Source organism: Pseudomonas sp. BIOMIG1BAC (assembly GCF_001705995.2).
Classification (GTDB): Bacteria; Pseudomonadota; Gammaproteobacteria; order Pseudomonadales; family Pseudomonadaceae; genus Aquipseudomonas; species Aquipseudomonas sessilinigenes.
Window position 1 is genome coordinate 2,321,186 of the sequence record NZ_CP049045.1, and the last position, 446,831, is coordinate 2,768,016.

General features: G+C 58.9%; 424 protein-coding genes, 2 tRNA genes, 1 other RNA gene and 21 pseudogenes (2 of these 448 running past the window's edge). 216 read left to right on the top strand and 232 right to left on the bottom strand.

From position 1 onward, the window contains the following. The 8 genes from cobA to ATY02_RS11080 form a co-directional block, all read right to left on the bottom strand. Positions 1–311, bottom strand: the 5' end (the start) of a protein-coding gene (cobA, locus tag ATY02_RS11045; RefSeq protein WP_068577268.1) for a uroporphyrinogen-III C-methyltransferase. 430 nt of this gene lie to the left of the window's left edge; only the first 311 of its 741 coding nucleotides appear in the window; its start codon is at positions 309–311; its stop codon lies beyond the left edge, outside the window. 11 nt (positions 312–322) lie between these two features. After that, positions 323–3,040, bottom strand: coding sequence for a nitrate reductase (locus ATY02_RS11050; RefSeq protein ID WP_068577267.1), 2,718 nt, complete (start codon positions 3,038–3,040; stop codon positions 323–325). Beyond that, positions 3,040–3,357, bottom strand: coding sequence for a nitrite reductase small subunit NirD (gene nirD / locus ATY02_RS11055; RefSeq protein ID WP_068577265.1), 318 nt, complete (start codon positions 3,355–3,357; stop codon positions 3,040–3,042). The genes ATY02_RS11050 and nirD overlap by 1 nt, the downstream gene beginning before the upstream one ends. After that, positions 3,354–5,807, bottom strand: a complete 2,454-nt coding sequence (gene nirB, locus ATY02_RS11060; RefSeq protein WP_068577263.1) for a nitrite reductase large subunit NirB — start codon at positions 5,805–5,807, stop codon at positions 3,354–3,356. Before nirB ends, nirD begins: the two co-directional genes overlap by 4 nt. A gap of 382 nt (positions 5,808–6,189) precedes the next feature. After that, entirely contained in the window at positions 6,190–7,860 is a 1,671-nt protein-coding gene (locus tag ATY02_RS11065) for a bifunctional protein-serine/threonine kinase/phosphatase (protein WP_068577261.1), read from the bottom strand. Between the two features lie 6 nt (positions 7,861–7,866). Continuing rightward, the gene (locus ATY02_RS11070) at positions 7,867–9,078 is read right to left on the bottom strand and encodes a nitrate/nitrite transporter (protein ID WP_068577259.1); all 1,212 of its coding nucleotides are present in this window, start codon (positions 9,076–9,078) and stop codon (positions 7,867–7,869) included. Between the two features lie 226 nt (positions 9,079–9,304). Continuing rightward, positions 9,305–9,880 carry an ANTAR domain-containing response regulator gene (locus ATY02_RS11075; RefSeq protein WP_068577257.1) on the bottom strand — a complete coding sequence of 192 codons (576 nt, stop codon included), beginning with the start codon at positions 9,878–9,880 and terminating at the stop codon, positions 9,305–9,307. A 15-nt stretch (positions 9,881–9,895) separates the two neighbouring features. Beyond that, on the bottom strand, positions 9,896–11,104 hold the full coding sequence (locus ATY02_RS11080) for a CmpA/NrtA family ABC transporter substrate-binding protein (RefSeq protein WP_068577255.1): 1,209 nt from the start codon (positions 11,102–11,104) through the stop codon (positions 9,896–9,898). 227 nt (positions 11,105–11,331) lie between these two features. On the opposite strand from ATY02_RS11080, the gene ATY02_RS11085 reads away from it, so the two are divergent. Further along, positions 11,332–12,351: a quinone-dependent dihydroorotate dehydrogenase gene (locus ATY02_RS11085; protein ID WP_068577253.1), complete on the top strand. Its 1,020-nt coding sequence runs from the start codon at positions 11,332–11,334 to the stop codon at positions 12,349–12,351. A gap of 135 nt (positions 12,352–12,486) precedes the next feature. Here ATY02_RS11085 and rmf read toward each other — a convergent pair whose 3' ends face one another. Further along, positions 12,487–12,702 (bottom strand): ribosome modulation factor, encoded by a 216-nt coding sequence (rmf, locus tag ATY02_RS11090; RefSeq protein WP_016965693.1) that lies wholly within the window; start codon positions 12,700–12,702, stop codon positions 12,487–12,489. 544 nt (positions 12,703–13,246) lie between these two features. Here rmf and rlmKL point away from each other — a divergent pair. Beyond that, a complete protein-coding gene (gene rlmKL, locus ATY02_RS11095; RefSeq protein WP_068577251.1) occupies positions 13,247–15,505 on the top strand; it encodes a bifunctional 23S rRNA (guanine(2069)-N(7))-methyltransferase RlmK/23S rRNA (guanine(2445)-N(2))-methyltransferase RlmL in 2,259 nt (752 codons plus the stop codon). A gap of 136 nt (positions 15,506–15,641) precedes the next feature. Beyond that, positions 15,642–18,041 (top strand): diguanylate cyclase, encoded by a 2,400-nt coding sequence (locus ATY02_RS11100; protein WP_068577249.1) that lies wholly within the window; start codon positions 15,642–15,644, stop codon positions 18,039–18,041. 42 nt (positions 18,042–18,083) lie between these two features. Here ATY02_RS11100 and dacB read toward each other — a convergent pair whose 3' ends face one another. Continuing rightward, positions 18,084–19,544 (bottom strand): D-alanyl-D-alanine carboxypeptidase/D-alanyl-D-alanine-endopeptidase, encoded by a 1,461-nt coding sequence (gene dacB, locus ATY02_RS11105; protein ID WP_068577247.1) that lies wholly within the window; start codon positions 19,542–19,544, stop codon positions 18,084–18,086. Between the two features lie 234 nt (positions 19,545–19,778). On the opposite strand from dacB, the gene ATY02_RS11110 reads away from it, so the two are divergent. Beyond that, entirely contained in the window at positions 19,779–20,123 is a 345-nt protein-coding gene (locus ATY02_RS11110; RefSeq protein WP_022643287.1) for a YggL family protein, read from the top strand. Positions 20,124–20,272: 149 nt separating this feature from the next. Here the strand turns inward: ATY02_RS11110 and ATY02_RS11115 are convergent, their stop codons facing one another. Further along, entirely contained in the window at positions 20,273–21,463 is a 1,191-nt protein-coding gene (locus ATY02_RS11115) for a benzoate/H(+) symporter BenE family transporter (protein WP_068577245.1), read from the bottom strand. A 306-nt stretch (positions 21,464–21,769) separates the two neighbouring features. Here ATY02_RS11115 and ATY02_RS11120 point away from each other — a divergent pair, with 306 nt between their 5' ends. From ATY02_RS11120 to ATY02_RS11130, 3 genes are all read left to right on the top strand, one after another. Further along, complete coding sequence (locus tag ATY02_RS11120; protein WP_022643289.1) at positions 21,770–22,534, top strand: GntR family transcriptional regulator; 765 nt, start codon at positions 21,770–21,772, stop codon at positions 22,532–22,534. A gap of 196 nt (positions 22,535–22,730) precedes the next feature. Next, positions 22,731–23,705 (top strand): LysR family transcriptional regulator, encoded by a 975-nt coding sequence (locus ATY02_RS11125; protein WP_068577243.1) that lies wholly within the window; start codon positions 22,731–22,733, stop codon positions 23,703–23,705. 262 nt (positions 23,706–23,967) lie between these two features. After that, the gene (locus ATY02_RS11130) at positions 23,968–24,801 is read left to right on the top strand and encodes a nucleoside-binding protein (RefSeq protein ID WP_068577241.1); all 834 of its coding nucleotides are present in this window, start codon (positions 23,968–23,970) and stop codon (positions 24,799–24,801) included. A 69-nt stretch (positions 24,802–24,870) separates the two neighbouring features. On the opposite strand, the gene ATY02_RS11135 is transcribed toward ATY02_RS11130, so the two are convergent. From ATY02_RS11135 to xdhA, 5 genes are all read right to left on the bottom strand, one after another. Further along, positions 24,871–25,338 (bottom strand): SMI1/KNR4 family protein, encoded by a 468-nt coding sequence (locus tag ATY02_RS11135; RefSeq protein ID WP_068577239.1) that lies wholly within the window; start codon positions 25,336–25,338, stop codon positions 24,871–24,873. Between the two features lie 230 nt (positions 25,339–25,568). After that, positions 25,569–26,873 carry a guanine deaminase gene (guaD, locus tag ATY02_RS11140; RefSeq protein WP_053135927.1) on the bottom strand — a complete coding sequence of 435 codons (1,305 nt, stop codon included), beginning with the start codon at positions 26,871–26,873 and terminating at the stop codon, positions 25,569–25,571. Positions 26,874–26,898: 25 nt separating this feature from the next. Next, on the bottom strand, positions 26,899–27,741 hold the full coding sequence (xdhC, locus tag ATY02_RS11145) for a xanthine dehydrogenase accessory protein XdhC (RefSeq protein ID WP_068577237.1): 843 nt from the start codon (positions 27,739–27,741) through the stop codon (positions 26,899–26,901). Positions 27,742–27,838: 97 nt separating this feature from the next. Then, a complete protein-coding gene (xdhB, locus tag ATY02_RS11150) occupies positions 27,839–30,238 on the bottom strand; it encodes a xanthine dehydrogenase molybdopterin binding subunit (protein ID WP_068577236.1) in 2,400 nt (799 codons plus the stop codon). Continuing rightward, positions 30,231–31,685, bottom strand: a complete 1,455-nt coding sequence (gene xdhA, locus ATY02_RS11155; RefSeq protein ID WP_068577234.1) for a xanthine dehydrogenase small subunit — start codon at positions 31,683–31,685, stop codon at positions 30,231–30,233. The genes xdhB and xdhA overlap by 8 nt, the downstream gene beginning before the upstream one ends. A 301-nt stretch (positions 31,686–31,986) precedes the next feature. Between xdhA and ATY02_RS11160 the strand changes: the two genes are divergently transcribed. The 6 genes from ATY02_RS11160 (at position 31,987) to ATY02_RS11185 (ending at position 40,697) form a co-directional block, all read left to right on the top strand. Continuing rightward, complete coding sequence (locus ATY02_RS11160) at positions 31,987–32,646, top strand: GntR family transcriptional regulator (RefSeq protein WP_068577232.1); 660 nt, start codon at positions 31,987–31,989, stop codon at positions 32,644–32,646. A 2-nt stretch (positions 32,647–32,648) separates the two neighbouring features. Further along, positions 32,649–36,137, top strand: a complete 3,489-nt coding sequence (gene smc / locus ATY02_RS11165; protein ID WP_068577229.1) for a chromosome segregation protein SMC — start codon at positions 32,649–32,651, stop codon at positions 36,135–36,137. Positions 36,138–36,381: 244 nt separating this feature from the next. After that, positions 36,382–37,236, top strand: a complete 855-nt coding sequence (zipA, locus tag ATY02_RS11170) for a cell division protein ZipA (RefSeq protein ID WP_068577227.1) — start codon at positions 36,382–36,384, stop codon at positions 37,234–37,236. 123 nt (positions 37,237–37,359) lie between these two features. After that, complete coding sequence (gene ligA / locus ATY02_RS11175) at positions 37,360–39,732, top strand: NAD-dependent DNA ligase LigA (RefSeq protein ID WP_068577225.1); 2,373 nt, start codon at positions 37,360–37,362, stop codon at positions 39,730–39,732. A 194-nt stretch (positions 39,733–39,926) separates the two neighbouring features. Further along, positions 39,927–40,023: signal recognition particle sRNA small type (gene ffs, locus ATY02_RS11180), an RNA gene on the top strand. A 170-nt stretch (positions 40,024–40,193) separates the two neighbouring features. Beyond that, positions 40,194–40,697 carry a GrpB family protein gene (locus tag ATY02_RS11185; protein ID WP_068577223.1) on the top strand — a complete coding sequence of 168 codons (504 nt, stop codon included), beginning with the start codon at positions 40,194–40,196 and terminating at the stop codon, positions 40,695–40,697. Between the two features lie 15 nt (positions 40,698–40,712). Here ATY02_RS11185 and ATY02_RS11190 read toward each other — a convergent pair whose 3' ends face one another. Then, positions 40,713–41,579 (bottom strand): LysR family transcriptional regulator, encoded by an 867-nt coding sequence (locus tag ATY02_RS11190; protein WP_068577221.1) that lies wholly within the window; start codon positions 41,577–41,579, stop codon positions 40,713–40,715. Positions 41,580–41,679: 100 nt separating this feature from the next. Between ATY02_RS11190 and ATY02_RS11195 the strand changes: the two genes are divergently transcribed. Further along, positions 41,680–42,597 (top strand): DMT family transporter, encoded by a 918-nt coding sequence (locus tag ATY02_RS11195; RefSeq protein ID WP_068577220.1) that lies wholly within the window; start codon positions 41,680–41,682, stop codon positions 42,595–42,597. Between the two features lie 21 nt (positions 42,598–42,618). On the opposite strand, the gene ATY02_RS11200 is transcribed toward ATY02_RS11195, so the two are convergent. The 3 genes from ATY02_RS11200 to ATY02_RS11210 form a co-directional block, all read right to left on the bottom strand. Further along, complete coding sequence (locus tag ATY02_RS11200; protein ID WP_068577218.1) at positions 42,619–43,512, bottom strand: DUF2167 domain-containing protein; 894 nt, start codon at positions 43,510–43,512, stop codon at positions 42,619–42,621. 148 nt (positions 43,513–43,660) lie between these two features. After that, positions 43,661–44,032, bottom strand: coding sequence for a VOC family protein (locus ATY02_RS11205; protein WP_068577216.1), 372 nt, complete (start codon positions 44,030–44,032; stop codon positions 43,661–43,663). 143 nt (positions 44,033–44,175) lie between these two features. Then, entirely contained in the window at positions 44,176–44,490 is a 315-nt protein-coding gene (locus tag ATY02_RS11210) for a helix-turn-helix domain-containing protein (protein ID WP_011060220.1), read from the bottom strand. Positions 44,491–44,934: 444 nt separating this feature from the next. On the opposite strand from ATY02_RS11210, the pseudogene ATY02_RS36550 reads away from it, so the two are divergent. The 3 genes and pseudogenes from ATY02_RS36550 to ATY02_RS11220 form a co-directional block, all read left to right on the top strand. Then, positions 44,935–45,213: pseudogene (locus ATY02_RS36550) on the top strand (PAS domain-containing protein); the annotation flags it as partial. Between the two features lie 189 nt (positions 45,214–45,402). Next, entirely contained in the window at positions 45,403–46,500 is a 1,098-nt protein-coding gene (locus tag ATY02_RS11215; RefSeq protein ID WP_416220678.1) for a methyl-accepting chemotaxis protein, read from the top strand. A gap of 18 nt (positions 46,501–46,518) precedes the next feature. After that, positions 46,519–48,258, top strand: a complete 1,740-nt coding sequence (locus tag ATY02_RS11220) for a putative bifunctional diguanylate cyclase/phosphodiesterase (RefSeq protein WP_068577212.1) — start codon at positions 46,519–46,521, stop codon at positions 48,256–48,258. Here the strand turns inward: ATY02_RS11220 and ATY02_RS11225 are convergent. Beyond that, entirely contained in the window at positions 48,210–48,980 is a 771-nt protein-coding gene (locus ATY02_RS11225; RefSeq protein WP_068577210.1) for a substrate-binding periplasmic protein, read from the bottom strand. The genes ATY02_RS11220 and ATY02_RS11225 overlap by 49 nt on opposite strands. 138 nt (positions 48,981–49,118) lie before the next feature. Here ATY02_RS11225 and dnaX point away from each other — a divergent pair, with 138 nt between their 5' ends. The 5 genes from dnaX to ATY02_RS11250 all read left to right on the top strand — a co-directional run bounded on the left by dnaX (position 49,119) and on the right by ATY02_RS11250 (position 54,789). Then, the gene (gene dnaX / locus ATY02_RS11230) at positions 49,119–51,227 is read left to right on the top strand and encodes a DNA polymerase III subunit gamma/tau (protein ID WP_068577207.1); all 2,109 of its coding nucleotides are present in this window, start codon (positions 49,119–49,121) and stop codon (positions 51,225–51,227) included. A gap of 70 nt (positions 51,228–51,297) precedes the next feature. Next, positions 51,298–51,636, top strand: a complete 339-nt coding sequence (locus ATY02_RS11235; RefSeq protein WP_031321305.1) for a YbaB/EbfC family nucleoid-associated protein — start codon at positions 51,298–51,300, stop codon at positions 51,634–51,636. A gap of 198 nt (positions 51,637–51,834) precedes the next feature. Next, entirely contained in the window at positions 51,835–52,878 is a 1,044-nt protein-coding gene (locus ATY02_RS11240) for an NADP-dependent oxidoreductase (protein WP_068577204.1), read from the top strand. A 57-nt stretch (positions 52,879–52,935) separates the two neighbouring features. Then, a complete protein-coding gene (gene recR, locus ATY02_RS11245) occupies positions 52,936–53,538 on the top strand; it encodes a recombination mediator RecR (protein WP_068577202.1) in 603 nt (200 codons plus the stop codon). A gap of 102 nt (positions 53,539–53,640) precedes the next feature. After that, a complete protein-coding gene (locus ATY02_RS11250; protein WP_068595985.1) occupies positions 53,641–54,789 on the top strand; it encodes an acyl-CoA dehydrogenase family protein in 1,149 nt (382 codons plus the stop codon). Between the two features lie 127 nt (positions 54,790–54,916). Here ATY02_RS11250 and ATY02_RS11255 read toward each other — a convergent pair whose 3' ends face one another. Beyond that, the gene (locus ATY02_RS11255; RefSeq protein ID WP_022643316.1) at positions 54,917–55,465 is read right to left on the bottom strand and encodes an adenine phosphoribosyltransferase; all 549 of its coding nucleotides are present in this window, start codon (positions 55,463–55,465) and stop codon (positions 54,917–54,919) included. Positions 55,466–55,547: 82 nt separating this feature from the next. Beyond that, positions 55,548–56,282 carry a fumarate/nitrate reduction transcriptional regulator Fnr gene (fnr, locus tag ATY02_RS11260; protein WP_022643317.1) on the bottom strand — a complete coding sequence of 245 codons (735 nt, stop codon included), beginning with the start codon at positions 56,280–56,282 and terminating at the stop codon, positions 55,548–55,550. Positions 56,283–56,435: 153 nt separating this feature from the next. Between fnr and ATY02_RS11265 the strand changes: the two genes are divergently transcribed. Next, positions 56,436–56,915 carry a hypothetical protein gene (locus tag ATY02_RS11265; RefSeq protein WP_068577198.1) on the top strand — a complete coding sequence of 160 codons (480 nt, stop codon included), beginning with the start codon at positions 56,436–56,438 and terminating at the stop codon, positions 56,913–56,915. Here the strand turns inward: ATY02_RS11265 and ATY02_RS11270 are convergent. Then, a pseudogene (locus ATY02_RS11270) lies at positions 56,912–57,136 on the bottom strand (coproporphyrinogen III oxidase); the annotation flags it as partial. The gene ATY02_RS11265 and the pseudogene ATY02_RS11270 sit on opposite strands and share 4 nt — an antisense overlap. Before the next feature lie 63 nt (positions 57,137–57,199). On the opposite strand from ATY02_RS11270, the gene ATY02_RS11275 reads away from it, so the two are divergent. The 8 genes from ATY02_RS11275 to ATY02_RS11310 all read left to right on the top strand — a co-directional run bounded on the left by ATY02_RS11275 (position 57,200) and on the right by ATY02_RS11310 (position 66,245). Continuing rightward, on the top strand, positions 57,200–58,180 hold the full coding sequence (locus ATY02_RS11275; protein ID WP_010466230.1) for an IS5-like element IS1384 family transposase: 981 nt from the start codon (positions 57,200–57,202) through the stop codon (positions 58,178–58,180). 191 nt (positions 58,181–58,371) lie between these two features. Then, positions 58,372–59,013, top strand: coding sequence for a UvrY/SirA/GacA family response regulator transcription factor (gene uvrY, locus ATY02_RS11280; protein WP_011061841.1), 642 nt, complete (start codon positions 58,372–58,374; stop codon positions 59,011–59,013). 1 nt (position 59,014) lies between these two features. Beyond that, a complete protein-coding gene (gene uvrC, locus ATY02_RS11285) occupies positions 59,015–60,838 on the top strand; it encodes an excinuclease ABC subunit UvrC (protein WP_068580282.1) in 1,824 nt (607 codons plus the stop codon). Positions 60,839–60,870: 32 nt separating this feature from the next. Continuing rightward, positions 60,871–61,431, top strand: a complete 561-nt coding sequence (pgsA, locus tag ATY02_RS11290) for a CDP-diacylglycerol--glycerol-3-phosphate 3-phosphatidyltransferase (RefSeq protein WP_068580280.1) — start codon at positions 60,871–60,873, stop codon at positions 61,429–61,431. Between the two features lie 65 nt (positions 61,432–61,496). Then, positions 61,497–61,572, top strand: a tRNA-Gly gene (locus ATY02_RS11295). Positions 61,573–61,794: 222 nt separating this feature from the next. Next, on the top strand, positions 61,795–63,636 hold the full coding sequence (locus ATY02_RS11300; RefSeq protein ID WP_068580278.1) for a tyrosine-type recombinase/integrase: 1,842 nt from the start codon (positions 61,795–61,797) through the stop codon (positions 63,634–63,636). 541 nt (positions 63,637–64,177) lie between these two features. Next, positions 64,178–65,221, top strand: coding sequence for a hypothetical protein (locus ATY02_RS11305; protein WP_068580277.1), 1,044 nt, complete (start codon positions 64,178–64,180; stop codon positions 65,219–65,221). Position 65,222: 1 nt separating this feature from the next. Next, positions 65,223–66,245, top strand: coding sequence for a hypothetical protein (locus ATY02_RS11310; protein WP_228022265.1), 1,023 nt, complete (start codon positions 65,223–65,225; stop codon positions 66,243–66,245). Between the two features lie 154 nt (positions 66,246–66,399). Here ATY02_RS11310 and istB read toward each other — a convergent pair whose 3' ends face one another. The 5 genes and pseudogenes from istB to ATY02_RS11335 all read right to left on the bottom strand — a co-directional run bounded on the left by istB (position 66,400) and on the right by ATY02_RS11335 (position 71,395). Next, positions 66,400–67,203, bottom strand: a complete 804-nt coding sequence (istB, locus tag ATY02_RS11315; protein WP_020300922.1) for an IS21-like element helper ATPase IstB — start codon at positions 67,201–67,203, stop codon at positions 66,400–66,402. Then, positions 67,196–68,695, bottom strand: a complete 1,500-nt coding sequence (gene istA / locus ATY02_RS11320) for an IS21-like element ISPpu27 family transposase (protein WP_115284415.1) — start codon at positions 68,693–68,695, stop codon at positions 67,196–67,198. The genes istB and istA overlap by 8 nt, the downstream gene beginning before the upstream one ends. 117 nt (positions 68,696–68,812) lie before the next feature. Further along, positions 68,813–70,072, bottom strand: a pseudogene (locus ATY02_RS11325) (integrating conjugative element protein); the annotation flags it as partial. After that, positions 70,069–71,025: a TIGR03756 family integrating conjugative element protein gene (locus ATY02_RS11330; protein WP_068579971.1), complete on the bottom strand. Its 957-nt coding sequence runs from the start codon at positions 71,023–71,025 to the stop codon at positions 70,069–70,071. The pseudogene ATY02_RS11325 and the gene ATY02_RS11330, both read right to left, overlap by 4 nt. Positions 71,026–71,140: 115 nt before the next feature. Then, on the bottom strand, positions 71,141–71,395 hold the full coding sequence (locus ATY02_RS11335; protein WP_068579968.1) for a helix-turn-helix domain-containing protein: 255 nt from the start codon (positions 71,393–71,395) through the stop codon (positions 71,141–71,143). A gap of 159 nt (positions 71,396–71,554) precedes the next feature. On the opposite strand from ATY02_RS11335, the gene ATY02_RS11340 reads away from it, so the two are divergent. From ATY02_RS11340 to ATY02_RS11350, 3 genes are all read left to right on the top strand, one after another. Then, positions 71,555–71,812 (top strand): LasR-specific antiactivator QslA, encoded by a 258-nt coding sequence (locus ATY02_RS11340; RefSeq protein ID WP_083235957.1) that lies wholly within the window; start codon positions 71,555–71,557, stop codon positions 71,810–71,812. A gap of 188 nt (positions 71,813–72,000) precedes the next feature. Then, a complete protein-coding gene (locus ATY02_RS11345) occupies positions 72,001–72,249 on the top strand; it encodes a hypothetical protein (RefSeq protein WP_017529804.1) in 249 nt (82 codons plus the stop codon). Then, positions 72,246–72,992, top strand: coding sequence for a zeta toxin family protein (locus ATY02_RS11350; RefSeq protein ID WP_068579963.1), 747 nt, complete (start codon positions 72,246–72,248; stop codon positions 72,990–72,992). The genes ATY02_RS11345 and ATY02_RS11350 overlap by 4 nt, the downstream gene beginning before the upstream one ends. A gap of 24 nt (positions 72,993–73,016) precedes the next feature. Here ATY02_RS11350 and ATY02_RS11355 read toward each other — a convergent pair whose 3' ends face one another. From ATY02_RS11355 to ATY02_RS11395, 9 genes are read right to left on the bottom strand one after another with little or no spacing between them, the layout of a single operon-like run. Continuing rightward, positions 73,017–75,764 carry a conjugative transfer ATPase gene (locus ATY02_RS11355; protein WP_068579961.1) on the bottom strand — a complete coding sequence of 916 codons (2,748 nt, stop codon included), beginning with the start codon at positions 75,762–75,764 and terminating at the stop codon, positions 73,017–73,019. After that, positions 75,764–76,180: a TIGR03751 family conjugal transfer lipoprotein gene (locus ATY02_RS11360; protein WP_068579959.1), complete on the bottom strand. Its 417-nt coding sequence runs from the start codon at positions 76,178–76,180 to the stop codon at positions 75,764–75,766. Before ATY02_RS11360 ends, ATY02_RS11355 begins: the two co-directional genes overlap by 1 nt. Continuing rightward, positions 76,143–77,660 carry a TIGR03752 family integrating conjugative element protein gene (locus ATY02_RS11365; protein WP_068579956.1) on the bottom strand — a complete coding sequence of 506 codons (1,518 nt, stop codon included), beginning with the start codon at positions 77,658–77,660 and terminating at the stop codon, positions 76,143–76,145. The genes ATY02_RS11360 and ATY02_RS11365 overlap by 38 nt, the downstream gene beginning before the upstream one ends. Beyond that, positions 77,650–78,462, bottom strand: coding sequence for a TIGR03749 family integrating conjugative element protein (locus tag ATY02_RS11370; protein WP_068579955.1), 813 nt, complete (start codon positions 78,460–78,462; stop codon positions 77,650–77,652). Before ATY02_RS11370 ends, ATY02_RS11365 begins: the two co-directional genes overlap by 11 nt. After that, complete coding sequence (locus ATY02_RS11375; RefSeq protein ID WP_068579953.1) at positions 78,459–79,100, bottom strand: PFL_4703 family integrating conjugative element protein; 642 nt, start codon at positions 79,098–79,100, stop codon at positions 78,459–78,461. The genes ATY02_RS11370 and ATY02_RS11375 overlap by 4 nt, the downstream gene beginning before the upstream one ends. Next, a complete protein-coding gene (locus tag ATY02_RS11380; protein WP_068579951.1) occupies positions 79,097–79,510 on the bottom strand; it encodes a TIGR03750 family conjugal transfer protein in 414 nt (137 codons plus the stop codon). The genes ATY02_RS11375 and ATY02_RS11380 overlap by 4 nt, the downstream gene beginning before the upstream one ends. A gap of 7 nt (positions 79,511–79,517) precedes the next feature. Beyond that, the gene (locus ATY02_RS11385) at positions 79,518–79,889 is read right to left on the bottom strand and encodes a TIGR03745 family integrating conjugative element membrane protein (protein WP_068579949.1); all 372 of its coding nucleotides are present in this window, start codon (positions 79,887–79,889) and stop codon (positions 79,518–79,520) included. Positions 79,890–79,906: 17 nt separating this feature from the next. Further along, entirely contained in the window at positions 79,907–80,146 is a 240-nt protein-coding gene (locus ATY02_RS11390) for a TIGR03758 family integrating conjugative element protein (RefSeq protein WP_068579947.1), read from the bottom strand. Next, complete coding sequence (locus ATY02_RS11395) at positions 80,143–80,478, bottom strand: RAQPRD family integrative conjugative element protein (RefSeq protein ID WP_068579945.1); 336 nt, start codon at positions 80,476–80,478, stop codon at positions 80,143–80,145. The genes ATY02_RS11390 and ATY02_RS11395 overlap by 4 nt, the downstream gene beginning before the upstream one ends. 136 nt (positions 80,479–80,614) lie before the next feature. Between ATY02_RS11395 and ATY02_RS35965 the strand changes: the two genes are divergently transcribed. Genes ATY02_RS35965 through ATY02_RS11405 form a run of 3 tightly spaced genes read left to right on the top strand, consistent with a single transcriptional unit; the run spans position 80,615 to position 83,498 of the window. Next, the gene (locus tag ATY02_RS35965; protein WP_228022266.1) at positions 80,615–81,229 is read left to right on the top strand and encodes a hypothetical protein; all 615 of its coding nucleotides are present in this window, start codon (positions 80,615–80,617) and stop codon (positions 81,227–81,229) included. After that, entirely contained in the window at positions 81,115–82,365 is a 1,251-nt protein-coding gene (locus ATY02_RS11400) for a hypothetical protein (protein ID WP_228022267.1), read from the top strand. The genes ATY02_RS35965 and ATY02_RS11400 overlap by 115 nt, the downstream gene beginning before the upstream one ends. A gap of 50 nt (positions 82,366–82,415) precedes the next feature. Beyond that, a complete protein-coding gene (locus ATY02_RS11405) occupies positions 82,416–83,498 on the top strand; it encodes a DUF3800 domain-containing protein (RefSeq protein WP_068579975.1) in 1,083 nt (360 codons plus the stop codon). A gap of 74 nt (positions 83,499–83,572) precedes the next feature. Here the strand turns inward: ATY02_RS11405 and ATY02_RS11410 are convergent, their stop codons facing one another. The 12 genes from ATY02_RS11410 to ATY02_RS11465 all read right to left on the bottom strand — a co-directional run bounded on the left by ATY02_RS11410 (position 83,573) and on the right by ATY02_RS11465 (position 93,108). After that, positions 83,573–84,304: a TIGR03747 family integrating conjugative element membrane protein gene (locus ATY02_RS11410; protein WP_068579943.1), complete on the bottom strand. Its 732-nt coding sequence runs from the start codon at positions 84,302–84,304 to the stop codon at positions 83,573–83,575. Positions 84,305–84,394: 90 nt separating this feature from the next. Continuing rightward, positions 84,395–86,500, bottom strand: coding sequence for a type IV conjugative transfer system coupling protein TraD (gene traD, locus ATY02_RS11415; RefSeq protein ID WP_068579941.1), 2,106 nt, complete (start codon positions 86,498–86,500; stop codon positions 84,395–84,397). 9 nt (positions 86,501–86,509) lie between these two features. Beyond that, the gene (locus ATY02_RS11420) at positions 86,510–87,025 is read right to left on the bottom strand and encodes an integrating conjugative element protein (protein WP_068579939.1); all 516 of its coding nucleotides are present in this window, start codon (positions 87,023–87,025) and stop codon (positions 86,510–86,512) included. Further along, entirely contained in the window at positions 87,022–87,570 is a 549-nt protein-coding gene (locus tag ATY02_RS11425; protein ID WP_083235953.1) for a lytic transglycosylase, read from the bottom strand. The genes ATY02_RS11420 and ATY02_RS11425 overlap by 4 nt, the downstream gene beginning before the upstream one ends. Then, on the bottom strand, positions 87,552–88,271 hold the full coding sequence (locus tag ATY02_RS11430) for a TIGR03759 family integrating conjugative element protein (protein ID WP_068579937.1): 720 nt from the start codon (positions 88,269–88,271) through the stop codon (positions 87,552–87,554). The genes ATY02_RS11425 and ATY02_RS11430 overlap by 19 nt, the downstream gene beginning before the upstream one ends. A 9-nt stretch (positions 88,272–88,280) precedes the next feature. Next, entirely contained in the window at positions 88,281–88,952 is a 672-nt protein-coding gene (locus tag ATY02_RS11435) for a chemotaxis protein (RefSeq protein WP_068579936.1), read from the bottom strand. Beyond that, on the bottom strand, positions 88,949–89,491 hold the full coding sequence (locus ATY02_RS11440; RefSeq protein WP_068579934.1) for a PilL N-terminal domain-containing protein: 543 nt from the start codon (positions 89,489–89,491) through the stop codon (positions 88,949–88,951). The genes ATY02_RS11435 and ATY02_RS11440 overlap by 4 nt, the downstream gene beginning before the upstream one ends. A gap of 106 nt (positions 89,492–89,597) precedes the next feature. After that, positions 89,598–90,338: an ABC transporter substrate-binding protein gene (locus ATY02_RS11445; protein WP_068579932.1), complete on the bottom strand. Its 741-nt coding sequence runs from the start codon at positions 90,336–90,338 to the stop codon at positions 89,598–89,600. A gap of 52 nt (positions 90,339–90,390) precedes the next feature. Next, entirely contained in the window at positions 90,391–90,885 is a 495-nt protein-coding gene (gene radC, locus ATY02_RS11450; RefSeq protein WP_068579930.1) for a RadC family protein, read from the bottom strand. 100 nt (positions 90,886–90,985) lie between these two features. Then, a complete protein-coding gene (locus tag ATY02_RS11455) occupies positions 90,986–91,243 on the bottom strand; it encodes a hypothetical protein (RefSeq protein ID WP_068579927.1) in 258 nt (85 codons plus the stop codon). Positions 91,244–91,315: 72 nt separating this feature from the next. After that, complete coding sequence (locus tag ATY02_RS11460) at positions 91,316–91,897, bottom strand: STY4534 family ICE replication protein (RefSeq protein WP_068579925.1); 582 nt, start codon at positions 91,895–91,897, stop codon at positions 91,316–91,318. Positions 91,898–92,766: 869 nt separating this feature from the next. Continuing rightward, entirely contained in the window at positions 92,767–93,108 is a 342-nt protein-coding gene (locus ATY02_RS11465; RefSeq protein WP_027912505.1) for a helix-turn-helix domain-containing protein, read from the bottom strand. 208 nt (positions 93,109–93,316) lie between these two features. Between ATY02_RS11465 and ATY02_RS11470 the strand changes: the two genes are divergently transcribed. Beyond that, positions 93,317–93,574, top strand: a complete 258-nt coding sequence (locus tag ATY02_RS11470; protein ID WP_068579923.1) for a FecR/PupR family sigma factor regulator — start codon at positions 93,317–93,319, stop codon at positions 93,572–93,574. Between the two features lie 39 nt (positions 93,575–93,613). On the opposite strand, the gene ATY02_RS11475 is transcribed toward ATY02_RS11470, so the two are convergent. From ATY02_RS11475 to ATY02_RS11545, 15 genes and pseudogenes are all read right to left on the bottom strand, one after another. After that, the gene (locus ATY02_RS11475) at positions 93,614–95,581 is read right to left on the bottom strand and encodes a DNA topoisomerase III (RefSeq protein WP_068579922.1); all 1,968 of its coding nucleotides are present in this window, start codon (positions 95,579–95,581) and stop codon (positions 93,614–93,616) included. A 222-nt stretch (positions 95,582–95,803) separates the two neighbouring features. Beyond that, positions 95,804–96,274, bottom strand: a complete 471-nt coding sequence (locus tag ATY02_RS11480; RefSeq protein WP_068579919.1) for a single-stranded DNA-binding protein — start codon at positions 96,272–96,274, stop codon at positions 95,804–95,806. Next, positions 96,271–96,789, bottom strand: a complete 519-nt coding sequence (locus tag ATY02_RS11485; RefSeq protein WP_068579917.1) for a DUF3158 family protein — start codon at positions 96,787–96,789, stop codon at positions 96,271–96,273. The genes ATY02_RS11480 and ATY02_RS11485 overlap by 4 nt, the downstream gene beginning before the upstream one ends. Then, positions 96,786–97,541, bottom strand: coding sequence for a PFL_4669 family integrating conjugative element protein (locus tag ATY02_RS11490; RefSeq protein WP_068579915.1), 756 nt, complete (start codon positions 97,539–97,541; stop codon positions 96,786–96,788). Before ATY02_RS11490 ends, ATY02_RS11485 begins: the two co-directional genes overlap by 4 nt. Positions 97,542–97,762: 221 nt before the next feature. Beyond that, positions 97,763–98,950 carry an STY4528 family pathogenicity island replication protein gene (locus tag ATY02_RS11495; RefSeq protein ID WP_068579913.1) on the bottom strand — a complete coding sequence of 396 codons (1,188 nt, stop codon included), beginning with the start codon at positions 98,948–98,950 and terminating at the stop codon, positions 97,763–97,765. Then, the gene (locus ATY02_RS11500) at positions 98,947–99,495 is read right to left on the bottom strand and encodes a DUF2857 domain-containing protein (protein ID WP_068579911.1); all 549 of its coding nucleotides are present in this window, start codon (positions 99,493–99,495) and stop codon (positions 98,947–98,949) included. The genes ATY02_RS11495 and ATY02_RS11500 overlap by 4 nt, the downstream gene beginning before the upstream one ends. Then, a complete protein-coding gene (locus ATY02_RS11505) occupies positions 99,492–101,081 on the bottom strand; it encodes a ParB family protein (RefSeq protein ID WP_068579910.1) in 1,590 nt (529 codons plus the stop codon). Before ATY02_RS11505 ends, ATY02_RS11500 begins: the two co-directional genes overlap by 4 nt. Before the next feature lie 14 nt (positions 101,082–101,095). After that, positions 101,096–101,305 (bottom strand): hypothetical protein, encoded by a 210-nt coding sequence (locus ATY02_RS11510; RefSeq protein WP_068579908.1) that lies wholly within the window; start codon positions 101,303–101,305, stop codon positions 101,096–101,098. Positions 101,306–101,387: 82 nt separating this feature from the next. Further along, entirely contained in the window at positions 101,388–102,233 is an 846-nt protein-coding gene (locus tag ATY02_RS11515; protein ID WP_068579973.1) for a ParA family protein, read from the bottom strand. A gap of 5 nt (positions 102,234–102,238) precedes the next feature. After that, positions 102,239–102,463: an AlpA family transcriptional regulator gene (locus ATY02_RS11520; protein ID WP_068579907.1), complete on the bottom strand. Its 225-nt coding sequence runs from the start codon at positions 102,461–102,463 to the stop codon at positions 102,239–102,241. A gap of 115 nt (positions 102,464–102,578) precedes the next feature. After that, positions 102,579–103,328 (bottom strand): hypothetical protein, encoded by a 750-nt coding sequence (locus ATY02_RS11525; protein WP_068579906.1) that lies wholly within the window; start codon positions 103,326–103,328, stop codon positions 102,579–102,581. 108 nt (positions 103,329–103,436) lie between these two features. Continuing rightward, a complete protein-coding gene (locus ATY02_RS11530; RefSeq protein ID WP_058182715.1) occupies positions 103,437–104,465 on the bottom strand; it encodes an IS30-like element ISPsp8 family transposase in 1,029 nt (342 codons plus the stop codon). Positions 104,466–105,036: 571 nt separating this feature from the next. Beyond that, positions 105,037–105,531, bottom strand: a pseudogene (locus ATY02_RS11535) (methyl-accepting chemotaxis protein); the annotation flags it as partial. 224 nt (positions 105,532–105,755) lie between these two features. Further along, positions 105,756–105,914: a hypothetical protein gene (locus ATY02_RS11540; protein ID WP_164823643.1), complete on the bottom strand. Its 159-nt coding sequence runs from the start codon at positions 105,912–105,914 to the stop codon at positions 105,756–105,758. Between the two features lie 1,298 nt (positions 105,915–107,212). Further along, complete coding sequence (locus tag ATY02_RS11545; RefSeq protein WP_068579890.1) at positions 107,213–107,593, bottom strand: hypothetical protein; 381 nt, start codon at positions 107,591–107,593, stop codon at positions 107,213–107,215. Positions 107,594–108,376: 783 nt separating this feature from the next. Between ATY02_RS11545 and ATY02_RS36555 the strand changes: the two are divergent. Beyond that, positions 108,377–108,916: pseudogene (locus ATY02_RS36555) on the top strand (PAS domain-containing methyl-accepting chemotaxis protein); the annotation flags it as partial. 117 nt (positions 108,917–109,033) lie between these two features. Here the strand turns inward: ATY02_RS36555 and ATY02_RS11555 are convergent. Continuing rightward, positions 109,034–110,356, bottom strand: coding sequence for a hypothetical protein (locus ATY02_RS11555; protein ID WP_068579888.1), 1,323 nt, complete (start codon positions 110,354–110,356; stop codon positions 109,034–109,036). Between the two features lie 1,016 nt (positions 110,357–111,372). On the opposite strand from ATY02_RS11555, the gene ATY02_RS11560 reads away from it, so the two are divergent. The 4 genes from ATY02_RS11560 (at position 111,373) to ATY02_RS11575 (ending at position 117,237) form a co-directional block, all read left to right on the top strand. Next, positions 111,373–112,794 carry an APC family permease gene (locus ATY02_RS11560; RefSeq protein WP_068579886.1) on the top strand — a complete coding sequence of 474 codons (1,422 nt, stop codon included), beginning with the start codon at positions 111,373–111,375 and terminating at the stop codon, positions 112,792–112,794. A 22-nt stretch (positions 112,795–112,816) separates the two neighbouring features. Further along, on the top strand, positions 112,817–114,154 hold the full coding sequence (locus tag ATY02_RS11565) for an aspartate aminotransferase family protein (RefSeq protein WP_068579884.1): 1,338 nt from the start codon (positions 112,817–112,819) through the stop codon (positions 114,152–114,154). A gap of 187 nt (positions 114,155–114,341) precedes the next feature. Further along, complete coding sequence (locus ATY02_RS11570) at positions 114,342–115,814, top strand: aldehyde dehydrogenase family protein (protein WP_068579882.1); 1,473 nt, start codon at positions 114,342–114,344, stop codon at positions 115,812–115,814. Between the two features lie 76 nt (positions 115,815–115,890). Further along, positions 115,891–117,237: an aspartate aminotransferase family protein gene (locus ATY02_RS11575; protein ID WP_068579880.1), complete on the top strand. Its 1,347-nt coding sequence runs from the start codon at positions 115,891–115,893 to the stop codon at positions 117,235–117,237. Between the two features lie 133 nt (positions 117,238–117,370). Here ATY02_RS11575 and ATY02_RS11580 read toward each other — a convergent pair whose 3' ends face one another. Further along, positions 117,371–118,297 (bottom strand): LysR family transcriptional regulator, encoded by a 927-nt coding sequence (locus ATY02_RS11580; RefSeq protein WP_068579878.1) that lies wholly within the window; start codon positions 118,295–118,297, stop codon positions 117,371–117,373. A 485-nt stretch (positions 118,298–118,782) separates the two neighbouring features. On the opposite strand from ATY02_RS11580, the gene ATY02_RS11585 reads away from it, so the two are divergent. The 3 genes from ATY02_RS11585 to ATY02_RS11595 all read left to right on the top strand — a co-directional run bounded on the left by ATY02_RS11585 (position 118,783) and on the right by ATY02_RS11595 (position 120,662). Beyond that, a complete protein-coding gene (locus ATY02_RS11585) occupies positions 118,783–119,361 on the top strand; it encodes a TetR/AcrR family transcriptional regulator (protein ID WP_068579877.1) in 579 nt (192 codons plus the stop codon). 78 nt (positions 119,362–119,439) lie between these two features. Further along, positions 119,440–120,207, top strand: coding sequence for an MBL fold metallo-hydrolase (locus tag ATY02_RS11590; RefSeq protein WP_068579876.1), 768 nt, complete (start codon positions 119,440–119,442; stop codon positions 120,205–120,207). 44 nt (positions 120,208–120,251) lie between these two features. Further along, positions 120,252–120,662 (top strand): ester cyclase, encoded by a 411-nt coding sequence (locus tag ATY02_RS11595; RefSeq protein WP_068579875.1) that lies wholly within the window; start codon positions 120,252–120,254, stop codon positions 120,660–120,662. Positions 120,663–121,269: 607 nt separating this feature from the next. On the opposite strand, the gene pobA is transcribed toward ATY02_RS11595, so the two are convergent. Then, positions 121,270–122,460, bottom strand: a complete 1,191-nt coding sequence (gene pobA, locus ATY02_RS11600; protein ID WP_068579863.1) for a 4-hydroxybenzoate 3-monooxygenase — start codon at positions 122,458–122,460, stop codon at positions 121,270–121,272. Positions 122,461–122,597: 137 nt separating this feature from the next. Between pobA and ATY02_RS11605 the strand changes: the two genes are divergently transcribed. The 4 genes from ATY02_RS11605 to pcaG all read left to right on the top strand — a co-directional run bounded on the left by ATY02_RS11605 (position 122,598) and on the right by pcaG (position 126,025). Next, on the top strand, positions 122,598–123,467 hold the full coding sequence (locus ATY02_RS11605; protein ID WP_068579857.1) for a helix-turn-helix domain-containing protein: 870 nt from the start codon (positions 122,598–122,600) through the stop codon (positions 123,465–123,467). 12 nt (positions 123,468–123,479) lie between these two features. Then, the gene (gene pcaQ / locus ATY02_RS11610; protein WP_068579856.1) at positions 123,480–124,415 is read left to right on the top strand and encodes a pca operon transcription factor PcaQ; all 936 of its coding nucleotides are present in this window, start codon (positions 123,480–123,482) and stop codon (positions 124,413–124,415) included. A 272-nt stretch (positions 124,416–124,687) separates the two neighbouring features. Further along, positions 124,688–125,407 (top strand): protocatechuate 3,4-dioxygenase subunit beta, encoded by a 720-nt coding sequence (gene pcaH, locus ATY02_RS11615; protein WP_068579855.1) that lies wholly within the window; start codon positions 124,688–124,690, stop codon positions 125,405–125,407. A gap of 12 nt (positions 125,408–125,419) precedes the next feature. Continuing rightward, positions 125,420–126,025 carry a protocatechuate 3,4-dioxygenase subunit alpha gene (gene pcaG / locus ATY02_RS11620; protein WP_068579854.1) on the top strand — a complete coding sequence of 202 codons (606 nt, stop codon included), beginning with the start codon at positions 125,420–125,422 and terminating at the stop codon, positions 126,023–126,025. 169 nt (positions 126,026–126,194) lie between these two features. Here pcaG and ATY02_RS11625 read toward each other — a convergent pair. Further along, positions 126,195–126,362, bottom strand: a pseudogene (locus tag ATY02_RS11625) (AraC family transcriptional regulator); the annotation flags it as partial. 244 nt (positions 126,363–126,606) lie between these two features. Here ATY02_RS11625 and ATY02_RS11630 point away from each other — a divergent pair. Continuing rightward, a pseudogene (locus ATY02_RS11630) lies at positions 126,607–126,774 on the top strand (IclR family transcriptional regulator); the annotation flags it as partial. 39 nt (positions 126,775–126,813) lie between these two features. On the opposite strand, the gene ATY02_RS11635 reads toward ATY02_RS11630, so the two are convergent. Next, positions 126,814–127,743 (bottom strand): recombinase family protein, encoded by a 930-nt coding sequence (locus ATY02_RS11635; protein WP_003150544.1) that lies wholly within the window; start codon positions 127,741–127,743, stop codon positions 126,814–126,816. 201 nt (positions 127,744–127,944) lie between these two features. Between ATY02_RS11635 and ATY02_RS11640 the strand changes: the two genes are divergently transcribed. From ATY02_RS11640 to ATY02_RS11650, 3 genes are read left to right on the top strand one after another with little or no spacing between them, the layout of a single operon-like run. Then, complete coding sequence (locus tag ATY02_RS11640) at positions 127,945–128,184, top strand: ribbon-helix-helix domain-containing protein (RefSeq protein WP_003089107.1); 240 nt, start codon at positions 127,945–127,947, stop codon at positions 128,182–128,184. Then, positions 128,184–128,594: a putative toxin-antitoxin system toxin component, PIN family gene (locus tag ATY02_RS11645; RefSeq protein ID WP_003150546.1), complete on the top strand. Its 411-nt coding sequence runs from the start codon at positions 128,184–128,186 to the stop codon at positions 128,592–128,594. The genes ATY02_RS11640 and ATY02_RS11645 overlap by 1 nt, the downstream gene beginning before the upstream one ends. 3 nt (positions 128,595–128,597) lie before the next feature. Next, complete coding sequence (locus ATY02_RS11650; RefSeq protein WP_003299771.1) at positions 128,598–131,591, top strand: Tn3 family transposase; 2,994 nt, start codon at positions 128,598–128,600, stop codon at positions 131,589–131,591. A gap of 12 nt (positions 131,592–131,603) precedes the next feature. Here ATY02_RS11650 and ATY02_RS11655 read toward each other — a convergent pair whose 3' ends face one another. Genes ATY02_RS11655 through ATY02_RS11665 form a run of 3 tightly spaced genes read right to left on the bottom strand, consistent with a single transcriptional unit; the run spans position 131,604 to position 132,462 of the window. Then, a complete protein-coding gene (locus ATY02_RS11655; protein ID WP_003089113.1) occupies positions 131,604–131,816 on the bottom strand; it encodes a GDCCVxC domain-containing (seleno)protein in 213 nt (70 codons plus the stop codon). 7 nt (positions 131,817–131,823) lie between these two features. Continuing rightward, positions 131,824–132,099 carry a mercury resistance system periplasmic binding protein MerP gene (gene merP / locus ATY02_RS11660; protein WP_003150552.1) on the bottom strand — a complete coding sequence of 92 codons (276 nt, stop codon included), beginning with the start codon at positions 132,097–132,099 and terminating at the stop codon, positions 131,824–131,826. A gap of 12 nt (positions 132,100–132,111) precedes the next feature. Continuing rightward, positions 132,112–132,462: a mercuric transporter MerT family protein gene (locus ATY02_RS11665; protein ID WP_003089115.1), complete on the bottom strand. Its 351-nt coding sequence runs from the start codon at positions 132,460–132,462 to the stop codon at positions 132,112–132,114. Between the two features lie 74 nt (positions 132,463–132,536). Here ATY02_RS11665 and merR point away from each other — a divergent pair, with 74 nt between their 5' ends. The 20 genes and pseudogenes from merR to ATY02_RS11765 all read left to right on the top strand — a co-directional run bounded on the left by merR (position 132,537) and on the right by ATY02_RS11765 (position 151,462). Further along, complete coding sequence (gene merR / locus ATY02_RS11670; RefSeq protein ID WP_003089120.1) at positions 132,537–132,935, top strand: Hg(II)-responsive transcriptional regulator; 399 nt, start codon at positions 132,537–132,539, stop codon at positions 132,933–132,935. Between the two features lie 91 nt (positions 132,936–133,026). Next, positions 133,027–133,707 (top strand): annotated as a pseudogene (locus tag ATY02_RS11675) (IclR family transcriptional regulator domain-containing protein); the annotation flags it as partial. A gap of 242 nt (positions 133,708–133,949) precedes the next feature. Then, complete coding sequence (locus ATY02_RS11680) at positions 133,950–134,906, top strand: AraC family transcriptional regulator (RefSeq protein ID WP_068579848.1); 957 nt, start codon at positions 133,950–133,952, stop codon at positions 134,904–134,906. Between the two features lie 295 nt (positions 134,907–135,201). Next, positions 135,202–136,560, top strand: a complete 1,359-nt coding sequence (gene benA / locus ATY02_RS11685; RefSeq protein ID WP_068579846.1) for a benzoate 1,2-dioxygenase large subunit — start codon at positions 135,202–135,204, stop codon at positions 136,558–136,560. Next, complete coding sequence (gene benB / locus ATY02_RS11690; RefSeq protein ID WP_068579844.1) at positions 136,560–137,048, top strand: benzoate 1,2-dioxygenase small subunit; 489 nt, start codon at positions 136,560–136,562, stop codon at positions 137,046–137,048. Before benA ends, benB begins: the two co-directional genes overlap by 1 nt. Before the next feature lie 111 nt (positions 137,049–137,159). Beyond that, complete coding sequence (gene benC, locus ATY02_RS11695; protein ID WP_068579843.1) at positions 137,160–138,170, top strand: benzoate 1,2-dioxygenase electron transfer component BenC; 1,011 nt, start codon at positions 137,160–137,162, stop codon at positions 138,168–138,170. Positions 138,171–138,252: 82 nt separating this feature from the next. Then, positions 138,253–139,029: a 1,6-dihydroxycyclohexa-2,4-diene-1-carboxylate dehydrogenase gene (locus tag ATY02_RS11700; protein ID WP_068579842.1), complete on the top strand. Its 777-nt coding sequence runs from the start codon at positions 138,253–138,255 to the stop codon at positions 139,027–139,029. Positions 139,030–139,092: 63 nt separating this feature from the next. Continuing rightward, complete coding sequence (locus ATY02_RS11705; protein WP_068579841.1) at positions 139,093–140,430, top strand: MFS transporter; 1,338 nt, start codon at positions 139,093–139,095, stop codon at positions 140,428–140,430. Positions 140,431–140,458: 28 nt separating this feature from the next. Beyond that, the gene (locus tag ATY02_RS11710; protein ID WP_068579840.1) at positions 140,459–141,580 is read left to right on the top strand and encodes a muconate cycloisomerase family protein; all 1,122 of its coding nucleotides are present in this window, start codon (positions 140,459–140,461) and stop codon (positions 141,578–141,580) included. A gap of 17 nt (positions 141,581–141,597) precedes the next feature. Next, entirely contained in the window at positions 141,598–141,888 is a 291-nt protein-coding gene (gene catC / locus ATY02_RS11715; protein ID WP_068579838.1) for a muconolactone Delta-isomerase, read from the top strand. Between the two features lie 33 nt (positions 141,889–141,921). Then, positions 141,922–142,863, top strand: a complete 942-nt coding sequence (catA, locus tag ATY02_RS11720; protein WP_068579833.1) for a catechol 1,2-dioxygenase — start codon at positions 141,922–141,924, stop codon at positions 142,861–142,863. A gap of 115 nt (positions 142,864–142,978) precedes the next feature. Then, positions 142,979–144,205, top strand: coding sequence for a benzoate/H(+) symporter BenE family transporter (locus tag ATY02_RS11725; protein WP_068579832.1), 1,227 nt, complete (start codon positions 142,979–142,981; stop codon positions 144,203–144,205). Between the two features lie 490 nt (positions 144,206–144,695). Continuing rightward, positions 144,696–145,157, top strand: a complete 462-nt coding sequence (locus ATY02_RS36560; protein WP_416220679.1) for a methyl-accepting chemotaxis protein — start codon at positions 144,696–144,698, stop codon at positions 145,155–145,157. A gap of 130 nt (positions 145,158–145,287) precedes the next feature. After that, complete coding sequence (locus ATY02_RS11735) at positions 145,288–146,136, top strand: CoA transferase subunit A (RefSeq protein WP_068579830.1); 849 nt, start codon at positions 145,288–145,290, stop codon at positions 146,134–146,136. Beyond that, positions 146,136–146,918, top strand: a complete 783-nt coding sequence (locus ATY02_RS11740) for a CoA-transferase subunit beta (protein WP_068579829.1) — start codon at positions 146,136–146,138, stop codon at positions 146,916–146,918. The genes ATY02_RS11735 and ATY02_RS11740 overlap by 1 nt, the downstream gene beginning before the upstream one ends. Next, a complete protein-coding gene (pcaF, locus tag ATY02_RS11745) occupies positions 146,915–148,120 on the top strand; it encodes a 3-oxoadipyl-CoA thiolase (RefSeq protein ID WP_068579828.1) in 1,206 nt (401 codons plus the stop codon). Before ATY02_RS11740 ends, pcaF begins: the two co-directional genes overlap by 4 nt. A 167-nt stretch (positions 148,121–148,287) precedes the next feature. Beyond that, positions 148,288–149,649: a 3-carboxy-cis,cis-muconate cycloisomerase gene (locus ATY02_RS11750; RefSeq protein WP_265582650.1), complete on the top strand. Its 1,362-nt coding sequence runs from the start codon at positions 148,288–148,290 to the stop codon at positions 149,647–149,649. Positions 149,650–149,660: 11 nt separating this feature from the next. Beyond that, positions 149,661–150,464 (top strand): 3-oxoadipate enol-lactonase, encoded by an 804-nt coding sequence (gene pcaD, locus ATY02_RS11755; RefSeq protein WP_068579824.1) that lies wholly within the window; start codon positions 149,661–149,663, stop codon positions 150,462–150,464. Between the two features lie 45 nt (positions 150,465–150,509). Beyond that, the gene (gene pcaC, locus ATY02_RS11760) at positions 150,510–150,902 is read left to right on the top strand and encodes a 4-carboxymuconolactone decarboxylase (protein WP_068579815.1); all 393 of its coding nucleotides are present in this window, start codon (positions 150,510–150,512) and stop codon (positions 150,900–150,902) included. Between the two features lie 251 nt (positions 150,903–151,153). Further along, positions 151,154–151,462, top strand: a complete 309-nt coding sequence (locus ATY02_RS11765) for a helix-turn-helix domain-containing protein (protein WP_228022268.1) — start codon at positions 151,154–151,156, stop codon at positions 151,460–151,462. Between the two features lie 77 nt (positions 151,463–151,539). On the opposite strand, the pseudogene ATY02_RS11770 reads toward ATY02_RS11765, so the two are convergent. Then, positions 151,540–151,792 (bottom strand): annotated as a pseudogene (locus tag ATY02_RS11770) (response regulator transcription factor); the annotation flags it as partial. 135 nt (positions 151,793–151,927) lie between these two features. Here ATY02_RS11770 and ATY02_RS35980 point away from each other — a divergent pair. Then, entirely contained in the window at positions 151,928–152,173 is a 246-nt protein-coding gene (locus ATY02_RS35980; protein WP_416220680.1) for a tyrosine-type recombinase/integrase, read from the top strand. Between the two features lie 29 nt (positions 152,174–152,202). Here the strand turns inward: ATY02_RS35980 and ATY02_RS11780 are convergent, their stop codons facing one another. Then, a complete protein-coding gene (locus tag ATY02_RS11780; protein ID WP_068579810.1) occupies positions 152,203–153,099 on the bottom strand; it encodes a hypothetical protein in 897 nt (298 codons plus the stop codon). 86 nt (positions 153,100–153,185) lie between these two features. Between ATY02_RS11780 and ATY02_RS11785 the strand changes: the two genes are divergently transcribed. Beyond that, a complete protein-coding gene (locus ATY02_RS11785; RefSeq protein ID WP_141698125.1) occupies positions 153,186–153,734 on the top strand; it encodes an exonuclease domain-containing protein in 549 nt (182 codons plus the stop codon). Here the strand turns inward: ATY02_RS11785 and ATY02_RS11790 are convergent. From ATY02_RS11790 to ATY02_RS11805, 4 genes are all read right to left on the bottom strand, one after another. Beyond that, positions 153,731–154,222 (bottom strand): Mov34/MPN/PAD-1 family protein, encoded by a 492-nt coding sequence (locus ATY02_RS11790; RefSeq protein ID WP_068579806.1) that lies wholly within the window; start codon positions 154,220–154,222, stop codon positions 153,731–153,733. The genes ATY02_RS11785 and ATY02_RS11790 overlap by 4 nt on opposite strands. Continuing rightward, positions 154,219–155,694: a ThiF family adenylyltransferase gene (locus tag ATY02_RS11795; protein WP_228022269.1), complete on the bottom strand. Its 1,476-nt coding sequence runs from the start codon at positions 155,692–155,694 to the stop codon at positions 154,219–154,221. Before ATY02_RS11795 ends, ATY02_RS11790 begins: the two co-directional genes overlap by 4 nt. A 292-nt stretch (positions 155,695–155,986) precedes the next feature. Further along, on the bottom strand, positions 155,987–157,240 hold the full coding sequence (locus ATY02_RS11800) for a nucleotidyltransferase (RefSeq protein WP_068579804.1): 1,254 nt from the start codon (positions 157,238–157,240) through the stop codon (positions 155,987–155,989). Continuing rightward, positions 157,240–158,415, bottom strand: a complete 1,176-nt coding sequence (locus tag ATY02_RS11805; protein WP_068579802.1) for an SAVED domain-containing protein — start codon at positions 158,413–158,415, stop codon at positions 157,240–157,242. The genes ATY02_RS11800 and ATY02_RS11805 overlap by 1 nt, the downstream gene beginning before the upstream one ends. Positions 158,416–158,663: 248 nt before the next feature. Here ATY02_RS11805 and ATY02_RS11810 point away from each other — a divergent pair, with 248 nt between their 5' ends. Together ATY02_RS11810 and ATY02_RS35985 are read left to right on the top strand one after the other, a co-directional pair. Beyond that, complete coding sequence (locus ATY02_RS11810) at positions 158,664–159,053, top strand: antitoxin Xre/MbcA/ParS toxin-binding domain-containing protein (protein ID WP_083235694.1); 390 nt, start codon at positions 158,664–158,666, stop codon at positions 159,051–159,053. A 139-nt stretch (positions 159,054–159,192) separates the two neighbouring features. Beyond that, entirely contained in the window at positions 159,193–159,417 is a 225-nt protein-coding gene (locus tag ATY02_RS35985; protein WP_322708470.1) for a BPSL0761 family protein, read from the top strand. Between the two features lie 136 nt (positions 159,418–159,553). On the opposite strand, the gene ATY02_RS11815 is transcribed toward ATY02_RS35985, so the two are convergent. The 16 genes from ATY02_RS11815 to ATY02_RS11890 form a co-directional block, all read right to left on the bottom strand. Further along, positions 159,554–159,787: an AbrB/MazE/SpoVT family DNA-binding domain-containing protein gene (locus tag ATY02_RS11815; protein ID WP_041769753.1), complete on the bottom strand. Its 234-nt coding sequence runs from the start codon at positions 159,785–159,787 to the stop codon at positions 159,554–159,556. 10 nt (positions 159,788–159,797) lie between these two features. Continuing rightward, complete coding sequence (locus tag ATY02_RS11820; protein WP_013715607.1) at positions 159,798–160,088, bottom strand: helix-turn-helix domain-containing protein; 291 nt, start codon at positions 160,086–160,088, stop codon at positions 159,798–159,800. 399 nt (positions 160,089–160,487) lie between these two features. Further along, entirely contained in the window at positions 160,488–161,537 is a 1,050-nt protein-coding gene (locus ATY02_RS11825; protein WP_068579798.1) for a hypothetical protein, read from the bottom strand. 138 nt (positions 161,538–161,675) lie between these two features. Beyond that, positions 161,676–161,825, bottom strand: a complete 150-nt coding sequence (locus ATY02_RS11830; protein ID WP_164823644.1) for a hypothetical protein — start codon at positions 161,823–161,825, stop codon at positions 161,676–161,678. A gap of 101 nt (positions 161,826–161,926) precedes the next feature. Then, entirely contained in the window at positions 161,927–162,994 is a 1,068-nt protein-coding gene (locus tag ATY02_RS11835) for a hypothetical protein (protein WP_068605595.1), read from the bottom strand. Between the two features lie 134 nt (positions 162,995–163,128). Beyond that, a complete protein-coding gene (locus ATY02_RS11840) occupies positions 163,129–163,566 on the bottom strand; it encodes a hypothetical protein (protein ID WP_129591709.1) in 438 nt (145 codons plus the stop codon). Between the two features lie 154 nt (positions 163,567–163,720). After that, positions 163,721–164,215, bottom strand: coding sequence for an RES family NAD+ phosphorylase (locus ATY02_RS11845; RefSeq protein ID WP_068579791.1), 495 nt, complete (start codon positions 164,213–164,215; stop codon positions 163,721–163,723). Next, positions 164,212–164,673: an antitoxin Xre/MbcA/ParS toxin-binding domain-containing protein gene (locus tag ATY02_RS11850; protein ID WP_068579789.1), complete on the bottom strand. Its 462-nt coding sequence runs from the start codon at positions 164,671–164,673 to the stop codon at positions 164,212–164,214. Before ATY02_RS11850 ends, ATY02_RS11845 begins: the two co-directional genes overlap by 4 nt. Before the next feature lie 126 nt (positions 164,674–164,799). Continuing rightward, complete coding sequence (locus ATY02_RS11855) at positions 164,800–165,045, bottom strand: hypothetical protein (RefSeq protein ID WP_068579787.1); 246 nt, start codon at positions 165,043–165,045, stop codon at positions 164,800–164,802. A 78-nt stretch (positions 165,046–165,123) separates the two neighbouring features. Then, positions 165,124–165,684, bottom strand: coding sequence for a hypothetical protein (locus tag ATY02_RS11860; protein WP_068595438.1), 561 nt, complete (start codon positions 165,682–165,684; stop codon positions 165,124–165,126). A gap of 35 nt (positions 165,685–165,719) precedes the next feature. Further along, positions 165,720–166,439 carry a hypothetical protein gene (locus tag ATY02_RS11865; RefSeq protein ID WP_068579780.1) on the bottom strand — a complete coding sequence of 240 codons (720 nt, stop codon included), beginning with the start codon at positions 166,437–166,439 and terminating at the stop codon, positions 165,720–165,722. A 224-nt stretch (positions 166,440–166,663) separates the two neighbouring features. Beyond that, positions 166,664–168,874: a phosphoadenosine phosphosulfate reductase family protein gene (locus ATY02_RS11870; protein ID WP_068579778.1), complete on the bottom strand. Its 2,211-nt coding sequence runs from the start codon at positions 168,872–168,874 to the stop codon at positions 166,664–166,666. Positions 168,875–169,136: 262 nt separating this feature from the next. Continuing rightward, positions 169,137–169,961, bottom strand: a complete 825-nt coding sequence (locus tag ATY02_RS11875; RefSeq protein ID WP_068579777.1) for a hypothetical protein — start codon at positions 169,959–169,961, stop codon at positions 169,137–169,139. 114 nt (positions 169,962–170,075) lie between these two features. Then, positions 170,076–170,471 (bottom strand): hypothetical protein, encoded by a 396-nt coding sequence (locus ATY02_RS11880; protein ID WP_141698124.1) that lies wholly within the window; start codon positions 170,469–170,471, stop codon positions 170,076–170,078. A 147-nt stretch (positions 170,472–170,618) separates the two neighbouring features. After that, positions 170,619–170,888 carry a hypothetical protein gene (locus tag ATY02_RS11885; RefSeq protein ID WP_068579775.1) on the bottom strand — a complete coding sequence of 90 codons (270 nt, stop codon included), beginning with the start codon at positions 170,886–170,888 and terminating at the stop codon, positions 170,619–170,621. A gap of 131 nt (positions 170,889–171,019) precedes the next feature. After that, positions 171,020–171,793 (bottom strand): hypothetical protein, encoded by a 774-nt coding sequence (locus ATY02_RS11890; protein WP_083235695.1) that lies wholly within the window; start codon positions 171,791–171,793, stop codon positions 171,020–171,022. A gap of 397 nt (positions 171,794–172,190) precedes the next feature. Between ATY02_RS11890 and ATY02_RS11895 the strand changes: the two genes are divergently transcribed. After that, entirely contained in the window at positions 172,191–172,592 is a 402-nt protein-coding gene (locus tag ATY02_RS11895; RefSeq protein WP_083235696.1) for a helix-turn-helix domain-containing protein, read from the top strand. Positions 172,593–172,728: 136 nt separating this feature from the next. Here ATY02_RS11895 and ATY02_RS11900 read toward each other — a convergent pair whose 3' ends face one another. The 14 genes from ATY02_RS11900 to ATY02_RS11965 all read right to left on the bottom strand — a co-directional run bounded on the left by ATY02_RS11900 (position 172,729) and on the right by ATY02_RS11965 (position 180,165). Then, a complete protein-coding gene (locus ATY02_RS11900) occupies positions 172,729–173,574 on the bottom strand; it encodes a hypothetical protein (protein WP_020308163.1) in 846 nt (281 codons plus the stop codon). A 126-nt stretch (positions 173,575–173,700) separates the two neighbouring features. Next, positions 173,701–174,327 carry a hypothetical protein gene (locus ATY02_RS11905; protein ID WP_068579770.1) on the bottom strand — a complete coding sequence of 209 codons (627 nt, stop codon included), beginning with the start codon at positions 174,325–174,327 and terminating at the stop codon, positions 173,701–173,703. 67 nt (positions 174,328–174,394) lie between these two features. Beyond that, positions 174,395–174,535 carry a hypothetical protein gene (locus tag ATY02_RS11910; RefSeq protein WP_158212591.1) on the bottom strand — a complete coding sequence of 47 codons (141 nt, stop codon included), beginning with the start codon at positions 174,533–174,535 and terminating at the stop codon, positions 174,395–174,397. Positions 174,536–174,585: 50 nt separating this feature from the next. After that, complete coding sequence (locus ATY02_RS11915) at positions 174,586–175,830, bottom strand: ribonucleotide-diphosphate reductase subunit beta (RefSeq protein ID WP_068579769.1); 1,245 nt, start codon at positions 175,828–175,830, stop codon at positions 174,586–174,588. A 355-nt stretch (positions 175,831–176,185) separates the two neighbouring features. Further along, positions 176,186–177,007: a hypothetical protein gene (locus ATY02_RS11920; RefSeq protein WP_068579768.1), complete on the bottom strand. Its 822-nt coding sequence runs from the start codon at positions 177,005–177,007 to the stop codon at positions 176,186–176,188. A gap of 259 nt (positions 177,008–177,266) precedes the next feature. Further along, entirely contained in the window at positions 177,267–177,647 is a 381-nt protein-coding gene (locus tag ATY02_RS11925; RefSeq protein ID WP_068579763.1) for a hypothetical protein, read from the bottom strand. A 10-nt stretch (positions 177,648–177,657) separates the two neighbouring features. Then, positions 177,658–177,849, bottom strand: coding sequence for a hypothetical protein (locus ATY02_RS11930; RefSeq protein WP_068579758.1), 192 nt, complete (start codon positions 177,847–177,849; stop codon positions 177,658–177,660). A 27-nt stretch (positions 177,850–177,876) separates the two neighbouring features. Beyond that, positions 177,877–178,131: a hypothetical protein gene (locus tag ATY02_RS11935; RefSeq protein ID WP_068579756.1), complete on the bottom strand. Its 255-nt coding sequence runs from the start codon at positions 178,129–178,131 to the stop codon at positions 177,877–177,879. A 53-nt stretch (positions 178,132–178,184) separates the two neighbouring features. Continuing rightward, entirely contained in the window at positions 178,185–178,325 is a 141-nt protein-coding gene (locus tag ATY02_RS11940; protein ID WP_162962071.1) for a hypothetical protein, read from the bottom strand. Beyond that, the gene (locus tag ATY02_RS11945) at positions 178,322–178,522 is read right to left on the bottom strand and encodes a hypothetical protein (protein WP_068579754.1); all 201 of its coding nucleotides are present in this window, start codon (positions 178,520–178,522) and stop codon (positions 178,322–178,324) included. Before ATY02_RS11945 ends, ATY02_RS11940 begins: the two co-directional genes overlap by 4 nt. Before the next feature lie 448 nt (positions 178,523–178,970). Further along, positions 178,971–179,267, bottom strand: coding sequence for a hypothetical protein (locus ATY02_RS11950; protein WP_068579745.1), 297 nt, complete (start codon positions 179,265–179,267; stop codon positions 178,971–178,973). A gap of 10 nt (positions 179,268–179,277) precedes the next feature. Then, positions 179,278–179,628 carry a zinc ribbon domain-containing protein gene (locus tag ATY02_RS11955; RefSeq protein WP_068579744.1) on the bottom strand — a complete coding sequence of 117 codons (351 nt, stop codon included), beginning with the start codon at positions 179,626–179,628 and terminating at the stop codon, positions 179,278–179,280. Positions 179,629–179,630: 2 nt separating this feature from the next. Beyond that, complete coding sequence (locus tag ATY02_RS11960) at positions 179,631–179,768, bottom strand: hypothetical protein (RefSeq protein WP_164823645.1); 138 nt, start codon at positions 179,766–179,768, stop codon at positions 179,631–179,633. A 130-nt stretch (positions 179,769–179,898) separates the two neighbouring features. Next, complete coding sequence (locus ATY02_RS11965; RefSeq protein WP_068579740.1) at positions 179,899–180,165, bottom strand: hypothetical protein; 267 nt, start codon at positions 180,163–180,165, stop codon at positions 179,899–179,901. A 272-nt stretch (positions 180,166–180,437) separates the two neighbouring features. Here ATY02_RS11965 and ATY02_RS11970 point away from each other — a divergent pair, with 272 nt between their 5' ends. After that, positions 180,438–180,971: a hypothetical protein gene (locus ATY02_RS11970; RefSeq protein WP_068579739.1), complete on the top strand. Its 534-nt coding sequence runs from the start codon at positions 180,438–180,440 to the stop codon at positions 180,969–180,971. A 37-nt stretch (positions 180,972–181,008) separates the two neighbouring features. After that, positions 181,009–181,179 carry a hypothetical protein gene (locus ATY02_RS11975; RefSeq protein ID WP_164823646.1) on the top strand — a complete coding sequence of 57 codons (171 nt, stop codon included), beginning with the start codon at positions 181,009–181,011 and terminating at the stop codon, positions 181,177–181,179. 170 nt (positions 181,180–181,349) lie between these two features. Here ATY02_RS11975 and ATY02_RS11980 read toward each other — a convergent pair whose 3' ends face one another. The 3 genes from ATY02_RS11980 to ATY02_RS11985 form a co-directional block, all read right to left on the bottom strand. Next, positions 181,350–181,763 carry a hypothetical protein gene (locus ATY02_RS11980; RefSeq protein ID WP_020309064.1) on the bottom strand — a complete coding sequence of 138 codons (414 nt, stop codon included), beginning with the start codon at positions 181,761–181,763 and terminating at the stop codon, positions 181,350–181,352. Between the two features lie 285 nt (positions 181,764–182,048). Next, complete coding sequence (locus ATY02_RS36345; protein WP_265582643.1) at positions 182,049–182,183, bottom strand: hypothetical protein; 135 nt, start codon at positions 182,181–182,183, stop codon at positions 182,049–182,051. 40 nt (positions 182,184–182,223) lie between these two features. Beyond that, entirely contained in the window at positions 182,224–182,538 is a 315-nt protein-coding gene (locus tag ATY02_RS11985) for a hypothetical protein (protein ID WP_042919941.1), read from the bottom strand. Between the two features lie 137 nt (positions 182,539–182,675). Between ATY02_RS11985 and ATY02_RS11990 the strand changes: the two genes are divergently transcribed. Beyond that, positions 182,676–183,854, top strand: coding sequence for a competence protein CoiA (locus ATY02_RS11990; RefSeq protein WP_068579738.1), 1,179 nt, complete (start codon positions 182,676–182,678; stop codon positions 183,852–183,854). 28 nt (positions 183,855–183,882) lie between these two features. Here ATY02_RS11990 and ATY02_RS11995 read toward each other — a convergent pair whose 3' ends face one another. The 9 genes from ATY02_RS11995 to ATY02_RS12035 form a co-directional block, all read right to left on the bottom strand. Further along, positions 183,883–184,284, bottom strand: a complete 402-nt coding sequence (locus tag ATY02_RS11995; RefSeq protein ID WP_068579735.1) for a hypothetical protein — start codon at positions 184,282–184,284, stop codon at positions 183,883–183,885. A gap of 36 nt (positions 184,285–184,320) precedes the next feature. Beyond that, positions 184,321–184,587 carry a hypothetical protein gene (locus ATY02_RS12000; RefSeq protein ID WP_141698123.1) on the bottom strand — a complete coding sequence of 89 codons (267 nt, stop codon included), beginning with the start codon at positions 184,585–184,587 and terminating at the stop codon, positions 184,321–184,323. A 132-nt stretch (positions 184,588–184,719) separates the two neighbouring features. Beyond that, positions 184,720–185,157: a hypothetical protein gene (locus ATY02_RS12005; protein ID WP_068579733.1), complete on the bottom strand. Its 438-nt coding sequence runs from the start codon at positions 185,155–185,157 to the stop codon at positions 184,720–184,722. A gap of 310 nt (positions 185,158–185,467) precedes the next feature. Beyond that, positions 185,468–185,938: a hypothetical protein gene (locus tag ATY02_RS12010; RefSeq protein WP_068579732.1), complete on the bottom strand. Its 471-nt coding sequence runs from the start codon at positions 185,936–185,938 to the stop codon at positions 185,468–185,470. 172 nt (positions 185,939–186,110) lie between these two features. Further along, positions 186,111–186,578, bottom strand: a complete 468-nt coding sequence (locus tag ATY02_RS12015; RefSeq protein WP_068579730.1) for a hypothetical protein — start codon at positions 186,576–186,578, stop codon at positions 186,111–186,113. Positions 186,579–186,614: 36 nt separating this feature from the next. Next, on the bottom strand, positions 186,615–187,085 hold the full coding sequence (locus ATY02_RS12020; protein WP_068579728.1) for a hypothetical protein: 471 nt from the start codon (positions 187,083–187,085) through the stop codon (positions 186,615–186,617). Between the two features lie 33 nt (positions 187,086–187,118). After that, positions 187,119–187,523, bottom strand: a complete 405-nt coding sequence (locus ATY02_RS12025; protein ID WP_068579725.1) for a hypothetical protein — start codon at positions 187,521–187,523, stop codon at positions 187,119–187,121. A 401-nt stretch (positions 187,524–187,924) separates the two neighbouring features. Further along, positions 187,925–188,599: a DnaB-like helicase N-terminal domain-containing protein gene (locus ATY02_RS12030; RefSeq protein WP_068579720.1), complete on the bottom strand. Its 675-nt coding sequence runs from the start codon at positions 188,597–188,599 to the stop codon at positions 187,925–187,927. 65 nt (positions 188,600–188,664) lie between these two features. Further along, on the bottom strand, positions 188,665–188,838 hold the full coding sequence (locus ATY02_RS12035; protein ID WP_164823647.1) for a hypothetical protein: 174 nt from the start codon (positions 188,836–188,838) through the stop codon (positions 188,665–188,667). 437 nt (positions 188,839–189,275) lie between these two features. On the opposite strand from ATY02_RS12035, the gene ATY02_RS12040 reads away from it, so the two are divergent. Beyond that, the gene (locus ATY02_RS12040; RefSeq protein WP_068579718.1) at positions 189,276–190,286 is read left to right on the top strand and encodes a hypothetical protein; all 1,011 of its coding nucleotides are present in this window, start codon (positions 189,276–189,278) and stop codon (positions 190,284–190,286) included. 61 nt (positions 190,287–190,347) lie between these two features. Here ATY02_RS12040 and ATY02_RS12045 read toward each other — a convergent pair whose 3' ends face one another. Then, a complete protein-coding gene (locus tag ATY02_RS12045; RefSeq protein WP_068579716.1) occupies positions 190,348–191,133 on the bottom strand; it encodes a hypothetical protein in 786 nt (261 codons plus the stop codon). 834 nt (positions 191,134–191,967) lie between these two features. Here ATY02_RS12045 and ATY02_RS12050 point away from each other — a divergent pair. Then, positions 191,968–193,122: a diguanylate cyclase gene (locus tag ATY02_RS12050; protein WP_068579715.1), complete on the top strand. Its 1,155-nt coding sequence runs from the start codon at positions 191,968–191,970 to the stop codon at positions 193,120–193,122. A 5-nt stretch (positions 193,123–193,127) separates the two neighbouring features. Here ATY02_RS12050 and ATY02_RS12055 read toward each other — a convergent pair whose 3' ends face one another. The 4 genes from ATY02_RS12055 to ATY02_RS12070 form a co-directional block, all read right to left on the bottom strand. Continuing rightward, entirely contained in the window at positions 193,128–194,390 is a 1,263-nt protein-coding gene (locus ATY02_RS12055; RefSeq protein WP_068579714.1) for a hypothetical protein, read from the bottom strand. Between the two features lie 15 nt (positions 194,391–194,405). Then, positions 194,406–195,050, bottom strand: a complete 645-nt coding sequence (locus ATY02_RS12060; protein WP_068579713.1) for a hypothetical protein — start codon at positions 195,048–195,050, stop codon at positions 194,406–194,408. 317 nt (positions 195,051–195,367) lie between these two features. Then, entirely contained in the window at positions 195,368–196,762 is a 1,395-nt protein-coding gene (locus ATY02_RS12065) for a toprim domain-containing protein (RefSeq protein WP_129591720.1), read from the bottom strand. Further along, on the bottom strand, positions 196,743–197,522 hold the full coding sequence (locus ATY02_RS12070) for a hypothetical protein (protein ID WP_068579710.1): 780 nt from the start codon (positions 197,520–197,522) through the stop codon (positions 196,743–196,745). Before ATY02_RS12070 ends, ATY02_RS12065 begins: the two co-directional genes overlap by 20 nt. 283 nt (positions 197,523–197,805) lie before the next feature. Here ATY02_RS12070 and ATY02_RS12075 point away from each other — a divergent pair, with 283 nt between their 5' ends. From ATY02_RS12075 to ATY02_RS12115, 8 genes and pseudogenes are all read left to right on the top strand, one after another. Further along, positions 197,806–198,117 (top strand): hypothetical protein, encoded by a 312-nt coding sequence (locus ATY02_RS12075; protein WP_068579704.1) that lies wholly within the window; start codon positions 197,806–197,808, stop codon positions 198,115–198,117. A gap of 201 nt (positions 198,118–198,318) precedes the next feature. Further along, positions 198,319–199,560: a tyrosine-type recombinase/integrase gene (locus ATY02_RS12080; protein WP_068579674.1), complete on the top strand. Its 1,242-nt coding sequence runs from the start codon at positions 198,319–198,321 to the stop codon at positions 199,558–199,560. A gap of 988 nt (positions 199,561–200,548) precedes the next feature. After that, positions 200,549–200,779 (top strand): annotated as a pseudogene (locus tag ATY02_RS35990) (integrase); the annotation flags it as partial. 106 nt (positions 200,780–200,885) lie between these two features. Continuing rightward, entirely contained in the window at positions 200,886–203,384 is a 2,499-nt protein-coding gene (locus tag ATY02_RS12095; RefSeq protein ID WP_068585659.1) for a type I restriction-modification system subunit M, read from the top strand. Continuing rightward, complete coding sequence (locus ATY02_RS12100) at positions 203,377–204,708, top strand: restriction endonuclease subunit S (protein ID WP_068585656.1); 1,332 nt, start codon at positions 203,377–203,379, stop codon at positions 204,706–204,708. Before ATY02_RS12095 ends, ATY02_RS12100 begins: the two co-directional genes overlap by 8 nt. Next, positions 204,705–205,742 carry a PDDEXK nuclease domain-containing protein gene (locus tag ATY02_RS12105; protein WP_068585653.1) on the top strand — a complete coding sequence of 346 codons (1,038 nt, stop codon included), beginning with the start codon at positions 204,705–204,707 and terminating at the stop codon, positions 205,740–205,742. Before ATY02_RS12100 ends, ATY02_RS12105 begins: the two co-directional genes overlap by 4 nt. A 100-nt stretch (positions 205,743–205,842) precedes the next feature. After that, a complete protein-coding gene (locus ATY02_RS12110; RefSeq protein WP_068585650.1) occupies positions 205,843–209,178 on the top strand; it encodes a type I restriction endonuclease subunit R in 3,336 nt (1,111 codons plus the stop codon). A gap of 2 nt (positions 209,179–209,180) precedes the next feature. After that, a complete protein-coding gene (locus tag ATY02_RS12115; RefSeq protein ID WP_068585647.1) occupies positions 209,181–209,879 on the top strand; it encodes a M48 family metallopeptidase in 699 nt (232 codons plus the stop codon). Positions 209,880–210,011: 132 nt separating this feature from the next. On the opposite strand, the gene ATY02_RS12120 is transcribed toward ATY02_RS12115, so the two are convergent. The 4 genes from ATY02_RS12120 to ATY02_RS12135 all read right to left on the bottom strand — a co-directional run bounded on the left by ATY02_RS12120 (position 210,012) and on the right by ATY02_RS12135 (position 212,704). Further along, complete coding sequence (locus ATY02_RS12120) at positions 210,012–210,485, bottom strand: Kiwa anti-phage protein KwaB-like domain-containing protein (RefSeq protein ID WP_228022270.1); 474 nt, start codon at positions 210,483–210,485, stop codon at positions 210,012–210,014. 105 nt (positions 210,486–210,590) lie between these two features. Continuing rightward, complete coding sequence (locus ATY02_RS12125; RefSeq protein ID WP_010466230.1) at positions 210,591–211,571, bottom strand: IS5-like element IS1384 family transposase; 981 nt, start codon at positions 211,569–211,571, stop codon at positions 210,591–210,593. 39 nt (positions 211,572–211,610) lie between these two features. Next, positions 211,611–212,120 carry a Kiwa anti-phage protein KwaB-like domain-containing protein gene (locus ATY02_RS12130; protein WP_228022271.1) on the bottom strand — a complete coding sequence of 170 codons (510 nt, stop codon included), beginning with the start codon at positions 212,118–212,120 and terminating at the stop codon, positions 211,611–211,613. Positions 212,121–212,122: 2 nt separating this feature from the next. After that, positions 212,123–212,704 carry a hypothetical protein gene (locus ATY02_RS12135; protein ID WP_068579106.1) on the bottom strand — a complete coding sequence of 194 codons (582 nt, stop codon included), beginning with the start codon at positions 212,702–212,704 and terminating at the stop codon, positions 212,123–212,125. A gap of 143 nt (positions 212,705–212,847) precedes the next feature. Between ATY02_RS12135 and ATY02_RS12140 the strand changes: the two genes are divergently transcribed. After that, on the top strand, positions 212,848–213,123 hold the full coding sequence (locus ATY02_RS12140) for a hypothetical protein (RefSeq protein WP_141698142.1): 276 nt from the start codon (positions 212,848–212,850) through the stop codon (positions 213,121–213,123). Positions 213,124–213,377: 254 nt separating this feature from the next. Here ATY02_RS12140 and ATY02_RS12145 read toward each other — a convergent pair whose 3' ends face one another. Beyond that, entirely contained in the window at positions 213,378–213,830 is a 453-nt protein-coding gene (locus tag ATY02_RS12145; RefSeq protein ID WP_228022272.1) for a helix-turn-helix domain-containing protein, read from the bottom strand. Positions 213,831–213,885: 55 nt separating this feature from the next. Here ATY02_RS12145 and ATY02_RS12150 point away from each other — a divergent pair, with 55 nt between their 5' ends. Next, on the top strand, positions 213,886–214,203 hold the full coding sequence (locus ATY02_RS12150; protein ID WP_068579110.1) for a hypothetical protein: 318 nt from the start codon (positions 213,886–213,888) through the stop codon (positions 214,201–214,203). A 295-nt stretch (positions 214,204–214,498) separates the two neighbouring features. Here the strand turns inward: ATY02_RS12150 and ATY02_RS12155 are convergent, their stop codons facing one another. Then, entirely contained in the window at positions 214,499–215,632 is a 1,134-nt protein-coding gene (locus ATY02_RS12155) for a hypothetical protein (protein WP_068579112.1), read from the bottom strand. Between the two features lie 97 nt (positions 215,633–215,729). Here ATY02_RS12155 and ATY02_RS12160 point away from each other — a divergent pair, with 97 nt between their 5' ends. After that, on the top strand, positions 215,730–216,125 hold the full coding sequence (locus ATY02_RS12160; protein WP_141698143.1) for a hypothetical protein: 396 nt from the start codon (positions 215,730–215,732) through the stop codon (positions 216,123–216,125). A gap of 483 nt (positions 216,126–216,608) precedes the next feature. Here ATY02_RS12160 and ATY02_RS12165 read toward each other — a convergent pair whose 3' ends face one another. The 5 genes and pseudogenes from ATY02_RS12165 to ATY02_RS12185 form a co-directional block, all read right to left on the bottom strand. Continuing rightward, positions 216,609–216,803 (bottom strand): AlpA family phage regulatory protein, encoded by a 195-nt coding sequence (locus ATY02_RS12165; RefSeq protein WP_068579121.1) that lies wholly within the window; start codon positions 216,801–216,803, stop codon positions 216,609–216,611. 127 nt (positions 216,804–216,930) lie between these two features. Then, positions 216,931–217,422, bottom strand: a complete 492-nt coding sequence (locus ATY02_RS12170) for a hypothetical protein (protein ID WP_068579116.1) — start codon at positions 217,420–217,422, stop codon at positions 216,931–216,933. A 74-nt stretch (positions 217,423–217,496) separates the two neighbouring features. After that, positions 217,497–218,279 (bottom strand): annotated as a pseudogene (locus tag ATY02_RS12175) (IS256 family transposase); the annotation flags it as partial. Between the two features lie 166 nt (positions 218,280–218,445). After that, positions 218,446–219,918 carry an aldehyde dehydrogenase family protein gene (locus ATY02_RS12180; RefSeq protein WP_083236053.1) on the bottom strand — a complete coding sequence of 491 codons (1,473 nt, stop codon included), beginning with the start codon at positions 219,916–219,918 and terminating at the stop codon, positions 218,446–218,448. Between the two features lie 34 nt (positions 219,919–219,952). Continuing rightward, a complete protein-coding gene (locus ATY02_RS12185) occupies positions 219,953–220,867 on the bottom strand; it encodes a hypothetical protein (protein WP_164823648.1) in 915 nt (304 codons plus the stop codon). A 191-nt stretch (positions 220,868–221,058) separates the two neighbouring features. Here ATY02_RS12185 and ATY02_RS12190 point away from each other — a divergent pair, with 191 nt between their 5' ends. The 3 genes and pseudogenes from ATY02_RS12190 to ATY02_RS35995 all read left to right on the top strand — a co-directional run. Continuing rightward, on the top strand, positions 221,059–222,087 hold the full coding sequence (locus tag ATY02_RS12190; protein ID WP_058182715.1) for an IS30-like element ISPsp8 family transposase: 1,029 nt from the start codon (positions 221,059–221,061) through the stop codon (positions 222,085–222,087). 127 nt (positions 222,088–222,214) lie between these two features. Next, entirely contained in the window at positions 222,215–224,023 is a 1,809-nt protein-coding gene (locus tag ATY02_RS12195) for a sigma-54-dependent Fis family transcriptional regulator (RefSeq protein WP_164823649.1), read from the top strand. Between the two features lie 163 nt (positions 224,024–224,186). Further along, a pseudogene (locus tag ATY02_RS35995) lies at positions 224,187–224,540 on the top strand (ABC transporter transmembrane domain-containing protein); the annotation flags it as partial. Between the two features lie 28 nt (positions 224,541–224,568). On the opposite strand, the gene ATY02_RS12205 reads toward ATY02_RS35995, so the two are convergent. Next, the gene (locus ATY02_RS12205; RefSeq protein WP_058182715.1) at positions 224,569–225,597 is read right to left on the bottom strand and encodes an IS30-like element ISPsp8 family transposase; all 1,029 of its coding nucleotides are present in this window, start codon (positions 225,595–225,597) and stop codon (positions 224,569–224,571) included. A 59-nt stretch (positions 225,598–225,656) separates the two neighbouring features. On the opposite strand from ATY02_RS12205, the pseudogene ATY02_RS12210 reads away from it, so the two are divergent. Further along, positions 225,657–225,980, top strand: a pseudogene (locus ATY02_RS12210) (ABC transporter transmembrane domain-containing protein); the annotation flags it as partial. On the opposite strand, the pseudogene ATY02_RS12215 reads toward ATY02_RS12210, so the two are convergent. Together ATY02_RS12215 and ATY02_RS12220 are read right to left on the bottom strand one after the other, a co-directional pair. Beyond that, positions 225,979–226,158: pseudogene (locus tag ATY02_RS12215) on the bottom strand (LysE family transporter); the annotation flags it as partial. The pseudogenes ATY02_RS12210 and ATY02_RS12215 overlap by 2 nt on opposite strands. An 80-nt stretch (positions 226,159–226,238) precedes the next feature. After that, the gene (locus ATY02_RS12220; protein WP_068595917.1) at positions 226,239–227,039 is read right to left on the bottom strand and encodes an AraC family transcriptional regulator; all 801 of its coding nucleotides are present in this window, start codon (positions 227,037–227,039) and stop codon (positions 226,239–226,241) included. Positions 227,040–227,322: 283 nt separating this feature from the next. On the opposite strand from ATY02_RS12220, the gene ATY02_RS36565 reads away from it, so the two are divergent. Together ATY02_RS36565 and ATY02_RS12230 are read left to right on the top strand one after the other, a co-directional pair. After that, the gene (locus tag ATY02_RS36565; protein WP_228022313.1) at positions 227,323–227,484 is read left to right on the top strand and encodes an MbcA/ParS/Xre antitoxin family protein; all 162 of its coding nucleotides are present in this window, start codon (positions 227,323–227,325) and stop codon (positions 227,482–227,484) included. A gap of 219 nt (positions 227,485–227,703) precedes the next feature. Continuing rightward, entirely contained in the window at positions 227,704–227,886 is a 183-nt protein-coding gene (locus tag ATY02_RS12230; protein ID WP_141698289.1) for a hypothetical protein, read from the top strand. Between the two features lie 61 nt (positions 227,887–227,947). Here the strand turns inward: ATY02_RS12230 and ATY02_RS12235 are convergent, their stop codons facing one another. Continuing rightward, positions 227,948–228,835: a helix-turn-helix domain-containing protein gene (locus tag ATY02_RS12235; RefSeq protein ID WP_068595936.1), complete on the bottom strand. Its 888-nt coding sequence runs from the start codon at positions 228,833–228,835 to the stop codon at positions 227,948–227,950. Positions 228,836–229,091: 256 nt separating this feature from the next. Here ATY02_RS12235 and ATY02_RS12240 point away from each other — a divergent pair, with 256 nt between their 5' ends. From ATY02_RS12240 to ATY02_RS12265, 6 genes and pseudogenes are all read left to right on the top strand, one after another. After that, positions 229,092–229,952 (top strand): SDR family oxidoreductase, encoded by an 861-nt coding sequence (locus ATY02_RS12240; protein WP_164823651.1) that lies wholly within the window; start codon positions 229,092–229,094, stop codon positions 229,950–229,952. Positions 229,953–230,123: 171 nt separating this feature from the next. Further along, the gene (locus tag ATY02_RS12245) at positions 230,124–230,519 is read left to right on the top strand and encodes a DUF2946 domain-containing protein (protein ID WP_068605576.1); all 396 of its coding nucleotides are present in this window, start codon (positions 230,124–230,126) and stop codon (positions 230,517–230,519) included. A gap of 73 nt (positions 230,520–230,592) precedes the next feature. Next, positions 230,593–232,749: a TonB-dependent receptor gene (locus ATY02_RS12250; protein ID WP_068595939.1), complete on the top strand. Its 2,157-nt coding sequence runs from the start codon at positions 230,593–230,595 to the stop codon at positions 232,747–232,749. 5 nt (positions 232,750–232,754) lie between these two features. After that, complete coding sequence (locus ATY02_RS12255) at positions 232,755–234,254, top strand: PepSY domain-containing protein (RefSeq protein ID WP_068595945.1); 1,500 nt, start codon at positions 232,755–232,757, stop codon at positions 234,252–234,254. Between the two features lie 556 nt (positions 234,255–234,810). Then, positions 234,811–236,280 carry a benzaldehyde dehydrogenase gene (locus ATY02_RS12260; protein WP_176720660.1) on the top strand — a complete coding sequence of 490 codons (1,470 nt, stop codon included), beginning with the start codon at positions 234,811–234,813 and terminating at the stop codon, positions 236,278–236,280. Positions 236,281–236,414: 134 nt separating this feature from the next. After that, a pseudogene (locus ATY02_RS12265) lies at positions 236,415–237,441 on the top strand (IS30-like element ISPsp8 family transposase). A 360-nt stretch (positions 237,442–237,801) separates the two neighbouring features. Here the strand turns inward: ATY02_RS12265 and ATY02_RS36570 are convergent. Together ATY02_RS36570 and ATY02_RS12275 are read right to left on the bottom strand one after the other, a co-directional pair. Further along, positions 237,802–238,002, bottom strand: a complete 201-nt coding sequence (locus ATY02_RS36570) for a response regulator transcription factor (RefSeq protein ID WP_164823652.1) — start codon at positions 238,000–238,002, stop codon at positions 237,802–237,804. 1,223 nt (positions 238,003–239,225) lie between these two features. Then, on the bottom strand, positions 239,226–239,504 hold the full coding sequence (locus ATY02_RS12275) for a hypothetical protein (protein ID WP_164823653.1): 279 nt from the start codon (positions 239,502–239,504) through the stop codon (positions 239,226–239,228). Between the two features lie 597 nt (positions 239,505–240,101). Between ATY02_RS12275 and ATY02_RS12280 the strand changes: the two genes are divergently transcribed. The 3 genes from ATY02_RS12280 (at position 240,102) to ATY02_RS12290 (ending at position 243,177) form a co-directional block, all read left to right on the top strand. Next, the gene (locus tag ATY02_RS12280; protein WP_164823654.1) at positions 240,102–240,470 is read left to right on the top strand and encodes a hypothetical protein; all 369 of its coding nucleotides are present in this window, start codon (positions 240,102–240,104) and stop codon (positions 240,468–240,470) included. A 523-nt stretch (positions 240,471–240,993) separates the two neighbouring features. Continuing rightward, on the top strand, positions 240,994–242,511 hold the full coding sequence (locus tag ATY02_RS12285) for an APC family permease (protein WP_206600636.1): 1,518 nt from the start codon (positions 240,994–240,996) through the stop codon (positions 242,509–242,511). A gap of 189 nt (positions 242,512–242,700) precedes the next feature. Next, on the top strand, positions 242,701–243,177 hold the full coding sequence (locus tag ATY02_RS12290) for a hypothetical protein (protein WP_084823425.1): 477 nt from the start codon (positions 242,701–242,703) through the stop codon (positions 243,175–243,177). A gap of 11 nt (positions 243,178–243,188) precedes the next feature. On the opposite strand, the gene ATY02_RS12295 is transcribed toward ATY02_RS12290, so the two are convergent. Then, on the bottom strand, positions 243,189–244,217 hold the full coding sequence (locus tag ATY02_RS12295; RefSeq protein ID WP_058182715.1) for an IS30-like element ISPsp8 family transposase: 1,029 nt from the start codon (positions 244,215–244,217) through the stop codon (positions 243,189–243,191). Between the two features lie 268 nt (positions 244,218–244,485). On the opposite strand from ATY02_RS12295, the pseudogene ATY02_RS36575 reads away from it, so the two are divergent. Beyond that, positions 244,486–244,758: pseudogene (locus tag ATY02_RS36575) on the top strand (helix-turn-helix domain-containing protein); the annotation flags it as partial. 341 nt (positions 244,759–245,099) lie between these two features. On the opposite strand, the gene feaR reads toward ATY02_RS36575, so the two are convergent. Next, positions 245,100–246,056: a transcriptional regulator FeaR gene (gene feaR, locus ATY02_RS12305; RefSeq protein ID WP_083235643.1), complete on the bottom strand. Its 957-nt coding sequence runs from the start codon at positions 246,054–246,056 to the stop codon at positions 245,100–245,102. 693 nt (positions 246,057–246,749) lie between these two features. Here feaR and ATY02_RS12310 point away from each other — a divergent pair. The 4 genes from ATY02_RS12310 (at position 246,750) to ATY02_RS12325 (ending at position 252,541) form a co-directional block, all read left to right on the top strand. Next, positions 246,750–248,051, top strand: a complete 1,302-nt coding sequence (locus tag ATY02_RS12310; protein ID WP_068578942.1) for an NAD(P)/FAD-dependent oxidoreductase — start codon at positions 246,750–246,752, stop codon at positions 248,049–248,051. Positions 248,052–248,089: 38 nt separating this feature from the next. Continuing rightward, positions 248,090–248,482 carry a YybH family protein gene (locus tag ATY02_RS12315; RefSeq protein ID WP_068578944.1) on the top strand — a complete coding sequence of 131 codons (393 nt, stop codon included), beginning with the start codon at positions 248,090–248,092 and terminating at the stop codon, positions 248,480–248,482. Between the two features lie 741 nt (positions 248,483–249,223). Continuing rightward, positions 249,224–250,447, top strand: coding sequence for a multidrug effflux MFS transporter (locus ATY02_RS12320; RefSeq protein ID WP_068578946.1), 1,224 nt, complete (start codon positions 249,224–249,226; stop codon positions 250,445–250,447). A gap of 768 nt (positions 250,448–251,215) precedes the next feature. Then, on the top strand, positions 251,216–252,541 hold the full coding sequence (locus ATY02_RS12325) for an ammonium transporter (protein ID WP_068578947.1): 1,326 nt from the start codon (positions 251,216–251,218) through the stop codon (positions 252,539–252,541). Between the two features lie 163 nt (positions 252,542–252,704). Here the strand turns inward: ATY02_RS12325 and ATY02_RS12330 are convergent, their stop codons facing one another. From ATY02_RS12330 to ATY02_RS12365, 8 genes are all read right to left on the bottom strand, one after another. Further along, the gene (locus tag ATY02_RS12330; RefSeq protein WP_068578948.1) at positions 252,705–253,493 is read right to left on the bottom strand and encodes an IclR family transcriptional regulator; all 789 of its coding nucleotides are present in this window, start codon (positions 253,491–253,493) and stop codon (positions 252,705–252,707) included. A gap of 76 nt (positions 253,494–253,569) precedes the next feature. Then, the gene (locus ATY02_RS12335; RefSeq protein WP_068578950.1) at positions 253,570–254,172 is read right to left on the bottom strand and encodes a sarcosine oxidase subunit gamma; all 603 of its coding nucleotides are present in this window, start codon (positions 254,170–254,172) and stop codon (positions 253,570–253,572) included. 2 nt (positions 254,173–254,174) lie between these two features. After that, entirely contained in the window at positions 254,175–257,072 is a 2,898-nt protein-coding gene (locus ATY02_RS12340; protein WP_068578952.1) for a 2Fe-2S iron-sulfur cluster-binding protein, read from the bottom strand. Then, positions 257,069–257,371 (bottom strand): sarcosine oxidase subunit delta, encoded by a 303-nt coding sequence (locus ATY02_RS12345; protein ID WP_068578953.1) that lies wholly within the window; start codon positions 257,369–257,371, stop codon positions 257,069–257,071. Before ATY02_RS12345 ends, ATY02_RS12340 begins: the two co-directional genes overlap by 4 nt. 12 nt (positions 257,372–257,383) lie before the next feature. Beyond that, complete coding sequence (locus ATY02_RS12350; protein WP_068578955.1) at positions 257,384–258,625, bottom strand: FAD-dependent oxidoreductase; 1,242 nt, start codon at positions 258,623–258,625, stop codon at positions 257,384–257,386. Continuing rightward, positions 258,607–259,509: a bifunctional methylenetetrahydrofolate dehydrogenase/methenyltetrahydrofolate cyclohydrolase FolD gene (folD, locus tag ATY02_RS12355; protein WP_068578957.1), complete on the bottom strand. Its 903-nt coding sequence runs from the start codon at positions 259,507–259,509 to the stop codon at positions 258,607–258,609. Before folD ends, ATY02_RS12350 begins: the two co-directional genes overlap by 19 nt. Next, entirely contained in the window at positions 259,506–260,372 is an 867-nt protein-coding gene (gene purU / locus ATY02_RS12360) for a formyltetrahydrofolate deformylase (protein WP_068578958.1), read from the bottom strand. The genes folD and purU (ATY02_RS12360) overlap by 4 nt, the downstream gene beginning before the upstream one ends. A gap of 211 nt (positions 260,373–260,583) precedes the next feature. Next, a complete protein-coding gene (locus ATY02_RS12365; protein WP_068578960.1) occupies positions 260,584–261,189 on the bottom strand; it encodes a helix-turn-helix domain-containing protein in 606 nt (201 codons plus the stop codon). Positions 261,190–261,526: 337 nt separating this feature from the next. Between ATY02_RS12365 and glnT the strand changes: the two genes are divergently transcribed. From glnT to folK, 5 genes are all read left to right on the top strand, one after another. Next, the gene (gene glnT / locus ATY02_RS12370; protein ID WP_068578961.1) at positions 261,527–262,861 is read left to right on the top strand and encodes a type III glutamate--ammonia ligase; all 1,335 of its coding nucleotides are present in this window, start codon (positions 261,527–261,529) and stop codon (positions 262,859–262,861) included. Positions 262,862–262,925: 64 nt separating this feature from the next. Next, positions 262,926–263,831 carry a class II glutamine amidotransferase gene (locus tag ATY02_RS12375; RefSeq protein WP_068578963.1) on the top strand — a complete coding sequence of 302 codons (906 nt, stop codon included), beginning with the start codon at positions 262,926–262,928 and terminating at the stop codon, positions 263,829–263,831. Positions 263,832–263,842: 11 nt separating this feature from the next. After that, on the top strand, positions 263,843–264,526 hold the full coding sequence (locus tag ATY02_RS12380) for a protein glxC (protein ID WP_068578964.1): 684 nt from the start codon (positions 263,843–263,845) through the stop codon (positions 264,524–264,526). A 20-nt stretch (positions 264,527–264,546) separates the two neighbouring features. Beyond that, a complete protein-coding gene (locus tag ATY02_RS12385) occupies positions 264,547–265,869 on the top strand; it encodes an FMN-binding glutamate synthase family protein (protein ID WP_068578966.1) in 1,323 nt (440 codons plus the stop codon). 65 nt (positions 265,870–265,934) lie between these two features. Beyond that, complete coding sequence (gene folK, locus ATY02_RS12390; RefSeq protein WP_164823656.1) at positions 265,935–266,438, top strand: 2-amino-4-hydroxy-6-hydroxymethyldihydropteridine diphosphokinase; 504 nt, start codon at positions 265,935–265,937, stop codon at positions 266,436–266,438. A gap of 165 nt (positions 266,439–266,603) precedes the next feature. On the opposite strand, the gene purU (ATY02_RS12395) is transcribed toward folK, so the two are convergent. From purU (ATY02_RS12395) to ATY02_RS12415, 5 genes are all read right to left on the bottom strand, one after another. Next, positions 266,604–267,458, bottom strand: a complete 855-nt coding sequence (gene purU / locus ATY02_RS12395) for a formyltetrahydrofolate deformylase (protein WP_068578968.1) — start codon at positions 267,456–267,458, stop codon at positions 266,604–266,606. Between the two features lie 66 nt (positions 267,459–267,524). After that, complete coding sequence (locus ATY02_RS12400; protein ID WP_068578970.1) at positions 267,525–268,655, bottom strand: aminomethyltransferase family protein; 1,131 nt, start codon at positions 268,653–268,655, stop codon at positions 267,525–267,527. A 31-nt stretch (positions 268,656–268,686) separates the two neighbouring features. Beyond that, positions 268,687–269,703, bottom strand: coding sequence for a heme-dependent oxidative N-demethylase family protein (locus ATY02_RS12405; protein WP_068578973.1), 1,017 nt, complete (start codon positions 269,701–269,703; stop codon positions 268,687–268,689). Positions 269,704–269,723: 20 nt separating this feature from the next. Continuing rightward, positions 269,724–270,662, bottom strand: a complete 939-nt coding sequence (locus ATY02_RS12410) for a PDR/VanB family oxidoreductase (protein ID WP_068578975.1) — start codon at positions 270,660–270,662, stop codon at positions 269,724–269,726. Further along, positions 270,659–271,207, bottom strand: a complete 549-nt coding sequence (locus ATY02_RS12415) for a dimethylamine monooxygenase subunit DmmA family protein (protein WP_141698208.1) — start codon at positions 271,205–271,207, stop codon at positions 270,659–270,661. The genes ATY02_RS12410 and ATY02_RS12415 overlap by 4 nt, the downstream gene beginning before the upstream one ends. 325 nt (positions 271,208–271,532) lie before the next feature. On the opposite strand from ATY02_RS12415, the gene ATY02_RS12420 reads away from it, so the two are divergent. From ATY02_RS12420 to ATY02_RS12430, 3 genes are all read left to right on the top strand, one after another. Then, the gene (locus ATY02_RS12420; RefSeq protein WP_068578977.1) at positions 271,533–272,510 is read left to right on the top strand and encodes a sensor histidine kinase; all 978 of its coding nucleotides are present in this window, start codon (positions 271,533–271,535) and stop codon (positions 272,508–272,510) included. Beyond that, on the top strand, positions 272,507–273,190 hold the full coding sequence (locus ATY02_RS12425) for a response regulator (RefSeq protein ID WP_068578979.1): 684 nt from the start codon (positions 272,507–272,509) through the stop codon (positions 273,188–273,190). Before ATY02_RS12420 ends, ATY02_RS12425 begins: the two co-directional genes overlap by 4 nt. Positions 273,191–273,293: 103 nt before the next feature. Next, positions 273,294–273,932 carry a PAS domain-containing protein gene (locus ATY02_RS12430; RefSeq protein ID WP_164823657.1) on the top strand — a complete coding sequence of 213 codons (639 nt, stop codon included), beginning with the start codon at positions 273,294–273,296 and terminating at the stop codon, positions 273,930–273,932. A gap of 53 nt (positions 273,933–273,985) precedes the next feature. Here the strand turns inward: ATY02_RS12430 and ATY02_RS12435 are convergent, their stop codons facing one another. Continuing rightward, entirely contained in the window at positions 273,986–274,804 is an 819-nt protein-coding gene (locus ATY02_RS12435; protein WP_068578983.1) for a molybdenum cofactor biosynthesis F family protein, read from the bottom strand. Between the two features lie 393 nt (positions 274,805–275,197). After that, positions 275,198–276,214: an MsnO8 family LLM class oxidoreductase gene (locus ATY02_RS12440; RefSeq protein ID WP_068578985.1), complete on the bottom strand. Its 1,017-nt coding sequence runs from the start codon at positions 276,212–276,214 to the stop codon at positions 275,198–275,200. A gap of 322 nt (positions 276,215–276,536) precedes the next feature. On the opposite strand from ATY02_RS12440, the gene ATY02_RS12445 reads away from it, so the two are divergent. The 3 genes from ATY02_RS12445 to hpaR (ATY02_RS12455) all read left to right on the top strand — a co-directional run bounded on the left by ATY02_RS12445 (position 276,537) and on the right by hpaR (ATY02_RS12455) (position 279,316). Next, positions 276,537–277,706 (top strand): p-hydroxyphenylacetate 3-hydroxylase oxygenase component, encoded by a 1,170-nt coding sequence (locus ATY02_RS12445; protein ID WP_068578986.1) that lies wholly within the window; start codon positions 276,537–276,539, stop codon positions 277,704–277,706. 76 nt (positions 277,707–277,782) lie between these two features. Further along, on the top strand, positions 277,783–278,724 hold the full coding sequence (locus ATY02_RS12450; protein ID WP_068578989.1) for a p-hydroxyphenylacetate 3-hydroxylase reductase component: 942 nt from the start codon (positions 277,783–277,785) through the stop codon (positions 278,722–278,724). A gap of 169 nt (positions 278,725–278,893) precedes the next feature. Continuing rightward, positions 278,894–279,316 (top strand): homoprotocatechuate degradation operon regulator HpaR, encoded by a 423-nt coding sequence (gene hpaR / locus ATY02_RS12455; RefSeq protein ID WP_068578992.1) that lies wholly within the window; start codon positions 278,894–278,896, stop codon positions 279,314–279,316. Positions 279,317–279,391: 75 nt separating this feature from the next. Here the strand turns inward: hpaR (ATY02_RS12455) and ATY02_RS12460 are convergent, their stop codons facing one another. From ATY02_RS12460 to ATY02_RS12500, 9 genes are all read right to left on the bottom strand, one after another. Continuing rightward, positions 279,392–280,852, bottom strand: a complete 1,461-nt coding sequence (locus ATY02_RS12460) for an NAD-dependent succinate-semialdehyde dehydrogenase (protein WP_068578994.1) — start codon at positions 280,850–280,852, stop codon at positions 279,392–279,394. 17 nt (positions 280,853–280,869) lie between these two features. Next, complete coding sequence (hpaI, locus tag ATY02_RS12465; protein ID WP_068578997.1) at positions 280,870–281,670, bottom strand: 4-hydroxy-2-oxoheptanedioate aldolase; 801 nt, start codon at positions 281,668–281,670, stop codon at positions 280,870–280,872. Between the two features lie 15 nt (positions 281,671–281,685). Further along, positions 281,686–282,489 (bottom strand): 2-oxo-hept-4-ene-1,7-dioate hydratase, encoded by an 804-nt coding sequence (gene hpaH / locus ATY02_RS12470; protein WP_068578999.1) that lies wholly within the window; start codon positions 282,487–282,489, stop codon positions 281,686–281,688. An 11-nt stretch (positions 282,490–282,500) separates the two neighbouring features. Further along, entirely contained in the window at positions 282,501–283,805 is a 1,305-nt protein-coding gene (locus ATY02_RS12475; RefSeq protein ID WP_068579001.1) for an MFS transporter, read from the bottom strand. Between the two features lie 50 nt (positions 283,806–283,855). After that, positions 283,856–284,248 (bottom strand): 5-carboxymethyl-2-hydroxymuconate Delta-isomerase, encoded by a 393-nt coding sequence (locus tag ATY02_RS12480; RefSeq protein WP_068579003.1) that lies wholly within the window; start codon positions 284,246–284,248, stop codon positions 283,856–283,858. Positions 284,249–284,293: 45 nt separating this feature from the next. Next, positions 284,294–285,151 (bottom strand): 3,4-dihydroxyphenylacetate 2,3-dioxygenase, encoded by an 858-nt coding sequence (gene hpaD, locus ATY02_RS12485; RefSeq protein WP_068579005.1) that lies wholly within the window; start codon positions 285,149–285,151, stop codon positions 284,294–284,296. A gap of 104 nt (positions 285,152–285,255) precedes the next feature. Further along, a complete protein-coding gene (gene hpaE, locus ATY02_RS12490) occupies positions 285,256–286,716 on the bottom strand; it encodes a 5-carboxymethyl-2-hydroxymuconate semialdehyde dehydrogenase (RefSeq protein ID WP_068579007.1) in 1,461 nt (486 codons plus the stop codon). 5 nt (positions 286,717–286,721) lie between these two features. Further along, the gene (locus ATY02_RS12495; protein ID WP_068579009.1) at positions 286,722–287,492 is read right to left on the bottom strand and encodes a fumarylacetoacetate hydrolase family protein; all 771 of its coding nucleotides are present in this window, start codon (positions 287,490–287,492) and stop codon (positions 286,722–286,724) included. A gap of 11 nt (positions 287,493–287,503) precedes the next feature. Further along, positions 287,504–288,163, bottom strand: coding sequence for a fumarylacetoacetate hydrolase family protein (locus tag ATY02_RS12500; RefSeq protein WP_068579011.1), 660 nt, complete (start codon positions 288,161–288,163; stop codon positions 287,504–287,506). Positions 288,164–288,339: 176 nt separating this feature from the next. Here ATY02_RS12500 and hpaA point away from each other — a divergent pair, with 176 nt between their 5' ends. Continuing rightward, a complete protein-coding gene (gene hpaA, locus ATY02_RS12505) occupies positions 288,340–289,245 on the top strand; it encodes a 4-hydroxyphenylacetate catabolism regulatory protein HpaA (protein ID WP_068579013.1) in 906 nt (301 codons plus the stop codon). Between the two features lie 250 nt (positions 289,246–289,495). After that, a complete protein-coding gene (gene hpaR, locus ATY02_RS12510; protein WP_068579015.1) occupies positions 289,496–289,918 on the top strand; it encodes a homoprotocatechuate degradation operon regulator HpaR in 423 nt (140 codons plus the stop codon). 148 nt (positions 289,919–290,066) lie between these two features. Here the strand turns inward: hpaR (ATY02_RS12510) and ATY02_RS12515 are convergent, their stop codons facing one another. Continuing rightward, a complete protein-coding gene (locus ATY02_RS12515) occupies positions 290,067–291,554 on the bottom strand; it encodes an aldehyde dehydrogenase family protein (RefSeq protein WP_068579016.1) in 1,488 nt (495 codons plus the stop codon). A gap of 1,081 nt (positions 291,555–292,635) precedes the next feature. Here ATY02_RS12515 and ATY02_RS36005 point away from each other — a divergent pair. The 5 genes from ATY02_RS36005 (at position 292,636) to tnpC (ending at position 295,575) form a co-directional block, all read left to right on the top strand. Further along, a complete protein-coding gene (locus ATY02_RS36005; RefSeq protein ID WP_206600604.1) occupies positions 292,636–292,794 on the top strand; it encodes a hypothetical protein in 159 nt (52 codons plus the stop codon). A gap of 206 nt (positions 292,795–293,000) precedes the next feature. Then, complete coding sequence (locus ATY02_RS36580) at positions 293,001–293,141, top strand: transposase (RefSeq protein WP_083235640.1); 141 nt, start codon at positions 293,001–293,003, stop codon at positions 293,139–293,141. Positions 293,142–293,300: 159 nt separating this feature from the next. Beyond that, positions 293,301–293,633 (top strand): IS66-like element accessory protein TnpA, encoded by a 333-nt coding sequence (tnpA, locus tag ATY02_RS12530; protein ID WP_068579018.1) that lies wholly within the window; start codon positions 293,301–293,303, stop codon positions 293,631–293,633. Then, positions 293,630–293,965, top strand: coding sequence for an IS66 family insertion sequence element accessory protein TnpB (gene tnpB, locus ATY02_RS12535; RefSeq protein ID WP_068579020.1), 336 nt, complete (start codon positions 293,630–293,632; stop codon positions 293,963–293,965). The genes tnpA and tnpB overlap by 4 nt, the downstream gene beginning before the upstream one ends. A gap of 83 nt (positions 293,966–294,048) precedes the next feature. Continuing rightward, on the top strand, positions 294,049–295,575 hold the full coding sequence (gene tnpC, locus ATY02_RS12540) for an IS66 family transposase (protein WP_068579022.1): 1,527 nt from the start codon (positions 294,049–294,051) through the stop codon (positions 295,573–295,575). Positions 295,576–295,975: 400 nt separating this feature from the next. On the opposite strand, the gene ATY02_RS12545 is transcribed toward tnpC, so the two are convergent. The 4 genes and pseudogenes from ATY02_RS12545 to ATY02_RS36590 all read right to left on the bottom strand — a co-directional run. Further along, a complete protein-coding gene (locus ATY02_RS12545) occupies positions 295,976–296,422 on the bottom strand; it encodes a GNAT family N-acetyltransferase (RefSeq protein WP_068579025.1) in 447 nt (148 codons plus the stop codon). 104 nt (positions 296,423–296,526) lie between these two features. Continuing rightward, positions 296,527–297,594 (bottom strand): annotated as a pseudogene (locus ATY02_RS12550) (NAD(P)/FAD-dependent oxidoreductase). 303 nt (positions 297,595–297,897) lie between these two features. Further along, positions 297,898–298,653: a methyl-accepting chemotaxis protein gene (locus ATY02_RS36585; protein WP_416220681.1), complete on the bottom strand. Its 756-nt coding sequence runs from the start codon at positions 298,651–298,653 to the stop codon at positions 297,898–297,900. 102 nt (positions 298,654–298,755) lie between these two features. Next, positions 298,756–300,075, bottom strand: a pseudogene (locus tag ATY02_RS36590) (HAMP domain-containing protein); the annotation flags it as partial. A gap of 141 nt (positions 300,076–300,216) precedes the next feature. Between ATY02_RS36590 and ATY02_RS12560 the strand changes: the two are divergent. Then, the gene (locus tag ATY02_RS12560; RefSeq protein WP_141698209.1) at positions 300,217–300,477 is read left to right on the top strand and encodes a hypothetical protein; all 261 of its coding nucleotides are present in this window, start codon (positions 300,217–300,219) and stop codon (positions 300,475–300,477) included. Positions 300,478–300,812: 335 nt separating this feature from the next. Here ATY02_RS12560 and ATY02_RS12565 read toward each other — a convergent pair whose 3' ends face one another. After that, a complete protein-coding gene (locus ATY02_RS12565; protein WP_068579029.1) occupies positions 300,813–302,246 on the bottom strand; it encodes an APC family permease in 1,434 nt (477 codons plus the stop codon). Positions 302,247–303,462: 1,216 nt separating this feature from the next. Beyond that, the gene (locus tag ATY02_RS36350) at positions 303,463–303,624 is read right to left on the bottom strand and encodes an aldehyde dehydrogenase family protein (RefSeq protein ID WP_241526806.1); all 162 of its coding nucleotides are present in this window, start codon (positions 303,622–303,624) and stop codon (positions 303,463–303,465) included. A 53-nt stretch (positions 303,625–303,677) separates the two neighbouring features. Here ATY02_RS36350 and ATY02_RS36010 point away from each other — a divergent pair. Then, positions 303,678–303,953, top strand: a pseudogene (locus ATY02_RS36010) (methyl-accepting chemotaxis protein); the annotation flags it as partial. Between the two features lie 159 nt (positions 303,954–304,112). On the opposite strand, the gene ATY02_RS12575 reads toward ATY02_RS36010, so the two are convergent. The 3 genes from ATY02_RS12575 to ATY02_RS12585 all read right to left on the bottom strand — a co-directional run bounded on the left by ATY02_RS12575 (position 304,113) and on the right by ATY02_RS12585 (position 308,010). Continuing rightward, positions 304,113–305,354 carry an OprD family porin gene (locus ATY02_RS12575; protein ID WP_068580956.1) on the bottom strand — a complete coding sequence of 414 codons (1,242 nt, stop codon included), beginning with the start codon at positions 305,352–305,354 and terminating at the stop codon, positions 304,113–304,115. A gap of 210 nt (positions 305,355–305,564) precedes the next feature. Beyond that, the gene (locus tag ATY02_RS12580) at positions 305,565–306,494 is read right to left on the bottom strand and encodes a dihydrodipicolinate synthase family protein (RefSeq protein WP_068580953.1); all 930 of its coding nucleotides are present in this window, start codon (positions 306,492–306,494) and stop codon (positions 305,565–305,567) included. Positions 306,495–306,618: 124 nt separating this feature from the next. Continuing rightward, positions 306,619–308,010: an MFS transporter gene (locus tag ATY02_RS12585; protein WP_068580949.1), complete on the bottom strand. Its 1,392-nt coding sequence runs from the start codon at positions 308,008–308,010 to the stop codon at positions 306,619–306,621. 1,053 nt (positions 308,011–309,063) lie between these two features. Between ATY02_RS12585 and ATY02_RS12590 the strand changes: the two genes are divergently transcribed. The 5 genes from ATY02_RS12590 to ATY02_RS12610 all read left to right on the top strand — a co-directional run bounded on the left by ATY02_RS12590 (position 309,064) and on the right by ATY02_RS12610 (position 316,123). Continuing rightward, positions 309,064–309,903, top strand: coding sequence for an IclR family transcriptional regulator (locus ATY02_RS12590; RefSeq protein WP_068580946.1), 840 nt, complete (start codon positions 309,064–309,066; stop codon positions 309,901–309,903). A 644-nt stretch (positions 309,904–310,547) separates the two neighbouring features. Next, complete coding sequence (locus tag ATY02_RS12595) at positions 310,548–312,446, top strand: sigma-54-dependent Fis family transcriptional regulator (protein ID WP_068580943.1); 1,899 nt, start codon at positions 310,548–310,550, stop codon at positions 312,444–312,446. Then, on the top strand, positions 312,446–314,164 hold the full coding sequence (locus tag ATY02_RS12600) for an ABC transporter ATP-binding protein (protein ID WP_068580940.1): 1,719 nt from the start codon (positions 312,446–312,448) through the stop codon (positions 314,162–314,164). The genes ATY02_RS12595 and ATY02_RS12600 overlap by 1 nt, the downstream gene beginning before the upstream one ends. After that, positions 314,154–314,831, top strand: coding sequence for a S8 family serine peptidase (locus tag ATY02_RS12605; RefSeq protein WP_068580937.1), 678 nt, complete (start codon positions 314,154–314,156; stop codon positions 314,829–314,831). Before ATY02_RS12600 ends, ATY02_RS12605 begins: the two co-directional genes overlap by 11 nt. Continuing rightward, positions 314,828–316,123 (top strand): tryptophan 7-halogenase, encoded by a 1,296-nt coding sequence (locus tag ATY02_RS12610; protein WP_068580934.1) that lies wholly within the window; start codon positions 314,828–314,830, stop codon positions 316,121–316,123. Before ATY02_RS12605 ends, ATY02_RS12610 begins: the two co-directional genes overlap by 4 nt. A gap of 131 nt (positions 316,124–316,254) precedes the next feature. Here ATY02_RS12610 and ATY02_RS12615 read toward each other — a convergent pair whose 3' ends face one another. After that, a complete protein-coding gene (locus tag ATY02_RS12615) occupies positions 316,255–317,745 on the bottom strand; it encodes an aldehyde dehydrogenase family protein (RefSeq protein WP_068580931.1) in 1,491 nt (496 codons plus the stop codon). A gap of 476 nt (positions 317,746–318,221) precedes the next feature. On the opposite strand from ATY02_RS12615, the gene peaA reads away from it, so the two are divergent. The 8 genes from peaA (at position 318,222) to ATY02_RS36595 (ending at position 327,113) form a co-directional block, all read left to right on the top strand. Next, the gene (peaA, locus tag ATY02_RS12620) at positions 318,222–319,802 is read left to right on the top strand and encodes a quinohemoprotein amine dehydrogenase subunit alpha (RefSeq protein WP_068580929.1); all 1,581 of its coding nucleotides are present in this window, start codon (positions 318,222–318,224) and stop codon (positions 319,800–319,802) included. Between the two features lie 79 nt (positions 319,803–319,881). Beyond that, the gene (gene peaB, locus ATY02_RS12625; RefSeq protein WP_068580926.1) at positions 319,882–321,312 is read left to right on the top strand and encodes a quinohemoprotein amine dehydrogenase maturation protein; all 1,431 of its coding nucleotides are present in this window, start codon (positions 319,882–319,884) and stop codon (positions 321,310–321,312) included. A 1-nt stretch (position 321,313) separates the two neighbouring features. Then, positions 321,314–321,637 (top strand): quinohemoprotein amine dehydrogenase subunit gamma, encoded by a 324-nt coding sequence (gene qhpC / locus ATY02_RS12630; protein WP_007933151.1) that lies wholly within the window; start codon positions 321,314–321,316, stop codon positions 321,635–321,637. A 24-nt stretch (positions 321,638–321,661) separates the two neighbouring features. Next, entirely contained in the window at positions 321,662–322,780 is a 1,119-nt protein-coding gene (gene peaD, locus ATY02_RS12635; protein ID WP_068580924.1) for a quinohemoprotein amine dehydrogenase subunit beta, read from the top strand. 82 nt (positions 322,781–322,862) lie between these two features. Then, positions 322,863–324,551: an AMP-binding protein gene (locus tag ATY02_RS12640; RefSeq protein ID WP_068580921.1), complete on the top strand. Its 1,689-nt coding sequence runs from the start codon at positions 322,863–322,865 to the stop codon at positions 324,549–324,551. 768 nt (positions 324,552–325,319) lie between these two features. Continuing rightward, a complete protein-coding gene (locus tag ATY02_RS12645) occupies positions 325,320–326,708 on the top strand; it encodes a PepSY-associated TM helix domain-containing protein (protein WP_068580918.1) in 1,389 nt (462 codons plus the stop codon). Positions 326,709–326,772: 64 nt separating this feature from the next. Continuing rightward, on the top strand, positions 326,773–326,904 hold the full coding sequence (locus ATY02_RS36355; RefSeq protein ID WP_265582644.1) for a hypothetical protein: 132 nt from the start codon (positions 326,773–326,775) through the stop codon (positions 326,902–326,904). Between the two features lie 65 nt (positions 326,905–326,969). Next, positions 326,970–327,113 carry a hypothetical protein gene (locus tag ATY02_RS36595; protein WP_416220682.1) on the top strand — a complete coding sequence of 48 codons (144 nt, stop codon included), beginning with the start codon at positions 326,970–326,972 and terminating at the stop codon, positions 327,111–327,113. 9 nt (positions 327,114–327,122) lie between these two features. Here the strand turns inward: ATY02_RS36595 and ATY02_RS12655 are convergent, their stop codons facing one another. Continuing rightward, positions 327,123–327,503: a hypothetical protein gene (locus ATY02_RS12655; RefSeq protein WP_228022274.1), complete on the bottom strand. Its 381-nt coding sequence runs from the start codon at positions 327,501–327,503 to the stop codon at positions 327,123–327,125. 219 nt (positions 327,504–327,722) lie between these two features. On the opposite strand from ATY02_RS12655, the gene ATY02_RS36015 reads away from it, so the two are divergent. The 6 genes from ATY02_RS36015 to ATY02_RS12680 all read left to right on the top strand — a co-directional run bounded on the left by ATY02_RS36015 (position 327,723) and on the right by ATY02_RS12680 (position 332,503). Next, positions 327,723–328,097, top strand: coding sequence for a DUF4062 domain-containing protein (locus ATY02_RS36015; protein WP_228022275.1), 375 nt, complete (start codon positions 327,723–327,725; stop codon positions 328,095–328,097). Then, complete coding sequence (locus tag ATY02_RS36020; RefSeq protein WP_228022276.1) at positions 328,063–328,737, top strand: DUF4062 domain-containing protein; 675 nt, start codon at positions 328,063–328,065, stop codon at positions 328,735–328,737. The genes ATY02_RS36015 and ATY02_RS36020 overlap by 35 nt, the downstream gene beginning before the upstream one ends. Before the next feature lie 301 nt (positions 328,738–329,038). Continuing rightward, positions 329,039–329,500, top strand: a complete 462-nt coding sequence (locus tag ATY02_RS12665; protein ID WP_228022277.1) for a hypothetical protein — start codon at positions 329,039–329,041, stop codon at positions 329,498–329,500. 768 nt (positions 329,501–330,268) lie between these two features. Then, a complete protein-coding gene (locus ATY02_RS12670; RefSeq protein ID WP_068580911.1) occupies positions 330,269–330,718 on the top strand; it encodes a hypothetical protein in 450 nt (149 codons plus the stop codon). 181 nt (positions 330,719–330,899) lie between these two features. Further along, the gene (hchA, locus tag ATY02_RS12675) at positions 330,900–331,778 is read left to right on the top strand and encodes a glyoxalase III HchA (RefSeq protein ID WP_068580909.1); all 879 of its coding nucleotides are present in this window, start codon (positions 330,900–330,902) and stop codon (positions 331,776–331,778) included. Next, positions 331,775–332,503, top strand: coding sequence for a PA1136 family autoinducer-binding transcriptional regulator (locus ATY02_RS12680; RefSeq protein ID WP_068580906.1), 729 nt, complete (start codon positions 331,775–331,777; stop codon positions 332,501–332,503). Before hchA ends, ATY02_RS12680 begins: the two co-directional genes overlap by 4 nt. Positions 332,504–332,565: 62 nt before the next feature. On the opposite strand, the gene ATY02_RS12685 is transcribed toward ATY02_RS12680, so the two are convergent. Continuing rightward, on the bottom strand, positions 332,566–333,552 hold the full coding sequence (locus ATY02_RS12685; protein ID WP_068580959.1) for an NAD(P)H-quinone oxidoreductase: 987 nt from the start codon (positions 333,550–333,552) through the stop codon (positions 332,566–332,568). 164 nt (positions 333,553–333,716) lie between these two features. On the opposite strand from ATY02_RS12685, the gene ATY02_RS12690 reads away from it, so the two are divergent. The 7 genes from ATY02_RS12690 (at position 333,717) to ATY02_RS12720 (ending at position 340,277) form a co-directional block, all read left to right on the top strand. Continuing rightward, a complete protein-coding gene (locus tag ATY02_RS12690) occupies positions 333,717–334,613 on the top strand; it encodes a LysR family transcriptional regulator (RefSeq protein ID WP_124347914.1) in 897 nt (298 codons plus the stop codon). Positions 334,614–334,709: 96 nt separating this feature from the next. Then, the gene (locus tag ATY02_RS12695) at positions 334,710–335,765 is read left to right on the top strand and encodes a glycosyltransferase (protein ID WP_068580902.1); all 1,056 of its coding nucleotides are present in this window, start codon (positions 334,710–334,712) and stop codon (positions 335,763–335,765) included. A 38-nt stretch (positions 335,766–335,803) separates the two neighbouring features. Then, on the top strand, positions 335,804–336,835 hold the full coding sequence (locus tag ATY02_RS12700) for a hypothetical protein (RefSeq protein WP_068580899.1): 1,032 nt from the start codon (positions 335,804–335,806) through the stop codon (positions 336,833–336,835). Next, entirely contained in the window at positions 336,832–337,566 is a 735-nt protein-coding gene (locus tag ATY02_RS12705) for a hypothetical protein (RefSeq protein ID WP_068580897.1), read from the top strand. The genes ATY02_RS12700 and ATY02_RS12705 overlap by 4 nt, the downstream gene beginning before the upstream one ends. Further along, positions 337,563–338,654 (top strand): hypothetical protein, encoded by a 1,092-nt coding sequence (locus ATY02_RS12710; RefSeq protein WP_068580894.1) that lies wholly within the window; start codon positions 337,563–337,565, stop codon positions 338,652–338,654. Before ATY02_RS12705 ends, ATY02_RS12710 begins: the two co-directional genes overlap by 4 nt. Before the next feature lie 50 nt (positions 338,655–338,704). Beyond that, positions 338,705–339,325: a phosphatase PAP2 family protein gene (locus ATY02_RS12715; RefSeq protein ID WP_068580891.1), complete on the top strand. Its 621-nt coding sequence runs from the start codon at positions 338,705–338,707 to the stop codon at positions 339,323–339,325. Further along, entirely contained in the window at positions 339,312–340,277 is a 966-nt protein-coding gene (locus ATY02_RS12720; RefSeq protein WP_068580888.1) for a fatty acid desaturase family protein, read from the top strand. The genes ATY02_RS12715 and ATY02_RS12720 overlap by 14 nt, the downstream gene beginning before the upstream one ends. 41 nt (positions 340,278–340,318) lie before the next feature. Here the strand turns inward: ATY02_RS12720 and ATY02_RS12725 are convergent, their stop codons facing one another. From ATY02_RS12725 to nspC, 3 genes are all read right to left on the bottom strand, one after another. Beyond that, a complete protein-coding gene (locus ATY02_RS12725) occupies positions 340,319–342,058 on the bottom strand; it encodes a dipeptidase (RefSeq protein WP_068580885.1) in 1,740 nt (579 codons plus the stop codon). A gap of 210 nt (positions 342,059–342,268) precedes the next feature. Continuing rightward, on the bottom strand, positions 342,269–343,513 hold the full coding sequence (locus ATY02_RS12730) for a saccharopine dehydrogenase family protein (RefSeq protein ID WP_068580880.1): 1,245 nt from the start codon (positions 343,511–343,513) through the stop codon (positions 342,269–342,271). A 31-nt stretch (positions 343,514–343,544) separates the two neighbouring features. Further along, positions 343,545–344,642 carry a carboxynorspermidine decarboxylase gene (nspC, locus tag ATY02_RS12735; protein WP_068580877.1) on the bottom strand — a complete coding sequence of 366 codons (1,098 nt, stop codon included), beginning with the start codon at positions 344,640–344,642 and terminating at the stop codon, positions 343,545–343,547. Between the two features lie 402 nt (positions 344,643–345,044). On the opposite strand from nspC, the gene ATY02_RS12740 reads away from it, so the two are divergent. The 7 genes from ATY02_RS12740 (at position 345,045) to ATY02_RS12770 (ending at position 353,462) form a co-directional block, all read left to right on the top strand. Next, positions 345,045–346,343 carry a flavin-containing monooxygenase gene (locus tag ATY02_RS12740; RefSeq protein ID WP_068580872.1) on the top strand — a complete coding sequence of 433 codons (1,299 nt, stop codon included), beginning with the start codon at positions 345,045–345,047 and terminating at the stop codon, positions 346,341–346,343. After that, a complete protein-coding gene (locus tag ATY02_RS12745) occupies positions 346,343–346,753 on the top strand; it encodes a RidA family protein (protein ID WP_022639313.1) in 411 nt (136 codons plus the stop codon). The genes ATY02_RS12740 and ATY02_RS12745 overlap by 1 nt, the downstream gene beginning before the upstream one ends. Positions 346,754–346,967: 214 nt before the next feature. After that, complete coding sequence (locus tag ATY02_RS12750) at positions 346,968–347,645, top strand: DUF1028 domain-containing protein (RefSeq protein WP_068580870.1); 678 nt, start codon at positions 346,968–346,970, stop codon at positions 347,643–347,645. Further along, positions 347,638–348,801, top strand: coding sequence for an acetylornithine deacetylase (gene argE / locus ATY02_RS12755; RefSeq protein WP_068580868.1), 1,164 nt, complete (start codon positions 347,638–347,640; stop codon positions 348,799–348,801). Before ATY02_RS12750 ends, argE begins: the two co-directional genes overlap by 8 nt. 231 nt (positions 348,802–349,032) lie before the next feature. Continuing rightward, positions 349,033–350,523 carry an aldehyde dehydrogenase gene (locus tag ATY02_RS12760; RefSeq protein ID WP_068580865.1) on the top strand — a complete coding sequence of 497 codons (1,491 nt, stop codon included), beginning with the start codon at positions 349,033–349,035 and terminating at the stop codon, positions 350,521–350,523. Positions 350,524–350,610: 87 nt separating this feature from the next. Next, positions 350,611–352,059, top strand: coding sequence for an APC family permease (locus ATY02_RS12765; RefSeq protein WP_068580863.1), 1,449 nt, complete (start codon positions 350,611–350,613; stop codon positions 352,057–352,059). Between the two features lie 2 nt (positions 352,060–352,061). Further along, the gene (locus tag ATY02_RS12770; protein WP_068580859.1) at positions 352,062–353,462 is read left to right on the top strand and encodes an aspartate aminotransferase family protein; all 1,401 of its coding nucleotides are present in this window, start codon (positions 352,062–352,064) and stop codon (positions 353,460–353,462) included. 148 nt (positions 353,463–353,610) lie between these two features. On the opposite strand, the gene ATY02_RS12775 is transcribed toward ATY02_RS12770, so the two are convergent. The 5 genes from ATY02_RS12775 to ATY02_RS12795 form a co-directional block, all read right to left on the bottom strand. Beyond that, positions 353,611–356,742 (bottom strand): autotransporter domain-containing protein, encoded by a 3,132-nt coding sequence (locus ATY02_RS12775; protein WP_068580855.1) that lies wholly within the window; start codon positions 356,740–356,742, stop codon positions 353,611–353,613. Between the two features lie 114 nt (positions 356,743–356,856). After that, positions 356,857–357,393 (bottom strand): GNAT family N-acetyltransferase, encoded by a 537-nt coding sequence (locus ATY02_RS12780; RefSeq protein WP_068580852.1) that lies wholly within the window; start codon positions 357,391–357,393, stop codon positions 356,857–356,859. Continuing rightward, the gene (locus tag ATY02_RS12785) at positions 357,393–357,932 is read right to left on the bottom strand and encodes a phage tail protein (RefSeq protein ID WP_068580849.1); all 540 of its coding nucleotides are present in this window, start codon (positions 357,930–357,932) and stop codon (positions 357,393–357,395) included. The genes ATY02_RS12780 and ATY02_RS12785 overlap by 1 nt, the downstream gene beginning before the upstream one ends. A 30-nt stretch (positions 357,933–357,962) precedes the next feature. Next, the gene (locus tag ATY02_RS12790; protein WP_068580845.1) at positions 357,963–358,538 is read right to left on the bottom strand and encodes a phage tail protein; all 576 of its coding nucleotides are present in this window, start codon (positions 358,536–358,538) and stop codon (positions 357,963–357,965) included. Positions 358,539–358,573: 35 nt separating this feature from the next. After that, positions 358,574–359,119: a phage tail protein gene (locus ATY02_RS12795; protein WP_068580842.1), complete on the bottom strand. Its 546-nt coding sequence runs from the start codon at positions 359,117–359,119 to the stop codon at positions 358,574–358,576. Between the two features lie 247 nt (positions 359,120–359,366). Between ATY02_RS12795 and ATY02_RS12800 the strand changes: the two genes are divergently transcribed. Further along, entirely contained in the window at positions 359,367–359,624 is a 258-nt protein-coding gene (locus ATY02_RS12800; protein WP_068580839.1) for a hypothetical protein, read from the top strand. A gap of 211 nt (positions 359,625–359,835) precedes the next feature. On the opposite strand, the gene ATY02_RS12805 is transcribed toward ATY02_RS12800, so the two are convergent. Both ATY02_RS12805 and ATY02_RS12810 read right to left on the bottom strand, forming a co-directional pair. Next, entirely contained in the window at positions 359,836–360,969 is a 1,134-nt protein-coding gene (locus tag ATY02_RS12805) for a branched-chain amino acid ABC transporter substrate-binding protein (protein WP_068580836.1), read from the bottom strand. Positions 360,970–361,050: 81 nt separating this feature from the next. Beyond that, positions 361,051–362,310 carry a methionine gamma-lyase gene (locus ATY02_RS12810; protein ID WP_068580833.1) on the bottom strand — a complete coding sequence of 420 codons (1,260 nt, stop codon included), beginning with the start codon at positions 362,308–362,310 and terminating at the stop codon, positions 361,051–361,053. A gap of 124 nt (positions 362,311–362,434) precedes the next feature. On the opposite strand from ATY02_RS12810, the gene ATY02_RS12815 reads away from it, so the two are divergent. Then, positions 362,435–362,914, top strand: a complete 480-nt coding sequence (locus tag ATY02_RS12815) for an Lrp/AsnC family transcriptional regulator (RefSeq protein ID WP_068580830.1) — start codon at positions 362,435–362,437, stop codon at positions 362,912–362,914. Positions 362,915–362,925: 11 nt separating this feature from the next. Here ATY02_RS12815 and ATY02_RS12820 read toward each other — a convergent pair whose 3' ends face one another. Further along, positions 362,926–363,840 (bottom strand): LysR family transcriptional regulator, encoded by a 915-nt coding sequence (locus ATY02_RS12820; protein ID WP_068580828.1) that lies wholly within the window; start codon positions 363,838–363,840, stop codon positions 362,926–362,928. 105 nt (positions 363,841–363,945) lie between these two features. On the opposite strand from ATY02_RS12820, the gene ATY02_RS12825 reads away from it, so the two are divergent. The 6 genes from ATY02_RS12825 (at position 363,946) to ATY02_RS12850 (ending at position 369,940) form a co-directional block, all read left to right on the top strand. Next, positions 363,946–365,691 (top strand): amidohydrolase, encoded by a 1,746-nt coding sequence (locus tag ATY02_RS12825; RefSeq protein ID WP_068580825.1) that lies wholly within the window; start codon positions 363,946–363,948, stop codon positions 365,689–365,691. Next, entirely contained in the window at positions 365,688–365,852 is a 165-nt protein-coding gene (locus tag ATY02_RS12830) for a hypothetical protein (RefSeq protein WP_164487333.1), read from the top strand. The genes ATY02_RS12825 and ATY02_RS12830 overlap by 4 nt, the downstream gene beginning before the upstream one ends. Positions 365,853–365,916: 64 nt before the next feature. Beyond that, positions 365,917–366,972 (top strand): sugar phosphate isomerase/epimerase family protein, encoded by a 1,056-nt coding sequence (locus tag ATY02_RS12835; protein WP_068580822.1) that lies wholly within the window; start codon positions 365,917–365,919, stop codon positions 366,970–366,972. A gap of 25 nt (positions 366,973–366,997) precedes the next feature. Then, the gene (locus tag ATY02_RS12840; protein ID WP_068580819.1) at positions 366,998–367,885 is read left to right on the top strand and encodes an alpha/beta fold hydrolase; all 888 of its coding nucleotides are present in this window, start codon (positions 366,998–367,000) and stop codon (positions 367,883–367,885) included. Between the two features lie 138 nt (positions 367,886–368,023). Continuing rightward, positions 368,024–368,632: a TetR/AcrR family transcriptional regulator gene (locus ATY02_RS12845; protein ID WP_068580817.1), complete on the top strand. Its 609-nt coding sequence runs from the start codon at positions 368,024–368,026 to the stop codon at positions 368,630–368,632. 126 nt (positions 368,633–368,758) lie between these two features. Beyond that, complete coding sequence (locus ATY02_RS12850; protein ID WP_068580815.1) at positions 368,759–369,940, top strand: sugar transporter; 1,182 nt, start codon at positions 368,759–368,761, stop codon at positions 369,938–369,940. A 115-nt stretch (positions 369,941–370,055) separates the two neighbouring features. Here the strand turns inward: ATY02_RS12850 and ATY02_RS12855 are convergent, their stop codons facing one another. From ATY02_RS12855 to ATY02_RS12870, 4 genes are all read right to left on the bottom strand, one after another. Then, complete coding sequence (locus ATY02_RS12855; RefSeq protein WP_068580812.1) at positions 370,056–371,000, bottom strand: alpha/beta hydrolase; 945 nt, start codon at positions 370,998–371,000, stop codon at positions 370,056–370,058. 114 nt (positions 371,001–371,114) lie between these two features. Then, on the bottom strand, positions 371,115–373,505 hold the full coding sequence (locus ATY02_RS12860; RefSeq protein ID WP_068580809.1) for a TonB-dependent siderophore receptor: 2,391 nt from the start codon (positions 373,503–373,505) through the stop codon (positions 371,115–371,117). Between the two features lie 116 nt (positions 373,506–373,621). Next, positions 373,622–374,605: a DUF4880 domain-containing protein gene (locus ATY02_RS12865; RefSeq protein WP_068580805.1), complete on the bottom strand. Its 984-nt coding sequence runs from the start codon at positions 374,603–374,605 to the stop codon at positions 373,622–373,624. After that, a complete protein-coding gene (locus ATY02_RS12870) occupies positions 374,602–375,111 on the bottom strand; it encodes a sigma-70 family RNA polymerase sigma factor (protein WP_022639277.1) in 510 nt (169 codons plus the stop codon). Before ATY02_RS12870 ends, ATY02_RS12865 begins: the two co-directional genes overlap by 4 nt. 175 nt (positions 375,112–375,286) lie before the next feature. Between ATY02_RS12870 and ATY02_RS12875 the strand changes: the two genes are divergently transcribed. The 3 genes from ATY02_RS12875 to ATY02_RS12885 all read left to right on the top strand — a co-directional run bounded on the left by ATY02_RS12875 (position 375,287) and on the right by ATY02_RS12885 (position 379,147). After that, positions 375,287–376,255, top strand: a complete 969-nt coding sequence (locus tag ATY02_RS12875) for a bifunctional helix-turn-helix transcriptional regulator/GNAT family N-acetyltransferase (RefSeq protein ID WP_068580802.1) — start codon at positions 375,287–375,289, stop codon at positions 376,253–376,255. Positions 376,256–376,435: 180 nt separating this feature from the next. Continuing rightward, positions 376,436–377,443 carry a zinc-dependent alcohol dehydrogenase family protein gene (locus ATY02_RS12880; protein ID WP_068580800.1) on the top strand — a complete coding sequence of 336 codons (1,008 nt, stop codon included), beginning with the start codon at positions 376,436–376,438 and terminating at the stop codon, positions 377,441–377,443. Between the two features lie 93 nt (positions 377,444–377,536). After that, a complete protein-coding gene (locus tag ATY02_RS12885) occupies positions 377,537–379,147 on the top strand; it encodes a gamma-glutamyltransferase family protein (RefSeq protein ID WP_068580797.1) in 1,611 nt (536 codons plus the stop codon). Positions 379,148–379,177: 30 nt separating this feature from the next. Here ATY02_RS12885 and ATY02_RS12890 read toward each other — a convergent pair whose 3' ends face one another. Then, on the bottom strand, positions 379,178–380,326 hold the full coding sequence (locus tag ATY02_RS12890) for a MalY/PatB family protein (protein WP_068580794.1): 1,149 nt from the start codon (positions 380,324–380,326) through the stop codon (positions 379,178–379,180). 492 nt (positions 380,327–380,818) lie between these two features. Here ATY02_RS12890 and ATY02_RS12895 point away from each other — a divergent pair, with 492 nt between their 5' ends. Further along, positions 380,819–381,859 (top strand): ABC transporter substrate-binding protein, encoded by a 1,041-nt coding sequence (locus ATY02_RS12895; protein WP_068580789.1) that lies wholly within the window; start codon positions 380,819–380,821, stop codon positions 381,857–381,859. Positions 381,860–381,866: 7 nt separating this feature from the next. Here ATY02_RS12895 and ATY02_RS12900 read toward each other — a convergent pair whose 3' ends face one another. From ATY02_RS12900 to ATY02_RS36040, 3 genes are all read right to left on the bottom strand, one after another. Further along, entirely contained in the window at positions 381,867–383,021 is a 1,155-nt protein-coding gene (locus ATY02_RS12900) for an alpha-hydroxy acid oxidase (protein WP_068580786.1), read from the bottom strand. Positions 383,022–383,133: 112 nt separating this feature from the next. Further along, entirely contained in the window at positions 383,134–383,637 is a 504-nt protein-coding gene (locus tag ATY02_RS36035) for a LysR substrate-binding domain-containing protein (RefSeq protein ID WP_228022278.1), read from the bottom strand. Continuing rightward, a complete protein-coding gene (locus ATY02_RS36040) occupies positions 383,588–384,043 on the bottom strand; it encodes a LysR family transcriptional regulator (RefSeq protein ID WP_228022279.1) in 456 nt (151 codons plus the stop codon). Before ATY02_RS36040 ends, ATY02_RS36035 begins: the two co-directional genes overlap by 50 nt. 340 nt (positions 384,044–384,383) lie before the next feature. Between ATY02_RS36040 and ATY02_RS12910 the strand changes: the two genes are divergently transcribed. From ATY02_RS12910 to ATY02_RS12920, 3 genes are all read left to right on the top strand, one after another. Beyond that, positions 384,384–384,457, top strand: a tRNA-Cys gene (locus ATY02_RS12910). Between the two features lie 303 nt (positions 384,458–384,760). Beyond that, positions 384,761–385,054, top strand: coding sequence for an IS3 family transposase (locus ATY02_RS12915; protein ID WP_033974343.1), 294 nt, complete (start codon positions 384,761–384,763; stop codon positions 385,052–385,054). Beyond that, positions 385,051–385,917 (top strand): IS3 family transposase, encoded by an 867-nt coding sequence (locus tag ATY02_RS12920; protein WP_068580783.1) that lies wholly within the window; start codon positions 385,051–385,053, stop codon positions 385,915–385,917. Before ATY02_RS12915 ends, ATY02_RS12920 begins: the two co-directional genes overlap by 4 nt. A gap of 283 nt (positions 385,918–386,200) precedes the next feature. On the opposite strand, the gene ATY02_RS12925 is transcribed toward ATY02_RS12920, so the two are convergent. The 4 genes and pseudogenes from ATY02_RS12925 to ATY02_RS12940 all read right to left on the bottom strand — a co-directional run. Next, positions 386,201–386,638 carry a hypothetical protein gene (locus ATY02_RS12925; protein ID WP_228022280.1) on the bottom strand — a complete coding sequence of 146 codons (438 nt, stop codon included), beginning with the start codon at positions 386,636–386,638 and terminating at the stop codon, positions 386,201–386,203. A 10-nt stretch (positions 386,639–386,648) separates the two neighbouring features. Then, on the bottom strand, positions 386,649–387,260 hold the full coding sequence (locus ATY02_RS12930) for a hypothetical protein (protein ID WP_053130902.1): 612 nt from the start codon (positions 387,258–387,260) through the stop codon (positions 386,649–386,651). Then, a complete protein-coding gene (locus ATY02_RS36600) occupies positions 387,261–387,446 on the bottom strand; it encodes an ATP-binding protein (protein ID WP_083235727.1) in 186 nt (61 codons plus the stop codon). Positions 387,447–388,795: 1,349 nt separating this feature from the next. Further along, positions 388,796–389,046: pseudogene (locus tag ATY02_RS12940) on the bottom strand (hypothetical protein); the annotation flags it as partial. A gap of 309 nt (positions 389,047–389,355) precedes the next feature. On the opposite strand from ATY02_RS12940, the gene ATY02_RS12945 reads away from it, so the two are divergent. Further along, positions 389,356–389,814: a hypothetical protein gene (locus tag ATY02_RS12945; RefSeq protein ID WP_068580614.1), complete on the top strand. Its 459-nt coding sequence runs from the start codon at positions 389,356–389,358 to the stop codon at positions 389,812–389,814. A 221-nt stretch (positions 389,815–390,035) separates the two neighbouring features. On the opposite strand, the pseudogene ATY02_RS12950 reads toward ATY02_RS12945, so the two are convergent. Then, a pseudogene (locus ATY02_RS12950) lies at positions 390,036–390,269 on the bottom strand (phage head morphogenesis protein); the annotation flags it as partial. A 237-nt stretch (positions 390,270–390,506) separates the two neighbouring features. Between ATY02_RS12950 and ATY02_RS12955 the strand changes: the two are divergent. The 8 genes from ATY02_RS12955 (at position 390,507) to ATY02_RS12990 (ending at position 397,170) form a co-directional block, all read left to right on the top strand. Next, positions 390,507–391,040, top strand: coding sequence for a hypothetical protein (locus ATY02_RS12955; RefSeq protein WP_068580609.1), 534 nt, complete (start codon positions 390,507–390,509; stop codon positions 391,038–391,040). Between the two features lie 219 nt (positions 391,041–391,259). Then, a complete protein-coding gene (locus ATY02_RS12960) occupies positions 391,260–391,700 on the top strand; it encodes a hypothetical protein (protein WP_225926522.1) in 441 nt (146 codons plus the stop codon). A gap of 467 nt (positions 391,701–392,167) precedes the next feature. Continuing rightward, the gene (locus ATY02_RS12965) at positions 392,168–392,542 is read left to right on the top strand and encodes a hypothetical protein (RefSeq protein WP_124347872.1); all 375 of its coding nucleotides are present in this window, start codon (positions 392,168–392,170) and stop codon (positions 392,540–392,542) included. A gap of 322 nt (positions 392,543–392,864) precedes the next feature. Next, positions 392,865–393,524: a carbonic anhydrase gene (locus tag ATY02_RS12970; protein ID WP_068580604.1), complete on the top strand. Its 660-nt coding sequence runs from the start codon at positions 392,865–392,867 to the stop codon at positions 393,522–393,524. Positions 393,525–393,609: 85 nt separating this feature from the next. Beyond that, positions 393,610–394,044 (top strand): hypothetical protein, encoded by a 435-nt coding sequence (locus ATY02_RS12975; RefSeq protein WP_228022281.1) that lies wholly within the window; start codon positions 393,610–393,612, stop codon positions 394,042–394,044. A 351-nt stretch (positions 394,045–394,395) separates the two neighbouring features. After that, positions 394,396–395,208, top strand: a complete 813-nt coding sequence (locus ATY02_RS12980) for an alpha/beta fold hydrolase (protein ID WP_068580602.1) — start codon at positions 394,396–394,398, stop codon at positions 395,206–395,208. Beyond that, a complete protein-coding gene (locus ATY02_RS12985; protein WP_068580601.1) occupies positions 395,201–396,376 on the top strand; it encodes a PAS domain-containing sensor histidine kinase in 1,176 nt (391 codons plus the stop codon). Before ATY02_RS12980 ends, ATY02_RS12985 begins: the two co-directional genes overlap by 8 nt. Positions 396,377–396,744: 368 nt before the next feature. Then, positions 396,745–397,170, top strand: coding sequence for a GNAT family N-acetyltransferase (locus ATY02_RS12990; protein ID WP_068580598.1), 426 nt, complete (start codon positions 396,745–396,747; stop codon positions 397,168–397,170). 70 nt (positions 397,171–397,240) lie between these two features. On the opposite strand, the gene dmpG is transcribed toward ATY02_RS12990, so the two are convergent. From dmpG to ATY02_RS13035, 9 genes are all read right to left on the bottom strand, one after another. Next, positions 397,241–398,275 (bottom strand): 4-hydroxy-2-oxovalerate aldolase, encoded by a 1,035-nt coding sequence (gene dmpG, locus ATY02_RS12995; RefSeq protein WP_068580596.1) that lies wholly within the window; start codon positions 398,273–398,275, stop codon positions 397,241–397,243. 11 nt (positions 398,276–398,286) lie between these two features. Further along, positions 398,287–399,228 (bottom strand): acetaldehyde dehydrogenase (acetylating), encoded by a 942-nt coding sequence (locus tag ATY02_RS13000; protein ID WP_068580594.1) that lies wholly within the window; start codon positions 399,226–399,228, stop codon positions 398,287–398,289. A gap of 22 nt (positions 399,229–399,250) precedes the next feature. Then, on the bottom strand, positions 399,251–400,042 hold the full coding sequence (locus ATY02_RS13005; protein WP_068580593.1) for a 2-keto-4-pentenoate hydratase: 792 nt from the start codon (positions 400,040–400,042) through the stop codon (positions 399,251–399,253). Continuing rightward, entirely contained in the window at positions 400,039–401,778 is a 1,740-nt protein-coding gene (locus ATY02_RS13010; protein WP_068580590.1) for a bifunctional 3-(3-hydroxy-phenyl)propionate/3-hydroxycinnamic acid hydroxylase, read from the bottom strand. The genes ATY02_RS13005 and ATY02_RS13010 overlap by 4 nt, the downstream gene beginning before the upstream one ends. After that, positions 401,775–402,770 (bottom strand): VOC family protein, encoded by a 996-nt coding sequence (locus ATY02_RS13015; RefSeq protein WP_068580588.1) that lies wholly within the window; start codon positions 402,768–402,770, stop codon positions 401,775–401,777. The genes ATY02_RS13010 and ATY02_RS13015 overlap by 4 nt, the downstream gene beginning before the upstream one ends. A 15-nt stretch (positions 402,771–402,785) precedes the next feature. Further along, entirely contained in the window at positions 402,786–403,655 is an 870-nt protein-coding gene (locus ATY02_RS13020; protein ID WP_068580586.1) for an alpha/beta fold hydrolase, read from the bottom strand. Positions 403,656–403,838: 183 nt separating this feature from the next. After that, complete coding sequence (locus ATY02_RS13025; RefSeq protein WP_083235706.1) at positions 403,839–405,203, bottom strand: DUF1329 domain-containing protein; 1,365 nt, start codon at positions 405,201–405,203, stop codon at positions 403,839–403,841. Positions 405,204–405,217: 14 nt separating this feature from the next. Continuing rightward, positions 405,218–407,074, bottom strand: a complete 1,857-nt coding sequence (locus ATY02_RS13030) for a DUF1302 domain-containing protein (RefSeq protein ID WP_068580584.1) — start codon at positions 407,072–407,074, stop codon at positions 405,218–405,220. Between the two features lie 242 nt (positions 407,075–407,316). Continuing rightward, positions 407,317–407,925 (bottom strand): TetR/AcrR family transcriptional regulator, encoded by a 609-nt coding sequence (locus tag ATY02_RS13035; protein WP_083235707.1) that lies wholly within the window; start codon positions 407,923–407,925, stop codon positions 407,317–407,319. Between the two features lie 294 nt (positions 407,926–408,219). Between ATY02_RS13035 and ATY02_RS13040 the strand changes: the two genes are divergently transcribed. The 3 genes from ATY02_RS13040 (at position 408,220) to ATY02_RS13050 (ending at position 411,158) form a co-directional block, all read left to right on the top strand. After that, on the top strand, positions 408,220–409,290 hold the full coding sequence (locus ATY02_RS13040; RefSeq protein WP_068580580.1) for an amidohydrolase family protein: 1,071 nt from the start codon (positions 408,220–408,222) through the stop codon (positions 409,288–409,290). Positions 409,291–409,390: 100 nt separating this feature from the next. Continuing rightward, a complete protein-coding gene (locus ATY02_RS13045) occupies positions 409,391–410,521 on the top strand; it encodes an amidohydrolase family protein (RefSeq protein ID WP_083235708.1) in 1,131 nt (376 codons plus the stop codon). A gap of 127 nt (positions 410,522–410,648) precedes the next feature. Next, positions 410,649–411,158: a ProQ/FinO family protein gene (locus tag ATY02_RS13050; protein WP_068580578.1), complete on the top strand. Its 510-nt coding sequence runs from the start codon at positions 410,649–410,651 to the stop codon at positions 411,156–411,158. A 264-nt stretch (positions 411,159–411,422) separates the two neighbouring features. Here ATY02_RS13050 and ATY02_RS13055 read toward each other — a convergent pair whose 3' ends face one another. Beyond that, complete coding sequence (locus ATY02_RS13055) at positions 411,423–412,433, bottom strand: AraC family transcriptional regulator (RefSeq protein ID WP_068580625.1); 1,011 nt, start codon at positions 412,431–412,433, stop codon at positions 411,423–411,425. A 169-nt stretch (positions 412,434–412,602) separates the two neighbouring features. On the opposite strand from ATY02_RS13055, the gene ATY02_RS13060 reads away from it, so the two are divergent. The 5 genes from ATY02_RS13060 (at position 412,603) to ATY02_RS13080 (ending at position 417,569) form a co-directional block, all read left to right on the top strand. Beyond that, a complete protein-coding gene (locus ATY02_RS13060; protein ID WP_068580627.1) occupies positions 412,603–413,445 on the top strand; it encodes an SDR family NAD(P)-dependent oxidoreductase in 843 nt (280 codons plus the stop codon). Between the two features lie 137 nt (positions 413,446–413,582). Beyond that, complete coding sequence (locus tag ATY02_RS13065) at positions 413,583–414,527, top strand: alpha/beta hydrolase (RefSeq protein ID WP_068580629.1); 945 nt, start codon at positions 413,583–413,585, stop codon at positions 414,525–414,527. Positions 414,528–414,574: 47 nt separating this feature from the next. Continuing rightward, positions 414,575–415,414: an SDR family NAD(P)-dependent oxidoreductase gene (locus ATY02_RS13070; RefSeq protein ID WP_068580632.1), complete on the top strand. Its 840-nt coding sequence runs from the start codon at positions 414,575–414,577 to the stop codon at positions 415,412–415,414. 99 nt (positions 415,415–415,513) lie between these two features. Beyond that, a complete protein-coding gene (locus ATY02_RS13075; protein ID WP_068580634.1) occupies positions 415,514–416,380 on the top strand; it encodes an SDR family NAD(P)-dependent oxidoreductase in 867 nt (288 codons plus the stop codon). Between the two features lie 82 nt (positions 416,381–416,462). Continuing rightward, positions 416,463–417,569: a YheT family hydrolase gene (locus ATY02_RS13080; protein ID WP_068580636.1), complete on the top strand. Its 1,107-nt coding sequence runs from the start codon at positions 416,463–416,465 to the stop codon at positions 417,567–417,569. A gap of 342 nt (positions 417,570–417,911) precedes the next feature. Here the strand turns inward: ATY02_RS13080 and ATY02_RS13085 are convergent, their stop codons facing one another. Then, the gene (locus tag ATY02_RS13085; protein WP_068580641.1) at positions 417,912–418,826 is read right to left on the bottom strand and encodes a LysR family transcriptional regulator; all 915 of its coding nucleotides are present in this window, start codon (positions 418,824–418,826) and stop codon (positions 417,912–417,914) included. Between the two features lie 137 nt (positions 418,827–418,963). On the opposite strand from ATY02_RS13085, the gene ATY02_RS13090 reads away from it, so the two are divergent. Beyond that, positions 418,964–419,908 (top strand): alpha/beta hydrolase, encoded by a 945-nt coding sequence (locus ATY02_RS13090; protein ID WP_228022282.1) that lies wholly within the window; start codon positions 418,964–418,966, stop codon positions 419,906–419,908. Between the two features lie 74 nt (positions 419,909–419,982). On the opposite strand, the gene ATY02_RS13095 is transcribed toward ATY02_RS13090, so the two are convergent. Then, positions 419,983–421,473, bottom strand: a complete 1,491-nt coding sequence (locus tag ATY02_RS13095; RefSeq protein ID WP_206600592.1) for a UbiD family decarboxylase — start codon at positions 421,471–421,473, stop codon at positions 419,983–419,985. Between the two features lie 358 nt (positions 421,474–421,831). Between ATY02_RS13095 and ATY02_RS13100 the strand changes: the two genes are divergently transcribed. Together ATY02_RS13100 and ATY02_RS13105 are read left to right on the top strand one after the other, a co-directional pair. After that, positions 421,832–422,776: a LysR family transcriptional regulator gene (locus tag ATY02_RS13100; protein ID WP_068580644.1), complete on the top strand. Its 945-nt coding sequence runs from the start codon at positions 421,832–421,834 to the stop codon at positions 422,774–422,776. A 118-nt stretch (positions 422,777–422,894) separates the two neighbouring features. Further along, complete coding sequence (locus ATY02_RS13105; protein WP_068580646.1) at positions 422,895–423,620, top strand: alpha/beta fold hydrolase; 726 nt, start codon at positions 422,895–422,897, stop codon at positions 423,618–423,620. A gap of 51 nt (positions 423,621–423,671) precedes the next feature. Here the strand turns inward: ATY02_RS13105 and ATY02_RS13110 are convergent, their stop codons facing one another. Next, positions 423,672–423,995 (bottom strand): hypothetical protein, encoded by a 324-nt coding sequence (locus tag ATY02_RS13110; RefSeq protein ID WP_206600591.1) that lies wholly within the window; start codon positions 423,993–423,995, stop codon positions 423,672–423,674. A 201-nt stretch (positions 423,996–424,196) separates the two neighbouring features. Here ATY02_RS13110 and ATY02_RS13115 point away from each other — a divergent pair, with 201 nt between their 5' ends. Continuing rightward, complete coding sequence (locus ATY02_RS13115; protein ID WP_083235709.1) at positions 424,197–424,694, top strand: hypothetical protein; 498 nt, start codon at positions 424,197–424,199, stop codon at positions 424,692–424,694. Between the two features lie 115 nt (positions 424,695–424,809). On the opposite strand, the gene ATY02_RS36045 is transcribed toward ATY02_RS13115, so the two are convergent. Next, positions 424,810–425,019, bottom strand: coding sequence for a hypothetical protein (locus ATY02_RS36045; protein ID WP_083235710.1), 210 nt, complete (start codon positions 425,017–425,019; stop codon positions 424,810–424,812). A 112-nt stretch (positions 425,020–425,131) separates the two neighbouring features. Further along, the gene (locus tag ATY02_RS13125) at positions 425,132–425,416 is read right to left on the bottom strand and encodes a hypothetical protein (protein WP_068580650.1); all 285 of its coding nucleotides are present in this window, start codon (positions 425,414–425,416) and stop codon (positions 425,132–425,134) included. A gap of 468 nt (positions 425,417–425,884) precedes the next feature. On the opposite strand from ATY02_RS13125, the gene ATY02_RS13130 reads away from it, so the two are divergent. The 4 genes from ATY02_RS13130 (at position 425,885) to ATY02_RS13145 (ending at position 429,141) form a co-directional block, all read left to right on the top strand. Then, positions 425,885–426,898 (top strand): sensor histidine kinase, encoded by a 1,014-nt coding sequence (locus ATY02_RS13130; RefSeq protein ID WP_083235711.1) that lies wholly within the window; start codon positions 425,885–425,887, stop codon positions 426,896–426,898. A gap of 172 nt (positions 426,899–427,070) precedes the next feature. Next, positions 427,071–427,505: a hypothetical protein gene (locus ATY02_RS13135; protein ID WP_068580654.1), complete on the top strand. Its 435-nt coding sequence runs from the start codon at positions 427,071–427,073 to the stop codon at positions 427,503–427,505. Between the two features lie 90 nt (positions 427,506–427,595). Next, positions 427,596–427,919 (top strand): ribonuclease E inhibitor RraB, encoded by a 324-nt coding sequence (locus ATY02_RS13140; protein WP_068580656.1) that lies wholly within the window; start codon positions 427,596–427,598, stop codon positions 427,917–427,919. A gap of 64 nt (positions 427,920–427,983) precedes the next feature. Then, positions 427,984–429,141 carry an FAD-dependent oxidoreductase gene (locus ATY02_RS13145; protein WP_068580658.1) on the top strand — a complete coding sequence of 386 codons (1,158 nt, stop codon included), beginning with the start codon at positions 427,984–427,986 and terminating at the stop codon, positions 429,139–429,141. A gap of 34 nt (positions 429,142–429,175) precedes the next feature. Here ATY02_RS13145 and ATY02_RS13150 read toward each other — a convergent pair whose 3' ends face one another. From ATY02_RS13150 to ATY02_RS13165, 4 genes are all read right to left on the bottom strand, one after another. Further along, complete coding sequence (locus ATY02_RS13150; RefSeq protein ID WP_068580660.1) at positions 429,176–430,345, bottom strand: MFS transporter; 1,170 nt, start codon at positions 430,343–430,345, stop codon at positions 429,176–429,178. A 421-nt stretch (positions 430,346–430,766) separates the two neighbouring features. After that, positions 430,767–431,636, bottom strand: coding sequence for a proline iminopeptidase-family hydrolase (locus ATY02_RS13155; RefSeq protein ID WP_068580661.1), 870 nt, complete (start codon positions 431,634–431,636; stop codon positions 430,767–430,769). A 58-nt stretch (positions 431,637–431,694) separates the two neighbouring features. Next, positions 431,695–433,059 (bottom strand): APC family permease, encoded by a 1,365-nt coding sequence (locus ATY02_RS13160; protein WP_068580664.1) that lies wholly within the window; start codon positions 433,057–433,059, stop codon positions 431,695–431,697. A gap of 190 nt (positions 433,060–433,249) precedes the next feature. Further along, a complete protein-coding gene (locus ATY02_RS13165) occupies positions 433,250–434,266 on the bottom strand; it encodes an AraC family transcriptional regulator (protein ID WP_068580666.1) in 1,017 nt (338 codons plus the stop codon). 243 nt (positions 434,267–434,509) lie between these two features. Between ATY02_RS13165 and ATY02_RS13170 the strand changes: the two genes are divergently transcribed. From ATY02_RS13170 to ATY02_RS13180, 3 genes are all read left to right on the top strand, one after another. Further along, on the top strand, positions 434,510–435,535 hold the full coding sequence (locus ATY02_RS13170) for a PAS domain-containing protein (RefSeq protein WP_068580668.1): 1,026 nt from the start codon (positions 434,510–434,512) through the stop codon (positions 435,533–435,535). 488 nt (positions 435,536–436,023) lie between these two features. Continuing rightward, positions 436,024–437,139: a ribonucleotide-diphosphate reductase subunit beta gene (locus ATY02_RS13175; RefSeq protein WP_416220683.1), complete on the top strand. Its 1,116-nt coding sequence runs from the start codon at positions 436,024–436,026 to the stop codon at positions 437,137–437,139. 53 nt (positions 437,140–437,192) lie between these two features. Continuing rightward, positions 437,193–437,630, top strand: coding sequence for a DUF1289 domain-containing protein (locus ATY02_RS13180; protein WP_068580671.1), 438 nt, complete (start codon positions 437,193–437,195; stop codon positions 437,628–437,630). A 69-nt stretch (positions 437,631–437,699) separates the two neighbouring features. Here the strand turns inward: ATY02_RS13180 and catB are convergent, their stop codons facing one another. Together catB and ATY02_RS13190 are read right to left on the bottom strand one after the other, a co-directional pair. Next, positions 437,700–438,335 (bottom strand): type B chloramphenicol O-acetyltransferase, encoded by a 636-nt coding sequence (gene catB, locus ATY02_RS13185; RefSeq protein WP_068580672.1) that lies wholly within the window; start codon positions 438,333–438,335, stop codon positions 437,700–437,702. Positions 438,336–438,518: 183 nt separating this feature from the next. Further along, a complete protein-coding gene (locus ATY02_RS13190; protein ID WP_068580673.1) occupies positions 438,519–439,775 on the bottom strand; it encodes an NADH:flavin oxidoreductase/NADH oxidase family protein in 1,257 nt (418 codons plus the stop codon). Between the two features lie 110 nt (positions 439,776–439,885). Between ATY02_RS13190 and ATY02_RS13195 the strand changes: the two genes are divergently transcribed. After that, positions 439,886–440,347 (top strand): MerR family transcriptional regulator, encoded by a 462-nt coding sequence (locus tag ATY02_RS13195; RefSeq protein ID WP_068580674.1) that lies wholly within the window; start codon positions 439,886–439,888, stop codon positions 440,345–440,347. A gap of 27 nt (positions 440,348–440,374) precedes the next feature. Here ATY02_RS13195 and ATY02_RS13200 read toward each other — a convergent pair whose 3' ends face one another. Further along, positions 440,375–440,620, bottom strand: a complete 246-nt coding sequence (locus tag ATY02_RS13200; RefSeq protein ID WP_068580675.1) for a hypothetical protein — start codon at positions 440,618–440,620, stop codon at positions 440,375–440,377. 105 nt (positions 440,621–440,725) lie between these two features. On the opposite strand from ATY02_RS13200, the gene ATY02_RS13205 reads away from it, so the two are divergent. Beyond that, positions 440,726–441,361: a hypothetical protein gene (locus ATY02_RS13205; RefSeq protein WP_228022283.1), complete on the top strand. Its 636-nt coding sequence runs from the start codon at positions 440,726–440,728 to the stop codon at positions 441,359–441,361. On the opposite strand, the gene fabF is transcribed toward ATY02_RS13205, so the two are convergent. After that, entirely contained in the window at positions 441,345–442,613 is a 1,269-nt protein-coding gene (gene fabF, locus ATY02_RS13210; protein ID WP_068580676.1) for a beta-ketoacyl-ACP synthase II, read from the bottom strand. The two genes, ATY02_RS13205 and fabF, sit on opposite strands and share 17 nt — an antisense overlap. 116 nt (positions 442,614–442,729) lie before the next feature. Between fabF and ATY02_RS13215 the strand changes: the two genes are divergently transcribed. Continuing rightward, complete coding sequence (locus ATY02_RS13215; RefSeq protein WP_068580677.1) at positions 442,730–443,215, top strand: winged helix-turn-helix transcriptional regulator; 486 nt, start codon at positions 442,730–442,732, stop codon at positions 443,213–443,215. 104 nt (positions 443,216–443,319) lie between these two features. Here the strand turns inward: ATY02_RS13215 and ATY02_RS13220 are convergent, their stop codons facing one another. Continuing rightward, positions 443,320–444,033 (bottom strand): HAD-IB family hydrolase, encoded by a 714-nt coding sequence (locus ATY02_RS13220; RefSeq protein WP_068580678.1) that lies wholly within the window; start codon positions 444,031–444,033, stop codon positions 443,320–443,322. 95 nt (positions 444,034–444,128) lie between these two features. Continuing rightward, a complete protein-coding gene (locus tag ATY02_RS13225; RefSeq protein ID WP_068580680.1) occupies positions 444,129–444,776 on the bottom strand; it encodes a TetR/AcrR family transcriptional regulator in 648 nt (215 codons plus the stop codon). 93 nt (positions 444,777–444,869) lie between these two features. Here ATY02_RS13225 and ATY02_RS13230 point away from each other — a divergent pair, with 93 nt between their 5' ends. Together ATY02_RS13230 and ATY02_RS13235 are read left to right on the top strand one after the other, a co-directional pair. After that, on the top strand, positions 444,870–445,481 hold the full coding sequence (locus ATY02_RS13230) for an NAD(P)H-dependent oxidoreductase (protein ID WP_068580682.1): 612 nt from the start codon (positions 444,870–444,872) through the stop codon (positions 445,479–445,481). Positions 445,482–446,144: 663 nt separating this feature from the next. Further along, positions 446,145–446,423, top strand: a complete 279-nt coding sequence (locus ATY02_RS13235) for a hypothetical protein (RefSeq protein WP_068580685.1) — start codon at positions 446,145–446,147, stop codon at positions 446,421–446,423. Positions 446,424–446,497: 74 nt separating this feature from the next. Here the strand turns inward: ATY02_RS13235 and ATY02_RS13240 are convergent, their stop codons facing one another. Continuing rightward, on the bottom strand, positions 446,498–446,831 hold the 3' portion of the coding sequence (locus ATY02_RS13240) for an AAA family ATPase (RefSeq protein ID WP_068580687.1). It continues 155 nt past the right edge of the window; the window shows 334 of its 489 coding nt (coding positions 156–489); its start codon lies off the right edge, out of view; its stop codon occupies positions 446,498–446,500.

Sequence of the window (446,831 nt, forward strand, 5' to 3'; positions counted from 1 at the left end):
CGGAGCCACTGGGCCTCTTCGCCACCGCGTCCGAAGATGCATGGGTCGCCACCCTTGAGGCGAACCACGCAACGCCCCTGTCGGGCGTAGCGCAGCATCAGGCGATGGATGAAGGCCTGGGGCGTGGAGCGACAGCCGCCACGCTTGCCCACCGCAATCACTCGCGCTCCGGGACAGTGCTGCAATACGGCACTGTTGACCAGGTCATCGATCAGTACCACATCGGCCTCGCCCAAGGCGCGTACCGCCTTGAGCGTCAGCAGCTCCGGATCGCCAGGGCCTGCGCCGACCAGCCAGACTTTTGCACTCATGGGAATTCCTCTCACACAGGGATGGCCAAAGGTTGCGCTGCAGTGGCCAGGAGACGCTTGATCTCCGGTACGCAGGAGCCACATTGGCTGCCGCAACCCAGTTGTTGTCGCAGTTGCCCCAGATCCAGGCCGGCGGCGATGCCGGCTTGCACGGCGCGATAGCCGACGTTCTTGCAGTTGCACAAGGTGCGGTCTGCAGGCTCGCCCAGGCCGCTGGCTTGCGGTGGAGTACTCAGGGGGGCCAGCAGCCAGCGGCGCAGTTGTTCGTCGGCACGGCCTTCGAGCCAGAGCTGCTGCAACCAATGCCGGGCAAGGGTTTCCCCGGCCAGGCGGATGGCCGTGATCCGCTCTTGCTCGATGCGCACCCGCTTGCCGATGGCCCGGCGTGGGTCGTCATAGGCCAGCACTGGGCCGGCATCCAGCCCCAGGTGCTGGTCGATGGCTGCAAGCAGCTGGGATTCCGGTGCCTGCAGGTGGGCGGCGCGAATCACCAAGGCCGGGCGCTCGCGACCGGTCAGGGCGAGGCTGACATAGGCCAGGGACTCACACAGCGGGCGCAGGGCCTGGAAGCGGGCCTGGACATCGCCTTCGACCAGCGCGAACAGTTGCCACGGCAAGTGCACCGGCTCCAGGCGCACGCCGCTGTGCTTGAGCTCCGGTTGCTTGGACAGCGGGTCGAAGGCCGGTTGGGTGACGGCATTGACCCCACCCTTGAGGAAGCGATCGCCCCAATGCATCGGCAAGAAAGCCTGGCCCGGGCGCACGCTGTCATCGCCGGTCACGGGCACTATCACGCTGCCGCGTCGGCTCTTGAGGCTCACCAGGTCACCGTCTTGCAGGCGCTGGCGGCGCAGGTCATCCGGATGCAGGCTCAGCAGCGCCTCGCCGACATGGCCGAACGCCTGCGCTGCGGTGCCGGTACGGCTCATGCCGTGCCATTGGTCCCGCAGCCGGCCGGTGATCAGGGTCAGGGGAAAGCGCGCCTCGCGTTGTTCCCGGGCCGCCACGTAGGGGTCGCCGACAAAGCGTGCGCGCCCCGTGGGCGTGGGGAATACGCCGTCGCCATACAGACGTGGCGTGCCGTGGTCGGCGCCTTCTGGAAATGGCCACTGCTGCGGGCCAAGCCGGTCGAGCAGTTCGAAGCTAAGGCCGGACAGATCCAGGTCGCGCCCCCGGGTCAGGCCCTTGTATTCATCGAACAGCTGGTGGGCATTCTCGAAGGCGAACAGGCTGGGTAGCCCGGGGCGCAGGCGGCGCTCCAGGCGCTGGGCGAAATCCAGGGTGATCGCCCAATCCGCACGAGCTTCTCCAGGCGGCGGCACCGCTTGGCGCACATGGGAAACCCGGCGCTCGGAGTTGGTCACCGAGCCTTCCTTTTCGCCCCAGCTGGCCGCTGGCAGCAAGAGATCGGCGAAGGCTGCGGTTTCCGTGGTGGCGAAGGCCTCTTGCAGGACCACGAAGGGACACTTGAGCAAAGCCGCGCGTACGCGATTCTGGTCGGGCAGCGATTGGGCCGGGTTAGTGCAGGCGATCCACAGCGCCTTGATTCGCCCGCTGTGCAATTGTTCGAACAGTTCGATGGTGCTCAGCCCGGGTGTCTCCGGCAGGCGCTCCACGCCCCAGTAGCTGGCAACCTCGGCGCGGTCTCCGGGATTGGCGGCTTCCCGGTGGCCTGGCAGCAGGTTGCTCAGGCTGCCGGTTTCCCGGCCACCCATGGCATTGGGCTGGCCGGTGAGGGAGAAGGGCCCGGCGCCGGGCCGGCCAATCTGCCCGGTGGCCAGGTGCAGGTTGATCAGCGCGCTGTTCTTGGCGCTGCCGGCGCTGGACTGGTTCAGGCCCATGCACCACAGCGACAGGAAGCTCGGCGCGGTGCCGATCCATTGGGCGCACTGTTGCAGTTGCTCGATACCGATGCCGCACAGCTGCGCCACCAGGGCCGGGGTGTAGTCGCGCACCAGGGCCTTGAGTTCAGCCAGGCCTTCGGTATGGGCCTGGATGAAGTCCCGGTCGACCCAGTCCTCCCACAACAGCAGATGCAGGATGCCGTGGAACAGCGCGACATCGGTGCCGGGCAGGATCGCCAGGTGCAGGTCGGCCAGGTCGCAGGTGTCGGTGCGCCTGGGGTCGATGACGATGACCTTCATCGCCGGGCGCTGGCTCTTGGCTTGTTCCAGGCGGCGAAACAGCACCGGGTGGGCATAGGCCATGTTGCTGCCGACGATCATCACGCAATCGCTCTGCTCCAGGTCCTCGTAGTTGCACGGTGGCGCATCGGCACCCAGGCTGCGCTTGTAGCCCACCACCGCCGAAGACATGCACAGCCGCGAGTTGCTGTCGATGTTGTGGGTGCCGACCAGGGCCCGGGCCAGCTTGTTGAAGGCGTAGTAGTCCTCGGTCAGCAATTGCCCGGAAAGGTAGAACGCCACGCTGTCCGGGCCGTGCTCGGCGATGGTCCGGGCAAAGACTTCGGCGGCGTGGTCCAGGGCGCTGTCCCAGTCGCAGCGGCTGCGGGCCAGGGTCTTGCCCAGGCGCAACTGCGGGTACAGCGCGCGGGCTGTCGGGTCGCCGGTCAGGTGCAGGCTGGCGCCCTTGCTGCACAGCCGGCCGAAGTTCGCCGGGTGCGCCGGGTCGCCGCTGACCCCGAGGATCTGCCGGCCATCGTGCTCGATCAGCACGCCGCAGCCGACCCCGCAATAGCAACAGGTCGAGGCGGTGCTCTGGCGTTCCATCACCCGGCATCCCGCAGGGCCAGTTGCACCCGGCCGCTGGCGACCCGGGCCGCGTGCTGGTGGGCGCAACCGACATCCGGCGCCTGGGCCAGGCCCGATTGCAGGTCGATCTGCCAGTTGTGCAGCGGACAGGCCACCCGCTTGCCGTGGATCAGGCCCTGGGACAGTGGCCCGCCCTTGTGCGGGCAGCGATCGTCGAGGGCGAACACCTGGTCGTCGCTGGTGCGGAAAATCGCGATATCGCCCCGGGGCCCCTTGATGATGCGCGAGCCCAGGATGTTGATGTCTTCCAGGGCGCAGATATCCAGCCAGTTCATGCCGGCACCTCCAGTTGCTTGAGGGGGATGGTCTCGTACTCTTTTTTCAGCTGCGGCTCGGCCAGGCGTTGCTGCCAGGGGTCCTGCTCGAAGGACAGGGAAAACTGCAGGCGTTCGTTCAGCGCCTGGCGCCGCTGCGGATCTTCCAGCACGGCGCGTTTCACGTGCTCCAGGCCGACCCGCTCCAGGTAGTGCACGGTGCGCTCCAGGTAGAAGGCTTCCTCGCGGTAGAGCTGGAGGAAGGCGCCGTTGTATTCGCGCACCTCATCGGCGGTCTTGAGCTTGACGAAGAACTGCGCCACCTCGGTCTTGATCCCGCCGTTGCCGCCGATATACATCTCCCAGCCGGAGTCGACGCCGATGATGCCCACGTCCTTGATCCCGGCTTCCGAGCAGTTGCGCGGGCAGCCGGAGACGGCCAGCTTGACCTTGTGCGGCGCCCACATGTTGAACAGGTCGTGCTCCAGGTCGATGCCCAGCCGGGTCGAGTCCTGGGTGCCGAAGCGGCAGAATTCGCTGCCGACGCAGGTCTTCACGGTACGGATGGACTTGCCGTAGGCATGGCCGGACGGCATGTCCAGGTCCTTCCACACTCCCGGCAAGTCTTCCTTGCGGATGCCCAGCAGGTCGATGCGCTGGCCGCCGGTGACCTTGACCATGGGCACCTGGTACTTGTCCGCCACGTCGGCGATGCGCCGCAGCTCGGACGGGTTGGTCACGCCGCCCCACATCCTCGGCACCACCGAGTAGGTGCCGTCCTTCTGGATGTTGGCGTGGGCCCGCTCGTTGATCAGGCGCGACTGCGGGTCGTCCTTGGCTTCGCCCGGCCAGGTGGAGATCAGGTAGTAGTTCAGCGCCGGGCGGCAGGTGGCGCAGCCGTCCGGGGTGCGCCAGTCCATGAAGCGCATGGCGCTGCCCAGGGTGATCAGGTGGTGCTCGCGGATCGCCTGGCGCACCTGGCCATGGGTGAGGTCGCTGCAGCCGCAGATGGCCTTCTCGCTCTTGGGCTTGACGTCCGCCGCGCCGCCCACGGTGCTGATCAGGATCTGCTCCACCAGCCCGGCGCAGGAGCCGCAGGAGCTGGCGGCCTTGGTGTGCTTTTTCACCTCGTCGACGCTGAACAGGCCGTTCTCCTGGATGGCCTTGACGATGGTGCCCTTGCATACGCCATTGCAGCCGCAGACTTCGGCGCTGTCGGGCATGTTCGCCGCACTGTTCTGGCCCTGGTGGCCGACATCGCCCACGCTGTTCTCGCCGAACATCAGGTGGTCGCGGATCTCGCCGACGTTGTGGTTCTCGCGGATCTGCCGGAAGTACCAGCCGCCGTCGGCGGTGTCGCCATACAGGCAGGCGCCCACCAGCACGTCGTCCTTGATCACCAGCTTCTTGTACACCCCGCCGATGGGGTCGGCGAGGGTGATGGTCTCGGTGCCTTCGCCGCCCATGAAGTCGCCGGCGGAGAACAAATCGATCCCGGTGACCTTGAGCTTGGTCGATGTGACCGAGCCCTGGTAGCGGGCGAAACCCAGCTGGGCCAGGTGATTGGCGCAGACCTTGGCCTGCTCGAACAGCGGCGCCACCAGACCATAGGCGATGCCGCGATGGCTGGCGCATTCGCCGATGGCATAGATGCGTGGGTCGTAGGTCTGCAGGGTGTCGTTGACCAGGATCCCGCGATTGCAGGGCAGGCCGGCCTGTTCCGCCAGTTCGGTATTGGGCCGGATGCCGGCCGCCATGACTACGAGGTCGGCGGGCAGGATGTCGCCGTTCTTGAACCGTACCGAGCCGACCCGGCCGTTGCCGGCATCGAGCAGCGCCTGGGTTTGCTCGCTCAGGCGGAACTTCAATCCGCGGCCTTCCAGGGCGCCTTGCAGCAGTTGGGCGCTGGTCTGGTCCAGCTGGCGCTCCAGCAGCCATTCCCCCAGGTGCACCACGGTCACTTCCATGCCGCGCAGCTTCAGGCCGTTGGCGGCCTCCAGGCCCAGCAGGCCGCCACCGATCACCACGGCGTGGCGGTGGGTCCTGGCGGTGTCGATCATCACCTGGGTGTCGGCGATGTCCCGGTAGCCGATCACGCCCTGCAGGTCGTTGCCGGGAATCGGCAGAATGAAGGGCGTGGAGCCGGTGGCGATCAGCAGGCGGTCGTATTCGGCCTCGGTGCCGTCGTCGGCGATCACCCGGCGTCGGATACGGTCGATCTGCACCACCTTGCGGTTGAGCAGCAGCTTGATGCCGTGCTCCTGGTACCAGCCAAGGTCGTTGAGGATGATGTCCTCGAACTGCTGCTCGCCGGCCAGCACCGGCGACAGCAAGATACGGTTGTAGTTGGCGTGGGGCTCGGCACCGAAGACGGTGATGTCGTACAGCTCCTCGCTCAGCTTGAGCAGTTCCTCCAGGGTGCGGACCCCGGCCATGCCATTGCCGATCATCACCAGCTTGAGTTTTTTCATGGGCTCCTCCGGGAGCGCAGGCAGGGCTTGGGCCTGGCTCGACAAAATGCGCGCAAACAAAAAAGGCGTCCCGTCAGTGGCCTGACGAGGACGCCTTTGTCCGATCCCGTTCTCTCGGGAAGCCTGCCTTCGTCGTTGAAGGCCGGGCTTTATGTCTGTTGCCAGGAGCAATGCAGCGCCTGTGCCAAGTTACCGAGGCCGCGTATTTGCGTGGTGCCCAGGCAATGTTCCACGCATGGCGGAGACAGTTTGTGCACCGAATTGACGCATCCTGCCCCGTTTCGATACCGGCCATTCCTACTCCCACGTGGCCGCTGCCGAGCCTGTGAGGCTGCGACAAGGCCCGCAGGGCCTTCATCGCCCGGTCATGCGCAGCCAAGGCCTAGCCGCGCAGCACCCGCCACAGCAGCACCAGGTTGAGCAGCAGGGCGGCCAGGGCGAGTCCGCGCCAGACCTTCAGCGGCTCGCGCTCCAGCAGCGGTCGGGGCCGGCTGTGCAGGCTGCGGCGTTCGCCCTGTTCCAGCACCAGCAACCACTGCTCGGCGGTTTCGTAGCGCTGCTGCGGTTGGGCGCAGACTCCGCGCTCCAGGCTCTCCTCCAGCCATTGCGGCAGGTCCGGGCGGTAGCGTCCGGGGCTGGTCGGCAGGCCGAAGCGCGGACGCTGGAAGGCTTCGACCTCGCCGTGGGGATAGTGCCCGGTCAGCAGGAAGTACAGGCACACGCCGACGGCGTACAGGTCCTGCCCGGGGCCGGGAGGTTCGCCAGCGAAGGCTTCCGGGGCGATGAAACTCGGGGTGCCGGGCAGCAGGTGTTGCGGGTCCACCGTCAATCCGGGGCAGTAGGCCAGGCCGAAATCCAGGATGCGCAGTTCGCCATCCTCGCCCAGCAGCAGGTTCTCTGGCTTGAGGTCGCGGTGCACGATCTGCCGCCGATGCAGCAGGCCCACCGCCCGCAGCAGGCGTTCGGCCAGGGCCTGCCACTGGTCCAGGGGCAGGGGGCCGTGCTGTTGGAACAACTGCGCCAGGGTCCGTCCCGGGTATTCGCGCATCAGGTAGTACAGGTGCTGGCGCGAGCTGCCGCCATGTACTTGGGGAAAGTGCCGGCCGGCGACCCGGCGCAGCAGCCATTCTTCGGCCAGCAGTGCCTGGCAGGCCGGCAGGTCATCGTGCAGGGCGCCGGGCAGGGTCTTTAGCAGCCAGGCCTGATCTTGCTCGTCGCGCACCCGATACAGCAGCGACTGCCGGCTCTGGCCCAGCAGCGCCTCGACCTGCCAGCCCTCGAACATCTGGCCGGGCTTCAATGGCGGCGGCAGGGGCCATTGCCGCAGGTGCAGCAGGGCATCGCCGATGCTCTGTTCACCCAGGGCATCGACCCGTACCAGCAGGGCACTGGCGTTGTCCTGGCTGCCGGCCAGGTGAGCGGCGCTGACCAGGGTCCGGGTGGCGCTCTCCGGGTCTGGCTGGTCGCGCAGGATCGCTGCGATGGCGGTGTCGCCCAGGGTGGCCCAGACCCCGTCGCTGAGCAGCAGGAAACTTTCGCCCTGGCGCAGTTCCCCGTCGAGGAAGTCCAGTACCAGGTGCTGGTCCAGCCCCAGGGCGCGCTTGAGCACATGCTGCATGCCTGGCTGCTCCCAGACATGATCCTCGCTGATGCGCTGCAAGCGTTGCTGGTGCCAGCGGTAGACCCGGCAGTCGCCGACGTGGGCCAGGGTGAAGCGCCGCCCGCGCAACACCAGGGCGCTGAGGGTGGTGAGCAGCGGTTGGCCGCCACCATTGGCCTGCAGCCAGCGATTCTGCGCGTTCAGCAGGCGCTCCAGGGATTCGGCCACGCCCCAGGTTTCTGGTGTCGCATAGTAGTCCAGGGCCAGCGCCTGCAAGCTGGAACGGGCTGCCAGGCCACCATCGGCGCACTGGCTGACACCGTCGGCGATGGCGAACAGCAGGCCCTTGCTCGCGGCCAGGACCGGCTCCGGGGTCACTCGGCGCAGGGCATCCTGGTTCTCGGCCCGGGGGCCGGTGGCGCTGGCCTGGGCGTGGCTCAGTTGCAGGGCCATGCAGTGTCAGACCCGGGCCGCGGTCACGGCAGCCGAGCCCCAGGTGGTGCGCCAGCGACGCTTGACCCCATGCAGGCCGAACCAGGCCAGCAAGCCCAGGCTGGCGAACAACCACAGCGCCAACTGGTAGCTGCCGGTGCCTTGCTTGATCGCCCCCATGCCGGCCGCCAGGGCGAAACCGCCGATGCCGCCGGCCATGCCGATCAGCCCGGTCATCACGCCGATTTCCCGTCGGAAGCGTTGCGGCACCAGCTGGAACACCGCGCCATTGCCCGCTCCGAGGCCAAGCATGGTGCAGACGAACAGCGCCAGGGCGGCGTAGGAGCTGGGCAGGTTGAAACCCACCGCGGCGATGCAGGCCGCCGCCACGCTGTACATCGCCAGCAAGGTGCGGATGCCGCCGAAGCGGTCCGCCAGGGCCCCGCCCAGGGGGCGCATCAGGCTGCCGCCGAAGACGCAGGCCGCGGTGTAGTAGCCGGCCGTCACCGGGCTCAGCCCGTACTGGTCGTTGAAGTAGCCGGGCAGGGCGCTGGCCAGGCCGATGAAGCCGCCGAAAGTGACGCTGTAGAAGAACATGAACCACCAGCTGTCGCGGTCGCCCAGGGCCTTGAGGTAGTCCGCCATGGACTTGGCCCGGGGCCGTTCGGGGGCGTTTTGCGCGAGCCAGGCGAACAGCACCAGGGTCAGCAGCAGCGGGATCAGGGCGAAGCCGAACACATTGCTCCAGCCATAGGCCGCGGCCAGCGCCGGGGCCAGCAGCGCGGCGAACACCGTGCCGGAGTTGCCCGCGCCGGCGATACCCATGGCCTTGCCCTGGTGCTGCGGCGGATACCACTGCGAGGCCAGGGGCAGGGCCACCGCGAACGATGCGCCGGCCATACCCAGGAACACTCCCAGCAGCAGGGCCTGTTGGTAGCTGTGGACCCCCAGCGTCCAGGCGCCGAACAACGCGCCGATGACGATCACCTGGCCGATCAGGCCGGCGGTCTTGGGTGACAGGCGATCGGCCAGCAGGCCCATGGCGAAGCGCAGCACCGCGCCGGCGAGGATCGGCGTGGCCACCATCAGGCCGCGCTGTTGGGTGGTCAGTTGCAGGTCGCTGGCGATCTGCACCGCCAGGGGCCCCAGCAGGTACCAGACCATGAAACTCAGGTCGAAATAGAGAAAGGCCGCGAACAGGGTCGGGGCGTGGCCGGATTTCCAGAAGCTTGAATTCATCGCGCACCTCAGCTGACAGCAATCGTGGGAGTGGTCATGGGCCTTCAGGGGGTGCGCCACGCCGGCCGCACCACCAGCCCCGTGCAGTGGGGCCAGAACGAAAAGACGCCGGCACCCGGCTCGCGGTGGGCGAGCAGGGTGCGCGACGTCTTTGTCGTGGGTGGGGCAACCGCCGTTGGTTACCGATGCAGATCCGATAGCAAGAGCCGGGCCAGCCAGGCCCCGGTCAGCCCAGCAGTTCCTGCATGGCGATGATCTGCTCCGCCACCTGGATCAGCTTCTGCTGTCGGCTCATGGCCTGGCGGCGCATCAGGGTATAGGCCTGTTCCTCGTCGCAGGCCTTCATCTTCATCAGTAGCCCTTTGGCCAGCTCGATGCGCTTGCGCTCCGCCAGTTGCTGGTCCCGGGCCTGCAACTGGGCGCGCAGGGCCTGGTCGCTCTCGAAACGGGCCATGGCCACATCGAGGATCGGCTGCAGGCGCTGGACCTGGATGCCTTCGACGATGTAGGCGCTGACCCCGGACTTGATCGCCTGGCGCATCACCCCCGGGTCATGTTCGTCGGTGAACATCACGATGGGCCGGGGGCGGTCGCGGCTGACCAGCACCACTTGCTCCATGACGTCGCGCCCGGGCGACTCGGTATCGATCAGGATCACGTCCGGGCGCACCGTTTCGACGCGTCCGGGCAGGTCGATGGTCAGGCCTGACTCATCGATGACTTCGAACCCGGCTTCACTGAGCGCGGTCTTGAGTCGCCCGACTTTTTTCGCGGTGTCGTCGATCAACAGGATACGTAGCATCGTCACAGGCTCCGCTCAGCGTCGGGCCACGAGGGCCGGGGTTTCGCTCAGGGCATGCAGGCGGAAGCTGCGGGCGTAGGCGGCCGGCTGTGTGCCATCCCAGACCTTGCCATCGATCAGCTGGCTGCTGCGCATGTCTGGCCTGTTGGCCAGGCCAAGCTGTGCGGCGGCCTGGCGATACAGCTCCAGTTGCTGCACCCGGCGGGCCACGGCCAGGTAATCCGGGTCTTCGCGTAGCAGGCCCCAGCGGCGGAACTGGGTCATGAACCACATGCCGTCGGACAGGTAGGGCGGGTTCACCGCGCCCTGGTTGTAAAAGCTCAGGGCATGGGCGTCTTGCCAGCGATTGCCCAGTCCATCGGCATAGTCGCCCAGTAGCCGCGGCTCGATGCGGGCCAGCGAGGTATCGAGGTAGTCGCTGGCACTGAGCAGGCGCGCGGTGCTGCGACGGTTCTCCTGGCTTTGCTCGATGAAGCGGCTGGCCTCCAGAACGGCCATCACCAGGGCTCGGGCCGTGTTGGGGTACTGCTCGACAAAGGCTCGGGTACAGCCCAGGACCTTCTCCGGGTGGTCAGGCCAGATGGCCTGGCTGGTGGCCAGGGTGAACCCCAGGTCCTGTTGCGCGGCGCTGGCACTCCAGGGCTCGCCAACGCAGAAACCGTCTATTCGCCCGGCCTGCAGGTGGGCGACCATTTGCGGCGGCGGCACCACCACGCTGTCCACGTCCAGCAAGGGATGGATGCCCTGGCTGGCGAGCCAGTAATACAACCATAGGGCGTGGGTGCCGGTGGGAAAGGTCTGGGCGAAGGTCAGGCGCGCCCGGCTTTGGTGCACATGCTGCTCCAGTGCCTCAGGGCTGGTCACCTTGAGCGCTTGCAGGTTCCGGGACAGGTTGATGCTCTGGCCGTTGTGATTCAGGCCCATGAGCACTGCCATGTCGCAAGGGCCGGTGCCACCTATGCCCAGGTGCACTGAATAGATCAGTCCGTACAGGCTGTGGGCGGCGTCCAGTTCGCCGCTGACCAGTTTGTCCCGCAGGCCGGCCCAGGAGCCCTGGCGCTTGAGGTTCAGGGTCAGGCCGTAGGGCTGGGCGAAGCCCTGGGTGGCGGCAACCACCAGGGAGGCGCAGTCGGTCAGGGGCATGAAGCCCAGGTCCAGCTCGGGCTTTTCCGGGGCATCGCTGCCGTTGACCCAGGCCAATGGCGAGTGTGGGCGTTCGATCATGGGGGCACCCTGTGTGAAAAGCCTCTTGGCCATTCGCCCGGACGGGGTGGGAGAGGGCGCTGGCACTGTCCTTGGGCCCGGGCAAGCGTTGCCCCGGGCGGGTTGGAACAAGAGAGTGCAAGGCATATGCCATCGACAGGCGGATTTGCGTTGGTGCCTCGCGTGCAAGCCCCGGGCGCGGCTATAATCGGCGACCTATTTCGCCGCCAACCGAGTTCATCCCGCCCATGTATACCCTGGCCCGCCAGCTGCTGTTCAAACTCTCCCCGGAAACCTCCCACGATCTGTCCCTGGACCTGATCGGCGCGGGCGGGCGTTTGGGCCTCAACGGCCTATTGTGCAAGGCCCCGGCGCAGTTGCCGGTCAAGGTCATGGGGCTGGAGTTCGCCAATCCCGTGGGGCTGGCGGCCGGCCTGGACAAGAATGGCGCGGCCATCGACGGCTTCTCCCAATTGGGCTTCGGCTTCGTCGAGATCGGCACGGTCACGCCCCGTCCACAGCCCGGCAATCCGAAGCCACGGATCTTCCGCCTGCCCGAGGCGCAAGCCATCATCAACCGCATGGGGTTCAACAACCTCGGGGTGGACAATCTGCTGGCGCGGGTGGCGGCTGCCAAGTACAAGGGCGTGCTGGGCATCAACATCGGCAAGAACTTCGACACCCCGGTCGAGCGGGCGGTGGACGACTACCTGATCTGCCTGGACAAGGTCTATGCCCATGCCAGCTACGTCACCGTCAACGTCAGTTCGCCCAATACCCCTGGCCTGCGCAGCCTGCAGTTTGGCGAGTCGCTCAAGCAACTGCTGGCAGCCCTGAGCCGTCGCCAGCAGGAGCTGGCGGCAATCCATGGCAAGCGCGTGCCGTTGGCGATCAAGATCGCCCCGGACATGAGCGACGAAGAAACCGTGGAAGTGGCCCGGGCCCTGCTGGAGACGGGCATGGACGCGGTGATCGCCACCAACACCACCCTGGGGCGCGAAGGCGTCGAGGGCCTGGAACATGGCGCCGAAACCGGCGGCTTGTCCGGTGCGCCAGTGCGGGAGAAGAGCACCCACACCGTCAAGGTCCTGGCTGCGGAGCTCGCCGGTCGCCTGCCGATCATTGCCGTGGGCGGTATTACCGAAGGCAAGCACGCCGCGGAGAAGATCGCCGCAGGGGCAAGCCTTGTGCAGTTGTACTCGGGCTTCATCTACAAGGGCCCGGCGCTGATCCGCGAGTCGGTGGATGCCATTGCGGCCATGGGCTGAGGGTTGTTGCGGGTGAGGCGGCAATAAAAAGGGCTCCTCGAAGGAGCCCCTGGGCCGAAGCCCGCCGCCCGGATGGGGCGTGCGTGGTTAAATCGTTGTGCATTCAAGTTTTTCAGGTGTCGGAATGTACCCTGATCAGCCGACAGCGCGAAGTTCGTTGAGTCTGTGTATACCCGCAGTGCCTGTCATACCGTCCCAGTTGTCGCCGCGTCCTTCTCGCCAGCCATTGATCCAGGCTTGGCGTACCGACGGTAGAGTAAATGGGCAAAGCTCACGGGACTTGCCATTAACGCCATACTGATATCCGCGTAAAAACGCTCTTTCCAACGGATCACGCTTTAGTCTTCTCATAGGGTGTTTCCCTCACTTGTTGACTGTATATGTCCCGTCGACCTTCATAGAGGTCGGGCAGATCGGTTCTGCCGTTGGTGCTCGCTGCCGGCGTCACGAGCCTTGATGTTGACGCCGTTGCGGCGCCAACCTGTGTTGAGTTCTAACCAATAGGTCACAGCAAGTGAATGATCGTTTTGTCATAAGGACGTAACGATAATGCTATCCAGGCCATAAGCCTGGACGGTTTTTGTATCGTGTTTGTCAAGCAAAGCCCGCTGTGGCTAGCCTCGGACTAGATGATGAGGTTAATGCTTTAGTAAGAATGTCGAACGGTTGCACTCAACTACTATTCGACGAAGGGTAGACTTATGTCATTTTATTGCCCTGACTTTTTATCTGCCCCGGCCTCTAAGTTTTTTTGTCCTGCAAAAAATCATGCCAGCCGGGGTGGGGCGGCACAGTCTCGTGCCATGCGAGCGCTCTTGAAGAAAAGCGCTTGATTAAAAACCGAGCGGGCGATGCGTTGTCCGTTCACTTATTTGCCTAAGGCCCTGGTATTTCCATGTCGGATCGTTACGAACTCTTCCTCACCTGTCCCAAAGGCCTTGAAGGCCTGCTGATCGAGGAAGCCACCGGGCTTGGCCTTGAACAAGCGCGCGAACACACCTCCGCCGTGCGCGGCATGGGCGACATGGAGACAGCTTATCGCTTGTGCTTGTGGTCGCGCCTGGCCAACCGGGTCTTGCTGGTCCTCAAGCGCTTCCCGATGAAAAACGCCGATGACCTCTACCAGGGCGTGCTGGATGTCGATTGGCAGGACCACATGCTGGCCGACGGTACCCTTGCCGTGGAGTTCAGCGGCCACGGCTCGGGTATCGACAACACCCATTTCGGCGCCCTGAAGGTCAAGGACGCCATCGTCGACAAATTGCGCACGCCCACCGGTGAGCGTCCTTCGGTGGATAAGCTCAATCCGGACTTGCGTATCCACCTGCGCCTGGATCGTGGCGAAGCCATTCTCTCCCTGGACCTGTCCGGCCACAGCCTGCACCAGCGTGGCTACCGCCTGCAGCAAGGCGCCGCACCGCTCAAGGAAAACCTGGCCGCCGCGATCCTGATCCGTTCCGGTTGGCCGCGCATTGCCGCCGAGGGCGGGGCCCTGGCCGACCCGATGTGTGGCGTCGGTACCTTCCTGGTGGAGGCCGCGATGATCGCCGCCGACATCGCTCCCAACCTCAAGCGCGAGCAATGGGGATTCAGCGCCTGGCAGGGGCATGTGCCCGCGCTGTGGCGCAAGCTGCATGACGAAGCCCTGGCCCGGGCACAGGCCGGACTGTCACGGCCGCCGCTGTGGATCCGTGGTTATGAGGCCGACCCACGCCTGATCCAGCCGGGCCGCAACAACGTCGAGCGTGCCGGCCTGAGCGACTGGATCAAGATCTACCAGGGCGAAGTGGCGACTTTCGAGCCGCGTCCGGACCAGAACCAGAAAGGCCTGGTGATCTGCAACCCCCCCTATGGCGAGCGCCTGGGTGACGAGGCCAGCCTGTTGTACCTCTACCAGAACCTGGGCGAGCGCCTGCGCCAGGCTTGCCTGAACTGGGAGGCCGCGGTGTTCACCGGCGCCCCGGACCTGGGCAAGCGCATGGGCATCCGCAGCCACAAGCAGTACTCGTTCTGGAACGGCGCCTTGCCTTGCAAGCTGTTGCTGATCAAGGTGCTGCCCGACCAGTTCGTCACGGGCGAGCGTCGCAGCCCCGAGCAGCGCCAGTTGGAGCGCGAGCAGGCCCAGGCCGTGGCGGATGAGCCGCCAGTGCGCCAGTACAACAAGAACGGCAACCCGATCAAACCGGCTCCGGCTCCGGTAGTCGAGCAGGCCCGCCTGAGCGAAGGCGGGCAGATGTTCGCCAACCGCCTGCAGAAGAACCTCAAGCAGTTGGGCAAGTGGGCCAAGCGTGAGGGTATCGAATGCTATCGGGTCTACGACGCCGACATGCCCGAGTATTCCCTGGCCATCGACCTGTATCAGGACTGGGTGCACGTGCAGGAGTACGCCGCGCCCAAGTCGGTGGACCCGGAGAAGGCCCAGGCTCGCCTGTTCGATGCCCTGGCAGCGATTCCCCAGGCACTCAACGTCGACAAGAGCCGGGTGCTGATCAAGCGCCGCGAGCGCCAGAGCGGCACTCGCCAGTACGAGCGCCAGGGTGCCCAGGGGCAGTTCACCGAGGTCCGCGAAGGCGGGGTCAAGCTGCTGGTGAACCTTACCGACTACCTGGATACCGGGCTGTTCCTCGACCACCGGCCGATGCGCATGCGCATCCAGAAGGAGGCGGCCGGCAAGCGCTTCCTCAACCTGTTCTGCTACACCGCCACGGCCAGTGTGCACGCCGCCAAGGGCGGAGCGCGCAGCACCACCAGCGTCGACCTGTCGAAGACCTACCTGGACTGGGCGCGGCGCAACCTGTCGCTCAATGGTTTTTCCGACAAGAACCGCCTGGAGCAGGGCGATGTGATGGCCTGGCTGGACACCTGCCGCGATGAGTTCGACCTGATCTTCATCGACCCGCCGACCTTCTCCAACTCCAAGCGCATGGAAGGGGTGTTCGACGTACAGCGCGACCAGGTGCAGTTGCTCGACTTGGCCATGGCTCGCCTGGCACCTGGCGGCGTGCTGTATTTCTCCAACAACTTCCGCAAGTTCCAGCTGGATGAAAACCTGGCTGCGCGCTACCAGGTGGAGGAGATCACGGCGAGCACCATCGACCCGGATTTTGCCCGTAACGGCAAGATCCACCGTGCCTGGAAGATCACCACTCGCTGATGACAGGATAAGTCCCCCAGGGCCTGAATTTTCAGGCCCTGGAGTGGCTTGATACTGGTCAAATTAATGGCTAATGGCTATAACTCACAACACGTTCGAATGACACCCAAACTCGCTGGCGTGATGAGTTCTACTTATGCCGTTGCATGTGGTACGCCCGAAAATCCTGGGTTTCATCAGTGAAGAAGTATCCGCCTGGCTGGTGGCCCTTTTGGTGCTGCTGGCCGGTTGCATCCTGACCGGGCTGCTGGCCTGGTCCACCTACAACCTGAACAAGCAACAGCTGCGCCAGCGCTTCCAGTTGCTGGCCAGCGAGCGCTATAGCCGTATCGAAGAACGCTTTCAGGACCAGGAGCAGCGCCTGGACGGCTTGCGGCGGTTCTTCGTCAATTCCGATCAGGTCACGCGCCAGGATTTCGATGGTTACGCCAAGCCACTGTTGCGTCGTACCCAGGCCTACGCCTGGGCGCCGCTGGTCAGTCGGGCCCAGCGCCCGGCGTTCGAGCAGGCGGTACGGGAGCAGGGCGTGGCGGGGTTCAGCATTCTGCAATTGAATGCTGCCGGCGAGATGGAACCCGCTGGCGACCAGGATGACTATGCACCGGTGCTCTACAGCCAGACCCAGAGTCCAATGGGCTCGCCGCTGGGCTACGACCTGCTGGCCCAGTCCCTGCGTCGGGCGACGCTGGAGCGTGCGCGGGAACGGGACGGCATGGCCGTCTCGCCGCCGGTGCACCTGGTGGCGGTCGATCCGGCCTATGCCAGGGGTGTGGTGCTGGCAGCGCCAGTCAGGCGCGCGGCGAACAATGCAGGCACGTCGTCGCGCCCCGATGGTTTTGTGCTGGCGGTGATCAGCCTGCGGCAACTGGTGGCCGACGGCCTGCCGGTGCCGGCCAGTGACAACCTCTCGGTGCGTATCCTCGACCTGTCCATCGAGGGCCGGCACGAGGTGCTCTATGAGTCGAATAACCCGCCGATCGACAGCTACCTGACCGCTAGCCGGCTGCTGCGCCTGGCCGACCGTGACTACCAGGTGGATATCCGTCCCGGCGCGGCGTTCCTGCATGCCAATCATTTTTCCCTGGGCAGCCTGGTGATTCTAGGTGGCCTGCTCAGCGTGCTGCTCAGCGCCTTGCTCTATGTGCTGGTGAGCCAGCGGCAACGGGCCCTGACCCTGGTCGAACACCGCACGGCACAACTGCGCAGCCGCGAGCAGGAGTTGCGTGGCACCCATAGCCAGCTGCGCAGCGTGCTCAATGCCGCCACCCAAGTGGCGATCATCGCGACCGACCTGCGTGGAGTGATCACCACGTTCAACGCGGGCGCCGAGCACATGCTCGGCTACAGCAGCGCCGAAGTAGTGGGCCACCTGACCCTGGAAAGCCTGCACCTGCCCCAGGAGCTGGAGAGCTGGGCGCAAAGCCTGAGCCAGCGCTATGGCAAGCCCATCCCGGTGTCCCAGGCGATGCTGGTGGAGGAAGGCATGATGGCCGGGCACGAGGCCAGGGAGTGGACCCTGGTGCGCCGCGATGGCAGTCACTTGTCGGTGAACATGCTGGCCACCCCGGTGCTCGATGATCAGGGGTTGTGGATCGGCCACCTGGCGATTTGCATCGATATCACCGAGCGCAAGCGCGTGCACGAGGCCCTGGCGGCCCGGGATCGCCTGCTCAAGAGACTCAGCGCCCATGTTCCTGGCGGCATCTACCAGTTCAAGATGGATGCCGATGGGCACACCAGCTTCACCTACGCCAGCGACGGTATTCGTGAGATCTACGAGATCGATCCACAACAACTGCAGGAGGATGCGGCGTCGGTGTTCGAACGTATTCATCCGGAGGACGTGGAGCGAATCACGCAGTCGATCCGGGTCTCGGCGCAGAACCTGAGCCCTTGGCGCGAGGAGTACCGGGTCTGCCTGCCGGAGCGTGGCCTGCGCTGGATGCGCGGCGCGGCGAGCCCGGAGAGCTTGCCAGGTGGCGGCGTGCTATGGCACGGCTACATCTCGGATATCTCCGATCTCAAGCGGGTCGAGGAAGAATTGCGGGCGCTGTCGGTCACCGACTCCCTGACCGGTATTTACAACCGGCGGTATTTCCAGGAGCAGTTGCAGCACGAGATGCAGCGGCTGGAGCGCAGCGGTGGCGAGATGGCGGTGATCATGCTGGATATCGATCACTTCAAGCGCATCAACGACCAGTATGGCCATGCCGTGGGCGACCAGGTGCTGCGCAGTGTCTGCGAGCGCATCGGCCGGCGCCTGCGACGCACGGATGTGTTCTGCCGCCTTGGCGGCGAGGAGTTCATGCTCCTGTGCCCGGACACCAGTGGCCGCCAGGCACTGGTCCTGGCCGAGGAGCTGTGGCAGGGGCTGAGGGGCTTGCCGATCGATCCGGTAGGGACGGTCACAGCCAGTTTCGGCATTGCCAGCTGGCATGAAGGCGAGGGGGCGGATGGTTTGCTGCTGCGGGCTGACTCCGGCGTCTATGCCGCCAAGCAGGCTGGGCGCGACCGGGTCCAGCCAGAACTGCCTTGAACAGCGACGACGGCGCGCCTGGCGCCGCCGTCGACAGCGGGATTACAGCGCCGAGGCGCTGGCGGCCAGCTTGGGCTGGCGGTACAGGTCCAGCAGGACCTGGTCCAGCACCGAGGAGGCGCCGAACGGTTGTGGGTCGTTGAGGATCGCCACCACCGCCCAGGTGTTGCCATTGTCGTCGCGGCTGTAGCCGGCGATGGCGCGGACGGTGTTCAGGGTGCCGGTCTTGATATGGGCTTCACCGGACATCGCCGTGCGCTTGAGGCGCTTGCGCATGGTGCCGTCCATGCCGGCGATCGGCATCGAGCTGATGAACTCGGCGGCGTAGGGGCTTTTCCAGGCCGCTTGCAGCAGGCCGGCCATCTCCCGGGCACTGACTCGTTCGGCGCGGGACAGGCCTGAGCCGTTCTCCATCACCAGGTGCGGCGAGGTAATGCCTTTCTTGGCCAGCCATTGGCGGATAACCCGCTGTGCGGCCTTGGCATCGTCGCCATCGGCTTCGTTGCGGTACTTGGCACCCAGGCTCAGGAACAATTGCTGGGCCATGGTGTTGTTGCTGTATTTGTTGATGTCGCGGATGACTTCCGCCAGGTCCGGGGAGAATGCCCGGGCCAGGACCTTGGCATCCTTGGGCACCACAGCCAGGCGATCCTGGCCCTGGATGCTGCCGCCCAGTTCGCTCCAGATCGCCCGTACCGCACCGGCGGTGTAGGTGGCGTGGTCCAGCAGCGACAGGTAGGTCTGCGAACTGCAGCCGTCGCCCAGTTGGCCGCCGACCGTGACGATTACGCTGCCGTCGGCCTGGGTCACCGGGTTGTAGCGCACGTCCCCCGTGCATTGCTTGCCGCCCAGGGCCTTGACCTGGTTGTCGATGCGGATCTTGGCGATTGGCGGCTCCACCGATACCAATACCCGCCCGGAATCGTTGCGGGCGACAAAGCGCAGGGCCTTGAGGTTGACCATCAGCGAGTCGGGCTTGACCAGGAACGGTTTGTTCTCGTCGTTGCCATCGTCATTGAATTCCGGCAACTGCGGTTGTACGAAATAGTTGCGGTCCAGCACCAGGTCGCCCGTGACTTGCTGCACGCCGTTGGCGCGCAGGTCGCGCATCAGCAACCAGAGCTTCTCCATGTTCAGCTTGGGGTCGCCGCCGCCCTTGAGGTACAGGTTGCCATTGAGGATGCCGCCACTGAGGGTGCCGTCGGTATAGAACTCGGTTTTCCACTGGTGGGTCGGGCCGAGCATTTCCAGGGCGGCGTAGGTGGTCACCAGCTTCATGGTGGAGGCCGGGTTGACCGAGACATCGGCGTTGAAAATGGTCGGGGTGCCTGGTCCGTTCAGGGGCAGCATCACCAGGGACAAGGCGTTGTCCGGGAGCTTGGCGGCCTTGAGGGCTTGTTGCACCTTCGGGGTCAGGGTGGTGTTGACGGGGGCGGCGTAGGCCTGGAACGCCAGAGGGAGGAGGGCACTGGCCAGCAGTAGGGGGCGCAACGATTTGATCATGGGAAATGGAACCCTGCAGTCGAGGGGAGAAAAGGCGAGGGGTGTAGACAAAAATCCCTCAGTGGTCATGAAAGAGTCGGCATTATGCCCCAAGGTGTAGCGGCTTGTGCCGTACCTCGGCCTGACAGGAGGGGATTTTTTTTACCAATGGCCGACCGGCGTTCCCATAGAGTCAGGCAATCGCCCGGCTAAGCTGGTAAAGTGCCGCCCGTTATTATTTATGAGGATTGTTCCATGGCCACTAACCGTTCCCGCCGCCTGCGCAAAAAACTCTGCGTAGATGAGTTCCAGGAGTTGGGTTTTGAGCTGAACCTGGATTTCAAAGAAGATCTGTCCGATGAAGCCATCGACGCTTTCCTCGACGCATTTCTCAAAGAGGCGATGGAAGCCAACGGCCTGGGTTATGTCGGCGGCGACGACTTCGGCCTGGTTTGCCTGAGCAAGCGTGGTTCGGTCAGCGAAGAGCAGCGTGCCACCGTAGAGGCCTGGCTCAAGGCTCGCACCGAGCTGACCAACGTTGAAGTCAGCCCGCTGCTGGACGTCTGGTACCCGGACAACGCGATCAACCCGACCGCGTGATGTCATGCATGGGCGGCCCGTCCGGGCCGTCCATGCGTTGTTGCCCCAGGGCAACCTGTCGATTTTTCCCTAATGCTTGCCGTTTCTGCCTCGGGCCAGTCCCGGGCCTTGTCGTGGGCGCCTTTTGCCCGGCAGGCCGGGCACCGGCTTCACGCATTGCGCCAGTTCAGGATTATCAGGGTCAGGACGCCGGCAACGATGCCCCAGAATGCCGAGCCCACGGAGAACAGGGTCAAGCCCGATGCCGTGACCATGAAGGTGATCAGCGCCGCTTCACGCTCCTTGCTCTGGCTCATGGCGATGCTCAGGCCGTTGATGATGGAGCCGAACAGCGCCAGGGCGGCGATCGACAGCACCAGCTCCTTGGGCAAGGCCGCGAACAAGGCGGCCAGGGTCGCGCCGAAGGTCCCCGCGACGCCATAGAAGATCCCGCACCAGACCGCTGCGGTGTAGCGCTTGCCATGGTCTTCATGGGCATGGGGGCCGGTGCAGATCGCTGCGCTGATCGCTGCCAGGTTGATGCCATGGGAACCGAAGGGGGCCAGCAGCAACGAGGCCAGGCCGGTGGCGGTGATCAGTGGCGAGGCCGGTACGTTGTAGCCGTCGGCGCGCAGCACGGCGACGCCAGGCATGTTCTGCGAGGTCATGGCGACCACGAACAGCGGGATACCGATGCTGATGGTGGCAGCGAGGGAGAAGTGCGGCGTGGTCCAGACCGGGGTGGCCACTTCCAGCTGGAAATGACTGAAGTCCAGCAGCCCCATCAAGCCGGAGAGGGCGGTACCGATCAACAGCGCTGCCAGCACCGCATAGCGCGGCGACAGGCGCTTGACCACCAGGTAAGTGAAGAACATGCCCAGCACCAGGCCCGTGCGATGTTGGGCGGCGACGAAGATCTCGCTGCCGATCTTGAACAGGATTCCCGCCAACAGGGCGGCTGCGAGGGAAGCCGGGATCTTTTTCACCAGGCGCTCGAAGCTGCCGGTGAGCCCGCAAATGATGACCAGCACCGCACAGGTGATATAGGCGCCGATGGCTTCGCCGTAGGTCACGCCTCCCAGGCTGGTGATCAGCAGTGCGGCGCCGGGAGTCGACCAGGCGATGGTGATGGGGGTGCGATAGCGCAGGGACAGGCCGATGCTGCACACCGCCATGCCGATGGACAGGGCCCAGATCCACGAGGAAATCTGGCCGCTGCTCAGGCCAGCGGCCTGGCCGGCCTGGAACATCAGGACCAGGGAGCTGGTGTAGCCGGTCATCATGGCGATGAAGCCAGCCACGATGGCAGAAGGCGAAGTGTCGGCCAGGGGGCGCAATTGCGCGGGAGTGGCATCGGGCATTGCTGCTGTTTCCTTGTTCTTGAAAGACGCAACGGACGGTTGTGACCTGTCGATCCACGCTGGGCGTGCAATGGGCGGGTACTGAGGTCCGGGGGGGCAAGCCTAAACTCAAAAGTGACGGGACATTGCCATACAGCCGCGGCTGCAAACAGCCGTACAGTCGTGGCAGGCGAAAACAGTCGCTACTAATGATCCTCAAGGGTTGTGTACAATATGCGCTTGTTTTAACGCGATACTTGCCAGCGACCCACCGTGGCGTATTAAAGTCACGCTGACATCGCCGCAGTCCTCCCGACCCGAGTGCCCATGAACGAACAGTTGCAACCCCTGAAGAAACAACCGCGAGCAGGCAAGGCCGGTCGCAGCGGTACCCAGGACGATATTGTCTACGCGCACATCTTCGAGGCCATCCTCGAGCAGCGCCTGGCTCCCGGCACCAAGTTGAGCGAAGAGGCGTTGGGGGAGATCTTCGGAGTCAGCCGTACCATCATCCGTCGCGCCTTGTCGCGCCTGGCCCACGAAGGCGTGGTGTTGCTGCGTCCCAACCGTGGGGCGGTAGTGGCCAGCCCGAGCGTCGAGGAAGCGCGCCAGGTGTTCCTCGCCCGGCGCCTGGTGGAGCGGGCCATCACCGAGCTGGCCGTGCAGCACGCCACCACCGAGCAGTTGCTGGAGTTGCGGCAGATGGTCAACGAGGAGCGCGACAGCTTTTCCCGTGGCGATCGCGGTGCCGGCATCCGCCTTTCCGGCGAGTTCCACCTGAAGCTGGCGGAGGCGGCGAAAAATGCCCCGCTGATCAGCTTCCAACGCAGCCTGGTGTCCCAGACTTCGCTGATCATCGCCCAGTATGAAAGTGGCAACCGCTCCCATTGCTCCTACGATGAGCACACCCAGCTGATCGATGCCATCGAGGCCCGGGATGCCGAGTTGGCGGTGAACCTGATGATGCATCACATGGATCACATCGACAGCAAGCTCAATCTCGACGAGGAAAGTGCCTCGGACGACTTGCACGCGGTGTTTTCGCACCTGCTGCAAACCAAGAAGCCAGGTCGCTCCAGCGCCAAGCTGTAACGCTCTTGCCCTGTTAAGAATCCCCCGCTCCATGGCTCATGGGGCGGGGGATTTTCGTTTGGCGAAGATGAAGAGTCGCGGGCGACAGATTGTTTTAATTTATTAAGTTAATTGTATACAGTTGCTGTCTTGAGGCCTGCGGCCGGCATTTTGCCGGCCCGAGGTCGCCTTTCGTCCCGCGCAAGGAGTCCAGGGCATGAGCGGCAGAGCGCTGCGTATTCATTCTTCCGCGATCCATTATTTCGACATGGTGCGTCGCTGCCACTCGATCCGTGAGGCGGCCCGGCGCTTGAATGTTGCGTCTTCGGCCGTGAATCGGCAGATCCTCAAGATCGAGGACGAGATCGGTGCATCGCTGTTCGAGCGCTTGCCCGGTGGCTTGCGCTTGACCCTGGCCGGGGAAGTCTTCAGTCGCCATGTCAGCCTTGTGCTGCAAGACCTGGAACGAGTGCGGCTGGAGTTCGATGCCTTGCGCGGCCTGAAGAGTGGGCATGTGGAGATCGCCACGGTGGAGGGGGCTACGGTCGAGTTGTTGCCCGCGGTGCTCAGGCGCATGCGTAGCCTGCATCCTCAGGTGACGATCGGTGTCACTGTGCAGGGCTCACAGGCGATCCCCCTGGCGCTGATCAATAACCGCGCCGACCTGGGCCTGGCGTTCGCCTTGCCCAGGGCGCCGGAGATTCGTCAACTGAGCGTCGGTCACTTTCGCCTGGGGGCGCTGGTCAGTCCCGAGCATCCCCTGGCCGACCGCGGCAGCGTGAATTTCGCCACTTGCGCCGAACACGGCCTGATCCTGGCCAAGAGCCAGCTCTCGATCCATCACTTGCTGGCGCCCTTGCACAAAGGCCTGGGACTGTTGGACAAGCCGCCATTGCAAAGCAATTCCCTGGAGCTGGCCCGACAGATGGCCCGGCACGGCATGGGCGTGGCTTTTCAGACCCGAATCGGGGTCGAAGCGGACCTGGCCAAGGGGGAGTTGCTGCACATCCCCTTGAGCGACCAGGGCGGCATCTACAGTGACCTGGGGCTTTATGCCCGCAGCGGTCGCGAGTTGCCTGGCGCGGTGGAGGTCCTGGCTCATTTGCTCGATGAAGAGATCGGTGCGCGCCAGCGCGCCGAGCGCACTTGCCGCCAGCCGGCGCTCAATGTCGATCAGCTAAGGAAGTTGTAGGAGCGAGGCGTATCCGCGATGGGCTTCAGAGTGCTGCGTTTACCCAGTCAACACGCGCCACCGTTGACGACCCTCGCGAGCAAGCTTCGCGCCTATAGGGGATCGCCTCGCTTAACTGACCGGCATTAGCCCGGTGCTGCCGTTTTGGCAGCACGCCGGGCGATATTCTGTGCTTTGGCTCCTGCGGCGCTTGTGCCGATACTGCGTCGGTCGGCAGCCAGCGAAGCTGTCATGAGCCACACCGCCACAGGACATAATAAAAATGAAAAAGGCACTACAAGGCGCGACCCTGCTGATGACCTTGGTCGGAGCGGGGCAAGCGACCGCCCTGGAATGGATGAGCAATAGCGTGGGCTTTCGCTATGGCAAGGAATTCACCAATCCCAACAACCCGCACTACATCAGCAAGCGCATCTACAGCTTCACCCACGCCAGCGGCTACCAGTACGGCAGCAACTACCTGCACCTGGACGTGCTGCTCTCCGACAACGACGACCCGCGCAAGGGCACCAACAAGGGCAGCAGCGAAGTGTATGGCGTCTATCGTCACCAGCTCTTCGCCTCACGGGTGCTGGATACGCCCCTGGGCACAGGCCTGGTCAAGGACTACGCCCTGACCCTGGGTTTCGACGCCAGCCGCAACAACAACCTGGGTTCGGCGAAGAAACGCGCCCTGGTGTTCGGCCCGACCCTGAAGTTCAACACCGTCGGTGTGTTCGACCTGAGCCTGCTGTACTACAAGGAAAACAACCATTCGGGCATCCCGGGGGCCAAGGACCCGGACCATACCTTCGACGATACCTACCTGCTCAACCTGGCCTGGATGCGGCCATTCGAGGTGGGCAGCCATGCGGCCAAGTTCCAGGGCTTCGTCAACTACATCGGGGAGAAGGGCCATGACTACAACGACCGTGACACGGCTCCGGAAACCCTGATGCGCACCTCGTTGATGTTCGCCGTGCTGCCGGGCAAGAACGTCAAGCCCAACCTCTACCTCGGGGTCGGCTACGAGTACTGGCACAACAAGTTCGGCGTGGATGGCGGCCGTGGCACTCGCACTTCGGCACCGACCCTGAACCTGGAAGTGACCTTCTAGCTGGAGCGGTGGCCCCTGGAGTCAAAGCCCCCGGGGCTCGCTCAACACCGCTGATCACTGGCCGGTGCTTTACTCGTCCTCTTCCGGATCGGGCTTGAGGCCGGCCAGCAACGCCTCGAAGCTGGGGGCGAGAATCTCCGGCTCGCTACCGTCGTCGTGTCGCCACAGGCGCACCTCGGGGCCCAGGCTCGGGTCGATGATGAGTTGGTCGCCGCTGCCGTCCCCGGCGATGGCGATCACCTTCCTGCCCAGTTCCTCGCAAGGCCACTCGGAGGCCACGGCGATGCTGTAGCTGTCGTCCGGATCGTTTTCCAGGGCCAGGTAGTGGAAGGCCTCGATGGCGAAGGCGGCCTCGTCGTTCTCGAAGAAGTTCAGCGTGGGCGCGCCGCCATTGACCGTGCGCAGGAACTGCAGGTAGTCCGCGGGCAGGGTGACGCCCTGCCTGGCCTGGAATTCGGCGATCTCGTCCAGGCTCGGGATGGGCCGTTCGATGACGCAGTTCTGGTAGTAGATGCCGAGTTCGGCTAGCTCTCTCATGTGTTTTCTTCCGGTTCGGGGGCGGCCTGCGGCGATGCCCCTTGTTGCTCCATGGGGCCCGGGGCAGAGCAGCAGGGCCCGGGCGAAGGGGCAGATGATACGCAGTGCGGGCCCATCCGCGTGAGCGCTTTGCCGATGGTTGGTCGCGAGCGTGCGCAGCAGGTTGCGACACCATGAAAAATCCCCCGGTCGAGCGGCGTCGAGCGGGGGATGCTTGGCGTTGGGGGCGATCAGCGCTGGTGCACTTGCTGGCCGGCGGCGTAGGTCTGCAGCACGGTGCGGTCGTCGCCCAGGGTCATCAGCACGAACAGGGTCTCGGCGATGCTCTTGGCCTGTTGCAGGCGGTACTCCAGCAGTGGCGTGGCCTTGTAGTCCAGCACCAGGAAGTCGGCGTCGGTACCGGGGTGCAGGGTACCGATTCGTTCTTCCAGGCGCAGGGCCCGGGCGCCGCCGAGGGTGGCCAGGTACAGGGATTTGAACGGACTCAGGCGCGCGCCCTGCAACTGCATGACCTTGTAGGCCTCATTGAGGGTGTTGAGCAGCGAGAAGCTGGTGCCGGCGCCGATATCGGTGCCCAGGCCGACATTGAGCTTGTGCTTCTCGGCCATCGGCAGGTTGAACAGGCCGCTGCCGAGGAAGAAGTTCGAGGTCGGGCAGAAGGCCACCGCCGAGCCGGTCTGCGCCAGGCGCGCGCACTCGTCGTCGCACAGGTGCACGCCATGGGCGAACACCGAGCGTTCGCCCAGCAACTGGTAGTGGTCGTAGACGTCCAGGTAGCCCTTGCGCTCGGGGAACAGCTCCTTGACCCATTCGATCTCCTGCAGGTTCTCGCTGATGTGGGTCTGCATGTAGAGATCGGGATATTCCTTGAGCAACTGGCCAGCCAGGGTCAGCTGCTGCGGGGTGCTGGTGGGGGCGAAACGCGGGGTCACTGCGTAGTGCAGGCGGCCCTTGCCATGCCAGCGTTCGATCAACGCCTTGCTGTCCTGGTAGCCGGACTCGGCGGTGTCGACCAGGTAGTCCGGGGCGTTGCGGTCCATCATCACCTTGCCGGCGATCATCCGCAGGTCGAGCTTCTGCGCGGCGCTGAAAAAGGCGTCCACCGACTGCGGGTGCACGCTGCCGAACACCAGGGCGGTGGTGGTGCCGTTGCGCAGCAGTTCCTTGATGAACACATCGGCCACTTCGTCGGCGTGGGCCCGGTCGGCGAACTGGCTTTCGCAGGGGAAGGTGTAGGTATTGAGCCAGTCCAGCAGTTGCTCGCCGTAGGCACCGACCATGCCGGTCTGTGGCAGGTGGATATGGGTGTCGATGAAGCCCGGGGTGATCAGCGCGTCCGGGTAATGGTTCACCGGCACCTCGGCGGGCAGGCTCGCGAGCAGTTCGCTGGCATGGCCGAGGGCGCTGATCCGGCCGTTCTCCACCACCAGCAGGCCGTCCTCGAAGTACTCGTAGGAGGCTTCGATTCCGACCTCTGCCGGGTCGGCGATGCTGTGCAGGATGGCTGCACGGTAGGCTTTGCGAGTCTGGGACATGGTCATTCTCAAGTGTGTGGCTGTTTCAGTTCGAGGCCTGGCTGCGGCGCGAGGCCGGCAGCAGCTGGGCAATGGGTTCGGCGGTGACGCTGGGCTGGCCGAAATGGGCGTTGTAGGTGGCGATGATTTCACCGGCGATGGAGATGGCGATTTCCACGGGCAGCTTACCCTTGACCTCGCCCAGCCCCATGGGGCAACGCATGCGTTGCACGGTGGCGGCGTCGAAGCCGCGATCGCGCAGGCGATGTTCGAACTTCACCCGCTTGGTCCTGGAGCCGATCAGGCCGAAATAGGTGAAATCGTTGCGCTTGAGCAGGGCGGCGGTCAACTCCAGGTCCAACTGGTGATTATGGGTCATGACGATGCAATAGCTGCCTGGGGGCAGGTCGTCGATCTCGTCCACCGGTTCCTCGCTGACGATCTTGCGTACCCCCTGGGGAATCTGTTCGGGAAATTCCTGCTCCCGCGAGTCGATCCAGCGTACCCGGCAGGGCAGCGCGGCGAGCAAGGGTACCAGGGCGCGGCCGACATGGCCGGCACCGAATACGGCAATTTGCGCCTGCACCTGGCCCATGGGCTCGAACAGCAGCACCGTGGCCCCACCGCAGCACTGGCCGAGGCTGGCGCCGAGGCTGAAGCGCTCCAGGTGGGTGGTTTGCCGGCCGCTGGCGAGCATCTGCCGGGCGATCTGCATGGCCTTGTATTCCAGGTGGCCGCCGCCGATGGTGTCGAAGGCCCGGCTGGCGCTGACCACCATCTTCGAGCCGGCGTTGCGCGGGGTCGAGCCCAGCTCTTCGATGATGGTCACCAGCACGCAGGGCTCACCCTGGTTCTGCAGGTCGGCGAGGGCGCTGATCCAGTTGTACATGTTCACCTCGACATCGCTGTTGTCTGTTCCGGCCTCATCGCGGGCAGCCTGGCTCCTACGGTAGGAGCCAGGCTGCCCGCGACAGGCGCACCTGGGTCTAGAGCGGAGCCAGCTCGGATTCGCTCTCTACGGCCTTCGCCACCTGCAGCTGGCGCATCTGTTCACAACCCCAGAGCACCCGCTCCGGGGTCGCCGGGGCGTCGATCCGTGGCTGGTGCCGGTAGTCGCCGAGGCTGGCCACCGCGTCCTTGATGGCGCACCAGGCGGCGATGCCGAGCATGAACGGCGGCTCACCCACTGCCTTGGAGTGGAACACCGTGTCTTCCGGGTTCTTGCGGTTTTCCACCAGCTTGACCCGCAGGTCCGCCGGCATGTCGGCCACCGCCGGGATCTTGTAGCTGGCCGGACCGTTGGTCATCAGCTTGCCCTTGGCGTTCCATACCAACTCCTCGGTGGTCAGCCAGCCCATGCCCTGGATGAAGCCGCCTTCCACCTGGCCGATGTCGATGGCCGGGTTCAGCGAGGCGCCGACGTCATGCAGGATATCGGTGCGCAGCATCTTGTATTCGCCGGTCAGGGTATCGACGAGCACCTCGGCGCAGGCCGCGCCGAAGGCGAAGTAGTAGAACGGCCGGCCACGGGCCTGGGCGCGGTCGTAGTAGATCTTCGGCGTCTTGTAGAAGCCGGTGCTGGACAGCGACACCTGGGCGAAATACGCCTGCTGGATCAGTTCCTCGAAGGTCAGGATCAGCTCGCGAACCCGCACGTGGCCGTTGTGGAATTCCACATCTTCCTCGCTGACCTGGTACTTGCGCGCGGCGAACTCCACCAGCCGGTCCTTGATGGTCTGCGCCGCGTTCTGCGCCGCCTTGCCGTTGAGGTCGGCGCCGCTGGAGGCCGCGGTCGGCGAGGTATTGGGCACCTTGTCGGTATTGGTGGCGGTGATCTGCACCCGGCCGATATCGACCTGGAACACCTCGGCCACCACCTGGGCCACCTTGGTGTTCAGGCCCTGGCCCATCTCGGTGCCGCCATGGTTGAGGTGGATGCTGCCGTCGGTGTAGACGTGGACCAGCGCGCCGGCCTGGTTGAGGAAGCTGGCGGTGAAGGAGATGCCGAACTTCACCGGGGTCAGGGCCAGGCCTTTCTTCAGTACCGGGCTGTTGGCGTTGTACAGACGGATGGCTTCGCGGCGCTCGGCATACTGGCTGCTGGCTTCCAGTTCGGCGGTCATTTCCTCGAGCATGTTGTGCTCGACGGTCTGGTAGTAATGGGTGACGTTGCGCTCGGTCTTGCCGTAGTAGTTGGCCTTGCGCACGGCCAGCGGGTCCAGGTGCAGGTGACGGGCGATGGCATCCATGACTTCCTCGATGGCGACCATGCCCTGGGGGCCGCCGAAACCGCGATAGGCGGTGTTGGAGGCCGTGTTGGTCTTGCAGCGGTGGCCGTTGACCGTGGCGTCGCCCAGGTAGTACGAGTTGTCGGCGTGGAACATCGCCCGGTCGACGATGGAGGCCGACAGGTCCGGCGAGCAGCCGCAGTTGCCCGCCAGCTCCAGCTGGATGCCGTGCAGCCGGCCGCTATCGTCGAAGCCCACGTCGTATTCGATGTAGAAGGGGTGGCGCTTGCCGGTCGTCAGCATGTCCTCGACCCGGGGCAGGCGCATCTTGGTCGGCTGGCCGGTGAGGCGCGCGATCACCGCGCACAGGCAGGCAGGGCTGGCAGCCTGGGTTTCCTTGCCGCCGAAGCCGCCACCCATGCGGCGCATGTCCACCACGATCTTGTTCATCGAGACATCCAGCACCTCGGCCACCAGCTTCTGCACTTCGGTGGGGTTCTGGGTCGAGCAGTAGACGATCATGCCGCCGTCCTCGGTGGGCATCACCGAGGAGATCTGGGTCTCCAGGTAGAAGTGTTCCTGGCCGCCGATGTGCAGGGTGCCCTGGATGCGGTGCCTGGCGCTGGCCAGGGCGCTGGCCGAGTCGCCGCGCTGATGGGTGTGGCTGTCCAGCACGAAGTGGCGCTTGCGCAGGGCCTCGACCACGTCCAGCACCGGCTCCAGGTCCTCGTACTCGATGATCGCCGCCATGGCGGCCTGGCGTGCGGTATCCAGGTCGCGGGCGGCCACCGCCAGCACCGGCTGGCCGACGTATTGCACGGTATCGATGGCCAGCAACGGGTCGCCGGGCAACAGCGGGCCAATGTCCTTGAGGCCGGGAATGTCCTCGTGGGTGATGACGATACGTACCCCTTCGAAGGCATGGCAGGGCGCGGTATCGATGCTGATGATCCGGGCGTGGGCGCGGTCCGAGAGCCGGGCATAGACGTGCAGCTGGTTGGGGAATTCCAGGCGGTCGTCGATGTACACCGCTTCGCCGGAGACGTGTTTTTCGGCGCTGTCGTGCTTGACGCTGCGACCGACGCCGGTGGTCAGGTCCTGGCGAAACAGGGCCGTGAGTTCGTCCTGGGTCTTTTCGACCTTGTGCTGGTTAGACATGAGCGGTCACCCGGGTCTCGATGTGCGGTGTGTGCAGTTCGATGAAGTACTTGCGCAGCAGGTTCTGCGCGCTCAGCAGGCGGTACTCCTTGCTCGCGCGAAAATCCGAGAGCGGCGTGAAGTCCTGGGCCAGGGCCGCGCAGGCCTGCTCGATGCTCGCCTGGGTCCAGTTGGCGCCGGTCAGGATCGCCTCGCAGTGCCTGGCACGCTTGGGAGTGGCGGCCATGCCGCCGAAGGCGATGCACGCCTCCTCGATCACGCCGTCGACTATCCGCAGGTTGAAGGCTGCACAGACCGCGGAGATATCGTCGTCCAGGCGCTTGGACACCTTGTAGGCGCGGAACTGGCGCTCGGCGCTGGCGCGGGGCACGATGATCTTCTCGATGAACTCGCTGTCCTGGCGGGCGGTGACCCGGTAGTCGATGAAGTAATCCTCCAGGGCCAGGGTCCGGCGCACCTGGCCCTTGCACAGCACGATCTGTGCGCCCAGGGCTATCAGCAGCGGCGGCGAGTCGCCAATGGGCGAGGCGTTGCCGATATTGCCGCCCAGGGTGCCCTGGTTGCGGATCTGCAGCGAGGCGAAGCGTTGTAGCAGTTCGCCGAAGTCCGGGTGCTCACCGCGCAAGGCGTCGTAGCAATCGGTGAGGGGAGTGGCCGCACCGATTTCCAGGCGGTCGTCGAAGTACTCGATACGCTTGAGCTCGGCGATATTGCCGACGTAGATCATCACGGGCAGGGTGCGGTGGAACTGCGTCACCTCCAGTGCCAGGTCGGTGCCGCCGGCCAGCAGGCGGGCCTGGGGATAGGCGTCGTAGAGGTCGGCCAGGTCGGCGACGGTCAGGGGCACCAGGCAGCGCTTGTCACCGCTGTTGAGCTCGCCGGTGTCCTTGGGGGCAATGGCCTTGAGGCGGGCGATGGTCTCGGCCTGGCGCGTGTCGAACTGATCGCATTGGCCGCTGCTGCACGCCTGCTGCGCCGCCGCGAGGATGGGGCGGTAGCCGGTGCAGCGGCAGAGGTTGCCGGCCAGGGCTTCGTGGGCCTTGTGGCTGTCGGGCTGGCTGCTGTTCTTCTGCAGGGCGAACAACGACATGACGAAACCCGGGGTGCAGAAGCCGCACTGCGAGCCGTGGCAGTCGACCATGGCCTGCTGCACGCTGTGCAAGCGGCCCTGATGCTTGAGGCCTTCGATGCTGATCAACTGCTTGCCGTGCAGGGACGAGACGAAGGTCAGGCACGAGTTGAGGCTGCGATAACGAATGGATTCACCGCCCTGGGCGTCCACCTGCAACTCGCCGACCACTACGGTACAGGCACCGCAGTCACCGCTGGCACAGCCTTCCTTGGTGCCGGGCTTGCCCAGGTGTTCGCGCAGGTAATTGAGCACGGTCAGGTTCGGGTCCAGGGCATGCTCGCTACGGAGCTCCTGGTTGAGGAGAAACTGGATCACGGAAGGCCTCGCAGACTCATTATTGTTGTTAAGCGACGTGAGCCGAATTTAGTCATGTCTGACTTTTCGGTCAATTATTTTCTGACTTAAAGGTCAGGAAATTTCATCGCCCAACAATTCAAGTATGACCAAGATCCCGGGGCGCGCCGGTGCAGGGTTGGAGGCTGGGTGTCCGTGACCGACCAACAGCCGCTTATCTGCCGGTTTCATGGCAAATTCCGCTGCCGTGGCACTCCGCGCCGGGGTATCAATTGCGCTACACTTCGCCGCTTGTGCCGATTAAAGATTTTGAAGGAAAACCATGACGTTCAAGGCGCCGGACAGCCTCGCCGAGCAAATTGCTCACCACCTCGCCGAACGTATCATTCGCGGGGATCTCAAGCCTGGTGAGCGCATTCAGGAACAGAAGGTCACCTTGGCCCTCAATGTCAGTCGCGGCTCGGTCCGCGAGGCCTTGCTGATCCTGGAGCGCCGCCATCTGATCGCCATCCTGCCGCGCCGTGGCGCCCACGTGACCGAGCTCACCGAGCACAAGGTCCGCAGCCTCTGCACCCTGATGGGCGAGATGTACATCCTGCTGGGCAACTCGGTGGCCACTGGGTGGCAGCAGCAGAGCGAAATGGCGCCTTTCCTGCAGATCCAGCAACGCCTGGAGAGCGCCTACCAGGGCCAGGACATCCGTGCATTCGTCGAAGACAGCTTCAACGTGATGCGTGCGGCCTATCCCTTCGCCAACAATCCGTACCTGCAGGAGACCGTCGAGAACCTGCAGCCGGCCATGAGTCGCGCCTATTACCTGGCGCTGGACCAGCGCAAGGCGTCCATGAGCGAGTACCTGGCACTGTTCGAGCAATTGCTGGCTGCGGTACTGGCCCGTGACCTGGCGCAGATCCGCCGGGTGCTGACGGCCTACGGCCAGCGCAGCAGCGACCTGGTGGTGTCTGCCCTGGCGGATGCGTAAACGTGCGACTCAAGTGCATCAAGCTGGCGGGGTTCAAGTCCTTCGTCGATCCGACCACGGTCAACTTCCCCAGTAACATGGCGGCGGTGGTCGGGCCCAATGGCTGCGGCAAGTCGAACATCATCGACGCCGTGCGCTGGGTCATGGGCGAAAGCTCTGCCAAGAACCTGCGTGGCGAGTCGATGACCGACGTCATCTTCAATGGCTCCACCAGCCGCAAGCCGGTGAGCCAGGCGAGCATCGAGCTGGTATTCGACAATTCCGATGGCACCCTGGTGGGTGAGTACGCGGCCTATGCGGAGATCTCCATTCGACGCAAGGTGACCCGCGACAGCCAGAACAGCTACTACCTGAACGGCGCCAAGTGCCGTCGCCGCGACATCACCGACATCTTCCTCGGCACCGGCCTCGGGCCACGCAGCTACTCGATCATCGAGCAGGGCATGATCTCCAAGTTGATCGAAGCCAAGCCCGAGGACCTGCGCAACTTCATCGAGGAAGCCGCCGGCATCTCCAAATACAAGGAGCGTCGGCGCGAGACGGAAAACCGTATTCGCCGCACCCATGAGAACCTGGCCCGCCTGACCGACCTGCGCGAGGAGCTGGAGCGCCAGCTCGAGCGCTTGCACCGCCAGGCCCAGGCTGCCGAGAAGTACCAGGAATACAAGGCCGAGGAGCGCCAGCTCAAGGCGCAGCTGTCGGCCCTGCGCTGGCAGGCGCTGAACGAGCAGGTGGGGCAGCGCGAGTCGGTGATCGGCAGCCAGGAGGTCAGCTTCGAGGCACTGGTGGCCGAACAGCGCAATGCCGATGCCGCCATCGAGCGCCTGCGTGATGGTCACCACGAGCTGTCCGAGCGTTTCAACCAGGTGCAGGGGCGCTTCTATTCGGTCGGCGGCGATATAGCCCGGGTCGAGCAGAGCATCCAGCACGGCCAGCAGCGCCTGCGCCAGTTGCAGGACGATCTGAAAGAAGCCGAGCGCGCGCGCCTGGAGACCGAGTCGCACCTGGGGCATGACCGCACCTTGCTGGCGACCCTGGGCGAAGAACTGGCGATGCTCGAGCCCGAGCAGGAGGTCAGCAGTGCGGCTGCCGAGGAAGCCGCGGCGACCCTGGAAGAGTCCGAGACCACCATGCATGGCTGGCAGGAGCAGTGGGATGCCTTCAACCTCAGCTCCGCCGAGCCAAGGCGCCAGGCGGAAGTACAGCAGTCGCGCATCCAGCAACTGGAAGCCAGCCTGGAGCGCCTGGCCGAACGCCAGCGGCGCCTGGGCGAAGAGCGCGAGCAACTGACCGCCGATCCCGAAGATGCGGCGATGCTCGAACTCAACGAACAACTGGCCGCCAGTGAGGCGACCCTGGAGGACTTGCAGGCTAGCGAAGAGTCCCAGGTCGAACGCCTGGAACAACTGCGCCAGCAACTGCAGCAGGCCAGCCAGGCCCAGCAGCAGGCCCAGGGTGAATTGCAACGACTCAACGGGCGCTTGGCCTCATTAGAGGCCTTGCAGCAGGCCGCGTTGGACCCAGGCACCGGCACCGCCCAATGGCTGCGTGAGCAGCAACTGGCCGAGCAGCCACGCCTGGCCGATGGCATGCAGGTGGAGGCGGGCTGGGAACTGGCGGTGGAAACCGTGCTGGGCGCCGATCTGCACGCGGTGTTGGTCGAGGATTTTTCCGCTATCGACCTGGCGGGTTTCGAGCAGGGTGACCTGCGTCTGTTGAGCCTGCCAGGCGAGCTTTCATCCATGCCAGGCAGCTTGTTGGACAAGGTGCAGTCCCAGGTCGACCTGGCGCCCTGGCTGGGCCAGGTCAAGCCGGTGGACAGCCTGGAGCAGGCCCTGGCCCTGCGTGGCCAGCTGGCTGCGGGGCAGAGCCTGATCAGTCGCGATGGTTACTGGGTCGGCCGGCATTTTCTGCGGGTGCGTCGGGCCAGCGAGGCGGAAAGTGGCGTGTTGGCCCGAGGCCAGGAGATCCAGCAACTGCTTCTTGAGCGCGATGAGCGCGAAGCCAGTGTCGAGGACCTGGAAAGCCAACTGCTTAACCTGCGGGCCCAGCAGCGCCAGCAGGAAAACGGTCGTGAGCACCTGCGGCGCCTGTTGCAGGATGAAGCTCGCCAGCAAGGTGAGTTGAAGGCTTTGCTCTCGGCTGGCAAGGCCAAGGCCGAGCAGTTGAACCTGCGCCGCAGTCGCCTCGATGAAGAACTGCTGGAGCTGGGTGAGCAGCGCGAGCTGGAGCACGAACAGATTGGCGAGGCGCGCCTGCAGTTGCAAGAGGCCCTGGACAGCATGGCGCTGGACACCGAGCAGCGCGAACTGCTGCTGGCCCAGCGCGACAGCCTGCGTGAACGCCTTGACCGGATACGCCAGGAGGCTCGCCAGCACAAGGACCATGCCCATCAATTGGCCGTGCGCATGGGTTCGCTCAAGGCCCAGCACGACTCTACCCGCCAGGCGCTGGAGCGCCTGGAGATGCAGTCGGAGCGCCTGACCGAGAAGCGTGAGCAGTTGAGCCTCAACCTGGAGGAGGGGGAGGCCCCGCTGGAAGAGTTGCGCCTCAAGCTCGAGGAGTTGCTGGAAAAACGCATGAGCGTGGATGTCGAGCTCAAGAGCGCGCAGATCGCCATGGAGGATGCCGATCGGGAGTTGCGCGATGCCGAGAAGCGCCGTAACCAGGCCGAGCAGCAATCGCAATTGATCCGTGGGCAGCTGGAGCAGCAGCGGATGGAGTGGCAGGCCCTGAGCGTGCGGCGCAAGACCTTGCAGGAGCAATTGCTGGCCGACGGCTATGATCTGGAGGGCGTGCTGGCCACGCTCACGGGAGAGGCCAGTGAGCAGGCCGCCGAGGAAGAGCTGGAGCGGATCGCTGTGCGAATCCAGCGGCTGGGCGCCATCAACCTGGCGGCCATTGACGAGTACCAGCAGCAGTCCGAGCGCAAGCGCTACCTGGATGCCCAGGATGCCGACCTGGTGCAGGCTCTGGAGACCCTGGAAAACGTCATCCGCAAGATCGACAAGGAAACCCGCAATCGTTTCAAGGACACCTTCGACCAGATCAATGGTGGTTTGCAGGCATTGTTTCCAAAAGTTTTCGGTGGCGGCAGCGCTTATTTGGAACTGACTGGCGAAGATCTACTCGATACAGGGGTGACAATCATGGCGCGTCCTCCTGGCAAGAAGAACAGCACCATTCATTTGCTCTCCGGTGGTGAAAAGGCTTTGACCGCACTGGCCCTGGTATTCGCTATCTTCAAGTTGAACCCGGCGCCTTTCTGCATGCTCGACGAAGTTGACGCTCCGCTGGATGACGCTAACGTTGGACGCTATGCAAAGCTGGTCAAAGAGATGTCGCAGACAGTGCAGTTCATCTATATCACCCACAATAAGATCGCCATGGAAATGGCTGACCAGTTGATGGGGGTGACGATGCACGAACCGGGATGTTCGCGTCTGGTGGCCGTGGATGTCGAGGAGGCGATGGCGATGGTGGACGCCTGAGTCCGCAGGTTTGAGGTGGCTGTCGGGGGCAAGTTGGGGATTTTCCCTTATTGCGCAAGATATTGGCCCTGAGCATTGCGACAGACGGTGTAAAGTTGTCTTTGGTCGTGCTAGTTTAATGTCAATTTTTCCTATGCGTGGGCAAAACGCCATTCAGAACATAGAGTTGGCGCCACGTTTTAAAGCGGTTTGCAGATTGTAAACCTCTTATTTTTCAGCATTTTTTATAGAGGCACGGGATTACATGGAAATCGGTCTGCGCGAGTGGCTGATCGTCATCGGCGTTATTGTTATCGCCGGTATTCTTTTTGATGGCTGGCGGCGCATGCGCGGCGGCAAGGGCAAATTGAAGTTCCGCCTTGATCGCAATCTTTCCAATTTGCCGGATGACGATGGCAATGCCGAATTGTTGGGGCCATCCCGCGTGCTGGATACCCATAAGGAACCGCAGCTGGATGAGCATGATCTGCCTTCGGTGAGCATGCCGGCGCGCGAACCGCGCGAGAGCGCCTCGCCCAAGCGTGGCAAGCGTGCCAGCGAGCCGCAGCAGGGCGACCTGAACCTGGATCTGGATCTGGACAACGGCCCGAGCTTCAGCAGCCGTGACGACGATTTCCCGGCCGATGAAGGCAAGGCGTCCAGCCATGGCGACAAGGACCAGCCACAGGCCGAGGAAGTGCTGGTAATCAGCGTGATCTGCCGCGATGCCGCGGGCTTCAAGGGCCCCGCGCTGCTGCAGAACATTCTCGAAAGTGGCCTGCGCTTTGGCGAGATGGATATCTTCCACCGCCACGAAAGCATGGCCGGCAATGGCGAGGTGCTGTTCTCCATGGCCAACGCGGTCAAGCCCGGGATTTTCGATCTGGATGATATCGATCACTTCAGCACCCCGGCTGTGAGCTTCTTCCTCGGCTTGCCAGGTCCGCGTCATCCAAAGCAGGCGTTCGATGTCATGGTGGCCGCCGCGCGCAAACTGTCCCAGGAGCTCAATGGCGAGCTCAAGGACGATCAGCGCAGCGTCCTGACTGCCCAGACCATCGAGCACTACCGCCAGCGCATCGTCGAGTTCGAGCGCCGCGCCTTGACCCAGAAACGTTGAATCTCTGGGCGCTGGCCAGTCACTGCGGATCTATCCTGTAGGAGCTGGCTGGCCAGCGCAGCTGCAACCCCAATCTTCAGATCGAGCAGCCTAGGCTGCTCTTTTGCTTTATGAGAGAACTCCATGACCGCCGCCGAAACCCGCATTCTTGAATTGCGTGCCGAGCTGGACCTGCACAACTACCGCTATCACGTGCTCGACGAGCCGAGCATCCCGGATGCGGAATACGACCGCCTGTTTCGTGAGCTCAAGGCCCTGGAGGCCGAGCATCCGGAGCTGGTGACCAGTGATTCGCCGACCCAGCGCGTCGGCAGTGCAGCGCTCTCGGCCTTCACCCAGGTTCGCCATGAGATCCCCATGCTCAGCCTGGGCAACGCCTTCGAAGAAGTCGACATGCGTGAGTTCGATCGCCGGGTCAATGAAGGCCTGGACCTGCCGGCGGGTGACCTGTTCGGTGGTGGCGCGGCGGTGGAGTACAGCTGTGAGCCCAAGCTCGACGGCCTGGCGGTCAGCCTCTTGTATCAGGACGGCGTGCTGGTGCGTGGCGCCACCCGAGGCGACGGCACGACCGGTGAAGACATCAGCGTCAACGTGCGTACCGTGCGCAACATTCCGCTGAAGCTGCAGGGCAGTGGTTGGCCGGCGACCCTGGAGGTGCGCGGTGAAGTGTTCATGTCCAAGGCTGGTTTCGAACGCTTGAACGCAACGCAACTGGAGGTGGGTGGCAAGACCTTCGCCAACCCGCGCAATGCCGCGGCAGGTAGCCTGCGCCAGCTGGATTCGAAGATCACCGCTAGCCGGCCCCTGGAGTTCTGCTGCTACGGGTTGGGCCAGGTCACGGCGGACATCGCCGACACCCATATCGGCAACCTCGAGCAGCTCAAGCAATGGGGCATGCCCATTAGCCGCGAGTTGCGCCTGGCCAAGGGGATCGACGAGTGCCTGGAGTACTACCGCGAGATTGGTGAGCGGCGCAACGCGCTGGCTTATGAAATCGATGGTGTGGTGTTCAAGGTCAACAGCATCGCCTCCCAGCGCGAACTAGGCTTTCGGGCCCGAGAGCCGCGCTGGGCCATTGCCCACAAGTTCCCGGCCATGGAGGAGCTCACCGAACTGCTGGATGTAGAGTTCCAGGTCGGTCGCACTGGCGCGGTGACGCCGGTGGCACGCTTGAAGCCGGTCAAGGTCGCCGGGGTGACTGTTTCCAATGCGACGTTGCACAACATGGACGAAGTGGCGCGCCTGGGCCTGATGATCGGTGACACGGTAATCATCCGGCGTGCCGGCGACGTGATTCCGCAGGTGGTGCAAGTGGTCACCGAGCGTCGTCCGGAGGATGCCCGTCCGGTGCAGATTCCCGAGAGCTGTCCGGTCTGCGGTTCCCATGTCGAGCGCACGCAGTTGGTCAAGCGCAGCAAGGGGCGTGAAACCCTCAGCGAGGGCGCGGTTTACCGTTGTGTCGGGCGGTTGGCCTGTGGCGCCCAGCTCAAGCAGGCGATCATCCACTTCGTGTCTCGGCGGGCCATGGATATCGAGGGCCTGGGGGACAAGACCATCGAGCAATTGGTGGACGAGAAGCTCATTGCCTCGCCGGCCGACCTGTACAAGCTCAAGTACGAGCAGATCATCGACCTGGAAGGTTTCGCCGAGGTTTCCAGCAACAAACTGCTCAAGGCTATCGAAGACAGCAAGCGCCCGGCACTGGCGCGCTTCGTCTACGCCCTGGGTATTCCCGATGTCGGCGAAGAGACCGCCAAGGTCCTGGCTCGCTCCCTGGGTACCCTGGAGCGGGTTCGCCAGGCCTTGCCCCAGGTGCTGACCTACCTGCCGGACATCGGCTTGGAGGTGGCCCATGAAATTCACAGTTTCTTCGAAGACAGTCACAACCAGGAAGTGATCGGCGCCTTGCTGGCCGAGGATCAGTGCGCGCTGGCGCTGCAGGACCAGGGTGAACTGGCGGCCGAGTTCGCCGCCAGTACGACCCTAGGTGGCATGCTCGGCAAGCTCGATATCCCTTCGGTGGGCCCAGGCGCTGCGCAGAAGCTGGCGGACAAGTTCGGCTCCTTGCAGGGGGTGATTGGCGCCGACTGGCTGGACATGCGCCAGGCCTTGCCGGAGAAGCAGGCCAAATCGGTGCGCGAGTTCTTCGACAATCCCGATAATGCCCAGTTGGCCCAGGCCATCGAGCAGCAGCTGCGTGATTTCGGCATGCATTGGCAGAGCGAGAAGAAGGTGGTCGAAGGGCTGCCGCTGGCTGGCCAGACCTGGGTGCTGACCGGCTCCCTGGAGTTGATGAGTCGTGACGTGGCCAAGGACAAGCTGGAGAGCCTGGGGGCCAAGGTCGCAGGTTCCGTTTCGGCGAAGACCCACTGCGTGGTGGCCGGTCCCGGCGCCGGTTCCAAGCTGGCCAAGGCCAATGAGCTGGGCCTGAAGGTGCTGGACGAGGAAGCGTTCGTCGCCTTCCTCGGCGAGCACGGTATTTCTGCCTCCGCCTGAAGGGCAGGGTTGGCTGGCGAGAGCTTTCGCCAGTCAGCCCCGCCACTCGACGAGGCGAGCCGGGTTCTTCTCTGTTGCTCGCCAAGTGCTTGAAGCTCTTCGAGTTTTTAATTCTGCAATGAGCGGTTGTATCTTCAACTCAGATAGGTACAATGGCGCGGCTCGCCGTCAGGTGAGCGTCGTTATGGTGACCCCATCGGTCCCCCCGCAACGATTACCCGTTAACCTGGTCAGGCCCGGAAGGGAGCAGCCACAGCGGGAACATTGTGTGCCGGGGTGTGGCTGGTGGGGTTGCCTCCATAACGCCCTCGTCGTTCCTCGATGAGTTATACCCAACACCCCAATTCTTGAATCTTGTGCAGTGCAAGCTGTGCAGGTTTTGTCGTGCCTGTTTACCTGGCCTTGCGGCTTCCAGGCAGGGTCCCAGCCGAGCCCGGCGAACCTCTACACAAGGAGTGACCATGGCGTTGACCAGCAAGATATCCCTCTACAACCCGCAATGGCCCCTGGCGTTCGCCGCCGAGCGCGAGCGTATTGCGCCGGGTTTTGCCGATGATCTGCTGGCCATTCACCACGTGGGCAGTACTGCTGTCCCGGGACTTGCAGCCAAGCCGGAAATCGATGTGCTGCTGGTGGTCGCGCGGCATCGGGACGAGGTGCTGCGCGAGGCTTTCATGGCGACTCTGGGCTATGTCCGGGGCAGTGACCTGTCTGTCGGGCATCAGTTCTATCGGCGGGATGTGCAAGGCGTGCGGACCCACAAGGTACACGTGTGCCTGGTGGGGCATGGGCAGATCCAGCGGATGCTGGGCTTTCGCGACCTGTTGCGTACCGATGTGGAGCTACGCCAGCGGTATCAGGAGCTGAAGCTGCAGCTGGAGGCCAGTAATCGCGACGGCATCGGTGAGTACCTTGCCCGCAAGGCGCCCTTCATCGATGGGGTGATGGATAACCAGCAAGCATGACGGGGCCGGGTGCGTTCATGCGCCGAGTGTCTCGCGCAGCAACTGCGCGAAGGCGTCCCGGGCACGGTGCTGCTGCACGTCCTGATGCCAGACGAACCGGTTATCCACTGGGGCCAGGTCGCTGAAGCGTTGCACGCGCAGGGTCGAGGATTGTGCGTAGCGCTCCAGTACGCCCTCGGGGATCAGCGATACCCCGGCGCCGGCGCTGACGCAGCCGATGATGGTGCCCCAGCTGGCATAACCGGTGATCGGCAGGTCCAGGCCGTGCTTGCCGAGCCAGTTCTCCAGGGCGCGGCGATACGGGCAACCGGCCGGCCACATGAACAGGTGCTGGCCTTGCAGGTCGCTGGCGTTGTGGATCGGTGCGCTGCCGGCACTGGAAATCAGTACCAGGGGTTCGTGGTAGAGCACGGTTTGTTGCAGTTTCGCCGGCAGGGTATCGATGGCCACCAGGGCACCGTCGATGCGCTGGTGGCGCAGTTCTTCGAAGAGCTGCGACCAGGTGCCGGTGATCAGCTCCACGCTGACTTGCGGGTAGCGCCGGTGATACTCGGCCAGCAGCGGTGGCAGGCGGCCGCCGGCGCAGGACTCGATCGAGCCCAGGCGCAGCAGGCCGCTGGGTTCGGCCTGGCTATCCACCGCGCGCCGGGCTTCATCCACCAGGGCGAGGATGCGCTCGCTGTAGCCGAGGAAGATTTCCCCGGCCGGGCTGATCTTCAAGCCGCGTCCGACGCGGGTGAATAGGGGAGTTCCCAGTTCGCTTTCCAATTGCTTGAGGCGGTTGGTGATATTGGACGGCACGCAGTGCAACTGCTCGGCTGCGCGAGCGATGCTGCCGAAGCGGGCCACGGCTTGCACCATCTTCAGTTGAGTCAGTTCCATCGTTCATTTCCAGTGAATGATGGGCTTAGTATTGATCAATTGTGGTGAGCTTTCGAGGGCGCGACACTGCAGTTCCCTGCCTTGCCTGGAAGTTTGTCTCGTGAAGATCTCGCCCTCGCTCAAGTTGGTGCTGGCCACCGCCGTGGTGATTCTGTGCTGGGCCTATTCGCCGGTGGGCATCCATATCGGCCTTGAGGGCTACAGTCCCGGGCACCTGGCGCTGCTGCGCTTTCTTATCGCTTCGGTATTCATGGTCGGCATTGCGCTGGTGGCGGGAATTTCCCTGCCGCGCTGGCGCGACATGCCCTGGTTGCTGGTGCTGGGGTTCTTCGCCATCGCCCTGCATCACGTCAGTCTCAACTACGGGCAGCAGGGCTTGAGTGCCGGGGCGTCTAGCGTACTGGCGCAATCGGCGCCGATCTTCAGCACCCTGATCGCGTTTTTCTGGCTCAAGGAGCCGGTCAGCGCCTGGCGCTGGAGCTGTGTGGTGCTGGGCCTGGTGGGCGCCTTGCTGGTGGTGGTGGGTGATCGCGGCCTGGGATCGATCCAGCCGCAGGGCTTGCTGGTGCTGCTGGCGGCTTTTTCCTGGGGGCTGTATTTCGTGCTGCAGCGGCGTTTTTCCGGGCGCCACGGGCTCTTGACCACCACGTGCTACATGGTCTGGGGCGGAACCTTGCTGTTGATGGTGTACACCCCTGGCCTGGCCCAGGCCGCTGTCCAGGCATCCTGGCGGGTGAACCTGGCCGTGCTGTTGCTCGGGCTGTTTCCCAGCGCGCTGGCCTACTTGGCTTGGGCTTATGTATTGGCGCGGGTCGAGGTTAGCCGGGCGTCGATCGCCATGTACCTGATTCCACCGGTGGCGATGTTGCTGGCCGCGATCGTCTTGGGCGAGACGCTGCGCTCCGGGGTGGTGCTGGGGGCGGCTGTGGTGCTGGGCAGTGTGATGGCAATGCAGTTGGAGGGGCGCTTTGGCAAGAACGCCAGTGCGCGCGTCATGAACGACGAGGCCCCGGTTTGACGGGGCCTCGTTGCGGGTGGATCAGCTTTTCTTCTTGAACAGCCGACCGATGAAGGCAGCGATGGCGAGCACGCCGATGACGATGAACTTCTTGCCGGCCAGCAACAGGACCCCGAGCTTGGCGAACAAGCCGGCCTTACTGGCGATGCCACCGGCTACCAGGGCTGCCAGGCCATAGGTAGCCAGCTTGTCGGTGCTCGGGTTGTAGTCGGCGTAGCGGTTACCGTCGGTGAAGTTGGTGAAGGCCAGGACCTTGGGGATCTCGCGCTTGATGGTGGGCAGGTCTTGCATGGAGGCGACCGCATTGAGCTCCAGCACGCCCTCACGACCCAGCACGCGAATGCTGTAGTTCAGGGTGTTGTTCTCGGCGCCTTCGGCCTTGAGCTCGCGGGCCCAGTACATTTTGTGCGATTGCGCGTCATAGCTTGGCTGCTCGGCCCAGCCCAGCAGATGGATGGCGCCGTAGCCTTGCTCCTTGCGCTCTTTGTTGTCTTCCTCGTCCGCGGCCTGCATTTCTTTGAGCAGGTCTTGGTAGTCGATCTTCGCTGCGTCTTCGTCGGAGATGTGTCCGTCGTTCTTGTAGCTGATGATCACGCCCCAGCCTTCGGCGGACAGCGGGCTGACGTCACTGGGGACGATCATGCCCAGGGTGGTGAAGCCAGGCGGGTTGCCCCAGCCTTCGGTGAGCAGCTTCTCGGTGTCCTTGGGGGTGAGGTAGTAGAACTCTTTGCTCAGGTCGAGGCTGGCGATGTCGCCAGGCAGCGGGACCTTGCCGTGGCGCGGGGAGAGGGAGGCGAGAAACTGTTCGGCGGTCTGGGTTTCAGCGTCCTTGGTGTCGGGCGTGTCGGCAGCGCTGGTCAACAGTGGGGTGGTGCAGAGCACGACCATGGCCATGAGGTGGCGCAGGTACTTCATCGTATTCCCTTACATTTTGTGACAAGTAGTAGGCGCGCAAGGATAACGATGAGGAGCGCGTGGCTCAATCCAATGTTTCCATTTATTTCTGACGAGCGGAGATGGCCGTCCAGGGGCGCACGGCCTCGCCCCTGGAGAAGCAAGCCGCTCAGCCTACTGTCAGGTACAGCACTCGCAGGCGGTGCCCGTCGGGGTCAAGGGCGAGCAAGGTGTAGCCGAACCCCATGGCGGTCGGGGGCTGGACGATGGTGATACCCAGTGCCCGCCAGTGCTGGTGCAGTTCATCCACCGCTTCGCGGCTGTCCACGGCCCAGCCCAGCTCCCCGCCGCCCACGCTTGCCTGGGCTTCGGGTTTGACGACCTGGCGGGACCAGAGCCCGAGTTTGATTCCCGAATCGAGAATGAACAGGGTGAAGTCCGCAGAGGCCTGTACGGGTTGCTTGTCCAGTAGGCGGCTGTAGAAGTCCGCGCTGGCCATGGGGTTCTCCACGTAGAGCAGGAAATAGGTGTTGGTGATCATCATGACTCCTAGGGTCGGGGCTGGTTGGAGCGGCAGCTTATGCGCCGGGTCCGTCAGTTCCTGTCAGGAGTCGTGAAGTGAAAAAAAGACCCGCTTGTCGGGGGGTGACAAACGGGTCTTTCTTGGTTGATTGACTGCGGGGCTCAAGGCTTGGACAAGGCCTGGTCTACCGCTGCTATCAGCTTTCCCAGATCCTTCGGGGTGGCTTTGTGAATGACACCGAACAAATAAGCCCGCTGTTCCTCTTCATCACCCAGATCGGCGAAGAAGGCTTTCAGCTTCACTCCCAGTACTTCGGCCAACAGAAATAGAGCTTCAACGCTGGGGGTGTAGGTGCCGGTTTCGAAGCGGCTGATGGTTTTTGGGTCAAAACCGGTTTTTTCACCTAGTTCAGCCTGAGTAAGCCCCGCTACCTTTCGATAGCGCTTGATGGCTGCACCCAAACTTGAAATTTGCATCGCTCAATTCCCATTTAGAATCAAGAACTTAACGATAAATCTTGGCATTAGACAACACCATGTTCCATCACCTTGATTTGCAAAATGTGATGTATTTCGTAGAATCGGCGCTTCGGACAGGTATTTGGTGATCTAGTTTCAGAAGGCAGGTTTATGAAACAAGAAATCATTGCATTTCCCTTGTTCACCTAAACCCAGGACTTGGCAGAGGCTCGAACGTCTCGTTAATCCCGCCAACGCTCCGTCCGCCGCCCCCATCTGACGCCTTATCTGATCCTAGTTGATCTTCGTCGAACAGACGGTCAACTGCGGCGCAAACCCGCTGTACGGCTGCAATCCGGGCGAATCATCCGATTGAGTCGTACCGCCAGGAAGGTAATCGCCAATCGGTCTATCGCCGGTTCCTGGCAACTATTGATTGCAGGCTGTCTATGGAGTTCTAACGTGCGTCTCAATTTGCCGGTCAGCTCTATTGAGCAGACCTTCCCCGACCAGCAGCGGCTCATATCCGCCACCGATATCAATAGTCATATCACGTACTGCAATGCCGAATTCGCCGCCATGAGCGGCTTCAGCCAAGCCGAGTTGATTGGCAGTACTCACAACCTGGTGCGCCATCCGGATATGCCGGCCGCGGTCTTCGAGTCGATGTGGCGCTATCTCAAGGCCGGCCAGAGCTGGATGGGTGTGGTGAAGAATCGTTGCAAGAACGGCAACTTCTACTGGGTCAGCGCTTATGTCACGCCGATCCTGGAAGGTGGGCGGCTGGTGGGCTATGAGTCGGTCCGGGTCAAGCCGACCCGGGAACAGGTCAGTCGTGCCGAGACCCTGTATGCACGACTGCGGGCCGATAAAGCCCCGGTCTCGGCATGGCGGCGCCTGGAGGTCGGGGCGCGTCCGCTGCTGTTGCCGATGGCCGTGGCCGCAGGTTGCCTGGCCGCTTTCAACTGGTTGCCCAGTTTGGTGGCCCAGGGGCTGACGCTGTCGGGCTTCCTCTGCGTCGGGCTGTTGGCCCAGCGTCGCCTGGGATTGCAGCTCAAGGACATCGTCAGTAGCACGCCCAATACCTTTGCCGATCCGATCTGCGCCCTGGCGTACAGCGAGTCCCTGGGGGCGGCAGCGCAATTGCAGATGATCCTGGTCAGTGAGGAGGCTCGGTTGAAGACCGCCTTGACCCGTCTCAGCGACCTGGCCCGGCAAATGGCCGAGGCCGCGGCCGACTCCAGCCACTTGTCCAGTCGCACCGAGTCGGCCCTGCTGGAACAGCGTGCGGAAACCGACATGACCGCCGCGGCGATGACCCAGATGGCAGCCTCCATCACCGAGGTCGCCGAGCATGTGCAGCACACGGCCAGCGAAGCTCGCACCGCGAACCTGCTGGCCCAGCAGGGCAGCCAGGTGGCGGGGACTTCTCGTGATGCCATTCAACTGCTGGCCCGCACGGTCACCCAGATCAACCAGGCGGTGGGCGACCTGGCCGGGCAGACCCAGGACATCATGGTGGCGGCCAGCATGATCCAGTCGATCGCCGACCAGACCAACCTGCTGGCCCTGAATGCTGCCATCGAGGCGGCACGGGCTGGCGAACAGGGGCGCGGCTTTGCCGTGGTGGCCGATGAGGTGCGGGCCCTGGCCGGCAAGACCCGTGAGTCCACCCAGCAGATCCAGGGCATCATCCAGAACCTGCGGGCCGGTGCCGACGAGGCGGTGCAGATCGCCAGCCTTGGCATAGAGGAGGCCGAGCAGGGCGTGCAACAGGTCCTGCAGGCCCAGCAGGCGTTGCAGGGCATCGGCGCGGCGGTCGAGCGCATCACCGATATGAGCCAGCAGATGGCGGCCGCGTCCCAGGAGCAATCCCATGTAGCCGAATCGGTTTCGGAACAGATCAACAGTGTCGCTGCCACGGTGCAGCGCACTGCCGAGAACGCCCGCGTCGGCGTTTCTCGTGGTGCTGAGTTGGAAAACATCTCTTCCGGGCTGCATGCCCTGGTCGAGCGGTTCAACCGCTAGCGACAGTGAGTTCGACTCATGGATGAGAAATACCGCAGGGCCGTCGATGCCGCCGCCATTTTTTCCGAGACTGATCTTGGTGGGCGCATCACCTATGTCAACGATCTGTTTTGCCAGGTCTCGGGTTATAGCCGTGAGGAGCTGATCGGTGCGGACCACCGCATGCTCAGCTCAGGGCTGCACCCGCCCGAGTTTTTCGCCGGCTTGTGGCAGGCCATTACGGCAGGGCAGGTGTGGAAGGGTGAGATTTGCAATCGCACCAAGAACGGCAGCTTGTATTGGGTCGACAGCACCATGGTGCCGCTGGTGGACCAGCGTACCGGACGGGTGGTGCGCTATGTGTCGATTCGTTTCGATGTCAGTGAAAAGCGCCAGTTGCTGCACTCCCTGCAGTGGCGGGTCGGGCATGACGTACTCACCGGGTTGCCCAATCGCGCTTTTCTCTCCGACCGGTTGCACCAGGCCCTGGAGTTCTCCCGCCAGCAAGACATTCCCCTGGCCGTCTGCATGCTCGATCTGGATGGCTTCAAGGCTGTCAACGACGGCTACGGGCATGCCTGTGGCGATCTGTTGCTCGTGGAGGTGGCCGCGCGCTTGCGTTCGATCATCCGTGGCGAGGACGTGGTGGCTCGCCTGGGTGGCGATGAGTTCGTGCTGATCCTGCGCTATGTGCGCGACATGCTGGAACTGCGTTCTGCGTTGCGGCGAGTGCTGGCCACCATTTCCGAGCCGTATTCGATCCAGGGCAAGGACATCAACGTCTTTGCCAGCATCGGCGTTACCTTGTTCCCTACGGACAATCATGACGCCGATACCTTGCTGCGCCATGCCGACCAGGCCATGTACGTGGCCAAGCAAAGTGGCCGCAATCGCTTCCATCTGTTCGATGTGTTGCGCGACCGCGAGGTGATGGTCACCTACCAGACTGTCGAGCAGGTACGCCTGGCCCTGGATGCCGGCCAGCTGCATTTGTATTTCCAGCCCAAAGTGAACATGCGCAGCGGTGCGGTGGTGGGGTTCGAGGCCATATTGCGCTGGCAGCACTCGCAGCGCGGGATGCTGGGGGCCCATGAGTTCTTGCCGCAGGTGGAGGAGACCGACCTGATCGTCGACATCGGCGAGTGGGTCATGGACCGGGTGATGCTCCAGTTGCAGAGCTGGCAGGCCGCCGGACATGACTGGCCGGTTAGCCTGAATGTCGCGGCCCGGCATTTCCAGCGCAGTGACTTCGTCGAGCGGCTCAAGGGCATGCTCGACCGTTACCCGGATGTTTCGCCCGCTTTGCTGGATCTTGAAATCGTCGAGTCGGTGGCCATCGACAATATCCGCAAGGTCAGCGATTGCCTGGATGCCTGCCAGGGGTTCGGCGTGCAATTCTCCCTCGGAGACTTCGGTACCGGGCACTCGTCCCTCAGTTACCTCAAGCACCTGCGCACCCAGACCATCAAGATCGACCGGGTGTTTGTCCGTGACATGCTCCACGACCAGGACGACCAGGCCCTGGTCCAGGCGATGGTGGGGCTGGCCCGCGCATTCGGGCGCCAGGTGGTGGCCGAGGGGCTGGAGAGCCTGGCGCACGGGGAGCGGCTGATGGCCTTGGGGTGTGAAGTGGCACTGGGCGACTTCATCGCCGCGCCGATGCCCGCCGCTGCCGTGCTGGAATGGGTGCGCGGCTATTGCCCGCCTCGGTCCTGGCGGCGCGAGGGACCTCAGGGGGAAATCGTCGAGGCCTGTTCTCGGGAGGGCGGGGCGACGTAGCGTTCGACAATGCTGTCGATTTCGCCGGATAACTTCATGTGCTGCAACGTATGCAGGATTTTCCGGGCGGGTACGCTTGGATCGCTGCGTATGTGGCAGCCCACCGCTTGATCCTGGACCACCGCCACGCTGTACAGAGGGTTGCCATCTGCCTGGGTCCTGTTGAACCACTCCAGGGTCCACTGGCTGGCGATGGCGTAGCGATAGCGGCCAACCACCAGTTTTTGCAGCACTTGTTCTTCGTTGCGAGCATCGTCGCGAATCAGCAGATTGGCGTCGAACAGCGGTTGTAGCGGTGTGTAGGTATAGCTCAGGACCGTGCCGATGCGTTGGCGGGAAAGCTCCTCGAGCCTGACGGCCGCTGGAATCGCGCTGGCGCTGACCAGTACGTTGCGTTGCTGGAACAGCGGCACGCTCCACAGGTCGTCCGTCGACGGGGTCGGTAGCCAGGCCTGGGCGACATAGCAGCGGACGTCGACTTCGCCCTGGGCCATGGCTTTTTGCATCCGCGCCCTGGCCAGGACGTGGAACTCGGCCTGCGCGCCCAGATGCTGGGCCAGGCGGCCCATGGTGTCGTAGAGGATGCCAGTGCTGGGTTGGCCGCCATCGATGGCGACGGCCGGCATCGTCCAGCTGTCGGCAATGGCGAAGCGCAGGGTCGGCGCGGCGGCTTGCAGGTTGCTGCTGAGGAGTAGAAGCAGGGCGCCCCAGGTCAAACGCATACGGTCTCCAGGGTAACGGCTGTCGAGCAATCCTTGGCAAAATGCAGCTTAGACAGATTAGGCGAGCGCGCCGGATGCAATTTCGCCCTTGCTCCGCTAGCATTACCGGCTTCCGCTTTCCAGTTGCGACGGTTTTCGATGAGTTATCAGGTTCTTGCACGTAAATGGCGTCCGCGCTCGTTCCGCGAAATGGTCGGCCAGACCCATGTGCTCAAGGCTCTGATCAATGCCTTGGACAGCCAGCGGCTGCACCACGCCTATCTGTTTACCGGCACCCGCGGGGTGGGCAAGACCACCATCGCGCGGATCATTGCCAAATGCCTGAATTGTGAAACAGGCATCACTTCCACCCCGTGCGGCACCTGTTCGGTGTGCACCGAGATCGACGAAGGCCGTTTCGTCGACCTGATCGAGATCGACGCCGCGAGCCGGACCAAGGTCGAGGACACTCGCGAACTGCTGGACAACGTGCAATATGCCCCGAGTCGTGGACGCTTCAAGGTCTACCTGATCGACGAAGTGCACATGCTTTCCAGCCATTCGTTCAACGCCTTGCTCAAGACCCTCGAAGAGCCGCCGCCCTACGTCAAGTTCATCCTGGCGACCACCGACCCACAGAAGCTGCCGGCGACCATCCTGTCCCGCTGCCTGCAGTTCTCCTTGAAGAACATGACCCCGGAGCGGGTGGTCGAACACTTGAGCCATGTCCTGGGCGTGGAGAACGTGCCGTTCGAGGACGACGCCCTGTGGCTGCTGGGCCGTGCTGCCGACGGTTCGATGCGCGACGCCATGAGCCTCACCGACCAGGCCATCGCCTTTGGCGAGGGCAAGGTCATGGCGGCGGATGTGCGCGCCATGTTGGGTACCCTCGATCATGGCCAGGTCTATGATGTGCTCCACGCGCTGATCGAGGGCGATGCCAAGGCTCTCTTGGAGGCGGTGCGCCACCTCGCGGAGCAGGGGCCGGACTGGAACGGCGTGCTCTCGGAGATCCTCAATGTGCTGCACCGGGTGGCCATCGCCCAGGCGCTGCCCGATGGCGTCGACAACGGCCACGGCGATCGCGAGCGAGTGCTGGCGCTGGCCCAGGCCCTGCCGGCCGAAGACGTACAGTTCTATTACCAGATGGGCCTGATCGGCCGCCGCGACCTGCCCCTGGCGCCGGACCCGCGTGGCGGTTTCGAAATGGTCCTGTTGCGGATGCTGGCCTTCCGGCCAGCGGACAGCGCGGATGCACCGAGACAGCCGCTAAAGCCGGTGGGGATCAGCCAGGCCACAGTTGATTCCGCCCTAGCCGTGGCGGCGCCAGCAGCGGTTGTGCCTGCTGCCGCGCCTGTGGCCAGTGTCCCGGTCGCTCCCGCTCCTGCTGCGGAGCCGGTAGCCGAGCCGGCCGCTGTGCCAACACCAATACCTGCGCCAGCACCCGAGCCGGTCCCGGCCTTGATCGAAGCCGAGCCAGAGCCCGAACCGGCACAGGCCGAAGAAGTGGTCGACTTGCCGTGGAACGACCCGGTGGAGCCGCCGCTGGAACAACAGCCGGCGGTGGAGCCGATGCTGGATGTCATCGCCGAACCACCCGCGTTGCCAGCGGTCCTGACCCCGGTGCCGGATAGCGTGGTGCCAGACATCCCGGAATGGGCCAGTGCGCCGATGTCCGAGCCGAGCGTGGCCGAGGTGGATGCCGCGACCCCGGGGAGCGACCTGGACGACGAGCCGCCGCTGGACGAGGACTACATCGAGCCGGACATGGACTCGGCCTACAGTTACCTCGATGAGCTGGCCAGTGAACACATCGCCGAGCCGACCCCGGAACCCGAGCCGGAGCCCGCCGCCATGCCGGCCACCGGCCTGGCCCTGGAGTGGCTGGAACTGTTTCCGAAGCTGCCTATTTCCGGCATGACTGGCAGTATTGCTGCCAACTGCACCTTGATCGCCGTGGATGGCGACCAGTGGCTGTTGCACCTGGACCCTGCCCATAGCGCGCTGTTCAACGCTACCCAGCAGCGCCGTCTCAACGATGCCTTGAACCAGTACCACGGGCGTACGCTGAGCCTGAACATCGAGCTGATCAAGCCCGAGCAGGAAACCCCGGCCCAGGCCGCATCCCGGCGTCGCGCCGACCGTCAGCGCGAGGCGGAGGAGTCGATCCATGGCGATCCGTTCATCCAGCGGATGGTCCAGGAGTTCGGCGCAGTGGTGCGCCACGATACCATTGAACCTGTCGAGGCCCCGGCCGCGCAGGGTTGAGCATTTAACTTAAAGGGCGCCGGCCAAGGGCCGGGCGCCGTTTCCATCACCATACTTTGAGGTAATTCCCATGATGAAAGGTGGCATGGCCGGCCTGATGAAGCAGGCGCAGCAGATGCAGGAAAAGATGGCCAAGATGCAGGAAGAACTGGCCAACGCCGAAGTCACCGGCAAGGCCGGTGGCGACATGGTCAGCGTAGTCATGACCGGCCGTCATGACATCAAGCGCGTGAGCATCGACCCGAGCCTGCTGGAAGGCGTCAGCGACGACGATCGCGAAGTGCTGGAAGACCTGTTCGCCGCCGCGGTGAACGACGCCGTGCGCAAGATCGAAGCCAACAGCCAGGAAAAGATGTCCGGCATGACCGCTGGCATGCAGCTGCCTCCGGGCATGAAGCTGCCTTTCTGATTCGCTGCGGCGTATCGGATTGCAACGAACAATGCCAGGCCTGGAGCCTGGCATTTTTTTGCCCGTCGATTGGCCCGGCAGGGGGTGAAACGGCCACTGCGCAGCTGAGGCCAGCGGCACAAACATCGAACACTGGTGCCTGGCCACGGTCTGCACCCTATACAGTCTTGTCCATTCATCGATAACGGAGTGTCTGTGATGCCGCAAACAATGACCCTCAATCAGCGTGTGGTACTGGTGTCGCGCCCCCAGGGCGCGCCGGTTCCGGAGAACTTTCGCCTGGAGCGGGTGGCGCTGCCGGAGCTGGCGGACGGCCAGGTGCTGCTCAAGACCCTGTACCTGTCCCTGGACCCCTATATGCGCGGACGCATGAGCGATGCGCCATCCTACGCGGCGCCGGTGGAGATCGACGAAGTCATGACCGGTGGTGCCGTGAGCCGGGTCGAGCGTTCGCTGAACCCCAAGTTCCAGGAAGGTGACCTGGTGGTGGGCGCCACCGGTTGGCAGAGCCACTGCATCAGCGATGGGCGCAACCTGGTGCCCGTGCCGGCGGGCTTGCCCAGCCCGTCCATGGCCCTGGGGGTGCTGGGCATGCCCGGCCTGACCGCCTACATGGGGTTGATGGACATCGGCCAGCCCAAGGCCGGGGAGACCCTGGTGGTGGCCGCGGCATCCGGGGCGGTGGGTTCGGTGGTGGGGCAGGTGGCCAAGCTCAAGGGGTTGCGGGTGGTGGGAGTTGCCGGTGGGGCCGACAAATGCCGCTACGTGGTGGAGGAGCTGGGCTTCGACGCCTGTATCGATCATAAGAGCCCGGAGTTCGCCGACGAGCTGGCCCAGGCCTGCTTCAAGGGCGTGGATATCTATTTCGAGAACGTCGGCGGCAAGGTGTTCGATGCGGTGCTGCCGTTGCTCAATGCCAAGGCACGCATTCCCTTGTGTGGCCTGATTGCCCAGTACAACGCCCAGCAATTGCCGGCGGGGCCGGATCGCCTGCCGTTGTTGCAGCGCAGCCTGCTGACCAAGCGGGTGCGGATCCAGGGGTTCATCGTGTTCGACGACTACGGTGACCGCCAGCCGGAATTCATCAAGGCCATGGCGCCCTGGGTGCGCGAGGGCAAGGTCAAGTTCAAGGAGGATGTGGTCGAAGGCCTGGAGCAGGCGCCACAGGCCCTCATCGGACTGCTGGAGGGGCGCAACTTCGGCAAGCTGGTGGTCAAGGTCGCCACGGACGGGAGCATTTGACGCTACCCCGAGGCGCGGGTATAAACCGCGTCTCGTCGTTTTGTCGGACCCTTGCCCATGAGCTTCAGCCCCCTGATTCGCCAACTGATCGATGCCCTGCGCACCTTGCCCGGGGTGGGGCAGAAAACCGCCCAGCGCATGGCCCTGCAACTGCTCGAGCGTGATCGCAGCGGTGGCCTGCGCCTGGCCCAGGCCCTGAGTCAGGCCATGGAGGGCGTGGGGCATTGCCGCCAGTGCCGGACCCTGACCGAAGACGAGCTCTGCCCGCAGTGTGCTGACCCACGCCGCGACGACAGCCTGCTGTGCGTGGTCGAGGGGCCGATGGACGTCTACGCGGTGGAGCAGACCGGCTATCGCGGTCGCTATTTCGTGCTCAAGGGGCATCTCTCGCCCCTCGACGGCCTGGGGCCGGAAGCCATCGGCATCCCTCAGTTGTTGGCGCGAATCGAAGAGCAGGGCACCTTTAGCGAAGTGATCCTGGCGACCAACCCCACGGTGGAAGGCGAAGCCACCGCCCACTACATCGCCCAGCTGTTGATCGATAAAGGCCTGATCACCTCGCGTATCGCCCACGGCGTGCCCCTGGGGGGCGAGCTGGAGCTGGTGGACGGCGGCACCCTGGCCCATTCCTTCGCCGGGCGCAAACCCATCACCCTGTAACCCGATCCGTCTGCCGGCTCGCTGGCGGACGGTTGCTAGCGCTCTCTTGAAAACCAAGCAAGCGCTTGGTAAGTTCCTCCGACCCTTCAGAGGAGCTTGCCGATGTCTGCCTGCCAGGAATACTTCGATCCCAGCCACCAACTGATCCGCGACAGCGTACGACGTTTCGTCGAGCGCGAGATCCTCCCCGAGATCGAGCAATGGGAGGAAGCCGAGAGCTTTCCCCGTGAGCTGTATCTCAAGGCCGGCGCGGCCGGCATCCTTGGCATCGGCTACCCGGAAGCCCTGGGAGGCAGCCACGAAGGCGACTTGTTCGCCAAGGTCGCTGCCAGCGAGGAGTTGATGCGTAGCGGCTCCGGAGGCCTGGTGGCGGGCCTGGGGTCACTGGATATCGGCTTGCCGCCCATCGTCAAGTGGGCGCGTCCCCAGGTCCGCGAGTGGGTGGCGCCCCTGGTGCTGTCCGGAGAGAAGATTTGCGCCCTGGCGGTGACCGAGCCGGGCGGCGGTTCCGACGTGGCCAACCTGCAGACCCGCGCAGTGCGTGATGGTGATTACTATCGGGTCAGCGGCAGCAAGACGTTCATTACCAGTGGCGTGCGCGCCGACTTCTACACCGTGGCTGTGCGTACCGGCGAGCCGGGCTATGGCGGCATCAGCCTGTTGCTGATCGAGAAGGGCACGCCCGGTTTCACCGTAGGCCGGCAGTTGAAGAAAATGGGTTGGTGGGCGTCCGATACCGCCGAGCTGTTCTTCGAGGACTGCCGGGTGCCGGTGGGTAACCTGATCGGTGTGGAGAACATGGGGTTCGCCTGCATCATGGGCAACTTCCAGAGCGAACGCCTGGCCCTGGCGCTGATGGCCAACATGACCGCACAACTGGCCCTGGAGGAAAGCCTGAAATGGGCACGCGAACGCGAGGCGTTCGGCAAGCCGGTGGCCAAGTTCCAGGTGATCAAGCATCGGCTGGCGGAAATGGCCACGGCCGTGGAGGTGTCCCGGGAGTTCACTTATCGCCAGGCGGCCAAGATGGCTGCCGGCAACAGCGTGATCAAGGAAATCTCCATGGCCAAGAACCTGGCGACCGATACCGCCGATCGCATCACCTATGACGCGGTGCAGATCCTCGGAGGCATGGGCTACATGCGTGAGAGCCTGGTTGAGCGCCTCTATCGCGACAATCGCATCCTGTCCATCGGCGGCGGCACCCGCGAGGTGATGAACGAGATCATCAGCAAGCAGATGGGGCTCTAGCCGGGTTTGGGAGTCACCAGCGGGCCTGTCGTGGGCTCTACCAATGTGTCGGATTGCACCATGGCCAGCAGGGGCGGCGCGGCTGATGAGCTGAGGCGCCGTCCCGGAGAGGGGACGGCAGGCCGAATCAGCGCTCGGTCAGGGAAAACTGGGTCAGGCAGAAGGTTGGGATGCCCATGTCTTGCAGTTTCTGCGATCCGCCCAGTTCCGGCAGATCGATGATGGCTGCAGCTTCATGGATCTTCGCACCCATGCGCCGTACCAGGTTGGCGGCGGCGATCAGGGTGCCACCGGTGGCGATCAGGTCATCGAACATCAGTACCGAGTCGCCTTCGCACAGGCTGTCGGCATGGACCTCGAGGAACGCTTCGCCGTATTCGGTCTGGTAGCCCTCGGCTAATACATCCGCTGGCAGCTTGCCCTGCTTGCGAAACAGGATCAGCGGCTTGTTCAGCTGGTAGGCGATGATCGAACCGATCAGGAACCCTCGGGCGTCCATGGCGCCGATATGGCTGAAGTCTTCCTCGACATAACGCTGGGCGAAACTGTCGGCCACCAGGCGCAGGGCCCGTGGAGACTGGAACAGGGGGGTGATGTCGCGGAAGATCACGCCCGGCTTCGGGAAGTCGATGACGGGGCGGATCAGGGATTTGATGTCGAAGGAGTCGAAGGCCATCTGCAGGTGTCCTGGCGGGCGAAATAAGCCGCGCCAGTATACCCGCGACCGAGCCGCTTGGCTCAGTCGCTGCGCGCGTGGATCAGGCGTCCACCGAGCCGCCGGCCAGGGCACAGAGCTGGATTGGGTCGAGGATGTGTACTTCCTTGCCCTCGGCGGCAATCAACTCGTTCTGCTGGAAGCGGGTGAATACCCGGGACACGGTTTCCACCGCCAGGCCCAGGTAGTTGCCAATCTCGTTGCGCGACATGCTCAGGCGGAACTGGTTGGCGGAAAAGCCCCTGGCACGGAAACGGGCCGACAGGTTCACCAGGAACGTGGCGATACGCTCGTCGGCGGTCTTCTTCGACAGCAGCAGCATCATCTGTTGATCGTCACGGATTTCGCGGCTCATGACCCGCATCAACTGGCGACGCAGCTGGGGCAGCTGCAATGCCAGCTCATCCAGGCGCTCGAAGGGGATTTCGCAGACCGAGGTAGTTTCCAGGGCCTGTGCCGAAACCGGATGGCTCTCGGTGTCCATGCCGGACAACCCCACCAGTTCGCTGGGGAGGTGGAAGCCGGTGATCTGCTCTTCGCCGCTGTCACTGAGGCTGAAAGTCTTCAGGGCGCCCGAGCGGACGGCATAGACCGAGTCGAAGCCATCACCCTGACGGAACAGGAATTCGCCTTTTTTCAATGGGCGGCCACGTTTGACGATTTCGTCCAGCGCGTCCATGTCTTCCAAATTCAGGGAAAGTGGCAGGCAGAGAGGGGCCAGGCTGCAATCCTTGCAATGGGCCTGGTTATGAGCGCGCAGTTTAACTGGCTCGGACATTCTAGAATCCTTGTGGGAAAGCACACATAAGCCGTAAGGGTAACTCACGGGGGGATGTTCCGGCCAGTCCGTGCCGTGTTCACGATCAGTCGTAAAGCAATCCTTTAATAGGTCGATAGCCTGTTAACAAAAGCAACTTGGAGATTTGGGGTTATGTCGTCCGTTGGCGGTATTACTAATGGCAACAATAACTTGCAGCTTTTTTCAGAGTCCTCGAAAACCAATGATGGCGATGAACTAAGCGATTCTCCGTTAGTTGTCGGACCTGCAGGCAGGGAGGGCGTCAAAGTGTCGCTGTCTGGTGCGGGACTGAAGAAATCCTCCAGTGTTGCTGGGCGCGACAGTGATATCGATGAAAGTGGCCTGCCGCAAAGTGTTAAACAGATCCTCAAGATGATCAGGAAATTGCAACAACAGATTTCAGAGAAGCTTGCCGAGCTTCAGGCGGTCATGGTCGACAAGCGCCTGAGCCCCGAGGAAGCCAAGGTCCGGATCGGCAGCCTGCAATCGGACCTGGCGATGCTCAACGGCGGCCTGCTGAGCGCCAACGCTTCCCTGGTCAAGGCCATGAGGCAGGAGGGCCTGACTCCCGAGCAGGTGATGAAGGCGTCCGCGCTGCTCATGAAGTCCTAGATCACCCGGGAAAAACGCTGGCGATTCTGCTGGCCTAGGTAGGCATCGAAAACCATGCATACGGAACGCACCAGCAAGCGTCCTGCTGGCAGAACCTTGATCGCTTCAGCATCGAGTTCGATCAGGCCGTCGTCGGCCATTCCCTGAAGTTCTGGCCAAAGTTCATGGAAGTAACCACGAAAGTCGATATTGAAAGCATGTTCGATATCTTCGAACTTAAGGAAACTCTGAAAAAGACTTTCTGATTTGGCAAAATACCGCGACCCCACCCACCGAGTTTCCCGATGAAGCAGATGACCTTCGCCGACGCCGAGTACGCTGGCAAGCGCAAGCAAACCCGCAAGGAGTTGTTCCTGATCGAGATGGATCGGGTGGTGCCGTGGAAGGGCTTGATTGCTTTGATCGAGCCACATTATCCGAAAGGTGAAGGTGGCCGTCCGGCCTACCCGTTGATGGCGATGCTGCGTGTGCATCTGCTGCAGAACTGGTTCGGCTACAGCGATCCAGCGATGGAGGAAGCGCTGTACGAAACCACGATCCTGCGCCAGTTTGCCGGGCTGAACCTGGAGCGCATCCCCGACGAAACCACCATTCTCAACTTCCGCCGCTTGCTGGAGAAACACGAGCTGGCGGCCGGCATCCTCGCTGTCATCAATGGCTATCTGGGCGACCGCGGCCTGTCGCTGCGCCAGGGCACCATCGTCGATGCAACGCTGATCAATGCGCCCAGTTCGACCAAGAACAAGGACGGCAAGCGCGACCCGGAAATGCACCAGACCAAGAAGGGAAACCAGTATTATTTTGGCATGAAGGCCCACATCGGCGCCGATGACGAATCGGGTCTGGTGCACAGCGTAGTGGGCACGGCGGCCAATGTGGCGGATGTCACCCAGGTGGACAAATTGCTGCATGGCGACGAAAACGTGGTCTGCGCCGATGCAGGCTACACCGGTGTCGAAAAGCGGCCCGAGCATGAAGGACGTGAAGTTATCTGGCAGGTGGCGGCACGCCGCAGCACCTACAAAAAACTCGATAAGCGCAGCGTGCTGTACAAAGCCAAGCGCAAGATTGAAAAGGCCAAGGCTCAGGTGCGCGCCAAGGTCGAGCATCCGTTCCGGGTAATCAAGCGCCAGTTCGGTTACACCAAGGTGCGCTTTCGCGGCTTGGCCAAAAACACGGCGCAACTGGTGACACTGTTCGCTCTGTCGAACCTGTGGATGGCGCGCCGACATTTACTGACGAATGCAGGAGAGGTGCGCCTGTAATGCGGGAAATGGCCACCGGAGTGGGGTCCGGGTGGCGAAAACGTAAGAAATACTCGTCGAATTGATTGTTTTTTGATCATTTGGCGAGTTTAAAAGTTGCGCTAGGTGGTATGCCGGGGAAATACATGGCTACTTCAGACCATCCCTAAGGTGTCGGGCAACCTATAACGACCATATCGCGAGGTGTCTGCTTGATTAGGGTGCTAGTAGTCGATGACCATGATCTCGTTCGTACGGGCATTACACGAATGCTGGCTGACATCGATGGCCTGCAAGTAGTCGGGCAGGCAGAGTCGGGAGAGGAATCCTTGCTCAAGGCGCGGGAATTGAAGCCCGATGTAGTGCTGATGGACGTGAAGATGCCCGGGATCGGCGGTCTTGAAGCTACGCGCAAGTTGTTGCGCAGTCATCCGGACATCAAGGTCGTGGCGGTAACCGTCTGCGAGGAAGATCCATTTCCTACTCGGCTGCTGCAAGCGGGCGCAGCGGGATACTTGACCAAGGGCGCGGGCCTCAACGAAATGGTCCAGGCCATTCGCCTGGTCTTTGCCGGTCAGCGCTATATCAGCCCGCAGATCGCCCAGCAGTTGGTGTTCAAGTCATTTCAACCGTCCAGTGATTCGCCATTCGATGCCCTGTCGGAGCGGGAAATCCAGATTGCGCTGATGATCGTCGGCTGCCAGAAGGTGCAGATCATTTCCGACAAGCTATGCCTGTCGCCGAAAACCGTGAACACCTATCGCTATCGGATTTTCGAGAAGCTCTCGATCAGTAGCGATGTGGAGCTGACGCTGCTGGCCGTTCGTCATGGCATGGTCGATGCCAGCCTCTGAAATGACCGACCTGTTTGATCCCAGTGCTTTTCTTTCTACCTGTAGTGGCCGCCCCGGTGTGTATCGCATGTTCGACAGCGATGCACGCCTGCTCTACGTGGGTAAAGCCAAGAACCTGAAGAACCGCCTCTCCAGTTACTTTCGCAAGACCGGCCAGGCACCGAAGACCGCCGCCCTGGTGGCGCGCATCGCCCAGATCGAAACCACCATCACCGCCAACGAGACCGAGGCGCTGCTGCTGGAGCAGACGCTGATCAAGGAGTGGCGGCCGCCGTACAACATCCTGTTGCGCGACGATAAGTCCTACCCCTATGTATTTCTTTCGGATGGCGACTTTCCGCGTTTCAGCATTCATCGCGGGGCGAAGAAGCTCAAGGGCAAGTACTTTGGGCCTTATCCTAGTGCCGGTGCGATCCGTGAGAGCCTCAGCCTGCTGCAGAAGACCTTCCAGGTTCGCCAGTGCGAGGACAGCTACTACAAGAACCGTACCCGGCCGTGCCTGCAATACCAGATCAAGCGCTGCAAAGGGCCCTGCGTGGGCTTGGTGGAGCCTGAGGTCTATGCCGAGGATGTGCGCCATTCGGTGATGTTCCTCGAGGGGCGCAGCAACGCATTGAGCGACGAATTGTCCAGCTCCATGGAAGCTGCCGCCAGCACCCTGGATTTTGAAAAAGCCGCCGAATTGCGCGACCAGATTGCTTTGCTGCGCCGGGTCCAGGACCAGCAGAGCATGGAAGGCGGTACCGGTGATGTCGATGTGGTGGCGGCTTTCGTCAACCCGGGCGGCGCTTGCGTGCACCTGATCAGTGTGCGTGGCGGGCGAGTGCTGGGCAGCAAGAACTTCTTCCCGCAGGTCGGTATCGAGGAGGATGTTGCGCAGGTCATGCTGGCATTCCTGGGGCAGTACTTTGTCAGCAGTCCGGAGCGGGACTTGCCATCCGAACTGATCGTCAATGTGACCCATGAAGACTTCCCGATCCTGATCGCTGCCATTGACGAGCTGCGTGGTCGCGAATTGACCATCAGTCACAGGGTCCGTGGCACGCGTGCTCGCTGGCAACAACTGGCAGTGACCAATGCCGAGCAGGCCCTGGGGGCGCGCCTGGCCAACCGGCAACATGTGGCCGCTCGTTTCGAGGCATTGGCCGAGGTGCTGAACCTGGACGAGCCGCCGCAGCGCCTGGAGTGCTACGACATCAGTCACTCCAGCGGCGAGGCGACTGTCGCCTCCTGTGTGGTCTTCGGCCCGGAAGGTCCGTTGAAGTCCGACTACCGTCGTTACAACATCGAGGGCGTCACCGCGGGTGACGACTATGCGGCGATGCACCAGGCCCTGACCCGACGCTTCAGCAGGCTCAAGGATGGGGAGGGCAAATTGCCGGATATTCTCTTGGTCGACGGTGGCAAGGGCCAATTGTCCATGGCTCGCGATGTACTCAATGAATTGGCCGTGCCTGACTTGATTCTCCTCGGTGTGGCCAAGGGCGCGACGCGCAAGGCCGGTTTCGAGACCCTTTACCTGAACGATGCGGCCCATGAGTTCACGCTCAAGGGCGACTCGCCAGCGCTTCACCTGATCCAGCAAATTCGCGATGAGGCTCACCGATTCGCCATCACCGGTCACCGTGCCCGACGTGGCAAGGCCCGACGCACCTCGACCCTGGAAGGGGTCGCAGGTGTCGGACCAACACGCCGGCGTGATCTCCTTAAACATTTTGGTGGATTGCAGGAGCTGTCCCGTGCCAGCATCGATGAGATTGCCAAGGCCCCGGGAATCAGTAAAAAGCTTGCAGAGTTGATTTATGCAAACCTGCACAGCGAGTAGAATGCCCAATCACCTCGTAGCCAGTTGTGCCGATGAATATCCCTAATCTGATCACCGTTCTACGCGTCCTGCTTATCCCGATCTTCATACTGCTGTTCTATATGCCTTATAGCTGGAGCTACATGGCAGCCAGTTCAGTGTTCGCCTTCGCAGCCGCTACGGATTGGCTAGACGGGTATCTGGCTCGACGCCTGCAGCAGACCACGCCGTTCGGCGCGTTCCTCGATCCCGTGGCCGACAAGCTGATGGTGGCGGTGGCCCTGGTGTTGCTGGTGCAGGAGCACGCGAACCTGTGGCTGACCTTGCCGGCAGCGGTGATCATCGGGCGCGAGATCGTGGTCTCGGCCCTGCGCGAGTGGATGGCCGAACTTGGTGCCAGGGCGCAGGTGGCGGTGTCCAACATGGGCAAGTGGAAAACCGCGGCCCAGATGCTGGCGCTGGTAATCCTGCTGGCCAATCCCTCGGTCTTCAGCTTCTGGGTATTGCTGGGTTATATCCTGCTGATGGTGGCGGCAGGCCTGACCTTGTGGTCGATGCAGCAATACCTTCGTGCCGCATGGCCGCATTTGAAAATCGACGGCGATAAAAAATAAGTTTTTTTGAATCAAGGGGTTGACGTAGATTCTGGTTTCTATAGAATGCGCAACACCAAGACGATGCGGGAATAGCTCAGTTGGTAGAGCACGACCTTGCCAAGGTCGGGGTCGCGAGTTCGAGTCTCGTTTCCCGCTCCAAATATTGCGCTACAGAGTTCCACTGAATTCTGTAAGTGATTGAAATCAGGGCCTTTAGGCCCTTTTTTCGTTCCAGCGGGAACCACTGAAATCCAGCACTATCCGGTGCGTTTAAGTCCAGAATTGAGTCCAGGATTCTGACGAGCACTGAATCGGTTTAATGCTGGAGCAGATTGTGTAGCGAGATGAGCATCTGGCCCTGACTCTGTTCAGGAGCTCGCGATGGCACTCTCAGAAATGACAGTTCGGCATGCCCGAATAACTGGTAACGACTACACCCTCGGTGACAGTGATGGTCTCACACTCAACGTGACGGCCAGAGGCGGAAAAGTCTGGCTCTTCCGCTACTACTGGGCGGGCAAGCAAAAGCGCATGTCCTTGGGTTGTTACCCGCAAATCTCCCTCAAAGATGCACGTACTCGACGTGACGAGGCGCGCGCCTTGGTTGCCCAGGGCATCAATCCCTATGAGCATCGTAAACAACAGCGACTTGCTGTTCATGCTGCGAAGGAGCACACCTTCGAGGCCGTGTTCAATCAGTGGGTAGAGTTCCGCAGGCTAAGCCTGAAGGAAGGGCGCCAGAGCACGCTCTCGCAGATCTTGAGAATCTTCAATAAGGACGTCCTGCCCACGCTGGGCGGGCGCTCCATCTACGATATCAATCGTCACGATCTATTGGATTTGCTGAGCAGGATCGAACAGCGCAAGGCCTTAACGACGGCCGAAAAATGCCGGACCTGGTTCAACCAATTGTTCCGCTATGCGCTGGTGAAGATCGAGGGGCTGGAACACAACCCAGCTTCAGACCTTGATGTAGTTGCACTTCCCAAACCTCCGGTTACGCACAATCCATTTCTTCGTATGGATGAGCTTCCGGGATTGATGGCTGCTCTTCGAAACTACGGCGGTGCCAACCAAACTCGGCTTGGCCTTCGGTTGTTGTTGCTGACCGGTGTCCGCACGGGCGAGTTGCGGTTGGCTACACCTGACCAGTTCGATCTGGAAAAGCGGTTGTGGGTCATACCGGCGGAGGTGGTGAAACAACTCCAGCTAGCCATGCGAAAGCCAGGTAAGCAGGTCGCAAACATACCGCCCTACATCGTGCCGTTGTCGGTTCAGGCTCTGGAGATAGTGCGTCATTTGTTGGAGCAGGTTGTCCCCGCACAGTGCTACTTGTTTGCGCATCGAAGCGACCTGAGCAAGCGTATCAGTGAGAACACGCTGAATGGCGCGTTGCGTCGGATGGGGTATGCCGATCAACTCACCGGTCATGGGATGAGGGCGACGATCTCGACGGCGCTGAACGAGATCGGATATCCGAAGGTGTGGGTGGATGCTCAGCTTTCTCATGCCGACCCGGACAAGGTGAGTGCGGCCTACAATCACGCGGAATACGTGGAGCAGCGCCGGACCATGATGCAGGATTGGGCGAATCGTCTGGATCTGTGGGGGCAGGGCCAGCTGAAAGCGGCAAGCTCTCCGCTTACCATTCGTCTAGAGGGCGCAGCTTCGTTACCTTCGTTGGAAAACGCGAACGCAAACGCCGTTCTGTGCAGCAGTGGCTTCCCAGCGACGACGGTCTCAGCCTCTAAAAAGTCCATCAGCAACGAACCGGTCCTTAACGCGGATCAGTATTCACCTGTCCTATCTGCTTCAACGCAGACTGAACAGCTGCGCGAACCCCAAGTATCTGAGATACAACGTCAGCGCGCCGAGATGCTAGCCACCTATGAAGCTTCGAATAATTTGCCGCTGCTTGTCTTCGCCAAACTGGCAGGCAAATCCCGAGATCAGATCAACCGCGATATCAAAGCTCGGCGCCTGTTGTCCCTGAGCCTTGGGAATCGCGGTCAACGCATTCCTGATTGGCAGCTTGATCCACTGCGGCACAAGTTGGTACTTGCTGCATTAGCGCGGTTTCCGGATGTCGATGCATGGAGGCTTTATGGCGCTCTTTGTAAGCCTCATGAGCGATTAAAAGGTCGCGCGCCAATCGATATGCTCAATATGGAAAATTTCGAAGGGACCGCACAAATCGTTTGCAGTGCGCTGGGTTCAAGCTGAGGTGCTGTCTTCGTGCTGTGATAACAGATGTAGCTGCTTGCTTGGGTCCATCTAGCTCGGGCTGCCCTAAATGCGTGGACTTCACGAGTTGCCTGAGGTGCGGCGGAGGTGTTCGGCAAGAGGCTTCTATTGCGCAGGAAGACACCCTTAGGCAACATCTCGCTCCCACCCTCTCTTGTCAGCTCTCCATCCCTCTCATTTGGGGGCTGCGTCTTTGGGGATGGCGGGTAACCACCCGGCCTCGTGCCGGTTTTTTTTCGCTCAGCCTGCCGAGCGAATGTGATCCTCAATCCGCAATCCTGATTTCACTGGGGCCAGGTTTCCGTTTTTAACTGGATTGGAAGTCCCTTCCGGGGGCTCCTCTCCACCGCAACACGTGATGCGCGGGTAATCACCCATCAACTGGTGGCCGGGCACGATTTTTTACGGTACTTTGTGCTGGCATGAGGCCATATTTGCAGCAGGACGCACCTCCACGGCTAGGGCCAATATCTCCTTGCCGGTACCGTTCCTGCGCATTCATTTCGTGACAGGAACGACCATGTCAGGCGGCGAAACCGAAAAAATTGCGAGGCTCGCGGAGCTCGTTTCCAGCGACATCTTCAACTTCTTCCGCTGGAAGAAAGAGGGGCCTGCCAACCTCAACTTCGCCTGTGTGAAGAAGGAAACACACGCGCCCTTGAAGAAGTCTGAGCACACGCACCCGACTGACGTGGTGTTCAAGTACGCAGATCCTTATCTGAACAAAGCCATCTACCTTCATACCGATTTGAAAAGCTATGCGGTTGGCTCCATCACGCTGGACTCGATCAAGAAGGCCCTGAAGTCCCTGGGCAAGACCATCGACTGTGCCCGTGCTTCGCTGGAATGGCAGACTCGCTACCATTTGGCCAAGCGTGAGAAGTATGAAATTCGTGGGATGCTATTCGTCTATAACCACGATGACGAATACGACAAGAATTTCTACGATCATTTCAAGGATTACAAAGGTGAGAATCTGCATATCAAAGATTCTCAGCAGGTTCATATCGTCGAACCTTCATTAATCAATTACCTGAAGACGCTGCAGCTCGATGTAAACACCCTCAGAGCAGAAGGGACATTCCCGAAGGAAAATTACACCTTCTATTACCCTGACCTCGTCTTGCACAAGGCTAGTGGTGAGTACTGGGATCGTGCGGCAACCGCAGAGCTCATCGCTTCGCCATATATGATCATTCACCACAAAGAGGTGATGTCGTACTGCGAGAAAGCCAAAAACGTGACTGAAACGTATAGCGAAGGCTATCTGATTTATTATCGCCGCGATGGTAGCACCGAGATCGAGTTCAGGTACCTATTTGACGCGCTATCCAGGTTCCAGATCCTCAACGCCAACAAGGACTTGAAAATCCGAATCAGAGTTGCCAATCGCCACCATCACAGCAGCATCCTCAGCAACTTCAATGCTGCCATCAACAGCTATGTGACCGAGTGGGGCGAAGACGAAAACCGCAAACGGAAACTGCAGGCGATCGAACTGGAGATCGTGAATCACGCGATTCCGAACTATAAGCCCGAAGCGATCGGATGGGAGCGAGACTGACATGAGAATGGGTAGTTTGTACTTTGCATCCGACAAAGCGATCTACGATGCGCTAACGCAGCGAAGCCTGACGAGCGCTGAGCTCAGAAAAGTCTTCCTCTCCAGAGGGATCGTGATCTCCAACGAGTCGGACAAAAAATTCCTAGCCAATCGATTCAGTGCCCTATTCCATGACTACTACGATTATCGGAATCTGTCGCTCTTGGTGGGTGGCCGTGACAGTCGTGAGAAAACCACCAACGTGGTCGTCACGACAGCGGTTACTAAAGACCAACTGACCGACGCTCTCACCTCCGTCAAGGAATGGCTGGTGGATGACCAGCACGAGCAGGCTGAAGTGGCCGTCCACGGTGATCAGCTCAAGCTCACCGTCAAATACCAGAAGCTCGATCTGAGTCAGGCAGAGTTCCGTCAGGTGGTTGAGAAGACGGCGGAGGTGATCCTCGAGAAGCAGGGCAGTGGCTGGAAGATCACTGGCCCCATGAACGACAAGTTCAAGGACATCACAGATCAGTTGTATTCCCAAATCGAGATCGTCACTGATCAGGACGTGGCGACCCGAACCATTTCCTTGGAGGCGGTCCCTGATGCGGGCATCAGGACGAACTTTCTTCGCAGCTTGATCCGCAATCTCAAGGACATGGAGGTGGTCGATGTGGTCGACGTCTCCACGTTCAACCCTAAAGACCAAGAAGATGATGACCTGGATCTCAGTGACGATGCGCTGGTGATCGAGGATTCGATTGAGGTTGAGTCAGAAGATGAGGGGGACGAAGTGGGGGATGGCGACCCTGAAGCCGAACTGGCCAGGCCGCAGCCAGAAGCCAGGATTCACAAGATCATCCGCATCGACAAGGCGTCCCTGAAGGGTAAGGGTGTCCTGGAGTCGAAGCAGTTGCTTGAGCTTGAAGGCCACGGGTTCTATATGTGGAAGATTCGATGGAAAGCTCGTGAGAAGCTCGTTGGATCTGAGCTAGTCCTGTTTGAGGCTCAGTTTGGTAACCAGACTGTCGGCGCTGATTGAAAACTGACCCACCCTGCCGATTGAAAATTGACCCAGGGCGGATTGCTGATTTTGGCATCAGCAATTGTGGATAAGCTTAGCAGTCGTGTCCCGGTGGAAGAGGCATTAAGCCCCCACCGCATGTGGGCATGCGGCAGGGTATTTTTGGTGCGGATCAAAACAGCTCATCGTCCTCGGCACCATCATTGTCTTTGCGCTTTCGTTCACGTGACATGATCTTCGTCTGGGCGACCAAGCTGCTGTGTTGCAGGCGGTAGGACTCGTTGCCCGTTTCGACGATGTGGCAGTGGTGTGTCAGCCGATCCAGCAACGCCGTTGTCATCTTGGCGTCACCAAACACGCTCGACCATTCCGAGAAGCTGAGGTTGGTGGTGATCACCACGCTGGTGTGCTCGTACAGCTTGGACAGCAGGTGAAATAACAGGGCACCACCGCTCTGGCTGAAGGGCAAATACCCCAGTTCATCGAGTATCACCAGGTCTGTTCGTAGCAGCCCTTGAGCGATGCGGCCCGTCTTGCCGTCGTACTTTTCGCGTTCCAGCAGATTGACCAGATCCACCGTGGAGTAGAAGCGCACGCGTTTGTGATGCGTCGTGATCCCGGACACAGCCAAGGCGGTGGCGAGGTGTGTTTTGCCTGTTCCAGGCCCGCCGATGAACACGACATTCTGCGCGGTATCGGTGAACTCCAGGTTGGACAGATCCCTGATCAGGCGGGCATCTGCGCTGGAAGCGCTGAAGTCGAAGCCGGCCAAATCACGATGCATGGGGAGTTTGGCCATGTTCATCTGGTGGTTCACTGAGCGCACCGCTCGATCCGCATGTTCTTGTTGGAGAAGATGCTCAAGTAGCCATTTCGAGGATGCCGTCGAAGCTTCTCCTTGCGAGGCTAGTTCTTCCCAGGCGCTGGCCATGCCATGCAGACGCAGTTCTTTGAGTTCCGCCATAAGATCACGCATTGCGAGTCTCCTCATCGGTGGTACGGAGCCGGTCGTAGCGTGCCGTATTGGCGACAGGCGCTATCTTGAGTTGAAGGCTGGTTTCGGCGGACGGAGGGGCTGCTGTCGATGTCAGTCGAGCCAGGACATTCAGGATGTGCTCAGCACTCAAGCTGCCTGATTCAAGTACCAACTCCACAGCCACCAATATGGCGTCGAGCCCGGCGATGGGAACAGCCGCCAGTACCTGCGTCATGACTCGATCACCATTGGCGTGACGCCTCAGACCGCGTTTTAGCAGCTGCAACGGCTTCGGCAGATCAGCAAACGGAGCGCCATTGCGCAGCGCTCCAGGCTTGCGCTCGATAAGCGGGATGTAATGCTGCCAGTCAAAACTGACCTGATCTCGATCAAACAGACGCTCGTGGCTGGCAATCGTCGTTTCATCGGCGATGACCACCACCCGGGAAGGATACAAACGGCTGCTGACCCACTGGCCGACCCGCTCACACGGCACCGAATAGCGATTTCGCGCCACGCTGATCAGGCAGGTGCTGGAGACCCGTACGGTGCGCTCGACGTAGCCATCAAAGGCAGTCGGCATCGGCATCAATTCAGCGCGTTCCAGCTCCAGGACGTCCGCCACGGTCAGCCCGTTGTACTGCGGGTGCAGCAGTTCGCCCCAGAGCGCACGGCAGCGTTGGCCGAGCCAGGCATTCAATTCCTCGAAGGTGTGGAACATGCAGTTTTGAGCATCGAGCCAGATGCGCCGTCGGCTGTCTTGGACGTTCTTTTCAACGATGCCTTTTTCCCAGCCGGAAGCGACGTTGCAGAAGTCCGGGTCGAACAGGTAGTGCGCACACATCACGGCAAACCGAGCATTGACCGTGCGGCCCTTACCCTTGTTGACCTTGTCGACAGCGGTCTTCATGTTGTCGTAGATGCCGCGACGCGGCACCCCACCTAACGCGCCAAACGAGCGGGTATGGGCATCGAACAACATCTCGTGGCCTTGGCTGGGATACGCAACCAACCAAAATGCGCGACTGGCGCACAGCTTCATATGGGAGACCTGGATGCGTCGGAACAGGCCGCCGATCAGCAGACCTTCTTCGCTCCAGTCGAATTGAAAGGCCTCCCCGAGTGCAAAGGTCAGCGGCACAAAGGCTCGTAAAGACTTGCCTTGCTCGCCGCGCCACGAGCGTATAAAGGCGGTGAGTTGGCTGTAGCCGCCGTCGTACCCCTCGGCCTTGATCTGTTCGAAGAGTGCTTTGGCACTCCTGCGGTTGTGCTTTGCCCGAAACGAATCGGCCTTGAGCGCCTGCTCCAGCGTCTCGTGAAATGGACTGAGTTTGTTGAAGGTTGCGCACCGTTGGTACGCCGGCTGGGTGGCTTCGGGTGCTCTGACCCATTTTCGAATGGTGTTTCTCGACAGTCCGGTACGCTTGGCTATCTGATGCAGCGAGAGCTTGTCGCGGAAGTACATCCGCCGGATTTTTCCCAACATTTCCATGCTGATCACCCTGTGTTCTCCTGCTCGAAAAGTGAGCAGAAGCAGTTGAACACCTGGGTCAGTTTTCAGTCGGCAGAACAGCCTTTACTGGGTCAGTTTTCGGTCAGCGGCAACAGTGAGCATCTGCCGGACCTGCAACTCGGTTTGTAGCAGGCGTATCTCGCGCTCCAGTGTGTCGATGTTTTTCGTCAAGGCCATTTGGGCCGGTTCGGCGGAAGCGATGTTAGGTTCGTGGCTGCCTGCCAGCAGCGTGCGCAATAGCAGGAGCGCTTTGTCGAGCACGCTGGATAGAGCCGTCTCACTGGCCAGGCGCCGCGCCAGGATTTCCTGATCAGGATCGTCGCGCAGGGCGTCGATCACCCCCCGGGTCACCGGCAGCATCGGGCTGGAGGCTTTGCTCAGATTGTCAGGGCTAGGCGGAAGAGAACCGGACAGTAATCCTTGCAGGGTCTTGAGGTGTTCACTGTAGGCCTCCTGTATTAGCGGCGTCAGTCCGCTGCCAGCGGTAGCCCGTAGAGTCTCGCAGGTGTCGCAGGTCGCGACTTCGGTCTCGCCCAACACTCGAACAGCCCATTCGGATTCCTCTTGGGGTGAGGTCCATGCCTGGCAAATAGCGCCGCCCAGGCAATCACTGCTACTGATCGAGGCGCTGTCATCCACGGACCGGTTATGTAGCAGGTTGTAGCCCGCGCGCACCACATCGGAGGTTGCCCGGATGGGTGTTTGTCCGCTACCTCCAGCCTTCTGCCCGCCGACCCATGACACCCCATTATTGCCGTTACGGGCCTCGGTGTTTTTCACCGCGGCCACCGCATCACCGCCGGTATGTTCGAGGTTGCCCTGCATCTCCTGGTTCTTGGCCAATGCGCCCCAGCCGGCTTGGCCGACCTTGTCAGCCATCTTCTCGGCCATGGCCTGGCAGGTCAGTTTGGAACGGTCGAAGTCGATGCGCCCTTGCATCACCCCGTTACTCAACAACTCATAAAGCCCGGGGTTGGCGCGCTGGATGATCAACGCAGGCAGCGACATCACCGCTTGGGTCGCGTTCTGCACAATGCTGCCCATGATCTGCTGGAACCCTTCGGTGACGCCGTTCAACTGGTTTTGCAAGGTGTTGGTGAGGCTCATGTTTCCGCACATCATGTTCGCCTGCCAGGATCCGCCGACTCCGAGACCGTTGGGGCGATAGAGTGAGCTCGGCGAGCCCGCTGCCGAGCCACCACCTATGGTGTACATCACCCTGTCGTCGAGCACTTCACCTTGAGTGCCTAGACGGTAATCGTCCTCGGCGGCGTCGGCATGCGTGGCCAAGGCGAGCAGTCCGCAGAGCAACAAACCCATCGGGCCCAACCAGGGTTTTGCAATATGCCTACTCATGAAGCACCACCTTCGAAGTCGATGCTGAACAAGAAGGTCTGTCCCTCACGCTTGCAGCAGCTATAAGGACGCCAGAGCGACCAGGCGTAGCCGCCATCCGCGCTCTGCACCGGATCGCTGGGGAAGATGGCACATGTGGGTTGAACCACGGGAGAGAGCAATTGCCATTTGTGGGTCGAAGCGTCGTTTTCAACGATTGGGCCAGGCGGCCAATAACCGTCGCGTGGTACGGGTATGAGTGGGACATACACGTGCGGTTGCCAGTTGCGGGTAATGACATCGCCCGCCCGCTGCGCCATCACTGCAGCGGCTTTGAAGTCGTCGGGTTGTACCAGAAATCCTTGCCGGGGATAGACGTTGCCCCACATATTCCCCGCGAGCTGACGACCGATCTCACGGACTCCCGGTAAGAGCGACTCGGGATAAAGGCTTTCCGGGATGCCATGACGCCAGGCCAGTGAGTCCAAAGTGCTCAGGTAGTAGGGCATGAACGCAGTGGCACCGCTGGCGCAGGCATAGCCGGATTGCGAGGCAAGTTGTGTGGCGGCCCGACCACCGGGATGGCCGATACCGTCAACGTTTTTGAAACGAGGCAGGTTGTCGCGTTGCGTGTTTGGCGTGATCAGGTTTCCGCCACCTTCCGCACCGCTGGTGGGAGAGGAGAGCGCGGCCATCTCGGTCCAAGGATTGGCACCAGTGGTGGCATAGCTCGAGACCACCAGCTCAGGAATGAAGTGACGAACCTTGGTCGAGGTTTTAACCGTGCAGCCGAAGGGGGTACAGAGTAACCAGAAGCAGATGCCGACGACTTTGTACTCGAGGCAGTCTGGAGAAAGTACGGAGGCGGTAATGCTGCCGGTATCCAACGCTACGCTTGGCCCGGATGCCAGCAGAATGCTCAGCAACAAAGGATGTAACTTCCGGGGCAAAATGTGCGGGCAGGCAGCAGACATGATCCAGGCTCTGGGTGTATGGCCTGGACAGGTTCAATGATAGAAAGAAGGGTGTCACTGAGAAAGCCGAACGCAGGATTGTCGGTTTACAGCGACCTTCTAGATCAGCAGATGGTCATCCAGCGCTCAGCTTACGAGCAAGCTCGTCAGACTCGATGAGCAACTGATCCGTTTTGATTTCGAAAATGTTGGCGAGTTTGCAGAGGACCAACAACGACGGGTTGCCTACCCCTCGTTCGATTTGACTCACATAGGTACGATCCACCTCGGCCATGAGCGCCAATTGCTCCTGGGTAAGGTTCTTCACACGTCGCATCGAGCGGATGTTCTCCGCAAGTTGCAGACGGAGCTGTTCGTAGTCTTGAGTCATGCGCGCAAACTGCGCCTTGAGGGACTCTCAATCCACGGGATATAGTCTACATTGGCCTGATTGGGCTATTTTTTGATGCTTAAGCGAAGTGCCAGTTTTGTTTCTATGCTGCTTGGGACAGACCCAGCATTAATAATTAAATCGAAAGCTAAGGTGTCTATGGACGAAAATTACGTTTCAATTCCGGCGGCGGATGGTTGCCCGAGACTTTTGACACCGTGGGGCAGCGAATTTGCGCCTATGATCGAACGTGGCGTGCAATGCGCCCAGGCCTGGCTTAATACACCCGGTGACGTACCGCTGTGGTGGGAACTGGCGCAGGCACGGAAGACCTGTCCTGCAGGAGACTGCCAGGATGCCTTCGAAGCCGGTTTTTTATTGAGAATTCAGCAAAGGCTTCAGAGCGTGTCATCGTAACCATACGGCTCCCAGTCCTGGTGATATGGGCTTACGGCACGAAAATCTGTTGGAAGGTATGGTTCCAGGCTCCATTCCTCTAGAATGGAGATCTGACAGAAATGGCGTTGGTCTGTGATAAACAGATTTACGTAGCTAGGATTCTGATAAGTGCAGATTCTGCACGCTCTGAGAACGTGGAGCGCGGTATGAAAGCCGACCAAGTGTTGAGTGACGATCTGGTGAGCCGACTGGAGGGTAAAATCCCAGCCATGGCTGAAGGTGCGATCAATACGGCCTATATCAACGCGCTGGCGGCCGGACGCAGCGTGATGGAAGTCATGGACGGCAAGCTCGTTGAGACGACTGCCGACGGTAAGCACAAGGTTATTCGAGTGGCCAAGCCTAAGCATAAAGTGACCTTGGGCGGGATTATCAAGGTGCACCGCTGCTCATGACCATCCCTCGGCTGAGGGTGTTTGCCGGCCCTAATGGTTCCGGTAAAAGCACAATGAAAAGTGCCGTCCCTTCCCACCTGATCGGGATCTACATCAACCCGGATGAAATCGAAAAGGCTGCCAAAGAGGGCGGACGCCTGGAGTTCAGCGATTTTCAACTGGAAGTCGAAGGTGACGAGGTTCTCGGCTTTATCAAGGCGCACCGACTGATTCGGTCGACCCAGCTCGTTGAAGAGACATCCAAAATAGGCTTCAGCAATAATGGCCTGAATTTCCAGTCCGTCGCGATGAACTCCTATTTTGCTTCCGTGCTCTCTGATTTCATGCGGCACAAGCTCCTTGAAGCCCAGTTGTCTTTCACCTTCGAAACGGTGATGTCTAGCGAGGACAAAGTCGCTTTTATGCTTAAGGCAAAAGCGTCGGGATATCGAACCTACCTCTACTTTGTCGCCACTGAAGATCCTGACATCAATATCAACAGGGTCAAGAACCGTGTCGCGGCAGGTGGGCACCCAGTCCCCACGGAAAAAATTGTGCAGCGCTACGGTCGTTGCCTGAACCTATTGCCAGCAGCCATCGCAGCCTCGAACCGGGCTTATATCTTTGATAACTCCGGCGCTGATCTGGTGTTGCTCGCTGAAGTAACGGACGGGACTGACCTTGAATTCAGGGCTGATGAGATCCCTGACTGGTTCATGCAAGCCTACGTGGAGAAGGTGTTCAAGGATTTGCTGCCGGGTTGATCGAAACCTAGGATCAGCTCCGTTTCACTTAATTCCTCGCATCCTATCGATCCGTTCAGCTACCCGGTAAGCCGCCTCCAATTCCGAGCAGCCGGTGCTCTGCATCAGTGTCCAGCGTTCGGCTTTTTCCTCGGGCTCCGTCATGGCCAGGGCGAGATAAAGACTGGGCGGCACGGCCCGAAACAGCGTTTCGAGCTTTTTCGAGAGCACGACTCCTTCAGTGTATTTTCCGGGCTCCTTACTGGCGGAGAGCAGCAAGGCTTTCTGTGCCGGCGTGAGTTTCTTGAACCGTGCGATTTCTTCGATTTCCGCAGGCGGCATGTTCAAGCAAATCCACCATTCGATCATGTTGAGCATGGTCTGCGCGGCGGTGGGGAAGTCGGCAAGGTTTTGCGTCGCCAGCCAGAACCAGGCTCCGAGCTTGCGCCACATCTTCGTGCCCTTGACCACGAAGGGCGCCAGCAGCGGATTCTTGGTGATGATATGGCCCTCGTCGGTGACCATGATGATCGGTCGGCCCAGGTACTGGTCTCGTTCGGCAAGGTTATTCACGGTGTTCATCAGGCTGATGTAGCTGATGGACATCTGTGCCTCGTAGCCTTCGCGAGCGTAGGTGGCCAGATCGACAATGGTCACATCGCTCTCGGGCCAAGGCGTGCCTTCACGATCGAACAGTTCACCCTCGAAACCCTGGCAAAACAGGTCCATGGACTCGCCCATTTCCTGGGCACGCTCGCGACGTTTCTCTGGCAAGTGCGGGTCGGCGGCGATGCGCAGCAACGCGTCGCGCACGTCGCGGGTCAGTACCTGGCGGCCGGCGGCAACACAGGTCTGCGCCGCATCGAGAATGCACTCGCGGATCAGGCTGCGATCGGCTCGACTCAGGCGCGCCTCTTCCTTGGCCTCGCCGCCGGTGATCATCAGGCGGGCGGTGATTTCCAGTTCGCCGAGAACATCGCGCTGGTCTTCGCGACTGGTTACCACCTCATCGTCCAGCTCATCGATCGACAGACTTGCGACCTGATCCTTCTGCTCGACCAGGCGCCAAGCATCGGCGAACGGGGCGAGACTGACCGAGGCGCCAGGTTTCAATTGGACCTTGTTGACCGACAGGCCCTGTGTCGCGAAGTAGTCTCCCTGCAGGCCGAATGAGTTGCCGGCCTCGACGATAATCAGGCGAGGGCGGTACACCGCCATGACCTGCATCAGCAGGGTGACCAGAGTGGCCGACTTGCCGGCGCCAGTGGGGCCGAACAACAGCAGATGACCATTCATGGCTCGGTCCAGGCGTGACAACGGATCAAAACTCAACGGCGAGCCACCACGATTGAACAGGGTGATGCCCGGGTGGCCGGTGCCGGTGCTGCGGCCCCACACCGGAACCAGGTTTGCCAGGTGCTGGGCGAACATCAGCCGCGTGTACCAGTTGCGAGTGTCGCGGGCCGGGTTGTAAGCCATCGGTAGCCAACGCAAGTAACTGTTGCAGGCGGCGACTTCATCGCCTTCGCACACCGGTTGCAGCCCCGCACCCAGCAGCGCGTTGGCTAGGCTGACCGAGCGCTGGTGCAATTGCTGTTCATCTTGACCGCGCACGTAGAACGCCAGGGTGCCCCGGTACAACTTGTGCTGGCGGCAGATGATCGCGCGAGCCTCTTCGACATCCTGACGGGTCTGGGTCGAGGCCAGGTTTTCACCGATGGATTTTCGCTCCAGGCGGTTCAATTGGTCCTCAAGTACATCTTGGGCTTTGACCACCATGGTCAGGCTCATCACCGTGCCTTCGGGCAATTGGTCGAATAGAGCATTCACCGCGTCACCCTTGCGGGTTTCGCCAGTGAGTTGGCCAATCAACGGGGGGCGTCGCAATTTGTCCACTACCATTACCCGATGGGGCTGACCGTCGAAGTACCAGAGTCCGCGCTGTACATCCGAATGCGGCTCATTGAAAAACAGGCGTTCGGCAAAATCGTGATCGAAGGGTAGTTTCAGCGACTCGCCATCGCCCGACTCCGGATAGGCCACACGGCGGTAGAACTCCTCGGGTGCTTCATCGGTGAGCCTGGGGGCTGGATTGAACCAGGGCAACAACCAGGCATACAAGCTTCGGCCATCGACTTGCGTTGATTGCACTCCGCACGCCTGCAACGAAGCAGCGATACGTTCGCAAGCCTGATGCAGGGATTGCACCGGTGTGAGTCCTGTCTCATTAGGGTCAGACTCAAGCCAGCGGTAGACTACCAGGCGCACCCGGCGGTTGTTTCCGCGCCACGGCAGGCGTGTCACCACCTTATCCTCAAACAGACCACCGGGCTTGGCGATGGCCTTCAGATGTCGGCGAGTAAGATCCTTGTACGCTTCGGTGAACACCGTGCCTCGCGCGCTGTTCTGAATATAATCGGTGAACCGAGTCAGATAGGGCGTGATGTCATTGTCGTCCTCGCAAAAAAACTGCACCACCCAAGGCGCTTGATCCAACTCATCAAAACTATCCTGCAAGGCATCCTCAAGGGCATCGCGGGCAGCCATCAGCCAATCGGGTTCGCGCCCTTCGGTGCCGATGGGCAGTAACTCGAACACTGCGCCCACCGAGCGATTGTCATCCAATAGGAAACACTGCTCGGTATCGAGGTATTCAACCCATGGCAGATGATCGGTGAAGCTGGGGTTATGCGCATAGAGTGCAGCTTCATCTGCCAAGGTGGCGCGAGGGAGCAATGGGTTGCGCCAGCATTTCCACGCAGGGGTACGCTTGCCCGAGTCGCCGGTACGCATTACAAGTCTTCCTGACGTTCACCCGGCAATGCGTACTGCACCCGTTGGTAGAACGGAAAGACTGTCGAGTAACCTGGGATCGGTGCCTGCTCGGTACCACTCAGGTGCGGATATACGTACAGCACCAGATCGGGATTGGGCAAGCGAGGGAACAGATTGCGAATTTCGTTCGCCGCTGTGCGCGTATACGGTTCTTGGAGAGCAACGGAGAAATCTGCTTGAGCCAACGGACGGCGTAACTGCTGCCGAGCATCCAACAGTTGCTGCTGAGTGCCTTGCGACCCGGCGCCGTTCCAGATGTCCAGCGTGGTTTGCTCGCCATGGGGCAGCAGCGTGTCCTTGTCAGTGGAACACCCTGTCAGGACCAAGGAAAACACGCTAATCCAGGTCAGGCAGAGAAACGTGGTCTTTTTCATGGCGAACGCTCCGGCCCTTGGGCTCGTAGTCGATGGTGATCTCATGGTCGAGGTGAAGAGCGACTTGGGCGGCCGGTGGCACGTACACGGCAGCAAAGGTCTCGCCATAGAGTTTGTTGATCCACTCACGGATGTCGCTGACCCCACCACTGAGAATTGAATTCAGCGCGCTATTGCCACTGCTGCTGGTAACCCCGAGCGTACTGCCGCCCGAACTGATCACGCTGCTGTTGTTCTGCTCATCCCCGAGCAAGGCGGCGACGCCGGCGCCGGCGGCAGTGATCAAGCTCTGGCTGCCGAGGTACTGTTGAGCGTTTGAGCGGCGTTCGCCGGCAATGCACGGGATGCCATATGGATCGGACAGGTAACCGAGTCCGCCACGGATCTTGTCGGTGTTCGAGCTCTGAGTGGTGGAGGCGTTGCGGCTGGCTACTGCCTTTGGCTGAGGCACCGTGCGGATGGTGCCATCGGTAAATACAAAGGTGATCGACTCGATCTGTCCGCGAACGCAAGACAGGGTCCAGTCACCGGACGCCGTACCGCTCATCACGGCCCCCGCAACGTCCGGCAGGTCGATGCCGTTGGCCGTCAGGTTCTCCGGACCGACCAGCACCTTGAAGGGATAGGGGTCACTCACGGTGCCGTCCACCGGGACTCGGCCGATCAGCGCGGTCATGGCGATCGAGCCCATCAGCGTGGCGTTTTCGGGGATCGTGTAGACCGGCTTCGCGCCTTCGGTACGATCAGCGGAGCGTGTCAGTTCACGTTCACCCTTGGTGACCTCGCGTAACTGCTTCTGGCTGCGGTCGATGGCATTGTCCTTCAAACCCTCCAGTGAGTTGAAGGCAGTAGGCAGACTCAGCGCGGACACGGTCTTGGTTTTGCCCTGGGCGTCGATGGGCAGAGCATCCGAGGGCTCAATCCATTGAAATGCATCATTGGCAGAATGCTGCCCTTCGAGCTGAGCACCGTCGCCCGGTTCAAGCCCTAGTCCGATCGGCGTGTCCTTGCCTTTGCCGGTCAGCCCCGACAACTGTTCCTGCAGTTGCGTCAGCAGACCGCGAGCCTGACGACTGTCTTGTTCTGCTTTGAGTCGGGCCTCGTTGGCTTGTCGGCGGCCTTCGTCGACCTGTTGGGTCACACTGCCAAGCGCCATCTGGATTCGCGAGTCAACACTGTTTTCCCGCTCGCGAAGGCGATTATTTTCCGTTTGCAGTGAATCATTGTGTTTCTTCAAACCGAGCATGTCGCTGCGCATGGCCTTCACTTGGCCTACCAAGGTGGCGACCGTGTCGCGTGGGGTATCGCCCGCAATGCCGAGCGACTTGGCTTGCTCGGCAGATAATTGAATATCGCCCTGATCAACTGGGTGCTCTGGAGAAGGCGTACTGCCTCCCGCGACCCAGCTTTTCATGATGATCAGCACTACGCCCAGCAGCGCAGCCGGTACCAGCCATTTGAGCAAGGCGTTAGTCTTCATCGTCAGCACCTAGCGCAACGGGCGGAAGCATCAGGGCGTGTTCGAGGCCGGCACCGCGCGTGATGAGGTAGGCAATCGTGGTGTCTTCCGCACTGCCGACCGGCCCGAGGAAAGCATGCTGGAAGGTCGCGGCGAACAGCTTTGCATGAAGCTGACGCGGATCTAGTTGCACCGTCGCTGTACCTCGATTGCGCAACTTCACGGCCGTCACCCAATAGTCACCGAGCCGCCAGGCGGCGATAGAGGTACTGGAAACGTTTTCGCTCGGCAGCAGGGGCCGCAGTTCGGTGCGCAGCTTGAGCGGGACGCGGCGTACGCCGGGCAGGGACTCCACGGTGCGCAGCGGACCGTATAGGCTTTGCGCGGCGTAGCGCGCCAAAGCAACAGGGATTGGCGTACGTTCTGGAACAGGGACGGTGCTAGATTCAGCCTCGGTAGGCTGTCCCTGAGCATTCTTGAGAATACGCACGGGTTCCAGCGGTTGCTCGCCAGGCGTGGCTGCAATGTCCAAGAGGATGATCTCGCCCGTCGCGACCGATTGCAGTTGTAATCGGGTAGGTGCAATGACTTCTGACGCGCGTAGGTACAGCGTTCCGCCGGTAGATTGCACGCGCAGCTTGCCGGTCAGAGTTGAGGGTACGCCGACTCGAACATCCTCATCGATAAGGACCACCCGTTCCTGATTGATCACCAGCGGGACCGCGAGAGGGAGGCGTTCCCAGCGCATCATCTCGACGGCCTGCGCTGCAACTCCCCATAGCATCAGTGCGATGGTGAGCCCCAAGGTAGACATCCGATTCATGGCTCACCTCCAGGCAGAGAGATTTTTTGTGGCGTGCCTTGATAACAATCCAGTGCCAGTCCCCACTTGTTGCGTTCGGGATCGAGGTCGAAACGCACCACGCGTAGTGGATAGCGCACCACCACCCGTTTCACCGGTTCCGCGGCGTAATATTCATCAGCGTTGAGGTCAAGGGTGACCAGCCAGCTGTCGCGGTCGAGTTGCTTGACCCTGAGTTCCGGATCTTCGCTGTAGCCTCGGCCCAGAATTTCGTAGACGCCACGTACCCGCTGGCGGAGTTCGCCGGCGGCCTTGCGGTATTCGTAGTCGCCGTCGAGGAAGGTCTTGCAGGAGGGTGTCAGGTAGGACTGCAAGCTATAGATAGCGCGGCGGTAGTCCTGTTCGCCATCCGAGGGCCAGCGGTTGAGTTGGCCAAAGATGTACAGGGCGAAGGCATAGACATTCTCTGAGGGGATATCCCACCACTTGCGCGTGCTGCCCGAACGCAGATCCGGGGGGACATGCACAGTCAGATCGGTCGGTGCCGAGCGCCAGCCGTACCAGAGCCCGGCACAAACTAACGCAAGGATCATTACCGCCAGGCGCAGGCTGAAGATATGGGCCTGTTGGGCATCCACCTTGTTCCGAAAGCGGCTCATGGCTGCCACCGGGATAGGGCAGGACGCAGCCGACATGAACGGCGGACCGTCCAGGGACCGGAGTGGAGAATCAGATTGCCGCGGCCCAAGCGCCAACGGCTAGCCAGTACCCATTCGAGTTTGCGGTACAACCAGGTCTCGGGACGGGCCCGTTTGGCTCGACGCAAAAGCGTGCCACCGGCCAATATCACCACGGCCATGCCCGCGATCATACTGGTCGGCGCCACGGCAATGGAGGCGGTGGCGATCGCCAGAGGCACGCCCAGCAGCAGGCCGATGACTGCGCCGGTACCTAGCGCTACCCACATCTCATCATTGGTCAAACCGCGCAGTACGGCAGGATCGCGATTGAGTCGCTCAGGCAGAAAGACCAAGGTGCCGTCAGCAAGGCGTTCGATAGTGTCGTTCACGTAGACCTCACAGAATCGCGGCGGCCTTGGTCAGGAACCAGATGATGATCACCACCAACAGCGCTCCGATACCAACCACCGCGCCGAGGTCCTTCCAGGTCTTGCGCTGGTTCTGCACGTCGGCATAGACGGTCAGGGAGTGCCAGGCCACACCCAGAAAAGCGAGTAGGGCGATCAGCAGACAGAGCAGGATGCCGCCGTCGTAGGCGTAGTTTTTGATCGTCTCGATCAGCCCCGAACCCTCACCGCGTGAAGGAGCCTCCATGGTGGGAAGCTCGGCAAAAGCCAGGCTTGGTCCTAGCACCAGCAGCAGACCGATCAAGCGCTGGGTCGCACAATCTCGCAGGTTGTTTTTCAGGGGGACTAAGCACTTGAGCATGGTGGCGATCTCCAGGGTTAGGACAGGGTGAAGAACATCAGGACGAGTAGGGCGAGCAAGACGCGCGCGGCACTGCCGCCGAAGGCGCCGAAGCGCACACTGCCGGCCGCCCATCCCCGGTAAGCCGTCCACATCACCCAGGCACACCAAAGCAACGCCAGGACAAGAACCAGGGATAGCCAGAGCGTCGAACTGCTCTGCGGTGCGAAGCCCGAGGCGTTTTGAAACGCAGCGATCTGGGCGTCAGTCATACTCATGGCGACGGCTTCGCGGACGGAGTGTCAAGGCGGTAATCACCTACAAATTCAATGGGGTCGCGGGGCTGAGCGCGCGAAGGGGACAGGTAGTCCTTTACTCCATGGCGGATGCGCTGGATGTCCTGAGTCAGCCGGGGATAGTCGAAGCGATAGCGATCGTCGGGTTCAGCTGTGCTGGCTACCTCAGCTCGCGTTGCGAGGCGTTCGATAGCGTCTAGCTGCTGCTGGACTAGGCTGAGCTGTTCCTGCTCATGAGCAGATGCGGCATAACTGCTGCCATCGACGATAGCAAGCGAGAACAGTAACAAGCAGCGAAAGGGGGTAATTGGCATGATGCTGGCCCATATGGATCTGGGAACAGAATCGAGTCAGAGGTCGAATTGTTCATTAAGAAACTTGAGGTGTGATCAGTCGCTTTTTCGGGGAGTGGACTGATAGGCTGTTTGCGACACTCAAGGAGAAGGACCGATGTTTGATTACGTGGGAAGATTTCCTATTCCGGCCGACTTGCTACCGCAGCGGTTGCGCTCACTGCTAGAGCCAGTGGGGACTGATCCGTTGCAGAGAGTCGAGGTGAGTAGTTTCACGGAAACCGAACGCTCAGAGTCGAACCGCGAGACGGTTCATATGTTGATGGCTGTCGTTCCCGATGACGGTAACGCGATACCCGTTCTACATAGTCAGAGTGTGGTGGCGCACGGGGTTCCGATTCCAAGTGAGAAAGGGAGCGTGAAAGACTTCACACCGAATGTGAGTGGGTATGACTACGTCGTTGCCTCCTGGGGCAGCAGCTTGTTCTTCACATACACCTTGGCCGAGAAGGTATGGATGGCGTTGGGTTTAACGCCACGATGCATTGGCAATGAGCATCAGCGTTTGGTTTACGACGATTTGAGCCTTCCAGAGTTCGGAGTCGCTGAAGGTGAGGTTTCGCTGCAATACCACTTCAAGCCGTCCCGGGATGTTAATTGGTTCATGTCAAACGAGTATCTGCGCAAGTATCTGTGGTTGAGGGGGGACGCGGCGTTCGCCATTTCTTCTATCAGGCGACGCTCGCAGACAGCCCGCAACTGCGCAAGCTGATGAACGGGGAACGTTTTCATTCTCTTGGCGAGCCGGGGAGCTGGCTTGATGGCGATCTTCAGGAAACAGAGAACGGCTTACTGCTCCAGGTATGGGCGACAGTAGTCGCAGTTTCCTGCAACCTCTGCCCTCAGCAGACAGCTGATGGGCTGACTTGGCCAGGTGTTGCTGGAAAGGTTACGCACGCTAGTGCCAATGACATCATGAGAAATGATACGACGGTCTATCTCGACGACAGATTTCTCGAACGCTATGAACAAAACAGCTTGTACGGAAGCACACCTATAGACGCGCATGGTGGCTGGTATTGCAGTCCATCTTATCTTGGGCAGTGGTCTTTCACTGGGTGTCGGCGAATCGGGCGAAACCTAATCGAGGTGGATCTACGGGATCTGTACAAAGGCGTCCCGGAGCGGGAAACATTGCATGCTCATGTCCACGCCCTGGATCCTGCGATCGTGAAACAGTGCGACCTGACTGAAGAACACATCGTTTCCAAAGTTGATCGGTTCCTCACGCAAATGCTGTCCTTGGGAGAAAACCTTTCTCGGCTTGGGACCGCGCTGGGCATCGAAAAACCGGCTGTCGAACTGCTCGGGTTCTCACGGGAAGAAGTTGCAGCCGATGGTTGGCTGCATTATCCGCAGGTTGCAAAACTCGCTCAGTTCGCGCCCTTGGACATGACCCAGCAGGCCTTTCTCGCTCGATGCAAATCCATCCATGAAATTTGGCAGAAGCTGCCCGACGGTTTCCTCAAACAGCTTCTGGAAGCTATGGGGGTCCCGAGAAAGTTGATCGCCACTTTGGGGAAGCTAAAGCTTCTGCAGTGCTTACTGAACATCCTGACCAGGTTCGACGAAAACTGCGAGGCATCGGACGCACTAAAAAGCAAGGATGAACCAGAAGGCTGGAATGCGAAAAACAGCGACATTGCAATGCTGTTCGTCACCTACGATCTTCGCATTGCCGATGCCCATGACGCCGTGAGCAAGATCGAGAGGTTGCAGGATCAAGACTTCGACACGGCTACATTGCATCAAGGTTATGGTCGTGCGCTCGACTTTGTCCTAGATGGCGTCATCGACGCCTTCACGGCAATCAATAGTCCCCTGGGCCGTATCCTGGCGCGCGCATGATGTGGCAGGGCCTGGAGACATTTTACAATTTGGGGAGACCAACCTTGAGCATGACGTTCTACCTCGACGAGAGTGGTCATAGCGGTGACATAGTCAACAGCTGTGACGGCTTCGACTTCAAAGGGCAACCGTACTTCGTACTGGCTGCGGTGGGGGTGAGTGACGAGTCGGCAGTTGTCACTCGAATCGAAGAGCTGCGCGCATTGCACAGGATTTCACCTGGTGAGCTTAAGTCCAAGTCTCTGATGGCCAAGCCCAAATTTGTTTTGGAGGTTATAGACTACCTGGAGTCTATCGGTGCGCCTCTGTTTGTCGAACTCGTGGATAAACGCTATTTCATCTGCGTGCATATCACGAGTTTTCAGTTGCTACCATCTTGCATGGGGTTCCCCGAAGGCGCACCCATGACCTTCCTTAGGAATACTGTTGCGGACTTTCTGAATGCTGAAGCTCCGGATCAGGTGCTCGACGCATTTGTCCAAGCCTGCCTAGAGCCTTCTGAGGCGCACCTGCTGCAGTCTCTTTCATTGCTTCAGGATCTGGGCGTGCGCCTTCTGGACATCCCAGGGAAGAAAGATATTGCCCGAGGCGTAGTCATGATGGTGGAAGATGCCCGTAACGAGTATCTGGAACTTAAGGAGCAGGATCCTGACGCATTTCTCCAGTTCCTTCCGCCACCTGATCACAACAAGCGCAGCAAGCGTGTTTGGATGCTTCCCAATCTGACCTCGTTTGCCAACATCTACGCGCGCCTGAATCTCTACTTCAGACGAAATCTGCAAGGTGTCCACATCGTTCACGATCAGCAGTTGGAACTCGAGGATATCCTGCATCTGGGGAAAGCGACTGTGGAAGTCCAGAAGGACCAAAGCCAGGTTCCATACACTCCACACTCGGACTTTATTTTCGAAGAGATGGCTACTTTCACGTTTGCGCAGTCGCACGAAGGCATTGGCCTGCAGATAGCGGATGTCGTGGCGGGGGCGGTGATGCGCTACTTCAGGGATAGCCAGAGTGCAACGGTAAATCCTGATCTGGCAAAGGCCGTCGAGCGCTTGATCAGCACATCCGATGCTCGAACCGGTTACGGGGTCAATCAGGTCGTGGCCTCGAAAGATGTGCGGTACGCTTAGCTGGGAGGGCTGCGGCCATCAAGCACGCGTGTCATCGTATCGACTGAAATAAAAAAACAGCACTTGTGTTGCACTTAAATATATTTTTTGAACGTCGCTGCGGTGATAGCTGTCGTTACTCCGAGCAACACCGCGCAAGGCAAAAAAACGGCCATCGGATTGAGCGAAAAGGGCAGGGACAGGTAAATGATCCAGGGCACGATCAGCAGGGGTATCACCGCTCGCTTAGCGCGATGATAGACAAAGCTGCTTTCTCGCCCCGCGCCAAATTTGCGCAGGTCACGGCGCATCAAACCATCTACAAAACCAGTGAACATGGCCAACAGAAACAAGGGTGTGGCCAGAACCAGAATGGTCAGGCGCACCACGAAGGTGAAGGTGACATACACCGCTGCCAGCACGAAATTCTCAATGCTCACGTATAGCTGATTGGTCCAACTCCAGAAGCCGTTGCCCTGGCTCGACACCCGCGCCTGCTGGGCAAAATCCGTAAAGCCAGTCTTGACCAGCAGCCACTGATTTAGAAAATCCAGCCACTGGACAATCGTGTGTCCGGGTTGTTGGATGATGAGTGAAGATTTGAAATGCTCGCTCAGCCAGGCCAGTTCGTTCGTCAACATGGCTTGGCTGTGCCGCCAACCCTGATCGCCCCAAAACAGTAGCAGCCCGGCGAACTCGATGAATATCGAGAATAGCAACGAGGCGATCAGCAAGCCGATGATGCGTAAAATCAAACCAATCGCCGAGACGATTAATCCAGGGCGCTGGATCGGTTGTGGCGGTGTGTTCTGTACGGAAGTTGCCATCGTTTACTCCATCGCGCGTCGTCAAGTGGACGCCGCCACGGCGCCCGCCGAATACATGTTTGGTGAATCGAAACCTGTGGCGAGGCAGGGTTACCCCACCTGATCCAGATCGAAGTTTGTGGTTGGACCGCCACCGCTTGCGCTCCACCATTGACCCGCCTGTTCGTTATAAATGGCCCGCATCCGTTGGGTAAGCTCCTGCAGGTCCTTGGGCATGGCGTCGTCGTTGGAGGGTTTCGGCAACGGCATGCGGACTTTCCAGAGCTGACCACCGGTCTGGAAGGAGAACATCTGCCCCTTGGGCAAACTGACGATATGCGCTGGCTCAATCAGCGGCACGCTGGTGGTGCTGACGCGATCCTGCGAGGACGAAGTGAAGTCCGTGTTGGCCTCCGGATCGGAGGTGTCGGTCGCACCCGACACCAGGGTTTTGGTCAACACATTGACCTTGGGCAATTGCTGGGTGAGCAGTTCTGCAGTGGCGGTTTCGCGCACGCGGAGCATCTGCAGGGTGTTGAAGTTACCAATGACTTGGCCGGCCTTGGCGCGGTTACCAATGCGTGCTTCGATATCGCTGAGGGTTTGGGTATAGGCCGTCACCTGGATGCCAGCTCCGCCACCCTTGTTGATCAGTGGGATGAACTCGTCGCCCATCAACTCGTTGAACTCATCGGCATGCAGGTTGATCGGCAGCTTGTCACCGCTGCTGCCCGATGCGGGCAAACCGTGGTCAATGCCATGTTTGTAGATGTGGCCCGCGACCGAGACCAAGTCGGCGAACATGGAGTTGCCGACGGCGGCAGCCACCTCGGCATCGGTCAGTGCATCCAGGCCGACATAAACGATGCCGCGTTTTCGGATGATCTGCATCCAGTCGAAGATCGGCCGCGGGTCATCTAAATCGGTGTAGTTGGGGGCCAGTAACTGGGCGGTCTTGCCGGTGGTGAGTTTCTCCAGCAGCGGCAGTAGCGAGGCAACGATTTTGTCGAAGTAAGTACGGTCGTAGCGTACAGCCGAACGCAGCCCGTCCATTACTGGATCAAATACCCGCTTCACCGCCAGGTACTGCTCGATGGCCACCACGCGTTTTTCGCGTCCCACCATATGCCGGGGAATGTTTTTCTCGGTGAGCTTGCCTTCCAGTTGGACGATCACTTCCCAGGCTTTCGGATCGGTCTTGGCGAAAAACTGCTGGGCGTATTCGATGAACAGTGCGTCGATGTTGACTACATGGCGTTGGATCTGCAGGTAGTCCGGACGTCGGCCCAGTTCGATCAGAGCGCGGGCAATGATGTTGACGAAGCGCCAGGCAAACTCGCGAAAGGCCGCGGAGTTGCCTTCACCGCTGAGCTGCCCGGCAATGCGCGATGCTACTTCCGAGATACGACCGAAGCGTCCCACGGCGTTGTAACGCGCGGATATCTCCGGCCAGCCCAGATGGAAGACATAGAGTTCCTTTTCTCGACCGGCCCGTTTGGCTTCGACGTACATCCGTTTGAGCAAGTCGGCATCGCCCTTCGGATCGAAGACGATGACCACCTCATGTTCGATGCGATGAATGTCCTGGGTGATGTACACCTCCGCGAGCCGGGTTTTGCCGACACGGGTAGTACCAAGCACCAGCGTGTGACCCACCCGTTCGCCCAGCGGCAGGCTGACCTCTGTTTCATCTGGCTCGACCCCATGCAGCAGTGGCGAGCCTCCGACCGGAGGCAAAGGGCGCAACGGATTAAAGGCGCTGTCCCAGGCGGTGATACGGGCCAGTGTCGAGAGCGGAAACGGTGCGTGTTCTAGGCGACGTTCGAGTCCACGTGCCAGGCGGTAACGGGTCGGTTGGTCGACGTAGTGAGCGACGGCCGGATCCTGGGCTTCGACCAAGCGCTGGGTGTGCAGGCGGGTCCAGCGAAAGCCGCGGCCCATGAACAGACGTTTGCGGCTCACCGGAATCTGCCGGCTGGTCAGCTCGTAGCGAGGCAGCCGGCGGATATTGCGCCGATAGCGCAACACCTCCCAGGCTTGTCGGAGGCGGATCAAACCGAACAGGGCATAGGCCAGCGCCGCAATCAGGCCGATCTCGGGTGATAGGGCCACGGCCCAGGGCGAATACACGCATAACACCGCCGCGGCGACGCAGATCGCCACGGTATACAGCTCGACTGCCGGCCGGAGTTTGGTCTCCATCGCATGCTCGGCCATGACCCAGACTCACTGTTCCAGTGAGGTGGCTGTGATTAAGACAGGGTAGTGCTCAATTTTCAGGCGAGAGGCGATGTCGTTGCCGTTGACCGGCAGAATGGTGATGCCCGGCGCGGCTGCTCGAATTCGGGCCAGGGCGTCAGTATCGGTCACTTCGACGGCGAGGCCGGCCGCCCCCATTTCTTGCAGTTCAGTCGCACGCTGATGCAGCCAAGCCAACGATTGGGGATCCTCCCCGACCAGGAAAAATGGCTGCAAGCCCGGCATGTCCAAGGTGCGGGTTGTGATTTGGCCTGGGCTCAAGTGAGAGCTGCGCACGGGCAGTATCCAGGTCTCATCGGCAAATGCAGATAGGTCCGCATGTCTGGCCCGAGCAGGCTGGGTCTTGTTGTTTATTGGCGGCCTGACAGCTTCAAACTGGGGGCCGGTGAAGCCGCCAGGCTGATGTTCTGCAAATGACATTGCCGGCTGGGCGAGCGCAGCCAAGAGCACGGCGAAGTAATACGCACTGGGAATTCGCTTCATGGTGGTGTGCCCTGTTTGAAGGAAACCTTTAGTCGTTCGAGTTGTTGAGAAAAGCCGGCGCGGTAACGCGCAGCCGGCGTTCCTCCTGCCGGGCGGTGATATCGGCCAGCAGCCGACACCCAATCACCGGTGGCGGCGTGATGCTCTTGCAGCAGCGCGGCAGTTACGGCCAGATTGCGGTAGGGTTCGAGGGCTTCGCAGGGACTGGAAAAATGCTGTCCGTGATAACCCAGGTTGATTTGCCCAAGCCCGGCATCGACCCGCTTGGCGTCATACCGAGCAAGCGCCTGAAGCAAGGCGTGACAGGCGGTCTGACGATTGGCGAAACGGTAAGGGCTACCGGCAATATTCAGCGTCCAAGGCCAGGGCAACAGTCGACCACGGAGGCGGGCGCCACTCTCCTGCAGGGCAATAGCGAACAGCACCGTGGAAGGGACGTTGGTGTCATGCGCTGCCAGTTGATAAGCCGGAGGCGGAAATTCATCTGCCCGGACGGCGTGCACCGTCAGCAGGAGCGCAATAGCAATCAATCGAGACGTTGCCATTGTCCGTTCACCTGCTGAAATGTGACGGGTAACGGTCTCGGGGCCCCCAGGCTGAACCAGCGCCCGCGATCATGGTTCAGGGTGATTTGCCGGTGTTGGACCTTGCTCGCATCAATGCCTGCTTGCCGCGCCCAGCCACGGACATGTTCGTCCTCGCCTTGGCTGCCCACCAGGTAGATATCGAACGCTGTATCACTGCTTTGCAGACGCTGCGCTTCAGCGGTGCACGCAGGGCAATGGTCTTCGACAAACAGAGCGCGGCGCGGCTCTACCGGTGAGCTAGCAGTGGGCGGGGATGCCATACCCTGAATCGGCAACAGCCCAGGAAACAGCTTGGCCCAAGCTGCGGTGTAGGCGTTTTGGTAAGCCAACTCGCGCTCGGCGCGTTTGGCTTCCAGCGCTACTTGTAATTCGGCATAGCGCTGGCGCTCTTGATCGTTCTCGGCCTCGACTCCGAGTGCGGTCAATGGATCGAGATTCGGGCTCCAGAAACCACGCGGGCCGGCTTGGATCTGTTCGAAGCGTGTCCACTCCTGCTCCGTCAGACCCCAACTTGCCGCCTGTTCAGAGTGCGAACGCTCCAGCGGAGCAGACTGCGTGTCCTGGGTCCGTGACGGTGTCGTGACGGGGTTGCCCAGCGCAGCGCCCGTGCTCAGCAAGGAAATGAAACAGACGATGGGGCTCAGCGGAGCTCTGTTCATGATCGCTTCTCAAGGGAGGTGCACGGTCTGGTCTGGGTGAGCGGTCACCGCGAAGATAGCCGCGTTCGGCTCCAGTACCTTCAGTTGCCATGTGCCGAACTGCTCGCCGTTGTGCAGCAACTGGATATCATTGAGCGAGCGACTGTCAGGAGGTGCGACCGCCAGAAAGCGCTCGCCACCGCGGTACTCGACGCTCAACACTGAAAATGGAGGCAGGAGCGGGGCAGGCTTGGGCTGAGCGGTTTTTTTCGGCTTGGCCGAGGAAGGCGTCGGTGGTGGGAGTGGTGGCTGACTTTTGAGGTCCAGGAGTTGCTGCTCGACGTGCTCAAGTCGTGCGCGTAGCGCGATCATGTCGGCTTCGGTAGCACGGGCTGCCAGACCATCGCGCAGTTCCTGTATCTCCTGCGCCCATTGATCCAACATCGGATCGAGGGTATTGGCCTGTTGCTCACCGGAATCGACCATCTGCTTCAGGTCTTTCAGTGCGTACTGCAGCTTCTCCTGTGCATCCAAGAGGGTGCTTGAATCACGTTGCAGGGTATCCAAGGTCTGTAGGCGTTGGGCGTTCGCATCTTCCAGCTCGGTCAAGCGTTGATACTGGTTATACAAACCACCACTCAGCCCGGAGACCGCCAGGCAAAGTGAGCCGACAATGAGGGTTTGAAACGTCGTGGCTTTCATGGGCGTGCCTCCGGCTGATGGGCCGCGCTGGGTGCGAGCCGCACGACGGCAGCATCATTTTTTTGCCGTTCGAAGCAGACCGAACGGCTGACCTCATCGATCGTGAGTTGCCAGGCGGGGCCAGCCAGTACTTGTAGAGCGTTGCTTAATGAAATCGGGCCGAGCCGGTAATGGGCGGCAGGCAGAGGCCGGGTAAACAGTATCTTTACTGGTTCGGCAGCAGGGCAGAGCGAATAACCTGAGCGCTGCAGCACGTAGTGCATCGCTTCCTGTACCGAAGGATTCAGGCTGGACGGAATGCTCATGTCAACGATTTGAGCGAGAAGATTACGTTGTTCCGTGGTGGGCTCGGTGCTGACCAGCGTATAGCGGCCATAGCGGAGCTCTGTCGGATGACTCTCTTCGGCTGTACTCCTCGAAAGCTGGGCCCGATTGGAACCGTCGGCATTCTCTGGACTAGTCGGCAATGGGGTGGGGATCTGCGCCGTGCAGGCACTCAATAAACCCAGCAGGCAGACAGGCGTGAAAAAACGCTCCATGGACAAAACCTCATGTCAGATTCAGTGCAGAACCTGACATGAGGTGAAGGAGCGATTCAGTGAGTAAGTTGATTCGAGGCGGGTCGTGTTAACGGTGAACGCGTTGCTATTCAAAAATCGCGAGCCCATCCAAGACGGCGGCGTCGGGGTCGAAGATCAACAATCGCACATCGGCCAGTGCAGCCAGATACAGCAGGTTGACCAGGGCTTCCGGTGTGCCAGCGTCGAGCTGCTCCTGCCTCAGCGATGCGTAAGGACGGCCCTCGATCTTCATCAGGTTCTCGTCGGTCCAGGGCGTGCCGATCAGCTTACACCCGACGCCATTGCAGTCTGGCAGGGCAAAGGGTTCAAACAGCAGTCCGGTTGGCTTGGAGTCGACATTGCCAGCCCGGTTTTCCAAGTGGCGCAGGGCCTTGTTAGTGAGGTGTGCGGTGCTGATCTCCCAGGCTCGACTGTAGTGTCCTGTGTCGAATCTCAAACGATGGACCATGGCTTGGGCTTCTTCCAGGGAGTACAGGTCTCCGACGTGATGTCGCTCATCAAGCATTTCGCCAGTCACGGCATAGACTACTTGCCGCACCAGCCCGGTGGACTGGAAACATTCTTCCAATTCATCCGGTATGGATTGGCCTTCGCTGATCAAGGCGGCGTCGTCATTGAACACGCAAGGAAACAGTTCTAATGCATCATCGGGCAGATGCGCTTGTGCGTCGTGTACGGGGCGAAAGCACGGAGGGCAGTCATTTGCGTACGTGATCTGTAGCAGTCGTTCGATATGCAAGTTGTCGTAGCCACGAGCAAATGGGTTTGAGGTTTCCAGCAGAGCTGGGGGGGGTGAAGGGTTCATGAGTATTCTCTAGGATGAAAATGAACAAGGCGCCCGAAGGCGCCTGTAAGGGTTAAAGCCAACCGTATTCGGCAAGAGAAAGTGGGCGACCTTCACCCACGATGAAGTGATCCAGTACGTGAACCTCGATCAACGCCAAGGTCTCCTTCAACCGTGCGGTCAAGACGCGATCTGCCTGGCTGGGTTCCGTACATCCGGAGGGATGGTTATGAACAAAAATGGCGGCTGCTGCGTTATGTGCTAGGGAGCGCTTGACGACCTGGCGGGGATAAACACTGGCGCCATCGATGCTGCCGTGAAAGAGGATCTCGAACGCTAGAACGCGATGGCGGGCATCGAGAAAAATCACACCGAAAACTTCATGCTCTTGTTGCGCAAGATGAAGTTTCAGATATGAGGCCACGGCGTCAGGTGACGTCAGGTTGGGGCCGCGGGTGAACAGCCGACGATCCAGAATGTGCAACGCTTCGTCGATTAGCTGGTTTTCCTGGGCGATACGATCAGCCTCGACATCCAAGGTTTCAATCAGGGTGAGTTGGGTGCTCATGGGGTACCTCCGAAGGGAACAATCCGGGGGTACACACCCGAGGGGAGTGGTGTCCCCGAGGTGGATATAGAATGACGGGCATTGCGCGATGACGCGCTGTTTACAACCGAGTGAATCGGTGGCGTTGTCCGTGCAGGTGTGAATCGCAACCGTCGCAGGGCAATGGGGAGAAGGTTCTTATGCCACTGCCTGTTTCGGGGTCGAAGTCGGCACTGATGGGCATTAGCCGAACCAGCCCGCGATGGAGACCGGCGATGCGTTTCTCGATTTCATCCGTCGTGTAGTAGAGCGATAACGTGCTGTAGTCCTCGTAAGCCGCAGCGAACAGGCAATCGTCGCAAAGCCAGAAGGATTCCATGTGGGTTCTCCTGTGCGGATTGAAGAAAGGCGCTCGATTGAGCGCCTTGATGTAAAACATCGGGGATTGTGTTCAGGCGGACTGAACAGTACGTGTGGCAACACGGCGGGCTGTGCGGGGAGTGGGTGCAGATTCAGGTTTGATCCTGGTCTCTGTTGGGTTGTCGGTATCCTCAGCTTCGACATCAGCCGACGTTGGGGATGGCTCACTGTTTGGCGTTTGCTCAGCAGGTGCTGTTGCTTCCTGCCTGGCAGGCGCTTTGTACTCGAACGTGCCGTTGACCTTGATCCAGTCGATGTACAGCAGACGACCTTTCAGGCTGGCGCCCGGTTGGCCTTGTTTATCGCCTTTCTCATAGAGAAATGGGTCAATCCACAGGTCGCCGATACGGAACGACAGCAAGACCTTTTTCTCGGCTTTGACGGCGTCCATATAGAGGCGAATCAAACGTTCAGCTTCGCCTCCAGCGACTTTGCAGTCGAAGCGGGTGTACTCGACCGCATCGGTGGCACCGTGCAGAGCCGCGATATCGCAGGCCATGAACGGCTGGCCGCGGCGGACTTGTACTTCGCGAACACGGTTGAGGTAGCCGATACCGACGGTGTGTAGGTTGAAGTAAGTGGTCGCTTCTTGGGATTGGTTGGCGTGGGCCATGGTGGTTCTCCTGTTTCAAGGGAAAACGGCGACGCACAGCCCCTGACGGGGAAGTGAGTCCCCGTCAGGGTGGGTTAGGTGAAGGCGAACGATGAACGACTCGTCACCGGCAAGCCGATGACCATCAGATCGATGCGCCTGGAGAATAGTGGTGTAGCAGGAGAGGATCCGCAGCAGTGATTTGCGGACCTAGGGTAGTGGGCATTCATCACCGCTGAAGCGGTAATCGTGCGAGCCTCCGAATGCTTATCGCACTTGGGTAAACCACCACAAGCGTGGCGTAGCCTTGAAGGTTCTAGCTACCTGGGCTGGGCTGTCAACGACAGCGAACCACGCCCTTGTATAAGCCTGTCTCAGGAGAGCGTCAAGACGCCGCAAGCTGATTTTTTATAGCCGGAATTCAGTGGAAATTATTGGACTGAAGAAAATGAAGAGTGGGCCTGGCGGGGTGCCAGGCGAGGAATAGAAAAGCCACCTTAGGCGGTCTGACGCAGTCGACAAGCTCCTCGCAAAACTTGATTTAACTGCGCCATGATTCGCCAACCGACCCTTATCGTGGCCTGGGTCGGAATATGCTGGCACGCATCCGCGCACAAAGGGTGCCCAGTATTTCCCCGGCGGGCTCCGGGACTGAATGCGATCGCGGTAGCGGATGACCGCTGCTGCCTGGCAGAGGCAATAGTGGTCATCCGCCACATTGATCCGGTCGAGCACAAAGCGGGAATGAAGTTCCGCAGAAGAGAAGGCTCCGAACTCAGGGAGTCCGACCGAGCTACCCGGAGCGAATCGGTCTTGGGTCGCCGTAAGCGATGATCCTGAGGCACTACAGCAGAGCGGGTGTGACGACGTCAAGCCAGTGGGCGAAGAGGTTATTTGCTACTGAGATGAGCGGCCAGCTGTTCGACGGTCGTCAGGATAAAGGCACGGTCGCTTTCTTGCAGGCCGCTCAGCAGGCCCGCGATCATCTGGCCCTGGTCGTTGGGGCGACTGCTCGACTCCGTCAGCAGTTCATCCATCCGGCAATCGAAGATGTCCGCCAGTTGCATCAGCTTGACCACGGAAAGCTCCACCACACCCCGCTCAAGGCGCGAAATGGCTTCGCTGCCGATCCCCAGGCGTTCAGCCACCTCTTCCTGGGTCAGATTACGCTGAGTGCGGTGCTTCGCGATCATGCGCCCGATTTGGGCTTGGGTCGGATGTTTATGTGCCAAGTGATGAGTTCTCCAATTCAACCCGAATGGTTGAGCAAAGACCCATTGACATGAACATCCTTAAAGGTTGAGTATCGACTTAAAGGGTTGTTATATTGACTGAAATAGCTGTTTGTCGCGACGTGACATGTGTTCCTCCAGGAATCAGAGCCGTAGCGACCAGTGAGACCGAGCGGTCTGATAGGACCAAATGGAGGCAAGGTTGAGCATGGATGAGCCGCGCGGAAACGACATGGACCTGATCTGGGATCGAACACTGGAGCTGTTCATCAGGATCCATGACTGCCCTGATAACCCTGAACACCGCGACAGCCTTGTTCATTGGCTTAACGAAGATCCTGCTCACCTGAAAGCGTTCAACGAGCTGGGGCAGATATGGATAGCGACAGGCATCGCCTTGGCCCGTGAAATCGGACGACCGTTAGACGATTTGGAGAAGGATCAGGCGCCGTTGATGATGCACTGACGACCTCCCCCGAGGTTCATGTGAGCGCCAAATGGTGCCTCATGGACGACGTATACCTTTACTGATTGGCACAGTGCCTTTGCAGCCTGGGTAGTGGGAGCATGACCAGAACGGCCCTGATTTTCCCTTCCGCCTGAGCATTGATGCGTTGCAAGTGGGACAGACAGGCCCGGCTTCGACCGGTAACGACAAGGTAAGCGCTCCGCAGTTCGCGATCAGCTGCGTAATCCATCGCGACTGCTTGGCAACGAATGCATCTAAGGTCAGACGTCCCGCTTCGATTTCATCTAGAGCTTGCTCCCAGATCGCTGTCATACCCGGATCCGCGACTGCAGCGGGTACCGCTTCGATCAGGGTATGGGCCGCTGCGGAGGCCGTTAACGCACGTTTTCTCTTCAGCAAGTAGCCGCGATCAATCAAACCTTTGATAATGCCGGCTCGCGTGGCTTCGGTGCCGATACCGGTGGTGTCCCGAAGTTTCTGTTTCAGGCGCGGGTCGTTGACCAGTTTGGCGACGTTTTTCATCGCCTTAATCAGATCGCCCTCGGTGAGCGGTTTGGGCGCAGTGGTGCGCATGGACTTGAGTTCGACGTCGTCCACTGCGCACTGTGTACCCTGTTGTAGGACGGGCAATACCTGGGACTTTTGACTGGGTTCATCGTCTTCGGCGTTGTCGGAGAGCAAGCCTTTCCAGCCTTGGACGAGAATCTGTTTGCCAACAGCAGTCAAACGTTCGGCGCCGCACTCCAGTTCGACCTCGGTTCGATCAAACTCGTGATGCGGCAGAAATTGCGCGAGATAATGGCTACGAATCAATTCGTAGACTTGGCGCTCTTGTTCAGACATCCGCCCAAGGTTCGCCGGCTCGGTGGTGGGAATGATGGCGTGGTGCGCGGTGATCTTGGCATCGTTCCATGCTCGTGAGCGCAATGATTGATCGACGCTTGCGAGCGCTGGGCGTAACGCAGGATCCATTCTGAGCAGGGCATCGAATACCGCGGCTACCTCGTTGAACATGCTCTCTGGCAAATAGCGGCAATCGCTGCGCGGATAGCTGGTGGCTTTGTGGGTTTCATATAAGGCTTGGGCGATGTTCAGGGTTTCCTGAGCGCCGAGTCCCAACTTGCGTGAACAGACTTCTTGCAGTGTGCTCAGGTCGAAGGGCAGGGGTGGCGCTTCGCGCAAATGCTCAGTCTGCAGCGAGCCTACGGTGGCGGTCTTGCTGCTAGAAATCGCTTGGACGGTCTGACTGGCAAGCGACTGCTGCAGGCAGCGACCGGCTTCGTCACGTCCTGAGCTGGGTGGTATCCACGACGCGATGAAGGGTTGCCCCATTGAAGACAGGTGCACATCCACCACCCAGTACGGCACTGAGACGAAGCTGGCAATCGCGCGATCTCGATCAACCACCAAGCGCAAAGTGGGCGTTTGGACGCGTCCAACCGACAGTACGCCGTCATAGCCCGCCCGCCGTCCTAGGAGGGTAAACAAACGACTGAGGTTCATGCCGATAAGCCAGTCGGCACGGCTGCGCGCCAGGGCTGAGTGATACAGCGTGAGGGTCTCATCGCTTGACCTCAGCGAGGACAATGCCTTACGAATCGACGCCTCGTTGAGTGCGGATAACCAGAGGCGCTCAACAGAGCCACGATAGTTGCAGAGCTCCAGTAACTCGCGGGCAATCATTTCACCTTCCCGATCGGCGTCGGTGGCGATGATGACGGTGCTAGCTTCGCTGAGCAGGTGTTTGATGATTTTGAACTGCGCGACAGTCTTGGGTTTGACCTCAACCCTCCACTGCGCGGGAATGATCGGTAGATGATCCAACGACCAGGTTTTGTACTGATCGCCATAGGCCTCAGGTGGGGCCGTCTCCAGCAGGTGGCCGATACACCAGGTGACGGTTGTCTCGGTGCCGATCAGGCAGCCATCGCCACGCCGTGTGGCCCCGAGGACCTTGGCTATGTCACGGCCCTGGGAGGGTTTCTCGCAGAGAAAGAGACGCATAGAACTGCTCCGGGTTGAGTTCGGAGCAGCGTTGTTGGAAACAGCAATGGCGAGCTATGAGAAACCTGAATGGCAGGTCTCTCATATTAGTCGGTGAGGGCAGTCTTGAATGGGGGCGAGGCTGCTAGGTTGCAGTCATGTGGACGACAGTGCTTCACGAGCAGCGAGTAATGACAGGCCAGGAACTTCGCGCACACGCGCATTTTTTATGCCTCATGTCCGTCATGCCGATGGTGGCTGCCCTCTGCGCTTTTTGGACTTCGACGCAGGCAAGCTGGCCTGGTCTGTAGCCTGCCCGACGGGAGCCGCAGACGAGGCTGACTCACTGGAGCGCTCCCGCATGATCACGTTCTGCACGCGATGAGGCAGGATGCCGACACGACGTGCCTCGATCTTGAAGGTGACCCGTGCATTGTCTTCACTGTCCTCCCACTCATCGCGCACGGTGCGGCCCTCTACCAACACGCGCATGCCTTTCTGGTACAGCGTGCTCCAGTGTTCAGCCTCGCGGTGCCAGAGCTCGACCGGCGCCCAATAGCCGCCTCGATCTTCGTAGCTGCCATCGCGTGGCACGGGGTTGTCGAAGTACACATTCAGGCGCAGCAGACGCCGTGGCTCGTCATTGCCTGACGGGAATTCCTGGAACTCTGGCGCACTGCCGATGTTGCCTTCGCCGACGAAAAAAGTACTCATCGTGATATCTCCGCTGCTGGTGTGGACTGGCGCAGCAGCCGTTCGGCGCTGGCCATTTTGATCGCGCAGGTTGAAGCCTGGCGGTAGAGCGAATGCACCACGCTCATCTGCAAGTTCAGTGCGATACGCTCGCATTCGAAACGGTGCAATTCCTCACGTACGGCTTGGGGCAAGGCCTTGTTGGAGACTTGGCGTTCCCAGACCGCAACGCCCATACGGGCGAAGTCGCGGGTGCGCCATCGTAAAAAGGTGCTGCCCGCGCTGGTGTTCTGCAGCACCAATCGGATATCCAACAGTGAGTAAGGGGGCTGTCCAACCTGCTGCGCCACAGCCTCCATCAGGCGACATAGCTGCGCCTCGGTTTCCCTCGCCACCTGCGCCAGGTATTCCAGTTCCCCCTTACCCTTAAAGGGTTTTAAAAGGCCTTTTAGGGAGGCAGCGTGTTCGAGCTGTCGATAGGCATCTGGTGTCAGTGTTTCGAGGGGCGTTGGTTGAGTCGGGATTAGGGGCTTCATACTTCGTCCTCCGGCTCATCGACTGTCGCAGATGGCTCTACTGCTTCCTCTGCCAACGCGTCAGCGCTATCCACTGCCACAGCACCACGACGACTGATGGGTGGCGCGAACTGTGAACGGCGATGCCCCTCAAGGATGTCCATAGGAGGGAGACCAAACTTCTCCATGGCCGCCAGAGCACGAGCGTTGTTCGCCGCCATGTCATCACGGGTGACGCCAGCATGCCGATAGCGCTGGGCCTGGCCGAACAGGCTACGCAGCAAATGGGCACCGTCGTCGATCCAGGCCTCCATGTCCCGGCGACCGATCAAAGCGGTGTGATGGGCCAACAGGGTATGGCGCACCAAGGTGTCGTAGTCAGTCAGCAGGTAGACGGCGAGGAAGCCCAGCTGGCTGCCGATGTACAACGGCAAGGTGACGGGATGGATGTTGAGGTTGTCGCCCATGTCGATCTGTGTCGGCAGCTCTTGTCTGATCTGGTCCAACTGCTGGGTCAGTTCCAGCATCCCAGCCTTGGCCTGCATCAATTTTTCTTCGAGCTGCACGATCGCCCAGTCGGCATAAGGATCGTCCTGCGCTGCGGCTTGTTTGATCAGGTTAGTGACGCTGATATAGCCCGCCATACCCATGATCGAGTGGACGCCTTCGCGTGCGGTTCGACCTTGCCATATGCGGGCGGCGTGGTGAGTGTGCAGGGTTAAGGTGATGCTGCTGCGCAATGAACCCAGATTGAGTTGATAGTGATCGGCCATGATGTTGTCCTCGCATAGGCTTGGACGGGACGTTGCGACAGATGAGGGGCAAGGGCAGCCAAAAAGCTGAACGCGGTCTATTCGGTTTGGTGAGAGAGGGTAAACACCTGACGTCTACGTTTATTGGAGCTACGCCCCGGCGTTTCCCTAAACGCTCCATGGTTCGGTCCGATATTTTCGTAGATTGGAACTCTATGGATTTGATGCCACTGGCATCAAATCTACTGACGTCCACTGCCTCCACGCAGTTGGCGCAGCTCATTCAGGCACGCTTGGGCGAGGGCTGAGGCAGGTTCGCCCTTTTTCCGAGTCGGCCGCGAGGGAGCGGGTGGGGGCGGTTCTGCGATGGGCGATGGTTCGGCCTGACTTGCCCAAGGACGAAAGTCGCCTTTCAGCGCACGCTGGATCAGGCCCATCAGATAGGCCGCCGGCTTGCGTATACCACCGGCCGCACAGCGTGCCCCCGCTTCGTTAAGCACCGCCTGCTGATCCGCTGGGTTGAGCTTGTTCAGCGCTACCGCGACGGCCTGACGTTCGCTTGGACTCAGGTGCAGCGCAGTGGGCCAGCGCAGGTTATCCACAGTAGAGGTCGCGCGCGGTACTGTACATTTACTTTCTTTTAATACAGTACAGGCAGCGTTCGGATTCCGAACGGTGCTGGAAACGTTAGGGTTCGAGCCTGATTCGGAATCCGAACGAGGGCCTGCACGATTCCGAACGCGGTAATCTTCCCCATGTTCGGAATCGTGGAATGCATCACCGGGTGGCTGATCCAAGCCTTGCTGCGCCCACTGTTCGCCCCAACTGTCCAGCCGCGTCGGTAACCGACCCTGATCGATACTCGTGTCCTGTCGGACCTCCTCCACAATGTGCTGAGCGACAATACGCACGGCCTTTGTCGCATGTCCGAGGGCATGTCCGACCAGTTCTAGGTAATCCTGATCGAGCTCCATGGCTTCGGCGGGGGTTAACGGTTCATCGTGCAGAACATACAAAGAACCTTGTAGCCGCCCGCTGATTTGATCGCGACCGCGGCTAACCAAGCTGAGCCAACGAGTGAGCCTGAGCATCGTCAACACGCGAGCAATGGTTTCACGCGAGGCTGACGCACCGTAGGGCACGCTCGAGAGGTAAGGCTGCAAATCCTCATAGCGCGGCGTGACCACGCCCTGGCCTTGCAGCATGAGTCGAAATACCTGCCAGGCATTTCGCTCCAATGGCGTCAGCCGATTATCCAACAGCAGCCGACGTGGCACGACTTCGTGTGATTGGCCACTAAACAGAAAGCCTGCCTGTAGAGCCTGGTTGGAGGGCTGTTCAGTGGTAGGGCGTGCTGGCCAGCGCTCATGCAGCTGCTGTGTGCATTGCTGCAGGACACGTTGCCAGCGACTGGCAGGAACAGCATTCATGTTTTGTTGCTGTACTGGTCGATTTGCTGCCAAACGATGGTCAAGCTGATCTGCTGTTCTTCGGCAAGCATCATCATGGCGTCGAGTTTATCCTCGGTGCCGTCCTCTGTTCGTATTTGGCACCAACGTTGCCACAACGCATGCTCCTGCGCTTCGCTTAAATGCTGGGGGCGGCCTTTACGACTTTCTATCTTGAGTAGACGCCGACGCATGGCTGTTTCCGAATGCGCCAAACCAAAGCATTGGTACATGATGGTGCTGCTGGCGCCGAGCTTGAGTGCTCGGTTGATCAACCGTTCGTTCTGTTCATCGCGTTCAGCTTGTTCGATCAAACGATGCAGCACCGGCGAGTCAATCTTGACCTCAAGCCAAGGGACAGTGGCATGGGCCAGGCGCGATAGCGTGGTCGGTGGTAAGGATTGCAGCACGAAGATGTCATCCTCACTCAGTCCAAGTGCCTTGCAGCGTTGCAGGTTGCCCAGGCGTAGTTCGTGCAGTACCTGGGTTAGCATGGCTTGATTGAGCATATTGAAGGAAACGTTCATCTCAGCTCCTCCGGTGAGTTTTTGTCTTCAGAGATGAGTGTTAAGTCAATTAGACGCCGGGCCAGGCGTATCAAGCGAAACAGCTTAATTAACAGACTGTCAGGCAGTCGCTCCAGCCCCACGTCCGTGACTGGTCTATCTGGTAGAGGGAGTTGATAGACACCCAGCAACAACTGCCCGAACAGTGCGGTAGGGATTTGCTTGCGATCCTCCCAGTTCACCTCGTCTTGAGCCCGTAACAGGGCCAGGAACATTAGGTGAATGCCGGTCGAGCGGGGTGCTGAAAGATCAAGTCGCTCAATGTCCAAAGAGAAGCCCAAGCCAAGCTTCTGATTAATGATGCTCTCGGCATCTCCGGCATACGCCGCTATTTCCCGGGCCAGTCCTGCAATGCTTAAACGCAGTTGTTCGGGCGTATCCAGCGTTGGTTCGATAGTCCAGAGGTCGTCGATTGTGCAGGTTTCGAATGAAGACTCCGCTTCGGTAATGATCTCGCGATCGATTTGCTCACGAATCTGTTGAACGCGTGATAGGCGACTGACCGCAGGTAAAGTATTTGTTTCGGGTGCGTTGAGCTGTTCTTCTGAAATTGGCTCTATCTTGCTCTTGGCATCAGTTGATTCGGGTTTAGTGTCGGAGGAGGGCAACTCTGCCGCAGTTTCATGCACGCTTGGCCGATGGCTGCTTTCTGAGGGCGTGGTGGTGACAGCCCCAGGCGTGGAGACGACCCGTTGGGTATCGCTCAGCTCCAGGGCCAGCATACGGTAGGACTGTCCGAGCAAGTGGCTCATGCGTTCGAGCAATTCGTCCTGGATCTGCTCAAGATCAAAGGATTCAGGATCGCCATCGAAGTAGCCCATGGTATCCAGCCAGAACTCTGCAAACGCGACTGTGGCGGTTGGATAGCGGTTCCAGGTTCGCTCAGCCTGACTACGTAGACCGATCAGACGTTCTATCTGAGGCTTACCCAAGCCGGCATACAGAGTTTGTGGAATGGCGGGTAATAAGTGTTCGAGGGTGTCCAGCATCCGGCTGATATGCGACTGCGAAACCGGATAGCCTCCAGCGGCAAGACGCCGAGCCAGCTCCCGTTGTGAGAGCTCTGGGCCATCCGACTCCAGCATGGTTTTGAGTTTGGCTACCGCCAGAGCCCGTTCGATAAACGTGAGTTGGCCGTGCAGGTCGCTTTCCGCCAGATGGCCGAGTAGGGCGTTGGTTTCATTGCTCCAAGGTCGGAACAGGCAGTGAATCCGAAAGAAACGCTCATCGCGAGTTTCCTGCCACAGCTCGCCGAGAATTGCTAAGCGCGTATTACCGCCGTTGCGGATGATGAAAGAGGTTTCACCCGGGCGGCGTGTAATTGGTGGCGGTTGATCTAGCCCGCGTTCACGGATCGATGCCTTGATATCGTCATAAAGCGGATTACGGATGAAGCGTGGGTTGTGCTCGTAGGGGCGTAACTGTTCAAGAGTGACCAGCATGGGAGTGTCGATGACTGGATCGGACAGTCGCTCCAGTCCAGGACCTTGAGTGAAGTGGTCCTGGCGCAGCTTGTCGGTGATTTCCCCCTGACTGAGCTTCTTCATCTCAACCGCCTCGGTTAACGCCAGCTACGCAAATGGTCACCGACCTCGAATTTCACGATTTCGGCAGTCCCTGAACCTTCGAAATGTTGGGAGAGTTCTGCGAGGAACCACACCATGGCCAAGCGCCCCCCTTGCAAACGAAAAACCACGGTGCAGTATTCTTCGCAAGCCGCGTCGCGTGCTCGAACGGAAGGCTGAACAACGATAGGAAACTGATTCAACATTAGAAAACTCCTTACCAAGCCCTGTTGGCTTCAAGGTCGATCAAACAAAAAAATCGGTGAAATGCTGAATGGGCGATTTGTTTTATCGAGGCTCCGCACACCTCATTACCGATGAGATCGCTTCGCGCCATTGCGGGAATAATTCGATGGCCAGCGCTTGCATGATTTCTAACGCAGACTGCGAGCGTCGGCGCTTACTCGACGGGCGTGTATCTATTCGGTGGACCGGTAAGCCGAGGGATGCGGCATTGAGATAGGCCACCCGGTCCGGGATTACGGTGTCTAGCACCGAGATATTGGTAGCCTCTGCGAAAGTCTCGCGCAGGCTTCGGATGATCATCCGGGTGTCCACGCGATTGACGTTCACTTGGTTCAGTAAGAGCCGTAAGGGCGGCGGGTCGATGCCTAGGTGGCGAAACGGTTCGAGCTCACTCAGTAGCTTCAAGGTGCCACGGCGCATTTCGCGGGCAGCGAGCATTTCTGGCGTGATGGGAGAGAGGGCGAGATCGGAGGCCAGGATTGCCATTTCCAGCAGTACACTGCGTGCTCCCTGAGTATCGATCAAAAGCAGGTCATAATTGAGACATAACTCGTTGACCAGATTGTGCAGGCGTAGTCGTCCGTCAGGGGCATGCAGCAACAACGTGCTCAGTCGACCTTGATCGTCGTTGGAGAAAATCAGGTCGAGACCGACGACTGCAGTCCTAGAAATTATTCGTTCAGGTATTGTTAGATTGAGTGCAATGAGCTCGTACGCACCTGCCTGCGCTTTATGGCTCAATGAATAATAACTGGAGAGGGTGGGTTGGCTATCCAGATCCAAGAGCAGCACACGCAGGCCAGCATCGGCCAACAAGCCGCCGAGGTTTGCCGCTACTGTAGTTTTGCCTACCCCACCCTTGGTGGAGACCACCGAGACCACGTGCATCATCCTCACTCCTGTCGCGAAAGGCGTTCTGCAATCCAGTGCTCGATTTCCAGTGAGTCCCAGCCAACTGCGCGCAGTCCGATACGCTTCGCCCGCGGAAACTTGCCTTCCTTCATCAGGTTGTAAATGTGCGCACGTTTGAAGCCGGTTTTTTGCTCGACCTCCTCACGGCGCATGATGTGGCGTTCGGGTTGGGTGGCTTCAACTGGGGGGACAGATTGGTTGGACATGCTAGTCACTCCTGGCGCCAGTTGGCGCGTGTTGGTAAGTGACATGGATTGAATCGCACTAGAGCGGATGAGTCATTGCATTGCAATCAGGCCTGTTGCAATGCAATTGACCGGATCAACTATTTTTTTTGAGGCTACGATTGGCCACGGCAAACTTTTCATCCAGCGTGCGCTTGCTGAGGCCGGGCACATTTTTGTGACGGGCGACAATGGCGTCAACGATGGCTGCTTGATTCGTGAATACCGAAAGAGGTTTTCCGGCGGGCGAATGGTCCAAGAGAAGGCTGACCAATGCCCCAATGATGTTGTGATACGTCAGTTCGCTGCGCTCACTGAGTTGGCCATTCGTTTTTGCCAAGGCTTTGAGATCATCTCTTTCAAGTCCAATCGACTGGAGCTCTCCCAAGATTTCTTGAATGCGTTGCTGTTGCGCTTTGAACGCTCTCGATAACTCATCTCGATCTGCTTTCAACGAGAGGAAAGTTCCGAGGCTGACCTTTGCAGGAGCATCCTCACCGTACTCGAATAAAAAACTGGGTTTGTGGTCGGGGTAATGAATTTCCATCCAGCGGCGTAAGTCTGAGTGGCGAATGGTCAGCTGATAGGGTTCTACATAGCTTCCGAAAGGAACCGAAACCCCGATGCATCCATAAGGCAGTTCTCCATTGCGTACGGCGTCTAAAATCCTTTCGATAGCGATATGGAGACTGGGCCACTGGGGAAATAGGACTGCAAGATTCTCGGGGCGAGACCAGTCCGCCTGGACTATTTGGGCTTCGTAGCGAGTGAGGTTGCACCAGCGCAATGCCGCGTCTATAGGGCGATAGAAGCTTTTGCTATGAGGATTGAAAACATCAATAGTCATAACGTGGCGGACCTCCATTCCTAATGGATAGACCTCGCACCGACTATCTATAAATGTAAATAGCTAATCATGCTAGCTGGGCGGTTGCAGGAGCTGAGTGCAACACGGTCATTGAATTGAAACTGGAGCATCATGCCGCATAGCCATGGCCTTCTGCATCACCTCGTCCATAACTTCGATTGGGCATTTGAAGTCGAAGCGCTTACGCGGTCGCATGTTCAGTTGCAGCGCAATGGCGTCCAGCTCCTCCTGGCTATGTACCGACAGGTCTGTGCCCTTGGGCAAGTACTGGCGAATCAGGCCGTTGATGTTTTCGTTGCTGCCGCGCTGCCAGGGGCTGTGCGGGTCGCAGAAGTAGATCGCCACGCCGGTTCTTTGGGTGATCTCGGCGTGTCGCGCCATCTCCCGGCCCTGGTCGTAAGTCATGCTCTTGCGCATCTCCAGCGGCATGCTATTGAGCGCGGCGCTGAAGCCTTCCAGCGCCGAAGTCGCCGTCGCGTCGTTCATCTTCACCAACATCAGGTACCCACTGGTGCGTTCCACCAGCGTACCGACGGACGAGGCGTTGGCCTTACCCTTGATGAGGTCGCCTTCCCAATGCCCCGGCATCAGCCTGTCTTCAATCTCCGGCGGGCGCACATGAATACTGACCATCTCGGGGATCTGGCCGCGCCGATCCACGCCACCAGAGCGCGGCCGGCGCGTCGTCTTGCCTTGGCGCAGACAGATGATCAGCTCCTTACGCAGCTCACCCACTGGCAGGGCATAGATCGCGTTGTAGATCGTCTCGCGACAGACGTAGGCATCTCTGAGGCTAGGTATGTTCATGTGGCGCAGCTTGCCGGCAATCTGTTCGGGAGACAAACGCTCACGCAGCATATGAACCACCAGTTCGAAGCGCTCGCTCCCCGGCAGCAGCTTTCGGCTCGGTCGACAGACTTGGCGGCGGGCCTTCATCTGCTCCTGGGCCGCGCGGGCCGAGTAGCTGCCACAGACATCTCGATTGCGGCGCAGCTCTCGACTGATGGTCGAAGGAGACCTATTGATCAGGCGAGCAATCCTGCGCAGGCTGAAGCCCTGGGCGTGGCCGATTTGGATGGTGGCGCGTTCTTCAACGCTGAGTTCGGTATATGACATAGGGGCAGCACCGTACCGGAAAGGTCAGGTGTTGCACTCAGTTTTTGCCGCCGCCCTGTTTCTTCGGTCGATCAACTTGGTGAGGCCATTTCATTTCCAGTTTCAGATAAAACTTTTTGACGTGTAAGTACTTTGGAATTCGTTATTCTTTCATTGCTGCTTCCTGAGTTTTAGATGCTTTTTGTGAGAATAATTTTACAGTTTTGAGTTTCCTTGCGCTGTGTCTTGCTTTTTCAATAACTGCCTTTCCTTTCGATGTAAAGAAGGTGTGAGTATATGAGTAAACGCTCAAATGATCTAGTTTGCCGAAGCGACTCCACTATTACCTATATAAGGGAAATGGGGCGACTATACTGTCCAGTGAGTTAGGTGCGGCTTTACTTCTAAGGATCTAAATAATATGGCAGTGGTGCAAATGTAATTGATGGAGCTATGAAATACTAGATTTGGCCGTTGCTACAAGCTTCAGAGTGCCAATCGCATGACTGAAACTGCCAGCTTACCTCTGCAGACTCATTTACTTCAGATGGAGGAGTGCCTGCTTTTTAAGTTGGATTGCGGAGGAGTGAACTCAGGCTTGAAATCTTTGCATGAGGGCTTGCTGATGAGCTGTTAGCTGGTTGAGAGCGTCGTTCACGCTGGCCGACTCAGCAGCCTGTTCAGTCAGTGAGTCCGTCGTATCACGAATGAGTGTCACGCTGCGGATGATTTCTTCTGCAACACTGCTCTGTTCTTCCGCCGCGCTGGTAATTTGAAGGTTCATACGGGTGGTGGTCGTGACGGCATCACCTACGAGGCGTAGCGTTTCCACCATTTGACCGACATTAGCGACGCTGTCGTGCGTCTGCTGTTGGCTTTCCTTGTTTACTTCGGCAATACGTGAGATGTCATGCTGGAGTTCACATATTACTTGTTGAATGTTGCCCACTGCAATCTGGGTTCGTTGAGCAAGATGACGCACTTCGTCAGCCACTGATGCAAAGCCTCGACCTTGCTTCCCCGCGCGAGCGGCTTCAATAGCGGCGTTTAGTGCCAGCAAGTTTGTATGTTGAGCAATATCTTCGATGATTTTAAGTACCGAATCGATCTGAGCGCTATTGGCCGACAATTTTTGAGAGTTGAAACTGGCATTGCCCAGCTCTTAGGTAAAGTACTATCGCGAGTGCGTGCCACTTCCACGAGTCCGTCGTGGGCAGCAGTGTCTGCCTGTTGAGCTGCCCTGGATACCTGCGCGGCACTTTGCGCGACTTCATTAGCCGTGGCGGACATTTCTTGGGACGCAGTGGCAACCTAGTCGATTTCACGAAACTGCTGCTGCATTCTCATACTTGTTTTCTGTGCAATAACTGCATAACGGTCGGCCAGCGATTGGTTTGTGCCAACGCAATCCTTGAGTTCTTGAATGACCGGCTGAAGCTTGTCGAGAATAGTGTTGAAGGCGTTCGGCAAAACTCCCAATTCATCCGTAGGGCGTCCTGACTATCACCGGTATACTGTACCCCTTGGAGATACAATGCTCATTTTTTCCTGACCCGCGTATAGCGCTTGGCTACCTTTCGGACTGGGCTTCTGAAGTTGATCAAGATTAATATCTGCGACCGCAATATCGATGACTTTTCCTTCAGAAAGTAACGGGAGGCTGATAGTGGCTGGACTGAGCATCTAAATAGGGTTCACTGATGCAGTCTCTCCGGGTTTCTATTGGATAGCTATACCAGCTGTTATATGGGAGTCCCGATGCGTCTAGTGTTGTGTCCTTTAAGGTTTTTTATCGCCTACTATAGGTTCAAGTTTACTTGACGTGCGCTGAACCCAATAGATTGTCGAACGCCCACTCTCGTTGCCAAGATTGCTTGTTTCTCTAAATTGAGCATCCGCGCCATCCGGTTCGCGGTTTCGAATACTACAAATAGCTGCAGTAATCCGGGATCCTGTTGCAGTGCAAATGGTGTCTGATAGACCAGTGTTTCACGCCGGAGGTGGGCCGGAACGCCTCGCTCCTCTAGCTCACGCTGCGTGAAGTACCTGGCGAGCAAATCCCAGGCCGTAAAGATTTGCTGCATCAAAATATCACTGCATGCGCGCAACTCGGGAGTCGTCCTGGAAGCTCTGAGCTTGCCGTGCCGCTTCGTCAAGCATTCTGCTGCTTGAATCGCGCACGAGATCCAGGCTTGTTTGCAACCGCAGTAGGGTGGTGCCCAATAATAAGACCACGACAATAAATGAACGAAGACTAGCGCGAAGCGTGATTTTCTGGGCAACGGAGAGGGAGCGGAGTGTCATGGTGCGGATTCGAGAAAGGAGTAGCAAATATTCAGAAAACTGCTCATACGGCTTCTATCAGGTCGGTCTCCATTGCGCGCCGGATGGTTGATAGCGGAGGCAATGTCAGTCAAGTAAAAAATGTCATGCGGGTCGGGCAGCCCTGATATTCGAATGCGTTTTCGTCCTCGCCATAATAGTGACAAGCCAGCCTCGGCTAATTGTCTGTGGCTGACAAGCATCAGGCTGCGAGCGCCAATGCGAAGCCCGATGTACGCGGTAAAAGCATCGACAGCATAACTTGCTGGGTCGCTGTAGAGCGGTTCGCTGACTCAGCTGACCGCTCATATAGATTAAACTCCATCACGCAGCGACGGAGTTCTAGGTGCTCATCGGGGAAGTAGGGGTTGAAGTGCTGACTACTACTGTCGGTAGAGCCTACTGAGGTCGCCAATATCATAGTTGTCCGCCTAGCGTGCCTTTGATTATTCGTCGAAAGGTCTGAGTAACGCTAATAGCGCTTTGTGCATTGCCTCCACTTCATTTTGCGGACTGTTTAGCAAGGTGAAGAGTTCTTGCACAAATGGTCCGATAACCGAGCCTAGGTTGGACCTTCCTGAAATTGTTTTGCCCACGATTTTGGGGTGAGAGGAATAAGCTTTTTCGACAAGCTGGCGCGGTAAGCAAATGGATATTTGGTAGGGCGAGCTTAGGAAATTAAATTCAGATTTCTTCGCCGCCTTCAGTACAATCATATCGCCAGGCTCAAGTTGTGCGGCACACTCCCCAATGTTGAGAGTCGCTGAACCTTGCAATTGGTGAACGAGAAAATAACAGTCATCATTGTCCGTACGAATCTCTTTCATATCTCGACCGATATTTATTCCGTGAGTCAAGGCTTAGGTAGCCTTCATTCGCAATTGATGCTCGAAAACTGCCTGATGAATATCGAAAATCAGTTGACTGACAAATTGTGCATTATACTTTCGTAGCGTCTGTGCAGCATCAATGCATCAGGTTTTTACCAGTCTATGGGAAAAGTCAAGATTTAACTTTGCTCTCTCGGCCATGAACCAGGCGGTGAGTGCCAAAGAAGAATTGCTTCGACCTGCGTCTTTTTGGCGTTAGCGAACAATTTCACTGGCGCAAGCGGACAAGAAATTTATCCGAGCTTGGGGTCAGATTCGTCAATCAAGGGCTCAATGGCAAACGGTGCACACATGTTCTTTAACAAAAGTAATCTGGTGAGTGAGCTAACTGAAGTATTGAACCGAATCTTGCGTGGGCAGGTATCTGAAGTACGTCATTCGCTATCGATAAAGCCCCACTGTGAGCTGGTACAAAGTCTTGAGCAGCTCGAAATAGAAAAGTGCAAAACAGAACAAGGGTTGCTTGAGATTCAAGAGGTTGTGGCGCGTCAGGTTTATCAGTTAGAGATGTTCGAGCAGAAGGGTGAACGCTTACGTGAGGAACTCGAAAAAGCAAATCACCGCATCAAGGAGATGGACTCGCTAATCCTGCAGTTAAATGAGAGCACTCGCCATCATGAAAGCGAGGCAAAAGTTTGGGAGCTTCTGCAGTCGACCCTAACTGAAGGGTGTTGGGACGTCACCGTGATGAATGGGCGGATCGAGGACCCCGGCAGCCGCATGCGGTTCTCCAACCAGTTCCGCGTGTTGATGGGGTATGGCCCACAAGAGTTGCCCGATGGTTGGGATACACAGCTCAGTATCACCCACCCGGACGACCAGTCATCGATCCAGGCCGTTTTTGAGCGTGAAATCTTGAGCCCTAATGGCAGCGGAGAATACGTGTATGAATACCGGATGCGTCATAAGACTCGCGAGTACATTTGGTGTCGAGAGCGTGGGCGTGCGGTGCAGAATGAGCAGGGGAAATTGAGTCGCGTCATTGGTGCTGTTAGGGACATTACCGACGAGCGCTCGGCGCAGGAAACTCATAAGCAAATGCTCGAACAGAACCGGGCAACGTACGAGCAGATCGCAGCAGTGGTTGGTGTAATTAAGGGAATTGCCGATCAGACCAATTTGCTTGCCTTGAACGCGGCGATAGAAGCTGCCCGAGCTGGCGATGTGGGACGGGGATTTTCCGTAGTTGCCGATGAAGTACGCAAGCTAGCTGAGAATACCCGTCAAGCCACCCACCAAATTCAGACAATGTTGCATCAGCAAAAGCACTGACTTTATTGCACGCTTTAGAGTTTAAGGGCAGCCTAAGCTGCCAATAAATTGTCCAGTTAGCCTTACTTTCGACATAAGTGCCTCCATGCACTTAAGTCGAATTGTTTAGAACGATGCTGCCAAAATTACCTGAGCATAGAGGTTGGTGTCGCTGCTACCCAATTGGGTGCCGCCGCTGGCATCGCTTTTTTCGGGTTTGTAAAAGCCAACTAGCGGCAATAGGGTGAAGTGTTCATTTATCGTCCATTCTGCGTACAGGTCTGCCTCTCGCCCATCTAGGTTTTTGCGACTGCGGTCGAGTGTTGAAAAATCATAAAGCAGTGCGCCCACGTTTACCGAAGGAGCCGCGGCTACTTTGATGCCGACATGATGAACTTGCGTATTGCTATTGAATGGACCTGCGTAGTTGGAAGCGACTTCACCTTGGTACCAGGTGCCCAACGCTCGACCGTTGCCATAAAACAATGGATCGTAACCTTCAGAGAAACGGCTGTAGCGATAGTTCACAACTGGTTTGAGTGGCAGGTCGCTAAACGTCCAGCCTGCTTCCATATACCAGGCATTTTCTTCGCCGCTACTCTTGTGTTCCCTGGCGTATTCACCTGCTAAAAACAGATTAGGAACACCTGCGTTGCCTTGCGCTCTGACGCTGTATTGCTTCATGCCCTTCCGCTCGGGGAAGAAAAGGTCCGCCAGTTCCTTATCGGTATCAAGCACTTTTAAATATGTCAGGCCTATCGTGCCCTTCTCATTCACGTGTTCAAGAGTACCTACAGCTACCTCTGGTTTAGCCTGGCCCGGATTATCTGACTTCAGCCACATCAAGTCACTCCGCCAGCCTTGCTTACCTCCAAGGCGCAGCACTACCGTCTGGTCGAAAGCTTTGCGAGAGGTCAGGTAATAAGCTCCTCCTCGATTCTGCCTTCCGTCGGCGACCTCGCGGCCAAGATTTAAGGCGTCTCCTGATACGAGGAAGCCGTCACCGATGACGATATTCTGACGACCGACGGAGAAGTCGATCCCGTCAGTTCCTAGCTGGGGAAACAGTTCGGCAGACCGCCAACCTATGTATGCGTCTTCAATCTTGGTTGTACGCTCCGAGCCATTTGACCAGCCAGCTGGATCTCCATCGCCGTAAGTCCTTGTGGACACCCAGTTCAGCGCCGCATAAGAATTTCCAAAACTATTGGAGGAGTGTTTGAGATCTAATCCATATTGAAACGCTGATTCTTGCCAGCTGCTAGATCCTTTAGCACGCGTGCCAGATTGAGCGTAATTCTCTCTACTGTAGAACGCTCCGGCGGCTGCCTGCAGTTTGGCGTCAATCTGGGTCTGCCCATCTGCATAGAGTTGAAGGGCGCCTGCGAGCGGCGACAATCCTACGAGTACCGCCAGTGAAACGGATCGATAGAGCAGCGTTGAGTGCATCGGTTGGTGTGTCACGATAATAATCTCCAGGACCTATATACAGGGGGCACTCGGCAAGCCGCGAGCTGGTCTAGGCAGTCGGGTAAATATTGCCCGGTGCTACTCAAAGGCTATGGCCACGACTGCTCTGTATTCTTTGTTATCCCTGCGAATATAGCTTCGAGGTCAGCGTTAAGGACGCTGCCGTTCTGGTTATAGAGCTCATAGGCGTGGGCTGGAAGGCAGGTAGCAATTGCTAGCGCCAGTGGGATGTACTGCTTGGGGCGAGGCATCAGCGGCATGTTCTGTTCCTATTAATTGTTGTGGTGTTGGAAGTGCTTGGATGGCCGGTCTTAGCCGGCATTTACTAAGCGCCCGTAAGGGCTTGGTTAGGCTTGTGAACTGCCCCTTTAATAGTCTTTTTTAGCTCGCTCTGAGTTGGCTAACTTGAGCGAAGGTGCAGGTCGTCTGGCAACTTGAGCGCCGGTAGCCCCTACGCAAGCCTCATGCCATAGCTGTATCTGATAGTTAACAGTCTGTTTTTAAAAGATTTTCTTGGATATATCTGCGTGAGTTGCGTGTGCGAGTGTCGAACTATGGAACAGTGATATCGGAGAGGTTGAACAGCTTTGCTCCAGGCAACTAAGGCTGCTGCACTGAGCCCATTTTCATATTTCCCGGTGCGTTGCCAATGCTTATCTCGGCGCTGTTCTGTTGACGGATTTTTCAGGGGGAGTGGTGGGTGGCAATCTCAGGAATGCGATTGATTAGTCGTTATTTCTGATCCCGCTGGCCGCGGTTTGTGGCGCATTGCAAAAAAACTTTGTCTAGACCTGCAGGGCTATCGCGATCCGACGCCTTGTCTGGCCTGCTGCTTCATCCTCTCTTTACCGAACATCTGGTTTATTTAGTCTTGCAATCACCGCTCCCGATTGAACGATCAGTTTTTGTTGATTGCCAGGTTCTTGTCCTGAGCCGAAGAATGGATCTTCCAATAACAACAGCAATTTTGCCTTGGTCCGTGACAGGAGGCCTTTATGCAGCAGAGGGCATCGCAACAAAAACTAAAGTCCGCATCTTTGGGTGTGTCCGATATCGTTTTCTTCGTAATTGCTGCGGCAGCGCCGCTTGGTGCCACCCTGGGAGCTGGGCCAGTAGTGTTTGCAGTAGGAGGTTCCGGTGCTCCTGGCATATATCTGATCGCTTCGATAGTGCTCTTGCTGTTCGCAATTGGTTTCGCAGCAATGAGCCGGCACGTAGTGAGCGCCGGTGGTTTCGCCGAGCTCGTCAATCATGGGTTGGGGCGCATGGCGGGCCATGCAGCAGCAGGCGTGGCATTGCTCGCTTATGTCTGCATGCTCACAGGAATCTATGGACAATTTGCCGCTTTCGGCGCTGACGTCCTTAGTTCATTTGCCGGCGTCCATTTGGAATGGAGTTGGGTGGCGATAATCGTCATCGCGCTAGTTGGCTTGTTCGGTTACTTGGACGTCAATGTATCCGCCAAGATCCTCGGTGTCTTGATGGTCCTTGAGGTGCTGATACTCCTAGTGTTCGATGTTGCTGTCATTCTGCAGACTGATGCCAGCAGCTTCACATGGGCCGGGTTTCGTCCTTCTGAGATATCTGGACCCGGCTTGGGCGTTGCTCTGATGTTTGCCTTTTGCTGCTTTGTTGGTTTCGAATCGACGACCATATATGGGGAGGAGGCCAAGAATCCCAAGCGGGCGGTTCCTCTCGCCACCTACATCGCTATAGCCATTATCGGGGTGTTCTACACCCTCACCACTTGGTGTCTGGGCTTGGCTTATGCAAATAGTGATGTTCAGGCTGTGGCTGGAGCCGACATGATCAACTTCGTGTTCAACGCGAACACCCAGTATGTCGGAGAGTGGTCTACTGAGATCATGAAAGTACTCGTGATCACCAGCGTGTTTGCTGTGCTGTTGTCATTCCATAATGCCTTGTGCCGCTACCTGTTCGCGCTCGCGCGCTCCAGCTTTGTTCCGAACCGGTTGAGTCAGGTTCATGCAAAACATTCGAGTCCGCATATTGCGAGCGTTGTACTCACTGCCTGCACAGTTGCGGTCATAGGAGCCTTCATATTGTCCAAGGCCGACCCGATACAGCATCTCTATATGTGGATGGTTGGGCTGGGAACGTTGGGTGTTCTGGTGCTGCAAGCGCTAGGTGCTATGGCTGTACTCGGATTCACTCTCAAGACCAAGAAATGCAGTTTCTGGGAGGGGCTGGTGGCACCGGCTCTCGGTGGCGGCGGTCTGCTCGTAGTGGTCCTGCTCGCTGTCATGAATTTTGGTGAGCTCAGTGGTGCCAAGGAAGGTATTGCCACACTTTTGCCTTGGCTCGTTCTGGTCGCAGCACTGCTTGGCATCATCAACGGTCGCCGCCAATCTATTCGATTACCTGCGAGCTCCGCTACACATTCTCAGTGCCTGTAAGTAAGTGCGAGGTAGACAAGAAATGAAATCCATTGGCGATCTCTACAGCCTTGATCGGCAGCATGTCGTACATCCTCATTTGCCCATTACCACGTCCAGCCGCACTATCTTCACTCGTGGAAAGGGGTGCTCTTTGTGGGACATCCATGGGCGTCAGTATCTTGATGCTACGGGTGGCCTGTGGCTCGCCCAAATTGGGCACGGTCGCGAGGAGATCGCTGAGGTAGCTGCACGGCAAATCAAGCAGTTGGAGTACTTTACCTGTTTCTGGGATTTTTCTAATGACAGGGCCATCGAGCTGGCCGAGAAATTGGCCCAGTTGGCACCCGGCAATCTTGATATGAGTTTCTTCACCAGCGGCGGCTCGGAGGGTGATGACGCTGCGATTAAGACGGCGCGTTACTACCACTACAAACGTGGTGAGCCGGAGCGCACTTGGATCTTGTCACGAAAAAATGCTTATCACGGTCTAGCGTGCGGTGGTGGTACAGCCACCGGCTTTGCGGATCTGACTGAGGGCACTGGGCCGGGGATCCCGAATGTCGCCCACCTTACGCCTCCTCACAGCTATCGTAGCTGGTACTTTGAGGGGCAGGACACAACGGACTTCTGCGTCGCAGAGCTAGAAGCCACTATAGCCAGAATTGGTGCTAATAACATCGCTGCCATGATTGCAGAGCCGATACTGGGTGTTGGCGGAATGGTTGTTCCTCCGTCGGACTACTGGACACGAATGGCCGATGTATTGCGCAGGCACGGCATCCTGCTGATTTTCGACGAAGTGGTGACTGCTTTTGGTCGTACTGGCACTTGGTTCGCTGCAGAACGCTTCGGTGTAGTTCCAGACATCATGGTCACTGCCAAAGGCATTTCCAGCGGCTATATCCCACTCGGGGCAGTGATGATGACCCGCGAGGTATCCGACGTCGTCCGTAACGGGCATGGCTATCCAGTCGGATATACCTACAGCGGCCATCCTGTGGCCTGTGCCATTGCTCTGGAGAATCTCCGCATTATCGAAGATGAAGGCCTGATCAAGCGCGCCAATGAAATGGGTGGCTACATCGCCGAGCAGCTATCTTCGCTCCGCGATCACCCTTGCATCGGAGAGATTCGCCAGATCGGCCTTGGCATTGCTCTGGAGTTGGTGGTCGACAAGGAGTCTCGTCAGTCTTTGCCGGAGCTAGCGATACGCATTCCTGATGTCATTCGCGAAGAAACCGGTGTCATTGTGCGTATCAGCAGTGCAACGAATCTGGTGCTTTCTCCGCCACTGACAATCTCGCGTGAAGAAGCCGATCAGGCAGTTGAGGCCGTTTGCAAAGTACTTTCACGCCTGCGTCCTGACGGATCCGTCTGACCAAAAGCAAGTATCAGTCCGGCGGGTCTGTTAACGGGCAGGTCGCCTTCTTCGCCGATAACCCATGGCAGAGCGTCGTGGTCTGGTATCAGGCCGTGTTTCCTTTCTGCTGCTCACCGATTTCTGCGCTGACTCGCGTTTATTCAAGGCGTGAAGTCGTCGCTTTGATTCAATGGAGTACCACATCATGGAAAAATCTCAAGTTTATGGTGACCTACACCTTCAGCCGCTGGCCGGAGTCTGGCGTGAAGGTAGCGCTGGCCGCTTGATGACGGTGACCGACCCATATACACAGCTGTCTCTCCTCGAAATTCCGCTGGCGAACCAGATGGATCTTCATGTTGCCTACACCAAGGCGGCGGAAGTCCAACCTGCATGGGCTGCGCTGGGGCCCTCAGCGCGTGCTGCGGTACTCCTTCGGGCCGCACAGATCTTTGACGAGCGTCATGATGAACTGGTTGACTGGATTATTCGTGAGTCTGGAAGCACGGTGCTCAAGGCGGAGATCGAGTGGGCCTTAGCCAAGTCCATTACACTTGAGGCCGCATCGTTTCCAAGTCGAGTTCATGGTCGAATCGTCGAGTCGAATGTGGCTGACAAGGAAAGCCGCGTATACCGGCGACCGCTGGGTGTAGTCGGTGTGATCAGTCCCTGGAATTTTCCCCTGCATCTCACTCAACGTTCAGTTGCTCCCGCCTTGGCGCTAGGTAATGCTGTAGTGGTGAAGCCCGCGAGCGATACGCCTATCACCGGTGGTTTGTTGTTGGCTCGGGTGTTTGAGGAAGCAGGACTTCCTGCTGGGGTGCTCAGTGTTGTGGTGGGGGCGGGAGCCGAGATCGGTGATGCATTCGTCCAGCATCCAGTCCCCAGCTTCATTTCTTTTACCGGTTCTACTCCGATTGGCCAGAACATCGCTCGGCAGGCGGGCAGTGGCGAGTACCTCAAGCACGTAGCCTTGGAGCTTGGGGGGAACAATCCATTCGTAGTACTGGCCGATGCTGATCTAGAACAGGCCGTGCATGCGGCTGTAGTGGGAAAGTTCCTGCACCAGGGGCAAATCTGCATGGCGGTCAACCGCATCATTGTCGAGGATGCGATCTACGATGATTTCGCTACTCGCTTCGTCGAGCGGGTCCGTGATCTGCGGCTGGGCGATCCGAAGGACCCGGCTACTGCAATTGGCCCGGTGATTAACACTAAACAATTCAGCGGACTCTTGACGAAGGTCGAGCAGGCCCGCAACGAAGGAGCTTTGCTGGCGTATGCCGGAGATTCCAAGGGGCTCGTGTTCGCACCGCATGTATTCATTGAGGTCGAGCCGCATATGGAACTCGCTTATGAGGAGATCTTTGGGCCGATTGCCGGGTTGATGCGCGCACGCGATGCCGAGCATGCCCTGGTGTTAGCGAACGATACTCGCTTCGGTCTGTCAGCGGCGGTTTTTACCGGGAATCTAGAGCGTGGCGTTCAGTTTGCTCGGCGGATCCACTCGGGTATGGCGCATGTCAACGACATCACAGTAGGGGATGAACCCAATGTCCCGTTTGGTGGCGAAAAGAACTCGGGGCTAGGCCGCTTCAATGGCGACTGGGCTATTGAGGAGTTCACCACTACGCAGTGGGTCTCTGTCCAGCGAGTGCCACGGCCTTATCCGTTCTGAGTGCATCAATATTCAGGTATAGAGCTGGTCACAAACTGAAGTGCAAATGTATGTTCCCACATTGAAGTAGGCTCCCATGAAAATTAACTACGAACAAACTATCGAAAATTTCTCCGAAGAATTTCATCTTTCTAAGAAAGAGACAGAAAAAGGAAAGGATTATATCCCTGGAGGATTCAGTAGGCGTACATTCGCCTACGGTCCGCATGCAATTTTTGTTGATAAGGGCGATGCACAGTATATATACACAATCGAAGGGAAGAGGTTGCTTGATCTAAACAACAACTTCTCGACTAATGTGTTGGGGCACAATCATCCCTTGGTCATGGAAGCAATTCAAAAGATAATTCCGAACGGATTCTCTTTCGGTAATCCGACTGACTATGAGTTGGATTTGGCAAAACAAATATGCGAAAGAGTTAATTCTATCGATCAAGTCAAGTTCTTCTGCTCTGCCAGCGAGGCATGCTTGAGTTCGATACGAATTGCGAGGGGCTACACGGGGAAAAAGAAAATTGCCAAGTTCGAAGGTGGTTATCACGGCTTTACCGACGATCTTGCAGTATCTGCTCACCCCAACCCAAGTGCATTTCCTGGTCCAGACTTCAATCCAAAAGCCATGCCGGACTCTGATGGTATTCCGTCTTATAAGACGGATAACGTGGTTGTGCTGGTCCAAAACGACTTTGCTGCGTGTGAGAAGATACTGCGTAACAACGCCGATGAGATTGCCTGCCTAATCATGGAATTACAGTCCTGTGCTGGTGGTATCGTCGAGCTTGAAAAGGAATTCGTACGAAAGATCAGGGCTCTTACGGAAGAGCTTGGCATCCTACTGATCGTTGATGAGACTATCACTCTCCGCGCTGCATACGGTGGCTTACAAAGTGTTTATCAGGTAAAACCGGATATGACCGTGCTTGGGAAAATGATTGGCGGTGGTCTGCCTATTGGCGCTGTTGGTGGAAGCCGAAAAGTGTTCCGTGTGCTGGAGGACAACCAGGTGATGCTTTCTGGCACTCACCACGGACATCCACTGGCGTGTGCTGCTGGTAGTGCGTGTCTGAAAGCCATGGATGCGGATGCCTACGTGCGACTGAATACTATGGCAAAAAAAATCAAAACTGAGCTGAATTCTTGGGCGCAAGAGTTCAAGTATCCATTCATCGTCTTTGGTTTGTTTTCTGTCTTCGGTTATGCATTTACGAAAGAATTTGGTCAGGCAATTACTACGCATCGAGATTATTGGAATAAAATCGATGAAGACAGCATGAATATCTATGCACTTGAAATGGCAACCCGGGGTTATTTCCCGGTACATCGTGGGCAAGTTGGTTTGACGCTTCCGATGACTGACGAAGATGTCGACGGGTACATCGAGACCACCAAGGACATTATTAGGCTGATTTATAGCGAGGACTAAGGTACTTGAGAGACAGCCAAGGACGGTTCCCCCTCGATATTAAAATTTCGAATGCAACAGGTTTGGTCGTCGAATTCTGTGGCTCGGCAATCAGGTGCTCACGGGCACCCAATCCTCCAGGATCTCTCCGAGCCTAGGAAGCATCCCTACAGCGACGTGCCTGGGGAAGGCATGTAAGTGAGTGTTCTAGTGTCTCTATCACGCAACGTCGAAGTGACCGGACTGCCGGGCTGCGATTTCCTTTCAACGTGGCTAGTGCCAGAGTGCTCCGTGGTGCATCAGCCAACGGTACGTAGCGCACCCCAGGATGGCTAAATAGTCGAGTGGCGGTTAGCGGGAAAGTATCGAATGCGCCGCCATAGGCAACCGCAGCCAGGCTTTCTGGGATGGACTGAACCAGTGCGCCGACTCGGCTTGGTTCCTGCCGCTCCGGGCCCAAACTCCAGTAGGACGCCCATTCAGCAGGGGCACCTTCGCCAGCAACGGCGAAGGGTTGCTCCATCAAGTCCGAAATGTGGAGGAGTGGAGCGTCAGCCATAGAATGGCTGGCCGGGACGGCAGCGACGCGAGGCTCATCGAACATTGCGTCGAATTCAAGTCGTTCATCGCCGATGGGCAAACGGACGAGCGCTGCATCTACCTTACCGCTGATCAGCGCCTGGACCTGGTTGGTCATGTTCAGCTCGGTGAAGATCATGCGGATGTCCGGATTGACCTGCCGGAACATTGAAAAGATCAGGTGAGTGAGCTCACCGGCGGCATCACCGAAGAATCCCAGTTTCAACACAGCACGACTCTTCTCAGCAATGGCCCGGCATTCGAGGATGGTGTTGTTCATATTGCCCAGTACTAGACGCGCTTGGTCAATGAAGGCCTGGCCAGCTTCGGTTAAAGAAACGCGGTGACTGGTACGTTCAAACAGCCGGAAGCCGATTTCTGTTTCGAGCTTAGCGATCTGAGCGCTCAAGCCCGATTGGGCAATATTCTCGATCTCGGCTGTCTTGCCGAAGTGAAGGGTTTCGGCGAGCCTGGTGGCGAGGAGAAGTTGTTTGGTGTCCATGGGTTATGCCTCCCTCATGGAGGTGGAAATAGAGACTACACGCAATATCTATGCTCTCCATCGCACCCCTATCGTGAGAGAGATCCTCGCCTCCTTGCGGCTAGTACGAACTCCCAGCAGTGTGGCTGCCGCTGGCTGTTGGCACTTACTGCTGCGCCGCGTCGAATTAGCGGTCACCCCATACTAATACTGCGGGCGTAGAATTGGGGAATAAATCGACGCACATGTAAAGCAGTGGTGCTCCCATTGGTCGCTTAAGCTGCCTACGGGAGTGGCCACTTCCAACAACCTCCAGAGACTACGGGAGTGTCAGTTGCAAATGCAACATGGACTCTGACCACTTTCCACGACGGCACTGGCGAGCAGATCATAGGGCCTGACTGGACCTGGAAAATAGTATTGGACCATTCAGTCCTTAACTGCTAGCTTGTTCTCACGAGGCATCGATTAAGCTTGCCCCGTTGCTCCGGAGCCCCGTACTGATCATGGCCAGACCGCAAGAGTTCGACACCGCCGAGGCCCTGCACAAGGCCATGGTCGTGTTCTGGCGCAAGGGCTATGAGGCTACGTCGATGGTCGATTTGCTCGATGCCACAGGGCTGAGCAAGAGCAGCCTGTATGGCACGTTCGGTGGGAAGCGTGAGTTGTTCGTAACTGCCTTTGATGCCTATCGCAATGAGCGGGAAAAGGACATGAGTCGCGTTTTGGCGCAGGGACATGCCCGCCAGGCGATTGAAGAGTTCTTCCGTATGCTTTTTGTCAGCCTCGGGGCGCTCGAGCCTGCCCGTGGCTGCATGAGCATCAACCAGGGTGTCGAGATGGCACCGCATGATCCTGAGATCCGCGCGCGGGTCATGGAGGACTTTCGTCACATCGAGGATGCGCTGACCAGCGTTATCGAGCGAGGGCAGGGAGACGGTTCACTGACCAGTACCAGAAATGCTCGTGAGTTGGCTCGCCTTTTGGTCCTTGCCTTCCCTGGACTTCAGGTGATGGCCCGCATCGGGTATGCACAAGCTGATCTCGATGACTCGCTGAGTCTTTTACTTTCCAATCTCGACTGACCGCAGGCTCAGGATTTTTTTACCCAAAATGGACCGATCGGTCCTTAATAGATAAAAGCCGGAATCGAGGAGATACCCATGAAAATTCAACAGATACGCAACGCAACGCTGATCATCGAGTATGCCGGAACGAGGTTTCTGATCGACCCGTTGCTGGCAGAGAAGGGTGCTTATCCGGGTTTCGAGGGCACTGCGAACAGTCATCTGTTCAATCCCACTGCTGCCCTGCCTGTGTCGATGGACGAGATCCTGAATGTTGATGCAGTCATCGTTACCCACACTCACCCCGATCATTGGGACGAAGCTGCCAAGGCCTTGCTGCCAAAATATCTGCCGGTCTTTGCCCAGCACGAACAGGACCGTGAGTTGATCAAGTCTCAGGGGTTCACTGACGTTCGCCTGCTAATAGGTGCCGAGTTCAATGGGATTACGTTGGTTCAAACTTTGGGGCAGCACGGTTCGGATGCTGCAGTCGAGGCAATGGGGGAGATCCTTGGTGAGGTCTGTGGGGTGGTGTTCAAACATCCCCAAGAAAGGACCGTATACCTCGTTGGCGATACTGTCTGGAACCAGTACGTCCAGGATGGCCTAAAGGAGCATGAACCCGATGTCGCGATTCTCAATGCAGGCGACGCGCAGGTCCCTGGCCTGGGTTCGATCATCATGGGCAAGCACGATGTATACGAGGTATACAGGGCCGCACCGAAGGCGACACTTATCGCCACCCATATGGAATCGGTGAATCACGCGGTGCTGACGCGTAAAGAGCTTCGCGATTTCTCCATTGAGAAGGGTATGACCGACCGTCTGCTGGTTCCTGAGGACGGCGAGACCTACAGCCTCTGAGTCGAATTCCCCTTCCCATAAACGCTCACAGCAAGAAAGAAAACATGTCAGTTGAAGCAAACAAGGAAATTGTCCGTCAGTTCTACGCAGCTATTCAGCGCGAAGACTACGAATCCGTCGCCAGAATGTGCCACAAAGACTTCAAGTTCTACCTCCAGGTAGACACTCCCATTCTTGGGGCGGAAGGCTTCGTCCAGTCGGAAAAGAAAAACTTCGATGCCTTCGAAGGATTCATTTTCAAGATTGAAACCCTGTTAGCCGAAGGGAATCAGGTCGCGGTCTACATGGCCTTCGACGGGCGGCAAACTGGCGTGTTGGATGGGCATGAGCCGAAGGGCGCCCGACTGCATTTCTCCCTCATGATGTTGCTGACTATTGCCGAAGGGAAAGTCATCGAGAAGCGTGCCCACTTTGACCGCATGGATATTCACCGGCAGATAGCTGGCGCGGGTTGATCCTGGGGCTACAGATCATTTCTTCAGGGATTTGATTGCTCTGCGACGTTCTTGCGACTTCGTCATCGGTTTCATTGGATTTGGTTCCTTGGAGCCTGCGAGGTGTCCAGCTGAAAGGGGCATAGCACACTGGATGTAATGGGGCACCCTTGCCCCACCCACCCACCCACCCACCCAAGCAGCATGGATGAACGGTAGTTAAGAAGGTTATGCATCCTATGTTGTTGCTGACAAAGTTAGATCGCACGAGGCGACAGGTCTGGCGATTTACTCTCTGTTCCTTGCCTGGCAAAACGTAAATGCCTCAAGTGCCATCGAAGCGCCTGAATCACCCTGCGTGCGCCTCAAGTCGATGAGCAGGGTGGTGATCTTTGGTGAGGGTGGGATTCGCAATGTAGTCAATGATGTAGGTCCTGCTGCGCTGGCTGCAGAACCAAGCGGTGAAATTTATCGGATGACCTCGGCTGTCAGGTTGAAGGAGTTTCCTGCAGCCGCTGCATCACACCGAGGTAAGCGATAGCGCTTATATCCGTGCGTTGTAGGATGGTGAAAGCCCAAACCGGTAACGGTTCGGGCTTTTTGCTTTTATGTCAGAAGACTACCGCTCCTACGCGGACTCGATGTCTTCGTAAGGCAGGCCAACGTAATTCTCGGCAATGGTCTTGCGCCCGGCCTCGGAACCGACGAAGTAGTCCAGTTCGGTCTGCTGCATGCGCTGGCTGAAGGCGTCGGTGTTGGGGAACTTGTGTAGCATCGAGGTCATCCACCAGGAGAAGCGTTCGGCCTTCCAGATGCGTCTCAGGCAAATCTCCGAGTACTTCTTCAGCAAGTCACTGCGGCCTTCGCGGTAGACCTTGAGCAGTATGCGATACAACGTGCTGACATCGCTGGCGGCCAGGTTGAGGCCCTTGGCACCGGTGGGCGGAACGATGTGCGCGGCGTCGCCGACCAGGAACAGGTGGCCGTACTGCATGGGTTCGACCACAAAACTACGTAGCGACGCGATGCTCTTTTCGATGGATGGGCCAGTGATCAGGCGTGCGGCGGTCTCAGTCGGCAGGCGGCTTTTCAGTTCGTCCCAGAAACGCTGATCGGACCAGTCCTCGACCTTCTCCTCGCTGCCCACCTGCACGTAATAACGGGTGCGGGTCGGTGAGCGCATGCTGCACAGGGCGAAGCCGCGCTCGTGGTTGGCGTAGATCAGCTCCTCGTTGACCGGTGGCGTGTCGGCCAGCACGCCGAGCCAGCCGAACGGGTAGACCCGCTCGAATTCCTTAAGCACGCCCTGCGGGATCGACTGACGCGATACACCGTGGAAACCATCGCAGCCGGCGATATGCTCGCAGTCCAGGCGCACGGCTTCGCCATTATGGGTAAAGGTGACATGCGGCTGTACGCCCTTGAGTTCGTGCAACTGGGCGTCGGTGACGTTGTACAAGGTGATGCCGCCGCTGGCCTGGCGCGCGGCCATCAGGTCGCGGGTGACTTCGGTCTGGCCGTAGATCATCACGGTCTTGCCCCCGGTGAGTTCGCGCAGGTCAATGCGTTCGCGGCGGCCATCGAAGGCCAGCTCGAAACCGTCATGCACCAGACCGTCCTGATCCATGCGCTCACTCACACCCGCCTCGCGCAGCAAGTCGACCATGCCCTGTTCTAGCACGCCAGCGCGGATGCGGCTGAGCACGTAGTCGGGACTCTGGCGTTCGATGATGATGTTGTCGATGCCGGCCTTGAGCAGCAGCTGGCCGAGCAGCAGACCGGACGGGCCGGCACCGATAATAGCGACTTGGGTCTTCATTGTTATTGTCCTTGAGGGCTGACGACAGACGCTGTGACACCTGCCTGACTTTCTTCTCCTGCATTTTTGGTGGATATAGTTCGGCTTTGAAGGCACTATTCGATTATCTTTCTGGACTTTTCGAGTTTTTCTGAGTTATGCATAAAGCCTCCACTACGGCGGTTCCGGTGTTCAAGCTGTACGGCGAAACGGCCGCCTGGCCGACACCTGATCTGATCCACTGCGAGTCAATTCCCGAGCGCAGCCGCCTGCACGACTGGGAAATCAAACCCCATCGGCATGGCGATCTGGTGCAGTTGCTGTACGTGCAGGGCGGTAGCGCCGAGCTGGAAGTGGAGGGCGTGGTTAGCTGTGTGCAACAGCCTTCGCTGCAGGTGGTGCCGGCGCTTAGCGTGCATGGTTTTCGCTTTTCTCAGGACATCCAGGGCCATGTACTCAGCCTGGCCCTGCCGTTGGTGGAACAGCTCGGCACGGTGCTCGACAGCCCACCGCTGGCGCGTGCCGCCTGCTATCAAGCGGGTGAGCAAAAGCGCTATATGGACGGGTTGTTCGACGCCATCGTCGAGGAATACAACACCCAACAACAGGGCCGCGAGCTGATGCTGCAGTCGCTGGTCAGTGCCTTGCTGGTGTGGGTCGGTCGGCGCTCACTGGCCCTTGAACATGCCGAGGCGCAGAGCCCGGATCGTGGCCGCGAACACCTGCAACGTTTTACCCGCCTGCTGGAAAGTCACTTTCGCGAGCACCGGCCCATCGAACATTACGCCTCTGAGCTGGGTATCAGCGCCGCGCACCTGAATGCCCTGTGCCGACGCTTGGCCGGGCAGTCGGCGTTGCAGCTGATCAACCAGCGCCTGTTTCTGGAAGCCAAGCGCTGCTTGGTGTACACCGCCATGACTGTCAATCAGGTGTCAGACAGCCTGGGCTTTTCCGAGCCAGCGTATTTTTCTCGCTTCTTCAAACGTGGCAGCGGCCTGACGCCCAAAGCCTTCCGCCTGCAACGCTGAGCAAGAGCCCCGATGAATATCGACAACCGCATCAAATTCCGCCACCTGCTGTGCTTTCTCGAAGTGGCTCGCCAGGGCAGCTTGGCGCGTGCCGCCGAGGTGTTGGCAATCAGCCAGCCGGCCGTGTCGAAGACCCTCAAGGAGTTGGAGGAGGTCCTCGCCACCAGCCTGTTCGACCGTAGCAAGCAGGGCGTTACGCCGACCCCGGCCGGGTTGGCTTTTTTGCGCTACGCCGGGCCCAGCGTGCAGGCTTTGCGCGAGGGGGTGCGTAGCTTGCGCAGTGGCGAGCATGAGGCTGGTGTGGTGCGCCTTGGCGTGCTGTCGACGGTGGAAAGCTCGCTGTTGCCTGATGTGGTGCGGAGGTTGCACGAACAGCACTCGGCGCTGGTGGTCAGTGTGGTCACCGGGCCCAGTGCCCATCTGCTCGACCAGTTGCGGGTCGGTGCGCTGGACCTGGTGGTCGGGCGCATGACTGACAGCCCGCAGATCGAGGGGCTGAGTTTCGAGCACCTGTACAGCGAGTCGATGGTGCTGGTGGTGCGCTCCGGTCACGCGCTGCTTGAGGCTGATCTGCGTGACCGTAGCCAATTGGGCGGCTACCCGGTAGTGCTGCCGCTGGCCGGCACCACGATTCGCCGCTATGCCGACAGCCTCTATGTGCAGTGTGGCATCGTTATGCCGCAGCAGCGCCTGGAAACCCTCTCGGTGGCGCTCAGCCGGCGCTATGTGCAGAGCAGCGATGCGGTGTGGATCGCCCCACAGGATGCCGTGCGCCAGGACCTGGCCCGCGGTGAACTGCTGGAATTGGATATCGGCCTGCGCGAACCCGGTGGCTCGGTGGGCATCTGCAGCAACCCCACGGCGGCGCTGTCGCTGGCGGCGCAGTGGTGCTGCGAGGCCTTGCGTGAAGCAGCGGCGGTCTACCGCGATGGGCTAGCATGCTGTTGAAAAACTACCTGCGTTGCCATTGCTGCGTTAAAAACATGTTCGGAGTGCTCATTTACGGCTCGTAAACTCCGTGTCCTGGTCTGTTTTGACGAGCCGAAGGCTGTTACTAACGTAGCGCCTTGCACTGGCTACCTCGCCTACGTTTCTCAACGGCCTACTTGATCCATAACCATTAGATTATGGATAGAGGCGATCTTTTCAATTTTCCGCCGAACGACTCTGCTTGAGACTGGGTGCCAAGTCTGTATCCATTTCAATAAGAGGAGATCGGCATGTCCGATGCCCAGCACAGCCGCTTCGTCATTCGCGACCGAAACTGGCACCCCAAGGCATTCACCCCCGACTACAAGACCTCCATTGCCCGCTCGCCGCGCCAGGCGCTGGTGAGCATCCCGCAGTCGATCTCGGAAACCAGTGGCCCGGATTTCTCGCACCTGCAGCTGGGTCAGTACGACAACGACCTGCTGCTCAATTTCAACAACGGCGGATTGCCGGTGGGCGAGCGCATCATCGTTACTGGGCGGGTCATGGACCAGTATGGCAAGCCGATCCCGCATACCCTGGTGGAAATGTGGCAGGCCAACGCCGGTGGCCGCTACCGCCACAAGAACGACCGTTACCTGGCCCCGCTCGACCCCAATTTCGGTGGTGTCGGCCGTGCGCTGACCGACAGCCAGGGCAACTACAGCTTCCGCACCATCAAACCTGGCCCGTACCCCTGGCGCAACGGCCCGAATGATTGGCGTCCGGCGCATATCCACGTTTCCATCAGCGGTCCGTCGATTTCTACCCGGCTGATCACCCAGCTGTATTTCGAAGGTGATCCGCTGATTGCGATGTGCCCGATCGTCAAGTCGATTGCCAACCCGGATGCGGTGCAGAGCCTGATTGCCAGGCTCGATATGAGCGCGGCCAATCCCATGGATTGCCTGGCCTATCGCTTCGATATCGTGCTGCGCGGGCAACGTCAGACTCACTTCGAAAACCGCTAAGGAGCTGTTTCCATGCCTATCCAACTACTGCCGGAAACCCCCTCGCAAACCGCCGGCCCCTTTGTGCATATCGGTCTGGCTTCGGCCGCCGCTGGTAATCCAAGTCGAGAGCAGGAAATCTGGAATCAGATGGCCAAGCCAGAGACGCCAGGCAAACACATCCTGTTGATCGGCCATGTCTACGATGGCAACGGTCACTTGGTGAAGGACTCTTTTCTGGAGTTCTGGCAGGCCGACCACCAAGGCTGCTACGACAGCGTCTTCGACCCGGAAAAACCCTTCAACGGTTTCGGCCGTACCGCCACCACCTTCGATGCTGGCGAGTGGACCCTGCACACCATCAAACCGGGCGTTATCAACAACGCCGCCGGCGTGCCGATGGCACCGCATATCAACGTTTCGCTGTTTGCTCGTGGCATCAATATCCACCTGCAGACCCGCCTGTACTTCGCCGATGAGGCCGAGGCCAATGCGAAGGACCCGGTGCTTAACCTGGTCGAGCAGCCGCAGCGCCGCGAGACCTTGCTGGCCTTCCCCTGCGAGGTGGATGGCAAGCCCGCGTATCGCTTTGACATGCGCATTCAGGGTGACGGCGAGACGGTGTTCTTTGACTTCTAACATGAGTCGGGCGGACGTTCGCGTCCGCCAGCATTTCGAGGCGGTGTTGAGGGCCCGTGGCTATCGGGCTGACGCCGCGCAACAGAAAGCCATTGACCATCTCGGTCAGTGGCTTTCTGCGTTTATGTCTGCACACCAGCGCTCATAAGCCCGGAATATCAAGTTGCTCTCAGGGGCACCGCTGCAGGGTGCGCTTGGGCTGTTCGTAGAACAACTCGCGGTAGCCTTCGGCAAATCGCCCCAGGTGCCAGAACGAGTGACGCATGGCGATTTCCGCCACGGTGGTGTGTGCGGGCGAGGCCTGCTGTAGATCACGATGGGCGGCGTTCAGGCGCTTGGCACCAGGATAGCGGTGGCTGCCTTCAGCGCCGCTGCATTGCTGAGTCACGAGCTGCGCGGTTTGCCAATCGGGGCCTGAATGCTGGGCAACACATCGTCAATCCTTGGCTGAGGTCATGTCGGGTGGTGTCACGATAAACACGTGACCATAGTGGTCGGTTGCGATTATCGAACCATGGTTCGATAATCGCTCAAAGCTCCGCGCCACCATCCCCCTCGGAGCTATGCACAGGACAATAACAATGAGCGAAGAATCCCGCCTGCCGCTGTCGACCCTGGCTCCGCCTATCGTCGCCTCACCGGCAAAGCGCATCGAGGCGCTGACCGGCGACCCGAACTTTATGACCTCACTGGCCCGTGGCCTGGCGGTGATCCACGCGTTTCAGGAGCGCAAGCGCCACCTGACTATGGGGTTTGGGGAGCAATGGAACCAAAAACCAACGTAAGCCCTACCAACGCTTTTCGGTGTCTTCTTCCCAGGCGCCCATCTCGACAAAACAGTTGCGCATGTCGGCCTCCTGGCTGATCTCGGTCAGCAGGTCATGCACGCTCTTGTCCAGCTCATCGTCGCTCCGATACGGAATGGTCAACTCATAGTGGCCGGCATCCAGCCGCTTCATGCCATAGGGCTCCAGGCAGTAGCGCTCAATGTTCTCCGTGGCCCGCTTCCGGCCGCGCACGAACTTGCTGTTATTCACCACCGCGAGGCGCAGGGTGACGGTGGCCACCCGCTCGGCGGCGGGCGGCTCTGCCGGCGACGCGGCCGAAGGCTGCTGGTCGCGTGACCTGGCGCTCTTCTGGTACGCGCCGATCTCGACACCACGGTGGCGCAGGTAGCTGTACAGCGTGCTCTTGGAGATGTGCAGCTTCTCGCCGATCGCGCTGACGCTCAGGCGACCTTCGCGGTAGAGGGTTTCGGCCGCCATGGCGGTGGCCTCAGCCTTGGCTGGCAGGCCCTTGGGACGGCCACCGATCCGGCCACGCGCCCGTGCGGCCGACAGACCCGCCTGAGTCCGCTCGCGGATCAGCTCGCGCTCGAACTCCGCCAGCGAGGCGAACAGGTTGAACACCAGGCGGCCTTGGGCGTGGGTGGTGTCGATGGGGTCATTCAGGCTCTGTAAGCCGACCTTGCGCTCTGCCAGCTCGCCGACCAACTCGACCAGGTGCTTGAGGGAACGCCCAAGGCGATCCAGCTTCCAGATCACCACGGCATCACCCGGCCGCACGTTGGCCAGCAGTTTGTCCAACTCCGGCCGGGCGCTTTTCGCGCCGCTGGCGATGTCTTGGTAGATGCGTTCGCACCCGGCCTGTTTCAGGGCATCGACTTGTAGGTCGGCTTTCTGATCCCGAGTGCTCACTCGCGCATAACCGATCTTCATCAAAAGTACTGTTTACTCGACTACGTTAGTAATAGTTGAACTTTGATTAAGCGTACCAGTTATTTGAACCGTAGCGCGGGGAGCTTAACGAACCGAGCCATTCCTCGATAGAGTTCGGCAAAACCTTCGTTTTGTCGAACCATTGCATCGCCCTTTGTGATTGGCGTATAAACACACAAACACCTATTAGCGGAGAACGCTATGAATACCATTCGCTGGAATGTCGCCGTCTCGGCCGACACCGACCAGTCGCTTCGGATGTTTCTGGCCAGCCAGGGCGGCGGCCGTAAGGGCGACCTGTCGCGCTTCATCGAAGAAGCGGTACGGGCACACATCCTGGAGCTGAGCGCTGAGCAGGCCAAGGCCGCTAACGCCCATCTGAGTGAGGCAGAATTGACCAACGCGGTTGACGAAGCGCTCGACTGGGCACGTAAGCGCTGATGCGGGTCGTGTTGGATACCAACATCCTGTTCAGCGCCCTGATCTCGCCACATGGCGCGCCCGATGCGATCTACCGTGCCTGGCGGGCGGCGCGTTTCGAGGTGGTGACCTCGCGGATGCAACTCGATGAAATTCGTCGAGCCAGCCGCTATCCCAAGCTTCAGGCCATCCTACAGCCCGCCAAGGTGGGCGCCATGATCAATAACCTGCAACGGGCTGTGGTACTGGAGCGCCTGACCATCGAGGTCGAAGCCGATGATCCGGATGACTCGTTTTTGCTGGCCATGGCCTTGGCGGGCGATGCGGACTACCTGGTAACCGGTGATCGCCGCGCCGGCCTGCTGCAACGCGGGCACATCGAACGCACGCGGATCGTCACGCCCGCCGTGTTCTGCGTCGAGGTGCTGTGATCAATGCCGGTCGGTTTTCTGACTCAAGAGCAACGCGACGGTTTTGGCCGCTATGTTGATTCGCCCAGCCGTGAAGAGCTGGAACGTTACTTCCACCTGAGCGATGAAGACCGTGAAGCCATCCAGGTGCTGCGGGGTAACCATAACCGTCTGGGTTATGCCGTTCTGCTGACCACCGTCCGCTTCGTTGGCGTTCTGCCGGACAAGCCCGCCGCCGTGCCGGTGGAAGTCCTGCAGGTGCTTTGCCGACAACTGGCGATTCCAGACCCCGACTGCCTCCAGCGCTATAGCGATCATCGCCGCTGGATACATGCCACCGATATTCAGAACCGCTTTGGCTATCGTCATTTCACCGATCCGGGCATCGGCTTTCGCTTGAGCCGCTGGCTGTATGCCCTCTGCTGGACGGGCACCGACCGGCCGGGAGTGCTGTTTGAGCGAGCCACCTCGTGGCTGTTCACACAGAAAGTCCTCCTGCCTGGTGTGTCTCAACTAGAGCGCTTTATCGCCCAGTTGCGCAGTCGGGTCGAAGAACGCCTCTGGTTTACGCTGGGCCGCAGCGTGACTGAGGAACAGCGATTGCAACTGCAAGACTTGCTGACGGTGGCCGAAGGCAACCGCAGCTCCCGGCTGGATCAATTGCGCTCCGGCCCGGTCATGGTCAGTGGCCCCGCGTTGATTCGGGCACTGCGCCGGCTCGATGACGTGCGCGGCATCGGCATCACCTTGCCGGCGGCGGCGCACATCCCTCCCAGCCGTATCGCCGCCCTGGCCCGCTTCGCCAACACGGCCAAGGTCACCGCGATTAATCGGCTGCCGGCGTCGCGGCGGATGGCGACACTGGTGGCCTTCGCACTCTGCCTGGAGGCGACTGCGCACGACGACGCACTGGAAGTCCTGGAGGCCTTGCTGCGCGACCTGTTCAGCAACGCGGAGAAGGCCGACAAGAAAGCCCGCATGCGCAGCCTGAAAGACCTGGATCGGTCGGCCGCGACGCTCGCCGCCGCGTGCAAGGTCGTGCTGGACAGCTCGATCAGCGATGACAACGTGCGCGCCCGGCTGTTCAACGACCTGCCGAGGACCACCCTGGAAAAGGCCCTGGAAGAGGTCAACGCGCTGATCCGCCCGGTAGATGACGTCTATTTTCTTGCATTGGAAGCGCGCTACCGCAGCGTGCGCCGCTTCCTGCCCGACCTGCTCAAGCACATCCGCTTCGGCTTCAGCCCGGCCGGCAAGGGCGTGGCGGCTAGTCTGGAGTGGCTGCAACTGAACCTGCCGCGCCGGAAGCCAGAGGATGACGCGCCGCAGGAGATCGTGGCCAAGGCTTGGCAGAAGCACATCACCCGCGAAGATGGCTCCCTCGACATGGGTGCCTATGTGTTCTGCACGCTCGATGCGCTGCGCACGGCCCTGCGCCGCCGCGATGTCTTCGTCTCGCCCAGTTGGCGCTATGCCGACCCGCGCCTTGGCCTGCTCGACGGTGCCGAATGGCTGGCGGCGCGACCGATCATCTGCCGGTCACTGGGCCTGACCATCGACGCCAAAACCACCCTGGACGCCTTGTCCGTCGAGCTGGATGCAACCTGGCTGGCAGTAGCCGCGCGCCTGCCCGACAACCCGGCGATTCAACTGAGCGAGAACACCGAGGGCAAGACCGAACTGTCGCTCGGGGCGCTGGACAAGCTGGACGAGCCCTGCTCGTTGCTGCAACTGCGGGCGGCCGTGTCTGACCTGATGCCGCGTGTCGATCTGCCGGAAATCCTCTTGGAAATCGCCGCCCGCACTGGCTTTTCCGAGGCCTTCACCCATGTCTCCGAACGCAATGCACGCGCCGACAACCTGGTCACCAGCCTCTGCGCGGTGCTGTTGGGCGGGGCCTGCAACACCGGCCTGGAGCCCTTGATCCGCACCGACAACCCGGCGCTGCGCCGTGACCGGCTGTCCTGGGTCAGCCAGAATTATATCCGCGACGACACCCTGTCAGCGGCTAACGCCATCCTGGTCGGAGCGCAAAGCCAACTGGAACTGGCCCAAGTCTGGGGTGGCGGCGAGGTCGCCTCCGCCGATGGCATGCGCTTCGTCGTACCGGTGCGCACCGTGCATGCCGGCCCCAATCCGAAGTATTTCGGCACCGGCCGGGGTGTCACCTGGTACAACCTGATTTCCGACCAATTCTCCGGCCTCAACGCCATCACCGTGCCCGGCACGCTGCGCGACAGCCTGGTGTTGCTGGCGGTCGTGCTGGAACAGCAGACCGAGTTGCAGCCGACGCAAATCATGACCGACACCGGGGCCTACAGCGATGTGGTGTTCGGGCTCTTCCGCCTACTTGGCTACCACTTCAGTCCGCGGCTGGCCGATGTCGGCGGTACCCGCTTCTGGCGCACGCGCCCGGACGCGGACTACGGCAAGCTCAACGGGCTGGCCCGCCAGTCGGTCAAACTCGACCTGATCGCCGAGCACTGGGACGACCTGCTGCGCCTGGCCGGCTCGCTCAAACTCGGCCGGGTGCCGGCGACTGGCATCATGCGCACGCTGCAAACGGGAGATAGACCCACCCGGCTGGCCCAGGCGCTGGCCGAATTCGGGCGGATCGAAAAGACTCTGCACACGTTGACCTATATCGACGACGAGTCCAAGCGCCGCGCCACCCTGACCCAGTTGAACCGAGGCGAAGGCCGGCACAGCCTGGCCCGCGCCGTGTTCCACGGCAAACGCGGCGAGCTCCGCCAGCGCTACCGCGAAGGCCAGGAAGACCAGCTCGGTGCTCTGGGCCTGGTGGTGAACATCATCGTGCTGTGGAACACCCTCTACATGACGGCGGCCGTGGAACGGCTCAAGCAGCACGGCTATCCAGTGCTGGAAGAGGATTTGGCCCGGCTATCGCCGCTGATCTACGAGCACATCAACATGCTCGGGCGGTATTCCTTTGCGGTACCGGAAGAAGTTGCGCGCGGCGAGCTGCGGCCACTGCGTAATCCAGACGACGACCTGTGATCCCCCTAAACGCTATGAGCAACACCCAAGCTGCTGCTGGATCGGCGGGCACTTCACCGAGCCGAACGAACAGAAAACGCAGCAATCCCCTGGGTTGGGGCGCAGCAGCGCCTTGCAGTTGCTGCACTCGTAATAGAACTGGCAGGCGTCCGTGGGCATGGTTTCCGGCTTGGCGAAGCCGCAGCGCGGGCAAGTCAGCACGGACTCAAGGACAATGGCGCTCATCGTGACCTCACTTCTGCACTGTGGAGGGGTATCCCGCGTTCGCGGTCGCCTCAGTCAGTGCCTCGGGCTGGGCCTTATCGGGATCGTAGGTGACGGTCGCCGTCTTCTGGTCGAAATTGACCTGGACGTCACTCACGCCGGACACCTTCTCCAGCGACTTCTTGACCGTGATCGGACAGAGTCCGCACGTCATGTTCTGCACGTCGAGCGTGACGGTTTTCGGGGGAGCCGCCAGCGCCACGAAGGGCAAGGCGAAAAGCACGGCGATCAGCAGTTTGCGCATGGTTAATCTCCTTCAGTAGAACAGCGGGGCGAGCCACGGCACGGCCAATAGGCCGAGCAGCAGCACGCTGACGATCCAGAACACGAGTCGCTGTCGCACGAGCGTGCGCGGATCGGCGCAGGGTGTACCTGGCGTACAAACCTGTGGCACCAGGTAGAGCTTGCGGAATGCCAATCCCAGGAACAGTAGAGTCAACCCGATGAAGAGGGGGCGTAGTGGCTCCATCATGGTCAGAGCGCCCACCCACGTACCGCCGACACCGAGTGCCAACAGCACCAGTGGCCCGACACAGCACACCGACGCACCGATGGCGGTCAGCGAACTCGCGACCAGCGAGCCTTTCCCGGTGAGTTGCATCCCCATTCCCATCTCCTGAGCCTGATTGCCTAGGTGCTATTCTAAACTCCGTACCAAAGTACGGAATCAAGGAGAAAGTGATGGCCACAGAGCTGACCATTGGCAAGCTGGCAGACGCCGCCGGGGTGAACGTCGAGACGATCCGCTACTACCAGCGACGCGGGCTGCTGGATGAACCAGCCAAACCCTTGGGTGGCCATCGGCGCTATCCGGTGGACATGGTGAAGCGACTGCGTTTCATCAAGCGGGCTCAGGCGCTGGGTTTCACGCTCTCGGAAGTCGGTGGACTGCTGACGCTGGATGAGTCGTGCGCCTGTGCCGAAACGCGAGCACGGGCTGCACGCAAGCTCGCGTTGATCGAGCAGAAGATGGCCGACTTGGTCGTCATGCAGCAACTGTTAGGCGAACTGGTGCAGCAATGTGATGCGGGAGACGGCGGAACGATCTGCCCGATCATCGAGGCACTGATCAGAGAGTAATGCCTGGCGGGTGAGCTGGAGATCGGAAAGCCCCTTTACGGTGGGATTCAGAGCTTACGTTGGTTTTTGGTTCCATTGCTCCCCAAACCCCACTATCGCGCAGATCAGTCACCGCACTGAGATCCCACGCGCCGCCGTGCGTCGTTGCCTGCATACGCTGATCAAGCTGGGCTACGCCACCACCGACGGGCGCACCTACTCGCTGCTGCCAAAGGTACTGACCCTCGGCCACGCCTACCTGTCGTCGACACCGCTGGCGGTCACCGCTCAGCCAATTCTCGACCGCATCAGCGAGCAGCTGCACGAAGCCTGTTCGATGGCCACTCTGGAGGGCGACGAGATTCTCTATATCGCCCGTTCGGCCACGCCGCAGCGGCTGATCTCGGTCGACCTCAGCGTCGGCAGTCGGCTGCCGGCCTATTGCACCTCCATGGGGCGCATTCTGCTGGCCGGTCTCGATGACCTGGCTCTAGACGATTACCTGGAACATGCCGACCTGCAGGTAAAAACCAGCCGTACTATCCACACAGCCGCAGGCCTGCGCGCGAATATCGCCGAGATCCGTCAGCAGGGCTGGGTGATCATCGACCAAGAACTGGAGATCGGCCTGCGCTCGGTTGCCGTGCCGCTGAAGGACTCCGCCGGCCAGGTGCTAGCCGCGCTGAATGTCGGCACCCATGTCAGCCGCGTATCACGTCAGGAACTGGAGTCGCGCTACCTGCCGGTGCTGCTGGAAGCCAGCCAGGAACTGAGCACACGGCTGTTTCACTGAGGCGTTTAGCTACAAGCAGTGTGCGTTAATCGCACACTTGGCTAAAGGTTGAATTGAGTCGCGCGTCCGCCCCCGCATACTGTCAGGCCGTTTGCCGCAGGTGTTGCCTGACACTTTGCCGCGACCGTTTATCCAGCCGCAGCGGGTGATCGCTCTGGCTCGCATAGAATCAGTCATAGCCTGATAAAGAACTGCGCCGAAACCGTACGCAGTGACATAACAACAAATTGAGTACCTAGTTGATGGACAGTTGCCTGCTCAGCGCTGCGAGTTGCGTGTTCGACCGTGCCGACCCCTACGCGGTGTCCAGCTATGTCAACGAGCACGTCGGCTGCCACGATATTCGTCTGCCGACCATCGGCCATCCTGAGGCCTCGCTCAATCACCGCAAGTTCGCCAGCCTGGACCTGTGCCGTATCAGCTATGGCGGCAGCGTTCGGGTCATCTCGCCGGCGCTGGAAACCATCTACCACTTGCAGGTGTTGTTGCGCGGTCATTGTCTGTGGCGCGGTCATGGCGAGGAACACTATTTCAGCCCGGGCGAGTTGCTGCTGATCAACCCGGACGATCCAGTCGACCTTACCTATTCCGACGACTGCGAGAAGTTTATCGTCAAGCTGCCGTCGATCCTGCTCGATAAGACTTGCCGCGACAGTCAGTGGCAGCGTCCGGCCGAAGGTATCCGCTTCAATCCGCGGCATAGCCTGCAGCAGCTGGAGGGTTTTACCGGCCTGTTGCAGCTGGTCTGCAGCGAGGCCGAGAGTTCGCAGACGGTGCAACAGGTGCAGGAACAGTACACCCGCATCATCGCTACCAAGATGCTGACGCTGCTGGATAACAATGTCAGTCGGTTGGTGCCGGAGCAGGGCGCTGCCAATTTCGAGCGCATCCTGCAGTTTATCGAGGACAACCTCAAACAGGACATCAGCGTCGAACAACTGGCACAGCTGGCCCACAGCAGTCCGCGCTCACTCTATGCACTGTTCGAGCGGCACACCGGCACCACGCCGAAGAGCTTTATACGCCAGAAGAAGCTGGAGCAAATCCATTGCAGCTTGAGTGACCCGGCCTCGCGGGTGCGCAATATCACCGAAGTGGCGCTGGATTACGGCTTTCTTCACCTGGGGCGCTTCTCCGAAAGTTACAAAAGCGCCTTTGGCGAATTACCCTCCGAAACCTTGCGTCGCCGCGAGACCTGATTACGCACCCTCTGCCGAGATAGGGTGGACAACACGAAGCTTGTCCGCCGCTATCGAACGCGCCGCTCGGGCCCACCATCCAATCTTGAATTCCCCTCTCTAGCCCGCCCATCTTGGGCCGGGCTTACTCTGCTTGAACGTCTGCGGCCGCGTATTTGCTAGCTTTTACGGCATTGGTCGATCCGCGCTGGCTTTTGCAGAAAACGGACAAAGGTCCTGCACGAACTGGATATTGTCGGACAGTCCAGAGGCATAGCCTTCATACCGTTGAAACAATAACAACGGAGCCATGGCGATGAACCTGGGACTCGACTACCTGAACGGCCTGCTGCAAGAAGATAAAGAGAAGGGCATTTTCCGCTGTAAGCGTGAGATGTTCACCGATCCTCGGTTGTTCGACCTGGAGATGAAGCACATCTTCGAGGGCAACTGGTTGTACCTGGCCCACGAGAGTCAGTTGCCCAACAACAACGACTACCTCACCACCACCATGGGGCGCCAGCCGATCTTCATCGCGCGCAACAAGGACGGGGTGCTAAATGCCTTCATCAACGCCTGTAGCCACCGCGGTGCCATGCTTTGTCGGCACAAGTCTGGGAACAAGTCCTCCTATACCTGCCCGTTCCACGGCTGGACCTTCAATAATTCCGGCAAGCTGCTCAAGGTCAAGGACCCGGTCGAGGCCGGTTATCCGTCGAGCTTCAACTGTGAGGGCTCGCATGACCTTACCAAGGTTGCGCGCTTTGAGTCCTATCGCGGCTTCCTGTTCGGTAGCCTCAACCCCGACGTGCCACCGTTGGTTGAACACTTGGGCGAGTCGGCGAAGATCATCGACATGATCGTCGATCAATCCGCAGATGGTCTGGAAGTACTGCGCGGCTCTAGCAGCTACATCTACGAGGGCAACTGGAAGCTTACCGCCGAGAATGGTGCCGATGGATACCACGTCAGCTCGGTGCACTGGAACTACGCCGCCACTCAGCAGCAGCGCAAGCAACGCGAGTCTGGCGAAGAGATCAAGACCATGAGTGCCGGCAGTTGGGGTAAGACCGGTGGCGGTTTCTACTCCTTCGACAAAGGCCACCTGTTGCTCTGGACTCGCTGGGCCAATCCGGAAGATCGCCCGCTTTACGAGCGCCGCGACGAACTGGCCGCGGATTTTGGTAAGGCTCGCGCCGATTGGATGATCGAAAACTCGCGGAATCTGTGCCTGTATCCCAACGTTTACCTAATGGACCAATTCAGCTCGCAGATCCGTATCGCCCGTCCGATCTCCGTGGACAAGACCGAAATCACCATCTACTGCATCGCGCCCAAGGGCGAGAGTGCCGAGGCGCGTACCCGGCGCATCCGTCAGTACGAGGACTTCTTCAACGTCAGCGGCATGGCTACTCCGGACGATTTGGAAGAGTTCCGTTCTTGCCAACTCGGCTATCAGGGCAGTAGCGGCTGGAACGACATGTCGCGAGGTGCCGAGCACTGGGTCGAGGGTGCCGATCAGGCCGCCGCAGAAATCGAACTGAAGCCTCTGCTGAGTGGCGTGCGTACCGAAGACGAGGGGCTGTTTGTACTGCAGCACCAGTACTGGCAGCGCACCATGATCGAGGCGCTGGAGAAAGAACAGGCCCAACTGATTCATGTGGAGGGCGCGTGATGAGCATTTCCTATGACGCAGTGCGTGACTTTCTTTACCGCGAAGCTCGCTACCTTGATGACAAGCAATGGGATCAGTGGCTGGAGATGTACACCGCGGACGCCAACTTTTGGATGCCGGCCTGGGACGACAACGACGAGTTGACCGTCGACCCGCAGAGCGAAATCTCGCTGATCTGGTACGGCAATCGTGGTGGCTTGGAAGACCGGGTGTTCCGTATTAAGACCGAGCGTTCCAGTGCGAGCATCCCGGATACCCGCACCTCGCACAACATCAGCAACATCGAGATCCTCGAACAGGCAGATGGGTTGTGCAAAGTGCGCTTCAACTGGCACACCCTGAGCTTCCGCTACAAGACCGTGGACAGCTACTTCGGCAGCAGCTTCTACATCCTCGATGTGCGTGGCGATAGCCCGAAGATCAAGGCCAAGAAAGTGGTGCTGAAGAATGATTATGTGCGTCAGGTCATCGACGTTTACCACATCTAATCACTGCTTCAGAGTCGGCCCGGCTCGCATTCAGACCGTAGGCCTGCTGGCTTGTGGTGAGAGCTCGGTCGCGCCGACATCGCCTGTAACCATTGCCCAGCGAGGTGTGCCATGAGCCACAAGATCGCACTGAATTTCGAAGACGGGGTCACCCGTTTCATTGATGCCGACGCCAGCGAAACCGTGGCAGACGCCGCTTACCGCCAGGGCATCAATATCCCTCTGGACTGCCGAGACGGCGCCTGCGGCACCTGCAAGTGCTTTGCCGAGGCCGGCCGTTACGAGTTGGGCCAGGAGTACGTCGAGGACGCCCTGACCGAGGAAGAGGCCGAGCAAGGTTTTGTGCTGACCTGCCAGATGCGCGCGCAGAGCGATTGTGTGGTCCGCGTGCCGGCCTCCAGCGAGGTGTGCAAGACCCGTCAGGCCAGCTTCGAGGCGGCAATCAGTGCAGTGCGTCAGCTCTCCGATAGCACCATCGCGCTGTCGATCAAGGGTGAAGCACTGAGCAAGCTGGCGTTTCTGCCGGGCCAGTACGTCAATCTCAAGGTGCCGGGTAGTGAACAGACCCGCGCCTACTCCTTTAGCACCCTGCAGAAGGACGGGGAAGTCAGCTTTCTGATCCGCAACGTGCCGGGCGGACTGATGAGCAGTTTTCTCACCGGGTTAGCCAAGGCAGGCGACAGCATGACCCTAGCGGGTCCCCTAGGCAGTTTCTACCTGCGTGAGATCAAGCGTCCGTTGTTGCTACTGGCCGGCGGCACCGGCCTGGCACCGTTCACCGCGATGCTCGAGAAGATCGCCGAGCAGGGCAGCGAGCATCCACTGCACCTGATCTATGGGGTGACCAACGATTTCGACCTAGTGGAAATGGACAAGCTTGAGGCCCTGGCTGCGCGTATCCCCAATTTCAGCTTCAGCGCCTGCGTTGCCAATCCGGACAGCAGCTACCCGCGCAAGGGCTACGTTACTCAACACATTGAGCCCAAGCACCTCAACGACGGCGAGGTGGACGTTTACCTGTGTGGTCCTCCGCCTATGGTCGAGGCTGTTAGCCACTACATCAGTGAACAGGGTATCGAACCGGCGAACTTCTACTTCGAGAAGTTCGCCGCCAGCGCCTAAAAGCTTCTTTGGTTCGCTTACCTAGTAGGCGGGCCTTTTTTATTCAGCTAGGCCGTGGCCAGCGTTGATTGAGGTCGGGATTATGAACAAGCGCTTTCAAGACAAGGTCGCAGTGGTCACTGGTGCCGCTCAAGGCATCGGTCGGCGGGTGGCCGAGCGCATGGCTGAAGAGGGCGCACTCCTAGTACTGGTCGACCGTTCCGAGCTGGTTCATGAACTGGCTGACGAGTTGGCCGGCGTCAGCCCGGTGCTTTGCCTGACCGCCGATCTCGAGCAGTTCGTCGAGTGCCAGCGCGTCATGGCCGCTGCTACCGAGCACTTCGGTCGCCTGGATATTCTGGTCAACAACGTCGGTGGCACCATCTGGGCCAAGCCGTTCGAGCACTACCAGGCGCATGAAATAGAGGCCGAAGTGCGTCGCTCGTTGTTCCCCACCCTGTGGTGCTGCCACGCCGCGCTGCCGCAGATGTTGGAGAAGGGCAGTGGTGCCATCGTCAACGTCTCCTCCATCGCCACCCGTGGCGTCAACCGCGTGCCCTACGGCGCGGCCAAGGGCGGGGTCAACGCGCTGACTGCGTGCCTGGCTTTTGAGACCGCCGAGCGCGGCATCCGCGTCAATGCCACAGCTCCTGGCGGCACCGAGGCACCGCCACGGCGCATTCCGCGCAACGCGGCTGAGCAGAGCGAGCAGGAGAAGGGCTGGTACCAGCAAATCGTCGACCAGACCTTGCACAGCAGCCTGATGAAGCGCTACGGCACGATCGACGAACAGGTTGGCGCGATTCTCTTCCTGGCGTCTGACGATGCGACCTATATCACCGGTGTGACCCTGCCGGTTGGTGGCGGTGACCTCGGCTAAAGCGGCCCCCAAAAAGCATTACCCGAGCAATTCACAATAAAAACAACAGAGAGAACCGATGCCATGCGACTAGACGTACACCAGGTTATCGACAACGCGCGCTTTGACCGCTTTCACTGGATGGTTATGACGCTCTGCGCGCTGCTGTTGATTTTCGATGGCTACGACCTGTTTATCTACGGTGTAGTGCTGCCGTCGATCATGCAGGAGTGGGGCCTGACTCCGCTGCAGGCCGGCGCTCTGGGTAGCTACGCGCTGTTCGGCATGATGTTCGGTGCCCTGGCTTTCGGCACCCTGGCCGACAAAATCGGCCGCAAGAAGGGCATCGCCATTTGCTTCGCGCTGTTCTCCAGCGCCACCATCGTCAACGGCTTCGCCGGCAACCCGACCGAATTCGGCATCTGCCGTTTTATCGCCGGTCTTGGCTGTGGCGGCCTGATGCCTAATGCGGTGGCGCTGATGAACGAGTACGCGCCCAAGCGTCTGCGCAGCACCCTGGTGGCCATCATGTTCAGCGGCTACTCGGTGGGTGGCATGCTCGCCGCCGGCGTTGGCATCTATATGCTGCCGCGTTTCGGCTGGGAGTCGATGTTCTTCGCCGCCGCCATCCCGCTGCTGCTGTTGCCGCTGATTCTGTGGAAACTGCCGGAGTCGGTGGGCTTTCTGCTGCGTCAGGGCCGTCAAGAGCAAGCCCGCGCAGTGCTTCAGAAAGTCCAGCCGGGTCTGCAGATCGATGCTGCCGACCAACTGCAGATGAGCGACACCAAGGGCAAGGGCGTTGCGGTATTTGAGCTGTTCCGTGATGGCCGCGCCCTGCGCACTCTGTGCTTGTGGCTGGCGTTCTTCTGCTGCCTGCTGATGGTCTACGCACTGAGTTCCTGGCTGCCGAAACTGATGGCCAACGCCGGCTACAGCCTGGGCTCGAGCCTGTCGTTCCTCCTGGCGCTGAACTTCGGCGGTATGGCCGGAGCGATTCTCGGCGGCTGGCTGGGCGACCGCTTCAACCTGAGCAAGGTGATGGTGGCCTTCTTCGTTGCCGCCGCCGTATCGATCAGCTTGCTCGGTTTCAAAAGCCCGACGCCGCTGCTGTATGGCCTGATCTTTATCGCCGGCGCGACCACCATCGGTACGCAGATTCTGCTGTACGCCGGTGCCGCGCAGTTCTACGGCATGTCGATCCGTTCCACCGGTCTTGGCTGGGCCTCGGGCATTGGCCGCAACGGTGCCATCGTTGGCCCGCTGCTGGGCGGCGCGCTGATGGGTATCAACCTGCCGCTGCAACTGAATTTTCTCGCCTTCGCCGTACCCGGTGCCGTCGCTGCCATCGCCATGAGCGTGTTCGCCATCAGCGCCAAGCGCCGGCAGATCACGGTCGGTGAGCTGATCGGCACCAAGGCCTGAGCCTTAACCGTTTAACTGGAAGTGTGAAATGAGCCAAGTCCTGATCGAAAGCGTGTCGGCGATGATCGTTGATCTGCCGACCATCCGCCCGCACAAGCTGGCGATGCACACGATGCAACAGCAGACCCTGGTACTGATCCGCGTGCGCTGCAGCGACGGCCTCGAAGGCATCGGCGAATCGACCACCATCGGTGGCCTGGCCTATGGCAACGAGAGCCCGGAGAGCATCAAGCAGAACATCGACAGCCACCTCGGCCCGCTGCTGGTCGGGCAGGACGCGGGCAATATCAATGCCGCCATGCTGCGCCTGGACAAGGCGGCCAAGGGCAACACCTTTGCCAAGTCCGGTTTGGAAAGCGCGCTGCTCGACGCTCATGGCAAACGACTGGGCCTGGCGGTCAGCGAGCTGCTTGGCGGCCGCGTGCGCGATAGCCTGGAAGTGGCCTGGACCCTGGCCAGCGGCGACACCGCCCGCGATATCGACGAGGCGCAGCAGATGCTCGCCATCCGCCGCCATCGCATCTTCAAACTGAAGATCGGTGCCAACCTAGTCGAGCAGGATCTCAAGCATGTAATTGCGATCAAGCGGGCGCTGGGTGACAGCGCCAGCGTGCGCGTGGACGTCAACCAGTACTGGGACGAGTCCCAGGCCATCCGTGCCTGCCAGGTACTGGGCGACAACGGTATCGACCTGATCGAGCAGCCGATTGCGCGGATCAACCGGGCAGGGCAGGTGCGCCTCAATCAGCGCAGTCCGGCACCGATCATGGCCGACGAGTCGATTGAAAGCGTGGAAGACGCCTTCAGCCTGGCGGCTGACGGGGCGGCGAGCATCTTCGCCCTGAAGATCGCCAAGAACGGTGGCCCACGTGCCGTGCTGCGCACCGCGGCGATTGCCGAGGCGGCGGGCATTGCCCTGTACGGCGGCACCATGCTCGAAGGCGCGATTGGCACCCTGGCTTCGGCCCATGCCTTCGTCACCCTGCGCCAACTGACCTGGGGCACCGAGTTGTTTGGCCCGCTGTTGCTGACCGAGGACATCGTCAGCGAGCCGCCGTTGTACTGCGACTTCGCCCTGCAGGTGCCGCGCACCCCCGGCCTCGGCCTGACCCTAGACGAAGAGCGCCTGGCGTTCTTCGCCCGCAAGTGACCTGAGAGGAAACCGCCATGTTGTTCCACGTAAAGATGACCGTAAAACTGCCGGCCGACATGCCCCCAGCCCAGGCCGCCAAGCTCAAGGCCGACGAGAAGGAACTAGCCCAAGGCCTGATGCGTGTAGGCAAGTGGCGCCACCTGTGGCGCATCGCCGGGCACTACGCCAACTACAGCGTATTCGACGTGGCCAGCGTCGAGGCGCTGCACGACACGCTGCTGCAGCTGCCGCTGTTCCCCTATATGGATATCGAAATTGACGGCATCTGCCGGCATCCCTCATCGATCCGTGACGACGATCGTTGATAAGCCCTAGAACAAAAAATCGAGGACACCACCATGACCGTTAAAGTTAGCCACACTGCCGAAATTCAGAAGCTGTTCAACGAGGCTGCCGGCCTCACTAACGACCAGGGCAGCCCACGGGTCAAGCAGATCATCCTGCGTCTGATCAATGACGCGGCGAAGCTCATCGAAGACCTGGAAATCAGCGACGACGAATTCTGGCACGCGGTGGATTACCTCAATCGCCTGGGCGGGCGCAACGAAGCCGGCCTGCTGGTGCCTGGCCTGGGCCTGGAGCACTTCCTCGACATCCTGCAGGATGCCAAAGATGCTCAGGTCGGCCTCACCGGCGGCACCCCGCGCACAATCGAAGGCCCGCTGTACGTGGCGGGCGCACCGGTCTGCGAGGGCGAGGCGCGGATGGACGATGGTACTGAGCTGGAAAAGGCCACTGTGATGTTCCTCGAAGGCGTGGTACGTGACACCCAGGGCCAGCCGGTGGCTGGCGCGGTGGTCGACCTGTGGCATGCCAATACCCAGGGCAATTATTCCTACTTCGACCAAAGCCAGAGCGCCTACAACCTGCGCCGGCGCATCGTCACTGATAGCAATGGCCGCTACAGCGCGCGCAGCATTGTGCCGAGTGGCTACGGCTGCTCGCCAGATGGCCCGACCCAGGAATGCCTGAACCTTCTCGGCCGTCACGGTCAGCGTCCGGCGCATATTCACTTCTTTATCTCCGCACCGGGCCATCGGCACCTGACCACCCAGATCAATCTGTCCGGTGAGCAGTACCTGTGGGACGACTTCGCCTACGCCACCCGTGATGGTCTGGTTGGCGAGATCATCTTCGTCGAGGACGCGGCCGCCGCCAATGACCGCGGCGTGCAAGGTACCCGCTTTGCCACGCTTGCGTTCGACTTCCAGCTGCAGCAAGCACCGGCTCCCGCTGCCGAACAACGCAGCGCCCGTCCGCGAGCATTGCAGAATGCGTAGGGTGCTCCGCGCGCACCATTAAGGGCGCACCCTTGAGAGTGGTTCGAGCCACTCTCAAGGGTTAATACAACGAGAGCATCCCTTGGGGGACGCCACCGCTAACTTGCGAGGCCCGATGACAGCCTTATGCAAAGACTTCAGCCTGTCTGCCCTGGTCGCAGGTTTTATCGCCACGCTTATCTCCTACGCAGGGCCGCTGGTGATAATCTTTCAGGCCGCCGAAAGCGCTGGCCTGTCCCACGCCGTGGTCGCGTCCTGGGTGTGGGCGATCTCCATTGGCAGCGCCGTTCTTGGTATCGGCCTGAGCCTGCGTTACCGGGTGCCCATCGTCATCGCCTGGTCGGCACCAGGCTCGGCGCTGCTGGTGTCGCTTTTACCGCAGATCAGCCTGAACGAGGCGGTTGGTGCTTATATTGTCGCCAATGTGATCATCCTGCTGGTCGGCTTGTCGGGCACCTTCGACCGCCTTATCGGCAGGCTGCCCGGTGCTATCGCCGCAGCCATGCTCGCCGGAATCCTGTTCAGCTTCGGTGCCCAGCTGTTTCTGTCGATTGATGAGCAGCCGACGCTGGTGTTGGCGATGTTCGCCACCTACCTGCTGGTCAAACGCCTGGCCCCGCGTTATGCGGTGATGGCGGTGCTGCTGGTCGGTACTCTGATCGCCTTGGCCAGCGGCCAACTGCGCCAGGACGCGCTGGTGTTCGAACTGGCCATACCGCTGTGGATCAGCCCCGAGTTCAGCCTGGCGGCGATCCTCAATATTGCTTTACCTCTGGTGCTGGTGGCTCTTACCGGGCAGTTCGTGCCGGGCATGGCGGTGTTGCGCGCCGCCGGCTACTTGACTCCGGCCAGCCCGATCATCAGCGTCAGTGCCCTGGGCAGTCTGCTGTTGGCACCGTTTGCCTGTCATGGGTTGAATCTGGCGGCGATCACCGCGGCTATCTGCACCAGCCGCGAGGCCCATGAAGACTCGAGCAAGCGTTATGTCTCGGCGGTGGTCGGTGGTGGGGTCTACCTACTGTTCGGCCTGTTCGGCGCGACCCTGGTGTCGCTGTTCGCCGCCTTTCCCAAGGCGCTGATTGCCGCCCTCGCGGGTCTGGCTTTGTTCGGTGCGATTGGCACGGCACTGGCCAATGCCATGGGGCAGCCGAATGATCGCGAGGCGGCGTTGATCACCTTTTTGGTCAGTGCCTCGGGCATGAGCTTCCTCGGCCTGTCCGCTGCCTTCTGGGGTCTGCTGTTTGGCATTGCCGCGCACTTGCTGCTGAGCTGGCGAGCCGCGGCGGCACCTGGCACCGCCACGCCACAGGCCAATCACAGCGCGCCGTTTCACCACCACTGAATCTGCTGTCTGCGCAAAGGCGCAGGCGGTATTCAATCTTGTCCGGTCTTGCGGAGCCGGATTATTAGCCCAAGGAGTCACTATGTTGCGACATTCCCATGGACCTTGGTTACAGAGCATGGCCGCGCTGTGCGTTCTGGGTGGCCTGTGGTCTGGTGTTTTCGTCTTCTGGGCACTTGGTGCCGCGCTGTTATGTGGGCTGCTGGCGGCTATCGCCTATGCTTGGCGGCCGCCGCTACCCGTCCCACAGACCGTCTATATAGAGGTGCCGGTACCCATGCCGGCACCACTCAGCGCCGTGCTGCCGCCGGCTGCGCCGCGGCTGCCCAATCTGGGTCAACCGCTGCGCGAGTTGCTCGACAGCATCCAGCGCAGCGAGGCGGATATGCAGTACGCCACTGAACTGGCACGCGCCGGTGGCGAGAAGGTGCAGGCATGCGCGACCAGTATCCAGGCCGCGGCGGCCGCCATCGAACAGCTCAGCGGCTATATGGGCGAGGTGGAGCAGCTGTTCAACGAACTGGGCGCGCAGTCCACGCGCATTGCTTCGTTAGTCGGCGGCATCCAGGACATCGCCCGGCAGACCAACCTACTCGCGCTGAATGCCGCCATAGAGGCCGCCAGGGCAGGGGAGCAGGGCCGTGGCTTTGCCGTGGTTGCCGACGAGGTGCGCCACTTAGCCACCCGCGCCAACGACTCCAGCGAGCAGATCCGCCAGATCGCCAGCAGCCTGCAGAGTTCGGCCGATGAGGCGCGGCTGGGTATGCAGCACGCCGCCGACGCCACCCGCAACGGCCTGCACACCACCGGTGCGGCCCTCCAGGCTATAGCCGAGATGCGCGCCGGGGCTCAGGCGCGCCAGGAGATCGTGCTACGCATCGTCGCCCAACTGGCCGGCCAGCGCGAACGCACCTTGCACCTGCAGGCGTTGTGCGCGCCCCGGTCGCGGTAGCTGGCTGAAAAATACACAGATATGTTCGATTATCGCACAAGTAGTCGATTATCGGATTGTTTGCATATAGGCCCGGCGTTAACGTCTGTTCACCGGCGTAGTAACGCCACGACACCATACGAGAATCCTCATGGCTGAAATCCTCACTCTTCGCGAAGCCATCCAGCGCTTCGTCCACGACGGCGACAGCATCGCCCTCGAAGGCTTCACCCACCTGATCCCGACTGCGGCGTCTCACGAGATCATCCGCCAGGGCCGCAAGGATCTGACCCTGATCCGCATGACCCCGGATCTGGTCTACGACCTGCTGATCGGTGCCGGTTGCGCCAAGAAGCTGATCTTTTCCTGGGGTGGTAATCCCGGTGTAGGTTCGCTGCATCGCCTGCGTGACGCGGTGGAGAAGGGCTGGCCGCAGCCACTGCAGATCAGCGAGCACAGCCACGCCGCCATGGCCAACGCCTATGTGGCCGGTGCCTCAGGCCTGCCGTTCGCAGTGCTGCGCGGCTATCAGGGCTCGGATTTGCTCAAGGTCAATCCGGACATCAAATTCATCCAGTGCCCCTTCACCGGCGAGCAGTTGGCTGCCGTGCCCAGCGTGCGCCCGGACGTCACCGTGATCCACGCGCAGAAGGCAGACCGCAAGGGCAATGTGCTGATTCAGGGCATCCTCGGCGTGCAGAAGGAAGCTGCCCTGGCCGCCAAGCGCTGCATCGTCACCGTGGAAGAAATCGTCGACGAGTTGAACGCGCCGATGAACGCCTGCGTGCTGCCGGGCTGGGCGTTGACTGCTGTGTGCCTTGTTCCGGGCGGCGCACATCCGTCCTACGCCCACGGTTACTCCGAGCGTGACAACCGCTTCTACCAGGCCTGGGACCCGATCGCCCGCGATCGTGAAACCTTCACCGCCTGGATCGATACCTATATCCGTGGCACTGCCGATTTCGCCGCCTATCAGGCCAAGCTTCAGGAGGCCAAATAATGAGCGCCTACAGCACCAATGAAATGATGACCGTGGCCGCCTCGCGCCGCCTCGGCAACACCGACGTGACCTTCGTCGGCATCGGCCTGCCGTCCAAGGCCGCCAACCTGGCGCGCCTGACTCATGCCCCGGACGTTACCCTTATCTACGAATCCGGCCCGATCGGTGCCAAGCCGACCGTACTGCCGCTGTCCATCGGTGACGGCGAGCTGGCCGAGACCGCTGACACCGTGGTGCCGACCGGCGAGATCTTCCGTTACTGGCTGCAGGGCGGGCGCATCGACGTGGGCTTTCTCGGCGCGGCTCAGGTCGATAAGTTCGGCAATATCAACACCACCGTAATTGGCGACTACCACAATCCGAAAGTACGCCTGCCGGGTGCCGGCGGCGCGCCGGAGATCGCAGGCTCGGCGAAGAAGGTGTTTATCATCCTCAAGCAAGGCCACCGCACCTTCGTCGACAAGCTGGCCTTTATCACCTCGGTTGGTCATGGCGAAGGCGGCGAGCATCGTCAGCAGCTGGGCCTGCCTGGTGCCGGCCCGGTGGCGATCATCACCGACCTGTGCATCATGGAGCCGGAAGCCGGCAGCAAGGAATTCGTGGTCACCTCGATCCATCCTGGTGTGAGCCGCGAGCAGATCATCGCCGCCACCGGCTGGCCGATCCGATTCGCCGCCCAAGTGGTCGAGACTGCGGTGCCCGAGGCCTTTGAGCTGGAGGCGCTGCGCGCCCTCGAAGCACGCACAGCAGCGGCCCACGGCCAGGCCGGAGGTGAGGAATGAGCCGCGACGTCTTCATCTGCGACGCCATCCGCACGCCGATCGGCCGCTTCGGCGGCGGTTTGGCCGCAGTGCGTGCCGACGACCTGGCGGCCATCCCGCTCAAGGCATTGCTTGAACGCAACCCACAGCTTGACCCAGCAGCCATCGATGAAGTGTTTATGGGCTGCGCCAATCAGGCTGGCGAAGACAACCGCAATGTAGCACGCATGGCTCTATTGCTGGCCGGCCTGCCTGACAGCGTTCCCGGTGTGACCCTCAATCGCCTCTGCGCCTCGGGCATGGATGCGGTGGGCAGCGCCTTCCGCGCCATTGCCAGCGGCGAGATGGAGCTGGCTATCGCCGGCGGCGTCGAGTCGATGTCGCGTGCGCCTTATGTGATGGGCAAGGCCGACGGTGCCTGGAGTCGCAACCAAAAAATCGAAGACACCACCATCGGCTGGCGCTTTATCAACTCGCTGATGAAGGCGCAGTACGGCGTGGATGCCATGCCGCAAACCGCCGACAACGTCGCCGATGATTACCAGGTCAGTCGCGCCGACCAGGACGCCTTCGCCCTGCGCAGCCAGCAGCGTGCCGGGCGCGCCCAGGCCGAGGGTTTCTTCGCCGAGGAAATCGTTGCGGTCACGATCAAGGGCAAGAAGGGCGACAGCGTGATCGAGGCCGACGAGCATCTGCGCCCGGACACCACGGCCGAGGCGCTGGCCAAGCTCAAGCCGGTCAATGGCGAGGGCAAGACCGTTACCGCCGGCAATGCCTCGGGGGTTAACGATGGTGCGGTGGCACTGATTCTTGCCTCCGCCTACTCGGTGCAGAAGTACGGGCTGACTGCCCGTGCCAAGGTGCTGGGTATGGCCAGCGCCGGCGTGGCACCACGGGTGATGGGCATCGGCCCGGTACCGGCAGTGCGCAAGCTGCTCGATCGCTTGAAGATCAGCATCCATGACTTCGACGTCATCGAACTCAACGAAGCCTTCGCCGCCCAGGGCCTGGCCGTTACCCGCGAACTGGGCCTGGCCGACGACAGCGACAAGGTCAACCCGAATGGCGGTGCCATTGCCCTCGGCCACCCGCTGGGTGCCAGCGGCGCACGCCTGATACAGACCGCCCTGCATCAGCTAGAGAAATCCGGCGGCCGTTTGGGGCTGGCAACCATGTGCGTCGGTGTTGGCCAGGGTTTGGCGTTGGCAATACAACGGGTTTGAGCCGACTGTCACCGATTGCTGTTATCGCGATGGCTTACGCCTGCGGCTAACCCATCCTACGCACCCGTAGGATGGGTTGAGCGCAGCGATACCCATGCCGTCATGACAAGCGCTGGATTCATCACGCCAGTGCTGCGAACCTAGGCTGTAATCAAGTGCCTTTGGGAATACACCTCTTGAGTAACCAACTCTTCGACGCCTATTTTAGTGCACCGGCCATGCGCGCTATTTTTTCCGATCACGGTCGGCTGCAGGGCATGCTGGATTTCGAGGCAGCCCTGGCACGCGCCGAGGCGAGCAGTGGGCTGATTCCGCAAGCGGCGGTGCAGCCCATCGTCAGCGCCTGCCAGGCCGAGCGCTATGATTTTGCCGCGCTGGCCCAGGCCATCGTCACCGCCGGCAATTCGGCGATTCCGCTGGTCAAGGCGCTGGGCAAACAAGTCGCGGCGCAGAGCAGCGAAGCCGAGCGCTATGTGCACCTCGGTGCCACCAGCCAGGACACCATGGACAGCGGTTTGATCCTGCAACTGCGGGCGGCTATCACCCTGCTGGAGCGGGATCTGACGCAGCTCGGTGCAGCTCTGGCTGAGCAGGCTGAGCGCCACGCCGATACCCCGCTGGCCGGACGCACCTGGCTGCAACACGCCACCCCAGTGACCCTGGGGATGAAGCTGGCCGGCGTGCTCGGCGCGATTACCCGCCATCGTCAGCGCCTGACCGAGATTAAACCGCGCCTGCTGGTGCTGCAGTTCGGGGGTGCCTCCGGCAGCCTGGCCGCGCTGGGCGAGCACGCCTGGCCGGTGAGCGAAGCGCTGGCCAATGAACTTGGTCTGCAGCTGCCGGAGCAGCCCTGGCATACCCAGCGCGACCGTTTGGTTGAATTCGCCAGCTTGCTTGGCCTGATCGCCGGCAGCTTGGGCAAATTCGGCCGTGACCTCAGCCTGCTGATGCAGACCGAGGCCGGTGAAGTGTTTGAGCCGGCCGCGCCAGGCAAAGGCGGTTCATCGACCATGCCGCACAAGCGCAACCCGGTCAGCGCAGCCGTGTTAATCGGTGCTGCCACCCGTTCGCCCGGTCTGGTCGCGACCATGTTTAGCACCATGCCACAGGAGCATGAGCGCAGCCTGGGTTTGTGGCATGCCGAATGGGAGACCTTGCCGGAGCTGTGCTGTTTAGTCTCTGGCGCGTTGCAGCAGGCGCTGCTGCTGGTGCCGGGGCTGGAAGTGGATGCCGCGCGCATGCGCACCAACCTCGATTTGACTCAGGGCCTGGTGCTGGCTGAGGCAGTTAGCATCGCCCTGGCCCAGCGAATCGGCCGTGATGCCGCTCACCACCTGCTCGAACAGTGCTGCCAGCAGGCGGTGCGCGAAGGCGCACAGCTGCGTCAGGTGCTCGGTGCTAACGCCGAAGTCAGTGCGCAACTGTCCGCCGCCGAGCTGGATCGTCTACTCGACCCGGCCCTGTACTTGGGCCAGGCCCGCCGCTGGGTCGAGCGGGCAGTGGCCGAACACCAGAATTTTTCGAATTAGGAGTTTTTTGTATGCCTGCCGTACAACTCGCCGATGGCGAACTGAACTATTTATTGGAAGGACCGCTGCTCTCAGGTCCAGCTGCTGCCCCTGTGCTGGTCTTGTCCAACTCGCTGGGCACCGACCTGCATATGTGGGATTCGCAAGTTGCGGCCTTCGCCGAACATTTTCGCGTGTTGCGCTACGACACCCGTGGCCATGGCCGCTCGCTGGTCACCGAGGGCAGTTACAGCATCGAGCAGAATGGCCGCGACGTGCTGGACCTGCTGGATGCCTTGCATATCGAGCGCGCCGCGTTCTGTGGCTTGTCCATGGGCGGGCTTATCGGTCAGTGGCTGGCGATCAACGCGCCGGCACGTATCCAGCGCCTAGTGCTGTGCAACACTGCAGCGAAAATCGGCAGCCCCGAAGTATGGAATCCGCGTATCGAAACCGTGCTGCGCGATGGCCAGGCGGCCATGCTGGCGCTGCGCGATGCCTCGATTGCACGCTGGTTTACCGCTGAGTTTGCTGCGGCCCAGCCAGCGCTGGTTGAACCCGTGGTAGGCATGTTGGCCGCCACTTCTCCACAGGGCTACGCCGCCAACTGCGGGGCTGTGCGCGATGCCGATTTCCGCGAGCAAGTCGCCAGCATTGTGGCACCTACCCTGATCGTTTGCGGCACTGCCGATGTTGTGACGACGCCTGAGCATGGCCGTTATATGCAGGAACGCATCCGCGATGCCGAGCTGGTCGAGTTCCATGCCGCACACCTGTCCAACGTCGAAGCGAGTGAGCTGTTCACTCGCCGCGTGCTGGACTTTCTTACTGTTTGAGCATTTTGCTGCGCTTGCGCGCCGCCACTTTCGGAATTCACCCCAATGGACGAAAAACAACGCTACGAAGCCGGCATGCAAGTGCGTCGCGCGGTGCTCGGTGACGCCCATGTCGATCGCAGCCTGCAGCACCTGACGCCGTTCAACCAAGAGTTCCAGGAAATGATCACCCGGCATGCCTGGGGCGATATCTGGACCCGCCCCGGCTTGCCGCTGCACACCCGCAGCCTGATAACCATCGCCATGCTGATCGGCATGAACCGCGAAGGCGAACTGCGCCTGCACCTCAAGGCGGCAAAGAACAACGGCGTGACCCGCGACGAGATCAAGGAAGTGCTGATGCAGAGCGCCATCTATTGCGGTATCCCAGCCGCTAACGCCACCTTCCACCTGGCTGAAGAAGTGTGGGATGAGATGGGCGTCGAGTGCCTCGACTAGCGAAATGGTTTTGGATTTCAGTCTCTACGCCATGCACCGATTCAGCCATTTGGTACTGCGGCCATGGCGCTTATATTAGCCCCATAACAGTGCATGGTGCCTCTATTGAAGGCGAATCGAAGAATGTTCGACCAGTACCTTCATGTCTGTTTCAGTTGATGAAGAATTGAGAGGGCGCACGTATGTGCTTAGAGCTTCAATCATTTACTACCGACAAGACCCACAACGACCCCTTGGTTCAACGTGCACAGATGTGGCTTCAGGATCACTTGACGGAGCAGGTGCGTATGACCGACTTGGCTCAGTTGCTGGCAATTAGCGAGCGCACCTTGATACGTCGTTTTAGGAAGGTTTTAGAGCAGGCACCTCTGACCTACTTGCAGAACTTGCGCATCAGTACGGCAAGGGTGTTGTTGGAGTCTGGTGACCTGAGCATCGAAAAAATCATTCACTATGTTGGCTATAGCGATATCAGAACGTTTTACCGTCTGTTTCGTAAGCGTGTTGGATTCACCCCAGGAGCTTATCGGGCTAGGTTTCAGTCGCTGACGCGGACTTGAGAGACCTTCATTTGTAGAGTGATAGCTGTAAACGTTAGCTGATGTCTTGCGGATCAATCCAGCAGGCTTGGGTCTGTCTATATGAGTCCCAGGGTTAGCGCTTTCAGTGTCGCGGCAGCAAGTGTTGTGCATTGCAGTTTGCGGAACCCACTCTCGACGTGGGTACGCACTGTGCTCGGGCTGATACCGAGTTGGCGTGCTACCTCTTTGTTGCTCCCCCCCCATGCTGATGCGCTGTAGGATTTGCGTCTCCCGTTCGGTCAGCGGACTGTTATTTACGCTGCATGGCGCAATAGCGTTCTCGCCGCGAGCTGCAGCGATTAAATATTGCGGGCCTCGGATAAACGACCGATACCTCGGCTGCATCAGCGTGGCCGGTATCGCGAGGGGGGCGGTGTTCCGCAGTATCGATCGCTGGGGGCATCTGGGTGACGGGGGCTGCACCCGAACAGTGTCGTTCCGCTCCTGCGCGCCGCTCTGCAGGCGGCAGGGCTGCCAGGGGTGTACAGCAGCCATTCGTTGCGCCGCGGCTTTGCTACCTGGGCCACGCGCAATAGCTGGGACCTCAAGGCGCTGATGCAATATGTCGGCTGGAGCGATGGCCAGTCGGCCTTGCGCTATGTCGAGAGCGTCGGGGTGTTCCCGGGACAGCTGAGTACGCCACAACTCATCCCCGATAGGATATTGGCTGACCCGGAGAGGTTGCCGTAGCCGCACCGCAAACGATATTCCTGCTGCGATTACTTTCGCGGAGGAAACACCAGATCGTCGTGTAGGGTGCAGATAAGCCGATGATCTAGCACATGGAACAATGCAGGGTTCTTATCGTCTTGGTCACCAACAAAGAAGAGATAGCTGCGCGATGTTTGCTTAGCTTTTTTGGCGTCCATGCCCTCCTTGCGGGCTACTTCTAGCTCATTCCTGAGCCGCCCGCATGCTACCGCTGACCACTCGCGCCAGTGGACGAGCACTTGGTAGGGCGAAAGCTCTCCATCTACCCATTCCCCCGCATTGAGCGAGATGGTCAGGTGCTCGGGCGACTCCATGGCCTGTGACCATGCCAACTCGCCATAGAACACACGCGCTTGGGCAAACCGCTTAAAACCTTTAGAACGGAGTTTTTTGAAGGCGGTTTGATAGGTCGTCGGGGCGACGCCGGGGACTTCTAGCGAGAGATGCCTATCGTAGGGGAAGCGCAAAAATGCACGGCAGATCGGGCGAATACTGTTGGCTGCGCGTCGTCCCTCTCTGCGAGCTGTGTTGCCCGTTGCGTCCTGCTGACTGACGCTTTGCGTTCGTTGCTCCGCGCGAGGCAAGGCGGGGTCGACAATCGTTCGAGCATCAATCAGTTGTAAGCGGGCTGGGGACAAACCAGGGGAGGTCTCCAACTCGTGTTGGACACTCCTACGCTTGCCGCGAGCAATGACCTTCTTTTCACCCTCTACCCCACAATCCTGGCCGTGAGGGTCGAGAATGAAAAAGTGGGCACGGTATAGATTCTCCGGCCGGTAAGAGCGGGGGAACACTTGGGTATTGCACCCGCTGCACAGGTACCCATCCGCGTTGACTGACGCCAGCAGCTTGAGGTCTTCGGCCTCCACAATTTCCTGTGTAACACGATCACGAGCGTTGTCCATGACGCTTACTTCTCCATGGGTTGGGGGTGTTCGCCTTATTCGCCTCCCAGCATACTGTCCGACGAGATTGAAATATAAGGGGCAAGATAATGAGCGATGAGCTTTATGTTTCCGTCGATGTCGAAACTTCCGGGCCAGTGCCGGGCATTTTTAGCCTGCTTTCTATTGGAGCCTGCCTCGTTACAGAGCCGGGCCGCTCAATCTATCTCGAGCTTCAGCCAGACGGTATAGAGCACGATCCGGAGGCTGTGGCCGTGACGGGACTTGATTTAACCAGGCTGACTCGCGAGGGACTTGCTCCGCAGGTAGCGATGCTCAAGCTGGATCAATGGCTGACCCAGGTATGCCCAGCAGATCAGAAAGTCATTTTCGTGGGGCTTAACGCTCCATTTGACTGGTCCTTCATCAATTACTATTTCCACAAGTATTCTGGGGCGAACCCCTTTGGGTTCACCGCAATCGATATGAAGGCGTATTACATGGGGGTTACCGGCTGCCACTGGAAGGAAACCAAATCCTCCCAAATGACCGCTCGGCTCAAGCCCCAAAGCTCACCGAGCCATAACGCATTAGATGACGCACGATTTCAAGCGGAGTTATTTGGGTTAATGCTGGCAGAAGGGCGCAGCCGCTAACCAGGCCAGCCACTCCATGTAGCCTCAACATAGCGGCCCGCCCTGAACGACCAAGCCTTTATGCCTTCAGGGCTGCTGGAGTTGCCCACGATGATTGCCAGCGGATGCGGCAGATCTTGTGTGTAGCGCGCTGCAAACCTGGAAAAACTCCCGATATCGGTGGGAGAGATCATAGGAATGCCTTGGGGGTGGGTATGCCAGTACCCCACCAGGCGGAGTCCTGTCGCATTAGCTCGTTCAATCTCGTCTCGGCAGCGGTGAGCATTCAATTCCAGCCACGTCCTTCCAGCCTGATCATCTCTATGGGGGGGCGTCGCCAAGGCAAGTACCAATCCGGCAGCGCTTGAGGGATCGACAAACAGCTGCCCCCCGCGTTCCACATCAAAGCGCCTTTGCCGATAGCCCTCCAGCAGATCCGCAACGTCCTGCGATACCAACAGATGAGTGTCCACCCACGGCCAACTCCATTGCCAGGCGATTGCCGTCATTGAGCTTCCTCCATTGGCTCCGGCCAACTCCGCTCCAGTTGAGCCTGCCGCATTCCAACAGGCAATTCAGGCCCGACGTACTTTCCTCCCAGCGTCGCCACGTCGTGGGGGCTGTTGATGCTGCTGACCCAAAGCGGGGTTTCTATGCCGCCACTCAGTGCGCGCAATGCGGCCTGAGAAACCATCGAAGCAACGTTAGCCATTCCCAGAGAACCTCCTGGGATGAAGCTTTCTCCGCAGGCGGGAAGGGCGACGACGCCACCTTCCTGCCACTCGGTGAACTTGTGCCTAAAATCACCCGTCTCTGTGAATAGACCTAGAGCATCAAATGCACCAGATGGCGCAAGGAGCACATGTCCTACCTGAGTATGAGGCTCACTCCAGGCCTGGAGCAGCCCCCAAGAGGTGCCATTCGCCTTGGAATTCCAGAGAGCAACCTCAGAGGGCCAATCAGCAGTGGTAACTATTACCAGATCCGCTTTTTCGAATACCTCGGGATTCCTGTACATCACCACTTCGGCGAAGGTTGAGAATGCAACAACCTCCGTGGTGGGTAGGTCTTTACGGATTCGTTCTTGAAGGGCTTCGGCCTTGGCCAGGCCTAGATCATCAGCACCGAGCACATGCCGGCCCAGATTCGCTGACACTAGGTAGTCCGGGTCAATGAGTGTCAGATGTCCAACGCCCGAGCGTGCCAACTGTAGGGCAACCGTGCCGCCCAATGACCCGACCCCAACACAAACGACGCGAGCCCCTTCTAGGATCTGTGCCACACCGCTGAGGTCGCGGGATAAAATCTCTGTCCGATCCAGCACATCCAGTGTCGTTGCTCGAATCAGAACTGGGGGATGATTAACCGCAACTGCAGGCCGGCGCCGAGCTGATCGCAGGTAAAACTTCGACCCTCGATCTAGCTGTGGCCCGTAAGCGCGAACGTTAAGGCAGTAGATCGGGGCACTGGCATCACCAGGAAGCTCCAAAGCGATCCAGCGGTTAGCTAGCGAGCCTCGCTCATTGAACCAAGCCAACAGCTGCGCGCAATCATCGGAATCAAGGTGAGGAGCGAGCCATGCGAGCAGTAACTCAGGGGCAGGAATGCGCAGATCTGGATAACTCTGAAGCTTTGCATAGAAGCCAGGAGTCTCCGGCGCACGCATGATCGGAGATCGGCCAATCGTACGTTTGCAATGCCTTTTTAATGATGACACATCTGTCGCTAACCAGACTGTTTCTTGGCCAGACGGCAAAGTTTGGCGAGGATCACTTAAGGCAAATAGCCTCGATGCCGCCTGCGGACGATCCAGAAGAATAAGGTTCTGTAGAGAAAGCCCCTGCTGCCTCGACCAATAGGATGTGATTTCGCGCCGAAATTCGGCATCCCGTGTAGCCGCGCATGACCCCATTTGGGACAAGCTTACGATCTTGCGTAAGCGAGCCAAGCTATCCAATACGACATATTCAGGGGAGCCCATCACTGGGCGCTCCTGAAATCCATGCAGACACAGCCAAACTTCCATGGCGTGGGGCCATACAAGCCACGGTGAGGGCTCGACAATGAGCCTTAAGCCTCCGCGGGGAAAATTCGTCGGGAAACTGATGCGCAGCCGCCGCTCCGTCCCCGTGTAGTCAACTGGCAGAGGAAAGTAGTAGCTCACAGCTTCGTCAGCCCGCGTGGGTGCAGGCTGAAGCAGTGCAAGTGCGGCGTCTTCACCAAGAGCGCTTCGCAGCGCGACTATGCCCCGCTGCAGAAGCGTGTTTGTCTGATCAACCAAGACGCTCAACCGGCTTCACATCCTCCTGAGAGTTTGCTGTCCCACTGACACCGCCAAACAGTGCGCCCATCGACGTAGCGTTTCGGGTGGTTCCGTCCGGGCGACCAGGCATTGTCCAGTTGGAGGGGATTTCTCGGTTCACTGCCGAGATGAACGAGGGACCCATACCAAAGTTCTCCTTAACAGCCGTGGCAAAAGCTTCTGCGGACTCAAAGCTTTCAAGCCCCAACGACACGGATGCGCTGGCATTCGAGTGCCAGTCTTGGAAGGCCCGACGGTAGCGATAACCCTCACTCGGTCTATTCCATTTCTCCGCGAAGTTTTCACCGCTGTCCGCGGGATTGCAGACCAAGCATTCGTTCCCCCGGTGTCTGACGTGATCCGGCATTCTGCGGACGATCTCGAGGATTGCGTCCAACGGCCGTAGCGGTTTCGACTGAGACTCTTTCACTACGTCAAGGTAGGCGTGAGTGGCAAGTGTTGTGATGACTGCCGAAATAGGCCGGCAGTTCTCATTCTTTGTCCGAATGGCCCACTCATCCCGATGTCGCTTCAGCAGCTTGATCGTCGCCCGGAGTGGGTCTTGATCGAGGTACTCCTCATATTGAGGTAGCGGGTCCTGAGTGGCGGCATCAAAGGCGCGCTGACTTTTCGCGACAGCCAGATGCTTCTCGAAGGAGATTGTCTGGGTTGAAGCGACCTGCAGCCAATTGGAGTAGGGGATGGGGCTGCTCGCCTTCCATCCAGTCTCCCGGTCTGGCACTTCCAGCTTACCTTCGCCATTGCCTTGAGAGTTCCCATTAATGGCACGCGCTGGAGTGACATCGATATGGAATCCGGGGTTTTCATCGGCATAGATGATCCGGATGCCGCGACGCAGTGGCTTGATTTCTTCCTGGACGCGACTGCCAGCCCTGAATCGCTCCTCGATAGCATCTAGGACTTCTTGAGCTCCCGCCCCCTGAGCATGTGGAAGCCAAATGATGGCGTCCGCATCGATGGTGTCCAGATCTTCGGGAGCACCAGAAACGGGTTTGATCGTCGTCTTCAGGCGCATGGAGCCTTGAACAAAAATATGGGCCTCCGCCAGTAGCGGATTGTCGGATGCGTTGAGGATCTTCTCCAGTTGGGAGTATCGGTCGTTGATCTTCTCGTACTGTGTTTCCGACAGTGAGATCTCCCGCGCTGCACGGAGCAGGAAGTGTTCCCAGCTCCCGCGCTTGGTCTGTTCATTGCTCATGGACATCAACGGACCTCCTGGGCCTGGTGGCCCAACTGTAGTGTTGGCGTGAACCTGTTCTGCTTGTCTTTATCTCGATCGAAAATCAGGTAGGCGTGTTGGTGTTGCGTGGTAAGCAGGGCACCGAACTCAATCGCCAACGCAGCAGGAATCGCCGCGAACACATGGATCGTCTCCGCCGTCATTGCCTCAAGTCGGCTCAAGTGCATCTGTAGGGCATCGCGAAAAGCGTGAATCACGCGACGATTCTGAACCATCGCGTAACTCGGTTCTGGGATGCTTAGCTCTGCGATACGAGCGCCAGGTAATGCCTCTTCGACGTCGCGAAGGGGGACCTGGGCGGAGATCGACAGCACCAGTGCAAGTGGTCCATCACCATCCGCTGGGGGAGTGAACAAAAACTCCGGTGGCTCAGCTGACTGGTTAGGCCAACGCAGCTGATGCTCGCGGTGGAACGAAAAGAGCAGGCGCTTGGATCGATCGCCTAAGGATTGTCCCAGCATTATCAGCGCAGGAATGTCTGCCAATCCGACCACGGCCAACGTAGGGGCATCACCATAGGCTCCTCCACGACGCTTTAACTGCTGCTCTAACTCATGCTGAACGCCGTCCTGGATGCTCTGCCAGTAGCGAGCATCTCTGCCACGATGACTCGGAGCAGGCAAAGTGATCTTGATGGCATGATCGAATGCAGTTAGCCCCTCTGCGGACATTGCACCCAACAGATCACGAACAGGGATGTCATTGATCGTCGCGAAATGCTGACTTTGCACAATCACTGGAATGGCTCTGCCGCCGTCTGGAGTGGTTGCGGCCAGCCGAATTCGCTCCAAGTACGCCTGGTGCAGGCCACTCAGATCGCTTTCAGGGTAACCATCAGCATCGCGATCAATTTTTTCATGGCAGCCAGGGCAGAGCAGCATGAGGTTAGCCGTGTCGTTGGTGAGCGACTCGGCCTTAGCTTCATCATGGTCATCTCGCCCCCTTGGCCCCTTCGGGCTGGCAGGCAAGATATGTGCTACCTCGCCCCATTTCATGGGCTTTCCAGCACGATAGTCGTACGTGAGATCCGTTCCGCAGAGTTCGCAATGCCCCGCTGATTGGATCCAGACGATGCGCTTCGTCTCAATATCGGTATCATAACGCCCGTTGGCAGGCTTAGACTTTTCTTGTTCTTTCACTTGCCCTCCTTGGGCACCTGAATCCCGAATACGCACTGGCTCTTTAAAGAGCAGATGAGGTCATCAAGCCAGAATTCAAGGGGCGTGAAGCTAAGCAGTTCAAATAAGGTAGCGTCGCAAATGACCTGCGGTCTGCGAGCAGTTTCAGTGCATGAATGGAACCTCCATCTGCTGCAGCGCTAGGACGATCCGTGAGTTAATCAGTACCAGTGCCGGGACTGGTGCCAACATCACAACCAGAGGTTGCCATGATGAAAAGTCTTATTGAGCGACTTGGGCTTCCCCAGAGCCATAAGGGCCTGCATCAGGCGACCATGGCAGGACTCCCGGTTGAGCTAACCACGCGTTTGGCGGAAGAGCTGGGTATTGATTCTTGCGTCGTGGCAGGCTGGATCGGTATCACTCCAACGGTTTACCTCATGACTCCTGCGGAGGGCGAGGCCTTCTGTCGGCTGGCGAACCTTGTCGACGAGCTGATGAACATCGTGGAGTCAGATCAAGTCGCGGCGACTCGCTGGCTCACGTCGCCAAATATTGCGCTAGGAAACGTGCAGCCCGTTTCCCTGTTGAGCACCGAGTTCGGTGGCCGAGCTGTACACCAGGTGTTGCTCTCTATTGAGCACGGACTACCGGTTTGACTGACTCGCTGCTTTTGCTCTCGGTAAAGAGATCTTAGGCGTTGGCTTGCCGCCCAGTTGCGTCAGCATCGGCCACCTGTCATGACTCCAAGCGTATGCTGCCAGGGGAGTCCTGGTATTCATGGAGACGGAAATGACAATGCCGAATGAGCGCTCTCGCGCTGTGATAAGGACGCGAGATTTTCTCGTTGAACTGTCCCGAGATAGCCGCCTGCCTGAAAAGGTACGGCGAGATGCCAAGTTCCTTTTGCGGCACTTCCCTACGCAGGACGATGTGTTCCTGGCGGGGCGAATAGAAGAGCAGTCGGAGACCTTGCCACTGGGCGCAATGGGGCCAGTTTTCAGCTCCTCAATTACAGACTAGGTTCTCATCCCGCAGAAATGATAAAGGCGGCCTCAGGGGCCGCCTCGAACCAAGTTTCATCACCGGTACAGCGCCCGGGAGAGGAAGCTCTTGGGCTGCACACACAGAATAGCTGCAGGGGGATTGCGAAACCAGATTATTTTGAAGAGGGCTTTGGAGCGGAGGCTTCCCAGGTGCTCACCAGCTCATCAACCCTATCAGGGATCTGTGGCGATTTACTGAGCACAAGACAGCGGGCGGTACCGACATACTCTTCAATGAGGTAAAGGCTGTCCCCGACGTCGACCCCCAGCTCTTGGAGCACCTCGTCGGGAATGCGAATAGCTCCGTCACCATCCCAGTCTTCGATTACCACCTGCATCGATTTCATCTGCACATACCTACTCAGGTGACAGGCTGCTCTGAAGACTCATGATTTCTCGCTGGATCTTTTTCAGCAGTTCATCTGGCTTCAGTCCAGGCGTCTGCCGTTGGTACGCCAGAACCAGCAGCGTCAAAGGATGAATGCCGACAACCTCGGCAATCTGCTCAACCTTTTCAATCGATGGCTTCCACTTGCCGCGCTCGATTGCACTGATATAGCTCTGGCTGGGGCCCAGCCCTTCCTGGGGTAGATCCTTCAAATTTCTCAGATTCTTGATCACCAGACCAAGCGCTTCATTGAGTTCCATTTGCTGTCTCGCAAAAGGAACGATGAAGCCTTTTTAGCGCCTCTTGGGCTATGCTATATATAGCTTAAAAGAGGGTGTGCTGATGTTTCTCACGTACAAGCATCGACTGGCACGAACGCCTCGGCAATCTGGCCGGCTACTTGGCCACGGTAATTCAGTTCAAAGCAGGTCACGCGGACGATGAACTCGCTCATGTAGGGCTCCTGTGAGGCATGCGCCTCGCTGATTTGGTTGTGCCCATCATCGGGGCGCCGACCCTGTGTCATCGCCGGCTAGGGTCAACGCTGCGCAGTTCCTCATTCCCCACCCCCGGAGGCGGAGAATGGGCGCTCGCTGGATGCTGGCACCGGACAAGAAAATGCCCGCTCATGGCGGGCATTTGGGTTGCCGGGGCGGGGATCAGCTGGCCAGCAAGTCCAGTTGCAGGGTCGGTGCTGCTGGAGCTGGTTCTTCGGCTGCGAGGGGGATGCAGACGAACTTGGTGCAATCCTCATGCAGGCAACACACGCGGTACGCTTGGTCAGGGTCTTGCGGGACTGCTACGTGGATTTCGTGGCCAACGATGGTGTGTGGGTTCTCGTTGACGAGGCGGGTGACGCCTTCCTGAGTCCAGCTCTCCAGCTTCACAGTGGTGTCGATAACAACAACTGCATCGGTCGGCATGATCGGGGCAGTCTCGATGGCGTTGCGCAGGTTCTTGATACGGGCACGGTAGCTGCCCGGCTCGCGCAGTTCTGCCTGCCAAAGCTCGCGCACATAGTTCCCGATGATGCTGTAGGCCCAGCCACGGTTACGCCAGTCCCCGTTCTGGTCTTTGACGGCCACGTCCTCGCGATGCTTGAACAAACGCATGCACTCATGCGTTTCAATCTCGAAGGTTTTGGCCTTCGCAGGGGCATACCCCAGCTCAGGATTGCGCAGGCCGTAGATCGGGGCATTGTAGCCCTCGATGATTCGCCACGCGCCCACGTTGCCGTCATAGATGCTGGCCAGCAGCTCGCCGTGCTCGTACAGGCTGACGGTCAGTTTCTCGCCGTTCTCCAGCTGGATGGCTTCCGCCTCGAAGCCATTGACGGTCAGGCGCTCCTTGGTCATGTCGAACTCGGACTTGGGAACCGTGGAGTAAAGGCTATCGCCTACCGCCAGCTCGAAGGTTTGATCGTTGAGCATTACCGGGTTGGCCAGCTCCTTGAGCCAGCCCTGGATGTAGCCCTCGGGGCTAATATCGCGACCACCAGCGCCCTTGAGCATGCCGCCCTCGCAGCTCCCAGCCGAGTGGAAGATGCCACTCATGATGTTGGCAGTTTCGCCCATCATCAGGCAGCCCCAGCGCGGAGTGCGCGGGTAGCAGTTGGACTCGTAGGTTTCCTCGAACAGCACGTACATGGTCTTGCCGCTGTTGGTCTTGAACGCTGCTACCAGCTTGCCAGTCGATACAGTAGAGCCCATGGTGATTCCCCTTGTCTGGTAGGGCGGTTCGCCCTCGTTTCGGATGTGGCCAGTATCTAGGGGGAGGGGCTGTGTCATCGGCGGCAAGCAAGAATTGCCGCAAATGCTCAGCCCCAATGCTGGCAACCGAGGATGAATCTACCAGCGGTAGTGAACGTGGAAGAAGTCGCCGGCCAGGGCGCCGCTACCCACCGCTGAGGCATGCGCCTCGCTGATTTGGTTGTGCCCATCATCGGGGCGCGACCCTGTGTCATCGCCGGCGAGGGTCAACGCTGCGCAGTTCCTCATTCCCCAGTCCTGGAAGCGGAGAATGGGCGCTCGCGGGATGCTGGCGCCGGACAAGAAAATGCCCGCTCATGGCGGGCATTTGGGTTGCCTGGGAGGCGGGTTCAGCTGGCCAGCACGTCCAGTTGCAGGGTCGGTGCTGCTGGTGCTGCTGGTGCTGGTTCTTCGGCTGCGAGGGGGATGCAGACGAACTTGGCGCAATCTTCATGCAGGCAGCACACGCGGTACGCCTGATGTTCGTCTTGCGGGACGGCCACATGGATTTCATGCCCGACGATGGTGTGCGAGTTTTCGTTGACGACGCGGGTGACGCCTTCCTGAGTCCAGCTCTCCAGCTTCACAGTGGTGTCGATCACTACAACAGCTCCCGATGGCATAAGCGGGGCAGTCTCGATGGCGTTGCGCAGGTTCTTGATGCGGGCGCGGTAGCTGCCCGGCTCGCGCAGTTCTGCCTGCCATAGCTCGCGCACATAGTTGCCAATGATGCTGTAGGCCCAGCCACGGTTCCGCCAGTCCCCGTTCTGATCTTTGACGGCCACGTCCTCGCGATGCTTGAACAGGCGCATGCACTCATGGGTTTCAAGCTCGAAGGTTTTGGCCTTCGCGGGGGCATAGCCAAGCTCAGGGTTGCGCAGCCCATAGACCGGGGCGTGGAAGCCTTGGATGATCCGCCACGCGCCCACGTTGCCGTCATAGATGCTGGCCAGCAGCTCGCCGTGTTCGTACAGGCTGACGGTCAGCTTCTCGCCGTTCTCCAGCTGTGTCGCTTCTGCCTCGAAGCCATTGGCTGTCATGCGCTCCTTGATCTTGCTGAACTCGCCCTGGGGAACCGTGGAGGACAAACTATCGCCAACCGCCAGCTCGAAGGTTCGATCCTTGAACGATACCGGGTTGGCCAGCTCCTTGAGCCAGCCCTGGATGTACCCCTCGGGGGTAATGTTTCGCCCGCCAGCTCCCTTGAGCATGCCGCCCTCGCAGCATCCAGCTGAGCGGAAGATGCCGCGCATGATGTTGGCAATCTCGCCCATCACGCCCATCATCAGGCAGCCCCAGCGCGGAGTGCGCGGGTAGCAGTTGGACTCGTAGGTTTCCTCGAACAGCACGTACATGGTCTTGCCGCTGTTGGTTTTGAAAGCTGCGGCCAGTTTGTTGGTGGATACGGTGGAGCCCATGGCGATTCCCCTTGTCTGGTAGGGCTGTGTGCCCTTCGTTTTGGATGTGGCCAGTATCTAGGGGGTAGTGCTGTGTCATCGCAGGCGCACAGATATTCCAGTAATTGCTCAACCCCTATGCTGGCGCCCGACGATCAGGCGGTCCTCCTGAGCGCCGGCATGAGGTTGTAGTTCATGTCCTTGAGGCCTTGGGGCGTGTTGGGGATGTGGTAGTCCGCACCTGGACCCTCGATGCAAAACTGCCGAGTTATTGACCGGCGACCGATAATCTCCTGCTGAACAAAGAGCAAGGCTTCTTCCTTCGTCTGGAATACAGCCGGGCGGCATTCATCAGCGGCATGGATGTGGTCGAGCACGTAGCGGCCAGAAACGAGGTAATAGACCAGATACGCGTTGATGCGCCACGATTCCTCCTTGGCCTGGGTGTAGGTCAGCTCGCGACCATCGGGCGCATTCCAAAGGCTCTTGTCGGGGCGGATGTTATTCGGCATCGAATCGGGGTTTCGCCCCAGCGTGAAGCCCAGCGCAGATACACGAATCATGGGCTCGGGAGTGACTTGGATAAGGGTCATTTGGGCAGGCCTCGCAGGCATTTCAGATGCCTGCATCATCGGACCATCCGAGCTGTGTCAGGGTAATAAACATGCCAGCAGCATGAATTGCTCATGCCCCAAGCCAGGGATTGAAAGTTCAAGTCCGGGCAGGGGCGGTTGCCCCTCTGGATGACTAGGGCTTGGCCACCAACCGGGTATCCAAGCCAAAGCGCTCTTGGCTGATCAGTCGGTACTTTCCGGCAGCGAGGTCGCAGCTGACCAGCAGATTCCATGAGTGTTTTGAGACTGCTGACGGGATCAGCACAAACGGATGCTCAGCAAGCAAAGCATCGGCGAAGGTTTGCTGGTTGGGGGAGGCAGGAGCGCTCGATAGCCATAAGGGGTTCGGAACGTCTTCCGGCTGAACAACATAGATCAGCGTGGGGTCGAGAACTTCAAAGCAGGTGAGGACATGAGGCACGGTATCCAAAGTGTCGAAGCCGGCATGCACTGCCACTTCCAAGATCGCGGTTGCGGGATCAGCGGATGCGTACACGACATGCCGGCCCGGTGGGTTCCAGCGGCCACCGACCATCTGAGCGCCGATGCCGCTATCCCATGTGCCCTTGAACACTTCCCGGTCCAAACGCCAAGCATTCCAAGACCCTGACCACGGAAGTGGGTTCACTGGTACACCCCGTGCTCAATCCGTGTTAGGTAGTCCTCGACGGCCTGAAACCCAACCGGGTTGTCGATCATTTCCAGCGGGATATTACCCTCCAAGAGTTTGCAGGGACGGCTAAGCCATTCCTCGGCAAGTTGCTGGGTTCCAAACACGCTCATCGCATGCTCAAGGACCTTGGCGTATTGAAGGGCTACGGCGCTCTGCTTCGCATCGAGATTTGCCTGTTTCTTGCCTCCATGGCGCTGCAAGGTACGAACGGAACGCCCTACGATACGGCTCATGACCTTCTGGGAAGACAAGAGGACGGAAACGGATACCATTTCCTGCACGTCCTGGTATGCGAAACCCTCGCTTGTGATTTTGTAAATCATGACTGGGCTGAGCATTTTAATGTCTCTGCCCAGTAGGTACTCGGTCGGCTTCCGGTCCTTCGATGCAGCATGACGTTTGACGGTGAGCATTATGGTTGCTCCTGTTGCGACATTTGACGCAAGTGTAGCGTCATTTGTCGCATTGCGCACTGTGTGCCCGCTGGGAGGTGCGTAGTGACTCCGGCTGATCGTGACCTTCGTCGATCTGCTTGTGAACTACACGTCTGTGCGGGTGAAGTAACCCGTGGGCCGACTTGCATTGCCTGCATACCAAGCCAATTGCGGGGCGCGGCGCCGAAGGTAGCGACCAACGAAAGAACTTCCTTCGCACTTGTACAGCCTGAGCTGCGGCGAGACGCGGTAGCGGTTGTTGGCAATCGCCTCGATCTGCACACGGCGCGAGGCGAGGGTGGTCAAGTCCATGTCGCTATCGAGTTCGACGGCAAGCAGGTGGCGCCGCATGGGTGTCTCCGTAATCAGCTGGAATGCTGGGGATCGGCGATCCCCAGATTAAGATTCGATGGTTGCTGCTGGCGCCGGTTAAAGAGCGTCTTCGCAGACAAGCGACCAGTACAGGACTTCTAGGGCCGGCTTCTGGTGTTCGAGCGTCAAGTTAAAGTTCTCGGCAGCGACGGCAACGGCCTTCTCATAGAAATCGAAGAATTGAGCGAAGCTCCAGAATCGATCCTGATCGATGAGCACCGCCACCTTGATTTCTGCGGTAATGGCGTCGAAGTCAGGCAGCTCTCCCTGAGCTACGGTGCCGGACTGGATCAGCTCTGCCACCCTTGCTTCGTAGGTGCTCTTGAAGTCCACGACGAAGAACCCTTCGCGCAAAAGCGCAGCGAAGGCAATCTCCAGCGCGGGCTTGTGGTGCTCGGCGCTGGTTTCCTCGTCCATCTGGTCATAGGCGGTAGTCACGTCCCACCACGCGAAGAACTGCTCGAAGTCCGGGAAGCTGAGCTGTTCGTCGTCCACGGTGTCCTTGATGGTCTGCATCAGCTCTTGGAGCGACGGGAGTTCGTCGCCCTCGATGAGGCCCTGTGCTGCCATTTCGGCGAGAGTGTTGGCGTAGCGTTGCTCAAGATAAGTGATGCTCATGTCCGTCTCCGGCTGCGTTTTGGATGGGTTCTTCATCAGGCAGCTTGGCCTGTGTCATCGGCGCCGGCAGAAGGATTTTTCCACTGGATTGCAGCCGGGATCAGAACCTGGAACTGGAAGCCAGGATCGGTGCTCACCTTAACGGTGTCACCACGCTTGCCGGCCACAAGCAGGGTGTGAGTGACGGCTTGATCCAGCTCCAGCAGCGAGAAGTAAGCCTCGCGTCGGATATTGGGATTCAGGTGATCGTCAGTCAGGAGCGCGGTGCCGCCGTGATTGCCGCTCAATCCGAAGGTCATCACCACGTACATTGGCTCGCCGGCAGGGCGGTAGAGCTGACCGTCGATGATCAGCCAGTCACGGGCGAGGCCCTGGAGATAGTGGGCGATTCCCTGCTTGCCATCGTGGACGCAAACGTAGATGCCCAGCCCTGTATGCGAGAGCATGGCGCTGTCCTTGACCAGATTCAGCTCCGGGCCAATGGCCGGGTAACGCTCGCTGCAACGCCGGGTGCAACCCGATACGGTGCTGTCAGTCCAGAGACGGCCATCGAACAGGCAATAGCTGACGGGCTCCAGATACTCGCCTGTCTCGAAGTTCTTCTCGCGCCCGATAATGGCAACCGGCGCCTGCTCGGCGGTGACTTCGCGGATTGACAGAACAGCAACCCCGTCATCAAAGCGCTGCGGCCTGGGCTTGCGGCAGCGGGGCGGAGTGATCTGCTCGACGTAGCTGTATTTGACGGTCAGTTCCATGGTGCGGCTCCAGTAGGTCTGGCCGGGCTGTGTGCTCGGCGTTTCGATGTGCCTACTATCTCCGGGGTGGGGCTGTGTCATCGTCGAAGCTTGCCGTCGAATGAAACTCGTCAAACCCTAGAGCCGGGAATGAGAGTGGCCGCGACGGTCTGGATGCTCGGAATTGCTACACCCGCCGAGGCAATCTGCACAGATTGGCTTGCTGGGTGTGCTGGCGCTTTTGCTCACGGCGCCAGTATGAGCCCGCCCGACAGCAGCACGCTGTAAGCCACCTTGACGATTGGCTCGTAGGCGCTGGCCGGTGGGGTGTCCCCATCGGCCCCATAGCCGCTCTCTGCCACCCATAGGGCCATGAAGGCATCGAACGAATACTGCGTGAGGGGCAGCTTCGAGAGCATCACGCAGCACTCGGAGAGCATCTTGCTGAATGCCGGAATGGGGCACTCGTCGCCCAGCTGCTGTTCCATCTGGCGCATCGCCGCCTTGTACTGGGCTTCGTAGCTGGTGCCGTCCCGATCTTCTTCCTGAACCTCACGCTCTTTCAGCGCCAGCGCCGGGTCAGTCGGCGGCACGGCTGCCGGTTCCGATGCTGCGGCCTGAGCGTCGAACAGCGAGCCTTGGTCAGGGGTCAGGTCGATCAGAACCGGCTGGTTGGTGGTGATCAGCGACGGCGACAGGCCGTGGGCAGCCAGCTTCTCGGCCACGCGGGCGATGATGGCCTGGGGGTTGTGCAGCACCTCCAGCAGGTTGTGCCGGTGCAGCTGGTTCGACACACGCAGCATGCGATCCCAGTCACTCTGGCTGCCCTTGTAGAGCTGGACAGTGCCGAGGCCAAGCAGATAGTGAACAGCGGCGCTGGGGGCGTCGTTCAGGCGCTCAGCGGTCAGCACCCGGTCAAGCTCGAACTCCATGAACAGCTCAAGGCCTTCTTCGTCAATGTCGTACTCGTCGCCAGTCTCGCAACGGGTCAACAGGCGACCGTCGCGGGCAACCATCAGGTCTTCGGCGCTGGCCATTTCCGCGTCAATGTTGCGCAGGCCGCTGTAGGGGCTGTTGTACTGCCCATCAGCGAACGGGATGCGTGCGCGGAAGCTAACGTCCTTCTCGGTGTAGACCGGGATCGACTCAACGTCAGGCAGCTTGTAGCGCTTGCCGTGGCGGTACACGTCATTCCAGATGCGCATGGCAGTCCATGGCTTCTGGTAGCCGTAGCGGCCCCAGTTCAGTTCGATGGCCATGACCTGCTTGAGGGTCAGCAGCTCGAAGCGCGGGGCAATGCCCAGCTTGCGAGCTTCGTCTTCTTCGCGGGCCTGGATGCTCAGGATCGCTTGCAGCAGGGCTTTCGTGTAGCTGGGGCTGTAGGCGTTCGGGATGATCTGGATATAGCCGTCCTCGCTCACGTCACGCGCTACCCAAGCCCGAGCCTTGGGATTGAAGTGCATGCGCTTCATGAACTCGCGCAGCTCGACCAGCGGACGCAGCCATTCGTACTTGCCGTCTTCATGGGCCAGCAGGCTGTTGGCCGAGGTGTCGGAACTGATTCTCAAACATCCCCAACAGCCCGTGCGTGCTGAACAAGGGGTACGGGCCTGCTCTCGGTTCGCAATGTAGGCATTGACCATGCAGTCCCCGTTGTTGGCGTCGCGGTACAGCTCGACCAGATTGTCCCAGCGGTCGTAGGTCTTGATCTTCTCCGAACGGACGTAGCCGATGAACTCGAACACCTCCATGGTGGAAAAGTGGGCAATCGGGCTGAGCACCAGCTGGCCGTCATCCATCGCGTCTACCGCGTCGGTGGCGGACTCGCCGCGCTCGGTCATAGCGCGGTTGCGTGCAGCGGATTCGTCAAAGCGAGTGCCGATAATCGAGACGATTTCGACCTCCTTCGGCTTCATGCCGGCCTCGGCGGCGATGGCTTTGCGCAGCTGGCGCTTGAGCTTATTCAGTGGCTCCACCTTCATCATCATGGAGCACTTCGCGTTGGAGCCGACAGACATGATGGTGCGCCCACCGATCACGGAAACGAGGTAGTCGTTGCTCAGGCCCGGCGAGGCGATCCAGATGCGGATAGGGATGCCGCTTTCCTGGGAGTAGGACTCGATCTGCTTGATCATCAGGCTGTTGTAGGCCTTCACAACCGGGTTCTCGATCTTGGTGTCGGAATGGCAGACGTGCAGGGTTGGAACACTGACGCCTTCGTCAATCAGCTCGCGGTACGCCATCAGAACGAGTGATAGCAAAACGCTACTATCCTTCCCGCCGCTCCAGGCCACGGAAAGGTGACGCCCGGCCAGCACCTGGGCTTTCACAGCCTGAACGGCAATGGCTACCTTCTCGCTGAAGGTCAGCTCCTGAATCGGCCCCGAAACCGCGTCCTGGGTTTGAACCTCGGTGGTCAGGTCGGCGAGCTGGAGAGAGGTCTGTTGCATGCCCATGGTGTTGGTCCCGGTGCTGTGTTTTCGATGGGGTCATCATCAGCCCGGAATGGCTGTGTCATCGGCAGGGCAACGCAGAGCATGCAAATGCTCAGAGCGAATATTCGGATTCGAGGATGCTGCTCTTGGCCGGCTGGCATGACGCCGAGTGTAGGGCGCCAGTGTCTGCCTGAAAGTGGGCGGATCAGGCGCGGTCGATCTGCATCCCGTGGTCAAGGAGCGGCCACAGGATGCACTTTAGGCGCCTCTGGCCTGTCTGCGGTTAGGACAGCCATGCGCCCGTGGTGAATGGATTCACAAGGTTTGCAGCCTCATACGAAGCCACCAGTGCGCGGTCGCGCTCCTTGCGTACCTTGGCCAACAGCTTGGCCTTGACCCCTTTGGCCAGACGGCCTTTGAGCGCTGGCGCAGTACCGCTCAGGTCGAACAGCAGCTCGCCCACTTCGGTGTAGCTGCTCTGCTCCAAGAACTCGGGAATGGTGCTCGCGTCTACCGGGTCGTAGTGTTCCATCAGGTCGTCGATCCCGCCCTGGATCGTGGAGCGAGAGCCGGGGCTGATATACAGGGCCTTGGACTTGCTCAGGACAACGGCAAAGGTCGCACGCTCGCCTCCCAGAACGCGGGACGGCGCACCAGCTTGCAGCTTGAACACGGCACCCTTCTTCAATGCCTGTTCTTTGTCGCGGATCAGTTGTGTCTGCAAGCAGGCCTGATACCAGTCCTCGTTCACCTTCGTCATCATGCCCATGGCATTGCCGGCGTCGAAGATTTCTCGCGGGCAGCCCGTCAGGGTGAAGGGAACGCTCGCGGTCGCCAGAAAGCAGTCGAAGTTGAGCCAGTAGCCATCCTCTTTGCGCCGGCACTGGATAGTCCCGGCAACGTAGGTTTGGATGGTGTTGGACCGGAACGGGTAGCTGACGCAAGCGTAGAACTCGCCCGCTGACGTGACGGCCACCTTGTGAACTCGCATGTAGCCCGCCTCGAAACGCCAGTCGGTGAGGTTGTTGCGGATGACGTTCTCGCGCTGTGCCAGCGTTGGGGCCTTGTCGATCAGCAGCAGCTGGCCAAATTCGTAGGTGGTGGTCATGGGGATTGCTCCGGTCTGGAAACGATGGAGCTATCTTCCCGCGCCGGCACCTGTGTCAGCGCCGGCACAGAAACATCGTCAGCTCTCAACGTGGGGCTTGGGGGTGCTTGCGGATCAGGCTGCCATCACAGACGACCAGTAATCGATGCCTCGGGTGACGGCGGCTTCTGCCCGCGCAATCAGCTCTGCAACTGAGCCGGCTTTGCCGAGGCAGTAGAACTCGCGCTCCTGGGTCTGCTGGCATTGGCCGAGGAACCAGTAGGAGGTGTTCCCATCTTCGTAGCGAGCGGCCAGCCCAGTCCAATTCGACGGGTAATCGATCATCTGGCTCTCGTCGTGCGGCGCTGGTCCCCAAACCACATTCCCCTTGCCCATCACCGGCAGGTCGAGAGGCCGCATTGCCTCAAGGCATTCACGGCTCGCTTGGAGCTGGGAGGTCACAATTTCGGCGGCGGCGATTGCGGTTGTCTGCATGGCTGAATCCTCTTGGTTGAAGTGCTCATCATCCAAGGGGTGGGCCTGTGTCACGGGCGTGCTTGGGCAGATATTCAGGGCGCACGCGGGGAACTAGCCCCGCATTCCCATGCTCGGGAATGAGGGCGCATGCTTGCATGGGGGACAGGGGCGCCGGGCAGCTAAGCTGGGAGCCCCGGCGCATTAGTGTTCAGCTGCTTGAGGCTGTTCCAGGTTCGCCGGCAGGAAGCTCTCGAAAGGCTTGCGCGAACCGGGCTTCCAACCGTTTTCCATCGCTGCATGGGTGGCTTCTCGAAAGGCTTCCTGCTCGTCCAGCGTGACCTCTCGGAATCCATCACGCACAGCTTCATCTGCATATTCGGCGCACATCGTGATACGGCAGAGCCGGGTCTTGTCCTGCACCCAGAAGCGTTGCTGAGACGGCTTGGTTTGAATCGCGTGTTGCGTGTTCATGAAACGGGTACTCGTAAAGTGGGCTGGTGTATTGGCTGCGTGAGGTGAGCGCAAGCACTGCGCCCCTACTCCTGATTGGTAGTAAAACCCGGCGCGGTCGCTGGGCTTGATTCTCGATTGCTGGTGCTGGGTTATGCCTCTACCCCGAGGGCATACCCTTCTTCACGCAGCAGGTGGCTGACGGCCTGCGTGCGGCGGCTCTCGAACATCTTGATTGGCATTGCCTCACGCAGCTGGCCTGCTTTCCTTGTCCGGGAGCGCAGCCAGTTGGCGTCGGCGGTCAGGTTGGCATCTGGGGAGTTGGCTTTGAGCGCTGCGACCTTGGCAGCTACCTCGTCGTCGAGCTTCACCCGGCCCAGAATGTGGAAATCATGGTGGCGCAGCAGGCTGCACTCAGCCGGCGACATTGCCGCTTCATTGCTTGGGATTCCGGCGCAGAATCGGTCGGTGCCCAGCAGCTCAATGGCGGCTCGCAGCAGCTGGTCAGCAGGCATCGGCCCAGTTTGAAGCGGCACAATCACTCGCACACCGCTATCGATCCAGGATCGAATCAGGTCACGGTGCTCTTGCCAGAGCGCGAACGTCGCCGGCTGATTGGCTACCACGTCAGGTGCAACGATGCTGACTTTCGGAGAGCCTTCGGTGGTGCTGATCACCAAGTCATACACCTGAAACACACGCTTCCACTGCATCGGCTCGCCCTTGCGGAAAGCTGAGAAGGCGCCGCTGTCGATGAACAGGCTGCCGCCTTCCCGGATAAACCGAGGAATCGCCCCGAACAGTTGCTGTGTAGTCAACAGGCCGGCGACTACGCCTGCTGGTGCCCCAGCTTTGATGCAGGCCTGAAAGTCGGATTGGGAACTCATGCCCGAGTGATAGGCGATGTTCCAAGGGGTTGGGGTCATGCTCAGCGATGCCTTGTACCGCGAAAGTGAGCTGGAAGTTTCTCGGCAGAATGGCTGTGTCATCGGACTGAGGTTGTGGCGGCATGAGAATGCTCAGGTCGCAGCATGGGGTTTCAGGAATGACGGAGGCCGACTCCAGCAATCGTAGGGTTAGGGCGTTGGCTGATACCACTGAACCCGGTGCAGTTAGATGGACAAGTCCTATCCGACTTGAGAATGGCTCATGTGGTTGGGGCTGTTCGAATCCACTTCCTTGCGTCTCGGGACGAGCGATCCGCCATCCAATTTTTGCTGGCATACCAGAAGCTGAAACGTTCTCAGCGCGTCCAGAATCAGCGTCTGGAGCGAGTGATGCTGTGCTAGCATTTTGCGAATTTCGCACTTGAGTAATCGGCGCATGAAGCCAAAAAGCCCTTCGCACCAGATCATGGGGGAAATCCTCAAAGCGATTCGATTGCAGCAGAATCGAACGCTTCAAGATTTGACCCGTGACCTCAAGATCGACACCAGTGGCCTTTCCCGCGTCGAGCGAGGCCTACAAGGCTTTCCTCAAGACACACTGGTATCCCTGCTTGGCTACTACGGGATAGACCTGCCAGCGCTGCTGATGAGTGCTGCCGGCCTTACCGAGGCGGACATTGAAGAAGCTCGCAGGAAATCTAAGGTCCAAAAACCGGAAATGGCGCCCGAGGAATTATGCGAGGCCCCGACCGACGATGGTTGGCTCGATCACAACCCGGTGCTGTCCAGTCGCCAATATGCAGGGCACACGATGCTGCTCTGTCGCAGGTCGTTCTAGAACCCTGAGTTTGAGCTGATCTTCATGGGCCGGGTGCGCCGAGGGATACAGACGATCCAGGGAGCAAAGAATGCTGCCCCTGAATTCGCACGCAAGGTGCTCAAGGATGAGTGTCAGGCCATAGGGGTCTGAGTTATCAGCGGTCGTTAAGCGCTCGCATGGCGCTGCCTGCAAGGTTGTGGAACAGAGCCTTGCCTACTTCCCACTTGTCGCTGGCGCCGGACGCTCCGCAGTTGCTGACCCCGTGCGGGCCAGTAAGCTCGCTGGAGTGCTCCAGCTTGAATGGGCCGAACTGGTGGAAGTCGATCACGAAGGGGCCTTTGGGCAGCAGTAGGGTATCGCCGTCAGCTGTGGCGCCCGTGCGGTAGTCGAGACGCGAGACGATCCAAGGTTCGTGACCTTCTGCCTCGGCTCGGAATACCTGGAACGAATCGGGCTCGTACAGCAGATTCCACACGCAGAAGGCCATGTCGTCTTGCGGGTTATCGACGGTCGAGAACCCGAATTCGTAGATATAGACCGGCTGGCTACAGTGCTTGCACTGCCCGACCATCAAGCCGGTGTCGATCAGTCCGTAGGAGTCGATTCCTTCGGGCAGCACCGGAACTGGCACGCTGTCGCCATCGCGCCACTCCACGCTTGCTGTATTGCAGGCAGGGCAGCGGTACTCAGCCCACTGGCGGGCCTGATCGATCTGCTCGATGGGGGTAAGGGTGAACTCAACTGGCGCCTTGGGAACTCGGAACTGAGCAACCGCCTTCTCGGCAGCTTCCCGGTCTAGAACAGAGAACACGCTCCAGAACTCAGCGTCTTCCCGGCCTGGGATTTCGCATGGCTCAAAGCCCTCGTACCACATCCCGTGGATTCGCAGCTGTCGAACGTCCTCATGAGAGAGGGAGGCCGTTTGTGTCCGAGACTTGCCGCCCTCTCGCACCAAAGCACGCTGAATGATGTTGGCGAGGCGGATCGAGAGCTGTTCCATGAGTAGTCCTGGGTCGAAGGTGAACCCAGTCTACGAATGAGGGGGGAGGCACGCAGCCGCACTGGTGGCAGTTGCTCATCCCCCGGCGCAGGGCGCACCGGAGGGAGCATCAGCAGCGCCGCGAGGTTAGGCGGGGTTGGCGGTATCGACGGTTGCAACGTTCAGCTTGGCACTAACCTCGGCAGGAAGTTCATCGAAGACGGGTTCGGCGAAGCGATACGATTTCAGCCACTTACCGGCGCCGCACTTGCGGCCCTCGCCGTCGATCTGGTCCTTGGCCGAGAAGGTGACGTAAACCCAATCGTCCGTGCCGGGCACCTGCCGCCGCTCGTAGCGGGTTTCCATGCCGAGTGCGTCGTACTTGGCCTTGGTTTTCAGGGCGTCTTCTTCGGTCGGGTCGAACTTGCTGTACTGGCTGGCGACCACCTGCGCATAGTCAGCGGCAGCGTTCAGGCCGGTGCGGTGGGCCAGACCGAGGGTAGTGAAGATCAGGTCGCCCACACCATCGCGAAGCTCGTACACGTCGCGGGCGGCGATGCCATCGTTTGCCGTTTCGTGAAACTCGCTTTCGATGATGCCGATCTGCTTGTCAGCGGCACCCCATCCCGAGTTCCAAAGATTGCCTACGAGCTGGTTGATTTCGGCAGCGCCGGGGTAGTAGTCCTGGCTGGCGCGTTGAAGAAGGCCGACCATTACTTCATCGCCGGCAGCGGTGGCGCGGGCAATGGCTTGTTGCAGGTGGTTGGGCGTCATGTGGGGTGTCTCGCTGTCGTCAGGTCAGGTGGTTAGCTGGGCAGGGCGTCCAGCCATTCAGCAGGCGTTACTGGCAGGCGTCGCATGTAGTGAGCCCATCGGGATTAAGCGGGCAGGCAGCCGGCGCAGGGGCTTCACCGTCTTCGTTCTTCGCAGCGAGGAAGTCTTCCTCGGTTTCGTCTTTCTCTACTTCGTCCCAGCTCAGCATGGTCATTTCCTCGTTTGGGGTATCAGGTCACTGTGTGGTTAAAGCTGGGATCAGTCCCAGCTCAGGGCGCCGCCAGTTTGGTAGTCCACGACGCGGGTTTCGAAGAAGTTCTTCTCCTTCTTCAAGTCCATGATTTCGCTCATCCACGGGAACGGGTTGGCAACGCCAGGGAACTGCTCTTTTAGGCCGATCTGCACCAGACGGCGGTTCGCGATGAACTTGAGGTAGTCGGCCATCGTGGCGGCGTTCATACCCAGCACGCCTCGCGGCATGGTGTCCTGGGCGTACTCGATTTCGAGCTGTGCGCCTTGCAGGATCATCTGGGTGGCTTCTTCCTGCATCTGGGCATCCCAGAGGTGCGGGTTCTCCATCTTGATGGTGTTGATCACGTCGATACCGAAGTTCAGGTGCATCGACTCGTCGCGCAGGATGTACTGGAACTGCTCGGCGGTGCCGGTCATCTTGTTGCGGCGACCCATCGACAGAATCTGGGTGAAGCCGCAGTAGAAGAACATGCCTTCCAGCACGCAGTAGTAGGCGATCAGGTTCTTGAGGAACTGACGGTCGGTTTCCACTGTGCCAGTTTGGAACTGAGGGTCAGAGATAGAGCGGGTGTACTTGAGGCCCCAGCTGGCTTTCTTGGCCACGCTCGGCACTTCGCGATACATGTTGAAGATTTCGCCTTCATCCATGCCCAGCGACTCGATGCAGTATTGGTAGGCGTGGGTGTGGATGGCTTCCTCGAATGCCTGACGCAGGATGTACTGACGGCACTCGGGGTTGGTGATCAGGCGGTACACGGCCAGCACCAAGTTGTTGGCCACCAGCGAGTCGGCAGTGGAGAAGAAACCCAGCGAGCGCATGACGATGCGGCGCTCGTCCTCGGACAGCCCATTCGGGTCTTTCCACAGGGCAATGTCGGCGGTCATGTTCACTTCCTGGGGCATCCAGTGGTTCGCGCAGCCGTCCAGGTACTTCTGCCATGCCCAGTCGTACTTGAACGGCACCAGCTGGTTCAGGTCGGCACGGGCGTTGATCATCATCTTGTCGCCGACATGCACGCGGGCTGCGGCGCCTTCCAGGTCATCCAGGCCTTCCTGAATGTCCAACTCGTTCAGCGCTTCCTTGGCACGGGCAACGGCCTCGCTATCTGTGCTCGACACCAAGCGGGCGGCAGCGACAGAGGCTTCCGGCTCGGCAGGCGTAGTGGCGGTGTCATTGCCAGCTGGCGCTGGCGCAGCGTCGGCAGCAGTTGCGGTTTCGATAGTGTCGTCGGCGTCGTCCCAGCTCAACATGATGATTACCTCGGTGGTTCTGTGTCGGTGCCAGTAGCGGATGTGCTTTGGCGATGTGGCTATGATCAGGCCGAGAGGGCTGTGTCATCAGGGCGGCATCGAGATTAGAGAAAGTCGTCGAGCCTTATGTCTGGGGCTGGGGAAGGCCCGCCCCGAGCACGGCAAACAGCCCTGTGCTTGAACCACACCCTGTGCGGTGAGGTGCTGAGATTAGGTGGTCTGACCGGGAAATTTCATTCGAAGACGGTGCAGTTACCAGCTGGGCGTTGGGCCGGTCGGTATCGACCAGTACAGCGAGGGCACGTAACGCTCAGCCCCCATTGCAGGGGCTGAGGGCATTGCAAAAGTGAGCGGGTCAGCTGCGCTGGAGATAGGCCAACAGCTTCTTCGATTCTTCATCCCCGGATTCAGCGATCTGCTGTTCCAGGTCCGGGTACTCTCGTTTCAGGTCTTGCAACATGCTTCGCCTGATACCCATGACCAAACGCTGCACCTGCTCAATGTCCAGCTTCGTGTTGCCCTTCGCCAGCTCGGTAAGAACATTCAGCGCTTCTTGGCCGAGCCCACCCACCAGCGGCTTAACTTCCTCCAGGCTCACAACACGGGCATCCCTTAGCCGATGCTTTAGCGCTTCCGCCGATTCTTCGTCGGTGCAGGTATGCCTCAGCAGCTCCATGGCATGACTGAGCTGGCTTTGGGTCCGAATACTGGATTCGGGAATGGCCAGTGCCTCGCTCACCACGCGCACAGTCGCAGCAAGCAAAGGATGAAGCTCCTGCCCGCAGGTGTCAGGCAGCGTCTTGGTGCCCTGGAAGGCGCTCCAGTGGGAATGACTTGTCAGCTCGGCAATGTGGTCTAGCCGTGCCGGCTGGGGCCTCCGGCCCGCCTTCACGTCTGCGATTACTCCCTCTACGGCTCGCGCAGCAAAGGGGTTGAGGCTGGAGACATAGGAACTCAGCGCCTTCTCATGCAGCGCTTGAAGGCTTTCAACCAGGGCGGAGCGCTCGCTATCAGGTGTAGTGCTCTGGAGGTGTGCCATAGCCTGATCGAGTTGGCTCTTGGTCAGGATGAATGCGGGGTCTGCACCAACCTTCTCGGCGACGAACTTGATGATCGGCGCCATGGCCGGCGTGTCAATCCGCTTACCGCAGGTATCTTTGAATGTCAGGAGCTTCATGTCTGATTCAGGTCACTGGTAAGGGGGCTGGTTAGCCAAGCGGCGGCAGGGGCGAAGCGTCTGACGGGGTGACAGACGATACGCACGCAAGGCGAGGCAGTTCGCTCGCTTCATGGCAGTTTAACTGGCCGGTACGGGGCGTTTCAGCCGGCTGTAACAGGCTGCCTACCTGGAAACCCAGGAAGCCCACCAGCAGGGTGAAGGTCAGTACGCTGCGCGGGTGAATACGGTTGTCTCGCTGCATGCCCATTTCCCTCGATCAGTTGCCGAGCCAAACGCGATTAGCGTCAGCCCAGTCGTAGAGTTGATCGAGCATGTTATTGAGGTCGTCCAGCGGAGTGAAATCTTCCTCGCCGTCATAGCTATCAGGCCTGAGCGCTTCCATGCCTTCCACAATCTCAATCAGATCGAAATCAACCTCATCGTTGCCAACTTCCAGCAACACTGAGGGCAAACGACTACGAAGCAGAGCACCGATGCGGTTGGCCACCAGTGCCGCATGCTCATTGGACGTGTTCGACTGATCCTCATGCAGAATCGCCTTGATATCTACCTTGCGATCCCAAACAGGTTTGCCAGCAGCCCGGCGCTCAGCTGCTACTCGGTGGTTTTCAACGATGCTCTCGATAGTGCGGGGCATGATTGCTTTCCTATGCTTCCAGGGTGGCTTGGGGGACTTGGGTGTAAAGCAAGGCCTTGGCCTCAGCCATGGGTACTTGCTGGATAGCCATGCCGGCGTTTTCCATTTCCCCGACCCACACCGGGCTGTCTTCCGCATCGACGAGGCAAGCCCCCTCGACGTAGCCCGTACTCGTTACTGCGATGTATGCCTGTTCGCTCATAGCGTGACTTCCAGTATTGGGGTTTGGTTAGGTCAGCAGCGTGCGGCTGGTGATGATGTGGTCGGAGCCGTGATCCGCGATCAGTTCTTGCCGATCTGCCTCGGTATTGCCGGCGCTCGCATGCAGTGCGTCAGCAAAGAAGGCGTCTGCTTCGGTCAGGTTGTTGGCCAAGATCAGCGCCGCTGTGTCCTGCTCTGCACTCCAAAGGCGCCCAACGATCAGGACGGGGGTTTCCCCGTTGCCGATGAAGTGATCCACCGGGATGCTCACTGTTTTGGCCATGTAGCGGCTCTCCGTTCAAACTGATGGCTTTACCTGAACACCACCGGGCGCCGTCAGGCGCCGATGGGAAGGGCTTCGATTATCTCGCAGCTGGCGCGGCACTCATCCAGCTGCCGCTGGGTCATGATGCCTTCGCGCACACGCTCGCCGATCAGGTAGGTGACGTGGTACTCAACTGCCTGGGCCGAGGTCATTGCCGTTCCTCGATGAAGACCCAAGCTGCGCTGACCGAGCGAATCTCCTGGAGCTTCCAGTTTGTGAGCACCAGTTGATTGGAGCCGACTACGGACTGGTACACCGGGTCATAGACGTTCACTTCGCCACCAATACGCTCGGTCTTGTAACCGGCAGAGTGGAGACGGTCTTCGATGATGCAGGCTTCACGGCTCATAGGGCGGCACTCCGTAGTGCGATTTCGATGTGGCCATCATCACGCAGTGCCGGGTGTGTCACGGCAGCAACACGGGTTTTCAGCGAAATGCTCGGCGCCCAACGTCGGGCGCGAGGATGGGAACGTCTGGGTAGGCAGCGTAGGCTGGAACCCTGCGTAGGGAATCGAGGACTCCTTGATCAGCTCGCCTCGTAGGGAACAGCTTGTGTTGGGAGTGTGCTGCCTTTCTTGACAAGGCGTGCTCGGACGGCCTGGGCCTTCTTCTTCGCCTTATCCAGGCTCTCGGCTGGTATCAGGTACACCTCGCACTGCGAGTAGTCCGGGTCGTTGCGGCTACCGCCACCACTCCAGACCCCTGCGGGGAAGCGTCCTATTGTCCAAATCCTCGTTTCCATGGTTGCTACCTCGGGTTACTCGCTGACCGGCTTCAAGCCGGTGCTGTGGTTGATCAGTTGGTATCGGTGGCAAACTGGCTGCCGCGTTTGGTGGTCCGCTGGCGCTTGTACTCGGAGGCATACCCTCCATGGTCGTTGTCCCACAGAATCTCAGCCAGCCGCTTCATACATGCCTTGATTCGCTCGACGGGCTCAGTCGGATACATCTGCTGTGCTTCCTCCATGAGTGGTTCAACCTTGAGATAGCAGCCAGTCCTCGCCAGCCGGAAAAGGTCGGCGACTATCTCGTCATCAGAAAGGAGCTGGGCCTGTGCATTGGGCGTGCTCACGTTGCTGACCTCGACATTCATGCCGACTTCCTCAGTTGGGTGTTGGCTGGTGCCCGCAGCTCGCGCATTGGGTGTCCTGGGCGGGTGCCTTGGCGCCACACTGGGTGCAGAAGTACACATCATCCAGCTCGTAGACGATCAGTACGTCTGCCTCGCCAGCGACGCGGGAGAAGTAGCGGAAGCGCCCGTTCTCCCATGCCCAGTCGTGCATCTGGTCTTCGAAGAACACCGTGCGGTTGTGCAGCAGGCCGTAGCCGTTGCGGTTGAACTGTTCCTCATCCAGCAGCGTTGCCACTTTGAGGGGCTTGCGCTCCAGGGCGAGGGAAACCCGCCCATCAGCCTTGATGCCCCGGAGGATCAGGAAGTCTTTTGCAATCTGCATGGTCAGCTATCCAGCCATTCTTCGAAGGTTTTCACCGGCCAGCCCAAACTCTCGGCGTTGGCGCGGTAGATTTCGTAGCGGTCGTGCAGGCTGCCCTGGTGCTGGGTGGCTGAGGGAAGCGTGCTGTTCTGATTGGCCATCGGTTCGGCCCTCCATGCGATTGTAAGTGGTCAGTTTCGGACATGACCATGATCGGTCAGCTTGCGCCGTGTCACTGGACTCACATGAAACTTCTCACCCCCAAAGCCGGGGACTGAGGATTGGCTACCCCTAGTCGTAGAAGTCCACGCCATGCTCATCACAGCACTGCTCGCAGAGCCCGCCGCCATGTTCCTGGCTGAATTTCAGGTCGCAGACCTCATGCCACCAGCCGCAGTGGGCGCAAAGCTCGGTTTCAACTTCAAGCAGGTCCGCCTCAAGCTGGCTCTCGTCTACGTCATCGCCCAGATCAAAGGCGAAAACGGCGTCGCCGATGGGCTTGCAGCTGCCACGCAGGTATTCGCCCACTTTCTCCAATGTGTCGCGGTCGATGCTCATGCAGGTTCTCCGGTAGCCATTTGCACCAGTGAAGCATCCCATTCCCCCAGACGTGTCAGCGGCTTCGCGAGAGGGACTGCACGCAATGCTCGGCACCTAAGATTGGACCTGAGAAGTAGCAAGCCTGATAGCCGGCGCAGGGCGAAACTGAAAACCTGCATGAGCATAAACCCGGCGTCCAGGCCATCTACTAGCCCGTTGAAACTGAATTTTTAGCGAGGTTGGTTGCCGGGTCGTTATCATTGTCTGCACTACCACAGAGCCAAGAAAGTATGAAAAGAGGTCGCGGCCACAGCCTCAAATACGAGGTGTATCGCTCCGAAGCGCTAAAGCACGCAGCCAACGCAGTGATGGAGGATCAATCTCTACAAACTGCTGGAATTGACGTTTCTCAGATACGGTTTGAGCCGATCACGAACAATGCAGTCGATGCTTCACTCATGTGGGGTGAGGAAGCGACGTTGTTTCCCTGGGAGGATGTGCGGATTTGGAAGGCGTCAGATACCAAAGGGATCGACATTTCCTTGTGGTTCGGCATAGAGCTGTGCGGTATGGCCTACGCCACCCCTCGGGGTAGCAACCTGTGCATCAAGGTGATCTTGCTGGAAGGAAAGCCCGACAGGACACACCCACTCAAGGGCCTTGTTGCGCCACTGGTGCTGTTAGCCATTGAGAGTTATGCGTCTCTGCTGGGTTGCGTCGAAATCGAAATGCACGACCCGTCTTCGGGGGCTTTGCCTTGGTATCGCAAGCTAGGATTTGAGTTTGATGCGACGAATCGCCTTGTCATGCCCATCGACCAATAATACTATCCACCCGAATGTCAAGGCACATGAGGTGTCTATGAAGAAGCAACAGCATGAAGCCAAGCCCCTAATGGTTGCCCGTTTCCAAGCAGAGGCGAGGGCGGTGCTTTCCAAGCGTAGCGACCGTCAGAGCCGTCTGCTCAAGATTGCCGTGTCCTCGGGTCGAGACATGGAGCCAGTTGGCCGGATGGCAGGTGTAAGCCTGTAACGGATCACCTGCAACGACAAAGCCGCCTACGGGCGGCTTTTTTGTGCCTTACGTCCAGGAAGCCAGCACCTCGCTGTCCCGTTGGGCTTCGAGCCCTCAAGCTCCTGCTCGTCACCGGGGCTCGTCCAGGTGCGCTAGAGCACAGTCAAGCTCACGGCATGCTCGACGTGTCAGACCAACGTGCTGTCCAGGCACCAGTCACTGCCTTTCAGCAGCTGGCGCAAGATCGGCATGGTTTTGATCTTGTGCTGCACCTCGGCCAAGTAGGCGCACCGGGCACGAAGCTCAAGCAGCTGATCGGGCTCGTTCGCGCCTCGCTCGACCGTGACAACCTCAAGCGGTGTCAGCGCTTCGAGCGATCCACGCTCAACGAGCTGGAATAGCACTGTCTCTACTTGGTCAGCTGTTACTGCCTCGGCTGAGGTCTTGATAGGGCGTTCCGGGCGGACAAGCACAGCGCCGTACAGGTTGGCTTTGAGGATTTCCTCGGCGTGCTCCAGCATTGTATTTGCCAGCCCCACCAAGTTGGTCGCCACGGCTGCCAGCACGCGCTCAGGCGTGAGCCAGACGTTGTTCTCAGCCAATAAGCCTTGGGCTCACTCTGCCTTGCTTGCGGCATCCACCACTGCATCGGAGTGGTTGTAGAGCTGGAACCCGCTCTGGACGAAGCGTGCTTGGCCAATCTGAACTTTCGTGCATCATCGTCTCCTAACCTGAACCCCACCGACTCGCAGCTGGGCGTGTTTTCGATGTGGTGAATCCTCCCATGCGTCCGGTAGTGTCACCGGATGCGTGGGCGGCAAAGCAGGTAATGCTCACCGCCCAAGGCTGGAAGTCAGCGCTCATCACCACGCATCGGCTGGCGCCGGCTACTTCTGCTGGGGCGGCTGAACCGGGTACGTCTGCACGACTACCGGGCCAGACTGATCCATGAGCTTGATCATGTACCGCCAGTAGCGACGCTGCCGGCGACGCTCGATGAGTTCGGCGATGAGCTTGAACATGTGGAATCCTCGATTGTGATTTGACGGTAGGTCGGAACGCTTACGCCCGACCGGCCTTGTAGTAACCCTCTGCCCACGCAGCGGAGGGCTTGAGACCCATGCAGGCAAGGCACTTGTCGGCAGCCTTCCACCCGTAGAGCCATTTGTTCAGCACGTCAGATGCCCGGCTTTGATCGCCGCCAGGATTGCGGGCAACGCTTTGTTGGAGGGCGCGCAGGTTCGACACCTCGGCCTCGACGCTGCAATCCATGCTGTCCAGGTATTCCTCAATGAACGGATTCCCGCAGTTGCTGATCGCCGCTACGAGCTGTTTTGCCATGAACGCCATGTAGCCGTTCTGCGCCTTGATCCCCATTGCCGTTATCCTCTGGTTGGTGGCTGGTCTTCGCTATGGATCAATCATCACCGGGCACTGGCTGTGTCATCGGGATCGGTCAGGGGGCGAAGCAAATGCTCGATGCCCGCGTTGTGAAGTGAGGGGGATAGAGGCGCATGGGCTGCACAGCAATCGTGGATGGCAAGCGAGTCATTGGCGCGTTCCTGCCTGATGTGGAATGGCGGCAGGTTGTGAAGCGCTCGAAGCTGCGGGAGGTGTTGATGCCTGACACCAAGCTCCCCGCCGTGGCCAAGACCGTTCGCTGGCGCGGGGGAATCACCCGGTTCTTCTCCCACTTCCCAGGTGAGGCTCCCGAGGGCTATGTCTCGCACGAAAGCCCCGAGCACGCCGCCCAGAAGCTGGCCGTCTACGCTCGTCTCCTGGAATTGGGTTTCACGGTTGAGCTGGAGGCCGGCATGGATGACTGGCGAGCTGATGTGCTGGTTGGACCTTCTGCATTCGGGCCTGCGCTCGCAATCGAGGTCCAGCTTACGCGGCAGTCCGCCCAAGCCACCTACGAGCGCACAGCGCAACGTTTTGCGTCTGGGGTTCCCACGCTATGGCTTTTTGGCAAGAACGCTTCCACGGGCCACCTGGGGGCTGATCTGACCGCATCCAACCCTGTGTTCGTCGCCAAGGACGTAGATCACGCAGCCGATATTGCTCAAGCCGTATGTTCGGGTTCGGCGTTTTACGATGACTTGAGCCAGTTCGCGCAGACGCCAGCTCGCCCTATCGGCGTCAAGGTTGCGTGCAAGTGCGGGGTGGACTGGCTGCGCCCTATCGGTGTGGTGCTGCTGCCCAACCGTATCCGGGGCGACCTCAAACCGATATACGCCTCAGTTTCCGTCACCAGTGCAAAGAAGCGCGGACGAACACTCAGTCTTACTGAGGCTGATGCCTACTTTCGCCGGTACATGAAGGTCTTCTGGAAGGCAGCCGAAACCTACGGTATTGCGCTGGGCGATCCGTTGCTGGCAACGAAGGTAAGCTCAATCGATGGCTCGCTGTTTAAGCGTGAGTTTGCTTGCCCACAATGCAGGCGCCGGGTTTATACCAAGGGGGTGACTGGCGTTGCTTTGCCGATACGCGGCGCTGAGCTGCTGCGCTGCCCATTGCCCATTGCTGCACACGTTGATGCACGGCCCTCGCTGAACATTGGTCCCGCGTGGTTCTTGTCTCGACCTGAACCCAAGCAGGAGCCAGTGATGAGCAGTACCGAATGGAAGGACCAGTTTATCGTTCGGGCTCGGGCTTGCATGATCACGCTGCCGCCCATCGGGGGTATGGGCTGAACCCCCGGAGCATGTGTGCAGGTGCTGGTTAAGCTTGGGCGGCTCGAAGAATGGCCGCGAGGCTGCTGGCGCTACCTTTTTCCATCTGGAAGTCGAATTGCTGGTCCCAAGCGCCACCGTCATCCAGGGCCAGCGAGACTCCCTCGCGGTATGGATCGCCATCGGTAGCTTGCGTAACAACGAGCTTTGCTCCCGGCTCGTCGAGGCGGTTCTGCGGCGCCTCCCCTCGCAACACCCGCTCAATGCGAGCTGCAACGTCTGCTGCCTCGTCCGCGCTCAGATTGAGCATGGTCGATTGGGAATTCAAGTAGCCTCGGTCGATGTGGTGGAGCGAAACCCCATCAGCGGTAATGGCAATTGTAAGTGTGGTTTTGTCGCCGCTGTCCCAGCTGGTGTAAAGGAAGCTCTTGCGTGTGTGCGTGACTTGCATTGGTCTGTTCTCGCTGCGTGGGTGATCCCGTCCGGCTCAACGCCCGAACGGAGAAATGAGGTGGATGGCAATGGTGCGCAGCTTTGCTGGCGCCCGGCCCGCACCCTTGCGGAATTGAATCCACTCCCGGTCGCAGACACCGCACGCAACCATGCCTTCTGGGCGTTCTTCCGTAAACACTCCCATGTCGCCGGCCAGCCATGCACGGTGCAGGTTGGTGCGAGCCAGGAGGCGGCGCATAGCGCGAGGCAACAGAAGGCCGCTGTAGCCGGCGAGGTAGAAGCGGAGATTGAGACTGGTCATGTTGGATGCCCCGTGTTGGTAGTCGATGGGGTAACGATTCGGCCCGTCTCGCTGTGTCAGCGTGGAGTGGCGCAGGGCATGCGAAATGCTCAGCACCCACACTGGGAACCCGGACGCTGGCGCCCTTGTCGGTCAGCCCTTTCTCGGCCCCTCGGTGGGAAGCTCGCCCTTCGCCGCCGCTTCCTCCAGCAGGGCTCGCACCTGCGCCAGCTTCACGCGCTGCCCGGCAATCTGCCACGCAAAGGAGCCGCTACGGCTCACGTCCACGATGATGAGCGTCAAACCCACCGATTCCGAACCGCGCCCCCAACGGTCAGCCTTGGCTTTGGCCTTCATGCGATTGATGACCAGATCAACGTCTGTTGCTGCGCCTGGATCGTCTTCATGTGACAGGATGATCTTCCCATCCTCGACCGCCAGGACACCTACGCCGGGATTGGCTTCCATGTACTGATTGGCGTCCCGAGTCCCTTCTTCGGAATCGGGATACTCAGCCACAATGCGGTACTTGAGGCCATAGAGGGTGTGGTACTTGGGCTCGGTGCTGGTGCTGGTGCTGGTGCTGGGCATGATGTGTTCCCCGGTGATTCGCCGTGTCGTTCAGTAGGCGTCGGCGGTGTCGATTCGATGTGCCCATGCTCCCACCTGCTGTGCTGTGTCATCGCCCGCCAGCACGAATCGCCAGGGCAGATGATGGGATTCCGCAGCGCATGCACGGTTTTGTTACGCCAGCCTCCGCAGAATGCACAGTCCTGATGGTTCGGGCGCACTGGGCTTCCGCCTCGGCTGCGTGCTCACCAACCCGCTTTGCCTGAACCCCACCAGGACGCCGAAGGCGGACATGAAAAAGGGGCCTTTCGGCCCCTGTGTCTGGGTTTTATCAGCGGCTGACGTGTGCGTCGCGGAACACGATGTAGCGTTGCGGGCCGATCTGATCCCACCCCATACCACCGAAGCTTTCGCCCAGCTGGGTGCCCAGCAAGCATGCGTCCGGCAGGTCTTTGACCGGCACTCCGACACAGTAGAAGTGCCCCCCAAAGCACCCTGGCTCCACGGTACGGCCTACATACGCGAGCTTGACCAAGAGCTTCTGCGCAACATCGTTCTTGGGCTTGAGGGTGTTCGTCAGGGCATGCAGGCTCAGCCACGCCTCTAGGGACTTCTCGATGCCGCCACGCCACGCGGCGCCGCCTTTGCTGGCTTCGCCGTAGTAGACGTTGAACTGCTCGCCGTCCTTGATGCCGTGCGGGATAGCTACCCGGCGAAGTAACGGATGCCCGATCACATCGTAATCGTGGAAGCCGTTGGAGCTGGCATGCAGCGTGGTGACGATGGGAGTGCTGTTGGTCATGGTTGTGCGTCCGCGTTGGTTTGGGATGCGTTCATGATCCATCCGCTTTCGCAGTGTCATCGCCGGATTGCCAATTACTGGTCACATTCTCAATACCGATCCCAGGTCCTCGGTCAGCGTGTCTGCTTGCCCCACCAGCGCCGTTCATGTCGGCTGCTGGTGAGTGCATGGTTCAGGCCTTGGTCATGAGGTCATGCGCACTCAAGGGACGCTCCACGGTCAGCAGAAGCCGGTAGGTGGTGCCTTCATCATCGGGATCGGTGGGGCAGTCGATGGCCAGCACCTCGCCTGTGGTCAGGAGCGCTACCTGCTGGTCTTCGAAGTGATAGTCGGTGTCGTCGCAGCAGCTGAGGCGCAGCTGATCCTTGTCGGATGCCGTGGTAACGAAATGACCGAAGCCCCTCTCTACCGCCTCCATCGCTTCGACGTAGACCGTGTTTGCCGCACTCACCAGCTCGAACAGTGAATAGGTTGTCCCGCTTGCTTCGCCAACGCCTTGAAGGGCTGCCTCTGCATCAGCGTGCCCGCAAGTGCATTCAGCTGCACCAGTGAAGCGCTTCGCGCAATCGCCACGGTGCCCTTGCTCGACGCGTGCGGCCAGTTCGGCTTTGTACTGCGGGGCTGTAGTGATGTTGGTCATGGGGTAGGTCCTATGTCTGGTTGGGAGTGGCCATCATCAGGCAGGCCGGGCTGTGTCACCGCTGGCTGTCGATAGAAAGGGGACTTCCTCGGCCCCTGTCTTGGGAGCTGGGCTTGCCGCAACCTTGGTGCCCACGATTGCCAGTAGCTGCTCACCCCGAACCATGGCGATTGCCGTGCGGTGCCAGCCGTCCCAAAGCGCGAGCCGGCGCTCGCTGGCACCGATAATCACCGGGTCTTCGATACCATCCTGGATCATCTGCTCGTACCCGGCAGCACGATTCTCCAAACCACTGGCTCGAAGCGAGCTGAGTTCATCCCGCAGCCAGTCCTTCGCACCTTCAACATCGCTGAATGCGTCAACAGTGTTAGGGTCGATGACCTGGAGCTGCCAATCGGCAGCCTCAGCGTCGAAGTAGCAGTCCGAGCCATCATCGTTGTCATGGCGGAACATGGATGCTTCGTCTCGTAGATCGGCAGGGGACAATGAGGCCCAATCGAATGCCATATACCGCTCCTTCCGTTCCTGTGCCCTGTTTGGTCAAGCCGCAGCCTTCGCTAGGGTTTCGACGTTGTGCTGGCCCATAACCTCCAGCGCAGTCCCCATTAAGTTGAATGGGTCACTGACAACCCCTGCCGCCATCAAGTGCTCGCTAAGTGCATTAGCCTGGGCGATGTTCTCGACGAAATAGTCCACGCACCCCTGGATGCCGTTTTCAGTTGCCGCGTTGATAAGCGGTTCAGCGTGATACCCGTTAAGAATGAGGAATACACGGCCCTCCAATACAATCGCGGTCGTATCACAGCCGTAGTCGGCGCGTTGGCGGCAGTAGCTGATGTTGAAACTGCCAAAGCTACGGGAAACATTGGGCGCGAGCACTTTCGTGACAGGGCACGCGCTACCTGTGATGCCGAGTGATCGCAGGGCGGGAATGCTGGATTTCATGATCGTCTTCCTCAGTGATTAAGAACTAGGGAAACGATATGGGTCATGCGGCTGTGTCAGCGCAAAGCTTGTGAAATGCTCGAAGCGCAATCTGGGGGCTGGTGATGATGGTGCTGAACGCCGGCATAAGGATTTGAGGATTCCCGGCTCGCCTCGATGCTCAATGGTGCTGCGTGAGCTGGCGCTGAATGCTCAATCCCGCGTCATCGAGAGGCATGCTCTCGGCACCGAGTCGGTCGCAGGCGCATACACTGGCTCAATTCCTGATCCTGAACAACACGCTGTTCCTGTTGCATGGAATCGGGGGCGAGCCAGCCGCCCCCTACAGGGCGTCACATGCCGGCAGCTTTCAGCAGAGGATTGCTCGGCGTACCGCTTCGATGACTGTTTGCGAATCAACATTACGGTGAGCAACAAACGAGGATGCTCGGATCGTCGGTGCCCATCTTGCGATGTGGCAGGGACGGGGATCGCAGGATGCCATTCGGCACCGCTGGAGCTTCGTATCTACTGCTGGTCGCCAGTACGCCGGAAGACATAGCAGACCCAATAGTTGCCCGTACCGGGCGGGCGTCTGGGAGGCCAAGGCGCCGAGTTTCATCCCTGGTTGCTAGCCATGCTCTACCGTGCGCCCATCCGTTCTCCACGGCCTCCCGAAACCGTACTGCCACCTTCGTGGTGTTTGCCTGACGCACCATCGCATAGCGGGCCAAGGCATAACCTAGGATGACTCGGGACAAAGCGTAGGTTGTCAGCCGGGGAGCATCTACCGCGTAATGACCGATCCCCGCCACGCCACCAACCAACGGGAGTTCACCGGCCCGATCAAGTGCCTCGGAAACGGTGACAACATCCATGGGTAGATAGCTGGCTGCCAAGGCTTCAAGCGCTCGATAGAGAGCATGATGGTCCTTTCCGGTGAACATGCTGGGCGAGAAATCAAGCAGGCCGTCAGGGTCCCCGGATAGCATCAGCAGCCCGAGTGCATCCCGCTCAGCCTTCCTAGCCGCAGCTTCATGCTCGTCAGTCAGGTAAGCCATCGGCACCATGTGCATGTCCTCGTTGCTGCTCGTCAAAGCTTGTCGCTCCTGCATAGGCTGGGCCGGGATGGTGAAAGATAGCCGAAGGCACCCCTTGAATGTCAGGAATCGTCTCCCTCATTTGGTAGCTCATCAATGGCTTCGTTGCCCATCTTCATCAAGAAGGATTCCATGTCCTCTCGGCTCATTCGGCCAAGCCGCTCGGGGGAGAAAACAACAACGGCATAGCCGTCTTCTCGCAGCAGTTGGATCGCTATCTTGTGGCCGTTAATCATGTTGCCTTTCCTCTGGGGTCTGTAATGGGACAACCATACGGCTGCACTTGCGGTGTCACTTGTGGGCGGGTTGCCTGATCGCAAAATCCCCAAAGGCAAGGACTGGAATCGAGTGCGAAGCCACGCTGATGGGTGCTCCACAGAAACGAACGTGTAGGCCTATTGATCGCTTGTAGGGGTAGGGGAATGGTGTGCTGGTGCAGGCCCGCCGTGGACGAGTAGGCCGCTTGATTCGACTGCCAGAGCAGGTCCTGCTTGTGTCGGTTGGCTTCCAGCGCAAGAGGCCGGTGTAGCCCCGCATTTTCTGAGGCAGCATCCCTGGATTCAGTGCCCTTTGCCTCCGCACTTTCAGGTATGCGGGCACGGTTTACGCGCCCATAGCACAACCGATAAATACGCCGAACCCCAACGCAGGGTATGACGGCAAGCGAGGGTGTATGAACGAATCGGCCTGCGTCTCTGACCTAAGTCTCTACGAGCTAGACCGCCATCACTGGCTGCTAGATAACCAAGGCTCTCTCGTAGGATTCACGACTGAACGCGGGAAAGTTTTAACTGAGCAGGTTGGTGAATGCGAGAGCCTTAAATCCCATCAGAGGATTCCTGGGCACATCAACGCTCTGTCCGTATCAAACGAAAATCGCCTCGCGCTTGGCCAGTGCATCAACACCTACAGGCCGGTAGCCGATACCGTTACGGATTACGCCGTTGACCACGCCCGCAGCTATGTTCAGAACCTGTTCGGTGTCAGTCTCGAAGATGTGCTTGTGATACGAGCCGCGTCGCATGTGCTGCCAGCGTCCTCGCTAGGGGCGGTCTATAGCAACGGGGCCATGAGCCACATCGTCGTCGTGCCGGAGCACTCATTTGACCCTATCGGCGTGCTGGTCCGGCAACTCGCTATCGCCGCGCACTACACCCTGATGCGCAGGAAGGCGGGCTTGGCCGCGATGATGAGTGATGACCTCACGCAAGCCATGGTAGGGCAATACGCGGTGCTCAGATTTGCAGAGGATCACCCAAAGCAATGCACGGTTATGCGTCATATGCAGTTCCTGGTCAGCTGGGAATTCGCAAAAGGGCTGTCCAAAACCCCAGAAATGCCTTTGGGCTTCATCGCCTCTGACCTCGGAGAGGCATTGATGAAGGCGTATGGCACCGGGATGTTTCGTGCCATCCTCCAGGACCTGTATGAGAGCGCGAGCCATGGGCGTGCTATCTGGTTCGGTAGCAGTAATTTCACAGGTACTGCGCTGGCGCTTGGCTTTCTCGGTGATGACCAGGGGATGCAGCGCTTCATGGCGATAGACGCTGGCGATAGGACGCTTGCTGACAAGTTGAGCGAAGCCTTTCCTGGCGCCGAGGAAGATCACTTCCAGTGGATTCAGGTCCGCTTCAACGAGACTCTTTCGGGCGTCATCGCTAAGTCGAATGCTCAAGCTGCGTGATGGGAAATGAGGGGCGAGGCTCTGGGCAGTACGTTTAAAACTGCCCAGGCTGGATGTGTCTCTAGCGGGAGAGCATCGCTACAGCGTCAGTTGGGGTCATACCGCTCGCAAGACTCTCTTTCAGCCGGCTGTGCATGGACAACACCTCATCCGCCTCAATCTCAATGACGGCAATACTTGGCTTGAGAGCCGCAAAGGCAAGTAGATGTATCTCCCACTCAGCGCCAACGCACACCTTTACTCGGGAAAGACTTCCGTCCGCAGAGAGGGTGCAGAATGTCACCTCACGGTCACTGTCCATCAGATCGATTCCCAAGCATGACGTGAGCAGCACCCGCCCATTTGGGAGCGCAAGCGCCGAAGCTGCATTGCTGATCGTTGCGACCATGGGTGGCGGCTGGGGGACAGCCCTTTCAACTTTCGGATGCTGTGCTAAGGATTCGGCATGGGCACCACTCCACCATGGCTTGGGGTCAGCTGCTGCTGTGCTCTGGTATTCCCCTAGTGCTACCCCGACCTTCTCGATAGAGGCCCACTCCATAGGGTTGTGAGCAGCCAGGAACGCCCTGGCAGCTGCGTGGTGGCCCGCCTTGCCATGGAAGACCAGTCTCCACGCTAGGTCGTCACCTGCAAGCTTCGGCACAGTGACCCCAAACTGAGCGGTTGCAGCCGCTGGGTCATCGAAAGCCTGTGCTTGCCATGGCCCATTCTCGCTGTCAGGTGTCTCGAACAATCCCCAGCCCTCTTTGGCAGCAGCTAGGGCATCTGCGGCCCCCCACTGTGGGGTATCAGGTGCGGGGGAGGGGCGGATGGGGGCGATAACGCCCTGATCGGTGCTCGTCGTCATGGTGGCTCCTGTGCGATTGAACTGGAGCCATAGTGAATGCAGTCGAGCAGTGTCACTGAACTGCTGGCACTAATCCTCGGACTAGAGCCTGGGAATTGGTGAGTCGAATCCCAGCCGCTTGCAAGTCGCCAAGCGAAAAATCCTCAAACCTCAACGCTGGCGCCGAGGGGTGGAAATCGCAAAGCCCGAGAATAGGACGCGAGAGAGGGCAACCACGCATCCTGGGATCGACCGATTGGGAGCGGGAGGTGACTGCCAGTCTCTGGAAGTGAGGTGCTGGTATCTCCTGCGGGCAGGGGGTGGTGTCAGTAGCCGATACGCAAGTTGTGAAGTGGCGGTGCCATCTGACTACTCGAAGTGCTGAACATTGGCGTCGGGAGGTAGATTTGGAAGCCGAATCTCAAGCCACGGCACGGGGGCTGAGCCCTCAGAGCCGATCTTGCCTACTCACGCCTGACTCCCAAATATCGGGAATCAGCGCCGCCCGCGCCCGAGCATGGGAGCCGAGCTGCCAAGTCCCACCGTGCGGGCTCACATCAACGCTCGCTTCCGAATCTGAGAGCTGAGGGGCCGGAACTTCACTCAACCCCGCCTCCTGCCTGAACAACACCAGCACGCTCTCAGACAACACGGTGTACGCAAGCAGAAATGGCGGCGCACAAGCGACATGGCCCTCGCATGAGCTGACAATAGCAGGACACACGCTATGGGATGTTTGTAATGGGCCAGCCACATTCTCGCGCTACCGATACAGCGCCAGTAGTCATGTACTTGCATGCTGATAAATGCTCAGCCGCATCGACTGCAAGTTTCCTCGAAAGGCTTGGTATCCAAATGGTTGAAGCTGACCTGTCTGGCGGCAGCTACAGCATGGACATAAGCGTCAGCGAGGTGCCTGTGCTGCTTGTTGGAAATCAAGTCCTAGACTGGCCGGACTCATTCAACACGCTTTGCGGTCAGCTCGAACATGGCGGCGAGGATCGCTTGATCATCGTAATGACTGATCGGGCCATCACCTTTGATGAGCGCAGACGGCTTTCCAGTTTAGGTAACGTTCGGCTAACGAGCGTGCAGGACGAGCCCAAGCGTGTCCGTGACCTCATCCGAGATTGGATGAGGGACCGGACAATGCTGGGCTACCGTGTGCTCCTGGTTGAGGACAGTAAGACTGACGCCTACCTTGCCACGAAGTACATGGCGGAGGTTGGGGTTGAGGTATTGCACATACCGAATGCGGTAGAAGTCCTTGACGCTATTGACGCATTCCAGCCCGACCTGATTATCAGCGATCTTCACTTGCCGGAGTGCGAAGGTGATCAGATGGCCCGGATAATCCGCCAGGACAGAGAGGCAACTATGCCGATCATCTTCCTCTCTGCCGAAGGTAACAGCGAAAAACAGCTGATCGCTATTGCTGCGGGTGCAGACGGTTTTATCAGAAAGCCACTCCACAAAGAGCCCTTCATCAAGGTGCTCAAATCTACGATCAGGCGCTCTGTCGCACTGCAAAATCGTATGCGTCGCGATCCGCTTACAAACCTACTCAACCGCTCGCAGTTCGATTCCATTATGCGGCGCATGTCGGAGCGTGGAGAGACTTGCTCTCTGGCAGTCCTTGATATTGACCACTTCAAGAAAGTGAATGACACCCACGGCCACCCTGTTGGCGACCAAGTTATTTGCCAGCTGGCGAAGGTCCTAGAGGATGGCGTGCGAAGCACTGACTATGTTGGCCGAATGGGCGGTGAAGAATTCGCCCTGCTCATGCCTGCCTGTGATTTAGCTAATGCCGAAATAGTGCTCAACCGGCTGAGAGAGAAATTCGCACTGGTAGCAATGACAGGGGAGGGGGGAGCTGAATTTAGGTGTACGTTCAGCGGTGGGATGACAGTGCTTGGAAAGGATGCGAGTGCCGCGTACAAGAAAGCCGATCAGGCCCTCTATGATTCTAAGAATACGGGGCGGAACCGAGTTACGGTTCGCCCCTAATCCATTCAAGCAGTCAGGGTGGTTGCTTGTGGTTCTTCGTTGGCCGCGTCGGCGGTCTGGCGGTCGTTGTGTTGTGCAGGCTTGTGCGGAAAGTTTGCCACAGTAGCATCGTGCTCCTGGTCGTCCGCATCGCTCGCGACGACTGCTGCGCCCTCTAGAGTTACTTCGGGGTGGTCGTCGTGAGTCAGCAACGCTTTCAGTAGCACCTCATCATCGTCAAACCGTGCAACCGGGAATCCTTCTGGCATGGTCACTCGCTCAAGGTGCTGCCGAATATCTCCGTAGGTGAGCACACTGCGGGTGCGCATCATTTTCACCAGATCGGCCAGCACCTTGCGATTCTCAACGCAGGCTGCATAGCAGCGGTCGAAGACATTCTTCCTTAGCATTGCAATGCGTGACGCCTTGATCTGGGCTTCATGCACGTTTATGGGGGCCGCATTGAAGGTTCGATCAGGTCGTAGGGTGAGGTAGTTGCTTGCAAGGTGGTCGAAAGACGTTAGGTCATCTAGGGCGGCCTGACTCGACTTACCAGTGAGTACCTTCTCAGCCGCAGAGCCCATCATCAGCATGTGCAGGCGCCAGTAGAGGAATTCCTCGGTATTGACGAGGTTCGTATTGCTGTACACGCGGGCAATCCGTTCGTTGGCGTCCAGTTCCAGGCTGAAAGCGTCATCGAACAGTACATTCGAGCCCGCGTAACCGATTGCACGACCGGCCTGATGGGTTAGGAGTCGGGTTAGGTCGGCAATCGTTACTTGGAATGCGGGTTGCTGTGGCACCGAAGGCTTTATGCCAGGAACGGCGACCAGAGCGTGACTTTCCCTTGCATCTTCACCACTGGAGCGCCCGGCTGGGGCTGCAAAGAAGTAGCCGATGGCAACGATTGCCAAAGCCACCACGCCACTGGCTACGATTGTCAGGTTCGAAGCCACATACGCGCTGACGGGATTCCAGGCCACGTAGCCGATGAAGGAAAGGCAGGTGATGGCCCAGCTCAGATTGAGCCCAGCCATCATGCCTTTACTGACTGCGCTCGCAACCTCGCCCGTTTTGGCAAGCACAATCTCGCGGATCAGCAGGCCGAGGCCCAAGACCAGAGACAGCAAAATCGCCAAGGTGCAGGCGCTCGCCACAATTGCACTTGGCTTGGAGTCGTACCGATACTGGGCTACGACGAACATGGCCAGAAACGCAGCGTTCAGCAAGCAGGCCGTGACCCAGTTTGGAATCAGGCCACCAGCATCTTTTAGATTATGCAGTCCCATAGTCTCACCGATGTGTTAGAGGGCTTGGAGATTGGCCGGAGTGGCGGCTTCGGCAGCAGTGACGGTTTCAGATGCTGGCGCAGGTTCGGCACTCTGAGCTGGAGCGATGACGGCCTCCTTCGTTGCGGCTGGTTCAGCGGCGCTCTGGGGCTTGGAGTTTTCCGGTTTGGAAGCTGCTGCACCCTGAACGCTGGCGGTCGTAGCGCTGGGTTTGGTTGGCTTAGCCTGCTCACCTTTCGAGGCGCCACCATTCGAGGCGTCTTTGGCTGGTGCGGCAGGCTTAGCAGCTGGCTTTGCTCCCGCCTTAGCAGGGGTGGAGCCAGTTGCCGCAGAATTGTCGCGGCTCTGGCCCTGGCGCTGCTCATTACCACGCGCCTGACCGCCATTGCGGCGACGGCTGCCACCACGGCTGGATGCCTCCAGCTCCCGCTCGATCTGTGCCAGCTCGGATTCGAACTGAGCGGTTGCCTGTGCGAATCGGTCCATTGCGCGGCGACCTGCATCGCGGATCGCGGGCGGCGCCATAGCGATCTGGATTGCGCGCTGCTCGATTCGAGAGACGCGGACAGTGTTCTGACACATGCGTGCGCTGTACTCACCAGTGATAGTGATGGTGCGCTGCGGCAAGGTGATATTCGGTTGGTTCGACTTCTCAGCCATGTGAGTCATCCTTTGCTATTTATGGGTTGGTTCCGTGGCTCCGCAGCAACGTCCAGGTGCTCACTTCATCGGTGCAGACCTTGAAGAAGTGGGTCAAGTCGCGGCTGTGTTTTAGTAGGGATGCCGTGTCATCAGTGACCAAGGCACCCCATACGTCTACCCAAACAAGGTGGGCGACTTTGTAAGGCATGTAGCAAACCTCCACATGCCTGTAGTTCGGGTCGCGGAGGTAAACCTTCGCGGCGTAAAGGATCAGTAGAACAATGAGAATCAAGTGAACGATCTGGCGGAATGGGCCTCGTTGAGCGGGTGCGCTTTCAGGCATTCGGTTCTTCCTTGTCTATGGATATGACGTGGCCTGTTCTGCGGCGGACATTGGAAATGGCTTCGTCCAAGCCCATTCCGGCTCGAAGCAATTGCCCAAAAAGCCGACCCGCTTCTAGGCGCAGATCGACCCGCACGCCCAGTAGAGCGGCGTGCTTGTCGAACATGATTCGGGAGGTCGGTGTTAGGCAATTGGCTACCGCATGTATGCGGTTGACTGCCTGTACATCCGGCGCCGCGACGTTGTAGAGGGAGCGGAGCATTAACGCGAGGTATTGCCCTGCGTTCATTCGCTTCCCGACGAGCGTGTGAAGCATTCCAGACTGGCCTGAGCGGAGCAGGGCATCCGCGTCATCCATGCCTGCGCCGAGAGGGATGATGCTCACGACAATTCCCAGTGACTCACAATTACGAATTGAGGTGATCGCGCCGTTCCAGCCGGCCTGATCACCATCAACCATGTGAGCAACCTCGGCGACGCCCCGGTTCTGGAGATAGAGGGCTTGTGATCCATTGATGGAAGCACCGCCCACTGCGCAGCCCCAGATTTCGGAAAGCTGTAGCGCCCAGGCATCCATGGTGCCTTCAACGCACACAAGAACACCGGCCTTACGCTGGCTGAATAGGTATGGAATCTCCTTCTTTAGCGAGACGGAGAACTTGTACTTCTTGACCTGTTTATCACCAGTGCCGACAGGGATACGCCCCCACAGCCGGTCCTCACCATCTGGGTGAGGCCAATAGCCGATTACCCTACTGGATAGCCCAGGTAGCAGGGCGCCCGATTCATCTGTCTCGACGTAACCACAAGCTACCGCGTCGTCTTTGGTGAACCCCAGTGCAGTGAGGCGCGATAGAACTTCTTGAGGCGTCGTGTAGTAGCCAAGACGCATGGCTGCCATGTGTTCAGGGGAGTAGCCCCTTGCGTCTTGAAATGACTTGAGTGCGGCTGAGTTCTCACTGGCCATCTTCTGGGTGATCTGCCAGATCGCTTTGCCTATTCGGATTTCGGCAGCGCCTTCACGTTTAGCTTGAGCGCCTGCCTGATCCCGCTTAGGGGGCTCGACCCTTGCTGCTTCACAGAGGGTGGAAAATATCTCCCCATGGTCGTAGCCGCTCAGAAGCATCGCGTCCCAGATACTGGTCGATTTCCCGCACTCCTTTTTCCGGGGGCAGTTGATAAATCCACTGAATGGGAAATAGAAGGCCTCTTTAGCTTTGCAGGCGGGGCAAGTCAGTGGGTAGGAGCCACTGCCAGTGCGTTGTTTAGGATCAAAACCATCGAGCAGGTTCGCTTGCACTGCATCTAGCCGGGGGAAGACCTCGCGGCGTAGGAACTCCGCTGGGGAGAAGTCGTTCATCAACACCTCAGACTGCTGTTTTTTCACTGGGGCGCTGCTTTCCGAGCAATGCCTGCACCTCGGCGCTGGACCATCCAAGCTGACCGAGCACGGCCTTCATCTTTTTCTGAATGCTTTGCCGGTAGCGCGAAACCATCTTCGGAGTGGTGCCAACCTCCAGGGCCACCATTGATCGATCCTGGTAGTTCAAAAGCAGGTTGCGCAGTACGTCCACCTCCCGGTTGGTTAGGTAGTGGCGAAAGCGCTCGATCAGAAGGTGGACCAACTGGACATGTTCCTCTGGTACGAACTGAGATTCGGAGAGGAATTGGGGCTGGTGATTGGCATGAGCCTCCAGGTAGCTGTTCACGTCCGCTATGTAAGGAAGCATCAACGAGTGAGCCGATGGCAGGTAGGAGTCGTCAGCATCATCGGGAGTACGGGAGACTTCCTCTATATAAATGAGGTCGCCAGGACTTACCTGTCCGAAAACCTGCTCAGCAAGGCGGCAGCGGATCAAGCGTCGAAGGCTGCCATAGATGAAGCGATCACGATTCTCCGGCTCAACCGATGTGGAGCAGTTCGCAAGGATGCCGGGAAGTGCATCGTGCAGCATTGGGTAAATTTCGTGCAGCAGCTCATCATTGCTCATCTGTGCAAGGCCGAACTTCCGGTATCTGCCGAGTGCATCCCGAGCCGACATTATTAGGAAGCCGCGTGCCTTCTCAGAGGTCAGGATCAACCACGGGTTAATGTCCCGTAGCTCCTGCTCCGTAAGCTCTGCCAACCATGTTGTGCGGTGTTCCACGGCGTGCCTCCTACCAGCATCCGTCGATTGGAACGGCTTTGGCCGCTCCCCCCTTCTGTAAATCGTGGTGGGGTCTTCTGCCCCGTAGACGCCAGTGGCGTTCAGTCCTCACGATTCTTGGGATATGGAGATATGCGCGCAACTCAACCCAGTGCAGTTACATGCGCTCGCGGGGAGGTAGGTGGACAAGGTGGTGCTGACGTGTGTGAAAAGGGTTCGTGTGTAGTGGGCGGGCGTGGGCGTTATAAAGGAGGTATCGAATTCAGAGTCGAGGGCTAACACGATGACCGCGCAGAACGAAAACACGACACTCAAGGCGAGCCTGGAGACCTATCTCGCCAAGGTTGAGGGGCGCTTGCATGCGTTCATTAAAGAGACGCATCAAGGGCGGCCAGCAGTGAGCTGTCTGTGGAATGAATCTCCCAGCAAGACCCTTAAAGATGTGGTTTACGTAGGGGCGGTGGGATTCGATGCCCTGACAGTCGTTCGAGCCACCAACAAGAGCATGAAAGCCAGTGAACAGGTTGTGGGCATGCTCATCGAAATGTACGAAAACCAGCACAAGCGTGAAGTAGGGCAAGAGGTTGAGTTCTAGCCTGATCCAGGTTCATCTAAAGAAGCCGGCCACAAGCCGGCTTTTTAATGTCTTTTTGAAAGCCACACTCATCTACCAAAAACCGCTATAGCCTTGCTAAATCAAGGGTTTCAGCCTATTTTTATTCCTGTGACTTCCGTTTTGATCCGAGATGTTCCACGCGCAAGTGGGGGAACAAGTGGGGGAACAGAGGGCGAAAAAATGGGCAAACTGACCGCCAATAAAGTCAGAAATCTGGTTGAGGCTGGGACGTACGAAGACGGTGATGGGCTTCGTCTTTTAGTGAAACCCTCAGGACGAAAAACCTGGGTACTCCGCTTTCAATTGAACGGCAAACGTAGGGAGATGGGTCTGGGAAGTTACCCTCAGCTCGACCTGAAAAAAGCCCGCGCAGCCGCCTATGAAAATAAAGTCCAGATCCTCCACGGCACTGATCCACTAGCGAAACGACAAGCTGAACAAGCCGCTCAGCGGGAGGCAGAGCGCCGAGAACTGGCACATCTGATTACCTTCGAGAAATTGGCCACGGACTATCGAGATGCCCACGGCTCGAGCTGGTCGGAGAAATGGCGCAAGGGCTGGCTGAGGAAACTCGAGCTCTATGCATTCCCTACGGTAGGGAAGCTTTCAGCTGCCCAGATCGAGACCAAGCATCTGATCAAAGCCTTGCAGCCAATATGGTCAACTAAAACGCGGACGGCTGACGAAGTACGTGGGCAGATCGAACAGATCCTGGATGCCGCCAGAGCCCGTGGCCTCAGGACCGGAGAGAATCCGGCACGCTGGCGCGGCCATCTCGAAAACCTGCTCAACCGGCATGAGAAGAAGAAAGCTCGCAAACGCCAACATCATCCTGCATTGAAATGGCAGGACCTGCCGAAGCTCATGGAAGCCTTACGCAAGGATACCAGCCACGTTTCTGTCGCAGCTCAGTTACTGATCCTAACCGGGGCTCGCTCGCATATGGTCCGATTCGCACGCTGGGATGAATTTGACTTGGAGTTGGGTCGATGGTCTCTGCCTGATGAGCGCATGAAAACACGACAAGCGTTCGCGATTCCCCTGGCCCCGGAGGTACTTTCACTTCTGAAGGGCCTTCCGAAAATCAATATTAGAAGTCCCTACGTTTTCCCCGGCCACGGCCGAAGCGGCGTGATGCACGCTAATGGCATTCGCAATCTGCTACATGCGCTGGGTTATGAGCACATCACTCGTCACGGCTTCCGCTCAACCTTCCGGGACTGGGCAGGTGAAAGCACGCCTTTCACAAGAGATATCTGCGAGCTCGCACTGGCCCATGACGAGCGCGGGGAAACGGAAAGCGCATATTCTCGATCAGACTTTTTTGATAAGCGACGAGAGCTGATGCACGCGTGGGCCATCTACGCTACATCTACACCTGAACACACGGATGAGAGCCAACGCGAAACATCGGGGGAATGATGAGGCGGCGACCGCTGAATGCGTCGGACCTTGGGGCGCAAAGGCGACAATCCCGCAACTGCGGCGAAACCAATATCGGTGTAGGACCACGAGGTCTCTGGTTACCGACTTTAAAAGCCGGGTCCCTTTAAGCAGGGATGCGTAGCCTCCCTGCTTAAAGGGACCTCACTTAAAAAATCTAAAGCCCACGCAACTATCTGTGGAAAACCACAGATCTCCACAGGTGGATAATTTCATCAACAGCCGCAGAATTCCCGAAAAATCGAGCCTTGACCCAAATTATCCACCGGCGTAGAAAAGATCGGGCAAAGCGCTGTCATTGACAGCAACCCAGGTAGCCCGAACCTTTAAGGCTACGCCACACCGTGGTGGTTCTCCCAAAGTGCGATTAGCGTCCGGCGGCTCGCACGGTCACAGCAATGTGATGGATGCCTACTTTTACCAGAGTTCCCACTGCGGCAACTCATCCCCGTCATAGCTGCGCTGCAGCAACTCATCCGCTTGGCCATTTCATTGCGCCAACCAGCGCCCGTCTCTTTCTCCTGGAAAGAGACGGGCGCTCCTACCGCTGCTGCAGCCCATGCAATACAAGGCTTTGCGGCATTTCCCCTCGTGACAATCGGCGTGACAAACACCGAAGTCACCAGCAACAGCGATGCAGATGATGGTGCCGCAGCCTACGGAATGGACTGCACCTGACTGACAGTCAGGCATGCCCCGGTCATCACATCACTGCCTTCACCCGACTCAGGATCCCGCGGTGCCGGTCTCGTCAGCCAGCGCAGCCTCCACCCGCCCACTTCCTCGGAAGTGCTCAGGAGGCCAGATCATGAGATGCCCAAGCTCCCGGTCGTAAAGAGCCGCCAGTCCCGCGTTAGTGGACAACCCTCACAGGTCGCAGGGGCCTTGATCCCTGATAACACTCAACATTCTTGGCGGGATGACGTGGGGAAAGTCTCAAAGGTTTGGCTTCGAGAGGAGTTTTATCATGGCACTGGTAGGTAGACGGGACGGGCGGAATTTTGGCTATGGTCGGCAACTGAGCTACGCCGGGTCGCAAGCGCTGAAAGATCTGTTTGGCGGTGGACATTACGGCACGGTCAAAGCGCACAGTGATCGATGGCAGGCGTTTGTTCGGTGGTGTCGGTCAGAGGATGGGCCAGGGTTTAACGATGCGCGGCAAATAGATCGGCAGACCTTGTTGGACTATGCCGGACACCCTGCGATACCAGGCAGCTTGCTCAGGGATCCTAGGTTAGAATTCGCTCATCATCGATATCCCTTAGAAATACGTCGCTCGCTAGGCGATGAAAAGGAAAGCCGTAATGCCCCTAACGCTTCAACAACTGGAACGTCACCTGTTCAAGGCAGCAGACATTCTGCGTGGCAAGATGGATGCCTCGGAATTTAAGGAATACATCTTTGGAATGTTGTTCCTCAAACGCTGCTCTGACGTGTTCGAGGAGCGGTACGAGGAGGTCGTAGCTCAGGAAATCCAGGCGGGCAAGAGCCAAGCCGAAGCCTTTGTCTCCGCCGAAAATCCCCGCTGGTACAAGCGTGATGGCGGTTTTTGGGTGCCCCGTTCCTCGCGCTTCAAGCACCTGCTCAACGAGGCACACATCAATGTTGGCAATTTGCTCAATAAGGCGCTGGGGGGCATTGAGGAAAACAACACCTCTCTTGATGGGGTACTGGAGCATATCGACTTCACCCGCAAGGTTGGCCAGAGCAAGATCCCCGACCTCAAGCTACGTCAGTTAATCAGCCACTTCGGCCAGGTGCGCCTGCGCAATTCTGACTTCGAGTTTCCCGACCTGCTCGGCGCCGCCTATGAATACCTGATCGGCGAGTTCGCCGACTCTGCTGGCAAAAAAGGCGGCGAGTTCTACACGCCGCGTTCGGTGGTACGTTTGATGGTGCGTCTACTCAAACCTACACTGGCACACGACATCTACGACCCCTGCTGCGGTTCGGGTGGCATGCTGATCGCCGCCAAGGAATATATCGACGAGCATGGCGAAGATGGCCGCAAGGCCAACCTGTTCGGCCAGGAGTTCAACGGCACCGTCTGGTCCATCGCCAAGATGAACATGTTGCTGCACGGTATTAGTACGGCCTGGTTGGAGAACGAAGACACCCTAAGCGATCCGCGCCATTTGGAAGGAGGCGAACTGCTGCGCTTTGACCGCATCCTCACCAATCCGCCCTTCTCTATCAACTGGGGCCACACAGAGAAAGATGCCAATGGCCAGCCGGCCTGGAATCCACAGCACCCTGAGCGATTCAATTATGGGCAGGTGCCGCTGGGTTCCAAGAAGGCCGATTTGATGTTCCTTCAGCACATGCTTGGCGTCTGCCGCGACGAAGGTATGGTAGCCACAGTTTTGCCCCACGGAGTGTTGTTCCGTGGCGGGGAGGAGAAAGGTATCCGCGCTGGCATGATCGAGGATGATCTGCTAGAAGCGGTGATCGGCCTGCCGGCTAACCTGTTCTACGGCACCGGCATCCCTGCCTGTATCCTGATCCTGCGCCAACAGAAACAGGACGGGGCTAATCGCGTCAGCGGCAAACCCGTCGAGCGCCAGGGCAAAGTGCTATTTATCAATGCCGACCGAGAATACTTCGAGGGTCGCGCGCAGAACTTCTTGCTGCCAGAGCATATCGAGAAGATCGCCACCGCCTTCGATGAGTTCCGCCAGATCGACGGCCTGTCCGATATCGTCGACATCACCACCCTGCGCGATAACAGCTATAACCTGAACATCCGCCGCTATGTGGACAATGCCCCTACACCCGAGCCTCATGACGTGCGCGCCCATCTGCTTGGAGGCATCCCAAAGTCCGAAGTGACGGCCAAAGCCAGCCTGTTCCAGGCCCACGGCCTCGACCCGCAGGACTTGTTCGTCATCCGTGACGAGCGCTATTTCGATTTCCGCCCAGAATTGGGCAGCCGCCAAGCGCTCAAGCCAACCATTGAGGGCAATGTCGGCCTTCTGACCAAAGAAACCAAAATTCGCGACGCCTTTGAAAGCTGGTGGGAAGAGCACAGTCCGCGCATCACCGCGCTGGCTGGACAGATGGACAACAGCAATAGCCTAGTCAGCCTGCGTAGCGAGTTGCTACAGAGTTTCAGTCAGTCACTGGAAAGCATTGGCCTGCTCGACCCCTTCCAGGTACGCGGCATCGTTGCCGGTTTCTGGTACCAGAGTAAATATGACTTCCTCACCCTGATGGCGCGCGGTGCCAAGGGTGTGGCCGATGCCTGGCGAACCAGTATTGTCACAGCCCTGGAAGACAAAGCCAGCAAGGACAGTCCGCTGGAGCACAAGCTAGTTAAATTTCTACTTAGCGACTTCGTGAACGAACTGGCCGAGCTAGATGCCAAAAAGGCTGAACTGGAAAGCCAGCTCAAGGCAGCCGCACCAGCCAAGAGCGAGGATGGCGAACAGTCTGAAGGTGAAAGCGAAGAAACCGAAGGCGATGAGGAAGACACCGCCGACGAGGCCCAGGTTAAAGCGTGGAAGGCCGAACTGACTAAGGTTAAAAAACAGCTCAAGATCAAAAAGGAAAGCTTTACCAGCCATCTGAATCAAGCCGTTGATGGCCTGACTCCAGAAACCGCTGCCGAGCTGCTGCTGACCATCCTGCACAATGACATGCAGGCTATCGTTGAGCGCTACATCGCTGTCCGTCGCAAACAAATAGTCGCCGCCTTCTGCAACTGGTGGGACAAATACCGGGTGACGCTGACCGAGATCGAACACAAGCGCGATGCAGCCACACAGGCGTTACACGGATTTCTGCGGGAGCTGGGCTATGTCTGAAGAAGTCTCTTGGGCCAACCGGACCATTCGAGAGTGTTTGGCGGAGAGCTTCGCCGGGGAGTGGGGAACTGAGCCACTACCAGGTAATGCCCGCGTACTACGCGCTACAGATATTGACGATGACGGCCACCTTATCGGCTCTGGAGCCCTACGCCGCCTTTCTTTGAACAAGCTGAACTCTCGGAGGTTAAAGGATGGTGACATCCTACTTGAAGGCTCAGGCGGTGGACCTGACAAGCCAGTAGGTCGAGTAGCGTTCTTCGATGCAGCGCAACACCAAGATCCAGCCGTATGTTCGAATTTTTTCAAAACCCTTCGCCCTAATCAAAGTGTGATCGAGCCGAAGTTCTTGTGGCGAATGCTGATGTGGCTTTACCGTCAACCGATAATATTAACGCTCCAGCAGCAAACTACTGGCATCATCAACCTCAAGTTCGAAGAATATCTAAATGCTAACATCAAGATACCTACCAATTTGGGCGAGCAGCGTTCCATCGCAAAAATCCTAGATACCCTCGACACGTCTATCCGCGAAGCCGAGAAAATCATCGACAAGCTCAAGACCCTTAAACAAGGTCTGTTGCACGACCTCCTGACCCGAGGAGTCGGCGCAAATAGTGAACTACGCCCGCCGCAGAGCGAAGCCCCTCAACTTTACAAGGAGTCGCGTTTGGGATGGATTCCGAAGGAGTGGCAGGTCGTCGAGGTAGGAACGGTATTATTAAGAATTGATGCTGGTTGGAGTCCAAGCTGCCCGGAAGAAGTTCCTAGCGCGGGCGAATGGGGTGTACTCAAACTTAGTGCAATTACGTCAAATCGATATATTCCCTCCGAAGCAAAGAAACTACCTAGCGATCTAAAACCAATTCCAGTGCTTGAGGTGCACGTAGGAGACGTGCTTCTTGCTAGAGCAAACGGGGTTGCTGATTTTGTGGCCAGGACTGTTCTGATAGAGCAAACGCCAGCGCGACTAATGCTTTCTGATAAGACGCTTCGCCTCATACCCGACCAGTCTCGCTTACTAGCAAGTCATCTGGTGAGAGCGATGTCTTTTGAGAAAACTCGCCAGCAAATTGCTGGCATGCTCAATGGCAGTAGCGGGCAGAAAAACATATCCCAGCGACAAATTTGCAAGCTACTGATTTGCTTACCCTCCATTACCGAGCAAGGAACAGGCAACGTTAAAGTTGATGAAATAAACCAGCGCCTCAGTGCTGAAGCCTTGAGCCTAAGCAAGCTAATTGAGCTGAAAGGCGGCCTCATGAACGATCTTCTATCTGGTCGCGTACGTGTCCCCTCCAGGCTGAGAGTAACCACTCTATGAGCAACTCACGCCCTATCTCGCTAATCGATCCACCCAGCGGCTACATCGACTGGCTGAGCGAACTGAAAACCCGCATCCACCACGCCCAGCAGCGTGCGGTGCAGACAGTCAATCGCGAGTTGGTGCTGCTCTACTGGCAGATCGGCAGCGACATACTTGAGCGTCAAAGCCGCGAAGGCTGGGGCGCCAAAGTGATCGAACGGCTGGCTCACGACCTGCGTACGGACTTCCCTGATATGAAGGGTTTTTCCCGCGCTAATCTGATGTACATGCGCGCCTTCGCCGAGGCTTGGCCGGACGCTGAAATTGTCCAACAGGCTGTTGGACAATTGCCTTGGGGCCATAACCTGGTGCTGCTCGCCAAGCTGAAAGACCCGCAGCAACGGCAGGCCTATGCCCAACGGGCCGTCGAATATGGCTGGTCGCGCAGCGTACTGAGTATGCACATCGAAACTTGCTTGCTGGAGCGTGAAGGTCAGGCGCAGACCAATTTTTCGGCAAGACTGCCGGCTCCGGGCTCGGACCTGGCCCAACAGGTGCTGAAAGATCCCTATATTTTTGACTTCCTCGGCGTGAACCGGGAGGCAAACGAGCGCGAAATCGAACACGCCCTGATGCAGCATGTCACCCGTTTTCTGCTGGAGCTAGGTGCTGGGTTTGCCTTTGTTGGCCGGCAGGTTCCGCTGGAAGTGGGCGGCGACGACTTCTTCATCGATCTGCTGTTCTATCACCTCAAGCTGCGCTGCTATGTGGTGATAGAACTGAAGGCCGACAAGTTCAAGCCCGAGCATCTGGGTCAGTTGGGCTTCTACCTGACGGCCGTGGATGCACAGATGAAAGGCGAACACGATGCCCCCACCATTGGCCTGTTGCTGTGCAAGAGCAAGAATAAGGTGGTGGCGGAATACGCCCTGCGTGACAGTGCCAAACCCATGGGTGTAGCGGAATATCAATTGATGGAGGCGCTCCCAGCTGAGTTGCAAACCACCCTGCCCAGCATTGAACAAATCGAGCACGAGCTGGCCGATAATTGAGCAGCTGTTAAGCTGACATCTGCCCGTATGGGCACCAACTAAATCTGATGGAATCGGATGAGATCAGATAGATTTCATCCATTGAAAATGGAGTGGAGAGATGGGCTGGGAACTGTACGACGTTGAGCAACCCTTTGTCGCACAGCTGCAAGGACTGGGCTGGACACACATTGAGGGCAGTCTCGACATCCCGGCTGTGACGGGTCGCAATACCTTTGCCGAAGTTATTCAGGAAGCCCAACTGCGCGAACGGCTGCGAACCATCAACCTGCGCGACGGCGAACCATGGCTGGATGATGAGCGCATCAGCGAGGCTGTTTCAGCCATCACTCGCCTGGGCACCGCCAAGCTGATGGAAGCCAATCAGAAAGCCACCGAGCTACTGCTCAAGGGCATCACGGTGGATGGCCTTCCTGGCTGGGATAGCGGTCGTGGCCAGACGATCCAGTACATCGACTGGGAGACGCCGACCAACAACTACTTCACCGTGATCAACCAGTATCGAGTGGACTGCCCGCCAGGCTACAACAGTGGCAAAAAATTCATCGTCCCCGACCTGGTGTTGCTGGTGAACGGCATTCCGCTTGTGGTGGTGGAGTGCAAGAGCCCATCCATACCCGAGCCACTGACAGACGCCGTCGACCAACTGCGTCGTTACAGCAATCAACGCAAAGCGGCCTTCGAAGTTGAAGACAACGAAGGCAACGAGGCATTGTTTGCCAGTGTCCAGTTACTGATCGCCAGCAGCTTCGACGAGGCGCGCGTCGGTTGCATCGGGGCCGGCTTCGCTCATTTCGCGCAGTGGAAGACAGTCGTCGGCCCGGACGGCCAAGGCAGCGAGCAGGAAGTGGCGAGCGCACTGGGCAAATCCGCCTTGTCCGAACAGGAGCGGCTGATTGTCGGCCTATTGTCCCCTGCTCACCTGCTGGATGTGTTGCGCCATTTCATGTTGTTTATGCAGGTCGGTGGGCAGACCATCAAGACTGTCTGCCGCTATCAGCAATACCGTGCTGTAAACCGCGCCATTACCCGTCTGAAGACCGGCCAGACCCGCCACGAGCACGGTGAGTACGACCAGCGCGGCGGCATCGTCTGGCATACTCAGGGTTCGGGTAAGAGCCTGACCATGGTGTTCCTGGTGCGAAAAATGCGCACCGACTCCCAACTACGGCGCTTCAAAGTCATCGTGGTGACTGACCGTAAGGACTTGCAGAGCCAGTTGTCGGCAACCGCCACGCTGACCGGCGAGCAGCCAGAAGTGGCCTCTAGCACTGAGGGCGTAAAGGTTCTAGCTCGTCGTAAGGGGCCTGGCCTGGTCTTCGCTACCATCCAGAAGTACCGCAACTCTGAACTGGAAAACGATGAGGCACTGGGCGAAAACGATCTACCCGGAATGCCTGACGCTGGGCTCAAGGCTGCCGAGAATCGCGCCTCCTACCAAGTCAGCAAACCCTTCGAAGTATTGAACAGCGACGAAAGCATTTTGGTGCTTGTGGATGAGGCTCACCGTACCCAGGCCGGCGACCTGCAGGCCAGCCTGATGGCGGGAATGCCCAACTGCGCACGCATCGGCTTCACTGGCACACCGATCATCATGGGCGACAAGAAGCGGACCCATGAAATTTTCGGTGCATTTATCGACAAATACACTATCAAGGAAGCCGAAGCCGATGGCGCTACGGTGCCGGTGCTGTACGAGGGCCGTACGGCCCAAGGCGCGGTCAAGGATGGTGCCAGCCTGGATGAGTTGTTTGAGGATCTCTTCCGCGAACACAGTAGCGAAGAGCTGGAGCTGATCAAGAAAAAGTACGCCACCAAGGGCCATATCTTCGACGCCCCGGCGCTGATCGACGATAAAGCGCGCGACATCCTTCGTCACTACGTCACCAATATCTTGCCCAACGGCTACAAAGCTCAGGTAGTGGCTTACAGTCGGCTGGCCGCCATTCGTTATTTCAGCGCCTTACAGGGCGCTCGGGACGAACTGCTGCGCGAGGCAGAGTCACTGCCAGAAGCCGAAAAGATGCTCGACGACGAAGCCCTGTGTGTCCGTCCACCCAAAGTACAGGCGCGCATCCAGGCCTGGCGTTACCGCGAGACGCTGCGCAGCTTGGAATTCGCCGCAATCATTTCCGGAAGCAACAACGACGATCCGTCATGGAAAACGTGGACCGATGACGCAAAGCACGAACAACTGATCAAACGCTTCAAGAAGCCGTTGCGTGATGAGCATCCGGGTAAAGCCGATCCACTGGCCTTTCTGATCGTCAAGTCGATGCTGCTAACCGGCTTTGACGCCCCCATCGAAGGCGTCATGTACTTGGATCGACCAATCAAGGAGGCCGAGCTTCTACAGGCTATCGCCCGGGTGAACCGTACCGGCCACGGCAAGCGCTGCGGCATCGTCGTGGACTACTACGGCGTGGCCAATCACCTGAAAGAAGCCTTAGCAGCCTATGCTGACGAGGATATTGAAGGTGCGCTGGTCAGCATCAAGGACGAGGTGCCGATCCTGCGTGATCGCCACCTGCGAGTGGTCGATGTACTGCGGCGCCAGGGTATCGAGTCGCTGGACGATACCGAAGCCTGCCTGGCCGCCCTCAATCAGGAGAAGGTACGGGCGGAGTTCGCCGTCAAACTCAAGGCCTTCCTCGCTTCGCTCGATACCGTTTTGCCGCGGGCAGAGGGACTGCCCTTCGTCAAGGACGCCAAGCGTTTAGCCTATATTCATGCTCGCGCCCGCAACCGTTACAAGGACCTGCCGGTGCTGGGCAAGGACATCGGTGCGAAGGTGCGCAAACTGATCGACGACCACGTTATATCTCTGGGTGTCGATCCAAAAATTCCGCCTATTCAGCTGACCGATGCAGATTTCGAGAAGCAAATGTCACGCAGCTCCAACGATCGCGCCAAAGCCTCGGAAATGGAGCATGCCATTCGCTCGCACATCCGCAAGCATGCCGATGAGGATCCGGTGCTGTTTCGAAAACTGTCCGAGCGACTGAACGATATCCTCAAATCGCTCGGTGAGCAGTGGGACGTATTGGTCGCCCAGTTGCAGAAGATCATTTCCGAACTGCGCTCTGGGCAGATCAACGACGAGACAAATGCGGCGGATCTTCCCGAGCATTACGCGCCGTTTCTGCGCACCGTATTGGAGGTCGTCTGTGCCGAGGCGGACCCTCAGCCAGCTGAACTGATACGATTGAAGGATGTGACAGTGGGGTTGGTCGATCTGCTTGTTGATGAACTGCAGAGCCACCGGGACATCTGGAGCCCCCGTAAGCGGGTAGCCCAGGAAGACCTCACCGGCCGATTGTTCGACCACCTGATGCTTTTGCGACCGCCTCTTGTTGAAATCGACACCGCTGGGATACTGGCCGATCGGCTGTTGGATCAGGCTCGGGCCAGCCACGACAAGCTGATGCTGGTGTGAACATGGCAACCAGCCTGACGGTCAACGATCTGTGTCTGACACTGCGGCGCAGTGCGCGGCGCAAGACGCTGCAGATCACCGTCGAACGTGACGGCACGCTGGTGCTCTCGGCACCTCCTGAGGCGGACGAAGAGTCGCTGAGCCGATTCGTGCAGGAAAAGAGCTTTTGGATTTACTCTCGTCTGGCCGAGAAGGAACGCCTGCTTCGTGCCGTGCCCACCAAGGAATATGTGGAGGGCGAAGGCTTCCTGTACCTCGGCCGCAGCTACAGACTTAAGCTGGTCGACGAGCAGGATGTGCCCTTGAAACTGACGGGGGGACGCTTTCTGCTGCTACGAAGCCAGCTGCCACAGGCGAGGGACCACTTTATTCGCTGGTACAGCTTGCATGCCCGTAACTGGCTCGCCTTGCGGGCAAAGGAGTACCAAGGACGTATGGACGTTTCCCCCGGAGGGGTCCGGGTGCAGGATCTTGGTTATCGCTGGGGATCATGCGGTAAAGGTGAAGTTCTCTACTTCCACTGGAAGAGCATCCTTCTGCCCAAGCGCATCGCGGAATATGTCGTGGTCCATGAAATGGTCCATCTGCACGAGCCGCACCACACCCCAGAGTTCTGGCTACGGCTCGAGCGCGCCATGCCCGATTACGCACAGCGCAAGGAATGGCTGGCTGAACATGGGATTGAGGTGGAAGGGTTGTAAAAGTCGAACTGAGTCGGGCATCCAGTGCTGGTAGGCGCTAAACGCACCTCGGGAAATTGTTAAGCGGGCTTTTTATAAGCTGGATTGCAATGGAAGCCCGAACTGGCAAATTCGCTCGATTTGTCAAAATGATCAAATTTGAATCGCGTCAGGCACGTCATAAATATTGCTGGTCACCTCACTCATCAAGCGATGATCCAACAGCACTTGTAAAATCGTTGGCGCAGTTGCACTGCAGACGACTATCTTGCCATTAGCCTGATCGAAGTTCATTCCCCAATTCCTAAGCGCATTAACATTTTGCAAACTTCCCATAAATCCAGGGTTTGAATATAAGGACTTTTGCTCAATGGTGGCCATGCGTCGTAGCTGCGTAGAATTGGTTCCAATGTATTCAACGAGGGGAGCAAGATCAGAAAACAAGTTAGAGAAGTCGGCATTGACTTGCAAAGCTTTAAAAGCTTGCGTGTAAGCCTCTTTGTATTGCATTAATGACTCAAACGCACGTTTGGCGCTGATCAATAACGTGTCAGCCGAGCAGTAGAAGTCAAAGTTTTTTTCTATAGGGATGGTCTGAAGTAGCCATGTATTTCCCCGGCATACCACCTAGCGCAACTTTTAAACTCGCCAAATGATCAAAAAACAATCAATTCGACGAGTATTTCTTACGTTTTCGCCACCCGGACCCCACTCCGGTGGCCATTTCCCGCATTACAGGCGCACCTCTCCTGCATTCGTCAGTAAATGTCGGCGCGCCATCCACAGGTTCGACAGAGCGAACAGTGTCACCAGTTGCGCCGTGTTTTTGGCCAAGCCGCGAAAGCGCACCTTGGTGTAACCGAACTGGCGCTTGATTACCCGGAACGGATGCTCGACCTTGGCGCGCACCTGAGCCTTGGCCTTTTCAATCTTGCGCTTGGCTTTGTACAGCACGCTGCGCTTATCGAGTTTTTTGTAGGTGCTGCGGCGTGCCGCCACCTGCCAGATAACTTCACGTCCTTCATGCTCGGGCCGCTTTTCGACACCGGTGTAGCCTGCATCGGCGCAGACCACGTTTTCGTCGCCATGCAGCAATTTGTCCACCTGGGTGACATCCGCCACATTGGCCGCCGTGCCCACTACGCTGTGCACCAGACCCGATTCGTCATCGGCGCCGATGTGGGCCTTCATGCCAAAATAATACTGGTTTCCCTTCTTGGTCTGGTGCATTTCCGGGTCGCGCTTGCCGTCCTTGTTCTTGGTCGAACTGGGCGCATTGATCAGCGTTGCATCGACGATGGTGCCCTGGCGCAGCGACAGGCCGCGGTCGCCCAGATAGCCATTGATGACAGCGAGGATGCCGGCCGCCAGCTCGTGTTTCTCCAGCAAGCGGCGGAAGTTGAGAATGGTGGTTTCGTCGGGGATGCGCTCCAGGTTCAGCCCGGCAAACTGGCGCAGGATCGTGGTTTCGTACAGCGCTTCCTCCATCGCTGGATCGCTGTAGCCGAACCAGTTCTGCAGCAGATGCACACGCAGCATCGCCATCAACGGGTAGGCCGGACGGCCACCTTCACCTTTCGGATAATGTGGCTCGATCAAAGCAATCAAGCCCTTCCACGGCACCACCCGATCCATCTCGATCAGGAACAACTCCTTGCGGGTTTGCTTGCGCTTGCCAGCGTACTCGGCGTCGGCGAAGGTCATCTGCTTCATCGGGAAACTCGGTGGGTGGGGTCGCGGTATTTTGCCAAATCAGAAAGTCTTTTTCAGAGTTTCCATAGAGAAGCTGTTATTCTCAGCGGCGGAGAGCTCGCCGTTACTAAAGACCATATTGATAAATTTGTTGGGATAGGACGTTTTCCAAGATGCCGTGGAGCGTTTCACGGCATAAATGGTTTGACCGCTATGAGTAAATTTTACCACGTAACCTTGCGCGCCCTTCAACTCCTCGACGGACTCCACAGCACACTCAGGCTCTGGGCGATCTACTTGCGCTTTTAATAAAGAAAAATTGGTCGCGAGTACCGGGGTGGCCAGGCAGCTATTTTCATTCGTTTGAGCGAGGTAAGAATAGGGAGCAAACTCGGTGGTTCGATTGACTTCGTGGGTCGCCACATCCTTCAGCAGGGTGTTAACGGCATCGTCAGTTTGAACATAGGAGGTGTTAAACTTCCGATCAGTGGTGCTTCTCTTGAAAATCCACAAGTGCACCGTGGCATCGGCATAGTTAAAATTTCTAAAATTATCAAAGTGCAATTGCATGGCTACTCCTTGCAGATGTAGAAATCTTGGATAGTTTGAGCTTTGTAGCCCCCAGGAGGGAAGGCCCCTTTTTTCAGTATTTTTACCGTGCGCGAAACACCATTGATTTGAATATTGGCCTCATACAGATTCCAACCGAAAATCAACAGAAGCGGATTCATGATTATTTGCCCGGACTTGTAGGTAATGGCAAACATCCAAAGCAGAAACACTAAGAAACCTAAAAGCTTTTCCGGTTCGGAATAGCTTATCCCCATGAATGAAACCACATAGGGAAATGTGTAATTGATAATTTCGTTAGGTACCGCCTTAACGGATACAACCTCTATGCGGTGCGGGAAGGCGATACGTTTGAAAAGCTGGCTTGCTAAAAATGCCGAAGATACTGTTAACCCGACCAGCAAAATAGCAAGCACCGGATTTTTGAATGGCATGAAGGCGCAGGTCGGCGCCAGCAATTGGGACAGCTTGCAAAGTGGGCGCGACCACCATTCGAAGGGAATGTTTTGGATCGCAAGAATTATCGCTAGCGGCGTATAAGACCCAATGAAAATAAGGAACGCCGCGCTAAGTCTAAATTGCATAAAGACACCTTTTGTTGAAAGTGCCTGGTGTTTTGGCAACATTAGCAATGTTTTTTTGAGCGCTTCCTTGCTCCATCATTCGCGACTTCCTTTCAGTCAATGGCCAAAAGCTATCATGCCCAGACCATGTTTGCGTAGGTTTTGTGACCGAAGGCAATTACCAGCTAAAATTATCAAAATCATTTGATGATGATCTCACCCTCGTAGATGGCCAGACGCAGTCGTTCCCGCTGAGCATTTTTTCGGTGGGGCCTGAGGCAAGCTGCGATTTTGATGACGTCGCCAATTCGATAAAAAACAATTCGAACAGTCGAAAACACCAACGAAATAGGCCAAAAAAAGCCGGTCTTTGCCGGAAAAAAATCAGGCAAAAATCTCAAAAAGTGGGGGAACAAATGGGGGAACTGCAGATCTCATGAAAACTATAAAACATTGTTTTTCAAATACATATATCGATAAAAAGCTAACCACAAGCCGGCTTTTTAACGTCTGAAGCCTTTGATTCCAGGGGCTTCCACCTTGACCACCAGCGCCAGCCCATACTTTGGCCCATACGTTGGCGCGAATCTACATCCTCTCTTGGCCAATCAGTCGCGACCAGTAGAAGCTCAGCTATTCACATTGCGCGCGCCACTGCCAGAAATGACCGCCAAGCTAAATGGCCCGAGGTGACTCAGATTTCGTCTTGCGACTGGCCCAGCAACTTCAGGAACTCGATTGCCAGCTTACGGTTCCTTGGCGTAAGCGCCTGGAAGTGACGACGCACCAGAATCACTTCGTTGCCCTGTTCTGGCGAGGGCTCTGAGGCCGCCCCGCTGCCGTTATCTGACCCTGATTCGGCAACAGCATATAGCTCGGACGTTTTCGTGCCCAGCGCTTCGCTGAGCTTGTGTAGCAGGTCTAGAGACGGCAGTTGCTGCGCTCGCTCAACCTTGGACAAATTGCCCGCATACGTGCCCGCATCCAGAGCCACTGCCTCAAGCGTGAGCCCCTTCTCCAGTCGAACCTTGCGTATAGCCGCGCCGATATTCATCACGCGATTCTGTGGATGGCTTTCCCTTAGAGCAAAGTTACTGAGGAAAAGTTTTCGCGCAAAACTTTTCCATGTGAGAACATTTGTTTTCATAGGGTTTGCTTTCTAGGCAACCTCCCAGACTTATGTCCTCCAGGGATTAGAAGGAATGCGCATACAGCACAGAACGAGTCAGAAGTCCGAAGCCAAGCGGCGAATCTCTACAAGCCAGTTCGGCATCAGCCGCTCACGCCTGGGATGGCTGAAGGTTCGATTTGATGGCGGGCCGTCATACCCGGATATGGTTGACGTGCTTAAAGGGATGGTGGCGCAGTATGGGTATTTGGTAAGGCGCGGTGAGCGGCTTTCAGGGGCAGAATGGACTGAAAGAATTCTGGGTAGCAGTGCTCAGGTGTCCGATGTACAGATGCATTCAATCATTACCCTAATGAAAGATCGTGAAGTCAACGCTTTCCCAAGCGTTTGAATAGGATCGGTTCGTTCAGAAGCCACTCAAGAACAGGCCGGAGAGCCAGTAGAAATACTTCATCGTCAGCGAGCAGATCGCCGAGTAGGACTGGGCAAAGGCAATTAGCCGGCCGTGGTCGTCTCGTACTAGGAAGATGCGCTAGCGCTAGCCTTACAGCTTGGCTCTGATGAAAAATCCCACGATCTTTCCTGGCACCCTGCCGCTTGCAGAAATCCGACATTAGTTAAACTGGACGACAGCGCCATCTAGCTCCGCTAGCGTGCATTCGACGATGGGCATGCACGACTCCTCGTCAGGTATCCAGCGTCTGCCACTGCAGTTGCAGGTCGGCTTGGTAGCCTTGCTGGCGTTGCAGGGAGCCGTCCAGTTCGGCATTCATCTGTTCAAGCATCTCGCTACATTGACCCCGAGCAAGTCGGCTTTGTCCACCAGGTAGACCGCTAAGGTGGAAAGTGATTCCGCTCACCGCACCTACGATCACCGCCGTGGCCAGGTCCGCTAGGGGGGCTATGAAGGGCACGGCGGTCAGATATTTGCTGACGGCTTCCTCCAGCACTATGCCGCCAACGATGATAGCGCCGCCGACTAGAACCTTAGACGCTTCATGAAGGCCTTCGTCGAGCGTCATGCCAGCGGGCCGAATTAGTAGAGTCTTGCACGCGCTGAGCAATGAACCAGCGCCTTCGCGGATCATACGTACCGTGCGCTTGGCGGTGGTCAGAAAGGCGTTGACCAATACCGTCACCAAGTTGGCCAGAAGGCCGCTGACGAATCCCCCTGCCGTCGCTGCCAGCACATCTTTCCACCCACGAGCGACGTGCAAGGCGACACGTTTGAGGCGCCGCTTGAGTTCTGTGCCTACAGTGGACTCAGCGGCACGGCCGTTGCGATACCAGTCCTGCAACTCATCAAGGATCCCGGCGAACAGCTCGACCAAGATGGCGCCCATCGCCGCTTGGAAAGCCGCGCGCCCACCGGCCATTGTGCTGCTGTGTAGGCAGTCCTGGCGGAATTTTTCGCTGCGATAACAGGCATCGTTGACGGCTTTCTCGTATGCAACCCGAGCCAAGCGGTCGGCATTGAGCAGCCGCTCGGGATTGGCTGCAATCTTCTCCTGCTCTTCCAGCTTGGCCAGCTCTTGCTTGGCCTTCTTCCTCATCGGCTCACCCATTGCCTGCTTGTCACGTAGTTTTTTGAGCTTCTCCGTACGGGCCACCGTAGTTTCTTCCAGCCAATCGAGATATTCCTTGGCGCTCTTCTTGCCCATCGCCGAATTGGTTGAGATCGAGGTCGGTTTAAGGTTGGAATCCTCGTTCGCTAGGGTTGCGCCATCTTGACCGCCTAGAACGCGGCCGGGGTCGGTGTGGATCTCTTTGGCGGAGGTAACATGGTCCATGCTGTGGCTGTCACTGCGGCGCGAACTCATGATTTCGTCAGTGTAGGCGTCCCTCAGGTTTCCTTTGACCACTACAGAACGCCGTATAACTGGAATGCCCGCTCGCATTCACCTGCACGATATGCACGTGACCAGCCGTCTTCTTGTCGGTGCACTGACGAACATTCAGTACGTGAGTTATCCAGTGGCCGATGGCTCCGAGTCTGGTCACCCAGTCTACGAAGTGGTTTACGAAGGGAATCGCTATGATCGTAAAACCGCAAACACCCTGTGCAGAACAAGCGTGCGGGAAGCAGTGACTGAAAGTGATCGGCTGAGTCTCCAAGCCGGTGATACCTACCGCATTGAACGGTACACCCTTCATGAGGCCGTGGTTGCTGCCGATGTCGTTACGTGCACATTGGTCTGCATGCACGAGCCTGCATACGGTGTGGTCAAGCTGATGGGTGTTGATGGATACCCCGAAGAACTTTCCTTCGTGCGCACGGAGCACGATGGGGCAATCTTCCTCAATTACCTCTAAGCAGCCCCGCCCGCTCTCAGTAAGTAGTTGATCGACAGAGTCCTGTATGTCTGCGCGCTGGTTGAGGCACTGACGCATTTGCGGATGAAGGCTTCGCTCATCATATGCACTGCCCTTGATAAAGCTTGCCCGTTCATACCCTTCAAGCGACTGTTTCAGCGCTAAGCAATCAGCACCAGAACTAAAGCTGGCGGAGCACGAGCCGAAAGCGAAATGGATGGAAGCCCGAAAGAACAAAGGCTCGACGCCACGCCTAGGCTCGGTTCACGGTTGTAGCAGTCAACATCGACCATAGTCCCACCACTGTTTGGCTATTGCTCTTTACAGATCAGCCCTATCTGAACGTGTGGAAACATTAGGTTTTGTGAGCGTTGGCCGCACCTGCTTGCAGGTCTGGCATTCGTTGCCCGTACAGAGAGGGTGGTAGTGATTGGTCCCACACGTAGCCACCAGCCCCCAAATAGTTGGCAGACATAATACCCATCACTCAACAACCCCAAGCCGCTCAGCAACCCACTGCTCTATCTCAAAGGAATCCCAACCTACCGCACGCCGTCCGATGCGCTTGGCCTGTGGAAACGCCCCCTCCTTCATCAGCGCATAGATATGACTGCGCCGAAAACCGCTCATCTGCTCAGTTTCGGCAAGACGCATGATACGGCGGGCGCTGCGCGACATGGGCACAACCGGGAGGTCTCGTTCGATCTGCTTCACTGCTCAACCCTTACGCCTTGCTGGCGCTCAATGGACGTCATGGCAGTGAAAGCTACGCATGCAAACGCGCACGTTAAGATAATACGCGCATTTATTTTTTGGCTTTGCTCAGAACCCTTCTCACCTGAGACGCCGATTTTTCAAGACGTATAGCGATTACCGACGCGGGGAGTTTTTTCGCAGCGAGCTCAAGCGCTTCCTCATGCCATGTGGGCACTGACTTTTTCGATCTATTCTTCGCAACGGTGGCCCGTTTCTTATCCAAGGCGATGGTCTTCCGCTCGCTGGCCAGTTCCTCGAGTAAACCCTCAGTCGTGCCGAACTCTTCTGCTCTCGCCATCTGCACCAAGCAGTGGATGAGATTCAAGCTCACCGGCACCGTACCGTCATACTTGGCTCGGTGAGGTCCTTTACGCGCGCTGTAGTAAAGAGCCAAGGCAGCAGTTTCGATACGACTAAATTCGTCCCACTGATCCACCTCTTTCATCCAATCCACAGCGTTGTCACTGCTGAGTTCAAGCCCTTCCAAGATATGTGCTGGCGCAAACATTAAAAGCAGTCCGGCAATCGCCTCGCTATCCATTCAGCTTGCTCCTTGCTGAGCCTGCTTTAGCTCAAGATGTATTAAATCGCCGAGGCTACCATCGTGCGCTACCCCTTACCCACATGGGCCATGGCATTACGCATGAAGTGGACGCGGCAGCGCTGCCAGGTCGCGTGGAAGACCTTGGAAACGGCAGCTTTAAGCCCTTCGTGAGCGTCAGAAATTACCAGCTTCACACTGCGTAGCCCGCGTCGCATCAGACTGCGCAGAAAGTCCGTCCAGAACGGCTCAGCTTCGGATGGACCAACCCGCATACCCAGGATTTCCCGGCCTCCATTGGTGTTTACCGCTACGGCGATTATGACCGCGACCGAGACGATGCGCCCCGCCTCCCGGACTTTGACATAGGTCGCGTCAATCCACAGATAAGGCCAGTCGCCCTCAAGGGGTCGATCAAGGAAGGCATGGACACGCTCGTCAATCTCGCCAGCAAGCCGCGATACTTGACTTTTAGAGATGCGGGACATGCCCATGGCCTTGACCAACTCGTCTACAGAGCGTGTGGAAACGCCTTGCATGTAGGCTTCCTGAATCACCGCTGCCATCGCCTTTTCGGCAGTTCTGCGTGGCTCCAGAAACCCTGGAAAGTAACTGCCTTGACGCAATTTCGGGATCTTCAGGTCAACGTCGCCAGCACGAGTCTGCCAGAGGCGGTCGCGGTAGCCGTTGCGGCTGTTTATATGGTCTGGACTTTTGACATCGAAGCCTGCGCCGCACAGGCTCTCAACGTCGAACTCCATCATCCGCTGGGCAACGAACTGGATCATTTGCTTGAGCAGATCGGCGCCTGCACCTTTCTCAACCAACTCGGTCAATTCGATAGTGGGCTTGGTCATCGTGGTTTCTATGGTGAGTGTTTGGTCTTCGTAAACTCAACATTAGCCAAGAACCACGATGACCATCCTCTTTCGCCCACAGGGCGCTTTCGGCTGGTTCAGTTACATTACTTTCAGGGACACGATCTTTTTTTGAAAAAAATCGGCCATGTACATCTCAAATCAGTTAGAAAGGATATTTTCGATGACTAGATTGAACACTGACCCAATGATCAGTGGTGAACTCGTTTATCGCCCATTCTCCGTTAAACCTTCCGAGTCCGGAGTTTTTTTCACCACCAAAAGGAACGTGTGGTTCATCATTAATGGGGATATCGTTTACGTGACTCATGCCAGCGTTTATCTGACGGGCAAACGCAACGCCGAGCTCTAAGTTGGCTGTGAATACAGAGCTAGAAAGGCCAAATTCAGTTAGATTTGCAAGAACCAATGCGTGCTCACGATCATCCGCGCGCTGAATGCCAACAAGTGGACCAAATATTTCCTCTCTTGCAATGTCCATATCTGCGGTTACATCTGCAAACACGTGGGGAGGAATCAACTGCCCTACGACCTGACCGGATACAATTACCCGCGCACCTTGCTCTTCTGCTTTCGCAATTTTTCTCTCGAGGGCGACGCGTTGGCGGGCATTAATGATTGGGCCGATCACGGTATCAGAATAGTTTGGATTGCCGACTTTAAGCCCCCTCACGCGCTGTGCAAATAAATCAATAAAGGACTCGTATACGGGCGCCTCCACGATAATCCTATTAATCGCCATACACACCTGGCCTTGATGGAAGAATTTCCCCATGATTGCGGCGTTTACCGCTAATTCCAAATCAGCGTCAGCTAAAACTACAAACGGGCTATTGCCACCCAGCTCAAGCGCAACATGTTTTAGATATTGGCCGCAGGCCAAGCGTCCAATGTTTAAGCCAATAGGAGTAGAACCTGTAAACGAAATAAATTTGGGAACAGGGTGCTCGACAAATGCATCACCTATTTCAGCGCCCGATCCCACAACGACACTTAATACTCCTGCAGGCAAACCTGCTTCTTCAAATATTCTTGCCAGCAACAATCCCCCGCAGATTGGAGTATCACTTGCGGGTTTTATAACAACTGAGTTTCCTAGGGCAAGTGCTGGCGCTACCGAGCGTTGAGTGAGGTGTACTGGAAAATTCCAGGGGCTAATAACCCCAATAACACCTAAGGCCTCACGATAGATTCGATTTTCCTTGCCTGGAACGTTGGACGGCATGATGCGACCATGTACACGAGTTGGGAAGGATGCAGATTCGAGCGTTATTGCTCTGGCAGCATTCCATTCAACCATAGCTTTGGTGCGACTGCTCCCAGACTCGCGAATTATCCAATCTATAATTTCTTCACGACGGGTGTCGAAAATTTCAACTGCTCGGAGCATCACATCCGCGCGAAAAGCAGGACTTTTTCTAGCCCATTCGAGTTGAACTGCAGCTGCCGTTAAATAAGCATCATTTAGATCTTCAAAAGTTGCCTGAGATAACGATGCCAAAAGTTTGCCATCAAATGGATCAAAAACTGACAATAGTGCATTTGCACGGCCACGTCGCCAAGTGCCGGCTAATGGTAGCTCGTGAAATTCCGGATAGCATTCGTAATTGAGTCCCATACTGATCACCTGGTTATGTTTTTTATGTTTAAATTTAAAATTTTGTTGTCAGTAGCAGCTGGGTGTAAAAGTTTGATTTCGAATTCCCGAGCTGTGATCCGCCATGATCTAAATCTGCATCTGGGTTAAACATTCCGATCAATGGCATAAGGAATGCATGCTCACTGATATTCCATAAAGCATAGATATCAACCTCCTTAGCGTCGAGATTTGAAAAAGTCCCCGATTTGCCTACTGTATCAAAATTGAACAAAAGCATACCTATGGACAGTTTATATGTGGGAGCGATCGAAAGTGATATACTTTTTACCCTTGTATTTGAGTTAAAAGGGCCCGCGTAGTTTGACGCCACCTCACCTTGAAACCATGTACCAAGTGCCCTTACGTTGCCGTAAAATAACGGATCATATCCTTCCGAGAACCGACTGTATCGATAGTTAATGGTTGGAGACAAATACAAATCCGAAAATTTCCAGCCCGCTTCAACGTACCAGGCGCTTTCATTTGACCTGTCATTTTTTATCTGCTCGGCATATTCTGCTGAAAGAAATAGATCGGGGTATCCGATATTGCCTTGCCCGCGCAATGAATATGTTTTTGTACCATCTCTATTCAAAAAATCAAAACGCTTGTCAGTATTGGTTACTTTGAGGTACGTAAGGCCGATCGTCCCCTTTTCCGTAATATTTTCCAAAGTCGCTATAGCTAAGCGGGCTTTAGCTTGAGCAGGATTATCTGATTGAAGCCACATCAAATCGCTTCTTAAGCCGCTGGCTCCACCGACACGTAAAACAGCCGTTTGATCAAAGTTCTTTCTTCCAGTTAGATAGTAGGCGCCGCCACGATTTAGTGTGCCATCTGCTATGCCCCTGCCAAGATTTAGCGAATCACCAGCAACTAGAAACCCATCGCCAATGGCAATATTCTGGCGGCCAAATGAGATGTCCACTCCATTATCACCGAGACTAGGGAATTTACTTCCGGAGCGCCAGCCAGCATATGCGTCCTCGATTTTGGTTCTACGTTCATTGCCGTCTGTCCATCCAGCAGCGTCGCCATCTCCAAATGTTCCAGTGCTAACCCAGGGCGGCGGCAAAAACTGAGTGCAACACCTGACCTTTCCGGTACGGTGCTGCCCCTATGTCATATACCGAACTCAGCGTTGAAGAACGCGCCACCATCCAAATCGGCCACGCCCAGGGCTTCAGCCTGCGCAGGATTGCTCGCCTGATCAATAGGTCTCCTTCGACCATCAGTCGAGAGCTGCGCCGCAATCGAGATGTCTGTGGCAGCTACTCGGCCCGCGCGGCCCAGGAGCAGATGAAGGCCCGCCGCCAAGTCTGTCGACCGAGCCGAAAGCTGCTGCCGGGGAGCGAGCGCTTCGAACTGGTGGTTCATATGCTGCGTGAGCGTTTGTCTCCCGAACAGATTGCCGGCAAGCTGCGCCACATGAACATACCTAGCCTCAGAGATGCCTACGTCTGTCGCGAGACGATCTACAACGCGATCTATGCCCTGCCAGTGGGTGAGCTGCGTAAGGAGCTGATCATCTGTCTGCGCCAAGGCAAGACGACGCGCCGGCCGCGCTCTGGTGGCGTGGATCGGCGCGGCCAGATCCCCGAGATGGTCAGTATTCATGTGCGCCCGCCGGAGATTGAAGACAGGCTGATGCCGGGGCATTGGGAAGGCGACCTCATCAAGGGTAAGGCCAACGCCTCGTCCGTCGGTACGCTGGTGGAACGCACCAGTGGGTACCTGATGTTGGTGAAGATGAACGACGCGACGGCGACTTCGGCGCTGGAAGGCTTCAGCGCCGCGCTCAATAGCATGCCGCTGGAGATGCGCAAGAGCATGACTTACGACCAGGGCCGGGAGATGGCGCGACACGCCGAGATCACCCAAAGAACCGGCGTGGCGATCTACTTCTGCGACCCGCACAGCCCCTGGCAGCGCGGCAGCAACGAAAACATCAACGGCCTGATTCGCCAGTACTTGCCCAAGGGCACAGACCTGTCGGTACATAGCCAGGAGGAGCTGGACGCCATTGCGCTGCAACTGAACATGCGACCGCGTAAGCGCTTCGACTTCAAATGCCCAATCGAAGTTATGGACGAGGTGATGCAGAAGGCCATGGCTATGCGGCATGATGCTCCAGTTTCAATTCAATGACCGTGTTGCACTCAGCTCCTGCAACCGCCCAGTTAAAGACTAAAAATATATTTGACGGAGCTGCTTAGCTGATGAAGAGTAACTAAATATCACCTCAATACGCATGATTATAAAGAGCGACTTGAATATGAGTATTGGCTATATATTGGATCAACAAGCTCTTGATGACGCTCGACGACGTCTATTGGACGGCGATTCACTCCCTTTGGGGCTTCTACCTCCATCAATCGCGAGTTCATGGGAGCGCTCAAGAGATGTCGGCTTGTCTCCATGGGATCGGCGTCTAAGAAGTCATTCCTCCCATCACGAACTAAGTGGCTTTGATCAGAACCTTGCCGTTTGCGTCAAGCCCGAAATTGACCGTTTATGGGGCGTATTTGGCGGGCGCGATTGGACGCTCTTCTGTGTCAATGCGCAGGGCGTAATCGTATATGCCAAGCATGCTCCAATGCCTGATGCTCTGAACCCACTCAGTGTCGGTAAGCGCGTACATGAGGTCGATATAGGAACCACTGCTCCCAGTTGTACCTTGCATGACCAAAGGGCCATGGTTATTTATGGTGGTCAGCATTACTTAAAAGAATTCGAGCAGTTTTTTTGTGTGTCGGTGCCATTGTATGGTTTGCGTGGGGAGTTGATTGGTGCTCTAGATATTACTGGTATTGGTACTCGTAATGCGCCTGCTGTATTAGAGCAATTAAAAATCGCTGCCATGGCCGTAGAAAGTCGTTTGTATTCTACGCTGGAAGGCTGTCAGATTATTGCTCTACAATTTGATCCAAGGCTGATTGGAACGCCATTTCAAGGGTTGATAGCCATAGATGGTGATGGAATTGTTCAGGCGGCAAACAATACTGCGAGAAATATTCTTGGCATTCAGCATGTTCTAAAGGAAGGGGAGGATTTGAGCTGGGGGCAGTTTTTCGAGAATAATTCGGCGTCTGTAATATTTAACTCACCAAGCTTGATGCTGTTAAATGATGGGGCATCGGTATATGCCCAGTCGTTGGTTGTTCAAGACCAGCGTAGGAAACAAGCCTATTCCTCGAATGCAATGAGCTCGATGGGCTCAGATGAGGGCCTGAATCAGCAGTTCAAAATGGCAGCTAAAGCATTCGCAGCTAGCATCCCTGTACTACTGCTCGGTGAAACAGGTACGGGTAAAGAGGTCTTCGCTCAAGCGCTTCACAACGCCTTGAGCCCAGAGGCTCCATTCATTGCCATCAATTGTTCGGCCATCCCAGAAAATCTGATTGAAGCAGAGCTATTCGGATATGTCGAAGGAACATTTACTGGTGCAAGAAAGGGGGGGGCCAAGGGACGTATTGAAGAGGCCAACGGAGGAACCTTATTGTTGGATGAAATTGGTGATATGCCCCTAGCTCTTCAAACCCGCTTGCTCAGGGTTCTTCAGGAGCGAGTAATTACCCGCTTGGGTAGTTCTGAACGCCACCCAATAAACGTTCGAATTGTCAGTGCAACACATTGTGATGTAAACAAGCTTATATCTGAGCGGAAGTTTAGAGAGGATCTTTTCTATCGCCTCAATGGTCTTCAGGTGCAAATGCCAATTTTGCGTCAGCGCCAGGATATTGAACGGCTAATCCAAGTGTTGATAGAAAAGTACCAAGGGGGCACATTGCACCCAGAATCACTTAGTTTGCTGGTTCAGCAGGAGTGGCCGGGAAATATAAGGCAATTAGAGCAAAGTATTCGTTTGGCAGTGGCTCTGGCGGAAATTGGAAACGTTATTCTCCCAGAACATTTCCCCGGTCTTGCTGGTGCTAGTTGTAAGTTAGAGACTAAGTCTCTTAAATATTTCGAGAAAAAAAAGATTCAAGATGTACTCGATGCTAATCAAGGAAACATAAAGGAGACTGCTAGGCAGTTGGGAATTGCAAGAGGCACCATTTACCGGAGGCTAAAAAATGAGTAGCTTACAAAACTACCAATACGCATGCTATGAGCAGTGCAATTTTTCTCAGGTAAGTTCGGCATCTCCAATGAGAATACTAGCTTTACTTTAAAAAATAATTTCATCCAACAGCAGTCGATCTGGCCAGCCCAGCGTTTCGCTGTGCCTAAAGGTATATGTAATGCTGTTACGGCTAGTTGTCCGGCTAATTGATAGCCGTGATCGGGAAAAACTTGAACGCTCTCTCCGTTGGCTGTTTACATTTGTTCGACCGCACCTCTGGGCAATTGTTGGGTTGCTCTGCCTATCTATTACGTCTTCAGTGCTAGTGCTAGCACAACCATGGCTTACCAAAATGCTCATTGACGAAGGCGTGTTGGGGCGAGACTTCAGCCGGCTGTTGCAGGTTGCTATTGCCATGGTTTTAGTCGGTATCTTTGGCGTACTGCTGGGTGGAGCAAGTCGCTACCTGCATACTCGACTTTCAGGTCGAATTCTTTTCAATTTGCGTGATTCTTTGTATAGCCATTTACAGAGGGCGGTTGCAGGAGCTGAGTGCAACACGGTCATTGAATTGAAACTGGAGCATCATGCCGCATAGCCATGGCCTTCTGCATCACCTCGTCCATAACTTCGATTGGGCATTTGAAGTCGAAGCGCTTACGCGGTCGCATGTTCAGTTGCAGCGCAATGGCGTCCAGCTCCTCCTGGCTATGTACCGACAGGTCTGTGCCCTTGGGCAAGTACTGGCGAATCAGGCCGTTGATGTTTTCGTTGCTGCCGCGCTGCCAGGGGCTGTGCGGGTCGCAGAAGTAGATCGCCACGCCGGTTCTTTGGGTGATCTCGGCGTGTCGCGCCATCTCCCGGCCCTGGTCGTAAGTCATGCTCTTGCGCATCTCCAGCGGCATGCTATTGAGCGCGGCGCTGAAGCCTTCCAGCGCCGAAGTCGCCGTCGCGTCGTTCATCTTCACCAACATCAGGTACCCACTGGTGCGTTCCACCAGCGTACCGACGGACGAGGCGTTGGCCTTACCCTTGATGAGGTCGCCTTCCCAATGCCCCGGCATCAGCCTGTCTTCAATCTCCGGCGGGCGCACATGAATACTGACCATCTCGGGGATCTGGCCGCGCCGATCCACGCCACCAGAGCGCGGCCGGCGCGTCGTCTTGCCTTGGCGCAGACAGATGATCAGCTCCTTACGCAGCTCACCCACTGGCAGGGCATAGATCGCGTTGTAGATCGTCTCGCGACAGACGTAGGCATCTCTGAGGCTAGGTATGTTCATGTGGCGCAGCTTGCCGGCAATCTGTTCGGGAGACAAACGCTCACGCAGCATATGAACCACCAGTTCGAAGCGCTCGCTCCCCGGCAGCAGCTTTCGGCTCGGTCGACAGACTTGGCGGCGGGCCTTCATCTGCTCCTGGGCCGCGCGGGCCGAGTAGCTGCCACAGACATCTCGATTGCGGCGCAGCTCTCGACTGATGGTCGAAGGAGACCTATTGATCAGGCGAGCAATCCTGCGCAGGCTGAAGCCCTGGGCGTGGCCGATTTGGATGGTGGCGCGTTCTTCAACGCTGAGTTCGGTATATGACATAGGGGCAGCACCGTACCGGAAAGGTCAGGTGTTGCACTCAGTTTTTGCCGCCGCCGAGCCTATCGCCTGCGTTTTACGGTAGGAGAAGGATTGGCGATCTTATGTCGCGCTTGGATGGGGATGTTGCCGAGATTCAGCGATTTTCTGTAGACGCTTTATTTACGGCTGTTTCGAGCATTATCGGACTGCTGGGTGCGGTCACCCTTATGGTCGTCCTATCGTGGCAGCTGTCTCTTTTGTTGGTCGTGTTAGTGCCTCTTGAAGTGCTTTGGTTACGGATGATGCGACGCCGAGTTGCAACGCATACTCGTGGCCTTCGCGAGCGCTCAGCTGATGTCTCTTCCTTTTTGGTTGAAACCCTACCATCGATGAAATTTGCCCAGACACTCCGCCGAAAGCGGCAACAATAAACACACCGTTTGCCAGCGCAATGCCCAGACACACCCCTGTTGCCCTCTTCCAACCGGCGGCGATTGATGTGCGGGCAACGAGAAAAAAATCCGGGCCTGGTGATATCAACGCCAGGAAATGCGCAGCGACAATAATCAAAAATTGCTGCATGACTGTCCAACCTCCAAGGATGTAATCCATGGAAGTCTGCAAGCAGCCAAAGGTCTTGTATTGAAGAAAATTGCGCGGCGCTATGACCTATAGAGCCCTGGCGTCACACCAGCGTGCGCTTTGAAAATTCGCTGAAAGTGGCTTTGATCGGCAAAACCCAAGCGATAGGCGATATCGGCTAGCTCTGCACCTTGACGCAGCCAATCGCGGGCCTGATTGATGCGTATATTTAGTTGGTAGGCATGAGGCGTCATACCGGTTGCCGTGCGAAACGCCCGAATCAACTGATAGCGGCTCATGTGGGCCATTCGTGCCAGCTCAACCAGCGACTGCATACCCGCCTGGTCGTCTTGCAAGCTATCCATGACGGTCTTAAGCCTGCGGCTCGCGAAGGCTGGCGTCATGGGTACGGCCATCATTCCCTGACGGCTGCTATCGTAGTCGCCTATGAATTCAATGAGAGCAGTTTCTTTCTCATTCACGCTCGCGGCAGAGAATAAGAGGGTATTGAGCTGGCAAAATCTTAAGTAGGTGGAGATATCGCTGGTCAGTACCACGCACTCCTGTTTTTCGGCGCACGACTCAAGCTTGAGAGCCTCAAGCCATCCGGCATCCAGATGAAGCATCTGATAGCTCCATGCCGTATCGGGCGAGGGATTGCATGAGTGAACACAAGCCGATGGCACGAACACCAGCGTACCCGGCTGGATGAGCACCGCACCGCCTACCGCACCAATAAAATTACTTGTGCCTAAGTCTACCGCCCCTATGGAGAAGGTCGGATGACTGTGCGGTTTGTAACACGCACGGCTATGGCATGCCCGCCGACTCTCTACATAGGGCATGGCTTGGTCACGCCAGAATTCAGTTTTTGTGTCCATGGGCGATGTAGAACATTCGTTGGAGGTAAAGCGGGCTATAGCGACATAACATAGCACTGAACCTCCACTAATTTCGTGGATGCATTTGTCCAAAAGCCATGAGAGCCGGCATCAGGCGACCATGGGTGGACTCCCGGTTGAGCGAACCACGCGTTTGGCGGAGGAACTAGGTATTGATTCCTGCGTCGTGGCAGGCTGGATCGGCATCACTCCAACGGCTTCCCTCATGACCCCAGCGGAGGGCGATGCCTTCTGTCGACTTACGAACCTTGTCGACGTGCTGATGAACGTCGTTGAGTCAGATCAAGTCGCGTCGACACGGTGGCTCACGTCGCCAAATATTGCGCTAGGAAAGGTGCAACCCTTTTTCCTGCTGAGAACCGAGTTCGCTGGCCGAACTGTACACCGGGTGTTGCTCTCTATTGAGTACGGACTGCCGGTTTGACTAAGTCGCTGCTTTTGCTCTCGGTATAAAGATCGGGTTCTACCCCGTTAGCATTGGCCACCTGTCATGAATCCAGGCGTATGCTGCCATAGGAGTCGTGGTTTTCATGGTGATAGAAATGACAATGCCGAATGAGCGCTCTCGCGCTGTAATGAGGACGAAGTCATTGTGCTGAATGCGGGCTACGCCCAGCTTAGCGACTTTGATGGTGCCATTATCATGGGTAAGGAAGACGTTCTCAGGGCCGCGCAAGCTGCACCGAATGCCAGCGTTGTGGCGGTTCATCTCGATGCGATCAATCACATGGCTCTGAGCCGCGAGGCGCTAACACAGTACGTAGAGGAAAAAGGTATCAGCGACCGCGTGCAAATCCCTGAAGACGGCGCAACTCTGCAGTTCTGAATATTCGCGCGGGCATTTCGCACAAGGCTCCGCGTTAAACTCAAGCAGCAGGCTTCGCAGATTAAATCAGGCTATTTTCTGTCGTTTTTCGGCGGCGAAACTCTGCAGGGGTGCAATGCACCTCGCGCCTGAAGAACTTGCTGAAGTTGGTGGGCTCATCGAAACCCAAGTGCAAGGCGATGCTGGCGACGGGTACGTTTGTATGTACCAGTAGGCGTTTGGCCTCCAGAGCAACCCGCGATGCGATGAAGGCTTTAGATGTTACACCCATCGCTGCCATTACAGCGCGGGACAGACTCTTCTCTGTGTAGCCGAGTTGGCTGGCATAGTCAGCCACCTGATGCGACTGCGCAAAACGCTCTTCCACTAGTTCTTGGAAGCGCTTGAAGCGCTGTAGGGCTGGGGCAATCACCGTATCCTGCGATTGTTGGCAAGCCTGCAGGATACTCAAGCGTGTCAGTAGCGCATAAAGCTGATGGTGCAGCAGTGTATGCACATCATTCAGTGTGGCGTTTAGCTGGGTATCCATATGAATCTGCTCGATTGTCCCCGTCACTGTCCGCAGGTCGTTGTCGCCCAGTACGAAATGCTCCGGCAACCTTTTCAGATCAACCGCAAACTTGAGATCGCGAGACGTGGTTGATGTCGGCAACACGAATTCCGGCCGGAACAGCAGGATCCATCCTTCCCAATTCTCCTCAAGCCCGAAGTTATGGGCCTGACCAGGTCGCAAAACCAGCAGCGACCCTGGTGCACAAGCAACTGGGCGGAAGTCGACCATCTGGGTGCATATGCCCTGCGTGACGCACACTAGGGTGTGAAATTCGTAGCGGTGGGTCGTACGCACCTTCGCCCTACTGCAGCGATTGCGTAAATCAGTCAGGTTGAAAACTTCCAGGTCGAGGGAGTAGGAGGCTCGTGGCTGATAGCCTAGAGGCTGAATAGCCATGCTCACCTTCGCCCATCCAGATAGAGACGACACTGCCCGAACTGATTCACATGTGTTTTTTTCGTTAAAAATGTCTTAATAGTATTAATCATTGTCTGCTTTATACCGTTTATTTTGGCTTCTTACGTCTAATAATGATCATGCCAAGGCCGATCTAAAAGGACAAGCAATGAGGACGGCAGATAACCACAGGGTCACCCGTCATTCGGCCGCTATGCAGGGCCTGATGGCCTGACACTATTTTTGAGGTGCTGTCATGACTTATGTAATTCACGGTGCCACAGGTGCCCAGGGCGCACCGCTCCTTGCGCGCCTTATCCGCTCGAGCAAACATGCTGTCGCAGCCGTCCGCAATATCTCTGCCATAAAGAATGTGCCTGCCATTGCGGTCGACAATGGCTCGGTGGATTCGCTAATTGAGGCCTACCGGGGAGCGGAGGGCGTCTTCGTCCATCTGCCGGTGGTCGCTGAGGTAGATCGCCTGCAGTACGCCCAAAACATCGCCCAGGCAATCGCCCTAGCACAGCCGAAGCGCGTGGTGATTTCCACCAGCGGCTGGGTGGTAGATGAGCCTGATTCGCCGCTGCAGAGCCCGACTGAGAGTGCGATCGCGACACTGATTCGCGAGGTTCGGCAAACCGGTGTGTCGCTTGCTGTGGTAGCTCCGCGTCTCTTCTTTGAGAACCTGCTCAATCCCGTTGTGCTGGGACCGGTGAAAACACAGGGCATTCTTTGTTATCCCCTACGAGCCGATTATCCGGTGTCTTGGAGTTCCCACCTGGATGTAGCCGAGGTTGTCGAGCGCCTGCTGATCGATACTAGCGTTACCGGCTTGGTCGGCGTCGGCCAGTCGCCCGCCATTACCGGAATGGATCTTGCGAAAGGTTTCGCGGGTTACCTAAATCTCCCGGTTGCATTCAACAGCCTGGAGCCCGAAGCCTTCGGCGCGATGATCGCCCCATTGTTCGGCGCAGGTGCCGCAGCTGGGGTTGTCGCTGGCTATCAGGCCCAAGCCTTGGCGTCTGCTAACAACATCGTTGAGGAAACCAGTTCACAGCGTCTACTCGGGCTAACGCCTCTCACGTTTCAACAGTGGTTGGCTGAGATCGCTGTCTGAACAGGCGAAACAGTTCGACGCCTCTTGGAGCGCCCCTCGCTCCAAGAGCACGATAGGTGTCCACATCTATGGGAGCGTCGAAGACTCTCACGTGGCGAACTGTCGCGCAGCATCAGTTCACATGCATGGCCTACTGCATTCAACATTCTCTTGGTGGTAAAGTCCCGCCCCATGAAAACTGCTCGCAAAGAACGTTCGCTGACTGCATGGGTGCTTTACTTCAGCATCCTGTTTAGTGCGTTTGTCTGCGCGATCAGCCACGGTCAGATGACCGGTATGCAACTCAGCGGTCTTGATGGGCAGTACTGCTCTTTCGACGGAAATTTTGGTGCTGGTGCCAATCTCGATGGTTCCGGCGTAGTTGCGCCGAACCCGGCCACCGGCTCGAACTGCGCCCTGGCCAGTCTGTTCAGCGCCATTATTCTCGCAGCGTTCTTCGGTCTTCTTGGGCTGCTTGCCGCAGAACGCGTGCAGCCGCTGTTCACACTGCACATCCCACGACTTGCCCGTTATCGCTGGCCACCAGCAAATCCTCGCGCCTCTCCCTTCCTGCTTCCTGCGCTATAAAATCGCCCGTTTAGCATGGCTGTGATGCCACGGCTGCGTGCGGGCTTATCGAACAAAAGCCTGGAAGCCTCACATGTTTCGTATGACCACCTTGGCGCTGCTTATCAGCAGCGCCTCCTTTGCTTGGGCGCAAGATGACGCCCTGACGCTGCCAGCCAGCATCGTTTACGCTGTTGCCGCCGAGCCTGAAGAGGCTACCGGCATCAACTTGGACAGAACAATCGAGAGCGGTTCGCGCCTCAACCTGAGTGCCCGAGAGAGTCCGGCCTCGGTCAGTGTGGCTGACCGGGCGACCATGGAGCGTCTTGGAGTACGTAACTTCCAGGATGCCGCCAATGCTTTGCCAGGTGTGAACGCTTCTGCACCGCCTGGTTGGGGGGGCTATGTGGCCTATCGTGGTTTCAATGGTGGGCAGATCGGCCAATTGTTCAACGGCATTAATCTGCAATATGGCGGTTCAGCACGTCCTGTCGGGGCCTGGATCTATGATCGGGTCGAACTGTTGGGCGGGCCGTCGTCCTTCCTCAACGGCAGCGGTGCAGTCGGCGGTAGCCTGAACTACATCACCAAGCTGGCGAGCAGGGACAAGAACAGCCTGGAAGGGCGCGTGAGCTACTCGCGCTACGACACCTGGGAAACCGCTATCGGCGTTAATCAGGCGCTCAATCAAGGCGATGGGCCGCGTCATTACGCACGCCTGGACTTCAGTCGTACCCATACCAATGGTTATATTGATCGTCAGGAGAACGAAGCTGGAAATCTGGCGTTCTCTCTGCTTAGCGACATCAATGAGCGGTTATCCCACACTCTTGCCATCGAGTATCTGGAAGAGCAGGAAGATAGTCCGGACTGGGGGTCGCCGGTGATGCAGCCGTTGAGCGGCAAGCTGCATATCGACAAGCGCAATCGCTTCAACAACTACAACGTTGAGGATGGCCGTTACGAGCAACGCACCGGCTGGTTGCGCTCGATCACCGACTACCGTTTGGACGATGCCACTCAACTGCGCAACACCTTCTACCACTACAAAGGCCAACGTGATTACCGCAACCTCGAGCGTTACCGTTACAACGCCAACAGCACCGAGGTAACGCGCTCTGCTGCTTACCGTCAACGGCATGATCAGGAGGTCAACGGTAACCGCTTCGAGTTGACCCGTGTTGGCGATCTGTTTGGCCTGGACAGCGACTGGGCCTTCGGCCTGGAGTACAGCCGCAACCAGCAGACCAACTACCCGCTTTCGATCTCGGCGAACTTCGATACGGTCGACCCCAACGGTTTCGATCCGGACGAGTTTCTCGACATCCCCGGCATGGACGCCCCGCGCACCAAGGGCCGCAGCACCTGGACCGACACTTCTTCGGCCTTCGTCGAGAATCGTACCCGTCTGACCGAGCGCCTGGCGCTGATCACCGCGCTGCGTTACGACCATATCGACTTCGAGGTGACCGAGCACGCGACCCGTGTCGAGCTGGATCGCCGCTGGGATGCCTTCACCGGGCGGGCCGGCCTGGTCTATGACCTCACCGATGCCCTCAGCCTCTACACCCAATACAGCACCTCGGCAGAGCCGCCAGGTGGCACGCTGACCAGCGCCTCGGTCGCCCAAGTCGCCGATTTCGACCTGAGCACTGGGCGACAGGTCGAGGTGGGTAGCAAGTACGACTTCCTCAATGGGCGCGGCTCGGCGACAGCGGCGGCCTATCGCATCGTGCGCAAGAACATCTCGGTGCCATCTTCCTCTGTGCCGAACACCACTGAACAGGCCGGGCAGCAGACCTCCACCGGTGTTGAATTGGCCGCCTCGTTCAAGATCACCCCGCAGTTGCTGGCCGCCGGTAACGTCGCCTGGGTACGTGCTGAATACGACGAGTTCAACGAAAACGTCGGTGGTGTGGCGGTATCGCGCAAGGGCAAGAACCCGGTGAACATCCCCGAGCGCGTGGCCAACCTCTGGCTGACCTATGATGTCACGCCGGACTGGCAGGTGGGGGCCGATGCGCGTTATGTCTCCTCGGTCTACGCCAATACCGCCAACACTATGTGGGTGCAGTCGTACACGGTCTACGGGCTGTTCCTCAAGCACGACCTGGATGCCCATACCGAACTGAGTGCGCGGTTGCGCAACCTTACGGACGAGACCTATGCCCGCTTCATCCACCAGAGCAACACCCAGTACTACCTGGGTGAGCCACGCAGCCTGGAAGTGGCTGTGCAGTGGCGTTACTGATGGCGCTGAAGCGGCAGCTGTACCTCTGGCATCGCTGGCTGGGTATCGGCCTGTGCCTGCTGATGGCGCTGTGGTTCGTCTCCGGGGTGGTGATGCTGTATGTCGGCTACCCCAAGCTGACCAGCAGCGAACGCCTTGAGCATCTGCCGGCGCTGCCCGCGATCTGCTGCGCCGAGGTGCCGGCGCAATGGGCGCAGCTGCCGTTGCAACGGCTGCGCCTGAGCAGCCTGGGCGGCCAGCCATTCTATCTTCTGGAGCTGGCCGACGGGCGCCGCGTGACCCTCGATGCGCGCAGCGGTGAACCACTGGAGCGGGCCGACGAAGCCTGGGCGCTGACTGGCGCCCGGCAATATGCCGGTGACGTGCCCCTGCGTTATCGCGGCCAGTTCGAGGAGGATGTCTGGACGCATTCGCGTGCGCTGGATGCCGAGCGTCCTCTGCACCTGGTCGAGCTGGGCGATGCCGAGCGTACCTGGCTCTACCTGTCCAGCAGGACTGGAGAGGTAGTACGTGATGCCAGCCTGCAGGAGAGGCGCTGGAACTGGGTTGGAGCCTGGCTGCACTGGCTATATCCGCTACGCGAAGGCTTTGGCTTCGAGAATGGGTGGCGTGTGTTGATGATCGGATTGTCCCTGCTTGGCACGGCCATGGCCGTGCTGGGCATGGTAGTTGGCGTGATGCGTTGGCGCTTTCGCAGACCCTACCGCAATGGCTCTCGCAGTCCGTACCCAGGTGGCTGGCTTCGTTGGCACCATATCGGCGGCATGCTATTCGGCGTCGTGCTGGTGGCTTGGATCTTCAGTGGTTTCATGTCCATGCGGCCCTGGGGGACTACCGACAGTCGTTCGCGCCTTGATGCCTCTCTGATCCAGGGCGGCTCTCTGCGTGCTGCAGATATTTCGCTCCCTGTCACCCGCGTACTGCAGTTGCTGCGTGTGGAGCTGGATGTGGTTGAGCTGGAGTGGCGTCGTCTGCATGGCAGTGCCTATCTGGTGGCACGAGATGCGTCCGGCAATAGCCGCATGCTGCATGGTGAGGCGTTATTGCATCAGTTCCCCCGCGAGCAGTTGCTTGATGCCGCTCGTGTCATGGCACCTGCCATAGCGCTGGATAGCGATTGGTTGGAGCGTTTCGACTCCTACTACTTCGCTCGCGATGCGCAGAGCATGTATGGGTTTCAGAACCGCCCACTGCCGGTGCTGAGGGTGCGTTTCGATGACCCCGAGCAGAATTGGGTCTACCTCGACCCCGCCAGTGGCGAGATTGTCGCGCGGCATGACCAACGACAGCGCATCGGCCGCTGGCTATTCAACCTGTTGCATAGCTGGGACTGGCATCCGCTCTTGGAACGCCCGCTGTTGCGCGAAGCTTTGATCATCGCTTTCAGTCTTGGCGGCATGCTGATCTGTATCAGTGGCACGGTACTGGGTTGGCGTCGCCTGCGTCGTAAGCGAGTGTTGCAACTCGGAAGAACCCTCCTGCGAAACGAAGGAGGGCAAGTTTGAGCCCCCTTTATCCGCCCCCTTAATGAAGGTGCCTGCCATAGCTCTGGATCAGTACATCGGTACGGTACATCGCGGAATGACTCGCCAGTGCGTCTCATCCTGGAGCGTCTCATTAGGGTGTCGGGCCCTCCAGACCTCGATGTGCTTTAAATTCATCCGATCACAAGAAATCCAGCGGCTCGGCGATGTTTGCGATGCGCACGTGCGTACCAGCAGGTACCTGGCTTCGAGAACGATTCGCACTGCCATGAATGTTTTGGTCGTTACACCCATGACTGACATCTCAGCGCGGGTCAGGCTCTTCTCGGTATAGCCGAGCTGGCAGGCATAGTCGGCCACCTGATGTCACTGCACAAAGCACTTCAGCCAGTAAGGCAGAACTGTGGACGCAGCGGGTCTTGTGTTCTGGCAGGGAGCAGTGAGTTTTCATACGTGTCCTGATATTGAACACTTTTTCTTAGAAACCTCAGGGGTTTAGCGGTGGCACGGCTTGTGCTATTCGGATGTGAGAACAATGTAGGGGCTGAAGCCCTGTAATTACACCGAAGGTAAATTCATGAATCAGATGTCAAGGCTTCTGCCTGAGGAACTCTGGAATGAGCGTTTGTTCAACGGTGCATGGGTGCGTCCCCCGGTGGATGTCTGTGAAGTAGTAGAGCCGGCAACGGGTGCAGTTCTGGGGAGTATCAGCATGGCTGATCCTATCACTGTTGCGGAGTCCGCTAAGTCGGCACGAATCGCTCAACCCGCATGGTACGCAACGTCCTATGAGGAGCGTGCGATGATCATGCGTAAAGCAGCGGAGCTTGGTGAGCTGCACTTTGGAGAGATCGTTGATTGGATTGTCAGGGAAAGTGGGTCTACTAAGATCAAGGCGGCTTTCGAGGCTCGCGTTTCAATCAAGGCTCTTCATGAAAGCGCTAGTCTGCCAAGTCGTAGCCAGGGCGAAGTGCTGCCTTCTCAGACTGGACGTTTGAGTCTGGCCAGACGTCGCCCATTGGGCGTGGTGGGCGTGATCTCTCCGTTCAATTTTCCACTCTATCTAGCAATGCGAGCAGTGGCACCGGCACTGGCGGTCGGCAATAGCGTGGTGCTCAAGCCTGACCCACGGACTGCTGTATGTGGTGGTCTCATTATTGCCCGATTATTTGAATTGGCTGGGTTGCCTAAAGGCGTGTTGCACGTACTTCCAGGTGGCGGAGATGCGGGGGCAGCGCTGGTTGCCACGCCCGACGTAGCTATGATCCAGTTTACGGGATCAACAGCAGCGGGTCGTAAGGTTGGTGAAGCAGCTGGTCGCTGTCTTAAGAAGGTTTCTCTGGAGTTGGGAGGCAAAAATTCACTGATCGTTTTAGAAGATGCTGATCTGGATATTGCCGTTGCAAATGCGGCCTGGGGTGTCTACCTCCATCAAGGGCAAGTTTGCATGGCGACCGGCCGGATCCTGGTACAGCGTCGTATTTATGATGCGTTCTTAGAGCGACTGGTTGCGAAGGCAAAATCATTAATCGTGGGAAATCCGACCTTGGACTCGGTTGCATTGGGGCCGCTAATCAATGAGCAGCAGCGCGATCATGTCTATCGAATCGTCCAGATGGCTAAAGATGCAGGTGCAACTATTGAGGTAGGCGGCACGTACGAAAAGCTATTTTTCCAGCCAACTGTGCTCAGTGGTGTTGGTCCAGACAATCCTGCTTTCCAAGAGGAGATATTCGGTCCTGTGGCCGTTGTTGTCCCGTTCGATTCTGATGACGAGGCAATTCGTCTTGCAAATGACACGAATTACGGGCTTTCCGCCGGCATCATTTCCAGAAATGTCGGACGGGCGCTGGAGCTGGGTGAAAAACTCAAAACTGGCATCCTCCACATCAATGACCAGACCATTAATGACGATGTAGTAAACCCATTTGGCGGGGTAGGGGCGTCAGGAAATGGAGTCAGTATTGGGGGGGCGGCGAATTGGGAGGAGTTTACTCAGTGGCAGTGGCTGACCATCAAAAATGAGGCCACGACCTACCCTATCTAGATGACCGATTATAATTGGTAGAATTGCTCCTTGGCCCACTGGCCGCATGGCACTGGCTACCGGTGCCATTTTTATGCAGGGCGGCGGCAAAAACTGAGTGCAACACCTGACCTTTCCGGTACGGTGCTGCCCCTATGTCATATACCGAACTCAGCGTTGAAGAACGCGCCACCATCCAAATCGGCCACGCCCAGGGCTTCAGCCTGCGCAGGATTGCTCGCCTGATCAATAGGTCTCCTTCGACCATCAGTCGAGAGCTGCGCCGCAATCGAGATGTCTGTGGCAGCTACTCGGCCCGCGCGGCCCAGGAGCAGATGAAGGCCCGCCGCCAAGTCTGTCGACCGAGCCGAAAGCTGCTGCCGGGGAGCGAGCGCTTCGAACTGGTGGTTCATATGCTGCGTGAGCGTTTGTCTCCCGAACAGATTGCCGGCAAGCTGCGCCACATGAACATACCTAGCCTCAGAGATGCCTACGTCTGTCGCGAGACGATCTACAACGCGATCTATGCCCTGCCAGTGGGTGAGCTGCGTAAGGCTGATCATCTGTCTGCGCCAAGGCAAGACGACGCGCCGGCCGCGCTCTGGTGGCGTGGATCGGCGCGGCCAGATCCCCGAGATGGTCAGTATTCATGTGCGCCCGCCGGAGATTGAAGACAGGCTGATGCCGGGGCATTGGGAAGGCGACCTCATCAAGGGTAAGGCCAACGCCTCGTCCGTCGGTACGCTGGTGGAACGCACCAGTGGGTACCTGATGTTGGTGAAGATGAACGACGCGACGGCGACTTCGGCGCTGGAAGGCTTCAGCGCCGCGCTCAATAGCATGCCGCTGGAGATGCGCAAGAGCATGACTTACGACCAGGGCCGGGAGATGGCGCGACACGCCGAGATCACCCAAAGAACCGGCGTGGCGATCTACTTCTGCGACCCGCACAGCCCCTGGCAGCGCGGCAGCAACGAAAACATCAACGGCCTGATTCGCCAGTACTTGCCCAAGGGCACAGACCTGTCGGTACATAGCCAGGAGGAGCTGGACGCCATTGCGCTGCAACTGAACATGCGACCGCGTAAGCGCTTCGACTTCAAATGCCCAATCGAAGTTATGGACGAGGTGATGCAGAAGGCCATGGCTATGCGGCATGATGCTCCAGTTTCAATTCAATGACCGTGTTGCACTCAGCTCCTGCAACCGCCGAGCTTATTACTATAAGCTACAGCAGAGCTAACCTTCTCAACCACAAAATAGAATTCATCATCAAGTACAAAGAAGTTCAGGGTTAGTGATAATTCTGCACCCGAACTGGATATAAATGTTATATTTGAAATGTGCGGCGTAGGTGCGGGCCCAGCAATCGCAATTAAAAGAACCTCCCATTCTAGCTTGTCTCGATGATGAATATTATCGACAGCCATACTCCCGCACGTATCCCTGCCCATTAGCAACTGCCAATCCTTGTTATGCCTAACAATACATCCGGAGCGGTTGATGACAAATTTAGCGTTTGAAATAGAAATCCAGACGTCATCACTTCCCGAGGCAAAGCCAGAAACACTTGCACCGCTGATCGCCTCCCCCTACATTCAGTGCGGTCATACTGCTAATACTGAGCGGCCTAGAGCGGACATTGAATTTTCTTAGCAGGTTTTGGACATGGCTCTTTATCGTGCTTTCACTAACATCAAATGCTCTAGCAATATTTTTATTGTTAAACCCCTTTGATATCAAATCAAAGTTTGTATTTCACGTTCTGTCAACGCTTGAAAACAACGCAGTAAAGGCTGAGACGAGCCAGTGTTCGTATTCATTCCGAAGCAATTATCAGCAGAGACGATATCAGCGTGCCCAGTAGCCATAAAAAATCTCTTTCAAATAAACAATGCAACAAAATGACACCAATGTAAATACCAAGCAAAATTGATGCCAGCCGAAAGGCCTCTTGCATCAGGCCGCTGCAAGTAAAGGACGATCGGTATTGTTACTAATTGTAACGCCGTCTCGAAGGCGCGCCAGTCTCCCTCTAAAGGACTAGTACCCATGGATACTTGGCAAGATGTCTAAGGGATCGCAAGATCAAGGATGAAATCCACCCCCAAATGTTTGGGATCAGTGTAACAAAAAATTCTATTTGAACGATTCATAAAAACCGATATTTAAAATAAGAGAAAACAAAATGGCGCAGCTAAAAGATTTGATAGGAATGTAAACTCTCTTTCCGAAATTCTGGTGGCGATAGAGGAAGATGGTGGATGCATAGTTGAGAATTTTATTTCAACTGATTTAACGCGCCGAGTAAGCGAAGAACTTACCCAAGACGCGATGGGTATCATGCCCGGTGCAAAGTATGCTGATCCAGATTTGACAGTGTTTTGGGGGCATAATACTAAACGATTCACTCGACTACTCAGTCGCTCTCCGTCATTTTCTGAAGTGCTAGAACATGAATTAATGCATGCTTGGGCGAGCAACAGTTTGACTGGCGATTATTGGCTCAACACCGCTCTAGCGATGATCGTTGGTCCAGGGTCTAACAGCCAACTACCATTCGCGATACAGTATCCCTGCCCATTTGCAATTCTGCCAATCTCGGTTATGACCTCCCAATACAATGGTCAGTATGATGACTCGCGCTAACCGACTTCAAAATAGAAACAGGCGCGACTCTCGTTGTTCCTGGAAGTCAGAAACACTTGCAGACTTGATTCGACCGTCAGTAAAAAGATGCTGTTCAAGCAGTCATGCCTGCAGGTTCCGCACTTCTCTAGCGGAAAAACCATTCATGGCGCCGGTGCTGGACATCACTACTGACCAATGGCGTTTTGGGTTGCATCAAATGCTTTGTTTTATTTTTATTGACAAGAAGCTTTGATAGGAAATGAAAGTTTGCCACGGTCTGTGAATTGAAAACAACGCATCATGCCTGAGACGAGCCAGCGCCTTATTCATTCACCTTATCCATAGACGATATCGCGTGGGCATTTGAAGCCATAAAAATCGCATTCGTTCATAAACAATGCAACGCAAAATGACACCAATGTAAATACCTTGAAGAAAGGCTCTGTACCTGCATCAGGCCGCTGCAAGTAAAGGACGATCAGGCCGTTGATGTTTTCGTTGTAACCGCCGCCAGGGCTGTGGCGGGTCGCTAAAGGACTAGTACGCCACGCCGATTCTTTGCAAGATGTCGGCGTGATCGCGCCAAATCCACCCCAAATGGTTTGGGAAGTCAAAATGCTCTATTTGAACGCATCTCCAGCGGCATTTAAAATGAGCGCAAAATGGCGCAGAAAAAGATTTCCAGCGCCGTAAACTCTATTTCCGAAATTCATCTTGGCCATACAGGAAGATGGTGGACCCATATTGCGTTTTTACCAGCGTACCGAACGGACGAGTAAGCGTTGAACTTACCCAAGACGCGAATGGGCATCACCTCCTTCAATGCCAAAACGGCGCATGCTGATCCAGATTTGATCCAGTGTTTTGGCGGGCATAATACTAAACGATTCACTGACCAGCTCTCGCAGCTCACCCACTGGCTGGGCAGATCGCGACGTGGCATCTCTGAAGTGCTAGAACATGAATTAATGCATGCTTGGGCGAGCAACAGTTTGACTGGCGATGGCGCAGCTTGCTCGGCGATGATCGTTGGGCATTTGAGACAAAGGCTCACGCCATATGATCGCGATCGCAGTGATTTGCTCCTATTCTCGCCAATCTCGGTCCTGACTCCCGCCCAATGGCCAGTATCATGCTCGCGCTAACCGCGGGCCAGGCGCGCCACAGTTGTTCCTGGAAGCAGCGCAGCTCGCCACGCCGGGTCGAAAAAGATGCTGTTGATCAAGCGCGTCATGCCTGCAGGTTCCGCACTTCTCTATACGGGAAAACCATTGAGCGGCGGCGCTGAAGCTTCAACGCTGATCACTACTGACCAATGGCGTTTTGGGTACCACATGGTCCCAGGTTGCGTGACACCAGAAGCTTCAACCATTGGGGTGCCATGGGAAATTGCAAAAAACTATTCTCCGACCGTCCAGCGCCTGCTTGGATATGCGTCACCTCGCGATCTCGGCGAAGGCGCATCACCGAAGAATTGGATGGTAGATTTTGAAGATGTACGTGCACATCTGGGCGTTAAGTACGAACGACCTTCAAAAAAATCCCTACAAAACCTGAACGATGCAGATGTGAAAGTTTAGACCTCTGGCTTGGTGGCACACGCATATTTTACTTCAGCGCCGCGCACATTATGTTTGAGCATGATGTCGGCGCGTTTTTTCACTTAAATCCGGGATTGGGGTTTTGGGTTTAAAAGCCAATTTTAACTGGTTCAGGTAACTCTTATCTCAAAAAAATAATGACAGGCATCAATCATGCAAAATTCGTCCTGCGTTTTATTGACTATTGCTATTAATAGCTTTATTACACCATGCGCGCTTGCATATTCGTTGCACGAGGATAATAAATGGACGCTAAATGCCGGCGCAGAGCTGTCCATGGGAGTATTTCACAGCAATAAAAGTTATGCCCTCAATCAAGTGCCAGAAACGCGGAAAGTTCTTCGTGGCAAGAGGCGGTGTGAAGTTGGGTGGATGGCACGTTAGCCGAGATTGAAGTGGCCAGCTGTACGGATCATTAAACCCCTGACATGCATACGTCTAAGAGTGCCAAAGGCACTGCTGGCTTATCGATCTGGCAGAAAAAAACAAGTCTCGTACCAGTATGGACAAGACGGAGCGAAGACTGCAGCGCAATGTCTCCTGGCAGCATTCCTTCCAATGTTTTAATGAGGGGCCGATTATGGAGTCGCCAAGTGTCAATGCTGGTGCATTACGAAAAAATGCAGTCGGTATGTGGAGTATCGTTTTCTTTGTACTAGCTACCAACGGACCGCTAACGGGGCTGATTGGAGCCGTTCCAACTGCCATTCAGATGGGGAACGGTATAGGAATACCTGGCACCTTTCTGGTGGTGGGCCTGGCCTACCTGCTTTTCGCGGTCGGTTTTGTCGCGATGGGGCGTCACATTCGAAATGCCGGAGCATTTTATGCCTACGTTTCGACGGGGCTAGGGCGACCGTTAGGGACCGCCTCAGCATTTTTGGCCATAGTGGCGTATGCCGGAATGCAGGTCGCTTGTTATGCATTGATAGGTTTCTTTAGTGCCGAATCGTTAACTCATTTAGGGCTGCCAGTACCATGGTGGGCGGTGTCTATCGTGATCGCAGTGCTGGTACAGTTTTTTGGCACTCGGAATGTAGAGTTTAATGGCAGGTTTTTAGGAATCCTGATGCTCGCGGAGATGGCAGTGATAGTCGTCTTCGACGCAGCAGTTGTTTATCACGGAGGAGGGCCATCCGGTTATAGCGTTGCGTCATTCGAGCCAAGTAATGTGTTCGTGCCCGGGTTTGGAGCTGCGCTGGTTTTTGTCGGAGCTGCGTTCATGGGTTTTGAAACTACGGCTATCTATGCTGAGGAAGCTCGAAATCCTGCTCGAACGTTGCCGAGAGCGACCTATGTGGCTTTGCTGATTATCATGGGATTTTTCGCTGTCTCTTCCTGGCTTCTCGTAGTAGCTGTGGGGCCTGACCAGATAGTTGCAGGCGTGACTCAGGATGCGGGTGGGATCTGGTTTGCGCTGGCGACCAAGTTGGTAGGGCCAGGCTTGGCTGATGCAATGAACATCCTGCTAATTACCAGTTTGTTCGCGGTACTGCTGAGCTTTCATAATTCCTTGTCAAGATATCTGTTTGCAATGGGGCGCGAAGGTATTCTATGGCACCGGTTTGCACGCACCCATCAAGCTCATCAGACGCCTTACGTAGCGAGCGCTTGCCAGACGCTCTTCTGTGTTGTGGTTCTTGTCGTGTTTGGTGCCCTTCATGTAGATCCGATGACCCAGGTGCTACCCATTTCAAGTGCGCCTGCAACAATCGGGATTGTCTCGGTACAATTGTTAACCTCAATGGCGGTTATTCGCTTTTTCCATCGTGAGAGCCATGGCACTAATCTTTGGCAGCGCCTGCTGGCTCCGGCAGCGAGCGCGATAGCTTTGGCGTGCGGGTTGATAGTAATAGTTACTAACATGCCTCTTTTAACGGGTGGGGAGTCAGTTTTTAACGAGGCAATCCCATTGGGAATGCTAGCCGTGGGAGTGGTCGGATTGCTCACTGCATGGTGGTTCAAATTGGCACGTCCAGAGCTGTATCGCAACCTGTCAAGAATCCTTCATGAGGTCTGACGATTTGCGTTGAAAAAGCTCAGACCCGAAGCCGCAATCCAGAAATGGTCGCGGCTTTTTTATGGAGTTGTCACGATTTTTGCTTGGAAATAGGTGGGCGGGCGGTAGTTGATTTTCTACTAAATAACATGTTAACTATCGCTATAAATCCAAGAAAAGCCGGCATGACAGCCGCTAAGAGAGCCAATCATGAGCCAAGATGGGCTGCAGTCCGAAGCAGTGCGCTGGGATAAAGCAATTCGAAGCGCATGCGGCTCCTTTACTACCTACCCTCGAAGTGAGCACTCCTTGTTTATAGGGGAGATGATCCAGCGTGATCTTGGCGGCGTTGGCTTTGCTGAGCTTCGCACGAATGCTGGAAGAATTGCCAAATTTCGGCAAAGCGTCGACAACGCCGATGATCAATATTGCTTCCTGGTTGTGCAACGCAAAGGTTTTTGCCAGCTACATCTGGATGGGCAGTCAGTGGAGCTGGCACCTGGCGAGATGGCGATAATGGATCAGGCAGGTGAGTGTAGCGTCGAGCCGCAAGGTCTTATTGAGCAAGTGTCAATTTCTGTTTCGCGTGATCGAGTACGGTCTCTCAAAATCCATGGGGCACTGTCCGGTAAATTACAAACTAATTGTCCTAGTGGGCGGTTATTACGTGGCGGTTGCAGGAGCTGAGTGCAACACGGTCATTGAATTGAAACTGGAGCATCATGCCGCATAGCCATGGCCTTCTGCATCACCTCGTCCATAACTTCGATTGGGCATTTGAAGTCGAAGCGCTTACGCGGTCGCATGTTCAGTTGCAGCGCAATGGCGTCCAGCTCCTCCTGGCTATGTACCGACAGGTCTGTGCCCTTGGGCAAGTACTGGCGAATCAGGCCGTTGATGTTTTCGTTGCTGCCGCGCTGCCAGGGGCTGTGCGGGTCGCAGAAGTAGATCGCCACGCCGGTTCTTTGGGTGATCTCGGCGTGTCGCGCCATCTCCCGGCCCTGGTCGTAAGTCATGCTCTTGCGCATCTCCAGCGGCATGCTATTGAGCGCGGCGCTGAAGCCTTCCAGCGCCGAAGTCGCCGTCGCGTCGTTCATCTTCACCAACATCAGGTACCCACTGGTGCGTTCCACCAGCGTACCGACGGACGAGGCGTTGGCCTTACCCTTGATGAGGTCGCCTTCCCAATGCCCCGGCATCAGCCTGTCTTCAATCTCCGGCGGGCGCACATGAATACTGACCATCTCGGGGATCTGGCCGCGCCGATCCACGCCACCAGAGCGCGGCCGGCGCGTCGTCTTGCCTTGGCGCAGACAGATGATCAGCTCCTTACGCAGCTCACCCACTGGCAGGGCATAGATCGCGTTGTAGATCGTCTCGCGACAGACGTAGGCATCTCTGAGGCTAGGTATGTTCATGTGGCGCAGCTTGCCGGCAATCTGTTCGGGAGACAAACGCTCACGCAGCATATGAACCACCAGTTCGAAGCGCTCGCTCCCCGGCAGCAGCTTTCGGCTCGGTCGACAGACTTGGCGGCGGGCCTTCATCTGCTCCTGGGCCGCGCGGGCCGAGTAGCTGCCACAGACATCTCGATTGCGGCGCAGCTCTCGACTGATGGTCGAAGGAGACCTATTGATCAGGCGAGCAATCCTGCGCAGGCTGAAGCCCTGGGCGTGGCCGATTTGGATGGTGGCGCGTTCTTCAACGCTGAGTTCGGTATATGACATAGGGGCAGCACCGTACCGGAAAGGTCAGGTGTTGCACTCAGTTTTTGCCGCCGCCCGTTCACTCGTCAATCAGATTATATTTGATCACGATAGATATTTCACAAGTGATGATGGGGTAGGAATGCAGGATGCTTTAGTTGCGTTGATCCAGCCTACATTAGTGGAGCGGCCAAATGGTAACGGCCTTGAGGAGATTTTTCAAACCAATGATTTTCGGCGCCAAATTGAACGAATGGTATGCGATCACTTGCATCGGCTCGATTTAAGCCCAGAATGGATGGCTAATAAGTTAGGAATATCGATCAGACATTTATACCGCTCTTTTGAAAATACTGGAGACAGTGTTTGTCGTTTTATTCAGAGAGAGCGGCTGCAACGATGTGCCCGAGATTTAGCTAATCCTTGTCTGCGCCATGAAAGTATTACGGAAATTGCATACCGATGGGGGTTTTCGGACTCGGCGCATTTCAGCAAAATATTCAAGAAACAGTATTTGAGATCTCCCAGAGATTATCGAGGCGACGTCTTGGTTTTTGGGTGATCATCAAGTGGCGGCTTCCTGTTTTAGGGAAGGCTATACTGAGTCGCTGCTTACTTTGAAAAAGCACACTTTAAAGTTTATGTAGGCTTTTTAGTCAGCGCTTAAGTTTTTAGTTGATCGCAATTTTGAAGATTTTATATTGACAGAACAAAGCTAAAAACTTCGTTTTTGGTTTTTTAAATTGGTTACTGCTTTATGAAATTAAATTGTGGGGCACTTAAGGGGCAAGCTGGCGGTACGACCACTTGAGAGCGCTCTTCTTTAGTATCTTTCAGTCTTGATCTCATGCTGCACAATTTCAAAATGAGCAGCGTCAGATCAAAAGTTTCTGATGATAAAGGTTACGAGTAGGTGGTTTTTCGCATGCGAAACTCTCTCGGTGACATGCCGAATCTGGCCTTGAAGGAGCGGGAAAAATGGCTCACGTCACTAAAACCCCAATTGTAAGCAACACTGGAAACCTTTTCGTGGGCACCTTCGTTCTTGAGATCGTCTGCACACTGTTCGAGTCTTCTTTCCAGAATGTAGCGACCGATTGTGGTGTCGCAGCTTGCGAATAAACGATGAAGATTGCGAACTGACGTCCCGACCTGATCAGCAATCATTGAAGGAGAAAGTGCGTTATTAATTAACTCTTTCTCGATGCACACTTTAGCTTTCTGAAGCATCAATGACTGAGTCTGTTGCTGATACATGTGTGTGAGCGGTGGGCTTTCCCTCACGCTAGGCTTCATAAGGGTTAGCAGGGCGTCAAGCATCGCTTCCGACTCCTCCGTCTCTGCCTCTCCCACGTCGAAAAGTTGTTGAGCAAGCATTCCAATGAGTGATCCCAGCCTGGAATTTGCCTCAATACGGTGATTGAGCAATATTTCGCGATTTCGGAATCGCGACTCGATATAGCGACGGGGAATGATCAGTGACAGTTGGTCCGAGAGACCTGTGAAATAGAAGTCGCACGGTTTGTTAACGTCCAGGAGTACGAGGTCATTCTGTTTCAGAAGCGTCTGGCCATCATTCTGGCACATTACTCCAGAACCATTCATTTGCATCACCAGATAATAGAAATCCCGATCGTCGCGGCGGATATCACTCTGGTGTCGGTGAATGTGATGACAGTTACTGATGATTCTTGAGCCAGGGCAAAGTGCGTTAACGCTAGGGGACGAGATGATGCTGCCTACAAATGTAGCCGAGCCCTGCTCTAATGGTGGTTCAGCTCGAAAGGTTCCGCAGCTTGTGGACAGGTATTGGTTCCACTCTTCAAAGCCCTGCTCGCCAGTATGCATTACGTTGTTCATTTCGACCTCTTTCCAGCACGAACACTCAAATTGAATAGACCTTGGACGGTATTACGCGTCTTTTTCTAGTGACCCAGTGCGCTGCTCGGAAGCGATTTTGCGTGGATCGGGTTGCACATAAGCTATCTAAGCAAAAAACAGGCCCAATATTTGTTAATTGAAGTTAATTTATTTTTCTTTAGTTTCAATGAGTTACGTATTGGATTGAGTCAATCGGATTTCTTCAACCTGATGCTGCCGAAGAAAGGCCAGAAAAGTGGCCGAAAATTCCCACATGGCGAGAGCGCCTGGTTCGTTTGGTAACATGTTAACTATCTAGGCTGCGTCGTCCGTAGTGGATTTCTATGCTGGCTCACCCCACATGGCAGTCTCGGTCAACTAATTGACTCTGTAGCTCATGGCGCATTGGTCAAACCGGGGTTTTAATAAGGGTGTCTCTTGAATTTCTATGGGGCGCTCTATTGGATGCTGCCGATTCGATCAGACGGCCGCAGGCCTTGAATAGGGTACGGCCCTGGTGCCGTCGGCTCCGGTCAGAGGGTGGTTTGCGTTTCGTTATATCGCATAGCACCCTCCCTGTAGGCATTGAAACAAGAGACCGATTTGGTGTCATCGACGAATAAGAACAAAGACTTGATTCCGTCCCGACGCCTAATTGATGATTTGATCAACGTATTGTTGTGAGGAAATATCATGCTCTCTGTAGAAACGCCAACTACTTACTATACGGCTACTCGTAAGTACGATCTGAAATTTCCCGACCTTGAACAGGACATCGAGGCTGATGTAGTTGTGATCGGTGGCGGGTTCTCCGGTGTCAATACTGCACTTGAACTGGCGGAGCGAGGCGTCAAGAACGTCGTTGTCCTGGAAGCACGATACTTAGGGTTCGGAGGGTCGGGACGAAATGGCGGACATGTCATGGCAGGGATAGGTCATGACCTGGAAAAAATCCGTAAAGATGTCGGCGAAGATGGTCTTCGTGCCATTTTCGAGATCAGCGACCAAGGTGCCGCAATTATCAAAAGCCGTATAAATAAATACGGTATCGATGCGGATTTTCGTCATGGCTATGGTTACCTTGGTTTTAATAAGCGCCAAGGCAAACTGCTGCAAGCTTGGGAAAAAGAATATAAAGAACTAAGTCCAGATTGCGAAATTGCTTATCTGGAGGGCGCCGATGTCAGGAAAATCATTGGTTCGGACGCCTACAGCTGCGCGTTGATGCATATGGGCAATGGTCATATTCACTCTTTGAACTTGTTGCTGGGCGAGGCTGAGGCGCTTGTTAGTCACGGTGGCCGCGTATTTGAAAATACTCCGGTTTTGGAAGTGACCTACGGTGATACCATCAAGGTCCGTACGGCTAAGGGCTCGGTGCGAGCAAAGAAAATCCTTTGGTCCTGCGGCGCTTTCCTTGATCGTCTTGAGCCAGAGCTGCATAAGACCATGATCAGTACATATGCCTTTCAACTGGTTACCGAACCTCTTTCCGATGCATTGATCGAGCAAATCAGTCCGATTCGCGGTGCATTCAGTGATATCCGACCGGTGATCGACTACTTTCGGGTCACTAATGAAAATCGGCTGCTTTTCGGTGCCGCGACATACCTCGTCGATTACATCCCTAACAACTTGAAGGAATGGAATCGGAAGTTGATGTTGAATATTTTTCCCTACTTGAAAGACGTGAAAATCGATCTCGCATGGGGGGGGCCGATGGAGTGTTCGGCAAACCTTTTTCCGCAAATCGGCACGCTGCCTGGACGACCGAATGCATTCTACGTGCAGGGCTATTCAGGCTTTGGCGTCACGCCAAGCCACGTAGTAAGTCGGGTGCTTGCTGAGGGGATCATGGGTGGTTCGAAGCATTACGACGTCATGAGCTCAATTCCTCGTACCCAAATTTATGGAAAGGAACAATTTCGTTCATTGATTTGTACCTTCGGCAAGGTCACCCATCAACTCGGCGGTTATTTTAACGGACGTCGTTGATACCTGATTTCTAATCTTAAAAGAAGAGGTTTTTTACAATGCAACAGTCGGATGAATTGAACGTTGCTCTCAGAGAGCGTCTGGATGTCCTTGAGGCGCTCTGGAAAGAACAGGATGCTTCAGGAATCGTGAAGGAACTTTACACCAATGACACCGAAATCACTGGAGCGGGCACCCCTGAGCTCTACTCAGGAAGCGCCGCTTTAGCCGAGCTCGTTGCCGGCATGTTAGTTGACACTCGTTCGGCCAGTATACGTATCGATCGACTGCGTGCACTGGTGCCCACTGTCGCTTACACATGGGTGACTTGGAGCGTTCAGCCAAAGGATGGTGAAACTTTCAACATGAAGAGCCTCTTCGTTTGGAAGCTTGAATCTCAAGGTTGGAGAATCGCAGCGGACATGTACTCGGAAGGAGTCATTCCTGGCTGAGTTACTTGAGAGGGCTTTTATAGCCCTCTCTCATTCTTGTCAGCTTTTGTGCATTGACACTCCGCACAATAAAATGAGTCCGCTCGTGAAGCAATTGGGAACACATGGATTCGATCAATCATTTTTAGGTTTGTGAATGAGTCGTTCCGATAGCGTAGTGCATAGTTTCCAGTGTCCTCCAGAAGCACTTCGAAGGTAGTGATGCTCCAGGGACAAGGCACTATTTTCGACCGTACCGCCAGGACACAAGTAGCCGACTGCCTCAACGGTTTCTTGGCAGACAATGCGCATTCTAAGAGCAACCTGGAATCGTGTCGGAGTTGACGCTGCTCATTCATTATTCTAACGGGATATTGATCGCAAGCCGCTACCGGTCGGTTTAGCAGCGTTCCTTCACGTTTAGCGAAATGAACTTGATTAACGAAGGGTCAGGTTTGTGTTTGACCGTAATCGAGCGTCACGTGCAATCCCTCAACTAAATTTCATCGATTCCGCAAGACGCGCGGTGCTTGTTTCGGACGGATGCTACACGTTCTGTACGAAAACACTTGGGTAATTATCGAGGATGCACGAGTTCAAGCTAGACATTGCCAAGCCGAACTGGTTTTTGCTGTTACTTTGAAGTAGCAGTAGGTCAAATGCGATTACCCTTGCTATTTTCACACGATATATCAGTGTCGCTTTTTCGGCCCACCCTTGCACAAGAGAATCGTGTGCAAACAACGAAATGAGTGTACCGTTATGTACTTTGATACAGTCCGCATCCGTTCCATAGTCCTGATCGCAGTCCTCGGATTGCTCACTGCTATCGACGCCATTGCGATTGATATGTATCTGCCAGCTATGCCCTCGATCCAGATGCACTTTGGAACTACTGCGGGGCGTGTTCAGGCGAGTCTTACCATTTTTCTGATAGGGCTCGCTATAGGCCAAGCATGCGTCGGTCCTATGGCTGATCGTTATGGAAGGCGATGGCCGTTGATGCTCGGTATGGCACTTTTTGTCGCAGGTACATTGCTCATCCTTACGGCACCCTTTATCGAAGTCTTGCTAATCGGTCGATTTTTACAAGCTGTTGGCGCTGCGGCAGGGCTGGTGGTGCCTCGCGCTATCGTTGCGGATCGATACTCTAGTGACTCCGCGGCGCAGATCTACGCAATACTTATGCATATAATGAGTGTGGCCCCGATTTTTGCTCCCTTGGCAGGTTCAGCGTTGCTTACGCATTGGGACTGGAGAAGTGTGTTTTGGGTACTTTTGGTGTTCGGACTTATATGTCTGGTTTGTGTGTTCTTTTTTGTGCCCGAAACACTGGTGCCTGAGGGCCGGTCAACGGGAGTAATGAGCAAAACCATTCGCGACTACTGCAGCTTGCTGCGTTGTCGAAAATACATGAACTTCACAATGGCGAGTGCGTTCGTTACTGCCGGGTTGTTTTCCTATATAGGGAGCGCTCCTTTCGTTTTTATTGAGTCATTCCACGTCAGCCCCGAGGAATTCAGCTGGTTTCTCGCTTTGAACGGTTTAGGGATGCTTCTCACGGGTATGATAAATTTTTTTCTTTTGCGCAAATACTCTGCTTTAACAGTGTTACATCGTACGCTTCATGTTCACTTCGCATTGACAGCAATCTTATTGGCTATATGCCTCACGTCGGAGAAATTCCTTTTAATCGTTGTTCCATTGTGTGGGGCAATTTGGAGTCTAGGTTTGGTCTGGGGCAACGTGATTGCGCTGGCGATGGAGCACGGCGAGGGGCGTCACGGTGCGGCTTCTGCATTATTCGGTGTTTTGCAATATGCCGTCGGTGGCTTGGCTGGGGTTTTATTAGGGCTGCTGTCGAGCCATGAGCCTTGGATAATGGCAATGTTCCTCACAGTTTGTGCTGCGGCTGCCTGCTTGGCAGTGCACGGTGCTCGCCGGAAATCGCGGGAGCGATCTTCTGACTGCCCGCAAGCTGACTAATGGAGGGTCAACGCGTACTCCTACTGACGACTACCGTGTCCCAAGTGCCATAACGTAACGTTTGCCATTCACGAATGGTTGGCGCCCTATTGTGTGGGTTACTAATCGGAAATGGATTGATATCAGTTTTGAGCATTGTTCACAGGCCTACTTATCGTTCACTGCGGATTCAGTGAGACTGTTTTGATGGTATTGCCGGCTCAGAAACCGGTATGTGCGTTGTAGAGTCATATTCGACTTAAAAGGATCGAGATCACTTGTATCTTTTTTATTAGCTTGATGCAGCTGATCGATCTTGAGCGGTATACGAATCACGATCTGGAAAGCTAAACCAACCAGAGATTGTGTCTACCTGGGTAGAATTGCGATGTTAATTGAGCCGATGCTGCCAACCATTGACGTCCTAACACAGCGGTTGTGATTTAGAGTCCATCTCGCGAATTACGATTGATGCTAACGGGCCTCTCATCTGCCTTGTGTAACAGGTACGCCTGGAATAGGGATATTGGTTCTAGAAATGCACCATTTCGTTTCATTTCGTCAGACGGGCTGCTGCGAGCTTCCGCACGTTAACATTGCGTTACCGCCGTTCAGTAGCAAGTTTAGGGGCTAACGATACCTCCTTGGAGGTAGAGGAGATGTAGATGGCAGGCTGATTGCTTTCTTGGTGAGAAAAAATATTTCCCAATGGGAAGTGCCGCCAATCTCGCTGAGTCGACTTGTCAGACGTCGTCGACGTCGAAAGTAATCAATATAAGGAGTCCATCTATGCTCGATATTTCTGCATTCCGACGATCCAAAGTGCTGACCTTGATCTTGTTTGCCTCGTCCTCCGGTGCAGTACGAGCTTCGGAGGATGCACCGATGCTTAATAGCGGCGACACAGCTTTCGTTGTGACATGTTCATTAGTCGTTTTGCTGATGACCTTGCCAGGTTTGGCGCTTTTTTATGGCGGTTTGTCGCGTAGCAAGAATGTTCTCTCCGTTTTGATGCAGGTTTTTTCTGTCGCGTCATTGATGTCCGTGCTGTTCGCAATCTATGGCTATAGCCTGACGTTTACTTCCGGTGGGGAATGGCAGGCCTGGATCGGTGGATTCGACAAGCTGTTTCTGACGGGCGTTGGCCCGCAATCCCTGCAGGGCACTATCCCTGAACTGCTGTACTTTCTTTTTATGATGCTATTTGCCGCAATCACGCCGGCGATTATCGTCGGAGGAAGCGCAGAGCGAATGAAATTTTCAGCGGTATTAGTCTTCATGGCCATCTGGCTCACCATCAATTACATCCCCATGGCTCATATGGCATGGGGGGGAGGATGGGTTTTCGATCTTGGCGTTCAGGATTTCGCAGGCGGCAATGTGGTCCACGTCAATGTAGGGATTGCCTCCCTCGTGGGTGCCTACCTGCTCGGCCGACGCCGTGGTTTTGGAACTTCCGCTTTAGCACCGCACAACATGACTATGACCATGACGGGCGGCTCAATGCTATGGGTTGGCTGGTTGGGTTTCTGCGGAGGTTGCGCGCTGATGGCGAACGGTTTTGCGGTCTTGGTCATCGTCAATACCATGCTCGCCAGCGCCGCTGGAGCGCTAGGCTGGCTGTTTGCAGAGTGGCGGCATCGCGGCAAGCCGAGCATGCTAGGCGGAGTTTCCGGGGCCATCGCAGGGTTAGTGGCCGTCACACCAGCATGCGGTTTTGTCGGCCCGATGGGTGCCATTATGCTGGGCTTTATCGTCGCTCCGATTTGCCTGTGGGCCGTGGAGAAATTAAAGCCTCGCCTAGGACTGGATGATGCATTTGATGTTTTCGGCGTACACGGGGTCGGTGGAATCATTGGGGGGGTATTAACGCCTATATTTGCCCTAACCTCATTGGGCGGGCTAGGGTTCACAGGGGGGCGCAATTTGGTCGATCAGATGCTGGTCAATGGTGGCGTCCTGTTATTCAGCATCGCCTTTTCCGCTATTACCAGCTGGATCGCGTATAAGCTCGCCAGTCTTGTCTGTAGCGGCCTTAGAGTCGACGAAGAGCAAGAGATTGATGGCCTGGATTTGTCGTCCCATGGAGAAGTGGGTTACAAGCATTCGAACTGAAACAACGTTGAAAGGGGCTGGTAATTAGGCGCGGTTTTTGTCCCGATGTCGTAGCTGAACAAAACGCCCTCTGCAATCGCAGAGGGCGTTTTGTATTTGGGGCCAGCGTGACGTTTGTTGTTCGTCATCGGGTGGTCTTCGTCATGACAGTACCCATCGACCTTCATTTTTGAGGTGCGCCCAAGGCAGTTGATATTGCTTGGGTAGCGCTTAACAATTTCTCCAACAGGTGCTCTTGAGTCCCCGGTGTATCCATGACTGCATCCGGACCTGAGAGGTTCGCTGCCGCGATGATGTGACCGGTGTGGTCCTTGATCCCTGCCGCCAACGAGGTTGAGTAGTCAGATCGATGGACCACCCAGCCACGATGACGATCCCCTTCGAGCATGATTTGGAGCTCCGTCAGCGTGCGTGCTGAGGGCGCAGGGTAGTCGTCCAGGCGGACGTTCTGGTACAGCGAGTCTACCTCGGCTTCGTTCAGGCCCGAGAGGAGCACTCGCCCCATCGCTGTGCAATGGCAAGCGATGCGAGTTCCAATGGGGATGTTCACTGATAGTCGCTGCACGGCGAATGCCCGGTAAATGTAAAGACTCTCCGTCTGCTCCCTGATGCTCAGATGGCTAGAAAGCGAAGTGTGATCGCGTAACCGATTCAGGTGGGGCATGGCTACATCGACTAGGTCGCGGCTGGCCAGATAGCTGAAGCCTGCGCTGATAACACTGGCACCCAACTCGTAGTAGGCCCCCGATTTATTCAAGTAGCCCATCTCGGTCAAGGTGAACAGGATTCTGTAGCACGACGAGGGGGTAATCCCCAGTTGCCTGGCAATGTCATTAATTGAAAGGGAGCGGACATTGGCGTCGAACATGCTCAGGATACTCAAGCCGCGCTGAAGGGCGGGTACCATGTAATCTGCGGTTTCTTTATCCATTGATTCCAGCAAGATGCCCATATCGATGTCTCCGAAATGACATCGGCACCCGAAGGTGCCGAAGGTGCCGAACGTGCAGAGCGTAACGTTAATCGTGTTAGTGCATTATCGTACTGAATGAAAGGGCTTTTCCGCCGTACTCTGCCATTGCGTCAAGCACCGCGTCGGCAAAATATTCTTTCGAGGCACGGTCACAGAGGATTTGGAAACAGGGAACGTTATCCAGCCCGACATTGATGATGATCACATTGATACGTGCAGCTGAAGTCTGTACCACATCACCCACTGTGAATGCCTGAGTTCTCAGGTCGACGCCGCACAGCTTGGCCATAATCTCGGCGATGTGAGCGCCGCTAAGCTGCAGCCACGCATGACTGTCATGACGAGGCAGCAGATAGTTGGCTTGATGATCCAACTCCCACCGCGCTTCCTCATCGGCGATGCGTTGTCCACGGTCCTGCAAACTTCCCAGGATTAAATATTCCGTCGCGGAAAGTCTGGCCACGTAGCTGCCATCTGTTTGGACCACCGCTTGATTTGGCCGCTCCGGTAGTTCAAAGCCACGATTTTGAAGATATTCTCTACTTTGCATACCGCGAAAACCTACCCGCGCAAGGTCAGAAAAATCGACCAAACCGCAGTGCTGCAAAACCGCCAGAGGGCTTTTCTCCATAAGATCTTCCGCTCGTAAGTTGTTCATCGCTATAGCTCCTGACGTTTATTATCGGGGTCAAAGAACGGCAACTTCACTACCGTGGCGTGTACCACCAAGCCGCCCTCCACGCGTATGGGAATCTGTTGCCCTGGCGCGCTTTGTGAGGCGTCCGCATAGGCCAGGCCGATGATGGTTCCCAGCGTTTGCGAGTATTCGCAGGACGTCACGCTACCGCTGATGTCAGGCCCATTGAGCACCAGATGACCCTCAAGCGGCTGTGGGCTGTTTTTAGGCAAATTAAAGCCGACTAATTTGCGTTTCATTGGCTGAGCTTCGAGGATGTCCACTGAACGACGGCCGACGAAAAAAGGTTTGGTGCGACTGACTGCCCAGCCCATGTCAATCTCTGCTGGATGAGTCATGCCGTCTGTGTCCTGACTGATGATTACATGACCTTTTTCAAGGCGCAGCAGACGTTGTGTTTCGACCCCGAATGGCCGGATATCGTATTCAACACCGGCCTGCATCAGAGCATCCCAGAGCGCCAAGGCGTGCCGTGAGGGGACGTGGATTTCGTAACCCAGTTCACCCACAAAACCGACACGTAGCAGGCGCGCCTTGATTCCCGCCACCGTTCCTGTACGGACGCCTAGGTAAGGGAAACCCTCTGCCGACATATCAAGATCGGTACAGAGTTTTTTCACCACTTTGCGCGAATCGGGTCCCGCGACATTAACAGCACTGATCGCAGCGGTGACATTGGCGATGTCGACATCCAATCGCCACTGCGCATTCCACTTGAGCATTTGCTGATAAATGCGATCGACACCGCTGGTGGTCGCCGTCACGTAGAAGTGGTTTTCAGCAAACCGGGCGCATACGCCATCGTCAATCACGACGCCATGTTCGTTGGTCATCAATGCATAACGCGACCGTCCAATCGGTTGCTTGAGAAACGCAAAGGTGTACATGCGATTCAGCAGTTCCGCCGCATCCGGCCCACGAATGTCCAGGCCTCCTAATGTCGATACGTCAATGATTCCGACCTTGTTTCGTACATGCAGCGCTTCGGCCTGCATGACTTTATCCCGCTCGGTTGTTTTGCCGTAGTACGCCGGCCGTTGCCAGATCCCGGCGGGCATCATCTTGGCGCCTGCATCCAAGTGGCGGCGATGCATCGGGGTCTGACGGTACGGATCAAAAGCACGACCTGCAACGTGAGCGAGTTTCTCGGCGACAAAGGGCGGCCGTGCGGTGGTCACGCCGGTTTCGCTGATGTTCCGGTTCGTCGACGCCGCTACCAGACGAGCCGTTGGCAGCGCGGAGTGACGGCCTTGAGACGGCCCCATACCGACCGTGGAGTATCGCTTCACCAGTTGTATATCGCGGTAGCCGATCTTCGTGGCGTTAACGATGTCCCGCACTTGCAGGTCTTCATCAAAATCAACGAAGTCTTTGCCTTTTGGATGAGGGAAGATTGGCCAGGCGAAATTGACTTTTGCTTCAGGGCGAAAGACTGATCGGTCTTCGCTCGTCGCGAGCCCTAGCGAAGTTACGATATCGGCAGCACAATTGGCGCCGTCCGCGAGTACATTGTCCAGTGCGTGGCGACCGTTCACCGAGCCGCAGAAACTCAGATTTTTTGGCTGCCCGCTGAGGGTGAATTCAGCCAATTGATCGTCATAGCTTAACTTGCCTCCTGCCTGACAGAGCAGTTGGTACACAGGCATATAGCCTGCCGACATGCACAGCAGGTCGCAGTCTATTTGCTCGCTGGCGGTTGCGACTTGCCCCTGACCAGTTATTTTGCGCAGTTCGACACCGCTGATGTGACGCATGCCTTTTTCATGCAGCGCCTCGTAGACCGTCGTGGCGACCTTCAGCGCGATTGAGCGCCGGGTCAAGGCATTCAGCAAGTCCCGGTTGTCTGGCCCGTTACGCATATCAACGACGGCAGCGACGCTAACCCCTTGGTCATGAAGGTCGAGCGCCGCGAGATAGCCATCGTCATTGCCCGTTAGAACCACAGCGCGTTTGCCGGGTTTGACCGCGTAGAGCTTCATCAGTCGCAGGGCGGCACTGCTGAGCATAATTCCTGGTAAATCGTTGTTGCGAAAGATCACCGGCTGATCGAACGAACCGCTGGCGATCAGGCATTGAGTTGCACGTACCTTGAACATCCGCTTGCCTTGGATAACAGGCAGGTAGTTGTCGGTGAACCATGCGTTGCAAGTGGCTTCTTTGAGGATCCGGATATTGGCATGGCTTTCGACTGCGCTGACGAGCGCTTGACGCAGGGTGCTGGCACGTACGCCTTCGATGTCGAAACGGGCATAGGTGAGAGAACCGCCTAATAGCGGTTGCTGCTCTATCAAAAGAACCTTGGCGCCCGCGTTTGCGGCGGTCAGTGCGGCTTGCAGACCGGCCGGCCCGGCACCGATCACTGCCAGATCTGTGAACAGATAAGCCTTGTCGTAATACTCGGGCCGGAACTCAAGATCCAGCACGCCCAGCCCCGCCTTCTTGCGAATGATCGGCTCCCACACTTTCCACATGCCCTTGGGCTTGTAGAAGGAGCGATAGTAAAAGCCCACCGGCATGAACTTTGAGAATTTGCCCAGATAGGCGTCCTTGTCATTGTTCAAAGAGCCGTTGAAGTTTTGTCCCGTGACGGTGAGGCCTTCCTCTAATGCATAGGCATCTGCCAACACATTAGGCTCATGGGGAAGTTGAACCAGGCTATTCGCATCCTGGCCAGCCATAGTCAGCACTCCGCGTGGGCGGTGGTACTTGAACGAGCGGGAAATCAGGAAGCGACCGTTAGCGATAAGCGCACTGGCGATACTGTCGCCCTGGAAGCCTCGATAGGCCACGCCGTCGAAGTTGAAATTGAGCGGTTTCTCGCGATCGATCAGCAGGCCCATGGGAGCAGGTAAGCGGCTCATCCTATTAACTCCTTGGTGGGTGTGGCAAATTCGATGCGAGCGGTGAACAGTTCCATTGGATCAAAGGTGCGCAGGATCTCGTCGCTGCCGGTGTGACGTTCGGCGAGGAACCAGTAACTCGATGGGGTGTGCATCCACCATTCGCGAACCACACCCAGGGCGTCATCGCTGTTGAAAACGTAGTCGGCCCACTCGGCGTCGGTACAGGTCGCCGGGTTTGGCATGTTTTTGAACTCGCCGCCGTAGGTGAATTCGCTGATATTTCGCGGCCCGTTGAGCGGGCATATCATCACTTTCATGTTCCGCTCTCCTTAATGGCTGGCTGCCGTGGCGCCCATCTCGTTAACTTGCTGGAAGGTCGAAAAGCGCTCCAGACCAAAAGGTTTGATCAAGTCGGGGACCTGGCCGCCACTGGCTACGAGTTCGGCCATGGTTTTGCCGCAGATCGGAGTGGCCTTGAAGCCCCAGGTTCCCCAGCCAGCATCCAGGTAGTAGTTCTTTACGGGTGACAGTCCCATGATTGGACTGTAATCCGGAGTCATGTCGGTGATCCCGGCCCACTGGCGCATCAGTTGGGCGTTGGCCAGAAATGGGAACATCTCGATGGCATGAGCCAGCAGGCTTTCTTTGAGGTCCAGAGTGGAGCGGGTGTTGAAGAGAGGGTAGGGGTCGGAGCCGCCACCAAACACCACTTCGCCTCGGCTAGTCTGCTGCACATAACAGTGCAAGGCCGATGAGCTCACCAGCGGATCCAGGAAGGGTTTGAACGGTTGTGTCACCATCGCTTGCAGCGGGAAGGTTTGAATGGGCGAGCGTATGCCGGCTTTTTTCATGAGCTGTGAACTCATGCCCGCGACAGCCTGCACTACGCACCCGCATTTGATCGTTCCGCGGTTGGTTTTGACGGCCGTGATGGTGCCGTTTTCAATGACCAGATCTTGTACTTCAGTGAGCTGATGGATTTCCACGCCACGTTTTGCAGCTTGTTTGGCGTAGCCCCAGGCCACGGCATCATGGCGTGCGGTGGCGCCATCCAAGTGCCATAGACCTGCCAATACAGGAATGTGGCCTGGGTCCAGATTAAGCGAGGGTACGAGTTCGCGAATCTGTTGGCGGTCGATGAGTTCGGAGCGGCCACCGTGATGTTTGTTCACTTCCGCCCGTTGGCGAAATGAGCGCACGGTAGCATCGGTATGTGCCAAGGTGAGCTGGCCACGTTGTGAGTACATGATGTTGAAGTCGAATTCATTCGACAGCCCTTCAAACATCCTCACTGACTCCGCGTAAAACTTTACGCCATCACTGGTGAGGTAGTTGGAGCGAATCACTGCCGTATTTCGGGCGGTATTGCCACCGCCCAGATAGGACTTTTCCAACACCGCAATATTTGTAATGCCGTGGTATTTGGATAAGTAGTAAGCCGTCGCTAGCCCATGGCCCCCACCGCCAATAATGACCACATCGTAGGAGGACTTGAGCTCTTTAGGGGCGGGAAGATCAACTTCGACCGGATATTCCGAGCTCAGCCCATATTTCAGGAGATTGAAAGGCATGCTGCCTCCGAAGGCTGTTGAGCCTTGAATTGCTGCCGGGCAGCAATCACGGTGTTTTTCATGAGGAAAGCGATGGTCATGGGGCCTACGCCGCCAGGAACTGGCGTTACAGCCGACACCAAGGACAGAACATCATCGGTGTCTACGTCGCCGACAAGTCGACTGCGATCACCGTCCTGAATACGATTGATTCCAACATCGATCACGACGGCGCCGGGTTTTAGCCAACTGGCGTCGATCATCCGCGGACGACCTACCGCCGCGATCACAATATCGGCCTGGCGTGCGATGTCTTGGGGATTGCGACTGCGCGAGTGCAACACTGTCACCGTGCAATCGGCTTGCAACAGCAAGGCGGCCATGGGTTTGCCTACGATGTTGGAGCGACCCACTACGACCGCGTGTTTGCCGCGCAAATCACCCAACGTTTCATGCAGTAGGTACATGCAGCCGGTGGGAGTGCATGGCGTCAAGACATCACGTCCTTGACTCAGGCCACCCACGTTTTCGCTGTGAAAACCATCGACATCTTTGCGTGGGTCGATGGCCTGGAGCGCTCGTGTCTCTTCGACGTGTTTGGGCAAAGGCAATTGGAGCAGAATTCCGTGTACAGCAGGGTCGGAGTTAAGGGCATGAATCAAATTCAAGACCTTGGCTTCACTGGTGTCGGCAGGCAATTTGTGTTCGATCGACAAAATTCCGGACTCTTCGGCGCGAAGCACTTTATTGCGCACGTAGACTTGGCTTGCCGGGTCTTCACCTACAAGAATTACAGCCAGGCAGGGGTTGATACCGTCGATGACCAAGTCTGCGACTTCTTTTTTTACCTGTGCCAGTACGCGGCCGGCGGCCGCTTTGCCATCAATCAATTTATGCGCGTTCATCGGAAGATCACCGTGCGGTCGTTATTGAGAAAAACGCGGTGTTGCAGGTGATACTTCACGGCCTTTGACAGTGCTACGGTCTCCGTATCCCGGCCAATGGCAACAAGATCATCAGGTAAATAGGCATGATCGACTCGTTGTATTTCTTGCTCAATAATCGGGCCTTCGTCCAGATCGCTGGTCACATAATGAGCCGTCGCCCCGATGAGTTTTACACCGCGTTCATAAGCCTGATGGTATGGCTTGGCCCCTTTGAAACCAGGCAAAAACGAGTGGTGAATGTTGATTGCCCGACCCGATAATTGTTTGCACAAATCGTTGGACAGAATTTGCATATAGCGGGCGAGAACCACCAGGTCTGTCTGGGTTTCGTCGACGATTTTCATCAGCTCCGCTTCTTGTTTGGCCTTGGTATCCTTGGTAACCGGCAAGTAAATGAAACGAATGCCTTCACGTTCGGCCATTGGACGAAGATCGAGGTGGTTGGAAACCACTGCGGTAATATTCATGTCCATTTCGCCCTTACTGTGGCGATAAAGCAGGTCGCTCAAGCAATGATCGAATTTGCTGACCATTAACAACACCCGCATCGGTTTGCTCTTATCGAACAGGTCCCAAGACATGTTGAATTTGCTCGCAACGTCGGTGAATCCTGCCCTGATCTGTTCTAGGTCTGCGCCTGGATGGTCCACGTTGAAGCGGAAAACCGCGCGCATAAAGAAGGTGTTATTGATCTCGTCGTCGAACTGCGACATTTCACCTATGTAGCAGTGACTGTCTGCGAGATAAGACGTCACGGCAGCCACAATCCCTGAAGTCGCCGGGCAACTGACCTTCAGAATGTAGGTATTTGTATCGTTCATGGTGGATCCTCGGGAGGTGACGGGCAGGTCATCACCGGGAAATTTATGGGTGGAAAAATTCTCACGGGGAATAATATATTCCTGTGGTGCTTTTATAGGTGAACGACGGGAGGAGTGTCTAGCGTTTTGTGAAAATTAATTTCCTGCCAGGAAAGAGGTTTCGTCTCAGACGAGCCTCTTGGCAAGGTGGGGACGTAGGTGGACGGGCGTTTTACTCACCAGTCGCTGTGTAGTTCACGATGGACAATAGTCGGATCGGCACCTGCACCAGTAACTCAGGGCCGTGTGGGATCTCGCCGTCGAAGGTCAAGCTGTCACCGGCTTCCATTCTATAGACCTGATTACCGTGGCGGTAATGCAGCTCCCCCTCCAGCAAATGCAGAAACTCAGTGCCGGAATGGGCAAAGGTTGGAAACTCCTCACTTGCGTCATCCATTGTGACCATATAGGCCTCAAAGCTCCTGTTCGGTCCACGAGTGTGGTTGAGCAAATGATAAGTGTGGCCTTTCTCGGTTCCGCGACGCACCACCTCAAGACCTTCATCGCGTTTTACCAGCAATGCATTGCTGCCCTGTTGGTCATACTGACTGAAGAGTTTGGACATTGGCATGCCCAAAACATCGCAGAGCCGACTGAGCGTATCCAGACTCGTTGAGACCTGAGCATTCTCTATCTTGCTCACCATCCCTTGGCTAATTCCAGCAATACGGGCGACATCTGACAGTTTTAGATCTTGAGCTTGGCGTTGACGCTTTATCTGCAGTCCCAAGTATTGCTCCAGCTTGAGCCGAGGTTGGTGTTCGACTGCTTCGTTCATGCTTGCACCCTTTGCTCGCGTTGGTCATTTGATCGCACTAAAAGTGCGCATCAATACAAATTTGGAGTCGCTGCATCCGTCAATTTATTCGTGCAGGGAAATAAATTTTCCCATATGTCGTAGTCAGACGTCCTCTTTTTTACCTCCTTTGGGGTAGGTGGCAAGAGTTGGCAGCCGGTTTGCATTCCTATTGGGAAATAAAATTTCCTTGTGGGAATTTTAGCGATGCAGTACAACGCTCCGACATCAGGCTCATCACACATGTGCCGATCGGCAGCAACTGCCCTCGCTGCATAGACCACAGCCACTGATGTTGCCTTCACCAGGAGTCAGATCCATGTTGCCACTTGAAACCCAACGTTTGATTGAAGAGCACGGCATTAAGTATGTGCTGGCTCAGTTCGTGGACATTCATGGTGCCGCCAAGACTAAGTCGGTGCCTATTTGTGGATTGGAAACTGTAGCTGAAGCCGGTGCAGGGTTTGCCGGTTTTGCTATCAGCGGGATGGGTATGCAGCCCAATGGTCCGGACTTCATGGCTAAGGCCGACCTCTCGACCCTGACTCCGGTACCTTGGCAGCCAGGTTACGGCCGAGTGGTTTGTATCGGCCACGTGGATGGCAAACCTCACCCCTTTGATAGTCGTTATGTTCTGCAGCAACAGGTGAGTCGTTTGCAAGAAAAGGGCTGGACGTTAAACACAGGACTGGAGCCTGAGTTCAACCTGATGCGCCGTGATGAAAGCGGAAAGCTTCAATTGGTCGATCCCAGCGATAACCTGGACAAACCCTGCTACGACTACAAAGGGCTGTCACGTTCACGAGCTTTCCTGGAGCGCCTGACTGAAGCCTTGCAGCCCGTTGGCTTCGAGATCTATCAGATCGATCACGAAGACGCCAACGGCCAATTCGAGATCAACTATACGTACAGCGACGCCATGGAGTCGGCAGACCGCTTCACGTTCTTCCGCATGGCTGCCGGAGAGATTGCGAACGATATGGGGATGATCTGCTCGTTCATGCCCAAGCCAGATCCCAAACGTGCCGGTAACGGGATGCACTTCCATCTCTCGATCAGCAGTGCCGAAAGCAAAAACCTGTTCTTCGATGGCAGTGACAAGAACGGCATGGGTTTATCCAAACTCGCTTACCACTTTGCCGCAGGGCTGTTGGCCCATGGGCCAGCGTTGTGTGCCTTTGCCGCGCCGACGGTTAACTCCTACAAACGTCTGGTCGTCGGTAATTCTCTTTCAGGTGCTACATGGGCGCCTGCTTTTATCGCATTTGGTGCCAACAACCGATCGGCCATGGTTCGCGTTCCCTACGGTCGGTTGGAGTTCCGTCTGCCAGACGCCGGTTGCAATCCCTACCTGGTCAGCGCCGCAATCATCGCGGCTGGTCTTGACGGCATCGACCGTCAACTTGAGCCAGATCAAATCTGCAATGAAAACCTGTACAGCCTAAGTCTTGAAGAAATCGCCGGCCGAGGCATCAAGACATTGCCTCAGTCGCTTAAAGAAGCATGCGATGCACTTGAAGCCGATCCTTTGTTTGCAGAAGTGATGGGCAAAGACATCGTTGGCGAGTTTATCAAGCTCAAGCGTATGGAGTGGGTGGAGTACAGCCGCCATGTCTCTGACTGGGAAATCCAGCGATACACAGAATTCTTCTAATCAACTTCGTTTAGAGCGTCCAGGCATCGGGCCGGGCGCTCACTGCCTCCCAGGGAGACTCGATATGTGTGGAATTGTAGGTCTTTATCTAAAGAACCCGACGCTGGAATCCCAACTCGGAAAGCTGTTTGAACCCATGTTGCAAGCCATGACGGATCGTGGTCCAGACAGTGCCGGCTTCGCAATCTATGGTGATGAAGTTGCCGACGGCTGGGTCAAGCTTACCCTGCAGGCGACAACTGAAGGGTTCGACTGGAAAACCCTTATGGGCGAACTGGAAGGGCGTTTGGGTTGTTCACTTGACTGGTTCCAGAACGCCAGTGCGGCGGTACTGAAAATTCAAATTGAAGAGGCATCCGTTCGATTAGCCCTGGCTGATCTGGCGCCGAGTGTTCGCATTATGAGTGCCGGCCAAAGTATCGAAATTCTCAAGGGCATGGGTCTGCCGCAGGAAATTTCCCAGCGTTTCGGCTTAGCCGGCATGAAGGGTAGCCACATCATTGGTCACACCCGCATGGCCACCGAAAGTGCGGTGACCATGGAAGGCAGTCACCCATTTTCCACCGGTGCCGACCTGTGCCTGGTGCACAACGGCTCACTGTCGAATCACTTCCGCCTGCGACAGGAACTCAAGCGCGCCGGCATCCATTTTGAGACTGACAACGACACCGAAGTGGCGGCCGGTTACTTGACCTGGCGCCTGCAACAGGGCGATTCGCTGAAAGAAGCGTTGGACCACTCGCTGGAGGATCTGGACGGGTTTTTCACCTTCGCCATCGGCACCCGGAACGGTTTTGCGGTAATCCGCGACCCTATTGCCTGCAAGCCCGCGATTCTCGCGGAGACCGACGACTATGTCGCAATGGCTTCCGAATATCAGGCGCTGTCGAGCCTGCCCGGAATCGAAAACGCCAGGGTCTGGGAGCCGGCACCGGCGACTATGTACATCTGGGAACGCGAGTCAGCTTAAGGAACGCACAAATGAAAACTATCGATCTATCCACCACTACCGTGCGTGACTTCAATCAAGCGCTGCACGATCAAGTCGGCAATGTACAAGAGCACGAATGGGTCGTGACCCATTCCGACGGCAAGCACAACCTTGCCGTCGGCGTGAACGAAACCGTGTCCATCGATATTCAGGGCCATGCCGGCTATTACTGCGCCGGCATGAACCAGAAGGCGAGCATCACCGTCCATGGCAACGTCGGCGTTGGTTGCGCCGAGAACATGATGTCCGGCTACGTCCGGGTCAAAGGCAGTGCTTCGCAGGCGGCCGGTGCCACGGCTCATGGCGGTTTGCTGGTAATTGAAGGTGACGCGGGCGCACGGTGCGGAATTTCCATGAAGGGCATCGACATTGTGGTTGGCGGTAGCATCGGCCACATGAGTTGCTTCATGGGGCAGGCCGGTCGTCTGGTGGTATGCGGTGACGCCGGCGACGCTTTGGGCGATTCCTTGTATGAAACCCACATCTACGTCAAAGGTACCGTCGAGTCCCTCGGTTCGGATTGCATCGAAAAAGAGATGCGCGCCGAACACCTCCAAGAGTTGCAAGAACTGCTCAACAAAGCCGGATTCGAGCACAAGGCTACTGACTTCAAGCGCTACGGCTCCGCTCGTCAGTTGTACAACTTCAAAGTCGATAACGCATCCGCGTACTGATCCGCGCGAGGAGAATAGATATGAGTGACAAGACCCCTCCGGTGCTGCGCGAGTCGGCCACCTTCGACCGCCTGACCATTCAGGAAATCCAGCGTGCCGCCGAGACCGGCATCTACGACATTCGCGGTGGCGGTACCAAACGCAAACTGCCGCATTTCGATGACTTGCTGTTGCTCGGCGCCAGTGTTTCGCGTTACCCGCTCGAAGGTTATAGGGAGAAGTGCGGCACTGATGTAATCCTCGGCAACCGTTTCGCCAAGAAGCCGATTCACCTGAAAATTCCGGTGACCATTGCCGGCATGAGTTTTGGGGCGTTGTCAGCCAATGCCAAGGAGGCCCTGGGCCGCGGTGCGACCATCGCCGGCACCAGCACGACCACTGGTGATGGCGGCATGACCCCGGAAGAACGCGGACAGTCTCAGCATTTGGTCTATCAGTATCTGCCATCGCGTTACGGCATGAACCCGGACGACCTGCGTAAGGCTGACGCCATTGAAATCGTCTTGGGGCAGGGCGCCAAACCGGGTGGCGGCGGTATGTTGTTGGGTATGAAAGTCACCGAGCGGGTCGCGGGCATGCGGACTTTGCCGATCGGAGTCGACCAGCGCAGCGCTTGTCGTCATCCGGATTGGACCGGTCCGGATGACTTGGCGATCAAGATTGCAGAGATCCGTGAAATCACCGATTGGGAAAAACCGATTTACGTGAAAATCGGCGCTAGCCGTCCCTATTACGACGTCAAACTGGCGGTGAAGGCCGGCGCCGACGTGATCGTTCTGGATGGTATGCAAGGTGGCACCGCAGCGACTCAAGAAGTGTTCATCGAACACGTGGGGATTCCGATCCTGCCGGCCATCCCGCAGGCGGTTCAGGCTCTGCAGGAGATGGGTATGCACCGTAAGGTGCAACTGATTGTATCCGGTGGAATTCGCAACGGTGCTGATGTGGCCAAGGCCATGGCGCTGGGCGCGGACGCTGTGGCTATTGGCACGGCGGCCCTTATCGCTCTGGGTGACAACCACCCACGACTGGACGAGGAGCTGAAGAAGATCGGCTCGGCGGCTGGTTTCTACGATGACTGGCAGAATGGGCGCGATCCGGCGGGGATCACCACCCAAGACCCAGAGCTCTCCAAGCGTCTGGATCCGGTGGAAGGCGGCCGACGTCTGGCTAACTACCTTCGGGTGCTGGTGCTGGAAGCCCAGACCATGGCACGCGCCTGCGGCAAGTCACATTTGCACAATCTTGACCCTGAAGACTTGGTCGCACTAACAGTTGAATCTGCGGCCATGGCCCGGGTGCCTCTGGCAGGCACTAACTGGATTCCAGGCAAACAATACTGAGTAATCGAATCACGCTCCGCCCCAGAACTCTGTTCTCGGGCGGAGTTTTTATTTGGGGAATGCAGATGCTCGCATCCACGAACAGTCGCGATGCTTACATGTCTGACCCACGGCCAGCGGTGGAAGTGTTTTTAGGGGTAGGGAGTAATACTCAGCGCCAACGTCACCTGCGTATAGCCATTTGCGACCTACAGCATATTTTGCGAGACATCCGTTGCTCTCCAGTCTATGAAAGTGCTGCGATTGGTATAGAGGCTCCGGCCTTCCATAACCTCGTAGTGCGTGGCACGACGTGCCTGCAGCTTCCGAAGCTCAGCCGTGCGCTCAAGGAACTTGAGTTAAAACACGGAAGAAATAGGGAATCACCTGCAGTGGTTACGCTAGATGTGGACATTTTGATTTACGGTGAGCGGGAAGGATGCATTGATGGACGAGTGCTTCCTTGTGACGAACTGATAACGCGTGCTTATGTGCTCAAACCAATGTCCCAACTAGTCCCGGAAAAGCTGCATCCGCTGACTGGTTTGTCCTATGCAAGCCTGTGGGCAGAATTTGAACTCAAAGACTGAATTGGCCTGCTCTGGCGGAACGCTCAGGTCTTGAGCGCCGGTGGGGATATTTGATATCCAATAAAAAAGCGGGCCGAACCATCGACAGTTCAGCCCGCAAAGCCGCTCCTGATCAGGCATTGTTGTCTGGTACCAACAATTCAGGGGCGCTTTTCCCGAGTGGAGTCAGGAGAAGATGACAGTCTTGTCACGGTTGATGAATACGCGGTGTTGCAAGTGATATTTCAGGGCTTTGGAAAGGGCAATAGTTTCGGTATCGCGACCAATTGCAACAAGTGCATCAGGATGGTATCCGTGGTCGACACGTTGTACTTCCTGCTCGATGATCGGGCCTTCGTCCAGGTCGCTGGTAACATAGTGGGCGGTTGCGCCAATCAATTTCACGCCTCGATCATAAGCTTGGTGATAAGGCTTGGCGCCCTTGAATCCTGGCAAGAAGGAGTGATGGATATTGATCGCGCGCCCCGACAGTTTCCTGCACAGATCGTCCGACAGAATCTGCATGTAGCGAGCCAGCACAACTAGCTCAGTACCCGTATCGTCGACGATCTTCATCAGTTCGGCTTCTTGTTGCGCCTTGGTGTCTTTGGTGACCGGCAAATAAACGAAGCGGATACCTTGGCGTTCCGCCATTGGACGCAGATCCAGATGATTGGAGACGATGGCCGTGATTTGCATATCCAGCTCACCTTTATGATGGCGATACAACAAGTCGACGAGGCAATGATCAAACTTGCTGACCATGATCAGCACCTTGGGTGGCTGATCCGAAGAAAAAAGCTCCCAAGTCATGTTAAACGGAGTGGCATTTTCATCGAAGCCCGCGCGCACACCTTCAATGTTAGGTTCGCAGCCATCATTGAAGCGAAATACGGCGCGCATGAAAAAGTTGCCAGTGAACTCATCATCAAATTGAGACAGTTCGCTGATGTAGCACTGTTTTTCAGCAAGGTAAGTGGTAACGGCGGCTACGATGCCCGAACGCGCTGGGCAGCTGATTTTCAAGATGTATTGGGTCATGGATTGGATTTCTTTACGAACGGTTAACAGGGTATCCAGGGCGCCTGCGAGAAGCGCCCGGAGTCATCAGCCTTTAGCGATACGCTTTTTCTTTTCGGGATCATCGAACGGCATGTCGTGTGCGATGGCACCGACTTCGAGGCTGCCTTTCACACGTAGCGGTGACCCATGCACGGCTACAGATTTATTCATTCGTGCAATTGCCAAGGAGCGTTTAGTGAGACGCGAGTACATGGGGCAAGTGATCACGCCGACGTACTGCCCGTCCTGCCATAACGTGTCGCCAGGCTCAGCGGCAACATCCGCGTCGAGTAATACGCCAAAAATCTTGAAGCGTTCCTGATTTTGCAAGCGATAGTGTTCCGTCGCACCGCGGAAATCCTGCTTGCCTGGCGACACCGTGAAATCGAGTCCCAATTCCCACAGCGTGTCGCCCGCTTTCTGGTCGGCAAACGGATACATTTCGGAGTTGTCGTAGGGGAAAAACAGCAAGTAGCTTTCGGTACGCAGCCAGTCCAACGCGGTAAATGCGCAGGGAATGATGCCTCGATCCTTGCCCTGTTCAAGGATGCTGTCCCAGATCAACGGAGCATCGGCAGCCTTGCAGAAAATTTCATAACCGCGCTCACCCGTATAGCCGGTACGCGAGATCATCACCGGACGATCGAACAGCTTGGTCTGTAGGTGATGAAAGTACGGCAAGTCGCGGATACCTGGCACGTGCTCAGCCAGGAAGTCGACGGCTAGCGGGCCTTGAAGGGACAGGTCGTGGAGGTCATCGTCGAACAGTACGGCGACTTGACGACCTTGAGCCTGACGAACCAGGACTTCGTGACCATTCCCCGCGCCATGTACCACCATGAACGAGTTGGGTCCAGTGCGGTAGATCACGCAGTCGTCGGCAAACTTGCCTTCATCGTTGAGCATGCAGGCGTAGACGGATTTACCCGGATAGACTTTGCTGATGTCGCGAGTGGTCGCGTAACTCAGCAGGCTTTCTGCATGCGGCCCCACGTAGTGGACTTTCTTGAGGCCTGACACATCCATCAGGCCCGCACGGGTGCGGATGGCCTCGTGATGGTCAGCCAGATCCGTTGCATAGGTCCAGGCAGTGCCCATGCCGTTCCAATCTTCAAGATTTGAACCGAGCGCCAGATGGCGCTCACGAAGAGCGCTAATGCGCCAAGAGTTTGCCATGATCGTTTCCTTCAGAGAGTGGTGGGAAGGGTCAAACTTGGACGTCGAACTGGCTCAACCACTCAACGAGTGGTTCGCGGTAGTTGTTCATCCCCTTGTACTCGGCAATCGGCTGCGGCAGATCGCGTAGAACGCGATGCAGTCGCGTGGCCCAAGCCGGATTGGTGGTCAGTTCGTTCATACTGGCCAGATAGGTGCGGATCCCGAACATCATTGCGTTGCTACGAGGCAGCCTTGCAATGAATTGCTGTTCGACGCGCAAATGCACAAGCTCGCCAGCATTTTCAGTCGTGACACTGCTTCGATCCTTTCCCCACTCGTGGAAAGTCTCGGGTGAGGTGTCCATGCGTGGGTTGATAGTCAGTGTCCAGTTCAATCTCCGTACTGGCTTGTCGACTTGAATATTGAGCAGGTACTTGAGCGCTCGATCGAAAATACCCAGATCGTGGGCCAGCGGCACCGGGGTGTGCCATTGTTTGAAACTCATGCCCGCGTCGAATGCCAGCGACCAGTCGGCCGGGCAGGTAATCATTCCTGCGTCCATGAACAGATCACCGTCACGCTGGTCCAAGAGGGCGACATCGCCTTGCACTTGGCGACTAATGAACTCGAGTGGCTCATAGGGCAGAGTCGTCGCGTCGCCGAAGGTAAAATGCTGATCAATGTCTAGTACATGGTTTTGCCAATGCCAACGATTACCCGTTTGGTTGAGGGTAAACAATTGCGGATAGTCACTGCTCAAATGCTCCATGTACATCTGCAGGGCATCCCACGCCGCGGTTTGCATATGAGGCATCACAAGATAGCGACGCGGATCATTCTGCAGCACGAGCGCACGCTCGGACATTTCAGACCTGTAGTGCTCGTCGATATCAAACCAATGCTCGTAAACGGAGCCTGGATCCTTTGACGTGGCAGGCTCAATGTTCACTGAGTACATGTACTGGTCTTCAGGAAACGGGAACGGAAACCGAGCGATTGCCTCTGGACTGTTGCGGTAAGTGAAATCGCCTCGAAATGTCTCGATGGGTTTCATTTTCAAAGTCATGGTAAAGCTCCAACTGCCGTTCAGAGGTCGATAACGAGTGAGTTGCCACAGCCGCGCGAGACACAGGGCATCAGGCTGCCGCTGCGTTCGATGGAGGTCAGGAAGTTGTCTCTATGATCAACATCGCCGTCTAGAAAACGGGTTACGCATTGCCCGCAAACGCCGCCGCGGCACATGTTGGGGATCTCAAACCCTTGGGCTTCAAGCGCTTCGAGGAGACTTTCGTCACCTTTCACTTCCAGGATTTGTCCCCCACGGGCCAACTTCACACTGAAGGGCTGGCCAGCTTCTGCGCTGGAGAACGCCTCCCAATGGATCCGACCAGAAGGCCAGCCGATGTTGCTGGCCTGTTCCTGAACACTGTTGATAAGCCGCTCCGGACCACATGTGTAGAGGTGACAACCCAGTGGGCGGTCGCGCAGGATGGTCGCTACATCGAGAGGGCGTTCCAGGCTTTCATATAGATTCAGCTTGTTACCCAGGCGCCCTTGGAGATGATCCAGGTAAGCATCCGTAAGACCTTTTCGGTAGGCGTAATGCAGCTCGAAGGAGGCGTGCTGGGCTAGCAGATGTTCGATGTAGGATAGAAACGGGGTTATTCCGATGCCGCCAGCAATCAGGACGTGATGTCTACCTTGTGAGTGAATAGGAAACAGGTTGGCTGGCTTGGTGAGTCGAAGCATATCGCCCACCTTCACCTCGCTGTGCATGTAAGCTGAGCCACCTCGAGTGGGGGACTGCAATCGAACTGCGATGCGGTAAGTGTCACATTGGGCAGGATCGCCCACGAGCGAGTAAGCATTTCGAAGCGATCTTTCCTCCAGAGGAATGTGCACCTGGATGTGACTTCCCGCCGAGTAAGTCGGTAGTTTCGATTCTGTGGGTTCGAAAGTGAATTCACGGATGACCGGCGTGATGACGCGCACATCCTTGACCCGGACATTGATGAAATTGTTCATGCAACATCCCGCCCGTAAGGCTCGTCGGCGTTCAGACATACACCCAGATAAGCACCTAACCTGCGTGAGAAGTGCGCTCGCACTTCGAGTTCGACTCCACAGTTTTGGCAGGTCACTGTGTGTCGTACCGGCTGCGTTTGGAGGTCTGCGCAATGAACGCAATAAATCAGTTGATGGGTTCTACTTCCGGAATGGCCAAGGGTTATTTCTTCATTTGAAAGCCCTTGGGCAACCGCCAGCGCGTGCAACGTCCAGATGAATGATTCATCGCCGAACAGGTAAAGATGGATTCCGATCCTGGCATCTCGTAGCACATTGAACAGCGCTTGGTGCAGTTCGTTCTTATCTGCAATGGAGGGTGATCCGATGCTTAGCGAAATTAGATCGGTTTCAGCGCCGACTTCCATAATCATCCGGTCGCGGACATCGCTATCCGTCCCATCACTCACGAATACGTGTCGTGTGGCATACCTGTTAAAAACCACAGGGGAATACAGCGGAACGCTTTTGAATGGAGCATGAGGACATACATTTGAATCAGCCATAGCTGCTCTCCGTGATCAACTCTCTGCCGGAATAGGTCCGGCTATGGTTTCGTCATGGGCAGTCTTAAAAGTGTGCAGTGATCGACCGTGTGAGGCGTTTGCCGCCTTCTATTGGTGCTGCTTGAAATGCTGAGCCAACCAGTCATCACTCCGCATGATGTAATTTCCTGTTGGGATATATAGTTTCCTGCCAGGAATCGCCCTGCAAGCTACTCCTTGGCAGTACCGCTAAAGAGGTAGAGGCGCGGATGGGGTACGAAAATTGCTCTGTTCTTCCATGACTTTGATCGCGTGATAATTTTTAGGAGGGCGCTTGACTACTTGCATGGCGAACGATTGCCCTCTGGATCAGCAGGCGCAATATCGGTTACAGATCGAGTTGCTGTTCGCGTTGATGAATCGCGTCGACCCGTTGGACGCGGTACAGACATTCGTGGATGCCATTTCAGGCTTGATCCCGCCAATTGAACTTGAGCTCGAGTTCGTCGATCAGTCGCTAGAGTCCGAGGACACCGCAGTGCGTATCCCGCTTTCTGGAAACGGTGTTTTGAGCCTGGCAGCCAAGGGCGCTAATTTGCCGAATGTCCGACCGTGGCTGATCAAAATAGCGCAGTTTATAGACAAGGCGTTAGGGACCGCGCATGGGTTTGCCTCAGCATCGGCCGTGGTAACGTCGACGTCGGCGCCGGCATCGATGATCGCTCGCGACCTGCATGATGGAGTTGCTCAGGAACTTGCCTACCTATCTCTGCAAATGGGCTTGTTAGTACGCAAAATCCGCCAGCCTGAAAAGGCCAGGCCGCTCGCTGAAGAGTTGAGGGCTGGGCTGAGCCGACTTCAGCGCCGGGTCAGAGAGTTGATCAGCCATGCTCGATTAAGCCTTAGCGGAAAATCGTTGCGACAGTCCCTCAGCGAACTGGTGCACGAACTTTCACCGCGCAGTGACATAGTCTTCAATCTGGACAATCGTCTTCCGGATGGCCTCTTGGGTGCCGAGGTGGAACTACAGTTAATGCACATTGTTAGGGAGGCGCTTGTTAATGCAATTCGCCATTCCCGCGCGAAGACCGTCAGCATTGAGTTACGAGCCAACTCCCCCGGCTATGTGCTCATCAAGGTCGAGGATGACGGCGTGGGTTTGCCGCCGAGCGTGCAAGGTTCCGGACACTACGGCATCACCATCATGGAAGAGCGCGCTGCCTCGATTGGCGCTGACTTCGCAATCGCCATCAGGGAGGAAGGCGGGACACGCATCCGTCTGTTCTTTCCAATCACCACTCACGCAGAAGAAGCTAGCCATTGAGCCAGACATCAATTGTACTCATCGATGATCATCCGCTGCTGCGTCGAGGGCTGGCCGAAATGTTTGCCGACACCTGCGACCTCGATGTGATTGGACAAGCAGGGGATGGGCAACAAGGCATTGAGCTGGTGCTCAGGCTCAAGCCGGATTTTGTGCTGCTGGATCTGCACATGCCCGGCATGAATGGATTGCACGTGTTGGAAGAGCTCAAAAGGTTGAAGGTTACCGCCCAGATAATCGTACTGACTGCGGAACTCAATCGAACTGAACTTCTGTGTGCACTTCGGCTGGGGGCTGAGGGATTCATATTGAAGGATACCGACCCGGAGATTTTGCTTGAATACGTTCGCTCTTGCGCTACCGGCAACGCTACCTTGAGCGAAAGTCTGGTGGCTTTGGTCGCCGAACATAATTTTGAGACGGGTACTGTTGATACTAATGCTGTCGAGCAACTGAACTCGTCACTCACTAATCGCGAAAGGCAGACGTTGATGCTAATCGCCCATGGCCGGAGCAATAAACTGATTGCGCGCGATATGCAGATCAGCGAAGCAACGGTGAAGGTCTATGTAAAAAGCCTGATGCGCAAACTCAAAATGCGCTCCCGTCTGGAGCTCGCAACTTGGATGATCCAAAACTCGCCTCCGGCGTCAGGTGGAAAACCCAATGTCTCTCACTGAATCTATGCGCGAGCCAGAGTGGTTGGATGCCCTCCCTGTTCCTGTGATAGTGGTGGGAGAGGACGGTCGAATAGTGCGTCACAACCGTCATTGGAATGGGCGAATGCACTGCACCGTTGGCGATTTTTTTGAATCGGCGGTTCACCACGAAGACAAGGGGAGGTGGCTGGACTTGCTAGTGAGCGCTCGGCTTATGCCTGGTGCACCGCAGACCCTCGAGCTGCGTTTCATTGACCGAGCGAGCAAGCTGCTTTGGGGCGAGGTCAGCTGCCAGTGTCATGAGGGGCAGCTCTATCTGACCTTTATTGATCGAACAGCGAGCCGCCAGCAGGCCATCCAGATGCAGGCCGACTATCGAAGTGCCACAGACCTGCTTCATAGTCTCCCTGCCCTGGTGTATCGCGGGAGAATCAACCGTGAGTGGACGATGGAATTCGCAAGTAACGGATGCGAGGCACTGACGGGGTATAGCGCACAGTCTATTCGCGACGGCATAAACGGAACCTATGGTCAGCTTATCCTCCCTGAATACGCGGATTATATTTGGGAAGGTGTGCAGAGTGCCCTCATGCGAAAAGAGCCTTACGCTCTGACCTACAGAATCCGCTGCGAGAATGGGGAGGTGAAGTGGGTACTGGAGAAGGGAACCGGTATATTCACTGACAGTGGCGAACTACTCGGGATAGAAGGCCTGATTCTTGAAACTGCACCCCCTTCATCCGCTCTTTGGTCGAGAGAATGAAGGAGTTTTTCCGCCTCAAGGCTCTGGCGGGATAATGCGCGTGATCTTCTGTTTCATTCTTCAAAAACGGTCGGATACCGGGTTGCATTAAGAGGCGTCGCCTTGGAGCCGAACGTCAGGTGAATCAGCTTGGCGGGCTTGGGATCCCAGCAAAAGAAACGGCCGATCGAGCGCATTTGTTTCAAGTCCACAGCGATCACCGACTCGACTGGCATAATCGTCTCGGTCCAGAACAAAACGTAGAGGTCTTCAGCTACGTCGAAATACGCACACTTTTCCACATCCGCGAGACCTTTTTCAGCGCCGTTCACACAGTGCCAAGCCATGGTTTCGGGACCGAAATACACATGTTCGTACCAATCGTCCGAGCTGTAGCGGTACAGCACGCGCTTGCCGACTAAACTGGACGACTGCAGAATCGGAGCGCCTCCAGGTAGGCCCTGAACTACGGCCGTCGCAAAATCAGTACGGGTGCGCTTTTCGCCCTCTCGATCATAAAAAGATGAAACGGCTGCGAGCACATCGCCGGTTTCAAGTTTCCAAATGAGCGTTGCCGACTCTTGGTAAGCCGGTTTCAAGAATTCGACGAAGAATATTCCGGTGCGCACTTCGACCGCTTCATACGTGTCGGTCGACGTGAAACCAGTACCTTCGCCTTCAAGAATGGTCCACTTCAAAGTGGTGGCATCAACAAAATTATGTTCAATCACCCAACCGTTGTCGAATTGCAAATTGACGATTTTCCCCGCCAGTGCAGCTGTTGCCGGGTATTTGTGCTCGCCAAAACCGTCGGCCATTTCCGCTAGAGTTGGCCATTGCTCTTCAGGCACGTAGCGCTGAAGTTTGAGTTCTTCTTCAATCTGATAACTCATGGGGGGTCTCCTGATTAAGACGATGGAGGCTTTCGAAAACTCGATGCTATGAACACGCCGCGATAAAGTCTTGGATATCCATGCCATGGCTTGGCTGCTAGTGACAATCTCGTGAAATCAGGCGCACCGTTGCATTCCTGTGCCGCCGAGCAGGGGGGGCAGGTGTTCTTAACAAAGACAATTGAAGTTGGTGGCCGTTGCTTAAAGGTGCTCACTTTCTCCACCGATCACGGAACATGGAGATTAATTATTCCGAGCCCGTGACAGATTCTTAACCATCACTATTCGCGATGCCAGATGCGCAGGTTTTTAAAGGCAGCGAAGAATTAGAAAGGGCGGGGTGCTGACAGAGCAACTCGTTCATGCTTAGGCCCCGCACAGTTCTCGACAGCGCTATTTCGCAAGGAGTGCTTGAGCGAGATGTTCATAGCTGGCGAGCCTGTCTTCAAACCCATGGGTCACGGTGACAATTCCTGCTTCATGCGTGCCAAATGATTTGCAGAGTCGGAGGATTTCCGCACGGCAAAATGAGGCCGAGCCGACGATCATACTCTCCAGCATCTCATCAAATTCAGCACGCAAAGCTGCTGTCATTCGCTGCCTGCGGCGCTCGACTTCCTCTGGACTTAAAAGCGGTTCTCGCGGGCCGCGGCCAGTCATCAGTTTACGATAAACAGCCGTGCCTGCGATGAATCGGGCTTGTTCATCCGTTTCAGCACAGACAACCGCAAGTGCCAGTAGCCGCTGGGGCTTCTGATCATGCCCCGCGTTGACCAGCGCTTGATTGTGATGATCAAAAATTGCCGGCGTGCATGTTTGTGGGGCAATGAACCGAGCCAACGCCAAACCCATTCCCAACTGCCCGGCCAGGCCGGCGCTGCCTCCGCCGGATCCCAACATCCAGAGTGAAGGACACGCGCCGTCATTGGGCGGAAAATGCAATTGCGAAAAAGGGTGGGCGGCCGGAAAGCTGTTTCTCAAGTAAGCGCATAGTTGTGCTGCTTGCTCTGGAAAGTGATCCACGTCACTTAGATGCGCGGGGAATGCAAGGGCGGCACTGCTCAACTGACTGCCTCCTGGCGCGCGCCCAACTCCAAGGTCAATGCGTCCAGGAAAAAGCGATGTCAGAAGACGGAAGACTTCTGCGACTTTGTAAGGGCTGTAATGAGTCAGCATTACTCCGCCACTGCCTATGCGCATGTGTTTTGTATGGCTGGCGATGTGAGTCAGAAGAATTTCGGGCGCCGGACCGGCAAACTGAATGCTGCTGTGATGTTCAGCGAGCCAATATCGATGGTAGCCCAATGTGTCACAGGCTTTCGCTAGCTCCAGCGAAGTGTGCGGGGCATGGGTTGGGGGGCGATCGCCATGTATCGGTGTTTGGTCGATCACAGTGAGTTGCACTGACATGGTTGTTGCCTCTTTATCCAGACTGGGATGACTCGCGTGAGGTGAAGTTCGTCACCGCGCCGTTTCGTGACATTCTCGAGATCGGCATGTTCACAGGCGTTACTCAGCGCTGCAAGCTTTGGAGGCATACACTATGAAAAGTGCAATCTTCCATCTGGAAGGTGCATTTTTCTCATCGGCGTTGGCTTTCATACTGGACTCGTATTCTTTTAGTGGTTGTCTTGCAATACCAAGTTGACTAGGGGCTCACCTTGCTCAGTTCGTCACGCCTGTGTTTGTCATGAACGACCGCAACGCATCCAATAATAAGCAGAGTCGAACCATGAAAAAGCCTAATCCCTTGCTCGAAGACCTCAAGTCCCTTCTGCCGACTATCGCTGCCAACGCCTTCCAGGCGGAAGAGGACCGCCAAGTTCCGGCCGAAAATATCGCGCTGTTGAAAACTATCGGCATGCATCGCGCCTTTCAACCGAAGAAATTTGGTGGCATGGAAATCTCCTTGCCGCAGTTCGCTGATTGCATTGCTTTGCTCGCGGGCTCTTGCGCAAGTACTGCTTGGGCCATGAGCCTTTTGTGCACCCACAGCCACCAACTCGCGATGTTCTCTGCCCAGCTGCAGGATGAGATCTGGGGCGATGATCCGGATGCAACCGCCAGCAGCAGCATTGCTCCCTTTGGTCGTACAGAAGAGGTCGAAGGCGGTGTCACGTTCAGTGGTGAGATGGGTTGGAGCAGTGGCTGCGATCACGCCGAATGGGCGATCGTGGGCTTTCGTCGCAAAAACGCTGAAGGTACTCAGGATTACTGTTTTGCAGTGCTGCCTCGCAGCGACTATGAGATCCACGATGACTGGTACGCCATCGGTATGTGCGGCAGTGGCAGCAAAACGCTGATCATCGACAAGGTCTTCGTCCCAGAGCACCGTATCCAGAAAGCCAAGGACATGATGGAGGGCAAGTCCGCCGGGTTCGGCTTGTACCCGGACAGCCAAATATTCTACTCCCCGTACCGTCCGTATTTCGCCAGTGGTTTCGCCACCGTGAGCCTAGGTGTAGCTGAGCGCATGCTCGATGTGTTCCGCGAGAAGACCAAAAACCGCGTTCGCGCATACACCGGTGCGGCGGTGGGCGCGGCCACCCCGGCGTTGATGCGCTTGGCGGAATCCACTCATCAGGTGGCTGCGGCGCGCGCGTTCCTGGAAAAAACCTGGCAGGAACACGCCGAGCACAGCGAGGCGCACGTGTATCCGAATTCTGAAACCTTGGCGTTCTGGCGCACTAACCAAGGCTATGCCACCAAGATGTGTATCCAAGCTGTCGATCGGCTGATGGAAGCGGCCGGCGGTGGTGCCTGGTTTAAAACCAACGAGCTGCAGCGCTTGTTCCGTGATTCGCATTTGACCGGCGCTCATGCCTACACCGACTACGACGTCTGCGCACAAATCCTTGGCCGCGAGCTGATGGGCCTAGAACCTGATCCGACCATGGTCTGATCGGTCTTCACAAAGCATCGCGCTACTTACATAACAACAATCAGGGTTGCCGTTCAGCGCGACCCGGGAGACTCACATGTCCGCAGAACTCGAAACCACCTTCGACACCCGTGCCTTTCGCCGCGCACTGGGTAACTTTGCCACCGGGGTGACCGTTGTCACCGCCGCCACAGCCAGCGGGCGCAAAGTGGGTGTGACCGCCAACAGCTTCAATTCGGTGTCTCTGGACCCTCCTTTGGTTCTTTGGAGCATCGACAAACGCTCCAGCAGCCATGAAGTATTTGAAGAGGCGAGTCACTTCGCAGTGAACGTGCTGGCGGCCGATCAGATTGACCTGTCCAATAACTTTGCCCGCCCTAAGGATGATCGCTTCGCCGGTATCGAATACGACCCGGGCGAGGGCGGTTCGCCGGTGTTCGCCGATTGCTCGGCACGCTTTCATTGCGAAAAATTCCAGCAGGTTGATGGAGGTGATCACTGGATCATGATCGGTAAAGTTGTCGCATTTGATGATTTTGGACGTTCACCGCTGCTGTATCACCAAGGCGCCTATTCGATGGTGCTGCCGCATACGCGCATGACCAAACGGGAAGAAGGTCAGGCGCCGAGCAGTCACTTCCAGGGGCGTCTTAGCCACAACCTTTACTACCTAATGACTCAGGCTCTACGTATTTACCAAGCCAGTTATCAGCCACGGCAATTGTCCACCGGCCTTCGCACCAGTGAAGCGCGAATGCTTATGGTGTTGGAGAATGACGCAGGTTTGAACATTGCGGATTTGCAGCGAGAAGTTGCGATGCCAGCGCGTGAAATTGACGAAGCGGTCGCAAATCTAAAGCGCAAGGGTCTAGTCAACGATGACGGCGATCGCGTGCGCCTCACCGTCAAAGGCGTCGACGAAACGGAAGGGTTGTGGTCGATCGCGAAGGAGCAGCAGGAAAAGGTGTTTGGTCAGTTCAGCGACGAACAGGTCGATCACTTCAAAGTTGTACTACAAGGAATTATTAAAGGGGCTTGAACGGCGCCATATTGGAATGCAGTGACGGCACCATAAGGTGCCGTTTTTGCGTGCAGCGACAGGTGATGAAGCAGTTGTTAACGAATACATCATGAAGCGAGCATTAAACGAACGACGATGATAGAATTTTAGTTAATAAATTAACTAACCATGGTCTCGACGGTTTCCTATGCTTCAGCCGCGCCAATCACTGACTCTGACACTGCTCCAAGCTCGCGAAGCGGCTATGGGGTTTTTCCGTCCCTCCCTGAATCAGCATGGATTGACCGAGCAGCAATGGCGGGTTATCAGAATTCTAAGTCAACATAGAGAACTGGAGATCAACCGCCTGGCCGAGCTCGCATGCATCCTTAAACCGAGCATGACCGGTGTACTCGCACGTATGGAAGCGGCAGGTATGGTGGTACGTCGCAAAGTTGAGCAAGATCAGCGGCGGGTTCTAGTGCGACTGGCGGAAAAAGGTGAGGCGTGCTTCAGCTCGATGAGCCAGAACATGGAGGAAAACTATCTACGCCTTCAAGCGCAATTGGGAGAGGAGAAGCTGCAGACACTTCTTTCATTACTCAACGATTTGAAAACGCTCAAGCGCTGACCGACTGATTCCGGTCATTTAGGGGTGTCTCAGAAAACGATGAGCCAGAGCCTCTGGCCCATCGTAACGACGCTGTCAGGCCGTACCAATGCCCACGCACATGTATTTCTGCTCGATGTAATCATCAATGCCGTACTTCGACCCCTCGCGTCCCAGGCCCGACTGCTTAATCCCGCCGAAAGGCGCCACTTCGGTAGAGATCAATCCTTCGTTGACGCCGACCATTCCGTACTCCAGCGCCTCGCTCACGCGCCACGCGCGCCCCAAGTCGCGTGTATAGAGATAAGACGCCAGTCCGAACTCGGTGTCGTTGGCCATCGAAATTGCTTCGGCTTCGGTCTCGAAGCGAAATACCGGCGCCAATGGGCCGAATGTTTCGTCGCGGGCGACCAACATTTCAGAGGTCACTTCACCGAGCACCGTCGGCTGGAAAAAGTTGCCGCCCAGTGCGTGAGTTGTACCGCCTGCTAGCAGAGTGGCACCGTTGGCCAATGCATCGCTGATATGTTCCTCGATCTTGGCTACAGCTTTGTCATTGATCAGTGGCCCTTGCTGGGCGTTATCCATGTCAGCGGCGCCGACTTTCAGTTGGTTTACCGCGATCACCAAGCGTCGTGTGAATTCATCGTAGACACTGTTTTGTACCAAGATTCGATTGGTGCAGACGCACGTTTGCCCGCTGTTGCGAAACTTCGAACCCATGGCACCTTCTACCGCAGCATCCAGGTCGGCATCGTCGAACACGATGAAGGGGGCATTGCCGCCCAGTTCCAGGCTGACTTTCTTGATGGTCTCGGCACATTGCGCCATTAAGATTTTTCCGATTCCGGTAGACCCGGTGAACGAAACCTTTTGAACACTCGGATTGCCGGTCAATTCGGCGCCGATTTCACGGGCCCGGTTGCCAGTGACGATGTTGAGTACACCGGCGGGAATACCTGCACGTTCACCCAGTTCAGCCAAGGCCAGTGCTGATAGCGGCGTTTCTGAAGCGGGCTTCACCACCACGGTACAACCGGCGGCCAGTGCCGGGCCAACTTTGCGAGTGATCATTGCATTCGGGAAATTCCACGGCGTGATGGCTGCCACCACACCGATGGCTTGCTTGATCACCACCAAACGTCGGCCCTGCTTGTCATGCGGGATCACGTCACCGTAGATGCGCTTGGCTTCCTCGGCGAACCACTCAATGAAACTCGCACCGTAGGCAATTTCGCCACGGCTCTCGGCCAATGGTTTGCCTTGCTCCAGGCTGAGCAAGCGGGCGAGGTCCTCCTGGTTGACCATGATCAAGTCAAACCATTTGCGCAGGATGGTGCTGCGCTCCTTGGCGGTCTTTCCGCGCCAGGCGGGCAGTGCAGCCTGGGCCGCGGCAATGGCACGAGCGGTCTCGGCCTGGCCGAGGGAACTGACTTCGGCAATGACCTCTCCATTCGCTGGGTTGGTTACCTGGAAACGATTGCCGTCATCGGCTTCGATCCATTGGCCATTGATGTAAGCCTGTTCGCGCAGCAGTTTCAGATCATTGAGTTTCATCGGACTTCTCGAAAAAATCAGTACACGCCGCCGGAGCTGGTGGGCGCCGGAGCATCTTTAAAGGTCGCGACGAGGGTTTGAAGACCGCGCATCAAGACCGTGGTGTCAACGCCAACGGCAACGAATGCCGCGCCCAATTCGATGTAGCGCCTGGCCAGTTTTTGGTCCGCGCTGAGAATGCCGGCCGCTTTGCCGGCTCTCTGAATGCGTGCTATCGCATCCTCTATAGCCGCCTGCACGTCGGGGTGTCCCGGGTTACCGCGGTGCCCCATTGAGGCACTCAAATCCGCCGGCCCGATAAAGACTCCGTCCACACCGTCGACCGCTGCAATGGCATCCAGATTGGCCAGACCTTCGCTGTTCTCAATCTGCACCAGTAGGCACATTTGTTCATCGGCCTTGTCGAGGTAGCCGGGAATGCTGTTCCAGCGCGAGGCACGTGCCAGCGCACTGCCGACACCGCGAACACCGTAGGGCGGGTAGTGGATGGCTTTCACCAGTTCTCGCGCCTGGTCCGAGCTCTCCACCATCGGCACCAACAACGTCTGCACACCGATATCCAGTACCTGTTTGATCAGCGCCGTGTCGCCGATGACCGGGCGAATGATCGGATGGCTCGGGTAGGGCGCCACGGCTTGGAGCTGACCGAGCATCCCGCGTAGATCATTGGGTGCATGTTCGCCGTCGATCAGCAGCCAGTCGAAGCCGGCGTTGGCGGCCAGTTCTGCGCAGTAGGGATCGGCCAGACCCAGCCATAGGCCGATCTGTGCTTCACCGCTTTTCAAACGCAGCTTGAAGGTGTTAACAGGCATATCCATGGGGAAGACCTCCGATCAAACGAAACGACAGGCGATGGAGCCGAGCATGTCGTAATCGACATGGAAGGTATCGCCAGGATTTGCCGCCACAGGACGTGTGAAAGAACCGCCCAGAATGATTTGCCCTGGCAGCAGGCCGACGTCATAGGCCGCGAGTTTGTTGGCCAACCAAGCTACGCCCTTCGCCGGGTGATTGAGCACCGCTGCGGAGACGCCGGATTCTTCGATCACACCATTGCGATAGAGCACAGCGGGGACCTTGCGCAGATCGATTTCCGTCGGGCGTACGGCACGCCCACCCATTACAACGCCAGCGTTGGCTGCGTTGTCGGAAATGGTATCGAACACCTTGCGGGTGGCTTTGCTGTGCGGGTCGACCTGCTGGATGCGCGCATCGATGATTTCCAGTGCCGGGATCACCCATTCGGTGGCGTCCAGCACGTCAAAGATCGTCACGTTCGGGCCTTTCAAAGGCTTGCCCAGAATGAACGCGAGCTCGACTTCAACCCGTGGCACGATGAAACGTTCGAACGGAATGTCGGTGCCTTCGTCGAAAAACATGTCATCCAGCAGCGCGCCAAAATCCGGCTCGGTGATGTTCGATGACACTTGCATGGCCCGGGAGGTCAAGCCGATTTTATGCCCGACCAACTTGCGGCCGTCCTTGATTTTCTGTTCCACCCAGGCGCGTTGAATGGCATAGGCGTCCTCGATGGTGATCTCTGGATGGTCCAGGGAAAACTGACGCACTTGCTCGCGTGAACGCTCGGCGTGGTCGAGGCGGGCTGCGGCTTGCTGAATGAGTTGTGGATCAAGCATGACAATGATCTCTATTGAGGGTTGACGATGGAGGCGTGGGTGCGCAGTACCAGAAAACCGCCGAGCGCGATCAGCAGTGCGAGCACATAAAGGGCAAGGCTGGCGCTGTGGGTGGTGTCGCGCATCCAGCCAATTAGATAGGGCGCGAAGAACGAGGCGATGCTGCCGAAGGAGCTGATCAGGGCAATCCCGGCAGCCTGGGTACCGTTGGACAAAAACGCGGGAGGCAGTTGCCAGAACATCGGCAGCGCCGCACTGGCGCCCATGCCGGCGAGGATCAGACCGCCCAAAACCATGGTCGGGTTGGTGGGTATGAGCCCGGCAATCGCAATGCCGACAGCCGCCATCAGTAGCGGTACGCAAAGGTGCCAGCGACGTTCACGGAGCCGATCGGACGAGCGCCCGCAGCCGATCATGAAAAAACAACCTGCCAGATAAGGGATGGCGCTGAGCAGGCCGACCTTGCCGTCACTTCCGATACCGGCACCGTGGATCAGGGTCGGCATCCAGAACGCCAGCGTGTTGACCGCCAGCATCACCGCGAAATACACCGCCACCAGCAACCAGATCTGCGGGTTCTTGAGGATCGCGGAGAACGAGGTGATCGATTTGCGCTGTTCTTCGTGGTTCAACTGCTCGCGCAACTGCTGCTTCTGCTGCGATGTCAGCCAGTTGATTGTTTCGAAGTTGTCCGGCAGACACTTGAGCACCACCAGCCCTAGCAGGATTACTGGCACGCCCTCGATGACGAACATCCACTGCCAACCGCGCAGGCCACCCACATTATGCAAGCTTTCGAGGATGCCACCGGAGAGTGGGCCGCCAATCACGCCCGCCATCGGTACCGCGATGGCAAACAATGCGGTGATCTGTGCGCGGCGACCGGCCGGGTACCAGCGATTCAGAAACACCAGAATGCCCGGGAAGAAACCGGCCTCGGCGACGCCCAGCAGAAAGCGTAAGACGTAGAAACCGGTCGCGCTGTCGACCAGGAACATGCTCGCCGACAGCGCGCCCCACACCACCATCAGCGTGGCGATCCAGCGCCGCGGGCCGACGCGATCCAGCGCCATATTGCTCGGCACCCCGAACAGCGCGTAGGCAATGAAGAACAGCCCGGCGCCGAAGCCATAGACCGTGTCGCTGAAATTCAAATCGGCGCTCATCTGCATCTTGGCGAAGCCGATGTTGATCCTGTCGAGGTGGGCGAAGAGGTAGCAGATCAACAGCAACGGCATCAGCCGCCAGGTGACGGTGCTGTGAGTTTTGTCGCGGGCGACGGCGGTGAGGGCGTCGGCGGTATTGGCTGTGCTCATGGTTTTATACTTTTTGTCTGAGAGGCCGATGAAACGAACGGGCAGGGGCCTTAAGTGGCCTGAGCCTTGAGAAAGGCGTGAACGTTGTTTTCCTTGAAGTTGAGTTGCTCGTGCAGCTCGATCATTTCGAACGACAAGGCCAGCAGACGCTGGGCCTGAAGGTCGGCGAAATGCCGGGTAATGACGTCGAAGAGCGTCTCCGCGACTTTCTGCCGGGTGGCCAGGTCGCGGCCATGGCCGACCTTCAAGGTCATGTGCACGAAGGCGTAGTCATGCTTGCCGTCAGCCATGCGCCAGGTATCCAGGCGCACGCCTCGGCTGCGGATTCCTCCGAGGGGAAACACGCCGCTGTCGCCCAGTGTCTGGTGGATTTTTTTGAACAGGCCAGGCAGGTCGGCTTGCTGTTCAATATTGTCGGTGTATTCAGCAATGAAATGAGGCATGAACGGCTCCTTCAGGCCGCGCGGGAATGCCGTGCGGCCATACTGTCAAACAGGGAAAATGGCGTTGATCTGCCCGGTGCCCGAGCTGCCGAAGGGTTCGGTGATGATCTCGGCGGGCTTGTTGTAGTCCGGCCCACCGAGCAAACCCAGGAGCATGGCAGTGTCGTGCATCTTGCCTTCGCCAAAGCAGTGCTCGGCGTAGTCGGGAAGCATGGCGCAGAACTCTTTCCAGCGGCCTTGGCGCCACAGTTCCACCACATGCAGGTCGACCTGTTTGTCGAACTCGCGCGTCCAGTTATGGATATTGGCTTCGGCGTTGCGATCGTCCGAGAAGCGGTGCGACAGCGACCCCGAGGCCAGCACCACGACTTTGCGGTCGCTCTTTTCAATGGCGCGGCGCACGGCGGCGCCGAAGGTGAAGCTGTCTTGCAGGCGATGCCAGGCGCACCAGGCGGCAATCGATACCACGTTGAGTTTTTGATCGTCCGGCACGTCCATGTGCATGTAGCGCATCGGCACCAGGGTGCCGTATTCCAGCTCCAGGCTCGGAATGTTGTGCGCCAGTGTGCGCACGTCGGCCGCGTTGGCCTCAAGCGCGATCAGCTCGCCCAGCTCCGGGCAGCCCGGATACTCGTACTCCATGTTCTTGATGAAGTGCGGCAGCTCGTTGCTGGTGTAGATGCCCTTGAAGTGCTCGCCGCTGTTGACGTGATAGGCGCTGTTGACCAGCCAGTGCACATCGAACACCACGGCGGTGTCGGCGCCGAGTTCGCGGGCGCGCCGGCCGATTTCCTTGTGACCGGCAATCGCCGCTTCACGGCAGCCGTGGTGCTTGCCGGGGAGTTCCGACAGATACATTGAGGGTACATGGCAGATTTTTGCGGCCAGAACGACTTCGCCCATGATTATGCTCCTGAAGTTGTTGTAGATTCCAACTAGCGAACAGCGAAGGCTGCGATGCACCGATGCGCGATACATCGCAGCCTTCAACAGCCCCTAGCGACTGCTCAGAGACCCCATCGAGGGATGTGATGACTGCCCATCGAGATGCACACGTTCTTGATTTCGGCAAACACCTCGAAGCTGTACTGGCCGCCTTCACGGCCGGTACCGGAACCTTTCACTCCTCCGAACGGCTGGCGCAGATCGCGCACGTTCTGGCTGTTGATGAACACCATTCCGGCTTCGATGCCATAGGCCAGACGATGCGCCTTGCCGATGTCCTGGGTCCAGATGTAGGACGCCAGGCCGTATTCGGTATCGTTGGCCAGTTGCAGGGCTTCGGCCTCGTCCTTGAACGGAATCAGGCACACCACCGGGCCAAAAATTTCTTCCTGGGCGATGCGCATGTTGTTGTTCACGTCGGCAAATACCGTCGGTTGGATGAACTGCCCTTTGCTTAAGTGCGCCGCCAGGTTGGCCGGGCGCTCCAGGCCTCCGGCGAGGAGGGTGGCGCCTTCTTCGAGGCCGATCTTGATGTAGCCGGTGACCTTGTCGTAGTGGGCCTGGGTGATCATCGAGCCGACCTGGGTCTTCGGGTCTTGTGGGTCGCCAACAATCAGGCGTTTGGCGCGTGCGGCAAACTCAGCGACGAACTGCGGGTAAACGCTTTCCTGGATAAAGATCCGGCTGCCGGCGGTGCAGCGTTCGCCGTTGAGCGAGAAGATGGTGAACAGCGCCGCGTCGAGGGCGCGCTCCAGATCGGCGTCTTCGAAGATCAGCACCGGCGACTTACCGCCGAGTTCCATGGAGTATTTTTTAAGGCCGGCGGTCTGCATGATCTTCTTGCCGGTGGCGGTGCCACCGGTGAAGGAAATCGCGCGCACGTCCGGATGGCGTACCAGCGCATCGCCGGCAGTGGCGCCGTAACCCTGGATCACGTTCAACACGCCGTTGGGGATGCCGGCTTCGACGGCCAGGCGCCCCAGTTCGTTGGCGGTCAGTGGCGACAGCTCGGACATTTTCAGCACGGCGGTATTGCCCAGCGCCAGGCATGGCGCGGTCTTCCAGGTGGCGGTCATGAACGGCACGTTCCATGGCGAGACCAATGCGCAAACCCCTACCGGTTGGTACAGGGTGTAGTTGAGCATTTGGTCATCGACCGGGTAGCTGTGACCGTCCATGCGCGTGCAGACTTCGGCGAAGAAATCGAAGTTGTGTGATGCACGTGGAATCAACACGTTTTTGGTCTGGTGAATCGGCAGGCCCGTGTCCAGGGTTTCGAGTTCAGCCAGGCGCGGGACGTTCTGTTCGATCAGCTCGCCGAGCTTGCGCATCAGGCGTGCACGTTCCTTGGCTGGTGTGCCGGCCCACTTCGGAAAAGCTTCCTTGGCCGCCGCCACCGCCTGCGCGACTTCTTCAGCGCCGCCACTGGCGACTTCACCGATGGCTTCGCCGGTGGCCGGGTTGTAGTTGACGAACACGTCTTTGCTTTCGACCTCACGGCCGTTGATCCAATGTTTGATCATGCTACTCAAGCCTCTTTTCGGGCGGAGAAGAATTCCGCTTCGCTGACAATTCGATTAACCAGGCGGCCTACGCCTTCCACTTCCACAATGACCTCATCACCCGGCACGACATCGGCCAGTCCTTCCGGCGTGCCCGTGGCGATCATGTCGCCGGGTTGCAGGGTCATGAAGCCGGACAGGTATTCGATCAGGTAAGGGATGTCGAAAATCATGTCCTTGGTGCTGCCTTCCTGACGCAACTCACCGTTGATCCAGGTGCGCAGTTTCAGGTTGCTTGGGTCGGGCACATCGGCGACGTCGACCAACCACGGGCCGACGGGCGTCGTGGCGTCGCGGTTCTTCACGCGCAGATTGGGCCGGTAGTAATTTTCCAGGTAGTCGCGGATCGCGTAGTCGTTGCAAACCGTGTAGCCGGCCAGGTAGTCCAGGGCATCTTCACGTTTGACGTTGCGTGCCAGCTTGCCGATGACGGCCACCAATTCGCACTCGTAGTGCATGTAGGCGACGTTATCCGGGCGCCAGGTCACCTGATTGTGGCCGGTGTAAGTCCCTGGGGATTTAATGAAGGCCAGCGGCTCGGTCGGTGGCTTGAAAGCCAGCTCGGCGGCGTGGTCGGCATAATTCAAGCCCAGCGCGAACATGTTGCCGGTCACCGGTGGCAGCCACTCCACTTGCTGCTCGGCAAGCAGGCGGCCATCGGCCAGACGGACCTGATTATTGTCTTCAACGGTGACGGCGTGGATTTCGCCTTCAAAACGAACACGTGCGTGTTTCATGGGAGCTCCTGTTACTGGGCCGCGATGTGATTGACGAGGCGGCCCAAGCCGCTGATTTCAACTTCTACGCGGTCGCCTGGTGCCACGTCGACGCGGCCTTCAGGGGTGCCCGTGATCAGTACATCGCCGGCATGCAGCGTCATGAATTCGCTGATTTCGGCAATCAGTCGTGGAACGTCGCGAACGAAGTTGGCGGTGCTGTTTTGCTGACGAACCTCGCCATTGACGTACAGCGTGATGGTGAGGCTGTGCGGGTCGGCGATCTGCGCGGTCGGCACCAGCTCAGGCCCGATAGCACAGAATCCATCACGGCATTTCGCTTTGACGGCGGGGCGGTAATAGCTGTCTTCCGGCAGGCTGAATTCATTGACGATGGTGTAACCGGCCACGTAATCGAGTGCCTCGGCCGCGCTGACCCTGCTGATGTCTTTACCGATCACCACACCCAGTGCCGGACCGGGTTGTAAACGCAGGCCGTTGCCTGGATGCACAACCTCGGCGTCATGCTCATTGCGCGTGTTGGGCGTCTTGATGAAGAGCACAGGTTTGACCGGCGGCTTTTGATAGGGCGGTTGTTCGAATTCGGCGAGGTGCTGCTTCAACAGACCCTGGTAGTTGAGCGCGACACCCAAAAGGGTGCCGGTCGCGACGTCATGCAAGGCACGGCTCATTGCATTTCTCCTGACAGAGCTGGCAGGCTCTTTGATTGTTAATGTGTTAACAGTTATAGTTAATATGTTAATGACCGTCAAGCGCGGCGGTATACCCGGTAGTGGTTGCCATCCAAAATTAGGTGCAGGATGAAAGCGACCGCAGGTCCTGAGGCAAAAAAACTGAGTAAACCGCTATGATCGACCGTCAACCGATTCCCAACATCAACATTGGCCAGGTCTACGACCAGCGCTACAGCGATGCGGAAGTCCATTACGACAAGCTCCGTAACCTGGCCGGTTTTTTTGGTCGGAACATGCCCGTACACCGCCACGACAGATTCTTCCAGGTGCACTACGTAAAGAGCGGAACGGTGCGGGTATATCTGGACGATCAGCAGTACGTCGAGTCGGGGCCGATGTTCTTCCTCACGCCGCCCACCGTCCCGCACTCGTTTGTGACAGAGGCCGATAGTGACGGGCACGTACTGACGGTGCGTCAGCAATTGGTGTGGCAGTTGATCGAAGCAGATTCCAGCCTGGTGCCCACCGGCGCTCAACTTCCGGCGGCGTGTGTCGCGTTGGCGCATCTGAGGCCGGAGTACGCGGGAGAGGTGCGTCGCCTTGATTATCTGTTCGAGGAGTTGAGTGTAGAGGTGGTGAGCGATCATCCGGGCCGTAGCGCTGCCTTGGACAGCCTGACGCGACTGATCATGATCAGCCTGTTGCGCTTGTGCTCCAACTCGTTGAAGGCGAGGCCTGCTAGGCATGAAGATCTGAAAATCTTCCACCGTTTCAATGAGCTGATTGAAGCTCACTATCTGCAGCATTGGCCGCTGTCGCGTTACGCCGACGGTATCGGGGTTACGGAGGCACGACTCAACGATGTTTGTCGACGGATCGCCGACCTGCCGTCCAAACGCCTGATCATGGAACGCCTGATGCAGGAGGCCAAACGCTTGCTGCTGTTCACCGGCAGTTCGGCCAACGAAATATGCTATCAGCTCGGGTTTAAGGATCCGGCTTATTTCAGTCGGTTTTTCCAGCGTTACGCTCAGGTCACTCCGGGGGAGTACCGCCAGCGGCAGCCGGGTTTGCGTTGAGCAGTGCATAGGTTTACTAGCTGTGGTTTTGTTGATCTTGTGGTGATCATCATGGCCGCCGAACTGGCACGGCAGAATGGCTTTTACGGTGAACCGATTGCACTTTTCACAGGGTCTCTGCGCGGTGGTGCGGTTGTTTATTAGCCGTTCGTAGACGGTTGACCAGGAACATTCGACCATTGCCCTGTGGCTTGCACCGGCCTGCTGGCAACACTAAGCTGCCGACTCGTCCATTCATGTATTTTTGACTATGGCTAATCCGAGACTTTCACTGACGCTGACCCTATTGCAAGCCCGCGAAGCCGCGATGGCATTTTTTCGTCCGGCGCTTAACAAGCATGATCTGACCGAACAGCAGTGGCGGGTCATTCGAATACTGCGTCAGCAAGGCGAACTTGAAAGTCATCAGCTGGCGCTCCAAGCCTGCATTCTCAAGCCAAGCATGACGGGGGTGCTCACTCGACTGGAACGCGATGGCCTGGTGCGGCGGCAGAAGTCTTCCCAGGATCAGCGGCGGGTTTTCGTGGCGCTGACTGAGCAAGGCCAGCAATGCTTCGTTTCGATGAGCGAAGGTATGGAGCGCAACTATCAAAGGATCCAGGAGCAGTTTGGTGCGGAGAAGATGGAGAAGTTGTTGTCTTTGCTTAACGAGCTTAAAAATATCAAACCCTGAAAGCTTGAAGGGTACATATGTGTCCACGCTTCGGATGGGCAACTAACTGCAACGTCCCCGCGCACCTTTTCAGATGCGCGGATAGCGTTCGGTTTGTTCCTTGTTCAGCAGAGTTTTAGAAACGCCGCGCGAAGTTCGCGTATCGTTTTCAGTAACGAATCATCACCGACTTCAACTCGGTGTAATCGTCAATAAATGCCCCGCCAAACTCACGGCCTACGCCAGAGGATTTGTTGCCGCCAAAAGGCACCGCCGGATCGAGCATGGTGTGCATGTTTACCCATACGGTACCGGCTTCGATGGCTGGGACCATGCGCAGCGCTTTACTCAGGTCGTTGGTCCAGAGGCTGGCACTCAAGCCGTATGGGGTGTTGTTCATCAGCGCGAGTAATTCTTCTTCAGTGTCATAAGGGAAGAAGGTTGCTACAGGGCCGAATGTCTCTTCGTTGAGCAGCGTGTCGTTAACGGTGTTAGCGAGAATTACTGTCGGTTCGACATAGCAGCCTGGGCGGTCAATCAGATTGCCGCCGTAGATGATGGTGTTATTTTCGGCCCGTGCCTTGGCGAAAAACTCGCCAAGTTTGCGTTGATGCTGACGGTTGGTGACGGGACCAAATTCAGTCCGCTCATCCAATGGCGAGCCAATGTTTAGTTTGCTAAGGCGTTGAGCCAGTTTATCCATGACCGGTTCGATTTGTGACCGATGAAAGAAGAAGCGTTCGGCGGCGGCACAGATTTGTCCGGAGTGCAGAAAGCCTGCTTCAATAATGCCGTTGACAGCTTTGTCCAGGTTCACATCGCGCAGAAAACCCGCAGAATTTTTCCCGCCCAATTCAAGCGTGGCACGTGTTAAGCCGGCGCCCATGGCACTTTGGCCAACCGCGATACCGGTAGGTACAGAACCGGTAAATGAAACCTTGTCCGTGCCTGGGTGTTCGATCAGTCCTTTGCCTACCAGTCCACCACCCGTCAACACGTTCAGCGCGCCAGCAGGGAGTCCTGCGTCAATGGCCAACTCGGCGATGCGCAGGATGGTCAGCGGCGTGAATTCGCTAGGTTTGATTATGATGCTGCAGCCGGTTACCAGCGCCGAAGCAAGTTTCCAGATGGCAATCATGGTCGAGAAGTTCCATGGCACGATACCTACGACCACCCCGACGGGTTCGCGCAGAGTGAAAGCGGTGTAGCGTTCGCCAGCAAAGGAGGGCAGCGACGGAGTGATAGTCTGGCCGCTGATCTTGGTCGCCCAGCCAGCGTAATAACGAAGGAAGTGCGCAGCTTGGTCGACTTCAAAAGCTCGGGATATCTGGATAATTTTGCCAGACTGGCAGGTTTCGATCTGCGCTAGCTCTTCGCGGTTTTGCTCAAGCAGATCCGCCAATTTTAGTAGTACATTGCCGCGAGTCGCTGGTGTGGTCTGAGACCATTGCTTGAAGCCGCGATTAGCCGACTCCACGGCTGCATCGATATCCGCAGAGTCAGCATCCGCGACGCGGGCGATGACTTGGCCGGTGGCTGGATTGATCACGTCCAGCGTCTGACTCGAATTGCTCTGAACGTAGTCGCCGTCGATGAACAGCGCATGACTCCGGTTGAGAAAGGCCTCAACTTGAGGCAGCAGTGGAATATCGCTCATGGGTTTTCCTAGTCGCAAATAAGGGAAAGGGATGAGGGTATTCCTTGCAGAATTAATTCGCTTGGCTGTGGCTGCCGCGCACATGTCTCTGCCTGCCAGGATTATTGGTTCTCTTCCCGGCGTCGCCCTGGCACCAACCATTTGCATCGGACTTATCCGTACACTGGCAATCAAGAACGGTAGTGAACAAACCATTATAGATGGTTCTTCCCACCTTAACCGATACTGTAACTGTTGGGTGGGGGCTGTGAGTAATGGGAAGCATGCGATTCGTCGTCGTACCGGCTCACTATTCGCGTTTAAATAGAATTCTATATTGATGCTTACAGAAGAGAGTTGTCTTACGATGAAAAAACTTATTTTAATGGCTTAAGAAAGCGCAGGTACTTGGTGTGTCGTAGGTGGCCCTGGAGTTTGGCTTTCCCGGCTCTTCCCACTTCAGTTATGCGTTTCGAAAGGCATTTAGTATAGCGCCCAATATCCTATTTTATCGAAATTGACGCCCGCACCTGGGGAATACCGGCGAATGACAGAACGATAATTCAGTTGCGAATGTAGTGCTGTCTCTTTTGGAGGGCATCGTCACCGAGCCCTTCGCCAGCCAAGTACCTAATTGTTCGGTGGCCTTGCCCGTTTTGCCACGTCAAATGCTCACCCGGAATGAAAAACGACATCTCCCCTAGGGCACTGATCGATATCTCTCCACTGATTTCTGGGCTGATTGGATGTCTAAAACCTTCCAATCACGTTCTTAGTCATAGGCATCTGCTGGAAACGTTTCAGAAAACCGATTCGCCTCGCGCCTTCTTTTGTTCGCGATTCCGAAGAAAATAAACGTTCACGTCATTGAGGCCTTCCCAGGGGATTGCGACGCCATTTCTAACACTGCAATAAGGGCGGTGAGTCCCCAGTCGGCAATTAATATCAGTGAGACTTCTGGCTACCTCAGGTTTGGCGATATCCGAGAGCCAGGCGGCTGAGTGGATGGCGTAGTTCCGCGGCCCGCAGAGTTACGGCACGGTGGCTTTGCGCTTCGATGGGGCTTGAAAGTGTGGGTAAAGCAGCCTGCAGAAACAAGGGCATGCAGTTCATGGCATTGCTGCATCGCATCACACCGCAGCTATTAGCGCAGATTTTCTATGCCCTGCGCCGCGACCCATCTGCTGGTTGGTACGAGCGTGTGAAGAGTCGTGAAGCCGTGCAGAAGTCCATACTCGAGGAAGGCCTCGACTTGAACTAGCGTCTTGATACCCGTTGCCATTACGTGGCCTACTGCCTGTGCAGTCTGGCACCACTGCCAGTTGGTTTGGAAACAGGCGTCCATTTGATTGACGTTTCGTAGCGGCGTAAGCGCCCGGCGAACACACCTTCAAAATCCCAGCATTAAGGACGATCGTGTCCGCGTATTTTTAAGCGGACGCGATCGCCCTTATCGCCAGGATTTCCATGCGCCAACGAAGCTCTTATCCCAAACCGTTTAAGGCCCAGGTCGTTCAGGAATGCCTGCAACCTAGCGCAACCGTATCCAGTGTCGCCATGAGCCATGGCATCAACGCCGACTTCATACGTAAATGGATGCCGCTCTGAACAAATCGGTGCGCAGAGCACGCCTTGCGACAAATCCTTTTTGCGGCCGTATCGCGGTAACCGTCCGGGCAACACACCTTCCTGACACCGTCGCTTGAGGCGATGGTGTCCACCTAAATTTAAGTGGACACCATTTTTAGCCTTTTTAAGCGGACGCCTATGCCACAAGAACGCCGTTCCTATTCCAAGTCCTTCAAGGCCCAGGTCATCGCCGAATGCGCGCAGCCTGACACCTCGATCGCCAATGTCGCGTTGACCCACAATCTCAACGCCAACCTCGTCCATAAATGGATACGCGTGCATGCGCAGAAAAACCTGACACTTCAAACCGCCTTCATCCCGGTCAAGACATCGCCGCCGGTGCCGATGCATCAGGCCCTTCCTGCCACGATCCGAATCGAAGTGCCGAATTCAAAAGGCGTAGTTGTGGTGAGTTGGCCGGCAGAAAATGCAGCGGGGTGTTCTGCTTTCCTGCGAGACCTGCTGCGATGATCCGCATCGACTCCATCTGGCTCGCCACCGAGCCCATGGACATGCGCGCCGGCACTGAAACTGCGCTGGCGCGGGTCGTGGCGGTGTTCGGTGCGGCGAAGCCGCACTGTGCTTATCTGTTTGCCAACCGTCGTGCCAATCGCATGAAAGTGCTGGTGCATGATGGCTTGGGGATTTTGCTTGCAGCCCGGCGCTTGAATCAAGGGCGCTTTTTTTGGCCGGGCGTGCGGCACGGCTCTGAAGTCGAGTTGGATGCAGAGCAACTTCAAGCCTTGGTGCTCGGTTTACCTTGGCAACGCGTCGGTTCCGGAGGAGCCATCACGGTGCTCTAACTTGTCTGCCATGGCGCGCTTGCCAGCGCAATTGGCCCATCCGTCTATCGCCGCCACTAGCCCTCTCTGGCAAAATCGGTGGCATGACTTCGCATCCGAATCTCGATCAATTAAACCCTGAAGAACTGCGCGCCTTGGCGGCGCAGTTGATCCAGCGCGTCGAGACGATGGACAAGCAAATCACTCATCACAAGTCGGTCAACGAGAAACTGGCCCACGAGATCGCACTGCTCAAACGCTTCAAGTTTGCCAAGCGCAGCGAGCAGTTGAGCCCGAATCAAGCCAGCCTGCTCGACGACTTGATCGATACGGATATCGCCGCTATCGAAGCCGAACTTGAGGCGCTGCAACCGGCAGCTGTCGAAGCCAAAGTGCGCCAGCAACCCAAGCGCGCACCGCTGCCACCGCAGTTTCCTCGCACGCTGATCCATCACGAACCGGACAACAGCCACTGCCTGTGCGGTTGCGCCCTCAAGCGCATCGGCGAGGATGTCAGCGAGAAGCTCGACTACACGCCGGGCGTGTTCACCGTGGAGCGTCACATCCGTGGCAAGTGGGTCTGCGATCAGTGCGAAACCCTGATCCAGGCACCGGTTCCGGCGCAGGTCATCGACAAGGGCATCCCGACCGCCGGCCTGCTGGCCCACATCATGGTGGCCAAGTTCGCCGACCATCTGCCGCTGTATCGCCAAGAGAAAATCTTCGGCCGCGCCGGGCTGCCCATCGCCCGTTCCACCTTGGCGCAGTGGGTGGGCAACTGCGGCGTGCAATTACAGCCGCTGGTTGATGCGTTGCGCGAAGCCGTGCTGACGCATGGCGTCGTCCACGCTGACGAAACGCCGGTACAAATGCTGACGCCTGGCGCGAAGAAAACTCATCGCGCTTACGTCTGGGCCTATGCCACCAGTCAGTTCTCCAACCTGGCGGCGGTCGTTTACGACTTCAGCCCGAGCCGCGCTGGCGAACATGCCCGAGCCTTCTTGGGCAGTTGGAACGGCAAGCTGGTCTGCGATGACTTTGCCGGCTACAAGGCAGGCTTTGAACTGGGCGTTACGGAGATCGGCTGCATGGCCCATGTCCGCCGGAAGTTCTTCGACTTGCACGCGACCACCAAGAGCCAGGTCGCCGAAAAAGCGCTGCACTACATCGCGGCCTTGTACGAAGTTGAGCGAGAAGTCCGAGAGCTGGAGCCGGGTGATCGGCAGCGAATACGGCAGGAAAAAGCAGCGCCAATCGCCGACGCACTTCATACCTGGATGATCGCCCAAAGACAGCTTGTGCCTGAGGGGTCGGCCATCGCCAAGGCGCTGGATTACAGCCTCAAACGCTGGATAGCGCTGACGCGCTATCTCGATGACGGTGCTGTGCCCATCGATAATAACTGGTGTGAGAATCAAATCCGGCCGTGGGCTCTTGGGCGCTCGAACTGGCTGTTCGCGGGCTCGTTACGCAGCGGTAAACGTGCGGCGGCGATCATGAGTTTGATCCAGTCGGCACGGCTCAACGGGCATGATCCGTATGCTTACTTGAAGGATGTTCTTACACGCCTGCCGACGCAGCGTGCGAGTGAGATTACCGCGCTGTTGCCGCACAGGTGGGCGCCCGTTTAATCACACAAGGTGTGTTGGGCGGACGCTTACCGAAAACCCAGAGGGGGGTACCTTGTAGAATTTCAAGCATCGCCTTTGGAGTCCTTGCAACTATTTCGTGACTTTATGCTTACATTAGCTCTGGGGCGCTATCACGTGAAAGCTTGTCTGAGAGCTAGCGCGCTGCAAGTGTTAATGGATTTCGTAGCTCGATGTTAACCGACAAGCAAACAGACGCGTTTAGGGCTTCGTCAAGGCGTATTCACCACCCGCTTCTATATAGGGTGCATATCACTTTATTAGCTTGGACGCGAGGGACGTGCTTGGCTTTAGCCAACCGTTGCCGAAGCCGAACGTCTCTCGATCTTGAATGTTTATTGACGCTGTAAAGCAGCGCCAATTGAGGTCAAGCCGCACTGGATCAGGTGAGGGATTTTTCAAAGTAAAAGCGCTTGAACCCGTCTTCCGTACGTTGGGCCACCTGCACATACCCGAGCTTCGGGTAAATCATGAGGTTGTCGGTCATCTTCTCGTTGGTATAGAGATGTACGCTGTTCATGCCACGCTGCCGAGCAGCACTTTCACAAAAGCTGATCAGCGCCCTGCCTACGCCGCGTCCGGCTGCGCTGGGCAAGACAGCCACGCTTTCCAGCAAGATATGCTCCTCTTCGGCATAGAACACAATGAACCCCTGAAAGATGCCTTGGTCATCCGTCGCCACGTACACTATCCCTGCCGCTATCTGAGCGACGAAATCTGCGAGCATCGGAGCTGGTTTTCGGCCGATCACTGGAACATAACGAGCATAGGCCTGTTCGGCACACTCTCTGATCTCGGGTTCATCGTTTGCCTTGGCTGGGCGGATCATATCGGTCTCTTGAGTTTGAGCAGATTCAATATTGTTCGACTCATGTTGCTGCCGCACTAGGCTGATACTTGAATAATAAGAGCACTGATCCACGATTAGACCTCCTACTCTCGGAAGAATCGATCGGGCCGACAGGGAGCAAGGGCAGAGGAGGCCCTGTGGTCGATAATTTCCTCGCTGACAAGACGGCCCACTACTGCCGCCAAGGTAACGCCAGGGTGCATGGCGCAAACGTATACGCCGCCGGTTTTTGACAGATAACCGATGATGGGGATGCCATCCTCAGGCATTGGTCTGAGGCCGATGCAGGCCATTTCCGGATCAATGGAAACAACCCCGTGCAGTTCGTTCTGGATCGCTCTAGCCGTTCGTAGAGCTACCGCTGCTGGCTGGTTTTGCAATGAGTCATCCACGTAATCCTCGGCCGCCAGCAACGCACCGTCCGAACTTTGCCTGACTTCCATTTCAGGGCTTGAAATCAAGGTGTGTACGAGGTTGGGTTGTGACTTGTAACGGATGAAAATGGCGGGTGAAGCCTCTATAGGAAGGGATACTCCAAGCATATTTGTCAGCTTCGTGATGCCTGTACCCGCCGCCAGTACGACGATATCGGCATTAATGATGCCCATCGAGGTTTCAACCCCCGTCACCTATTTGCCCTGGGTTGTAAAGCCGAGAACGCGCGCGTGGGTGAGAATTTCCGCGCCATTTTCCTGGGCACCTGCGACCAACGCAAAGGTTGCTGCCACTGCGTCCAGCGCCCCTTCTGATGCCGCATACAAGGCATACTGAGGGGGACTTTTGAGATTTGGCTCAAGGTCTAGAATCTGCGATCTGGACACGAGATGTGCCGACGCCAGGTGACCTGAAGCCGGCACTTCATTTGACCTGGCGCTATAGGATAAGGCTCCCGTCCAGCGAATCTTAAGATCAGGCAGTTGCGCCTCGAGCCGGCGGTATTCTCCGATTGCAGCACCGCGCAGTTGCGCAATGGGGTCTGGTTCGGGGTGTGAAGAGTTGATCCATGCAAATGAGCTTCCAGTCACGCCGGAGGCTATATCTTCAGCCTCGACCAAAGTGACTTTGGCGTTTTTACCTGCCAAGTGGTAAGCCAGAGACGCGCCTACGATTCCTGCACCGACAATAACGATTCGTTTGTCTGGGTTTTCCATATCAACTCCCTGTTCTGCCGAACTTGCGATGTTACACGGCCGTGTCTAACGATATGTGAACCTGACCGCTCGTGAGTAAGCGTCTGCTGGAGTCAGCTTGCATAGCTCTGGCAGGTATGGCTGGGATCGGGTAGGTGACTTTGTCGTACCCGTACTGTCGTTTGTCATGATATATGGTCTTTAGCGATCCCCACACCGTAAGCTTACGGGGAAAACTCTTGCATAGGTCAGCACTGCATCCATTGATAGGGCAAGGTGACTTCGCCAGACGCTTACGTATCGCGTAATCGAAGCCTGTTTGCGTCATACGCGGAACTGATCCATCAGCTTCATTTGTTGATTGGCTCGTGCATTGAGCTGACTACTGACCTGCGCCGACTCAGCCGCTTGTTCAGTCAGCGCTTCGGTCACGCCGCGAATGGTTGAGACATTGCGATTGACCTCTTCGGCCACAGAGCTTTGTTCCTCCGCCGCACTTGCAATCTGCAGGTTCATATCGCTGATCACTGTCACCGCATCGCTGATTTTGCCTAATGCCTGCACTGCTTGTTGGATCTGCTCGGCGTTCTCCTGGGCCAGCGTCTGGCTTGAATGCATGGTTGCCACCACGCCACGCGTGCCAGTCTGGATACGCTCGATGACCAGTCGGATTTGTTCGACGGAGTCCTGGGTTCTTTTGGCAAGATTGCGCACTTCATCGGCGACCACCGCAAAACCACGACCGCTTTCCCCGGCCCGCGCCGCCTCAATCGCAGCATTGAGGGCCAACAGGTTGGTTTGTTCGGCAATGCTGCGGATGACTTCGAGTACCGAGCCGATTTGCTCGCTGTTGACCGCCAAAGCTTCGACTTCCGCGACGGCCTTGCTGACCTCGCTAGCCAAGGCGTTGATGTCGCGAGTGCTTCTTTCGATGATGGTAATGCCTTCTCTTGACGCTTCGTCGGCACCTTGCGCAGCCTGGGCGGCGCTCGAGGCGCTGTGCGCGACTTCATGGGCCGTCGCGCTCATTTCGTTAGAGGCTGTTGCCAACTGATCGATCTCGCGAAATTGCACCTGCATCCCTTCACTGGTCTGCCTCGAGATTTCCGAGGACTGGTCGGCAGTGCCGCGAGCGTCAGTAATGCTCTGTTTGATCTGTGCGATGGTAGGTTGCAGTTTGTCGAGGAAACGATTGAACCAGTTCACCAACTCGCCCAGTTCGTCTTTCTTGCTGTAGTTCAGCCGCTGTGTCAGGTCGCCGTCGCCGCTGGCAATTGCCTTGAGCATCTGAGCGACCCTGTTGATGGGGCGCGTTACGCCAGAGGCGGTGAACCAGATGAGCAGCAGGCCCAGCAGTCCAGCGCCTGTTGCGACCAGCAGCGACTTCAGGGTGTCCCGGGTTTGCGCCTGGTTAAGCAATGTTTGAAGTTCCAATGAGTCGGCCAGCAGTACGTCCCTGGGCAGGTCAATCACCACCCCCCACGCCGCGGCGCCAGGGATGGGCGCAACGGGGTAGACCGCGCGGATCAATTCGTCCTGACTCAGCACCACCGGCTTTTTGAGTTGCAATGCGCTGAGCACTGCCTTGCTTTCATCTCTCAAAGGGATGCTGATGTGTTTGCCGATCTGACCGGCATCCTTGCTGTAAGCGGCGAGGACACCGCTGTCGGAGACAATCAGCATATGGCCCGAGCCGTTGAACAGCGTCTGCTGTGCATCACTGGCTGCCGCTTGCAAAGCCCCGAGTGCGAGGTCCACGCCAATGACGCCGATGACCTTGCCATCGGCAATCAAGGGCATGGAGAGGGTGGTCATCAGTTGTGCCATTCCTGCCTGGGTATCGATAAAGGGTGCCATCAGGCAGGTGTGTCGCGTGTCTCGCGGACAGGTGTACCAACTGTTATATGGGACGCCGCTGATACTCAGCTCGGTCTTTTGCAAATCGTCTTCGGGAATCACGATATTGATCGACTGACCGGCCCCCCGATTCCAGCCGCTGGTAAAACGTCCTTTTTCATTGGAGGCACGCGCGGCGTCGTTGATGAACTCACTGTCTTTACCTTCCAGCGCATTGGGCTCGTAAATCACCCAAAGCCCCAATATCTGCGGATTGTGATCAAAGGTGGTCTTGAGGCTCTGGGTCAGTTCTTCACGCAGCGTGGCGGCAGCCAATCCGCGCTGGGCGGCCATAGTGCGCAAGTTGGAGGCTTGGTCGGAAAGAACGGTGAGCATCAGCAGACTATCGCCGAAGGCCCTTTGCAGCTTACTCGCCTGCTCTGCGGCCTTGGCCTGCAGCAGGTCGTCCCCGCTTTCCGTCAGCATCTTGCTGCTCGACGTACTGATCAACAGATTGTTCTGACTGCTTTGGTAGAGATTCAGGCTGACGATCAGGCCAATCACGCCCAAGAGGCACAATCCGGAGAGAAGGGTGATCTTTAAGCGGATGGAGAGAGTGTCGAGCATTGGGTTATCTCGCTTGGGAGCAATGTGCGGGTTGACCATCAGTTGGCCTGAGCCACTGACTTCTTATTGTGTATGTACCTTCATCGGCCGAGATCCAATTTTGATAAGCCAGATCTGTAACGAGTTTTTGTATGCGTACCAACATCGACTGCCCGGTCAATTAACCTCGAGCAGGCAGCAGTGCTGCGCTTCATGATCGCTCTTTCCGCCAGAATGTCTCTTTGGCATTATCTGGTGCTTCGTGCTCCAAACCCACACACAAATAAAAAGGTTTGGCATTCTCATCGTGACGCGCCGACTGAAACGTTTCTTTATGCATTTAAGCGTTTAAGCGTCACCACCCCACTGAGTCAGATAGAGCCAAGCGCCATGAGAAAAGGATCGTTCTATTTATGTTATGCCAGCGAATACACCTTGCAGCGATCGGCAGGCATCCACTGATGCGGTAGGTGAATTGGCCGGACGCTTACGTAGCGGCGGCGCCCTAGCATCAAGTAAATGAAAAGTGCGCCGACCAGGCCAATGGAAAGCGCGATGAAACTCGACAGTATTTATAGTGCCGGCAGTTACTGCTGGCGGTCAGAGCTAAGGTTCGTACACGTTGACGAGCCCCATCCTCGTTTCGAATAGATGGGGCTCTAAAACTCAATGTGCGGAGTCTAATGTTGCTTACTCAGTGTTTTAAATAAGCAATGAGTAGGGCCGTATCGCGAAAATCGGGCGCTAGAATTTGCATTGAGAAGGCCAGTGGGTCTGGCCGTCGGATGCCATAATTTTCAGTGACCGCTTTGATGAGTTTTTAGATCACCGGGTTGAAAGCGGTCTTGCAGTTTCCGTAAACCATAAAGCACTACGGAAAGAAGTAGAATACCTATGCCCATCAAAAGCTCTTTCGTCCCACCGTATCCTACGAGTTCTGTTGAGGCTGCCCCCACAAGCACTATCAGGCCGGTCAGTAAGCTAAAGACCCATGCGATCGGAATCCACCCAGCTCTAAGTTTTACGGGTCTTTCAATGTCAGCAGCATCTTTCCTGAGCCACAGAAACCCAGTAAGGGCAAAGAAAATCGATACCACATAGCCGATATTAGCAGTCACCAAGATGGCGAGAGGAGAGGAGAGCAGAAAGACCATTGCAATGTTAATTACAACTGCGACAGCCATACACCGGCCCGGTACTTGATGCTTGTTAAGCACACCCAGTTGGCGAATCGTCAAACCGTCAAGTGCCATGCCATATAGGGCACGCGATCCGTCCGCGAGGGAGGCATTCAGTCCCATGAATAGTCCGACTAGCAGCGTGCTAATGAAGAAGCTGCTGTATTCGCTACCCAAGATTGCATCGAAAGCTCCGATAAAGAAACCATTCGGATTGTCAATTGCTGCCTGCTGATCGGCCAAGCCTCCGAGGCTGAAAGCCACTGCAGCGAACACAGCAACTGTATAACCACCAGATGTTATTAGGGCCAGACGCATGTCTTTCTTGCTGCGGTATTCAGGGCCAAACGCAGCGCACATTTCTGTGCCGTAGGCACTCCACGCAATGAGGAAAAGCCACATCAGTGCGGTACGACCTGTATTCCAATCTGCAACAGGCAAATTACTCCAAGCGTTCTGAAAGTGTTCGAACTTCCAAGCGTCACTGTAGAGCGGAGCAAATGCTAGGACTAAAATTGGAACCAATAGCAGGGCGCCCATATATTTTGAGGCGGACGCTGCCATCTGTACGCCCAAGCGGTTGAACTGCCAGAAAAGCACTATCAGACCTACGCCGATAAACTGTGCAAGTCCAATGTTCACTGATCCGAGTTGGTAGCTCCAGATCTGCTCTGGGAACCATTGTGCTTGAATCAGCGAACCAGCGCTGACGCCTACAATTGCGAGTACTGCTGACCAGCCCAACCAGTAACCGAAAGAAGCGATCGGGCCCACCAGAGCGCAACGGCGCCTCCAACCTTCAGTGGCTATCATTGCAACGCCGCCTGGTTTGTTTGGGAACATGGCGCTGACTTCAAGAAAAATCCAGTTTTGACACGCACCAATTGCTGCTGATCCTACCCATAGAAGCAGTGCTCCGATCGGACCTAGCGCCCCTAGCGCGAATCCAAAAGACGCGAATATGGAGCCCGATACCGCCATGGAGAGGGCAAACGCATCAGTCCATCTAAGCGTTTGGGACAGGTGTGAGGCATTATTTTCATTATTGGCCATCGGCAGGAGTCCTGGATAATTTAACGGTACGTCAATTACGACACAGCGTCGGGGTCCAGTACATGACTCACCGTGACCACTTATTGTTGACCAGCGCCATTGTTGCGACTCATGCAGTTCGGCCATCGCAAAAGATGTTGGTATTAAGAAAGAACTAGATTGAATCTGGGCAATTTCAAAAAATGGCTACATTTCAGCGTAAGCATCGTCTTGATGAACGGCATCAAGATTCAACTGTACGTCGACCAGCACGGTAGGTAGGAGTCTTTCTGGAAAACACCGTGGGTGCAAGCAAACTCGCCGCGGAGGTTTCGACAGATGTTATCCCGGACTGGTCTGCCGGGCCTAAACGACGGGTTGTACCTTAAGGCCTCGTCGGCAGGAAGCTCCAACCTCGAGACCATGTTGCGCATCTATATTTTCTGCGGTCATTCCGATGTTACGCCGTTAGACTGCTACCGCTGATATATGCCTCCGTTCGATCTGACGGCGAACAGCAAGTTTACGTATTGCCTGCGCGTCGGCGTTGATGTTGACGCTGACGCTGACGCCAGTCGTGACGCAGTTGTGTGTGTCGGAAATAGGTCGGCTTACCCGGTACGCGCGTTGAGCGAATCATCTTCGGGATGCAATCGAATATCAGCCGTGCTTGATCAGAGAGCTTCTGCTGCTCGGCGAAGAGCATAAGTCGTCGGCGCAACTCGCTCCATGCTTTTCCGCACCTTTCCACTGCGCAGTCCGACCTGATCAATTGCGGCCAAGCACTGAATTTCGTGCAGCACAATTGCAACTTTGACTTCGAGTATGCTGGCGCTACCCCCTGGCAGGTGGCCGCCACGCTGCGTCGGCACGCAACACCAGTCTGACGCGCAATGCAGATGCTGAGTGCGCAATCAGCATCAGCGAGATAGCTACCAAGATTGGTCGCGCCCGCCGGAAGCCAGGCGGCAGGAGGAGGGCAGCTTTTTTTGCTTGGATGACAGTCTCCTTACGTTGGGCATCGGGGGGGACGTGCTTGATAAGGTCGCCTTTCCCGTTGGGGTGCGGTCCGGGCAACTATAAAGTAGTAGGCTTAAGCCAGACGAATTCATCCGTGAATGGCGGATGGTCAGTTGATAGGGCTCTATATAGCTTCCTAAAGGAACAGAAATCTCGAGGCAGCCATACGGCAATTCACCATCGCGTATAGCGTCTAAAATCGCTTTCGAAAGCGATGTTAAGATTGGGCCATGGGGGGCGTGACGTCGGTCACGACGGCGGGTTGGAACAGGTTACCCTGGTATTCGCCACCCGTTAGCAGACGTGCACCTTTTGCGACGGCGTCGTCGATCTGGCCACGGATGAATTCGCACTGGTTGGCGCTTATCAGTGGGCCCACTATCGTAGTGGGATCCGCAGGGTCCCCGCAGCGAATGGAGCGGACTTTTTTAACGGGGTCGGTGCTTCGCGGTGGTCGCGGACGAGGTCGAACCCTCGCCTCGCGGACACAAAACTCTACTGAAGAGATCCGCCGGATTATCCAAGAGCTGCAACTAGCGACGACCGACGCAGCACGCCGTCTCTGAGGATATCAACGGCAATGTGACCGAGATTCGCAACGGTAGCCTTTCGCTGATGGAGGGCATAGAAGATTACGCTTTGACGGCAGAAGAGCTTTCATTGTTGGCGGGTGAAATGCGTACTGTCGTTTCGCGTTTTCAGCTTTAAGGCGACACTGGGGGAAGCTCCATTTACTGGTTCCCCCACCCCTGGATTACGGGCATGTGGCAGCGTCGGCGACCAGTTTGACTAATTGGACGATATTTGATCCTGCTGTTCTATCATTCGTACACTATTAGTGTTAATCCGTAATTGGATAATTATCTATTAGAAAACGTCTAACGGGTAACTGACGATCAACCGATTTTCATCGTAATCACTGGCGTTGAAATTCCGCCTGATGCTTGAATTCCTCAAACGAACAGATAGAAATCTGAGCTTTCCGCTCTGGACTACGTAGCCCAACTCCGATTCTCGTACCCACTCTGAACCATCTTCAACATTTTTTAGTTCCACGTTGTCACCGTGAACGTAGCGTGTCATGAAATTCAAACCAGGAATTCCGTAGCCGGCGAAATTGAGGTCATAGCGAACTTGCCAGGACCGTTCCCGGGGATTGTCGAACGCATGGTTAAAGGTGTTGTTGGCCAAATAGATACCGCCGGTTCCTCCAATACGCATCCAACCGGTATCCCCCGAGACATTTTGCAGTCCTAGGCTGATCGCATGTTCAGCCATGTTGAGGCTAAATAGCGCTGACACAGTACGGTTATCCAACTGACCGGCTTTCGCACTTCCTGAGTCTTTACCCCAGAAAAAACCAAGGTTGGAGTTCACCGATACCCCTTCAGTCAGTTGCCATTTCTGGTTCAGCCCGAGGTAGTGCTGTTCATAGATGTCTTTCAGCTCACCAGACCAAAGCCTGACCGTTGTATTTTTGGAGGGGGAGCGATAGTCGGCGCCGAGAAACTCGAAAGAGTCTGATCGAGCCGAGCCAAAGGTGAGGTCTTCCATCGAGGAGTCATTGCGCAGACTGGTTTTTTTCAGGTCGCCTGCATAGAAGGACCAGTTTTTGAGTTCTTGCGAAGCAATCTGGGCACCGCGAAAAGTCTGCGGCAAGGCGCGAAAATCATCCGCTGTAACAATCGGGAAATTGGGCATCCACTCGCCTACCTTCAACTCCGTATTCGAGAACTTTGCTTTGACCGCGACGCCGAGTCTCCCAAAACTCCACGCAGGCTCCCCGTCGGCGTCCTTTGGCAACAGCAGCGCACCATACCTTCCTGCGCCTCCATCGAGCTTCACTGCGTATTTCCCCAGCACGTCAACCCCAACTCCCACGGTGCCTTGGGTAAAGCCGGATTTGAGGTCGAAGATAAAACCTTGCGTCCACTCACGAGCCTGGCTTTGTGCAACACCAGGCGCTGTGAAGTTGCGATCAAAGAAGAAATTTCTGAAGTTCAGAGTAGCGGTTGTGTCATCCACAAAACCCTGAGCCAGTGCGTTGAAAGGTAAAACCAAAGCGGGAATGAAAAACACACGAGTTGCGCGATTATTCTGAATGTTCAAGACCTGTCCCCTGTTGTTTTTATTGAAGGGCAATGTCGGCCTGTCATCACCAGTTGAGCGGGCTCAACGCCGCACTTCCGGTAAAACGGCTCGAATGTAGGTGGAGAAGTATCCGGATCGAGTGATGCCAAGGGCCTGATGTGCAGGCCTTTGGCATGTGGTTTACCTCAAAGCCGCACCTTTGGAGTACGGCATCAATTTGGCTCGTGGTCAGATCAGACCAGCGCTGCGCAATGCGTCTGCGATTTCCTTGTCGGCGCCTTCCGCCAGTGGCAGTAGCGGCGAGCGCACGGTGGCATGGTCCAAGATGCCACGGGCAACCAGACCATGTTTCAGGGCTACTGTGCCTTCCATGTGGGAACCGCGGTGGTAGACGTTGCGAGTAACTGGCAGCAGTTTGTCGTGGATGGCGCGAGCAGCGGGGTAGTCGCGACGCTTACCAGCAGCGATCAGCTCAATCAGCGGCTCTGGGGTCAGGCTGCCGTAGCCGACCAATGCGCCGTCTACGTCGAACATGGTGTGCAACAGGTATTCGTCATGGCAGGTCAGGATCTGCAGATCGGGAACTTCACGACGGACTACCGGGATCTCGGTGTCCCAGCGACGCATGTTGCGAACACCGTTTTTCATGGCGAACACGCCAGGTTGCTTGGCAATTTCCAGTTGAGTTTCCAGGTCATAGGTCGCCTTGGTCACGTCTGGGTATTGGAACAGGATCAGTGGCAGGCCACTTTCTTCGTAGATCGTCTTATAGCGGTCCTGCGCAGCACCTTTCTGATAGCCGAAACGCAGCCAGCCATGGGATGGATAAACCAGGCCTGCTGCTGCACCATTAGCTACGGCACGCTTGGCCTCTTCAGCGGCTACTTGAGTCCCTTCGCCAGTGATGCCAGCGATGATTGGCAGACGGCCGCCTACCGATTCCTTGAAAGCCTGGATCACACGACCCTGTTCGTCCTGAGTCAGGAAGGTACCTTCACCCGCGTGGCCCAGAACAACCAGTCCCTTCACGCCTTCAAAGCTGCCGAGCCAGGCACCCAGTTTCTGGATAGCCGCATAATCAACTTCACCTTCACGAGTGAACGGCGTGACAGGAGCAGGAACGAGGCCTTTAAGGTCGATAGTGTTTTTAGTGCTCATTTCATTACCTCTGGTTTGGTTAAATTTCGCAAATAACGCATGCGCGGGCGCAAAACACATACTTATGTGCTCTGAGTTTGAAACTAATTCAGTTGTTGCGGTTTGAAATTTATGCAGTTGAAATTTATGGCGATAGCTCTTCCAGAATTCGGCCTTTGGTTTCAATAGCGAATAATGCAGTGATAACGGCTGTCATCAATAACACCGCCGCAAAAATACCGAACACATATTGAACACCCACGCCGGAGACGGTAAAACCTACAATTATTGGACCCAATGCCGAACCCAATCTTAGCCAGGCGCTACCTACACCCGTACCTAACGCGCGTAGCCGAGTGGGATAAAGTTCCGCCGAGTACAAATACAGCGAAAAAGTAACTGTCTGGACCAGCGCATATCCCAATCCGGCCAGTACCAGTATCTTTATTGGTGCCGTTGCGCCTGTGGTGGCCAGTATCGCGAGAGGTATTGCGGCGAGAAACAAGGCACCCATGTACCAGCGGCGACGACCGACCTTATCAATCAATAGTGCACAAATTACTGCAGCAACTACACCCGCTGCTGATGTCATGAAACCATAAGCCAGGCTGGTTTCGAGCGGCAAATGGAAGTGTTGACGATAAAGTGTCGGCAGCCAGGTAATAAGTCCATTAGCGACCATGTAGGAGCCAAACCACATGGCCCAAATAACGAGTGAGCGCTTAAAGTAGATGCCTTTGAAAAGCTCTTTCCAACCCCCTCTGTTATTTATCGCATGCATCTGCGGCACTTCTACTGGAGGTTGCAGTGTCTTGCCTGCTTTGACCGCGCTATTTTCCAGGCGAGTGACAATCCGGTCAGCCTCTTCAAGGCGCCCCTTGGAAGCAAGCCAACGCGGCGATTCGAATAGGAAGAAACGAAGGGGAATCAGCAGCATCGCGGGTACCAACCCCACTGCGAACATTGCTTTCCAGCCGTAGATCGGAACGAGGAAGTAGCCAATTATCCCGGCCCCTACCAGACCAAGCAGAAACATGACTTCGTACAGAAGGAAGAATTTTCCTCGTTTTTTGGAGCCGATCAATTCGTTGATATAGGCGCTCGCGACCGGGACTTCTCCTCCCGTACCGATGCCCTGTATGAACCTGAAAGCAATCATCATCGCTGCGCTGGACGCAAACAGGCAGGCGACGTCCATCGATACGAACAACAGGATGGTAAATGTCAGCACCTTCATACGCCCAATTCTCTCGGCCAGCCATCCAAAGATCAGTGCGCCGAACAGCTGCCCCAGATAACCGGCAGAGAGAATCATGCCGATTTGGGTGCCGCTCAGGCTCCACTCTTTGGCCAGAACCGGCATCGCATAGGCAATGGCAATGACGGTATAACCGTCGAAGAAGGTCGCGGCACCAATAATATTCCTGGCCCAAAATACTTGTCTGGTGATGGGAAGCCTTTCTAACCTGGCACTAATATTCGCCTGACTTCTAACTTTTTCTGGCAAGGGCTCAGTTTCAACGTGGTGCATCAACATAGCACTTCCTTTTATTGTTTTTGCGCTTTTCAGAGCGATAAAAAACTTACCGTCGTAAACACAGTGCAGTGGTGTAGTTTATTCCCAAGCTAATCTTGTTTAGCATTACTGGCTAATGCCGGGTGATCAGCTTTTCAGAAATGACTACTTCACGACCGTGTTCACGGCGAAGGAAAAAAATTTAGAGGACTTTCTAGCTGAGGTACTGAAAGTGTCGTTCGAGCGTGATGTCGACGGCGCTGATTGTATGTCGGCACTATTATGGAAGCGTCGCACGTCATATACAGAGCGGGCGCTGTTGAACGGAGTGCGAATAAAGGCTGACCTGGTATGCAAACCGGGCACGGCACGCGGGCGGTATGCGCCAATCGCGGGAAGACGGGCATTTATGCAACTGCCTTGGTCATGGACGACGGAATGTTCGGGGTAGGCATCTTGCTTAGCGATCTGTTTCATCTTTCGTCGCGCCTTTTTTGTTTTTCGGAATGCGAAAGTTTTTTCTTTCTTGTATTCAGACTACCACCATCAGTTTGCAGGGCCCACACTTTTTTTGACGATCCAACTGCTTTTTTATTCTTTTATGTCATGTTTGCTGCCCATGAAATTCCATTAGGTTTTATAAAGGCTCTGCAGATTTAGGCCGGCCACGATTGCAAAGTGCCATCTATTGCGCCGATCACAAGGGGGTTGTAGAGCACTTAAGAACGCGCTGAATATCCACGCCACCCTGACACTCTCTGGATTTAAGCTATACCAGACACATTGAAGCGAGGTGGAAACAGATGAGTTTTTGAAGCCGCAAATCCAAAAGTTCGACGAATTCGCTTTAGCCGTTCAGATTGCGGATCTGCGGTTGCTTCTTCGCTGGATCCGTGAGTCTGTACGTCCAGTGAGGCGGGAAAGCTGAAGACGAGGGAAGGCAATAAGTGATCATTTCGCAACTCGGAAACCGGGCGGTGGATAACCGAGTAGGCCAACGCATCGCCAGGTGCTATTCTTTTTAACGGTTTTTCGCATTCCGAAAACAAGAACTACCCCAGATGGATATCGCCCATGGCTCCCAGAAACTCAACAAAAAGCGAACCGACGAACTCTGCTGACGAAGACAAAAGCCAGCGCAGCACTGTTCAGTCACTTGCCAAAGGATTTCGAGTCTTGGAGGCCTTCACTGCGGAAAAAGACGAGCTTACATTGAGCCAGATCGCAGCCAAGGCCGACCTCGACCCTGGCACAACCTACCGTATGCTCAATACGTTGGTGGATCTCGGATATGTCTCTCGCATCCCTGAAAGCAAGCGCTTTTCCCTCACACTCAAAATTCTCAATCTGGGCTTCCACGCAATTGCGCATACAGACCTTCGCAGCCTGGTTCGCCCGGTTCTAAAAGGGCTCGTCAGCGAAATAAGCGAAGCTGCGAGCTTTGCCGTTCTTCAAGGGCCCGATGTACTCTATCTTGAGCGTGTCAGGGCGGGCATCACTCGCCTGGGAGTGGATATCCGTATCGGCACAACCGTCCCCGCTTGCCAAACAGCAATTGGCCAATCGATCCTGGCGTTCCTGCCTGAGCACGAAGTCGAGCGCATTGAGGCGCTTTCCTTATCCACATCCTTTAAGAGCAAAGCACTCTCTCGACCGCTTTCCGAGGTACTGGAGAAAATTCGAACGGATGGATACATCATTAGCGATTCACTTTTCGCCGAGGGCCTAAGGATTTTGGCCGTCCCAGTACTGGATATAGATGGTTATCCTGTCGGCGCCATCAGTATCGCAGCCCCTGCTGTCCGCTGCACAACCGAGGAACTCGAACGCAGAGCGTTGTCCGTTACATTGACAGCAGCTAAGAATATAGGTCGAGCCCTGCTGGCTAGTGGTAGCGTAAATTCCAGTCCGTGATTAACTCGAAACGAGGTGGTTTTCCATCGAAGCCACCTTGGCGTGGAAAAGTTCGACGCAAGAAAAGACGGGGCCAACTTGTCTTGGCGCCTGTGAAGCATTTGTGGCGCAGAGGTGCTTAGTATTACCTTCACCTTCAAATTGTGAAGGGGCGATGGGCGTGGAGTATCGCCTGATTCGATAGCCTGAGTTTACCGCGTCTCTCCTGACCTCAATCTCTCGAACTCCCTGGTGCGGACCTGCACGCCGGGTGGTTTGGCAGGGGAACGGCCTGTGAAGACACTCCCCCATGCCGATCGCCTGATAGTGTGTCAGCGCTGCATGTTCGAGCACGTTCAATCGGCGAGAACCTCGAAAATTTTATCGCTTGTTACGTGATAGAACACAACTTGAGCTTTAACCCCAGAGCAGTCTGGCTGGCTTTTTTCAACTCGCTGAGTTTTTCGTAGCCATAGGCGCGTGGAGCCCTGGTCTCAGTTTGCTGATATTTGCACCTGGCTGAATCGGTTGAATTGAGTGATCGACGTGCCACGGATAGAGCGCAACCATCGCAAGGCACTTGCCAAGGCCCTGACGTTAACGTAAAGATGGGAATAAGGCGCTGAACTCAAAAGGGCGCAGGGCGGACCGATCCGGAGCGCTTGATGATAAAAACAACTCATCCCAAACTTCATCGCGAAGCCCGGCTGGCCCGGGAAAAAATGCACCTCGAAGGTACCGTTCCCGATGGCGTGTTGCGGGCGGAAATCGATGCGTCGTGGCGGCGTAGTCTCAGCCATGGCGTGCATTTCAATGCCAAGCAAGAACTGGCGCTGGACTCGAACGCGAGCCTTGAAGTGCTACTGGAGAGCAATCGGTTTTTGATCGATGCGGCGATGCCGGCCATCGATTATCTGGCCGAGCGCCAGGGCAAGGAAGGGCTCATCATCCTCGCCAATTCCGAGGCCACCATCCTGGCAGCCGAAGGGCGCGCCGATCGTTTCAAAGGTAGCAACCTGCAAGACATCACGCTGGGCGCTTGCTGGAGCGAAGCGGCGCGCGGCACCAACGCGCTGGGCACCGCGCTGGTGGAAGCGCGGCCAACGATGATCGATTGCGGCGAACATTACCTAGACCGTCTGACCGATTTTTCCTGCACCTCGGTGCCGATTTATTGCCCGCAGGGTGACATCCTCGGCGTCCTTGACCTGACCCGCGAAGGTCCGCTCGGCCGCGTTCACGACAGCACGGCGTTGCTGACCATGGCCGTCAGCCAGATCGAAAGTCGCGTGTTCAACGCTTGTTACCCGGACCAGATTGTCCTCGCCTTCCACAGCCGTCGGCAATACCTCGAATCCCCTTGGCAGGGTTTGCTCGCGGTGAGTCTCGGTGGGCAGATCCTCGCGGTCAGCGCCCAGGCTTGTCAGTTGCTCCATGCCGAGCGTTCGGCGCTGGTTGGCCGACGCTGTGAAGAGTTCCTGGGTGTCGATGGCCTGCAACTGTTATCGCGCCTGCATCAGGGCGGCATCGGCAGTCTGCAAACCGCCAAGGGTGAATTTTTCTACAAAACCCTGCGCGCGCCGCAGCGCTCGATCACCGTCAGCGCTCCATCGCGCACCCCAATTAAAACCGCTAAACCGCAACCCGATCTCGAATCCCTGGCCGGCAACAATGCCCGTTACGCCCGGGCGCTGCGCATGGCCCGCCAAGGCCTGGCCAATGAATTGCCAGTGTTGCTGCTGGGCGAAACGGGCACCGGTAAGGAAGTCATTGCCCGAGCGCTCCATATGGCTGGAACCCGCTGCGACAAACCTTTCGTCGCGGTGAACTGCGCGGCCATCCCCGAAGGCCTGATCGAGTCGGAGCTGTTTGGCTATCGCGAAGGCGCCTTTACCGGTTCGCGCCGGGGCGGCATGGTCGGGCGCCTGCAACAGGCCCATGGCGGCACGTTGTTTCTCGATGAAATCGGCGACATGCCGCTGGCCTTGCAGGCCCGTTTACTCAGGGTACTGCAGGACCGCAAGGTCGCGCCGCTGGGCGCTGGAGAGGAGCAAGACATCGACATCGCGCTGATCTGCGCCACGCACCGCGACCTTAAGCGTCTGGTAGAAGACAAACACTTTCGCGAGGATCTGTTTTACCGGGTCAACGGCATCAGCGTAATGCTCCCGGCCCTGCGCGAGCGCGACGACTTCAATGGCCTGGTCGATCGTTTGCTGGCCAAACTCGATGCGCCGACAGTCGTCCTGCATGACGATTTGATCCGCTTGCTAGGCGGCTATCACTGGCCGGGCAACATCCGCCAATTGGAAATGGTTCTGCGCACCGCGTTGGCCATGCGTGAACCCGGGGACACCGTGCTCACCCTCGACCATCTGCCCGACAGTATGCTCGACGAACTGACCGCCGGCGAACGCCCTCAGAGGGGCAGTATTCGTGAACATGAACTGGAGCTGATTCGTCAGTCCCTGGACACGCACCAAGGTAACGTCTCGGCGGTCGCCGATGCCTTGGGTATCAGCCGCGCGACTCTGTATCGCAAGCTCAAACTGTTGCGTTCGTGATGCTGCGTTTGATCGTTCGGTTGGTCGACAGCCAGAACCCCGCGACCCTGCAAGCGGCGTTGCGCTGGCTCTACAGCTTCGTGCGCCCGCACCGGTTGGCGATTGCCGGGCTGCTTGGGCTGTCGGTCTGCGCCTCGTCGCTGGTATTGGTGCAACCCTGGCTAACCAAGCTGCTGATCGACGACGGCCTGTTGGCGCGCAATTTTGCGATGCTGGTGCTGATCGCCGGGTTGATGATTGTCGCCGTGTTGTTGGGGACGGCGCTGTCGGGCATCAATCGTTACCTGCACACGCGATTATCCGGACGGATTCTGTTTGCCCTGCGCGATGACCTTTATCGGCATTTGCAGATGCTCTCGCCGGGTTTCTTCGGCCAACGGCGAATCGGCGATTTGATGTCGCGTCTCGACGGCGATGTCGCGGAGATCCAGCGCTTTGCCGTGGACTCGCTGTTCTCGGCGGTGTCGAGCGTGATTGGCCTGGTGGTCGCCGTGGCGATGTTGATGACCCTGTCGTGGCAGCTTTCGCTGCTGGCCTTGGTGCTGATTCCACTCGACGTGCTTTGGCTACGCTGGATGCGGCGCAAGGTCGAGCGCGATGTGCGGCAGTTGCGCGAGCGTTCGGCGGACATGTCCTCGTTCATGGTCGAGACCTTGCCGGTGATGAAATTCATCCAGTCCGCCGGTCAGCAACAGCGCGAGGCGCGGCGACTGGAGACGTTGGGCCAAGGGTATATGAGTCAGCTCTTGCGCCTGCAAGTCACCGAGTTTTTCACTCAAGCGGTGCCCGGCACGCTGACGTCGTTATCGCGGGCCTGTGCGTTTTTGATTGGCGGTTACTGGGTGGTGCAGGGGACGTGGCAACTGGGCGCGCTGATCGCGTTTTCGACTTACCTGGGCATGGCGGTCGGCCCGGTTCAGAGCTTGCTCGGGCTCTATGTCGCGATTCAGCGGATGACCGTGAGCCTGGGGCGGGTCATGGAACTGCGCGGCCAAGAGCCGACCGTACTTACCCCGGTTACGCCGCAGCCGATGCCGGATTCTGGCGAACTGCGTTTCGACAGCGTGCACTTCAGCCATCCCGGTCGGCCGACCACCTTGCGTGGCGTTGACGCGCGAATTCCTTACGGTTTGAAAGTCGCCCTGAGCGGCGGCTCCGGTGTCGGTAAATCGACCCTGATCGATCTACTGCAACGGCATCACGATCCGCAGTCCGGTCGGGTCTTGCTGGGGGAGGTCGATCTGCGCGAGCTGGACCTGTTCCAGTTGCGTCGGCGGATTGCCGTGGTCAGTCAGGACATCGTGCTGTTTCGCGGCAGCCTCGCCGACAACCTGGCCTACGCGGTGCCGGACGCCAGTCGCGAAGCGATTAACGAAGTGGCGCGGCTGGCGCAGCTCGACAGCCTCATCGAATCACTGCCCGAAGGCCTCGACAGCCCTTTGGGCGAGCGTGGCCAGCAGTTATCCGGCGGACAGAAACAGCGCATCGCCATCGCCCGGGCGCTGTTGCAGGATCCGTTGATCCTGGTGCTGGACGAAGCGACTTCGGCGGTCGACGAAGCCACCGAGCGCGAAGTGATCGCGGCCATCGACCGGTTGTTCGCCGGGCGCACGCGGATCCTAATCAGCCATCGCCCCTCGACCCTGGCCGATGCCGATTTGTGCTTTGAATTGCTGGATGGCGTGCTCACGTCAGGAACGGTGCAGCATGAGGCCTGAGCTGCGGGTTGGGGTGGTGGACAGTGGTCATTGCGCAGCGCAACGAGTGCGGGTGATTGCCGGTCGGCGGTTCTCGCTACAGGAGGATGGCCTGGCCGAAAGCGATCTACGCGACGATCCGCTGGGCCATGGTAGCGCGGTGATCGAGGCCATCAGCCGGCGTGCACCGGCGGCGGTTTTTTGCGTCGCCCAGGTGTTCGACCAGCGTGGCGTCACCAGCGCCTTGCAGATCGCTACCGCCATCGATTGGCTGGTGGCGCAGGACGTGCGGTTGATCAATCTGAGCCTCGGTTTGCGGCAGGATCGAAGCTTGTTGCGTGAAGCCTGCGCAGCAGCGGTGGCGCAGGGCATTCTATTGTGTGCGTCAAGCCCGGCTCAGGGTTTAGGGGTGTTCCCGGCGGATTATCCGCAGGTGCTGCGGGTCACCGGCGACGCTCGTTGCACCGCGCAGCAATGGTCGTGGCTCGACAGCGCCCAGGCAGATTTTGCCGCGTGTGTTTACGGTACCTACCCGGGGCAGTCGGGCGCGAGTCTCGGCTGTGCGGCATTGAGCGGGCATATTGTGGGTTTTCTCGTTGAAAATCCCGAGGCGAGCAACGAACAGATTGTCGAGTGGCTGCAAAAGAACGCCCATTATCACGGCCCTGAACGGCGCGTCGGCCCATGAAGCCGATTGTGATTCTTGGCGCGGGGCCTGCGGGGGCGGCGGTGGCCCTGGGGTTGCGACGGCTTGGATACCCCGTCACGCTGGTCAGTGAGTGGCGGCGCTTTGCGGCGCTCGAAGGGGTGTCCATGCGGGTGCTGGAGGCACTGCGCGGTGCGGGCCTGCATCAAGCATTGACGGATGCGGCGCAGCCTTCCCAGCGGCAGGTGTCCTGGAACGGTCAGCAGCATGCTCAGAACATCGAATTTTTGCTGGATCGCCCGAGCTTCGATCGCGGCTTGCGTGAGGACTTGCGCTTGGCCGGCGTTGAGTTGATCGAGGGCCGAGTGCTGACGGTGCAGTTACACGCTTCGGGACATCGAATCGAACTGCAAGGGCGTGATGCGCTGCTCGCGGATTTCCTGGTGGAGGCCCGCGGACGCCAGGCACCGGTCCTTGGCAAAGGCTTGCGTGGGCCGGAGACGGTCAGTTTGCTCAATCGCTGGCAAGGTGCGCCGGGTACCACCGCCAGTGCTGTGGAAAGCCTTGCGGACGGCTGGGCCTGGATGGCGCGTCGGGCCGACGGCCAGTGCTATTGGCAATGGACAGTGGATGTGGCCAGTGCCGAGTTGCCGGGCAAGGCGCTGTTGCTCGATTACTGCCGCCAGCGGTTCCAGCAGTCGGCATTGACCCAGGCGTTTTTCGGGGGCGAACCGCAAACCGATCTGCACCTGCATGCCCGAAGCAGCACTGCGATTTTGTGTCCGCAGGTCTGTGGCGACCATTGGATTCGTGTGGGCGACGCCGCCATGGCGGTGGATCCGCTGTCGGGGAATGGCATCTTTCAGTCATTGTCTTCGGCGTTGCAGGCGCCAACGGTGATCAACACGCTGTTGCGCAAACCTGAACGGAGGTTGCTGGCACAGCGTTTTCATCAGCAGCGGGTAGAGCAGTTGTTTTTGCGCTTCGCGCGCATTGGCCGGGACTTTTATGCCGATGAGCAGCGTTGGTCGAACCAGCCGTTCTGGCAGGCGCGGCGGCAGTGGCCGGATGCTGAGGTTGCCCACGCCGCGGTGGAATTCTCCACGCTGAGGATTGAACTGGCGCCGGTACTGCGCGATGGATTTGTGGATGAGGCCGAGGTGGTGATCACGGCGGATCAGCCGCTGGGGATCTGGCACGTGCACGGGGTCGAGTTGGCACCGTTGGTGCGACGGTTGCACACCGAGCCGGTCGCACAAGTGTTGGCTGGGTTGACGGCGGAGCAGGGGAAGGTGGTTCGCAGCTGGCTGCTGGGACAAGGGTTCAAGCCCTGACATTCGAGGTGCAGATCGTTCCCACGCTCCGCGTGGGAACGCCGCCAGGGACGCTCCGTGTTCCGTTTGTGGATGTGACGCAGAGCGTCAGGGATGCATTCCGACGCGGAGCGTGGGAATGCATCCCTGGGTCAGAGCTTGATCAACACCGATTTCAACTCGGTGTAATGCTCGATCGCCGCATACCCCATCTCACGCCCGACCCCCGACATTTTGTAACCGCCAAACGGCAACGCCGGGTCCAGGGCACTGTGGCAGTTGACCCACACCGAACCCGACTTGATCCGCGGAATCATCCGGTGCACCGCAGCCAAATCATTCGACCAGATACTCGCCCCAAGGCCATAAGGGCTGTCATTGGCCATACGCAATGCATCGGCCTCGTCGTCGAACGGAATCGCCACCAACACTGGGCCAAAGATTTCCTCTTGTACCAATGCATGCCGCTGGTCGACGTCGACAATCACCGTAGGCTTGACGAAGAACCCCGGCCCGAATTGCTCACCGCCACAGGCGATGGTCGCGCCACTTTCCCGGCCTTTTTCGATGTAGCCATAAACCCGTTCCTGTTGACGGGCGGAGATCAACGGTCCCATTTCGACACTAGGGTCCAGGCCGTTGCCGAGCTTCATCGCGATGGCGATGTCGGCGATGTCTGCCACCACATTGTCGAAATGCTTGCGCTGCACATACAGCCGGGACCCGGCGCAGCAGACCTGGCCCTGGTTGAAGAAGATCGCACTGGCGGCACCCGCGGCAGCGGTCTTCAGGTCGGCATCAGCCATGACGATGGTCGGCGATTTGCCACCCAGCTCCAAGGTGACCCGGGTCATGGATTCCATGGCGATCTTGCCGATCTGCTTGCCCACGGCGGTGGAGCCGGTGAAGGTCAGCTTGTCCACCAACGGGTTATGAGTCAGGGCGGATCCCGCTGTGATGCCGGTGCCGGTGACCACGTTGAACACGCCTTCGGGGTAACCGGCTTCCAGCACCAGTTCGGCGAGCTTCAGCGCGGTCAGCGGCGTTTCGTCGGCGGGTTTGAGCACCACGGTGCAACCGGTGGCCAGGGCAGGGCCGAGTTTCCAGCAAGCCAGCAACAGCGGAAAGTTCCAGGCGACGATGGCCCCGACCACGCCCACCGCTTCGCGGCGAATGAAACTGTGGAATTGATCGTTGGGCATCAGCGGCAGCGACACGTCAACACTGGAGCCTTCGATCTTGGTTGCCCAACCGGCCATATAGCGCAGGAAGTCGATGGACAGTTGCACGTCCATCACTTGAGCCACCGCCGCGCTCTTGCCGTTGTTCAGGCATTCGAGTTGCGCCAGCAGTTCGGCGTCGCGCTGCATCAGATCGGCGAGTTTCCACAACAGGTTCTGCCGCTCCCTAGGGCGGGTGCGCGTCCAGGCGGAATCGTCGAAAGCCTGACGGGCGGCGAGTACTGCGCGGTCGACATCGTCGGGGGTGGACCTTGGCACCAAGCACAGCACTTCGCCGGTGGCCGGATTGTGCAGAGGCATGGTCTGGCCGTCGGCGGCCTCGACCCAGTCGCCGCCGATGAGCATGCGTGGGGCGCGTTGGACGAAGGCCGAGGTGGCGGGGAGCAGATAAGGCAGCGGCATGATGAGACCTCTTGTTGTGCTGAGAAACGTGGACTTCTCCAAGTTGGCAATGGCTGTGCCAAGTACCAGGAACGGGTGGATGGGCCTTTGTTGGCGGGGGTTCTAGCGATGAAAGGGGACGGTCGGCACCCAGGTTTTGTCGCAAATCGCGACAACGTATGAGACGACGAGCGGATCCCGTTGTACGCAAACGTCATCGCTGGACGAGAAGTGTTTCAGCCGAGGACATCTATGCTGTCTCAGAGTGCAACAGCTGTCGCGATATTAGACGCAGGCGGTCTTGTTCTGACGCGTTAGAAAGCCAAAATAACCACGTAACTAATTGATTAATAATATAGTCGTTAAGCTGGCACGCTCCGTGTATTGCTCATCGCAGACGTTTCTCTTGCCTCCGTCAGCGGGTTGTCGCCGACGGTAGAAACCATAAAAACGATAAGCCACAAAAATAAGAAAGCACCGTGCGAGGTTCGACGTTGATGAAGAGAAAACTCCGATCAGGCCTGAGCGTCAGTCTGCTGGCCGTGGCGGCCTGTGTGGCGCTGCATTCGCCTTACAGCCTGGCAGCTCGCGACGCCCAGACCATCCTCAAGGAAACCTGTCAGGGCTGCCACACCCCCGAAGCCGATAACGCCCTGAGCCGTATCAGCCACCAGCGCAAGACGCCGGAAGGCTGGCTGATGAGCATTGCCCGGATGCAGGTCATGCACGGGTTGCAGATCAGCGATGACGATCGTCGAATCCTGGTCAAATACCTGGCCGACACTCAGGGCCTGGCGCCGAGCGAGACGGACGGTGTGCGTTATGCGCTGGAACGACGGCTCAATACTGTCGAGAAATTCGACGACCAGACCAGCCAGATGTGCGGCCGTTGCCACTCCGGTGCGCGGGTTGCCCTGCAGCGTCGACCTGCCCAGGAATGGGAGCGCCTGGTGAACTTCCACCTCGGCCAGTGGCCGTCCCTCGAATACCAGGCCCTGTCCCGTGACCGCGATTGGTTCGATCTGGCCCGCAAAGAAATGGTGCCGTTGCTCGCCAAGCGTTATCCGCTGGACAACCCGGCCTGGAAAGCATGGCTGGGCAGCGCGCCGAAAGCCGAGGCGCTGGTCGGCGATTGGAGCTTCAGCGGGCACCTGCCGGGTAAAGGCGAACTGGCTGGCGTCATGAGCGTGACAGCCGATGGCAGCGATACGTTCAAGGTCAGCGTCAAAGGCCAATACGCCGATGGCAGTCCGTTTGAGGGTGACGGTAGCGCGATTCTCTACAGCGGTTACGAATGGCGCGGCAACGTGACCATCGACGGCTTGGTCATGCGCCAGGTATTCGCCGCCCAAGGCAACGCCATGCAGGGCCGGATGTTCGAGGCCGAGCACGACGAGCGGGGTTTGGACTTCGTCGCAGCCAAACAGGGTTCCAATCGTTTGCTGGCGGTGCAGCCGGGTTATCTGAAGGCGGGCAGCGAAACCGAAGTCACCTTGGTCGGCAGCGGTCTCACTGGCAAACCTGACTTTGGCAAAGGCGTGGAAGTGGTCCAAGTGCTGGAGCAAACGCCCGAGCGCCTACGGGTCAAACTCAAGGCGGCTGCCAATGCGCAACCGGGCCTGCGCAACGTCACGGTCGGCACGCTGAAAGGCCCGACGCTGTCGGTCTACAGCAAGATCGCTGAAGTCAAAGTCGTCCCCGAATTTTCGGTGGCGCGGATCGGCGAGGGCGGTGGTTCCACGCCGAAAGTCCAGGGCCGTTTCGATGCCGAGGCGTGGGGCAAAGGGGCTGACGGCAAGCCCTATCGCATCGGCGTATTCCCGGCGCAGTGGAAGGTCGAGGCTTTCGACGACCGCGCCAAAGAGGATGAAGACGTCAAGTTTGCCGGCACCATGCAGGCCGATACCGGCGTATTCACCCCAGGCGATGCAGGGCCGAACCCGCAACGCAAAATGTCCACCAACAATGCCGGCAACCTCAAGGTGATCGCCGCCGTCGATGATGCGGGGAGATCCCTGACCGGCGAAGGGCACATGATCGTCACCGTGCAACGCTGGAACAATCCACCCATTCCATAAGTTGGCTGTTTTTAACGGTTCCAGACACTTTTCGGAATGACCGCAAGCCCTGAGTAAGGGCTTGCACAGGAGGTTTGCAATGGGCGCTATCTTGAATCTGGTCGAGCGCAATCTGCACGAAGTGCATGTCGACGCCGACCGCATGCTGTTCCATATCCCCAGCAGTTCGCTGTTCGCCAGCGATGAGCTGACCGGCACCATCATCGATACCTTGCGCGGTCCCGGTTGTTCGTCGGACGACCTGATCCAGCGCTTGGCCGAACGCTTCAACGGCGAAGAAATCACCGAGACCCTGCGTGAGCTGATCTCCCTGGAGTTGGTCAGCGACGGCTCGCCGCTGACACCTGACATCGCTGCCAAACGCGTCGAGCGCACCGCGATCAATACCGTGGTGCTCAACGTCAACACGGGCTGCAATCTGAGCTGCACCTACTGCTACAAAGAGGACTTGGACAAGCCCTCGGCCGGCAAGAAAATGGACATCGAAACAGCGGTCGCTTCGGTAGAAATGCTATTGCGCGAATCCCCGGACGAAGAGCGTTTCACCGTGGTGTTCTTCGGGGGCGAGCCGCTGAGCAATCGCAAGCTGATCGAGTACATGGTCGACTATTGCGAAAAGCGTTTTGCCGAGGCGGGCAAGTTCGTCGAATTTGTCATGACCACCAACGCCACGCTGCTCACCGAAGACACCGTGGACTACCTCAACGCCCATCGCTTCGGCCTCTCCGTGAGCATTGACGGGCCGAAAACCGTGCACGACCGCAACCGCATCACCGTGGGCGGGCAGGGCACGTATGACGTGGTGCGGCGCAAGGCCGAGATGCTGCTGTCGCGCTACAACAGCCGCCCGGTTGGTGCGCGGGTAACCCTGACCACGGGCGTCACCGACGTTGAAACGATCTGGGACCACCTGTTCAACGAACTGGGCTTTGCCGAAGTGGGTTTTGCTCCGGTGACGTCTGGCGATATCAGCAGCTTCAACCTGTCCAGCGACGAGCTGATCGAAGTCTTCGCCAACATGAAGAAGCTCGGTCGGCGTTATCTGGAGGCGGCGCTCGAACACCGCAACATTGGTTTTTCCAACCTGCACCAGTTGATCACCGACATTCATGAAGGCCACAAAAAGGCCCTGCCTTGCGGCGCGGGCCTGAAGATGCTGGCGGTGGACCACAAGGGCGAATTGAACCTCTGTCACCGCTTTACCGGCTCGAGCCTGCCGACGTTCGGCAACGTCCACAGCGGGGTGAAACAGGTCGAGTTGAACGACTTCCTGTCCCAGCGCCTGGACCGCACCAACACCGGTTGCGAAGACTGCCAGATCCGCAATCTCTGCTCCGGCGGCTGCTACCACGAGAGCTACGCCCGATACGGCGACCCGACTCATCCGACCTATCACTACTGCGAACTGATGCGTGACTGGGTCGACTTCGGCATCGAGGTCTACACCCGGATCATGGCTCACAACCCTGCGTTTATCAGCAGCTACATCACTCCGCGCAAGGCTCACTGATATGAAACATCTCAAGGCAATCAACAACAAAGCCCAGAAACTCGATCAGGCCGCGGCCGAAAACCGTATCGAAGAAGTGGTGGCGATGAGTTCCGTCGCCGGCTGCGCCTCGACGACCGACCCGGGTTGGGAAATCGATGCGTTTGGCGGTGTGTCTTCGCTGTGCCAGCCGATGGAAGCGGACCTGTATGGCTGCTCCGACCCCTGCTGGTGGCCGGCCCAGGTGCCGGACATGATGAGCACCTATCCGGACTGGAACAAGGATGCCCAGGCGTCCAACGAAAACTGGCGCAACCTTGGCACTGTCTTTCCAAAAGACAAGTGATCGGTCATGAAGAAGGATTCCAGCATGCAATGCATCAAAGCCTGCGGCTTGGCCGCGTTCGGTGTCCTGAGCGCTCTATCGCTCAATGTTCTGGCCGATGAAAACACTGCGCTGCAAAGCGGTCACGAGTACATGGTGACCACCAATTATCCGAACAACCTGCACGTGATCGACCTGGCAACCGACAGCCTGTTCAAGACCTGCAAAATGCCGGGCGCCTTCGGGCCCGGCACCGTGCAGCTGTCGCCGGATCGCAAGACCGCCTACGTGCTGAACAACCATTACGCGGATGTCTACGGCGTTGAGCTCGACAACTGCAAACAGGTCTTCCACGCCAGCATTACCCAGAAACCTGGGGAAAAAGCGAAGTCGATGTTTGCCTTTACCCTGAGCCATGACGGCAAGGAATTGTTTGCCATCGCCAACCCGACGTTGATGCTCAACGATCGTTACGAAGTGCAGCAACCCCGGCTCGATGTGTACGCCACCGATGCCGGTATGGACGCCAAACCCGTGCGCAGTTTTCCGGCGCCGCGGCAGCTGACCATCATGCAAAGCGGTGACGATGGCACGTTGTATGTGGCGGGAGCGGATGTTTACAAGGTCAACGTGAACACCGGCAAGTTCGACGTGCTGATCCCCAGTCGTCATTGGAAACGTGCCAATTACAGCGCACCGGATGTGCTCTATGTGTGGAACCAGCAGACCTACCGTCATGATTTTTCGCTGCTCTACACCGCTGCGAAATTCAAGGATAAGAAGCAGGACCCGGCCACCGCCGAGTACCTCTATGGGCTGTTCAGCATTGACCTGAAAACCGGCAAGACCGAAACCACCGACTTCGGCCCCCTGACGGAAATCTATTTCAGTGGCATGCGTTCGCCCAAGGACCCGAACCTGATGTTCGGCGTGCTCAACCGGCTGGCCAAGTACGACATCAAGCAGAAAAAAATGCTTCAGGCCGCCACGCTGGATCATTCCTACTACTGCATTTCGTTCAACAAGGCCGGCAGCAAGATTTACCTGGCAGGTACTTTCAACGACGTAGCGGTGTTCGATGCCGACAGTTTGAAGCAGGTCGGCAACATCAAATTGCCCGGCGGGGACATGGCGATTACCACGGCGCAAATATTTACTCGTTAAAAACAAAGAGGGACAGCCATTCAACAAGGGCCCTGCGGTGTAAACCCCCGGCCCACACCTGGATCGTACAGAGAGAGTCGATATGAGTGTTCCCAGTTACACCAGTGGACTGCAAACCACACCCTTGTTGGCGATGACCATTGGCGCGGCGTTCGACCGAGCGGTGGAACGGTTCACCGATCGCGAAGCTTTGGTCGTACGGCATCAAGGGCTGCGCTACACTTGGGCACAGTTGGCCGAGGAGGTGGATGGTTGCGCCCGAGGGTTGCTCGCGCTGGGCCTCAAGGCCGGTGAACGGGTAGGCATCTGGTCGCCGAACTGCGCGCAATGGTGCATCACCCAGTTCGCATCCGCCAAGGTGGGGGCGGTGTTGGTGAACATCAACCCGGCCTACCGTCTGACCGAGCTTGAGTACACGCTCAAGCAATCGGGGTGTCGTTGGCTGATTTGTGCCGAGTCGTTCAAGACTTCCAACTATCACGCGATGCTTCACGATCTGCTGCCCGAACTCCACCGCTGCGCTATCGGCGCACTTGAAAGCGGCAGGTTGCCTGAGTTGCGGGGCGTGATCAGCCTTGGCGACACGCCGGCTGACGGTATGTTGTCATGGGAGGGCCTGTTGGACCTGGCGGAAAGAGTGGCTCCGCAACAACTGCGGCAATGCGGTGAGCAACTGCAGTTCGACGACCCCGTCAACATCCAGTACACCTCGGGCACCACTGGATTTCCCAAAGGCGCCACCCTCAGTCACTACAACATCTTGAATAACGGTTTTATGGTCGGTGAAAGCCTGAAGCTCAGCGAGCGCGACAGGTTAGTGATACCTGTGCCGCTGTATCACTGCTTCGGCATGGTCATGGGCAATCTGGGTTGTGTCACCCACGGAACGACAATGATCTACCCCAGTGCAGCCTTCGATCCCCTGGAGACCTTGCGGGCCGCTGCACAGGAGAAAGCGACCGGCATGTATGGCGTGCCGACGATGTTCATTGCGATGCTAGACCACCCGGAGCGGCAGTCATTGGACTTGAGCCATCTACGAACGGGCATCATGGCCGGCTCCACCTGCCCGATCGAAGTCATGAGGCGGGTGATCGACGACCTGCACCTCAAGGAGATACAGATCGCTTACGGAATGACCGAAACCAGTCCGGTCTCCGCACAGACCGGCCCGGACGACGATATTGAGCACCGAGTCAGCAGTGTCGGCCGCACTCAGCCACATTTGGAAAGCAAGGTCGTCGATGAGCAAAACCGGATCGTTCCTCGCGGTCAGATCGGCGAACTGTGTACCCGAGGCTACAGCGTGATGCTCGGCTACTGGAACAACCCGCAAGCAACTGCGGAGGCCATCGACAACGCACGCTGGATGCACACCGGCGACTTGGCAATCATGGATGAGAAGGGTTACCTGAAGATCATCGGGCGCAATAAGGACATGATCATTCGGGGCGGCGAGAATGTTTATCCGCGCGAAATCGAAGAGTTCTTCTTTACTCATCCTTCGGTGGCAGACGTGCAGGTCATCGGTGTGCCGGACAAAGTCTACGGAGAAGAGATTGTAGCTTGGCTCAGGTTGCATGAGGGGCACCAGGTAAGCGCCGACGAGTTGCGCGAGTACTGCAAAGGCCGGATCGCTCACTTCAAGACGCCGCGCCATTTCAAGTTCGTTGACGATTTTCCGATGACCGTCAGCGGCAAGGTGCAGAAATTCCGCATGCGTGAAGTAAGCATAGAGGAACTGGGAGCTCCAAGAGGGGATTTTTTATAGTAGCCGGCTTTTCGCCGCAAGCCGCTTTGACCGCCGGGACCCGGTTAAAAGCTAAGGAAACTCTGAAAAAGACTTTCTGGTGTGTTCGAAAAAAGTACGGCGCCAGACGGCGCAGTACCGACTTCCAGCTCGAGCAATCGCTGGGGCCGGAAGATCTTTGGTTGGTTTGCTGCCACTCTCATACGGGTCATCACACAGCTGTGTTTTGACACAGCTAGGGATGCTAAATTACTCGCCATGAATTTATTCCGAACCCACTGCTCGCCCATCGCCTGGATACTGTACGCAGTTATCTTGTTCAATGGTCTTGCGTGCAGTATCGGTCACGGTCAGATGATGGCCGCTTTTACCGGTAACGCTGTGGCCTCAGGTTCCCACGACGGCCTTGGGATGTCGGACATGCATCGAGGCCATCATGCAGGTGATCACGAGATGCACATGCCCATGGACGGATCTTCAAAAAAAATGGGCGCGTCAGGAAGCATGAAGGCGCAGTCGGGAGACTGTTCGTTTGCCGGAACACTGACGCTTGCAATGATTTTTTTCGTTGCACTGGGCTGGCTGATCCGGACCCGCAGCCCCCGTTTTGTGTTGCCTGGCCTCTGGCACGGGAAGTTATCAAGGCACACGCTCCCGGCACTCAATCCACAGGCCCCTTAACGCCTTTCGTGGAACTTTGAGTATCGCTCGCAAGAGCATCCAATACTGAATTTATAGTCTTCTGGGATGTGATCCCGGTCGGCCGCGTTTACACGTTGGTGAGTCCCTATGTCTGCATCATCTTCAAGCCCGGAGCCAAAGCCGTCCATGGCGTTTGCCGCCTTTCTGAAGCGGCTCCATTTTTACATCGGCGTATTCGTCGGTCCCTTCATGCTGGTCGCGACCTTGAGTGGTGTCGTCTATGCACTGACCCCTCAGATCGAAGATTCGCTCTACGCACATGCCCTGCACACAGACAGCCGTGGCTCCGCTATGAGCTTGCAGGCTCAGATTCAACGCGCACAGGCATCGGCGGGTCCAGGCCTAAGCGTGGCAGCGGTTCGCCCGGCCCCCCGGGAAGGGGATACCACTCGGGTTATGTTCAGCGATCCGGGCTTTGGCCCGTCAGAGCATCGGGCGCTGTTCGTGGATCCGGTGAGTGGCGAAATTCGCGGGGACATGAAGGTTTACGGTACTAGTGGTGTGCTACCGCTACGCACCTGGATCGATCAGTTTCATCGAGGTCTTTTGCTGGGGGATATCGGCAGGATCTACAGCGAGTTGGCGGCTTCATGGTTGTGGGTGGCTGCACTCGGTGGTCTGGTGCTGTGGGCAGTTCGCCGTCGTCGGCAGAGCCGTGGGCGCGGCAATGTGCGCCGCTGGCATTCCACTACCGGCATATGGCTGCTGCTGGGGCTGCTGTTCTTCTCGGCCACCGGTTTGACGTGGTCACAGTACGCCGGCGATAACATCGGCGTGTTGCGTGCCTACTATGGCTGGTCAACCCCAAGTGTGGCCACCTCCTTGGGCAAGTCGGCGGCGATGCCGATGCCCGTGGACGAGCACGCCGAGCATCATATGCACATGGCACCAATGGCACAGGCATCCATGCTGGACCCAGCTTTGTTCGACAGTATTCTGGCCAGCGCGCGTGGCGCGCATATCGATGCTGCCAAGGTTGAAATCAGGCCATCTACGAGTAGTGACAAGGCTTGGGTTGTCAGCGAGATAGATCGCAGTTGGCCGACGCAAGTGGATGCCGTGTCGATCGACCCGCAAACACTGGAAGTGGTCGATCACGTGAGGTTTTCAGAATACTCGTTGCCCGCCAAGCTCACCCGCTGGGGCATTGATGCTCACATGGGCGTGTTGTTTGGTCTGGCCAACCAATTGGTGCTGGTGGTCTTCGCCAGTGGCCTGGCGGCCATGGTTGTCATGGGTTATGTAATGTGGTGGCGACGTCGTCCAACGCTTTCCTTGGCGCGCAATCAGCAGGCAACGCTCTTGAACCTCTGGCGCTCATTGACTCCGGGCGCGCAATGGGCGTTGATCCTGGCTGCGTTGTCGATTGGCTTTGCGCTGCCCGTACTGGGCGTCAGTCTCCTGGGCTTTATCATCCTGGATTCGCTACTGGGCTATCGGAAAGCCGTGAGCCCCTGTGTCGAAGGTAAGGTGTAATCCTCAAGTGCGTGGATGATGCGTAACAGCCACCTGATCATCAGCATGGCTAAGTCTGTTCGCCATGCTGATGATCTTCGCCGGTCCTCTGAACAGTCAGGGGATCAGCCTTACCCGCGAAAAAAGCCAGCCGATGCGAATGGCTGGCATGAGCCAGATGCTTCATCATGCCTCTGCCACAATCCACATGATCTGATTGTCTGAGAACAATGTGGTTGTTGTTCGCTGCTGTTCCAGCACCCCGCACTTGCCGAATCCAACCTGCCCGCGTTGTGGCTACAGGTTCCATCCCCGCAGTATCGAGCTGCCCACTTCATTACCCAGCTAACCACTGCTCCTGTATTCCAGGTGCGCAAAGCAGAATTCCACCGGTTGGCTCGCCCAACCATGGCGGCGATCGCGTGATGCGCTCGTTTAGGCACCTTTAGGCCATCCTCCAGTTCCTGCTCGTTGGGCTCGAGGAAAACCTTGAATAATCGCTCGTCGCTCCGTTTGTGTACTGGCCAGAGTCTCCAGCAGTGATGAGTAATTGGGTTGTTGCCCTGTCTGACCTACGTACCAGGAAAGCCAGTCCTCTTGTTCGCCCGCGCCCGAGGCAATGCCTGCCCGCTTGACCAGCTCCATCGTGATTTCCCAGCCCGTGGGTATCCCCGCAGAACGAGAAACCCCAGATCCAAGTAGCACTGCATATACACCCTTGTTCTCATACATGGAGAATGCAAGCTGGGTCGTGGGATCGCTAGCAATGGTAGTCATGCCGTTGTCCTTGAGATCGCGGGAGGTATCCGAAGTCATGATGCGGAACGGTGTCCTTTGCCGAGATTAGTGTAATGGATGGCGGTTGATTGGCGCGGTCGTGGACGCCGGTCAAAAGCCCCTTTTTTCACAATAGCGGTTTCGTTCGCTGAGAGGGCAAGGGAAAGGAGATGGCTGCAGTGACACGACACGTCAGCCAGACGGTATGATCCCTATGCTTCTACGACAGGGGCGCGCAGCCATTTAATGGGGATTTCTATGAAGGTGTTCGTCAGCTCCGTTGTACGCGATTTTGAGCAATATCGTGCTGCAGCCAAAAAGGCAGTTTCACTGCTTGGCCATACTCCAGTGATGCGCGAGGACTTTGGCGCAAGACCTTATTCCTCCCAAGAGGCATGTATGACGGAGGTCGATCAGGCGGATATCGTGGTGCTCATCCTCGGGGCAGAATTCGGATATCAAACAAGCAGCGGGGAATCGGTGACCCAGCAGGAGTTCCGTCGAGCAAAAGCTGGCGGTAAGCCAATTCTGGCATTTCTGCAAGAGCTGCCAGTTGAGGGGAAGCAGCAAGATTTTCGCTGGGAAGTATCCGACTACGTTGATTGGCCTGTTCCGGGTGACCTTTACCAATGAGCAGGAGCTGACGGACGGCATTGTCCGTGCGCTCAGCCAGATGGCTGTCAGCCGTGAAGCCATTTCTGAGCAAGACTTCGTTCGTGAGCTTCAGCAGCGACCAAACGACAGTCGGTGGGGTATCCGGAGTGATGAAACGCGCCTGGAGCTCGCTTTCCTGCCGCAGCCTAAGCTGGCAGGTAGTCTGCGCGCGGTCCATATGCAGCACGAGGCGTTTTTCTTGAAGCTTTGCCAGGCAGGATTGGGTGAGCTCAAGGCAGGCTACGATGATTTTGACAACGCTGATCTGACGGGGCTGGATACCAAAGGTCTTGTGTGGAGACATCATGATAGTGGAATGAGTTGGTTGTCGATCTCCCTGACCAACCCATCATCGGCCGGCAATTCTTTCGCCTCGGACTACATTTCTCCATCTCATGTTAGGGCGGCGGCACTTGCAGCATTTGAGCTGCTAAGCGAGGGGAAAGGTGGATGGCTCCAACTCGGACTGTATGGCGTGGCCTATAAAGTGTTTGCTGAGCCTCCGGCGGGTTCGGTCACTAGCATGTCGATGCCACACCGTTCAGAGCAGGGCCTGGAGGCGCGCCAATTGATGATTCCCGCCTCTACGGCGCCTACAGCCGCTGGCTCGATGACGTGATGTTCCGCTTTGCGCGAAAGCTATCAACGTAGTCTTGTTCGATGTTTGCCTTGTGAGTTCGCGCTTTAATAGCTAACCCCTTGGGATCAAGGGCGCCACATAGGAGGACGTTTTTGGACGCGCAGACACACACACATTGAGATTGGTGCAGGGACTAGAAGACCTACTCGATCAGTTTCCTCTTTCAAACGTAATTCGAACGCACGCGGAGCTAACTGAACAAACACCGGTTGCTTGGTCTGAGCGACTCAGCGGGGTGGGGTATCCAGGGCGCAAGTTTTGGGATTATCCGGCGGAGCTGATGTACGACGAGGCTGGCGTGCTCGTTGGAGCCATGTTTGTACTCATTCAGGCGGCAATCGCAGAGACGGTCTCGATTGTAAAGCGGATCTACGAGCTAAACGGGCAGTCCATACGCAAGGACGCCGTGATGTCGCTAGAGGCGGAGATCAATCCGAAGTTAGGCCTTAGCTACGTTGCAATCGCCAACGGAGCTGCGAACTTTTATAAACACCGCTTCGAGTGGCCGGAAGACTGGGACGAGAGCGTGTCAACCCAACAGCAAGCTACAATCAATCTGGTCCGTGTCGTCGGAATGAGTCCAAAGCAAGATTTGGCAGATAACGTGCTTTCTGCTGTACGCGCCATGGCTAATACAAGTGACGGCAACATCAAAGACTTAGCGGGTCTGGTTGTGGAGAAATGGCGGGCGCGGCTTGCGCTACACCTCCGCTTTCAATTCGCGCTGACCCAGTATCCCTAATGGGAACTGAGCTGCTGCTATAGGCAAGCATCATCTACTGATAATCTTGCCCATTGATGCCATCAGTTTGATGAACGCTTGTCCGGCTGGCTACGAAAGAAGCTCAATCGCTTGGTTTGGAACCGCTCCAATTGCCTCTTGATACGCTGTGAAAACAAGTCCAGAATTAAGTCTTTTCCTGCTCCGGCAAGAAAATAAATCCCTTATATTTCAATGAGTCAGACGCCAGATACGAGTCTCGTTTCCCGCTCCAAATTCAAAAAAAGCCACTCAATCGAGTGGCTTTTTTTATGCCCGAAATACAGGCCCGCGCTGCCGCAGCGGGGCATTCCCAGGCCGCTCGCTCAGTGGGTCTGCCAGGCGAAAAATCATCCCTGTCGGCAAAGCGTCTACCTGCCATGGCTGCGGGATTTCCCGGCATGATGATGCATCCACTCATCCATACCCAGCACGCACCGGACTCCCGCAGGCCCAGGCATATGCCATTGGCGATGTTGATGGTCTTGGCGTGGCCATATCGCCAACCAAGCTAGTTCAAGTATCCAATAGAATGGTGTTCCGGCCTTGGCCCCTGAACAAGAGCCTCAAGTAAAGCAAAGGGGTGCAATCATTCAATGGTCTCGGTTTGAAGATGGCCTCATGAATGCACTTAGCGTTCACCTGGCTTGGTGCGCTCATCTCGTGATGTTCAATGGAGTGGTGTGGAAGTGAAGAATGGCGAGTGAAAGGACGTATTCAAAAGAATGGCTTCGCCTGTCAGGAGCAGAGATGGAGCTGTTTTCAGCATGCCATGAGTTTAGGCATTCTGCGGGCTTTATCAGTGAGTTGTCGTTGGCCCTCGCGGACCGTTTGGAGCAGGGAACCGCTCTCAGGTTTATCCGGGATGATGTGTTTGCGGATAATGAGCTTGATGATTTGCTTCCGGGAATTATTGATGCAGCGATAGAAGGTGATATAGGTAATGTGCCTCTCGCCAGAAGTGTGCTGCATAAGTTCAGGAAGAATGGTCTGCTCAAGGAAAAACTCGCGTCCAGTTTGAGCGGGTATCTCGAAGCCGAAGATTATTATGTGTACATGAGGGTCGCTGAGCTGTTGCTGGAGTTGGATTACTTCGATCTGAAAGCTGTTTTCGTGAGCAAATGCAAGGAAAGCGACAACGAGGATGTAGTCGAGGTGTATGACTTCTTTGCTGATGAGTTCAAGGCTGATGGCCTCTAGTTGAGGTGCTGGAGTCGTCTGGCCCGTGTTTCCGGCGCCGATGCTGTGACGGCGTAATCGAACAGCCTCCTGATAGCGACAACCTCTTCTGACGATGCTCGACTTGAGGGAAAACCCTCATTGCTGCCTGCGTGCTTTCCTACAATGATGGTGGAATTCGCCCTGCACAATGGAGCAAGCCATGAACCATACCCTCACCGACGACAAACGCCCGACGCCGGATCCGGCCGAGGACAATGCGTTTTTCCCCTCGCCGTATTCGCTAAGCCAATTCACTTCCGCCCACTCCGACCTCAGTGGTGCCGACTACCAGCGGCCCTATACCGGTGGACGCTGGAAGGTGCTGGTGATTGGTGCGGACGAGCGTTACCTGCTGACCGACAACGGCACGATGTTCTCCACCGGCAATCATCCGGTGGAAACCCTGCTGCCCATGTACCACCTGGACAAGGCCGGCTTCGGTTTTGATATCGCCACCTTGTCGGGCAACCCGGTCAAGTTCGAGTTCTGGGCCATGCCCTCGGAAGATGTCGAGGTCAAAGGCCTGTATGCCAAGTACCGCGACCAGTTCAAGCAACCCTTGAAGCTGGCCGAGGTCCTGGACAACGCCCTGGGCGCCGATTCCGACTACATTGGGGTGTTCATTCCCGGCGGCCATGGCGCGCTGATCGGCCTGCCCGAAAGTGCCGAGGTGAAAAAACTCCTGCAATGGGCCATGGCCAACGACAAGTTCGTCATTTCCTTGTGCCACGGCCCCGCGGCATTGCTGGCTGCCGGGCTGGGCGAGACCAGGGACTCCTGCCTGTTCAACGGTTACCGCATCTGCGCCTTCCCCGACGCCCTGGACGCCCAGACCCCGGCCATCGGTTACATGCCCGGCCACCTGACCTGGAAGTTCGGCGAGCAGCTATCTGCCCTGGGGATCGAGATCCTCAACCAGGACATCTCCGGGGCCGTGCACCAGGACCGCAAGCTGCTCACCGGCGACAGCCCGCTGGCGGGCAACTCCCTGGGCAAGCTGGCGGCCACCGCGTTGCTGCAAGCGGTAGCGGCCGGGTGACTGCGACCAGCGCTGAAGCGGCCCTGCACAGCGTCCTGGAATTGGAGCGCGCCACGGCGCTGCCTGCGATCCAGGCGCTGGTGCGGGGCCTGGCGGGCCCTTTCGGTTATGACCGTTTCGTACTGTTTTCCGCCTCATCGGCCAGGGACGAGGTGCTCGAGCGCATCTATTGGGTCGAGGGGGACTGGTTCGGCGACGGCCAGATGGTCGATGCCGCGACCTACGTGCGCCGCTGCCCGGTCACCCGGCATATCCTGGAGGCACGCGAGCCGTTCTTCTGGAGCAAGCGCGGGGACCGCTACCAGGTGGTCCGCCGCCCCCAGGGCGTCGGCCTGCATGGCCTGCAGGTGCCGGTGTTCGGTCCCTTGGGCCTGGAGGGCGCCATGAGCTTGGGCGGTGAGCGGATCGACAGCAGCCCCAGGGTTCGGCTGATGTTGGGCAGCGTCGCCAGTGCGGCGTTCTGTGCCGCACGGCGGTTGCTGGAGGTGGCCGTCAGCGACCCGTCCAGGCAGTTGTCGGATCGGGAGCGTGAAGTCCTGGCCTGGACCGCCGCCGGCAAGCGCCAGGCCGATATCGCCGTGACGCTGGGGTTGTCCGGGCGCACCGTGGAAAACCACCTGCGGGCGGCGCGTCGGCGCCTGGGCGCCAGTACCACCGCACAAGCCATCAAGGTGGCGGTGCGCAACGGCGAATTGGACGCCGTGCCTGGCCGCCAGGAGCCGTAGCCGGGTGGCCGGGCAGGGCACGGCCGAGGTCGTCATGGACAACCTCGGCCTGGGCTCCGGGGTTAGTGGGCGACGGTCAGCACCACCTTGCCGATGTGCTGGCCGGACTCCATCAGGGCGTGGGCCTGGTCGGCATCCGTCAAGGCGAAGGTCTTGAAGATCAATGGCTTGATCGCGCCGCTCTGGACGTGGGGCCAGACCTTGGATTCCAGCTCGGCGATGATCCCGGCCTTGTCCTCTGGGCTGCGCGAGCGCAGGGTCGAGCCCATGTGGGTCAAGCGCTTGACCAGCATCGGGAACAGGTCGACCTGGGTCGCCGGGCCCTTGACCACGCCGATCTGCACGATCCGCGCGTTCATCGCCGCGGCCTGGAAGTTACGCGCCACATAGTCCCCGGCAATGATGTCGACGATGACGTCGACCCCAAGCTGCTCGGTCCCGAGCATCACTTGCTCGACGAAGTCCTCGCGGTTGTAGTCGATGGCCACGTCGGCACCCAGGGCCAGGCTGGCCGCCTGTTGTTGTGCATTGGCGACCGTGGTGAAGATCTTCGACGCACCCAGGGCCTTGGCCAGCATGGTCGCCGTAGTGCCGATGCCGGAGGCGCCGCCATGCACCAGCAGCGATTCGCCGGTCTTGAACTGGCCGCGCTGGAACAGGTTGACCCACACGGTCATGAAGGTCTCGGGCAGCGCCGCGGCTTCGATCATCGACAGGCCGCCGGGCAGGTGCATGGTGGTGCGTTCGTCGGCGACCGTGTACTGGGCGTAGCCGCCGCCAGTGACCAGGGCGATCACCGGGTCGCCCACGCTGAAGCGCGTCACTTCGCTGCCCAGGGCCGCGACTTCCCCGGCGATTTCCAGGCCCGGGATGTCCGAGGCGCCGACTGGAGGATCGTAGAGGCCCTTGCGCTGCAGCAGGTCGGGGCCGTTGACGCCGGCGGCGTGGACCCGGATCAGGATCTCCCGTGGGCCAGGGGTAGGCACCGCCCGGCGGGCAGGTTTCAATACCTGGGGATCACCCGGCCGGGTGATCTCGATAACGGTCATCTGCGCCTCTGGCGCACTATGGAAATGGCTCATAAATGGGTCCTGGTAAGGTGGATGCCGGCCGTTCGGGCTGGGGTGGGCAAAGGTTACGCAAGCGGGCCGGTGCCGGCGTGCGGCGATTTTGCGAGGCTGTGTTGCAATGATTCTTCATGGGGAAATCTTGAATGAACTGGGATGATGCACGGGTCCTGCTGGCCCTCGGGCGCGAGCTGACCTTGCGCCGTGCGGCGCGGGTCCTGCACGTGGACCAGGCCACGGTGGGGCGGCGTATCGCGGCCATGGAGGCGGACCTGGGGTCGACCCTGTTCCTGCGCACTCCGGCCGGCTACCAGCTGACCAGCGTTGGCGAAATGGCGTTCGCGATGGCCGGGAAGATGGAGCAGATGGCCCTGGAACTGATCCGGCGTACCGGGGGGATGGATAACGAACTGGCCGGCGAAGTACGGATCTCCACCACCGACTCCCTGGCCTGTGATTTCGTGATGCCGGCACTCAAGGCGCTGCACCTTGCGCACCCGGATATCCGCATCGTGCTCAACAGCACCTCCGAGGTGGTCAACCTGTCACGACGCGAAACCGATATCGCCATCAGGAACCTGCGTCCGGACAATCCCGACCTGATCCTGCGCAAGCTGGCCGAGTGGCCGATGGGCCTGTTCGCGACTCACGAATACCTGGAGCGCCATGGCCAGCCCGAGCCAGGCACCGGCTTCAAGGGCCATGACCTGGTGATGTACGAGCCGTACTGGCGGGATCGTGCGCAGCCGACCTTGCTCGACGAGCCCATCGACCAGGCCCGGGTGGTGATGGCGGTGAACTCCAACATGTTGCTGCGGCGCTCCATCGCCCAGGGCCTGGGCATCAGCGAGATCCCCATCGAGATGGGCCGGCGTGACGGCCTGGAGCGGATCTGGCCCGGGCGCACGGCCGGCAAGCCATATGAAGTGTGGATGGTCACCCACCAGGACCTGCGGCATACCACGCGCATGCGCCTGGTGATGGAGCACCTGGCGCGGTCCTTCGCCAACACTGGCGGGCCGGCGAATCCGCCGTTTGAATAATCCCCGGAATAATGCTGTGATTGCGCCCCTGAAGCCCGGCAGCCCTGCCTTTTCCTGAGATACCGCGCCATGGATAGCCAACAATCGACGACCCGGATGTCGCAACAGCCCGCCTGTGATGCCGGGACCCTGGCAGCGATCGCCGGCGGGACCGCGCTGGTGCTGGAGACCAACAACCTGCGCGGCGGCAAGGACGCGGCGCAGGCCCTGGACAGCCTCAAGCACCTGGTCGCCCGCCTGGCTCGCCAGAGCCTCTGCCCGCAATCGCTCGGCCAATGGGTCATCACCCACGATGGCCTCGGGCAAGCGGCCCGGGAGGCGCTGTGCGCACTGGCCGGGCGAGTGCTGGAGTTCGTCGAGATCGATCCCCGCACCGGTTATTACGAGGCCAAGAATATCGGTTTCGAGGCGGTCGACCAGGCGCGCTGCCAGTACGTGGTGTTCGCCGATGCCGACTGCCTTCCCGCCAGCCACTGGCTGGAACAGTTGCTCTTGCCCTTCACCGAGGTGGATGCGCCCCTGGCCGTCGCCGGGCGCACCAGCTATGCCCCGAGCGTGGTCGGCAGCGCGTTGACCACCATCGACTTCATGTACTTCCCCAGCCCACTCGGTGCCCGGGCGACCCGCAATTTCTACGCGAACAACGTGGCCTTTCGTTGTGCCACCTTCGAGCAGTATCGCTACCAGCCGCTGGACGGCGTCTACCGTGCCCACTGCCAGGTCATGGGCCTGCGCCTGCAAGCGGCGGGAGTGGCGGTACGCTACGTTCCGGCGGCCCATACCGAGCACCGGTTGCCCGACAGCCGTGGCGAAGTGTTCAAGCTGCGCTGGTTGCGCGGTGGCGACAGTGTCGACCTGACCCCCTACCTGGTGCGTGCCTATATGCCGGGCTGGTTGCAGTGGCTTGGACGCAGCGGACCTATCGGCCCCTTGTGCGTGATGCTCGGGCGCCTGGGCTACAGCCTGCGCGCGCTCAACCACCAGGACCTGCCGGCCGTGCATGGCCGGCGGCGCCTGGGTGCGATCCTGGCGATACTCGGTATCTCGTCCCTCGATAGCGCCGGTGCGCTGGTCCGCGGGCTGGGGTTGAACATCGGCCGTGCCAGCGCGCGCCAGGGGCAAGCCCTGTCCTATCACCGCCAGCTGGATTGATCCGCGCCGCCCCCTTGGCGCCCCTACAGGAAGTTCCCATGAGCATGAAACCCCTGGCCGCATTCGGCTCCTCCCTGGCGTGCCTGGCATGGTTGGCGTGCGCCGTCCCGGCCAGCGCCGCGTCCAGCGAAATCAGTGGCCGCAGCGTGCTGCACTTCGTCTCCGGCAGTGGCTGTGCGACGGTGCAGGGCGGCGCCGCGCAGGACTGCAACCGCCTGGCCCTGGACGTGGCGGACGCACGGGCCAGCGTTGACCCGCAGGCGCGCACCATAGTGTTCAGCGTCGAGGCCCGGCATGCCGGCAAGGGCGTGATCGGCGACGTGCTGCTGCATGGCAGCGGCATCGCCAGTGACGGCCAGCGCGTGCCCTTGAGCTTGCAGGTACTGGTGCGGCGCTCGGGCAAGACCTGGAAGGCCGACACCTATGTACATGCGCCGGTGCGTGGCACCTTCCGGGATATCGCCCTGGACCCTTACCAGATCAGCGTCCACCAGGGGCGTGACGAGTACGTGCTGCTCAATCCCGAGCTGGCGCGCAAGGTCCTGGCGCAGCCATCGATTGCCGCCCGGGTCGCCAGCTATTTGGTGGTGGTGCGTCCCAGCGACGGGGAAAATCCGACGGCCGATGACATCACCATCGGCCTGGGGGTCGGGCGGGTCTCGAAGTCGCTGATGCGTGCCCGCTTCAGCTCGAGGCAACCAGGCAGCCTGCCGCTGGACCAGGTGCTGGAGCAGGGCACCTGGAATCTCGACCTGCAAGCCTTGAGCGGCCAGATTCCGCTGTGGGTGGTCCAGCGCCAGCTGTTCGTCTTCGGCCTGGAGGACAGCCCCTTGCTCGAGGACGTGCGCCAGCGTGGCTTGCGCAAGCACGACCGCCTGGAGCTGGGCGCGGTCAATGGCAAGGGCTACCTGCGTTACAACGGCCAGGAGCAAAGTTTCCCCGGGGCCACTGCCAGCGGTACGGCCTTCATGCGTGACAGCTTCATCGGCTTGATCCTGGCCTGGCATCGCAGCGCCCAGGCGGCCACCACTGCGCCCCAAGGCGTGGACACCGCGCAGTCCATGCCATGAGTGTCGGCGAAGCGCTTGCAAGCCAAGCGGACTTCAGTTGCCTGGACATGCCCCGGCCCCGTGGGCTGGGAGCCGTGCAGGCGCGCCTGGTGGACCGCATCAAGCGCGTCGCCCTGCAGCGCCTGCATCGCAGCGTGCGTGGGGAGCGCCTGCTGTTGCGCATCTACCTGGCTGGGGAGGATGCCACCGAACGTGCGCTGCTGGATGAGTTGCTGCCGCAGTCGCCACCCTGGCTCGAGCGCCAGGTCGAGCGGCACCTGGCTGACGAACAACGGCACGTGACGCTGTTCGCCGCAGCCCTGGGCGAACGTGGCGGTGAAGGTACGGCACGCCTGGAACCGGATTGGCTCAGCCGGCGCAAGATCCTGCGCTGGCAGCGCCTGGCCCGCCGCTATGCGGGGCATTTCGAGCATGGCCTGCTGGTGCCGGCCTATGCCACCGGCCTGTGTGCCGAACAGATGGCGCAACGGGTGCTGAGCCGCCACTGCGCGGTCATCGGCGCCGAGCATGGGCTGTATCCGTTGCTGTCGCAGGTCCTGGCCGATGAAAAGGCCCATGTGCGCTTGTGCCAGGGCACCTTGCAACGCATTGTCGCCCCCCATGAAACCGTGCATCTGGCGCGCCTGCTCAAGGATATCCGCCGGGTCGATGCGAGCTTTGGCGTGACCGGAGCCCTGGCGATGTACCTGGCCGGCTGGGTACTGGGCGGTGGACGCGGCGCCATTCGATGACTCCACGCATTCTCTATCTCGCCACCGCCGATGCCCGTGGCCACCTGATGCGCGCGCAGTTGTTGGTGCATGCCCTGCGCGCGACCGGCGCCCAGGTCGAGGTGCTGACCACGTCTGAGCAGGGCCAGCGCTTCCTGTGCAGTTTCGGGGTCCAGGCCGAGGTCCTTTCGCGGCACTATGCGGTGCAGTTCGACAGCCAGCAGAACATGCTGCGCCGGGCCACCAATCGCAATGTCGCCCAGTACCTGTTCCGTCCCGGGCGGATGCTGCGCGATATCCTCCAGCTGCGGCGCCGTTTGCGCGGCGTGGAGCTGGTGGTCAACGACTCCTTCCACCCGGCGTTGCTGTACATGGGCATGTTGCCGGGCTGGCGGCGCAAGGTGGTGCATGTGTACGGCGCGAGTCTGAAGGTGGCGTTGCTGAACAACTTCGACGGCATGTGGCCACGGCAGTTCGGGCGGTTGTTCGCCTGGATCGTCGGACGCCAGATCGATGCCGCGCGGGGGCGCATCGAGCACGATTTTGCCTATGAGGTCGACGATACCGTGGCCCGAGCGCTGTATCGCCTGCCGAGCCCGGTGGCCCTGGCCGAGGCGTTGCCGGAGGAGCTCACGGTGGGCGCGGCGGTGTACCTCAACCCGCACTTTCGCGAACCCGGGCTGGCCGATGCCCTGGAGGCCGGCCTGGGCGATGCCGGCCTGGATCGACACCTGGTGGGCGAAGGGTATGCCGGGCGCGACGGCTGGCTTGGAGTCGACCCGCACTGGGCCAGCCGCGCGGCCCGGGCGCAACTGCTGGTATCGGCACCGGGCATGGCGGCGCTGTCCATCGCCCGGGTCTACCAGCGGCCGATCATCCTGGTGGTAAGCGACCAGCCGGAGCAGGCCAGCAATGCCGCCCGGGCCAGCCAGTTGCAGTTGCTGCACCGGGTAGTGACCTGGCGCGGCGACATTGCCGACTTTCGGCGCCAGGTGAGCGCGGCGGCGCAGCAATTGAGCGCGGTCGCCCCAGCGCCTGACGTGGTGTCGGGCAACCAGCGGGCCCAGGCACGGATCGATGCCTGGACCAACCACCTGCTTGGCTTGTGAGGCGCCGCCTTGAATCGCCATGCCCCCATGCCCGCGGCGAGTCGACAGCCATGACCGGCTCCTGGTCGCGTCTCGGGTCCGCCAATCCTCGGCAGGCCCTGGCGGCGGCGTTCGGCTTGCTGCTGGGGCTGGGCGCGTTCACCGGCCTGCAGCGCCTGGTCACGCCGCGCTATCACTGGGTCACGCCGCTGGATGAGCTGATTCCTTTCGTGGCCCAGTCCTGGTTCCTTTACGTGCTGTTCTTTCCCTTTGTCCTGTTGGCGGCGGCCTACGCCAGCCAACAGGGCTTCAAGGCCTTGCGCAACGCTACCGGCATCGCCTTCGTCGTGGGCCTGTTGTGCTTCTGGCTGTTTCCCGAGCAGGTGCCCCGGCCGGATCTCGGCGTGCTCGGCAGCGGCTTCCTGCAGCAGCGACTGAGCCGGATGTGGCAACTGGACCTGGCCTGCAATGGTTTTCCCAGCCTGCATGTCACCGTGACGTGCCTGGCCTGCCGAGCACTGTGGGGCCGGTGTGGCAAATGGCTGGTCGCCGGCAGCGGCCTGTTGATCTGCCTGTCGACCCTGACCCTCAAGCAGCACACCCTGGTCGACGTCGCTGGCGGCCTGCTACTGGCCCTGGCCTGCGCCTTGGCCACTCACCGACAAGGGAGCATTCGCCGTGTCCCAGCTTGAATCGCGTGCCGGGGCCAACCTGGCATTGCGCGCCTTTACCCCCGCTGCCGAGTGGTTCGTCCTCAAGCCCTGGATCGGCCTGCTGGCGTTGCTGGCCGACTGGGGCCTGATCGGTGTGGCATTCGCCTGCGCCGCCTATTGGCCGCACCCCCTGACGTACCTGCTGGCGGCGCTGGTCATCGCCCGCAGCCAGCTGGCGCTGGCGGTGATCATGCACGAGAGCGCCCATGGCGTGCTGTTGCGTCGTCAGCCGGCCAATGACCTGGTCGGCCAATGGCTGGCCGCCGGTCCGTTGTTCCTTTCCCTGCGCACCTATCGGGCCGGGCACCTCAAGCACCATCGCCAGCCCATGCTGCACGATGACCCGGTGGTGGCGGTGTTCGGCATCGGGGACTATCCGCTGCCTCGGCGGCGCCTGGCCTTGCGCCTGGCGGCGGATCTGTGTGGGGTGGGGTACTTCATCAGCGCCTTCAGGTTGGCTCGCGGCGACTACCGCCACTGCCTGCCCAAGGTCGATAAGTCGGCGTGCCAAGTGTTCGGGGAAGTCCTGTCGATGCTGGTGGGCAATGGCTTGCTGCTGGGACTGCTGGCCTGGTCCGGGCACCCATGGCTCTACCTGGGGTTGTGGTTGCTGCCGGCCATTACCTTGTTGCCGCTGATGGGGCGCGTGCGGGCGATCCTCGAGCATGCGGGCTTGCCCGCCAACGCCGACCAGAGCCAGAACGCCCGCAGCATCGTGGCGCCCAACTGGCAGACCTTCGTCTTCGGCCCCCACGGGATCCACTACCACATCGAACACCATCTCTACGTGCGCATACCCTTCTATCACCTGCGCAGCGCCCATCGCCAGCTGGCGGTCCGAGGGCTGCTGCCGGTGGAGAACCTTTACCGGGGCTATATCGCGGTGTTGCGGGATGTCAGCCGCCCGGCGCAGGACGCTGCGGGCGGCTGAGGCAGGTGCACTGGCCGCAGGAGCCAGTGCCAAGGGGACGGTTAGAGCTTGGGCAACTGTCCGACCCGGCCGACCATCTCGGTGACGATCTGCAGGTCCAGCAGGAACTGCTCCACGGTCTTGAACTCGTTGTCGGTGTGGCCGGTGTATTTCACCTCCGGACGCGCCAGGCCGAATTGCACGCCGTTGGGCAGTTCATGTACCGAGGTTGCCCCGGCGGAGGTGCCGAACGTGTGGGCCATGCCCAGGTTCTCGCTGGCCACGTCCAGCAGCGCCTTGACCCATTCGCCCTCGGGGTTGCGGTACATCGGCGCGGCGACCGAGGTATTGAACTGCACTGCCACCTGGTTCTGCTTGCTCCAGGCCTCCAGCTTGTCGCTGATCTGCGCCTTCAGCGCCTCTGGCGCCTTGCCCTTGGGCACGCGCAGGTTCACCGCGACCTTCAGTGCCTTGTCATCCACGCTGACCAGGGTCGGGGAGGTGGTCAGCGGGCCCATGAAGGCATCCGAGAAACCCACGCCCAGCTTCTTGCCTTCATAGTCCAGGCCCCAGTTGTCGGCGAGGTAGTGCGCGGCGTCAGTGAACTGGTTGTGCTTGAGCGCCACCTTGCCCTCCAGGCCGTGGACGAAGTCCAGCATCCGCGCCACCGGGTTGACCCCGGACTCGGGTTCGGAGGAGTGGGCGGACACGCCAGTGACGGTCAGCAGCACGTCCTTGCCTTGCACCCGGGCATCGATCTTGAAGTCACCACCGTGGCGCTTGACGTAATCGGCGCCGGCCTTCTGCAGGCTGGCAACCAGTTCGCCCGGTTGCTCGCTGGTCAGGGTCGCCACCGAGGTGGAGGGGATCTGGTTGGTGGCCAGCCCGCCGGTCAAGTGGGTGATCTGCGCGCCCTTACCCTCGGCGGCACGCTGGGGGAAGGTCGCCATCACGGTGCCGTAGCCTTTCTCGGCGATCACCACCGGGTAGCCGCCATCGAGCGCCAGGTTGTAGTTGGGCACCGGGTTGTGTTCGAAGTAGTAGGGGATGGCATCGCCGCTGGTTTCTTCGGTGGTATCCACCAGCAGCTTGAAGTTGCGGGCCAGGGGCAGTTTTTCTTCCTTGACGATCTTCATGGCGTAGAGCGCCACCACGATGCCGTTCTTGTCATCCTCGGTGCCGCGCCCGTACATCCGGTCGCCGATCAGCGTGACCTTGAACGGGTCGAGCCGGGTACCGTCCTGCAGCACCCAGTTCTCCGGGGTGACCGGCACCACGTCGGCGTGGGCGTGGATGCCCACTACTTCGTCGCCGCTGCCGGTCAGGGAGATCTCGTAGACGCGGTTGTCGACATTGCGAAACGCCAGGCCGAAGTCCTGGGCCAGGCCCTTGATCTTCTCGGCGATCTTGAGGAATTCCGGGTTCTTGTATTGGGGCACGCCCTCTACATTGAAGGTTGGGATCTCAACCAGTTCGCGCAGGGTCTGGGTGGCCGCCGTGCCATATTTCACTCGGGCATAGAGGCCCAGCAGGCGGTGGATCTCGTTCTGCTGCTCGGCCGAGAGCGTCTTGCCGGCCAGGAAGCCATCGATGGCCGGGGCCAGGTGGGCACTCTTGCCCGGCTGGCTCTTGGCGACCTCACCGATGAACTGGCGGAAGTCCTTGACCGAGGCGTCGTTGAAGTTCTTGAGGATGGCCGCGCTCTGTTGCGGCGTGATGTTGGCCTGGGCGACGTTGGCGAACGCCGACAGGCTGGCGAGCATCAGGGTGGCCGTGGCCAGGTGCTTAAGGGAAAAGTCCATTACGCAGGGCATTCCTTTGCAGGAGGTGGGTAGGGAATGTCTGATAGGCCAGACAGAAACCTTGCCAAGCTAACACTGCGCAGGAGGGCTGCGGGAGCCCCGGAAAGGGGAACTGTCGCACGGAAATGCAAAAGCGGCGCACAAACGAAAGATGTGTCGCCGGCGGGGCAGGGGGCGCCGCGGTGGGCGCCCCCTGCGTTCGGGACTACCTTAGATGGCGGCGTCCCACGGACGGTCGCCGTGCTCGTCCTTGATGCGGGTCGGCAGGCCCATCACGTCCAGCGCCTTGAGGAATGGCTCAGCGGCCAGTTCCTCGACGTTGACCATGCGCTGCACATCCCACTCGCCACGGGCCACCAGCAGGGCGGCGGCAACTGGCGGTACGCCAGCGGTGTAGGAAATGCCCTGGCTGTCGGTCTCGGCGTAGGCTTCCTCGTGGTCGGCCACGTTGTAGATGAACACCTCGCGCGGCTGGCCGTCCTTGGTGCCCTTGACCAGGTCGCCGATGCAGGTCTTGCCGGTGTAGCCCGGGGCCAGGGAAGCCGGGTCGGGCAGTACGGCCTTGACCACTTTGAGCGGCACTACTTCCAGGCCTTCGGCGGTCTTGACCGGCTGCTCGGAGAGCAGGCCCAGGTTCTTCAACACGGTGAACACGTTGATGTAGTGTTCGCCGAAGCTCATCCAGAAGCGCACGTTGGGCACTTGCAGGTTCTTGGACAGCGAGTGCACTTCATCGTGGCCGGTCAGGTACAGGTTTTGCGAGCCCACCACTGGCAGGTCGTCGGTACGCTTGACTTCGAACATGGTGTTGCTGGTCCACTGGCTGTCCTGCCAGCTCCACACCTGTCCGGTGAATTCGCGGAAATTGATTTCCGGGTCGAAATTGGTGGCGAAATACTTGCCATGGGAACCGGCATTGACGTCGAGAATGTCGATCGAGTCGATGCGGTCGAAATGCTGTTGCTTGGCCAGGGCGGCGTAGGCGTTGACCACGCCCGGATCGAAGCCCACGCCGAGGATGGCGGTGACGTTCTTCTGCTGACACTCCTCGAGGTGTTTCCACTCGTAGTTGCCGTACCACGGCGGGGTCTCGCAGATCTTGCCCGGCTCTTCGTGGATCGCGGTGTCCAGGTAGGCCACACCGGTATCGATGCAGGCACGCAGCACCGACATGTTGAGGAAGGCGGAACCGACGTTGATGACGATCTGCGAGCCGGTCTCGCGGATCAGCGCCTTGGTCGCCTCGACATCCAGAGCGTCAAGCGAGAAGGCCTGGATATCGGCGGGCACCTTGAGGCTGCCCTTGGCCTTTACGCTTTCGATGATGGCCTGGCATTTGGAGATGTTGCGCGACGCGATAGCAATACGACCGAGTTCGTCGTTGTGCTGCGCGCACTTGTGGGCCACCACCTTGGCGACACCTCCTGCACCAATGATAAGAACATTCTTCTTCAATTTACTTACTTCTCCTTAATTACCTGCCCGTTCAGGAAAGGCTGGACAGATAGTCTTCGAAACCAAACTCGCGAACCACTTCGACACTACCGTCGAGTTGTTTCACGACGATGGACGGCATTTTCAGACCGTTGAACCAGTTTTTCTTGACCATGGTGTAACCCGCCGCGTCAACGAACGACAGTCGATCGCCGATGGCCAGCGGACGCTCGAATTGGTACTCGCCGAAGATGTCGCCGGCCAGGCACGACTTGCCGCAGACCATGTAGGTGTGCTCGCCGTCGTTGGGGGCCATCTTGGCGTTGAGGCGGTAGATCAGCAGGTCGAGCATGTGCGCTTCGATGGAGCTGTCCACCACCGCCAGTTGCTTGCCGTTGTACAGGGTGTCGAGCACGGTCACTTCCAGCGAGGCGCTCTGGGTGATCGCCGCTTCGCCGGGCTCCAGGTACACCTGCACGCCGTATTTTTCGGAGAAGGCCTTGAGCCGGGCGCAGAACGCATCCAGGGCATAGTCTTCGCCGGTGAAGTGGATGCCGCCGCCGAGGCTGACCCATTCGACCTTGTGCAGCAGGTGGCCGAAGCGTTCCTCGATGTGGTTCAGCATCTGGTCGAACAGGCCGAAGTCGCCGTTCTCGCAATTGTTGTGGAACATGAAGCCGCTGATCTGCTCGATCACTTGCTCGATCTTCGCCGGGTCCCATTCGCCCAGGCGGCTGAACGGACGAGCCGGGTCGGCCAGCAGGTAGTCGGAGCTGCTTACCTGAGGGTTGACCCGCAGGCCGCGGACCTTGCCGGCGGACTGTTCGGCGAAGCGCTGCAACTGGCCGATGGAGTTGAAGATGATCTTGTCGCAGTTATCGAGCATTTCCTCGATCTCATCGTCGGCCCAGGCCACGCTGTAGGCATGGGTCTCGCCGTCGAACTTCTGCCGGCCCAGCTTGAGCTCGTACAGCGACGAGGAGGTGGTGCCGTCCATGTACTGCTGCATCAGGTCGAACACCGACCAGGTGGCGAAGCACTTGAGGGCCAGCAGGGCCTTGGCGCCGGATTGCTCGCGCACATAGGCGATCTTCTGCATGTTGACCAGCAGCTTCTGTTTGTCGATGAGGTAATAAGGCGTCTTGATCATTGGGCGATCTCCGGCAGGGCCAGCCAAAAAGGTACGCATTGTGCCTTCAGTGTCCACAGATCGAAAGCACGGAAATGGATTTTCGCCGGACGGCCCCGATTGCATCGGGCAGGGCGGTGTCCGAAGGCCCAGCGGGCCTTGTCGCGGCAGCGACCACAGGCATGGACCCGATCATCGAGGCAGGCCCTGTAGGCGCTGGCGCCGGCTGCGTACGGGCGCGCAGCGGCCGCCGGGCGATCCCGCGCAAGCTGCCTCGTTTTTTGCTCTCCAGCGAGCACATATTTAGTAATTTTCCTTCGCTGATGTCTGCCGCACCATCTGCCGCATCCGACTTACACCCGGGTTCTGAACAGAGCGTCCAGCCTTGCGCTGGCGTCCACCGTCTCGCAGAAGGACACAGACATGAGCGTTGAACAAATACACGTGGATACCCTGGTGGTAGGCGCAGGCCAGGCCGGAGTCGCCATGAGCGAACACCTGGGCAAGCTGGGCGTGCCGCACCTGGTGCTGGAGCGCAAGCGCATCGCCGAGGCTTGGCGCAGTGGCCGCTGGGACTCCCTGGTGGCCAACGGCCCGGCCTGGCACGACCGTTTCCCGGGGCTGGAATTCGACCTGCACCCCGACGCCTTCGCCGCCAAGGACCAGGTGGCCGACTATTTCGAAGCCTATGCCCGCCAGGTCAACGCGCCGATCCGTACCGGTGTCGAAGTACGCCAGGTACAACGCAACATCGGTCGCCCCGGCTTCACGGTCGAGACGTCCATGGGGCCGATCCAGGCCAATCGGGTGGTAGCGGCCACCGGGCCGTTCCAGCGCCCGGTGATCCCGCCCATCGCTCCTGCCGACACTGGGCTCCTGCAGATCCACTCCGCCGACTACCGCAATCCCCGGCAACTGCCGGAAGGCGCGGTGCTGGTGGTAGGCGCCGGATCGTCCGGGGTGCAGATCGCCGATGAGCTGCAACGTGCCGGCCGCCCGGTGTACCTGTCGGTGGGCGCCCACGACCGGCCGCCGCGCGCCTACCGTGGTCGTGATTTCTGCTGGTGGCTCGGGGTCCTGGGGGAGTGGGACGCCGAGATCGCCAAGCCCGGTCGCGAGCACGTGACTATCGCTGTCAGTGGCGCCCGTGGCGGCCAGACCATCGACTTCCGTGCCCTGGCCCACCAAGGCATCACCCTGGTGGGGCTGACCAAGGCCTTCGACGGCGACCGGGTGAGCTTCCAGGCCGACCTGGTGGACAACCTGGCCCGTGGCGACGAGAACTACCTGGCCCTGCTGGATGCCGCCGACGCCTACATCGCCCGCAACGGTCTCGACCTGCCGGTCGAACCCGAGGCCCGGCGACGTCTGCCGGACCCAGAGTGCGTGACGCGGCCGATCCTCGAGCTGGACCTGCAGGCCGCCGGTATCACCTCGATCATCTGGGCCACCGGCTACGCCGTGGATTTTTCCTGGTTGCAGGTCGACACCTTCAGCGAGCAGGGCAAGCCCTTGCACCAGCGCGGCGTGTCCCGCGAGCCGGGGATCTACTTCCTCGGCCTGCCATGGCTGTCGCGGCGCGGCTCGTCGTTCATCTGGGGTGTCTGGCACGACGCCAAGCACATCGCCGATCACATCGCCACCCAGCGCAAGTACCAGGCCTACGGCAGCGAGCCGGCCGGGTCCAGCGTCCATACCTTCAGTTCCGTGGGAGCCCGTTGATGCCCGTCCATACCCGTATCCGCATGTTCAACACCAAGGACACCTATCCCAACCAGACCCTGGACAACGACCTCTGCCAGGCCGTGCGCGCCGGCAACACGGTGTATGTCCGGGGCCAGGTGGGCACCGATTTCGCCGGCAACCTGGTGGGGCTCGGCGATCCACGGGCCCAGGCCGAGCAGGCGATGAAAAACGTCAAGCAGTTGCTGGAGGAGGCCGGCAGCGAGCTGGCCCATATCGTCAAGACCACCACCTACCTCACCGATCCGCGCTATCGCGAGCCGGTCTACCAGGAGGTGGGCAAGTGGCTCAAGGGCGTGTTCCCGATCTCCACCGGCCTGGTGGTGGCGGCCCTGGGCCAGCCCCAGTGGCTGATGGAGATCGACGTGATCGCGGTGATTCCCGAGTGAGTGCCGCGCTGTGGAGTTCGGCGGCGCCGCTCGGCCCGCCCCAGGGCACCTCTAAAAACCTAGGCGAGGCCGCCAGCGCAAGGCAAAAACCGGCGAAAAAGCGCAGTTTACAAGGGGTAAATGAGCATTTTGAGCCGGTTTTTAACGCAGCGATGGCAACGCAGGTAGTTTTTAGGGGTGCCCCCCAGAGGTCCTTATGGGCCAAGGAGTTGCCATGACTTTTTCCATCGTTGGGCGCTGCGCCGAAACCGGCCAGCTGGGCATTGCCATCAGTTCCTCGAGCATCGCCGTGGGCGCGCGCTGTCCCTGGGTGCGGGCCGGGGTCGGGGCGGTGGCCACCCAGAATGTCACCCTGCCGGCCCTCGGGCCGCAGATCCTCGATCTGCTGGAGAGCCACAAGCTGGAACCGCAGCAGGCGTTGCAACAGGCCCTGGGGCGCAATGGCTGGAGCCAGTACCGCCAGGTCACGGTGATCGACGACCAGGGGCGCACCGCACTGTTCAGCGGCCAGCAGGCCCTGGGCACCCATAACGCCCTGGCGGGCGAGCAGTGCGTGGCGGCCGGCAACCTGCTGGCCGGGACCGAGGTCATCGACGCCATGGTCCGGGCTTTCGAGGGCACCCCGGGGATGCTCGCCGAGCGCTTGCTGGCGGCCATGCACGCCGCGATGCGCGCCGGCGGCGAGGCCGGGCCGGTGCATTCGGCGGCGCTGATGGTGGTGGACGACTTGACCTGGCCTGTGGTCGACCTGCGGGTGGACTGGGCCGAGGAAGACCCCATCGGCCAGCTCAATGACCTGTGGCAAGCCTATCGCCCGCAGATGCAGGACTACCTGGCCCGGGCCCTGGACCCCACGGCGGCCCCCAGCTATGGAGTGCCGGGCAATGAATGATCCGTCGAGCCGCGAACTGCTGGCACGGCTGGTGGGGTTCGCCATGGTCAGTCGTGATTCCAACCTGGAGCTGATCGCCTTTATCCGCGATTACCTGGCGGGCCTCGGGGTCGACAGCGAGCTGATCTACAACCCCGAGCGCACCAAGGCCAACCTGTTCGCCAGTATCGGTCCCGACGACCGTGGCGGCATTGTGCTCTCCGGCCACACCGACGTGGTTCCGGTGGATGGCCAGGCCTGGACGGTGGAGCCCTTCGTGCTGAGCGAGCGCGAGGGGCGCCTGTACGGGCGTGGCACGGCAGACATGAAGGGGTTCATCGCCGCGGTGCTGGCGGCGGTGCCGACCTTGCTCCGGCGGCCGTTGCGGTTGCCCGTGCATTTGGCGTTCTCCTATGACGAGGAGGTGGGTTGCCTCGGCGTAAGGCCGATGCTCGCCCGTTTGCAGGCCCGAGCGCACCGACCGTTGCTGTGCCTGATCGGCGAGCCCACCGAGCTGCGGCCGGTGCTGGGGCACAAGGGCAAGCTGGCCATGCGCTGCCAGGTGCGGGGCGCCGCCTGCCATTCGGCCTATGCGCCCCAGGGGGTCAATGCCATCGAGTACGCGGCGCGGTTGATCGGCAAGCTCGGGGAGATCAGCACCCGCCTGGCGCAGCCGCAGCACCATGACCGACGGTTCGATCCGCCCTTCACCACACTGCAGACCGGCATCATCCGTGGCGGCCGGGCACTGAACATCGTGCCGCAGGATTGCCAGTTCGATTTCGAGGTGCGCACCCTGCCGGGCTTCGACCCCCAGCAGGTGGTGGATGAGCTGCAAGACTATGCCCAGCAGCAGTTGCTGCCCGGGATGCGCGCGGTGCAAGCCGATACCGCCATCGACCTGCAGCCCTTGAGTGCCTATCCGGGGCTGGCCACCGCGCCCGACAGCGAGGCCGCCGAACTGCTGGCGCTGCTCAGTGGCTCCCGGGAATTCGGCACCGTGGCTTTCGGCACCGAGGGCGGACTGTTCCATGAGGCCGGCATCCCCACGGTGGTCTGCGGGCCGGGCAGCATGGACCAGGGGCACAAGCCGGATGAGTTCATCAGCCTGGAGCAGCTCGCGGCCTGCGATGCGCTATTGCTGCGCCTGGCGGACTGGCTGGCGCAACCGGCCTGAATCGACCTCGTCTACCGACCCCGGCACAGCCCCGCGCAGCCTGCTGCTTCAAACCCTGGCGGTCGTCCGCGAGGGCTCTGCGACGGGGTGTCGAGGCTCATCGGGCTACAGAGTTTTTTCATGGGACTGGAGCATATTTTTAGTATTTTTCCTCCGCTCCCCAGTGACGCACCATCGCCTTGAACTCCAATAACAACCAGGCCGTGGCAACGGCCGACGAGGGCATGCAGCGTGTTCGATCTTCGTTACTGGCAGCAACGGGCTGCCCAACAGACATTCATTGACCAGGCGCTGATCGGCGGTCGGCGTTTGCCGGCGGCATCCGGTGCCACCTTCGATGCGATCAACCCCGCCACCGGCCAGGTACTGGCCCGGGTCAGCGCCTGCGGCGCCAGTGAGGTAGACCTGGCGGTGACCGCGGCGCGCCGGGCGTTCGAGCATGGCCCCTGGGCACGCATGGCGCCGGGGCAACGCAAGCAGGTACTGCTGCGCCTGGCCGAGTCGATGCTCGCCCATCGTGAAGAGTTGGCCTTGCTGGACTCGCTGAATATGGGCAAGCCGGTGATGGACGCCTGGAACATCGATGTGCCGGGCGCTGCCAATGTCTTTGCCTGGTACGCCGAGAGCATCGACAAACTCTATGATCAGGTCGCCCCCGGCGGCACCGGCAGCCACGCCACCATTCGCCGTGAGGCCCTGGGTGTGATTGGCGCGGTGGTGCCATGGAACTTCCCCCTCGACATGGCTGCCTGGAAGCTGGCACCGGCCCTGGCCGCGGGCAACTCGGTGGTGCTCAAGCCCGCCGAGCAGTCGCCGTTCTCGGCCCTGCGCCTGGCCGAGCTGGCCCTGGAGGCCGGCTTGCCGGAAGGGGTGCTCAACGTGGTGCCGGGCCTTGGGAGCGAGGCCGGGCGTGCCCTGGGCCTGCATCCCGATGTGGACTGCCTGGTGTTTACCGGTTCGACCGCCGTGGGCAAGTGCTTCATGCAGTACTCGGCACAATCGAACCTCAAGCAGGTCTGGCTGGAATGCGGCGGCAAGAGCCCGAACCTGGTGTTCGCCGACTGCCAGGACCTGGATCTGGCTGCTGAAAAGGCCGCGTTCGGCATCTTCTTCAACCAGGGCCAGGTGTGCTCGGCCAATTCGCGGCTGCTGGTGCAGCGCAGCATCCATGACGAGTTCGTCGAGCGCCTGCGCCTCAAGGCCCGGGACTGGCAGCCGGGTCATCCGCTGGACCCGGCCAGCCGTGCCGGTGCCATCGTCGATCGACGCCAGGCGGCCAGTGTCATGGGCCATATCGAGACTGCCTGCGAGCAGGGCGCGCAGCTGGCCTGTGGCGGTCGGCGCTTGTCTATCGATGGCAGCGACAACTACATCGAGCCGACCATCTTCACCGCTGTCGACCCGTCAATGAGCATCGCCCGGGAGGAGGTCTTCGGCCCGGTACTGGCGGTGACGGCGTTCGATGATGAAGAGCAGGCCATCGCCCTGGCCAACGACAGCGTCTATGGCTTGGCCGCCTCGTTATGGAGCGATGACCTGAACCGTGTCCACCGCGTGGCGCAGCGTTTGCGCGCCGGCACGGTGTCGGTGAATACCGTGGATGCCCTGGATGTCACCGTGCCTTTTGGTGGTGGGCGCCAGTCGGGATTCGGGCGCGACCTGTCGCTGCATGCCTTCGACAAATACACCCAGCTCAAGACCACCTGGATCCAGTTGCGCTGAGCTACGCGGGTGCCTTGCGGTGCCGAGCGGCACCCCCTCGCCTGTCTTCGGTGGCAGGTTCACAACAATAAGAAAGGAGTGTGTGGCATGAGTGCAAATGTCTTGGACACAGCGGCAGCGCCTGCTGTCGGTGGCGGGTTGCGCCGGGTTCTCGGGCTGGGCTCGCTGGTTTCGGTGGCCGTGGGCCTGGTGGTGTCCCAGGGGGTCATGGTGTTGATGTTGCAAGGGGCCGGGATGGCCGGGTTGGGCTTCTTCATCCCCTTGCTGCTGGCCTACCTGCTGGCCCTGACCTATGCGATGTCGTTTTCCGAACTGGCCCTGCTGGTACCTCGGGCCGGTAGCCTGAGCAGTTACACCGAGGTGGCCATCGGGCACTTTCCGGCCATCCTCGCGACCTTCTCCGGCTACATGGTGGTGGCGATGTTCGCGCTGTCTGCCGAGTTGCTGCTCCTGGACCTGATCATCGGCAAGGTCTACCCGGGGGCGTTGCCTCCGATGCTGGTGGCCTATGGCGTGCTGGGCACCTTTACCGCGCTCAACCTGCTGGGTATCGATGTCTTCGCCAAGCTGCAGACGGTGTTGGCGGTGGTGATGGTGGTGATTCTCCTGACCCTGGGGCTAGGCGCGGTCAGCAGCGCCCAGGCCAGTGTGCAACTGTCCCTGGAGCAGGGCTGGAACCCCATGGGCATCGGCGCCCTGGCCCTGGCGGCGATGGCCATCTGGGGCTTCGTCGGCGCCGAGTTCGTCTGCCCGCTGGTGGAGGAGACCAAGCGGGCGGAGCGCAATATCCCGCGTTCGATGATCATCGGCCTGAGCCTGATCTTCCTGGTCATCACCCTGTATTGCCTCGGCGCCTTGCTGTGCATTCCCCGGGACCAGCTGGTGAGCGATCCGCTGCCGCATTTCCTGTTCGCCACCACGGTGTTCGGCGAGTCCGGCAAGTTGTTCCTGGTGGGGGCGGTGATCACTGCCACCTGCAGCACCGTCAACTCGTCCCTGGCGGCACTGCCTCGCATGCTCTACGGCATGGCCCAGAACGGCCAGGCCTTCCCTCAGTTCAAGCGCCTGAGCCGGCGTACCCGCACGCCCTGGGTGGCGGTGCTGTTCATCGCCGCCATCACTGGCCTGCCGATCCTGGTGCTGGGGCAGGACCCGGACTCCATCAGCCTGCTGTTGCTGGCCGCTGCAGTGGCCTGGCTGTTGGCCTACATCATCGTGCATGTCGATGTGATTGCCTTGCGCCGACGCTACCCGGATGCACCACGGCCGTTCCGTTCGCCGTTCTATCCCTGGCCTCAGGTGGTGGGCATCGTCGGCATGCTGTTTGCGATCTATCACGTCTCGCCGTCACCTGAGGTGACTGGGCGGATCTTCGGCAGTGCCGGTGTGGTTCTGGGGGTGATCTCGTTGATTGCCGTGCTCTGGGTCAAGTGGGTGATGCGCAAGCCGCTGTTCACCCCGGAGCCCTTGGTGCCTGCCGCCTCCACTGCTTCGCCACGTTCTTGCAATGAACCTTCCCATAGCGCAGGAGAATGACCATGAGTGCTTATACCCCCCAGCCGCAACGCAGCACCCGGGACTACCAGGATCTGGACGCAGCGCACCATATCCATGCGTTCCTCGACCAAAAGGCCCTGAATGCCGAAGGTCCGCGAGTGATCGTCCGGGGTGAAGGCTTGCAGCTCTGGGATAACGACGGCAAGCGCTACCTGGACGGCATGTCCGGCCTGTGGTGCACCAACCTCGGCTACGGCCGCAAGGACCTGGCCGCCGCGGCCACGGCCCAGCTCGAACAACTGCCGTACTACAACATGTTCTTCCACACCACCCACCCGGCGGTGGTGGAGCTGTCCGAACTGCTGTTCAGCCTGTTGCCGGGGCACTACAGCCATGCCATCTACACCAACTCCGGTTCTGAGGCCAATGAGGTGCTGATCCGCACTGTGCGCCGCTACTGGCAGATCCTCGGCCAGCCGCAGAAGAAGGTGATGATCGGCCGCTGGAACGGCTATCACGGCTCGACGCTCGCAGCCACGGCCCTGGGCGGCATGAAGTTCATGCATGAAATGGGCGGGCTGATTCCGGATGTCGCGCATATCGACGAACCCTACTGGTTCGCCCATGAGGGCAACTTGAGCCCGGCCGAGTTCGGCCTGCGTTGCGCCCGGCAATTGGAGGAGAAGATCCTCGAACTGGGGGCCGAGAACGTCGCCGGGTTCATCGCCGAACCCTTCCAGGGCGCTGGCGGCATGATCTTCCCGCCGCAAAGCTACTGGCCAGAGATCCAGCGCATTTGCCGCCAGTACGACGTGCTGCTGTGCGCCGACGAGGTGATCGGCGGGTTCGGGCGTACCGGCCAGTGGTTCGCCCACCAGCACTTCGGCTTCGAGCCCGATACCCTGTCCATCGCCAAGGGCCTGACCAGCGGCTACGTGCCCATGGGCGGCCTGGTGCTGGGCAAGCGCATCGCCCAGGTGCTGGTGGAGGAGGGTGGCGTGTTCGCCCACGGCCTGACCTATTCCGGGCACCCGGTGGCGGCAGCCGTGGCCATCGCCAACCTCAAGGCCTTGCGCGACGAGGGCGTGGTGGACCGGGTCCGCGACGATACTGGCCCGTACTTGCAGCAGTGCCTGCGGGAGGTGTTCGGCAACCATCCGCTGATTGGCGAAATCCAGGGCACCGGTCTGGTGGCCGCCTTGCAATTGGCCAAGGACAAGGCCAGCCGCCAGCGCTTCGCCAACGAGAACGACATCGCCTGGCGCTGTCGCACCCTGGGTTTCGAGGAGGGGGTGATCATTCGCTCGACCCTGGGCCGGATGATCATGGCCCCGGCCCTGGTGGCGACTCGGACGGATATCGACGAGCTGGTGGACAAGACCCGTCGCGCGCTGGAGCGCACTGCAGGTGAGATCGACGCCGGGAGCTTGCCAGCGGCCTGATGGTCGATAGGCGCTTGTCCCGATCCGTTATCGGGTGAGAAAAAACACCCCGCCGGAGCCTGGCTCCGGCGGGGTGTTTTTTTCTGCAGTACAGGGGAAGGGGTTCCCGCTGCACGGTGCCGGCCACTACCGCTAGCCTGCTTTGGGTCTAGAACTTGCCGTTCAGGCCCAGGCGGAAGCTGTCGTTGCGCTCATCGGAGCCCAGGGCGGTCTTGTAGGAGAAGCCCAGTTGCCAGGCGCGCCCGAGGTTGAAGTCCATACCCATGTCCAGGCTGGCGAAATCGCTGTCCTGGGCGTCGGGCTTGAGGCGATACAGGATGCCCTCGTCGCCCTGGTCGGTGTAGCGCATCTTGTAGTCGCTGTGGGTGCTGAAATTGTGCCCCCAGGCCAGGCCTACCTTGGGAGTGACCACACCGACCCGGGTCATCAGGTCATAGCCGGTACGCAGGCCCAGGTAGGACGTGAAGTTCTGCTGGCGCTGTTCCTCATAGGACAGGCCGTAGATGCCTCCGCCGTTTTCGCTGAAGGCGTCCAGGCGCGTGGTGCTGGCATTGAAACGCCCATAGGGCGTCAGCGACAACTGGCCCTGGCGGTATTCGTAGCTGGCGGTGAGGGACGCGAACAACTGGTCGGCATCGCGCGAGCCACGGGCGTAGTCGTTGGCGCTGCCGGTGATGTAGCGACGCGAGTCGAAGCTGATGCGGTTATAGCCCAGCAAACCGTCCAGGTAGAACTGCGAGGCGGGGTTCAGGCTCAGATAGGTGGCGATGCCAATGGCGTCCGCATCGCTGCGGGTCTTGTGGTCGCCAATCTCGCTGCGATCGGTGCCGTAGCCGATGCCGATACCGGCGATGACGGTAGGCGACAGGCGATAGTCGGCACCGGCGCTCAGGCCCATGGTGGTGAAGCTGTTGTCGCGGGCGCCGCGGGCATGGGTCGAGCCGTTGTTGACGAAACCATCGCTCCAGAACGCCAGGGCCTGCTGTTGGCACTCGCCATTTTGCGCAGCGCTCGCAGCTTCGCGTTTTTGCTGCTCGGTCTGGTTTGCCGAACTCCCCAGTTGCTGCTCGATGGCCTTGGCCATCTCGCCCAGGGGCAGGTCGCTACCGTCCTTGCGCAGGCTGGCATTGAACGAATTGCGGTCGCAACGCATTTGATGCAGTTGTTCCAGTCGATGGTTGAAGTTGTCCATCTGGGTACTGGCAAAGCGTTCTGCGCTTCGGCTCTGGGCATTGAGCAGGCCGATCACTTCGCCATCCTTGGTGGGGTCCGGGCGCGGCTGGACGATGAAACTGACCGTGCTGGCAGCGCTGGAGCCCGTGCCGTTGTGCAACCTGAAGCTGATGATCGCGGTACCGGCAAAGGCCGCCGAGGGCACGAAGCGCATCGAGAAGGGGCCGCGCATCATGGCCCTACCGGCCGAGGCCGGACTCACCGTACCCAGGATGACCTGGGTGAAGGGGCCACCCGTGGCGCCCTGGGTCAGGTCGACGATGGCTTCTTCTCCGGCCGAGAGGATCTGGCTGGAGGCCGGCACGCTGATGGGCACGGCGCTGATGCTGATCGAGTAGGCCCGCGAGCCCGTGGCGCCGTTGCTATCGGTGCTGGTGAGGGTCAGGTTGCTGGTGCCGCTGGCCGTTGGCGTACCGCTGATTGTCCCGGTGCTGGCGTTCAGGCTCAGGCCTGCGGGCAGGCTGCCGCTGGTGATGCTGTAGGTGTAGGGCGCGCTGCCTCCGGAACTACTGAGGACGGCGCTGTAGGCCGTGCCACTGGTGCCCGCGCCCAGGCTTGCGGGGTTGATGCTCAGGGTCGGTGCACTGACGGTGAGGGTCACGGTGGCCGGGCTGGAAGTGCCACTGGTGTTGGTGGCGGTATAGGCAAAGGTGTCGTTGCCGGAGTAACCAGGGGCAGGGGTGTAGGTGATGCCGGTACCGGTGGCGGTAGCGGTCCCGTGGGCTGCGGCGGTGGCGACGGCCACGCTGGTGGCGGTGCCACCGGTGATATTCAGGGTGATCGGGTTGCTGCTGCTGTTGGCCACGACCGTGGCGCTGACGGCGTTGGAAACCGGTGCTTGAGCGTCGATCGTCAAGGTGTAGGCCCTGGAGCCGGTGGCGCTGTTGGCGTCAGTGGCGGTGACGGTCAGGTTGGTGTTGCCACTGGCGCTCGGCGTACCGCTGATCGATCCGTTGCTGGTGTTCAGACTCAGCCCGGCCGGCAGGCTGCCGCTGGTGATTGCGTAGGTGTAGGGCGCAGTGCCGCCGGAGGCGGTCAGGGTCGTGCTGTAGGCCGTGCCCTGGGTGCCGTTGGGCACAGTGGTCGGCGTTATCGCCAGGGTCGGCGCGCTGACGGTGAGGCTCACGGTGGCCGGGCTGGAGGTGCCGCTCGCGTTGGTGGCGGTGTAGGTGAAGGTGTCGCTGCCGGAATAGCCGGGGGCAGGGGTGTAGGTGATGCTGGTGCCGGTGGCGGTAGCGGTCCCGTGGGTCGCGGCAGTGGAGACGGCCACGCTGGTGGCGGCGCCGCCACTCAGGCTCAAGGTGATCGGGTTGCTGCTGCTGTTGGCGGCCACCGTGGCGCTCACCGGGCCAACGGTCGGGGCCGGCACGGCATAGGTATAGGCATTGGTCAGGGTCGCCGTGCCGCTTGGGGTGGTAACCATCACATTCACCGCGCCAGCGGCATGGGCCGGGGTAGTGGCGGTAATGGTGCTGGCATTGCTGACGCTAAAACCCGTGGCGGCCGTGCCGCCAAAGCTGACCGCGGTCGCCCCGGTCAGGTTGGTGCCGCTCAGGGTGACGGCGGTGGCACCGGCGGTGGTCCCGGTGTTGGGGGAGACCGACGTCAGGGTCGGCGTTGCCCCGCTCGTGACCAACAGGGTGTAGGTGGCGACACCGCCCTGATTCAGGCCGTCATTGAGGGTGATGCTGAAGGTGTAGCTGCCGGCGGTGGTTGGAGCGCCGTGAAGTGTGGTGGTTGCGCTGCCCGGTGACGGATCGAGGATCAGGCCCGAGGGCAGGCAGGGGGTCACGCCATCGTAGTCCGGGTCGTTGGCATCGCATTCCACCCACCTGTCCAGAGGCAGGGCTCCGCCAGTGGAACTGATGGGGATGCTCATGGACTGGCCCACCGCCACGCTGGGCAAGGTACTGCCCGAGGCCGGGCTGGTGATCACGGGAGCCGCGGCCATTGCCTGGTTCGCCAGGGACAGCATGACCAGCAGCATAAAGAGTGAAAGCAGCGGGCGTTTCACCCAGGTACCTAGCGCGATAAGTGGCGTTTTCATGGGGCTTCCTGCCTTGCGACCGGCTTGCGGGTCGTGTCCAGCGTGAATGTTGATAAAGGTCCAGCGGTTACAACATGGCTACAGCCGGCCCAATGGGCAGGTCCTGCACGACACTCAAGGGTTGTCGAGGTCCTCTTGCGCAACAGGCCGGACGGGCCGCTGCATCTGGGTATAGAGGCCGCTATCGGCGCCGCTCTGGAAGCCCAGGCGCTCATAGAGTCTGCGGGCCGGGCTGCCTTGTTCGACGCTCAGGCTGCAGGAGCGCCCCAGGGCATCGGCCTCGGCGAGCAGGCTCTGCAGTAACTGCGTGCCAATGCCCTGGCCGTGCCAAGCCGGGAGCAGGGCGATATCGACGATGCGCACATCGTTCGCCTGGCGATTCACGCACAGCCGCCCGATGGGGAGGCCCGCCTGCTCGATGATCAGGAAATCCGCCGCGGGGTAGTGTTTTTCATAGTGCTGGCGTTGCAACTCAGCCTGGGACACCAGGAAGTCACGGCGCTGGTCGTCATGCCAGCCGGGCACCGCGCTGACCTCGGCCCAGCGGCGCGACAGGTACAGCCCATGCAGGAACGCCCGATCGTGGTCGTCCTGCTGGCGCAGTACGACCGCGGGGCTTGCCGTTGGTGAGAGGTGCGTGGAGTACGTCATCAGGGTTTGACCGGGTACTCGCCATCCAGGCAGATGCAATAGCACAACGTCAGGTAGGGCTGCATGGTGTTGCGCATTGTCGGCGGTATCGTGGGGTTGCCGGCCGGTCCCACTGTGCCAGGGTCCAGCGTTTGGTCGCCCGACGTCGGGACGACGGTGCTGTACAAACGCACATTGCGTGGTTGTGCCAGGTAAGCGGTGTTGTTGGGGGTGTCCAGGGCCGCTGCCGTTTCGCTGCCGTCCTTGGCCAGGACCAAGTGGGTATGGGACGAGATGTTATTGGGCTGCAGTTGTATCCGGTCGGCGCCCATCTTGATACCCAGGGCGAACTGGCTGAGGGCTCCGGCACCCATGGCGACGCGTCCGCTGAGATCGGGCAGTTGGAAGGTTATCCCTGGAGTGCCGCCATACATGTTGCCAATGACCGAAAAGAGCCCTGGGTTCTGTTGGACAGTAAGGGTCGAACCATCGCAATAGGCCCAGTTTCGCGGTGCGAAGTTGTAGGGGAACAGTCTGATTTCACCGGTAAACGCGTCCATGATCGGTCGTTCCAGATTGAGTGATAAAAGTTACTGGTTGCGGGTCGGATACAGGCCGGCCAGGCAAATGATGTAGCAGATGCTCAGTGAGCCCATCAGGTTTGCATGAGGGGTCGCGTTGATGCTGGGGGGGATCAGCGCGGTGTCGAGAAAGGCCGGGTCCAGGGCTTGGGCAGGTGAGGTACCGGTTCCCTTGCTGTACAGGCCGGTGATGATGCCCGCACCCGGGAACGTGCCGAAGGTCATCTTCTTGGAAGTGGCCGCGGGGGAGGGTTCTGAGGAGATGGCGTTGTCGGTGCTCACGTTGAAAGAGTGGCTATGGCTTGGCGTGTTCTCCGGGCGCATGGTGACTGCTGTCACTCCCATGGTTGTCACCAGTGCCCTTGGGGTCAGGCCCGGACCACTTCCCATCCCTACAACGAGTCGGTCGGAGTAGTTCGGCACGGCGAAGGTGGTGGTGCCGTTGCCGCCATACAGGGTGCCCAGTAACGAATACAGGATTTGGTAGTCGTTGATCGAGAGAAGCTTGCCGTCACACACTGTCCAACCTTGAGGTGGATAGTTACCAGCGAATATGCGGATCTCTCCGACGAAGGCTTCAGACATATCAGTTTCCTTGCTTGAGGGCCTGTAGATAGCCGTTAAGGGCGCGGAGGGTAGGTGCCGGTCGTGGCAATGCAGAAACAGCCAACGATGGAAGGTTGCATGTTCTGCATGGGCAAGCCCTCGGTCGGAACGACCGTGGCGTTGTTGAGGCGCATGGGATTGTTCGCCGCCAGGGTGTAGGTCGGTTTTGCAACCGCGCCCGCGGTGTTCGAGCTGATGGCGGGAATGTTGCCGGCAGGTCCTGCGTTACCGGTGGTATTCGAGACATGGGTGGCATGGGTGTGCGCGAGCAGCGAACTTTGCGGCATGGCCACTGTTTCAGTGCCGCCCTGAGTGCCCAGCACATGGACATCCATGATCGGAGGAACAGTCGAGGGCTTGAGGTTCTGTCCCAGGGCTACCCGGCCACGCAGGTCCGGCAGGCCGAAGGTGGTGGTGCCATCGCCACCAAAGGTCTTGCCCAGCAGGGAGGCCAGCGCCACGTTGCTGTTGAATGGCAGGATCTGCCCCTCGCACGGGAGCCAGCCTTCAGGTGCCCAACCCCAGGGGAACAGGCGGATTTCGCCGAGAAAGGGATCCATGTTCTTTTCTCCTTAAAGATGCTGGCTGAAGTGATTTCTAAAGCTGGCAATTTGATGTTGCGCACGATATACAAAATGGAATTTAGTTAGCAAACAGTATTTTTTTGCTGAAATAAGTGGAACTGGCATTCGCCTTTATTGACTTTTTAGTTGCGGTGGATTTTTCACTTGTGCAGTAACATTAGTTTCATCTTTGGCGGTAACGCTTGCTGGAAGGACTGGTTTTTAGCTTTAACGTTTTAGTTGGATGGCAGAGTGCCTTGATTGGGTGCTTGGTTACCGCCATGGCGCGACCTTTACCCAACAGGGGCAGGCATTCGAGCGGCAGCTTGTCGCCCCATGGCCTGGGCTTTCATTAATGGCAGGGGCCTTTTATTACGGGCTTTTCAGGGCTTTAGAGCGACTTTTAGTTGAGCTTGCAGGGTGGGTTTCAGGGTTTAAAGTTGTGAAGAAAACAAAGCACGCTAACGATTTTTCAAAAAAACCTGACCTCATTTCAAAATAATTGGGAGGTTAAGGCTTTAGATTGGAGATAGAGGGAAGTGTTAACTGGTGCGGTTCTTTTTGTTACCAGGGTTTCAACTTATTCCCAACTAGAACACTCGGGAATCATGGCGAAAGTTTGACTCCAGAAGGGCCGTCTTGCAGGACGCTTTCAGGCCTTGCACCTGAAAGCGTCCGGGCGCCGCCAGATTGGCGGCGCCCGGTACGGTACTTCAGAGCCCGGCGTTATCGGCCGTTGCTGTCTTCGGCTTGCCGTAGTGCCATTCGTAGACCACGAACTTGAAGTCCTTGAGGTCGCCTTTTTCATCGAAGCTCAGGTCCCCGGTCGGGGTCTTGAAGGTGCCGGCGTGGATCGCCTGGGCGACCTTCTCCGGGTCTTCGCTCTTGGCCGCGGCGATGGCGCCGGCAATCACCTCTACTGCCGAGTAGGAAGGCAGCACGAACGGTCCGCTGGGGTTTTCCTGCTTGGCCTGGAAGGCTTCCACCAGGGCCTTGTTGGCCGGGTCCTGGTCGAAGGACTTGGGCAGGGTCACCAGCATGCCTTCGGAGGCATCCTTGGCGATTTGCGAGATGGAGTCGTTGCCCACGCCTTCAGGTCCCATGAAGCGCGCGGTCAGGCCCTTTTCCTTGGCCTGGCGCAGCAACAGGCCCATTTCCGGGTGGTAGCCGCCGAAGTACACGAAGTCGACATTGGCCTGCTTGATCTTGGCCAGGATCGAGGAGTAATCGCGCTCGCCAACGTTGATGCCTTCGAACATCGCCACCTTGATGCCTTCCTTGCCAAGGATGTCCTTGACCGAGCTGGCGATGCCTTCGCCGTACTGCTGCTTGTCGTGGAGCACGGCGACGTTGGCGGGCTTGAGCTTGGCGATGTAGCGTGCTGCCGCCGGACCCTGGGCATTGTCCAGGCCGATGGTGCGGAACACCATCTTGTAGCCACGGGAAGTCAGCTCCGGGCTGGTCGCGGCCGGGGTGATCATCACGATGCCTTCGTCTTCATAGATGTCCGACGCTGGCTGGGTGGAACTGGAGCACAGGTGGCCGACCACGTACTTGACGCCGTCATTGACCACCTTGTTGGCCACGGCCACCGCTTGCTTGGGGTCGCAGGCGTCGTCGTATTCAACGGCTTCGAGCTTCTTGCCTTCGACGCCGCCCTTGGCGTTGATCTGCTCGATGGCCATGCGCGCGCCGCTGAACTGCATGTCGCCGTATTGCGCGACCGGGCCGGTCTTGGCCCCGGCGATACCGATCCGGATGGTGTCGGCGGCCAGGGAATGGCAGGCGAGGCCGGCGAGGATCATGGCGCTGAGCAGTTGGGTGGCTTTGTTATTGATACGACTCATTGTTGGTTCCACTCCTGTGGGTAACGGTTCAAAGGGTGTTGCGGGTACTGCTTGGGTTGCAGATAGGGCGGTCCGGCCCGTTCAGGGCAGGACCTTGTCGAGCCGGCTGGCGTTCTCCTGGGCGGGTGCTGCCACTGCTATGGGCGCGCAGGCTTCCAGGGCCTGGGCGAGGTCGGCCAGCAGGTCGTCGATGTCCTCGAGGCCCACCGAAAGACGTACCAGGCCTTCAGCGATGCCGTGTGCGGCGCGTTCCTCGGGGGTGTAGGTGGAATGGGTCATGCTCGCCGGATGCTGGGCCAGGGACTCGGCATCCCCCAGGCTCACTGCCCGACTGAACAGCTGCAAGGCGTTCATGAAGCCGCAGCCACTGGGCAGGCCTCCCTTGAGTTCGAAGGCGATCATGCCGCCGGGCAGCTTCATTTGCCGCTTGGCCAGGGCGTACTGGGTAAAGGAGGGCAGGCCGGGGTAGGCCACCCACTGCACCAGCGGATGCGCTTGCAGGTAGCGAGCCACGGCCAGGGCATTGCTGCAATGGCGATCCATACGCAGGCTCAGGGTCTTGAGGCCGCGCATCAGGAGGAAGGCATCCTGGGGCGACATCACCGCCCCAGTCAGGTCCTTGAGGCCCTGCAAGCGGATCTTCTGCGCCAGCTCCTGGCGGGTGACGACGATACCGGCGGTGATGTCGCCATGGCCGCACAGGTATTTGGTGGCCGAATGCACGACCAGGTCGGCCCCCTGGTCCAGGGGGCGCTGCAGGTAGGGAGTGCAGTAGGTGTTGTCCACCGCCAGGGTGATGTTGGGGTGCTGGCGGACGATGCGCGCCACTGCGGTGATGTCCACCAGTTGCATGTTGGGGTTGGCCGGGGATTCGAAGTAGACCATCCGCGTGGCGGGGGAGATGGCGGCGCGCAGGTTCTGCGGATCGGTCATGTCCACATGGCGGACCTTGACCCCGAACTCCTCCAGGCCGTGGTGCAACAGGGCAAAGGTGCAGCCGTACAACGTGCGGTTGACGATGACCTCGTCTCCCGGGCGCAGCAGCGTCCAGAAGGTGGCGGCGATGGCGCCCATGCCGGAGCCGAAGGCCACCGCGGCCTCGCCATTCTCCAGGTCGGCCATGCGCGATTCCAGCAAGGCCAGGGTCGGGTTGCCGATACGGGTGTAGAAGTAACCGGGCTCTTGTCCGGCGAAGCAGCCGGCACCGTACTCGGCCGTTGCGAAGGTGAACGTGGAGGTGAGGTAGATCGGAGGAATCAGCGCGCCCTGATGCTCCTGCGGGTTGTAGCCGTGGTGGATGGCGCGGGTGGAAAAACCAAGATCACTGTTTTTATTGTTCATGGTGAAGACTCCCGGATTTGCTCTAATGCTATGCTCAAATCCGGCGCAATAATTTCTAATCTGGCCCCTTAAAAAGCTGAAGATTGGAATAAATAATCATAAAAACAAAAGATAGAGGCAAAATATGCCCGCTGGCCTGGACCGTACCGACAAAGCCCTGCTTGTCGCCCTGCAAGACAATGCCCGACTGACCAATGCTGAATTGGCCGACACGGTCGCCCTGACCACTTCGCCGTGCTGGCGCCGGGTCAAGTTGCTGGAGGACAGCGGAGTCATCACCGGCTACCAGGCGATCCTCTCGCCCAAGGCCCTGGGCTACGGCGTGACCGCCTTCGTCAGCGTCATGATGGAATCCCACTCCCGGGAGACCGCCCGAGCCTTCGAGCAGCGGTTGCTGGAGATTCCCGAGATCATCGCCTGCCACAACGTCTCCGGGCGCTATGACTTTCTCCTCGAAGTGCTGGCCAAGGACCTGGAGTCCTTCGGCGAGTTCGCCCGCGAAGTGCTGCAGACCCTGCCCGCGGTGAAGGAAATCTACTCGAGCTTTTCCTTCAAGTCGGTAAAGCCGGCGCGATTGATCCCGGTGCTTCAACCCGGCGGTTGAGCGATCCGGGCTCAGTGCAAATGCTGTTCGTCCAGGTACTGTTTCAGGCATTCGACGAAGGCCTGGTGCTTGCGAGTGTGGCGCCGATGGGTCGGGTAGATGATATGGATCATCGGGCCGAACTGCCCCGGATCGGGTACTGCCTCGGGCAGCAGTTGCACCAGCTCGCCCCGTTGCAGGTAAGGCAGGGCGCTCCATTGCGGGCACAGTTGCAGGCCCAGGCCCGCCAGTAGCGCACCGAACAGGAAATCGTAGTTGTCACTGGCCAGCCGTGGCACTGGCTGGGCCATGCGCTGTTGCCGGCCATCGAGGGTGAAGTGCCAGAAATGCGGATTAAGCGCGGGGTGGCGGAAGATCAGCCAGTCATGCTCGGCAAACGTCTGCGGGGTGACCGGCAGTGGCTTGCGTTGCAGGTAACGCGGGCTGGCACAGAGCAGGATGCGGTTGGCGGTCAGTGGCCGAGCGACCAGGTCCGGCAGGTCCACCGGGCCATCGCGTACCGCCAGGTCGTAGCCGCCCCTGAGCAGGTCGACGAATTCGTCGGTCAGCTCTACGTCCAGGCGCATCTGCGGGTATTGCTCCAGGAACCGATAACAGACGGCGTTGAGAAAGGCTGGGGCGAAGGAGGGCGGCGCCACCAGGCGCAGGATGCCGCACATCTGCTGCTGCAACTGATGGATATCCTCCCGGGCCTGTTGCAGTTGGGCCAGCACCTGGCGGGCGCTGGCCAGGTAGAGATGCCCGGCCTCGGTGAGGGCGATGCGGCGTGTGGAGCGTTCGAACAAGCGGGTACCCAGCTGGGTTTCCAAATGGGTGACGGCCTTGGTCAGGGCCGAGGTGGTCTTGCCCAGGTGGGCGGCGGCGCGAGTGAAACTGCCCTGGTCGGCGGTGGCGACGAACATGCTGATGGCGCCCAACTGGTCCATGGGGTCTTGCCTCTTTGGAAAGAATGAGTTGCCCGAAGCAGTATTCTTAAAACCCCCTCGGCTTGGCTAGTCTCTTGCCCATTCTGACCAAGGGCGCCAATAACAATGAAAAACGCACTGACGATCACGCTGGCCTCGGCGCTGGCTTTTGTCGCAATGGAAAGCCAGGCGGCGGTGGATTTGCTGCTGCACAACGGCAAGGTGTTCACCGCCGAGCAGGGCCAGCCCCTGCAGCAGGCGGTGGCGGTGGAGCAGGGGCGGATCGTCAAGGTCGGCAGCGACGCCCAGGTGCTGGCGCTCAAGACGGCGGGCACCCGGGTGGTCGATCTGCAGGGCAAGGTGCTGATGCCCGGCTTCATCGACAGCCACAGCCACGCGATCTTCGGTGGCCTCAAACTCAAGGCCGCGGACCTGGAAAGCCAGCTGTTGCCGGTGGATGAACTGGAGCGACGCCTGCGCGGTTGGCGTGACGACGGCAAGGCGCGCCATGGCGATACCCTGAGCGTCAGCGGTTTTCCTTCCACTTACTGGAGCCAGGTGGATGCGCTGGAGCAACGCTTCAACCAAGGCGAGTGGGCGGATACTCCAATCCTGTTCGTCGGCTGGGACTACCACACCGGCTGGGCCAACCGCGCCATGCTCAAGCGTGCCGGCATCGATGCCCAGCGGGTCAAGGCGCTGACGGGCGAGGCGGTGGCCACCATCGGTCACCATCCCGATGGCACGCCCAATGGCTTCGTCGCCGATGCCGGGCTCTCGGCCCTGACCTCCCAGGTACCGGCGCCGAGCTTCGAACAGATGCTCGACGCCGGGCGTGCTGCCCGGGACCTGAACCACAGCCTGGGCATCACCGCGCTGATGGACCCGGCGGCCAACGCGGTACCCAGTGATGCGCTGTTCGCCATGCATCCCACGGCCCAGACCGTGGGCGTCTTGCCGGTGTACAAGGCGCTGGCCGAGAAAGGCGAACTGGACCTGCGGGTCGCCGCGTTGATGGTGGCCAATCCCAAGAGCCGGCCAGCGGATCTTGCGGTACTGGACCAGGTACGCCGGCAGTTTCTCGATGTGCCCAACCTGAGCTTGCCGGGAATCAAGATCTTCGCCGATGGCGTTGCCGAGTTTCCGGCCCAGACCGCGTCCTTGCTGACGCCCTACAAGAACTCGCAGAAGGGCGGTGAGTTGCTGATCGACCCGGCGCATTTCGGCGAGTTGGTCAGCGCCGCCGACGCCCGTGGCTGGCTGGTGCATGTGCACGCCATCGGCGATCGCGCGGTGCGTGAGTCGCTCAACGGCATCGAGCAAGCCCGGCGCCAGCGCCACAGTGGCGTGGTGCACTCGATCACCCACCTGCAAATGGTCAATCCCAAGGAGTTCGCGCGCTTCAAGCCGCTGGACGTGATCGCCTCGATGCAGCTGTATTGGGCCTCCGCCGATGAACTGAGCATCGACCTGCTCAAGCCCTACATCACGGCCATGCAGTTCCAGTTCATGTACCCGGCGCGCTCGTTGTTCAAGAACGGCGCCACCATCGCTGGTGCCAGCGATTGGCCGGTGAGCACGCCCGAGCCATGGAAGGCCATCGCCCAGGCGGTCAGTCGCAAGGGCCCCAAGGGGGTGTTGAACAAGGATGAAGGCATCGATCGCCAGGCCATGTTCTACGCCTACACCCGTAATGCCGCCCGCGCTATCGGCCTGGAACAGCAGATCGGCAGCCTGGTCCCGGGCAAGCAGGCCGACCTGATCGTGCTCGATCGCGATGTGTTCCAGGTTCCCGATGAGCAGTTGGCCGGCACCCAGGTGCTGAGCACCTATTTCGCCGGTCGCGAGGTCTACCGCCGCCCGGGCGAATGACCTCGGCCATTGCGCCAAAGCGGCCCGCGACCCTGTTCGCGGGCTTTTTTTCAGCCGTCGATCAGGCTCCGTCGATGGGGCTGGAGACATTGATTTACCTGGGCTCTGGCGTTTTTCCCAATGGCGGCGAAGGCCTGCGCCATGGCCTGTCCGGCGATTGAACAGTTGACGTTGGCAGCGGCTTGTTCCTATTCTTTGTCGATCGACAAATAATAGGAGCGTTCGATGAAAACCCTCAAGGGCCCCAGCCTGCACCTGGCGCAGTTCAGCGCCGATACGGCGCCATTCAATGACCTGCCGGGCATTGCCCGCTGGGCCGCCGACCTGGGCTTCAAGGCGTTGCAGGTCCCGGCTTGGGATGAGCGGCTGTTCGATGTCGCCACGGCGGCGCACAGCCAGGACTACTGCGATGAAGTCAAGGGCCAACTGGCCGAGCACGGCCTGGTGATCAGCGAGCTGACCACCCATATCTTCGGCCAACTGGTGGCGGTACACCCGGCCTACGACGCGATGTGCGACAACTTCGCCCCCGAGGCCCTGCGCGGCAATCCCAAGGCGCGCACCGACTGGGCCATGGACCGCATGCAGCTGGCGGCACGGGCTTCCCGGCGCCTGGGGCTTGCTGACATGGGCACTTTCTCCGGCTCGCTGGCCTGGCCCTACCTGTTTCCCTTTCCCCAGCGTCCCGACGGCCTGATCGAGACCGCGTTCGCCGAACTGGCGCGGCGCTGGCGGCCGATCCTCGATGCCTGCGACGAGCAGGGGGTCAACCTGTGCTACGAGATTCACCCCAGCGAAGACCTGCACGACGGCACCAGTTTCGAGCGTTTCTTCGACTTGGTGGATCGGCACCCTCGCTGCCACATCCTCTTCGATCCCAGCCATTTCGTGCTGCAGCAACTGGACTACCTGGCGTACCTGGACATCTACCACGAGCGCATCCGCATGTTTCACGTCAAGGATGCCGAGTTCAATCCCAGCGGGCGCCAGGGCATCTATGGCGGCTACAGCTCCTGGGTCGAGCGGGCCGGGCGGTTCCGTTCGCTCGGCGACGGCCAGGTGGATTTCAAGGGGATCTTTTCCAAGCTGGCGCAATACGACTACGGCGGCTGGGCGACCCTGGAGTGGGAGTGCTGCCTCAAGGACCAGGAGGACGGCGCCCGGGAAGGCGTGGAGTTCATCAACCGCCACATGATCCGCGTCACCGAACGGATCTTCGACGACTTCGCCGGTGCCCGCATCGACCGCCAACAGATCAACGCCATGCTCGGCATCGCCTGAACCTTTCCCACGGAGATCACTATTGATGAATGCCTTTACCGACAACACCCAGGTCGATGCCCACGGCCTGGTCCATCGCTACGTGCGCATCGACGGCCAGCGGATCCATTGCGTCAGTGCCGGCAGCGGCCGGCCGGTGCTGCTGATTCCCGGCTGGCCGCAGACCTGGTACGCCTGGCGCGAGGTGATCCAGGCCCTGGCCGCCAGGGGCTTCCAGGCCATCGCCGTGGACCCGCCGGGCACCGGGCAATCCGATCGCCCGGAGCACGGCTACGACACCGGCGCCGTGGCCGATGTGCTGCACCGAGTGATGGAGCAGCTGGGGTTCGAACGCTATAGCGTGGTCGGCCATGACGTAGGCATGTGGGTCGCCTACGCCCTGGCCAGCGACCGGCCCGAGGCCGTCGAGCGCCTGGCGCTGACCGAGGCGGTGATCCCGGGGCTGGCCGAGGCGCCGCCGATCTTCGTCGAGCCGGGGCAGAACATCTTTCTCTGGCACTTCATGTTCAACCAGTTGCACGATTTGCCGGAAGCGCTGATCGCCGGCCGCGAGCGGGTCTACCTCAACTACATCTTCGACAAGTGGTCCCACCGCCGCGACGCGGTGGCCACCGAGGAGTACATCCAGGCCTATGCCGCCCCGGGCGGACTGCGTGCGGGCTTCGCCTACTACCGGGCGATTCCCGAGACCGTGCGCCAGAACCAGCAGCGCGCCGAACGGTTGCTGGCAATGCCGGTGCTGGCCATCGGCGCCGAGCACGCTACCAACGATGCTCCGCTGCTGACCCTGCAGGGCCGGGCCAGCGATCTGCGTGGCGCTATCGTGCCGGACTGCGGGCACTTCATCATGGAGGAGGCGCCAGAGGCTTTCCTTGGCCACTTGCTGCCGTTCCTGGAAGAGCAGGCGGGCTGAGCCTCGACCGTCGTCCCCGGGCAGGGAAAATGGCCCGGGGACGGCGCAAATCTAATATCATTTCGTCCCGGCGCCCCGTGCCGGCCGCCGATCGGGCCACACCGATCGCCGCTCATCCTGACGAGATACCTGACTCCCATGGCTGGAAGACCCCGCGAATTCGACCGCAACCAGGCGTTGCGCCAGGCGCTCGAACTGTTCTGGGCCCGTGGTTTCGAAACCACCTCCATGGCCGACCTGGTGGCCGCGCTGGGCATCGCCTCGGCACGGATCTACGCTGCCTTCGGTTCCAAGGAGGCGCTGTTTCGCGAAGCCATCGAGCTGTACGAGAGCCACGAGGGCGGTTTCGCCGATCGGGCCCTGGCCGAAGAGCCCAGTGCCCATGCCGCCATCGCGCGCCTGCTCGAGGAGGCCGTGCAACTCTATACCCGGCCAGGCCAACCCCTGGGTTGCATGGTGGTGTCCTCGGCAGTGAACTGCTCCAGCGACAACGACGGCGTGCGCCAGTGGCTGGCCGAGCACCGGCGGGCGCGCACCGCCAGCATCGTCCAGCGGCTGCAGGCGGCGGTGCAGTCGGGGGAATTGGCAGGTCATGGCGATGCAACTTCCCTGGGCGATTATTACTCTACGGTGCTGCATGGCCTGTCGGTGCAAGCCCGGGATGGCGCCAGCGCCGAGCAACTGCGCAAGGTGGTGGCGTTGGCCATGGGCGTCCTCGATACCGCGTGCAACGTAACCCCTGACTAACCTGCGATTCATTACCCTGGCTGCGCTCGCCGTGGGCGCCGGACAGCGCTACCAGCCGAGCAGGGGCCGGGTTTTTCATCGGATCCAGGATCCGCTCCACCTTCGAACGAGTAGTACGACCCCGACATGAGCAATCCCCAGGCGACACCCCAAGGTAACTGGCAGTCGGTCATCGCGTTGGCCCTGGCCGCCTTTGTCTTCAACACCACCGAGTTCGTCCCGGTCGGGCTGCTGAGCGCCATCGGCGCGAGCTTCGACCTGGCCAGCGAACAGGTCGGGCTGATGCTGACCATCTACGCTTGGGTGGTTTCCCTGACCTCGCTGCCGGTGATGCTGCTGACCCGCAACGTCGAGCGCCGGCGCTTGCTTACGCTGCTGTTCGGCTTGTTCATCGTCAGCCACATATTGTCCAGCCTGGCCACCAGCTTCGGCCTGTTGATGCTCAGTCGCATCGGCATCGCCCTGGCCCACGCGTTGTTCTGGTCGATCACCGCATCCCTGGCGGTGCGCCTGGCCCCCGCGGGCAAACAGGTACAGGCCCTCGGCCTGCTGGCCACCGGCACCTCCCTGGCCATGGTCCTGGGCATTCCCCTGGGGCGCCTGCTGGGCGAGGCCCTGGGCTGGCGCACCACCTTCAGCGTGATCGCCGGCCTGGCGGCGCTGCTGGTGCTGTGGCTGATCCGCACCTTGCCGCTGTTGCCCAGCCAGAACTCCGGTTCGCTGCGCAGCCTGCCGCTGCTGTTCAAGCGCCCGGCGCTGGTGGCGGCCTATGTGTTGACGGCCATGGTGGTGACGGCGCAATTCACCGCCTACAGCTACGTCGAGCCCTTCATCAAGGTGGCCTCGGGCCTGGGCGGCGACGTGGTGACCCTGGTGCTGCTGGTGTTCGGCGGCTCGGGGATCATCGGTTCGCTGCTGTTCAGCCGCCTGCACCGCCACAGCCCCCAGGGTTTCCTGCTCGTGGCGGTGGCCTTGTTGATGTTGTGCCTGGGCCTGTTGCTGCCGCTCAACGGGCATGTCTGGTCGCTGGTGGCCCTGAGCGTGGTCTGGGGCATGGCGATCATGGGGTTTGGCCTCTCGCTGCAGTCCAAGGTCCTGACCCTGGCACCGGACGCCACCGACGTGGCGATGGCGATGTTCTCCGGGATCTACAACATCGGTATCGGCGGTGGCGCCTTGCTCGGCAGCTGGGTCGGCGGGCAACTGGGGTTCGCCTATGTCGGCGTGGCCGGCGGCGCCCTGGCGGCCCTGGCGCTGATGCTCTATGGCTGGTCGAGCTGGCGCATCGCCCGCGCCACCGCGCAATGAAGCCCTGGGTGTAGTCGCTGCCCCAGGCTGCGCCCGCGTGCGTAGCGCCCGCCAGGGCGGTGTTGCTAGATCGTTAGTTGAAGGCCCGCGGGCCTTGTCGCAGCCTCGGCAGCGGCTACAGGGTTTCGTGCCGGGTGGCCGAAGGTTGGCTGGCCAGGCCGGTGGCGGGTTGGTGTTTCAACAATGCACCGATCGCCACGGCGTAGTCCTTGCCGGCCAGGTTCATGCTGTTGTTATGGGTGCCGCCGGGTACCAGCAGCAGTTTTTTCGGCGGCAGTGCCGCGGCGAACAGTTGTTGGCTCAAGCGGGCGGGGACGTAGTCGTCCTTCAGGCCGTGGACCACCAGCAACGGCATGCCGATTTCGCTGATCTTGTCGATGGAATCGAACTTCTGCGACATCACCCAGCGCACCGGCAGGCGGGTCTTGGTCACTGCCACGGCAGCGTCGGCCAGGGTGGTGAACGTGGATTCGACGATCAGGCCGCGTGCGGCCACCGGACGCTGTTCATTGGCAGCCTGGCGGCCCAGTTCGGCGGCCAGGTCGATGGCTACCGCGCCGCCCAGGGAGTGGCCGTAGATCAGGCGCTTGCCCGCCTCGGGCTGCAATACCTTGAGGCGTTCCCAGGCCACGCGGGCATCTTCATAGACGCTGGCCTCGGAGGGCAGCTCGCCGTGGCTCTGGCCAAACCCCCGGTAGTCGATGGCCAGCACCGAGTAACCCAGGGCGTGCAACTGCTCGATGCGAAACAGCTGGCCGGTGAGGTTCCAGCGTACCCCGTGCAGGTAGAGGATCGCGGGCGCATCGGCGCGTTGCGCCGGCCACCACCAGGCGTGGAGGTTCTGTCCGGCCCTGAAGCGGTTGGACTTGAGTTCCAACTCCTGCACTGCTTGCGGCAGGCCGTGGAACCAGCCGGCAGTACCGGGCTCGATGCGAAACACCAGCTGGCGTTCCTTGTACTGCAGCACCGCGCAACTGGTCGGCAGGCCAATGATCAGCAGGGCCATGCACAGCAGGGGGAGCCAGCGGCGACGCAGGCGCTGGGGCAGGGTTGGGGGCATGGAAAGCTTCACCACAGAACAATCGAAGGGGCGTTTTAACAGATGTCGCCAGGAAGGTCGTAGAGATTTCGTCGAGTCTCCAGTGACCGCCCGGCGGGGGCCGGGCGGATTGGGTCAGAAATTCCAGCGAGTGCTGACCATCACGTTGCGTGGGTCGCCATAGTAAGCCGACTCGAAGAATCCGATGTTGGTGTAGTAGCGCTTGTCGAACACGTTGTAGACGTTGAGGCTGGTGGAAAGATTCTCGGTGATCTGATAGCGCGCCATCAGGTCTACCAGCCAGTAAGGATCTTGGGTTAGCTTTTCCTGGGTCTTCTTGGGCTTGTTGTTGATCACCTGCCAGCCTTCGCCTTGCCAGCGGGCTCCACCGCCCAGGGTCAGCTTGTCCAGTGGGCCGCTGAGCTTGTAGGTGGTGTAGAAGTTGAGCTGGTCCTCGGGTTCCCAGGTCGACACCTTCTGCCCAGCCTTATCGCGCATGATCTTGTGGGTGTAACCGGCTTGTACCTGCCAGTTGGGCATCAGCTCCCCGGATATCTCGGCCTCATAACCCTTGGTCTTAGCGGTCACGGGCTTATAGGCAAGCATATTGGCCTGGCTTTTGTTGAAGTCCAGGTCTTCTATCGCGCGATTTTCTTCATGCAGTTCGAAATAGGCGAGGCTGGAGTTCAGGCGGCCATCGAAGAACTCGCCCTTGATGCCAACTTCATAGTTCTTGCCTTCGTTAGGCTCGATCATCTTCTTGTTACGGTCGCGGAACTGCGTCTGCGGCAGGAAGATCTCGCTGTAGCTGGCATACAGCGAGAAGTGGTCATCGAGATCATAGGTCAGGCCAGCGTAGGGAATCACCTTGCCGCTGTCCTTGGCATCGGAGGTGCCAGTGACCTGGTAGTTGGCTATGCGAGTTCCCAGCAACAGTTTCAGGTCATCCATGAGGCTGAAGCGCCCGGTCATGTAGATCCCGGTCTGGCGGGTGACTTCATCGTTGAGCGAGGTTGGCGATCCCCAGTCCGGCTCGATGCTCTTGCCGTTCCAGGAGAAGAAATCGTAGGCGTTGCCGAAGTAGGTCGGTGCGCCGTAGTCCTTGCCTTTCCAGTGCGAACGAGACGCCGAAGTACCGATCACCATCTCGTGGTCACGCCCGGCAAAGCTGAAAGGGCCGGAAACATAGGCGTCGAGACTATCGCTGGTGGTTTCACCGGTGAACTTGTTGGCGTAGATCGAGCCGATAACGGGGTCATCGGGAGTGATCGAACCCAGGGGCGCGTAATAGCCGTTGAGTTGATGGTTGTACTGTCCCTTGGCGACCCAGCCGTTGGCGAAACTGTGCTCCAGGGTCGCGAATACCGTGCGGGTGTACTGTTCCCAGCGACTCCATTTGGCGCCGTTGTTGAATGAGCGTGACATCTTCAAGGCATTGCCCGAGGCATTGTAGAGCGGTTGGCTGCCGGACCAGCTGGAGCCACGCGGATCGTTGTCCTGGTAGTCGGCGCCCAGTGTCAGCAGGGTGTCGGGCGTCAGGTCCATTTCGAGGATGCCGTAGTAGACGCTGGTCTTGCGCTGATAGTGGTCCATGAACGATTGCTTGTCCTGATACGCCGCTACCGCCCGCCCGCGAACGTTGCCGGTTTCGGTGAGCGGGCCGCTGAGGTCGATCTCCGAGCGATAGTTGTTCCAGGAGCCTGCACCCAGGTCGATATGCCCCTTGAACTCGCTGGTCGGTTTCTTGCGTACCAGGTTGATGGTGCCGCCAGGGCCCCCCGCGCCGGTGAGCAGGCCGCTGGCGCCCTTGAGCACTTCGACCCGGTCATAGATCGCCATGTCGGTCAGGGTATGGCCGGCCGAATAGGCGCTACTGCGTGTGGTGGGAATGCCGTCGTACTGGAAGCTCTGGATAGAGAAACCGCGGGCATAGTAGTTGGTGCGTTCACTGTCATAAGTCGACACGGTGATGCCCGGGGTATGGCGCATGACATCATCGATGGAGTTGAGCCCGAAGTCGTCGATGACCTGGCGAGTGACGACCGAGATCGACTGTGGTGTTTCCCGTGGCGTCAGCACCAGGCGCGTGGCTGTGGCGATGGTGCCCGGTGTATAAGAGCCTGTGCCTTCGGTGACGGTCCCTAACTGGTTGGCAACGACGTTGGTCGTTCCCAACTGCAATGGGCCGCTGGCTACTTCGGGGGCCACTTGAACCCGGTAGCCTTCGCCTTCTTTCACTGCCACAAGACCCAGTGGGGCCAGTAGCCGTTGCAACCCCTCGCTGACGGCGAAACGGCCCTTGAGGCCTGGGCTGCGTAGGCTCTGGGTCAGGTTCGAGTCGACGGCGATCATGGTCCCGGACTGTTGGCCAAAGGCGCCCAGCACCTGGTCCAGGTTGCCTGGCGCGATGTCATAGCCTACAGACGGGATATCCGCAGACAGCAGGGGCGGGCTGCAGGTGGCGATGACAAGGCCGATGACGATCGGGCGCAAGGCCGCGGCAAGGGGCGTAAGGCGAATGTGCATAAGGAAAATCCGTGGGTTGGAAAGGGTTGGCGCAGAGCTGTTTTCCAGCTTCTTCCCTGGTCTTGATGCACGAGATTGAAAAAACTGCCGCCGTCTTGAAAAAAACTGAGGAAAAATCAGGCCGCGTCCACGGAGGCCCAGTAGCCCATTACCCGCCGGATGCGAATCGGCAGGGTCTTGGCCAGCAAATCGAGGCTGGCGTCCGGCTGGTTCAGGGAGAACGAGCCGGAAACCCGCAACCCGGCGACTTCGGCGGCGCAGCGCAACAGGCCGGGGCGATAGCGGTCGAGTTCGGCGATCACCTCGCCCAAGGGGCGGCGCTCGGCAATCAGCAGGCCCTGGGTCCAGGCATTGGCCGTGGTGGGCACGACGGCCAGGGCGCCGATCCGCTGTTGGGCGACATCCACTTGCTGGCCCGGGCCCAGGCTTAGCGCAGGGGCATGGGCGGTACTCACCGAGCTGCTGCCGGCCAGCAGTTGTACCCGGGTGCCGTTGATGCCCGGCAAGCCAACGCTGAGGATCAGTTGAGAGCGCGGCGCGAGCTGGATGCGTCCATCGGCGGTGATGACCTGCACGGATGCAGCGTTGCCCAGGGTCAGCAACAGGCGGCCGCCGTTGAGCCGCAGTTGCAAGCCCTGGGGGCTGGCCTGCTGGTCGAGGCTGGTGCGAGTATCCAGTTCCAGGCTGGCGCCAGCGCCCAGTTGCAGCTGGCGGCGCTCGCCAGTGGCGGTGTGATAGTCGCTGAACAGCTGCGGCAACAGCAGTCGTTCGCGCACGCTCCAACTGCTGGCGGCCACCACGCCCAGGCCGACGATGCCCTTGAGCAGGGTACGCCGCCCGGGGTGGCTGCGAGCCTGCAACAGTTGCCGGGCGCGGGGCGCGGGCAGGCTGCGGGTGCTGTCGCGCAGGTCCTGGCCGATGCCGGCCAGGCGCTGCCAGGCCATTTCGTGCTGCGGGTCGGCCCGGCGCCAGGCCAGGCAGGCGGCCTGCTGCTCGGGGCTGCTGATGCCCGATTGCAGCAGCACCAGCCACTCCAGGGCCTGGTCCAGAACCTGCTGTTCCACAGCGCCCTGATCGTCCACCGGCTGGAAGGCGTTCATCCCGGGTACACCGCCGCATAGCAATGGCGGTAGGCCTTGAGCATGGCTTTTTGCACCACGTTGACCGAGAGCTGCAGGCGTTCAGCAATCTGCGGGTAGGTCAGGCCTTCGAGCTGGGACAGCAGAAACACCTCGCGCACCCGGCTGCCCAGGCCGTCCAGCACCTGGCCCACGGCGTCCAGCGCCTCGAGTACCAGCAGTCGGGTTTCCGGCGAGGGCTGGTGCTGCGGTTCCAGCTGCGCGAGGGTCTCCAGGTACGCGCGCTCCAGGGCCTGGCGGCGGAAATACTGCCCGCACAGGCGGCTGGCCACGGTGTTCAGGTAGGCCCGGGGTTCGCGCAGTACCGGCAGTTGCTCGCTGCGCAAGATGCGCACAAAGGTGTCCTGCGCCAGGTCCATGGCCTGGTCCTGGTTGCCGAGCTTGCGTCGCAGCAGTTGCACCACCCAGTTGTGATGCTGGAGGTAGAGCTCGCCCACGGCGTGCTGTAGCGAAGGGGTGGGCACCATCGATAAGGGTTCCGAGGTCGAGGTGGGCAAAATGGGTGCTTATGGTAATGCTTCTCATTATTGGGTGCTTGAATTTTTATTACTGTCCACCAGGGCTTGTCGTCAGCCTGAGCCAGGGTTGTGGGTTAAATGGTTGTAAGGTACAACTAAATGCTTCGCTTGTGAGGTCACCCTTATGTCGAGCCAATCTGCTTCCCTTATCCCGCAGTTGCGCCAGGCGTCCCGGCAGATGGTTCGTGAGCTGGGCTTCATGCAGGCCACCCTGGCCGCCACCGACTACCCGCCCTCGGCGGTGCATGCGTTGCTGGAGATCGGCCAGGGCCATGCCTTGACTGCCGGTGATCTGGTGACGCTGCTGGGGCTGGAGAAATCCAGCGTCAGCCGCCTGGTGCGCAAGTTGGTGGAGGCGGGCGAGATCTGCGAACTGGCCCATGAACAGGACGCCCGCTCGAAGAAACTGCAACTCAGCGCCCGCGGGCGCCAGACCCTGGAGGGCATCGACCATTTTGCCCAGACCCAGGTGGCCGCGGCCCTGGCGCACTTGAGCGCGGAACAGCAGCGCAGTGCCTCTGCGGGCATCGCCGACTATGCCCGTGCGTTGCGCGCGGTGCGTCTGGGCGAGGCGCCCGAGCAGCTCGCATGCGGCACCATCGCCCGGGGCTACCGGCCGGGGGTGATTGGTCGTATCGCCGAGATGCACGCCCGCTACTACGCCGCCCTGGCCGGTTTCGGCCAGCCCTTCGAAAGCCTGGTGGCGGCGGACATGGCCGAGCTGATGGGGCGTTTGCACAATCCGCGCAATGAAGTCTGGGTGGCGCTGCAGGGGGAGCGGATTATCGGTTCCATCGCCATTGACGGGGAGGGCGAGGGTGGTGAAGCGATCCTGCGTTGCTTCATTCTCGATGATGCCGCCCGCGGCCAGGGGCTGGGCCGGCGTCTGCTGGTCGAGGCGCTGGCGTTCTGCGACCAGTGGGGCTTTGCTGCCACCCGCTTGTGGACCTTCAAGGGGCTGGATGCGGCACGCGCGCTGTATGAGGAACAGGGCTTTGTGCTGGTGCAGGAACAGGTGGGCGAGCAATGGGGCGCGACCGTAACCGAGCAGTGTTTTGTGCGGCCGGGAGTGGAGCCTTGTAGCCGCTACTGAGCCTGTGAAGCGGCGCAAAGGCCCGCAGGGCCTTGCCTGGCGATCCTGTGTCGACCCCGTAGCGGCTGAAAACCTGCATCCCGGTGACGCAGTGTGCGCAGCCTGCGGCAGCGGCTACAGCCAGGCGTTCGGTGGTAGGGTTAGCCCCCTGGAAGATTATCGATCTGTGGAGTACCTCCCATGCAAGCCATCAAGCTCAGCCTGCCGGCATCCCTGGACAACCTGAAGCTCGTCGAGCTGCCCGACCCGGGCCAGCCCGGCGCCGGGCAGATCCGTGTGCGGATCCATGCCTGTTCCCTGAACTATCACGACTATGCGGTGGTGACCGGCGGCCTGCCCACCGCCGATGGACGAATTCCCATGGCCGATGGCGCCGGCGTGGTGGAGGCCGTGGGCGAAGGCGTCAGCGAGTTCAAGGTCGGCGACGCGGTGGTGTCCTGCTTCTTTCCCCATTGGCATGACGGCGGCCCGGCCATCGCCGACTTCAGCACCACCCCTGGCGATGGCGTCGATGGTTACGCCCGGCAGGTGGTGGTCCAGCCCAGCCACTGGTTCACCCATGCACCCCAGGGCTACAGCCATGCCGAAGCCGCGACCCTGACCACCGCTGGGCTCACCGCCTGGCGCGCACTGGTGGTGGACGGCGGCCTCAAGGCCGGTGAAACCGTCCTGGTGCTGGGCACGGGCGGGGTGTCGATCTTTGCCTTGCAACTGGCCAAGGCCATGGGCGCCACCGTGATCGCCACTTCGTCCTCGGACGCCAAGCTGGCGCGGGTGCGCGAGCTGGGGGCCGACCACACCATCAACTACCGCACCCAGCCGGAGTGGGGCGCCGAGGTACTCAAGCTCACCGGCGGGCGGGGCGTCGATCATGTGGTGGAAGTCGGCGGCCCGGGCACCCTGGCCCAGTCCATCACTGCGTGCCGGATCGGCGGGCACATCGCCCTGATCGGCGTGCTCACCGGTTGGGCCGGGCCGGTACCTACGGCGGCCCTGATGGCCAAGCAGCAGCGCCTGCAAGGCTTGATCGTCGGTAGCCGCCAGCAGCAGGTGGAGATGGTCCGTGGCCTGGAGGCCACCGGCATCAAGCCGGTGATCGACAGCACCTTCCCTTTGGCCGAGATCGCCAAGGCCTTTGCCCATGAAGCCTCCGGCGCCCACCTGGGGAAAATCTGCCTGAGCCTTTGAGGTCCAGCCAGGGCAACGTCGGTCGCTACTCCGACGTTGCCGTCCATACTGCTTCAACGGTGTGCCGCAATCCGCTCTGGAAGGGCTCTGGCCATGTTGAAGTTCTCCGCTCATCACTACCCCTATGCCTCGCAACGCCAGAGCGTGTTCGCTCGCCGTGGCATGGTCGCGACGTCCCAGCCACTGGCCGCCGAGGCCGGTATCCAGATCCTGCGTCAGGGCGGCAACGCCATCGACGCGGCGATCGCCACGGCTGCGGTGCTGACGGTGGTCGAGCCCACGGGGTGCGGCCTGGGCGGCGATGCCTTTGCCCTGGTCTGGACCCAGGGCCAGCTCCATGGCCTGAGCGCCAATGGCCAGGCTCCGGCAGCCCTGAACATCGATGCGGTGAAGGCCGCGGGGCATGCGCGGATGCCGCTCCATGGCTGGACGCCAGTGACCGTACCCGGCTGCCCGGCGGCCTGGGCCGAACTGTCCCGGCGCTTTGGCCGGTTGGCGTTTGCCCGGTTGCTGGAGCCGGCCATTGAACTGGCCCGCGATGGTTTCCCGTTGTCGCCGGTGGTCGCCCTGCAATGGCAGCGGGCCCTTGAGCTGTTCAGCGCGCAGGGCGATCCGGTGCTGGAGCCCTGGTTCGCGACCTTCCTGGTCGAGGGGCGTGCGCCGCGGGCCGGTGAAGTGTTCCGCATCCCGGCCCTGGCCCAGACCCTGCAAGCGTTGGCGGCCAGCGCTTGTGAAAGCCTGTATCGCGGCGAGTTGGCCCAGCGCCTGGACGCCCATTCCCGGGCCACGGGCGGTTATCTACGGGCCAGCGACCTGCAGGATTACCGGCCGCAATGGGTGCAGCCGATCAAGATCGATTACCGAGGCTATGAAGTCTGGGAGATTCCTCCCAGTGGCCAGGGGCTGGTGGCGTTGATGGCCTTGAAGCTGCTCGAAGGTTTCCAGTTCGACCAGCGCGACAGCCCGCGCACCTGGCACCTGCAACTGGAGGCCCTGAAGCTGGCCTATAGCGACGGCCTGCACTACATCACCGACCCGGCCCATATGCAGATGGCGGTCGGCGACCTGCTCAGTGATGCCTATAGCCGGCGGCGCCGGGCACTGATCGGCGAGCAGGCCCGGCTCCCGACGGCGGGCGAACCCCAGGCCAGTGGCACGGTGTACCTGGCCACGGCCGATGCCGAGGGCAACATGGTCTCGTTCATCCAGAGCAACTACCACGGGTTCGGTTCGGGCGTGGTGCTGCCTGACAGCGGCATCGCCCTGCAGAACCGTGGCCAGGAGTTCAGCCTCGATCCGGCCCACGCCAACTGCCTGGCCCCGGGCAAGAAGACCTTCCATACCATCATCCCGGGGTTTCTCAGCCAGGGGGGCGTGCCCCTGGGGCCTTTTGGCGTGATGGGCGGCTACATGCAACCCCAAGGGCATGTCCAGATGGTGATGAACCTGGTGGACTTCGGCCTGAACCCTCAAGCGGCATTGGACGCGCCGCGCTGGCAATGGCTGGGCCAGAAGCAGGTCGGCATCGAACGGAGCGCTTCTGACGAGTTGCTCAAGGCCCTGGGCCAACAGGGGCATCAGATCCAGGTCACCCATGACCTGAGCCGCTTTGGTCGCGGCCAGATCATCCTGCGCGACCCGCAAAGCGCGGTGCTGTGTGGCGGCACCGAGCCGCGGGCGGACTCGCATATCGCTGTCTGGTAGGCGCCTGTCACTGGCTGTGGGGCACCTCGGTCAGCGCTGCTCCAGACTCCGCTCCATACGTCGGATGCCTTCTTCCAGCAGGGCCCGTGGGCAGCCGAAGTTCAGGCGCACGAACTGCTTGCAATCGTCACCGAACTCCAGCCCCGCGCTGAGGCCGACCTTGGCCTGTTCGAGGAAGAAGGCATGGGGATCTTCCAGGCCCAGGCCGCTGCAATCGAGCCAGGCCAGGTAGGTGCCTTGCGGTGCGTGCATGCGGATGCCCGGCAGGCGGGTGCGTATCGCCTCGAGCAAGTAGTCGCGGTTGGCCTGCAGGTAGGCGATCAGCTCCCGTTGCCAGGAGCCGCCCTGGACCAGGGCTGCATGGGTGGCTTCCAGGCCCAGGGGGCTGACGCTGTCCACCATGCCGGCCCGGGCCTCATTGAAGGCCAGGCGGGTGGCAGGGTCCTGGACGATGGCGAAGCAGGTCTTCATCCCTGCGACGTTGTAGGCCTTGCTGGCCGACATCAGGGTGATGGTGCGCCGGGCGATCTCCGGGCCGAGGGTGGCGGTAGGGATGTGCCGACGACCGTCGAAGCACAGCTCGGCGTGGATCTCGTCGGACACGATCAGCGCGCCCTGTTCCAGGCATGCCTCGGCCACCGCTTGTAGTTCCTCCCGGGGGAAGACCTTGCCCAGGGGGTTGTGCGGGTTGCTCAGCAGTAGCGCGCCGGCGCCCTGCAGGGCCTGGCGCAGTTCGGCCATGGGCGTGGTGTAGGTGCCTTCGGCGGTGACCTGGAACGGCACCTCGATCTTGCGCAGTTGCCAGTTGCCGGGGGCCAGGCGCAGGGGCCGGTAGTTGGGGGTCTGCACTACCACCTGCTGGTGCGGTTTGACGAAGGCGTGCAGGGCCATGTTGAAGCCCGGCTCGACCCCGGGCAGGAAGATCAGCTCGTCGGGTTGCACGCGCCAGGCGTACTTGTGCCACAGGTCGGCGACGACCGCCGCGCGCAGCTCGTCCCGGGCCACGCTGTAGCCCAGCAGCGGGTGCTCCAGGCGCTGGCGCAGGGCATCGATGATTTCCGGTGCGGCGGCGAAGTCCATGTCGGCCACCCACATGGGCAGTACATCTTCGGGATAGCGGCTCCACTTGGTACTGCCGGTGCCGTGGCGTGGGTGCAGGGTGTCGAAGTCGTAGCTCATGGGCGGGTCTCGTCGGCTTGCAAGGCAAAGGTGCAGAGATTCTAGCTGGCTTGTCCTGCATTGGGCATGGCCCTTGGGGAGCGCCTGCAAGGCAGCTTTTCCCTTGCCTGTGCCTCATAAAAACCTCGTTTCGCCAGGTTCCGGGTTATGTCGACAATGAGCCCCTGCATGCGCTAACGCCCCGTCCGGGAGCCTTGGCGATGCACTGCCGATCGATTTGTTCTTCCTACAAAAACAACAGGGAGCAAGCGATGACTCGCCATCGGAACATGGCCTGCCCGGGATATCCGCCACAGGCCACAGGCGCATCCGAACAACCGGATCACAGAAATCTCAGTCATGGCTACCAGGCATTGCGGCCCGGGTTGCGGGCGCCTGGGCGCTGAACAAGGTTCGTCGTGCCTGGTGCGGTGCCGCCCGTGGATACGGTCGTAGCCAGGCCCATGGGATGCCGGTTCGTGCGGGCGGGCCGGCTTCATTGAGGTAGATCTTATGTCCAGTATCTTGCGTTGCGGCGTTGCATTGTCGTGGCTGTTGTTATGTGCCAGCGCCTTGGCCGAGCCACAGAAGCTCACGGTCATCTCCTTTGGTGGCGCTACCAAGCAGGCCCAGGAGCAGGCCTATTTCCAGCCGTTCGACCAGACTGGGGCGGCCCGGGTGATTGCGGGCGAGTACAACGGCGAGTTATCGAAGATCAAGGCCATGGTCGAGGTCGGCAAGACCAGTTGGGATGTGGTCGAGGTGGAGAGCCCGGAGCTGCTGCGTGGCTGTGACGAGGGGCTGTTCGAGCCCCTGGACCTGGCTCGGTTCGGCGATCCGGCGCAGTTCGTGCCCGGCACCCTGACCGAGTGTGGCGTAGCGACTTATGTCTGGTCGATGGTCATGGCCTTTTCTCCGCAGAAGCTGGCCAGGGCGCCCGAGTCCTGGGCCGATTTCTGGAATCTCAAGGATTTTCCGGGCAAGCGTGGCTTGCGCAAGAGCGCCAAGTACACCCTGGAGATTGCCCTGCTGGCCGATGGCGTGCCGCCCGCGCAGCTGTACCAGGTGCTGGCTACCCCGGAGGGTGTGAGCCGGGCTTTTGCCAAGCTCGACCAGATCAAGCCGTATATCCAATGGTGGGAAGCCGGCGCCCAACCGCCCCAGTGGCTGGTCGCCGGGGACGTGGTAATGAGCGCCGCGTACAACGGGCGGATCGCCATGGCCCAGAAGGAGGGCATGCAGTTGAGCATCCTCTGGCCCCAGAGCCTGTACGACCCGGAGTACTGGGCGGTGGTCAAGGGCTCGCCGAACAAGGCCCTGGCCGAAGACTTCATCCTGTTCGCCAGCCAGCCCCAGGCGCAAAAGGTATTCTCGCAGAACATCCCCTACGGGCCGGTGCACCGCCAGGCGTTGCCATTGTTGGCGCCGACGGTGCAGCGGCAGTTGCCTACCTATGAAGCCAACTTGCAGGGCGCTCGGGCGGTGGATGCCGGGTTCTGGGTCGATCACGGCGAGGACCTGGAGCAGCGCTTCAATGCCTGGGCGGCCCGTTGACTGAAGCTCAGGGCAGGGGGTAGCTGCCGGGCACCAGCAGTTGCCGGTCGACTTGCTCGATCCGGGTGTGGCCACAAAGCGCCAGGGTCAGGTCCATTTCCCTGGCGATGACCTGCAAGGCCTGGCTGACCCCGGCCTGGCCCAGGGCGCCGAGGCCATACAGGTGAGCCCGGCCGATCATCGCGCCCTGGGCGCCCAGGGCCAGGGCCTTGATCACGTCCTGGCCGCTGCGGATGCCGCTGTCGATCCAGACCTCGGCCTGGCCGCCAACGGCGTCGACAATGGCTGGCAGCATGCTGATGCTCGACGGTGCGCCATCGAGTTGGCGCCCGCCGTGGTTGCTGACGATCAGCGCATCGGCGCCGCTGGCCACTGCCAGGCGGGCGTCCTCCACGTCGAGGATGCCCTTGAGAATCAGGGTGCCGCCCCAGCGCTGCTTGATCCATTGGATGTCGTCCCAGCTCAGGCAAGGATCGAACTGCTGGTAGGTCCACTCCGCCAGTTGGCGCATGTCATGCACGCCCGTGACGTGGCCCATGATGTTGCCGAAATGCCGACGCCGGGTGCCCAGCATGCCGGCGACCCAGCGAGGCTTGCCCAGTAGGTTCAGCAAGTTGGCCAATGTCGGCCGGGGCGGGGTGCTGAGGCCGTTCTTCAGGTCCTTGTGCCGTTGCCCGCTCAGCTGCAGGTCGAGGGTTAGCACCAGGGCGTCGCAACCGGCGGCCTTGGCTCGGTCGATCAGGCGGCCGACGAAGTCGCGGTCGCGCATTACGTACAACTGGAACCAGAACGGTGCGGCCGTAGCCTCGGCCACGTCCTCTAGGGAGCAGATGCTGACTGTGGACAGGGTGTAGCGGATGCCGGCTGCCGCTGCGGCCCGGGCCGCGAGAATCTCGCCATCGGCGTGGACCATGCCTGCCAGGCCAGTGGGGGCGATGGCCAGGGGCATGGCCATGTCGATGCCCAGCCTGTGTACCTGCAACGAGCGATTGTCGATGTTGCGCGCCACCCGTTGGCGCAGCTTGATGCCTGCGAAGTCGGCCTGGTTGGCGTGGTAGGTGCTCTCGCTCCAGGAGCCGCCGTCGACATAGTCGTAGAACATCCGTGGAACACGGCGTTGGGCCAGTCGGCGCAAGTCTTCGATGCAGGTGATGATGGGCATGGGCCACTCCTGTGTGATGGATCGCAGCAGACTAGTGCGCCGGGCCAGGAGCGTTGCGGAAAACTATTCCCGGCGCGCGGGCGTTTTTTTCCCGGAGCCAGTAAGGGCTGTTTCAGCCCTGGACGTGGGCGCTGCCTTGGGCCACGGCGTCGCGGCAGATGCGCTGCAGCCAATGGGCCAGGTCCTGGGCGGCGGGCGAGGGCGCGGGCATGTCCAGGATGTAGTGGTAGGACGGCGGGCTGCTGACCTGGCCGAGGATCACCAGGCGGCCCTGGGCCAGCCAACTGCGGGCCAGGGACGGTCGGGCCAGTACCACGCCCTGGGCGTTGGCGGCGGCCTCCAGCAGCATGCCCAGGTCCAGCAGGGTCGGCCCTTGGTCGGGCTCCGGCAAATCCAGGCCGGCGGCCTGCAGCCAGGGGCGCCAGGGTTCCAGGGGCGAGCGCAGCAGAGGCAGCCGGGCAAAGTCCGCCGGTAGTTGCAGAGGGCGGAAGCGGGCGAGCAGGGCAGGGGCGGCCATCGGCAGCAGTTGCTCGTCCAGCAGGCGCCGGGTCGCTGGCGCATCGAGGCTATCGCCACGGACTTCGAGGTCGCACTGGCCATTGGTGGCGTTGGACAAGGGCGCCGAGCTGGATCTGCAGGTCGATATGGGGATGGGCCCGGCTGTGTTCGTTGAGGCGCGGGATCAGCACCTGGCGGGCGAAGGTTGGCGGGCTGCACAGGATCAGCCGCTGCTTGCGCTGCACGGTGCGCCGGTGCTGGGGGATGCCCAGCAAATGTTGCAGTACCGGTGCCACCTGTTCCAGGTACAACTGGCCATCGGCAGTAAGCCGCAAGCTACCGCCCTGACGCTCGAACAGGCCCAATCCCAGCAGTTGCTCAAGCCCGGCAATGCGCTTGCGCAGCGCGCTGCCCGTCAACGCCAGGCTCTCGGCCGCCTGCTCGAAGCTCTTCAGCCGGGCGGCACTTTCGAAGGCCAGCAACGCATCCAGGGAGGGCAGGCGGTAGTCGTTGGGAGCCTTCATGGGAATTCCTTCAGGGTAGCCAGCAGCAGATCTTACGGGGTGGTGCGATGCAGGGCGAGCAATGCCCGGCGATGTATGGGATCATCCGCCCCTGGCCACGGTGCAGGGAGCGGATGCTTCCAGCCCGAAAAGCCTTAGAAACCCCTCGCTAGAAAAAATATCGAATAAGAGTTGCCAGGACTGGAAAACACGTCCATAATTGCGACCATTCCTCAGCGAGGAAACGGAAAAACTCTTTATAAATCAATAGGTTAGATAAAGAGTTGAGCGATTGAAAAGATCCTCAAGCCGTTCCAGTTTGTACGTGTTCAGTGTTGTTTTTCAGGCATTGGACATTTGGGGCCGAGTAGCAAAATGGTTATGCAGCGGATTGCAAATCCGCCTACGCCGGTTCGATTCCGACCTCGGCCTCCACCCTTGAAAACCCCGTAGATTAACGTCTACGGGGTTTTTTATTGCCTGGGATTTGGGCAATCACTTCCTCAAATTTTTGGATCGCTTCCGCAACCTGCCTTTTTCTAGCGGCACATTGAAAAAGCTTTCGGCATTGCTTTGAGATGCCGCTGGGTGTTGGTTGGGAGGTTTGTTTTTGTTGCTGTGAGCTATCCTGGATATCCCTGACAACGTTCAGATCTGGTTCTTAGGATGCACACTGGTCTGTCCCGGGCTGAGTGGACACTGACTTAAGGTGGATAATGTCCACCGCAAGGAGTGTTCATGACTCAGACCAGACGACGTTTTCCCGAATCCTTCAAACGCGAGGCAGTAGACCAGGTACTTGCCGGCACGCCGCTTCGTCATGTAGCCGAGACGCTCGGCATCGCTGAAAGCCTGCTGGGCAAATGGAAGCGCCAGTACGAGCAGCAAGGTGACGATGCCTTTCCGGGCAACGGCAAGCAGCGTGGTGAGAGCGCGGAGTTGCGTCGTCTACGCCAGCAACTGGCTCAGGTCACCATGGAACGCGATGTTTTAAAAAAGGCGCTCGCCATCTTCTCGCAGCCCACGAAGTGAAGTTCCGCGCCATCGAGGCGTTGGCTGGTCGCTATCCCGTAGCCCCAATGTGCCGGCTGCTGCGGGTATCCCGCAGCGGCTTCTATGCCTGGCAGCAGCGGCCACCTTCGGCGAGAGAGATGGCGAATCGGCGTCTGAGCAAGGAGATCCGCACCATTCACCACGAGGTGAATGGGATCTATGGCCATCGCCGAATCAAGGCCGAGTTAGCGGCCATGGGGCATGCGTGTGGTCGACACCGGGTTGCTCGACTGATGCGCGAAGCCGGTCTGCGCGTTCGCTCGCGCAAGCGCTGGCGGCTGGTTTCCAGCAGTCGTCATGCTCTGCCGATTGCCCCGAACCACCTGGATCGCCAGTTCGCCTCGGATCGCGCCAATCGGAACTGGGTCTCGGACATGACCTACGTGCGGACGGCCCAAGGTTGGCTGTATCTGGCAGTCGTGCTCGATCTCTATTCACGAGCCGTCGTCGGTTGGGCGATGCACCACCGCATGCAGCAGGCCTTGGTACACGCCGCGCTGGAGATGGCCATTGCACGCCGGCAGCCGAAAGAAGAAGTGCTGCTGCACTCGGATCGAGGCAGCCAATACTGCGCGTACGACTACCAGGCCTTACTTCGGCGACATCGAATCGTGCCCAGCCATTCACGTCCCGGGAACTGCTGGGGCAACGCCGCGATGGAGAGCTTCTTCCGTTCGCTGAAGGCTGAGCGGGTGTACCTGACGCGCTATGCCAGCTACCACGAGGCGAAAACCGACCTGTTCGACTACATCCGCTTTTACAATCACCGTCGCCGCCACTCGACGCTGGGCTATCTCAGCCCGATGGAGTTTGAGCGGCGCTATGCGAGCAGTAACTCTTAACTACCTGTCCACCAGCTCCGGGACAGACCACTTCAGCCCAAGGAGCAAAGCAAGGGAGGCATGAGTCGTTGACCCAACGTCAATAAACTGAAAATGTTGCAGTTGTCGGGTCTTGGTGTTTTCGTTTCAAAACTGGGCAAAACTTTGGAGCGTCCCTTCAGACCATTATTAGGATTAGGAAAAAATCCGAGGGTGCAATACTAGGCGGTCTGAGGGACTGTTTCGAAAAAATAACTGCCGCGAATCCCCTCATCAGTTATCCCTTCAGCACTTATAGAAGATGCTAAAAGCCTGGGGGGATATAACCGGGAACATAAGGAATATTTTGGCACTTGCCATGAAATACTTCTCCATTCTGAATTTTGAAAAGCACTATTTTTTTTGCTTTGTTCACCGTTGCTTCAATTTTGCATTCGGAGCTATGAGCGACGTTCTCGTAATACTCGGTATGGGTCAAACCATTACTGCCGTGCGTCATGGATGTTCCGGCTGCCTCAGTTGTCGACCACTGAGAGGATTTGTACCACGTCATTACGACAAGTGTACCTGCATCAGGATCTTGAGTTGCTTTCATCGTATCGGGCCTGCCAAACAGATTCAGCGCCTCTTGGGCATCGCGACCTTCCCAACGACTTTGAGCAATTAAGGAACAGCCGCTGCTTACCATTATTCCTGACACTGCTAGCATTAAAGAAAACGTTTTAATCCATTGATATATCATGGAGTTTACCTTACCTGGACTTTTCAGGGTTTTTGTTGTTTAACATTTCATCCAGCTCTTCCATTGGGCTCTTCGGCGGTGCTTGTACCTCCGTGATGATCCCGAGCATTTTCATCTGATCAAATTTACCCAGTGACAACATGCCGTTGAAGACTCGATCTTGGGGATTACATACAAAGGCAAATGTATATAAAAGCGCCTCGTCATCCAACGTATGCCACTCATTGGAGACTTTTAAATCCCGGCGTGCGTAGCTCGTTCGTTCTATTGATGTTCCTTTAAGAAAGCGGGCTCTGTGCTTGGAGCACTGGACTTCAACTGAATAGACATCCGCCAATGGCTTGGATGGGTCAGCGAAGACTTGGTTTACATCTACTGACTGAAGCCCATCCGCCGCTTGACTCCGTGGCGTCATGGACGTGAGATCAGCGACAAACACTATGTTGTTTTTGCCCGTGCCTATGCTATAGACACGCCACCAATCGCCAATGGGGTTCGCTTTGTCAGCTATCGCTGAAGTGGAGGCAGCAAGTAGTAAAGTAATTGGTATGACGTATTTATTTAACTTCAAAAACTCTGGCATGCTGTGTCGTGCCTCCTTGAACATGAATTTGTTATCCATTTACATTAAATCAATCAAGCCAAACAAGCACGCTAAAAAATAGAATTTCTCAACTGAGTATCTCGAGTCAGTGATATTTGCTGGCCAGCACATGCTGCCATGCTCGTAGCGTCTGGCGATTAAATTAAGAAGCAAATTAGCTTCGTTACAATCAAAAAGTAAATAACATATTTCATCGATTGTCATCAACTTCGAGCGTTAAACTACCCAGCCAAACGTCCCTTGTGATACTGCGCGACTAGTCGGAATGTCCGATTGACTGGAATCTCAGAATGGCAGCACTATTCGGGACTATGATCCCCGTAGGAGGGGGGGAGTCAACTAGCACAAATGTACTAGTTCGAGCGCTTGAAGAAACCCTGGAAAGGACTTCAAGGTTTGGTGAAACACCCACCACGCACAAACGGAGCAGTTGAGTTCCGTTGGAAGAGATGTCCCTGTTGATCAACCTTGGCAAAGAGGGTTATTGCGAACAAGGGTTGATTAGGCGAAAGCCAGCCGAGGTGGGACTGGCCTGCTCGTCTAGGGGATGTGGGCCTTTTTAGTGGTCGCGGTAACCATGCCCCCTACATTTGGCTACTGGTACCGGTCGTGCTGGTAAGCGTATAAGCAGCGCTTAATTATGGGGATTGGGGCATGCCAGGCATCAGCGTATTAACGATTAGCGATCAGCCCGGTTTGCCGAGCGCAGAGTCCAAACAGCCTGGCTTTTGCGGTTGAACTCAGTACATAAATCGAGCGACTGGGCTTCTGGTGTTCGCGCCTACCATAATGCAATCGGCTACACGCAGGCCCTGCGAGACGCTGAACTTATTACGAATGATACAGAGTTGGCCATGACAGCCTCTCTGGCCGAAGTATGGCAGACGGCTTCGGACCGCTTGAGTGGAAATATGGTGGCGAAAGGCGCATGGGTGACGCGTTCCCACAAAACGGGATCAGCCTGCCGGATTTGATCCACACCGAGTGGCTGATCACTTGGCACACCTCGGACGCGTTATCCTCGCTACCCTGGTTTGCAGATGCCGAACAGGTTGTTGGCTAGAAGCGCAGATGATCTTAGGGCATTTTTAGGGCATAGCGGATACCGCTTTAGGCCTATATAGGCCTTAACTCAGGTGCTACATACTCTAATTTCGTGGCCTTGAGCGGACTACGGTTGATTATGGTCGGGTTCGAATCCCTATCCGATTTTGAGCCATCAGCGCACAAGCCTAGCGACGGTGGAGGGCAGCAGTTGTTGGATTCTGAATAGTGGGATAGGTCTACAAAATCAGTTCCGCAATCAAAATCACGACCTGCGTGGGCCGCGGGTTACAGCCTTTCTAGGCGTTGGCATTTGCGGAACAGATCTATCACTAACCAACTGAAAACAATGAAATTTTATCTGGATTGCAAATCCGCCTACGCCGGTTCGATTCCGACCTCGGCCTCCACCCTTGAAAACCCCGTAGATTAACGTCTGCGGGGTTTTTTATTGTCTGCAGGAAAGCGCAGGCGTACTAAAACTTTACTGGTTGGTAGGGTTACTCCATTTATTTGGGCAATTTCAGGTAGGCGTCCTGGCCGTTTGCAGTGATGAACTCACGCTTGGCGACAGAGGACATTTTGGATCGTTTCAGAGCGGCCCCACCGTTATTCCTGCACCGTCGGCCCCGCCGCCAGATGCCTTGCTGCCTGCGATCAGAGGACCGAACGCAGGGTCTTTCGTGAATTCATTCTTCAGCTCTTCCAGCGTGGTTGCGGAGAGCTTGCCAGCCGTATCCAGCACCGCGACGGTTGGCTTCGTCGACACCATCCAGGCTGTCCAGTTGGAATTTCAGTATTGGTTGTCTCCCAGAGACGATTTACAGGCCCTGCCTGTAGATATGAAAAGCCCCGTCGTTGACGAGGCTCGTGTAAGGCGTGGGAATAAAATATCGGCGGACGCCGGGGCTTGATTTAAAGCAAGTAGGGCCGAGCGGGTGGACGGACCTTTTAGGTATTAAAAATTTCCACGTCAGTCGTCTTGATCAATCTGATCAAGAAAATCAACGTCATCGTCTTCTTCGTCAGCAATTCCCTGAGCATCTTCTTCAACCCATGACTCGTCATCATGGAATTCATGATCGAGCAGATGGTCGTGCTCGGGCTCTGGAATATCTCGTTCTTCGCTCATGACTTACCGAAACAGAAATTGAAAGAACGGACTGTATATGCAGATCCGCTCTCTCCGTCAACGATCACGAAACAACTTGGCATTGTCTTCCAGACACGAGAATGCAGCACCTGCCGGGGTGCAAGAAAACCGCCAAAGCGGCCTAGATATTTGGAATTTTCAGCCTGGCATAAACCGGTAGGTATACGGAGCCAAGCGCTCCATCTTGATTGTCGATCCAGCCACCAAGGCGTGATCGTTCAAGAACTTGGTCACGACAAAGGCGCTGCGCTTTCGGAAGATTTTTTTGTCCCCCGCCACTTCATCCTCAATTGGATCTTGGCTGCCGTAGAAAACCGTTGCCAGCTGCTTGGCAGGGAACTTCCTATTTTTACCACCGACGATCTCCGGCTCTAGCTAGTCGAAAACATCGGTGAGCAGGATGTAGCTTCGTTGAGCATTAGTTTTTAGAGGAAACGTCCTGAATGCCATGGTGCAGCCCTCCTGAAATGAAGCCACTATGGTTTCAAGTGGAGATAGGCTATTCAATATTTTTTAAATTCATAAAAAACAAATAGTTACAGTGGAATACCCGCTTTTCGAATGCCAAAGGCTTAAGAACCTTCATCTGTAAAAGGGTCAACGGTAATCGGCGGCCTCGGCCCTTCAGTGAGCTTGAACCGATGCTTGTCGAGCGTTCGGCGCTGAGGCGTTGTCTTCGAATTCAGCGTGCTGACCCACTCCACGGCCTGGACAACATTGGAGTTCTCTTTCAGCGTCTCCATGCGCGCCTGGATGGCGACGTACTGAACTGCCGTCCGCACAATGGCGCCAGCGTTGCGGTTGGTTGTGGCCAGGATGCAGTCGTTGTAGTTGGCCATGCGTACTTTGCAGCCTGACCTGGAGTCGTCTGAGGCTGCGCTGAAAAACTCATCCCTTGCGTGGACCTTATCAAAGCAAAAGTCATTTGAAATGGCCTTCTATTTCAACAAGATCAAACTTTGTATGTATCCTATGAGATGAGTGTCTACTGAGATTTTCTGCTCGGTTGAAAAGGGAATCCAGAGGACCCTGGGTTTCTGTGGTGTTTAGATTCTGGAGATTTATCGGTGTTACAGACGTTGTGGGTCTTGTTCAATTGGGAGGTCTGGGGGGAGTCACTTGTAATAGCTTCTATTCCATTTCTGCTATTTGTCTGGGTTGGGGCTCTGGTCACAATGCTAGTCATTCGTTTTCGTGGCCGTATTCCTGTCTTTTGGGCCAATCTGTTGGCGGGCGGGGTTGCGGGTCTGGCAGCTACGCAGGTTTGTATGATGTCGGCACCTTATGCGCTTGATTACAAGGCTTACCGCGAGAGCGTTCGGCAGTTGGAGGCTAAGGAGCGCTTACAGCAACAACGGGAGTCGCCAGATGTTAATGCGCAGCCTGTTGAGTTGGCCGGTGGGATGGCAGGACTGGAGTCAATGAAGGTTTTAATGGCACTGGTTTCATACCGGGTAGATTCCAAAAATTCCCAAGAGAGCGCCCAGCAACCGGAAGAAAAGAAGCTCTTACAGACTCCAAAAACGTCGCAGGCGGTTGACGTTCAATCTGTGAGCAATCCTGAAAAAGCTCCAGGAGAGGTTTCAGATTCTTCAGGATGAAGATAAATGTTTTAAAGAGCCTCGCACAAACGGGGCTTTTTTATTTCCGGAGCTTACCCCTAATGAAATTGAGTGCTGTTGTTGGCCAGTTGCGGGCGACCTGTCCGACGATGGGCGGCGTTGAGTAATGACCAGAGGTCATCCGTCCCTAGACAGGCAAACAAATAGCTAAGAACAACTACTCATCACCGATGTTAATGACACCGCAGGTTGCCGCCGGTGCGCATCATCACGCAGCTCGGACACCGTCGATGTTGGTTAGAATGGCGTGTTGAAGTCTATGGCTCGCAAGGGAACCCAATGAGCACTGAAAAGCCGGAGCTTTTGTTTATCCTTCAAAGATTTCTAGATAACGTTTATGAAAAGGCTTCGAAATGCCAGAGTGGTTTGCTCAAAAGAAATCATGGCCACTACACATACGCGAATGAAATACTCTTCGTCTACGTGACGATCTTCCCTAAAGAGGTTGAGCTTGTTTTTGAGAGCCAGCAGGTAGGTAACGGGGTTTTTAGTATTACTTTGGATATGTGCATGTCCAGTGGAGAAGTGCTGGCTGGCGACCTGCTGTCTCTGAATGGAAGATGCGAGGACATCAGCGCGGCATTGGCCTTGCAAGAGGACTGGGTGTTGGCCCTGTTGTTAAAGTGCTTGGACAACTGAGTTTTTTCAAGAGCGTGGACACCGCAGGTGTTCCGGTTTGCCGATTCGCGAGCGCCGAGTTTATGCAGTGACCGATCCTGGCCGAAGGCCGCCGCTCATGACTGACCTTCTTTGCGCATTAGCCCCCCCTAAGAAACCAGTTCCGCCATCAAAGTCCTGCTCCGCATAGACCGTGGGTTCCAGCCTTCCTGAAGATTCACACCTGCGGAACTGGTCTATCGTTAACTGATTGAAAAATAGAATTTTTATCTGGATTTCAAATTCGCCTACCTCAGTTCGACTCCGACCTCGGCCTCCACCTTTGAAACCCCGTAGATTAACGTCTACGGGGTTTTTTCATTGGCTGTAGAAAATGCTGGCGTACCAGAGCTTTACAGTTGGGTAGGGTTTTTATTCGCTTGCCCATCCTCAGGATGTTTCTCAAAATGCGGCACATTTGATCGACCGCTAGATGGGTAACAAACAACATGGATGCAGTAGAAGTACGTGAGGAGTGCGAGCGCCTTCTTGAAACAGATCACATGGACCACGAGGAGATTATCTGGTCCCTTCAACAGGCCGCGAATCCCGACAGCATTCCCTTTCTCCGCCAGGCCATATTGCTCAAGCCTGATCTTGAGTACCTCGACTACGATAACTACGGCAGCTTCTATAAAAAATGCCTCTGGGCATTGCGAGCGATTGGTACGCCGGACGCTTTCGCCGTTATCGAAGAGTGTACGCATTCGGTGGAGGATGATTTGTTCGAGCAAGCGATGTATCGCATGTCGCGAATAGGTCTCAAGGTGCGCGGCTCTACTGGTTTGGCTATGTGGAGCCCCGAACATGACGTTAGTCCTTGAAGTGGGCCAGGGTAATCCCGAAACCTGAAGCTATGCGAGCGCCGAGGATTTGATCCTGTATGCGGTGAAGTTCGGTGTGATCATTCCTGCAGAAGTTTCTGTTCAGGCGGCCGTCCAGGCAATGTGAGGGTATTGGGTCGGCAGCATTTTGCGTGTGCGATGCTCTTGTTCGGCATTGTTTTATCCCTATCTGCCGCGATGATTATGTCTCGATGTCCATCTACAGCCAGCGTGCGACGTCTGCAATAATGACAAGCACTGCGGCGCGATGGCCTATCGAGTGCTTTGCGCCAACATCTGGTATTAGGGTTTGGAGAACTCCATGCGTGACATTATCGACGGCTTTCTGCGCTTCCAGCGCGAGGTTTATCCGCAACGCATCGAGCTTTTCAAGCAGCTCGCGACGACACAGAACCCCAAGGCGTTGTTCGTCACCTGCTCGGACAGTCGTGTTGTACCTGAGCTCCTGACGCAGCGTGAGCCGGGCGAACTATTCGTTATTCGCAACGCCGGCAACATCGTGCCGTCCTACGGTCCCGAGCCGGGCGGCGTTTCGGCCACTGTCGAATATGCAGTCGCCGTGCTTGGCGTACAGGACATCGTGATTTGCGGACACTCGGACTGCGGAGCGATGGGTGCGATTTCACGCTGCACGTGCCTGGACCATCTCCCGGCGGTCGCCAACTGGCTACGCCATGCGGACGCCGCAAAAGCGATCAACGCGGCCCATGAATTCGACACGCCGCGTGCGAAGCTCGACGGCCTGGTGCGTGAGAACGTGATCGCGCAACTGGCGAACCTGCGTACGCATCCATCCGTGGCACTGGCGCTCGAGCAGGGACGCATGAATTTGCACGGCTGGGTCTACGACATCGAAGCGGGAGGCATCGATGCGCTTGATGGTGCGACGCGAAAGTTCGTACCACTTGCTGATTCGCCGACCACTGTTGCCATCTCTGCGCGAAACGCCAGGCAGATGTAGTAGCGACTAGCCAATAACGGTGGCTGCGCTGCTTCCAGAATGATGATGGGTAACGTGTTGGTGGTGGTACCAGCGAAATGGCCAGATGGCATACGTGAGTACAAATGTGAAAGCCATTAGACGCTGGCGAAATGTGGCCGTCCTTTCTCTGTTGATGATCTCGCCGTTTGCGTTCTGGTATGTCGCAACTCCTACTGTAACGGTTCACTATTCAACCCAAGCCACAGAAAATCTTGGCATCGTCTGGAATACGCAACACCGAATCTACAGGAGCGGGCGCGGGGGGCTGTATCCCGGCGAGACTTCAATGGATTTCGGCCACATATTTCCAGATGAAGGCTTTTTCATGGAGTTGTACTGGTGGGGAAAAAGAACCGGCAATCATTGCGTCAATATCACGCCCCAATGGCCGACGACGCATATTTACCTCAATGCGAACGGCGACATCGATAGAGGCGAAGACGGTGGTACGGATACTAACCGCTTGAAGCCATGCACCTCGGATGACGCGAAACCCTAAGCTGATATCGACAGAATCTGGCCCCCGCCGTTTGGACATGTTGTACGGGGTGAGGGCGGGTGCTTTCTGGTCTGGAACAATGAGCTGTCGGCCCATCACGGCTTGGCAAGCACTTGGCTTCTTCCGGGACGGTCAGCACGTTATGCAGATCATTTAGCCAGTCGAGCGCCGAGCGGCCGTTTCGCGTATGTTGGCGGGCTGGCCATGACGCACTGCTGAAGCGAAATGGCTACAGGCACGAAAAACCAGCGTCAAATGCAAGGTCGATTGCGTCAAATTGCTACTATTCTGAATTGGCAGCTCAACCAATGGCCGCTGCCAAGCATTTTGCTGCACAACAATGGGATAGGTATGACCCTGCAAAAACGCAACAACGTCCACATGGCTGGCGGCGGCAGTGAAACCTTGATCCTTTCCCATGGATTCGGCTGCGACCAGTCGATGTGGAAATTCCTCCTGCCCCATTTCATCAAGCGTTTTCGGGTGATCACCTACGACCTGGTCGGGGCCGGCCAATCCGATCTGGGCAGCTATGACCGGGATAAATATGCGTCGCTCTGGGGCTACGCCGCGGATCTCAATGAGCTGATCGATGAATACGCCGACGGTCCGGTGATCCTGGCTGGCCATTCGGCAGGGGCGATGATCGGCGCCTTGGCGGATCTCCAGCTTCCGGGACGGATCGCCGCCCATGCGATGATCGGCGCCTCGCCTTGCTACATCGATGCTGCTTCTTACATCGGCGGTTTTTCGCCAGATGAGATCCATTCATTGCTCGATACCCTCGACGACAATTACTTGGGCTGGTCCAGCACCATGGCCCCGGTGCTGATGGGCGCCCCGGGGCAACCGGCGCTTGGCGAAGAGTTGATCAACAGCTTTCGGCGCACCGATGCGCAGATTGCCAGGCAGTTCGCGCGGATCATCTTTCTGTCCGACCACCGCCAGGATATTGCCGGCCTGCCGACACCGGCGCTCATCGTGCAATGTTGCGACGACCCGGTTGTGCCGGTTGCCGTGGGCGAGTACCTGCATCGCGTGCTCCCCAATAGCCAGCTGAGCGTGATCGACAATATCGGCCATTATCCGCAGTTGAGCGCCCCCAGCGCCTGTTCCGCAGTCATGGATACCTTCTTCACCCAATGTGAATTTGGCCATGGATGACTCGCTACTGCTCTGTACCGCGTCGTTATTCGAGGAGGCTCCCTGCGGGCTGGTGGTCATCGCCGAAGATGGCACCCTGTTGCGCTGTAACCAGACTCTCTGCAATTGGCTGGGCTATGACCGGGCCAGCCTGGATGAGCGTCCCTTTGAGCAGTTGCTGACGGTCAGCGGCCGGTTGTTCCAGCGCACCCACTGGATCCCGTTGATGAAGATGCAGGGCTCGGTCGCCGAGGTGAAACTCGAGCTTGTGCACCGCGATGGACACGTCATTTCGGTGCTGCTCAATGGTGTGAGGCGTGAAACCGCCGAGGGTGTCCGCTACCAGCTTGCCTTGTTCGGCACGACCGAGCGTGACCGCTACGAGCGCGAAGTGCTTGCGGCGCGCCAGCGTGCCGAAGAACTCCTGGCCCAGAAGATCAGCGCCGAGACCGCGCTGCAGCAGGCCAAGGCGGAACTCGCGGCGGCCTATGAAAGCAGCCAGCGCCGCGCAGCATTCGCCGAGCGGATGGTCGCTATCGCCAGCCATGACCTGAAAACCCCGATGACGGCCATCAAGATGGCCACGCAGTTGCTCGAACGTGATGCGCGTACCGACAAGGCGCATCGCTTGTTGAGCAGCATCAGCCAGTCCGCCGAGCGTGCGCAGCGCATGATCGTCGATCTGCTCGACTTCGCCTCGGTGAGGATTGGCCAGGGCATCAGCATCCGCCGCCACCCGGTCGACGTGGTGCAAGCGGTGGAACAAAGCTTGAGTGAACTGCGGGTGGCCTTCGGCAATGCCGATATACGCCACCTTTCGCGGGGCAGCGGGGCGTTCACCCTGGACCAGGACCGCCTGCAGCAGATGATCGGTAACCTGGTGGCGAACAGCGTGGCCTACGGCGACCTGGGCTTCCCGATCACGTTGACCACCGATCTGTCGGAGCAGGGTGCGATCATCACCGTGCACAACCATGGGTCGGCGATCGCCGAGGACTTGCTTGCGACCTTGTTCGAGCCGATGGTGCGTGCCAGCGAGCAACAAGATTCGCTGCGTTCGGTGGGGCTGGGCCTGTTCATCGTCCGGCAGATTGTCGAGGCCCATGAGGGCAGGGTCTCGGTGACGTCGAGCCCGGTTTATGGCACCACGTTCTCTATCCATCTGCCTGCGGACGTTGGGTTGGACTGAGAGCTCTGTCGGATGCCTTGGCCGCATTCTCAAGAACCCCGTGGATCGATGCCTACGGGGTTTTTATTGCCCGGGATTCGGGCAAGCGCATTCTTTTGCATGCGATCCGCGGATCATGCGGCGATGAGCCGTCCCCTCAGCGACAGGCGCCGCCAAGGACGCTATCGGGCAAGCTTGATTGAAAGGCCGGCAGTAGCCTGATTCGGCGGTCGCGGTCGAGGCTGCCTGGCGTCAAGCAGGGCTTCAGGTGCTGGTGTTGGGGGATGCTAGACTCGCCGAGCCCATGGCAGGCAGGCCAGCGTCCGACCCGAGATCGAGCGTTAGCCGGTATCTGTCCCAATCAATATGAGCATCCAAAAGGACAAGCGATGGCGATTCGTATAGAGATGATGGTCGATCCGGGAGAGGCGGAGCGCGCTGCGATCCTCAAGCCCTTGCGCGCCCACAACCGCGCCAAGGCGGGCGACCCGAAGACCGAGGCGATCGCGCTGCTGGTGCGTGACGAGCAGACCGGCGAAATCCTCGGTGGGCTGTCGGCGGAGATCTTCTATCGCTGGTTGTACATCGAGTTGCTGGCGATCCCCGAGCAGACCAGGGGACAAGGCACCGGCTCGCGCCTGCTGCACATGGCCGAAGACCTGGCCCGGGAGAAGGGCTGTGTCGGGATCTGGCTCGATACCTTCGATTTCCAGGCGCCGGCTTTCTACGCGCAACATGGCTTTAGCCAGTTTGGCCAGCTCGATGGTTTCCCTCCTGGCCATCAGCGCCTGTTCCTGCACAAACGCCTGGACTGACCCTTGGCTGGGTAGCCAGGGGCGCCCGACACTCGAGCGCTTGAGCAGCGGGTATCGGGCGATCCCTGTCTCAGGTGGGCAGCACCTCGAGCTTGAGCAGATCCAGGGCGACGTCGACGATCATGTCTTCCTGGCCGCCGACCATGCGCCGCTTGCCCAGCTCCACCAGGATGTCGAGGGTCTTGAGGCCGTATTTGCCAGCGGCCATTTCCGCATGGCGCAGGAAGCTTGAGTACACGCCGGCATATCCAAGGCCGAGGGTTTCGCGGTCGACCCGCACCGGGCGATCCTGCAGGGGGCGGATGATGTCGTCGGCCGCGTCCATCAGGGTGTAGAGATCGGTGCCGTGATTCCAGCCCGCGCGCTCGGCCGCGGCGATGAAGACTTCCAACGGCGCGTTGCCCGCGCCCGCGCCCATGCCGGCGAGGCTGGCGTCGATGCGATCGCAGCCTTCTTCCACTGCGGCCATGGAGTTGGCCACCCCGAGGCTGAGGTTGTGGTGGGCATGCATGCCGGTCTGGGTTCGTGGGTCCAGGACCGCCTTGAATGCCCGCATGCGCTCGCGGATATCGTTCATGTTCATCGCGCCGCCGGAGTCGGCCATGTAGATGCATTGCGCGCCGTAGCTCTCCATCAGCTTGGCCTGTTGCGCCAACCCTTCGGGTGTCTGCATATGGCTCATCATCAGAAAGCCCACGGCCTCCATGCCCAGCTCCCGGGCATATTCGAGGTGCTGCCTGGACACATCCGCCTCGGTGCAGTGGGTGGCCACGCGGACGATCCGCGCACCAGCCTCATAGGCGTTCTTCAAGTCGTGGACGGTGCCGATGCCGGGCAGCAACAGCGTGGCGATCTTGGCGTGGCGCAGCTCGCCGGCCACGGCCTCGATGTATTCGAGATCGCCGTGGCGGCCGAAGCCATAGTTGAAGGACGAGCCCTGCAGGCCGTCGCCATGGGCCACTTCGATGGAGTCCACCCTGGCCCGGTCCAGGGCCCGGGCAATGGCCCGCACCGAGTCCAGGGAGTACTGGTGGCGTATCGCATGGCTGCCGTCGCGCAGGGTGACGTCGGAGATGTAGAGCTTCTTGCCTGGATCGAAAGTCATGTACTCGTTCCTCAGCCGTTGAGCATCGATTGGGCCATGCGCTCGGCCGTGGCCAGCGCGGCGGAGGTCATGATGTCGAGGTTGCCGGCATAGGCCGGCAGATAATGGGCAGCGCCTTCGACTTCGAGGAACACCGAGGTCTTGAGCCCACTGAACTGGCCATGGCCGGGAATGTTCAGTGGGGCGGATGGCGCGATGAGGTCGAACTGCACCCTCTGCTTGAGCCGGTAGCCGGGCACGTAGGCCTGCACGGCGGCGGCCATCTGCTCGATGCTGGCTTCGATGCGGGTTTGGTCGGCTACCTCGGACAGCACGAACACCGTATCGCGCATCACCATCGGAGGTTCGGCGGGGTTCATGATGATGATCGCCTTGCCCTTGGCTGCGCCGCCGATCTCCTCGATGGCCTTGCTGGTGGTTTCGGTGAACTCGTCGATATTGGCGCGGGTACCGGGGCCTGCGGATTTGCTGGCGATGGAGGCGATGATCTCGGCGTAATGCACCTTGGCGACTCGCGACACCGCCGCGACCATCGGGATGGTGGCCTGGCCGCCGCAGGTGACCATGTTGACGTTGGTCGCCTGCAAGTGCTGCTCCAGGTTGACCACCGGCACGCAGTACGGGCCGATGGCTGCAGGGGTCAGGTCGATCAGGCGGATGCCTGGCTTGAGCCCACGCAGAAAACCGGCATTGCGCACATGGGCGCTGGCGCTGGTGGCATCGAAAACGAAGTCGATCTCGTTGAACACCGGCAGGCGGCTCAGCCCCTCGATGCCCCCATGGGTCGTGGCCACCCCCAGCCGCTGGGCACGGGCCAGGCCGTCGGAGGCCGGGTCGATGCCGACCATGGCGGCCATTTCCAGGTGTTGTGCATTACGCATCAGCTTGATCATCAGGTCGGTGCCGATATTGCCGGAACCGACGATGGCGACTTTGAGTTTCTTGGTAGTCATTCTGATTCTCCAGGCGTGCGGCTCAGTAGAAATGGCAGCCGACTTCGCCCAGGCGAGTCAGGCGCAGATGCAGGTGATCGCCCGGGACGACTGGGGTCATGGGGCCTAGCGCACCCGAGAGCAGCACATCGCCGGCCAGCAATGGACGGCCGGACTCGGCCATGGTGCGGGCCAACCACAGGCAGGCATCCAGTGGATTGCCCAGGCAAGCGGCGCCGACCCCAATGGCGGCCTGGCTGCGATTCTTCTCCAGCAACATGCCTTCCAGGCGCAGGTCCAGCGCCGACAGTCGGGTGGCTTGCTTGCCCAGTACGTAGAGGGCGGATGAGGCGTTGTCCGCCACGGTGTCGGCCAGGGTGATCCGCCAATCGACGATGGCGGAATCGACGATCTCGATGGCCGGCAGCAGGTACTCCACAGCGTTCATCAACTCGGCCAGCGTGGTGTCGGCATGGGGCAGGTCGCGCCCGAGGACGAAGGCGATTTCCCCTTCGGCCTTGGGCTGGATCAGTTGGCGGCAGTCGATGCCCGCGCCGTCGCTGATCTCCATGTCGGCGAACAGCATGCCGAAGTCCGGCTGATCGACGCCCAACTGCTGTTGCACCGCGGTGGAGGTCAAGCCGATCTTGCGTCCGACCAGTCGCCGGCCCTGGCCCAGGGCGCGCCGGGTGTTGATTTCCTGCACCGCGTAGGCCTCGGCCAGGGTGGTGATGCCCAAGCTCTGCGAGATGGGTTGGCAGGGCTCGCGCCGTTGTCGCGCCTGGGACAATGTCGCGGCCGCCTGGTCGAGGTTGTTCAAGGTGTCGTGGCTCATGCGCTTTTCCTCAGGGTGGCAACAGGGGGCTGTGCGCTGACCAGGTTCGGTTGCCAGCCCAGCTGGCGCCGGAGTTCGGCCAGTGCGGCGTTCAGTTGCGTGGCGGGTACCAGGGCGAAGACGAACTTGTCCGGGCGCACCACCGCCACCAGGTCACGACCGTGTCCGGCACGCTTGAACCAACGCACCAGTTCCTCATCGGGCTCCTCGACCTCGGTCAAGTCGGCCGGACTGAAGCGCTGCACGTCCATGCCCTGGGGACGCCCGCCAAAGGGGTAGAGCGTGACGTAGCGGGTATCCAGCGCCGCCAGCAACTGCTGGGACTCGGCCGATAGCGCCACGCGCGGATTGTTCTCCAGGCCCAGCAGGGAGAAGCCTTCGCCCAGGATTTCGTCGAGGGGCACGCGCTTGCCCTTGAAGGTGCGGACCTGCGGCTGGGGCATCAGCTTCCCGGCGACCCCGCGCCAACCATCCCTGGGCAACCCCAGGTAGGAGCCGGGCTTGTAGGTCGGGGTAGGCTTGAAGCCGCCCTCGCGCAGCCACTTGCCCAGTACCGGCGTGACATTCAGTGCCCGGACTGCAAAGTTGCGCAGCGCCGTCTTGAATGGATTGGACATGGACACGAAGTCCTTCATCCGCACCGAGATGTCGATCATTGCCTTGGCGTGGTGGTAGCGCTCGCTGCCGTAGGTGTCGAGCAGCTTGTCGGCAGCCTTGCCGCGTAGCACCGCCTCCAGCTTCCACGCCAGGTTGTAGGCGTCGCGCACCCCGGAGCTCATGCCCTGGCCCATGAACTGCGGGGTCATATGCGCGGCATCGCCTGCCAGCAATACGCGACCCTTGCGCCACTCGCGCGCGACCAGGGCGTTGAAGGTGTAGACCAGCTTGCGCTTGACCTCGAACTGGTCCGGGTTCACGTACCGGCTCAGCAGCTTGCGCACGGTGGCCGGGTCCTCCATGTACTCCTTGGTCTGGCCGGGCATCAGCATGAATTCGAAGCGATGGAAGCGCCCGGGCTGCGGACAGCTGACCACCGGGGAGTCGGGGTCGCAGATGAAGTTGAAGTAGGGGATGTGGCGCAGCGCATCTTCCCCTTCCTTCATTTCCAGGTCGACCACCAGCCAGGGCTCGGGGAAGTTCTTGCCGTCCATGCCAATGCCCAGTTGTTCGCGCACGGTGCTGCGACCGCCATCCGCGCCCACCAGGTAGCGTGCCTTGAGGGTGACCGGTGCCAGGTCGACGTCCAGCTCGATACGGCTGGCGTCGCCATCGCCGAAGCGACAGTTCTGGGTGGCCTGGTGGGTGAGGGTGACCAGCGCGCCGTCCTGCTTGAAGTCCACCAGTTCGCGACCGCGTTCGACCCTTACCGTCGGGTGATTGGCCAGCAGGTCGCTGAGCTTGGTTTCCAGCCAGGGCTGGTAGAGGAAGTTGATCACCGGCCAACCGAAGCTGCGCTTGAGCTGCCAATAGCGGCCGATCACGCGTCCATCGGGGAAGGTCCATTGGGCTGGGGTATCGATCTGCATATCGCTGGCCAGGTCCTTGGCTACCCCCGCGGCCTGCATCACACGCATGCACTCATCGTCGGTGTAGACCGCGCGAGCATTGCCGTAGAACACCGGCTCACGCTCCAGGACCAGCACCGAGAGGCCGCGCTTGCCGAGCAAATGGGCCAGGGTAGCGCCGGTTGGACCGAGGCCAGCGATGACGACGTCGAAGATTTCAGTAGTGTTCATGGCTGTTCCTGCAGTGGGGAATACTCGGCGTGGCGCAGGGAGCGCAGGCCTTGGCCGAAATTGCCCAGGTTGGTCTTCAGCTTGTTCCAGGTCCCTGGCTTCTGCGGCTTGTGGCCCCACAGGCTGATGCCCTTGTAGGTGGTGACCTGCCAATCGGCCTCGTCGACTTCCAGGGCGTTCCAGCCCAGCTCCAGCTCGAAACCCGAAGGCGTGAGGACGTAGAACGACTGCTCGCGGTCGTTGGGGTGCTCGCCGATTTCGTGGGCCATCTCGAAGCCCAGCTTGCGGCAACGCAGGAAGGCATCGGTCAGGCCGGCGACCGAGGTGGTCAGAAGGTTCATGTGCTGGGCCTTGGTGCGGATCGGGTCGAGCGCCAGGCCCCGTACCTGGGCGATGGCGATCGAGTGATGGCGCGGGTTGACGCGAAAGAACTCGATGTCCAGCGTTACGCCTGCCAGGTGCTCGACAACGCTATCGCTCTGTCGGGCATCGAATATTTCCTGCCAGAAGCGGCGCATGTCCTTGCCGCGACGACTGGTGATCGCCAGGTGGCCCATGCCGGACTCACCGGTAATGAAGCCTTCGCTGAGCATGCTCAGGGGCTCCTGGGTGGTCAGTGGCTCGACGAACAGCTCGATGGCCATGCGCTTGGGGCCAAGCACTCGCCAGAAGCGCACCACACCGCGTTCTGCCGCCTGGGCCGCAGTGCTTTCGTGGATGGCGATACCGCGGGCCCTCAGGCGCTGCAGCACGATGTGCAGGGTGTCCTGGTCGTTCAGTTGCCAACCGATGGCCGCGAAGTCTTCCGCCGGGCCGCGCTGGACGATGATGCGCCGTTGGTGCTGGTCCATGCGAAACGCCAGGAGCTGGCTGTCCGCATGTTCAAGGTGCAGGCCGATGCCGCCTTGCAGCAGCGCCTGCCAGCGGTCCAGCTGGTTCGACTCGATGACCGCATAACCCATGCTGCTGGCGCCGAAGATGTCCTGTTTCATAGGTATTCCTTGTCTTCAGGCCGGGGTATGGCAGGCGAGGAAGCTGGCGGTGACGGCGTTGAATTCGCTGGCGCGTTCCCACTGCACCCAGTGCCCGGTCTTGCTGAACAGGTACAGGTCGCAGTTGGGCATGCGCTTGCACAAGGTCTGGCCGCCACTGGGACGATTGACCTTGTCCTCCGTGCCCCACAGCACCAGGGTCGGGACCTGACAACGGTCGAGCCGCGGATCGCGGGTCAGGTCCATGCGCACTGCGGCCTTCAGGCCTGTAGGGCGGCGCAGGGGCGGCGCGGCGACCACTTCAGGGTCGGTGCTGGCGCGATAGCGCTCGGCGATCATGGCGTCGGTCACCAGGCTGCTGTCGTAGACGAGGTCTTCGCGGATGAAGCGGGTGATCTTCTCCAGCGTCGGGCCCGCGCCGTTGTAGTAGTCGAGCAGGTGGTTCAGCCCCTTGGTGGGCAGGCTACGGGTGGTGTTGATGCCGCCCGGGCCCATCAGCACCAGGGCCGAGACCCGGGTTGGTGCTTCCAGGGCCATGCGCAGGGCGCAGGAGCCGCCGAGGGAGTTGCCGGCCAGGTGCGCAGATTTGATCTGCAATGCGTCGAGCAGGCCGAGCATGCTCTGGGCCAGGTCGCCGAAGCAGTCGCTGCGGTCCAGGCCCTTGGTCGATTGCCCGTAGCCCGGCATGTCTACCACCAGCACGCGAAACTGCTTGGCCAGTGCTTCGATATTGCGCGAGTAATTGGACATTCCGGAGGCGCCCGCTCCGCCGCCGTGCAGCATGAGCAGGGGATGGCCCTGGCCCACCTCGCTGAGGAAGATTTGCCGCCGGCCAACCCTGACGTGGCGGGATGTAAGACCTGGAATGGCTGCGATGTCGTTCATGTGCTCTCCAGAAAGGCCTGATTGTTTTGTCCTGTTAAATCTATATTTGCTCATAAATGAACACAAGTGTTCATTTGGTGGTTGTGGTGATCTTTCGCAGGACGCGAGCATGGCGTCCTGCGCAAGCCGCCTGGTCATGCGGCGAGGATCTGGGGGCGTCCCCTTGGGCCTAGAAGGCTGGAATCAACGAATGCCTTCGTTGCGCAGGGCCGCCGGGGTGTACTCGGAGGACAGCGAGGAGAAGCCGAATTCGATCGGTTCCTTTTCCTCGTTGCGCATGCCGGAGACGATGTAGCGGCCATTGATCAGGTCGTACAGCACCTCGACGCCGAGCCAGGGCACCTGCACGTCGTACAACGGAGTCAGGTGGCCTTCGGCGGTGCGCCACAGCATGCCGTGGGAGTCGTAGTGATCGGCCAGGGCGATCTGCCAGGAGTCCTCGTCAATGAAGAACACCCGCTTGGCGTAGATATGCCGCTCGCCCTGCTTGAGGGTGCCCTCGACCTGCCAGACGCGGTGCAACTCATAGCGGGTGTGGGCCGGGTTCAGGTGCCCGGCCTGGACGATGTCGCTGTACTTGAGCGTCGGTGAGTCCAGCTTGAAGCTGTTGTAGGGGATATAGATCTCGCGTTTGCCCACCAGCTTCCAGTCGTAGCGGTCGGGTGCGCCGTTGTACATGTCCAGGTTGTCGGATACCCGCTGCCCCTCGGAAGCCGGATAGGGGCCGTCGTAGGAAATTTGCGGCGCGCGCCGCACTCGCCGCTGTCCGGCGTTGTAGATCCAGGCCATGCGGGGGTCCTTCACCTGGTTCAGGGTCTCGTGCACCAGCACGACATCCCCGGCCTGGCGTGCTGGCGCGGTGATCAACTGCTTGTAGTAGAACAGCACGTTGCCCGGATCGGCCGGATTGAAGTCCTTGATCCGGTCGCGAAAGGTGAACTGTTGCTTGAAGTACACCGGCACGAAGGTGCCGCTGGCCAAGGGGGTGGCCTGCACGTGGGTGCGCTTGGCGCTGCCGCCGCGGTAGCGGGTGATGTGGTTCCACAGCACTTGCAGGCCGTCCTGCGGGATCGGGAAGGGAATGGACGTGGCGAACTCGGACAGGCCGTTGCCGCCTTCGACCAGCCTGGTCTTGGTCGCATTGTCCTTGGCATCCCGGTAGACCGCATCGGGCAGGCTGGCCGTGCGATGGCTGGGGTAGACCGGCATCCGGTAGGTGGCATAGCGCTTGAGCATCGCCTGCTGGCCCGGGCTCAGCTTGTCCTGGTACTGGGCCATGTTCTGCGCGGTGATGGTGAACAGCGGCTGTTCATTGGCGAAGGGATCGCTGAGGAAGCCTTCGCGGCTGAGGGTTCCCGCGCTCTTGGGCAGGCCACCGGTCCAGGCGGGGATATTGCCATCGGCGTTGCCCTGCATTTGCGCACCAGTGGGGGTCAGGCTGGAGCCTAGCTGTTGGGCCTGCTCGGGACTGACCGCCGCCAGGGCGGGGAGGGTACTGAAACTGCAGGCAAGGGCGAGTGAGCAGGCAGAGAGTATTTTGTTATTCATCTTGGTAACTCCACTTAGAACGATACGGCGAAACTCAGGGCGGCATAGTCGCGATCGGTCATCGCGTTGTAGTCGCCACCAAAGAAGTCGGTGTAGGTGAGGCTGGCGGTGTAGGTATTGAGGTAGACGGCGTCCAGGCCCAGGCTGATGGCCTTGGCGCCTTCGTTGAAGCCAGGCTCCGGCCCGTAGCCCTTGACGTCATGGGACCAGGCCAGGCTGGGCTTGAGATCGACACCGTCGAACACGTTGCTGTATTCCCAGATCGCCCGTGCCCGATAGCCCCAGGAGGTGCTGGTGGTGTAGCCGTCATTCGTGCAGTACTGCGGGGTCTTGGTGTTGATCTGGCGGGTGCAGATGCTGTTGTCGGCCAGCTCGCCCATGCCGAAGGTGGGATTGCGCCCATAGCGCAGTCCGCTGCCCCCCATGCCGCTGACGTGGGTCACCCCGACCTCGCCGATCAGGGTCAGGCGGTCGGCCCCCATGACCTGGTCGAAGAAGTGCGTGGCGCTGACCTGGGCCTGGGTCAGCTCCTTGCGCTGGTATCCCTTGATCGAGCTGCTGTTGGCAAGGGGTAAGTAACCCGATGACAGCACTGGTGACGCGCTGGGATCGCCGAAGGTGGCGGCGATGATGTCGGCCGAGTTGATCTGGATCGGCATGTTCGGCCGGTAGCTGAGCTCGCCGGAGAGAATGGTACCGGTGGGCAAGCTGGTGCTGAAGCTCAGGCCGTACAGCTGGATATCTTCCGGGTAGTCGGCGAGGTACTGCGAGGTACCCAGCCTGTAGGCCTGGGCCGCCGCTTGGCCCAGGGGGCTGCCAAGGAGCGCATTGCACACGGCCGGATTGCCGATACCGAGGTTGGCGCAGATCGGGCCGGCGAAGCCCCGGTCGGCCATATGCGGGCTGGTGACGCCGCTGATGTAGGCCATGCGGCTGTGGTAGTTCATGAAGTAGGCGGCGAACTCGCTGTTCAGCTCCGGGGCGAACCAGCGCAGTGCCGCGCCCCATTGCCCATCGTTGCGCGGATCGTTGTCGTGCCCCCGTGGCACGCGGATGCCCTCACTGGTCAGGTCGATGCCCAAAGGCGACAACGCAGCCTGGGCCAGGGCGTTCTGATTCAGCGCGGGGCCGGCGGTCAGGCCGGTGCAACCGTCGGGCAGCGCATCGTTGACGGCGAAGAACGTGCCGCAGTTGTCGATCACACTCTGGTCCCAGGCCAGCTGGTAGAACAGCTCGGTGCTCAGGTTGTCCGTGAGGTTCTGCGACAGGTAGAACATGTTGACCGGGATCAGGCCTTCCTTGATCTCGGAGCCAGGGCGGCGCAACGCGGCGAAATCCACCGGGTTGATGCTGTTGATGCCGCCCTGGATGAAGGTGCTTTCGCCCCAGTTCACCACCTGCTTGCCCAGGCGCACGGTGCCCGGCAGGTCGCCGATGGTGTAGCTGTGATAGACGAAGGCATCGAGCAGTTGCACGCCGCTGGACTGGGCGCCGGGCTTGCGCCCGTGGTCGTCGATATCCTTGAACGGGCGGCTCTCGTCCTTGAGCTCGAAGTCGTACCAGTACTTGCCGCGCAGGAACACGCCGGTATCGCCATGGCTGAGCTGCAGGTCGTGGATGCCCTTGAAGAGCTTGGAGAAGGTCTCGCCCTTCTTGAAGTTGCGCCGGCCGTCGTCGGTGATGCTGCTGCCCAGCAGATCGGGGTCCGGGTTGCGCAGCGCCCAGCTGGCGCCGACGGAGAGGGTGGAATCCAGCTGGCCATCGATTTCACCGATGGCAAAGCTCACGGCCCGGGCTTGGGCGCAAGCCAGGGTTGCAAGGCTGACGACACTGGCGAGCCGGATTGCCCGCCATAGGGGGTGCTTGAGCATCTTCACTACCTCTTGTTGTTCTTGTTGTGCGACGCAGGCTCTTTTTGCGGGACGAGCCGACCCGTACAGGTCATCGAGGGTTCGATGAAGTCCGTATTCGTGGGCGTGATGGATTTGCCCCCGGTACCGGCGGGCGGCTGATCAGCAGGCGGAGCCGATTGGCCTAACCTGTTCGTTCACTTTTTTTAAGGCAATAAGCGCCTCCTGCGCATCTCGTGGTGCGCGTTGCAGAACCCGGTTGATCAGTCGTCCAGAGGGGGGAGCTCCGGGAGTGGGGCGGTGGCGAATGCCCGGGCTTCGTCTGCCGGAACGCCCAGGGCGCGCAGTACGAACTCGGCGGTATCGGCACCGGCATCGCGCCAGGTCTTGTGTCCTTGCAGGACGAGGCTGATGGCTAGCAGCACCGAACCGGCGGCTACGCCGATGACCGACAAGAGCTGGTCCTGGCGGAAGCTGTAGCGCTGGCAGGCAAGCCCTTCGAGGATGTCCCTTACGGGTGGGCCATCCCACAAGGCCTGCAGCGAGGCATGGGAGGCTGCGTAGCGCACCAGGAAGCTGCCCCAGTGGCGTTCCTCATGGGCCCGGCGGATGTAGAAGCGAATGCCGTTGGAGAGGCGTTGCGCCGGGTCCAGCCCGGGGGCTGCGCTCCTGCCAACGCGTTCGTTCATCTCGGAGGCCAGTTCGGTGGCGACCGTTTCGAACAGCGTTTCGATGGAGTCGAGATTCTTGTACACCGTGTTGCGCGCCAGCCCGGCTTTCTGGGCCAGTTCGCTGACGTTGATGTCAGCCAGTTCTTTCTGGGCGAAGAGCTGCAGGGCCGCTTCATGGATACGCTTTTGAATGATGCTCACGGATTCAGGCCTTCGCAACGTTGAATGCTCGCTAGTGAACACTGCTGTTCACGTTAAATCAACTGACAGGCCGCCTATTTTTTCCCGGGATGTGCTTTAAAAAACCGGATTAATAAATTTATTCGATGTTTTTCAAGTAGTTATCTATTTTTAGAGAATGGGGTAGGCGAATAAAGTGCCTCTCCCTGGTGAATCATTCTTGACCTTAATGAACAGTAGTGATCATTATTAAGCGGTTGTGTTAGTGGTGGGTCGCCGGTCGACTCTAACTCCATGCTCGCCAAGGTAACCCTCATGGCTATCCAGCAAGGGCGCATAGACGTCCATCACCATGTCATTCCCCCTGACTTTGTCGCCACCATGCAAGCCAAGGGCATCCAGAAGGTCGCCGGGGCCCTGCTGCCCAAGTGGACGCCGGAGAAATCCATTGCCGTGATGGACGCCAACGGCATTCAAACGGCGATTGCCTCGCTCTCCGCTCCGGGCGTGCACTTCGGTGATGGCCCGGCCCAGGCCGTCGACCTGGCCAGGCGTTGCAATGAGTTCTGCGCGGGGATGATGGCCCGTTACCCGGGCCGGTTCGGTTTCTTCGCGGTGCTGCCCATGCCGTTCACGGCACACGCCTGCAGCGAAGCCATCTACGCCCTGGAGGTGCTCAAGGCCGATGGGGTGGTGCTGCTGGGCAGTACCGACGGCCACTTCCTGGGCGACCCGCTGTTCGATGAGTTGATGAGCGAGCTGGATCGCCGTCGGGCGGTGGTTTTTGTGCACCCCAACCTGCATGCGACCAGCATCGACATCGCCCTGGACATGCCGGGTTTTCTCATCGAGTTTCTCTGTGACACCACCCGCGCCGCCGTCAACCTGATCCTCACCGGAACCCAGGAGAAGTACCCCCATACCCGCTGGGTCCTGGCCCATGCCGGCGGCTTCCTGCCGTTCGTGGCCGGGCGCTTGAGCGCGGTGGATCTCGGCGATCTGCAGCGCCATGTGCCCCAAGGCGTGCAGCACTACATCGAGCGCTTCTACTTCGATACCGCGCTGTCGCCGTCACGCTACTCCATGGTGGCTTTGAAGGAGCTGGTGGACCCTTCGCACATTCTGTTCGGCAGCGACTTTCCGTTTGCCCCAGCCCCGGCCACGGCCCTGCAGTGCCGCACCCTGGATACCTGCGACGTATTTGCCGAACCGACCCGATACGGCATTGCCCGGGGCCATGCGCTCGAGCTGTTCCCCCAGTACCGCCGGCCCGATGAGGTCGTCACGGCCAGTCCCATCTTCAAGGACGAGTCCATGGCAGGGCGGCTGCGACGGGCTATGACCAGGCCGATGTCTGCCCTCGCCGAGTCCATGCGGGATCGTTGATTTCCAGGGTTTACCTATAAGTACATGAGGTGGTCATGAAAGGTTTTACAGGGGTCGTGGGTGCTGGCGCGTTCGTGGGGACAGGGAGTTCGCGGCAGACATGAACAGCACATCACAGAGCCATTCGCTGGGGCGCCTCGATGCTGCTGCTGGCGAGGCGCTCGCCACTGGCGATGCACGCTTGGGCACCATCGACATTCACCGCCATACCCGGTCTCCGGCCTTGCGCGGCCTGCTTGCCCGTCACAACACCCGGTCGCTGGCCGGGCTGGAGCTACCCGATGGGTCGCCCGAGTCATTCATGGCGTCCATGGAGGAGGAGGGTGTGCAGACGGCCATCACCTCTGAAGTACTGCCTGGCATCCAGCTGGCCGCAACTGAACTGGCAGCCTTTTCCCGCGGCAGCAACGAGTTCTCCCGGGCCCTGGCCGAGCGCCACAAGGGGCGGATCGGGTTCTTCGCGCACCTGCCATTGCCCTACACCGAACTGGCCTGCGCCGAAGCCATCCACGCGCTGGATATCTTGCAGGCCGATGGCGTGGTGCTGATGGCCAGCAACGAGGGGAAGTTCCTCGGCGATCCGCTGTTCGAGGAACTGATGCACGAGCTCAACCAGCGCAGTGCGATCGTTTTCGTCCACCCCAATGTACCGGCCAAGGATGCTCTGGGCCTGGGCACGCCACTGAGCGTGGTCGAATACCCTTGCGACGTTACGCGAGCGGGGCTGAACCTGATCCTGTCGGGCACCATGGAGCGTTTCCACAGGATCCGCTGGATTCTCGCGCATGCCGGGGGCTTCCTGCCCTATGTCGCCTGGCGGGCATCGCTGGCGAACACCATGATCGAGTACGGGGACACCGCGCCCCAGGGCGTGCTGACCTACTTGAGGCGCTTCTACCTGGATACCGCCACATCGGTATCGCGTCCGGCCATGGCCACGTTGCGCGAGTTGTTCGAGCCCGATCGATTGCTGTTCGGCACCGACACACCCTTCGCCTCGGGTGCCCGCAGTGGGGCACAGATCGACGAGTTGGTCGCTTCTGGCTTCTGGAGCGCGGCCGAGGCTGCCGGTGTCCGGCGTGGCCATGCCCTGGGGTTGTTCCCCAGCTACAAGCAGCCAGGTGAGCGTATTTCGGCATTACCCCTTTTCACACAGGAGTCGCTCCTTTCCGGGGCCAGACGGCAGGTGCTTTCGCCACTGCGGGCGGTTGCCCAGAAGCTCAGGGAATGAGGGCTGAACCCTCAAGGCCAGCCACCGCTCGCCGCGCTGTTGTGATTTCGTTGCTTGATTAGGCTGCTCCAAACGACTGCTTGGGGTAACCTTGCGCCACGAATCAACCATGAAGCTGAAATGAACGATGGGTTTTGAGCAACTAGCTGAGCTACGTGACCGCCTGCGGGCTGAACAACAGCAGGTAAAAACTGATAGCGCCAAACAGGGCAAGCGCAAGCCCCCTGCGCAACCCAAGCCTCGCGAGCAAGACCCGGCGGTGGAGGCGATCTGGCGATTGCAGAAGCACTTCCCCTTGGCCTTCCCGGTCAATCCGGCGCCCAAGGTTCCGCTCAAGGAAGGCATTTTCAAGGATGCCGAGCAGCACCTGGAGCTGCTAGGGCTGACCAGCGAGCAGCTCAAGCTGGGTATCGCCACCTGGTGCAAGGGCAGCCGTTACTGGGCCAGCATGACCCAGGATGCACCGCGGCTCGACCTGAATGGCCAGGCTGCAGGCATCGTGACCGCCTCGCAGGCACTGCATGCCAGGCAGCAGGCTTCACGCCAGCGTGGGCAGGCGCGACGCAAGCAGTCCAAGCCCAAGGAGCGTCCCCAGGAGCAGGGGAGCGAGGGCGCCACGGAACAAGTCGTGGGCTGAAGCCGCTCTTGGCCTCGTTCCCATGGCCACGGCATTGACCTGTCGGCACGCTGCCCGCAATGGGCAGCGTGCCGACTGCTGGTGCATGGGCCAAGGATGAAAGTGCTCGATAGCCGGTGAGCGCTGTCTCGGTACGTCCATGAGTCGCTGGGTATTTCACCCACCCCGGACCTGTCTTTCATACCTGGCCTGTGTCGTCAGGCGAAGGGCCCTGGCCAAGGCGCGAAGGCTTGGCCTGCCTTGAGCCAAGGGCCGGCGCTCTGGCTAGGGGCTTTGGTTCTGCCTGGCTTCGAGCGGCGTCTGCCCACTCCACTCCTTGAATGCCCGGGTGAAGGCGCTGTGCTCCGAATACCCGAGGAGCATGGCGATATCCACGATCTGCAGGCGTGGGTCGCGCAGGTACGACAAGGCCAGTTCATGGCGGACCAGGTTCAGCTCGCCACGAAAGGTGGTACCGGTCTCTTGCAGGCGCCGCTGCAGAGTGCGTGGGGAGAGACTGAGCCGGGCCCCGATTCGCTCGATGCTTGGCTCACCCTCGTGCAGTTCCCTGGAGATACTCCTGCGTACCTGCTCCACCATCTCATCCTGTTGTGGCAGCTGCGCCAGGAGCCGATCCGCATGCTGTTCCAGCAAAGTGATCAGCGCCGGGTCAGGGCTTTTCAGCGGCATCGCCAGCACATCCGGGGCAAAGCGCATCACCGCTTGCGCCTGGCCAAAACGTACCGGGCAGGCAAAGAACTCCTCATAAGGGCCAGGGTCGGTCGGGCCCAGGTGGTTGAAGTCGATCTGGATCGGATCGACCACGCCAACGACCAGATCGCGGCAGAACTGCACCATCGCCACGATCCCCGTTTCATTGACCAAGGGGCCGGGCTGGTACTCGCTGGTGTCCCAGACGATTTCCACCCAGCCCTGTCCTTCACGGCGGTACATCGGCAGGACATCGAACACCAGGCGCAGGTAGCGTTCCAGGCGCATCAGGGCCGCCTCGAGGTTATTGCAGGCCAGGAGCACCGAGCCCAGCACTCCAAAGTGTCGAGGGCTGATCGTCCGGCCCAGGTGGATGCCCAGCAGCGGATCGCCCAACTGCTGCGCAGCCGTCGCCAGCAAGTGTTCCCAATGCTCGACGTCGATGCCTCCAGCGCCGTTCGGGTCGGGCTGCGGCCAAGGTTCTGCGAGCACTGAAACCGGATCGTGTCCGTGGGCTTTCAGGTAGTCGTAAAGCAGTTGCACATAGGTTTCGGGAACTACGCGCCGGTGCAGGGGCTGGCTCATGCGAGCTCTCAATTGTTGTTTGGCGCAAAGTGTCAAACCGTGCGACGGGTAGCGTCAAGCCGTTCTTTCGGGAGTGGTCAAGAATGCTCCTATGCGCTGCCACCAGCGCCATTCGATCCCGAACCAATCCTTGCCTCACTCCTCCCTGAGACTTGCTGAAGGTGCTGCCATGAACAACTACGACCTCAAAGGCCGCGTGATCGCCATAACCGGCGCCACTGGAGGGCTGGGCAGAGCGACGGCCCAGGCGCTGCGGGGCAGGGGGGCCAAACTGGCCTTGCTGGACCTGGACCTTGAGGGGCTGGATCAACAGGCCGCTGCCTTGGGTCAACCCGATGAGGTGGCGGGCTGGGTCGCCAACGTGCGCTCGCTGGATAGCCTGGAGACGGCCCTGGCGGCCGCTGCGCAGCACTTCGGCGGGATCGACGTGGTGGTGGCGGCCGCCGGCGTGGCCACCCAGGAAAGCGTGGAGTCCATGAGCCCGGAGGTTTTCGAACGGACCATCGATATCAACCTCAACGGCGTGTGGCGGACCTTTCGCGCGGCGCTGCCCCATGTGAAGAGGCGCCAGGGCTATCTACTTGCCGTCTCGTCCATGGCCGCCTTCGTCCACTCGCCGCTGAACGCCCATTACTGCGCCAGCAAGGCTGGCGTCTGGGCCATGTGCGACAGCATTCGCCTGGAGTTGGCGCAGTTTCGGGTAGGGGTCGGCTCTCTTCACCCGACGTTCTTCATGACGCCCATGATGGATGCCGCGCTCCAGGGGCCTTGCAGTGCGCTGGTCTGGAACAACCACCAGGGGCTCTGGAAATTCGTGGCGCTGGAGCAGGTGGTCGCGGCCCTGGTCGATTGCATCGAGCGCCGGAGCGACACGGTCACCGTGCCGGGTAGCAACAGCCTGGTGGCCAAGGCCCCCGGACTGCTACGGCGGATTATCGAGCGCATTGGCTTCGACACTGACCGCGTCGCCAAGGCTGTTAGAGAGCAGGCCAATCCCCAGGAGGCAGGCTAAACCCCACGTGTCTGCTGCTTTGCAGCCCACTGTGTTGTTGGCGTGAACTGATAAGCGGCCCGGCGGATAGCGTCAAGCAGGGCCGGCTTACCTTGCCAACAATGCAATCACGCCAGCTATTCCAACGGAAGCGAACCATGAGCGATATCAGTGAATTCCCGGTCTCGACAACGCTGCACTTTTACTCCAATGCCACTCGCTGTGTAGCCGACTTCTATCAGCCGGCAGGTGCCGGGCCGTTTCCTGTGGTGGTGATGGCCCACGGGCTGGGCGGCACCCGGGGAATGCGTATTCCGGCCTTTGCCCAACGTTTCGTGGCGGCCGGGTACGCCTGCCTGGCCTTTGATTACCGCCACTTTGGCGACAGCGATGGCGAACCCCGTCAATTGCTGGACATCAAGCGCCAGCTGGAGGATTGGCATGCAGCGCTTGCCCATGCCCGAAGCCTTGCGCAGGTGGACCCGGAACGTGTGGCGATCTGGGGCACCTCCTTTGGCGGCGGGCACGTACTGACGATCGCCGCCGAGGATCCGCAGGTGGCCGCGGTGATTTCCCAGTGCCCCTTCACCGATGGCCTGGCCTCCAGTCTCGTCACCCAGCCACTGGTGTCTATCAAGCTCACCGCGCTGGCGGTGCTGGACCGCCTCGGCGCGATGCTCGGTGCCAAGCCGGTCATGGCCGCGCTCGCCGGCCAGCCGGGTGAAACGGCGTTCATGACTTCGCCCGATAGCTGGGGCGGGTACCACGGGCTGATCGCACCCGGTGCCAGCAATCGCAACGAAATCGCCGCACGCTTCGCCCTGGACATCATCCGCTACTACCCCGGGCGCCGGACTCCCGGGATTCAAGTGCCCGTGCTGTTCAGCGTTTGCGACCCCGATAGCGTGGCTCCGGCCAAGGCGACCCTGCGACACGCCGGGCGCGCTCCGCATCACGAGATCAAGCGTTATCCCTACGGCCACTTCGCGATCTACGTCGGCAAGCCGTTCGAGGAAGTGGTGGCCGACCAGGTCGACTTCCTCCTGCGCACGGTCCCGGTGGCGCAAAAGCAGAATGAGCCTGAGCGGCGCTCCCGCGGATAACGCGGCCTGTGCACTCCCTGCATCCAAGACTCGCTAGGAAAGCAACCATGACCCACTACGTACTCAGCGATCGCGTCATCGCCATCACCGGCGCCACAGGCGGCCTTGGCAGGGCCGCTGCCGTCGCGCTGCGTGGGAAGGGGGCCAAGCTGGTCCTGTTGGACCTGGACCGCGACAGCCTCAATGCCCTGGCAGTCGAGCTGGGCGGTCCCGGCGTTGCTGCTGCGTGGGTGGCCGACGTGCGATCGCTGCAGAGCCTGGAGGCGGCGCTCAAGGACGCGGCAGGGCATTTTGGCGGCATCGATGTGGTGATCGCCGGGGCTGGCATCGGCTCTCCCGAATCGCTGGAGTCCATGGAGCCCGCCGCCTTTGACCGGGTTGTCGATATCAACCTCAGTGGCGTCTGGCGCACCTTTCGTGCCGCTCTGCCGTATGTCAAGGCGCGCCAGGGTTACCTGCTGGCCATCTCCTCGATGGCGGCGTTCGTGCATTCGCCCCTGAACGCGCACTACACCGCCAGCAAGGCCGGAGTCTGGGCCCTGTGCGACAGCATTCGCCTGGAACTCAAGCCCCAGGGCGTCGGGGTGGGGAGCTTCCATCCAACGTTCTTCCAGACGCCGATGATGGAGGCGGTCATCGACCATCCGTGCAGCGCCCTGGTGTGGAACAACCACCGGGGTATCTGGAAGTTCGTGGCGTTGGACCAGGTGGTTGCCTCTCTCGTCGACTGCATCGAGCGTCGGCGCGACCTGGTCACGGTGCCGAGCAGCAACGGCATGGTGGCCAAAGCATGCGGTCTGCTGCGGCGCTTGATCGAGCGGATCGGCTTCGAGCCAAGCAAGGTGGCTGAGGCGGTACGACTCACGAACACCCGCAAGGCCCCCTGAGCATCGCCGGCCGGCGCTGTCCCGTGGGCCATGAGCTCGATGGCGGCGTAAATAAGGCGGTGCGGCCATTTCCCGACCCAACAACAAGAGACAGACAGCATGAACTACGACCTTCACGGCAAAGTTGTCCTGATCACCGGTGCGGCCGGCGGCATCGGCTCCGCCACCGCCCGGGAGCTGTATGTGCACGGCGCCAACCTGGTGCTGACCGATACCCGGCAGGAGGCGGTGGACCAATTGGCCCAGGAGTTCGATGCCCAACGGGTGCTGGCACTGGAGCTGGACGTGACCGACAGCGCGGCGTCCAGGCAGGTGGTGCACCTGGCAGTGGAACGCTTTGGCCATCTGGACGTGGCCTTCGCCAATGCCGGCATTTCCTGGAAGGGCACGCCGGCGACCTTGCGCACCTGCGATGAGGACGAGTTCCGGCGCATCGTCGAAGTGGACCTGTTCGGCGTGTGGCATACGGTGCGTGCGGCCTTGCCGGAAGTCGTGCGCAACCGTGGGCAGATCCTGGTCACTTCGTCGACCTACGCCTACCTCAATGGCATGGCCAATGCGCCCTACGCCTTGTCCAAGGCCGCGGTGGAGTCGATGACCCGGTCGCTGCGCGCCGAGCTGGGCAGTACCGGCGCCACTGCCAGCGTGCTTTATCCGGGGTGGGTGAATACGGCCATCGCCAAGGTTGCCTTCGGTGGCAACGCCATCGCCACCAAGATGAACGAAATCGGGGTTCCGCCGTTCTTGAACCAGCCGGTGGGACCGGAAGTGATCGGTCGTGGCGTGGTGCGGGGCTTGCGCAAGCGCCAGCCGCGCATCACCGCGCCTTTTCGCTGGGCGCCCATCTCGGTCATGCGCGGTGTCTTCAATGTGTTCACGGATTGGCATGTTGCGCGCGAGCCTCGCCTGCAGCGCTTGCTCCAGCAACTGGAGCAAGAGGTGGTGCGCAATCGGCCCCAGGGCTGAAGCCAGGTATTGACGTGGGGCCGGGTCTTGGCCAGCGTAGCGACCTGAACCCGTGTTGCACATTTTGATCGAGGGACTCTGGATGTCGATTTGGATCAGCGCCTGTGCCGTGCTGGCTGTAGTGCTGGGTGCGTACTATCTGTTCACGGCCGCACGCAGGCCACAGTTGATCTATCAGCCCAACCCGCAGAACCAGGCGCTGATTGCCCGGGTACCGCGCTTGACCCGACGCTTCTGGGCCACGCCCTGGTTGTTCAACGGCCACCTGCAACTGCTCGGGCTGGGGTTGAAGAAGGTCTTGGCTGCGCGCCTGAGCTACGACCATGTCGATACCTTGCGCATGGCCGATGGCGGCACCACCGCACTGCATTGGCTTGGCAGCGATTTGCCGGAGCAGGTCCCGACCTTGGTGGTGTTGCATACCATCACCGGCTCGCCACACAGCATGCGTGGCTTCGTCCGTGATCTTCAGCGGCTCACTGGCTGGCGCGTGGTGCTGTGCGAGCGGCGCGGCCACGGCCAGTTGCCGCTGACCAGCCCGCGTTTCAACACCATGGGCGATACCGCCGATCTGCGCGAACAACTGCAGTTGATCGCCGAGCGCTACCCGCAATCGGCGCTTTACGCCGCCGGCATTTCCGCCGGCACCGGCTTGCTGATTCGCTACCTGGGCGAGCAGGGCGCCGATACGCCGCTGCGGGGTGCCTTTGCCTATTGCCCGGGCTACGACATCCGCGTCGCCTTTGGCCGTGCACGTGCGCCCTATACCCGTTTGATGGCCAGGAAACTGGTGCGCCAGTTCGTGTCCCCCAATCGCCAGGCGCTGGCGCACTTGCCCAGCCTGGCGGCCCTGGAGGGGGCGCAGAGCCTGGATGAATTTCACCGGCACCTGTACGAGTGCGCGGGTTATCCCACCCAGCAAGCCTTTCTCGAGGCTTGCAACCCGATGCTGGTGATGGAGACCGTGACCATCCCGCTGCTGGTGCTCAATGCCGAGGATGATCCGGTCTGCGTCCTGGGCAACGTGCGCGATCACCAGAACGCCCTGTCACGCATGCCCAGGACGTTGTTGGCCGTTACCCGCAGAGGCAGCCACTGTGCTTATCTCGCAGGCTTTACGGCGCGTTCATGGGCGCACCACCTGGCGGCCGATTTCCTGCGGGCGGTGCATGGGCAAACCCGCTCCTGATCAGTTTCCGTTCGTTCAACTTTGCAGTAGCGGCCTGTGGCCGCGCCATGTCGTGGCAACTTGGCTGATTTGGACAAGCATGCAGCCGCACAGGCCGATGGCGATTCCCGGGCGCTGGAGCCCGTCCACTCCGGTGCCGTGTGGGCGCATCTTGCGTGGCGCCATGCGCGCCAGTGTGAGCCCCTGGAAGACCCAGGTCAGCATGCCCGCGGGCGCCTTGCGTGGCCCGCACCTGGCGTTGCATCTCCAGCCAGGTCGGGAATGGGCCGTGGCCGAGCTGCGGGGCACAGCGGGGGCCTCAAGCGCATCAATGGTCAGCCGCCGGGAGCCATTCAGCGCACCTCAGGTAGATAACGCGGCGGCCTGTGGTTTGTGGCGCAATGCCTCGAGCAGCAGGGTAAAGGCTGCCGAGGGGTGACGGCGGCTGGGGTAGTACAGGTAATAGGGTTCGAATGTCTTGCGCCATTGCGCCAGCACTTCGACGAGCTGCCCGCTCTCCAGAGCATCACTGACGTAGGCCTGGGGCAGGTACGCCAGGCCGAGGCCGTGCAAGGCCGCCTCGCGCGCCGAGGCGATGCTGTTGCTGATGAACTGGCCCTCGACCCGGACCCGTTGCTCATGGCCCGCCTTGGCGAACACCCAGGCAAAGTGCTCGCCATGGGTGGGCAGGCGTAGATTGATGCAGGCGTGTTCGGTCAGGTCTCGCGGCTGCTGCGGCGCTTGGCGCTGCGCCAGGTAGGCGGGCGAGCCCACCACGCTCATCGGGTGTGGTGCACTGATGTTCACTGCAATCATGTCCTTGGCCACCAGCCCGCCCCGGCGTACACCGGCATCGTAGCGACCACTGATGATATCGGTCAGGCCATAGTCGACGGTGAGTTCGACGTTGATGTCCGGGTATTGCGGCAGGAAGTGCCTGAGCGCTGGTTGCAGCACGCTGTGCACGGCGTATTCATCGGCACTGATGCGGATGGTGCCCGAGGGCTTGTCCCGCAGCTCGGTGACTTTCTCCAGCCCCGCATGGATCTGGCCCACCGCCGGTCCGATGAGCAGCAGCAAGCGCTCGCCGGCCGGTGTTACCGAGACGCTGCGGGTGGTGCGGGCGAACAGTGGCAAGCCGAGGCTTTCCTCCAGCCCGCGGATGACCTGGCTCAGGGCCGATTGCGAAATGCCCAGCCGCGCAGCTGCGCGGGTGAAGCTGGCTTCTTCCGCTACTGCGAGGAAAGCCTCCAGGTCCCGAAGTCGATGTCCTTGCATTTATCAAATCTGCTTATGACTGAATGCTGATTCTGAAGGATTATCAATAGGCTGCTCAAGGCCTAACCTGCATGGCACGCGGCAGATGCCGATGCAGGCATAACCCCGATTGTCATCATCAATTCAAGGATCCGGTCATGAGCCACACGATTGAAACCGTCCAGTTCCGCAACCCAGGCATGGCCTGGCACATCGCCGCGGACCTGCACTTCCCACCCCAGTTCGACAGCAACAAGCGATACCCGGCCATCATCAGCGCGCACCCCATCGGCAGTTGCAAGGAGCAGACCTCCGGCAATGTGTATGGCGCGGCCCTGGCCAAGGCGGGGTTCGTGGTGATCGCGTTCGACGCCAGCTACCAGGGCGCCAGCGGTGGCGAACCGCGTTTGGTCGAGGACCCGGGACAGCGCGTGGAAGACTTTCGCCAGGTGGTCGATTACCTGGTGACGCTGCCCTATGTCGATGCCGATCGGATCGGCGTGCTGGGCATCTGCGGTGGCGGCGGCTATGCCATCAGCGCGATCAAGTCCGAACGGCGGATCAAGGCCGTGGCGAGCATCACCGGGGTCAATTTCGGGCGCCTGAGCCGTGAGGGTTTTGGGGGCTACGATCCAATCGCTACGCTGGAAGCCATCGCGGCGCAGCGCACCGCCGAGGCCCGAGGTGGCCAAGGGCGGGTGGACGATGTGCTGCCGCCGTCGGTGGAGGCGGCCAAGCAAGCCGGAATCAACGACATCGATGTCCTCGAAGCCACCGATTACTACAAGACTGCACGGGGCCAGGCCGAGCAGGGGCCGACCAGCTTCCTGTTCTCCCGTCGCGCGGCAGCGGTGGATTGGGACGCCTTCCACCTGGCCGAGGTGCTGTTGACCCAACCGCTGCTGCTGGTGATCGGTGACAAACCCGGGGGCTTCGGGGCCTATCGTGACGGCCAGGAACTGTATGGCCGCGCAGCTTCGAAAGACAAGGAACTGCTGGTCTTGCCCAACACTTCGCACTACGAGCTGTACGACCAGCCCGAGGCGACGGGGAAGGCGCTGGAAAGGCTGGTGCCGTTCTTCAAGAAGCACTTGGGGGCCTGAGGCGACTTGAAACCACATTGATCACCGCTGCGCGGCTGCCAGCAGGTTCTTGCACGGCCTGCTGCGTTGCCCTGTCAGCGCTCCTTGAAACCGTAGTCTTGCCACTTCGCCAACACCTGGTTCACGAGCTGTTCAGGGTAGGAGTGCTTGAACGAAGCCGTGGCCGCGCGGATTTTTCCCTGGAACTGCTCGGGAAAGAGGCAGTTGATAATTGCCTTGCCTCCCGTGCCGCGCTGTTTATCGTCAGCGTTCAAGTACGGCACCATGGGAAATGCACGAACCTCTGGCAGCGAGTAATGATCGGATCCTGGGTGGTGCCGGGTGGCGAGGGCCCAAACCACCTCATCGATATGGGTGATATCGAGGTCATTGCCCACCAGGATCAGCTTGGGAATCAGGTAGCCGGCATGTGAACCGAAGACGACGTCTGCAACTCTGTGCACGAACTCCTCGGCAGTGGTGTTCAGGCTCGCCAGCTTCACCGGGTCGACCGCCAGCACTGCCCAGCAAGTCGCGGCCTCGTACGAGCACCAGGCCATGTCGATCGGCAGGCCCGCCTCCTGGCAGGTGTCGAGCAGTTGCGCCGAGATCATGGTGCCCCAGATCGTATGATTCTCCTCAGGTGGCAGGCCCGCCACGCAGATCGGCAGAATGGGGTTGTTGCGAAAGGTCACCGCATGGACATGGAAGACAGGCTGAACATTGCCCTGATGATGCTGGTAACCGTGATATTCGCCCATCGGTCCTTCCATGGCCTGTTCGCTGAGGCTGATTTCTCCTTCCAGGACGATTTCGGCATTGGCGGGAACCAAAAGGCCGTTGGTCTCGGTCCTCACCACCGGCAGGCCTTGCCCTAGCAGGGCACCGATGTAGCCCGGTTCGCTGACGCCAGTCGGCAGTGGCATGCCCGCCACCGCGACGGCCGCCGGCGGGGCGCCGAGCACCATCGCCCAGGGCGTTGGCTTGCCCAGGTCCGTCCACATCTTTCTCACCTGGCCAATGTGCTGGGTCGGCATCGCCGGGCCCACCAGCGAGTTGCGGCCATTGAGCATCATGCGGCCGATGCCCCAGCTGTCCCAGGTCCCGTCGGGCGATTGCACGACATGGAAACCGTAGGTCGCGAAATAGCGGCCACCATCGGCCTCATGCAGCAGAGGGACGGGAAACTGATTGAGGTCGACTTGCGCGCCGATCCATTTGTTCTCCTTGACCGGCCCGGTGTCTACGACAACCGGATCGATCGGGCGAGCCTTGACCGCAGAGCGAATTTTCTCCACCAGTTCCGGGGCGGTCGTCGTTTCCGGCAGCCCGAAGTGCAAGGCGAGACGCGAGTAGGCCAGCCGCCTGTTGCGCAGCAGGCCTGCGGGCGCTCCCAAGAGGCGAGCGCCTGGCATCGCTCCGGTGAGGTTGTGGAACAGTGGGGCAGGGAGGCGTTCCTCATACACGCGGCGGATGATCGCTGCGGCCTCCAGTGTCGGGTCGACGACCGTCTCGACATCCACCAGATCGTTGCGCTGACGCAGTGTTTCGATGAATGTGCGCAAATCCAGGGCGCTTTCAATCAAACTCATGTTTTCGACTCCTTGCTTGCTATGGCGGGATGAAGGGGCAGGCCGTCTCGACACTGGCGTGCGGCTCGATCGCTCCGTCCTGTGGAAGGGGGCTGACCCAAGAGACGTCGAACTCCACAGAAGTATCCGGGGGCAACCATCCAGGAGGCGCGTGAGCAGTGATGTCGGCAGCCCGGTTCTATACTGGGCTTCTTGTGCCTGGCAGCAGCTTGCGTATCGGTGCTGGCCGAGCGCGAACAAGATCGCCGACACCTTGCTCATCGTCAGTCATACCCAGGTGGTTGGCGCCAGGGGTGGTGGCTCGAATACGACGTAGCGCATTTCAAATGATCGACTAAGAGGCTAGTACAGCATGCCGCCCCTGGACTTGACGCGTTTCGATCTCAACCTCCTGGTGGTGCTTGAGGCGCTCTGGATCGAAAGGCACGTTGGTCGCGCCGCGGCACGATTGAATTTGTCCCAGTCCGCAACGAGCCACGCCTTGTCGAGGTTGCGGATCGCGTTCGCTGATCAGCTTTTCATTCGCAATCCCCGTGGAATAGCACCGACACCCTTGGCCGTGGAGGTCATGCCGCGGGTGGCCGAGGTGCTCGAATCCGTCAGGCTTATCGCCAGCCCGCGAGGCTCGTTCGACCCGGGCCGCCTCCAGGCGAAACTCTGGGTGGCGGCTACCGATCACGCGATCTTGACCGTCATTGCCCCTGTGCTGGCCAAGATCCAGGCCGCCGCGCCGGACCTGGTGCTGGGGCTCAGGCCGGCTGATGTCGAGTCGGCGTTGCGCATGCTCGATTCCGGCGAACTCGATATCGTGCTGGGGGCCGGTTCTTTTGCCCAGATCCCCCAGCGTTTCGATTGCCAGCGTGTCCATCAGGAACGTTTTATCGGTATCGCCCGCAAGGGACACCCGGCGCTGGTCCAGCGCGGCAAGACGTGGCACATGGGCCTGGATGACTTTGTGCGCTTGCCCCATATCCTGGTTTCGCCGCGCGGCGATACCCGGGGCGTAGTGGACGCCGCACTGGAGAGTCTTGGCCGTACCCGCAAGGTGGGCGTCGCCTGTCCCAGCTTCCTGGCCGTGCCGTTCATGGTCGGCGCTTCGCAATCGATCGCGGTTGTCGCCGAGCGGGTCGCATTGCGCATGCAAGAGACTGCGCAATTGGCTGTGTTCGAGCTGCCCCTGGCGTTGCCAACCTGGGAGGTATGGGTTATTCGAGCCCAGGGACGGGTCACCGAACCGGCCATTGAGTGGCTTACCAAGATGCTGTTGCGCGACGAGTCATCAGCCGGCTGTGACTGACAGTGGCCCAGGACGATGAATCTGGTGCATCGACAGGCTGTGCAAATGCCATTGGATCGATGATCCAGGTACTCCTAGAGTGCGGGCGTCACTTCTTCATACCCGCCAGGAGTTCCTCATGAAAGCGACGCCAACCTTGGTCATGATCCCTTGTTTCGCAGGAGCCCCGTGGCAATTGAACTCGTTGACCCACCTGCAGGGGCGCAACATGCGCACTTTGCGCCTGCCCGATGACGTACATGACCTGGAAACGTTGGCCGATTTTTTGGCCGATCAGGTGAGGGACCTGCAGAGTTACGTGCTGGTTGGCGATTCCTATGGGGCGGTGGCTTCGCTCGCATTTGCCACACGCCAGCCAAGAGGGCTTGCAGGCCTGGTCCTTTCGGGTGGTTTTGCCAAGAGCCCGATCACCTCGCCCTTGCTCAAGGCGCTGGCTGCACTGGCGCCATTCTTTCCCGGGCCCTTCTACCGCCAGGCGACCTTGCGCATCCATGCCGCGCAGCTGGCTTCATCGTTTGACAATGAGGGGGAGATTCCCTGGTCAGTCGCCAAGAGCCGTGCCTTCTTCGTCGAGAAGACGCCCCACAGGGCCTACGTCAACCGCATGCGTTCGATTGAGCGGGCGGACTATACGGGGCTGCTGGCGAGAATCGACGTCCCCACACTGATCCTGACCCCGGAGGAGGACAAATTGATCGGTGAGTTGGCGGCGAAGGTGCTCCTTGCAGGCATAAGGGGCTCGCAGGAGGTGGTCATGCCGCGTACGGGCCACATGTTCAGGTTCTCCCACCCTGGCGCCTACTCTCTGGAAATAAGCAAGTTCTTGGAGCGGGCAGCGCTTTAAGCGCGGGCGCTATGCCCAGGCTCTATGTATAGGCTCCATGCCAATAAAGGTTCATGGGCAATGAAACTGTGCGTAGGCCTCGGCCTCGATTTCACCCGTATCTGAAATCAGCTCTCCAGCTTCATCCCGAAGTTGATACTCGCACTGTTCTCCACCAATGGATGCAGCTCCATCAAGGCCCAGCAGCAAGGTGTAGAACACATCGGTCAGGGCCGTATCGACCGCTTTCCACAGTTTCTGCGATTGCTCGGCGTCCAGTTCAAGGGCTTTGAATTGCTCGGCGGCCCGTCCCGGTCCTTGGCGCAGGTTGTCGAGCGCCAAGGTCTTCTCTGCCTTCCAAAGCGCTACAAATTCTTGCGCATTCATAGTGTCCATTCTGCTCTCGAGGTTCGGCCCGACAGTATGAAAGTGTTCAGGTCGGTGGGCAATTTCCGGGCACTGGTGCGGGACCTGTGAGGGCGATCGTGCACAGGGGGCTTGTCGGGTATAGGGTGGTGGCATTTTGGTATTGCTTGAGTACAATCGCCAGCGGTCGATTTCCGGCCATGCCAATGATGGCGCAATGGAGTTGTATTGATGACGTTTCGGAAGATGGCAGGAGCAGTGGCGTGTGCTGTGGCGATGGGGCTCCAGGGGTGTGCCAGTATCGTCGGTGAGTCGAGTTATCCAGTCGCTGTTTCAAGCACACCGCCGGGCGCTGCATTTGAAATCGTCAATAAGAACGGGGTCGTGGTGCATTCTGGAAATACCCCCGGCACCGTGACCCTGGAATCTTCCCGGGGATATTTCTCAGGCCAGACCTACACGCTGCATTTCAAGAAAGATGGGTACGCTGACAAGACTGTCACGCTGGACTCCAGCCTCAGTGGTTGGTACTGGGGAAACATCCTGGTGGGTGGGTTGATCGGCATGCTGATCGTGGACCCGCTGACTGGAGCCATGTACAAGTTGCCGGAACAGGCATCCGCCGACTTGGGCGCTCCTCTGGCAGGCTCTTCCAGCGGCACGCTGAAGGTGGGGCTGATAGATGACCTGACGCCAGCCCAGCGTGAACGTTTGGTTCTGATCAACTGATCTTTGTTGCCGCTGTCACAGCACGCCGGCCACTGTTTTTTCACGACAGGCCGGCCCGCTCGGCGAGGCTTGCCAGGCAAGTGGGACACTGAGCATGAGCTTCATTGGCGCTCGGTCAATGGAGAGTGGCGGCCCTGCGGCTTTCTCCAATCCTGATGCGATCAAGGGCTCGGTTCAGGGCATCCAGGGCATTGATGAGAGCCTGTGCCTCGGGCTCCCGACCTTCTCCCCAGAGGCGTTCAGCCATTTTGTTAAGGGCCAGGATGGACCGTTCGATGTCCGCAGCGGTTGCGGCGGGTGCACCTGTGGGCTGGTTCTTGGGCATTTGCTGAGCTCTCTCAAGGCCTTTGGCACGACCCGGTTGATCGGCTGCTGGCTGCTTGATGAAGTGGAAGGGAAGTCTACCAGGCCATACCGCTACTGATAGGCCGCCCCCCTTACGGATGGCATTGCAAGGCCGCCGCCTGGATGCTGGAGTCGTCCGCAACATCGACGACCGCCACGCTATCTCCCCCTAGTTCGGCTGATTTATTGAAGGCCATGTTCAATGCGTCTGCATTGGAGGAGCCTTTTACCGTGAACGGCTTGAGCACTTTGCACGCCTGGGCAGAGGCGGCCGTGACCAGGCTCACTTGCCTGCCGGCTTCCGTCAGTTGCGTCGTACACCCACAGATCAAGGTGAGGGGGACGAAGAGCAGCAGAGCGACGCGCAGATGACCCATGGTGAAAACCCCTATCGACTTGGCTATCGGTTTATTTCGGCAGGTGATCTTAAGCGATCATTCGCTGCGTAAATAAGCGGAAAATGTGCAGGCCGGTGATAGGCGGCAATCTTTCCTGGGCGGGTGGCAATCCCCGGGGACTTTCCGATCATTGAGTGGTGCCGCTGGGCTGGCGTTGAGGGCGAGCACTGCGCGAGTCCGGGCAGGTGAGTATTCCATGGCCGCATGGGCTCTTTGGCGGGCCTGGACAGTAGCTTGGATAGAACCACCGTTTGTGCCGAATGACTCCCGGTAATAGTACGGCGCGCGAGTTGCTTTATTGCCGGGAGTTGGCTGAGTCGAGCAGTTTCGTTTCTATGGTTTTACTTTGGGGCAGGCGGAGTGGTTGCCGTTGGGCGGCTTTTATATTGCTACTACTGGATTTCTTTTAGTCTTTGGCAAGTTTTCGGCCTTTGGGTAGTTGGATGTATGAGAAAGGACGATAACGAAGTTCGCGTTCGCCGGGATGGCGAGCCGCCCGTGTTCGACCTGCAGCGCGCGATGTTGGATGCCACTCCCGATTGCATCAAGGTCCTGGCGCCAGATGGCACCCTCTTGGCCATGAATGCATCCGGATGCGTGGCACTGGATATCGCACCGTCGAAGGTCAAGGGTTCGGCCTGGGTGCCCCTGCTTCCCCCTTCAATTCATTCGGCGGCCTATGACGCACTGGCTTTGGCCGCGACGGGGCTGAGCGCACGCTTTGCCGGGTACAGCGATGCCTGTGGGAAGGTCATCTACTGGGACAATTTGCTGACACCGACCATCGACCCTGCAGGGCGTGTGCATACCATCGTCTGCGTTTCACGCGATGTCACCGAGCAGGTCCTGTTGCAAAAGGAGCTGGATCAGTCGCTGGCCAGGGAGCAGTTGCTGTCGGGGGAAATGGTGCACCGCATCAAGAACCTCTTCACCGTGGCGGCGGCGGTGATCCTGATGGCCGACAGGGAGGCGAGGGCGTCCGGCACAACCGAGCAGTTGGCCAAGATCGCGGCAGGCAAGCTCCGGGCGCTGTCCAGGGCCTACTCCACGGTACTGGCGGCGGACGATGTGGCCCATGTGGAAATGGAGGCGTTCATGGTGTCGGTGCTGCACCCCTTTGGCGCCCAGTGCCGCTTCAGTGGCACGAAGAATCTTGTACCCGGGCCATTGGCCAACGTGCTGGCGCTTCTGCTCCATGAACTGGCCACCAACTCCGTGAAGCATGGTGCGCTCAGCGTTGCTGAAGGCGAGGTCGAGCTTCGCTGGTCCGTCAACGATGGCTGGCTGGCGATCCGTTGGCTGGAGAGCGGCGGGCCTGTCATCGCCGAGCCGCCAGCCCGGTATGGCTATGGTTCGGGACTGATCGACCAACTGGCCGGTAGCGTCGGTGGGACGCTCCAGCGCGACTGGCATCGCCGTGGCTTGCAAGTCGAACTGCGGGTGCCGTTTCCAGCAGGGTAGTGGCTTGATTGCGCCTCGGGCCGATGCCTGAAACAGGTTTTGAAGCTGGAGCCGGGCCGGCCATTGGTTTCATAATGCGCGGGTTCGCCAGGGCAGGCGCTTGCCCAGTGGGTGATGCCGTTGCGTGCTCCTGGTGATGTTTGCGAGTAGGACCTCGACCGATAGGTAAATCATGAGTCATCGAAAGATCTTGCTGGAAAGAGTCGAAGCGCTGGACGCACTGGATGAAGATCATTTCCCCATCGTTACCCTGGATGAGTACTTCCTGGGCAACGACCAGGAGCAGTCCATCGCACCCAACCAATGGGGCTTTGGGCGCCCATCGATCCGGGAAATCCATGCCCGGTTCAAGTGCATAGAACAACGGCCTGACGTGCAAGGCGTCTATGTAGGCCTGCATCAGGACTGGTGCGAAGCGCTGGAGTGCGACGACTGGCCAGCGGCAGAAAACATCCATGTCTACTCATCGGCACCGCAAGCTGTCGCCGATCAGTGGATCGAGGGCCTGGAGTCCGATGGCATTATCGTCGGCTGGCCTTATGGCAAGCACGCCGGTGCGCCAGAACCACAGGACGGCTACCAGGTATATACCGTCTACTGGGATTGAATCGGCCCATCGCCAGGCTCGCCCCAAGTGACATTTCCGGCCGGCCGAAAGCCGCCTGGAAGACCATTGAATCAGTATCTAAGGAATGGAATGAATACCAGCCAGGCGTCGATTGATGCTGCTTATACAGATATGCAAAACAACGGTTGGGACACGTCGGAACCGCTGAAGTGGGGGTTCTTTTTCTTCGGCAAGAACGAGGATGATCTCAAGGGCGTCTATAGCGAACTCATCGAGAGTGACTACCTCGTCGAGAGCGTTCATGAGAATGACGACGGCAACCTGACGCTATGCGTCAGCAAGGTCGAGTCATTGCCCGCGGACAAGCTTTTTCGCAGGTGCATGGCCTTCAATGAATTGGCCGAGGCCTATGGGACCTTCTTCGACGGCTGGGATGTCGAGAGAGTCGAGTAGTCGTGGCACAACGCACCGGCGATACCGCCGGTGCCGTTGAGAGTCCCGGAAGGAGGGGCTGTCGATGAACAAGGCAACAAGAGGGACCGACAGGGCGATTGCGATCATCGGTGCGGGACTTGGCGGCTTGACCCTGGCCCGGGTCCTGCACCGGCATGGAGTGCTTGCCACGGTGTATGAGGCCGAGTCTTCGGCCATGGCCCGCTCCCAGGGCGGGCTGCTGGATATTCACCAGCACAATGGACAGCCGGCGTTGAAGGCCGCCGGTTTGCACGAGGAGTTCTTGCGCCTTGTTCGCCCTGGCGAAGACGCCAAACGGATCTGCGACAGCACGGGCAAGGTCCTCCTGGACCGCCCCTCCACCGGGGCAAGCAGCAGGCCGGAAGTGGATCGGGGCGAGCTTCGCCAGATGCTGCTCGACTCGCTCCCCGAAGGCTGTGTTCGCTGGAACCACAAGCTGACCCAGGCGATACCGATGGGTAATGGGCGCCATCAACTGGTGTTTGCCGATGGTTCTTCGAGCCAGGCCGACCTGCTGGTTGGCGCCGATGGCGCCTGGTCGAAGGTACGCCCGTTACTTACCGCGACAAGACCGCAGTACACCGGCATTTCATTTGTAGAGACGTTTCTTTTCGACGCCGACGCTCGTCATGCTGCCAGTGCCCAGTTGATCGGGCAGGGCACCTTGATGGCCACGATGCCGGGCAAGGGAATCTTTGCCCATCGCCATCGCGATGGAACGCTCCAGGCCTATGTGGCGTTGAAAGTGCCGGAGAACTGGTTCCAGGACCTCGATCTTTCCCGGCCGGCAACGGCCTTGCCGCGGCTTGCCCGGGAGTTCGAAGGATGGTCGCCGGCGCTCACGGCACTGATCGACGACTGCGAGAGCACGCCAGTCCTGCGCCCGATCCACGAGTTGCCCATCGCTCACTGTTGGGCGCGCGTACCAGGGGTGACGTTGCTGGGTGATGCGGCGCACCTCATGTCGCCCTTTGCCGGGGAAGGCGCGAACCTGGCCATGTACGACGGGGCGGAACTCGCCAGGGCGATCTGTGAGTCGGGTTATGATCTGGAAGCGGCATTGCTTGCCTATGAGCAGGAGCTGTTCGCTCGCAGCTCTGACGCGGCCACGCAAACCGGGAACAACCTCGAGGTGTTCTTCAATGAGCAAGCTCCCCATGGCCTTGTGGAGCTGTTCGGCAACTTGTCGCCAGCAAGGTAAGCGCCTGGTTCTCCGGTAGAGAACCGGGCGGGCTTCACTGGACTGTCGCCGACCGGCGCAGCGCCAGTAGCGCAACGAACAGCGCCCCGGCTACCCCCACCGAAATCATCAGGCCATGTGGACTGATATAGGACACCGTGGCCCCGGTGATGATCGGCCCCAGCACGCTGCCCAAGGTATAGAACATCGCGATGGCGGTCATGGCCGTGGAGACCTGATGTTCGTCTACTCGGTGCCCCGCCTCGATCACCGCCAACGTGTTCATGCCCCCGATGGCTCCACCCCAGAAGAACACGATGAATGTGGCCAGCCATGGAAAGGGTTGGCTGAAGGGAATGGCCACCGTGCCCAACAGCAGCACCAGGCAGCAGATCAGTTGCCCGGCCTTGCAGGAGGTGCGGTCGGCCACCCAGCCAATCGGCAGCTGCAGGACCGTGCCGCCCACCCCGAACACCGAGATCAACAGCGTCGCGGCGGTCAGGGCATACCCCGCCCAGAGGCTGTAGCCGGCCAGGAACGACACCGACGAGGTTTCGGCAAATCCGGCAATGAAGGCTCCGCACAGGGCCACTGGAATCACGCCGAACAGCTTCGCATGGCGTTTCTGCGTCGGGGTCTGCGGCTGCGTGTCGTGCTCCTTCAAGGTCAGGGCCAGGCCCCCGGAGATCAGCACGATGGTGGCGCAGGCGTAGTAAGGCACGACACTGCCGACTCCGAACACCACCAGCAGTAGCGGGCCCACCGCGATACCCAGGCCCATGAGGGTTTCATGCACGCCGATCGCTCGGCCACGTTCGTTCCTGGACGCGACCGAGACGATCCAGGTATCGCAGGCGATCCAGCGCAGGATCAAGCCGATGCCCAGGATGAAGTTCAAGGCAAAGATCAGCACCAGATTGCTGGTCAGGGTCATGCCGATCAGCGCGGTAATGGTCAGTGCTGCACTGAGGATATTGGCCCTGACCAGTCCCAGCTGCCCCAGCAGTCGTGGAACGACTTTGTATAGCAGCAGGATCGCGATCCAGGAGGCGCTGACAATCACCCCGATCTTGGCCGGCTCCACGTTTTGTTGTTCCAGTGACAGCGACAGCAAGGGCGTGATGGTGCCGATCTGCACGACCTGCGAAAGCACCGAAAGCGTGTTGATCTTGGTCAGGGCGAACCAGCGCTGCTTGTCGGTGTACTCGATACCAGGGTTTTCCATAAGAGGTGCCGGCCTAAAGCGTTCAGAAAGTCAGGGGAGCCTGCCTGAGTACGACTCGGCCCTCGGAAGCGTCGATCCATATGACCCGGCAATTCTTACAATGAAACATTTTCATACGCAACGGGCGCTATTAAATATCGATATAGCGGGATCGCTGCCTGTTTGTGGATGTTACCAGCGGCATAGATGAGGACGCTGCATGAAGTCCAGTACTAGCAACCAGGTTGCTGGAAGCAGGGCTATAACGATTTTGCAGCGCTAGCGTGGTGGGATGTTCGTCGATTGAGTGGGCCGTTCGGTCGCCGCATGCCGTGCTTGTTTCGCCCCTCGCCTTGAGTTCGGATGTCGCTGTGGTGCCGATTATCGCGGGCAGCGGGACGGCCTTGTACCGACCCGCAATCGCCTGTTTTCGACTCAACCTTCAAGCCAGCGCGTCGTAGCGCGCGAGGGTTTCACCGAGCCAGCCAAAGAACAGCTCCGGCTGTTCGATATGGGCCAGGTGGGAGGCCTCCGGCACTACATGCTCGCCACCATTGTCCAGGTAGCGGACATAGCGCCGTATGGCGGCGGGGCTGCATTCGTCGTGTTCGCCAACGATAAAATGGGTGGGGCACTTGATCCGTCGCAGGGCATCGCGCAGGTCCAGTTCGCAGAGGGTGCCATCGCCAAAGAAGTCCGCGATTCCCCACATGTGGCGAAACAGCGTGCTGTTGTACAAGCGATCAGATTCCTTGATGAACGGCGGCTCTTCGTCGAGTCTGAGCATGTGCCTGCGGTTGAACATTTGCAGCGCCTCTTCGAATTGCGGATGCCCTGAGTCGCCTGCCAACAGGACCTCGCGCCACGGGCTGGGGAGTTTTTGCAGATGGGCCCGGTTGTCGGCGTTCCAGTCGGCGGCGCTGATCAACGGCCCGGCGAGGACCAGGCTGGCCAGCCGAGGGTCCTGGCAACTGGCATAGGCCGCTGCAATCGAGCCGCCCCAGGAGCTGCCGAGCAGGTGGAATCGGGTGAGCCCGTGGAATTCGACGACCGCGGCCAATTCATCGCAAGCGCGCTCCAGTGTCCAATGGGCAGCATCGTTAGGACGGGCTGAATAGCCGCTGTCGAGTTGGTCGTAGTAGATCAGGGAACGCTCCTTGAGGTGTTCGCTGAAGTTCGACAGGTACAAGTGATTGGCGCCGGGACCGCCATGCACGACGACCAGGGGCAGGCCAGATGATTCGCCGTGCCTGATGGCGGTCCATATCTGCCCTCCGGGGGCCGCAATGCGATGTTGTTGGTCGAAATGCATGATGTGCCTTTGTGATTACGACGATTGGAAGAGGGCACCCCTGGCGCCCGGGAGAGAGTCATGCCGATAGGTCGATACTGGCGAGCCGGCCTTTGCGTTGGAGCACCCATGCCAGCACCAGGCCGATACACAACCATGCACTGCCGAGCCATTTGGCATGCTCGTTCATGCTGGCCAGGGCCGCGACCAGGATCACGATACCGGCCAGGGGCGAGATCACGTGCTTGAACCAGTGGCGCTCGGGATGCTTGCGAAAGCGATAGAACAGGCTGATGTGCAGGGTGATGTAGGCGAACAGCGCGCCGAAGGTGACCAGGGTCACCAGCAACTCCACTTCGTTGGCGGCCAACAGGCCGACGACGGTGGAAACCAGGGCGACAGACAGCAGCGCCGCTATTGGGTTGCCTCGTCGATCCAGGCGTGCCAGGCATGAAGGAAACCTGCCGTCGCGGGCCATGCTGAAGATCAATCGGGACGTCGTCATCTGCGACACAATGGTATTGGCCACCCCTGCAACGGTCCCGGCCGCAACCACCAGGATGGGTTGGAACCAGCTGCCGACGATCGTCGCGCTCAGGGTGTAGAACGCGGTCTCGGCTTGGTCCGTGCTGTATCGGGTACCCTTCGGCACGAAGACATTGGCCAGGTATACCTGGGCGAAGAACAGCAGCGAAACCAGGAGCAGGAGCATGAGCGTGGCCCTGGAGACGGTATGTCCACCGCCGGTGGCTTCCTCGTTGAGCGCGGAGATGGCGTCGAAGCCCACGAAGCTCAGGGCGGCGACCGGTATCGCTGAGAGAATCGCCATCAGTTGCAAGTGTTGGCTGTCCCAGATCGGCGCCAGCAACGAGACCAGATGGTTGTGCTGGACAATGCCCCAGAGCGAATAGACGAAGAACACGGCCAGGACGGCCAATTGCACCAACAGGAAAACCTTGTTGACCCTGATGGTCAGTTTGAGGCCGATGATATTGAGCAGTGCTGGCAGCCAGATGAACAACAGGATCCAGAATGAGCGCGAGCTCTGTGGAAACTGCAGGACCATGCCGATGGCGGTGAGAATGGACAGCAATGCCGGCAGCAGGAAGTAGTCCAGCAGGATCAGCCAGCCGGTGACAAAGCCGGTGAAAGCGTTGGTGCACAGGCTGACATAACGGTACACCGAACCGCTCACGTTAACGCTCCTGGCCATTTCGCTGTAGCTGATCGCACTGAAGGTCATGGCCAGTGCGGCCACGGCATAAACCAGTGCGGCCATGCCCGCGGACATGTCGTAGACGATGCCGAACACCGCCGTAGGTGCCAGGGGGCAGAAGTACAGCAGCCCATACACCAGGACATCGGAGAACGAGAGTCGGCGAGGCAGTCGTGATTCGGTGACTGCCGATTGTGCGCAGGGATCTGCAGTGGAGGTGGTTCGCATTCGAAGTGCTCCTGTGAGCGCCGCGGCGTGGCCGTTGGCTTGCCGGGGCGGCCGTATTATTAGAATTGGCGGGCCATGAAGCGGGCTCCAGTATCGGGTGCTGGACAGCGCTTGAGGTGATGAAACTGGCCAGCTTTTTGTCTTTTCCGGCCAAGCCATCGTTTTGACCGAGAAGCTGGCGGGAGCGGGCTCAGCTTCGTAGCGATCGGCGAAAACGCCCGGGGGATACACCGGCCCATTTGTGATAGGCATGGACGAAGGAGGACGGATCGGCAAAACCCAATTGCTGGCTGATGGCGTCCAGCGACAGGTGAGTACTGCTGAGCAGCCGATTGGCCAGTTGGTGGCGGGCCATGCTCTGCAGGCGCTTGAAGGTTACCGTGCGTTCGGCCAGCCGTCGGCGCAGGGTTCGTTCGGAGATATTCAAGGCCTGGGCCACGGCTTTCAGATCGCTGTAGCGCTGGATGTCCGATTTGAGCAAGGTGCTCACTTCATGGGCTATTGCGCTACCGGCGCTGGTCTCCAGCTCTCGTTCTCGTGCTTGGGTCAGCTTCAGCATGGCCAGGTGGCTGATCGGATCCGCTAGCGGCAACCGTTGGTTCAGTAGGGCCTTGGGGAGCTTGAGGGAATCCGAGTGGCTGGAGAACTGGATGTCGCCGCCGAACAGTTGGCGATAGGGGGCCAGATCGCTGGGGGGCGGACGTTTGAAATGAGCGCTGAATGGCTCCTGGGGAGATTGCAGGCAGTCGCGGATGACGCGCAAGGTCGCGCTGAGAAAGACGTCGGTGGAGAAACTGTAGCCCTCGAAAAAACCATGGCAATCGCGGCCTACGAAATGCTGGTCGTTGCCGTAGTGCAGTAGGTGCGGGGCGAACTGGCTGGCCAACTGGATGGGGAACTGCAAGCCGCAGTTCAGGGCCTCGCCCAGGGTAGGCGCTGCCAGCAGGGTGTAGCCGAGCAGACCCAGTGTCGAGATCGGCATGGAGCTGCCAATGAGCAGGCCCAGATGCTGTTCGGGAATGGCCCGGCGAGCGTTGTCGAATACCACCAACTCCTGCTCCATGGTGATGGTCGCATCGGGGTCGGTCAGGGAATCGGGCAGACGGCCTGCACCTCTCAGGATGATTTCATCCGATATGCCCCGTGCCCGGGTAATGGCGAGTGTCGCTAGCACTCCATGCAGCGATACGGGGCGAACTTCATACATTGAAACACTCCAGTTATACCGAGCGCTTGCAGGAAACCCCAGGTGATGGTCACCGTCGCCCATCATGCGCGCCAGGTGACGGAACCGCCAGTCCATGGCCCGCGGAAGCCAAGGGCATGGAAGAACCGACGTCGATGAGAACGGCATGTTTTTACACGCCTGGTCTTGTGGGGAGGCGAATGATTGTCGTCCTCATTGGGTTGTCTTATCGTTGGCTGTCTCGGCCTTTAGGTAGTTGAAATCATGCACAAGGACGATAACCAGGGCGGGGCTTCCACCAGGCCTGAGGGGGATGACCAGCCCGCTGTTTTCAATGCGCAACGGGCCATGCTCGACGCCACTTCCGACTGCATAAAAGTCCTGAGCCCGGACGGTCTTCTCCTGGCCATGAACGAGGCAGGACGTGTCGCCCTGGGGATTGCACCCGCCCAGGTTCGGGGCGTGCCCTGGATACCCTTGCTGCCTGCTTCGGTCCAGGCCGCTGCCTGTGAAGCCCTGGCCTTGGCCCTCACCGGTGTCACCGCTCGTTTCGCCAGTCACAGTGAAGCCTCGGGGCAGGTTGTTCATTGGGACAACCTGATGACGCCGGTTGTCGGTCCCTCAGGCCAGGTCTTCTCGGTCGTGTGCGTGTCGCGGGATGTCTCCGAGCTGGTGCTGCTACAGCACAAACTGGACCGACTGTTGCTCAGGGAGCAGTTGTTGTCGGGAGAGATGCTGCATCGGATCAAGAATCTGTTCACCGTGTCGGCGGCGGTCATGATGATGGCTGATCGTGAGGCCCGCGCCTCTGGGAAAGCCGATCAGTTGGCGATGATCGCCGAAGGCAAGCTGAAGGCATTGTCCAGGGTCTACGACAAGGTGCTGGCAACGGACGATCTGTGCAGTGTGCAGATGCGGTCTTTGGTCAAAGCAGTGCTTCTGCCCTTTGGCAATCAATGCCGGTTCAGTGGTGCCAGGCATGTGATTCCAGAAGCGCTGGCCAATCTGCTGGCGCTGGTCCTCCATGAGTTGGCGACCAACTCGGTGAAGCATGGTTCGCTCAGTGTTGCTCAAGGGCAAGTCCACATCAGTTGGAAGACGGCCGAAGGACGGCTGGCACTCAAGTGGCTGGAAAGTGCCGGCCCCAGGATCATCGCACCGCCGGACAGGTGTGGTTATGGCACTCAGATGATCGATCAGCTTGCCAGTACTGTTGGTGGGATCGTCGATCGCCGATGGCATGCCCACGGCTTGCATGTAGAACTGCAGGTACCACTGGACAGAGCATAGGCACCGCCGGTCCGGCTTTGACACCGGTGCTGTTTCGGCAACCCTCCCGCCACGCCTTTAAGCCCGTCTCCCTTGCGTCGAGTCGCTTTATCATCGATGCGCATCGTTTTTTGACCCGAAAACACTACATGTAGTGTTTTTGTTTCTTTTTTAGTCTACATATTGTGTTGACGCACCATCCTGCCCTCTATATCTTGTGCCCCGCTTTCGTCGCATGCACTACATATTGTGTTTTATTGTTTTAGTTTAACTATATGTAGTGTTTTTGTGGGAAGGCTTTGCGGTACGCATTCTCGAAAACATGACTTTCTGGTCGAGCTGCTGCTCGCCAGACGGCAAGAATAAGGATGGATGAAATGTTGAGTTGGGATGGGCTTGATGTGAACGATCATGAAGCTGCAGGAACGGGTGGACCTGACAGGCCGCATGAAACGACACCAAAGGACGGTCTCGACGTGGCAGGAAATACCGCCGCGCAGGAAGCCAGGATGATTGTGCCTGGTGATTCGCCAGCAGTGATTCGAGCGAAGAAAGCTCTCAACTCACTGGAGTTCAACCAGCGCCTGGATGAGTTGGAAGGGGCCTCGGGACGGGTTGCCGTCGATGAAAAGCGCATGATCAATTGTCGAGCGGACCTGAACCAGCTGGTTCCACTGAAATATGACTGGGCCTGGCAAAAATACCTGGACGGGTGTGCAAATCACTGGATGCCGCAAGAAGTCAACATGACGGCAGACATCATGCTTTGGAAGAACCCGCAGGGGTTGAGTGACGATGAGCGTCGTATCGTCATGCGCAGTCTTGGGTTCTTTGCGACTGCCGACTCCCTGGTAGCCAACAACCTGGCCCTGGCGGTGTACCGCCTGATTACCAACCCCGAGTGCCGACAATACATCTTGCGCCAGGCCTTCGAGGAGGCCATCCATACGCACGCCTATCAATACTGTATCGAGTCCCTGGGCATGGACGAGGGGGAGATCTTCAACATGTATCGCGAGGTTCCTACCGTGGCCAAGAAAGCCGCGTGGGGATTGCGTTATACCCGGGCCATATCCGATCCAAGGTTCAAGACAGGCAGTGTCTCTGCGGACAAGGAACTGCTCAGGAACCTGATCGCCTACTACTGCGTGCTGGAGGGCATTTTCTTTTATTGCGGCTTTACCCAGATTCTCTCCATGGGGCGAAGAAACAAGATGAACGGCGTCGCGGAGCAGTTCCAGTACATCCTTCGCGATGAGTCGATGCACTTGAACTTCGGCATAGACGTCATCAACCAGATCAAGATCGAGAACCCTCACCTCTGGGACCATGCCTTGATGGAGGAGGCGACTCAAATGATCCTGCAGGGTACCCAGCTGGAAATCGAATATGCGCGAGACACGATGCCCCACGGAGTCCTGGGCATGAATGCGGCCATGATGGAGGACTACCTGAAATTCATCGCCAATCGCCGCCTGTGCCAGATAGGGCTGAAGGAGGAGTATCCAAACGTCGAGAATCCATTCCCGTGGATGAGCGAGATAATGGACTTGAAGAAGGAAAAGAACTTCTTCGAGACCCGTGTCATTGAATATCAAACCGGTGGCGCCTTGTCCTGGGATTGATCGGCCTGGAAGACAAAGGGTCGATAAGCGAGGTTCGATCCCAGGAGTGCTTAATGAGTCCGGAGAAAATCAAGACGCCTTGTATCGGGCTTTGCTCAACGGTCTACGGTGATCGGGTGTGCCGGGGTTGCAAGCGATTCGATCATGAGGTGATTGAGTGGAATGGTTATGGCGAAGATCAGAAGCGCAGTGTCCTGCAGCGTTTCGAATGTCTTTTGAACCAGGTGATGCTCGACAAGTGCGAGATCTTCGATCCTGACTTGCTGGCACTCAGGGTGCAGTCTGGCAGGATCAATTGTTCACCGCTGAACTCCATTCAGTACTGTGCCTACCAGGTCATCAGGCGTGGTGCGGGGGTGATAAGGAACATCGAGGAGTTCGGCATAAGGATCCTGCCGGCATACAGCCAGTTACGCCTGGTGGAACTGCGGGATGTCATCGATAGGGAGTTCTTTTCGCTATCGGAGCAACGCTACGGTACAGGTGGCTGAGCCTGATTCTTGAATGCCTGGCTGAAGCCCGTGGATCGACGATCCACGGGCTTTCTTGATCTGGCTGGATCAAGCGCGGCGCACTACGTTTTGCCAATGCAGGTATAGCGCTTGGACATTGCCGCTGGTCATCAGTGGCATCACGTCCTTCAACTGGTCGGTGGACCAGTCCCACCATTTCATTTCCAGGAGCATTTGCACGGTGCACTCATCGAAGCGCATGCGAAGGGTCTTGGCCGGGTTGCCGCCGATGATGGCGTAGGGCTCGACATCCCGGGTCACCAGGGCGCGAGTGCCGATCACCGCGCCGTCACCCACCTTGACGCCCGGCATGATGATGGCTTCGGAGCCGATCCAGACATCGTTGCCGATGACCGTATCGCCAGCGGATTCATAGCCATTCTGCGCTCCCGCAAAGGCTGGTTCTTCTGGCATCCAATAGAAAGGAAAGGTGCTGACCCATTCGTTCCGGTGGCCTTGATTACCGGCCATGATGAACGCGGCACCCGAGCCGATCGAGCAGAAACTGCCGACGATCAGTCGGTCCACGCCTTCGTCTGGTGGCAGGTAGCGTGCACATTCGTCGAAGCTGTGGCCGTGGTAGTACCCGGAGTAATAGCTGTACCGGCCAACCTGGATGTTCGGATGGGTGACCTGCTTGTCCAGTGTGATGCCCTTGAAAGGACTCTCGAAGTAATTGCTCAAGACTTTCTCCATGTGGCTAGCCGGCACTTTCTTTCAAGCGCGCGGCACTGCAGCGATCGTGTTCGCAACGCTCAGCGGTACCGCTGAGTGGCGTCTCTGGAGCTGCCAGGTTGCAAGCTGGTCTGCAAACAGCGTCGCGCCGGCCAGCTCCATAGAGGCCGCACAATAGCCTTGATGGCAGTGTCATGCACTGGCTCTTTCCACCAGAACCGCACGGCCTTGCATCATCCGACGGTATTGCCGGGTCCGATGCAGGGTTGCCCATTGCTCCAGCAACAGGGCGCGCAGGGGCGAGGAGCCTGGTTTGGTCTGGCGACCCTCGGCAAGGTGCCGCATCTGCAGCTTCACCAGTGCCATGTAGGCCAGCGCTGCCAGGGCCTTGCGTTTCCAGCGGATCGGCGGCAGTTCGGCACTGGCCTTGCGATCGCCCTGTTTCCAGCGGCGGGGCAGGGCAGGGTCTACCGCCAGGGCGGTTGCGATGCCGGCCATGGCCACGCCGCTGTCCAGGACCTGTTCCACTACCGGCAAGCGGCGGATGCCGCCCGTGACCATGACCGGCATGCGTGCAATGGCTGCAATCTCTCGGGCGAATTCGAGGAAGTAGGCTTCGCGAGCCAGGGTCCGGCCATCGCGGGCATCACCCTGCATGGCTGGGGCTTCATAGCTGCCGCCCGACAACTCCACCAGGTCCACCGGCAGCTCATTGAGCCACAGCACCACCTGGCGTGCGTCGGCGGGTTCGAAACCACCCCTCTGGAAGTCGGCCGAATTGAGCTTGACGGCCACGCTGAACCCAGGAGAGACCGTCGCGCGTACGGCCTTGACCACCTCCAGCAGCAACCGTGCACGATTCTCCAGGCTGCCGCCCCAGCGATCCTGGCGCTGATTGCTCAGGGGCGAGAGGAACTGGCTCAACAGGTAGCCATGGGCTGCGTGGATCTGCACGCCGCTGAATCCGGCCTCTTCGGCCAGCGCCGCAGTACGGGCGAAACGCTGGATCAGTGTATTGATCTGAGCTTCTTCCAGTGCCTTTGGGAGGGGAAACATCTTCGATAGCCCACCCATGTCCAGGGCCACTGCAGAGGGGGCGACGGTGGTCTGGCCGAGGCTCGCCTGCATTTGCCTCCCAGGATGATTGATCTGCATCCAGAACTGCGCACCCTGGGCCTGTCCGATGCGTGCCCATTGGCGAAACCGTTGCAGTTGCTGGCTGTCGTCGAGCATTACACCGCCAGGTCCGGTCATGGCGCTGGGGTCGACCATCACATTGCCGCTGAGCAACAGACCGGCTCCACCTTCGGCCCAGGCCTGATACAGGCGCAGCAGTTGATCCGATGGGGTCTGGTCCAGGTTTGCCAGGTTCTCTTCCATCGCGGCCTTGGCGATGCGGTTGGGCAGGGTGCTGCCATTGGGTAAACGCAGGGGCTGGAAAGCGTTCATGGTGTTCTCCGGTGAGGCGCCGCGCGTCGATTTATGTGCGGCGGGGCTGTATTGCGAAGAAGCCTAAGGTTAAAGTTATCCTTAAGGTCAACCGGAGATTTGCAACTCAAATGAAGATTGGTGAACTGGCCCGACGTACGGGCCTGAGCGCATCGCGCCTGCGTTTTTATGAAGCCAGTGGCTTGATCGAGTCCCAGCGCCTGGGCAACGGCTATAGGGACTACCCAGAGGATGTGGTGCAGCGCCTGGAAATCATCACCTGTGGGCAGCAGGCCGGTTTCAGCCTGGAGGAGATGCGCACCTTGACACTTGAGTCAGCTGTGAAAGGGGGGGAGCGCCATGATCGACTGCTGGCGAGCCTGAGGCGCAAGGTCACGGAGATCGAGACGTTGCAGGACCGCCTGGCGCACAACCGCAGTCACTTGCTGGCCCTGATCGCCGGGATCGAAGGCAAGCCCGATGGCATGGATTGCGAAGAGAATGCTCAGCGGCTGCTGGCGCAATGGCGGGACAACGAGGCGAGTGCCGTTGGCGTTGCCAGCACCGGGCGTCAACAGAAATCGCGTCGCTGAGCCACCGTTGGCCGCTCAGGGTTCCTGTCAGCGCAGGCCCTCCGGAGCCGAACCCATCGGCAGGGCTGGCAGGTTCATGTTGCCCATGGCGGCCTCCAGCTTGTCCTGGTAGAGGCTCAGGATCGAGTAGTCCAGTTTCTGCGTGATGCTGGCGCTGGCGACGCAATTGGCCAGCAGTTCTTCCAGTGCACCGGCGACCAGGTCCGCAGTGACCTGCAGGACGGTCAAGCCATGGCTCTTGTCGACAATGACCAGATTCTTCAAATCGTACATACAGCACCTGTGGTCACTGTTCTTATCTTATGGTTGATGGCTATGAGCCATTATCAGGATAACTAAACTGCCTGTGTCCTGTCACGGGGGAAGATGGCTGTAGGGATGCTGAAGAGCGAGGAGATTTTGTCCATCGACTTGTCCTGTCTGTGTAGGATGGCCCGCACAAAAATCATCAGGGCGATGTTCATGCTTATTCTCACCAGGGGCGACCATCAGGGATTGACGATCGCGCCGCGTTGGCCATCGTCGCAGGTGGCGCTGGATTCGCAGGTCTTCCAGCAGTTGCTCAAGGTCCAGCAAGGCTTGCCGGGTACCACGCGACTGTTGGTGACACGAGGCTATGAGAATCGCAGCAGTAGGCTGGGCGGCTTCCGGACGCTGTCACGCTGGCTGGGGATTCGCCTGTTCTGCTGGTGCTACCCGGGACGCCAGGATGAGGTGGACGATATCTTTGGTGCCAATGGCCACGATGTGGATGGCACGCATGTCGATGTTTCGATTGTCCTTGAGGGCAAGCGCTTGCGCTTCTTGCCCCTGGGAGTGTTTACCTCACCCAAGCGCCAGCAACTGCTGAAGGCGCGTTATGCAATGGCGCTGGATGGCGTCAAGGCAGCCTTGGTGCAGTGCGGTTTCCAGATTCACCGCAACCACACCGAAAGCTTGCAGATCCATTGCGACTACAAGCCGCTCTTCGTACCAGGCACCGCGCAGGCCTGCGGCCTTACGCCCAACGCTTGAACAGTACGCTGGCATTGACCCCGCCAAAGCCGAAGCCATTGGACAGCGCATACTGCATGGCCATCTTCCGGGCCTGGCCGCGGACCAGGTCCAGGCCTTCGGCTGCGTCGTCCGGGTTCTCCAGGTTAAGTGTTGCCGGAGCGACTTGATCACGCAGGGCGAGGATGGTGAAGATCGCCTCGATCCCGCCTGCGGCGCCCAGCAAGTGCCCCGTGGCGGATTTCGTGGCACTGATGGCCGGGCTGGCGCCGTTACCGAACAGCGCCCTGATGGCCGCCAACTCGCCCTTGTCGCCTACCGGGGTCGAGGTGGCGTGGGCGTTGAGGTGCTGCACTGCAGAGGGGGCGATACCGGCCTGTCGCAAGGCCAGTTCCATGGCGCGACGGGCGCCGTTGCCGTCCTCCGGACCTGCCGTCATGTGGTAGGCGTCGCTGCTGGTGCCATATCCCACCACTTCTGCAATGGGCTGGGCGCCTCGTGCCAATGCGTGCTCCAGCTCCTCGATGACCAGCAGTCCCGCTCCTTCTCCCATGACAAAACCATCACGACTCTGGTCGAATGGCCGCGAGGCGCGATGGGGCGTGTCGTTGTAGTCGCTGGACAGGGCACGTGCGGCAGCAAAGCCCGCCAGGCTGACCTGATGGATCGTGGCTTCTGCGCCACCACACAGGGCGACATCGACTTCACCTGCACGGATCATCCGGGCGGCATCGCCGATGGCCTGGACTCCGGCGGCGCAAGCCGTGACCGGGGTGCCCAGCGGCCCTTTGAGCCCATGGCGGATCGACACCTGGCCGGCAGCCAGGTTGCTCAGGAATGATGGGATGGTGAAGGGCGAAAGACGTCGCGGTCCCTTGCTATCGCTGGTGCGTACCGCTTCGGCGATAGCAGGGAAGCCGCCGACCCCCGAAGCGATGATGGTAGCCGTGCGTTCCTGGGCCTCGGCGGTATCCGGGCGCCAGTTGGCCTGGGCCAGGGCTTCTTCGGCAGCGGCCAGAGCGAACAGGATGAAGCGGTCCATCTTGCGCTGTTCCTTGGCGGCCAGGAGTCGGTCAGGATCGAAGCCGGCTTGAGGATCCTCGATCGAATCCGGCACCTGGCCACCGATGGTGGTGGACAGGCCTGCAATGAATTGCTCTGGCAGTTGGCGGATTCCCGAGCGACCTGCCAGCAGGCGCTGCCAGACCTGCTCGACTCCGCAACCCAGCGGAGTGATTGCACCCATGCCTGTAACTACGATGCGTTTGCTCATGCCGCACTTGCTCCTTCGATTTACCTGATCGGGGAAGATGAAGCGTGGACGATACTATCATGATGAAAGTAACATCCGGTTCCACAAATACTTGAACGTTACCGCAGGAGTCGGCCATGCAGCGAAGAAGCCTGGAGCAGGCAGAATGCCCGATCGCCAGGTCCCTGGAGAGGGTTGGGGAGTGGTGGAGCATCCTGATCATGCGTGATGCGCTGCATGGTTTGAGGCGTTTCGATGAGTTCTCCCGCAGCCTGGAGATCGCTCCGAACATGCTGACCCGGCGTCTCAACTCGCTGGTGGAGGCGGGGTTGCTGGAGCGTCGAGCTTATTGCCAGCGTCCTGTGCGCCATGAGTATGTGCCTACCGCCAAGGGAGAGGATTTTCGCGTGGTGCTCATGGCGTTCGTGGCATGGGGCAATCGCCATTTCGCGCCTGAAGGCCAGAGCGTGCAGCTTATCGATAGCCAGAGTGGCAGGCCGGTAGAGCCGGCAATGGTGGAGAGGGTCGAGGGTCGGGTGGTGCCGCTGGAGGCCTGCACCATAAAGGCCGGCCCCGTTGCCAGTGCCAGCATGCGCCAGCGGCTGGCCCACAAGCCCGATTGAAGGCGGTGGACCGCTGAGCCGGGCTCGTTTCGACAACCGCTGCTGGGACCCAGGGGCACTGGCTGGGCTAGTCGAGCACGACCAGAGTGGGCTGTTGGTGAGCCTCAGCGAGCGAGCTGCCCACGGCGCCAGGCTGGGTGAAAGTGCCGCCAGTGAGCGTCCTGGGCCGCGGCGAGCAACTCGCGATCGCCCCGGGTATCGCCCCAGGCGCGCAAACGGTACTGCTCCAGGGGGCCATAGATGCTTTCAAGGCGCAGGACCTTGTTCTCGCAGCGACAATTGTTGCCAACGATATGCCCGGTCAGGACGCCATCGATGACCTCCAGTTCGGTGCCGATCAACTCGATCCCCAGGCGCTTGGCGAATGGCTGTAGAACCAGGGCCGGCGAGGCCGAGCATAAAGTCACCTGGGCTCCGGAGCGCAGTTCGTCGGTCACCGCCAGCAGGCCGGCGGGGCGCATCAGTTGGTTCCAGGAGCGTTGGCAGAATGCCTCGGCCTGCTGTTGCACCCATGCCGCTTCGATCCCCTTGAGGAAGACGTTGATCAGTCGCGCCTTGAGTTGATCGCGAGCCACCCGGCGGGCGAGAAACCCCAGGCTGGGCAGGGCCAGCTTGAGCATCCGCTGATGGAAGCGGCGCGGGCCGAAGGCGAAGCGCAGAAACGGCACGAAACTGTCGTGGCGGGTGAGGGTGCCATCGAAGTCGAAGACCGAGAGCACGCGGCTGGCTTGTGGGTCGAGTACCAGGGTGTCCGGGGTGAGTGGTGGCTCGGCGCTGTCGGCAAGGGGCGTCGAGGATGCAGGCGATTGTCGCGACATGGTGGCTCTCGGTCTGTGCGCCCCGGGCTGGCGGGCATTGTCGGTCATGTGCGCAGTCTACGCGTTCCGATTGTTCTAGGGATGCAATGGGGGTTTCATTCAATTGCACCCCGACGGGATATCGATTCGTTTGCGCGAGCGCGCTCGACCATGGCCACGATGTTGGCGTAGAGCTCGTCCTGAGCTTGCGCTGGAGTGATTTCCCCCAGGGCTGCCGCATGGGAGACCGCCTCGGCAGCGCCGAGCATCGCCCGCAATGCCGCGGCTGAGATGATGGCGCCCTCAGCAAAGGGCTGCAGGTTGCTACGGCATTTATCCAGGAAAACTTGCTGATACTGGAGTTTGACGGCTTCCAGTTCCGGCGAGCTGGCCAGGGCCGCAATAACCCCGGGTATCTCCCGTCCCTGGAGTAGCACGCAATCGACATAGGAGCTGGCGATCACCCTTGCGCGATGGGCCAGCAGTGGTTCGCTGCGCTCAAGGGCCTGGTCCATCTGGAGGGTCTGGCGCTGATCGAAGTCCTGGTACAGCGCTATCAGCAGCACCGCTCGAGTGGCGAAATGGTCATAGACCACAGGCTTGGTAACCCCCGCCTGCTCGGCCAGGTAACCCAGGGTCAGGGCTTCGGTGCCATGTTCACGGACAATCCTCCAGGCCACTGCCATCAATTGTTGCAGCCGCTGTTCCCGCGACAGACGCCGTCGGGGAGGCGGATTGGGAGTGCTTTCCTGGTTGCTTGACATGCTTATGTACCAAAAGTAACTTATCGTTAGTAACTTACTAAAAGTATATAAACCCCCAGCAAGTCGCGCAATCCAGCAACAGGAGCCTTTGCCATGCACGCACTCATCGTGGTTGCTCATCATGATCCCCTGTCCCTGAGCCAGCAGTTGGCACGGGAAGTCATCGCAGGTATCGAGGACTCTGGTCCGGAGCACTCCTTCGAACTGGCCGACCTCTGGGCCGAAGCCTTCGATCCGTGTTTCGCTGCCGCCGATATCGCGGTACACCGAGGGCAGGCCGCACCGCCCGCCGATGTGCTTGCCGAGCAGGCCCGGATCGATCGCGCCGATGTCCTGGTGCTGGTTTATCCCGTCTATTGGTGGGCCATGCCGGCCTTGCTCAAGGGCTGGATCGACCGGGTATTCGCCAATGGCTGGGCCTTTGATTTTCAAGCCGACGCTCCGTTGGTGAAGAAGCTTCGGCACCTGCGGGTACATATGGTGGGGGTTGCCGGAGCCGATGCCGGTACCTACGAACGGCATGGTTACCTCCAGGCCATGAAAACCCAGATCGATCACGGCGTCTTCGATTACTGCGGAGCACGGGTCGAGACTTCGACGCTGATATTCGAGTCGGAATCGAGCCAGGTGCAAGCGCATCTGCTAAGGGCTCGGGCTATCGGTCGGGGAGTGTTCGGCAATTGCAGGCTTGCTGAGCCGGTGTGAATCGTAGGGTGGGAAAGGGATGCCTGGGTGGTGTTGGTGCTTGCGCCTCGAAGGTGTGGCCTAGCCCCAGCAGCACCAGGCAAAGGTGGTGAGGCACAGGAGCAGGGGCAGCGTATCGAGGAAGTCGTTCATGCAGCACATTCCGTTCAGGCAGGTGCCGGCAATTTAAGGGTGCCCTGGATGCCTGTCTGTTGCGATTGTGTGAATTTTCAGCGCACTTTCGTTTAAACGGTGGGCTGTCGGACGAACGTTGTGGCAGTTCGTCGAAAGGTAATTGCCAATTGCTGGAAAATAAATCCTTGAAATCCAATGACTTAAAAAAATTGTGGATATTTTCCAAATAAAGTGATTTTATTTACCTTTTTTCCGGAAAAAAACTTGTTACAGAATGTACCAGTCCGTTACTATAGCCCTGCGTTCACCTACCACGGTTTATGCATTTTTAGCCCCAAGTGTCCATCAGCTACTTGGGCTTTTTTTTGCCTGAAATTTGACCAGGCAAGCTCCCCTTTCTGATGTTTTTCTGGCTCTGGCGCCGTCCTGATATCGGGACGGCACGAGGGCGGGCAATGCCACTCCCGACCTTTGGCGGCTTCGGTCGTTGTTGGCAGAACTGCTACAGTACGCAACCTCCTTTGGGGGAGTATGTGTATTGGCGGCGGGATGCTGATGATCCAACACGATGACGGAAGGGATGACCGTGAGGACGGATTTAGGACGCTGGTGCTGTCCCTGGTGGGTATTGCTGTGGTCTTGGGAGCCTGCATCGTCAGGTACAACGCTGAGATAGACCGGGAACGGGAACGGGCTCAGGACGAGATCCTCCATTGCCGCCGACTGAGCATGGCAATGCCGGGCTCTTCCACTGGCCCATCACCATTTGCTGAGAAGTGCCGTCGTCTGGAAGACCAGTACATCGAGCGCTTCGGCTACCTCCATTGAGGCCTGGCCAGGCCCCACATGCGTAGCGCCAGCCCCATGACGACAGGAGCGGGATCGTTGTGGGGCTGGCCCTGTCAGGTTTCCACCAGATTCAACTGTTCCTCGGCCTGCGGTGGAACGAAGTGACTGCAGATCAATTCGAATTGCTCATCGCTGGTGGAAAAGGGGTGTTCGCCCAAGCTGTTGCGCTCGCGCAAGCGGCGCCGGCAGGTCTCCTCGTCGACGTTCAGTACATGCAGTTGATGGGTGACACCCGCCCGGTCGGCAAGGGAGCGCAGCCAGGCGCGCTGGGCCAGGGTATTGGCCGGGAAATCCAGTACAACGCTGGTTCCCGCTCGCAACATGGCTACCACCAGGGGTTCCAGGGCGCTGCCCAGGCGCCGGGCGCATGATACGTAGTCAGCGAGC

What these genes read in the sequence shown, in the direction of transcription:
- ATY02_RS11050 (WP_068577267.1), bottom strand. Translation starts at nt 3,040, where the DNA reads ATGGAACGCCAGAGCACCGCCTCGACCTGTTGCTATTGCGGGGTCGGC.
- nirD (WP_068577265.1), bottom strand. Translation starts at nt 3,357, where the DNA reads ATGAACTGGCTGGATATCTGCGCCCTGGAAGACATCAACATCCTGGGC.
- nirB (WP_068577263.1), bottom strand. Translation starts at nt 5,807, where the DNA reads ATGAAAAAACTCAAGCTGGTGATGATCGGCAATGGCATGGCCGGGGTC.
- ATY02_RS11065 (WP_068577261.1), bottom strand. Translation starts at nt 7,860, where the DNA reads ATGGCCCTGCAACTGAGCCACGCCCAGGCCAGCGCCACCGGCCCCCGG.
- ATY02_RS11070 (WP_068577259.1), bottom strand. Translation starts at nt 9,078, where the DNA reads ATGAATTCAAGCTTCTGGAAATCCGGCCACGCCCCGACCCTGTTCGCG.
- ATY02_RS11075 (WP_068577257.1), bottom strand. Translation starts at nt 9,880, where the DNA reads ATGCTACGTATCCTGTTGATCGACGACACCGCGAAAAAAGTCGGGCGA.
- ATY02_RS11080 (WP_068577255.1), bottom strand. Translation starts at nt 11,104, where the DNA reads ATGATCGAACGCCCACACTCGCCATTGGCCTGGGTCAACGGCAGCGAT.
- ATY02_RS11085 (WP_068577253.1), top strand. Translation starts at nt 11,332, where the DNA reads ATGTATACCCTGGCCCGCCAGCTGCTGTTCAAACTCTCCCCGGAAACC.
- rmf (WP_016965693.1), bottom strand. Translation starts at nt 12,702, where the DNA reads ATGAGAAGACTAAAGCGTGATCCGTTGGAAAGAGCGTTTTTACGCGGA.
- rlmKL (WP_068577251.1), top strand. Translation starts at nt 13,247, where the DNA reads ATGTCGGATCGTTACGAACTCTTCCTCACCTGTCCCAAAGGCCTTGAA.
- ATY02_RS11100 (WP_068577249.1), top strand. Translation starts at nt 15,642, where the DNA reads ATGCCGTTGCATGTGGTACGCCCGAAAATCCTGGGTTTCATCAGTGAA.
- dacB (WP_068577247.1), bottom strand. Translation starts at nt 19,544, where the DNA reads ATGATCAAATCGTTGCGCCCCCTACTGCTGGCCAGTGCCCTCCTCCCT.
- ATY02_RS11110 (WP_022643287.1), top strand. Translation starts at nt 19,779, where the DNA reads ATGGCCACTAACCGTTCCCGCCGCCTGCGCAAAAAACTCTGCGTAGAT.
- ATY02_RS11115 (WP_068577245.1), bottom strand. Translation starts at nt 21,463, where the DNA reads ATGCCCGATGCCACTCCCGCGCAATTGCGCCCCCTGGCCGACACTTCG.
- ATY02_RS11120 (WP_022643289.1), top strand. Translation starts at nt 21,770, where the DNA reads ATGAACGAACAGTTGCAACCCCTGAAGAAACAACCGCGAGCAGGCAAG.
- ATY02_RS11125 (WP_068577243.1), top strand. Translation starts at nt 22,731, where the DNA reads ATGAGCGGCAGAGCGCTGCGTATTCATTCTTCCGCGATCCATTATTTC.
- ATY02_RS11130 (WP_068577241.1), top strand. Translation starts at nt 23,968, where the DNA reads ATGAAAAAGGCACTACAAGGCGCGACCCTGCTGATGACCTTGGTCGGA.
- ATY02_RS11135 (WP_068577239.1), bottom strand. Translation starts at nt 25,338, where the DNA reads ATGAGAGAGCTAGCCGAACTCGGCATCTACTACCAGAACTGCGTCATC.
- guaD (WP_053135927.1), bottom strand. Translation starts at nt 26,873, where the DNA reads ATGTCCCAGACTCGCAAAGCCTACCGTGCAGCCATCCTGCACAGCATC.
- xdhC (WP_068577237.1), bottom strand. Translation starts at nt 27,741, where the DNA reads ATGTACAACTGGATCAGCGCCCTCGCCGACCTGCAGAACCAGGGTGAG.
- xdhB (WP_068577236.1), bottom strand. Translation starts at nt 30,238, where the DNA reads ATGTCTAACCAGCACAAGGTCGAAAAGACCCAGGACGAACTCACGGCC.
- ATY02_RS11160 (WP_068577232.1), top strand. Translation starts at nt 31,987, where the DNA reads ATGACGTTCAAGGCGCCGGACAGCCTCGCCGAGCAAATTGCTCACCAC.
- zipA (WP_068577227.1), top strand. Translation starts at nt 36,382, where the DNA reads ATGGAAATCGGTCTGCGCGAGTGGCTGATCGTCATCGGCGTTATTGTT.
- ligA (WP_068577225.1), top strand. Translation starts at nt 37,360, where the DNA reads ATGACCGCCGCCGAAACCCGCATTCTTGAATTGCGTGCCGAGCTGGAC.
- ATY02_RS11185 (WP_068577223.1), top strand. Translation starts at nt 40,194, where the DNA reads ATGGCGTTGACCAGCAAGATATCCCTCTACAACCCGCAATGGCCCCTG.
- ATY02_RS11190 (WP_068577221.1), bottom strand. Translation starts at nt 41,579, where the DNA reads ATGGAACTGACTCAACTGAAGATGGTGCAAGCCGTGGCCCGCTTCGGC.
- ATY02_RS11200 (WP_068577218.1), bottom strand. Translation starts at nt 43,512, where the DNA reads ATGAAGTACCTGCGCCACCTCATGGCCATGGTCGTGCTCTGCACCACC.
- ATY02_RS11205 (WP_068577216.1), bottom strand. Translation starts at nt 44,032, where the DNA reads ATGATCACCAACACCTATTTCCTGCTCTACGTGGAGAACCCCATGGCC.
- ATY02_RS11210 (WP_011060220.1), bottom strand. Translation starts at nt 44,490, where the DNA reads ATGCAAATTTCAAGTTTGGGTGCAGCCATCAAGCGCTATCGAAAGGTA.
- ATY02_RS11215 (WP_416220678.1), top strand. Translation starts at nt 45,403, where the DNA reads ATGGCCGTGGCCGCAGGTTGCCTGGCCGCTTTCAACTGGTTGCCCAGT.
- ATY02_RS11220 (WP_068577212.1), top strand. Translation starts at nt 46,519, where the DNA reads ATGGATGAGAAATACCGCAGGGCCGTCGATGCCGCCGCCATTTTTTCC.
- ATY02_RS11225 (WP_068577210.1), bottom strand. Translation starts at nt 48,980, where the DNA reads ATGCGTTTGACCTGGGGCGCCCTGCTTCTACTCCTCAGCAGCAACCTG.
- dnaX (WP_068577207.1), top strand. Translation starts at nt 49,119, where the DNA reads ATGAGTTATCAGGTTCTTGCACGTAAATGGCGTCCGCGCTCGTTCCGC.
- ATY02_RS11235 (WP_031321305.1), top strand. Translation starts at nt 51,298, where the DNA reads ATGATGAAAGGTGGCATGGCCGGCCTGATGAAGCAGGCGCAGCAGATG.
- ATY02_RS11240 (WP_068577204.1), top strand. Translation starts at nt 51,835, where the DNA reads ATGCCGCAAACAATGACCCTCAATCAGCGTGTGGTACTGGTGTCGCGC.
- recR (WP_068577202.1), top strand. Translation starts at nt 52,936, where the DNA reads ATGAGCTTCAGCCCCCTGATTCGCCAACTGATCGATGCCCTGCGCACC.
- ATY02_RS11250 (WP_068595985.1), top strand. Translation starts at nt 53,641, where the DNA reads ATGTCTGCCTGCCAGGAATACTTCGATCCCAGCCACCAACTGATCCGC.
- ATY02_RS11255 (WP_022643316.1), bottom strand. Translation starts at nt 55,465, where the DNA reads ATGGCCTTCGACTCCTTCGACATCAAATCCCTGATCCGCCCCGTCATC.
- fnr (WP_022643317.1), bottom strand. Translation starts at nt 56,282, where the DNA reads ATGTCCGAGCCAGTTAAACTGCGCGCTCATAACCAGGCCCATTGCAAG.
- ATY02_RS11265 (WP_068577198.1), top strand. Translation starts at nt 56,436, where the DNA reads ATGTCGTCCGTTGGCGGTATTACTAATGGCAACAATAACTTGCAGCTT.
- ATY02_RS11275 (WP_010466230.1), top strand. Translation starts at nt 57,200, where the DNA reads ATGAAGCAGATGACCTTCGCCGACGCCGAGTACGCTGGCAAGCGCAAG.
- uvrC (WP_068580282.1), top strand. Translation starts at nt 59,015, where the DNA reads ATGACCGACCTGTTTGATCCCAGTGCTTTTCTTTCTACCTGTAGTGGC.
- pgsA (WP_068580280.1), top strand. Translation starts at nt 60,871, where the DNA reads ATGAATATCCCTAATCTGATCACCGTTCTACGCGTCCTGCTTATCCCG.
- ATY02_RS11300 (WP_068580278.1), top strand. Translation starts at nt 61,795, where the DNA reads ATGGCACTCTCAGAAATGACAGTTCGGCATGCCCGAATAACTGGTAAC.
- ATY02_RS11305 (WP_068580277.1), top strand. Translation starts at nt 64,178, where the DNA reads ATGTCAGGCGGCGAAACCGAAAAAATTGCGAGGCTCGCGGAGCTCGTT.
- ATY02_RS11310 (WP_228022265.1), top strand. Translation starts at nt 65,223, where the DNA reads ATGAGAATGGGTAGTTTGTACTTTGCATCCGACAAAGCGATCTACGAT.
- istB (WP_020300922.1), bottom strand. Translation starts at nt 67,203, where the DNA reads ATGCGTGATCTTATGGCGGAACTCAAAGAACTGCGTCTGCATGGCATG.
- istA (WP_115284415.1), bottom strand. Translation starts at nt 68,695, where the DNA reads ATGGAAATGTTGGGAAAAATCCGGCGGATGTACTTCCGCGACAAGCTC.
- ATY02_RS11330 (WP_068579971.1), bottom strand. Translation starts at nt 71,025, where the DNA reads ATGTCTGCTGCCTGCCCGCACATTTTGCCCCGGAAGTTACATCCTTTG.
- ATY02_RS11335 (WP_068579968.1), bottom strand. Translation starts at nt 71,395, where the DNA reads ATGACTCAAGACTACGAACAGCTCCGTCTGCAACTTGCGGAGAACATC.
- ATY02_RS11340 (WP_083235957.1), top strand. Translation starts at nt 71,555, where the DNA reads ATGGACGAAAATTACGTTTCAATTCCGGCGGCGGATGGTTGCCCGAGA.
- ATY02_RS11345 (WP_017529804.1), top strand. Translation starts at nt 72,001, where the DNA reads ATGAAAGCCGACCAAGTGTTGAGTGACGATCTGGTGAGCCGACTGGAG.
- ATY02_RS11350 (WP_068579963.1), top strand. Translation starts at nt 72,246, where the DNA reads ATGACCATCCCTCGGCTGAGGGTGTTTGCCGGCCCTAATGGTTCCGGT.
- ATY02_RS11355 (WP_068579961.1), bottom strand. Translation starts at nt 75,764, where the DNA reads ATGCGTACCGGCGACTCGGGCAAGCGTACCCCTGCGTGGAAATGCTGG.
- ATY02_RS11360 (WP_068579959.1), bottom strand. Translation starts at nt 76,180, where the DNA reads ATGAAAAAGACCACGTTTCTCTGCCTGACCTGGATTAGCGTGTTTTCC.
- ATY02_RS11365 (WP_068579956.1), bottom strand. Translation starts at nt 77,660, where the DNA reads ATGAAGACTAACGCCTTGCTCAAATGGCTGGTACCGGCTGCGCTGCTG.
- ATY02_RS11370 (WP_068579955.1), bottom strand. Translation starts at nt 78,462, where the DNA reads ATGAATCGGATGTCTACCTTGGGGCTCACCATCGCACTGATGCTATGG.
- ATY02_RS11375 (WP_068579953.1), bottom strand. Translation starts at nt 79,100, where the DNA reads ATGAGCCGCTTTCGGAACAAGGTGGATGCCCAACAGGCCCATATCTTC.
- ATY02_RS11385 (WP_068579949.1), bottom strand. Translation starts at nt 79,889, where the DNA reads ATGCTCAAGTGCTTAGTCCCCCTGAAAAACAACCTGCGAGATTGTGCG.
- ATY02_RS11390 (WP_068579947.1), bottom strand. Translation starts at nt 80,146, where the DNA reads ATGAGTATGACTGACGCCCAGATCGCTGCGTTTCAAAACGCCTCGGGC.
- ATY02_RS11395 (WP_068579945.1), bottom strand. Translation starts at nt 80,478, where the DNA reads ATGCCAATTACCCCCTTTCGCTGCTTGTTACTGTTCTCGCTTGCTATC.
- ATY02_RS35965 (WP_228022266.1), top strand. Translation starts at nt 80,615, where the DNA reads ATGTTTGATTACGTGGGAAGATTTCCTATTCCGGCCGACTTGCTACCG.
- ATY02_RS11405 (WP_068579975.1), top strand. Translation starts at nt 82,416, where the DNA reads ATGACGTTCTACCTCGACGAGAGTGGTCATAGCGGTGACATAGTCAAC.
- ATY02_RS11410 (WP_068579943.1), bottom strand. Translation starts at nt 84,304, where the DNA reads ATGGCAACTTCCGTACAGAACACACCGCCACAACCGATCCAGCGCCCT.
- traD (WP_068579941.1), bottom strand. Translation starts at nt 86,500, where the DNA reads ATGGCCGAGCATGCGATGGAGACCAAACTCCGGCCGGCAGTCGAGCTG.
- ATY02_RS11420 (WP_068579939.1), bottom strand. Translation starts at nt 87,025, where the DNA reads ATGAAGCGAATTCCCAGTGCGTATTACTTCGCCGTGCTCTTGGCTGCG.
- ATY02_RS11425 (WP_083235953.1), bottom strand. Translation starts at nt 87,570, where the DNA reads ATGGCAACGTCTCGATTGATTGCTATTGCGCTCCTGCTGACGGTGCAC.
- ATY02_RS11430 (WP_068579937.1), bottom strand. Translation starts at nt 88,271, where the DNA reads ATGAACAGAGCTCCGCTGAGCCCCATCGTCTGTTTCATTTCCTTGCTG.
- ATY02_RS11435 (WP_068579936.1), bottom strand. Translation starts at nt 88,952, where the DNA reads ATGAAAGCCACGACGTTTCAAACCCTCATTGTCGGCTCACTTTGCCTG.
- ATY02_RS11440 (WP_068579934.1), bottom strand. Translation starts at nt 89,491, where the DNA reads ATGGAGCGTTTTTTCACGCCTGTCTGCCTGCTGGGTTTATTGAGTGCC.
- ATY02_RS11445 (WP_068579932.1), bottom strand. Translation starts at nt 90,338, where the DNA reads ATGAACCCTTCACCCCCCCCAGCTCTGCTGGAAACCTCAAACCCATTT.
- radC (WP_068579930.1), bottom strand. Translation starts at nt 90,885, where the DNA reads ATGAGCACCCAACTCACCCTGATTGAAACCTTGGATGTCGAGGCTGAT.
- ATY02_RS11455 (WP_068579927.1), bottom strand. Translation starts at nt 91,243, where the DNA reads ATGGAATCCTTCTGGCTTTGCGACGATTGCCTGTTCGCTGCGGCTTAC.
- ATY02_RS11460 (WP_068579925.1), bottom strand. Translation starts at nt 91,897, where the DNA reads ATGGCCCACGCCAACCAATCCCAAGAAGCGACCACTTACTTCAACCTA.
- ATY02_RS11470 (WP_068579923.1), top strand. Translation starts at nt 93,317, where the DNA reads ATGGATGAGCCGCGCGGAAACGACATGGACCTGATCTGGGATCGAACA.
- ATY02_RS11475 (WP_068579922.1), bottom strand. Translation starts at nt 95,581, where the DNA reads ATGCGTCTCTTTCTCTGCGAGAAACCCTCCCAGGGCCGTGACATAGCC.
- ATY02_RS11480 (WP_068579919.1), bottom strand. Translation starts at nt 96,274, where the DNA reads ATGAGTACTTTTTTCGTCGGCGAAGGCAACATCGGCAGTGCGCCAGAG.
- ATY02_RS11485 (WP_068579917.1), bottom strand. Translation starts at nt 96,789, where the DNA reads ATGAAGCCCCTAATCCCGACTCAACCAACGCCCCTCGAAACACTGACA.
- ATY02_RS11490 (WP_068579915.1), bottom strand. Translation starts at nt 97,541, where the DNA reads ATGGCCGATCACTATCAACTCAATCTGGGTTCATTGCGCAGCAGCATC.
- ATY02_RS11495 (WP_068579913.1), bottom strand. Translation starts at nt 98,950, where the DNA reads ATGAATGCTGTTCCTGCCAGTCGCTGGCAACGTGTCCTGCAGCAATGC.
- ATY02_RS11500 (WP_068579911.1), bottom strand. Translation starts at nt 99,495, where the DNA reads ATGAACGTTTCCTTCAATATGCTCAATCAAGCCATGCTAACCCAGGTA.
- ATY02_RS11505 (WP_068579910.1), bottom strand. Translation starts at nt 101,081, where the DNA reads ATGAAGAAGCTCAGTCAGGGGGAAATCACCGACAAGCTGCGCCAGGAC.
- ATY02_RS11510 (WP_068579908.1), bottom strand. Translation starts at nt 101,305, where the DNA reads ATGTTGAATCAGTTTCCTATCGTTGTTCAGCCTTCCGTTCGAGCACGC.
- ATY02_RS11515 (WP_068579973.1), bottom strand. Translation starts at nt 102,233, where the DNA reads ATGCACGTGGTCTCGGTGGTCTCCACCAAGGGTGGGGTAGGCAAAACT.
- ATY02_RS11520 (WP_068579907.1), bottom strand. Translation starts at nt 102,463, where the DNA reads ATGTCCAACCAATCTGTCCCCCCAGTTGAAGCCACCCAACCCGAACGC.
- ATY02_RS11525 (WP_068579906.1), bottom strand. Translation starts at nt 103,328, where the DNA reads ATGACTATTGATGTTTTCAATCCTCATAGCAAAAGCTTCTATCGCCCT.
- ATY02_RS11530 (WP_058182715.1), bottom strand. Translation starts at nt 104,465, where the DNA reads ATGTCATATACCGAACTCAGCGTTGAAGAACGCGCCACCATCCAAATC.
- ATY02_RS11545 (WP_068579890.1), bottom strand. Translation starts at nt 107,593, where the DNA reads ATGAAAGAGATTCGTACGGACAATGATGACTGTTATTTTCTCGTTCAC.
- ATY02_RS11555 (WP_068579888.1), bottom strand. Translation starts at nt 110,356, where the DNA reads ATGCACTCAACGCTGCTCTATCGATCCGTTTCACTGGCGGTACTCGTA.
- ATY02_RS11560 (WP_068579886.1), top strand. Translation starts at nt 111,373, where the DNA reads ATGCAGCAGAGGGCATCGCAACAAAAACTAAAGTCCGCATCTTTGGGT.
- ATY02_RS11565 (WP_068579884.1), top strand. Translation starts at nt 112,817, where the DNA reads ATGAAATCCATTGGCGATCTCTACAGCCTTGATCGGCAGCATGTCGTA.
- ATY02_RS11570 (WP_068579882.1), top strand. Translation starts at nt 114,342, where the DNA reads ATGGAAAAATCTCAAGTTTATGGTGACCTACACCTTCAGCCGCTGGCC.
- ATY02_RS11575 (WP_068579880.1), top strand. Translation starts at nt 115,891, where the DNA reads ATGAAAATTAACTACGAACAAACTATCGAAAATTTCTCCGAAGAATTT.
- ATY02_RS11580 (WP_068579878.1), bottom strand. Translation starts at nt 118,297, where the DNA reads ATGGACACCAAACAACTTCTCCTCGCCACCAGGCTCGCCGAAACCCTT.
- ATY02_RS11585 (WP_068579877.1), top strand. Translation starts at nt 118,783, where the DNA reads ATGGCCAGACCGCAAGAGTTCGACACCGCCGAGGCCCTGCACAAGGCC.
- ATY02_RS11590 (WP_068579876.1), top strand. Translation starts at nt 119,440, where the DNA reads ATGAAAATTCAACAGATACGCAACGCAACGCTGATCATCGAGTATGCC.
- ATY02_RS11595 (WP_068579875.1), top strand. Translation starts at nt 120,252, where the DNA reads ATGTCAGTTGAAGCAAACAAGGAAATTGTCCGTCAGTTCTACGCAGCT.
- pobA (WP_068579863.1), bottom strand. Translation starts at nt 122,460, where the DNA reads ATGAAGACCCAAGTCGCTATTATCGGTGCCGGCCCGTCCGGTCTGCTG.
- ATY02_RS11605 (WP_068579857.1), top strand. Translation starts at nt 122,598, where the DNA reads ATGCATAAAGCCTCCACTACGGCGGTTCCGGTGTTCAAGCTGTACGGC.
- pcaQ (WP_068579856.1), top strand. Translation starts at nt 123,480, where the DNA reads ATGAATATCGACAACCGCATCAAATTCCGCCACCTGCTGTGCTTTCTC.
- pcaH (WP_068579855.1), top strand. Translation starts at nt 124,688, where the DNA reads ATGTCCGATGCCCAGCACAGCCGCTTCGTCATTCGCGACCGAAACTGG.
- pcaG (WP_068579854.1), top strand. Translation starts at nt 125,420, where the DNA reads ATGCCTATCCAACTACTGCCGGAAACCCCCTCGCAAACCGCCGGCCCC.
- ATY02_RS11635 (WP_003150544.1), bottom strand. Translation starts at nt 127,743, where the DNA reads ATGAAGATCGGTTATGCGCGAGTGAGCACTCGGGATCAGAAAGCCGAC.
- ATY02_RS11640 (WP_003089107.1), top strand. Translation starts at nt 127,945, where the DNA reads ATGAATACCATTCGCTGGAATGTCGCCGTCTCGGCCGACACCGACCAG.
- ATY02_RS11645 (WP_003150546.1), top strand. Translation starts at nt 128,184, where the DNA reads ATGCGGGTCGTGTTGGATACCAACATCCTGTTCAGCGCCCTGATCTCG.
- ATY02_RS11650 (WP_003299771.1), top strand. Translation starts at nt 128,598, where the DNA reads ATGCCGGTCGGTTTTCTGACTCAAGAGCAACGCGACGGTTTTGGCCGC.
- ATY02_RS11655 (WP_003089113.1), bottom strand. Translation starts at nt 131,816, where the DNA reads ATGAGCGCCATTGTCCTTGAGTCCGTGCTGACTTGCCCGCGCTGCGGC.
- merP (WP_003150552.1), bottom strand. Translation starts at nt 132,099, where the DNA reads ATGCGCAAACTGCTGATCGCCGTGCTTTTCGCCTTGCCCTTCGTGGCG.
- ATY02_RS11665 (WP_003089115.1), bottom strand. Translation starts at nt 132,462, where the DNA reads ATGGGGATGCAACTCACCGGGAAAGGCTCGCTGGTCGCGAGTTCGCTG.
- merR (WP_003089120.1), top strand. Translation starts at nt 132,537, where the DNA reads ATGGCCACAGAGCTGACCATTGGCAAGCTGGCAGACGCCGCCGGGGTG.
- ATY02_RS11680 (WP_068579848.1), top strand. Translation starts at nt 133,950, where the DNA reads ATGGACAGTTGCCTGCTCAGCGCTGCGAGTTGCGTGTTCGACCGTGCC.
- benA (WP_068579846.1), top strand. Translation starts at nt 135,202, where the DNA reads ATGAACCTGGGACTCGACTACCTGAACGGCCTGCTGCAAGAAGATAAA.
- benB (WP_068579844.1), top strand. Translation starts at nt 136,560, where the DNA reads ATGAGCATTTCCTATGACGCAGTGCGTGACTTTCTTTACCGCGAAGCT.
- benC (WP_068579843.1), top strand. Translation starts at nt 137,160, where the DNA reads ATGAGCCACAAGATCGCACTGAATTTCGAAGACGGGGTCACCCGTTTC.
- ATY02_RS11700 (WP_068579842.1), top strand. Translation starts at nt 138,253, where the DNA reads ATGAACAAGCGCTTTCAAGACAAGGTCGCAGTGGTCACTGGTGCCGCT.
- ATY02_RS11705 (WP_068579841.1), top strand. Translation starts at nt 139,093, where the DNA reads ATGCGACTAGACGTACACCAGGTTATCGACAACGCGCGCTTTGACCGC.
- ATY02_RS11710 (WP_068579840.1), top strand. Translation starts at nt 140,459, where the DNA reads ATGAGCCAAGTCCTGATCGAAAGCGTGTCGGCGATGATCGTTGATCTG.
- catC (WP_068579838.1), top strand. Translation starts at nt 141,598, where the DNA reads ATGTTGTTCCACGTAAAGATGACCGTAAAACTGCCGGCCGACATGCCC.
- catA (WP_068579833.1), top strand. Translation starts at nt 141,922, where the DNA reads ATGACCGTTAAAGTTAGCCACACTGCCGAAATTCAGAAGCTGTTCAAC.
- ATY02_RS11725 (WP_068579832.1), top strand. Translation starts at nt 142,979, where the DNA reads ATGACAGCCTTATGCAAAGACTTCAGCCTGTCTGCCCTGGTCGCAGGT.
- ATY02_RS36560 (WP_416220679.1), top strand. Translation starts at nt 144,696, where the DNA reads ATGGGCGAGGTGGAGCAGCTGTTCAACGAACTGGGCGCGCAGTCCACG.
- ATY02_RS11735 (WP_068579830.1), top strand. Translation starts at nt 145,288, where the DNA reads ATGGCTGAAATCCTCACTCTTCGCGAAGCCATCCAGCGCTTCGTCCAC.
- ATY02_RS11740 (WP_068579829.1), top strand. Translation starts at nt 146,136, where the DNA reads ATGAGCGCCTACAGCACCAATGAAATGATGACCGTGGCCGCCTCGCGC.
- pcaF (WP_068579828.1), top strand. Translation starts at nt 146,915, where the DNA reads ATGAGCCGCGACGTCTTCATCTGCGACGCCATCCGCACGCCGATCGGC.
- pcaD (WP_068579824.1), top strand. Translation starts at nt 149,661, where the DNA reads ATGCCTGCCGTACAACTCGCCGATGGCGAACTGAACTATTTATTGGAA.
- pcaC (WP_068579815.1), top strand. Translation starts at nt 150,510, where the DNA reads ATGGACGAAAAACAACGCTACGAAGCCGGCATGCAAGTGCGTCGCGCG.
- ATY02_RS11765 (WP_228022268.1), top strand. Translation starts at nt 151,154, where the DNA reads ATGTGGCTTCAGGATCACTTGACGGAGCAGGTGCGTATGACCGACTTG.
- ATY02_RS11780 (WP_068579810.1), bottom strand. Translation starts at nt 153,099, where the DNA reads ATGGACAACGCTCGTGATCGTGTTACACAGGAAATTGTGGAGGCCGAA.
- ATY02_RS11790 (WP_068579806.1), bottom strand. Translation starts at nt 154,222, where the DNA reads ATGACGGCAATCGCCTGGCAATGGAGTTGGCCGTGGGTGGACACTCAT.
- ATY02_RS11795 (WP_228022269.1), bottom strand. Translation starts at nt 155,694, where the DNA reads ATGGGCTCCCCTGAATATGTCGTATTGGATAGCTTGGCTCGCTTACGC.
- ATY02_RS11800 (WP_068579804.1), bottom strand. Translation starts at nt 157,240, where the DNA reads ATGTCCATGAGCAATGAACAGACCAAGCGCGGGAGCTGGGAACACTTC.
- ATY02_RS11810 (WP_083235694.1), top strand. Translation starts at nt 158,664, where the DNA reads ATGATGAAAAGTCTTATTGAGCGACTTGGGCTTCCCCAGAGCCATAAG.
- ATY02_RS35985 (WP_322708470.1), top strand. Translation starts at nt 159,193, where the DNA reads ATGCCGAATGAGCGCTCTCGCGCTGTGATAAGGACGCGAGATTTTCTC.
- ATY02_RS11815 (WP_041769753.1), bottom strand. Translation starts at nt 159,787, where the DNA reads ATGAAATCGATGCAGGTGGTAATCGAAGACTGGGATGGTGACGGAGCT.
- ATY02_RS11820 (WP_013715607.1), bottom strand. Translation starts at nt 160,088, where the DNA reads ATGGAACTCAATGAAGCGCTTGGTCTGGTGATCAAGAATCTGAGAAAT.
- ATY02_RS11825 (WP_068579798.1), bottom strand. Translation starts at nt 161,537, where the DNA reads ATGGGCTCTACTGTATCGACTGGCAAGCTGGTAGCAGCGTTCAAGACC.
- ATY02_RS11830 (WP_164823644.1), bottom strand. Translation starts at nt 161,825, where the DNA reads ATGAGGAACTGCGCAGCGTTGACCCTCGCCGGCGATGACACAGGGTCG.
- ATY02_RS11835 (WP_068605595.1), bottom strand. Translation starts at nt 162,994, where the DNA reads ATGGGCTCCACCGTATCCACCAACAAACTGGCCGCAGCTTTCAAAACC.
- ATY02_RS11840 (WP_129591709.1), bottom strand. Translation starts at nt 163,566, where the DNA reads ATGACCCTTATCCAAGTCACTCCCGAGCCCATGATTCGTGTATCTGCG.
- ATY02_RS11850 (WP_068579789.1), bottom strand. Translation starts at nt 164,673, where the DNA reads ATGCTCACCGTCAAACGTCATGCTGCATCGAAGGACCGGAAGCCGACC.
- ATY02_RS11855 (WP_068579787.1), bottom strand. Translation starts at nt 165,045, where the DNA reads ATGCGGCGCCACCTGCTTGCCGTCGAACTCGATAGCGACATGGACTTG.
- ATY02_RS11860 (WP_068595438.1), bottom strand. Translation starts at nt 165,684, where the DNA reads ATGAGCATCACTTATCTTGAGCAACGCTACGCCAACACTCTCGCCGAA.
- ATY02_RS11865 (WP_068579780.1), bottom strand. Translation starts at nt 166,439, where the DNA reads ATGGAACTGACCGTCAAATACAGCTACGTCGAGCAGATCACTCCGCCC.
- ATY02_RS11870 (WP_068579778.1), bottom strand. Translation starts at nt 168,874, where the DNA reads ATGGGCATGCAACAGACCTCTCTCCAGCTCGCCGACCTGACCACCGAG.
- ATY02_RS11875 (WP_068579777.1), bottom strand. Translation starts at nt 169,961, where the DNA reads ATGACCACCACCTACGAATTTGGCCAGCTGCTGCTGATCGACAAGGCC.
- ATY02_RS11885 (WP_068579775.1), bottom strand. Translation starts at nt 170,888, where the DNA reads ATGAACACGCAACACGCGATTCAAACCAAGCCGTCTCAGCAACGCTTC.
- ATY02_RS11890 (WP_083235695.1), bottom strand. Translation starts at nt 171,793, where the DNA reads ATGACCCCAACCCCTTGGAACATCGCCTATCACTCGGGCATGAGTTCC.
- ATY02_RS11895 (WP_083235696.1), top strand. Translation starts at nt 172,191, where the DNA reads ATGAAGCCAAAAAGCCCTTCGCACCAGATCATGGGGGAAATCCTCAAA.
- ATY02_RS11900 (WP_020308163.1), bottom strand. Translation starts at nt 173,574, where the DNA reads ATGGAACAGCTCTCGATCCGCCTCGCCAACATCATTCAGCGTGCTTTG.
- ATY02_RS11905 (WP_068579770.1), bottom strand. Translation starts at nt 174,327, where the DNA reads ATGACGCCCAACCACCTGCAACAAGCCATTGCCCGCGCCACCGCTGCC.
- ATY02_RS11910 (WP_158212591.1), bottom strand. Translation starts at nt 174,535, where the DNA reads ATGCTGAGCTGGGACGAAGTAGAGAAAGACGAAACCGAGGAAGACTTC.
- ATY02_RS11915 (WP_068579769.1), bottom strand. Translation starts at nt 175,830, where the DNA reads ATGTTGAGCTGGGACGACGCCGACGACACTATCGAAACCGCAACTGCT.
- ATY02_RS11920 (WP_068579768.1), bottom strand. Translation starts at nt 177,007, where the DNA reads ATGAAGCTCCTGACATTCAAAGATACCTGCGGTAAGCGGATTGACACG.
- ATY02_RS11925 (WP_068579763.1), bottom strand. Translation starts at nt 177,647, where the DNA reads ATGCCCCGCACTATCGAGAGCATCGTTGAAAACCACCGAGTAGCAGCT.
- ATY02_RS11930 (WP_068579758.1), bottom strand. Translation starts at nt 177,849, where the DNA reads ATGAGCGAACAGGCATACATCGCAGTAACGAGTACGGGCTACGTCGAG.
- ATY02_RS11935 (WP_068579756.1), bottom strand. Translation starts at nt 178,131, where the DNA reads ATGGCCAAAACAGTGAGCATCCCGGTGGATCACTTCATCGGCAACGGG.
- ATY02_RS11940 (WP_162962071.1), bottom strand. Translation starts at nt 178,325, where the DNA reads ATGACCTCGGCCCAGGCAGTTGAGTACCACGTCACCTACCTGATCGGC.
- ATY02_RS11945 (WP_068579754.1), bottom strand. Translation starts at nt 178,522, where the DNA reads ATGAGCCGTGAAGCCTGCATCATCGAAGACCGTCTCCACTCTGCCGGT.
- ATY02_RS11950 (WP_068579745.1), bottom strand. Translation starts at nt 179,267, where the DNA reads ATGAATGTCGAGGTCAGCAACGTGAGCACGCCCAATGCACAGGCCCAG.
- ATY02_RS11955 (WP_068579744.1), bottom strand. Translation starts at nt 179,628, where the DNA reads ATGCAGATTGCAAAAGACTTCCTGATCCTCCGGGGCATCAAGGCTGAT.
- ATY02_RS11960 (WP_164823645.1), bottom strand. Translation starts at nt 179,768, where the DNA reads ATGGCCAATCAGAACAGCACGCTTCCCTCAGCCACCCAGCACCAGGGC.
- ATY02_RS11965 (WP_068579740.1), bottom strand. Translation starts at nt 180,165, where the DNA reads ATGAGCATCGACCGCGACACATTGGAGAAAGTGGGCGAATACCTGCGT.
- ATY02_RS11970 (WP_068579739.1), top strand. Translation starts at nt 180,438, where the DNA reads ATGAAAAGAGGTCGCGGCCACAGCCTCAAATACGAGGTGTATCGCTCC.
- ATY02_RS11975 (WP_164823646.1), top strand. Translation starts at nt 181,009, where the DNA reads ATGAAGAAGCAACAGCATGAAGCCAAGCCCCTAATGGTTGCCCGTTTC.
- ATY02_RS36345 (WP_265582643.1), bottom strand. Translation starts at nt 182,183, where the DNA reads ATGTTCAAGCTCATCGCCGAACTCATCGAGCGTCGCCGGCAGCGTCGC.
- ATY02_RS11985 (WP_042919941.1), bottom strand. Translation starts at nt 182,538, where the DNA reads ATGGGGATCAAGGCGCAGAACGGCTACATGGCGTTCATGGCAAAACAG.
- ATY02_RS11990 (WP_068579738.1), top strand. Translation starts at nt 182,676, where the DNA reads ATGGGCTGCACAGCAATCGTGGATGGCAAGCGAGTCATTGGCGCGTTC.
- ATY02_RS11995 (WP_068579735.1), bottom strand. Translation starts at nt 184,284, where the DNA reads ATGCAAGTCACGCACACACGCAAGAGCTTCCTTTACACCAGCTGGGAC.
- ATY02_RS12000 (WP_141698123.1), bottom strand. Translation starts at nt 184,587, where the DNA reads ATGACCAGTCTCAATCTCCGCTTCTACCTCGCCGGCTACAGCGGCCTT.
- ATY02_RS12005 (WP_068579733.1), bottom strand. Translation starts at nt 185,157, where the DNA reads ATGCCCAGCACCAGCACCAGCACCAGCACCGAGCCCAAGTACCACACC.
- ATY02_RS12010 (WP_068579732.1), bottom strand. Translation starts at nt 185,938, where the DNA reads ATGACCAACAGCACTCCCATCGTCACCACGCTGCATGCCAGCTCCAAC.
- ATY02_RS12015 (WP_068579730.1), bottom strand. Translation starts at nt 186,578, where the DNA reads ATGACCAACATCACTACAGCCCCGCAGTACAAAGCCGAACTGGCCGCA.
- ATY02_RS12020 (WP_068579728.1), bottom strand. Translation starts at nt 187,085, where the DNA reads ATGGCATTCGATTGGGCCTCATTGTCCCCTGCCGATCTACGAGACGAA.
- ATY02_RS12025 (WP_068579725.1), bottom strand. Translation starts at nt 187,523, where the DNA reads ATGAAATCCAGCATTCCCGCCCTGCGATCACTCGGCATCACAGGTAGC.
- ATY02_RS12035 (WP_164823647.1), bottom strand. Translation starts at nt 188,838, where the DNA reads ATGATTAACGGCCACAAGATAGCGATCCAACTGCTGCGAGAAGACGGC.
- ATY02_RS12040 (WP_068579718.1), top strand. Translation starts at nt 189,276, where the DNA reads ATGAACGAATCGGCCTGCGTCTCTGACCTAAGTCTCTACGAGCTAGAC.
- ATY02_RS12045 (WP_068579716.1), bottom strand. Translation starts at nt 191,133, where the DNA reads ATGACGACGAGCACCGATCAGGGCGTTATCGCCCCCATCCGCCCCTCC.
- ATY02_RS12050 (WP_068579715.1), top strand. Translation starts at nt 191,968, where the DNA reads ATGGTTGAAGCTGACCTGTCTGGCGGCAGCTACAGCATGGACATAAGC.
- ATY02_RS12055 (WP_068579714.1), bottom strand. Translation starts at nt 194,390, where the DNA reads ATGGGACTGCATAATCTAAAAGATGCTGGTGGCCTGATTCCAAACTGG.
- ATY02_RS12060 (WP_068579713.1), bottom strand. Translation starts at nt 195,050, where the DNA reads ATGGCTGAGAAGTCGAACCAACCGAATATCACCTTGCCGCAGCGCACC.
- ATY02_RS12075 (WP_068579704.1), top strand. Translation starts at nt 197,806, where the DNA reads ATGACCGCGCAGAACGAAAACACGACACTCAAGGCGAGCCTGGAGACC.
- ATY02_RS12080 (WP_068579674.1), top strand. Translation starts at nt 198,319, where the DNA reads ATGGGCAAACTGACCGCCAATAAAGTCAGAAATCTGGTTGAGGCTGGG.
- ATY02_RS12095 (WP_068585659.1), top strand. Translation starts at nt 200,886, where the DNA reads ATGCCCCTAACGCTTCAACAACTGGAACGTCACCTGTTCAAGGCAGCA.
- ATY02_RS12100 (WP_068585656.1), top strand. Translation starts at nt 203,377, where the DNA reads ATGTCTGAAGAAGTCTCTTGGGCCAACCGGACCATTCGAGAGTGTTTG.
- ATY02_RS12105 (WP_068585653.1), top strand. Translation starts at nt 204,705, where the DNA reads ATGAGCAACTCACGCCCTATCTCGCTAATCGATCCACCCAGCGGCTAC.
- ATY02_RS12110 (WP_068585650.1), top strand. Translation starts at nt 205,843, where the DNA reads ATGGGCTGGGAACTGTACGACGTTGAGCAACCCTTTGTCGCACAGCTG.
- ATY02_RS12115 (WP_068585647.1), top strand. Translation starts at nt 209,181, where the DNA reads ATGGCAACCAGCCTGACGGTCAACGATCTGTGTCTGACACTGCGGCGC.
- ATY02_RS12125 (WP_010466230.1), bottom strand. Translation starts at nt 211,571, where the DNA reads ATGAAGCAGATGACCTTCGCCGACGCCGAGTACGCTGGCAAGCGCAAG.
- ATY02_RS12130 (WP_228022271.1), bottom strand. Translation starts at nt 212,120, where the DNA reads ATGCAATTGCACTTTGATAATTTTAGAAATTTTAACTATGCCGATGCC.
- ATY02_RS12135 (WP_068579106.1), bottom strand. Translation starts at nt 212,704, where the DNA reads ATGCAATTTAGACTTAGCGCGGCGTTCCTTATTTTCATTGGGTCTTAT.
- ATY02_RS12145 (WP_228022272.1), bottom strand. Translation starts at nt 213,830, where the DNA reads ATGAAAACAAATGTTCTCACATGGAAAAGTTTTGCGCGAAAACTTTTC.
- ATY02_RS12150 (WP_068579110.1), top strand. Translation starts at nt 213,886, where the DNA reads ATGCGCATACAGCACAGAACGAGTCAGAAGTCCGAAGCCAAGCGGCGA.
- ATY02_RS12155 (WP_068579112.1), bottom strand. Translation starts at nt 215,632, where the DNA reads ATGAGTTCGCGCCGCAGTGACAGCCACAGCATGGACCATGTTACCTCC.
- ATY02_RS12165 (WP_068579121.1), bottom strand. Translation starts at nt 216,803, where the DNA reads ATGTCGCGCAGCGCCCGCCGTATCATGCGTCTTGCCGAAACTGAGCAG.
- ATY02_RS12170 (WP_068579116.1), bottom strand. Translation starts at nt 217,422, where the DNA reads ATGGATAGCGAGGCGATTGCCGGACTGCTTTTAATGTTTGCGCCAGCA.
- ATY02_RS12180 (WP_083236053.1), bottom strand. Translation starts at nt 219,918, where the DNA reads ATGGGACTCAATTACGAATGCTATCCGGAATTTCACGAGCTACCATTA.
- ATY02_RS12190 (WP_058182715.1), top strand. Translation starts at nt 221,059, where the DNA reads ATGTCATATACCGAACTCAGCGTTGAAGAACGCGCCACCATCCAAATC.
- ATY02_RS12195 (WP_164823649.1), top strand. Translation starts at nt 222,215, where the DNA reads ATGAGTATTGGCTATATATTGGATCAACAAGCTCTTGATGACGCTCGA.
- ATY02_RS12205 (WP_058182715.1), bottom strand. Translation starts at nt 225,597, where the DNA reads ATGTCATATACCGAACTCAGCGTTGAAGAACGCGCCACCATCCAAATC.
- ATY02_RS12220 (WP_068595917.1), bottom strand. Translation starts at nt 227,039, where the DNA reads ATGGACACAAAAACTGAATTCTGGCGTGACCAAGCCATGCCCTATGTA.
- ATY02_RS36565 (WP_228022313.1), top strand. Translation starts at nt 227,323, where the DNA reads ATGAACGTCGTTGAGTCAGATCAAGTCGCGTCGACACGGTGGCTCACG.
- ATY02_RS12230 (WP_141698289.1), top strand. Translation starts at nt 227,704, where the DNA reads ATGGGTAAGGAAGACGTTCTCAGGGCCGCGCAAGCTGCACCGAATGCC.
- ATY02_RS12235 (WP_068595936.1), bottom strand. Translation starts at nt 228,835, where the DNA reads ATGGCTATTCAGCCTCTAGGCTATCAGCCACGAGCCTCCTACTCCCTC.
- ATY02_RS12240 (WP_164823651.1), top strand. Translation starts at nt 229,092, where the DNA reads ATGACTTATGTAATTCACGGTGCCACAGGTGCCCAGGGCGCACCGCTC.
- ATY02_RS12245 (WP_068605576.1), top strand. Translation starts at nt 230,124, where the DNA reads ATGAAAACTGCTCGCAAAGAACGTTCGCTGACTGCATGGGTGCTTTAC.
- ATY02_RS12250 (WP_068595939.1), top strand. Translation starts at nt 230,593, where the DNA reads ATGTTTCGTATGACCACCTTGGCGCTGCTTATCAGCAGCGCCTCCTTT.
- ATY02_RS12260 (WP_176720660.1), top strand. Translation starts at nt 234,811, where the DNA reads ATGAATCAGATGTCAAGGCTTCTGCCTGAGGAACTCTGGAATGAGCGT.
- ATY02_RS12280 (WP_164823654.1), top strand. Translation starts at nt 240,102, where the DNA reads ATGCTGTTGATCAAGCGCGTCATGCCTGCAGGTTCCGCACTTCTCTAT.
- ATY02_RS12285 (WP_206600636.1), top strand. Translation starts at nt 240,994, where the DNA reads ATGGACAAGACGGAGCGAAGACTGCAGCGCAATGTCTCCTGGCAGCAT.
- ATY02_RS12290 (WP_084823425.1), top strand. Translation starts at nt 242,701, where the DNA reads ATGAGCCAAGATGGGCTGCAGTCCGAAGCAGTGCGCTGGGATAAAGCA.
- ATY02_RS12295 (WP_058182715.1), bottom strand. Translation starts at nt 244,217, where the DNA reads ATGTCATATACCGAACTCAGCGTTGAAGAACGCGCCACCATCCAAATC.
- feaR (WP_083235643.1), bottom strand. Translation starts at nt 246,056, where the DNA reads ATGAACAACGTAATGCATACTGGCGAGCAGGGCTTTGAAGAGTGGAAC.
- ATY02_RS12310 (WP_068578942.1), top strand. Translation starts at nt 246,750, where the DNA reads ATGCTCTCTGTAGAAACGCCAACTACTTACTATACGGCTACTCGTAAG.
- ATY02_RS12315 (WP_068578944.1), top strand. Translation starts at nt 248,090, where the DNA reads ATGCAACAGTCGGATGAATTGAACGTTGCTCTCAGAGAGCGTCTGGAT.
- ATY02_RS12320 (WP_068578946.1), top strand. Translation starts at nt 249,224, where the DNA reads ATGTACTTTGATACAGTCCGCATCCGTTCCATAGTCCTGATCGCAGTC.
- ATY02_RS12325 (WP_068578947.1), top strand. Translation starts at nt 251,216, where the DNA reads ATGCTCGATATTTCTGCATTCCGACGATCCAAAGTGCTGACCTTGATC.
- ATY02_RS12330 (WP_068578948.1), bottom strand. Translation starts at nt 253,493, where the DNA reads ATGGGCATCTTGCTGGAATCAATGGATAAAGAAACCGCAGATTACATG.
- ATY02_RS12335 (WP_068578950.1), bottom strand. Translation starts at nt 254,172, where the DNA reads ATGAACAACTTACGAGCGGAAGATCTTATGGAGAAAAGCCCTCTGGCG.
- ATY02_RS12340 (WP_068578952.1), bottom strand. Translation starts at nt 257,072, where the DNA reads ATGAGCCGCTTACCTGCTCCCATGGGCCTGCTGATCGATCGCGAGAAA.
- ATY02_RS12345 (WP_068578953.1), bottom strand. Translation starts at nt 257,371, where the DNA reads ATGAAAGTGATGATATGCCCGCTCAACGGGCCGCGAAATATCAGCGAA.
- ATY02_RS12350 (WP_068578955.1), bottom strand. Translation starts at nt 258,625, where the DNA reads ATGCCTTTCAATCTCCTGAAATATGGGCTGAGCTCGGAATATCCGGTC.
- folD (WP_068578957.1), bottom strand. Translation starts at nt 259,509, where the DNA reads ATGAACGCGCATAAATTGATTGATGGCAAAGCGGCCGCCGGCCGCGTA.
- purU (WP_068578958.1), bottom strand. Translation starts at nt 260,372, where the DNA reads ATGAACGATACAAATACCTACATTCTGAAGGTCAGTTGCCCGGCGACT.
- ATY02_RS12365 (WP_068578960.1), bottom strand. Translation starts at nt 261,189, where the DNA reads ATGAACGAAGCAGTCGAACACCAACCTCGGCTCAAGCTGGAGCAATAC.
- glnT (WP_068578961.1), top strand. Translation starts at nt 261,527, where the DNA reads ATGTTGCCACTTGAAACCCAACGTTTGATTGAAGAGCACGGCATTAAG.
- ATY02_RS12375 (WP_068578963.1), top strand. Translation starts at nt 262,926, where the DNA reads ATGTGTGGAATTGTAGGTCTTTATCTAAAGAACCCGACGCTGGAATCC.
- ATY02_RS12380 (WP_068578964.1), top strand. Translation starts at nt 263,843, where the DNA reads ATGAAAACTATCGATCTATCCACCACTACCGTGCGTGACTTCAATCAA.
- ATY02_RS12385 (WP_068578966.1), top strand. Translation starts at nt 264,547, where the DNA reads ATGAGTGACAAGACCCCTCCGGTGCTGCGCGAGTCGGCCACCTTCGAC.
- folK (WP_164823656.1), top strand. Translation starts at nt 265,935, where the DNA reads ATGCTCGCATCCACGAACAGTCGCGATGCTTACATGTCTGACCCACGG.
- purU (WP_068578968.1), bottom strand. Translation starts at nt 267,458, where the DNA reads ATGACCCAATACATCTTGAAAATCAGCTGCCCAGCGCGTTCGGGCATC.
- ATY02_RS12400 (WP_068578970.1), bottom strand. Translation starts at nt 268,655, where the DNA reads ATGGCAAACTCTTGGCGCATTAGCGCTCTTCGTGAGCGCCATCTGGCG.
- ATY02_RS12405 (WP_068578973.1), bottom strand. Translation starts at nt 269,703, where the DNA reads ATGACTTTGAAAATGAAACCCATCGAGACATTTCGAGGCGATTTCACT.
- ATY02_RS12410 (WP_068578975.1), bottom strand. Translation starts at nt 270,662, where the DNA reads ATGAACAATTTCATCAATGTCCGGGTCAAGGATGTGCGCGTCATCACG.
- ATY02_RS12415 (WP_141698208.1), bottom strand. Translation starts at nt 271,207, where the DNA reads ATGGCTGATTCAAATGTATGTCCTCATGCTCCATTCAAAAGCGTTCCG.
- ATY02_RS12420 (WP_068578977.1), top strand. Translation starts at nt 271,533, where the DNA reads ATGGCGAACGATTGCCCTCTGGATCAGCAGGCGCAATATCGGTTACAG.
- ATY02_RS12430 (WP_164823657.1), top strand. Translation starts at nt 273,294, where the DNA reads ATGCACTGCACCGTTGGCGATTTTTTTGAATCGGCGGTTCACCACGAA.
- ATY02_RS12435 (WP_068578983.1), bottom strand. Translation starts at nt 274,804, where the DNA reads ATGAGTTATCAGATTGAAGAAGAACTCAAACTTCAGCGCTACGTGCCT.
- ATY02_RS12440 (WP_068578985.1), bottom strand. Translation starts at nt 276,214, where the DNA reads ATGTCAGTGCAACTCACTGTGATCGACCAAACACCGATACATGGCGAT.
- ATY02_RS12445 (WP_068578986.1), top strand. Translation starts at nt 276,537, where the DNA reads ATGAAAAAGCCTAATCCCTTGCTCGAAGACCTCAAGTCCCTTCTGCCG.
- ATY02_RS12450 (WP_068578989.1), top strand. Translation starts at nt 277,783, where the DNA reads ATGTCCGCAGAACTCGAAACCACCTTCGACACCCGTGCCTTTCGCCGC.
- hpaR (WP_068578992.1), top strand. Translation starts at nt 278,894, where the DNA reads ATGCTTCAGCCGCGCCAATCACTGACTCTGACACTGCTCCAAGCTCGC.
- ATY02_RS12460 (WP_068578994.1), bottom strand. Translation starts at nt 280,852, where the DNA reads ATGAAACTCAATGATCTGAAACTGCTGCGCGAACAGGCTTACATCAAT.
- hpaI (WP_068578997.1), bottom strand. Translation starts at nt 281,670, where the DNA reads ATGGATATGCCTGTTAACACCTTCAAGCTGCGTTTGAAAAGCGGTGAA.
- hpaH (WP_068578999.1), bottom strand. Translation starts at nt 282,489, where the DNA reads ATGCTTGATCCACAACTCATTCAGCAAGCCGCAGCCCGCCTCGACCAC.
- ATY02_RS12475 (WP_068579001.1), bottom strand. Translation starts at nt 283,805, where the DNA reads ATGAGCACAGCCAATACCGCCGACGCCCTCACCGCCGTCGCCCGCGAC.
- ATY02_RS12480 (WP_068579003.1), bottom strand. Translation starts at nt 284,248, where the DNA reads ATGCCTCATTTCATTGCTGAATACACCGACAATATTGAACAGCAAGCC.
- hpaD (WP_068579005.1), bottom strand. Translation starts at nt 285,151, where the DNA reads ATGGGCGAAGTCGTTCTGGCCGCAAAAATCTGCCATGTACCCTCAATG.
- hpaE (WP_068579007.1), bottom strand. Translation starts at nt 286,716, where the DNA reads ATGATCAAACATTGGATCAACGGCCGTGAGGTCGAAAGCAAAGACGTG.
- ATY02_RS12495 (WP_068579009.1), bottom strand. Translation starts at nt 287,492, where the DNA reads ATGAAACACGCACGTGTTCGTTTTGAAGGCGAAATCCACGCCGTCACC.
- ATY02_RS12500 (WP_068579011.1), bottom strand. Translation starts at nt 288,163, where the DNA reads ATGAGCCGTGCCTTGCATGACGTCGCGACCGGCACCCTTTTGGGTGTC.
- hpaA (WP_068579013.1), top strand. Translation starts at nt 288,340, where the DNA reads ATGATCGACCGTCAACCGATTCCCAACATCAACATTGGCCAGGTCTAC.
- hpaR (WP_068579015.1), top strand. Translation starts at nt 289,496, where the DNA reads ATGGCTAATCCGAGACTTTCACTGACGCTGACCCTATTGCAAGCCCGC.
- ATY02_RS12515 (WP_068579016.1), bottom strand. Translation starts at nt 291,554, where the DNA reads ATGAGCGATATTCCACTGCTGCCTCAAGTTGAGGCCTTTCTCAACCGG.
- ATY02_RS36005 (WP_206600604.1), top strand. Translation starts at nt 292,636, where the DNA reads ATGCAGTTCATGGCATTGCTGCATCGCATCACACCGCAGCTATTAGCG.
- ATY02_RS36580 (WP_083235640.1), top strand. Translation starts at nt 293,001, where the DNA reads ATGCGCCAACGAAGCTCTTATCCCAAACCGTTTAAGGCCCAGGTCGTT.
- tnpA (WP_068579018.1), top strand. Translation starts at nt 293,301, where the DNA reads ATGCCACAAGAACGCCGTTCCTATTCCAAGTCCTTCAAGGCCCAGGTC.
- tnpB (WP_068579020.1), top strand. Translation starts at nt 293,630, where the DNA reads ATGATCCGCATCGACTCCATCTGGCTCGCCACCGAGCCCATGGACATG.
- tnpC (WP_068579022.1), top strand. Translation starts at nt 294,049, where the DNA reads ATGACTTCGCATCCGAATCTCGATCAATTAAACCCTGAAGAACTGCGC.
- ATY02_RS12545 (WP_068579025.1), bottom strand. Translation starts at nt 296,422, where the DNA reads ATGATCCGCCCAGCCAAGGCAAACGATGAACCCGAGATCAGAGAGTGT.
- ATY02_RS36585 (WP_416220681.1), bottom strand. Translation starts at nt 298,653, where the DNA reads ATGCAGGTGCAATTTCGCGAGATCGATCAGTTGGCAACAGCCTCTAAC.
- ATY02_RS12565 (WP_068579029.1), bottom strand. Translation starts at nt 302,246, where the DNA reads ATGGCCAATAATGAAAATAATGCCTCACACCTGTCCCAAACGCTTAGA.
- ATY02_RS12580 (WP_068580953.1), bottom strand. Translation starts at nt 306,494, where the DNA reads ATGAGCACTAAAAACACTATCGACCTTAAAGGCCTCGTTCCTGCTCCT.
- ATY02_RS12585 (WP_068580949.1), bottom strand. Translation starts at nt 308,010, where the DNA reads ATGTTGATGCACCACGTTGAAACTGAGCCCTTGCCAGAAAAAGTTAGA.
- ATY02_RS12590 (WP_068580946.1), top strand. Translation starts at nt 309,064, where the DNA reads ATGGCTCCCAGAAACTCAACAAAAAGCGAACCGACGAACTCTGCTGAC.
- ATY02_RS12595 (WP_068580943.1), top strand. Translation starts at nt 310,548, where the DNA reads ATGATAAAAACAACTCATCCCAAACTTCATCGCGAAGCCCGGCTGGCC.
- ATY02_RS12600 (WP_068580940.1), top strand. Translation starts at nt 312,446, where the DNA reads ATGCTGCGTTTGATCGTTCGGTTGGTCGACAGCCAGAACCCCGCGACC.
- ATY02_RS12605 (WP_068580937.1), top strand. Translation starts at nt 314,154, where the DNA reads ATGAGGCCTGAGCTGCGGGTTGGGGTGGTGGACAGTGGTCATTGCGCA.
- ATY02_RS12610 (WP_068580934.1), top strand. Translation starts at nt 314,828, where the DNA reads ATGAAGCCGATTGTGATTCTTGGCGCGGGGCCTGCGGGGGCGGCGGTG.
- ATY02_RS12615 (WP_068580931.1), bottom strand. Translation starts at nt 317,745, where the DNA reads ATGCCGCTGCCTTATCTGCTCCCCGCCACCTCGGCCTTCGTCCAACGC.
- peaA (WP_068580929.1), top strand. Translation starts at nt 318,222, where the DNA reads ATGAAGAGAAAACTCCGATCAGGCCTGAGCGTCAGTCTGCTGGCCGTG.
- peaB (WP_068580926.1), top strand. Translation starts at nt 319,882, where the DNA reads ATGGGCGCTATCTTGAATCTGGTCGAGCGCAATCTGCACGAAGTGCAT.
- qhpC (WP_007933151.1), top strand. Translation starts at nt 321,314, where the DNA reads ATGAAACATCTCAAGGCAATCAACAACAAAGCCCAGAAACTCGATCAG.
- peaD (WP_068580924.1), top strand. Translation starts at nt 321,662, where the DNA reads ATGCAATGCATCAAAGCCTGCGGCTTGGCCGCGTTCGGTGTCCTGAGC.
- ATY02_RS12640 (WP_068580921.1), top strand. Translation starts at nt 322,863, where the DNA reads ATGAGTGTTCCCAGTTACACCAGTGGACTGCAAACCACACCCTTGTTG.
- ATY02_RS12645 (WP_068580918.1), top strand. Translation starts at nt 325,320, where the DNA reads ATGTCTGCATCATCTTCAAGCCCGGAGCCAAAGCCGTCCATGGCGTTT.
- ATY02_RS36355 (WP_265582644.1), top strand. Translation starts at nt 326,773, where the DNA reads ATGCTGATGATCTTCGCCGGTCCTCTGAACAGTCAGGGGATCAGCCTT.
- ATY02_RS12655 (WP_228022274.1), bottom strand. Translation starts at nt 327,503, where the DNA reads ATGACTTCGGATACCTCCCGCGATCTCAAGGACAACGGCATGACTACC.
- ATY02_RS36015 (WP_228022275.1), top strand. Translation starts at nt 327,723, where the DNA reads ATGAAGGTGTTCGTCAGCTCCGTTGTACGCGATTTTGAGCAATATCGT.
- ATY02_RS12665 (WP_228022277.1), top strand. Translation starts at nt 329,039, where the DNA reads ATGTACGACGAGGCTGGCGTGCTCGTTGGAGCCATGTTTGTACTCATT.
- ATY02_RS12670 (WP_068580911.1), top strand. Translation starts at nt 330,269, where the DNA reads ATGGAGCTGTTTTCAGCATGCCATGAGTTTAGGCATTCTGCGGGCTTT.
- hchA (WP_068580909.1), top strand. Translation starts at nt 330,900, where the DNA reads ATGAACCATACCCTCACCGACGACAAACGCCCGACGCCGGATCCGGCC.
- ATY02_RS12685 (WP_068580959.1), bottom strand. Translation starts at nt 333,552, where the DNA reads ATGACCGTTATCGAGATCACCCGGCCGGGTGATCCCCAGGTATTGAAA.
- ATY02_RS12690 (WP_124347914.1), top strand. Translation starts at nt 333,717, where the DNA reads ATGAACTGGGATGATGCACGGGTCCTGCTGGCCCTCGGGCGCGAGCTG.
- ATY02_RS12695 (WP_068580902.1), top strand. Translation starts at nt 334,710, where the DNA reads ATGTCGCAACAGCCCGCCTGTGATGCCGGGACCCTGGCAGCGATCGCC.
- ATY02_RS12700 (WP_068580899.1), top strand. Translation starts at nt 335,804, where the DNA reads ATGAGCATGAAACCCCTGGCCGCATTCGGCTCCTCCCTGGCGTGCCTG.
- ATY02_RS12705 (WP_068580897.1), top strand. Translation starts at nt 336,832, where the DNA reads ATGAGTGTCGGCGAAGCGCTTGCAAGCCAAGCGGACTTCAGTTGCCTG.
- ATY02_RS12710 (WP_068580894.1), top strand. Translation starts at nt 337,563, where the DNA reads ATGACTCCACGCATTCTCTATCTCGCCACCGCCGATGCCCGTGGCCAC.
- ATY02_RS12715 (WP_068580891.1), top strand. Translation starts at nt 338,705, where the DNA reads ATGACCGGCTCCTGGTCGCGTCTCGGGTCCGCCAATCCTCGGCAGGCC.
- ATY02_RS12725 (WP_068580885.1), bottom strand. Translation starts at nt 342,058, where the DNA reads ATGGACTTTTCCCTTAAGCACCTGGCCACGGCCACCCTGATGCTCGCC.
- nspC (WP_068580877.1), bottom strand. Translation starts at nt 344,642, where the DNA reads ATGATCAAGACGCCTTATTACCTCATCGACAAACAGAAGCTGCTGGTC.
- ATY02_RS12740 (WP_068580872.1), top strand. Translation starts at nt 345,045, where the DNA reads ATGAGCGTTGAACAAATACACGTGGATACCCTGGTGGTAGGCGCAGGC.
- ATY02_RS12745 (WP_022639313.1), top strand. Translation starts at nt 346,343, where the DNA reads ATGCCCGTCCATACCCGTATCCGCATGTTCAACACCAAGGACACCTAT.
- ATY02_RS12750 (WP_068580870.1), top strand. Translation starts at nt 346,968, where the DNA reads ATGACTTTTTCCATCGTTGGGCGCTGCGCCGAAACCGGCCAGCTGGGC.
- argE (WP_068580868.1), top strand. Translation starts at nt 347,638, where the DNA reads ATGAATGATCCGTCGAGCCGCGAACTGCTGGCACGGCTGGTGGGGTTC.
- ATY02_RS12765 (WP_068580863.1), top strand. Translation starts at nt 350,611, where the DNA reads ATGAGTGCAAATGTCTTGGACACAGCGGCAGCGCCTGCTGTCGGTGGC.
- ATY02_RS12770 (WP_068580859.1), top strand. Translation starts at nt 352,062, where the DNA reads ATGAGTGCTTATACCCCCCAGCCGCAACGCAGCACCCGGGACTACCAG.
- ATY02_RS12775 (WP_068580855.1), bottom strand. Translation starts at nt 356,742, where the DNA reads ATGAAAACGCCACTTATCGCGCTAGGTACCTGGGTGAAACGCCCGCTG.
- ATY02_RS12780 (WP_068580852.1), bottom strand. Translation starts at nt 357,393, where the DNA reads ATGACGTACTCCACGCACCTCTCACCAACGGCAAGCCCCGCGGTCGTA.
- ATY02_RS12785 (WP_068580849.1), bottom strand. Translation starts at nt 357,932, where the DNA reads ATGGACGCGTTTACCGGTGAAATCAGACTGTTCCCCTACAACTTCGCA.
- ATY02_RS12790 (WP_068580845.1), bottom strand. Translation starts at nt 358,538, where the DNA reads ATGTCTGAAGCCTTCGTCGGAGAGATCCGCATATTCGCTGGTAACTAT.
- ATY02_RS12795 (WP_068580842.1), bottom strand. Translation starts at nt 359,119, where the DNA reads ATGGATCCCTTTCTCGGCGAAATCCGCCTGTTCCCCTGGGGTTGGGCA.
- ATY02_RS12800 (WP_068580839.1), top strand. Translation starts at nt 359,367, where the DNA reads ATGGCAGAGTGCCTTGATTGGGTGCTTGGTTACCGCCATGGCGCGACC.
- ATY02_RS12805 (WP_068580836.1), bottom strand. Translation starts at nt 360,969, where the DNA reads ATGAGTCGTATCAATAACAAAGCCACCCAACTGCTCAGCGCCATGATC.
- ATY02_RS12810 (WP_068580833.1), bottom strand. Translation starts at nt 362,310, where the DNA reads ATGAACAATAAAAACAGTGATCTTGGTTTTTCCACCCGCGCCATCCAC.
- ATY02_RS12815 (WP_068580830.1), top strand. Translation starts at nt 362,435, where the DNA reads ATGCCCGCTGGCCTGGACCGTACCGACAAAGCCCTGCTTGTCGCCCTG.
- ATY02_RS12820 (WP_068580828.1), bottom strand. Translation starts at nt 363,840, where the DNA reads ATGGACCAGTTGGGCGCCATCAGCATGTTCGTCGCCACCGCCGACCAG.
- ATY02_RS12825 (WP_068580825.1), top strand. Translation starts at nt 363,946, where the DNA reads ATGAAAAACGCACTGACGATCACGCTGGCCTCGGCGCTGGCTTTTGTC.
- ATY02_RS12830 (WP_164487333.1), top strand. Translation starts at nt 365,688, where the DNA reads ATGACCTCGGCCATTGCGCCAAAGCGGCCCGCGACCCTGTTCGCGGGC.
- ATY02_RS12835 (WP_068580822.1), top strand. Translation starts at nt 365,917, where the DNA reads ATGAAAACCCTCAAGGGCCCCAGCCTGCACCTGGCGCAGTTCAGCGCC.
- ATY02_RS12840 (WP_068580819.1), top strand. Translation starts at nt 366,998, where the DNA reads ATGAATGCCTTTACCGACAACACCCAGGTCGATGCCCACGGCCTGGTC.
- ATY02_RS12845 (WP_068580817.1), top strand. Translation starts at nt 368,024, where the DNA reads ATGGCTGGAAGACCCCGCGAATTCGACCGCAACCAGGCGTTGCGCCAG.
- ATY02_RS12850 (WP_068580815.1), top strand. Translation starts at nt 368,759, where the DNA reads ATGAGCAATCCCCAGGCGACACCCCAAGGTAACTGGCAGTCGGTCATC.
- ATY02_RS12855 (WP_068580812.1), bottom strand. Translation starts at nt 371,000, where the DNA reads ATGCCCCCAACCCTGCCCCAGCGCCTGCGTCGCCGCTGGCTCCCCCTG.
- ATY02_RS12860 (WP_068580809.1), bottom strand. Translation starts at nt 373,505, where the DNA reads ATGCACATTCGCCTTACGCCCCTTGCCGCGGCCTTGCGCCCGATCGTC.
- ATY02_RS12865 (WP_068580805.1), bottom strand. Translation starts at nt 374,605, where the DNA reads ATGAACGCCTTCCAGCCGGTGGACGATCAGGGCGCTGTGGAACAGCAG.
- ATY02_RS12870 (WP_022639277.1), bottom strand. Translation starts at nt 375,111, where the DNA reads ATGGTGCCCACCCCTTCGCTACAGCACGCCGTGGGCGAGCTCTACCTC.
- ATY02_RS12875 (WP_068580802.1), top strand. Translation starts at nt 375,287, where the DNA reads ATGTCGAGCCAATCTGCTTCCCTTATCCCGCAGTTGCGCCAGGCGTCC.
- ATY02_RS12880 (WP_068580800.1), top strand. Translation starts at nt 376,436, where the DNA reads ATGCAAGCCATCAAGCTCAGCCTGCCGGCATCCCTGGACAACCTGAAG.
- ATY02_RS12885 (WP_068580797.1), top strand. Translation starts at nt 377,537, where the DNA reads ATGTTGAAGTTCTCCGCTCATCACTACCCCTATGCCTCGCAACGCCAG.
- ATY02_RS12890 (WP_068580794.1), bottom strand. Translation starts at nt 380,326, where the DNA reads ATGAGCTACGACTTCGACACCCTGCACCCACGCCACGGCACCGGCAGT.
- ATY02_RS12895 (WP_068580789.1), top strand. Translation starts at nt 380,819, where the DNA reads ATGTCCAGTATCTTGCGTTGCGGCGTTGCATTGTCGTGGCTGTTGTTA.
- ATY02_RS12900 (WP_068580786.1), bottom strand. Translation starts at nt 383,021, where the DNA reads ATGCCCATCATCACCTGCATCGAAGACTTGCGCCGACTGGCCCAACGC.
- ATY02_RS36040 (WP_228022279.1), bottom strand. Translation starts at nt 384,043, where the DNA reads ATGAAGGCTCCCAACGACTACCGCCTGCCCTCCCTGGATGCGTTGCTG.
- ATY02_RS12915 (WP_033974343.1), top strand. Translation starts at nt 384,761, where the DNA reads ATGACTCAGACCAGACGACGTTTTCCCGAATCCTTCAAACGCGAGGCA.
- ATY02_RS12925 (WP_228022280.1), bottom strand. Translation starts at nt 386,638, where the DNA reads ATGATATATCAATGGATTAAAACGTTTTCTTTAATGCTAGCAGTGTCA.
- ATY02_RS12930 (WP_053130902.1), bottom strand. Translation starts at nt 387,260, where the DNA reads ATGGATAACAAATTCATGTTCAAGGAGGCACGACACAGCATGCCAGAG.
- ATY02_RS36600 (WP_083235727.1), bottom strand. Translation starts at nt 387,446, where the DNA reads ATGACAATCGATGAAATATGTTATTTACTTTTTGATTGTAACGAAGCT.
- ATY02_RS12945 (WP_068580614.1), top strand. Translation starts at nt 389,356, where the DNA reads ATGGAATTCATGATCGAGCAGATGGTCGTGCTCGGGCTCTGGAATATC.
- ATY02_RS12965 (WP_124347872.1), top strand. Translation starts at nt 392,168, where the DNA reads ATGGATGCAGTAGAAGTACGTGAGGAGTGCGAGCGCCTTCTTGAAACA.
- ATY02_RS12970 (WP_068580604.1), top strand. Translation starts at nt 392,865, where the DNA reads ATGCGTGACATTATCGACGGCTTTCTGCGCTTCCAGCGCGAGGTTTAT.
- ATY02_RS12975 (WP_228022281.1), top strand. Translation starts at nt 393,610, where the DNA reads ATGGCATACGTGAGTACAAATGTGAAAGCCATTAGACGCTGGCGAAAT.
- ATY02_RS12980 (WP_068580602.1), top strand. Translation starts at nt 394,396, where the DNA reads ATGACCCTGCAAAAACGCAACAACGTCCACATGGCTGGCGGCGGCAGT.
- ATY02_RS12985 (WP_068580601.1), top strand. Translation starts at nt 395,201, where the DNA reads ATGGATGACTCGCTACTGCTCTGTACCGCGTCGTTATTCGAGGAGGCT.
- ATY02_RS12990 (WP_068580598.1), top strand. Translation starts at nt 396,745, where the DNA reads ATGGCGATTCGTATAGAGATGATGGTCGATCCGGGAGAGGCGGAGCGC.
- dmpG (WP_068580596.1), bottom strand. Translation starts at nt 398,275, where the DNA reads ATGACTTTCGATCCAGGCAAGAAGCTCTACATCTCCGACGTCACCCTG.
- ATY02_RS13000 (WP_068580594.1), bottom strand. Translation starts at nt 399,228, where the DNA reads ATGACTACCAAGAAACTCAAAGTCGCCATCGTCGGTTCCGGCAATATC.
- ATY02_RS13005 (WP_068580593.1), bottom strand. Translation starts at nt 400,042, where the DNA reads ATGAGCCACGACACCTTGAACAACCTCGACCAGGCGGCCGCGACATTG.
- ATY02_RS13010 (WP_068580590.1), bottom strand. Translation starts at nt 401,778, where the DNA reads ATGAACACTACTGAAATCTTCGACGTCGTCATCGCTGGCCTCGGTCCA.
- ATY02_RS13015 (WP_068580588.1), bottom strand. Translation starts at nt 402,770, where the DNA reads ATGAAACAGGACATCTTCGGCGCCAGCAGCATGGGTTATGCGGTCATC.
- ATY02_RS13020 (WP_068580586.1), bottom strand. Translation starts at nt 403,655, where the DNA reads ATGAACGACATCGCAGCCATTCCAGGTCTTACATCCCGCCACGTCAGG.
- ATY02_RS13025 (WP_083235706.1), bottom strand. Translation starts at nt 405,203, where the DNA reads ATGAATAACAAAATACTCTCTGCCTGCTCACTCGCCCTTGCCTGCAGT.
- ATY02_RS13030 (WP_068580584.1), bottom strand. Translation starts at nt 407,074, where the DNA reads ATGCTCAAGCACCCCCTATGGCGGGCAATCCGGCTCGCCAGTGTCGTC.
- ATY02_RS13040 (WP_068580580.1), top strand. Translation starts at nt 408,220, where the DNA reads ATGGCTATCCAGCAAGGGCGCATAGACGTCCATCACCATGTCATTCCC.
- ATY02_RS13045 (WP_083235708.1), top strand. Translation starts at nt 409,391, where the DNA reads ATGAACAGCACATCACAGAGCCATTCGCTGGGGCGCCTCGATGCTGCT.
- ATY02_RS13050 (WP_068580578.1), top strand. Translation starts at nt 410,649, where the DNA reads ATGGGTTTTGAGCAACTAGCTGAGCTACGTGACCGCCTGCGGGCTGAA.
- ATY02_RS13055 (WP_068580625.1), bottom strand. Translation starts at nt 412,433, where the DNA reads ATGAGCCAGCCCCTGCACCGGCGCGTAGTTCCCGAAACCTATGTGCAA.
- ATY02_RS13060 (WP_068580627.1), top strand. Translation starts at nt 412,603, where the DNA reads ATGAACAACTACGACCTCAAAGGCCGCGTGATCGCCATAACCGGCGCC.
- ATY02_RS13065 (WP_068580629.1), top strand. Translation starts at nt 413,583, where the DNA reads ATGAGCGATATCAGTGAATTCCCGGTCTCGACAACGCTGCACTTTTAC.
- ATY02_RS13070 (WP_068580632.1), top strand. Translation starts at nt 414,575, where the DNA reads ATGACCCACTACGTACTCAGCGATCGCGTCATCGCCATCACCGGCGCC.
- ATY02_RS13075 (WP_068580634.1), top strand. Translation starts at nt 415,514, where the DNA reads ATGAACTACGACCTTCACGGCAAAGTTGTCCTGATCACCGGTGCGGCC.
- ATY02_RS13080 (WP_068580636.1), top strand. Translation starts at nt 416,463, where the DNA reads ATGTCGATTTGGATCAGCGCCTGTGCCGTGCTGGCTGTAGTGCTGGGT.
- ATY02_RS13085 (WP_068580641.1), bottom strand. Translation starts at nt 418,826, where the DNA reads ATGCAAGGACATCGACTTCGGGACCTGGAGGCTTTCCTCGCAGTAGCG.
- ATY02_RS13090 (WP_228022282.1), top strand. Translation starts at nt 418,964, where the DNA reads ATGAGCCACACGATTGAAACCGTCCAGTTCCGCAACCCAGGCATGGCC.
- ATY02_RS13100 (WP_068580644.1), top strand. Translation starts at nt 421,832, where the DNA reads ATGCCGCCCCTGGACTTGACGCGTTTCGATCTCAACCTCCTGGTGGTG.
- ATY02_RS13105 (WP_068580646.1), top strand. Translation starts at nt 422,895, where the DNA reads ATGAAAGCGACGCCAACCTTGGTCATGATCCCTTGTTTCGCAGGAGCC.
- ATY02_RS13110 (WP_206600591.1), bottom strand. Translation starts at nt 423,995, where the DNA reads ATGGACACTATGAATGCGCAAGAATTTGTAGCGCTTTGGAAGGCAGAG.
- ATY02_RS13115 (WP_083235709.1), top strand. Translation starts at nt 424,197, where the DNA reads ATGACGTTTCGGAAGATGGCAGGAGCAGTGGCGTGTGCTGTGGCGATG.
- ATY02_RS36045 (WP_083235710.1), bottom strand. Translation starts at nt 425,019, where the DNA reads ATGCCCAAGAACCAGCCCACAGGTGCACCCGCCGCAACCGCTGCGGAC.
- ATY02_RS13125 (WP_068580650.1), bottom strand. Translation starts at nt 425,416, where the DNA reads ATGGGTCATCTGCGCGTCGCTCTGCTGCTCTTCGTCCCCCTCACCTTG.
- ATY02_RS13130 (WP_083235711.1), top strand. Translation starts at nt 425,885, where the DNA reads ATGAGAAAGGACGATAACGAAGTTCGCGTTCGCCGGGATGGCGAGCCG.
- ATY02_RS13135 (WP_068580654.1), top strand. Translation starts at nt 427,071, where the DNA reads ATGAGTCATCGAAAGATCTTGCTGGAAAGAGTCGAAGCGCTGGACGCA.
- ATY02_RS13140 (WP_068580656.1), top strand. Translation starts at nt 427,596, where the DNA reads ATGAATACCAGCCAGGCGTCGATTGATGCTGCTTATACAGATATGCAA.
- ATY02_RS13145 (WP_068580658.1), top strand. Translation starts at nt 427,984, where the DNA reads ATGAACAAGGCAACAAGAGGGACCGACAGGGCGATTGCGATCATCGGT.
- ATY02_RS13150 (WP_068580660.1), bottom strand. Translation starts at nt 430,345, where the DNA reads ATGGAAAACCCTGGTATCGAGTACACCGACAAGCAGCGCTGGTTCGCC.
- ATY02_RS13155 (WP_068580661.1), bottom strand. Translation starts at nt 431,636, where the DNA reads ATGCATTTCGACCAACAACATCGCATTGCGGCCCCCGGAGGGCAGATA.
- ATY02_RS13160 (WP_068580664.1), bottom strand. Translation starts at nt 433,059, where the DNA reads ATGCGAACCACCTCCACTGCAGATCCCTGCGCACAATCGGCAGTCACC.
- ATY02_RS13165 (WP_068580666.1), bottom strand. Translation starts at nt 434,266, where the DNA reads ATGTATGAAGTTCGCCCCGTATCGCTGCATGGAGTGCTAGCGACACTC.
- ATY02_RS13170 (WP_068580668.1), top strand. Translation starts at nt 434,510, where the DNA reads ATGCACAAGGACGATAACCAGGGCGGGGCTTCCACCAGGCCTGAGGGG.
- ATY02_RS13175 (WP_416220683.1), top strand. Translation starts at nt 436,024, where the DNA reads ATGATTGTGCCTGGTGATTCGCCAGCAGTGATTCGAGCGAAGAAAGCT.
- ATY02_RS13180 (WP_068580671.1), top strand. Translation starts at nt 437,193, where the DNA reads ATGAGTCCGGAGAAAATCAAGACGCCTTGTATCGGGCTTTGCTCAACG.
- ATY02_RS13190 (WP_068580673.1), bottom strand. Translation starts at nt 439,775, where the DNA reads ATGAACGCTTTCCAGCCCCTGCGTTTACCCAATGGCAGCACCCTGCCC.
- ATY02_RS13195 (WP_068580674.1), top strand. Translation starts at nt 439,886, where the DNA reads ATGAAGATTGGTGAACTGGCCCGACGTACGGGCCTGAGCGCATCGCGC.
- ATY02_RS13200 (WP_068580675.1), bottom strand. Translation starts at nt 440,620, where the DNA reads ATGTACGATTTGAAGAATCTGGTCATTGTCGACAAGAGCCATGGCTTG.
- ATY02_RS13205 (WP_228022283.1), top strand. Translation starts at nt 440,726, where the DNA reads ATGCTGAAGAGCGAGGAGATTTTGTCCATCGACTTGTCCTGTCTGTGT.
- fabF (WP_068580676.1), bottom strand. Translation starts at nt 442,613, where the DNA reads ATGAGCAAACGCATCGTAGTTACAGGCATGGGTGCAATCACTCCGCTG.
- ATY02_RS13215 (WP_068580677.1), top strand. Translation starts at nt 442,730, where the DNA reads ATGCAGCGAAGAAGCCTGGAGCAGGCAGAATGCCCGATCGCCAGGTCC.
- ATY02_RS13220 (WP_068580678.1), bottom strand. Translation starts at nt 444,033, where the DNA reads ATGTCGCGACAATCGCCTGCATCCTCGACGCCCCTTGCCGACAGCGCC.
- ATY02_RS13225 (WP_068580680.1), bottom strand. Translation starts at nt 444,776, where the DNA reads ATGTCAAGCAACCAGGAAAGCACTCCCAATCCGCCTCCCCGACGGCGT.
- ATY02_RS13230 (WP_068580682.1), top strand. Translation starts at nt 444,870, where the DNA reads ATGCACGCACTCATCGTGGTTGCTCATCATGATCCCCTGTCCCTGAGC.
- ATY02_RS13235 (WP_068580685.1), top strand. Translation starts at nt 446,145, where the DNA reads ATGCTGATGATCCAACACGATGACGGAAGGGATGACCGTGAGGACGGA.